The organism is Cupriavidus sp. 09_S30 (assembly GCF_056930435.1).
Window position 1 is genome coordinate 1,005,016 of sequence record NZ_JBXOWI010000001.1, and the last position, 447,307, is coordinate 1,452,322.

The 447,307-nt window shown below is 66.1% G+C and carries 422 protein-coding genes, 15 tRNA genes, 1 other RNA gene and 5 pseudogenes (2 of these 443 running past the window's edge); 280 read left to right on the forward strand and 163 right to left on the reverse strand.

Annotated elements, in window-relative coordinates:
- Positions 1–288: the 3' portion of a hypothetical protein gene (locus AC1Z3O_RS04740; protein WP_483513948.1), read on the forward strand. 240 nt of this gene lie to the left of the window's left edge; only the last 288 of its 528 coding nucleotides appear in the window; the start codon falls outside the window, past its left edge; the stop codon is at positions 286–288.
- Positions 289–459: 171 nt separating this feature from the next.
- Here the strand turns inward: AC1Z3O_RS04740 and AC1Z3O_RS04745 are convergent.
- Positions 460–536: transfer RNA gene (locus tag AC1Z3O_RS04745), tRNA-Pro, on the reverse strand.
- 443 nt (positions 537–979) lie between these two features.
- Between AC1Z3O_RS04745 and AC1Z3O_RS04750 the strand changes: the two genes are divergently transcribed.
- The gene (locus AC1Z3O_RS04750; protein ID WP_483513950.1) at positions 980–2,197 is read left to right on the forward strand and encodes a GGDEF domain-containing protein; all 1,218 of its coding nucleotides are present in this window, start codon (positions 980–982) and stop codon (positions 2,195–2,197) included.
- A 54-nt stretch (positions 2,198–2,251) separates the two neighbouring features.
- A tRNA-Arg gene (locus tag AC1Z3O_RS04755) sits at positions 2,252–2,328 on the forward strand.
- Positions 2,329–2,498: 170 nt separating this feature from the next.
- Here AC1Z3O_RS04755 and fabI read toward each other — a convergent pair.
- A complete protein-coding gene (gene fabI, locus AC1Z3O_RS04760) occupies positions 2,499–3,287 on the reverse strand; it encodes an enoyl-ACP reductase FabI (protein ID WP_483513952.1) in 789 nt (262 codons plus the stop codon).
- A gap of 249 nt (positions 3,288–3,536) precedes the next feature.
- On the opposite strand from fabI, the gene AC1Z3O_RS04765 reads away from it, so the two are divergent.
- The 5 genes and pseudogenes from AC1Z3O_RS04765 (at position 3,537) to AC1Z3O_RS04785 (ending at position 10,334) form a co-directional block, all read left to right on the forward strand.
- Complete coding sequence (locus AC1Z3O_RS04765) at positions 3,537–5,429, forward strand: extracellular solute-binding protein (protein WP_483513954.1); 1,893 nt, start codon at positions 3,537–3,539, stop codon at positions 5,427–5,429.
- A gap of 26 nt (positions 5,430–5,455) precedes the next feature.
- Positions 5,456–6,508 carry a microcin C ABC transporter permease YejB gene (locus tag AC1Z3O_RS04770; RefSeq protein WP_483513956.1) on the forward strand — a complete coding sequence of 351 codons (1,053 nt, stop codon included), beginning with the start codon at positions 5,456–5,458 and terminating at the stop codon, positions 6,506–6,508.
- Positions 6,505–7,630, forward strand: a pseudogene (locus AC1Z3O_RS04775) (ABC transporter permease). The gene AC1Z3O_RS04770 and the pseudogene AC1Z3O_RS04775 overlap by 4 nt, the downstream one beginning before the upstream one ends.
- Positions 7,627–9,279: an ABC transporter ATP-binding protein gene (locus AC1Z3O_RS04780; protein ID WP_483513958.1), complete on the forward strand. Its 1,653-nt coding sequence runs from the start codon at positions 7,627–7,629 to the stop codon at positions 9,277–9,279. The pseudogene AC1Z3O_RS04775 and the gene AC1Z3O_RS04780 overlap by 4 nt, the downstream one beginning before the upstream one ends.
- A 359-nt stretch (positions 9,280–9,638) precedes the next feature.
- Positions 9,639–10,334 (forward strand): C40 family peptidase, encoded by a 696-nt coding sequence (locus tag AC1Z3O_RS04785; protein ID WP_483513960.1) that lies wholly within the window; start codon positions 9,639–9,641, stop codon positions 10,332–10,334.
- Between the two features lie 66 nt (positions 10,335–10,400).
- Here AC1Z3O_RS04785 and AC1Z3O_RS04790 read toward each other — a convergent pair whose 3' ends face one another.
- Positions 10,401–11,351, reverse strand: coding sequence for a patatin-like phospholipase family protein (locus AC1Z3O_RS04790; protein ID WP_483513962.1), 951 nt, complete (start codon positions 11,349–11,351; stop codon positions 10,401–10,403).
- Positions 11,352–11,584: 233 nt separating this feature from the next.
- Here AC1Z3O_RS04790 and gltX point away from each other — a divergent pair, with 233 nt between their 5' ends.
- From gltX to AC1Z3O_RS04810, 4 genes are all read left to right on the forward strand, one after another.
- Positions 11,585–12,991, forward strand: coding sequence for a glutamate--tRNA ligase (gene gltX / locus AC1Z3O_RS04795; RefSeq protein WP_483513963.1), 1,407 nt, complete (start codon positions 11,585–11,587; stop codon positions 12,989–12,991).
- 335 nt (positions 12,992–13,326) lie between these two features.
- Positions 13,327–13,402 (forward strand) — tRNA-Ala (locus AC1Z3O_RS04800).
- A 96-nt stretch (positions 13,403–13,498) separates the two neighbouring features.
- Positions 13,499–13,574, forward strand: a tRNA-Glu gene (locus AC1Z3O_RS04805).
- A 67-nt stretch (positions 13,575–13,641) separates the two neighbouring features.
- Positions 13,642–13,718: transfer RNA gene (locus tag AC1Z3O_RS04810), tRNA-Asp, on the forward strand.
- A 248-nt stretch (positions 13,719–13,966) separates the two neighbouring features.
- Here AC1Z3O_RS04810 and AC1Z3O_RS04815 read toward each other — a convergent pair.
- The 6 genes from AC1Z3O_RS04815 to trxA all read right to left on the reverse strand — a co-directional run bounded on the left by AC1Z3O_RS04815 (position 13,967) and on the right by trxA (position 20,615).
- Positions 13,967–15,322: an MATE family efflux transporter gene (locus tag AC1Z3O_RS04815; protein ID WP_483513965.1), complete on the reverse strand. Its 1,356-nt coding sequence runs from the start codon at positions 15,320–15,322 to the stop codon at positions 13,967–13,969.
- A gap of 128 nt (positions 15,323–15,450) precedes the next feature.
- Complete coding sequence (locus AC1Z3O_RS04820; RefSeq protein WP_483513967.1) at positions 15,451–17,235, reverse strand: ArnT family glycosyltransferase; 1,785 nt, start codon at positions 17,233–17,235, stop codon at positions 15,451–15,453.
- Between the two features lie 146 nt (positions 17,236–17,381).
- Positions 17,382–17,645: a type B 50S ribosomal protein L31 gene (locus AC1Z3O_RS04825; protein WP_483513969.1), complete on the reverse strand. Its 264-nt coding sequence runs from the start codon at positions 17,643–17,645 to the stop codon at positions 17,382–17,384.
- 215 nt (positions 17,646–17,860) lie between these two features.
- Positions 17,861–18,712: a M90 family metallopeptidase gene (locus AC1Z3O_RS04830; protein ID WP_483513971.1), complete on the reverse strand. Its 852-nt coding sequence runs from the start codon at positions 18,710–18,712 to the stop codon at positions 17,861–17,863.
- Positions 18,713–18,847: 135 nt separating this feature from the next.
- A complete protein-coding gene (gene rho / locus AC1Z3O_RS04835; RefSeq protein WP_483513972.1) occupies positions 18,848–20,110 on the reverse strand; it encodes a transcription termination factor Rho in 1,263 nt (420 codons plus the stop codon).
- 178 nt (positions 20,111–20,288) lie between these two features.
- Complete coding sequence (gene trxA / locus AC1Z3O_RS04840) at positions 20,289–20,615, reverse strand: thioredoxin TrxA (protein WP_071014023.1); 327 nt, start codon at positions 20,613–20,615, stop codon at positions 20,289–20,291.
- A 574-nt stretch (positions 20,616–21,189) separates the two neighbouring features.
- Here trxA and AC1Z3O_RS04845 point away from each other — a divergent pair.
- From AC1Z3O_RS04845 to AC1Z3O_RS04855, 3 genes are all read left to right on the forward strand, one after another.
- Positions 21,190–21,459: a hypothetical protein gene (locus AC1Z3O_RS04845; RefSeq protein WP_483513974.1), complete on the forward strand. Its 270-nt coding sequence runs from the start codon at positions 21,190–21,192 to the stop codon at positions 21,457–21,459.
- Between the two features lie 115 nt (positions 21,460–21,574).
- The gene (locus AC1Z3O_RS04850) at positions 21,575–24,484 is read left to right on the forward strand and encodes a PD-(D/E)XK nuclease family protein (RefSeq protein ID WP_483513976.1); all 2,910 of its coding nucleotides are present in this window, start codon (positions 21,575–21,577) and stop codon (positions 24,482–24,484) included.
- Positions 24,481–28,125: a UvrD-helicase domain-containing protein gene (locus tag AC1Z3O_RS04855; RefSeq protein ID WP_483513977.1), complete on the forward strand. Its 3,645-nt coding sequence runs from the start codon at positions 24,481–24,483 to the stop codon at positions 28,123–28,125. The genes AC1Z3O_RS04850 and AC1Z3O_RS04855 overlap by 4 nt, the downstream gene beginning before the upstream one ends.
- A 299-nt stretch (positions 28,126–28,424) precedes the next feature.
- Here AC1Z3O_RS04855 and ffs read toward each other — a convergent pair.
- Positions 28,425–28,523, reverse strand: an RNA gene (ffs, locus tag AC1Z3O_RS04860) — signal recognition particle sRNA small type.
- Positions 28,524–28,660: 137 nt separating this feature from the next.
- On the opposite strand from ffs, the gene AC1Z3O_RS04865 reads away from it, so the two are divergent.
- The 10 genes from AC1Z3O_RS04865 to AC1Z3O_RS04910 all read left to right on the forward strand — a co-directional run bounded on the left by AC1Z3O_RS04865 (position 28,661) and on the right by AC1Z3O_RS04910 (position 41,073).
- A complete protein-coding gene (locus tag AC1Z3O_RS04865; RefSeq protein ID WP_483513979.1) occupies positions 28,661–31,150 on the forward strand; it encodes an adenosylcobalamin-dependent ribonucleoside-diphosphate reductase in 2,490 nt (829 codons plus the stop codon).
- A 175-nt stretch (positions 31,151–31,325) separates the two neighbouring features.
- Positions 31,326–33,665 (forward strand): DNA polymerase III subunit gamma/tau, encoded by a 2,340-nt coding sequence (locus tag AC1Z3O_RS04870; RefSeq protein WP_483513980.1) that lies wholly within the window; start codon positions 31,326–31,328, stop codon positions 33,663–33,665.
- Positions 33,666–33,740: 75 nt separating this feature from the next.
- Entirely contained in the window at positions 33,741–34,073 is a 333-nt protein-coding gene (locus AC1Z3O_RS04875; protein ID WP_071014008.1) for a YbaB/EbfC family nucleoid-associated protein, read from the forward strand.
- Positions 34,074–34,134: 61 nt separating this feature from the next.
- A complete protein-coding gene (gene recR, locus AC1Z3O_RS04880; RefSeq protein ID WP_483513982.1) occupies positions 34,135–34,749 on the forward strand; it encodes a recombination mediator RecR in 615 nt (204 codons plus the stop codon).
- Positions 34,750–34,806: 57 nt separating this feature from the next.
- Complete coding sequence (locus tag AC1Z3O_RS04885) at positions 34,807–35,712, forward strand: LysR family transcriptional regulator (protein WP_483513983.1); 906 nt, start codon at positions 34,807–34,809, stop codon at positions 35,710–35,712.
- 169 nt (positions 35,713–35,881) lie between these two features.
- Positions 35,882–37,078: a CaiB/BaiF CoA transferase family protein gene (locus AC1Z3O_RS04890; protein ID WP_483513984.1), complete on the forward strand. Its 1,197-nt coding sequence runs from the start codon at positions 35,882–35,884 to the stop codon at positions 37,076–37,078.
- On the forward strand, positions 37,075–38,046 hold the full coding sequence (locus AC1Z3O_RS04895) for a hydroxymethylglutaryl-CoA lyase (protein WP_483513985.1): 972 nt from the start codon (positions 37,075–37,077) through the stop codon (positions 38,044–38,046). The genes AC1Z3O_RS04890 and AC1Z3O_RS04895 overlap by 4 nt, the downstream gene beginning before the upstream one ends.
- A 226-nt stretch (positions 38,047–38,272) precedes the next feature.
- Positions 38,273–39,316, forward strand: a complete 1,044-nt coding sequence (locus AC1Z3O_RS04900) for an ABC transporter substrate-binding protein (RefSeq protein ID WP_483513986.1) — start codon at positions 38,273–38,275, stop codon at positions 39,314–39,316.
- Between the two features lie 122 nt (positions 39,317–39,438).
- Positions 39,439–40,251: an ABC transporter ATP-binding protein gene (locus tag AC1Z3O_RS04905; RefSeq protein WP_483513987.1), complete on the forward strand. Its 813-nt coding sequence runs from the start codon at positions 39,439–39,441 to the stop codon at positions 40,249–40,251.
- Positions 40,252–40,281: 30 nt separating this feature from the next.
- Positions 40,282–41,073 (forward strand): ABC transporter permease, encoded by a 792-nt coding sequence (locus tag AC1Z3O_RS04910; RefSeq protein WP_483513988.1) that lies wholly within the window; start codon positions 40,282–40,284, stop codon positions 41,071–41,073.
- A 119-nt stretch (positions 41,074–41,192) separates the two neighbouring features.
- On the opposite strand, the gene AC1Z3O_RS04915 is transcribed toward AC1Z3O_RS04910, so the two are convergent.
- On the reverse strand, positions 41,193–42,167 hold the full coding sequence (locus tag AC1Z3O_RS04915) for an NADPH:quinone oxidoreductase family protein (protein ID WP_483513989.1): 975 nt from the start codon (positions 42,165–42,167) through the stop codon (positions 41,193–41,195).
- Between the two features lie 263 nt (positions 42,168–42,430).
- On the opposite strand from AC1Z3O_RS04915, the gene surE reads away from it, so the two are divergent.
- The 5 genes from surE to AC1Z3O_RS04940 are packed head-to-tail and all read left to right on the forward strand — an operon-like array spanning position 42,431 to position 46,974.
- Positions 42,431–43,183, forward strand: coding sequence for a 5'/3'-nucleotidase SurE (surE, locus tag AC1Z3O_RS04920; RefSeq protein ID WP_483513990.1), 753 nt, complete (start codon positions 42,431–42,433; stop codon positions 43,181–43,183).
- Positions 43,184–43,220: 37 nt separating this feature from the next.
- Entirely contained in the window at positions 43,221–44,111 is an 891-nt protein-coding gene (locus tag AC1Z3O_RS04925; RefSeq protein ID WP_483513992.1) for a protein-L-isoaspartate(D-aspartate) O-methyltransferase, read from the forward strand.
- A gap of 8 nt (positions 44,112–44,119) precedes the next feature.
- On the forward strand, positions 44,120–44,962 hold the full coding sequence (locus AC1Z3O_RS04930) for a peptidoglycan DD-metalloendopeptidase family protein (protein WP_483513993.1): 843 nt from the start codon (positions 44,120–44,122) through the stop codon (positions 44,960–44,962).
- 6 nt (positions 44,963–44,968) lie between these two features.
- Positions 44,969–46,132 carry an RNA polymerase sigma factor RpoS gene (gene rpoS / locus AC1Z3O_RS04935; protein WP_483513995.1) on the forward strand — a complete coding sequence of 388 codons (1,164 nt, stop codon included), beginning with the start codon at positions 44,969–44,971 and terminating at the stop codon, positions 46,130–46,132.
- Positions 46,129–46,974, forward strand: a complete 846-nt coding sequence (locus tag AC1Z3O_RS04940; RefSeq protein ID WP_483513996.1) for a 3'-5' exonuclease — start codon at positions 46,129–46,131, stop codon at positions 46,972–46,974. The genes rpoS and AC1Z3O_RS04940 overlap by 4 nt, the downstream gene beginning before the upstream one ends.
- A 32-nt stretch (positions 46,975–47,006) precedes the next feature.
- Here the strand turns inward: AC1Z3O_RS04940 and AC1Z3O_RS04945 are convergent, their stop codons facing one another.
- On the reverse strand, positions 47,007–47,861 hold the full coding sequence (locus AC1Z3O_RS04945; RefSeq protein WP_483513997.1) for an endonuclease/exonuclease/phosphatase family protein: 855 nt from the start codon (positions 47,859–47,861) through the stop codon (positions 47,007–47,009).
- Positions 47,862–48,069: 208 nt separating this feature from the next.
- On the opposite strand from AC1Z3O_RS04945, the gene rlmD reads away from it, so the two are divergent.
- Positions 48,070–49,374, forward strand: coding sequence for a 23S rRNA (uracil(1939)-C(5))-methyltransferase RlmD (gene rlmD / locus AC1Z3O_RS04950; protein WP_483517519.1), 1,305 nt, complete (start codon positions 48,070–48,072; stop codon positions 49,372–49,374).
- A 77-nt stretch (positions 49,375–49,451) separates the two neighbouring features.
- Here the strand turns inward: rlmD and AC1Z3O_RS04955 are convergent, their stop codons facing one another.
- Complete coding sequence (locus AC1Z3O_RS04955) at positions 49,452–50,153, reverse strand: Bax inhibitor-1/YccA family protein (protein WP_483513998.1); 702 nt, start codon at positions 50,151–50,153, stop codon at positions 49,452–49,454.
- 331 nt (positions 50,154–50,484) lie between these two features.
- Here AC1Z3O_RS04955 and ndk point away from each other — a divergent pair, with 331 nt between their 5' ends.
- The 17 genes from ndk (at position 50,485) to AC1Z3O_RS05040 (ending at position 68,298) form a co-directional block, all read left to right on the forward strand.
- Positions 50,485–50,910, forward strand: coding sequence for a nucleoside-diphosphate kinase (gene ndk / locus AC1Z3O_RS04960; RefSeq protein WP_483513999.1), 426 nt, complete (start codon positions 50,485–50,487; stop codon positions 50,908–50,910).
- Between the two features lie 88 nt (positions 50,911–50,998).
- Positions 50,999–52,162, forward strand: coding sequence for a dual-specificity RNA methyltransferase RlmN (gene rlmN, locus AC1Z3O_RS04965; protein WP_483514001.1), 1,164 nt, complete (start codon positions 50,999–51,001; stop codon positions 52,160–52,162).
- Positions 52,159–52,938: a type IV pilus biogenesis/stability protein PilW gene (gene pilW / locus AC1Z3O_RS04970; RefSeq protein ID WP_483514003.1), complete on the forward strand. Its 780-nt coding sequence runs from the start codon at positions 52,159–52,161 to the stop codon at positions 52,936–52,938. The genes rlmN and pilW overlap by 4 nt, the downstream gene beginning before the upstream one ends.
- Positions 52,931–53,995, forward strand: coding sequence for a helix-turn-helix domain-containing protein (locus AC1Z3O_RS04975; RefSeq protein WP_483514005.1), 1,065 nt, complete (start codon positions 52,931–52,933; stop codon positions 53,993–53,995). Before pilW ends, AC1Z3O_RS04975 begins: the two co-directional genes overlap by 8 nt.
- Before the next feature lie 42 nt (positions 53,996–54,037).
- Entirely contained in the window at positions 54,038–55,330 is a 1,293-nt protein-coding gene (gene ispG / locus AC1Z3O_RS04980; RefSeq protein ID WP_483514007.1) for a flavodoxin-dependent (E)-4-hydroxy-3-methylbut-2-enyl-diphosphate synthase, read from the forward strand.
- A 105-nt stretch (positions 55,331–55,435) separates the two neighbouring features.
- Positions 55,436–56,743 carry a histidine--tRNA ligase gene (hisS, locus tag AC1Z3O_RS04985; RefSeq protein WP_483517520.1) on the forward strand — a complete coding sequence of 436 codons (1,308 nt, stop codon included), beginning with the start codon at positions 55,436–55,438 and terminating at the stop codon, positions 56,741–56,743.
- An 87-nt stretch (positions 56,744–56,830) separates the two neighbouring features.
- The gene (locus tag AC1Z3O_RS04990) at positions 56,831–57,463 is read left to right on the forward strand and encodes a YfgM family protein (RefSeq protein ID WP_483514009.1); all 633 of its coding nucleotides are present in this window, start codon (positions 56,831–56,833) and stop codon (positions 57,461–57,463) included.
- Positions 57,464–57,504: 41 nt separating this feature from the next.
- Positions 57,505–58,686 (forward strand): outer membrane protein assembly factor BamB, encoded by a 1,182-nt coding sequence (gene bamB / locus AC1Z3O_RS04995; protein ID WP_483514011.1) that lies wholly within the window; start codon positions 57,505–57,507, stop codon positions 58,684–58,686.
- Between the two features lie 218 nt (positions 58,687–58,904).
- Positions 58,905–60,248 (forward strand): ribosome biogenesis GTPase Der, encoded by a 1,344-nt coding sequence (gene der, locus AC1Z3O_RS05000; protein WP_483514012.1) that lies wholly within the window; start codon positions 58,905–58,907, stop codon positions 60,246–60,248.
- A 208-nt stretch (positions 60,249–60,456) separates the two neighbouring features.
- Positions 60,457–60,696 (forward strand): RNA chaperone Hfq, encoded by a 240-nt coding sequence (gene hfq, locus AC1Z3O_RS05005; RefSeq protein WP_012353158.1) that lies wholly within the window; start codon positions 60,457–60,459, stop codon positions 60,694–60,696.
- A gap of 239 nt (positions 60,697–60,935) precedes the next feature.
- Positions 60,936–62,201, forward strand: coding sequence for a GTPase HflX (hflX, locus tag AC1Z3O_RS05010; RefSeq protein WP_483514014.1), 1,266 nt, complete (start codon positions 60,936–60,938; stop codon positions 62,199–62,201).
- A 95-nt stretch (positions 62,202–62,296) separates the two neighbouring features.
- Positions 62,297–63,676, forward strand: a complete 1,380-nt coding sequence (gene hflK, locus AC1Z3O_RS05015; protein ID WP_483514015.1) for an FtsH protease activity modulator HflK — start codon at positions 62,297–62,299, stop codon at positions 63,674–63,676.
- 11 nt (positions 63,677–63,687) lie between these two features.
- Positions 63,688–64,584 (forward strand): protease modulator HflC, encoded by an 897-nt coding sequence (gene hflC, locus AC1Z3O_RS05020; RefSeq protein WP_483514017.1) that lies wholly within the window; start codon positions 63,688–63,690, stop codon positions 64,582–64,584.
- Positions 64,585–64,698: 114 nt separating this feature from the next.
- Positions 64,699–64,887, forward strand: coding sequence for a DUF2065 domain-containing protein (locus AC1Z3O_RS05025; protein WP_483514018.1), 189 nt, complete (start codon positions 64,699–64,701; stop codon positions 64,885–64,887).
- A gap of 96 nt (positions 64,888–64,983) precedes the next feature.
- Entirely contained in the window at positions 64,984–66,135 is a 1,152-nt protein-coding gene (locus AC1Z3O_RS05030; RefSeq protein WP_483514020.1) for an ATP phosphoribosyltransferase regulatory subunit, read from the forward strand.
- Positions 66,136–66,253: 118 nt separating this feature from the next.
- Positions 66,254–67,594 carry an adenylosuccinate synthase gene (locus AC1Z3O_RS05035; protein ID WP_483514021.1) on the forward strand — a complete coding sequence of 447 codons (1,341 nt, stop codon included), beginning with the start codon at positions 66,254–66,256 and terminating at the stop codon, positions 67,592–67,594.
- 143 nt (positions 67,595–67,737) lie between these two features.
- A complete protein-coding gene (locus AC1Z3O_RS05040; protein ID WP_483514023.1) occupies positions 67,738–68,298 on the forward strand; it encodes a phosphoribosyltransferase in 561 nt (186 codons plus the stop codon).
- Between the two features lie 106 nt (positions 68,299–68,404).
- Here AC1Z3O_RS05040 and AC1Z3O_RS05045 read toward each other — a convergent pair whose 3' ends face one another.
- The 3 genes from AC1Z3O_RS05045 to AC1Z3O_RS05055 form a co-directional block, all read right to left on the reverse strand.
- On the reverse strand, positions 68,405–69,016 hold the full coding sequence (locus AC1Z3O_RS05045) for an NAD(P)-dependent oxidoreductase (RefSeq protein ID WP_483514025.1): 612 nt from the start codon (positions 69,014–69,016) through the stop codon (positions 68,405–68,407).
- 104 nt (positions 69,017–69,120) lie between these two features.
- Complete coding sequence (locus AC1Z3O_RS05050; protein ID WP_483514027.1) at positions 69,121–69,555, reverse strand: Rrf2 family transcriptional regulator; 435 nt, start codon at positions 69,553–69,555, stop codon at positions 69,121–69,123.
- 386 nt (positions 69,556–69,941) lie between these two features.
- Positions 69,942–70,028: transfer RNA gene (locus AC1Z3O_RS05055), tRNA-Leu, on the reverse strand.
- Between the two features lie 70 nt (positions 70,029–70,098).
- Here AC1Z3O_RS05055 and rnr point away from each other — a divergent pair.
- Both rnr and rlmB read left to right on the forward strand, forming a co-directional pair.
- Complete coding sequence (gene rnr / locus AC1Z3O_RS05060) at positions 70,099–72,684, forward strand: ribonuclease R (RefSeq protein WP_483517521.1); 2,586 nt, start codon at positions 70,099–70,101, stop codon at positions 72,682–72,684.
- A gap of 138 nt (positions 72,685–72,822) precedes the next feature.
- Positions 72,823–73,563: a 23S rRNA (guanosine(2251)-2'-O)-methyltransferase RlmB gene (gene rlmB / locus AC1Z3O_RS05065; protein ID WP_483514029.1), complete on the forward strand. Its 741-nt coding sequence runs from the start codon at positions 72,823–72,825 to the stop codon at positions 73,561–73,563.
- A 320-nt stretch (positions 73,564–73,883) separates the two neighbouring features.
- Here the strand turns inward: rlmB and AC1Z3O_RS05070 are convergent, their stop codons facing one another.
- Positions 73,884–75,155: a cyanophycinase gene (locus AC1Z3O_RS05070; RefSeq protein WP_483514030.1), complete on the reverse strand. Its 1,272-nt coding sequence runs from the start codon at positions 75,153–75,155 to the stop codon at positions 73,884–73,886.
- A 676-nt stretch (positions 75,156–75,831) separates the two neighbouring features.
- Between AC1Z3O_RS05070 and AC1Z3O_RS05075 the strand changes: the two genes are divergently transcribed.
- The gene (locus AC1Z3O_RS05075; protein ID WP_483514032.1) at positions 75,832–76,590 is read left to right on the forward strand and encodes an SIR2 family NAD-dependent protein deacylase; all 759 of its coding nucleotides are present in this window, start codon (positions 75,832–75,834) and stop codon (positions 76,588–76,590) included.
- A gap of 68 nt (positions 76,591–76,658) precedes the next feature.
- Here AC1Z3O_RS05075 and AC1Z3O_RS05080 read toward each other — a convergent pair whose 3' ends face one another.
- From AC1Z3O_RS05080 to tal, 3 genes are all read right to left on the reverse strand, one after another.
- On the reverse strand, positions 76,659–77,528 hold the full coding sequence (locus AC1Z3O_RS05080) for a DMT family transporter (protein WP_483514034.1): 870 nt from the start codon (positions 77,526–77,528) through the stop codon (positions 76,659–76,661).
- A 116-nt stretch (positions 77,529–77,644) separates the two neighbouring features.
- Positions 77,645–77,806 (reverse strand): hypothetical protein, encoded by a 162-nt coding sequence (locus AC1Z3O_RS05085; protein WP_483514035.1) that lies wholly within the window; start codon positions 77,804–77,806, stop codon positions 77,645–77,647.
- Between the two features lie 166 nt (positions 77,807–77,972).
- The gene (gene tal / locus AC1Z3O_RS05090) at positions 77,973–78,917 is read right to left on the reverse strand and encodes a transaldolase (protein ID WP_483514037.1); all 945 of its coding nucleotides are present in this window, start codon (positions 78,915–78,917) and stop codon (positions 77,973–77,975) included.
- 188 nt (positions 78,918–79,105) lie between these two features.
- Here tal and rpiA point away from each other — a divergent pair, with 188 nt between their 5' ends.
- Positions 79,106–79,792: a ribose-5-phosphate isomerase RpiA gene (gene rpiA, locus AC1Z3O_RS05095; RefSeq protein ID WP_483514038.1), complete on the forward strand. Its 687-nt coding sequence runs from the start codon at positions 79,106–79,108 to the stop codon at positions 79,790–79,792.
- A 41-nt stretch (positions 79,793–79,833) separates the two neighbouring features.
- On the opposite strand, the gene AC1Z3O_RS05100 is transcribed toward rpiA, so the two are convergent.
- The 3 genes from AC1Z3O_RS05100 to argA form a co-directional block, all read right to left on the reverse strand.
- On the reverse strand, positions 79,834–80,241 hold the full coding sequence (locus AC1Z3O_RS05100) for a cupin domain-containing protein (protein ID WP_483514040.1): 408 nt from the start codon (positions 80,239–80,241) through the stop codon (positions 79,834–79,836).
- Between the two features lie 265 nt (positions 80,242–80,506).
- Entirely contained in the window at positions 80,507–80,779 is a 273-nt protein-coding gene (locus AC1Z3O_RS05105; RefSeq protein ID WP_174109191.1) for an oxidative damage protection protein, read from the reverse strand.
- A gap of 139 nt (positions 80,780–80,918) precedes the next feature.
- Positions 80,919–82,253: an amino-acid N-acetyltransferase gene (gene argA / locus AC1Z3O_RS05110; protein WP_483517522.1), complete on the reverse strand. Its 1,335-nt coding sequence runs from the start codon at positions 82,251–82,253 to the stop codon at positions 80,919–80,921.
- 131 nt (positions 82,254–82,384) lie between these two features.
- On the opposite strand from argA, the gene hrpA reads away from it, so the two are divergent.
- The 7 genes from hrpA (at position 82,385) to AC1Z3O_RS05145 (ending at position 93,224) form a co-directional block, all read left to right on the forward strand.
- Positions 82,385–86,473 carry an ATP-dependent RNA helicase HrpA gene (gene hrpA / locus AC1Z3O_RS05115; protein WP_483514042.1) on the forward strand — a complete coding sequence of 1,363 codons (4,089 nt, stop codon included), beginning with the start codon at positions 82,385–82,387 and terminating at the stop codon, positions 86,471–86,473.
- A gap of 149 nt (positions 86,474–86,622) precedes the next feature.
- On the forward strand, positions 86,623–87,603 hold the full coding sequence (locus tag AC1Z3O_RS05120) for a YVTN family beta-propeller repeat protein (RefSeq protein WP_483514044.1): 981 nt from the start codon (positions 86,623–86,625) through the stop codon (positions 87,601–87,603).
- Between the two features lie 23 nt (positions 87,604–87,626).
- Positions 87,627–88,538, forward strand: coding sequence for a polysaccharide deacetylase family protein (locus AC1Z3O_RS05125; protein WP_483514046.1), 912 nt, complete (start codon positions 87,627–87,629; stop codon positions 88,536–88,538).
- On the forward strand, positions 88,538–89,518 hold the full coding sequence (locus AC1Z3O_RS05130) for a sterol desaturase family protein (protein WP_483514048.1): 981 nt from the start codon (positions 88,538–88,540) through the stop codon (positions 89,516–89,518). The genes AC1Z3O_RS05125 and AC1Z3O_RS05130 overlap by 1 nt, the downstream gene beginning before the upstream one ends.
- A 73-nt stretch (positions 89,519–89,591) precedes the next feature.
- On the forward strand, positions 89,592–90,482 hold the full coding sequence (locus AC1Z3O_RS05135) for an EI24 domain-containing protein (RefSeq protein WP_483514049.1): 891 nt from the start codon (positions 89,592–89,594) through the stop codon (positions 90,480–90,482).
- Positions 90,483–90,494: 12 nt separating this feature from the next.
- Positions 90,495–91,310: a competence/damage-inducible protein A gene (locus AC1Z3O_RS05140; protein WP_483514051.1), complete on the forward strand. Its 816-nt coding sequence runs from the start codon at positions 90,495–90,497 to the stop codon at positions 91,308–91,310.
- A 654-nt stretch (positions 91,311–91,964) separates the two neighbouring features.
- Positions 91,965–93,224 carry an IS256 family transposase gene (locus AC1Z3O_RS05145; RefSeq protein WP_483514053.1) on the forward strand — a complete coding sequence of 420 codons (1,260 nt, stop codon included), beginning with the start codon at positions 91,965–91,967 and terminating at the stop codon, positions 93,222–93,224.
- Between the two features lie 313 nt (positions 93,225–93,537).
- Here AC1Z3O_RS05145 and AC1Z3O_RS05150 read toward each other — a convergent pair whose 3' ends face one another.
- Positions 93,538–94,002: a rhodanese-like domain-containing protein gene (locus tag AC1Z3O_RS05150; protein WP_483514055.1), complete on the reverse strand. Its 465-nt coding sequence runs from the start codon at positions 94,000–94,002 to the stop codon at positions 93,538–93,540.
- Between the two features lie 504 nt (positions 94,003–94,506).
- On the opposite strand from AC1Z3O_RS05150, the pseudogene AC1Z3O_RS05155 reads away from it, so the two are divergent.
- The 5 genes and pseudogenes from AC1Z3O_RS05155 to AC1Z3O_RS05175 all read left to right on the forward strand — a co-directional run.
- Positions 94,507–95,923 (forward strand): annotated as a pseudogene (locus AC1Z3O_RS05155) (3-hydroxylaminophenol mutase).
- Between the two features lie 217 nt (positions 95,924–96,140).
- On the forward strand, positions 96,141–96,602 hold the full coding sequence (locus AC1Z3O_RS05160; RefSeq protein WP_483517523.1) for a DUF4124 domain-containing protein: 462 nt from the start codon (positions 96,141–96,143) through the stop codon (positions 96,600–96,602).
- A 4-nt stretch (positions 96,603–96,606) separates the two neighbouring features.
- Entirely contained in the window at positions 96,607–97,770 is a 1,164-nt protein-coding gene (gene glnL, locus AC1Z3O_RS05165) for a nitrogen regulation protein NR(II) (protein ID WP_483514057.1), read from the forward strand.
- Between the two features lie 254 nt (positions 97,771–98,024).
- Positions 98,025–99,237, forward strand: a pseudogene (ntrC, locus tag AC1Z3O_RS05170) (nitrogen regulation protein NR(I)); the annotation flags it as partial.
- Between the two features lie 107 nt (positions 99,238–99,344).
- Positions 99,345–99,560: pseudogene (locus tag AC1Z3O_RS05175) on the forward strand (helix-turn-helix domain-containing protein); the annotation flags it as partial.
- Positions 99,561–99,656: 96 nt separating this feature from the next.
- On the opposite strand, the gene AC1Z3O_RS05180 reads toward AC1Z3O_RS05175, so the two are convergent.
- Positions 99,657–100,448, reverse strand: a complete 792-nt coding sequence (locus AC1Z3O_RS05180; RefSeq protein WP_483514059.1) for an HAD-IIB family hydrolase — start codon at positions 100,446–100,448, stop codon at positions 99,657–99,659.
- Positions 100,449–100,650: 202 nt separating this feature from the next.
- On the opposite strand from AC1Z3O_RS05180, the gene ugpB reads away from it, so the two are divergent.
- The 5 genes from ugpB to ugpQ all read left to right on the forward strand — a co-directional run bounded on the left by ugpB (position 100,651) and on the right by ugpQ (position 105,840).
- Positions 100,651–101,967 (forward strand): sn-glycerol-3-phosphate ABC transporter substrate-binding protein UgpB, encoded by a 1,317-nt coding sequence (gene ugpB, locus AC1Z3O_RS05185; protein WP_483514061.1) that lies wholly within the window; start codon positions 100,651–100,653, stop codon positions 101,965–101,967.
- A 175-nt stretch (positions 101,968–102,142) separates the two neighbouring features.
- On the forward strand, positions 102,143–103,024 hold the full coding sequence (gene ugpA / locus AC1Z3O_RS05190) for a sn-glycerol-3-phosphate ABC transporter permease UgpA (RefSeq protein WP_483514063.1): 882 nt from the start codon (positions 102,143–102,145) through the stop codon (positions 103,022–103,024).
- A 12-nt stretch (positions 103,025–103,036) separates the two neighbouring features.
- Entirely contained in the window at positions 103,037–103,885 is an 849-nt protein-coding gene (gene ugpE / locus AC1Z3O_RS05195; RefSeq protein WP_483514064.1) for a sn-glycerol-3-phosphate ABC transporter permease UgpE, read from the forward strand.
- Between the two features lie 70 nt (positions 103,886–103,955).
- On the forward strand, positions 103,956–105,053 hold the full coding sequence (locus AC1Z3O_RS05200; protein WP_483514065.1) for a sn-glycerol-3-phosphate import ATP-binding protein UgpC: 1,098 nt from the start codon (positions 103,956–103,958) through the stop codon (positions 105,051–105,053).
- Between the two features lies 1 nt (position 105,054).
- Positions 105,055–105,840: a glycerophosphodiester phosphodiesterase gene (gene ugpQ, locus AC1Z3O_RS05205; protein ID WP_483514066.1), complete on the forward strand. Its 786-nt coding sequence runs from the start codon at positions 105,055–105,057 to the stop codon at positions 105,838–105,840.
- 137 nt (positions 105,841–105,977) lie between these two features.
- Here ugpQ and AC1Z3O_RS05210 read toward each other — a convergent pair whose 3' ends face one another.
- Positions 105,978–107,654 (reverse strand): SulP family inorganic anion transporter, encoded by a 1,677-nt coding sequence (locus tag AC1Z3O_RS05210; protein WP_483517524.1) that lies wholly within the window; start codon positions 107,652–107,654, stop codon positions 105,978–105,980.
- Between the two features lie 419 nt (positions 107,655–108,073).
- On the opposite strand from AC1Z3O_RS05210, the gene AC1Z3O_RS05215 reads away from it, so the two are divergent.
- From AC1Z3O_RS05215 to AC1Z3O_RS05275, 13 genes are all read left to right on the forward strand, one after another.
- The gene (locus AC1Z3O_RS05215; protein WP_483514067.1) at positions 108,074–110,926 is read left to right on the forward strand and encodes a 2-oxoglutarate dehydrogenase E1 component; all 2,853 of its coding nucleotides are present in this window, start codon (positions 108,074–108,076) and stop codon (positions 110,924–110,926) included.
- A gap of 96 nt (positions 110,927–111,022) precedes the next feature.
- A complete protein-coding gene (odhB, locus tag AC1Z3O_RS05220) occupies positions 111,023–112,270 on the forward strand; it encodes a 2-oxoglutarate dehydrogenase complex dihydrolipoyllysine-residue succinyltransferase (RefSeq protein ID WP_483514069.1) in 1,248 nt (415 codons plus the stop codon).
- Positions 112,271–112,378: 108 nt separating this feature from the next.
- A complete protein-coding gene (lpdA, locus tag AC1Z3O_RS05225) occupies positions 112,379–113,803 on the forward strand; it encodes a dihydrolipoyl dehydrogenase (protein WP_483514070.1) in 1,425 nt (474 codons plus the stop codon).
- A 156-nt stretch (positions 113,804–113,959) separates the two neighbouring features.
- Positions 113,960–115,057, forward strand: a complete 1,098-nt coding sequence (gene zapE / locus AC1Z3O_RS05230) for a cell division protein ZapE (protein WP_483514072.1) — start codon at positions 113,960–113,962, stop codon at positions 115,055–115,057.
- Positions 115,058–115,263: 206 nt separating this feature from the next.
- A complete protein-coding gene (locus AC1Z3O_RS05235) occupies positions 115,264–117,819 on the forward strand; it encodes a heavy metal translocating P-type ATPase (protein ID WP_483514074.1) in 2,556 nt (851 codons plus the stop codon).
- A 2-nt stretch (positions 117,820–117,821) separates the two neighbouring features.
- Positions 117,822–117,971 carry a cbb3-type cytochrome oxidase assembly protein CcoS gene (gene ccoS, locus AC1Z3O_RS05240; RefSeq protein ID WP_483514076.1) on the forward strand — a complete coding sequence of 50 codons (150 nt, stop codon included), beginning with the start codon at positions 117,822–117,824 and terminating at the stop codon, positions 117,969–117,971.
- 149 nt (positions 117,972–118,120) lie between these two features.
- Positions 118,121–119,569, forward strand: coding sequence for a cytochrome-c oxidase, cbb3-type subunit I (gene ccoN, locus AC1Z3O_RS05245; protein ID WP_483514078.1), 1,449 nt, complete (start codon positions 118,121–118,123; stop codon positions 119,567–119,569).
- Between the two features lie 18 nt (positions 119,570–119,587).
- Positions 119,588–120,262: a cytochrome-c oxidase, cbb3-type subunit II gene (gene ccoO / locus AC1Z3O_RS05250; RefSeq protein WP_483514080.1), complete on the forward strand. Its 675-nt coding sequence runs from the start codon at positions 119,588–119,590 to the stop codon at positions 120,260–120,262.
- 4 nt (positions 120,263–120,266) lie between these two features.
- Positions 120,267–120,464 carry a cbb3-type cytochrome oxidase subunit 3 gene (locus AC1Z3O_RS05255; RefSeq protein WP_483514082.1) on the forward strand — a complete coding sequence of 66 codons (198 nt, stop codon included), beginning with the start codon at positions 120,267–120,269 and terminating at the stop codon, positions 120,462–120,464.
- On the forward strand, positions 120,461–121,375 hold the full coding sequence (gene ccoP / locus AC1Z3O_RS05260) for a cytochrome-c oxidase, cbb3-type subunit III (protein WP_483514084.1): 915 nt from the start codon (positions 120,461–120,463) through the stop codon (positions 121,373–121,375). The genes AC1Z3O_RS05255 and ccoP overlap by 4 nt, the downstream gene beginning before the upstream one ends.
- Positions 121,376–121,424: 49 nt before the next feature.
- Positions 121,425–122,879 (forward strand): cytochrome c oxidase accessory protein CcoG, encoded by a 1,455-nt coding sequence (gene ccoG / locus AC1Z3O_RS05265; protein ID WP_483514085.1) that lies wholly within the window; start codon positions 121,425–121,427, stop codon positions 122,877–122,879.
- Positions 122,880–122,993: 114 nt separating this feature from the next.
- Positions 122,994–123,209 carry a hypothetical protein gene (locus tag AC1Z3O_RS05270; protein WP_483514087.1) on the forward strand — a complete coding sequence of 72 codons (216 nt, stop codon included), beginning with the start codon at positions 122,994–122,996 and terminating at the stop codon, positions 123,207–123,209.
- Complete coding sequence (locus tag AC1Z3O_RS05275) at positions 123,206–123,451, forward strand: hypothetical protein (RefSeq protein ID WP_483514089.1); 246 nt, start codon at positions 123,206–123,208, stop codon at positions 123,449–123,451. The genes AC1Z3O_RS05270 and AC1Z3O_RS05275 overlap by 4 nt, the downstream gene beginning before the upstream one ends.
- Before the next feature lie 81 nt (positions 123,452–123,532).
- Here the strand turns inward: AC1Z3O_RS05275 and fnr are convergent, their stop codons facing one another.
- Complete coding sequence (gene fnr, locus AC1Z3O_RS05280; protein ID WP_483514090.1) at positions 123,533–124,258, reverse strand: fumarate/nitrate reduction transcriptional regulator Fnr; 726 nt, start codon at positions 124,256–124,258, stop codon at positions 123,533–123,535.
- 79 nt (positions 124,259–124,337) lie between these two features.
- On the opposite strand from fnr, the gene AC1Z3O_RS05285 reads away from it, so the two are divergent.
- The 10 genes from AC1Z3O_RS05285 (at position 124,338) to AC1Z3O_RS05330 (ending at position 136,824) form a co-directional block, all read left to right on the forward strand.
- The gene (locus AC1Z3O_RS05285) at positions 124,338–125,105 is read left to right on the forward strand and encodes a sulfite exporter TauE/SafE family protein (RefSeq protein WP_483514092.1); all 768 of its coding nucleotides are present in this window, start codon (positions 124,338–124,340) and stop codon (positions 125,103–125,105) included.
- Between the two features lie 600 nt (positions 125,106–125,705).
- Positions 125,706–126,761 carry an SMC-Scp complex subunit ScpB gene (scpB, locus tag AC1Z3O_RS05290; protein WP_483514094.1) on the forward strand — a complete coding sequence of 352 codons (1,056 nt, stop codon included), beginning with the start codon at positions 125,706–125,708 and terminating at the stop codon, positions 126,759–126,761.
- Between the two features lie 4 nt (positions 126,762–126,765).
- Positions 126,766–128,679, forward strand: a complete 1,914-nt coding sequence (gene rluB, locus AC1Z3O_RS05295; RefSeq protein WP_483514095.1) for a 23S rRNA pseudouridine(2605) synthase RluB — start codon at positions 126,766–126,768, stop codon at positions 128,677–128,679.
- 245 nt (positions 128,680–128,924) lie between these two features.
- On the forward strand, positions 128,925–129,413 hold the full coding sequence (rimP, locus tag AC1Z3O_RS05300; RefSeq protein ID WP_483514097.1) for a ribosome maturation factor RimP: 489 nt from the start codon (positions 128,925–128,927) through the stop codon (positions 129,411–129,413).
- Positions 129,410–130,885 carry a transcription termination factor NusA gene (gene nusA / locus AC1Z3O_RS05305; RefSeq protein WP_483514098.1) on the forward strand — a complete coding sequence of 492 codons (1,476 nt, stop codon included), beginning with the start codon at positions 129,410–129,412 and terminating at the stop codon, positions 130,883–130,885. The genes rimP and nusA overlap by 4 nt, the downstream gene beginning before the upstream one ends.
- Before the next feature lie 87 nt (positions 130,886–130,972).
- Positions 130,973–133,861 carry a translation initiation factor IF-2 gene (gene infB, locus AC1Z3O_RS05310; protein WP_483514100.1) on the forward strand — a complete coding sequence of 963 codons (2,889 nt, stop codon included), beginning with the start codon at positions 130,973–130,975 and terminating at the stop codon, positions 133,859–133,861.
- A gap of 65 nt (positions 133,862–133,926) precedes the next feature.
- On the forward strand, positions 133,927–134,295 hold the full coding sequence (rbfA, locus tag AC1Z3O_RS05315; RefSeq protein ID WP_483514101.1) for a 30S ribosome-binding factor RbfA: 369 nt from the start codon (positions 133,927–133,929) through the stop codon (positions 134,293–134,295).
- Between the two features lie 75 nt (positions 134,296–134,370).
- Entirely contained in the window at positions 134,371–135,315 is a 945-nt protein-coding gene (gene truB / locus AC1Z3O_RS05320) for a tRNA pseudouridine(55) synthase TruB (RefSeq protein WP_483514102.1), read from the forward strand.
- Positions 135,316–135,698: 383 nt separating this feature from the next.
- Entirely contained in the window at positions 135,699–136,085 is a 387-nt protein-coding gene (locus AC1Z3O_RS05325; RefSeq protein WP_483514104.1) for a GreA/GreB family elongation factor, read from the forward strand.
- 70 nt (positions 136,086–136,155) lie between these two features.
- Complete coding sequence (locus AC1Z3O_RS05330; RefSeq protein ID WP_483514105.1) at positions 136,156–136,824, forward strand: hypothetical protein; 669 nt, start codon at positions 136,156–136,158, stop codon at positions 136,822–136,824.
- A gap of 43 nt (positions 136,825–136,867) precedes the next feature.
- On the opposite strand, the gene AC1Z3O_RS05335 is transcribed toward AC1Z3O_RS05330, so the two are convergent.
- The 4 genes from AC1Z3O_RS05335 to AC1Z3O_RS05350 all read right to left on the reverse strand — a co-directional run bounded on the left by AC1Z3O_RS05335 (position 136,868) and on the right by AC1Z3O_RS05350 (position 141,800).
- The gene (locus AC1Z3O_RS05335) at positions 136,868–138,481 is read right to left on the reverse strand and encodes a DHA2 family efflux MFS transporter permease subunit (protein WP_483514107.1); all 1,614 of its coding nucleotides are present in this window, start codon (positions 138,479–138,481) and stop codon (positions 136,868–136,870) included.
- A 2-nt stretch (positions 138,482–138,483) separates the two neighbouring features.
- Positions 138,484–139,749: an EmrA/EmrK family multidrug efflux transporter periplasmic adaptor subunit gene (locus tag AC1Z3O_RS05340; protein WP_483514109.1), complete on the reverse strand. Its 1,266-nt coding sequence runs from the start codon at positions 139,747–139,749 to the stop codon at positions 138,484–138,486.
- Positions 139,750–139,794: 45 nt separating this feature from the next.
- Entirely contained in the window at positions 139,795–141,315 is a 1,521-nt protein-coding gene (locus AC1Z3O_RS05345; protein WP_483514110.1) for an AdeC/AdeK/OprM family multidrug efflux complex outer membrane factor, read from the reverse strand.
- A gap of 68 nt (positions 141,316–141,383) precedes the next feature.
- Positions 141,384–141,800, reverse strand: a complete 417-nt coding sequence (locus AC1Z3O_RS05350) for a MarR family winged helix-turn-helix transcriptional regulator (protein ID WP_483514112.1) — start codon at positions 141,798–141,800, stop codon at positions 141,384–141,386.
- A gap of 239 nt (positions 141,801–142,039) precedes the next feature.
- Between AC1Z3O_RS05350 and typA the strand changes: the two genes are divergently transcribed.
- Complete coding sequence (gene typA / locus AC1Z3O_RS05355; protein WP_483514114.1) at positions 142,040–143,860, forward strand: translational GTPase TypA; 1,821 nt, start codon at positions 142,040–142,042, stop codon at positions 143,858–143,860.
- A 137-nt stretch (positions 143,861–143,997) separates the two neighbouring features.
- Here the strand turns inward: typA and AC1Z3O_RS05360 are convergent, their stop codons facing one another.
- A complete protein-coding gene (locus AC1Z3O_RS05360; RefSeq protein WP_483514116.1) occupies positions 143,998–144,861 on the reverse strand; it encodes a sterol desaturase family protein in 864 nt (287 codons plus the stop codon).
- A gap of 230 nt (positions 144,862–145,091) precedes the next feature.
- Between AC1Z3O_RS05360 and AC1Z3O_RS05365 the strand changes: the two genes are divergently transcribed.
- Together AC1Z3O_RS05365 and AC1Z3O_RS05370 are read left to right on the forward strand one after the other, a co-directional pair.
- The gene (locus tag AC1Z3O_RS05365) at positions 145,092–146,177 is read left to right on the forward strand and encodes an enoyl-CoA hydratase/isomerase family protein (RefSeq protein ID WP_483514118.1); all 1,086 of its coding nucleotides are present in this window, start codon (positions 145,092–145,094) and stop codon (positions 146,175–146,177) included.
- Positions 146,178–146,303: 126 nt separating this feature from the next.
- Positions 146,304–146,864: an NADPH-dependent FMN reductase gene (locus AC1Z3O_RS05370; RefSeq protein ID WP_483514122.1), complete on the forward strand. Its 561-nt coding sequence runs from the start codon at positions 146,304–146,306 to the stop codon at positions 146,862–146,864.
- 102 nt (positions 146,865–146,966) lie between these two features.
- Here the strand turns inward: AC1Z3O_RS05370 and AC1Z3O_RS05375 are convergent, their stop codons facing one another.
- Positions 146,967–147,131: a hypothetical protein gene (locus AC1Z3O_RS05375; RefSeq protein WP_483514124.1), complete on the reverse strand. Its 165-nt coding sequence runs from the start codon at positions 147,129–147,131 to the stop codon at positions 146,967–146,969.
- 1,134 nt (positions 147,132–148,265) lie between these two features.
- On the opposite strand from AC1Z3O_RS05375, the gene dusA reads away from it, so the two are divergent.
- Positions 148,266–149,279, forward strand: a complete 1,014-nt coding sequence (dusA, locus tag AC1Z3O_RS05380) for a tRNA dihydrouridine(20/20a) synthase DusA (protein ID WP_483514126.1) — start codon at positions 148,266–148,268, stop codon at positions 149,277–149,279.
- Between the two features lie 511 nt (positions 149,280–149,790).
- Here dusA and AC1Z3O_RS05385 read toward each other — a convergent pair.
- A complete protein-coding gene (locus tag AC1Z3O_RS05385) occupies positions 149,791–149,973 on the reverse strand; it encodes a hypothetical protein (protein ID WP_483514128.1) in 183 nt (60 codons plus the stop codon).
- A 108-nt stretch (positions 149,974–150,081) separates the two neighbouring features.
- On the opposite strand from AC1Z3O_RS05385, the gene AC1Z3O_RS05390 reads away from it, so the two are divergent.
- Both AC1Z3O_RS05390 and AC1Z3O_RS05395 read left to right on the forward strand, forming a co-directional pair.
- On the forward strand, positions 150,082–150,339 hold the full coding sequence (locus AC1Z3O_RS05390; protein ID WP_483514129.1) for a hypothetical protein: 258 nt from the start codon (positions 150,082–150,084) through the stop codon (positions 150,337–150,339).
- 148 nt (positions 150,340–150,487) lie between these two features.
- A tRNA-His gene (locus AC1Z3O_RS05395) sits at positions 150,488–150,563 on the forward strand.
- On the opposite strand, the gene AC1Z3O_RS05400 is transcribed toward AC1Z3O_RS05395, so the two are convergent.
- Positions 150,552–151,112 (reverse strand): hypothetical protein, encoded by a 561-nt coding sequence (locus AC1Z3O_RS05400; RefSeq protein WP_483514131.1) that lies wholly within the window; start codon positions 151,110–151,112, stop codon positions 150,552–150,554. The two genes, AC1Z3O_RS05395 and AC1Z3O_RS05400, sit on opposite strands and share 12 nt — an antisense overlap.
- Before the next feature lie 393 nt (positions 151,113–151,505).
- Here AC1Z3O_RS05400 and AC1Z3O_RS05405 point away from each other — a divergent pair, with 393 nt between their 5' ends.
- Positions 151,506–151,829: a hypothetical protein gene (locus AC1Z3O_RS05405; RefSeq protein ID WP_483514132.1), complete on the forward strand. Its 324-nt coding sequence runs from the start codon at positions 151,506–151,508 to the stop codon at positions 151,827–151,829.
- A 53-nt stretch (positions 151,830–151,882) separates the two neighbouring features.
- Here AC1Z3O_RS05405 and AC1Z3O_RS05410 read toward each other — a convergent pair whose 3' ends face one another.
- From AC1Z3O_RS05410 to lexA, 3 genes are all read right to left on the reverse strand, one after another.
- Complete coding sequence (locus AC1Z3O_RS05410; protein ID WP_483514134.1) at positions 151,883–152,017, reverse strand: hypothetical protein; 135 nt, start codon at positions 152,015–152,017, stop codon at positions 151,883–151,885.
- Positions 152,018–152,101: 84 nt separating this feature from the next.
- On the reverse strand, positions 152,102–152,272 hold the full coding sequence (locus tag AC1Z3O_RS05415; protein WP_483514135.1) for a hypothetical protein: 171 nt from the start codon (positions 152,270–152,272) through the stop codon (positions 152,102–152,104).
- Positions 152,273–152,391: 119 nt separating this feature from the next.
- The gene (gene lexA / locus AC1Z3O_RS05420; protein ID WP_483514136.1) at positions 152,392–153,048 is read right to left on the reverse strand and encodes a transcriptional repressor LexA; all 657 of its coding nucleotides are present in this window, start codon (positions 153,046–153,048) and stop codon (positions 152,392–152,394) included.
- A 205-nt stretch (positions 153,049–153,253) separates the two neighbouring features.
- Here lexA and AC1Z3O_RS05425 point away from each other — a divergent pair, with 205 nt between their 5' ends.
- From AC1Z3O_RS05425 to AC1Z3O_RS05460, 8 genes are all read left to right on the forward strand, one after another.
- Positions 153,254–154,252, forward strand: coding sequence for an asparaginase (locus tag AC1Z3O_RS05425; RefSeq protein WP_483514137.1), 999 nt, complete (start codon positions 153,254–153,256; stop codon positions 154,250–154,252).
- A gap of 102 nt (positions 154,253–154,354) precedes the next feature.
- Positions 154,355–154,729, forward strand: coding sequence for a 30S ribosomal protein S6 (gene rpsF / locus AC1Z3O_RS05430; RefSeq protein ID WP_483514138.1), 375 nt, complete (start codon positions 154,355–154,357; stop codon positions 154,727–154,729).
- 88 nt (positions 154,730–154,817) lie between these two features.
- Positions 154,818–155,117, forward strand: a complete 300-nt coding sequence (gene priB, locus AC1Z3O_RS05435) for a primosomal replication protein N (protein ID WP_483514139.1) — start codon at positions 154,818–154,820, stop codon at positions 155,115–155,117.
- 3 nt (positions 155,118–155,120) lie between these two features.
- Positions 155,121–155,399, forward strand: coding sequence for a 30S ribosomal protein S18 (gene rpsR, locus AC1Z3O_RS05440; protein WP_483514140.1), 279 nt, complete (start codon positions 155,121–155,123; stop codon positions 155,397–155,399).
- Between the two features lie 33 nt (positions 155,400–155,432).
- Positions 155,433–155,885, forward strand: coding sequence for a 50S ribosomal protein L9 (gene rplI / locus AC1Z3O_RS05445; protein WP_483514141.1), 453 nt, complete (start codon positions 155,433–155,435; stop codon positions 155,883–155,885).
- A 186-nt stretch (positions 155,886–156,071) separates the two neighbouring features.
- Entirely contained in the window at positions 156,072–157,463 is a 1,392-nt protein-coding gene (locus AC1Z3O_RS05450) for a replicative DNA helicase (RefSeq protein WP_483514143.1), read from the forward strand.
- A 190-nt stretch (positions 157,464–157,653) separates the two neighbouring features.
- Positions 157,654–158,280 carry a DUF47 domain-containing protein gene (locus AC1Z3O_RS05455; RefSeq protein WP_483514145.1) on the forward strand — a complete coding sequence of 209 codons (627 nt, stop codon included), beginning with the start codon at positions 157,654–157,656 and terminating at the stop codon, positions 158,278–158,280.
- Positions 158,281–158,293: 13 nt separating this feature from the next.
- On the forward strand, positions 158,294–159,304 hold the full coding sequence (locus AC1Z3O_RS05460) for an anion permease (RefSeq protein WP_483514147.1): 1,011 nt from the start codon (positions 158,294–158,296) through the stop codon (positions 159,302–159,304).
- Between the two features lie 105 nt (positions 159,305–159,409).
- On the opposite strand, the gene AC1Z3O_RS05465 is transcribed toward AC1Z3O_RS05460, so the two are convergent.
- From AC1Z3O_RS05465 to AC1Z3O_RS05485, 5 genes are all read right to left on the reverse strand, one after another.
- On the reverse strand, positions 159,410–160,087 hold the full coding sequence (locus AC1Z3O_RS05465) for a C40 family peptidase (RefSeq protein ID WP_483514148.1): 678 nt from the start codon (positions 160,085–160,087) through the stop codon (positions 159,410–159,412).
- A gap of 90 nt (positions 160,088–160,177) precedes the next feature.
- Complete coding sequence (locus AC1Z3O_RS05470; protein WP_483514150.1) at positions 160,178–160,639, reverse strand: hypothetical protein; 462 nt, start codon at positions 160,637–160,639, stop codon at positions 160,178–160,180.
- 99 nt (positions 160,640–160,738) lie between these two features.
- Complete coding sequence (locus AC1Z3O_RS05475; protein WP_483514151.1) at positions 160,739–162,442, reverse strand: PhoH family protein; 1,704 nt, start codon at positions 162,440–162,442, stop codon at positions 160,739–160,741.
- A 322-nt stretch (positions 162,443–162,764) separates the two neighbouring features.
- The gene (locus AC1Z3O_RS05480; RefSeq protein ID WP_483514153.1) at positions 162,765–163,226 is read right to left on the reverse strand and encodes a peroxiredoxin; all 462 of its coding nucleotides are present in this window, start codon (positions 163,224–163,226) and stop codon (positions 162,765–162,767) included.
- Positions 163,227–163,371: 145 nt separating this feature from the next.
- The gene (locus AC1Z3O_RS05485; protein WP_483514155.1) at positions 163,372–163,755 is read right to left on the reverse strand and encodes an Mth938-like domain-containing protein; all 384 of its coding nucleotides are present in this window, start codon (positions 163,753–163,755) and stop codon (positions 163,372–163,374) included.
- 279 nt (positions 163,756–164,034) lie between these two features.
- Between AC1Z3O_RS05485 and AC1Z3O_RS05490 the strand changes: the two genes are divergently transcribed.
- The 7 genes from AC1Z3O_RS05490 to crcB all read left to right on the forward strand — a co-directional run bounded on the left by AC1Z3O_RS05490 (position 164,035) and on the right by crcB (position 170,785).
- The gene (locus tag AC1Z3O_RS05490) at positions 164,035–165,270 is read left to right on the forward strand and encodes a pyridoxal phosphate-dependent aminotransferase (protein ID WP_483514157.1); all 1,236 of its coding nucleotides are present in this window, start codon (positions 164,035–164,037) and stop codon (positions 165,268–165,270) included.
- Positions 165,271–165,321: 51 nt separating this feature from the next.
- Complete coding sequence (locus AC1Z3O_RS05495) at positions 165,322–166,632, forward strand: homoserine dehydrogenase (RefSeq protein ID WP_483514158.1); 1,311 nt, start codon at positions 165,322–165,324, stop codon at positions 166,630–166,632.
- A gap of 16 nt (positions 166,633–166,648) precedes the next feature.
- Positions 166,649–168,094, forward strand: coding sequence for a threonine synthase (gene thrC / locus AC1Z3O_RS05500; RefSeq protein WP_483514160.1), 1,446 nt, complete (start codon positions 166,649–166,651; stop codon positions 168,092–168,094).
- Between the two features lie 246 nt (positions 168,095–168,340).
- Positions 168,341–169,600, forward strand: coding sequence for a molybdopterin molybdotransferase MoeA (locus AC1Z3O_RS05505; protein ID WP_483514162.1), 1,260 nt, complete (start codon positions 168,341–168,343; stop codon positions 169,598–169,600).
- Between the two features lie 24 nt (positions 169,601–169,624).
- Positions 169,625–169,882, forward strand: coding sequence for a molybdopterin converting factor subunit 1 (gene moaD, locus AC1Z3O_RS05510; RefSeq protein WP_483514164.1), 258 nt, complete (start codon positions 169,625–169,627; stop codon positions 169,880–169,882).
- A gap of 13 nt (positions 169,883–169,895) precedes the next feature.
- Positions 169,896–170,405, forward strand: coding sequence for a molybdenum cofactor biosynthesis protein MoaE (locus tag AC1Z3O_RS05515; protein ID WP_483514165.1), 510 nt, complete (start codon positions 169,896–169,898; stop codon positions 170,403–170,405).
- A complete protein-coding gene (crcB, locus tag AC1Z3O_RS05520; protein WP_483514166.1) occupies positions 170,405–170,785 on the forward strand; it encodes a fluoride efflux transporter CrcB in 381 nt (126 codons plus the stop codon). The genes AC1Z3O_RS05515 and crcB overlap by 1 nt, the downstream gene beginning before the upstream one ends.
- Here the strand turns inward: crcB and AC1Z3O_RS05525 are convergent.
- Positions 170,708–171,718, reverse strand: a complete 1,011-nt coding sequence (locus AC1Z3O_RS05525) for an alpha/beta fold hydrolase (protein WP_483514168.1) — start codon at positions 171,716–171,718, stop codon at positions 170,708–170,710. The genes crcB and AC1Z3O_RS05525 overlap by 78 nt on opposite strands.
- A gap of 240 nt (positions 171,719–171,958) precedes the next feature.
- Between AC1Z3O_RS05525 and AC1Z3O_RS05530 the strand changes: the two genes are divergently transcribed.
- The 9 genes from AC1Z3O_RS05530 to clpB all read left to right on the forward strand — a co-directional run bounded on the left by AC1Z3O_RS05530 (position 171,959) and on the right by clpB (position 183,097).
- Entirely contained in the window at positions 171,959–172,573 is a 615-nt protein-coding gene (locus tag AC1Z3O_RS05530; protein ID WP_483514170.1) for a TetR/AcrR family transcriptional regulator, read from the forward strand.
- Positions 172,574–172,728: 155 nt separating this feature from the next.
- A complete protein-coding gene (locus AC1Z3O_RS05535; RefSeq protein WP_483514173.1) occupies positions 172,729–173,910 on the forward strand; it encodes a substrate-binding domain-containing protein in 1,182 nt (393 codons plus the stop codon).
- 38 nt (positions 173,911–173,948) lie between these two features.
- Positions 173,949–174,752 carry an ABC transporter ATP-binding protein gene (locus AC1Z3O_RS05540; RefSeq protein WP_483517525.1) on the forward strand — a complete coding sequence of 268 codons (804 nt, stop codon included), beginning with the start codon at positions 173,949–173,951 and terminating at the stop codon, positions 174,750–174,752.
- Positions 174,745–175,473 (forward strand): ABC transporter ATP-binding protein, encoded by a 729-nt coding sequence (locus tag AC1Z3O_RS05545; RefSeq protein WP_483514176.1) that lies wholly within the window; start codon positions 174,745–174,747, stop codon positions 175,471–175,473. Before AC1Z3O_RS05540 ends, AC1Z3O_RS05545 begins: the two co-directional genes overlap by 8 nt.
- A 74-nt stretch (positions 175,474–175,547) precedes the next feature.
- On the forward strand, positions 175,548–176,588 hold the full coding sequence (locus AC1Z3O_RS05550; protein ID WP_483514179.1) for a branched-chain amino acid ABC transporter permease: 1,041 nt from the start codon (positions 175,548–175,550) through the stop codon (positions 176,586–176,588).
- 19 nt (positions 176,589–176,607) lie between these two features.
- Positions 176,608–177,684 carry a branched-chain amino acid ABC transporter permease gene (locus AC1Z3O_RS05555; RefSeq protein WP_483514181.1) on the forward strand — a complete coding sequence of 359 codons (1,077 nt, stop codon included), beginning with the start codon at positions 176,608–176,610 and terminating at the stop codon, positions 177,682–177,684.
- Positions 177,685–177,718: 34 nt separating this feature from the next.
- A complete protein-coding gene (locus AC1Z3O_RS05560; RefSeq protein WP_483514183.1) occupies positions 177,719–179,263 on the forward strand; it encodes an acyl-CoA synthetase in 1,545 nt (514 codons plus the stop codon).
- A gap of 93 nt (positions 179,264–179,356) precedes the next feature.
- The gene (locus AC1Z3O_RS05565) at positions 179,357–180,271 is read left to right on the forward strand and encodes a MaoC/PaaZ C-terminal domain-containing protein (protein ID WP_483514185.1); all 915 of its coding nucleotides are present in this window, start codon (positions 179,357–179,359) and stop codon (positions 180,269–180,271) included.
- Between the two features lie 237 nt (positions 180,272–180,508).
- Entirely contained in the window at positions 180,509–183,097 is a 2,589-nt protein-coding gene (clpB, locus tag AC1Z3O_RS05570) for an ATP-dependent chaperone ClpB (protein ID WP_483514187.1), read from the forward strand.
- A 133-nt stretch (positions 183,098–183,230) separates the two neighbouring features.
- On the opposite strand, the gene AC1Z3O_RS05575 is transcribed toward clpB, so the two are convergent.
- Entirely contained in the window at positions 183,231–183,563 is a 333-nt protein-coding gene (locus tag AC1Z3O_RS05575; protein ID WP_483514189.1) for a hypothetical protein, read from the reverse strand.
- Positions 183,564–184,108: 545 nt separating this feature from the next.
- Between AC1Z3O_RS05575 and AC1Z3O_RS05580 the strand changes: the two genes are divergently transcribed.
- From AC1Z3O_RS05580 to loiP, 21 genes are all read left to right on the forward strand, one after another.
- The gene (locus AC1Z3O_RS05580) at positions 184,109–185,116 is read left to right on the forward strand and encodes a sulfate ABC transporter substrate-binding protein (protein ID WP_483514191.1); all 1,008 of its coding nucleotides are present in this window, start codon (positions 184,109–184,111) and stop codon (positions 185,114–185,116) included.
- Between the two features lie 270 nt (positions 185,117–185,386).
- Positions 185,387–186,421 carry a sulfonate ABC transporter substrate-binding protein gene (locus AC1Z3O_RS05585; protein WP_483514193.1) on the forward strand — a complete coding sequence of 345 codons (1,035 nt, stop codon included), beginning with the start codon at positions 185,387–185,389 and terminating at the stop codon, positions 186,419–186,421.
- Between the two features lie 42 nt (positions 186,422–186,463).
- Entirely contained in the window at positions 186,464–187,630 is a 1,167-nt protein-coding gene (gene ssuD / locus AC1Z3O_RS05590; RefSeq protein WP_483514195.1) for an FMNH2-dependent alkanesulfonate monooxygenase, read from the forward strand.
- Between the two features lie 11 nt (positions 187,631–187,641).
- On the forward strand, positions 187,642–188,457 hold the full coding sequence (ssuC, locus tag AC1Z3O_RS05595; RefSeq protein WP_483514197.1) for an aliphatic sulfonate ABC transporter permease SsuC: 816 nt from the start codon (positions 187,642–187,644) through the stop codon (positions 188,455–188,457).
- Between the two features lie 27 nt (positions 188,458–188,484).
- On the forward strand, positions 188,485–189,396 hold the full coding sequence (locus AC1Z3O_RS05600) for an ATP-binding cassette domain-containing protein (protein WP_483514198.1): 912 nt from the start codon (positions 188,485–188,487) through the stop codon (positions 189,394–189,396).
- 103 nt (positions 189,397–189,499) lie between these two features.
- The gene (locus AC1Z3O_RS05605) at positions 189,500–189,715 is read left to right on the forward strand and encodes a TOBE domain-containing protein (protein WP_071013679.1); all 216 of its coding nucleotides are present in this window, start codon (positions 189,500–189,502) and stop codon (positions 189,713–189,715) included.
- A 65-nt stretch (positions 189,716–189,780) separates the two neighbouring features.
- Positions 189,781–190,626 (forward strand): EAL domain-containing protein, encoded by an 846-nt coding sequence (locus tag AC1Z3O_RS05610; RefSeq protein WP_483514200.1) that lies wholly within the window; start codon positions 189,781–189,783, stop codon positions 190,624–190,626.
- Between the two features lie 26 nt (positions 190,627–190,652).
- Complete coding sequence (locus AC1Z3O_RS05615; RefSeq protein WP_483514202.1) at positions 190,653–191,351, forward strand: RBBP9/YdeN family alpha/beta hydrolase; 699 nt, start codon at positions 190,653–190,655, stop codon at positions 191,349–191,351.
- A 155-nt stretch (positions 191,352–191,506) separates the two neighbouring features.
- Positions 191,507–192,460 carry a sulfate ABC transporter permease subunit CysT gene (gene cysT / locus AC1Z3O_RS05620; RefSeq protein ID WP_483514204.1) on the forward strand — a complete coding sequence of 318 codons (954 nt, stop codon included), beginning with the start codon at positions 191,507–191,509 and terminating at the stop codon, positions 192,458–192,460.
- A gap of 1 nt (position 192,461) precedes the next feature.
- Positions 192,462–193,403 carry a sulfate ABC transporter permease subunit CysW gene (gene cysW / locus AC1Z3O_RS05625; protein ID WP_483514206.1) on the forward strand — a complete coding sequence of 314 codons (942 nt, stop codon included), beginning with the start codon at positions 192,462–192,464 and terminating at the stop codon, positions 193,401–193,403.
- Complete coding sequence (locus AC1Z3O_RS05630) at positions 193,400–194,554, forward strand: sulfate/molybdate ABC transporter ATP-binding protein (protein WP_483514208.1); 1,155 nt, start codon at positions 193,400–193,402, stop codon at positions 194,552–194,554. The genes cysW and AC1Z3O_RS05630 overlap by 4 nt, the downstream gene beginning before the upstream one ends.
- A complete protein-coding gene (locus AC1Z3O_RS05635) occupies positions 194,551–195,498 on the forward strand; it encodes a CysB family HTH-type transcriptional regulator (protein ID WP_483514210.1) in 948 nt (315 codons plus the stop codon). Before AC1Z3O_RS05630 ends, AC1Z3O_RS05635 begins: the two co-directional genes overlap by 4 nt.
- 265 nt (positions 195,499–195,763) lie before the next feature.
- The gene (locus AC1Z3O_RS05640; RefSeq protein WP_483514211.1) at positions 195,764–195,958 is read left to right on the forward strand and encodes a LiaI-LiaF-like domain-containing protein; all 195 of its coding nucleotides are present in this window, start codon (positions 195,764–195,766) and stop codon (positions 195,956–195,958) included.
- Positions 195,959–195,993: 35 nt separating this feature from the next.
- Positions 195,994–196,380, forward strand: a complete 387-nt coding sequence (locus tag AC1Z3O_RS05645; RefSeq protein WP_483514213.1) for an Mpo1-like protein — start codon at positions 195,994–195,996, stop codon at positions 196,378–196,380.
- Positions 196,381–196,464: 84 nt separating this feature from the next.
- Complete coding sequence (locus AC1Z3O_RS05650; RefSeq protein ID WP_483514215.1) at positions 196,465–197,646, forward strand: sensor histidine kinase; 1,182 nt, start codon at positions 196,465–196,467, stop codon at positions 197,644–197,646.
- 74 nt (positions 197,647–197,720) lie between these two features.
- On the forward strand, positions 197,721–198,542 hold the full coding sequence (locus AC1Z3O_RS05655; protein WP_483514216.1) for a LytR/AlgR family response regulator transcription factor: 822 nt from the start codon (positions 197,721–197,723) through the stop codon (positions 198,540–198,542).
- A gap of 177 nt (positions 198,543–198,719) precedes the next feature.
- A complete protein-coding gene (locus tag AC1Z3O_RS05660) occupies positions 198,720–200,492 on the forward strand; it encodes a thiamine pyrophosphate-binding protein (protein WP_483514218.1) in 1,773 nt (590 codons plus the stop codon).
- A 93-nt stretch (positions 200,493–200,585) separates the two neighbouring features.
- Positions 200,586–201,089 carry a ribonuclease E activity regulator RraA gene (gene rraA, locus AC1Z3O_RS05665; protein ID WP_483514220.1) on the forward strand — a complete coding sequence of 168 codons (504 nt, stop codon included), beginning with the start codon at positions 200,586–200,588 and terminating at the stop codon, positions 201,087–201,089.
- Positions 201,090–201,091: 2 nt separating this feature from the next.
- Positions 201,092–201,505, forward strand: a complete 414-nt coding sequence (locus AC1Z3O_RS05670; RefSeq protein WP_483514221.1) for a gamma-glutamylcyclotransferase family protein — start codon at positions 201,092–201,094, stop codon at positions 201,503–201,505.
- A 477-nt stretch (positions 201,506–201,982) separates the two neighbouring features.
- Complete coding sequence (aceA, locus tag AC1Z3O_RS05675) at positions 201,983–203,278, forward strand: isocitrate lyase (protein ID WP_483514223.1); 1,296 nt, start codon at positions 201,983–201,985, stop codon at positions 203,276–203,278.
- A gap of 388 nt (positions 203,279–203,666) precedes the next feature.
- Positions 203,667–204,416, forward strand: a complete 750-nt coding sequence (gene loiP / locus AC1Z3O_RS05680) for a metalloprotease LoiP (RefSeq protein ID WP_483514225.1) — start codon at positions 203,667–203,669, stop codon at positions 204,414–204,416.
- A 140-nt stretch (positions 204,417–204,556) separates the two neighbouring features.
- Here the strand turns inward: loiP and AC1Z3O_RS05685 are convergent, their stop codons facing one another.
- Together AC1Z3O_RS05685 and AC1Z3O_RS05690 are read right to left on the reverse strand one after the other, a co-directional pair.
- Positions 204,557–204,991: a universal stress protein gene (locus tag AC1Z3O_RS05685; protein ID WP_483514226.1), complete on the reverse strand. Its 435-nt coding sequence runs from the start codon at positions 204,989–204,991 to the stop codon at positions 204,557–204,559.
- Between the two features lie 188 nt (positions 204,992–205,179).
- Positions 205,180–206,139: a substrate binding domain-containing protein gene (locus tag AC1Z3O_RS05690; protein WP_483514228.1), complete on the reverse strand. Its 960-nt coding sequence runs from the start codon at positions 206,137–206,139 to the stop codon at positions 205,180–205,182.
- Between the two features lie 206 nt (positions 206,140–206,345).
- Here AC1Z3O_RS05690 and AC1Z3O_RS05695 point away from each other — a divergent pair, with 206 nt between their 5' ends.
- Together AC1Z3O_RS05695 and aceB are read left to right on the forward strand one after the other, a co-directional pair.
- Positions 206,346–207,047, forward strand: a complete 702-nt coding sequence (locus tag AC1Z3O_RS05695) for a haloacid dehalogenase type II (protein WP_483514230.1) — start codon at positions 206,346–206,348, stop codon at positions 207,045–207,047.
- Positions 207,048–207,091: 44 nt separating this feature from the next.
- The gene (gene aceB, locus AC1Z3O_RS05700; RefSeq protein ID WP_483514232.1) at positions 207,092–208,678 is read left to right on the forward strand and encodes a malate synthase A; all 1,587 of its coding nucleotides are present in this window, start codon (positions 207,092–207,094) and stop codon (positions 208,676–208,678) included.
- Positions 208,679–208,771: 93 nt separating this feature from the next.
- Here the strand turns inward: aceB and AC1Z3O_RS05705 are convergent, their stop codons facing one another.
- Entirely contained in the window at positions 208,772–209,251 is a 480-nt protein-coding gene (locus AC1Z3O_RS05705; RefSeq protein WP_483514234.1) for a DUF411 domain-containing protein, read from the reverse strand.
- 17 nt (positions 209,252–209,268) lie between these two features.
- Positions 209,269–210,045, reverse strand: a complete 777-nt coding sequence (locus AC1Z3O_RS05710) for a 3-hydroxybutyrate dehydrogenase (RefSeq protein WP_483514236.1) — start codon at positions 210,043–210,045, stop codon at positions 209,269–209,271.
- A gap of 160 nt (positions 210,046–210,205) precedes the next feature.
- Here AC1Z3O_RS05710 and AC1Z3O_RS05715 point away from each other — a divergent pair, with 160 nt between their 5' ends.
- The 24 genes from AC1Z3O_RS05715 (at position 210,206) to AC1Z3O_RS05830 (ending at position 229,272) form a co-directional block, all read left to right on the forward strand.
- Positions 210,206–211,084: an alpha/beta fold hydrolase gene (locus AC1Z3O_RS05715; protein ID WP_483514238.1), complete on the forward strand. Its 879-nt coding sequence runs from the start codon at positions 210,206–210,208 to the stop codon at positions 211,082–211,084.
- 72 nt (positions 211,085–211,156) lie between these two features.
- Positions 211,157–211,519, forward strand: a complete 363-nt coding sequence (locus AC1Z3O_RS05720; protein ID WP_483514240.1) for a RidA family protein — start codon at positions 211,157–211,159, stop codon at positions 211,517–211,519.
- Positions 211,520–211,535: 16 nt separating this feature from the next.
- Complete coding sequence (locus AC1Z3O_RS05725; RefSeq protein WP_483514242.1) at positions 211,536–213,770, forward strand: RelA/SpoT family protein; 2,235 nt, start codon at positions 211,536–211,538, stop codon at positions 213,768–213,770.
- Between the two features lie 21 nt (positions 213,771–213,791).
- Positions 213,792–213,868 (forward strand) — tRNA-Val (locus AC1Z3O_RS05730).
- A 79-nt stretch (positions 213,869–213,947) separates the two neighbouring features.
- Positions 213,948–214,024: transfer RNA gene (locus AC1Z3O_RS05735), tRNA-Val, on the forward strand.
- Positions 214,025–214,373: 349 nt separating this feature from the next.
- Positions 214,374–216,281: a threonine--tRNA ligase gene (gene thrS / locus AC1Z3O_RS05740; RefSeq protein WP_483514244.1), complete on the forward strand. Its 1,908-nt coding sequence runs from the start codon at positions 214,374–214,376 to the stop codon at positions 216,279–216,281.
- A gap of 45 nt (positions 216,282–216,326) precedes the next feature.
- Positions 216,327–216,848 (forward strand): translation initiation factor IF-3, encoded by a 522-nt coding sequence (infC, locus tag AC1Z3O_RS05745; protein ID WP_483517526.1) that lies wholly within the window; start codon positions 216,327–216,329, stop codon positions 216,846–216,848.
- Between the two features lie 160 nt (positions 216,849–217,008).
- Positions 217,009–217,206, forward strand: a complete 198-nt coding sequence (gene rpmI / locus AC1Z3O_RS05750; RefSeq protein ID WP_006575466.1) for a 50S ribosomal protein L35 — start codon at positions 217,009–217,011, stop codon at positions 217,204–217,206.
- Between the two features lie 27 nt (positions 217,207–217,233).
- Positions 217,234–217,590 carry a 50S ribosomal protein L20 gene (gene rplT, locus AC1Z3O_RS05755; RefSeq protein ID WP_008650487.1) on the forward strand — a complete coding sequence of 119 codons (357 nt, stop codon included), beginning with the start codon at positions 217,234–217,236 and terminating at the stop codon, positions 217,588–217,590.
- A gap of 280 nt (positions 217,591–217,870) precedes the next feature.
- Positions 217,871–218,914, forward strand: a complete 1,044-nt coding sequence (gene pheS / locus AC1Z3O_RS05760) for a phenylalanine--tRNA ligase subunit alpha (RefSeq protein WP_483514247.1) — start codon at positions 217,871–217,873, stop codon at positions 218,912–218,914.
- A gap of 69 nt (positions 218,915–218,983) precedes the next feature.
- Positions 218,984–221,440, forward strand: a complete 2,457-nt coding sequence (pheT, locus tag AC1Z3O_RS05765; protein ID WP_483514249.1) for a phenylalanine--tRNA ligase subunit beta — start codon at positions 218,984–218,986, stop codon at positions 221,438–221,440.
- An 82-nt stretch (positions 221,441–221,522) separates the two neighbouring features.
- A complete protein-coding gene (locus AC1Z3O_RS05770) occupies positions 221,523–221,939 on the forward strand; it encodes an integration host factor subunit alpha (RefSeq protein ID WP_483514251.1) in 417 nt (138 codons plus the stop codon).
- Between the two features lie 125 nt (positions 221,940–222,064).
- The gene (locus AC1Z3O_RS05775) at positions 222,065–222,511 is read left to right on the forward strand and encodes a MerR family transcriptional regulator (RefSeq protein WP_483514252.1); all 447 of its coding nucleotides are present in this window, start codon (positions 222,065–222,067) and stop codon (positions 222,509–222,511) included.
- A 68-nt stretch (positions 222,512–222,579) separates the two neighbouring features.
- A tRNA-Pro gene (locus AC1Z3O_RS05780) sits at positions 222,580–222,656 on the forward strand.
- Between the two features lie 462 nt (positions 222,657–223,118).
- Positions 223,119–224,228 carry a helix-turn-helix domain-containing protein gene (locus AC1Z3O_RS05785; RefSeq protein ID WP_483514254.1) on the forward strand — a complete coding sequence of 370 codons (1,110 nt, stop codon included), beginning with the start codon at positions 223,119–223,121 and terminating at the stop codon, positions 224,226–224,228.
- Positions 224,229–224,255: 27 nt separating this feature from the next.
- Positions 224,256–224,864, forward strand: a complete 609-nt coding sequence (locus AC1Z3O_RS05790) for a hypothetical protein (RefSeq protein WP_483514255.1) — start codon at positions 224,256–224,258, stop codon at positions 224,862–224,864.
- A gap of 71 nt (positions 224,865–224,935) precedes the next feature.
- Complete coding sequence (locus AC1Z3O_RS05795) at positions 224,936–225,256, forward strand: DUF3846 domain-containing protein (protein WP_483514256.1); 321 nt, start codon at positions 224,936–224,938, stop codon at positions 225,254–225,256.
- 189 nt (positions 225,257–225,445) lie between these two features.
- Complete coding sequence (locus AC1Z3O_RS05800) at positions 225,446–226,045, forward strand: YkgJ family cysteine cluster protein (protein WP_483514258.1); 600 nt, start codon at positions 225,446–225,448, stop codon at positions 226,043–226,045.
- The gene (locus AC1Z3O_RS05805; RefSeq protein ID WP_483514259.1) at positions 226,042–226,479 is read left to right on the forward strand and encodes a hypothetical protein; all 438 of its coding nucleotides are present in this window, start codon (positions 226,042–226,044) and stop codon (positions 226,477–226,479) included. Before AC1Z3O_RS05800 ends, AC1Z3O_RS05805 begins: the two co-directional genes overlap by 4 nt.
- 38 nt (positions 226,480–226,517) lie before the next feature.
- A complete protein-coding gene (locus tag AC1Z3O_RS05810; RefSeq protein ID WP_483514261.1) occupies positions 226,518–226,817 on the forward strand; it encodes a hypothetical protein in 300 nt (99 codons plus the stop codon).
- A 364-nt stretch (positions 226,818–227,181) separates the two neighbouring features.
- Positions 227,182–227,394 carry a hypothetical protein gene (locus AC1Z3O_RS05815; protein ID WP_483514263.1) on the forward strand — a complete coding sequence of 71 codons (213 nt, stop codon included), beginning with the start codon at positions 227,182–227,184 and terminating at the stop codon, positions 227,392–227,394.
- Positions 227,395–228,058: 664 nt separating this feature from the next.
- Positions 228,059–228,610, forward strand: coding sequence for a TIGR01841 family phasin (gene phaP, locus AC1Z3O_RS05820; RefSeq protein WP_483514265.1), 552 nt, complete (start codon positions 228,059–228,061; stop codon positions 228,608–228,610).
- Between the two features lie 42 nt (positions 228,611–228,652).
- Complete coding sequence (locus AC1Z3O_RS05825) at positions 228,653–229,021, forward strand: hypothetical protein (protein WP_483514267.1); 369 nt, start codon at positions 228,653–228,655, stop codon at positions 229,019–229,021.
- Between the two features lie 17 nt (positions 229,022–229,038).
- Positions 229,039–229,272, forward strand: a complete 234-nt coding sequence (locus AC1Z3O_RS05830) for a hypothetical protein (RefSeq protein ID WP_483514269.1) — start codon at positions 229,039–229,041, stop codon at positions 229,270–229,272.
- Between the two features lie 104 nt (positions 229,273–229,376).
- On the opposite strand, the gene AC1Z3O_RS05835 is transcribed toward AC1Z3O_RS05830, so the two are convergent.
- The 30 genes from AC1Z3O_RS05835 to AC1Z3O_RS05980 all read right to left on the reverse strand — a co-directional run bounded on the left by AC1Z3O_RS05835 (position 229,377) and on the right by AC1Z3O_RS05980 (position 254,122).
- A complete protein-coding gene (locus tag AC1Z3O_RS05835) occupies positions 229,377–229,859 on the reverse strand; it encodes a plasmid fertility inhibition factor family protein (protein WP_483514271.1) in 483 nt (160 codons plus the stop codon).
- Positions 229,860–230,978: 1,119 nt separating this feature from the next.
- Entirely contained in the window at positions 230,979–231,194 is a 216-nt protein-coding gene (locus AC1Z3O_RS05840; protein ID WP_483514273.1) for a hypothetical protein, read from the reverse strand.
- A gap of 2 nt (positions 231,195–231,196) precedes the next feature.
- The gene (locus AC1Z3O_RS05845; protein WP_483514275.1) at positions 231,197–231,634 is read right to left on the reverse strand and encodes a hypothetical protein; all 438 of its coding nucleotides are present in this window, start codon (positions 231,632–231,634) and stop codon (positions 231,197–231,199) included.
- Positions 231,635–231,647: 13 nt separating this feature from the next.
- Positions 231,648–232,898 carry a gp53-like domain-containing protein gene (locus AC1Z3O_RS05850; RefSeq protein ID WP_483514277.1) on the reverse strand — a complete coding sequence of 417 codons (1,251 nt, stop codon included), beginning with the start codon at positions 232,896–232,898 and terminating at the stop codon, positions 231,648–231,650.
- A gap of 9 nt (positions 232,899–232,907) precedes the next feature.
- A complete protein-coding gene (locus tag AC1Z3O_RS05855; RefSeq protein ID WP_483514279.1) occupies positions 232,908–233,504 on the reverse strand; it encodes a YmfQ family protein in 597 nt (198 codons plus the stop codon).
- A gap of 9 nt (positions 233,505–233,513) precedes the next feature.
- Positions 233,514–234,623 carry a baseplate J/gp47 family protein gene (locus AC1Z3O_RS05860; protein ID WP_483514281.1) on the reverse strand — a complete coding sequence of 370 codons (1,110 nt, stop codon included), beginning with the start codon at positions 234,621–234,623 and terminating at the stop codon, positions 233,514–233,516.
- Positions 234,624–234,633: 10 nt separating this feature from the next.
- Positions 234,634–235,083, reverse strand: a complete 450-nt coding sequence (locus tag AC1Z3O_RS05865) for a phage GP46 family protein (protein WP_483514282.1) — start codon at positions 235,081–235,083, stop codon at positions 234,634–234,636.
- Between the two features lie 22 nt (positions 235,084–235,105).
- A complete protein-coding gene (locus AC1Z3O_RS05870) occupies positions 235,106–235,747 on the reverse strand; it encodes a phage baseplate assembly protein V (protein WP_483514283.1) in 642 nt (213 codons plus the stop codon).
- Complete coding sequence (locus AC1Z3O_RS05875; RefSeq protein ID WP_483514284.1) at positions 235,744–236,838, reverse strand: phage baseplate assembly protein; 1,095 nt, start codon at positions 236,836–236,838, stop codon at positions 235,744–235,746. The genes AC1Z3O_RS05870 and AC1Z3O_RS05875 overlap by 4 nt, the downstream gene beginning before the upstream one ends.
- Complete coding sequence (locus AC1Z3O_RS05880) at positions 236,835–238,277, reverse strand: DNA circularization protein (protein WP_483514285.1); 1,443 nt, start codon at positions 238,275–238,277, stop codon at positions 236,835–236,837. The genes AC1Z3O_RS05875 and AC1Z3O_RS05880 overlap by 4 nt, the downstream gene beginning before the upstream one ends.
- A gap of 9 nt (positions 238,278–238,286) precedes the next feature.
- The gene (locus AC1Z3O_RS05885) at positions 238,287–240,227 is read right to left on the reverse strand and encodes a phage tail tip lysozyme (RefSeq protein ID WP_483514286.1); all 1,941 of its coding nucleotides are present in this window, start codon (positions 240,225–240,227) and stop codon (positions 238,287–238,289) included.
- Between the two features lie 131 nt (positions 240,228–240,358).
- A complete protein-coding gene (locus tag AC1Z3O_RS05890) occupies positions 240,359–240,652 on the reverse strand; it encodes a phage tail assembly protein (protein WP_483514287.1) in 294 nt (97 codons plus the stop codon).
- Between the two features lie 7 nt (positions 240,653–240,659).
- On the reverse strand, positions 240,660–241,028 hold the full coding sequence (locus tag AC1Z3O_RS05895; protein WP_483514288.1) for a phage tail tube protein: 369 nt from the start codon (positions 241,026–241,028) through the stop codon (positions 240,660–240,662).
- 64 nt (positions 241,029–241,092) lie between these two features.
- Complete coding sequence (locus AC1Z3O_RS05900; RefSeq protein ID WP_483514289.1) at positions 241,093–242,586, reverse strand: phage tail sheath subtilisin-like domain-containing protein; 1,494 nt, start codon at positions 242,584–242,586, stop codon at positions 241,093–241,095.
- A 12-nt stretch (positions 242,587–242,598) separates the two neighbouring features.
- A complete protein-coding gene (locus tag AC1Z3O_RS05905) occupies positions 242,599–242,793 on the reverse strand; it encodes a DUF2635 domain-containing protein (protein WP_483514290.1) in 195 nt (64 codons plus the stop codon).
- Entirely contained in the window at positions 242,790–243,434 is a 645-nt protein-coding gene (locus AC1Z3O_RS05910; protein ID WP_483514292.1) for an ABC transporter permease, read from the reverse strand. The genes AC1Z3O_RS05905 and AC1Z3O_RS05910 overlap by 4 nt, the downstream gene beginning before the upstream one ends.
- On the reverse strand, positions 243,431–243,772 hold the full coding sequence (locus AC1Z3O_RS05915) for a head-tail joining protein (RefSeq protein ID WP_483514293.1): 342 nt from the start codon (positions 243,770–243,772) through the stop codon (positions 243,431–243,433). The genes AC1Z3O_RS05910 and AC1Z3O_RS05915 overlap by 4 nt, the downstream gene beginning before the upstream one ends.
- A 10-nt stretch (positions 243,773–243,782) precedes the next feature.
- Positions 243,783–244,010, reverse strand: a complete 228-nt coding sequence (locus tag AC1Z3O_RS05920; RefSeq protein ID WP_483514295.1) for a hypothetical protein — start codon at positions 244,008–244,010, stop codon at positions 243,783–243,785.
- Between the two features lie 58 nt (positions 244,011–244,068).
- Complete coding sequence (locus AC1Z3O_RS05925) at positions 244,069–245,130, reverse strand: major capsid protein (protein WP_483514297.1); 1,062 nt, start codon at positions 245,128–245,130, stop codon at positions 244,069–244,071.
- Between the two features lie 77 nt (positions 245,131–245,207).
- Entirely contained in the window at positions 245,208–245,627 is a 420-nt protein-coding gene (locus tag AC1Z3O_RS05930; RefSeq protein ID WP_483514298.1) for a head decoration protein, read from the reverse strand.
- Between the two features lie 36 nt (positions 245,628–245,663).
- Positions 245,664–246,293 (reverse strand): hypothetical protein, encoded by a 630-nt coding sequence (locus AC1Z3O_RS05935; RefSeq protein ID WP_483514300.1) that lies wholly within the window; start codon positions 246,291–246,293, stop codon positions 245,664–245,666.
- A 23-nt stretch (positions 246,294–246,316) separates the two neighbouring features.
- A complete protein-coding gene (locus tag AC1Z3O_RS05940; RefSeq protein WP_483514302.1) occupies positions 246,317–247,210 on the reverse strand; it encodes a S49 family peptidase in 894 nt (297 codons plus the stop codon).
- A gap of 2 nt (positions 247,211–247,212) precedes the next feature.
- Positions 247,213–248,844, reverse strand: coding sequence for a phage portal protein (locus AC1Z3O_RS05945; RefSeq protein WP_483514304.1), 1,632 nt, complete (start codon positions 248,842–248,844; stop codon positions 247,213–247,215).
- Between the two features lie 10 nt (positions 248,845–248,854).
- Positions 248,855–249,130: a gpW family head-tail joining protein gene (gene gpW, locus AC1Z3O_RS05950; RefSeq protein ID WP_483514306.1), complete on the reverse strand. Its 276-nt coding sequence runs from the start codon at positions 249,128–249,130 to the stop codon at positions 248,855–248,857.
- A gap of 25 nt (positions 249,131–249,155) precedes the next feature.
- A complete protein-coding gene (locus AC1Z3O_RS05955) occupies positions 249,156–251,264 on the reverse strand; it encodes a phage terminase large subunit family protein (RefSeq protein WP_483514308.1) in 2,109 nt (702 codons plus the stop codon).
- Positions 251,236–251,811, reverse strand: coding sequence for a hypothetical protein (locus tag AC1Z3O_RS05960; RefSeq protein WP_483514310.1), 576 nt, complete (start codon positions 251,809–251,811; stop codon positions 251,236–251,238). Before AC1Z3O_RS05960 ends, AC1Z3O_RS05955 begins: the two co-directional genes overlap by 29 nt.
- A gap of 373 nt (positions 251,812–252,184) precedes the next feature.
- A complete protein-coding gene (locus tag AC1Z3O_RS05965; protein ID WP_483514312.1) occupies positions 252,185–252,865 on the reverse strand; it encodes a hypothetical protein in 681 nt (226 codons plus the stop codon).
- A gap of 7 nt (positions 252,866–252,872) precedes the next feature.
- Positions 252,873–252,998 (reverse strand): hypothetical protein, encoded by a 126-nt coding sequence (locus tag AC1Z3O_RS05970; protein WP_483514313.1) that lies wholly within the window; start codon positions 252,996–252,998, stop codon positions 252,873–252,875.
- 74 nt (positions 252,999–253,072) lie between these two features.
- Positions 253,073–253,216 carry a hypothetical protein gene (locus AC1Z3O_RS05975; RefSeq protein WP_483514315.1) on the reverse strand — a complete coding sequence of 48 codons (144 nt, stop codon included), beginning with the start codon at positions 253,214–253,216 and terminating at the stop codon, positions 253,073–253,075.
- A gap of 231 nt (positions 253,217–253,447) precedes the next feature.
- A complete protein-coding gene (locus tag AC1Z3O_RS05980) occupies positions 253,448–254,122 on the reverse strand; it encodes a hypothetical protein (RefSeq protein WP_483514317.1) in 675 nt (224 codons plus the stop codon).
- Positions 254,123–255,288: 1,166 nt separating this feature from the next.
- Here AC1Z3O_RS05980 and AC1Z3O_RS05985 point away from each other — a divergent pair.
- Positions 255,289–255,663 (forward strand): hypothetical protein, encoded by a 375-nt coding sequence (locus tag AC1Z3O_RS05985; RefSeq protein WP_483514319.1) that lies wholly within the window; start codon positions 255,289–255,291, stop codon positions 255,661–255,663.
- 4 nt (positions 255,664–255,667) lie between these two features.
- On the opposite strand, the gene AC1Z3O_RS05990 is transcribed toward AC1Z3O_RS05985, so the two are convergent.
- From AC1Z3O_RS05990 to AC1Z3O_RS06015, 6 genes are all read right to left on the reverse strand, one after another.
- Positions 255,668–256,270 carry a hypothetical protein gene (locus tag AC1Z3O_RS05990; protein WP_483514321.1) on the reverse strand — a complete coding sequence of 201 codons (603 nt, stop codon included), beginning with the start codon at positions 256,268–256,270 and terminating at the stop codon, positions 255,668–255,670.
- 1 nt (position 256,271) lies between these two features.
- Positions 256,272–256,685 carry a helix-turn-helix domain-containing protein gene (locus AC1Z3O_RS05995; protein WP_483514322.1) on the reverse strand — a complete coding sequence of 138 codons (414 nt, stop codon included), beginning with the start codon at positions 256,683–256,685 and terminating at the stop codon, positions 256,272–256,274.
- Complete coding sequence (locus AC1Z3O_RS06000; protein WP_483514323.1) at positions 256,682–257,149, reverse strand: RusA family crossover junction endodeoxyribonuclease; 468 nt, start codon at positions 257,147–257,149, stop codon at positions 256,682–256,684. Before AC1Z3O_RS06000 ends, AC1Z3O_RS05995 begins: the two co-directional genes overlap by 4 nt.
- Positions 257,150–257,151: 2 nt before the next feature.
- Positions 257,152–257,625: a hypothetical protein gene (locus AC1Z3O_RS06005; protein WP_483514324.1), complete on the reverse strand. Its 474-nt coding sequence runs from the start codon at positions 257,623–257,625 to the stop codon at positions 257,152–257,154.
- Between the two features lie 312 nt (positions 257,626–257,937).
- Positions 257,938–258,384, reverse strand: coding sequence for a hypothetical protein (locus AC1Z3O_RS06010; RefSeq protein WP_483514326.1), 447 nt, complete (start codon positions 258,382–258,384; stop codon positions 257,938–257,940).
- A 32-nt stretch (positions 258,385–258,416) separates the two neighbouring features.
- Positions 258,417–259,556 carry a DNA-methyltransferase gene (locus AC1Z3O_RS06015; RefSeq protein ID WP_483514328.1) on the reverse strand — a complete coding sequence of 380 codons (1,140 nt, stop codon included), beginning with the start codon at positions 259,554–259,556 and terminating at the stop codon, positions 258,417–258,419.
- 734 nt (positions 259,557–260,290) lie between these two features.
- Between AC1Z3O_RS06015 and AC1Z3O_RS06020 the strand changes: the two genes are divergently transcribed.
- The 10 genes from AC1Z3O_RS06020 (at position 260,291) to AC1Z3O_RS06065 (ending at position 266,488) form a co-directional block, all read left to right on the forward strand.
- Positions 260,291–261,184: a YqaJ viral recombinase family nuclease gene (locus AC1Z3O_RS06020; RefSeq protein ID WP_483514330.1), complete on the forward strand. Its 894-nt coding sequence runs from the start codon at positions 260,291–260,293 to the stop codon at positions 261,182–261,184.
- 3 nt (positions 261,185–261,187) lie between these two features.
- Positions 261,188–262,681, forward strand: coding sequence for a hypothetical protein (locus tag AC1Z3O_RS06025; RefSeq protein ID WP_483514332.1), 1,494 nt, complete (start codon positions 261,188–261,190; stop codon positions 262,679–262,681).
- The gene (locus tag AC1Z3O_RS06030) at positions 262,678–262,944 is read left to right on the forward strand and encodes a hypothetical protein (protein WP_483514334.1); all 267 of its coding nucleotides are present in this window, start codon (positions 262,678–262,680) and stop codon (positions 262,942–262,944) included. Before AC1Z3O_RS06025 ends, AC1Z3O_RS06030 begins: the two co-directional genes overlap by 4 nt.
- Entirely contained in the window at positions 262,928–263,485 is a 558-nt protein-coding gene (locus AC1Z3O_RS06035) for a hypothetical protein (RefSeq protein ID WP_483514336.1), read from the forward strand. Before AC1Z3O_RS06030 ends, AC1Z3O_RS06035 begins: the two co-directional genes overlap by 17 nt.
- A 30-nt stretch (positions 263,486–263,515) precedes the next feature.
- Positions 263,516–263,788, forward strand: coding sequence for a DUF7352 domain-containing protein (locus tag AC1Z3O_RS06040; RefSeq protein WP_483514338.1), 273 nt, complete (start codon positions 263,516–263,518; stop codon positions 263,786–263,788).
- A gap of 9 nt (positions 263,789–263,797) precedes the next feature.
- Positions 263,798–264,067 carry a hypothetical protein gene (locus AC1Z3O_RS06045; protein ID WP_483514340.1) on the forward strand — a complete coding sequence of 90 codons (270 nt, stop codon included), beginning with the start codon at positions 263,798–263,800 and terminating at the stop codon, positions 264,065–264,067.
- Positions 264,058–264,450, forward strand: a complete 393-nt coding sequence (locus AC1Z3O_RS06050) for a hypothetical protein (RefSeq protein WP_483514342.1) — start codon at positions 264,058–264,060, stop codon at positions 264,448–264,450. The genes AC1Z3O_RS06045 and AC1Z3O_RS06050 overlap by 10 nt, the downstream gene beginning before the upstream one ends.
- On the forward strand, positions 264,434–265,120 hold the full coding sequence (locus tag AC1Z3O_RS06055; RefSeq protein ID WP_483514344.1) for a hypothetical protein: 687 nt from the start codon (positions 264,434–264,436) through the stop codon (positions 265,118–265,120). The genes AC1Z3O_RS06050 and AC1Z3O_RS06055 overlap by 17 nt, the downstream gene beginning before the upstream one ends.
- Before the next feature lie 231 nt (positions 265,121–265,351).
- Positions 265,352–265,846 carry a hypothetical protein gene (locus AC1Z3O_RS06060; RefSeq protein ID WP_483514346.1) on the forward strand — a complete coding sequence of 165 codons (495 nt, stop codon included), beginning with the start codon at positions 265,352–265,354 and terminating at the stop codon, positions 265,844–265,846.
- Between the two features lie 45 nt (positions 265,847–265,891).
- Positions 265,892–266,488 (forward strand): helix-turn-helix transcriptional regulator, encoded by a 597-nt coding sequence (locus AC1Z3O_RS06065; RefSeq protein ID WP_483514348.1) that lies wholly within the window; start codon positions 265,892–265,894, stop codon positions 266,486–266,488.
- 30 nt (positions 266,489–266,518) lie between these two features.
- Here the strand turns inward: AC1Z3O_RS06065 and AC1Z3O_RS06070 are convergent, their stop codons facing one another.
- Positions 266,519–267,928 (reverse strand): tyrosine-type recombinase/integrase, encoded by a 1,410-nt coding sequence (locus tag AC1Z3O_RS06070; RefSeq protein ID WP_483514350.1) that lies wholly within the window; start codon positions 267,926–267,928, stop codon positions 266,519–266,521.
- Between the two features lie 177 nt (positions 267,929–268,105).
- Here AC1Z3O_RS06070 and AC1Z3O_RS06075 point away from each other — a divergent pair.
- Positions 268,106–268,180 (forward strand) — tRNA-Pro (locus tag AC1Z3O_RS06075).
- Between the two features lie 89 nt (positions 268,181–268,269).
- On the opposite strand, the gene AC1Z3O_RS06080 is transcribed toward AC1Z3O_RS06075, so the two are convergent.
- Positions 268,270–269,388 (reverse strand): tyrosine-type recombinase/integrase, encoded by a 1,119-nt coding sequence (locus AC1Z3O_RS06080; protein WP_483514352.1) that lies wholly within the window; start codon positions 269,386–269,388, stop codon positions 268,270–268,272.
- On the reverse strand, positions 269,385–269,624 hold the full coding sequence (locus AC1Z3O_RS06085; RefSeq protein WP_483514354.1) for a DUF4224 domain-containing protein: 240 nt from the start codon (positions 269,622–269,624) through the stop codon (positions 269,385–269,387). The genes AC1Z3O_RS06080 and AC1Z3O_RS06085 overlap by 4 nt, the downstream gene beginning before the upstream one ends.
- Before the next feature lie 135 nt (positions 269,625–269,759).
- On the opposite strand from AC1Z3O_RS06085, the gene AC1Z3O_RS06090 reads away from it, so the two are divergent.
- Positions 269,760–270,029, forward strand: coding sequence for a hypothetical protein (locus AC1Z3O_RS06090; RefSeq protein WP_483514356.1), 270 nt, complete (start codon positions 269,760–269,762; stop codon positions 270,027–270,029).
- Positions 270,026–270,205, forward strand: coding sequence for a hypothetical protein (locus AC1Z3O_RS06095; protein ID WP_483514358.1), 180 nt, complete (start codon positions 270,026–270,028; stop codon positions 270,203–270,205). Before AC1Z3O_RS06090 ends, AC1Z3O_RS06095 begins: the two co-directional genes overlap by 4 nt.
- Before the next feature lies 1 nt (position 270,206).
- On the opposite strand, the gene AC1Z3O_RS06100 is transcribed toward AC1Z3O_RS06095, so the two are convergent.
- From AC1Z3O_RS06100 to AC1Z3O_RS06165, 14 genes are all read right to left on the reverse strand, one after another.
- On the reverse strand, positions 270,207–271,127 hold the full coding sequence (locus AC1Z3O_RS06100; RefSeq protein WP_483514360.1) for a DNA cytosine methyltransferase: 921 nt from the start codon (positions 271,125–271,127) through the stop codon (positions 270,207–270,209).
- Entirely contained in the window at positions 271,127–271,585 is a 459-nt protein-coding gene (locus tag AC1Z3O_RS06105) for an ASCH domain-containing protein (RefSeq protein WP_483514363.1), read from the reverse strand. The genes AC1Z3O_RS06100 and AC1Z3O_RS06105 overlap by 1 nt, the downstream gene beginning before the upstream one ends.
- A complete protein-coding gene (locus tag AC1Z3O_RS06110) occupies positions 271,582–271,833 on the reverse strand; it encodes a hypothetical protein (protein ID WP_483514365.1) in 252 nt (83 codons plus the stop codon). The genes AC1Z3O_RS06105 and AC1Z3O_RS06110 overlap by 4 nt, the downstream gene beginning before the upstream one ends.
- Positions 271,834–271,835: 2 nt before the next feature.
- A complete protein-coding gene (locus tag AC1Z3O_RS06115; protein WP_483514367.1) occupies positions 271,836–272,204 on the reverse strand; it encodes a hypothetical protein in 369 nt (122 codons plus the stop codon).
- Complete coding sequence (locus AC1Z3O_RS06120; RefSeq protein ID WP_483514369.1) at positions 272,201–272,872, reverse strand: 3'-5' exonuclease; 672 nt, start codon at positions 272,870–272,872, stop codon at positions 272,201–272,203. The genes AC1Z3O_RS06115 and AC1Z3O_RS06120 overlap by 4 nt, the downstream gene beginning before the upstream one ends.
- Positions 272,869–273,051, reverse strand: a complete 183-nt coding sequence (locus AC1Z3O_RS06125) for a hypothetical protein (protein WP_483514371.1) — start codon at positions 273,049–273,051, stop codon at positions 272,869–272,871. The genes AC1Z3O_RS06120 and AC1Z3O_RS06125 overlap by 4 nt, the downstream gene beginning before the upstream one ends.
- Entirely contained in the window at positions 273,051–274,790 is a 1,740-nt protein-coding gene (locus tag AC1Z3O_RS06130; RefSeq protein WP_483514373.1) for an AAA family ATPase, read from the reverse strand. Before AC1Z3O_RS06130 ends, AC1Z3O_RS06125 begins: the two co-directional genes overlap by 1 nt.
- Entirely contained in the window at positions 274,787–275,467 is a 681-nt protein-coding gene (locus tag AC1Z3O_RS06135; RefSeq protein ID WP_483514375.1) for a DNA translocase FtsK, read from the reverse strand. The genes AC1Z3O_RS06130 and AC1Z3O_RS06135 overlap by 4 nt, the downstream gene beginning before the upstream one ends.
- Positions 275,468–275,478: 11 nt before the next feature.
- The gene (locus AC1Z3O_RS06140; RefSeq protein WP_483514377.1) at positions 275,479–276,660 is read right to left on the reverse strand and encodes a hypothetical protein; all 1,182 of its coding nucleotides are present in this window, start codon (positions 276,658–276,660) and stop codon (positions 275,479–275,481) included.
- Positions 276,661–276,689: 29 nt separating this feature from the next.
- Complete coding sequence (locus AC1Z3O_RS06145) at positions 276,690–277,484, reverse strand: RecB family exonuclease (RefSeq protein ID WP_483514379.1); 795 nt, start codon at positions 277,482–277,484, stop codon at positions 276,690–276,692.
- A 121-nt stretch (positions 277,485–277,605) separates the two neighbouring features.
- The gene (locus AC1Z3O_RS06150) at positions 277,606–277,761 is read right to left on the reverse strand and encodes a hypothetical protein (RefSeq protein WP_483514381.1); all 156 of its coding nucleotides are present in this window, start codon (positions 277,759–277,761) and stop codon (positions 277,606–277,608) included.
- The gene (locus AC1Z3O_RS06155) at positions 277,758–278,000 is read right to left on the reverse strand and encodes a hypothetical protein (protein WP_483514383.1); all 243 of its coding nucleotides are present in this window, start codon (positions 277,998–278,000) and stop codon (positions 277,758–277,760) included. Before AC1Z3O_RS06155 ends, AC1Z3O_RS06150 begins: the two co-directional genes overlap by 4 nt.
- Positions 277,997–278,320 (reverse strand): hypothetical protein, encoded by a 324-nt coding sequence (locus AC1Z3O_RS06160; protein WP_483514385.1) that lies wholly within the window; start codon positions 278,318–278,320, stop codon positions 277,997–277,999. The genes AC1Z3O_RS06155 and AC1Z3O_RS06160 overlap by 4 nt, the downstream gene beginning before the upstream one ends.
- Before the next feature lie 243 nt (positions 278,321–278,563).
- Complete coding sequence (locus AC1Z3O_RS06165) at positions 278,564–279,748, reverse strand: helix-turn-helix domain-containing protein (protein WP_483514387.1); 1,185 nt, start codon at positions 279,746–279,748, stop codon at positions 278,564–278,566.
- 109 nt (positions 279,749–279,857) lie between these two features.
- Here AC1Z3O_RS06165 and AC1Z3O_RS06170 point away from each other — a divergent pair, with 109 nt between their 5' ends.
- Positions 279,858–280,178: a Cro/CI family transcriptional regulator gene (locus AC1Z3O_RS06170; RefSeq protein WP_483514389.1), complete on the forward strand. Its 321-nt coding sequence runs from the start codon at positions 279,858–279,860 to the stop codon at positions 280,176–280,178.
- A gap of 18 nt (positions 280,179–280,196) precedes the next feature.
- Here the strand turns inward: AC1Z3O_RS06170 and AC1Z3O_RS06175 are convergent, their stop codons facing one another.
- The gene (locus AC1Z3O_RS06175; RefSeq protein WP_483514390.1) at positions 280,197–280,532 is read right to left on the reverse strand and encodes a hypothetical protein; all 336 of its coding nucleotides are present in this window, start codon (positions 280,530–280,532) and stop codon (positions 280,197–280,199) included.
- Positions 280,533–280,877: 345 nt separating this feature from the next.
- Here AC1Z3O_RS06175 and AC1Z3O_RS06180 point away from each other — a divergent pair, with 345 nt between their 5' ends.
- The 28 genes from AC1Z3O_RS06180 to AC1Z3O_RS06315 all read left to right on the forward strand — a co-directional run bounded on the left by AC1Z3O_RS06180 (position 280,878) and on the right by AC1Z3O_RS06315 (position 301,820).
- The gene (locus tag AC1Z3O_RS06180; protein WP_483514392.1) at positions 280,878–281,144 is read left to right on the forward strand and encodes a CII family transcriptional regulator; all 267 of its coding nucleotides are present in this window, start codon (positions 280,878–280,880) and stop codon (positions 281,142–281,144) included.
- Positions 281,145–281,223: 79 nt separating this feature from the next.
- Complete coding sequence (locus tag AC1Z3O_RS06185; protein ID WP_483514394.1) at positions 281,224–281,502, forward strand: hypothetical protein; 279 nt, start codon at positions 281,224–281,226, stop codon at positions 281,500–281,502.
- A 77-nt stretch (positions 281,503–281,579) separates the two neighbouring features.
- Positions 281,580–282,683, forward strand: a complete 1,104-nt coding sequence (locus AC1Z3O_RS06190) for a DUF1376 domain-containing protein (RefSeq protein ID WP_483514396.1) — start codon at positions 281,580–281,582, stop codon at positions 282,681–282,683.
- Entirely contained in the window at positions 282,680–283,147 is a 468-nt protein-coding gene (locus tag AC1Z3O_RS06195; RefSeq protein ID WP_483514398.1) for a RusA family crossover junction endodeoxyribonuclease, read from the forward strand. The genes AC1Z3O_RS06190 and AC1Z3O_RS06195 overlap by 4 nt, the downstream gene beginning before the upstream one ends.
- A 28-nt stretch (positions 283,148–283,175) precedes the next feature.
- Positions 283,176–283,778, forward strand: a complete 603-nt coding sequence (locus AC1Z3O_RS06200) for a DNA-binding protein (protein WP_483514400.1) — start codon at positions 283,176–283,178, stop codon at positions 283,776–283,778.
- Between the two features lie 153 nt (positions 283,779–283,931).
- Positions 283,932–284,007: transfer RNA gene (locus AC1Z3O_RS06205), tRNA-Met, on the forward strand.
- Positions 284,008–284,233: 226 nt separating this feature from the next.
- Positions 284,234–285,613 carry a DNA methyltransferase gene (locus tag AC1Z3O_RS06210; protein ID WP_483514402.1) on the forward strand — a complete coding sequence of 460 codons (1,380 nt, stop codon included), beginning with the start codon at positions 284,234–284,236 and terminating at the stop codon, positions 285,611–285,613.
- A 10-nt stretch (positions 285,614–285,623) separates the two neighbouring features.
- The gene (locus tag AC1Z3O_RS06215; RefSeq protein ID WP_483514404.1) at positions 285,624–286,034 is read left to right on the forward strand and encodes a hypothetical protein; all 411 of its coding nucleotides are present in this window, start codon (positions 285,624–285,626) and stop codon (positions 286,032–286,034) included.
- Positions 285,985–287,532, forward strand: coding sequence for a phage terminase large subunit (gene terL / locus AC1Z3O_RS06220; RefSeq protein WP_483514406.1), 1,548 nt, complete (start codon positions 285,985–285,987; stop codon positions 287,530–287,532). The genes AC1Z3O_RS06215 and terL overlap by 50 nt, the downstream gene beginning before the upstream one ends.
- Positions 287,529–289,085, forward strand: a complete 1,557-nt coding sequence (locus tag AC1Z3O_RS06225; protein ID WP_483514408.1) for a DUF1073 domain-containing protein — start codon at positions 287,529–287,531, stop codon at positions 289,083–289,085. Before terL ends, AC1Z3O_RS06225 begins: the two co-directional genes overlap by 4 nt.
- Entirely contained in the window at positions 288,973–289,677 is a 705-nt protein-coding gene (locus tag AC1Z3O_RS06230; protein WP_483517527.1) for a phage head morphogenesis protein, read from the forward strand. The genes AC1Z3O_RS06225 and AC1Z3O_RS06230 overlap by 113 nt, the downstream gene beginning before the upstream one ends.
- A 3-nt stretch (positions 289,678–289,680) precedes the next feature.
- Positions 289,681–290,982, forward strand: a complete 1,302-nt coding sequence (locus AC1Z3O_RS06235; protein ID WP_483514410.1) for a DUF2213 domain-containing protein — start codon at positions 289,681–289,683, stop codon at positions 290,980–290,982.
- A gap of 12 nt (positions 290,983–290,994) precedes the next feature.
- Positions 290,995–291,489 carry a structural cement protein Gp24 gene (locus tag AC1Z3O_RS06240; protein WP_483514411.1) on the forward strand — a complete coding sequence of 165 codons (495 nt, stop codon included), beginning with the start codon at positions 290,995–290,997 and terminating at the stop codon, positions 291,487–291,489.
- A 13-nt stretch (positions 291,490–291,502) separates the two neighbouring features.
- The gene (locus AC1Z3O_RS06245; RefSeq protein ID WP_483514413.1) at positions 291,503–292,540 is read left to right on the forward strand and encodes a DUF2184 domain-containing protein; all 1,038 of its coding nucleotides are present in this window, start codon (positions 291,503–291,505) and stop codon (positions 292,538–292,540) included.
- A 13-nt stretch (positions 292,541–292,553) separates the two neighbouring features.
- Positions 292,554–292,997, forward strand: coding sequence for an STY1053 family phage-associated protein (locus tag AC1Z3O_RS06250; RefSeq protein ID WP_483514414.1), 444 nt, complete (start codon positions 292,554–292,556; stop codon positions 292,995–292,997).
- Positions 292,998–293,036: 39 nt separating this feature from the next.
- The gene (locus tag AC1Z3O_RS06255) at positions 293,037–293,420 is read left to right on the forward strand and encodes a DUF4054 domain-containing protein (RefSeq protein WP_483514416.1); all 384 of its coding nucleotides are present in this window, start codon (positions 293,037–293,039) and stop codon (positions 293,418–293,420) included.
- 24 nt (positions 293,421–293,444) lie between these two features.
- Positions 293,445–293,924: a phage virion morphogenesis protein gene (locus AC1Z3O_RS06260; RefSeq protein WP_483514418.1), complete on the forward strand. Its 480-nt coding sequence runs from the start codon at positions 293,445–293,447 to the stop codon at positions 293,922–293,924.
- Between the two features lie 3 nt (positions 293,925–293,927).
- Positions 293,928–294,299, forward strand: a complete 372-nt coding sequence (locus AC1Z3O_RS06265) for a hypothetical protein (RefSeq protein WP_483514420.1) — start codon at positions 293,928–293,930, stop codon at positions 294,297–294,299.
- A gap of 3 nt (positions 294,300–294,302) precedes the next feature.
- The gene (locus AC1Z3O_RS06270; protein WP_483514422.1) at positions 294,303–294,857 is read left to right on the forward strand and encodes a phage neck terminator protein; all 555 of its coding nucleotides are present in this window, start codon (positions 294,303–294,305) and stop codon (positions 294,855–294,857) included.
- 74 nt (positions 294,858–294,931) lie between these two features.
- Positions 294,932–295,615, forward strand: a complete 684-nt coding sequence (locus tag AC1Z3O_RS06275) for a S1 family peptidase (protein ID WP_483514424.1) — start codon at positions 294,932–294,934, stop codon at positions 295,613–295,615.
- Between the two features lie 59 nt (positions 295,616–295,674).
- The gene (locus AC1Z3O_RS06280) at positions 295,675–297,150 is read left to right on the forward strand and encodes a DUF3383 domain-containing protein (RefSeq protein WP_483514426.1); all 1,476 of its coding nucleotides are present in this window, start codon (positions 295,675–295,677) and stop codon (positions 297,148–297,150) included.
- 15 nt (positions 297,151–297,165) lie between these two features.
- Complete coding sequence (locus AC1Z3O_RS06285) at positions 297,166–297,606, forward strand: phage structural protein (protein WP_483514429.1); 441 nt, start codon at positions 297,166–297,168, stop codon at positions 297,604–297,606.
- 2 nt (positions 297,607–297,608) lie between these two features.
- Positions 297,609–298,055: a phage tail assembly chaperone gene (locus AC1Z3O_RS06290; protein ID WP_483514431.1), complete on the forward strand. Its 447-nt coding sequence runs from the start codon at positions 297,609–297,611 to the stop codon at positions 298,053–298,055.
- Complete coding sequence (locus tag AC1Z3O_RS06295) at positions 298,052–298,240, forward strand: DUF6889 family protein (protein ID WP_483514433.1); 189 nt, start codon at positions 298,052–298,054, stop codon at positions 298,238–298,240. Before AC1Z3O_RS06290 ends, AC1Z3O_RS06295 begins: the two co-directional genes overlap by 4 nt.
- Positions 298,230–299,963 (forward strand): phage tail tip lysozyme, encoded by a 1,734-nt coding sequence (locus tag AC1Z3O_RS06300; RefSeq protein ID WP_483514435.1) that lies wholly within the window; start codon positions 298,230–298,232, stop codon positions 299,961–299,963. Before AC1Z3O_RS06295 ends, AC1Z3O_RS06300 begins: the two co-directional genes overlap by 11 nt.
- Positions 299,960–300,535 (forward strand): phage baseplate protein, encoded by a 576-nt coding sequence (locus tag AC1Z3O_RS06305; RefSeq protein WP_483514437.1) that lies wholly within the window; start codon positions 299,960–299,962, stop codon positions 300,533–300,535. The genes AC1Z3O_RS06300 and AC1Z3O_RS06305 overlap by 4 nt, the downstream gene beginning before the upstream one ends.
- Positions 300,535–300,852, forward strand: coding sequence for a phage baseplate plug family protein (locus AC1Z3O_RS06310; protein ID WP_483514439.1), 318 nt, complete (start codon positions 300,535–300,537; stop codon positions 300,850–300,852). Before AC1Z3O_RS06305 ends, AC1Z3O_RS06310 begins: the two co-directional genes overlap by 1 nt.
- Complete coding sequence (locus AC1Z3O_RS06315; RefSeq protein ID WP_483514441.1) at positions 300,849–301,820, forward strand: phage protein; 972 nt, start codon at positions 300,849–300,851, stop codon at positions 301,818–301,820. The genes AC1Z3O_RS06310 and AC1Z3O_RS06315 overlap by 4 nt, the downstream gene beginning before the upstream one ends.
- On the opposite strand, the gene AC1Z3O_RS06320 is transcribed toward AC1Z3O_RS06315, so the two are convergent.
- Positions 301,817–302,182 (reverse strand): hypothetical protein, encoded by a 366-nt coding sequence (locus AC1Z3O_RS06320; RefSeq protein ID WP_483514443.1) that lies wholly within the window; start codon positions 302,180–302,182, stop codon positions 301,817–301,819. The two genes, AC1Z3O_RS06315 and AC1Z3O_RS06320, sit on opposite strands and share 4 nt — an antisense overlap.
- A 9-nt stretch (positions 302,183–302,191) precedes the next feature.
- On the opposite strand from AC1Z3O_RS06320, the gene AC1Z3O_RS06325 reads away from it, so the two are divergent.
- From AC1Z3O_RS06325 to AC1Z3O_RS06375, 11 genes are all read left to right on the forward strand, one after another.
- Complete coding sequence (locus tag AC1Z3O_RS06325) at positions 302,192–302,938, forward strand: Gp138 family membrane-puncturing spike protein (protein WP_483514445.1); 747 nt, start codon at positions 302,192–302,194, stop codon at positions 302,936–302,938.
- 8 nt (positions 302,939–302,946) lie between these two features.
- Positions 302,947–303,297 (forward strand): contractile injection system sheath initiator, encoded by a 351-nt coding sequence (locus tag AC1Z3O_RS06330; RefSeq protein WP_483514447.1) that lies wholly within the window; start codon positions 302,947–302,949, stop codon positions 303,295–303,297.
- Entirely contained in the window at positions 303,297–304,478 is a 1,182-nt protein-coding gene (locus AC1Z3O_RS06335) for a baseplate J/gp47 family protein (RefSeq protein ID WP_483514449.1), read from the forward strand. The genes AC1Z3O_RS06330 and AC1Z3O_RS06335 overlap by 1 nt, the downstream gene beginning before the upstream one ends.
- Position 304,479: 1 nt before the next feature.
- Entirely contained in the window at positions 304,480–305,250 is a 771-nt protein-coding gene (locus AC1Z3O_RS06340; RefSeq protein ID WP_483514450.1) for a DUF2612 domain-containing protein, read from the forward strand.
- A 14-nt stretch (positions 305,251–305,264) separates the two neighbouring features.
- A complete protein-coding gene (locus AC1Z3O_RS06345) occupies positions 305,265–306,110 on the forward strand; it encodes a tail fiber protein (protein ID WP_483514452.1) in 846 nt (281 codons plus the stop codon).
- A gap of 7 nt (positions 306,111–306,117) precedes the next feature.
- Entirely contained in the window at positions 306,118–306,918 is an 801-nt protein-coding gene (locus tag AC1Z3O_RS06350; RefSeq protein WP_483514454.1) for a DUF4376 domain-containing protein, read from the forward strand.
- 59 nt (positions 306,919–306,977) lie between these two features.
- The gene (locus tag AC1Z3O_RS06355) at positions 306,978–309,851 is read left to right on the forward strand and encodes a hypothetical protein (RefSeq protein WP_483514456.1); all 2,874 of its coding nucleotides are present in this window, start codon (positions 306,978–306,980) and stop codon (positions 309,849–309,851) included.
- 99 nt (positions 309,852–309,950) lie between these two features.
- Entirely contained in the window at positions 309,951–310,364 is a 414-nt protein-coding gene (locus AC1Z3O_RS06360) for a hypothetical protein (RefSeq protein WP_483514458.1), read from the forward strand.
- 1 nt (position 310,365) lies between these two features.
- Complete coding sequence (locus tag AC1Z3O_RS06365; protein ID WP_483514460.1) at positions 310,366–310,836, forward strand: glycoside hydrolase family 24 protein; 471 nt, start codon at positions 310,366–310,368, stop codon at positions 310,834–310,836.
- Positions 310,833–311,222 carry a hypothetical protein gene (locus AC1Z3O_RS06370; protein ID WP_483514462.1) on the forward strand — a complete coding sequence of 130 codons (390 nt, stop codon included), beginning with the start codon at positions 310,833–310,835 and terminating at the stop codon, positions 311,220–311,222. The genes AC1Z3O_RS06365 and AC1Z3O_RS06370 overlap by 4 nt, the downstream gene beginning before the upstream one ends.
- Positions 311,223–311,446: 224 nt before the next feature.
- Positions 311,447–311,962 (forward strand): hypothetical protein, encoded by a 516-nt coding sequence (locus tag AC1Z3O_RS06375; RefSeq protein WP_483514464.1) that lies wholly within the window; start codon positions 311,447–311,449, stop codon positions 311,960–311,962.
- On the opposite strand, the gene AC1Z3O_RS06380 is transcribed toward AC1Z3O_RS06375, so the two are convergent.
- The 4 genes from AC1Z3O_RS06380 to AC1Z3O_RS06395 form a co-directional block, all read right to left on the reverse strand.
- The gene (locus tag AC1Z3O_RS06380) at positions 311,959–312,633 is read right to left on the reverse strand and encodes an SOS response-associated peptidase (RefSeq protein ID WP_483514465.1); all 675 of its coding nucleotides are present in this window, start codon (positions 312,631–312,633) and stop codon (positions 311,959–311,961) included. The genes AC1Z3O_RS06375 and AC1Z3O_RS06380 overlap by 4 nt on opposite strands.
- Before the next feature lie 52 nt (positions 312,634–312,685).
- Positions 312,686–313,078 (reverse strand): hypothetical protein, encoded by a 393-nt coding sequence (locus tag AC1Z3O_RS06385; RefSeq protein WP_483514467.1) that lies wholly within the window; start codon positions 313,076–313,078, stop codon positions 312,686–312,688.
- The gene (locus AC1Z3O_RS06390) at positions 313,062–313,379 is read right to left on the reverse strand and encodes a hypothetical protein (RefSeq protein WP_483514468.1); all 318 of its coding nucleotides are present in this window, start codon (positions 313,377–313,379) and stop codon (positions 313,062–313,064) included. Before AC1Z3O_RS06390 ends, AC1Z3O_RS06385 begins: the two co-directional genes overlap by 17 nt.
- 478 nt (positions 313,380–313,857) lie before the next feature.
- The gene (locus tag AC1Z3O_RS06395; protein ID WP_483514470.1) at positions 313,858–314,649 is read right to left on the reverse strand and encodes a tyrosine-type recombinase/integrase; all 792 of its coding nucleotides are present in this window, start codon (positions 314,647–314,649) and stop codon (positions 313,858–313,860) included.
- A gap of 14 nt (positions 314,650–314,663) precedes the next feature.
- Between AC1Z3O_RS06395 and AC1Z3O_RS06400 the strand changes: the two genes are divergently transcribed.
- Both AC1Z3O_RS06400 and AC1Z3O_RS06405 read left to right on the forward strand, forming a co-directional pair.
- Positions 314,664–315,284, forward strand: a complete 621-nt coding sequence (locus tag AC1Z3O_RS06400; RefSeq protein ID WP_483514471.1) for a lysozyme family protein — start codon at positions 314,664–314,666, stop codon at positions 315,282–315,284.
- Between the two features lie 17 nt (positions 315,285–315,301).
- Positions 315,302–315,544, forward strand: a complete 243-nt coding sequence (locus AC1Z3O_RS06405; protein WP_483514473.1) for a hypothetical protein — start codon at positions 315,302–315,304, stop codon at positions 315,542–315,544.
- Between the two features lie 12 nt (positions 315,545–315,556).
- Here AC1Z3O_RS06405 and AC1Z3O_RS06410 read toward each other — a convergent pair whose 3' ends face one another.
- From AC1Z3O_RS06410 to AC1Z3O_RS06425, 4 genes are all read right to left on the reverse strand, one after another.
- Positions 315,557–316,852 carry an acyltransferase gene (locus AC1Z3O_RS06410; RefSeq protein ID WP_483514475.1) on the reverse strand — a complete coding sequence of 432 codons (1,296 nt, stop codon included), beginning with the start codon at positions 316,850–316,852 and terminating at the stop codon, positions 315,557–315,559.
- Positions 316,853–317,119: 267 nt separating this feature from the next.
- Positions 317,120–317,947, reverse strand: a complete 828-nt coding sequence (locus AC1Z3O_RS06415; protein ID WP_483514477.1) for a hypothetical protein — start codon at positions 317,945–317,947, stop codon at positions 317,120–317,122.
- A gap of 48 nt (positions 317,948–317,995) precedes the next feature.
- Positions 317,996–318,772 (reverse strand): 2OG-Fe(II) oxygenase, encoded by a 777-nt coding sequence (locus AC1Z3O_RS06420; protein ID WP_483514479.1) that lies wholly within the window; start codon positions 318,770–318,772, stop codon positions 317,996–317,998.
- 183 nt (positions 318,773–318,955) lie between these two features.
- Positions 318,956–320,086 carry an acyltransferase family protein gene (locus tag AC1Z3O_RS06425; protein WP_483514480.1) on the reverse strand — a complete coding sequence of 377 codons (1,131 nt, stop codon included), beginning with the start codon at positions 320,084–320,086 and terminating at the stop codon, positions 318,956–318,958.
- 161 nt (positions 320,087–320,247) lie between these two features.
- Here AC1Z3O_RS06425 and AC1Z3O_RS06430 point away from each other — a divergent pair, with 161 nt between their 5' ends.
- Positions 320,248–320,823, forward strand: a complete 576-nt coding sequence (locus AC1Z3O_RS06430) for a hypothetical protein (RefSeq protein ID WP_483514482.1) — start codon at positions 320,248–320,250, stop codon at positions 320,821–320,823.
- 127 nt (positions 320,824–320,950) lie between these two features.
- Here AC1Z3O_RS06430 and AC1Z3O_RS06435 read toward each other — a convergent pair whose 3' ends face one another.
- The 3 genes from AC1Z3O_RS06435 to AC1Z3O_RS06445 form a co-directional block, all read right to left on the reverse strand.
- Positions 320,951–323,017: an acyltransferase family protein gene (locus tag AC1Z3O_RS06435; RefSeq protein WP_483514485.1), complete on the reverse strand. Its 2,067-nt coding sequence runs from the start codon at positions 323,015–323,017 to the stop codon at positions 320,951–320,953.
- 788 nt (positions 323,018–323,805) lie between these two features.
- On the reverse strand, positions 323,806–325,425 hold the full coding sequence (locus AC1Z3O_RS06440; RefSeq protein WP_483514487.1) for a sensor domain-containing diguanylate cyclase: 1,620 nt from the start codon (positions 325,423–325,425) through the stop codon (positions 323,806–323,808).
- A 279-nt stretch (positions 325,426–325,704) separates the two neighbouring features.
- Positions 325,705–327,447 (reverse strand): GGDEF domain-containing protein, encoded by a 1,743-nt coding sequence (locus AC1Z3O_RS06445; protein ID WP_483514489.1) that lies wholly within the window; start codon positions 327,445–327,447, stop codon positions 325,705–325,707.
- Positions 327,448–327,937: 490 nt separating this feature from the next.
- Between AC1Z3O_RS06445 and AC1Z3O_RS06450 the strand changes: the two genes are divergently transcribed.
- Complete coding sequence (locus tag AC1Z3O_RS06450) at positions 327,938–328,132, forward strand: hypothetical protein (protein ID WP_483514491.1); 195 nt, start codon at positions 327,938–327,940, stop codon at positions 328,130–328,132.
- 84 nt (positions 328,133–328,216) lie between these two features.
- Here AC1Z3O_RS06450 and AC1Z3O_RS06455 read toward each other — a convergent pair whose 3' ends face one another.
- From AC1Z3O_RS06455 to AC1Z3O_RS06465, 3 genes are all read right to left on the reverse strand, one after another.
- Entirely contained in the window at positions 328,217–328,429 is a 213-nt protein-coding gene (locus AC1Z3O_RS06455) for a DUF2188 domain-containing protein (protein WP_483514493.1), read from the reverse strand.
- A gap of 87 nt (positions 328,430–328,516) precedes the next feature.
- Positions 328,517–329,131, reverse strand: a complete 615-nt coding sequence (locus tag AC1Z3O_RS06460) for a 2OG-Fe(II) oxygenase (RefSeq protein ID WP_483514495.1) — start codon at positions 329,129–329,131, stop codon at positions 328,517–328,519.
- A 95-nt stretch (positions 329,132–329,226) separates the two neighbouring features.
- A complete protein-coding gene (locus AC1Z3O_RS06465) occupies positions 329,227–329,928 on the reverse strand; it encodes a GntR family transcriptional regulator (RefSeq protein WP_483514497.1) in 702 nt (233 codons plus the stop codon).
- Between the two features lie 239 nt (positions 329,929–330,167).
- On the opposite strand from AC1Z3O_RS06465, the gene araD reads away from it, so the two are divergent.
- The 4 genes from araD (at position 330,168) to AC1Z3O_RS06485 (ending at position 334,277) form a co-directional block, all read left to right on the forward strand.
- Entirely contained in the window at positions 330,168–331,943 is a 1,776-nt protein-coding gene (gene araD, locus AC1Z3O_RS06470) for an L-arabinonate dehydratase (protein WP_483514499.1), read from the forward strand.
- A gap of 106 nt (positions 331,944–332,049) precedes the next feature.
- A complete protein-coding gene (locus AC1Z3O_RS06475) occupies positions 332,050–332,769 on the forward strand; it encodes a ribonuclease activity regulator RraA (protein ID WP_483514501.1) in 720 nt (239 codons plus the stop codon).
- A gap of 82 nt (positions 332,770–332,851) precedes the next feature.
- Entirely contained in the window at positions 332,852–333,859 is a 1,008-nt protein-coding gene (locus AC1Z3O_RS06480; RefSeq protein ID WP_483514503.1) for a Bug family tripartite tricarboxylate transporter substrate binding protein, read from the forward strand.
- A 100-nt stretch (positions 333,860–333,959) separates the two neighbouring features.
- The gene (locus tag AC1Z3O_RS06485; RefSeq protein WP_483514504.1) at positions 333,960–334,277 is read left to right on the forward strand and encodes a hypothetical protein; all 318 of its coding nucleotides are present in this window, start codon (positions 333,960–333,962) and stop codon (positions 334,275–334,277) included.
- 26 nt (positions 334,278–334,303) lie between these two features.
- On the opposite strand, the gene AC1Z3O_RS06490 is transcribed toward AC1Z3O_RS06485, so the two are convergent.
- Together AC1Z3O_RS06490 and AC1Z3O_RS06495 are read right to left on the reverse strand one after the other, a co-directional pair.
- Positions 334,304–339,172 carry an NAD-glutamate dehydrogenase gene (locus tag AC1Z3O_RS06490; protein WP_483514506.1) on the reverse strand — a complete coding sequence of 1,623 codons (4,869 nt, stop codon included), beginning with the start codon at positions 339,170–339,172 and terminating at the stop codon, positions 334,304–334,306.
- A gap of 110 nt (positions 339,173–339,282) precedes the next feature.
- Positions 339,283–339,765, reverse strand: coding sequence for a MarR family transcriptional regulator (locus AC1Z3O_RS06495; protein WP_483514507.1), 483 nt, complete (start codon positions 339,763–339,765; stop codon positions 339,283–339,285).
- 335 nt (positions 339,766–340,100) lie between these two features.
- Here AC1Z3O_RS06495 and scpC point away from each other — a divergent pair, with 335 nt between their 5' ends.
- On the forward strand, positions 340,101–341,642 hold the full coding sequence (gene scpC, locus AC1Z3O_RS06500) for a succinyl-CoA:acetate CoA-transferase ScpC (protein ID WP_483514508.1): 1,542 nt from the start codon (positions 340,101–340,103) through the stop codon (positions 341,640–341,642).
- Positions 341,643–341,727: 85 nt separating this feature from the next.
- Here the strand turns inward: scpC and AC1Z3O_RS06505 are convergent, their stop codons facing one another.
- The 3 genes from AC1Z3O_RS06505 to AC1Z3O_RS06515 all read right to left on the reverse strand — a co-directional run bounded on the left by AC1Z3O_RS06505 (position 341,728) and on the right by AC1Z3O_RS06515 (position 343,786).
- Positions 341,728–342,111 (reverse strand): hypothetical protein, encoded by a 384-nt coding sequence (locus AC1Z3O_RS06505; RefSeq protein WP_483514510.1) that lies wholly within the window; start codon positions 342,109–342,111, stop codon positions 341,728–341,730.
- A 248-nt stretch (positions 342,112–342,359) separates the two neighbouring features.
- Positions 342,360–343,397, reverse strand: coding sequence for a tripartite tricarboxylate transporter substrate binding protein BugE (locus tag AC1Z3O_RS06510; protein WP_483514512.1), 1,038 nt, complete (start codon positions 343,395–343,397; stop codon positions 342,360–342,362).
- A 313-nt stretch (positions 343,398–343,710) separates the two neighbouring features.
- Positions 343,711–343,786 (reverse strand) — tRNA-Lys (locus tag AC1Z3O_RS06515).
- 213 nt (positions 343,787–343,999) lie between these two features.
- On the opposite strand from AC1Z3O_RS06515, the gene AC1Z3O_RS06520 reads away from it, so the two are divergent.
- Positions 344,000–344,908, forward strand: a complete 909-nt coding sequence (locus AC1Z3O_RS06520) for a LysR family transcriptional regulator (RefSeq protein WP_483514513.1) — start codon at positions 344,000–344,002, stop codon at positions 344,906–344,908.
- A 211-nt stretch (positions 344,909–345,119) separates the two neighbouring features.
- On the forward strand, positions 345,120–346,511 hold the full coding sequence (locus AC1Z3O_RS06525) for an 8-oxoguanine deaminase (protein WP_483514515.1): 1,392 nt from the start codon (positions 345,120–345,122) through the stop codon (positions 346,509–346,511).
- Between the two features lie 104 nt (positions 346,512–346,615).
- Here the strand turns inward: AC1Z3O_RS06525 and AC1Z3O_RS06530 are convergent.
- Positions 346,616–346,691 (reverse strand) — tRNA-Lys (locus AC1Z3O_RS06530).
- 213 nt (positions 346,692–346,904) lie between these two features.
- On the opposite strand from AC1Z3O_RS06530, the gene AC1Z3O_RS06535 reads away from it, so the two are divergent.
- A complete protein-coding gene (locus AC1Z3O_RS06535; RefSeq protein ID WP_483514517.1) occupies positions 346,905–347,168 on the forward strand; it encodes a DUF1488 family protein in 264 nt (87 codons plus the stop codon).
- A 270-nt stretch (positions 347,169–347,438) separates the two neighbouring features.
- Here the strand turns inward: AC1Z3O_RS06535 and hpaR are convergent, their stop codons facing one another.
- A complete protein-coding gene (hpaR, locus tag AC1Z3O_RS06540; protein ID WP_483514519.1) occupies positions 347,439–347,891 on the reverse strand; it encodes a homoprotocatechuate degradation operon regulator HpaR in 453 nt (150 codons plus the stop codon).
- A 103-nt stretch (positions 347,892–347,994) separates the two neighbouring features.
- Entirely contained in the window at positions 347,995–348,792 is a 798-nt protein-coding gene (xth, locus tag AC1Z3O_RS06545; RefSeq protein WP_483514521.1) for an exodeoxyribonuclease III, read from the reverse strand.
- A 470-nt stretch (positions 348,793–349,262) separates the two neighbouring features.
- On the opposite strand from xth, the gene AC1Z3O_RS06550 reads away from it, so the two are divergent.
- Complete coding sequence (locus AC1Z3O_RS06550) at positions 349,263–349,877, forward strand: hypothetical protein (RefSeq protein WP_483514522.1); 615 nt, start codon at positions 349,263–349,265, stop codon at positions 349,875–349,877.
- Positions 349,878–349,997: 120 nt separating this feature from the next.
- On the opposite strand, the gene AC1Z3O_RS06555 is transcribed toward AC1Z3O_RS06550, so the two are convergent.
- The 3 genes from AC1Z3O_RS06555 to AC1Z3O_RS06565 form a co-directional block, all read right to left on the reverse strand.
- Positions 349,998–352,085 carry a M3 family metallopeptidase gene (locus AC1Z3O_RS06555; protein ID WP_483514524.1) on the reverse strand — a complete coding sequence of 696 codons (2,088 nt, stop codon included), beginning with the start codon at positions 352,083–352,085 and terminating at the stop codon, positions 349,998–350,000.
- A gap of 129 nt (positions 352,086–352,214) precedes the next feature.
- Complete coding sequence (gene folD, locus AC1Z3O_RS06560; RefSeq protein ID WP_483514526.1) at positions 352,215–353,066, reverse strand: bifunctional methylenetetrahydrofolate dehydrogenase/methenyltetrahydrofolate cyclohydrolase FolD; 852 nt, start codon at positions 353,064–353,066, stop codon at positions 352,215–352,217.
- Between the two features lie 222 nt (positions 353,067–353,288).
- The gene (locus AC1Z3O_RS06565; protein ID WP_483514528.1) at positions 353,289–353,549 is read right to left on the reverse strand and encodes a hypothetical protein; all 261 of its coding nucleotides are present in this window, start codon (positions 353,547–353,549) and stop codon (positions 353,289–353,291) included.
- Positions 353,550–353,695: 146 nt separating this feature from the next.
- Between AC1Z3O_RS06565 and AC1Z3O_RS06570 the strand changes: the two genes are divergently transcribed.
- Positions 353,696–354,361, forward strand: a complete 666-nt coding sequence (locus AC1Z3O_RS06570; RefSeq protein WP_483514529.1) for an energy-coupling factor ABC transporter permease — start codon at positions 353,696–353,698, stop codon at positions 354,359–354,361.
- Positions 354,362–354,450: 89 nt separating this feature from the next.
- Here AC1Z3O_RS06570 and AC1Z3O_RS06575 read toward each other — a convergent pair whose 3' ends face one another.
- Positions 354,451–355,083: a response regulator transcription factor gene (locus AC1Z3O_RS06575; RefSeq protein WP_483514531.1), complete on the reverse strand. Its 633-nt coding sequence runs from the start codon at positions 355,081–355,083 to the stop codon at positions 354,451–354,453.
- Between the two features lie 94 nt (positions 355,084–355,177).
- On the reverse strand, positions 355,178–357,760 hold the full coding sequence (locus AC1Z3O_RS06580; RefSeq protein ID WP_483514533.1) for a PAS domain S-box protein: 2,583 nt from the start codon (positions 357,758–357,760) through the stop codon (positions 355,178–355,180).
- 417 nt (positions 357,761–358,177) lie between these two features.
- Here AC1Z3O_RS06580 and aceE point away from each other — a divergent pair, with 417 nt between their 5' ends.
- The 5 genes from aceE (at position 358,178) to ltrA (ending at position 367,038) form a co-directional block, all read left to right on the forward strand.
- Positions 358,178–360,865 carry a pyruvate dehydrogenase (acetyl-transferring), homodimeric type gene (aceE, locus tag AC1Z3O_RS06585; RefSeq protein ID WP_483514535.1) on the forward strand — a complete coding sequence of 896 codons (2,688 nt, stop codon included), beginning with the start codon at positions 358,178–358,180 and terminating at the stop codon, positions 360,863–360,865.
- Between the two features lie 163 nt (positions 360,866–361,028).
- Complete coding sequence (gene aceF / locus AC1Z3O_RS06590) at positions 361,029–362,714, forward strand: dihydrolipoyllysine-residue acetyltransferase (protein ID WP_483514537.1); 1,686 nt, start codon at positions 361,029–361,031, stop codon at positions 362,712–362,714.
- A gap of 63 nt (positions 362,715–362,777) precedes the next feature.
- Positions 362,778–363,395, forward strand: a complete 618-nt coding sequence (locus AC1Z3O_RS06595) for an MFS transporter (protein WP_483514539.1) — start codon at positions 362,778–362,780, stop codon at positions 363,393–363,395.
- A 33-nt stretch (positions 363,396–363,428) separates the two neighbouring features.
- On the forward strand, positions 363,429–365,222 hold the full coding sequence (gene lpdA / locus AC1Z3O_RS06600; RefSeq protein ID WP_483514540.1) for a dihydrolipoyl dehydrogenase: 1,794 nt from the start codon (positions 363,429–363,431) through the stop codon (positions 365,220–365,222).
- 448 nt (positions 365,223–365,670) lie between these two features.
- Positions 365,671–367,038 (forward strand): group II intron reverse transcriptase/maturase, encoded by a 1,368-nt coding sequence (gene ltrA, locus AC1Z3O_RS06605; protein WP_483517528.1) that lies wholly within the window; start codon positions 365,671–365,673, stop codon positions 367,036–367,038.
- A gap of 133 nt (positions 367,039–367,171) precedes the next feature.
- Here the strand turns inward: ltrA and AC1Z3O_RS06610 are convergent, their stop codons facing one another.
- From AC1Z3O_RS06610 to AC1Z3O_RS06645, 8 genes are all read right to left on the reverse strand, one after another.
- Positions 367,172–367,813 (reverse strand): response regulator, encoded by a 642-nt coding sequence (locus AC1Z3O_RS06610; protein WP_483514542.1) that lies wholly within the window; start codon positions 367,811–367,813, stop codon positions 367,172–367,174.
- 125 nt (positions 367,814–367,938) lie between these two features.
- On the reverse strand, positions 367,939–369,105 hold the full coding sequence (locus tag AC1Z3O_RS06615; RefSeq protein ID WP_483514543.1) for a fimbrial protein: 1,167 nt from the start codon (positions 369,103–369,105) through the stop codon (positions 367,939–367,941).
- Positions 369,106–369,208: 103 nt separating this feature from the next.
- On the reverse strand, positions 369,209–372,157 hold the full coding sequence (locus tag AC1Z3O_RS06620) for a two-partner secretion domain-containing protein (RefSeq protein ID WP_483514545.1): 2,949 nt from the start codon (positions 372,155–372,157) through the stop codon (positions 369,209–369,211).
- Positions 372,158–372,232: 75 nt separating this feature from the next.
- Complete coding sequence (locus AC1Z3O_RS06625) at positions 372,233–373,948, reverse strand: ShlB/FhaC/HecB family hemolysin secretion/activation protein (protein WP_483514547.1); 1,716 nt, start codon at positions 373,946–373,948, stop codon at positions 372,233–372,235.
- Positions 373,945–374,724: a fimbrial biogenesis chaperone gene (locus AC1Z3O_RS06630; RefSeq protein ID WP_483514549.1), complete on the reverse strand. Its 780-nt coding sequence runs from the start codon at positions 374,722–374,724 to the stop codon at positions 373,945–373,947. The genes AC1Z3O_RS06625 and AC1Z3O_RS06630 overlap by 4 nt, the downstream gene beginning before the upstream one ends.
- Complete coding sequence (locus AC1Z3O_RS06635) at positions 374,718–377,732, reverse strand: fimbria/pilus outer membrane usher protein (protein ID WP_483514551.1); 3,015 nt, start codon at positions 377,730–377,732, stop codon at positions 374,718–374,720. The genes AC1Z3O_RS06630 and AC1Z3O_RS06635 overlap by 7 nt, the downstream gene beginning before the upstream one ends.
- An 89-nt stretch (positions 377,733–377,821) precedes the next feature.
- Positions 377,822–378,607, reverse strand: coding sequence for a fimbrial biogenesis chaperone (locus AC1Z3O_RS06640; protein ID WP_483514553.1), 786 nt, complete (start codon positions 378,605–378,607; stop codon positions 377,822–377,824).
- Between the two features lie 23 nt (positions 378,608–378,630).
- Positions 378,631–379,215: a fimbrial protein gene (locus AC1Z3O_RS06645; protein WP_483514555.1), complete on the reverse strand. Its 585-nt coding sequence runs from the start codon at positions 379,213–379,215 to the stop codon at positions 378,631–378,633.
- Positions 379,216–379,797: 582 nt separating this feature from the next.
- On the opposite strand from AC1Z3O_RS06645, the gene AC1Z3O_RS06650 reads away from it, so the two are divergent.
- Positions 379,798–380,022 (forward strand): hypothetical protein, encoded by a 225-nt coding sequence (locus AC1Z3O_RS06650; RefSeq protein ID WP_483514557.1) that lies wholly within the window; start codon positions 379,798–379,800, stop codon positions 380,020–380,022.
- Between the two features lie 167 nt (positions 380,023–380,189).
- On the opposite strand, the gene phaP1 is transcribed toward AC1Z3O_RS06650, so the two are convergent.
- Positions 380,190–380,765 (reverse strand): TIGR01841 family phasin PhaP1, encoded by a 576-nt coding sequence (gene phaP1 / locus AC1Z3O_RS06655; RefSeq protein ID WP_483514558.1) that lies wholly within the window; start codon positions 380,763–380,765, stop codon positions 380,190–380,192.
- 358 nt (positions 380,766–381,123) lie between these two features.
- On the opposite strand from phaP1, the gene AC1Z3O_RS06660 reads away from it, so the two are divergent.
- From AC1Z3O_RS06660 to pbpG, 5 genes are all read left to right on the forward strand, one after another.
- Positions 381,124–382,071 carry a histone deacetylase family protein gene (locus AC1Z3O_RS06660; RefSeq protein ID WP_483514560.1) on the forward strand — a complete coding sequence of 316 codons (948 nt, stop codon included), beginning with the start codon at positions 381,124–381,126 and terminating at the stop codon, positions 382,069–382,071.
- A complete protein-coding gene (locus AC1Z3O_RS06665; protein ID WP_483514562.1) occupies positions 382,068–382,982 on the forward strand; it encodes a DMT family transporter in 915 nt (304 codons plus the stop codon). Before AC1Z3O_RS06660 ends, AC1Z3O_RS06665 begins: the two co-directional genes overlap by 4 nt.
- A 103-nt stretch (positions 382,983–383,085) precedes the next feature.
- On the forward strand, positions 383,086–383,544 hold the full coding sequence (locus AC1Z3O_RS06670) for an acyl-CoA thioesterase (RefSeq protein WP_483514564.1): 459 nt from the start codon (positions 383,086–383,088) through the stop codon (positions 383,542–383,544).
- Positions 383,545–383,630: 86 nt separating this feature from the next.
- On the forward strand, positions 383,631–384,338 hold the full coding sequence (locus tag AC1Z3O_RS06675; protein ID WP_483517529.1) for a nitroreductase: 708 nt from the start codon (positions 383,631–383,633) through the stop codon (positions 384,336–384,338).
- A 272-nt stretch (positions 384,339–384,610) separates the two neighbouring features.
- Complete coding sequence (gene pbpG / locus AC1Z3O_RS06680; RefSeq protein WP_483514566.1) at positions 384,611–385,783, forward strand: D-alanyl-D-alanine endopeptidase; 1,173 nt, start codon at positions 384,611–384,613, stop codon at positions 385,781–385,783.
- Between the two features lie 132 nt (positions 385,784–385,915).
- On the opposite strand, the gene AC1Z3O_RS06685 is transcribed toward pbpG, so the two are convergent.
- Complete coding sequence (locus tag AC1Z3O_RS06685; RefSeq protein ID WP_483514567.1) at positions 385,916–387,328, reverse strand: FAD-binding oxidoreductase; 1,413 nt, start codon at positions 387,326–387,328, stop codon at positions 385,916–385,918.
- A 69-nt stretch (positions 387,329–387,397) separates the two neighbouring features.
- Complete coding sequence (locus tag AC1Z3O_RS06690; protein ID WP_483514569.1) at positions 387,398–388,132, reverse strand: FadR/GntR family transcriptional regulator; 735 nt, start codon at positions 388,130–388,132, stop codon at positions 387,398–387,400.
- Positions 388,133–388,177: 45 nt separating this feature from the next.
- Here AC1Z3O_RS06690 and AC1Z3O_RS06695 point away from each other — a divergent pair, with 45 nt between their 5' ends.
- On the forward strand, positions 388,178–388,372 hold the full coding sequence (locus AC1Z3O_RS06695; protein WP_483514570.1) for a hypothetical protein: 195 nt from the start codon (positions 388,178–388,180) through the stop codon (positions 388,370–388,372).
- On the opposite strand, the gene AC1Z3O_RS06700 is transcribed toward AC1Z3O_RS06695, so the two are convergent.
- Positions 388,348–389,133 carry an IclR family transcriptional regulator gene (locus AC1Z3O_RS06700; RefSeq protein ID WP_483514572.1) on the reverse strand — a complete coding sequence of 262 codons (786 nt, stop codon included), beginning with the start codon at positions 389,131–389,133 and terminating at the stop codon, positions 388,348–388,350. The two genes, AC1Z3O_RS06695 and AC1Z3O_RS06700, sit on opposite strands and share 25 nt — an antisense overlap.
- A 219-nt stretch (positions 389,134–389,352) precedes the next feature.
- Here AC1Z3O_RS06700 and AC1Z3O_RS06705 point away from each other — a divergent pair, with 219 nt between their 5' ends.
- The 3 genes from AC1Z3O_RS06705 to AC1Z3O_RS06715 are packed head-to-tail and all read left to right on the forward strand — an operon-like array spanning position 389,353 to position 391,816.
- Entirely contained in the window at positions 389,353–390,078 is a 726-nt protein-coding gene (locus AC1Z3O_RS06705; RefSeq protein ID WP_483514574.1) for a (Fe-S)-binding protein, read from the forward strand.
- A 44-nt stretch (positions 390,079–390,122) separates the two neighbouring features.
- Positions 390,123–391,535: a LutB/LldF family L-lactate oxidation iron-sulfur protein gene (locus AC1Z3O_RS06710; protein ID WP_483514575.1), complete on the forward strand. Its 1,413-nt coding sequence runs from the start codon at positions 390,123–390,125 to the stop codon at positions 391,533–391,535.
- Positions 391,532–391,816 (forward strand): hypothetical protein, encoded by a 285-nt coding sequence (locus tag AC1Z3O_RS06715; protein WP_483514577.1) that lies wholly within the window; start codon positions 391,532–391,534, stop codon positions 391,814–391,816. Before AC1Z3O_RS06710 ends, AC1Z3O_RS06715 begins: the two co-directional genes overlap by 4 nt.
- A gap of 166 nt (positions 391,817–391,982) precedes the next feature.
- On the opposite strand, the gene AC1Z3O_RS06720 is transcribed toward AC1Z3O_RS06715, so the two are convergent.
- From AC1Z3O_RS06720 to AC1Z3O_RS06765, 10 genes are all read right to left on the reverse strand, one after another.
- Complete coding sequence (locus tag AC1Z3O_RS06720) at positions 391,983–392,777, reverse strand: ABC transporter ATP-binding protein (protein WP_483514579.1); 795 nt, start codon at positions 392,775–392,777, stop codon at positions 391,983–391,985.
- A 1-nt stretch (position 392,778) separates the two neighbouring features.
- On the reverse strand, positions 392,779–393,675 hold the full coding sequence (locus tag AC1Z3O_RS06725) for an ABC transporter permease (RefSeq protein ID WP_483514581.1): 897 nt from the start codon (positions 393,673–393,675) through the stop codon (positions 392,779–392,781).
- Positions 393,676–393,835: 160 nt separating this feature from the next.
- Complete coding sequence (locus tag AC1Z3O_RS06730) at positions 393,836–394,807, reverse strand: ABC transporter substrate-binding protein (RefSeq protein ID WP_483514583.1); 972 nt, start codon at positions 394,805–394,807, stop codon at positions 393,836–393,838.
- A gap of 257 nt (positions 394,808–395,064) precedes the next feature.
- Positions 395,065–396,123 (reverse strand): aldo/keto reductase, encoded by a 1,059-nt coding sequence (locus AC1Z3O_RS06735; protein ID WP_483514585.1) that lies wholly within the window; start codon positions 396,121–396,123, stop codon positions 395,065–395,067.
- An 83-nt stretch (positions 396,124–396,206) separates the two neighbouring features.
- Entirely contained in the window at positions 396,207–397,241 is a 1,035-nt protein-coding gene (locus AC1Z3O_RS06740; RefSeq protein WP_483517530.1) for a quinone-dependent dihydroorotate dehydrogenase, read from the reverse strand.
- A gap of 207 nt (positions 397,242–397,448) precedes the next feature.
- Entirely contained in the window at positions 397,449–398,258 is an 810-nt protein-coding gene (locus AC1Z3O_RS06745; RefSeq protein ID WP_483514587.1) for an arginyltransferase, read from the reverse strand.
- A 79-nt stretch (positions 398,259–398,337) separates the two neighbouring features.
- Positions 398,338–399,081 carry a leucyl/phenylalanyl-tRNA--protein transferase gene (gene aat / locus AC1Z3O_RS06750; RefSeq protein ID WP_483514589.1) on the reverse strand — a complete coding sequence of 248 codons (744 nt, stop codon included), beginning with the start codon at positions 399,079–399,081 and terminating at the stop codon, positions 398,338–398,340.
- Between the two features lie 30 nt (positions 399,082–399,111).
- A complete protein-coding gene (locus tag AC1Z3O_RS06755) occupies positions 399,112–399,696 on the reverse strand; it encodes an NUDIX hydrolase (protein WP_483514591.1) in 585 nt (194 codons plus the stop codon).
- 168 nt (positions 399,697–399,864) lie between these two features.
- A tRNA-Met gene (locus tag AC1Z3O_RS06760) sits at positions 399,865–399,940 on the reverse strand.
- A 165-nt stretch (positions 399,941–400,105) separates the two neighbouring features.
- On the reverse strand, positions 400,106–401,026 hold the full coding sequence (locus AC1Z3O_RS06765; protein WP_483517531.1) for a helix-turn-helix transcriptional regulator: 921 nt from the start codon (positions 401,024–401,026) through the stop codon (positions 400,106–400,108).
- Positions 401,027–401,271: 245 nt separating this feature from the next.
- On the opposite strand from AC1Z3O_RS06765, the gene AC1Z3O_RS06770 reads away from it, so the two are divergent.
- The 9 genes from AC1Z3O_RS06770 to AC1Z3O_RS06810 all read left to right on the forward strand — a co-directional run bounded on the left by AC1Z3O_RS06770 (position 401,272) and on the right by AC1Z3O_RS06810 (position 411,473).
- Complete coding sequence (locus tag AC1Z3O_RS06770; RefSeq protein WP_483514593.1) at positions 401,272–402,090, forward strand: alpha/beta fold hydrolase; 819 nt, start codon at positions 401,272–401,274, stop codon at positions 402,088–402,090.
- Positions 402,091–402,191: 101 nt separating this feature from the next.
- The gene (locus AC1Z3O_RS06775; protein WP_483514595.1) at positions 402,192–403,373 is read left to right on the forward strand and encodes an ABC transporter substrate-binding protein; all 1,182 of its coding nucleotides are present in this window, start codon (positions 402,192–402,194) and stop codon (positions 403,371–403,373) included.
- A gap of 97 nt (positions 403,374–403,470) precedes the next feature.
- Positions 403,471–404,337: a branched-chain amino acid ABC transporter permease gene (locus tag AC1Z3O_RS06780; protein ID WP_483514597.1), complete on the forward strand. Its 867-nt coding sequence runs from the start codon at positions 403,471–403,473 to the stop codon at positions 404,335–404,337.
- A gap of 73 nt (positions 404,338–404,410) precedes the next feature.
- Positions 404,411–405,448, forward strand: coding sequence for a branched-chain amino acid ABC transporter permease (locus AC1Z3O_RS06785; protein WP_483517532.1), 1,038 nt, complete (start codon positions 404,411–404,413; stop codon positions 405,446–405,448).
- A complete protein-coding gene (locus AC1Z3O_RS06790) occupies positions 405,445–406,266 on the forward strand; it encodes an ABC transporter ATP-binding protein (protein WP_483514598.1) in 822 nt (273 codons plus the stop codon). Before AC1Z3O_RS06785 ends, AC1Z3O_RS06790 begins: the two co-directional genes overlap by 4 nt.
- A complete protein-coding gene (locus AC1Z3O_RS06795) occupies positions 406,263–407,000 on the forward strand; it encodes an ABC transporter ATP-binding protein (RefSeq protein ID WP_483514599.1) in 738 nt (245 codons plus the stop codon). Before AC1Z3O_RS06790 ends, AC1Z3O_RS06795 begins: the two co-directional genes overlap by 4 nt.
- A 101-nt stretch (positions 407,001–407,101) precedes the next feature.
- Entirely contained in the window at positions 407,102–408,079 is a 978-nt protein-coding gene (locus tag AC1Z3O_RS06800) for an NUDIX hydrolase (RefSeq protein WP_483514600.1), read from the forward strand.
- A 240-nt stretch (positions 408,080–408,319) separates the two neighbouring features.
- The gene (locus AC1Z3O_RS06805) at positions 408,320–409,285 is read left to right on the forward strand and encodes a tripartite tricarboxylate transporter substrate binding protein (protein WP_483517533.1); all 966 of its coding nucleotides are present in this window, start codon (positions 408,320–408,322) and stop codon (positions 409,283–409,285) included.
- Between the two features lie 286 nt (positions 409,286–409,571).
- Positions 409,572–411,473, forward strand: a complete 1,902-nt coding sequence (locus tag AC1Z3O_RS06810) for a potassium transporter Kup (protein WP_483514602.1) — start codon at positions 409,572–409,574, stop codon at positions 411,471–411,473.
- A 247-nt stretch (positions 411,474–411,720) separates the two neighbouring features.
- Here AC1Z3O_RS06810 and AC1Z3O_RS06815 read toward each other — a convergent pair whose 3' ends face one another.
- Positions 411,721–411,918 carry a hypothetical protein gene (locus AC1Z3O_RS06815; protein ID WP_483514604.1) on the reverse strand — a complete coding sequence of 66 codons (198 nt, stop codon included), beginning with the start codon at positions 411,916–411,918 and terminating at the stop codon, positions 411,721–411,723.
- A 233-nt stretch (positions 411,919–412,151) separates the two neighbouring features.
- Here AC1Z3O_RS06815 and AC1Z3O_RS06820 point away from each other — a divergent pair, with 233 nt between their 5' ends.
- The 3 genes from AC1Z3O_RS06820 (at position 412,152) to AC1Z3O_RS06830 (ending at position 418,040) form a co-directional block, all read left to right on the forward strand.
- Positions 412,152–412,910, forward strand: coding sequence for a DeoR/GlpR family DNA-binding transcription regulator (locus AC1Z3O_RS06820; RefSeq protein WP_483514606.1), 759 nt, complete (start codon positions 412,152–412,154; stop codon positions 412,908–412,910).
- 510 nt (positions 412,911–413,420) lie between these two features.
- Positions 413,421–415,682, forward strand: a complete 2,262-nt coding sequence (locus AC1Z3O_RS06825; protein ID WP_483514608.1) for a phosphocholine-specific phospholipase C — start codon at positions 413,421–413,423, stop codon at positions 415,680–415,682.
- A 126-nt stretch (positions 415,683–415,808) separates the two neighbouring features.
- On the forward strand, positions 415,809–418,040 hold the full coding sequence (locus AC1Z3O_RS06830; protein WP_483514609.1) for a hypothetical protein: 2,232 nt from the start codon (positions 415,809–415,811) through the stop codon (positions 418,038–418,040).
- 165 nt (positions 418,041–418,205) lie between these two features.
- Here AC1Z3O_RS06830 and AC1Z3O_RS06835 read toward each other — a convergent pair whose 3' ends face one another.
- On the reverse strand, positions 418,206–420,560 hold the full coding sequence (locus AC1Z3O_RS06835; protein ID WP_483514611.1) for a Tex family protein: 2,355 nt from the start codon (positions 420,558–420,560) through the stop codon (positions 418,206–418,208).
- A 200-nt stretch (positions 420,561–420,760) separates the two neighbouring features.
- Between AC1Z3O_RS06835 and AC1Z3O_RS06840 the strand changes: the two genes are divergently transcribed.
- From AC1Z3O_RS06840 to yoaA, 3 genes are read left to right on the forward strand one after another with little or no spacing between them, the layout of a single operon-like run.
- Positions 420,761–421,597, forward strand: a complete 837-nt coding sequence (locus AC1Z3O_RS06840) for a hypothetical protein (RefSeq protein ID WP_483514613.1) — start codon at positions 420,761–420,763, stop codon at positions 421,595–421,597.
- 32 nt (positions 421,598–421,629) lie between these two features.
- Positions 421,630–421,833: a DUF465 domain-containing protein gene (locus AC1Z3O_RS06845; RefSeq protein ID WP_483514614.1), complete on the forward strand. Its 204-nt coding sequence runs from the start codon at positions 421,630–421,632 to the stop codon at positions 421,831–421,833.
- A gap of 48 nt (positions 421,834–421,881) precedes the next feature.
- Positions 421,882–424,062 carry a DNA repair helicase YoaA gene (gene yoaA, locus AC1Z3O_RS06850; RefSeq protein WP_483514616.1) on the forward strand — a complete coding sequence of 727 codons (2,181 nt, stop codon included), beginning with the start codon at positions 421,882–421,884 and terminating at the stop codon, positions 424,060–424,062.
- Between the two features lie 100 nt (positions 424,063–424,162).
- Here the strand turns inward: yoaA and AC1Z3O_RS06855 are convergent, their stop codons facing one another.
- The gene (locus tag AC1Z3O_RS06855) at positions 424,163–424,993 is read right to left on the reverse strand and encodes an outer membrane protein assembly factor BamD (protein ID WP_483514618.1); all 831 of its coding nucleotides are present in this window, start codon (positions 424,991–424,993) and stop codon (positions 424,163–424,165) included.
- 16 nt (positions 424,994–425,009) lie between these two features.
- Here AC1Z3O_RS06855 and AC1Z3O_RS06860 point away from each other — a divergent pair, with 16 nt between their 5' ends.
- Both AC1Z3O_RS06860 and pgeF read left to right on the forward strand, forming a co-directional pair.
- Positions 425,010–426,218, forward strand: a complete 1,209-nt coding sequence (locus AC1Z3O_RS06860; protein WP_483514619.1) for an RluA family pseudouridine synthase — start codon at positions 425,010–425,012, stop codon at positions 426,216–426,218.
- Positions 426,202–427,035: a peptidoglycan editing factor PgeF gene (gene pgeF / locus AC1Z3O_RS06865; RefSeq protein ID WP_483514621.1), complete on the forward strand. Its 834-nt coding sequence runs from the start codon at positions 426,202–426,204 to the stop codon at positions 427,033–427,035. The genes AC1Z3O_RS06860 and pgeF overlap by 17 nt, the downstream gene beginning before the upstream one ends.
- Positions 427,036–427,194: 159 nt before the next feature.
- Here pgeF and AC1Z3O_RS06870 read toward each other — a convergent pair.
- Positions 427,195–427,377: pseudogene (locus tag AC1Z3O_RS06870) on the reverse strand (hypothetical protein); the annotation flags it as partial.
- A gap of 314 nt (positions 427,378–427,691) precedes the next feature.
- Between AC1Z3O_RS06870 and phaC the strand changes: the two are divergent.
- From phaC to AC1Z3O_RS06910, 8 genes are all read left to right on the forward strand, one after another.
- Positions 427,692–429,467, forward strand: a complete 1,776-nt coding sequence (gene phaC, locus AC1Z3O_RS06875; RefSeq protein WP_483514623.1) for a class I poly(R)-hydroxyalkanoic acid synthase — start codon at positions 427,692–427,694, stop codon at positions 429,465–429,467.
- Positions 429,468–429,566: 99 nt separating this feature from the next.
- The gene (locus AC1Z3O_RS06880) at positions 429,567–430,748 is read left to right on the forward strand and encodes an acetyl-CoA C-acetyltransferase (RefSeq protein ID WP_483514625.1); all 1,182 of its coding nucleotides are present in this window, start codon (positions 429,567–429,569) and stop codon (positions 430,746–430,748) included.
- A gap of 71 nt (positions 430,749–430,819) precedes the next feature.
- On the forward strand, positions 430,820–431,560 hold the full coding sequence (locus tag AC1Z3O_RS06885) for a 3-ketoacyl-ACP reductase (RefSeq protein WP_483514628.1): 741 nt from the start codon (positions 430,820–430,822) through the stop codon (positions 431,558–431,560).
- A 321-nt stretch (positions 431,561–431,881) separates the two neighbouring features.
- The gene (gene phaR / locus AC1Z3O_RS06890) at positions 431,882–432,445 is read left to right on the forward strand and encodes a polyhydroxyalkanoate synthesis repressor PhaR (protein WP_483514630.1); all 564 of its coding nucleotides are present in this window, start codon (positions 431,882–431,884) and stop codon (positions 432,443–432,445) included.
- Between the two features lie 672 nt (positions 432,446–433,117).
- Positions 433,118–435,436, forward strand: coding sequence for a DUF3141 domain-containing protein (locus AC1Z3O_RS06895; protein ID WP_483514632.1), 2,319 nt, complete (start codon positions 433,118–433,120; stop codon positions 435,434–435,436).
- A 210-nt stretch (positions 435,437–435,646) separates the two neighbouring features.
- On the forward strand, positions 435,647–435,847 hold the full coding sequence (locus tag AC1Z3O_RS06900; RefSeq protein WP_483514634.1) for a hypothetical protein: 201 nt from the start codon (positions 435,647–435,649) through the stop codon (positions 435,845–435,847).
- A 33-nt stretch (positions 435,848–435,880) separates the two neighbouring features.
- A complete protein-coding gene (locus tag AC1Z3O_RS06905) occupies positions 435,881–436,357 on the forward strand; it encodes a glycine zipper domain-containing protein (protein WP_483514636.1) in 477 nt (158 codons plus the stop codon).
- Between the two features lie 91 nt (positions 436,358–436,448).
- Entirely contained in the window at positions 436,449–437,039 is a 591-nt protein-coding gene (locus tag AC1Z3O_RS06910) for a hypothetical protein (RefSeq protein ID WP_483514637.1), read from the forward strand.
- A 151-nt stretch (positions 437,040–437,190) separates the two neighbouring features.
- Here AC1Z3O_RS06910 and aspT read toward each other — a convergent pair whose 3' ends face one another.
- Together aspT and AC1Z3O_RS06920 are read right to left on the reverse strand one after the other, a co-directional pair.
- A complete protein-coding gene (gene aspT / locus AC1Z3O_RS06915; protein WP_483514639.1) occupies positions 437,191–438,879 on the reverse strand; it encodes an aspartate-alanine antiporter in 1,689 nt (562 codons plus the stop codon).
- A gap of 56 nt (positions 438,880–438,935) precedes the next feature.
- Positions 438,936–440,546, reverse strand: coding sequence for a bifunctional aspartate transaminase/aspartate 4-decarboxylase (locus AC1Z3O_RS06920; protein WP_483514641.1), 1,611 nt, complete (start codon positions 440,544–440,546; stop codon positions 438,936–438,938).
- Between the two features lie 364 nt (positions 440,547–440,910).
- Here AC1Z3O_RS06920 and AC1Z3O_RS06925 point away from each other — a divergent pair, with 364 nt between their 5' ends.
- Positions 440,911–441,267, forward strand: a complete 357-nt coding sequence (locus AC1Z3O_RS06925; RefSeq protein WP_483514643.1) for a hypothetical protein — start codon at positions 440,911–440,913, stop codon at positions 441,265–441,267.
- Between the two features lie 357 nt (positions 441,268–441,624).
- Positions 441,625–444,381: a decarboxylase gene (locus AC1Z3O_RS06930; RefSeq protein ID WP_483514645.1), complete on the forward strand. Its 2,757-nt coding sequence runs from the start codon at positions 441,625–441,627 to the stop codon at positions 444,379–444,381.
- Between the two features lie 122 nt (positions 444,382–444,503).
- Here the strand turns inward: AC1Z3O_RS06930 and AC1Z3O_RS06935 are convergent, their stop codons facing one another.
- The 4 genes in view from AC1Z3O_RS06935 to AC1Z3O_RS06950 are tightly spaced (at most 49 nt apart) and all read right to left on the reverse strand, a layout consistent with a single transcriptional unit that may run on beyond the window.
- The gene (locus tag AC1Z3O_RS06935; protein ID WP_483514647.1) at positions 444,504–444,953 is read right to left on the reverse strand and encodes an ion channel; all 450 of its coding nucleotides are present in this window, start codon (positions 444,951–444,953) and stop codon (positions 444,504–444,506) included.
- A 49-nt stretch (positions 444,954–445,002) separates the two neighbouring features.
- The gene (locus tag AC1Z3O_RS06940) at positions 445,003–446,004 is read right to left on the reverse strand and encodes a DUF2955 domain-containing protein (protein ID WP_483514648.1); all 1,002 of its coding nucleotides are present in this window, start codon (positions 446,002–446,004) and stop codon (positions 445,003–445,005) included.
- Positions 446,005–446,012: 8 nt separating this feature from the next.
- Positions 446,013–447,152: an HlyD family secretion protein gene (locus AC1Z3O_RS06945; RefSeq protein WP_483514650.1), complete on the reverse strand. Its 1,140-nt coding sequence runs from the start codon at positions 447,150–447,152 to the stop codon at positions 446,013–446,015.
- On the reverse strand, positions 447,149–447,307 hold the 3' end of the coding sequence (locus tag AC1Z3O_RS06950; RefSeq protein ID WP_483514652.1) for a TolC family protein. Its footprint extends 1,395 nt past the window's final position; only the last 159 of its 1,554 coding nucleotides appear in the window; the start codon falls outside the window, past its right edge; it ends in the stop codon at positions 447,149–447,151. The genes AC1Z3O_RS06945 and AC1Z3O_RS06950 overlap by 4 nt, the downstream gene beginning before the upstream one ends.

Genomic DNA, 447,307 nt, shown 5'->3' on the forward strand with positions numbered 1-447,307 from the left:
GTCCATTTCGGCCTGTCGGTGGTGATGGCAGTGGTCCTGGCCATGCTGATCGCCGCCTTCCAGCTCGATTCCGGCCTGGGCATGGTGTCGCTGACCGGCGCCGTATTCGGCGTGGGGGCCTATCTGCTGAACTTCTACGTGTTCGTCAGCTACTTCAACTGGTTCGACAAGGCGCGCGGCCAGGAGAGCTTGCTGGCGCATATCGTCTTCGGTCTGGTTGCGGCGATCGCCTACTGGCAACTTGAGCGCCGCGCGACGGCGGCGTCTGCCGAGTTGGGCAGGTCGTGACTCGCACGCGGCTTGGGTGCGGCCCACCTCCGCCTGGTGGAGAAGGGGGGGGGCGGGGGAGGGGCTGTGCGCCTGGTGCGTCTTGAGGCAACGGCCGCGCGTGCGCGGGCTGCGGGAAAGAAAAAACGGCCTGCATCGTGAGATGCAAGCCGTCGATTCCCAATATAAAACTGGTCGGGGCGACATGATTCGAACATGCGACCCTCTGATCCCAAATCAGATGCGCTACCAGGCTGCGCTACGCCCCGAAGCGCGCAATTGTAGCGCGTGCGTTTGTGTGCGGTCAAATGATTGATGCGAACCACAAGCACGCGAGGCGTGGCGCCAGCGGCGCCTGAGTGCCGGACACGCGCCTGGATGTGCGTTCGCGGCTTGACTTGAGCCCGGGCGCTGACATAATCCGCACACCGTTGCGCCGGGGTGGCTCCACCGCTTTGTGCGCAGCATGACAGCAAGACAGGCAAAGGAACCGGTCAAGAGAGTTCCTCGGAACGCCTGAGCAAATCGTCGCAGACCGCATCACAACGACGCGCCTTGACGCGTCGGCCAAGCGCCATCCGGGATGCGCGCAATCGGTTGCGACGGGGGAATGCAACAATCGACGCCAGCAGTAGCAGAGGGGTCGGTGTCGCCCACGGGGGTGGGCGGTGCCAGCGGAGCGCGGCTTGTCTCTCGCTCGGAACGGGAAAACATGTTTCAGTCACAGTGGATAGTGCTGATTGCGGGTCTGTTCGGCCTGCAGATGGGAGTGGTTTGTCTTGCGCTTCTGCGCACCCCGGGCATGGGGGGCATGGGCCTGAAGGCCTGGGCTGCGGCAGACTTTGCGGTATGCGGCGCCGCCGCGGTGCTGGCGCTGCGCCTGGGGCTGCCCGGCTGGCCATTCGACGGCCTTGCGGAGCTTGTGCTCGTGGCGGCCCTGTCGACCATGCTGTATGGGACGCGCTGCTTCTTCGGCAAGCGTGGGTACGGCTGGGGCTGGATCGCCTTCCATCTCGCCGGCGTGCTCGGCGCGGGATGGCTGGCGGCAAGCGGGGCCGGGCAGGGCGCGGTGGCGCTGCTGCTGGCGGCCGTGGGCGGCCTGCTGGCGATGGGGCTGGCGCTGACCGTCGTGCCCCGCATCGCCGCCAAGCGTGGCACGGGCCGGCTCGCCGCGCTCTCTCTGCTGGTGATCGCGCTGGTTGCTGCGGTGGTCAGCGTGCTGCAGTCTTATGCGGCCTTGCGCGCGCTGTTGGCGCCGGCCGGCTGGCCCGCTCTCCCGGTGGATCCCGCCAGCCTGCACGTGGTCCATGCCTTCGCCGCCGTGAGCTTGTCGATCAGCTTCGCGCTGATGGCGCACGATCACCTGCGGCGCCTTCTGGAGCAACGTGCGCGCCATGACGACCTGACTCACGTGCTGACCCGCGGTGCCTTCTGGGATGCGTTCAAGGGCGCCTGCGAACAGGCCGAGCGCCAGCGCCAGCCGCTGACCGTCGCCTTCGTCGACCTCGACCATTTCAAGGCCATCAACGATCTGTACGGCCATCTCGCCGGCGACGGTGTGCTGCGGCATTTTGCCGGGCTGCTCGCGCGCAGCGTGCGCGAGGAGGATCTGGTCGGCCGTCTCGGGGGCGAGGAGTTCGGCATCGTGATGCCGAACATGACGCTGGAGCGGGGCCGGGCCGCCACGCTGCGGCTCAGTACCCTGGTGCGCGGCACGCCTTGCCCGTCGGAGCCGGACGCCATCCACTACACGGTCAGCATCGGCATGGCCGAGCGCCTGCCTGGCGAGGACGCCGATGCGCTGATGCGCCGCGCCGACATCGCGCTGTACGATGCCAAGACGATGGGGCGCAACTGCGTGTCTTCCGATACCGGCCAGCCGCCCGAGCCGGCCCGCACCCTGCGTGCCCGGGAGAAGCTGGCGGTCTGACTGCCGGCGCCGGGGTGCCGGCGACACCGGCTCTGGGGTAGAATGCTGCCCTTCGCGTCCTTAGCTCAGTTGGATAGAGCACTCGCCTTCTAAGCGAGCGGTCAGAGGTTCGAATCCTCTAGGACGCGCCAATTCTCTGGGGCGCGCCAGTTACGCGTGTCTCCGCCGCTGCCCGCGGCAATCGCCGGGTGCGCTCAGAGCGGTCAGATGCGACGAGACGCCGCCCGAAGCGACAAAAGAAAAGGCGCCGGCTCACGCGCGGCGCCTTGTGCCAGTCCGGCCCGTGCGGCGGGCCGCGGCGTCACTCCTCCGCCGGCAGGCTGGCGCCCATCACATTGAAGCCGCCATCCACATAGGTGATCTCGCCGGTCACGCCGCTGGCCAGGTCGGACAGCAGGAACGCGGCGACGTTGCCGACTTCCTCGATGGTCACGTTGCGGCGCAGCGGGGCGGCTTCCTCGAAGTGGCTGAGCAGCTTGCCGAAGCCCTTGATGCCGGACGCCGCCAGCGTCTTGATCGGGCCGGCCGAAATGCCGTTGGCGCGGATGCCGCGCGATCCCACCGATGCCGCCAGGTAGCGCACGCTGGCTTCCAGCGAGGCCTTGGCCAGTCCCATCGTGTTGTAGTTGGGAACGACGCGCTCGGCGCCCAGATAGGTCAGCGTCAGCAGTGAAGCCTTGTCGGACAGCAGCGGCAGGGCGGCCTTGGCCAGCGCGGGGAAACTGTAGGCCGAGATATCGTGCGCGACACGGAAACCCTCGCGCGACAGGCCGTCGAGGAAGTCGCCGGCGATGGCCTCGCGCGGTGCGAAGCCGATCGAGTGCACCAGGCCGTCGAAGGTCGGCCAGTGCTGGCCGAGCGCCGCGAAGGTGGCGGCGATCTGCTCGTCGCTGCCGACGTCGCATTCGAACACCAGTTCGCTGCCGAATTCCTTGGCGAAATCGGTGATGCGGTCCTTGAAGCGCTCACCGACATAGGTGAACGCCAGTTCGGCGCCCTCGCGCTTGCAGGCCGAGGCGATGCCATAGGCGATCGAGCGGTTGGACAGCAAGCCGGTGATCAGGATCCGCTTACCTGCCAGAAATCCCATAAATTCTCCAAGATGATATGTCGGGTCGGGTATGCTATGTGCTGTACCCTTTACATGACCGCGCTTTGCGCCAGCCTGGTGCGGCCCGTATTGGCCCGGCCCGGCCCGATTGTGGAGGCGGCCGAATGTGCCGCGTACTGGAATGTCCGGATGGCAGGACGCCAGCCGAACGCATGTAAAATTGTCTCATAACTTGGCCGGGCCGCAGAATGCCTGGCCGCAGCGATCCTACTGGAGGACCCGATCGGGATGCCTATTCGTGCACCTTGGCCGTTCGATGCGGCGGGGCGGAGTTTCCTCGGCCGTACGGTCAGACGATTCGGGTTGGCGCTACTGCTTGCGGCACAGGCGGTGCCGGCGCTTGCGGCGCATGGCTACGCCCAGTACGGGGACCTCAAGTACGGTCCCGATTTCAAGCACTTCGATTACGTCAATCCGGATGCGCCGCAGGGCGGCACCCTGACGCTGGCCAACCCCGACCGGCGCACCAGCTTCGACAAATTCAACCCATTCACGCTGAAGGGCACGGCGGCGCCCGGCCTGAACGCGCTGATGTTCGAATCGCTGCTGATCGCCAGTGCCGACGAGACGGCGAGCGGCTACGGCCTGCTGGCCGAGGACGTGGTGGTCGCGCCGGACCAGCTATCGATCACCTTCCAGATCCGGCCGCAGGCGCGCTTCTCCAACGGCGATCCCGTGCTGGCCTCGGACGTGAAGTTCTCCTACGACATGCTGATGAGCAAAGCGGCCAGTCCTGGCTATCGCAGCATGTGCGAGGACGTGAAGGACGTCGTCGTGCTCGGCCCGCGCACGGTGCGCTTCGACTTCAAGCAGCGCAACCAGGAACTGCCGCTGATCGTCGGCTCGCTGCCGGTTTTCTCCAAGAAGTGGACCGAAAAGACGCCGTTCGCTGATATCACCTTCGAAGAGCCGATCACCAGCGGCCCCTACCTGATCGAGCGCTATGATGCCGGCCGCGGCATCATCTTCCGGCGCGATCCGAACTATTGGGGCAAGGACCTCGCCGTGCGGCGCGGCACCTTCAACTTCGCGCGCGTGGTCTACCGCTTGTACAAGGACGAGACCGCCCGGCTCGAGGCCTTCAAGGCAGGCGAGTTCGACGCCATCGTGGAATACCGCGCCAAGAACTGGGCCAAGAGCTATGTCGGCAAGCGCTTCGATAACGGCGAGCTGATGAAGACCGAGTTCCCCCATCACAACGGGGCCGGCATGCAGGGCTTCGTGATGAATATGCGCAAGCCCATGTTCCGCGATGTGCGGGTGCGGCAGGCGCTGTCCCTGGCGCTGGATTTCGAGTGGCTCAACCGCCAGCTTTTCTATGGTGCCTACCGCCGCCTGGACAGCTGGTTCTCCAATACCGGGCTGGCCGCCAGCTCCACCTTCGACGGCCGGCCGAGTCCGGGCGAGCTGGCCTTGCTTGAGCCCCTGCGCGACCAGCTGGCGCCTGAAGTGTTCGGCCCCATCGTGGTGCAGCCGACCACCAATCCGCCGCGCTCGCTGCGCGACAACCTGCGCCTGGCGCAGCGGCTGCTGGCCCAGGCCGGCTGGACGTATACCGACGGTGCGCTGCGCAATGCCAAGGGCGAGGCCTTTTCCTTCGAGTTCCTCGACGACGGCGGGGCCATGAGCCGCGTCATCACGGCCTATGTGCGCAACCTGGAAAAGCTCGGCATCCAGGTCGAACAGCGCACCACCGACTTTGCGCTCTACCAGAAGCGGCTCGAGGACTTCGACTTCGACATGGTCTCGATCCGCTACCCGGATTCGCAGAGTCCTGGCAACGAACTGCGCGATCGCTTTTCCAGCGAGGCGGCAGGCACGCCAGGGTCGGACAATCTGTTCGGCCTGAAATCGACGCCGGTCGACAAACTGGTCGACAACGTGCTGCATGCCCGTACGCGCGAGGAGCTGGTCAATGCCTGCCGCGCGCTGGACCGCGTGCTGATGCACGGCTACTACATCGTGCCGCACTGGTTCAGCGCCTTCCACCGGGTGGCATATCGCAAGGAATTGTCCTATCCGCAGCGTTTGCCGGCGTACTATACGGCGGAGGGCTGGATTCTCAGTAACTGGTGGCGCAACGATCTGGCGCCCGGACAAGCCCAGTCGCAGTCGAAGTAGGCGACCCGGACGCGACAAGGAGACGTATGCTCGCCTATCTGTTCAAGCGTATCTTGCTGATGATCCCGACGCTGATCGGGGTCATCACGCTGACCTTCGTCGTCATCCAGTTCGTGCCCGGCGGCCCTGTCGAGCAGATGATGATGGAGATGAAGGGGCGGGCCGGCGCCGGTGGCGAAGCCAGCGGTGGCGGTGCGGAATACCGCGGCCGGCACGGCCTGGGCCCGGAACGGATCAAGGAGATCCAGGCCCTGTACGGCTTTGACAAGCCTCCGCTCGAGCGCTACTTCCTGATGCTCAAGCGCTTCGCCCGCTTCGACCTGGGCCAGAGCTACTACCAGCACCGCGGCGTCTGGGACCTAGTCAAGTCCAAGCTGCCGGTGTCGGTCAGCATCGGCTTGTGGACGTTTTTCCTGACTTACCTGATATCGGTGCCGCTCGGCATCTCCAAGGCGATCCGGGCGGGCAGCCGTTTCGACGTGGTGACCTCGCTGATCGTCCTGGTCGGCTACGCCATCCCCGGCTTCGTGCTGGGGGTGCTGCTGCTGGTGCTGTTCGGCGGCGGCACCTTCGTCCAGTGGTTCCCGCTGCGCGGCCTCACCTCGGATAACTGGGACCAGCTCTCCCTGCTCGGCAAGGTGACCGACTACCTGTGGCACCTGGTGTTGCCGATCACGGCCTCGGTCGTGGGCAGCTTCGCCGTGGTCACCATGCTGACCAAGAACGCCTTCCTGGAAGAGATCCGCAAGCAGTACGTGCTGACCGCGCGCGCCAAGGGCCTGGCAGAGGGGCGGGTGCTGTGGAAGCACATCTTCCGCAATGCAATGATCCCGCTGGTGACGGGCTTCCCGGCCGCATTCATCGGCGCCTTCTTCACGGGCTCGTTGCTGATCGAGACCCTGTTCTCGCTCGACGGCCTGGGTCTGTTGTCGTATGAGGCCGTACTGCGGCGCGACTATCCGGTGGTGCTGGGCACGCTTTACCTCTTTACCCTGATCGGACTCGTCACCCGGCTGATTTCCGACGTCTGCTACGTGATGGTCGATCCTCGCATCCACTTTGAGGCGGTGCACCGATGAAGGCCCTTCCCCGCACGCCCGCCCACGGCCTGCCGCACTCCCTTTCCCCGCGCCAGCGTGCCTGGCAGCGCTTCCGCCGCAACCGCCTGGGTTCCTGGAGCCTGGTGCTGTTCGTGCTGATCTTCGTCGTCAGCCTGTGCGCCGAGGTCTTGTCCAATGACAGGCCGCTGGTGGTGAAGTATCAGGATGCATGGTACTTCCCCATCTTCAAGACCTACCCCGAGACCACGTTCGGCGGCAATTTCCCCACGCCGACCGACTACCTCGACCCGTATATCCTGGACAAGTTGACGGTCGGCGACAATTTCGCCATTTTCCCGCCGAACCACTATTCCTACGAGACGCTGAACTATTTCGCCAAGGAGCCCAATCCGGCGCCGCCGTCGGCGGCGAACTGGCTGGGCACCGATGACCGTGGCCGCGACGTGCTGGCCCGGCTGCTCTACGGCTTCCGGGTCTCGGTGCTGTTCGGCATGGCGCTGACCGTGATCGGTGTGGTGATCGGTACGCTGTCGGGGGCGCTGATGGGCTTCTTCGGCGGCCGCTTCGACCTGGTCTCGCAGCGCGCCATCGAGATCTGGAGTCTCGATGCCCGAGCTCTACCTGCTGATCATCTTTGCTTCCATTTTCCGGCCCAGCCTGGCGCTGCTGATCATCCTGCTCTCGCTGTTCGGCTGGATGGGCCTGTCCGACTACGTGCGCGCCGAGTTCTACCGCAACCGCTCGCTCGACTACGTCAAGTCCGCGCGCGCGCTCGGCCTGTCCAACTTGCAGATCATGTGGCGCCACATCCTGCCCAACAGCTTGACGCCGGTCATCACCTTCCTGCCATTCCGCATGAGTGCCGCCATCCTGGCGCTGACCAGCCTGGATTTCCTCGGCTTGGGAGTGCCGCCTACCACGCCCAGCCTGGGCGAGCTGCTGGCGCAGGGCAAGGCTAACCTCGATGCCTGGTGGATCTCGCTGTTCACCTTCGCCGTGCTGGTGGTGACCCTGCTGCTGCTGACGTTCATGGGCGATGCCTTGCGCGATGCCTTCGACACGCGCCTGGGCATCGCGGCGCTGCGAGCCCGTGTCGCGCCCAAGGTGCCGGCGCCCGCCACGGCGGAGGCGGTGCAATGAGCGCGGTAGTAGAAAAGAAGCAGCGTCCCGCGAAGACGACGGTCGCGGGCTCCACGCTGATGTGCGTGGACCGCCTGTCCGTCACCTTCGGTCATGGCGAGCATGCCACCCGCGCCGTGCGCGAGGTCAGCTTCGACCTGCGCGCGGGGGAACGCTTCGCGCTGGTGGGCGAGTCCGGCTCGGGCAAGACGGTGACGGCGCTGGCCATGCTGCGCCTGGTCGAGGACGCGTACTACGACGGCGCCATCCGCTTCGAGGGACGGGACCTGCTGAGCTTGTCCGATCGCGAGGTGCGCGCCATCCGCGGCGCCGACATCGCGATGATCTTCCAGGAGCCGATGACGGCGCTGAACCCGCTCTACACGATCGGTAACCAGATCGTGGAGACGCTGACGCTGCACGAAGGCCTGGACCGGCGTGCCGCGCGGCTGCGCGCCATCGCACTGCTCGAACGCACCGGCATTGCCGACGCCGAGCACAAGTTCGACTGCTTCCCGCATCAGTTGTCCGGCGGCCAGCGCCAGCGGGCGATGATCGCCATGGCGCTGGCATGCCGGCCGAAGCTGCTGTTGGCGGATGAGCCGACCACGGCACTCGATGTGACGATCCGCGCGCAGATCCTGGAGCTGCTGCGCGACCTGCAGGCCGAGTTCGGCATGACGGTGGTGCTGATCACCCATGACCTGAACCTGGTGCGCTCCTTCGCGCAGCGCGTGGGCGTGATGGAGAAGGGGGTGCTGGTCGAACTGGGCGAGACCGCCTCGGTGTTCGCCAACCCGCAGCATCCCTACACCCGCAAGCTGATCGACAGCCGGCCCCGGCGCGAAGTGAGGCCGCTGGTGCCGCTGGCGCCGGTGCTGCTGGAGTCCCGTGGACTGTGCGTCGACTACGCGCGCAAGCGCCCGGGAATCAAGGGCTGGTTTGTCAAGGAGCGCTTCCCGGCGGTCAAGCGCGTCGATTTCCAGTTGCGCGAGGGTGAGACCGTCGGCATCGTGGGCGAATCCGGCTCGGGCAAGACCACGCTGGCCCATGCCGTGCTGGCCCTGCAGGGCAAGAGCAGCGGCGACATCGAATTCCTCGGCCGCAGCCTAGACGCCATGGCACGCCGCGAGCGCAGCGAGATGCGCTCGCGCCTGCAGGTGGTCTTCCAGGATCCCTTCGGCTCCCTGTCGCCGCGCATGACGATCGAACAGATCGTCGGCGAAGGGCTGGGCCTGCACCAGCCCGGCCTGTCGCGCGAGGCCATGCGGCAGCAGGTGATCGAAGCGCTACGCGAGGTGGGGCTGGAGCGCACCGCGCTGGGGCGCTACCCGCACGAGTTCTCCGGCGGACAGCGGCAGCGCATCGCCATCGCGCGCGTGCTGATCCTGAAGCCGCAGGTTCTGGTGCTCGACGAGCCGACCTCGGCCCTCGATGTGTCCATCCAGCAGCAGGTGCTGGCGCTGCTGTCCCAGCTGCAGCACAAGTACAACCTCAGCTATCTCTTCATCAGCCATGACCTGGCCGTGATCCGCGCCATGGCGCACCGCGTGCTGGTGATGAAGGCGGGGGAGGTGGTCGAGTCGGGTGAGACAGAGGCCGTGCTTGGTGCGCCACAACATCCCTACACGCGCAAGCTGATGGCGGCGGCAGCGATCGGCGGATCCTGATCCGCCGCGGTGCAGCGCAGGCCAGGCGGGTTGTCTGGTGTCATACGCTCGTCATGAAAAATCCGAGAAAGCAGATGCGGGTCCTGTCTTATCGTCTTGATTCGCAAGGAAAATCCGGCGAATTTGTAACGAACTTTGACATGTCGATGACAACCTTATACCATCCCGCGAGAGTATTTTTCGGGGGTGGTCTGTCAGCGGTTGTCTGATATCCGGTCCTGCGTTCCCGCACGGGGATGGTGCCGGTTGATTGGCCCGCTTCTTGCGTTCGCTGCACATCGCACTTCGAACCATCCCGAGACTATGGGGGCCTGCCGGCCGTTTGCCCGGCCAGGCTAAGAATTAATTCAGGAGAACCAATGCAGCGAACGGTACTTCATTCCCTGGCGCGCGCCGCCGTTGGAATTGCCATTGCCTGCGGTGCGACTCTGTCGAATGGAGTGCTGGCGGACACCGTGTTCAAGGACCCGGATGCCCGTATCGATGCACGCGCCGAATTGAGCGCCGACCAGCCGACCGAGGGCAAGCGCAGCCTGCTGTCCTCGATGATGAGTTCCACCAGCAATGCGGCCAGCAAGGCAGGCGACCTGGTGATGAATGCGCTGGGCCTGATCGGCGTGCGCTATCGCTTTGGCGGCAACAGCCCGGAATCGGGTCTCGATTGCAGCGGCTTCGTGCGCTACGTCTTCAATGACACCTTCGGCTTCATGCTGCCGCGCCGCTCGGTCGAGATGAGCCAGGTCGGCACGACCGTGGCCGCCAACGACCTGCGCCCGGGCGATCTGGTGTTCTTCAACACCATGCGCCACACCTTCTCGCACGTAGGCATCTACATCGGCGACAACAAGTTCGTCCATGCGCCGTCGACCGGCAGCAAGATCCGTGTGGACGATATGCGGGCCAGCTACTGGGTCACGCGCTACAACGGCGCACGCCGCGTCGACGATGTCAGCGTCATGCGCACCTCCGGCAGCGCCGACAACCTCGGCAATATGGTGGAAACGCTCAAGCGCTTCGACCCGAACGCCAGCGGACGCTCGCTGTACGGCGGCTGAGCGCAGGGGTGACACAAGAAAAAGGACTGCCTTGGCAGTCCTTTTTTATTGCTGGCGCGCCGGCCGCTACTGCGCGGCGACTGCGCCCTGCGCATGGGTGCGCGCCTGCTCCAGCTTCGCCCGCAGCGTGGGCATCATCGCCGCCGCCGCCTGCTCGCCGGCCAGGATGGCGCGGTTGCGTGCCGCGAAGTCGCTTCCGCTCATGTCGGGCAGGTTGGGGCGGATCACCACGTCGGCGCGCGCCAGTGCCTGGCGATTGATGGTCTGGCCCATGATGGCGGTGGTCTGCAAGAGCACGCCGCTCTGCCCGCCGTTGTTCTGGCTGGATGGGTCGGCCGAGATGTTCACCGCGATGACGAAGTCGGCGCCCATGCTGCGCACCGAATCCACCGGCACGGGTTCCACCAGGCCGCCGTCCACATAGTCATGACCCTGGATCGTGACGGGACGGAACACGCCGGGCACGCTGCTCGACGCGCGTACCGCCTGTCCGGTATTGCCGCGCCGGAACAGGATGGGCTGTCCGGTCTTCAGGTCGGTGGCGACGATGCCCAGCGGGATCTTCATCGCTTCGATGGGGCGGTTGCCGACCAGCCGGTTCACATAGTTCTGCAGGGCTTCGCCCTTGAGCCAGCCCCCGAAGCGCGTGCCGAATGGCAGCGCCCAGTCGGCGATGGTTGCCTCGTCCATGGTCTGGGCCATCTTGTTCAGTTCGAAGCCGTTCATGCCGGTGGCGTAGAGCGCCGCCACCACGGCGCCGGCGCTGGTGCCGGCGACCAGGTCCGCATGGATGCCTTGTGCCTCCAGCGCCTTGATGACGCCGATGTGGGCGAAGCCGCGCGCCGCGCCGCCGCCGAGGGCCAGGCCGATGCGCACCGGGCGCTGCGGCGCAGGGGCAGGCTGCGCAATGGTTGAGGCCGATGGATTGCCCGCGACGGGACCGGACGGCTTGGGGCCGAAGGAACAGGCGGCGAGCAGGGCGGCGGCACTGGCGCCGAGAAAGCTACGTCTTTGCATGAAACGAGGGGCGGGTAAGGTTGGCGAGATCGATGCGGCACCCGGTGTGCCGCGGCCGCGGTGGCGTGTCGCCGGGTCTTGGAGGTGACCGGCGCCAGCATAAATGATTCCTCGCCGCAGCGCCGGCCGGCGCCGCGGCAGGGGAAGCAGCGGCAGACCCCCTTGCTATAATGCTGGCTTCCCTCCGACAGCCTGGGCGCAACCGCGCGCGGGCGTTTCCGTCTCTCTCCCACATGACACAACGCGTTCGCACCCGCTTCGCGCCGAGCCCGACCGGCTTCATCCATCTCGGCAACATCCGCTCCGCGCTCTATCCCTGGGCCTTCGCCCGCCGCATGAAAGGGGATTTCATCCTGCGCATCGAGGATACGGACGTCGAGCGTTCCTCGCAGGAGGCGGTCGACGTGATCCTGGAGGGCATGGACTGGCTCGGCCTGGACATCGACGAAGGCCCCTTCTACCAGATGCAGCGCATGGATCGCTACCGCGAAGTGCTCAAGCAGATGGTGGATGCCGGCCTGGCCTACCCCTGCTATATGAGCACTGCGGAGCTGGACGCCCTGCGCGAGGCGCAGCGCGAGCGTGGCGAGAAGCCGCGCTACAACGGCTTCTGGCGGCCGGAAGCGGGCAAGGTGTTGCCGGAGCCGCCCGCTGGCGTGCAACCCGTGCTCCGTTTCAAGAACCCGCTCGATGGTGTGGTCAGCTGGGACGACGCGGTCAAGGGCCGTATCGAGATCTCGAACGAGGAACTGGACGATCTGGTGATTGCCCGCCCGGACGGCACGCCCACCTACAACTTCTGCGTGGTGGTCGATGACCTGGACATGCAGATCACGCATGTGATCCGCGGTGACGACCATGTCAACAACACGCCCAGGCAGATCAACATCATCCGCGCGCTGGGCGGCACCCCGCCCGTCTACGCCCACCTGCCGACCGTGCTGAACGAGCAAGGCGAGAAGATGAGCAAGCGCCATGGCGCGATGAGCGTCACCGGCTATCGCGACGAGGGCTACCTGCCGGAGGCCGTGGTGAACTACCTGGCCCGACTGGGCTGGGCACACGGCGACGCGGAGATCTTCTCGCGCGAGCAGTTCGTCGAGTGGTTCGACCTGGAGCATCTGGGCAAGTCGCCCGCCCAGTACAACCCGGAAAAGCTGGCCTGGCTCAATAACCACTACATCAAGGTGGGCGACAACGCCCGCCTGGCCGAGTTGACCCGCCCCTTCATCGAGGCGATGGGCGGCAAGGTGGAAGGCGCCGACCTGGTCGGCGTGGTGGCCCTGGTCAAGGACCGCGCCAATACGCTCAAGGAGGTCGCGCAGACTGCGCTGTTGTTCTATCGCGGCGAGCCGCAGCCGGAAGCCGCGCTGAAGGCGGAGCACCTGACCGCCGAGACCGTGCCTGCGCTGCACGCGCTGGCCGCCCAGCTGAGCGCGCTGCCGGAGTGGAAGCGCGAGGCCATCGGTGCCGCGTTCAAGGCGGTGCTGGCCGAGTTCGGCATGAAGATGCCCAAGCTCGCCATGCCGGTGCGCCTGCTGGTGGCGGGGCAGCTGCAGACGCCGAGCATCGACGCGGTGCTGGAGCTGTTCGGGCGCGAGACGGTGCTGCGCCGGATCGGTGCCGGACTGCAGGCCTGAGAGACCTGCGAAAAGTCTCCGAAAAAGTCTCGATGGGGGCTTGCGTTCCTGTCGAGACTTGAGCATAATCTCCTTCTCCCTGCAGCGCGGTTCAGAACCAAGCGGGCTTAACGGATCCGGTAAAACGGATCATCGTGATAGGGGCGCCGGGAAGTATCAGCAGTAATGCCGGCAGCCACGCCGCTAAATGCGGATCGCGAAAAAAAGTTAAAAAAAGGGCTTGCAAAAAAACAAGGTTGATATATAATCTTCTCTTCGCCGGAAACAACGAAACGAAAGCGAAAACAGCAAGTGCAGTAACGCAGTAAAATGCGACGGTAGTAAAGCAGCACCATGGGGCTATAGCTCAGCTGGGAGAGCGCTTGCATGGCATGCAAGAGGTCAGCGGTTCGATCCCGCTTAGCTCCACCAAAATGCCAGAGCGTATTTTCGAAAGGAAATGCGTTCAAGATTGAAAATCAAGAATATGATTTTCAATCGGACGAAACGAGTGAATAACAAGTTTCTGTCCCCTTCGTCTAGAGGCCTAGGACATCACCCTTTCACGGTGAGTACAGGGGTTCGAATCCCCTAGGGGACGCCAAATCAAGGGGCGTAATCAAACGCCCAGTTTGTCGGATACGGCATGCCGGATCTGATGAGCCGACTAAGGAGCGGTAGTTCAGTCGGTTAGAATACCGGCCTGTCACGCCGGGGGTCGCGGGTTCGAGTCCCGTCCGCTCCGCCAAATCTGAACCCGCATGGTTATGCCATGCGGGTTTTTCTTTTTGGTTTTCCGCTTACCGCTCCGCATTCCCTTCGCATTCATATTTCCCGGCACGGCGTCGTCCCATTGTCTCGCTGTCGCCCGCAGGCAGCGCATTGCCGGTATTTCTGCCGCGGTAGGTATTCGCGTGCCCCCGGGGTTTTGATGCTCGGGCGGGGCAGTCTGGAAGAGTCCGGAGGCAGCCGCCTGGCCGCCCGCCAAGCGAACCGCTAGCCGTGCGCCGGCGGCCGGCTCACATGCATGAAGTAGCGCACCAGCAGCAGGGCCGCAAGTGCCAGGCTGATGCTGTTGGCCATCCAGAAACCAGAGGGGCCGCGCGTGAAGGCTGGCAGACCCTCGATCAGGCCGAATCCCAGGATGTAGCCGCCACACAGTCCGACTCCCCACAGCGAGGCCGCATAGATCAGCGTGGGGATCAGCGCGATCTTGTACGCCCGCAGGATAAAGGCGGTCATCACCTGCACCGCATCGAAGCCTTGATAGAGCGCGATCAGCAGCATCAGCGGCAGTGCCGCTGTGACCACGCCAGGATCCTCGGTATAGGCATGCAGCACCGGCCAGCGCAGCAGCCACAACAGTGCACCGCTCAGCACGGCCAGCGTCGCCGCCAGCCGGATGCCGCTCCAGGCAAGCTGGCGGGCCGCGGCGTGGTCGCGAGCGCCGATTGCCTGGGCCACCAGCGTCGAGGTGGCAATGGCCAGCGACAGCGGCACCATATAGGCCACCGCGCTCAGGTTGGCGATGATCTGGTGGCCGGCCAGCATGACGGTCCCCATGCGCGTGATGAAGATCGACATCAGTGTGAATGAGGTGATCTCGATCAGGTAGGTGAGGCCCATCGGCAGGCCCAGGCGCAGCAAGGCGCGGATATGCGGCGGCGACGGCCAGCTCCAGTTGCTGAAGATGGCCAGCGGACGGTAGGCCGGGTTGCGGTACAGGATGGCCAGCGCGGTCAGGCACCAGGTCCAGGAGACCAGCGTGGAGGCGAGCGAGCAGCCAGGCCCGCCCATGGCCGGGAGGCCGAGGCCGCCATGAATGAACCAGGCGTTGAGCGGCACCTTGAGCACCAGGCCGCCCAGCTGCAGCACGGTCACCATGATGGGGCGCGACAGCGCATTGTTCAGCGCGGAATAGATGCGGAAGGCCAATGCCGCCGGCAGGCCGAAGGCGGCGATATGCAGGTAGGCGCTGGCCTTGTCCATCAGTTCGGGCGGCGCCTTGGCCAGGCTCAGCAGTGGGCCCGGCAGGAGCAGGAGCAGCATGCCGGGCACGGCCAGGGCCAGCCCGAGCCACGCCGCCTGGCGCACTTCCACCCCGATCTCCTGCGCGCGTCCCGCCCCGTGGAGCTGGGCCGCAATCGGTGCGAGGGCCTGCAGCACGCCCATCAGGCTGATATAGACGGTGATGTAGATCGAACCGCCCAGGCCGACTGCGGCCAGGTCGAGGGCCGAGGCACGGCCGGACATCACCGTGTCGATCACGCCGAAGGCGATCACGGCGAGCTGGCCGACCAGCAGCGGGGCGGCGAGGTGGACGATTCTGCGGCTGTCCTGGAGCAGGCTCATGGGAATGGACGCAGCGAGGCGAGAGTTCAAGGTATTGTCGGCCCTGGCCAGCGGCAGTGGGGCCGTTGGCCAGGGCGGGGAGCAGGGCAGGGGCTACCGCGCCGGCCGGCACGGCCGGCCCTGGCTGGCTAGCGAGGCAGGCGCCGGGTACCCGGCGGCAGTCCGGGCTTCGGCGCCAGCTGGCTGACATCCACCAGCCGATACATGCGGAAGCGCTCGTCCCGGTCAGCTGGTCGGCGGCCTTCCCAGACCAGGTGCCATTCGTAGTGCGAGATGCTGGTCGGCTCGCCGAAATCCGTCGGATCGTAGCGCAGCAGGATGTCACAGCCGTCGCTTGGGCCGCCGAAGCGGATGTGGCCGAAGAAGGCGAAGGAGGCCAACTGCGCGTCACCCATGCGGATCGGCTGCACGCAGCGATAGCTGCCCGGCAGCGCCAGCGCCGCGGCCTGCGCCACGTCGCGGTAGGTCTTGCCGTAGTTGATCGATGGCAGCCACAGTGTCATGGCCAGCACCCACATCAGCGTGGTGCCCGCGGCCGAGATCACGACCGGGCGCCAGATCTGCTTGGGCGCACGCGACAGGCGCCAGCGTACGATCAGGATCCAGGCGAGGGTGACCAGCAGCGCGCAGATCACCGCCGTGACGGTGAACTGGTGCTGGAAACCCGGCAGCATGCGGAACACGTTGGCGGCGATGCGCGGCGGCCAGCCCGTGGTCTTGGCCACCCACATGAACCAGACGAAGCCGCCGAAGATGGTGAAGAACAGCAGCGAGAACCAGTCGATGGCGTTGATCACCCCCCGCGTCAGGGTGGGCAGCGCGAAGGCGGCCAGCACTGCCATCGGCGGCAGCACGAGGATGAACTGGATGTCGCCAGGCGAGCGCAGTAGCGGGAGCAGCAGCAGAAGCGGCAGCAGCAGCGTCAGCGGTACGGCGACATGCGGCGCCCGGCGCATCCCGGACCATGCCAGCCAGGACCAGGCAGCGATCGGCCAGACCGGCCAGGTATAGAGAAAGAGGTTGCGGCCGAGGAAGCTCAGTGCCCGGACATTGGGCCAGCCGTAGGTATGGCGGTCGTAGCGCGCCCAGTCGCGGATGAAGGCGACGGCGTCCTCGGGATTGAGCGCCCCCAGATAGGTGGCGGCGAGCCATGCGGCAGCGATCGCCAGGGCAAGCGGCAGGCCGGTCTTCAGCAACTGGCGCAGCGGCAGCGGCTGGCAGGCCTGCCCACCGAGCACGGTGGCGCCCAGCAGCACCAGCGGCAGCACCGGCCCGCTGGCCAGCGTCAAGGCTCCGAGCCCCAGGCCGAACCACAGGCTGCCCTGGATTGGCTTGTCCAGGCTGCGTACCAGGCCGTAGAGACTCATCGCGATAAAGCTGACCTGCCCGACCTGGGGCGTGGTCTCGTGGCCGCGCATGGCCAGGCCGACGCAGGCCAGGAAGATCAGCAGCGCGCCGTCAGCCAGCGTGCGGCCGTAGTCGCGCGCATCGGGCTGGCCGCCAAAGGCGTAGGCGAAGGGCTGCACCTCGCTGCGTCGCCCCAGCAGGTAGGTGGCATACCAGGTAAAGGCGCAGGTCGCGAAATAGAACAGGGCCGTGGCCAGCCGTGACGCATCGGCCGCGCCGAGCCATCCGCCGAACAGGCGGATCATGGTGGCGCCGACCCAGAACACCAGCGGGCCGTCTTCGCTATAGGGCCGGCCCACGATATTGGGCATCAGCCAGTCTTGCACGCCCCCGTTGGCGAGCTGCCACATCACGCCGAAGCCGGCTGCATCCTCGTTCTTCCACGGGTCGCGGCCGAACAGGCCGGTCAGGCCGTAGATGACGCAGATCGCCAGCAGCAGCGCACGCGGCAGCGTGCCGGTGGCGGCCGCGGTCAGTTGGACGCGGGAAATCTTGGCTTGGCTCATCGAGGGTCAGGCGGGCGGCTGTCCCCGCCGGGGTGGGGGCCCAAAAGCAAAAAAGGCAGCCGACGCTGCCTTTCTGCTTGCTTTGCGCGGCTCCGGAACATTCGGCGGTCCGGCACGGCGCGGCGCCGCGGTTGCGGGCGAAGCGCTTACTTCGCTGCCTTGCCCAGCTTGCTGCCGAACTTCTGGCGGAACTTCTCGACGCGGCCGGCCGTGTCCATGATCTTCTGGGTGCCGGTGTAGAACGGGTGCGATTCCGACGACACTTCGATCTTGGCCAGCGGATATTCCTTGCCGTCCTTCCAGGTGATCTTGTCCTTGGTCTGGATGGTCGAGCGGGTCAGGAAGCTGAAGTCGTTCGACACGTCCAGGAAGACGACTTCGCGGTAATTGGGGTGAATGCCTTCTTTCATGATGCGTCCTTTCAGTGTGGGTAGCCAGTCCGTTCGTACTACTTCTGCCGCGCCCAAGGCCAGTGCAGGCCCTAGCCTACGCCTGGAGTCGCTTGCTTGCGGCGAACGAACCACTTGCCGATAATGGGCAAACCGTGATTATGGCAGAAAAAGAAGAGTTGGGGCAAGGCTTTATCATAGCCCTGCGTGGCGGCGCTTCCAAGCCTGCGGCGGCATCAGGATGACGCCGGATTCTGCCGGTAGAAGGCCGACAACTGGGCATAGACGCGCGGCCAGTGCCGCAGCAATCCCTCGGGATCGACGAAGAACGATTCCGACGCCACGGCAAAGAACTCGCTGGGTGCCTCGCAGCCGTAGGGGTCGATGACCCGCAGTGCCGGGGGCAGCCGTTCGGGCCGCTTCCAGGCGCGCTCGGGCTGGGCATCGCAGGCCTCGGCGAAGCGTTCGTACTCGTCCAGAAAGATCTCGGCCCAGGCCTCGGCGTCGATGCCGGGATGCAGCACGCGCGAGAACGGCGGCACGCCATCGGGCTCGCCGTCGAGCATGTCGAGCTTGTGCGCGAACTCGTGGACGACCACGTTATAGCTGTCCTCGAGTTCACCCTCGGCGGCGGCGCTGCCCGCGCCGGGCATGCTGACGTCCGGCCACGACAGGATCACCGGTCCGTGCTCCCAGGCTTCACCCGCAGCCTCCTCGACCACGCCGTGCACCAGGCCGATCTCATCCTCCACTGTCTTGCGGATGATGAACTCGCCCGGGTAGAGGACGATGCCGTGCCAGCCGCGGTACCACTCGATGCCGAGCCGCAGGATGGGCACGCAGGCCTGGGTGGCGACGCTGACCACCATCTCGTCCGTCAGCACCATGTCGTGCGCGGTCGAGAATTCCTTCTCGGCGATGAAGAGCGTGGCCAGGTCACGCAGCGCCGCCAGGTCCGACGCACCGTAGCGCCGCACGAAGGGCAGGGCGGCCACCGTCTGCGCCCACAGCGCGTCGGGAATGGCATAGTGCGCGAGCTTGCGCGCGCGGGAACGCGAGCGAAGGTAGCGGGTCAGGCGTCCGAACATGACGGGGTCATGGGAATGACGAAAGCGGGTTGACGAAGCGGGTCGACTAAGCGGGTCGACTAAGCGGGTCGACTAAGCGCGCCAAAAAAGAAAAGCGTGCCGAGGCACGCTTTTCGATGTGCGGCATGGCTAAGCTTAGCCGCCCCGGCGCATCATGTCGAAGAACTCGGCGTTGTTCTTGGTCGCCTTGAGCTTGTCGAGGATGAACTCCATCGCCTGCACTTCGTCCATGTCGGAGATGAACTTGCGCAGCACCCAGATCTTCTGCAGGATTTCCGGCTTGATCAGCAGCTCTTCGCGGCGCGTGCCCGACTTGTTGAGGTTGATCGACGGATAGACGCGCTTCTCCGCGAGGCGGCGCTCCAGGTGCACTTCCATATTGCCGGTGCCCTTGAACTCTTCGTAGATCACGTCGTCCATGCGGCTGCCGGTTTCGATCAGCGCGGTGGCGATGATGGTCAGCGAGCCGCCTTCTTCCAGATTACGCGCCGCGCCGAAGAAACGCTTCGGGCGCTGCAGCGCGTTGGCGTCCACGCCGCCGGTCAGCACCTTGCCGGAGGCCGGCACCACGGTGTTGTAGGCGCGTGCCAGGCGGGTGATCGAGTCCAGCAGGATCACCACGTCGCGCTTCAGTTCGACCAGGCGCTTGGCCTTCTCGATCACCATCTCGGCAACCTGCACGTGGCGGATCGCGGGTTCGTCGAAGGTCGACGCCACCACTTCGCCGCGCACCGAGCGCTGCATCTCGGTCACTTCCTCGGGACGCTCGTCGATCAGCAGCACGAACAGGTCGGTCTCGGGGTGGTTGTTTGCGATGGCGTGAGCGATGTGCTGGAGCATCACGGTCTTGCCGGACTTCGGCGAGGCCACCAGCAGCGCGCGCTGGCCGCGGCCGATCGGCGCGATCATGTCAACGATGCGGCCGGTGATGTTCTCTTCCGCCTTGATGTCGCGTTCGAGCGTGAGCGGCCGGTTCGGATGCAGCGGCGTCAGGTTCTCGAACATGATGCGGTTCTTCACCGCTTCGGGAGGCTGCCCGTTGACCTTGTCGACCTTCACCAGCGCGAAATAGCGCTCGCCATCCTTGGGCGTACGCACCTCGCCTTCGATGGAGTCACCCGTGTGCAGGTTGAAGCGGCGGATCTGCGAGGGGCTGATGTAGATATCGTCCGTGCTCGCGAGATAGGAGGTCTCGGGCGAGCGCAGGAAGCCGAAGCCGTCCGGCAGGACTTCCAGGGTGCCGTCTCCGTAGATGGTTTCGCCCATCTTGGCGCGCTTCTTCAGGATCGCAAACATCAGTTCCTGTTTGCGCATCCGCTGTGCGTTGTCGATCTCGAGGGTCGCAGCCATCTCGAGAAGGGCAGACACGTGAAGCGATTTGAGTTCTGTCAGGTGCATAGACGAGGGGTTACACGGGTGCCCGGACGGGCAGAACCAAGAAGGGGGGAAGAAATGAGCGAACGCTCGGGGAAGTTGTTGGCGCCATCTTAGCACAAACCAGCCGGCGCGCCAGACAGGCGCGCGCACGCTGGTCGATGGCCGCGGCCAGGGCGCTTGCGCGCCGGCCGCGCCGTGCTTAGAGGTTGCCGTCCAGGAAGGCGGTCAGCTGCGACTTGGACAGTGCGCCGACCTTCTGCGCAGCGACCGAGCCGTTCTTGAACAGGATCAGCGTGGGGATGCCGCGGATGCCGAACTTGGCCGGCACCTGCTGGTTCTCATCGACGTTGATCTTGGCAACCTGCAGCTTGTCGCCGTAGTCCTTGGCCACTTCGTCCAGGATGGGGGCGATCATCTTGCAGGGGCCGCACCATTCGGCCCAGAAGTCGAGCAGGACGGGCTTGTCGGACTTGAGGACGTCGGCATCGAAGGAGGCGTCGCTCACATACTTGATTTGTTCACTCATGGCGGAAAACCTCTGGTTTCGCTCTTGTTTATATATCGAAGGCTGGATGAGCCGAACCGCTACCTTACACGAGATTGCGCCGGCACGTCGTGTGGCGGACCACACTGGACGGGCCGGCAGGCGTCTCGCCAGGACTACGGCTGCGCGGATATCGCCGATATGTTACCAGTTGGCGGAATTTCAAGTCCCGCCTAGGCGATTTCGCCGGAACTGCCATTTGACCCTGGACCGGTCCCACTCATCCGCCGCTGCGTGCCAAGAGACAACGTCGCGCAGTGGATGCCGTCTTATTTTGCCCCTGATACGCAATACCGTGCCAAACATTATTGCTATCGGCGCGAAAGCTTTTCTCAATCGCGCCTTGGCACGCCAGTCCATGCCGCGCGCTTGGCCGCTTGCCCGGGCCGGACGCGGTGGCCTGCTCTGCACCCTGACGCAGGCCGGGCCGTTGCAAGCTGCTTGCGCGAGCGCATGCCGGACGGCGCCGGGCCAGGCGTAGAATGATGGGACAGGCACCATGCCGCAGGCGGTCGTGCCGTCCGAGCCGTTTTAAGCAACCCACAAGGCCATCACCATGAACACCGATTCCCGCAAGCCTTCCGAGCCCGAATCGCGCGAGACGCCCCCCGTCGAGCACATGAGCGACGCGCTGGACCATATCCACAGCGCGGTGGAGGCCGACAGCATCGCTGCCGGCGCGGCCAAGGGCCTGATCTACAGCATCATCGAGACGCTGGGCGCCTTGGTCGGTGATCCCGATCTTCCCGAACACGTGCGCAGCGGCTACCTGGGCCTGCTCGAAACCGCCCGCGAGATCCGCGCCCGCGTAGAGGGCGACCGCTGAGGCGCGCCAGCTCCACCCGCCTCGCTCTTTCCAGGCAGCCGCGCGGCTGCCTGTCCTGCCTGTCCTGCCTGTTTCCTGACCTGGCCGCTGTACCGCGGCGGCCAAGCCACCGCCGATGATTTCCTTGTATTTCCGTCCCGGCCCCGACTTTCTCCCGCAGGCCGGTGCCGCGGTCTGGCATTTCCTCGACCATTGCGAGCAGGCCGAGGCTGCCCACGTGCTGGTGCCCACGGCTGCGCAGATCCCTGGCGTGCGCGCGGCGCTGGATGCCGCGGCGCGCGCGTCGGGCGTACCGCGCCTGTTGCCCCGCGTGCTGACGCTTGGCCACTGGTTGCTCGATCTGCCGCCCGAGTCGCAGCCGGTGCGCAGCCCCGCCGCCAGGCTGCTCGCCGTGCAGCAGGCCGTGCGCGGACAGGACTGGCTGCGGCGCGCCTTCGGTGCGCAGACGGAAGGGGCGGCCTGGGGGCTGGCGCAGACCCTGCTCTCGATCTGCGACGAGCTGAGTGCGCGCTGGCTCGAAGACGATGCCGTGCGCGACGACGATGACGTGCTCGGCGAGGACCGCGCGCAGTTGCTGCAAGGCGCGCTGGAGCGGACCTATGCCCATCTGAGCGAGCGCTTCCTGGGCGAGGAGGCGCGCATCGTGCTCGCCTTCTGGCAGGCGCTGTCGGGGCCCGACGATCCCCTGCCGGCGCGGCGGCGGGCGCTGCATCGGCTGGCAGAGCATATGCCGGGGCCGGTGGTCTGGCTTGGCCCGACGCCGCCGCAGCCGATCGAGGCGGCCTTTCTGCGTGAGGCTGGCGAGCTGGTGCCGGTGATGGAGATCGGCTATGACTGGGCGGGATGCACCCCGGGCGCCGACGCCTCGGTGACGGCCGAGGCCGACTGGTACGAGACGCTGCTGGCGCTGTGGCCGGAGGCCGTGCTGGCGCCCCGCGCCGCAGATGGCGACGAGGCCTCCGCGCACAGCGCTTGGCAACAGCCGGTGCCGGGCGAATTGCCTGCGCTGCCGGCGCAGCGGCCGCGCCTGCGCGTGATCGGCAGCGCGCGCTTCGAGGACGAAGCGGCAGCGGCGGCGGAGCAGTTGGTGGCCTGGCTCAATGCGGGCCGGCGGCAGGTGGCGCTGGTCGCGCATGACCGCGTGGTGGCGCGCCGCACGCGCGCGCTGCTGGCGCGCGCCGGCGCCCCCGTGCGCGATGAAACCGGCTGGAAGCTATCCACCACCCGCGCCGCCGCCGCGCTGATGCGCTGGTTCGACCTGCTGGCGCGCGAGGGGGATACCACGGCGCTGCTGGATCTGCTCAAGAGCCCGTTCTGCCTGCCCGCTTTCGCCGGGCGCGGCGCCGCCATCGCGGTGCTGGAGCGCCGCATCCGGCGCGATGCCATCAGCGCCGGCTGGCACCGGCTCACGCAACTGTTCGCCGCTGCCGTGCACCATGATCCCGCCACCGGCGACGATCTCGCCGAGGGTGAACTGGCCGCGCGCGAGGGCGCGCGCGCGCTGGTCGCCGCCCTCGCAGACGAGGCCGCGACCTGGCCGCGCGGCCGCGCGCAGCGGCCGGTCTCGCACTGGCTGGAGCGGCTCGATGCCATGCTGGATGCGCTTGGCATGCGGGCTGCGCTGGCCGACGACGATGCCGGCCGGCAATTGCTCGATGCGCTCGCACGGCTGCAGGAGCTGCCGCAGGACGAGGCCGGCGCACAGGCCTCGCTGGACCTGGGCGAGTTCCGTGCGATGCTGTCGGCGCTGCTGGAAACGGTGGCCTACAAGGAACCGTCCGCCAGCGGCGCGGCCCGTATCACCATCCTGCCGCTCAACGGCGCGCGCATGCGCCGTTTCGAAGGCGTGGTCATCGTCGGCTGCGACGACTCCCAACTGCCGTCCAGCGCCGCGGAACTCATGTTCTTTTCCAACCAGATGCGGCGCGAACTGGGGCTCGAAGATCGCGAGGCGCGCTTTGCCCAGCAGGCGCGGGACCTGGCCGAGGTGCTGCTCAACAATGACGAGGTCGTGATGACATGGCAGCGCCTGGGCGGGCGCGGCGAACCCAAGCATGTATCCGGCTGGATCGAGCGGCTCTCGGCCTGCTGCAAGCGGGCCGGTGCGCCGATCGAGGCAAGCGCCGCGCCACCCGTGCACGAGACGCGCGCCGAGCCGGGCGGCATGCCGGCTCCTGCCGCGCCGGCCCTGGTGCCACCGCGCTGGAGCGCGCAGGCCTACAACATGCTGCGCCGCTGTCCCTACCAGTTCTTCGCCGGCCGCATGCTCGGCCTGGCCGGGCTCGACACGGTCAGCGACGAGCTGGAGAAGCGTGACATCGGCGAACTGCTGCACCGCGTGCTGCTGCGCTACCACGCCGAATTGCTGGCGGGCGAAGGCCACCCGCGCGAGTCCGGCCAGCGCCTGGCCTTGCTGCGCCAGTTCACCGACGATGTATTCGGGCCGCTGATGGCCGAGGACGGCAACGCGATCGGCTATTACCGGCGCTGGTGCGAGGTCCTGCCTTCGTATGTGGAATGGCAGGCCGGGCGCGAGGCGCAGGGCTGGCACTGGCGCGCGGGGGAACTCGACGCCGGCATCGACCTGGCCATGCCGGACGGCCAGCCGCTGCGGCTGACCGGACGCATCGACCGGCTGGACCAGAATCGCGACGGCGGCCACGCCGTGCTCGACTACAAGACGCAAAGCGCCGCGCGCTTGCGCAAGAAGGTGGGAGACGTGGAGGAGGATTGCCAGTTGCCGTTCTATGGTCTGCTGCGCGCCGATGCCGGCGCGGGCAGCTGGGTTTCGCTGGAGGGGGTGCAGGACGGCGCTGCCGGCGCCCAGCGTGAAGTCACGCTGCCGGAATTCGACGCCGCGGTCGCCTGGCTGGAACGCCAGTTGCGCGGCGACGTGATGCGTCTGCGCGAGGGCGCGCCGCTGCCGGCGATCGGTGACGCGGCCGCCTGTACCTGGTGCGAGGCGCGCGGCCTCTGCCGCAAGGGCTTCTGGGAATCGACTGCCCTGCCGGAGGCGATCCGATGAGCGTGCATGCCTATCTGCGCGACGGCCGTGCCGTCGGCGAAGCGGAATTCACCTGCGCCGCCTGCGATCCGGCCCGCTCGGTGGTGGTCGAGGCCTGTGCCGGCAGCGGCAAGACCTGGCTGCTGGTGGCCCGCCTGCTGCGCCTGTTGCTGGCCGGCGCCGCGCCGCACGAGATCCTGGCCATCACCTTCACGCGCAAGGCGGCCGAGGAAATGCGCGACCGCCTGCTGGAGATGCTCGCGCAGCTGGCCCAAGGCAGCGACGCCGAGGTGCTGGCCGCGCTGGAACAGCGCGGACTGGGTGCCGCCGAAGCGCGCGCCGCACTGCCGCGCGCGCGCACCCTGCATGCGCGCGTGCTGGCAGCGCCGGGCCGCATGGCGATCGACACCTTTCACGGCTGGTTCGGCACCTTGTTGCGCGGCGCGCCGCTGTCCTCGGGCATCGTGCCGGGTGCCTCGCTGCGTGAGGACGCACTGCGCCTCAAGCGCGAGGCCTGGGCGCCGTTCTGGCGGGCACTGGGCACGCCGCAGTTCGCGGAATTGCGCCAGGCCTACGAGGCGCTGGTCGATACCATCGGCGAGTTCCAGGCGCGCGCCTTGATCGACGCCATGTTCCACGCGCGCAGCGAGTGGTGGGCGCTGCAGGAGGCCGGACAGCCGGATGCCGCGCTCGCGCAGCAGCTCGGCGATGACGCGCGCGTGGACGTGGTGGCGCAGGCGCTGGCCGGCGATGACTGGCTGGCCGAATGCCAGGCGCTGGCGACGCGGCTGGGCGGCGGCGGCAAGACCGAGCAGAACCATGCCGGCCGCATCGAGGAGGCGCTCAGCGCGATCCGCGCCTGGCGCGGGGACGGCGCGGCTGCCGGCGAGCCTGCCGCGCAGGCGTTCGCGCGGCTGCGCTCCGCCTTCTTCACCACCACCGGCGCGCCGCGCTCGCTGCGCCGTACCAGCGGGCTGGCCAAGGCCGCCGGCGGCGAGGCCATGGTCGACACGCTTCTGGCCGGGCATGCCGCATTGTGCGAGCAGCTCGACGAACTGGCCGCGCGCCGCTGCGAAGCTGCCGTGCTGGCGGTGAACCTGGCACTTTACAAGCTGGGCGACGCACTGCTGGCGCGCTACCAGCAGCAGAAGCACGAGCAGCGCGCGATGGACTTCGCCGACCTCGAATGGCTGGCCGCGCGCCTGATGGCGGACGAGGAAACCGCCACCTATCTGCAGGTGCGCCTGGACGCGCGCTACCGCCACCTGCTGCTCGACGAATTCCAGGACACCAACCCGCTGCAATGGCGGATCCTGCAAGGCTGGCTGGCCGGCTACGCGGGCACCGGGCAGCGGCCGACGATCTTCCTCGTCGGCGACCCCAAGCAATCCATCTATCGCTTCCGCCGCGCGGACGCGCGGCTGTTCGATACCGCGCGCCAGATGCTGCAGGCCGATTTCGCTGCCACCGTGCTGCGCACCAACCGCACGCGGCGCAACCGGCCCGAAGTGCTGGACTGGGTCAATGCCGTGTTCGACGCGGCGCGCGAGCAGGGCCGCTACCCGCTCTATGAGACGCAGACCACGGCACTGGGCGGGCCGGGCGGGCCGGTCTGGCTGCTGCCGCTGGTCGAGCCGGAGCGGACGGACGGCCTGGCCGACGGGCCGGATGCGGGTGAGGGGGGCGACGGCGGTGTCGAGGACGGCGGGGCCTCCACCGCGGCAGCGAAGGCGGACGCCGGCGAGGACGCAGGCGCCGCGCATCGCGATACGCTGCGCGAGCCACGCACGGCCGGCGGCGACTCGCTGCGGCTGGAGGAGGGGCGGCGTGTCGCCGCCTGGCTGCACCAACTGCGCGACTCGGTGCCGGTGCAGGACGGCGATGCGCCGCGTCCCGCGCGCTGGAGCGACATCTATCTGCTGGTGCGGCGCAAGACCCATCTGCCCGACTACGAACGCGCCATGCGCGAAGCCGGCATCCCCTGCCTGAGTCCGCGCCGCGGCGGCCTGCTGGCCACGCTCGAGGCCCTGGACCTGTCGGCGCTGCTGGCCTTCCTGATGACGCCGGAATCGGACCTGGATCTCGCGCACGTGCTCAAGAGCCCGCTGGTCGGCGCCAGTGACGACGACCTGATGGCGCTGGCGCAGCAGCCGGGCGAGGGCGGCTGGTGGGCCCGGCTGCAAGCGGGCGGCGTGCCCGAGTGCGCTTCCACCCCGCTGCACGATGGCGTGGCACGGCTGCGCGGCTGGCTGGAGATTGCGCCGCACCGCCCCGTGCACGACCTGATCGACCATCTCTATCACAGCGGCGAGGTGCGGCGACGCTATGCCGAGGCGGCACCCGCCAGCATCCGCGAGCAGGTGCTGGCCAACCTCGATGCCTTCCTCAAGCTGTCGCTCGATCTCGATGGCGGCCGCTATCCCAGCCTGCCCAAGTTCATCGAGGAACTGCAGGAGATCCGACGCGGCGACGAGGGGGAGAGCCCGGACGAAGGCGGCATGAGCGACGACCCCGAGCAGGACGCGGCCGATGCCGCCGAGGGGCAGGGGCTGGACGCGGTGCACATCCTGACGGTGCATGCCGCCAAGGGGCTGGAAGCGCCGTTCGTGGTGCTGCTCGATGCCAACCATAGTGAGCCTGCCGCCGAACGCGGCGGCATCCTGATCGACTGGCCGCCCGATTCGCCGGTGCCGCGCCATTTCTCCGCTTATGGCAAGCGCAGCGAGCGCGGCCGCGCGCGCGCACCGCTGTTCGAGACCGAAGCGGTCCTGGCCGAGCGCGAGAACTGGAACCTGCTCTATGTGGCCATGACACGCGCGCAGCAGGGGCTGCTGGTGAGCGGCGTCAAGGGACGCGCCGCGCGCGCCGCCGAGGAGGTCGGCGATGCCGAGATCGCGGGCAGCTGGTATGTGCGCCTGCAGTCCGCGGGCGTGGCGCAGTCCGTGGCGGACTACCCGCCCCGGGCGCTCGCCACGGCTGCCGACGGGCAGCGAGAGGCCGGCGCCCTGGTGCGCTATACCGATTTCCGCACGCGCTACCGTGGCGCAGATCAGCTCGCGGCCAGCGCGCAAGCAGAGGACGGCGCCGGCGAGGCGGAAGATGGCCAGGAATCCGAGGCGATCGTGTTCGATGCCGCCGCCGCCCGGCACGGCGAGCTGCTGCACGCCTTGCTGGAGCGGATGACCCGCTACCCGCAAGCATTCGGCGCGGTGCCCGACGTGGATACGGTGCTGCGCTGGTTCCCGCTGGCCGGCGTCGGCAGCGCGCAGGCGCGCGAGCTTTGGCGCCAGCAGGCGCAGTCGGCCGTCGATGCCGCGCGTGCGATGCTGGCCTCGCCGGCGCTGGCGCCCCTGCTGTTCGATGGCGACGCGCTGAGCGCGCGCAACGAGGTGGAACTGTACGACTCTCGTGGCAGGCTGCTGCGCATCGATCGCCTGGTGGAGTATCCCGACCGGGTGGTCGTCGTGGACTACAAGCTGCGCTTGCTGCCGCAAGAGCATGCCCACTACGCGGCGCAGCTTGCGCGCTATGTGGCAGCGATCCGCCCGATGTTTCCTGGCAGGCAGGTGGAGGCCGGGCTGGCGACGGCGGAGGGCGAGTGGATTCCGCTCGAGCGGCTGCAGACGGTTGCGCGGCAACCGGCCCAGGGCACGCTGTTCTAGTCTGGTCCAGGCCCGGGCCTGGCGAGGCTATTGCGCATCCGGGCGGTCAGGCCATACCCCCTGCGGCCATGCTGGCTCAGGGGGAACGGTTGCAGGCCGCGCGCGTGCGAGCGAAGATCTATGCACGCACTCCGGCGAGTCATGGTGATGCAGGTTGTGCGATGCCGCCGCGTCGGGCCGCTTCAGATATTGCGTTGAGTCAATCTGCCGGCTGCTGGAAATCCTGCTTGTACCGTAGGATAGAGAGAGCCGCAGCAACGGGCGGGTGATGGGGGATTGGGGAGAAATAAGGGGGGGAGGGGGACGAGCCTGACCCTCGGCACTGGCAGAAAACGGCTGTGGCTGCTTCGTTCCCGACCTGACCAGGTTGACCGCGCCGCCATGCGAGGAGGCCCGTCCGACGGGTATTGTAACCCAGAGCGGGCAGCTTGCGCCGGAATCGCGTGAAATTCTTGCGGCAGGTATTGGAATCGAGGCGAATCGATGCGCTGCGGCCGGCGCGGTGATGGACGGATGACAACTTAGCGAGCGAGCGATGAACGCCAACGAACAGATGTTGCGCGCGGCCCTGGCGCCGCAGGAAATCTCGGTCGAGGTGCTGCTGGAAAAGTACGCCAAGGGCGAGGAGCGCAGCGTCGAGCAGGTGCGCCGCCGCGTGGCGCGCGCGCTGGCAGAGGCCGAGGCGCCTGCACAGCGTGAGTCCTGGGCCGAGCGTTTCCTGTGGGCGCAGGAGAATGGCTTCGTGCCCGCGGGGCGCATCAATTCGGCGGCCGGCACCGGCCTCCAGGCGACCTTGATCAACTGCTTCGTCCAGCCCGTGGGCGATTCGGTGTCCGAAGCGGTCAAGGGCGTGGACGGCGTCAAGCCCGGCATCTATACCGCGGTCGCGCAGGCCGCGGAGACGATGCGGCGCGGTGGCGGCGTCGGCTACGATTTCTCCGCGATCCGGCCCGCCGGTGCGCTGGTGCGCGGCACGCATTCGCGCGCTTCGGGCCCGGTCTCCTTCATGAGGGTGTTCGACGCCTCCTGCGCGACGGTGGAGTCGGCCGGGGCGCGACGCGGCGCGCAGATGGGCGTGCTGCGCTGCGACCATCCCGATATCGAGACCTTCATCCACGCCAAGGACAGTGGCGAGCTGAGCAACTTCAATATCTCGATCGGTGTCAGCGATGACTTCATGCGCGCGGTCGAGGCGGACGGCGAGGTGGAGCTGATCCACGAAGCCGAGCCCGGCGCAGAGCAGATCGCCGCCGGCGCCTATCGTCGCGACGACGGCCAGTGGGTCTATCGCCGCGTGCCGGCGCGCGCTCTGTGGGACCAGGTCATGCATGCCACCTACGACCATGCGGAACCCGGGATCCTGTTCCTGTCGCAGATCAACGCGGACAACAACCTCTATTACTGCGAACGCATCGAGGCGACCAATCCCTGCGCGGAGCAGCCGCTGCCCGCCTACGGCTGCTGCGACCTGGGCTCGGTCAACCTGACCGGCTTCGTGCGCAACCCCTTTGCCGCGGACAGCGAGTTCGATTTCGCGCGCTTTACAGAGGTGGTGCGCGTGGCGGTGCGCATGCTGGACAACGTGCTGGATGTCACCTATTGGCCCTTGCCCGAACAGCAGGCCGAGGCGCGCGCCAAGCGCCGCGTGGGGCTGGGCTTCCTCGGCCTGGGCAGCGCGCTGGTGATGCTGGGCCTGCGCTACGACACCGAGCCCGCGCGCGCGCTGGCTGCGCGTATCGCCGAGGTGCTGCGCGATGAGGCCTACCTGGCGTCGGTCGCGCTGGCCGCGGAAAAGGGCGCCTTCCCCTTGTTCGATGCCGAGGCCTACTTGCAGAGCGGCTTCGTGCAGCGCCTGCCCGAGACGGTGCGCGCGGCCATCCGCGCCGGCGGCATCCGCAACTCGCACCTGCTGTCGATCGCGCCGACCGGCACCATCACGCTGGCGTTTGCCGACAACGCTTCGAATGGCATCGAACCGGCCTTCTCCTGGACCTACAACCGGCGCAAACGGATGCCGGACGATACCTACAAAGTGTTCGAGGTGGCCGACCATGCCTGGCGGCTGTATCGCCACATGGGCGGCGACATGGCGCAATTGCCGGACAGTTTCGTAACGGCGCTGCAGATGTCTGCCATGGATCACATGCGAATGCTGGAAGCCGTGCAGCCTTATATCGACACCAGCATCAGCAAGACGGTCAACGTGCCGGAGGACTACCCCTACGAAGCCTTCCGCGGCCTGTACCTGGAAGCCTGGAAGGCCGGTCTCAAGGGCCTGGCCACCTACCGGCCCAACAGCGTGCTGGGCGCGGTGCTGTCGGTCGGGCCGGCGCCCGCCGCGGCCGCGCCTGCGGGGAGCGACGACGACCCGCTGCGCAGGCCGTTCGCCAGCCGGCCGGTCGGCGACCTGGACGGTGTGACCTCCAAGGTGGAGTACATGACCTATGAAGGGCGCAAGACCATCTACCTGACCGTCAACTTCATGCGCGTGACGGGCACGGCGGACGGGAAGCCCGTCACTATCGAGCGTCCGGTCGAGTTCTTCATGCCGGCCGGCCAGCGCAGCGAGGGCCAGCAGTGGATCACCTCCACCATGCGCCTGTTGTCGATGGTGGCGCGCTCCGGCGGCTCGGTGGCCAAGGCGCTTGCCGATATGCGCAATGTTGTCTGGGACAAGGGCACGGTGCGCTATGGGGTGCTGGTCCGCCAGGATGGCAGCGAGGTGCCGCGCTTCCATGATTCCGAGGTGGCGGCGATCGGCTATGCTCTGCAGCGCATCCTGGTCAAGCGGGGCTTCCTCGACGAGGAAGGCCGCCAGGTGCCGGTGGCTCAACTGGCCGAGCGGCTGGCGTTGCCGGCCGTGGCGGCGGCAGCGGACCACGCGGCGCCGGCGCGCCCCGGCGTGCCGCTGGCGCCAGGTGTCGGCTCGGGCAAGCCCTGTCCGGATTGCGGGGCGCATGCGCTGCACAAGATCGATGGATGCGCCAAGTGCGTCAATTGCGGATACGTCGGGGAGTGCGGCTAGCCCGCATGGAGGGTGCGGCCAACGTGGCTTGCCGCGCTGGCATTGGCTGCCCCGCGGCATCCGGGGGCGGTCGCCGCGGGTACATGCACGGTGTGGCGCCTTCCCTTGACTGCGCGCGTGTCAAGGGCCGTGACGGGCACCGGGATCGGGGCTGCCTTTTGCTACAATCGCCGCCATGAGTTATCAAGTTCTAGCGCGCAAATGGCGCCCCCGGGATTTCTCCACGCTGGTCGGCCAGGAGCACGTGGTGCGTGCGCTCACGCATGCGCTGGAACAGCAGCGGCTGCACCACGCCTACCTGTTCACGGGCACGCGCGGGGTCGGCAAGACCACGCTGTCGCGCATCCTGGCCAAGGCGCTCAACTGCACCGGCCCGGACGGCAACGGCGACGTCACCGCGGCGCCCTGCGGCCAGTGCAAGGCCTGCACCGAGATCGACGGCGGCCGCTTCGTCGACTACATCGAGATGGATGCCGCCTCCAACCGCGGCGTCGACGAGATGGCGCAGCTGCTGGACAAGGCGGTCTATGCGCCGGCGGTCGGGCGCTTCAAGGTCTACATGATCGACGAAGTGCACATGCTCACCAACCACGCCTTCAACGCCATGCTGAAGACGCTGGAGGAGCCGCCCGGCCACGTCAAGTTCATCCTGGCGACCACCGACCCGCAGAAGATCCCCGTCACGGTGCTGTCGCGCTGCCTGCAGTTCAACCTCAAGCAGATGCCCCCCGGCCACATCGTCGGCCACCTGGACCACATCCTGCGCGAGGAGGGCATTAGCCATGACGGCAGCGCGCTGCGCCTGCTGGCGCAGGCGGCCCACGGCTCGATGCGCGATGCGCTGTCGCTGACCGACCAGGCCATCGCCTACAGTGCCGGCCAGATCAGCGAGGAGGCCGTGCGCGGCATGCTGGGCGCGATCGACCAGGGCTATCTGGTGCAGCTGCTCGACTCTCTGGCCGCCGAGGACGGCGCCACCCTGCTGGGGATTGCCGACACCATGGCCGACCGCAGCCTGTCCTTCGCCGGCGCGCTGCAGGACCTGGGTTCGTTGCTGCACAAGATCGCGCTGGCGCAGGCCGTGCCCGGCGCGGTTCAGGACGAATGGCCGGAAGCGGCCGATGTGCGCCGCCTGGCCGCCGCCTTCGATGCACAGGAAGTGCAGCTGTTCTACCAGATCGCCAATCTCGGCCGCAGCGAGCTGGCGCTGGCGCCTGACGAATACGCCGGCTTCACCATGACGCTGCTGCGCATGCTGGCCTTCCGTCCGTCGGCATCGCCCGCGCCCACGCCCGTGCAGGGCGGCGGGATGCCGGCCCAGCGCCCGCGCGCGGCGTCCGGCGCGGGCATGGCGGCAGCTCAGGCAGCCCCGGCTGCCCAGGCAGCGCAACCGGTGGCGCGCGCCGCTCAAGCCCAAACGACGCCGGTGCGCGAGCCACAGGCCGGTGCGCCGGCCGCGGCGCCCGCCACGGTGGCGCAGGCGCCCGAGGCCCCGGCCACGCCGGCCGCGGGGAATGCCGCTCCGGCTGCGGTAACGGGCGGCGGCGCGATGTCGCCCGCGCGTGCGGCCTTGGCTGCGGCACGTCAGGCGGCAGCGGGCCGGGGTGGCGCACGCCAGCCGGCATCCGCATTGCAGGCGCCCGGCATGGCCGCGGCAACGGCCGCCGCCGCCGTGCCGGCGGCCCGTCCCGCCCCGCAGCCTTTGCGCCCGCCCGCGGCCGCGCGTGCGGCGCCGGCTGCGGCGCAGCCACCTGCTTCCCCTGCCGCCCAGGCACCGGCGGCGCCAGCGCCGCAGGGCAAGGCCGCCGCGGCCGCGCGGGAGCCGGATTTCGTGCCGCCCTGGGAAGCATCGGGCGGCAGCGACGTGCCGCCTTGGGAGGATCTGCCGCCGGACCTGCCTTGGATCGGCCCCTATGGCAGCGATCCCGAACCGGCCGCGCCGCGCGCTCGGCCAGAGCGGGCGGTGGCGGAGCAGCCAGCCGGCCGCCCGGACCAACGGGCCGCCGACCAACGGGCCACCGACCGGCCGGCGGACAAAGCTGCCGAAAAACCAGCTGATAAGCCGGCCGATAAGCCCGCGGCCAAGCCAGCGGACAGGCCGCCCGTCACCTTCAGCGAGGAAGGCGGCGTGCCGCCCGTGTTCAGCGGTGACTGGCCCGGCCTGGCGGCCAGCCTGTCGCTGAAGGGCCTGGCCCAGCAGCTTGCCTACCAGAGCGAACTGGCGCGCGTGGTCGCCAATACCATCTATCTGCGGGCGCCGGTGGCCGCCATTACCGAGGCCGGCGTGGTCGAACGCCTGCAGCAGGCGCTGACCGAGCATTTCGGCCAGCCCGTGCGTGTGCAGTGCGAGGTCGGCGCCGTCATCGAGACGGCCGCCGCCGCCGACGCCGAGGCACGCGAGCAGCGCCAGCGCGAAGCGGAGGCCGCCATCGAAGGCGATCCCTTTGTGCAGGGCCTGCTGAACGAGTTCGGCGGCCACATCGTGCAGGGTTCGATCCAGCCGCGCGCCGCCTGACACAGGATTCCAGGGGAGCGGCGCAGGCCGGCTCCCATCACCGTCTCAACCAATCGTATTCAGGAGTATTCCATCATGATGAAGGGTCAATTGGCCGGGCTGATGAAGCAGGCCCAGCAGATGCAGGAAAACATGAAGAAGATGCAGGAGCAGCTCGCCCAGATCGAGGTCGAGGGCCAGTCCGGCGCCGGTCTCGTCAAGGTGACCATGACCTGCAAGAACGACGTCAAGCGCGTCTCCATCGACCCCAGCCTGCTGGCCGACGGCGAGGACAAGGAGCTGCTGGAAGACCTGGTTGCCGCCGCCTTCAATGACGCCGTGCGCAAGGCCGAGGCCACCAGCCAGGAGAAGATGGGGTCGATGACCTCCGGCCTGCCGCTGCCCCCGGGCTTCAAGCTGCCGTTCTGAGCGGCAGCGCGCACGTGATGAGGAGTTCGGCAATGGGGTCCGGCCAAGCGGGGTGGCGCCGATGAAGGGCGCGCCCCCGACCTCGCTGCAGGCGCTGATCGAGGCGCTGCGGGTGCTGCCCGGCGTGGGGCCGAAGTCGGCCCAGCGCATGGCCTATCACCTGCTGCAGCATGACCGCGAAGGCGCGCGCCGGCTGGGCGACGCGCTGCGCGGCGCAGCCGACGGCATCCATCACTGCGCGCGCTGCAATACCTTCACCGAGCAGGAGGTCTGCGAGACCTGCCTGGATGAGCGGCGCGACGCCTCGCTGCTGTGCGTGGTGGAGACGCCCGCCGACCAGGTCATGATCGAGCAGACGCTGACCTATCGCGGCCAGTACTTCGTGCTGATGGGCCGGCTTTCGCCGCTGGACGGCATCGGCCCGCGCGAGATCCACCTCGACCGGCTGCTGGCGCGCGCCACCGATCCCGCCCTGGGCGGGCCGGTGTCCGAGGTGATCGTCGCCACCAATTTCACCAGCGAGGGCGAGGCCACCGCGCACTACGTGGGCGAGATGCTCAAGGCCCGCGGCCTGAAGGTGACGCGCCTGGCGCGCGGCGTGCCGGTGGGCGGCGAACTCGAGTACGTGGACGCGGGAACCATCGCACGCGCGGTGATGGACCGCCGTTCGCTCTAGGGCGCAGGACGTGTCCATCCGCCATCCAGCGCCAGGGCCGGCAGCGGGCGCGCCAGCATGAATCTCGCGCGGTTCGATCTCGTCACCCTCGGCCTGTTCGTGGCCGTGGCCCGGCAGGGCAGCATCTCGGCCGGCGCGCGCCAGTCCCACCTGGCCGTGGCGGCTGCCAGCAAGCGCATTTCCGATCTCGAGGCCGCCGTCGGCGCGCCGCTGTTCTTCCGTCATGCTTCCGGCGTGCAGCTGACCGAGGCGGGCCAGGCCTGCTTCCACCATGCCCTGACCATCCTGCAGGACGTCGAGCGCATGGCGGGGGTCATGTCCGACTACGCCAGCGGCGTGCGCGGCCAGGTGCGCGTGTGCGCCAATACCTCTGCCATCACCCAGTTCCTGCCGGACGACCTGGCCGCCTTTATGCGGATGCATCCGACCATCCGCATCGAACTGGAAGAACAGAACAGCAGCGACATCGTTGCCGCACTGGTGGAGAACCGCGCCGACGTCGGCATCTTCGCCGACCGCACGCCCTGCGCGGGCCTGGTCACGGTGGAGTACCGCCAGGACGAACTGGTGATGGTGACGCCGCCGGGCCATCCGCTGTCGACGCGCGGGCCGGTGCGCTACGCGGACACGCTCGAATACGACTTCGTCAGCCTGCCGCAGGTGACCTCCTTGGCCGCGCGGCTGCTGGAAGAGAGCAGCCGGCTCGACCGTCCGTTCCGCCTGCGCATCCAGGTTCGCAGCTTCGACGCCATGTGCCGCATGGTGATGGCCGGCCTCGGCGTGGGCGTGCTGCCGCGCATCGCCGCCGAGCCGCACGTCAAGTCGATGGGTTTGTCCCTGGTCTCGCTGCAGGATGCCTGGGCGCGCCGCTCGCTGCTGATCGGCATGCGGGATCCGGCCGGGCTGACGGTATCCGCGCGGCTGCTGATCACCCATCTCTGTGGGGACCGCGCGCCGTTCTGAGCGCCGCGCCGCCCGGGTCCGGGCACGCCCGCCGCGGGCCTTTCGCATTCCGAGAAAGCCCGCTTCACCGAATGCCGATTCCTCCGCGCAGGGCGCTGGGGCACACTGCGTCGCATTGGCCGGGCGCCCGCACGGGGCGCCGCCGCTCCACCAATCGCAGGAACCTCCCATGACGAAACAGATCCTCGAAGGCATCCGGGTGCTGGAACTCGGGCAATTGATCGCCGGCCCGTTCGCGGCCAAGACGCTGGCGGACTTCGGCGCGCAGATCATCAAGATCGAGCCGCCGGGCCAGGGCGACCCGCTGCGCAAATGGCGGATGCTCTACCAGGACACCTCGGTCTGGTGGGAGGCGCAGTCGCGCAACAAGCAGTCGGTCTGCATCGACCTGCGCCAGCCGGAAGGGCAGGACCTGGTGCGCAAGCTGGCGGCGGAGGCCGATGTGCTGATCGAGAATTTCCGCCCGGGCACCATGGAGAAGTGGGGCCTGGGCCCCGAGGCGCTGCATGCGCTCAACCCGCGGCTGATCATGCTGCGCGTCTCGGGCTACGGCCAGAGCGGGCCGAAGAAGGATGAGCCCGGCTTTGCCGCCGTGGCCGAGGCGATGGCCGGCCTGCGCTACCTGACCGGCGAGCCGGGCAGGGCGCCGGTGCGCGCCGGCCTGTCGCTGGGCGACACCATCGCCGGCCTGCACGGCGCGCTCGGCGTGCTGCTGGCGCTCTATGAGCGCGATGCGCGCGGCGGCCAGGGCCAGGTGATCGACGTGGCGCTGTACGAATCGCTGTTCAATCTCAGCGAAAGCCTGCTGCCCGAGTACTCGGCCTTCGGCGCGGTGCGCGAGCCGGCCGGCGGCGCGCTGCCGGGCATCGCGCCCTCCAATGCCTACCCCTGCGCCAGCGGCGAGTACGTGCTGGTGGCGGCCAACGGCGACGCCATCTTCAAGCGGCTGATGCACGGCATCGGCCGCCCGGACCTGGCCGAGGACCCGGCGCTGGCGCGCAACGACGGGAGGGTCAAGCGCGTCGAGGAAATCGACGCGGCCATCACCGCCTGGACTTGCACGCAGACTGTAGAGGACGCGCTGGCGGTGCTGCGCCAGGCCGAGGTGCCGTCGGGGCGCATCTACACCGTCAAGGACATCGCGGAAGACCCGCACTACCGCGCGCGCGGCGTGATCGAGCGCGTCACCGCCGCCAGCGGGCTCTCGGTGGAAGTGCCGGGCATCATGCCCAAGCTGTCGGGCAGCCCCGGCGCCATCCGCGAGCGCGCCCCCGTGCTGGGCGAGCATACCGATGCCGTGCTGGCGCAGGCGGGCTTCGACGCCGCCACCATTGCCGACCTGCGCGCGCGCGGCGTGATCGCATGAGTGCCGCCGCAAGCCTCGTGCGCGGTCCGGCGAGGATCGAGATCAACGAGGTGGCGCCGCGCGACGGCCTGCAGATCGAGCCCGTGGTGGTACCGACCGATGCCAAGGTCGGCTTCGTCGATGCCTTGTCCGCTTGCGGCTTCGCCCGCATCGAGGCCACGTCCTTCACCTCGGCCCGCGCCATTCCCGCGCTGGCCGACGCCGAGGCGGTGATGCACCGCATGCGCCGCACACCCGGTGTGCGCTACACCGCGCTGGTGCCGAACCTGCGCGGGCTGGAGCGCGCGCTGTCGTGCGCGCCCGACGAACTGAACCTGGTGATGTCGGCCAGCGAGACCCACAACCGCGCCAATCTGCGCATGACCCGCGAACAGTCGCTGGCGCAGCTGCTGGCCATGATCACCGAGGCGGGCAGGGCGGGCGTGCCGGCCAATGTGTCGCTGTCGACGGCGTTCGGCTGCCCCTTCGAGGGCGAGGTCGCGGCCGGCGAGGTGATGGCGCTGGCGCAGCGGCTGGCCGATGCGGGCGCGCAGGGCATCACCTTGTGCGATACCACCGGCATGGCCTATCCCGACCAGGTCGCGTCTTTGTGCGCGGCCTTCCAGCGGCAGTTGCCTGGCACCGGCCTGACCATCCACCTGCACAACACGCGCGGCATGGGCCTGGCCAATGCGCTGGCGGCCTGGCAGGCCGGCGTGGCGCGCTTCGACGCCGCCGCCGGTGGGCTGGGCGGCTGCCCCTACGCGCCGGGCGCGAGCGGCAACGTCAGCAGCGAGGAGCTGGTGCATATGTTCGCCGCGATGGGCGTGCAAACCGGCGTGGATCTCGGCCTCCTGCTGGAGGCCGTCGCCGGGCTGCCGGCGCTGGTCGGACGCGATCCCGGCAGCCAGCTGCTGCGTGCCGGCCCGCGCCTGCGCACGCACCGGCCGCCGGCCTGGTTGGCCGCGCATTTCGCCGTGGCGGGCTGAGGCCGCACGCGGCGGCAAGCCGGCAAGCCTTTCGAAAGGCTTGCCGCGTATCCTTCGCAGCGCCCGGCCGCGCCAACGTGCCGCGCCGGGCGCCGGCGCTGGATGGCGGCGGCGTCGCGTCGATGCGAGGTAGGTGAATATCCCGATGCGGTCTTTCATGCACTCGCGTAGCATCGCCACCTGCCGCACAGCGGCGCTTCCGCGTAAAAACAGGTAGGAGAAGACGATGTATAAGAAAAATTCACGCAGGCGGGTCCTGCTGGCGCTGTCGATGGCCGTGGCCGGCCTTTGCGCCGGGGGCGGCGCCATGGCGCAGGCCAAGCCGGAGAAGAGCAAGGTCACCATCGCCGTGGGCGGCAAGAACCTCTTCTACTACCTGCCGCTGACCATCGCCGAGCGCCAGGGCTATTTCAAGGACGAAGGCCTGGACGTGCAGATCGTCGACTTCGCCGGGGGTGCCAAGGCGCTGCAGGCGGTGGTGGGCGGCAGCGCCGACGTCGTCTCGGGCGCCTATGAGCACACGCTCGCGCTGCAGGCCAAGGGCCAGCAGTACCAGGAGTTCGTGCTGCAGGGCCGCGCCCCGCAGATCGTGCTGGTGGTGTCGAACAAGACCATGCCCAACTACAAGTCGATCGCCGACCTGAAGGGCAAGAAGATCGGCGTGACGGCGCCGGGCTCGTCCACCAACATCATGGCCAACTTCGTGCTGGCCAAGGCCGGCCTGAAGCCGTCCGACGTGTCCTTTATCGGCGTGGGCGCCAGCGCCGGCGCGGTGGCCGCGATGCGTTCTGGCCAGATCGACGCGATGGCCAACCTCGACCCCGTGATCTCCATGCTGACGCAGAAGGACGAGGTCAAGATCGCCTCGGACACGCGCACCCTGAAGGACACGGTTGCCGTGTTCGGCGGCAATATGCCGGCGGGCTGCCTCTACGCCTCCACCGCCTTCATCCAGCAGAACCCGAACACCACGCAGGCGCTGACCAATGCCATGGTGCGCGCGCTCAAGTGGCTGCAGAAGGCCGGCCCGTCCGACATCGTCAAGACCGTGCCGGAGAGCTATCTGCTGGGTGACCGTGCGCTCTACCTGGCGGCCTGGGAGAAGGTGCGCGAAGCGATCTCGCCGGACGGCATGATGCCGGCCGACGGTCCGCGCACGGCGCTCAACACCCTGCAGCAGTTCGACGCCGAGATCCGTGGCAAGAGCATCAAGCTGGACAGCACCTACACCAACGCCTTCGTGCAGAAGGCCAACGCCAAGTACAAGTAAAACAAGTCAAGCGGGCGCGGACGCGCCTCCGGCCCGTCGCACTCTCGGCGGGCCGCGCCTCCGGCCGGCCCGTGCCGGCAAGCCCTCCGCCGCCGAGCCGCGGCGGACCCCGACGGTAATCCATGAGCACTCCCGCACTTTCCCTCGACAACGTCACCTGTACCTTCGTTTCGCGCGAAGACCGCAGCCAGCGCTATACCGCGGTCAAGGATGTCACCCTGTCCGTGCAGCCGGGCGAATTCGTCTCCGTGGTCGGCCCCACCGGCTGCGGCAAATCCACGCTGCTCAATCTGGGCGCCGGCCTGCTGCAGCCCTCCAGCGGCGAGGTCCGCGTGTTCGGCGAGCCGCTGTCCGGCATCAATCGCCGCGCCGGCTACATGTTCCAGGCCGAGGCCCTGATGCCCTGGCGCAGCGCGCTCGACAACGTCGTGGCCGGGCTGGAATTCCGTGGCATGGCGCGCGCGCAGGCCATCGAACTGGGCGAGGATTGGCTGCGCCGCGTCGGCCTGGGCGGCTTTGGCGACCGCTATCCGCACCAGCTCTCCGGCGGCATGCGCAAGCGCGTCAGCCTGGCCCAGACCCTGGTGCTGGACCCGGACATCATCCTGATGGACGAACCGTTCTCCGCGCTCGACATCCAGACCCGCCAGCTGATGGAGAACGAGGTGCTCGCGCTGTGGGCCGCCAAGCGCAAGGCGGTGCTGTTCATCACCCACGACCTGGATGAGGCGATCGCCATGAGCGATCGCGTGGTGGTGCTGTCGGCCGGCCCCGGCACGCATCCGATCGGCGAATTCGCCATCGACCTGCCGCGTCCGCGCGACGTGGCAGAGATCCGCAACCATCCGCGCTTTGTCGAGCTGCATGCCGCCATCTGGGACGTGCTGCGCGAGGAGGTGCTCAAGGGCTACGCGCAGCAGCGCAATGCGGCCTGAGGCCGAAGCAATAACGGAACAAGAAAATCCATGGCTTTCCGCAAAGATTCACAAGGCATGCTGCGCGTCTGGCAGCTGCTGCTCCTGCTGGTGATCCTCGGCATCTGGCATGTGGCCACGCGCTCGCAGCAGGTCGCCTTCTTCTTCGGCGAACCGCTGGTGGTAGCCCAGCGCATCTGGAACTGGTTCGTGGTCGAACGCGACATCTACCAGCACCTGGGCGTGACGCTGGCGGAGACCGTGCTGGCCTTCGCCATCGGCACGGCCAGCGGTCTCGGCGTGGGCCTGTGGCTGGCGCTGAGCCCCTTCGCCTCGGCCGTGCTCGATCCCTACATCAAGGCCGCGAATTCGATGCCGCGCGTGATCCTGGCGCCCATCTTCGGCGTCTGGCTCGGCCTGGGCATCTGGTCCAAGGTGGCGCTGGCGGTGACGCTGGTGTTCTTCATCGTCTTCTTCAACGTCTACCAGGGCGTCAAGGAAGTCAGCCCGGTGGTGCTGGCCAACGCGCGCATGCTCGGCGCCAACCGCCAGCAGTTGCTGCGCCACGTCTACCTGCCGAGCGCCACGAGCTGGGTCTTCTCCTCGCTGCATACCTCGGTGGGCCTGGCCTTCGTCGGCGCGGTGGTGGGGGAGTACCTGGGCTCGGCCAGCGGCGTCGGCTACCTGATCCTGCAGGCCGAAGGCACCTTCGACATCAATACCGTGTTCGCCGGCATTGTCGTGCTGACTGCCTTCGCACTGCTGCTCGACTGGATGGTCGGCATCGGTGAGAAGCGCCTGATGCGCTGGCAGCCGCGCAGCGGCGAAACCGAAAAGCTGTAAGGCCGCGCGGGCGGCGCCGGGATCCGGTGCCGCCGGCCGCCCCGCGGTCTGCCGCGGGGCAGGAGACTTCATTGGCCCCGCCGGGGCGGGGCCGCCGCGCAGCTTGCGCGGCGGATGGCTCAGGGGACGATGACGATCTTGCCCGTCACCTTGCGCGCTTCCATGTCCTTGAGCGCCTGGGGGGCCTGCTCCAGCGGATAGCGCGCCGAGATGTGGGGGCGGATCTTGCCTTCCTTCATCCAGCCCAGCATCTGCGCCATATTGGCCTGGTTGGCCTTGGGCTCGCGCCGTACGAAGTCGCCCCAGAACACGCCGACCAGCGAGGCGCCCTTGAGCAAGGCGAGGTTCAGCGGGATCTTCGGGATCTCGCCATTGGCGAAGCCGATCACCAGGTAACGGCCGCGCCAGCCGATGGAACGGAAGGCCGGCTCGGCATAGATGCCGCCGACCGGGTCATAGATGACATCGGGCCCCTTGCCGTCGGTCAGTGCCTTGACGCGCTCGCGCAGGTCCTCGGTGCTGTAGTTGATCAGCGCGTCGGCACCGTGTTCCTTGCACACCGCGAGCTTCTCGTCGGTCGAGGCCGCGGCGATCACGCGCGCGCCGATGGCCTTGCCGATCTCGATCGCCGCCAGGCCCACGCCGCCCGCTGCGCCCAGCACCAGCATGGTCTGGCCGGCCTTCAGTTCGCCGCGGTCGACCACCGCGTGGTGCGAGGTGCCATAGGTCAGGGTGAAAGCCGCCGCCGTATCGAAGTCGATACCCGGGGGCATCGGCACCACGGCGCTGGCCGGCGCCTTGGCCTGGGAGGCGAAGGCGCCGTTGCCCAGGTAGGCGATCACCTTGTCGCCCGGCTTGACGTGTGTCACGCCTTCGCCGACGGCATTGACCACGCCGGCCAGCTCCGAGCCCGGCGAGAAGGGCAGCGCCGGCTTGGCCTGGTACTTGTTCTGGATGATGAGCACGTCGGGAAAATTGACTCCCGCGGCCTTGACGTCGATGACCACTTCCCCGGCGCCGGGCACCAGGTCGGGCAGGGTCTCGATGGTGAGGGAATCGGGCGGTCCCCAGGCTTTGCACAGTACGGCTTTCATCTTGTCTCCGGTGTTGGTGTCTCTGGCACGCTCGCGCGGCCGCGCGGCAGGGCAGAGCAAGTGTAGCGCAAAATAGCACGGTCGTTCTGTTCCGTGCCGTCGCGACGGCGGTGCCTGGCGGGAGGCTGCCGGGTGCTGGTTCGGGATGGCGTTCCACGGCTTGCGACTCGGCCGGGCCAGTGCCGCTTTTGCCGAATCTGCGGGCGCCCGGGAGGGGCGTTTCGGGGCCGCGAGGCGTCGCCGTGTCGGGTACAATCGCGCCCATGCATATCCTTCTCGCAAACGACGACGGCTACCTCGCGCCAGGGCTCGCGGCATTGCATGCCGCACTGACGCCGCTCGCGCGGGTCACGGTGATCGCACCCGAGCAGAACCACAGCGGGGCATCGAATTCGCTGACACTGCAGAGGCCGTTGTCGATCTACGAAGCGCGGGAAGGCGTGCAGAAGGGCTTCCGCTTCGTCAACGGCACGCCGACGGACTGCGTCCACATCGCGCTGACGGGCCTGCTGCAGGAAAAGCCCGACCTGGTGGTGTCCGGCATCAACCAGGGGCAGAACATGGGCGAGGACGTACTCTACTCGGGCACCGTCGCCGCTGCCATCGAGGGTTACCTGTTCGGTATTCCTTCCATCGCCTTCTCGCAGGTGGACAAGGGCTGGGACCAGCTCGACGCGGCGGCGCGCGTGGCGCGTACCATCGTGGAGCGTGCCATCGCGCATCCGCCCAAGGAGCCCTTCCTGCTCAACGTCAATATCCCGAACCTGCCATACGAGCATCTGCGCGGCTACCGGGCGACGCGGCTGGGCAAGCGCCATCCGTCGCAGCCGGTGATCACGCAGGTGAACCCGCGCGGCGAAACCAATTACTGGATCGGACCCTCGGGCGACGCACGCGATGCCAGCGAGGGCACGGATTTCCACGCCGCCGCCAACGGCTTCATCTCGCTCACCCCGCTGCAACTCGATCTCACCCACCGCGGCCAACTGGACCAGCTTAGCCAGTGGCTGCAATAGGCGTTCCGACAGTGTTCGCACGCTGCCTGCTGTACCCATGAATTCCACAACGCGCCGCCCGAAGTTTCCCCTGTCGCTGGACGCCGTGGTCGAGCGCAAGCCGGCCCCGGCGCGCACTGCCGGCATGCCGGCAGTCGGCGGCACGCGAGCCGGGGCCGCGGCCAAGGCCGGCGCCAAGCCGGTGGCGCCCGTCGTGGCGCCGGGCAGCGCCGTGGAGGCACGCGCGACGGCGGCGACCGCGGGCGGCGGCGGCATGGCATCGGATCGCGCGCGCGGCGCGCTGGCCGCGCGGCTTCGCGCCGGCGGCATTCGCGATGAGCGCGTGCTCAATGCCATCGGCGCGGTGCCGCGTCATCTGTTCGTCGACCCCGGCCTGGCTTCGCAGGCTTACGAGGATGCCGCGCTGCCGATCGGACACCAGCAGACCATCTCGAAGCCCTCGGTGGTGGCGCGGATGATCGAACTGCTGCGCGAGGAGCTGGCTCCCGATCAGCCGCTGGGCCGCGTGCTGGAGATCGGCACCGGCTGCGGCTACCAGGCCGCCGTGCTGAGCCTGGTGGCCAGCGAGGTTTTCTCGATCGAACGGATCCGCCCGCTGCATGAGCAGGCCAAAGCGAACTTGCGGCCGCTGCGCGTGCCAAATCTGCGCTTGCACTATGGCGACGGCATGCTGGGCCTGCCGCAGGTCGCGCCGTTTTCCGCCATCATCCTGGCGGCGGCGGGCATGGAGGTGCCGCAGGCTTTGCTCGAGCAGCTGGCTGTCGGCGGGCGCCTGATCGCGCCGGTGGCGGTGGTGCCGCCAGCCGGCGGGCCAGGGCAGACCGTGACGCAGCAGCTCCTGCTGATCGAGCGCCGCAACCGGCATCGCTTTCACCGGACCGCGCTTGAAGCCGTATTCTTTGTGCCCTTAAAATCGGGCACCATCTGAGTCGAACTATGCACAACATCGTGAAATCGGAACCTATCGCCCGCGCCGGGCGTCTCGCCCTCGCTTCCTCGCTGATCGGGTTGCTGGCGGCCTGCGCCTCGTCGCCGATGCCGGCTCCAGTGGTCGACAAGACGTCGACCGCCGCGGCCGCGGCGCCGCTTGAGCCGCCCCCGCCCGGATACTATCGGGTCAAGCGCGGCGATACCCTGTACCGGATCGCGCTGGAGAACGGCCAGTCCTATCGCGATGTGGCGGCCTGGAACAATCTCGCGAACGTGAACCAGATCGAAGTCGGCCAGATGCTGCGGGTGGTGCCCCCCGGCGTCGAACCCGGCACGCCGCAGGGCGTGTCGACCGCGCCGGTCGTCCCGGGCGGTGTGCAGGCGCAGCCGATCGACCAGGCCAAGCCGCTGCCGCCGGTGGCGACAACGCCGCCGGCCAGCACGTCACAGCCGGCCGCCGCCGCCTCGCAGCCGGCTGCCGACGGCAGTGTCAAGCTGGTCTGGCCGGCAACCGGTCAGGTGCTTGCCCGATTCGATGAAAAAGGTAACAAAGGCATCGATATTGCCGGCAAGCGGGGCGATCCCGTGCTGGCTGCCGATGATGGCCGCGTGATTCATGTGGGCCCCTTGCGCGGCTACGGGAATCTTGTCATCATCAAGCACAACGAGACATATCTAACTGCCTACGGCTACAACGACAAGGTTCTTGTGGCTGAGCAGTCGACGGTTCGCAAGGGTCAGAGGATCGCAGAAATGGGCAGCACGGACGCCGACCGTGTCAAGCTCCATTTCGAGGTTCGCAAGAACGGGAAGCCGGTTGACCCGATGCGCTATTTGCCGCCACAGTGAGGTTTCATGCCACGCCAGAAAACCGTCTCATCCGGAACCGCCAGCAGGACCCGCCGTCCCAAGCAGCCGGAAGTGAAGGCTGGCGTGGCGGCGGTCGAGCCCCAGGCCGAAACCTTCGGCCCGGAACTGGACGCGGCGGCCGAACTTGTCCCCCTCGCCGACGATCCCATTGCCGCCGGTGACGGCGCGCTCGGCACTGGCGAAATTCTGGGCGACGATGCCGAAGGGTCCATCCGCGACGACGACGAGGAGCGCGAGGAAGAGGAAGAAGGCGAGGAGAGCGGCGAAGCGTCCGCCGAGCACGATGACTTCCGCTCCGTGCTGCACACCGAACTCGCGGCGGATACCGTCCAGCACTATCTGAACCGGATCAGCATCAAGCCGCTGCTGTCGGCACCCGAGGAACTGCATTTTTCCACCCTGGCCAAGGATGGCGACTTTTCCGCGCGCCAGGTGATGATCGAGCGCAACCTGCGCCTGGTGGTCAGCATCGCCAAGGGTTATCTCAACCGCGGTGTGCCACTGCTCGACCTGATCGAGGAGGGCAACCTCGGGCTGATGCATGCCATCGAGAAGTTCGATCCATCGCGCGGCTTCCGCTTTTCCACCTATGCCACCTGGTGGATCCGCCAGAGCATCGAGCGCGCGATCATGAACCAGGCGCGCACGGTGCGCTTGCCCGTGCACGTGATCCGCGAGTTGAACCAGGTGCTGCGCGCCAAGCGCCATCTGGAGAAGAGCGGCACCGACGGGCGCGATGCCAGCCTCGAGGACATCGCCCACCTGCTGGGCAAGACGGCCGACGAGGTACAGGACGTGCTGGCGCTCAACGAGCACACCACCTCGCTGGACACGCCGTTCGACCTGGATCCCGGTTCCAGCCTGCTCGATTTCCTCTCCGACGAGCACAATGCGGCGCCGGACCAGGAGGTGGCGCACCGCGAGCTGGAAAACCTGATGAAGCTGTGGCTCGCACGGCTTTCCGAGAAACACCGCTATGTGGTGGAGCGCCGCTTCGGCCTCAACCACATCGAGCCGGCCACGCTCGAGGAGCTCGCCGAGGAAATGGGGCTGACGCGCGAGCGCGTGCGCCAGATCCAGCAGGAAGCGCTGGTCAAGCTCAAGCGGCACTTCGCCTCCCAAGGCGTGCGCAAGGACGCAGTTCTGTGACCCCTGTTTTGGTATTTGACATCGAGACTATTCCCGATGTCGCCGGCCTGCGCCGGCTCAATGACCATCCCGATTCGCTCAGCGACGCCGAAGTCGCCGAGTTGGCCTTCGCGGCGCGCCGCGAGAAGACCGGCAGCGATTTCCTGCCGCACTACCTGCAGCGCGTGGTGGCGATTTCCTGCGTCCTGCGGCGCAACCAGCGCGACGGCAGCGCCGTCTTTCATGTCGGCTCGCTCGGTTCGCCGGACGACGGCGAGGCGGTGCTGATCCAGAAGTTCTACGACCTGATCGCCCGCTACAGCCCGCAACTGGTGTCGTGGAACGGCGGCGGCTTCGACCTGCCCGTGCTGCACTACCGCGGACTGGTGCATGGCGTGACCGCGCCGCGCTACTGGGAAATGGGCGAGGGGCGTGACGACGACAGCCGCGACTTCAAGTGGAACAACTACATCAGCCGCTACCACATGCGGCACCTGGACCTGATGGACCTGCTCGCGATGTACCAGCCGCGCGCCTCCGCGCCGCTCGACGAGCTGGCCAAGCTGTGCGGCTTCCCGGGCAAGATGGGGATGGACGGCAGCAAGGTCTGGCAGGCTTTCCAGGATGGGCAGCTCGATGAGATCCGCGCCTATTGCGAGACCGACGTCGTCAACACCTACCTGGTGTACTGCCGTTTCCAGCTCATGCGCGGCGGCTTCACCGCGAAGGAGTTCGACCGCGAAGTCGAGTTCGTGCAGGAGTCGCTGGCCGAACTGCCCGGCCCGCAGTGGATGGAGTATCTGCGCGCCTTCCGCGTGACGCCGCTGCATGCCGGTGGCGAGGAAGAAGAGGCCGACTACTGAGGGCCGGCCCGCATTCCGCTGCGTCCATCCGCTCAGAGGGCCAGCGTGAGGCGCACGGGCTGGTGGTCTGACGCGGACGTGTCGCCGTTCACCTCGCAGCGCACGACGCTGTTCAGCAGGTCTTCCGTCACCAGCATGAAGTCGCAGGCGAACGGCGGCTCCGGCCACTGCTCCTTGTCATAGAGTGCGCAGGTGGGGGCGTGCTGCTGGCCAGGATGGGTTTGCAGCCATGCGTCGCGCCAGGCCGGCGTGCCGCCCTCGAACGGCGCCAGCAGGTGCCGCAGCGCCGGGTCATCGGGATGGCAGTTGAAGTCGCCGCACAGGACCGCCGCCGATGGCCGCGCCTCGGGCGTGAACGGCCCGGGGCGGCTCTCGGCCAGGCCCGGGTGGCGCGCATGCGCGCAAGCCTGTTGATGCCAGCCCCGCAGCGCCTCGGCCTGGGCAAGCCGCTGCGCTGCCGAATAGTATTCCAGGTGCGTGCAGATCACGCGCAGCCGATGGGTGCCGGCGATCAGCGTGGCCTCCAGCGCCACGCGCGGCATCGAAGCGACGCTGGGATCGGCGGGCCACGGCAGGGTGCGGCGAAACACTTCGCGTACAGGCAGACGGGTGGCGATCAGGTTGCCGAACTGTTTCGGCCTGCCATCGTCGTCGAAGCGGTCGACGCCCGGCGCGTAAAGCAGGCGATAGTCGGGCAGCAGCGCCGCGAGCTCGGCCACCTGGTCCTGGCCGGGGCTCCCGGCCAGTTCGCCGAAACCTCGCGTGACTTCCTGCAGGCACAGCACGTCGGCATCCGCCATCGCGCGCAGGACCTGCACCGTACGGGCCAGGTCGACTCTGCCATCGGCGCCGCGGCCCCACTGGATGTTCCAGTTGATCAGTTCCATGATGCACTCCCTCGGCCTTGGCCTGAGAACGGCGCGACCGGGCCTCGACTGGACTACAATCGCGCTTTCGCAAAACAATACGACAGCTTCCCTGGTGTCTCAAGCCGTGTCCTCTTCACAAGCCAAGCCTTCTCCGGGTGCCGCTGGCGCCGCTTCCGCCGCGCCGGCGCCCGCCGCCGACCCAACCGTGCAGATCGACAGCCTCGATATGGAGGCGCGTGGCGTCGGCCGCCTCGTGAATGAGGACGGTACGCCGGGCAAGGTGATCTTCGTCGAGGGCGCGCTGCCGGGCGAAACGGTCAGCTATCGCAGCTATCGCCGCAAGCCCAGCTACGAGCAGGCGCATCTGGTCGAGGTGAAGCAGGCGTCCGTGATGCGCGTCAAGCCGGGTTGCCAGCATTTCGGCGTGTGTGGCGGATGCTCGATGCAGCACCTGGATTCGCGCGCGCAGCTGGCGATCAAGCAGCGCATCCTGGAGGATAACCTCTGGCATCTGTCCAAGGTCCGGCCGGATGTGGTGTTCCGTCCGATCGCCGGTCCCGACTGGGGCTACCGCTACCGCGCGCGCCTGACGGTGCGCGATGTGGTCAAGAAGGGCGGGGTGCTGGTTGGCTTCCATGAGCGCAAGAGCAGCTACGTGGCCGACATGACGCGCTGCGAAGTGCTGCCACCGCATGTGTCGGCCCTGCTGGTGCCGCTGCGCGACCTGGTCGCCGGGCTGTCGATCCGCGACCGCATGCCGCAGATCGAGCTGGCCGTGGGCTCCGATGTGACGGCGCTCGTGCTGCGTGTGCTGGAGCCGCTCAATGAGGCGGACCATGATCTGCTGCGCGCGTTCGCCGATCGCCACGGCGTGCAGTTCTGGCTGCAGCCCAAGGGTCCGGATACCGTTGTGCCGTTCTATCCGCTGGATCGCGAGCTGGCCTATACCTTGCCGGAATTCGGCATTCGCATGCCGTTCAAGCCCACCGACTTCACCCAGGTCAATCACCAGATCAACCGGGTGCTGATCAGCCGGGCGCTGCGCCTGCTGGATGCCAAGCCGGGCGACCGCTTGCTCGACCTGTTCTGCGGCATCGGCAATTTCACGCTGCCGCTGGCCACCCAGGGCAGCTCGGTGATGGGCATCGAAGGCAGCGAGGCGCTGACCACGCGTGCGCTGGCCAATGCCAAGGTCAACGGGCTGGACCACAAGACCGAGTTCGCCTGCCGCAACCTGTTCGAGGTGGAGGCCGCCGACATCGCGGCGCTCGGCCGTTTCGACCGCTGGCTGGTGGATCCGCCGCGCGAAGGCGCTCTGGCGGTGTGCAAGGCGCTTGGCGATCTGGCGCAGCAGGGCAGCGACGTGCTGCCCGCGCGCATCGTCTATGTTTCCTGCAACCCCGCCACCCTGGCCCGCGATGCCGGCCTGCTGGTGCACGAGGCGGGCTACCGCCTGGCCGGCGCCGGCGTGGTCAACATGTTCCCGCATACCTCGCACGTCGAGTCCATCGCGGTGTTCGAGCGCGGCTGAGGCTGCGCGGGCAGCACGGGCAAAAAAAGAGCCGGCAGATGCCGGCTCTTTCTGTTTGCGGGTGTCTGCCGCGAGCGTCAGTCCCGGTTGCCGCCGAAGATGCCGAGCAGCGCCAGCAGGTTGGCGAAGACGTTGTAGACGTCCAGGTAGATCGCCAGCGTGGCGGTCACGTAGTTGGTCTCGCCGCCGTTGACCACGCGCTGCACATCGAACAGGATGTAGGCCGAGAAGATGCCGATGGCGATGACCGACACGGTGATCATCAGCGACGGCAGTTGCAGCCAGATATTGGCCACGCTGGCCAGCAGCAGCAGGATCACGCCGACGAAGAGGAACTTGCCCAGGCCGGAGAAATCCCGCTTGCTCACCGTTGCCACGGTCGCCATGGCGCCAAACACGGCTGCCGTGCCGCCGAAGGCATACATGATCAGTGCTGGGCCGTTGGAGAACTGCAGCGTGGCGCCGATCAGGCGGGACAGCATCAGCCCCATGAAGAAGGTGAAGGCCAGCAGCAGGGCCACGCCCATGCCGCTGTTCTTGGTCTTCTCGATGCCATAAAAGAAGGCGAAGGCGATGCCGAGGAAGAGGATCAGCGACAGGCCGGAGCGGCCGGCCATCAGGCTGAAGCCGCTGACGACACCGATCCAGGCGCCGAGCACCGTCGGGATCATCGAAATGGCCAGCAGCCAGTAAGTGTTGCGCAAGACCCGGTTACGCACCGCGACGTCGGTGACGCTTCCTGCATTGCCGAAACCGTAGGTGTTCAGCTTGTTATCCATGGTGACTCCTGTCTCGAATGGTGAGGCGCCGGGGCGACCCCGGGCCGGCACAGTGGCAATGTGGCATCGCGTAGCCCGAATTGCAAGGGGAGGGGCGACGAATTCGGCACTTTAAAGTGCCGAGACCTTCACTCCTGTCTGCGTTGGAGCGTGCAATGTGCCAATCTGTTCCCGACAATCATGGGTGCACCTAAATGTATGCTATAAGAGGCAAAGCCCGGTGCCTTCGCGACGTCTAACGCCGCGCGGCGTCTTGCGCCTTGCGGTCACGGTCTCGTGCTAGAATTGCGGGTTCAATCCAATTGTAACCCCTTCATTTTTCGGAGTTTTTATGGCGATCGAACGCACCCTCTCGATTATCAAGCCGGATGCCGTGGCCAAGAACGTCATCGGCCAGATCTATGCTCGTTTCGAGGCCGCCGGCCTGAAGGTCGTGGCAGCCAAGATGGTGCACCTGTCGCGCGGCGAAGCCGAGCAGTTCTATGCCGTGCACAAGGAGCGCCCCTTCTTCAAGGATCTGGTCGACTTCATGGTCTCCGGCCCGGTCATGATCCAGGCGCTGGAAGGCGAGAACGCCATCGCCAAGAACCGCGACCTGATGGGCGCCACCGACCCCAAGAAGGCCGAGAAGGGCACCATCCGCGCTGACTTCGCCGACAGCATCGACGCGAACGCCGTGCACGGTTCGGATGCGGCGGAAACCGCTGCCGTGGAAGTGGCTTTCTTCTTCCCGGGCATGAACGTATACGGCCGCTGATTGTCTCGCCTGGACCCCAGGTCTAGGTCTAGACTCAAAGCGCTCGGAACGATTCGAAACGCCAGTCAAGCAACACCAAGCTGCCCTCATGAACGATCTCGTTAACCTGCTCGACATGGATGCGGACGCGCTCACCGCCTATTGCGGTGAGCTCGGCGAGAAGCCGTTTCGTGCGCGGCAGCTGCAGCGCTGGATCCACCAGTTCGGTGCCAGCCGCTTCGACGCCATGTCGGATCTCGCCAAATCGCTGCGCGAGAAGCTCGCCACGCGAGCCGAGATCCGCGCGCCCGCGGTCATCACCGACCATGAGTCGGCGGACGGCACGCGCAAGTGGCTGATCGATGTCGGCGCCGGCGACGCGGTGGAGACGGTGTACATCCCCGAGGAAACGCGTGGCACGCTGTGCGTTTCCTCGCAGGCAGGCTGCGCCGTCAACTGCCGCTTCTGCTCCACCGGCAAGCAGGGCTTTTCGCGCAACCTGAGCACCGGTGAGATCATCGGCCAGCTGTGGATGGCGGAGTTCGCCATGCGCGCCAGGCTGGGCCGCGGCCCCAAGGACGACCGCGTCATCTCCAATGTGGTGATGATGGGCATGGGCGAACCGCTGCTGAACTACGACCAGGTCGTGCCTGCCATGCGCCTGATGCTGGACGACAACGCCTACGGCCTGTCGCGCCGCCGTGTCACGCTGTCCACCTCCGGCGTGGTGCCGATGATGGATCGCCTGGCCCACGACCTGCCGGTCGCGCTGGCGGTGTCGCTGCACGCATCCAACGACGCGCTGCGCGACATGCTGGTGCCGCTGAACAAGAAGTACCCGCTGGCCGAGCTGATGGCGGCATGCCGCCGCTACCTGGAGTTCGCGCCGCGCGATTTCATCACCTTCGAATACTGCATGCTGGATGGCGTCAACGACGGCGTCGAGCATGCGCGGGAACTGTTGAAGCTGGTGGCCGACGTGCCATGCAAGTTCAACCTGATTCCCTTCAACCCCTTCCCGGAATCCGGGCTCAAGCGCTCCAATAACGAGCAGATCCGCCGCTTTGCGCAGGTGCTGATGGATGCGGGCATCGTCACCACCATCCGCAAGACGCGCGGTGACGATATCGACGCCGCTTGCGGGCAGTTGGCGGGCGAGGTCAAGGACCGCACCCGCCTGGCCGAGCGCGGTAAGTTCGGCAAGATCACCCCGATCGTGCCGGCCGCGGCCGTCGGCGGTGACGGGCAGTCCCGGGAGGTTCGCCCTGCATGATGCGCCTGTTGATCGCGGCCCTGCTGGGGCTGGTGATGCTGACTGCCTGCCAGGCGCCGCGCGTGCCGGGGCAGGACGCACAGGCCGCAAACAGCCCGGCTGAACTCAAGCGGCGCGCCATCATCCGCCTCCAGTTGGCCACCAACTACATGGAGGCGGGGCAGAACACCGTCGCGCTGGAGGAGGCGCAGCAGGCCATCGCCATCGATCCCGGCCTGGCCGACGCCTACCACGTGCGCGCGCTCATCTACGCGAACATGAATGAACGCGGGCTGGCCGAGCAGAGCTTCCGCAGCGCGGTGTCGCTGCGCGAGAACGACGGCGACCTGCTGAACAACTACGGCTGGTTCCTGTGCCAGAACGGTCGCTTCCAGGACGCCGTGCCGATGCTTGAGCGCGCCGCTGCTGCGCCGTCGGCAAGTGGCCCGCTCAAGCCGCAGATCAGCCTCGGCGTCTGCCAGCTGCGCCGCGGCGACCTGGCTTCCGCCGAAAAGAGCCTGCAGAAGGCGCTCGCCTACGACCGCAACAACGCGGCGGCGCTCACCAACCTCGCGCAGGTGTATTACCAGCGCGGCGATTTCCAGCGTGCCTGGCAGACCGTCGGGCGCGTCAACGGTGGCAGTGCCGCCAGCGCGCAATCCCTCTGGCTGGGTGCGCGCATTGCTCACCGCCAGGGTGACACCGCCACGCAGGAAGCGATGGTCGCGCAGTTGCGCAGCCGCTTCCCGGAGTCGCCCGAACTGGCTGCATACGAACAAGGAGCATGGAATGAGTGAACAGGGGGAGCGCGTCGACAGCCAGGCGTCGGCCGTGGGCGCCGAGCGCGAGGCGGTCGCGCGCGAGATCGGAGCACGATTGGCCGAGGCCCGCGAGGCGCAGCGCCTGTCGGTCGAGGACGTCAGCGCGCGGCTCAAGGTGGCGGCGGGCAAGCTGGCCGCGCTCGAGGCAGGCCATCTTGAAGGGCTGCCCGATGTCATTTTCGCCAAGGGCGTGATGCGGGCCTATGCGCGCATGCTCCATGTCGACATCGATCCCCTGTTGGCACGCTTTCAGCCCAGGCCCGAACCGACGGTCGAGCTGGTCGCGCGCAGCGACGGCGGCCTGAACCAGAGTTTCGATGAGCGCCGCCGCTTTGCCTCGCGCGGTGCCGGTGCCTCGCGCAGTGCCGGCGGGCGCTGGGTCTGGCTCGCGCTGGTGGTGGTTGTGATCGGTGCCGGCGCCTATTTCGGCTTCGACCATGCGCGACAGTGGTTCGAAGCACGCAAGGACGCCATGAGTGCACCTCATGCCGATGAGCCCGCGCCGCCGCAGAGCGATGCGGCCACCGGCACGGTGACGGCGGCGCTGCCGCCGGTGATGAGCGGAGCCGACAGCCCCGCGCCGTCCGAAGATACCTCGGCAGCCAGTGCGCCTGCCGCCGCCCCGGCCCGAGTGGCCAGTGCGCCGACGGCCCCGGCCGCAGCAGCGCCGGCTCCGGCTCCGGCCGCGGCGACCGCTGCAACGGCTACGACCGCTACAACCGCTACAACCGCGGCAGCCCCGGCAGCCCCGGCAGCCCCGGCAGCCCCGGCGGCAACGCCTGTGCCGGCCGGCGCAGGCGAGCTGCAGATCCGCTTCGCGGCCGACACCTGGTACGAGATCCGCGATCGCCGCGGCAAGGTCGTGCTCGGCGGTACGGCCAAGGCCGGGCAGGAAGTCAGCGGCGGCGGCGAAGCACCGTACAAGGTTGTGATCGGCAACGTCAAGGGTATCGGGTCGATGACCCGCAACGGCACGCCGGTCGACCTGCAGGCGGCCAACCGCAACAACGTGGCGCGCCTGACGCTGCCCTGAGGACAGGGCGCGGGCGAACTGTATAGCAAGGTGGGAATTACCATGAACGAACAGGCCTGTATGCCGGTACTGCCCGGCCCGCTGCCGCGCCGGCAATCGCGCCAGGCGCGCATCGCATGGGGCGACAATATCGTCACCATCGGTGGTGGCGCGCCGGTGCGCGTGCAGTCGATGACCAACACCGACACCGTCGACGCGATCGGCACCGCCATCCAGATCAAGGAACTGGCGCGCGCCGGTTCCGAGATCGTGCGCATCACGGTCAATACGCCCGAAGCCGCGGCGGCCGTGCCGGCCATCCGCGAGCAGCTCGACCGCATGGACGTGAACGTGCCGCTGGTGGGCGATTTCCACTACAACGGCCACAAGCTGCTGCAGGACCACCCGGCCTGCGCCGAGGCGCTGTCGAAGTACCGCATCAACCCCGGCAACGTCGGCCAGGGCGCCAAGCGCGACACGCAGTTCGCGCAGATGATCGAGATGGCCTGCCGCTACGACAAGCCGGTACGCATCGGCGTGAACTGGGGCAGCCTGGACCAGGACCTGCTGGCCCGCATCATGGACGAGAACGCCGGCCGTGCTGAGCCGTGGCCCGCGCAGAGCGTGATGGTGGAGGCGCTGATCACCTCGGCCATCGAGTCGGCGAAGAAGGCCGAAGAGATCGGCCTGTCCGGCGACCAGATCATCCTGTCGTGCAAGGTTTCGCAAGTGCAGGAACTGATCGCGGTCTACCGCGAACTGGCACGCCGCTGCGACTACGCGCTCCATCTGGGCCTGACCGAGGCCGGCATGGGCAGCAAGGGCATCGTGGCCTCGACGGCGGCGCTGTCGGTGCTGCTGCAGGAAGGCATCGGTGACACCATCCGCATCTCGCTGACGCCCGAACCGGGCGCGCCGCGCGAGAAGGAAGTCTACGTGGGGCAGGAGATCCTGCAGACCATGGGCCTGCGCAACTTCACCCCGATGGTGATTGCCTGCCCGGGTTGCGGTCGCACCACCAGTACGGTGTTCCAGGAACTGGCGGCCAGCATCCAGTCCTACCTGCGCGAGCAGATGCCGGTGTGGAAGACTGCTTACCCCGGTGTCGAGGAAATGGACGTGGCCGTGATGGGCTGCATCGTCAACGGTCCCGGCGAGAGCAAGCATGCCAACATCGGCATCTCGCTGCCGGGCTCGGGCGAATCGCCGGCGGCACCGGTGTTCGTCGACGGCGTCAAGGTGAAGACGCTGCGCGGCGAGCGCATCGCCGAGGAGTTCCAGGCCATCGTCGACGAATATGTGCGCACGCACTATGGACCGGATGCCGCGCAGGCGGCGACCGAAGCGGCAGCCTGAAGGGCGCCGCGCGCAAGATTGGACAAGATGAGTGAATCCGTGAATCAGGCGGCTGTCGCTGCCAACGCTGCCAATACCGAGGCCAACGGCAAGGCCGCCAAGCCGATGCAGGCCATCAAGGGCGTGAAGGGCATGAACGACATGCTGCCCGCCGACGCCGCGCTGTGGGAGCATTTCGAGAACGCCGCGCGTGCCATGCTGCGCGCCTACGGCTACCAGCAGCTGCGCACCCCCATCGTCGAGCATACGCAGCTGTTCGTGCGCGGCATCGGCGAAGTGACCGATATCGTCGAGAAGGAAATGTACTCCTTCACCGATGCGCTGAACGGCGAGAACCTGACGCTGCGCCCCGAGGGCACGGCGGCGGCGGTGCGCGCCACCATCGAGCACAACCTGCTGTATGACGGCCCGAAGCGGCTCTGGTACACCGGCCCGATGTTCCGCCATGAGCGTCCGCAGCGCGGCCGCTACCGCCAGTTCCACCAGCTCGGCGCCGAGGCGCTCGGCTTCGCCGGCCCCGACGTCGATGCCGAGATCATCCTGATGTGCCAGCGGCTGTGGGACGACCTCGGCCTGGTCGGCGTGCGGCTCGAGCTGAACTCGCTCGGCCAGGCGCACGAGCGTGCCGCCCACCGCGAAGAGCTGATCAAGTATCTCGAAGGCTTCCAGGACATCCTCGACGAGGACAGCAAGCGCCGCCTGTACACCAATCCGCTGCGCGTGCTGGATACCAAGAATCCGGCCCTGCAGGAGATGGCGTCGAACGCGCCCAAGCTGATCGACTTCCTCGGCGAGGAGTCGCTGGCCCACTTCGAGGGCGTGCAGCGCCTGCTCAAGGCCAACAACGTGCCGTTCACCATCAACCCGCGCCTGGTGCGCGGGCTGGACTACTACAACCTGACCGTGTTCGAGTGGATCACCGACAAGCTCGGCGCGCAGGGCACCATCGCCGGCGGCGGCCGCTATGACCCGCTGATCGCGCAGATGGGCGGCAAGCCGGCGCCGGCCTGCGGCTGGGCGATGGGCATCGAGCGCATCATCGAGCTGATCCGCGAGGAAGGCCTGGTGCCGGAGGCCGAGGGCTGCGACGTCTATGTGGTGCACCAGGGCACGGCTGGTGCCGAGCGCGCGATGATCGCGGCCGAGCGCCTGCGCGATACCGGGCTGGACGTGCTGCTGCATGCCACCACCGACGGCAAGAGCGGCAGCTTCAAGTCGCAGATGAAACGTGCCGACAGCAGCGGTGCGGCCTACGCCGTTATCATTGGCGAGGACGAGGTCGCTGCCGGCGTGGCGCAGGTCAAGGAGCTGCGCAGCGGCGCGCAGGCCGAAGGCGGCGGGCAGCAGGTTTCGGTGCCGCTGGAAGAACTGGTCGACTACGTGGTCGACGCCATGGTCGGCGCCACCGAGTAAGGCGGCGCAGGCCAGCAGGACAGGGCGCCGCGCGCGCCCATCGACACCCATCCAACGCGACAAACTCTCTCCGGTAGACGCCTCGACATGGCTTACGATCTAGAAGAACAGGAACAGCTTGAGAGCCTCAAGGCCTGGTGGCGCCAGTACGGCAATGCGCTGACCTGGCTGGTCATTGCCTGCCTGCTGGCCTTCGCGGGCTGGAACGGCTGGAAGTACTGGCAGCGCAAGGAGTCCGGCGAGGCCGCCGTGCTCTATGAGCAGGTGCTCAAGGGGGCCGACGCCCGCGACGTGGCGCTGGTCAAGCGCGCCGCCAGCGACCTGGAAGGGAAGTTCGGCAAGACCGCCTACGGTCCGATGACCGCCATGGTGGCGGCCAAGGTGTTGTACGATGCCGGCGATTCCGCATCGGCCAAGGCGCAGCTGCAGTGGGCGATCGACCACGGCAATGCCGAGTATGCCAGCCTGGCGCGCGTGCGCCTGGCCGGCGTGCTGCTTGATGAAAAGGCGTATGACCAGGGGCTGTCGCTGCTCGCCGGCGAGGCGCCGGCAGCCTTTGCGGCGCTCTACGCTGACCGCCGCGGCGACCTGCTGGCCGCCCAGGAGAAGCGGGCCGACGCCCGTACTGCCTACCAGCAGGCGCTCGACAAGCTTGGCAGCGGTGACGCCGCGATGCGGCAGATCATCCAGTTCAAGCTGGACGCGCTCGGCACCGCCTGAGCCGGCGCGGCGCGTTCCAACCCATTCAACAACGGAACCCTATGACGTCATTGCTTTTCGGAGTCGGAGTCGTCCCCAGCCAGCGCCGCGGCGCGTTCGCCCGCGCCGTGGTGGCCGGGGCCTGCCTGGCCGCGCTGGGCGGCTGTTCGCTGTTCAGCAAGGAAGACAAGCACCCGCCCGCCGAGCTCAAGCCGATCACGTCGACGCTGTCGGTGCGCCAGGCCTGGAAGGCCGGCGTCGGCAAGAGCGGGCCGTACACGCTGCAGCCCGCCGTGGCCGAGGGCAACGTCTACGCCTCGTCCAATGGCGGCAAGGTGAAGGCGTTCGACGGCGCCAGCGGCCGCGTGCTGTGGGAGGCCGAGACCGATATCGACCTGACCACGGGCCCGGGCAGCGACGGCAACGTGACCGCGGTGGCCGGCGAGAAGGGCGTCGTCTATGCCTTCGACAACAGCGGCAAGCAGATCTGGAAGAAGCAGGTCAACGGCGAGGTGCTGTCGACGCCGCTGGTCGGCAACGGTCTGGTGGTGGTCCGCACCACCGATACGCGGGTGCTCGGCCTGGACGCGCAGAGCGGCGACCGCCGCTGGATCTACCAGCGCTCGCAGGCGCCGCTGAACCTGCGCGCCGGCATGGGCATGGTGTTCGCCGGCGACGGCATCGTGATGGGGTTCCCGGGCGGCAAGCTCGGCGTGCTGGCACCGGCCAATGGCGTGCTGCGATGGGAGAGCACCATCTCCTATCCCAAGGGCGTGTCCGAGATCGAGCGCCTGAACGACGTGACCGGCACGCCGATGGTGCTGGGGCGCCAGGTGTGCGCGACCACCTTCCAGGGCCGGGTGGCCTGCCTGGAGCTGGCGAATGGCCAGCCGCAGTGGGGGCGTGATTTCTCCTCGCCGACCGGCCTGACGCAGGACGAGACCACGCTGTTTGCCAGCGACGACCGCTCGGAAGTCCACGCCTTCGACCGCCAGAACGGCAACGAGCGCTGGAAGGCCGACCAACTGCTGTACCGCCGCCTGGGCATGCCGAGCGTGGTGGGCCGCTCGGTGGTGATGGGCGATTTCGAAGGCTATGTGCATTTCCTGTCGCGCGACGACGGCCAGGAGGTGGCGCGGATGAAGACCGATGGCAGCGCGATCAGCGCGGCCCCGGTGCTGGCCGGCCAGACCCTGGTGGTGCAGACGCGCGACGGCAATCTTTACGGCTACGTGCCGGACTGACCGGCGGCGCGGCGCCAGCCGCGCGCCAAGACACGGCGAACGCCCGCGCACCTGTCGGCGCGGACGGCGCTGATCCGGTAGCATGATCCGCACCGCTGGTGCAGAGGATCCCGACAGGACAAGCGGCCGGCCGCGCCTTTGCGCTGCCGGGCGTCGGACCAATATGACTCCGGAGATCGGGGGGGCGGCATGTGCCGGCCCCCGCTTCCATTTTTTGCATGAAACCAGTTATCGCACTCGTCGGCCGCCCCAATGTGGGTAAGTCGACGCTATTCAATCGCATGACCCGCTCGCGCGACGCCCTCGTCGCCGACCTGCCAGGCCTGACGCGCGACCGCCACTACGGCGAGGGGCGCATCGGCGAGCGGCCCTTCATCGTCATCGACACCGGTGGCTTCGAGCCGGTGGCCAAGGACGGCATCATGGCGGAGATGGCCAAGCAGACCCGCCAGGCCGTGGTCGAGGCCGATGTCGTGATCTTCATCGTCGACGGCCGCCTGGGCATGGCGCCGCAGGACCGCGTCATCGCCGACTACCTGCGCAAGACGGGCCGGCGCGTGATGCTAGCCGTCAACAAGGCCGAGGGCATGAAGTACACGTCGGTGGCGGCGGACTTCTACGAGCTGGGCATGGGCGACCCCTATGCCATCTCGGCGACGCATGGCGACGGCGTGCGCGAACTGGTCGACGAGGCGCTGGAACTCGCGGTGCAGGAGCGCCCCGAGCTGGCCGAAACGGATGACGCCGGCACGCGCGGCACCAAGATCGCCATCGTCGGGCGGCCGAACGTAGGCAAGTCCACGCTGGTCAACACACTGATCGGCGAAGACCGGGTGATCGCCTTCGACATGCCGGGCACGACGCGCGATGCCATCTACGTGGAATTCGAGCGTGGCGGCAAGCCGTACACCCTCATCGACACGGCCGGCCTGCGCAAGCGCGGCAAGGTGTTCGAGGCCATCGAGAAATTCTCGGTGGTCAAGACCTTGCAGTCGATCGACGATGCCAACGTCGTGGTGCTGCTGCTCGATGCCCAGCAGGATGTCTCCGAGCAGGATGCCCATATCGCCGGCTTCATCGTGGAGTCGGGCAGGGCGCTGGTGGTCGGGGTCAACAAATGGGACGGCATGGACGGTCACGCCCGCGACCGGATCAAGCACGATCTGCAGCGCAAGCTGCAGTTCCTGGACTTTGCCAACTTCCACTTCATCTCGGCGCGCGAGCGCACCGGCATCGGCGCACTGATGCGTTCGGTGGACGAAGCCTACGCCGCGGCCATGATCAAGTTGCCCACACCGCGGCTCACGCGCGTGCTGGAGGAAGCCGTGCAATTCCAGCAGCCGCGCCGTGTCGGTGCGACCCGGCCAAAGCTGCGCTACGCGCACCAGGGTGGTTCCAACCCACCCATCGTCGTGGTGCACGGGAACTCGCTGTCGGGGGTGCCGGAAACCTACCGCCGCTACCTCGAGAACCGCTTCCGTGCAGCCTTCAACCTCAAGGGCACCCCGCTGCGCATCGAATTTCGCACGAACAAAAATCCGTTTGCGGAATCGAAGGAGTGAGCCGGCAAGGGAGGCGTTTGCCCCGGCAAGTTTCGTTTGCGTTCGTTTGGAACTGCGGCTAAATTCACGTAAGCGGGGCCGCCCGCCTGTCGAAACCGGCTTGGTACCGTTTTGTTTTTTTTCTGGCGCGTCTTTGCGCCGATTGACTTGAAATCGGGGACTTGCGTCCCCATTGATTATCACTAAACCTATAAATTTGGAGTGTGCCATGAGTAACAAAGGGCAACTGCTACAAGACCCGTTCCTGAACGCGCTGCGCAAGGAGCACGTGCCGGTTTCCATCTACCTCGTCAATGGCATCAAGCTGCAGGGCAATATCGAGTCCTTCGACCAGTACGTCGTCTTGTTGCGCAACACGGTGACGCAGATGGTCTACAAGCATGCGATCTCCACCGTTGTTCCGGCGCGCGCGGTCAATTTCCGCGTTGATGATTCCGCCGAAGCCTGATCTCAGGGCGTACGCTATCGTCGGCCGTGCGCTCGCGCGGCCGCCACTGATTATCGGATCGGTGCCGCTGTCCTGCGAGGGCGGCGGCGCCGTTCTTGGTTTTGCCCTATCCGGTGCGCCGACTCGGCGGCCGTGGCCCGGTTCCGCCCTTGCGAGGCTGTCCGCCCCATGTCGCGGGGGCCCGCGCCTTCCCGGCTATTCCAACCCATTCTCCCCCCGGCGCCCGTCGCCCATCCCGCTTGCAACCCAGAGAAACTTCTAATTCCGCGCCCATGCGCGCTGTCCTGGTCGGTGTCGACTTCGGCAAGCACGACTTTCAGGAAAGCCTCGGCGAACTCGCCTTGCTGACCTCGACGGCAGGGTCGGTGCCAGTGCACACGCTGACCGGCAAGCGCTCGCGTCCGGATCCGTCGCTCTTCATCGGCTCGGGCAAGGCCGAGGAACTGAAGGAGGCCGTCGAAGCGCTCGATGCTGACGTGGTGGTGTTCAACCACGCCCTGAGCCCGGCCCAGCAGCGTAACCTGGAGCGCTTCCTGCAGCGATACGTGATCGACCGCACCGGCCTGATCCTGGACATCTTCGCGCAGCGCGCGCAGAGCCATGTGGGCAAGGTGCAGGTGGAGTTGGCCCAGGTCCAGTACCAGGCGTCGCGCCTGGTGCGGGCATGGAGCCACCTGGAGCGGCAGAAGGGTGGTATCGGCATGCGAGGCGGCCCCGGCGAGCGCCAGCTCGAACTGGACCGCCGCATGCTGGACGACCGCGCCAAGCGGCTCAAGGCGGACCTGGCGCGGCTGCAGCGCCAGCACAGCATGCGCCGGCGCGCGCGCGTGCGCAACGACACCCTGAGCATCTCGCTGGTCGGCTATACCAACGCCGGTAAGTCGACCCTGTTCAACGCGCTGACCAAGGCGCGCGCCTACGCCGCGGACCAGCTGTTCGCCACGCTCGACACCACTTCGCGCCGGCTTTACCTGGAGGGGCTGGGGAACGTGGTGCTGTCCGACACCGTGGGTTTCATCCGCGACCTGCCCACCCAGCTGGTGGCGGCCTTCCGCGCCACGCTGGACGAAACCGTGCATGCCGACCTGCTGCTACACGTGGTCGATGCGTCGAGCTCGGTGCGGCATGAGCAGGTCGAACAGGTCAACCGCGTGCTCGCGGAAATCGACGCCGCCGGCATCCCGCAGATCGTGGTCATGAACAAGATCGATGCCGCGCCCGAGCTGGCCGACCAGGGCCCGCTGGTGGAGCGCAACGAGGACGGCGTGCCGGTGCGCGTGTTCGTCAGCGCGCGCGACGGCATCGGCCTGGACACGCTGCGCGGTGCCCTTGTGGAGGTGGCGCACTGGCTGGCGGAGCGGCCTGCCGAGCCCGAGCCGATCGATCCGCGCCTGGCGCACCTGGCCGACATCACGTCCATGGAGGACGGCTCTGACGAGGCGGACTGGTTCGAGGCCGATGAGGGTGACGAGGGCGCTGGCCCCGGCCCGAACACGGTCCGTTAGCCGCCATTCGCCGGCAGTTTGGCTGAATTCGCCAAATGTGGCGTGGATGACTGCTAGAATCCCCCTGTTACAAACTTCCCGGACCCGTGCACTTCATGCCCCAGTTCTCCCGGAATTCCGCATCGCACCGCCTCTCCGGCGGCGCGGCCCCGTTGCGCGAGGCATGGCTGCGGCTGCGCGCCATCTTCTCGCTGAACGATCCACGCTGGGGCCGCAATGGTCAGGACGATGAGGGACGCGAGAAGGACGGCCGCGACGATCACCGCCAGCAGAACCAGCGTCCGGACGGCCCGCCCGACCTCGACGAGCTCTGGCGCGACTTCAACCGCCGGCTGAACGGCCTGCTCGGCCGCAAGGAAAATGGCGGCGGCAACCAGGGCTTCGGCGGCGCACCGCGTTCCTCCGGCCAGGGCTCGGGTGTGGGCGTCGGCGTGGCCATCGTGGCCGTGCTCGGCATCTGGCTGGCGAGCGGCTTCTTCATGGTCCAGGAAGGGCAGACCGCCGTCATCCTGCAGTTCGGCAAGTTCAAGTACACCACCGGGCCCGGCATTAACTGGCGGCTGCCCTGGCCGATCCAGTCCGCGGAGATCGTCAATCTGTCGGCCGTGCGCTCGGTCGAGGTGGGCCGTTCCACTTCCATCAAGGACTCGAACCTGAAGGACTCGTCTATGCTGACGCAGGACGAGAACATCATCGACGTCCGCTTCACGGTCCAGTACGACATCGACAACGCGCAGGACTTCCTCTTCTTCAACAAGACGGACCGTGGCGGCGATGAAGAGCTGGTGACCCAGGCGGCAGAGACCTCGGTGCGCGAGATCATCGGCCGCAACAAGATGGACGCCGCGCTGTACGAGAACCGCGAGGAGATCGCGCAATCGCTGGCCAAGTCCATCCAGGGCATCCTGAGCGCCTACAGGACCGGCATCCGCGTGATTTCGGTCAACGTGCAGAGCGTGCAGCCGCCCGAACAGGTGCAGGCCGCCTTCGATGACGTCAACAAGGCCAGCCAGGACCGCGAGCGTGCCATCAGCGAAGGGCAGGCCTATGCCAATGACGTGATCCCGCGCGCCAAGGGCACGGCGGCGCGGCTCGCCGAGGAATCCGAAGCCTACAAGGCGCGTGTGGTCGCCCAGGCAGAGGGCGATGCATCGCGCTTCCGCCAGGTGCAGACCGAATACGCGAAGGCGCCGCAGGTCACGCGCGATCGCATCTACCTGGAAACCATGCAGCAGATCTACAGCAATTCGACCAAGGTCCTGGTGGACTCCCGCCAGGGCGGCAACCTGCTCTACCTCCCGCTGGACAAGCTGCTGGCGCAGGCGCAAGGGGATGGCCGCACGCCGTCGTCTTCCCCCCAGGCGCAGCAGCCCCCCGCATCGGGAATGAATCCGGGCGCGGCCTCCGCACCCGACATGTCCGGCGACAGCCGTTCGCGCGACGCCCTGCGTAACCGCGAGCGCGATTCGCGCTGAGGAGGCCAGACATGAATCGACTCATTTCCATCGTGATCGGCCTGCTGCTGTTGCTGGCCGTGGGTTCGTCCATGGTCTTCGTCGTGGACCAGCGCCAGTACGCCGTGGTGTTCGCCTTCGGCGAGATCAAGCAGGTGATCCGCGAGCCCGGCCTGCACTTCAAGCTGCCGCCGCCGTTCCAGAACGTGGTGTTCATGGACCGCCGCCTGCAGACCATCGACGTGGCCGCCAACGAGCGTTTCCTGACCGCCGAGAAGAAGAGCATGGTGGTGGACTGGTTCGTCAAATGGCGCATCACCGATCCGCGCAAGTTCTATGTGGCCTTTGGCGGCAACGTCCGTGGCGCCCAGGACCGCATGACCCAGCGCATCGACTCGGTCGCGCGCGAGGAATTCGGTAAGCGCACCGTCGCCGACGTGGTGGCGGGCGAGCGCGAGAAGGTCATGCAGAACATCCGTGCCGGCATGGCAGAGTACGCGCAGTCGGTCGGCGTCGAAATCCTGGACGTGCGCCTCAAGCGCGTGGACCTGCTGCCCGCGATCAGCGAGTCGGTCTATCGACGTATGGAGGCCGAGCGCAAGCGCGTGGCCAATGAGTTGCGCTCCACCGGCGCGGCCGAGGGCGAGAAGATCCGCGCCGATGCCGATCGCCAGCGTGAGGTGCTGCTGGCCGAGGCCTACCGCGACGCGCAGAAGGTCAAGGGCGAGGGCGACGCGCGCGCCTCCCAGATCTATGCAGACGCCTTCGGCCGCGATCCGCAGTTCGCGCAGTTCTGGCGCAGCATGGAGGCCTACCGCAACACCTTCCGCGACAAGCGTGACCTGATGGTGCTGGAACCGGATTCCGAGTTCTTCAAGTACATGCGCTCGAGCGGCGGCACGCAGGCGGCAGGGGCGGGACGCCGCTAGGCACGACGTCCGGCCCGACCCTAAGGCATCAGGCGAAACCCCGGCTCGGCCGGGGTTTTGTCCGGATGGCGGTGGCGTGCGTGGCCGGCGGGAAATGCATCCGGGAACACGCCGATGAGCGACACACTGTGGCTGGCCCTGGCCTTGCTGCTGGTCTTGGAGGGCTTGCTGCCCTTCGCGGCGCCGGCGCTGTGGCGCCAGGCCGTGCATCGCCTGGCCCAGCTGCCTGATGCACAATTGCGGGTGTTCGGGCTCGTCGCCATGGCGGCCGGCCTGCTGTGCATTATCCTGCTGAGGCGCTGAGCGGCGCCGAGCGGTGCTGATGGCCGCATCGATTTCCGGCGGGCCGTGCGGGCCGGCCGCAACCGTTACACCAGATTGACCAAGAAGAGATTCACCATGTCCGACCAATGGCTGCTGCCTGAAAACATTGCCGACGTGCTGCCGTCGGAGGCGCGCAAGATCGAAGAACTGCGCCGCCGCATGCTGGACCTGTTCCGCACCTACGGCTACGAGCTGGTCATGCCGCCGATGCTGGAGTACCTGGAATCGCTGCTCACGGGCACCGGCCACGATCTGGACCTGCGTACGCTGAAGATGGTCGACCAGCTGTCGGGCCGCACCCTGGGGCTGCGTGCCGACATCACGCCGCAGGTCGCGCGCATCGACGCCCACCTGCTGAACCGGCCGGGCGTCACGCGCCTGTGCTACGCGGGCAACGTGCTGCACGCGCGGCCGGCGGGCTTCCATGCCACGCGCGAACCGATCCAGGTCGGCGCAGAGATCTACGGCCACGCCGGCCTCGAGGCCGACGTCGAGATCCAGGAACTGATGCTGGCCGCGCTGCAGGCTGCCGGCCTGTCTGGCATCCGCCTCGACCTTTGCCACGCCGGCATCCTGGAGGCACTGCTCGAGGGCCTGCCGTCCACCCGCAAGATCGAGACCGCACTGTTCGCCGCCCTCGAGACCAAGGACGTGCCGGCATTGCGCGAGATCACCGCCGGCATGCCCGAGGCCGAGCGCGACGCGCTGCTGGCGCTGCCCACGCTGTACGGCGGCATCGAAGTGCTGGACCGCGCGCGCGAGGTGCTGCCGGCCAGCCCCATGATCCGCCGCGCGCTGGACGAACTGGCCTTCCTCGCCAGCGAGGTGCGCGATGCCAGCGTCAACGTCGACCTGGCCGACCTGCGTGGCTATCACTACCACAGCGGCGTGATGTTCACGGCCTATGTTGCCGGCCTGCCCAACTACGTGGCGCGCGGCGGCCGCTACGACAAGGTGGGCGAGGCCTTCGGGCGCGCCCGCCCGGCCACCGGCTTCTCGCTCGACCTGCGCGAGGTGGCGTCGCTGTCGCCTGTCGAGGTGCGCGCGCTGGCCATCTTCGCCCCCTGGGATGCCGATCCCGGGTTGCGCGCGGCGATCGCGGCACTCCGTGCGGGTGGTGAAATCGTCATCCAGTCGCTGCCCGGCCATACCAAGGAACTCGACGAGTTCAACTGTGACCGGCAACTGGTGCGCCAGGACGCCGCCTGGAAAGTCGTCCCGCGCTGAAATCTTGCGCCGACCGGTCCCCCGGCGCGCGCCGGGGGCGGTCCGCATGTCCCTCAAAAAAGGGGGAGTGCCGCGCAATGAGAGTAGAATGCGTTTTTAACCTTCTGACCAAATCAACATGTCCGCTTCTGCAGTAAGCCAGGGACGCAATGTCGTCGTGATCGGAACCCAGTGGGGTGATGAAGGCAAGGGGAAAATCGTCGATTGGCTTACCGACCATGCGAAGGGCGTGGTCCGGTTCCAGGGCGGCCATAACGCTGGCCACACCCTGATCATCGGCGGCAAGAAGACCATCCTGCGCCTGATCCCCTCCGGCATCATGCGTGATGGCACGATCTGCTACATCGGCAACGGCGTGGTGCTCTCGCCCGAAGCGCTGTTCCGCGAGATCGAGGAGCTGGAGTCTGCCGGCCTGCAGGTGCAGAACCGCCTGCGCGTGTCAGAGGCGACCACCCTGATCCTGCCTTACCACGTTGCCATCGACAAGGCGCGCGAGGCGCGCCGCGGCGCGAGCAAGATCGGCACCACCGGCCGCGGCATCGGCCCGGCCTATGAAGACAAGGTGGCACGCCGCGCCCTGCGCGTGCAGGATCTGTTCGATCCCGAGCAGTTCGCCGAGCGGCTGCGCGAGAACCTCGATTTCCACAACTTCGTGCTGACCCAGTATCTGGGTGCCGAGGCGGTGGACTTCCAGCAGACGCTGGATGAGGCGCTGGCCTACGCGCCGCGCCTGGCTCCGATGGTGGCGGACGTGTCGGCCGAGCTGTACGCGGTCAACACCGCCGGCGGCAACCTGATGTTCGAGGGCGCGCAGGGCACGCTGCTCGACGTCGACCACGGCACCTATCCCTTCGTCACCTCCAGCAACTGCGTGGCGGGTGCCGCCGCAGCGGGCGCCGGCGTGGGACCGGGCCGCCTGAACTACATCCTGGGCATCACCAAGGCCTATTGCACGCGCGTGGGCTCGGGTCCGTTCCCGAGCGAGCTGTACGACAACGACAATCCTGCCCGCCAGGATCCGGTCGGCGTGCGCCTGGCCAACGTGGGCAAGGAATTCGGCTCGGTCACCGGCCGTCCGCGCCGCACCGGCTGGCTGGATGCCGCCGCGCTCAAGCGCTCGGTCCAGATCAACGGCGTGTCGGGCCTGTGCATGACCAAGCTCGACGTGCTCGATGGCCTGGAAACCATCAAGCTGTGCGTGGGCTACACGCTGGACGGCAAGACCGTGGATATCCTGCCGCGCGGCTCCGACGCGGTGGCGCGCTGCGTCCCGGTCTATGAGGAATTCGCGGGCTGGAACGAGTCCACCTTCGGCGTGAAGAGCTGGGATGCGCTGCCCGAGGCGGCGCGCGTCTACCTGAAGCGCATCGAGGAAGTGGTCGGCATCCCGATCGACATGATCTCGACCGGCCCGGACCGCGACGAGACCATCCTGCTGCGTCATCCCTACCTGGTTTGACGCCTTCGCGCGCCGCCCACCGGCGGCGCGTCGGAAATCAGCACACGGCCCGCGCAAGCGGGCCGAAACGTATCCGCCTCCGCACCGGAGGCTTCAGCAAGACAAGCGCGCGAGCGCGCAAGAGTGAAAGAGAAGAGCCAATCATGAACCTGCCGATCAACGACGACGAGAACCTGTGGGTATCCTGGGACGAGTACCACCGCCTGGTGGCGCGGCTCGCGTTGAACGTGCACGAGTCCGGCTGGAAGTTTGACAAGATCCTGTGCCTGGCGCGTGGCGGTCTGCGCGTGGGCGACCAGATGTCGCGCATCTTCGACGTGCCGCTGGCCATCCTGGCCACCAGCAGCTACCGCGAGGCGGCCGGCACGCAGCAGGGCGAGCTCGATATTGCGCAGTACATCACGATGACCCGCGGCGAACTGACGGGCAGGATCCTGCTGGTCGACGACCTGGTCGATTCCGGAGTCACGCTCGAGCGCGTGGGCCGGCACCTGAAGGAGCGCTATCCCGCGGTCACCGAGGTGCGCTCGGCAGTGCTGTGGTACAAGGCCTGCTCGAAGGTGGCGCCGGACTACCACGTCACCTACCTGGCGACCAACCCCTGGATCCACCAGCCCTTCGAAGAGTACGACACGCTGCGCCCGCACAACCTGGGCGCATGGCTCAAGCGCGGCCGGCACGGCGGCGAGGCGGCGCAGGGCTGAGTCTCTCACCCTCTCTGCTGTCTGCAGCCGGCGCTCGCCGGCTGCGGTGCTTCTAGCTGCGGAGCTTCTTGCGTTTCGTGCCTTGCCCGGCCGCCACGGCCGGGTGTCAGTAGCCGACCGTGAAGCGCAGGCGAGAGTGCGCCGGCTTCTCGATCTCGTCGAGCATGGCGATGGCGTAGTCTTCCATCGAGATCCAGCTCTTGCCATTGGCGTCGGCCAGCAGCGTGTCTTCGCCGCTGCGGTAACTGCCGGTGCGTGCGCCCGGCTCGAACAGTGCCGAGGGCGACAGGAAGGTCCAGTCCAGGGCCTGTTCCGAGCACAGCGCGTTCAGGAAGTCCCGGCCCGCGAGTGCCTCGGCCTTGTAGATTTCCGGAAATGCCGGCGTATCGACCAACTGCTTGCCCGGCGCCACATAGAGGCTGCCCGCGCCGCCCACTACCAGCAGGCGCGGCACGCCGGCCTGCTTGACCGGGGTGACGATCTGTTCCGGCTTGGCGTCGAGGAAGCGCACCGTGCTGATCGCGACCTCATGCCCGGCCAGGGCGGCGGCCAGCGCGGCGCCGTCGGCGACATCCACGTCGCGGGTGCTCAGGCCGGGGCGCGGCGCCAGGCTGCTTGCCTTGCGCGAAATTGCGGTGACGGCGTGGCCGCGGCGCAGGGCCTCGTCGATCAGGCGCGTGCCTACGCGGCCCGTGGCTCCGATGATGGCGATCTTCATCTGCTTCTCCTTGTCTGCAGGGTTGATGAGAGCTTAGTCAAGGCCCGCATCGTGCGGGCGGTCCAATATGTAATTATCGTGGTTACATATCGGGGTAAAAAAATTCAGCGCTTGCGGCGCTGTGCGGCCTGCTCGACTTCCTCCAGCATGCCCGCGATCGTGATGCCGGCAAGCGCATCGTCCATCGCGTCCTGGGCGCGCGTGGCCACCAGCTTCAAGGCGCCGGTGATTTCCCGTCCCACCATGCAGGCGGGGTTCGGCGCGCTGTGGTGCAGGGCGATGAGCGCGGTCGACTCGACCGCACGGAACACCTCGAGCAGCGTGATGTCGGTGGCAGGGCGGGCCAGCGCGGCGCCGCCGCTGCTGCCCATCGCCGTGCTCACCATGCCCGCCTCAGCCAGGCGTCCGATCAGGCGGCGGATCAAGGCGGGGTTGGTGCCGACGCTGCCGGCGATCAGCGAGGAGGGCAGCGGCTCCCGGGCTTGCGCAAGCAAGGTCAGGATGTGCACGGCGACGGCGAAGCGGCTGCTGGTGGTCATGGCGGGATGTCAATGTGAAACCATCATAGTTACAGATGGACGCGGGTGTCAAGGCGCGATAGCGTTTCGCCCGGCTGCAGCGCCGGCTTGCGAATGTGCGCAAAGGTGGAGCAGAGTGGGTGGAACTTCCAACAGGATGGGGCCTTTCTATCGGAAGGATGCCGGAAGCGGCACTGAAACTGATACACTGGACCACGGTGCGATTATCCCGGCGGTAGCCGGCATGCCGGAGGGCCCCGTCAAGCGGGATCCGGCGCTAGCGCCCGCGGCCGTGCCGCGTTTCAAGAGAAGCGAACAGGGAGTGGAATTTGCCGGGTCCGGGAAACAACAACGTGGAAAACAAAAAACCCGCAGGGCTCGAAAGCGCTGCGGGTTTCCCGGTGATCTGGTGCCCAGGAGAGGACTCGAACCTCCACAGTGTTGCCACCGCTAGGACCTGAACCTAGTGCGTCTACCAATTCCGCCACCTGGGCAGGTGTCGAAACAACCGAAGCGCTCATTATAGAGACCGCGAGACGTTTGTCAAATAATTTGTTGAAGAAATTGAATCAGAACAACTATCCGATCCCGAGTCGGGAAGAAATCCTTGGTGTGCTGAGGACGTCGGGCTCGCCGCTGTCGGCGGGCGATATCGCCAAGTCCCTCGCCGTCACGCGCAAGGAGCATGACGGCTTCCAGAAGCGCCTTGCCGCCATGGAGCGCGACGGGCAGATCGAATTGAACCGCAAGGGCCGCTACGAGCTGGCCCATCAGCCGAACTTCGTCACCGGGCGCGTGCAGGGTCATCGCGACGGCTTCGGCTTCCTCATCCGCGACGACGGCGACGACGATATCTTCCTGCCCGAGCGCGAACTGCAGAAGGCCATGCACAACGACCGCGCGCAGATACGCGTGGTCGGCTATGACCGGCGCGGCCGCCCCGAGGGCCAGATCGTCGAGATCCTCGAGCGTGCCAACCGGCGTGTCATCGGCCGGCTGCTCAATGAAGGCGGCGTGCTGGTGGTGGCACCCGAGGACAAGCGCATCAGCCAGGACATCCTGATTCCGCCCAATGCACAGGGCAAGGCCAAGGTGGGGCAGGTGGTCAGCGTGGAGATCGTCGAGTACCCGGACCGCTACGTGCAGCCGGTGGGCCGCGTGGTCGAGGTGCTGGGCGACATTGATGATCCGGGCATGGAAATCGAGATCGCCGTGCGCAAGTACGGGGTGCCGCATGCCTTCTCGGCCGCGGCGGCGGCGGAGGCCGCAGCGTTGCCCGACGAGGTGCAGCCCACCGACCTGCATCACCGCATCGACCTGCGCGACGTGCCGCTGGTGACCATCGACGGCGAGGATGCCCGCGACTTCGACGACGCTGTCTACTGCGAGCCCGTCAAGATCGGCCGCAGCAAGGGCTGGCGGCTGATCGTGGCGATCGCCGACGTGTCGCACTATGTGCGTCCCGGCACGCCGCTCGACACCGATGCGCTGGACCGTGCCACCTCGGTCTACTTCCCGCGCCGCGTGATCCCCATGCTGCCCGAGAAGCTGTCCAATGGACTGTGCTCGCTGAACCCGCAGGTGGATCGCCTGTGCATGGTGTGCGATGCGGTGATCACCGCCAAAGGCGAAGTCAAGGCCTACCAGTTCTATCCGGCGGTGATGCATTCGGCTGCGCGCCTGACCTACAACGAGGTCTGGGCCGTGCTTTCGAACACCAAGGGGCCCGAAGCCCACAAGCGCGCCGAACTGGTGCCTTACCTGCAGAACCTCTATGAGCTGTTCCAGGTGCTGCTCAAGGCTCGCCGCGAGCGTGGTGCCATCGATTTCGACACCACCGAGACCTATATCGTCTGCAATGCGCAGGGCAAGATCGAGCAGATCCTGCCGCGCACCCGCAACGACGCGCACCGCCTGATCGAGGAGTGCATGCTGGCCGCCAACGTGTGCGCGGCCGACTTCCTCGAGCGCTTCGGGCACCCGGCGCTGTACCGCATCCACGCGGGTCCGAGCGAGGAAAAGCTCAAGCTGCTGCGCGAATTCCTGAAGACCGCCGGCCTGAGCCTGGGGGGCGGCGACAAGCCGCAGGCCTCGGACTACGCCGAGGTGATGGACAAGATCAAGTCGCGGCCCGATGCGCCGATGCTGCAGACCATGCTGCTGCGCTCCATGCAGCAGGCGGTGTACAGCCCGGACAATATCGGCCACTTCGGCCTGTCCTATCCCGCCTATACCCACTTCACCAGCCCGATCCGACGCTATCCGGACCTGCTGGTGCACCGCTCCATCAAGGCGGTGCTGGCGCACACCAAGTACCAGCCGGCCTTTGCCCAGGGCATCGAGCTCAATACGGCGGTTGCATCCAAGGCGCGGCGCATGCAGGCCAAGGACGCGGAGCAGAAGGCGGAGCTGGTGGCCGCGCGCGCGCGCCGCAACGAGGCGATCTGGGACGAGCTGGGCCTGCACTGCTCGGCCAACGAACGGCGCGCGGACGAGGCTTCGCGCGACGTCGAGGCCTGGCTCAAGTGCTACTTCATGCGCGACAAGCTCGGCAACGAGTTTGCCGGGACCATCAGCGCAGTCACGTCCTTCGGTATCTTCGTGCAGCTCGACGAACTCTACGTGGAAGGGCTGGTGCATGTCAGCGAGCTGGGCAGCGACTACTTCCAGTACGACGAGGCGCGCAACGAGTTGCGCGGCGAGCGCACTGGCATCCGCTACCGCCTGACCGACCGCGTGCGCGTGCAGGTGCTGCGCGTCGACCTCGATGCGCGCAAGATCGACTTCGGCCTGGTGCAGGAGCCCTCGGCCAAGGCGCTGCGCGGCGGCCGTGCTGCCGCGCCGGAGGCGGCTCCCCACGTGCCGGCGGCGCATGCCCTGCCGGCGCGCAAGAAGGGCAAGCAGCTTGCGGCCCTGCTGGGCGGCACCTCGAAGCCGGAAGAGTCTTTCGACGAGACGCTGGACCGCGTGATCGAGGAGCAGCCGGTGTTCGAGGCGGTGATCACCCCGATCAAGGCGCGGGTGCCGGGGGGCAAGCCGGCCAAGCATGCCGCCAAGCCCAAGCCGCAGCATCTGGCTGCGCCACGCAAGGGTGCCAAGCCCCGCGCCAAGCCGGCCGGCAAGAGCAGCCGCGCCGCGCGCAAGCGCTAAGCGCGGAAGGGGCGGCAGGGCGGAAAGGTGGCCGCAATGCGCCGGCCGCCCGCTTGGGGCGCCATCCCGCTGTGGCGCGGGCCGGCTGCAGCGGGCGGGCGCGCGTCCGCCTTCTCGCCGGGCGGGTACAATCGCGCCATGGCTAAACTCAAACTTCTGATCGGCTTTCACGCCGTCACCGCCCGGCTGCGCCAGAACGCGGCCGGCGTCAGCGATGTCTACGTCGAGGCGTCGCGCCGCGACCGCCGCATGCAGGACTTCATCCGCCTGGCCGAAGGGCTGGGAGTGCGCTTGCATCCGGTGGATGCGGAGCGCCTGCGCGGCATGGCCGGCACCGACCGTCACCAGGGCGTGGTGGCGCGCGCCGAAGAGGCGTCGCTGGCGCTGACCATCGACGAACTGCTCGATGCCATCGAAGGCCCGCCGCTGCTGCTGGTGCTCGACGGCGTCACCGACCCGCATAACCTCGGCGCCTGCCTGCGCGTGGCGGACGGCGCCGGCGCCCACGCCGTGATCGCGCCCAAGGACCGCAGCGTGGGCCTCAACGCCACGGTGGCCAAGGTCGCCAGCGGTGCCGCGGAGACCGTCCCCTATATCACCGTGACCAACCTGGCGCGCACGCTGCGCGAGCTGCAGGAGCGCGGCATCTGGGTGGTCGGCACCGCCGACGGCGCCGACAAGACGCTCTACGACGTCGACCTGAAGGGGCCGATGGCGCTGGTGATGGGCGCGGAGGGCGAAGGCATGCGCCGGCTCACGCGCGACACCTGCGATGAGCTGGTCGGCATTCCGATGGCGGGCGGCGTGGAAAGCCTGAACGTCTCGGTCGCCAGTGGCGTCTGCCTGTATGAGGCGGTGCGCCAGCGGCGCGCCAGCTGAGCGTTCAATAGATCAAGAGCCTGGGCGAACGCCGCGACTGCGCTTTCGGGGCCCTTCATCATCGCAGGGTGCTGTGATTGACCTGCGAGATTTGCCCGGTCTGCAAGGGGCGATGCCCTTCCTTGCCCCTTGTCGGCACTATTGCTCAGCAGCGTCATCCGTTGAAACCCCAGACCCTGGCCTTGGCGCCCCTCGGCGCCACTGGCAAGGGGCATTGCTCTCTGTCGTCCAGCAAGCAGCTTGAATAGGCGACACCGGATGGGCAGGCCGCCAACGGACTCAAATCGCCCGGCAATGATCAATGCCACGCCGCGAAGATCTCAATACGGAATCGGGGCCGGGGTCTGAACACCCGTATCTTCGTTCACCATGTAATGGTAGAGATTGGTGTTGATACCGCCATTCCACCAATCGGTGATGTCGAAGGCAGTCGTCGAGTCGGCGAGTTTTTCGACAAAGACGCCATGCATCGTCAATGGTGTTCCCGCCGCGCAGGTGCCTGGCGGACTCAGCGGCCTCAGGAAATGGACCGCGCTGCTTGAGGTGGTCGAAATGTTGGTCACCCGATGGGCCACATAATGATTGCCGCGAGTGGGGTCGATCGCAATCTCCAACGCGGTCTCGACATCGATGCCGATGCCCCTCGCGCTCTGCGGCGTTGCCAGGATGCCGCCCGGGCACCCCGAATTGCTTCCGGGGGCGATGGTCCGCGCCACGAACGTGACCAATCGCCCCATGCGATCACGCGAGTCCAGGTGGGGGTCAACAAAGGTGTTGGCCAACACCGGAATACTCAAGAAGCTGCTACCGGAAAGCGGGGTCGGGTCGAACGTCATGTACTGGTTGTAGGGGTTGCTCAGCGCCTGCGTTGACGTGACCGTTCCATTCAGGGCCGAGAAGACGAACTGACCCAGGACATTGACCCCCGCACTGGTCCCGCCAACGGGAATATTGCGGCTGATAAGCCCGGCAATTGTCTTTTCGAGTGCCGTGCCCTTCCAGAGATTGATGTACGTACTCTGATCGCCGCCGGCAATCCACAAGGCGTTTGCGGTCTTGACCACCTGATTCACAAATGGGTCGTTGGCAGCGTCCCGGCTGGTAATGATGAGTGTTTCCGCTGAGGTCAGTCCGAGGTAAGCGCCACCGACAAATCCGTCCACTGCGGGAATGTTGGTGGAATTGTGCTTGTCGCTGTAGTACAGGTAGGGATCGTATGCATCGGTGCCAGTGGTGCGGATCACAACGAATCGCCCACCTTTGCCCGTGGGAATGCAGGCACCGCTACCACTGGGGTCAAGTTTGCAGATGCCCGCCTGTTGGATCATCCACCGGTATGCCTCGTCAACATCCGGCCCGCCCCCCATGAGCACCAGAGGCTGCACTGGGTTGGGCTGAGGTGTGGGCAGCGCGGGATATGGGGCCGTGAAATATTGTGTTCCGGTTACGAAATAACTGTAGGAGGCTGTGGTCTTGCCATCGGCAAAAGCGGGGGCCAGTAGCGTTGCGCAGAGAAGGCCGACACCAATAGAGGCGGCGGCGCGGCTCGCCAAGGCATGGCAGCGCGCGGCGAATCCGATAAGGGAATCCATGGATGCACCTTCTTGTTGTTGGTTGGTACATGCAAGTCGGACTCGCGTCCCCCCGACTGGCGCGCTTGGATACTCCACTTCGCAATGTAGATCCTGGTCGCGCCAATTGGCAACTTCTGTGCGATACCAAACCTAGGCGGCCTGAGTAGATGGGACGGCCCCTGAGCGTGTCAGCAGACGGAGCGGGAACAGCAATGTTGCATGACCAATCGATGCGTTGAGCCTCAAGCTTGCCGCCGAGGAGGATCGGCGCGAACTCGTCCGGAGAAGGGGCTAGAATCGGGCCCAACGTGGTCTGTTGGGCCGCGCGGCTAGTAGGATGTTCTGCGCAGTCCCCCACCGTTCCAGAGGACCTTGCCATTTCCTGTGCCGCCATGGTGGGCAACGTTCTCGTTTGTGACGGGAACCCTTTGCGGCGGATTTTTACCTGTCACGGCGCTTTGCCTGACTTGTCCGAATTTTTGATGAAGATTGACATGTCATTGTCCTGTCATTGTCCTGCGAGAGTGAAAAGAACACCGGACGGCAGCGACCTGGAAAAGTCGGAAGCCATGGCCCAGCCTGAGTTCGGGCGTGGCAGGCCTGAACGGCTCGTTCGCCAGCAGCGTCTGCCTGTCCGAGGCGGAACGGCAGCGGCACCAGCCGCGCGGATGCGCAACCGTAGCCAGGAACTTCGATGAGCGAAGCGCAGGAGGACCTGGACCCGCAGCAGTTGCAGGACGCGCGCGACTGGATCGCCGCAGCCAACGATATCTTCGTGCTGACCGGCGCCGGCGTGTCTGCCGAGTCCGGCGTGCCGACATTCCGCGACGCCTTGACCGGCCTGTGGGCGCGTTACGACCCGGAAGAGCTGGCCAGCGCCGCGGCGTATCGCCGCCACCCCGCCATGGCCTGGAAGTGGTACCAGTTTCGCCGCGAGATGGTCGTCGCCGCGCAGCCCAATCCGGCGCACCTGGCGCTGGCCGCGCTGGCGGGCCGCAAGACGCTAACGCTGGTCACACAGAACGTGGACGGCCTGCATCAGCGGGCCGGCAGCACGGACGTGGTGGAGCTGCACGGCAATCTGTTCGCCGACAAATGGCTGGATGGCTGCGGCCGCTGCGACATCGCCACCGCGGTCCCGGGCGAGCCGCCGCGCTGCGCCAGCTGTGGTGCCATGCTGCGGCCAGGCGTGGTGTGGTTCGGCGAGGATCTGCCGCGTGTGGCGCGCTACCGCGCCGAGCATGCGGCGCAGAGCTGCGACCTGTGCCTGGTGGTAGGGACCTCCGGCCTGGTCTACCCGGCGGCGGGGCTGCCGGGCATCGCCAAGGATCACGGCGCGCGCGTGATCGTGATCAATCCCCAGCCCTCCGCGCTGGACGAAACCGCCGATCTGGTATTGCGCGCGCCGGCAGGCGCCTGCCTGCCGCGGCTGGTGGCGGACGGCGGCGCCTGACGGCACCTGATGGCACCTGACGCTCGCCGCCCGGCACCGGATGCATCAGCCGGTTGTACTAGAAGAGCTCAGCGCACGGCCGTCGCCGGCGTGCGCATCACCAGGTAGAGCCCGCCCAGGATGATGGCCATGCCTGCCAGGCTCGACGGTGACATCCGGTTGCCGAGAAAGACGAAGTCCATTGCCGCGGTGACGCCGGGCACCAGGTAGAACAAGCTGGTGACGTTGACCAGGTTGCCGCCGCGGATCATCCGGTAGAGCAGCAGCTGGGCCGCGACCGAGATCAACAGGCCGAGCCACAGCAGCGGCACCAGCAGACCGAGCGAAAGATCGAGCACGACAGGCTGGGCCGGCAGCAGCGCCAGGCACAGCACGAGGCTGACGCCATACTGCAGCGGCAATACGACCGCGGGCGGCTGCGTCACGCTCTTCTGCAGGATGGCGCCGGCCGTCATGCAGGCCAGCGCGCCCAGTGCGAACACCATGCCGCTGGCGGAGAAGTGTGCCGCGGCGATGCCCTGGCTCACCACCAGTGCCAGGCCGCCGAGCGCCAGCGCCAGTCCCAGCAGCCTGCGCGGATGGGCGCCGGGTTCCAGCCAGGCCAGCGTCAGGATGGGCTGGGCGCCACAGACGGTGGCCAGCACGCCCGGCGTGATGCCGTGCTCGAGCGCCAGGAAATAGCAGGCGGTATAGCCGCCGATCACCGGCAGGCCGATCAAGGCCACGCGCAGCCGTGTGCCCGGCGCGGGCAGGCACTGTCCACGCAGCAGGCCGAGGGCGAGGAGGGCGCCGCCGGCCAGCGCGAAGCGCAGCGACAGCAGGACGAAGGGGCTGGCATGGTCCAGGCCCCAGCGGGAGAAGATCGCGCCGCTCCCCCAGAGCAGTACGAAGAGGGTGGTCGGACCGTAGGCGGTCCAGGGATTTCCATTGGATTGCATGGTTTGTACCTGTCGAGGCAACAACAGGCCCCAGCCACGCGCAAGGCGCGGCACTGCGCTCCGGTCAGCGCGACCGGAATGTCAGGTGAAGCTGGGGCAGGGAAGGGCTGAGCGGGTCAGCCGAGCACGATGGCGACGGCCGGTGGGCTGACCACTGCGACCACGCCGTGCGGAGGCGATACGACAGGTGAAACGACGCCGGCGAACGCAGCGCGCGGCAGCCCGTCCACCTGGAAGGCGGAGCTGGCAACGTGCGGCAGGCTGGTGCGCGGGTTCATGAAGGGGATGGTTCCTCGAAGGCCTTCGTCCTCGGACTTAAGGGGAAGGCAAGGCTCGATGCTAGAGCTTGCGGGCGCAGGCGTCAAGCGCCCGGGCGCCGGTCCCGCGGGGGATGGCGCCCGGCCAGGGCTCAGGTGGCGTTCAGGCGGGCGTTCAGGTGGGCATTCAGGCGGTGATCAGCGCTTCCAGCTTGACCGCGTCGGCGGCGAACTGGCGGATGCCCTCGGCCAGCTTCTCGGTGGCCATGGCGTCCTCGTTGAGCTGCCAGCGGAAGGCCGCCTCGCCGCTGGCGACTCTTGCGATATTGCCCGCCTGCGCCTGCTCGACCGACAGCTTGCGCTCGACCGCACCCTCGCTCGAGGCGAGCTGTTCGAGCAGTTCCGGGCTGATCGTCAGCAGGTCACAGCCGGCCAGCGACAGGATCTGCCCCGCGCTGCGGAAGCTGGCGCCCATCACCTCGGTGGTGTAGCCGAACTTCTTGTAGTACTCGTAGATCTGCCGTACCGAGCGCACGCCGGGATCGTTGTCGCCTGCGTTGGCGGCGGCATCCCATTTGTCGCCGGCCTGCTTCTTGTGCCAGTCGAGGATGCGGCCCACGAAGGGCGAGATCAGCTGCGCGCCGGCCTCGGCGCACGCAACCGCCTGGGCCAGGGAGAACAGCAGCGTCATATTGCAGCGGATGCCTTCGCGCTGCAATTCGGCGGCGGCGCGGATGCCTTCCCAGGTGGAGGCGATCTTGATCAGCACGCGCTCGCGCGCCACGCCGCGCTGCTCGTACAGCGCGATCAGGTGGCGCGCCTTGGCCACCGTGGCAGCGGTGTCGAAGGACAGGCGCGCGTCGACTTCGGTGGAGACTCTTCCCGGGACGATGGCGAGGATCTCGCAGCCGAAGGCGATCAGCAGCGCGTCCATCACCGCATCGGTGCCGGCCCCGGCATGGTCGCGCACGGCCTGCTCCAGCAGGGGCTGGTACTCGGCCTTCTGCACAGCCTTGAGGATCAGCGAAGGATTGGTGGTGGCATCCTGCGGGGTGTACTGCTTCATCAGCTGGAAGTCGCCGGTATCGGCCACCACCGTGGTGAACTGCTTCAGTTGCGCGAGCTGGTTCATGGTCGGTCCATTGCGGCCCGGACGCGGGCCGGTAGAGGTCTCGAGGGTCGAGAGGGTCGAAAGCGAAACGGCGCGCGTGCGGCGGCGCGCCACGCATTCATTGTACCCGCGCCGCCGATGTCCCAGGACCGGTCGCCATGATCCGCTACACTACGGGGTTTCCATCCAATGCATCCACTGGCTTTGTCATGACTCAGGACGAACTCAAGGCGCTGGTCGCACAGGCCGCCGCTGACTACGTGAAGCAGGAAGTACCGCAGGGCGCGGTGCTGGGCGTGGGCACCGGCTCCACCGCCAACCTCTTCATCGATGCCGTGGCGGGCTTCAAGGATCGCTTCGCAGGTGCCGTATCGAGCTCCGAGGCGTCGACGCGCCGCCTGCAGCAGCACGGCTTCAAGGTGCTGGACCTGAATGAGGTGGACGAGATCCCCGTCTATGTCGACGGCGCCGATGAGATCGACGCCAGCGGCGCCATGATCAAGGGCGGCGGCGGCGCGCTGACGCGCGAGAAGATCGTGGCCTCGGTGGCCGGGCGCTTCGTCTGCATCGCCGATGGCAGCAAGCTGGTGGAGGTCATGGGTGCCTTCCCGCTGCCGGTCGAGGTGATTCCGATGGCGCGTGCCGCGGTGGCGCGCAAGCTGGCAGCGCTCGGCGGCCAGCCCAAGCTGCGCATGAACAAGGAAGGCGGGATCTACAAGACCGACAACGGCAATGTGATTCTTGACGTGGTGGGCCTGCGCATCGCCGACCCCAAGGGCCTCGAAGAAACCATCAATCACCTGCCCGGCGTGGTGACGGTGGGCCTGTTCGCGCTGCGGGGTGCCGACGTGCTGCTGCTCGGCACGCAGGACGGCGTGCGGCGCCTGGACTTCTGAGTCTCTGAGGCGCGCGCCCGGCCGGCCCGCGTGCCGGCCGCTCAGGGCGCGGGGCTGGCCAGCGGCTTGCCCTTTTCCACCACGTAGACGCCGACCAGGCGCACCGGCGCACCGCCGGGATTGTGCGCGTCGTGCACGACGCCGGCCGGCACCACGAAGGCTTCTCCCGCCTTGATGATGCGTGGCGGCTGTCCGTCCACCAGCAGTTCGGCCTCGCCTTCGGTCACATAGCTGATTTCGTCACCCGGGTGCGTATGTCGCCCCGCACGGGCACCGGGCGCCACCTCTACGCGTGCCACCACGTTCTCGCGGCCCGGCACCGAGCTGTCCGCGCGCGTCACGATGGTGCGCGTCAGGCCGCCGCTGTTCTGGGCCATGGCTGCGCCCGAGGCCAGCGCCAGGCCAGCCAGCGCGAGTCCGCCGAGGCGGCTCAGTCTGCTCCCGTTCATTGTCTTCTCCTTTGGTTTTCTTTTTGCTTCGTTGCACAAGGAATGTCGCCTGGAGGACAGGCACACAGGTGACGCCTGGAACCGGAGGTGCTGGCTGCGGGGCGGCGGGGCGCCCGGATGTGATCGAATCCTAGCAAAGGCCGGCAGGGCTCGCCATGGGTGGCGCGGCCTTGCTGCTCGGAAGGGGCGGGCATTGCCGGGCAGGAAAAGAAAAAGGGTGCCGCGAGGGCACCCTTTTTCTTTTCCTGCGACCGGCGCAGTGCGCTCAGCCTTGCGGCGGCACGTAGCCCGCGGCCTGGTCGGCGCCTTCACCGAAGAAGTACTTCTCGGTCTGCTTGAGCAGGTACTGGCGGGCACGCGTGTCGGCCATGTTGAGGCGGTTTTCGTTGATCAGCATCGTCTGGTGCTTGAGCCAGCCGGCCCATGCTTCCTTCGACACGTTCTGCCAGATCTTCTTGCCCAGTTCGCCGGGCAGCGGCGGGAAGTCGAGGCCTTCGGCTTCCTTGTTCAGCTTGACGCAGTGGACCATGCGGGCCATGGGGACTCCTTGGTATTTCGTGCTGTGCGATTGTCGGGGCGCGCCGCGTTGCCTGGCTTCGGGCAGGGCGGCGCGCCGTGCGTGGGTGCCGCTATTGTAGCGAAGCGGGGGCGGGCAGGCGCTCACGCCCCCACCGCGCTCACAGTTTCTTCATCAGCACCATGGATTTGCGCTGCCAGTTGTACAGCTTGCGCTTGTCTTCCGGCAGGTCGTCAACGGTTGCGTGCACGAAGCCGCGTTTCAGGAACCAGTGCTCGGTGCGGGTCGTCAGCACGAACAGGCGGTCGAGCCCGAGCGTGCGCGCGCGCCGCTCGATGCGCTTCAGGATGCGCTCGCCGTCGCCGGTGCCCTGGGCATCGGGCGACACGATCAGGCAGGCCATCTCGGCCATGCCCTCACGCGGATACGGATAGAGCGCGGCGCAGCCGAACAGCACGCCGTCGTGCTCGATCACCGAGAAGTTGGCGATGTCGCGCTCGATCAGGTGGCGGCCGCGCGGCACCAGTGTGCCGTCGGCCTCCAGCGGCTCGATCAGTTGCACGATGCCGCCGACGTCGTCGAGCGTGGCTTCGCGCAGGCTCTCCAGGTCAGTGTCGGAGACCATGGTGCCAACGCCGTCGTGCAGGAACAGCTCGAGCAGCACCGAGCCGTCGAGCGAGTACGGAATCAGGTGGGCGCGCGGCACGCCGCCCTTGAGCGCCTTGACCAGGTGCTGCAGGTAGTCGGCGACATCCGGCGGCAGGTGGTTGTTCTGCAGCCGCTCGATCGCGGTGCGCAGCGACAGCTCGGGGATCAGCTTGCCGACCGGGTCGGGCACGCCCGGCACCTCGGTGATGAAGATCAGCTTGTCGGCCTTGAGCGCCGTGGCGGTGGCGCTGGCCACGTCTTCCATCGACAGGTTGAAGGCCTGGCCGGTGGGCGAGAAGCCCAGCGGCGACAGCAGCACCACCTTGCCGTGCTGCAGCGACATGCGCACCGACTCGGCGTCCACCTTGCGTACCTGTCCCGTGTGCTGGAAATCCACGCCGTTGACGATGCCGACCGGGCGCGCGGTGACGAAGTTGCCGGAGATCACCGATAGCTGGGCGCCCGCCATCGGCGTGTTGGGCAGGCCGCGGCTGAAGGCTGCCTCGATGTCCAGGCGCAGTTCGCCGGCCGCCTCCTTGGCGCATTCGAGCGCGGCGTTGTCGGTGATGCGCACGCCTTCGTCGAACTGCGATTCCACCCGGCGCAGCGCCAGCTGTTCTTCCACCTGCGGGCGCGAGCCGTGCACCAGCACCACGTGCATGCCCATTGCGTGCAGCAGGGCCACGTCGTTGACCAGCGCATCCAGGCAGCCCGCCTTGACCAGTTCGCCGCCGAAGCCGATCACGAAGGTCTTGCCGCGGAAAGTGTGGATGTAGGGCGCGACCGCGCGCAGCCAATCAACAAATTGCTGGTGGCTGGGGGCGGGGGATCCTCGCTCGATGGTCATGGCAGCGGCGTCGGCATTGGCCGCGGGCGTGGAGTCGGGACCGGGCTGGGGTTCGGCCGGCTCGGCAGGGTGGGGCGCAGACTGTGGCGCGTCGGTTCTGGCATTCATCCGGCGGATTATAATCCCGCCCGATGCCAGAACAACGTCCCGCCAAGCCGCTGCCGCAGGGGCGGCAGCCCGCCGCGTCCCGGCCGGCTTCCCGCCCCGGCCCGCAGTCCGCCTCCTCCGCCCCCTCCACGGCTACGCAGCCCGGCCGCCGGCCCGCCGCGCCCGCCCCCTCATCCGCATCTGGATCCGCTGCACCGGCGCGCGCCGACGGCGCGGCGCCGGACGGGCGAGAGCGCCGAGGCGCGCGTCCGCGCCCGGCCGGCGAGCCGCGTGGTCCCAGGCCGCGGCGTCCCGCCAATCCCCTGCCCGAGATCACCTTCCCGGAGGCGCTGCCCGTCTCGGCGCGGCGCGAGGAGATCGCCGCCGCGCTGCGCGCGCACCAGGTGGTGGTGGTGTCCGGCGAGACCGGCTCGGGCAAGACCACGCAGTTGCCCAAGATCTGCCTGTCGATCGGGCGCGGACCCGGCGCGGACGGCAGCGGCGGGCTGATCGGCCATACCCAGCCGCGGCGCATCGCCGCCACCTCGACCGCCAAGCGCATCGCCCAGGAACTGGGCACGCCCGTGGGCGAGAACGTCGGCTATCAGGTGCGCTTCAACGACACCATGTCGCCCGGCGCCTCGGTCAAGCTGATGACCGACGGCATCCTGCTGGCCGAGACGCAGAACGACCCGCTGCTGCGCGCCTACGACACCATCATCATCGACGAGGCGCACGAGCGCAGCCTCAACATCGATTTCCTGATCGGCTACCTGAAGCAGATCCTGCCCAAGCGGCCCGACCTGAAGGTGATCATCACCTCGGCCACCATCGATGCGCAGCGCTTTGCCGAGCACTTTACGCTCAAGGGCCGGCCGGCGCCGGTGATCGAGGTCAGCGGCCGGCTCTATCCGGTCGAGCTGCGCTACCGGCCGATCCAGCAGGATGCGCCGGCGGCCTCCGGCGACCCGCAGAAGGCCGCGGCCGCGCGCGAGCGCGATCTGTACGATGGCATCGTCGATGCTGTCGACGAGCTGTGCCGGCTGGGACCGGGCGACGTGCTGGTGTTCCTGCCCGGCGAGCGCGAGATCCGCGAGACGGCCGAGGCGCTGCGCAAGCATCATCCGCCGCACACCGAGATCCTGCCGCTGTTCGCGCGGCTGTCGGTGCAGGAGCAGGAGCGGGTGTTCCGGCCTTCGAATGCGCGCCGCATCGTGCTGGCCACCAATGTGGCGGAAACGTCGCTGACGGTGCCGGGCATCCGCTATGTCGTGGATACCGGCCTGGCCCGCGTCAAGCGCTACTCCTACCGCAACAAGGTGGAGCAACTGCAGATCGAAGCGATCTCGCAGGCGGCGGCCAACCAGCGCGCCGGCCGCTGCGGCCGGGTGGCGGACGGCGTCTGCATCCGGCTCTACGAGGAGTCGGACTTCGCCGGCCGGCTGCGCTTCACCGATCCGGAAATCCTGCGTTCCTCGCTGGCGGCGGTGATCCTGCGCATGAAGGCGCTGCGCCTGACCGCGATCGAGTCCTTTCCCTTCATCGAGCCGCCGCTGGGCCGCGCCGTCGCCGACGGCTACCAACTGCTGCAGGAACTGGGGGCGATCGAGAGCAAGGAGGAGACCTACGAGCTGACCGCCACCGGCCGCCAGCTCGCCAAGCTGCCGCTGGACCCGAGAGTGGGCCGCATGATCCTGGCCGCGCGCGACCACCAGTGCCTGCGCGAGGTGCTGGTGATCGCCAGCGCGCTGTCGGTGCAGGACCCGCGCGAGCGCCCACAGGACGCCCAGGAGGCGGCCGACCAGGCGCACCGCAAGTTCATCGACGAGAAGTCGGAGTTCCTCGGCTGGGTGCGCATGTGGAAGTGGTTCGAGGAGGCGGTCGCGCACAAGAAGACCAACCGCCAGCTGCAGGACCAGTGCCGTGCGCACTTCCTGTCGCACGTGCGGCTGCGCGAATGGCGCGACGTGCATTCGCAGCTGCTGACCACCGTCACCGAGCAGGGTTGGCGCCTGAACGACAGCGAGCCCACCTTCGAGCAGATGCACAAGGCCCTGCTGACCGGCCTGCTGGGCAATATCGGCTGCAAGCTGGAGGAGGCCGACGGGCGCGGCCGCGAATACCTGGGCGCGCGCGGCATCAAGTTCCACCTGTGGCCGGGCTCCTTCATCGCGCGCAAGGTCGGGCGCTGGATCATGGCGGCCGAGCTGGTCGAGACCAGCCGGCTGTTCGCGCGCACGCTGGCGCGCATCGAGCCCGAGTGGCTGGAGCAGATCGGCGGCCACCTGCTCAAGGTGAGCTGGAGCGATCCGCACTGGGAGAAGAAGGCCGGCCAGGTGCTGGCGCTGGAGCGCGCCACGCTGTACGGCCTGGTGGTCTACCAGCACCGGCGCGTCCACTACGGCCCGATGAACCAGGCCGAAGCACGCGAGATCTTCATCCGCCGCGCGCTGGTCGATGGCGAGCTCGATACGCGCCTGCCGTTCTTCGCGCACAACCAGCGCCTGGTGCGCGAGATCGAGAACCTGGAGCACAAGTCGCGCCGGCAGGACGTGCTGGTCGACGACGAACTGATCTACGCCTTCTACGACCGCGCGATCCCCGCCGACATCCACCAGCAGGCCAGCTTCGAGCAGTGGTACAAGCAGGAGAGCGCCGGCGACCGCAAGCTGCTCTACCTGAACCGCGACGAGCTGATGCGCCACGAGGCGGCCGGCATCACCACCGAGCTGTTCCCGAAGACCATGGCGGTGGCCGGCGTCGACATGGCGCTGACCTACCACTTCGAGCCGGGCAGCCACCGCGACGGCGTGACGTTGGCGGTGCCGCTCTATGCGCTCAACCAGGTCCGCCCGGAGCGCTGCGAATGGCTGGTGCCGGGCATGATCAAGGAGAAGGTGCACCTGCTGCTGAAGTCGCTGCCGCAGAAGCTGCGCCGCCATTGCGTGCCGCTGCCGGACTACGCGGCCGGCTTCGTCGAGCGCCGTCCCTTCGGCGAGGGCGAGCTGGTGGACGTGCTGATCGCCGATATTCGCGAGCAGACCGGCACCATGGTCAAGCGCGCGGACTTCAAGCTGGAGACGCTGTCCGCCCACCACTTCATGAATTTCAAGGTGGTCGACGAGCACGGCCGGCAGCTGGAGATGGGGCGCAACCTGGCCCAGCTGCGCGCCGAGCTGGGCGGACAGGCGCAGCAGTCCTTCCAGAACATCGCCGCGCGCGGCGCGGGCCAGGCGCAGGCGGGCAGCGCCAGCGCGGCCCCGGCGGCCCAGTTCGAGCGCCTGACCGCCTGGTCCTTCGGCGAACTGCCCGAGCTGCTGGAGATCCGCAAGGGCAACCAGACGCTGTTCGGCTATCCGGCCCTGGTCGACCGCGGCACGCATTGCGATGTCGAGGTCTTCGACGACCCGCAGGAGGCCGCGCGCATCCATCGCGCTGGCCTGCGGCGGCTGTTCGCGCTGCAACTGCGCGAGCAGGTCAAGTTCGTCGAGAAGAATATCCCCGGCCTGCAGCAGATGGCGATGCAGTACATGAACCTCGGCACGCAGGAAATGCTGCGCGACCAGATCGTGATGCTCGCCCTGGAGCGCGCCTGCATGCAGGAGCCGCTGCCGCGCAACGAGGCCGAGTTCGCCGCGCGCAAGGACGAGGGCCGGGCACGGCTGTCGCTGCTGGCGCAGGAGATCGCGCGGCTGGCGGGGGCGGTGCTGGCCGAATACGCCGGCTTGCCGCGCAAGCTGCTACAGGCCAAGTCCTTCACCGCGGCGCACGCCGACATGGACGCGCAGCTCGCGCGCCTGATGGGCAAGCAGTTCATCATCGACACGCCCTATGTCCAGCTCGTGCATTACCCGCGCTATCTGAAGGGCATCGCCATGCGCATCGACAAGATCAAGGGCGATCCGGCGCGCGACTCGCAGCGCCTGCAGGAAATGAACCCGCTGCTGCAGCAGTGGCAGCGTGCCGAAAAGCAGTTGCGTGCGCAGGGGCGGGGTGTCGAGGATGCGCGCCTGGACGAGTTCCGCTGGATGCTGGAGGAGCTGCGCGTGGCGCTCTTCGCCCAGGAGCTGCGCACGCCGGTGCCGATGTCGGTCAAGCGGCTGCAGAAGGTGTGGGAGTCCATGCAGCGCTGATGCGGGGCTTCGGTGCCGGAGGGGGTGGAGCGGGGGCGGTGGTTAACGGCGCGTTGGAGAAATTCTTTAGCGCGGATTCTTGCTCTAGGTCATCGGCGCGCGGGGGGAAAACGTTAGAATGCACAACTCCGAATCTGACTCCCGGTCCTATGTTTGCATTGCGTAGTTTTGTTGCTGGTCTGGCCGCGGCCGGCGCCCTGGCTCTCGTGTCGGCGCCCGCCTTGGCCGAGGTGGTGGTGACCCTGAATTCTGGTGATGCCACCATCACTTTGATCGACAAGGACACGCAAAAGGTGCTGGAGACCTTCCCGGTCGGCAAGGAGCCTCACCACCTGATCGCAACGCCGGACAACAAGTCGCTGATCGTCGCCAATGCGGTCGGCAACGACCTGGTCTTCCTCGATCCTCTTACGGGCAAGGTGCAGCAGCGCGTGCCCAATATCGACGATCCCTACCAGATCGGTTTCTCTCCCGACCAGAAATGGTTCGTCACCACCGGTAACCGGCTCGACCGGGTCGACCTCTATCGCTGGGACGGCAAGACCCTGAAGCTCGCCAAGCAGCTGTCGCTGGCCAAGACGCCGAGCCACATCGCCTTCACCGCCGACAGCAAGATCGCTTTCGTCACGCTGCAGGACTCCAACGAGCTGGTCGCCATCGACCTGCCCACGCAGACCGTGATGTGGCGCATGACCACCGGTTCGGCACCGGCCGGCGTGTGGGTCACCCAGGACCAGAAGTACGTGCTGGTGGGCATGACCGGCGCCGACTACGTTGCCGTGGTCGACTGGCGCGCGCGCACGGTGGTCAAGCAGATCCAGACCGGCAAGGGCGCGCACAACTTCCGTGCGCTCGGCGACAAGCGCCATCTGTTCCTGAGCAACCGGGTCTCGGGCACCATCAGCATCATCGACCAGCAGACCCTGACCAAGGTCGGCGACATCACCGGCCTGCCGCCCGGTCCCGACGACATGGAACTGACCGCCGACGGCAAGACGCTGTGGGTCAGCTTCCGCTGGGCACGCTCGGTGGGCCTGATCGACGTCGCCAGCCGCAAGCTGATCAAGACCATCCGCGTGGGCCGCTCGCCCCACGGCATCTATTTCCATACGCGCGCGCCGCTGTACTGAGCGGGGTGTGCCGCACCGCGACTATGCGCAAATTCTCGATTTCCCGGCGGGGCGGCTGCCTCGCCATCGCCGGGGCGGCGATCGTTGCCGCGCTCGGCGGCCTGGCCGGGCTGCCGGCGTCCGTGTCGGCCGCTCCCGCATCCGGGGCGGTGCCGGCCTGCAGCGCCGGCACGCTCTACCTGACCTTCGACACCGGCAGCATGAGCCAGGCGGAGCTGATCGCCAGCACCCTGCGCAAGCATCACATCAAGGCGACGTTTTTCCTGGCCAATGAGCCCACCGTGCGCGGCGACAACTCGCTGGACAAGAGTTGGGCCCCGTACTGGAAGGAACTCGCTGCCGACGGCCATGCCTTCGGCAGCCACACCTTCGATCACGTCTACCTGCGCAGCGTGCGCGACGGCCGCGTGACCATGCGGCCGCAGTTCGGCGCCGCGGGCGGCCGCGACGTGGAAATGAGCGCGGGCGACTTCTGCGGAGAACTGCGGCGCAGCGCCACCACCTTCCAGTCCTACACCGGCCAGCCAATGCTGCCGCTCTGGCGCGCGCCGGGCGGCCGCACGGCGCCGCAGACGCTGCACTGGGCCGAGCAATGCGGCTTCAAGCACGTGGGTTGGGCCTCGGCGGGCTTCCTCGGCGACGAGCTGCCGTCCGATCGCTTCCCCAATGCGGTGCTGCTGCAGCGCGCGCTGCGCGACCTGCGCGACGGTGACATCACCATGGCCCACCTGGGCATCTGGTCGCGCAAGGATCCCTGGGCGCCGGCCGTGCTGGAGCCCCTGATCAGCGGACTGGAACGCAAGGGCTTCTGCTTCGCCACGCTGCGCGAGCACCCTGCCTATCGCCAGTGGTTCGCCCAGCAGGCAGCCGAGCAGGCCAAGGCGGCACCCGCAACGCCCGCGGCCGCCGGGGCGCGGGCGGAGGGCAAGCGCTGATGTGGGATACCGTCAGCGCCTGGATCGGTGAGCTGGAGGGCACCCTGTTCCAGAACGTGGTGCTGCCGCTCGTCTATCACCTGGGCCTGGGCGGCTATGCCGAGGATGCCTACACGGCCACCGAATGGCTGCTGGTGGGTCTGGTGCAGATCGGCGTGATGGTGCTGATCCTCGGCCCGCTGGAGCGCTGGCGCCCGGTCGAGCCGGTGACCGACCCGGCCGCCGTGCGCACCGACATTCTCTACACGCTGGTACACCGGCTCGGGCTGTTCCGGCTCGCCATGTTCTTCCTGCTCGATCCGCTGATGGACGGCCTCGAGGGGCATCTGCGCCTGCTCGGCCTGCAGCGGGCCAATGTCGAGGACTGGTGGCCGGGCGTGAGCTCGGTCCCGCTGGTCAGCTTCTTCATCTACCTGCTGCTGTTCGACCTGCTCGACTACTGGTACCACCGCCTTTCGCACACCTTCCGCTGGTGGTGGGCACTGCACGCGGTGCATCACAGCCAGCGGCAGATGACGCTCTGGAGCGACAACCGCAATCACCTGCTCGACGACATGCTGCGCGACGTGGTCTTTGCCGTGGCCGCGCTGGCGGTCGGCCTGGAGCCGTCGCAATACGTGCTGCTGGTGGCGCTGTCGCAACTGCTGCAAAGCCTGCAGCACGCGAACCTGCGGCTGCACTTCGGCTGGCTGGGCGAGCGGCTGCTGATCTCGCCGCGCTTTCACCGTACCCACCATGCGATCGGCATCGGGCATGAGGCCGCGGGCCAGCCCAGCCGGCTGGGCGGCTGCAACTACGGCGTGCTGTTCCCCTGGTGGGACATGCTGTTCGGCACGGCGGATTTCTCCACGTCGTTCTACCCCACCGGCATCCGCGACCAGATGCCGGCTCCGGTGGGGAAGGGCCGGGACTACGGCGCCGGCCTGCTGGCGCAGCAATGGCTGGGCCTGAGGCGCCTGCTGCGGATCGGGCGGGCGTGAGGCGTGCGGGGGCGGCACGCTCGTCGTATGCTAGTCTCTGCGTCCCGGCAAGATTGTCCTTCGCTTCTCCCGCATGAACGACCTGTTTCGCTCGTTTGGCCGTGCACTGATCAGCCAGCTGCATCCGCGCATGCTGATGCTGACCGTGCTGCCTTTCATTCTCTGCACCGCGCTTTGGGGTGGCCTGCTGTGGTGGGGCTGGGACCCCATCATGCAGTCCGCCCGCACGCTGCTCGAAGGCTGGGCGCTGACCCGCTGGATCTACGCCGCGCTGGACTGGATGACGCTGCAATCGCTGCGTGCGGTGGTGGCGCCGCTGTTCGTGGTGGCCCTGATGGTGCCGCTGGTGATCGCCTCCATGCTGCTCTTCATCAGCCTGTGCTCGGTTCCCGCGGTCATGCGCTACCTGGAGCGCAGCTATCCGGGCCTGGCCAAGGCACGCGGTGGCAGTCTCCTGGGCAGCGTGATGCAATCGCTGGGCAGTACCGTGGTGTTCCTGCTGCTGGTGCTGGTAACGCTGCCGCTGTGGCTGGTGCCGCCGTTCTTCGCGCTGATTCCGCCCGTGCTGTGGGGCTGGCTGACCTATCGCGTGATGAGCTATGACGCGCTGGCCGAGCATGCCAGCGCGGAGGAGCGCAAGGTGCTGATGCAGCGCCACCGCACGCCCCTGCTGGCGATCGGCGTGGCCGTCGGCCTGCTGGGCTCGGCGCCGACGCTGCTGTGGGTGTCGTCGGCGGCCATCATCTTCCTGTTTCCCTTCGTGCTGGCCGGCACGCTGTGGCTGTACGTACTGATCTTTATCTTCTCGGCGCTATGGTTCGGGCATTTCTGCCTGCATGCGCTGGCGAAGTTGCGCGCGGAGCGCGCCGCGGCAGCGGCCGGTCCCGCCGGTCCGCCGGGCGGCATGCCGTCCGATATCATCGATCTCGCGCCGTCCGACGTACGGCGCATTGAACATTCCTGAAGCGGGGGCACCATGGGGTTCGGCCTGATCGTCATCGGAGACGAGATCCTGTCGGGGCGGCGCGAGGACAAGCACCTGCGCCGCGCCATCGAATTGCTGGGCGCGCGTGGCCTGTCGCTGGGCTGGGCGGAGTACATCGGCGACGACCGTGAGCGCATCACGGCAACGCTGCGCCGCACCTTCGCGGGCCCGGACGTGGTGTTCTGCACGGGCGGCATCGGCGCCACGCCCGACGACCATACGCGCCAGTGCGCCGCCGCGGCGCTTGGCGTGCCGCTCGAACTCCATCCGGAAGCGCGCGAGCTGATCACCCAGCGCATCATCGAAACCGCCGATGGCGATCCGGTCAAGGCAGACCTGACGCGGCCCGATAACCAGCACCGCTTCAAGATGGGCGAGTTTCCCGCCGGTGCCCGCGTCATCCCGAACAGCTATAACCGCATCCCGGGCTTCTCGGTGGCGGACCACCATTTCATGCCGGGCTTCCCGGTGATGGCCTGGCCGATGATGGAATGGGTGCTGGACCACCACTACGCCCACCTGTTCCACAAGGACAGCCACGCCGAGCGCAGCTTCTTCGTCTTCGAGGCGCCGGAGTCCACGCTGACGCCGCTGATGGAGCGCGTCGAAGCGGCCTTTCCGGGTATCCGCGTGTTCAGCCTGCCGTCGGTGGGGGATGCGCAGCGGGGTGCTATCTTCGCGCGGCGGCATATTGACCTTGGGGTCAAGGGGGTGGCGGATGATGTGGATGCTGCTTATGCGATGTTGAGGGATGGGGTGGTGGGGATGGGGTTTGAGGTGGTGGAGGGGGGTAGGGAGGCTGGTTAGCCTAGGCGCTGATCGTGGATTTGCGCGCTTGTTTGATCGGTGTGGGTTGATCGGGCCAACGGCTTGATTGCTGGCCTTCGGTGCTGGCCTGGGGTCTTGGTTGTTTAGGGCAAAGGCCTGTTTCGACTCCCCTGCGGGGAGCCGACCTACTTTCTTTGTCTCGCCAAAGAAAGTAGGCAAAGAAAGGCGACCCGGGTGCGGCGAAAGACTCCTCGCGATTTGCCGTGGCCGCCGCGCCCGTCCGAACTCGCGGCCTGCGGCCGCTCAGACAGCGGACGGGCTTCATCGGCGGCCACGGCAAATCGCGAGGCGCCGCACAACGGGAGGGAACTGCCAAACCGTTGGTTGGCGAGTGCTCCCGATACTGCCAATTCTGCTGAGGTCTCTAGCGTGAAGCGACAGCGAAGCTGGCGCTTCACCTGCCACCCGATGCGCAGCGAGGCGTGGCGTCCTTACCCTGCCGTATGCGGCGCCTCGCGGGCTGGCTGAAAGAGCGGAAAAGAGGGCCCCCTGTCTGAGCATCGCCGTAAGGCGATGTGAGTTGGGGCCCGGCCGCTCTTTCAGCCAGCCCGCGAGGGGGTGTTAAGCCGCATCCGGCGCGGGGCCTGTCAGAAAATTTGTGTTTAGGGCATAACATGTCACCGAGGAGCATGTATGCCACGCAAAACGAAGACGAGCCAGGCCGCAGACCGTGAGCTGCCAACCATCCCCGAGGACCTGATCGCCCATTTCGTGAAGGGCCCGATGACCGCCGAGGCGGTGCAGGATGCCTCCATGGCGTTCAAGAAGGCACTGATCGAACGGGCTCTGGGCGCTGAGCTAGGTCATCATCTGGGCTATCCGCCGGGCGAGCAGCGCCCGGCCGGAATGGCCAACCAGCGCAACGGCAAGACCGCCAAGACGGTGTTGACCGAGGATGGCCCGCTGCGAGTGGAGATCCCGCGCGACCGGGACGGCAGCTTTGCCCCGATCCTGATTCCCAAGCATGAGCGGCGCTTCACGGGGTTCGACGACAAGATCATCGCCATGTATGCCCGCGGCATGACTGTGCGCGAGATTCAAGCCTTCTTGGCCGAGCAGTACGGTACCGAGGTCTCTCCGGAGTTCATCAGCTCGGTGACCGATGCCGTGATGGACGAAGTCACCGCCTGGCAGGCTCGCCCGCTGGAAGTCATGTACCCGGTGGTGTTCTTCGATGCGCTGCGAGTCAAGATGCGCGAGGACGGCGTCGTGCGCAACAAGGCCGTCTACCTGGCCCTGGGTGTGCTGCCCGACGGCACGCGCGACATCCTGGGCCTGTGGATCGAGACCACCGAGGGCGCGAAGTTCTGGATGAAGGTGTTCAACGACCTCAAGACCCGGGGCACCCAAGACATCCTGATTGCGGTGACCGATGGCCTCAGGGGCATGGAACAGGCGCTGAACGCGGTGTTTCCGCACACGACCCTGCAGACGTGCATCGTGCACCTGATCCGCAACAGCCTGGACTACGCGAGTTGGAAGGAGCGCCGGGCCGTGGCCGCAGCGCTCAAGCCGGTGTACACGGCGCCCACCGTGGAGGCCGCGCAAGCCGAGCTGCTGGCCTTTGAGCAAGGCGAATGGGGCCGGCGCTATACGCCAATCGCGGCGGCCTGGCACCGCGCGTGGGATCAGGTCATCCCATTCTTTGCGTTTCCGCCGGCAATCCGCAAGATCATCTACACGACCAATGCCATCGAGAGCATCAACGCGCAGCTACGCAAGATCATCAAGACACGGGGTCACTTCCCCAGCGACGAAGCGGCCACCAAGCTGCTGTGGCTGGCCTTGCGCAACATCACCGGAAGCTGGGGCAGCTCAACCCATGACTGGAAGGCTGCGATGAATCAGTTTGCCATCCTCTACGAAGACCGATTCACGCATCCGCATCGCTGAGATAATGTCCGCTCGCCAGTCAAATTGACGGCGAGCTTTAAGCTGCCCTGCACACAAAAAATCTGACAGGCCCCCGGCGCGCCTTCTTTGCCTACTTTCTTGGCAAGACAAGAAAGTAGGTCGGCTCCCCGCAGGGGAGTCGAAACAGGCCTTTGCCTCGCAGACCAATACCGCTAGAGCAGATCGGCTCACACAGGAGGAGCCGAAACAGGCCGTTGGCTTAATCGACCAAAGTCCCGTGCATCAGCGCATCAACGCTTGAACATCCAAGGACCGGGCGGGCCGAAGCAACCCGCGCCGCAGCCAAGTCACCTCATGCCCCATGCCAAGGCAACCCCCGCACACACCACCCCTCCACCGTCTTCCGGTGATAGTGCTCATCGCGATTGCCCTCGAACCCCTCCAGCACGTCCATCGCAAACTGATAACCGGCCGCGGTCGCCACACGCGCAGCGTGCTTGGAGCGCGCCGCGCTGCGGCACAGGAACAGCACCGGCGCATCGGTCGGCACGCGGGCCTTCAGTTGGTCGAGGAAGGCGGGGTTCTGGCTGCCGCCGGGGTAGCTCATCCACTCGACGTGGGTCAGTTGCGAGTCGGGCAGGTCGGGGCCGCCGATCCAGTCGAGTTCCGCCTGGGTGCGTACGTCGACCAGCACGGCGCTCGGGTCCGCCTGCAGCAGGGAGAAGGCTTCCTGTGGCGTGAGCGCGCCGAAGTAGGGGAGTTGCTGTTCTTGCTGGCGGCGGCTGGCGGCGTCAAGGAGTTCGTCTCGGACGGTCATCTGTGCGACAAAAGCGGAGAGTGAAATGGCGGGATTGCCGATCAACCATTTTACCGTGCGCAAGGTCCGGCAAGGGCGGGGCGGTGTCGCAAGTGGGGGGCTTCAGTGCCGCGCCGCCATGCAGGCACAGAAATGATGCATTCTTTTTCGCTGGCACCACAACGGTGCTTTTCTCCAGAAATATGCACTGTTTTGGTGTTTCTGCCGGACGACCGGAAAACAGCCGGAAAATCGTGCCGGAAGGGGCGTTGGCCGTGCTGGCACGCCTGTGGTTCGCCGCGCACTCTCGGCGGGCGGGATGTCGCGAAACCGGCGCACGGGTTGCACATTTTTCGGGAGCCGCGGGGCATTCGGGGGATTCCGCTGGCATGCTTTCTGCTAACATTCCTCGTCCCCTTGAGGCCGGTTTTTCCGGGCAGAACCCTGCGCAATGGCGCGGGCCCCCGCGATGACCGACGCAAGAATGGCTTTCACTGAACTCAGCCGCATTCCCAGGAGATAGGCATGGCCAACAGCGTTGCAGACGTGATGAAGACTGGTGAAGGAAAACGACGTCAAGTTCGTCGATTTCCGCTTCACCGATACCAAGGGCAAGGAGCAGCACGTCTCGGTGCCCGTGTCGCACTTCGAAGAAGACAAGTTCGAAAGCGGTCACGCTTTCGACGGTTCGTCGATCGCCGGCTGGAAGGGTATCGAAGCTTCGGACATGCTGCTGATGCCGGATCCGAACACCGCCCACATCGATCCGTTCTACGAAGAGCCGACCCTGGTGCTGTCTTGCGACGTGATTGAGCCGTCGGATGGCAAGGGCTATGACCGCGACCCGCGCTCGATCGCCAAGCGCGCCGAGGCTTACCTGAAGAGCACCGGCCTGGGCGACACCGCCTTCTTCGGTCCGGAACCCGAGTTCTTCATTTTCGACGGCGTGACCTGGAACGTCGACATGCAGGGCTGCTTCGTCAAGATCCATTCGGAAGAAGCGCCGTGGTCCTCGGCCAAGGAATTCGAGCACGGCAACAGCGGCCATCGTCCGGGCAAGAAGGGTGGCTACTTCCCCGTCGCCCCGATCGACACCTTCCAGGACATCCGTTCCGAGATGTGCCTGATCCTGGAATCGCTGGGCATCCCCGTGGAAGTGCACCACCACGAAGTGGCAGGCCAGGGCCAGAATGAGATCGGCACCCGCTTCAGCACGCTGGTGCAGCGCGCCGACTGGACCCAGCTGCAGAAGTACGTGATCCAGAACGTCGCCCACACCTACGGCAAGACCGCCACCTTCATGCCGAAGCCCATCGTCGGCGACAACGGTTCGGGCATGCACGTTCACCAGTCGATCTGGAAGGACGGTCAGAACCTGTTCGCGGGCAACGGCTATGCCGGCCTGTCGGAGTTCGCGCTGTACTACATCGGCGGCATCATCAAGCATGCCCGCGCGCTGAACGCGATCACCAACCCGGGCACGAACTCGTACAAGCGCCTGGTGCCGGGCTTCGAAGCCCCGGTGAAGCTGGCCTACTCGGCCCGCAACCGCTCGGCCTCGATCCGTATCCCGTACGTGGCGAACCCGAAGGGCCGCCGTATCGAGACCCGCTTCCCGGATCCGCTGATGAACCCGTACCTGGGCTTCTCCGCGCTGCTGATGGCCGGCCTGGACGGCGTGCAGAACAAGATCCACCCGGGCGAGGCTGCCGACAAGAACCTGTACGACCTGCCGCCGGAAGAAGACGCGAAGATCCCGACCGTGTGCTCCAGCCTCGACCAGGCCCTGGAGTACCTGGACAAGGACCGCGAGTTCCTGACCCGTGGCGGCGTGTTCTCCAACTCGATGATCGATGCCTACATCGAGCTGAAGATGGAAGAAGTGACCCGCTTCCGCATGACGACCCACCCGGTCGAGTTCGAGATGTACTACTCGCTGTAAGCGCGACGGTTGCCGGGTTGTGACCAGGCAACAGAAGCACCGGAAAGGGGCGGCCTCGGCTGTCCCTTTTTCTTTTGATCGCTAGAATGGGGCTCCCGAGTCAACCTTAGCTCCGATGTCAATGCCTGCCCGACTGCCCGTTCTGACGTCCCCGCCCGCTGCGAAGCCGCCGTTGCACCGCTTGCGTGAATCGTTCCCCATTGTGGGGTGCGCGCTGATGCTGGCGGCAGCGGGATGGGGCACGCAGGCGATGGCGCAATCCGCCGACGTCTATGTCTGCGCCGGCCCGAACGGCGTGCCGGAGTACCGCAACGGCAACGGCGGCAAGAACTGCCGCAAGCTCAACCTGCCCGAGGCGGTCACTGTGCCCGGTGGGCGGCCGGCGGCGGCCGCGGCCCCGAGGCCCAGCCAGCCGGGCGGCTTCCCGCGCGTGGACAGCGCCACGCAGAAGAGCCGCGACGGCGAGCGCCGTGGCGTGCTGGAGCAGGAGTTGCAGAGCGAGCAGGGCAAGCTCGCGGCCCTGCGCCAGACCTACAACAACGGTGAGCCGGAGCGCCAGGGCAATGAGCGCAATTATCAGAAGTATCTCGATCGCACCGCCGCGCTGCGTGACGACATCACGCGCACCGAAGCCAATGTGGCGGCCTTGCAGCGGGAGCTTGCCAACCTGAAGGACTAGTCTCATGCGTCGCCTGATTCGCAGCGTTTCGCGCAAGGCCGCGGCTGCTGATCGCGCCTCGCCGGTGCCGGCGCCTGGCCCGGCCGGCGAGCCCGCCGAGGATCGCGCCGAGGCCGCGCTGCACGCCGGCCTGGATGTGGTGGCCAATCCCGTGCTGCTGGTGCGCGAGGCGGGCCTGCGCATCCTCTATGCGAATCCTGCGGCGGAAGCCAGCTTCGCGGTATCGCGCAAGGCCATGCGCGAGCTGTCGCTGACGGACCTGTTCGGGCCGTCGGAAGAGCTGGCCAGCATGATCGAGAGCGTGCGCTCGCGGCAGTTCGATGTGCGCCGGCAGGACGTGGTGCTGCAGTGCCCGCTGCAGGAGCCGACCCATGCGCATGTGGTGGTCGGCGCGCTCGAGGCCAGCCCCGCGGCGGTGGTGGTGGAGGTGCTGCCCAATGAGCAGAAGGTACGCAGCGACCGCGAGGAGCGCATCCTGGACCTGACCTCCGCCAACAAGGAGCTGATCCGCAACCTGGCGCACGAGATCAAGAACCCGCTGGGCGGCATCCGCGGCGCGGCTCAATTGCTCGAGTTCGAGCTGCCCGAGCGCAGCCTGCGCGAGTACACGCAGGTCATCATCAAGGAGTCCGACCGGCTGCAGACGCTGGTCGACCGCCTGCTCGAGCCGCACCGCCACCCGCACATCGTCTCCGAACTCAATATCCACGAGGTGCTGGAGCGCGTGCGCCTGGTGGTGCTGGCCGAGTTCCCCAACGGGCTGGAGATCGTGCGCGACTATGATGCCAGCCTGCCCGATCTGCGCGGCGACAAGGAGCAACTGATCCAGGCCGTGCTTAACATCGTCCACAACGCGGCCCAGGCGCTGGCCGAGCGCATCGCGCACGGCGACGCGCAGATCGTGCTGCGCACGCGTGTGGCGCGCCAGGTGACCATCGCCAAGCGGCTGTTCAAGCTGGCATTGGACTTGCATATCATCGACAACGGTCCGGGCATCCCCGAGGACATTCGCGAGCGCATCTTCTACCCGCTGGTGTCGGGCAGGGATGGAGGCAGCGGTCTCGGTCTCACACTCGCTCAAACCTTCGTGCAGCAGCACGAAGGCTTGATCGAATGTGAGAGCCGGCCGGGCTGTACCGACTTCCGTATCCTGTTGCCGCTGCACTAGTCCACTGAATCACTGAAATCAGTCGGTGCCTGCCATGCCATGCGGGTTCATCGCGTCGTTGCAAATGCTCGCAATAGCCATGCTATTGCTGCGCTTTGCGCCTAGCGCTGATTCCCGCATGGCATGTCCTTCACCTCCCATTTCAATGATTCAGCGGACTAGTCCCGATCCGGCGCGCCCGGCGATCGTCTCGCAGGCCGCAATCGGCCGGGTTCACGGAAGACCATATGACACCGAGCAGACAAGTGACGCATATGAAGCCGATCTGGATAGTCGACGACGATCAATCAATCCGCTGGGTTCTGGAGAAGGCCCTTGCCCGTGAAAGCCTGCTCTCGCGCAGTTTCACCAATGTGCGCGATGTGCTGGCAGCGCTGGAGGAAGATGAGCCCCAGGTGCTGATCTCCGATATCCGCATGCCGGGCGGCTCCGGACTGGATCTGCTGCAGGCCGTCAAGGCGCGCCACCCCGGGCTGCCCGTCATCGTGATGACGGCCTATTCCGACCTCGACAGCGCCGTGGCGGCCTTCCAGGGCGGCGCCTTCGAATACCTGGCCAAGCCCTTCGACGTCGACAAGGCCGTGGAACTGATCCGCCGCGCGCTGGAGGAAAGCCTGCGCGAAGGGGAGATGGAGGATCGCCTGGTCGACGCGCCGGAGATCCTCGGCCAGGCGCCGGCGATGCAGGATGTGTTCCGCGCCATCGGCCGGCTGTCGCAGTCGAACGTCACGGTGCTGATCACCGGCGAGTCCGGCACCGGCAAGGAACTGGTGGCCCGGGCGCTGCACAAGCACAGCCCGCGCGCCAACGGGCCCTTTATCGCGCTGAACACGGCGGCCATTCCCAAGGACCTGCTGGAGTCTGAGCTGTTCGGCCACGAGCGCGGCGCCTTCACCGGCGCGCAGACCATGCGGCGCGGGCGCTTCGAGCAGGCCGAGGGTGGCACGCTCTTCCTCGACGAGATCGGCGATATGCCCTTCGACCTGCAGACGCGCCTGCTGCGCGTGCTGTCGGACGGCAACTTCTACCGTGTCGGCGGCCACAACCCGCTGCGTGCCAATGTGCGCGTGATCGCGGCCACCCACCAGAACCTGGAGACGCGGGTCAAGGACGGCCTGTTCCGCGAGGACTTGTTCCACCGCCTGAACGTGATCCGGCTGCGCCTGCCGTCGCTGCGCGAGCGGCCGGAGGACATCACGCTGCTGGCGCGGCACTTCCTGCAGAAGAGCGCCAAGGAACTGGGCGTCGAGCCCAAGCGGATGTCGGACGAGGCGCTGGCCTATGTCAGCACGCTGCCCTTCCCCGGCAATGTGCGCCAGCTCGAGAACCTGTGCAACTGGCTGACGGTGATGGCGCCGGCCCAGACCGTGGAGGTCAAGGACCTGCCGCGCGAGATGATCGGCGGCGAGACGCCGGCCAGCCAGCCGGCGGTGCGCCATGCCGAACGCTTGGGCGAGGCCCATGCTGCGCACGCGGGTCATGCGGAGGGCGAGGCCGCGCTGCTGGGCGAGGGCGGCAACATGCCGGTGCTCGAAGCCGCGCCCGCGCCGCAGCCCGGGCGGCCGGCCTTGCCTGTGCTGGACTGGGAGAGCCTGCTGGCGGGCGAGGCGCGGGCCATGCTTGAGTCCGGCCAGCCTGAAGTGATGGATATCCTGACCCGCCGGTTCGAGAAGGCGGTGCTGGAGGCCGCGCTGGGCGTGACGCGCGGACGCCGGGTGGAGGCCGCCATGCGCCTGGGCATCGGGCGCAACACGATCACGCGCAAGCTGCAGGAGTTGGGCTTCGACTGAGCCCGGCGGCCGGGCGCCGCAGGCAAGGATCACGGCCGGGCTCGACCCGGCCGTTTTTTTCTGGCGCGTCCCGCCGTTATCCCTGCCTGCGTGCGCTCAGGCCCGCGCCGCCAGCAGCAGGCGCGCCATCTCCGCGAAGCCTTCGCCACCGCTGGCCTCGGTCACGTAGGCCGGCGGCACAGGCAACTGCGCGACGATCTCGCGCACATTGGCCACGCCGACCGAGTGCGGGAAGTGCGCGAACATCGAGGCGTCGTTCGCGGAGTCGCCGATGAACAGCCACGCTTCGCGCTCGGCGTCGAGGTCGGACCCGAGCAGCTCGGCGACGCACAGCCGGCTCATGCTGAGCTTGTCGTGCTGGCCGAACCATCCGTTCACATGGATGGAGCTGACCGTGGCGGTCATGCCCTCGGCCCGCATCAGGCCGGCGATGCGCTCCACCGCCGCGGCCGGCAGCGGGGGAACGTCCTCCGCGTGGTCGATGGCCAGGTCGGCCGCATGCCAGGCCTGGTCCGATGCCAGCGCGCAGCCAGGCACCTCGCGCAAGATGCGCGCGCCCAGCGCATGGATGCGCGCCAGGTTGGCCGCGCGCGTGGCGGCATCGTCGAGGAAGCGGGTGTGCAGGCGGCCTTCGCGCAGGTGCGAGTAGAAGGCGCCGTTCTCGCCGATGATCGCGTCGACCGGCCACAGGCGCGCCAGGATCTCGGCCCAGGCGATGCAGCGGCCGGTCACCGGGATCAGGTGCAGGCCGGCGTCCTTCAGCCGTTGCATGGCAAGGTAGGTGGCCGCGGGCAGCCGGCCATCGGAAGTCAGGGTGCCGTCGATGTCCGTCAGCACACCGCGGATGCGGCGCAGCGCGGCGCCGTTCAGGGTCTGGATGGCTTGCATGGCGGCGCATTCTACCTGCACAAAATGCGATTCAGGCCAACTGTCATATTTTTGCCAATCTTGAGGGATTGCCCGGTTCTCATGTGACGCGAGCGAGGGTAACATCCGGATGTCATAAAACTGGAATAGATTCGAACGAGTTTGTTGTTCGTTTCGTTTCGTTTTCCAACATCAAGTTGCTTAGAAAAACCGGAGAGAGCCCATGTTCCTGAAACGCACCGCACTGACGCTCGCCGTGCTGCCCCTGATGGCGGCCGCGGGTTCGGCGCATGCCGCCGTGGAGATCCAGTGGTGGCACGCCATGCAGGGCGCGCTGAACGACAAGGTCAATGAGATCGCCGACAAGTTCAATGCGAGCCAGTCGGAGTACAAGATCGTGCCCGTGAACAAGGGCAATTACGACGAAACGATGGCGGCCGGCATCGCAGCCTTCCGCGCGGGCACCCAGCCCGCCATCCTGCAGGTCTTCGAGGTGGGCACGGCGACCATGATGAGCGCCAAGGGCGCCATCAAGCCGGTCTCGGTGGTGATGAAGGAAGCCGGCGAGAAGTTCGACCAGAAGGCCTACATCCCGGCGGTGGCGGGCTACTACACGTCGAACAAGGGCGAGATGCTGTCCTTCCCGTTCAACAGCTCGACCACGGTCTTCTATTACAACAAGGATGCCTTCAAGAAGGCTGGCCTGGAGGCCGACAAGCCGCCCAAGACCTGGCCGGAAGTGATGCAGTATTCGGCCAAGATCAAGGCCTCGGGCGGACAATGCGCCTACACCACCGACTGGCAGGGCTGGGTTCACCTGGAGAGCTTCTCGGCCTGGCACAACACGCAGTTCGCCACCAAGGGCAACGGCTTCGGCGGCACCGATGCCCGCCTGACCTTCAACAGCCCGCTGCAAGTGCGCCACATCGCCAACCTGCAGGAGATGGTGAAGAAGGGCTACTTCAGCTACGGCGGCCGCAAGTCCGAATCGCAGGCCAAGTTCTATAACGGCGAGTGCGCGATGTTCACGGGCTCGTCGGCGTCGCTGGCCAATATCCGCAAGAACGCCAAGTTCGCCTTCGGCGTGGCGCAGCTGCCGTACTACGCGGACGTCCAGGGCGCGCCGCAGAACACCATCATCGGCGGTGCCTCGCTGTGGGTGCTCAATGGCAAGAAGCCGGCCGAGTACAAGGGCGTGGCCAAGTTCTTCACCTTCCTGTCGCGTCCCGAGATCCAGGCCGACTGGCACCAGTCGACCGGCTACCTGCCGGTCACCATGGCGGCTTACGAGCTGACCAAGAAGTCTGGCTACTATGACAAGAACCCGGGCGCGGACGTCTCGGTGCAGCAGATGGTCGTCAAGACCACCGACAAGTCGCGTGGCGTGCGCCTGGGCAATATGGTGCAGATCCGCACGGTGATCGACGAAGAACTGGAAGCCGTCTGGGCCGGCAAGAAGGAGCCGAAGGAGGCGCTGGATACCGCGGTCAAGCGCGGCGACGACCTGCTGGAACGCTTCCAGAAGACCGTCAAGGACTGAGCGGAACCCGGCCGACAGGCCGGAGCAGGACCGGCACCGGGCTGGCAGGCAGGGGCGGCATGACCGCCCGTCACGGCCGCCTTCAGGTGCCGGCGTGAAACAGAACGGCGCGCGCCGCAGCGGTGGCCGCGCCGCTCTTCATTGATGCCGGCTGCAATCGCCGGATTTTTTGCCTATGGAAAAACGAGTGGTATTCCGCTCGAGATGGCTGCCGTATCTGCTGATCCTGCCGCAGATCGCCGTCACGCTGATCTTCTTCTTCTGGCCGGCGGGCCAGGCACTGTACCAGTCCGTACTCCGTCAGGATGCCTTCGGCATCAACCTGGAGTTCGTCGGGCTGGAGAACTTCATTGCCCTGTGGGAAGACCCGCTCTATATCGAGTCCTTCCGCGTCACCGGCGTGTTCGCCGTCGGCGTGACCCTGCTGGGGCTGTCCACCGCACTGGCGCTGGCGTACTTCGCCGACCGCGTGCTGCGCGGCGCCACGCTCTACAAGACGCTGCTGATCTGGCCCTACGCCGTGGCGCCGGCCGTGGCGGGCGTGCTGTGGATGTTCCTGTTCAATCCTACGCTGGGCGTCGTGTCGCACGCGCTGCGCGCCGCCGGCGTGGACTGGAACTTCCTGCTCAACGGCAACCAGGCTCTGCTGCTGGTGATCGTGGTCGCCGCCTGGAAGCAGATCAGCTACAACTTTCTCTTCTTCCTGGCGGGGCTGCAGAGCATTCCGCGTTCGCTGATCGAGGCTGCGGCCATCGACGGCGCGGGCCCGTGGCGCCGCTTCTGGTCCATCGTGTTCCCGCTGCTGTCGCCGACCACCTTCTTCCTGATGGTGATCAACGTGGTGTACGCCTTCTTCGACACCTTCGCGATCATCGACGCCGTCACCCACGGCGGTCCGTTCAACTCCACCAACACCCTGGTCTACAAGGTCTTCCATGACGGCTTCCGCGGCATGGACATCGGCGGCTCGGCCGCGCAGTCGGTGGTGCTGATGGTGATCGTGATCGCGTTGACTGTAGTGCAGTTCCGTTATGTGGAACGCAAGGTGCAATACTGACGGACACGCAACATGGTAGAACGACGACCTTTTCTCGATTTCCTGACCCACCTGGTGCTGATCGTCGGCATCATCATCGTGGCGTTTCCCGTCTACGTGACCTTCGTCGCCTCGACGCTGACGGCGGAGCAGGTGCTGGACGCACCCATGACGCTGATCCCCGGCGGCCACCTGCTGGAGAACTATCGCACCGTGCTGTTCAAGGGCGTGGGCGAGGCTGCCTCGCCTGTCTCGACGATGATGCTCAACAGCCTGATCATGGCGCTGGGCATCGCGCTGGGCAAGATCGCCATCTCGATCATCTCGGCCTTCGCCATCGTCTACTTCCGCTTCCCGCTGCGCAAGACGGCGTTCTGGATGATCTTCATCACGCTGATGCTGCCGGTCGAGGTGCGCATCCTGCCGACCTACAAGGTGGTGTCGGACCTGGGCATGCTGGACAGCTACTTCGGCCTGACCATCCCGATCATCGCCTCGGCCACCGCGACCTTCCTGTTCCGCCAGTTCTTCCTGACCATTCCGGATGAGCTGGCCGAGGCCGCGCGCATCGACGGCGCCGGGCCGCTGCGCTTCTTCCGGGACGTGGTGCTGCCGCTGTCGCGCACCAGCATCGCGGCGCTGTTCGTGATCCAGTTCATCTATGGGTGGAACCAGTACCTGTGGCCGCTGCTGATCACCACGCAGAAATCGATGGCGCCGGTGGTGGTGGGCGTCACGCAGATGATCTCGCGCTCGGGCGATGCGGCCACCGACTGGAACCTGGTGATGGCCACCGTGATGCTGGCGATGATCCCGCCCGCCGTGGTGGTGGTGCTGATGCAGAGGTGGTTCGTCAAGGGCCTGGTGGAAACGGAAAAATGAGTGGGAGCCGCGCGGCGGCGCGTGCCAGGAGCACGCGGCCACGCGCTTTCACCGCGAAACAAGCAAAGCAATGGCAAAACTGTCGCTCAACAACGTTCAGAAGACCTACGCCGGCAACGTCAAGGTGGTGCACGGCATCGACATGGAGATCGCCGACGGCGAGTTCATCGTCATCGTCGGCCCCTCCGGCTGCGGCAAGTCCACGCTGCTGCGCATGGTGGCGGGGCTGGAGACCATCACCGGCGGCGAAGTGCGCATCGGGGAGCGGGTGGTCAACCGGCTCGAACCCGCCGAGCGCGATATCGCGATGGTGTTCCAGAACTACGCGCTCTATCCCCATATGAGCGTCTACGACAATATGGCCTACGGGCTCAAGATCCGCGGCATGGACAAGGCCGAGATCGCCAAGCGAGTCGAGCACGCCGCCGGCATTCTCGAACTGGCGCCGCTGCTGTCGCGCAAGCCGCGCCAGCTGTCAGGCGGCCAGCGCCAGCGCGTGGCCATGGGGCGCGCCATCGTGCGTGAGCCGTCGGTGTTCCTGTTCGATGAGCCGCTCTCCAACCTCGACGCCAAGCTGCGCGTGCAGATGCGCCTGGAGTTGAAGGAGTTGCACCGGCGCCTGCGCACCACCAGCCTGTACGTGACGCACGACCAGGTCGAGGCGATGACGCTGGCCGACCGCATGATGGTGCTCAACGGCGGCCGGGTGGAGCAGATCGGCACGCCGCTGGAGGTGTACACGCGCCCGGCCAGCACCTTCGTGGCCGGCTTCATCGGCTCGCCGCCGATGAACCTGGTGCCGGTGGCGCGCGACGGCGCCAACGGCGAAGCGCGCATGAAGGTACAGGCGCAGCAGGGCGGGGCGCCCGGCACCTCGCTGGGCCACCTGCCGATGGGCCTGCACCTGCCCGAGCGCGCGCTGCTGGGCCTGCGCCCGGAGCATATCGAGCCCTGCGCCGCACACGAGGCGATCGCCGAGGTCGATGTGCGCGCGGTCGAGGCGCTGGGGGCGGATTCGTTCGCCTACGGCACGCTCGGCGGCCAGCAGGTGGTGGTGCGGCTGGACAGCCAGATGCCGGTGCGCGCGGGTGACCGCCTGCCGATCGCATCGAGCGCGGAGCACCTGCACTTCTTCGACATCGATTCCGGCAAGCGCTTCGAGGCCTGACATGTCCATCTCCCCTACCACGGCACCCGCCGCCATCGCGCCCTGGCCGGCCCGCTGGCCCTATCCGCGCCACATCGCCCATCGCGGCGCGGGCAAGCTCGCGCCGGAGAACACGCTGGCGGCCTTCCGCCACGGCGCGTCCTTCGGCTACCGCATGTTCGAGTTCGACGTGAAGCTGTCGGCCGACGGCAAGCCCGTGCTGCTGCACGACGCCACGCTGGACCGCACCACCAGCGGCCACGGCCGCGTCGATGCGTTGACCTTGGGCGAGCTGGCGCAGCTGGATGCCGGCGGCTGGCACAGCCCGGCCTATGCCGGCGAGCCGATCCCGACCCTGGCGGCGATCGCGCGCTACACCCGCGCCAACGGCTTCATGGTGAACATCGAGATCAAGCCGGTGCCGGGCGCCGAGCGCCAGACCGGCGCCGCGGTGGCGCTCGACGCGCTCGCGCTGTGGGCCGGCAGCGAGGTGCCGCCGCTGCTGTCCTCCTTCTCCGAGGCGGCCCTGGAGGCGGCGCGCGACGCCGCGCCGGCGCTGCCGCGCGCGCTGCTGCTGGACCGCCTGCCGGCCGACTGGCTGGACCGCTTGCGCCGGCTCGACTGCGTGGCGCTCGATGCCAATCATCGCGAGCTGGACCAGAAGGTCATTGAGGCGGCCCACCAGGCCGGCTTCCGCGTGGCGTGCTACACGGTCAACGATCCGGCCCGCGCGGCCGATCTGTTCGCCTGGGGGCTGGACGCCTTGATTACCGACGTGGTGGACCGGCTCGCCCCGGATCCGGCGTAGAGCCCATCGCAGAGGACGGGGTGGCATCGGCGGGGGAAGGCGCCTGCCATCGCACCCCTTCCTCCTTCTGAACGGCGTTCCCGCTCCGTGAATGGCCGCGCGATGCTTCCGTACCGCTCGGCGGCTTTCCGGGTGGACTAGCGCTTGCGTGGCTTGGGGCGTTGTACCTCCATCGCCTCGCGCACGGCGTCGTCGACGCTCCAGGCTTGCCAGGCGGCCTCTGGCAGGGCGGGCGACTTGATGCGCGCGAGCAAGTCGCGCACGGCGTCCTTGACGCGGGCCAGCCGCAAGGGGATGCCATGGGACTGGGCATAGGCCGCGAATTCGCACAATGCCTCGAGCGCCGTGCCGTCGAGATCGGGCGATTCCTCCAGGCTGAGTACCAGGCCGCGTGCCGGCCGCCGGTCGCGCATCGTGTGGCGGACAGCGCTGAGCACGCTGTCGGCATTGCCGAAGTACAGCGGCACTTCCGGGCGGGCAATCAGCAGGTCCGGCGGCGCCGTGGCCTCGGGGTGGCGGGCCAGGTCGACGAAGTCGTGGGAGTCGCCCCAGCGGCCCAGCCAGCTGATTTGCGGGCGGGACATGCGCCGCAGCAGCATGGCCACGCTGGCCCCGATCGCCAGCAGCAGCCCGTGCAGCACGCCGAACAGCAGCACGGCGGCGAAAGCGGCCATGGCGATCAGCCGGTCGCGGTGCCAGGTGAAATAGGGCTGCAGGCTGCGCGGGTCCAGGCTGTGGCCGACCGCGTGAATCACGATGGCGGCCAGCACCGGTTCCGGGATGCGCTCGATCCAGGGCAGCAGCGTGACCACCGCAACGAGCACGACCAGCCCCGCGACCAGCCCGGCGCGGCGGCTTTGCGCGCCCGCCGACTCATTGGCCGAGGTGGCCGAGAATCCCGCGCCGACGGGCATGCCCTGGAACACGGCGGAAGCGATGTTGGCCAGCCCCAGGGCGAGCAGGTCGCGGTTGGGCGAAACCTTGTCGCCGTGGCGCAAGGCAAAGGTGCGGATGGAGCCGTAGCTCTCCGCGTAGAGGATCAGCGCCAGTGCCGCGGCCAGTTCGCTCATGCGCATCCATTCGCTCATCGTCAGCACCGGCAGGGACGGTGCCGAGAAGCTGAGCGCGAACTCGCCGACAGCCCGCACGCCGTGTGCCTGGGTCCAGCCGGCGAGATCGAGGCCGATGCCGATGGCAATGACAAGCAGCGCTCCCGGCAGCGCCCGCCAGCGCGCGCACACATGCAATAGCACCAGCGCGCCCAGCGCCATGCCGAGGCCGGCAAGGTTCCACTGGCGCCAGCCCGCAAGCAGGTCCCAGGCCACGCGCAGCACGTCCGGGTGCGCGGCCTGCACGTCGACGATCTTGGGACACTGCTTGATGACAATGGTCAGGGCCAGTCCCAGCGCGAAGCCGCGCAGGACCGGCTTGGCGATCAGGTTGGAAATGGCGCCCAGGCGTGCCACCGCGGCCAGCAGGAAGAAGGCGCCGGCGAGCACGATGACGGCAACGCCCAGGGCAGGGCGCAAGGCCGGGTCGCCCACGTCTCCGGCCGTGGTGGCGGCCAGCAGCACGGCGGCGGACGACGAGGTGGCCGAGACGATCGCGAAGCGGTTGCCGCCCACCAGCCCATAGATCAGCAGCCCGGCGAACAGCGCGATCACGCCCGCCTGCGGGGGCAGGGCGGCGATGCCGGAGTAGGCCACGGCCTCGGGCAGCAGCAGGCCGGCGATGGCCAGGCCGGCGATCAGGTCCGCCCGCCACGGGTTCGCCGCTGCGCCGGGCGGCCCGCCAGGCGGCGCGATTCTATCCATGTCCGGGCCTTGCGCGCTGGCGCGACCGTCTTTGGGCATCGATGCCTCCCAAGCACTGTTGTTATTCTGAAGAGTTACGGATACTGCCCCCGCCGCGCGGTCCTAGGCAAGCTATATCATGGAAACAACGTCAGTCTGCCTTGTGCGGCACATGAGCGCCCTCGCGCCAGCCGCTGAGGAAAAACCCTGAGGCCGCCAGATCAAACGTGCTATGCTTATGCGAGTGAAGACTTAGGTCCTTCCCCGCACAACTTGCCCTTGGGGGTCCTTCGGTTGTCGGCGCCGCCCACACCAGGCCGGCGCCGTTTGCTTAAGGGGCCTCAAAGAGTTGTTTGCAATCCGCTAACCGGTCAAGCCGTGTCGCGGAAGGTTGATGAACCCGCTTAACTCCGGCAATCCCGGAGAATAGTGAGCGCCCCATGATGCAGCAGTATCAGAGCAATTCGTACCTCTTCGGCGGCAATGCGCCCTACGTGGAAGAGCTGTACGAGGCCTATCTCGAAAACCCCGCCTCCGTCCCCGACAACTGGCGTGCGTACTTCGACGCGATGCAGAACGTGCCCGCCGTCGATGGTTCCAGCGCCCGCGACATCCCCCACGCTCCCATCGTCGCCTCGTTCGCCGAGCGCGCCAAGCAAGGCCCGATCAAGACCATCGTTGCCTCGGCCGATTCGGACATGGGCCGCAAGCGTGTGGCTGCCACCCAGCTGATCGCCGCCTACCGCAACATCGGTTCGCACTGGGCCGACCTCGATCCGCTCAAGCGCCAGGAGCGTCCGCCCCTGCCGGACCTGGATCCCGCCTTCTACGGCTTCTCCGAGAGCGATCTCGACATCGTCTTCAATGCCAGCAACACCTACTTCGGCAAGGAGTCGATGAGCCTGCGCGAGCTGCTCAACAACCTGCGCGAGACGTACTGCGGCACCATCGGTGCCGAGTTCATGTACATCAGCGACCAGGCGCAGAAGCGCTGGTGGCAGGAGCGCCTGGAAACCACGCGTTCCAAGCCGGTGTTCACGCTGGAGAAGAAGAAGCACATCCTGGAGCGCCTGACCGCGGGCGAAGGCCTCGAGCGCTTCCTGCACACCAAGTACGTCGGCCAGAAGCGCTTCTCGCTGGAAGGCGGCGAGAGCTTCATCGCGGCGATGGACGAACTGATCCAGCGCGCCGGCGGCAAGGGCGTGCAGGAAATCGTGATCGGCATGGCCCACCGCGGCCGTCTGAACGTGCTGGTCAACACCCTGGGCAAGATGCCCGCCGACCTGTTCGCCGAATTCGAGGGCAAGCACGTCGACGACCTGCCTGCCGGTGACGTCAAGTACCACAAGGGCTTCTCGTCGGACGTCTCCACCGAAGGCGGCCCGGTCCACCTGTCGCTGGCCTTCAACCCGTCCCACCTGGAAATCGTCAACCCGGTGGTCGAGGGTTCGGCCAAGGCCCGCCAGGAACGCCGCGGCGACGCCGGCCACAAGGAAGTGCTGCCGGTGCAGGTGCACGGCGACGCGGCCTTCGCCGGCCAGGGCGTGGTGATGGAAACGCTGAACCTGGCGCAGACGCGCGGCTACGGCACGGCTGGCACGATGCACATCGTGATCAACAACCAGATCGGCTTCACCACTTCCGACCCGCGCGACGCACGCTCGACGCTGTACTGCACGGACGTGGTCAAGATGATCGAGGCCCCGGTGCTGCACGTGAACGGCGACGATCCCGAAGCCGTGGTGTTCGCCATGCAGCTGGCCGTTGATTTCCGCATGGAATTCAACAAGGACGTCGTCGTCGACATCATCTGCTTCCGCAAGCTGGGCCACAACGAGCAGGACACCCCGGCCGTCACCCAGCCGCTGATGTACAAGAAGATCGCCCAGCACCCCGGCACGCGCAAGCTGTACGCGGAAAAGCTGGCGGCGCAGAACCTGACCGGCGCCGAGTTCGGCGACGAGCTGGTCAAGGAGTACCGCGCCGCGATGGACGCGGGCAAGCTGACCGTCGATCCGGTGCTGTCGAACTTCAAGAACAAGTTCGCTGCGGACTGGATCCCCTTCCTGAACCGCAAGTGGACCGATGCTGCCGACACCGCCGTGCCGGTGACCGAGCTCAAGCGCCTGGCCGAACGCATCACCACCGTCCCCGAGCACCTGAAGCTGCACCCGCTGGTGGAGAAGGTGATCAAGGACCGCGCCAACATGGGCCGCGGCGACCAGTCGCTGGACTGGGGCATGGGCGAACACCTCGCCTTCGCCTCGCTGGTGGCTTCGGGCTACGCGGTGCGCATCACCGGCCAGGACGCCGGCCGTGGCACCTTCACCCACCGCCACGCCGTGCTGCATGACCAGAACCGTGAGCGCTGGGATGCCGGCAGCTACGTGCCGCTGCAGAACGTGTCGGAAAACCAGGCGCCGTTCACCGTGATCGACTCCGTGCTGTCCGAAGAGGCGGTGCTGGGCTTCGAATACGGCTACTCGACCGCCGAGCCGAACGCGCTGGTGATCTGGGAAGCCCAGTTCGGCGACTTCGTCAACGGCGCCCAGGTGGTGATCGACCAGTTCATCAGCTCCGGCGAAGTGAAGTGGGGCCGTGCCTCGGGCCTGACCCTGATGCTGCCGCACGGCTACGAAGGCCAGGGTCCGGAACACAGCTCGGCTCGCATCGAGCGTTTCCTGCAGCTCTGCGCAGACCACAACATCCAGGTCTGCCAGCCGACCACGCCGGCACAGATCTTCCATCTGCTGCGCCGCCAGATGATCCGCCAGTTCCGCAAGCCGCTGGTCATCATGACGCCGAAGTCGCTGCTGCGTAACAAGGATGCGGTGTCGCCGCTGGCCGATCTGGCCAAGGGCCACTTCGAGACCGTCATCGCGGACCAGGCGGAACTCAACGCCGCCAAGGTCAAGCGCGTGATCCTGTGCTCGGGCAAGGTCTACTACGACCTGATGAACAGCCGCAAGGAACGCGACGCGATGGATACGGCCATCATCCGCATGGAGCAGCTCTATCCGTTCCCGCACAAGGCGCTGGCCGCCGAACTCAAGAAGTACCCGGCCGTGACCGACATCGTGTGGTGCCAGGACGAGCCGCAGAACCAGGGTGCATGGTTCTTCGTGCAGCACTACATCATGGAGAACATGACCGACGGCCAGAAGCTCGGCTACGCCGGTCGTCCGGCCTCGGCCTCGCCGGCCGTGGGCTACTATGCCAAGCACAACGAGCAGCAGAAGGCGCTGCTCGACGCGGCCTTCTCCAAGCTCAAGGGCTTCGTGCTGAACAAGTAATCGAGGCAGCGCAGGCGGCGCGCGCGACGATCGCGCGCGTCGCCTGGCGCAGCATATCGTCGAAGAACACACGCATATATCTAGGAATATCCAACCATGGCTATTGTTGACGTCAAGGTTCCCCAACTGTCCGAATCGGTCGCCGAAGCGACCATGCTGAACTGGAAGAAGAAGCCTGGCGAGGCCGTCGCCCAGGACGAGATCCTGATCGAAATCGAGACCGACAAGGTCGTGCTCGAAGTGCCGGCACCCTCCGCCGGCGTGCTGTCGCAGATCGTCAAGAACGATGGCGATACCGTCGTTGCTGAAGAAGTGATCGCCAAGATCGACACCGAAGCCACCGCTGGCGCTGCAGCTCCCGCCGCCGCCGCGCCGGCACCGGCCGCCGCTCCCGCCGCTGCCCCGGCCGCTGCTCCGGCAGCCGCCGGCGCCGTCGCCATGCCGTCCGCCGCCAAGCTGATGGCCGAAGGCAACCTGTCGGCTGGCCAGATCGCCGGCACCGGCAAGGATGGCCGCATCACCAAGGGTGACGTGCTGGCTGCCGCCGCTCCCGCCCCGGTTGCCAAGGCCGCGCCGGCACCCGCCGCCGCCAAGCCGGCGCTGCAGCAGGTTTCCGCTCCGGTCGACTTCGCGGCCCTGGGCGACCGTCCGGAAGAGCGCGTGCCGATGAGCCGCCTGCGCGCCCGTATCGCCGAGCGCCTGCTGCAATCGCAAGCCACCAACGCCATCCTCACCACCTTCAATGAAGTGAACATGAAGCCGGTGATGGATCTGCGCAATAAGTACAAGGACAAGTTCGAGAAGGAGCACGGCGTCAAGCTGGGCTTCATGTCGTTCTTCGTCAAGGCTGCGGTGCACGCGCTGAAGAAGTTCCCGCTGATCAATGCATCGATCGACGGCAACGACATCGTCTACCACGGCTACTTCGACATCGGCATCGCGGTGGGTTCGCCGCGCGGCCTGGTGGTGCCCATCCTGCGCAATGCCGACCAGATGAGCCTGGCCGACATCGAGAAGAAGATCGCCGAATTCGGCGTGAAGGCGCGTGACGGCAAGCTGTCGCTGGAAGAACTGACCGGCGGCACCTTCTCCATCTCCAACGGTGGCGTGTTCGGCTCGATGCTGTCGACCCCGATCATCAACCCGCCCCAATCGGCCATCCTGGGCGTGCACGCGACCAAGGATCGCGCCGTGGTGGAAGACGGCCAGATCGTCATCCGCCCGATGAACTACCTGGCGATGTCCTACGACCACCGCATCATCGACGGCCGCGAAGCCGTGCTGGGCCTGGTCGCCATGAAGGACGCACTGGAAGATCCGGCACGCCTGCTGCTGGACCTGTAATCCCGCTGCCAAGCCATGCCGCCGTCGCCGCGGGAGCGGCCACGGCGGCCTGAAGAATCGATAGCGGTCCCGCCGGCGCAAGGCCGGCGGGCCGCACAAGGAATTTCCATGAGCAAACAATTCGACGTGCTGGTGATCGGCGCCGGCCCCGGCGGCTATATCGCCGCGATCCGCGCCGGCCAGCTCGGCCTGAACGTTGCCTGCTGCGAAGGCAACGCCTACGACGATCCGAAGGGCGAAGCGCGCCTGGGCGGCACCTGCCTGAACGTGGGCTGCATCCCCTCCAAGGCACTGCTGGCCTCCTCCGAAGAGTTCGAGAACGCAAGCCATCACCTGGCCGACCACGGCATCACCGTGGGCGACGTCAAGGTCGACGTGGCCAAGATGCTCAAGCGCAAGGATGACATCGTCGGCAAGATGACCAAGGGCATCGAGTTCCTGTTCCGCAAGAACAAGGTCACGCTGCTCAAGGGCTACGGCAAGTTCGTCGGCAAGACCGCCGAAGGCTTCCAGGTCGAGATCGCGGGTGAGGTCGTCACCGCCAAGCAGGTCATCATCGCGACCGGCTCGAAGGCACGCCACCTGCCGGGCGTCGCCGTCGACAATGACCTGGTCAGCGATAACGAGGGCGCGCTCAAGTTCCCCGCAGTGCCGAAGAAGCTGGGCGTGATCGGCGCCGGCGTGATCGGCCTGGAGCTGGGCTCGGTGTGGCGCCGCCTGGGCGCCGACGTGACCGTGCTGGAAGCGCTGCCCGCCTTCCTGGGTGCCGCCGATGAAGGCGTGGCCAAGGAAGCGCAGAAGCAGCTGACCAAGCAGGGCCTGAAGTTCCACCTGGGCATCCAGGTCAACGAAGTCACCACCGGCAAGGATGGCGTGACCGTGCGCTATACCGACAAGGACGGCGCGGCGCAGACACTGGAAGTCGACCGCCTGATCGTCTCGGTCGGCCGCGTGCCCAACACCGACAACCTGGGCCTGGAAGCAGTTGGCCTGGCCACCGACCAGCGCGGCTTCATCGAAGTCGACGATCACTGCGCCACCAAGGTGCCGGGCCTGTGGGCCATCGGCGACGTGGTGCGTGGCCCGATGCTGGCGCACAAGGCGGAAGACGAAGGCGTGGCCGTGGCCGAGCGCATCGTCGGCCAGAAGCCGCACATCGACTACAACTGCGTTCCCTGGGTTATCTACACCTTCCCGGAAATCGCCTGGGTCGGCAAGACCGAGCAGCAGCTCAAGGCCGAAGGCCGCGAGTACAAGTCGGGCCAGTTCCCCTTCATGGCCAACGGCCGTGCGCTGGGCATGGGCCATTCGGACGGCTTCGTCAAGATGCTGGCCGACGCCAAGACCGACGAGATCCTGGGCGTGCACGTGGTCGCCGCCAACGCGTCGGACCTGATCGCGGAAGCCGTGGTGGCGATGGAGTTCAAGGCCGCCAGCGAAGACATCGGCCGCGTCTGCCACCCGCACCCGTCGATGTCGGAAGTGATGCGCGAAGCCGCGCTGGCTGTCGACAAGCGTCAGCTCAATATGTAAGGTCTCGGGCCTCGCAGGCCTGACATCTTGCAGCTTCGGCGCGCCGTTCGCACGGCGCGCCGTTTTCGCTTTCAGGCGCGGCATCCCTGCCTCTCGCGCCGATGAACAGTCCGGGACCGGTTGCGGCCGCTGCCGGCAACAGAATCAGCACACAGCATGAATGTCCGTGAGTACTACGAACAGGAACTGAAGCAGCGCGGCTACACCTCCGACGAGGCACAGCTGCGCGCGGTGGAGCGGCTGCAGCAGTGCTATGACGACTGGGTGGCCTACAAGAGCCGCCGCAATACTGCGCTGAAGAAGCTGCTGGTACGCCCCGAGGTGCCGCGTGGCGTCTACATGTGGGGCGGGGTGGGGCGCGGCAAGTCCTTCCTGATGGACAGCTTCTATGCCTGCGTGCCTGTGGTGCGCAAGACCCGCCTGCACTTCCACGAGTTCATGCGCGAGGTTCACCGCCAGCTCGAGGAGCTGCGCGGCCGGCCCGATCCGCTCGACGAGCTGGCTCGCCGCATTGCCAAGCGCTTCCGCCTGATCTGCTTCGACGAGTTCCACGTCAACGACGTGGCCGACGCCATGATCCTGCACCGCCTGCTGCAGCAGCTCTTCGCCAATGGCGTGCAGTTCGTGATGACGTCCAACTACCGTCCCGACCTGCTCTATCCGGACGGCCTGCACCGGGATCGCGTGCTGCCCGCCATCGCGCTGCTGCAGGAAAAGCTCGATGTGCTCAACGTGGATGCCGGCATCGACTACCGCAAGCGCACGCTGGCGCAAGTGCAGGCCTACCACACCCCGCTCGGGGCCGAGGCCAGTTCCGCGCTGCGCGACGCCTTCGTCGGGCTGGCCGGCGTGGCCGATGAGTCGCCGATCCTGCATATCGAGCATCGGGAGCTGCATGCGCTGCGGCGCGCCAATGGCGTGGTGTGGTTCGACTTCGCCACGCTGTGCGGCGGTCCGCGCTCGCAGAACGACTATCTCGAGATCGCCTCGCAGTTCCACACGGTGATCCTGTCCGACGTGCCCCGCATGACGCCGCGTATGTCTTCCGAGGCGCGGCGCTTCACCTGGCTGATCGACGTCTTCTACGACCACAAGGTCAAGCTGCTGATGTCGGCGGAGGTGGCGGCCGACGAGCTGTATGTCGAAGGGCAGATGGCCAACGAATTCCACCGCACCGTGTCGCGCATCATCGAAATGCAGTCGCGCGAATACCTGGAAAGCGAGCGGCGGGTGGTCGATACCACGCTGACCTGAGCGACGCCAGCGGCACGGACGGTACCCTTTCTCTGCTCGCCGCCCTGTCGTGTGCGGGCGTGCAGAGGGGGGCGCGGCCCGCCCGTGCCAGGTGCTGGTGTTGCGACCATTTGCGCGCAGTTAGACGCAATTGCGTCTGACTTGATTTTTGTCAAGGTGGCTTTACGGCTGGACTCTTACCATGCGAAGGGTAAAATGCGTCTTTTATGCCACCTGCCACCGCATGCCCCCTCCCTGTCAGCAGTCTGGCCGCGTCGCCTCAGGCGGCCGATGGAGGGGTGCACGCCGCCGATAGCTGTTTCCACTGCGGCCAGCCCCTGCCAGCCAACGGGGTACTGCATGCGCAGATCGACGGCGCCGCGCGCGACTTCTGCTGCGGCGGCTGCCAGGCGCTGGCGCAGACACTGCATGCCGCCGGCTTCGGCCACCTGTATGGCGACCAGACGCGCTTTGCGCGGCCCATTGACGAAGATGCGCGCCGCGAGGCCGAGCCGGTGTGGGCGGCCTACGACACCGAGGAACTGCGTGCGCAGTTCGTGCGCCCCCTTGAAGGCGGCCGCGCCGAAATCACCCTCGCTCCCGAGAACATCCGTTGTGCCGCCTGTGCCTGGCTGATCGAGCAGCAGCTCGCGCGGGTGCCGGGCGTCGAATCCGTGGTCGCCAACGTGGCCACCCGGCGCGTGCTGGTGCGCTGGCGGCTGGCCGAGACCGGCGTTGCCCGCCTGCTGGCGGCGCTGGCCGAGATCGGCTACCTGGCGTGGCCTTTCGAGTTGTCGCGCTCTGACGCCGACGACCGCCGCGCCCGCCGCAGCCTGCTGATGCGCATGGCCGTGGCCATGCTGGGCATGATGCAGGTGATGATGTACGCCTGGCCCATCTATACGCACGAGGCCACCATCGAGCCCGGCATGCTGCAGCTGATGCGCTGGGCCAGCCTGCTGCTGACGCTGCCGGTCGTGCTGTACTCCGCTTCCCCGATCTTTGCCGGCGCCTGGCGCAGCCTGCGCCAGCGCCACGCCGGCATGGACGTGCCCGTGGCGCTGGGCGTCGGCGCCGGCTTCCTTGCCAGCGTGGCGGCCACAGTGCGCGGCAGCGGCGAGGTGTATTTCGACTCCGTCACGATGTTTGTCGCCTTCCTGCTGGCGGCACGCTACCTGGAACTGCGGATGCGCCAGGCCTCGCGCAGCGGCGCCGAGATGCTGGCGCGCCAGCTGCCGGCCACCTGCGAGCGCCTGGCGCCGGACGGCGGCGCGGAGCGCGTGCCCGTGGCGCGCCTGCGCGCCGGCGACCGCATCCGCGTCAAGGCCGGAGAAGTGGTGCCCGCCGATGGCGTGGTCGAGGCGGGCGCCAGTGCCGTCGACGAATCGATGCTGACCGGCGAGAGCCGGCCGGTGCGGCGCGCCGTCGGCGAAACGGTGCTGGCCGGCTGCTTCAACACCGCCAGCCCGCTGGAGATCCGCGTGCAACGTATCGGCGCCGGGACACGCTTGGCGGAGATCGTCGCCGTGCTCGACCGCGCGCTGGCCGACAAGCCGCGGCTGGCCACCCTGGCCGATCGCGTGGCCGGCTGGTTCGTGGCCACGCTGCTGATATTGGCGGCGGTGACGGGCCTTGTCTGGTGGGCCTGGATCGATCCGTCCCGTGCCTTGCTGGTCACGGTGGCGGTGCTGGTCGTCAGCTGTCCGTGCGCATTGTCGCTGGCCACGCCGGCGGCGCTGGCCGCAGCCGGGGCGGCGTTGTCGCGGCGCGGCGTGCTGCTGACGCGCGGCCATGCGCTGGAAGCGCTGGCGCAGGTCAGCGACGTGGTGCTCGACAAGACGGGCACCTTGACCGAGGGCCGCTTCGCGCTGGCCGCCACCAGCGCGCTGGGCGCTGAGGATGGCGGCCGCTGCCTGGCGCTGGCAGCGGCAATGGAAGCCGCCAGCGAGCATCCGATCGCGCGGGCGCTCGTCGCCGCAGCGCGCGAGCAGGGCGCACCGGCAGTGCCGGCGGGCGCCGTGACCGCACTGCGCAGCATTCCGGGCCAGGGGCTGGAAGCCGAGATCGATGGCCGCCGCTTGCGGCTGGGACGCCAGAGCTTCGTGGCCTCCTTGGTGGCCGACACACAGGCCGCGCCGGACATCGGCGTCGAGCCGGGCGACCTGCCGGCCGGCGCGACCATCGTCTGGCTCGGTGCGCCGGGCCAGTGGCTGGCCTCCTTCGTGCTGCACGACATCGAACGCGAACACAGCGGTGCGCTGCTGGCGCAGCTGCGCAAGATGGGTGTGCGCTGCCACCTGGTCTCGGGCGACGAGCCGGCCACGGTCGGCTGGTGGGCACGCCATTTCGGCATCGCCGACGCGCGCGGCGGCGCCACGCCGGAGGACAAGCGCGACTACGTGGCCGCGCTGCAGCGCGCCGGTGCCGTGGTGCTGGCCGTCGGCGACGGCATCAATGACGCGCCGGTGCTGGCCCAGGCGCAGGTATCCATTGCCATCGGCAGCGGCGCGCCGCTGGCGCAGGCCGGCGCCGACGCGGTGCTGGCGCACGGCGGCGTGGACGAGATTGCCACTGCGCTGGCCACGGCCCGCCGCGCCCGCCGCGTGGTGCGGCAGAACCTGGGCTGGGCCTTCCTCTACAACGTACTCGCCATCCCGCTGGCCGCCACCGGCTACGTGACGGCCTGGATGGCTGGGATAGGCATGTCCCTGTCGTCGCTGCTGGTGGTGCTCAATGCCTGGCGGCTGCTCTCGGTGCGGCGCGCCGGAAGGAAGGGGGATTGATCGTGGAAACGCTGTACCTGCTGGTGCCTTTGAGTCTGGTGCTGGTCGTGCTGATCGCGGGCGCTCTGTGGTGGGCGCTGCATGGCGGCCAGTACGACGATCTCGACCGTCCCGGCGAGGCCGTGCTGCTCGACAACGACAGGCCGTCCTGACGGGCGGCGACAGCGCCCGGTGCACCAGGTTCAGCCCGCATTCGGGGTGCTTGATGCAGATCAACGCGGACAAGGGCAGGGCTTTTTACAGTCTCATCATCAGCGCATTCGCTAACTTGGTTTTCAATTACTTAGTCTTGGGGGTCTGAATGGATGTCACTGCCGCGTCTTCACGCGTCGACACCTTCAATTACAGCGTCGTGAGGCAATTCGCCATCATGACGGTGGTATGGGGGATCGTCGGCATGGCCGTCGGCGTGCTATTGGCAGCACAGCTGATTTGGCCTGATCTCAACTTCAACACGCCGTGGCTGTCGTTCGGGCGCCTGCGCCCGTTGCACACCAACGCGGTGATCTTTGCCTTCGGGGGTAGCGCGCTGTTCGCGACCTCCTACTACGTGGTCCAGCGTACCTGCCAGGCGCGCCTGTTCTGCGGCCCGCTGGCGTCCTTCACCTTCTGGGGCTGGCAGCTGGTGATCGTGGCGGCTGCCATCACGCTGCCGATGGGCTTCACCAGTTCCAAGGAGTACGCCGAACTGGAATGGCCGATCGACATCCTGATCACGCTGGTGTGGGTGGCCTACGCGGTGGTGTTCTTCGGCACCATCGTCAAGCGCAAGACCAAGCATATCTACGTGGCCAACTGGTTCTTCGGCGCCTACATCCTGACCATCGCGCTGCTGCACATCGTCAACAACATGGAGATGCCGGTCACCATGTGGAAGTCCTACTCGGCCTATGCCGGCGTGCAGGACGCGATGGTGCAATGGTGGTACGGCCACAATGCGGTGGGCTTCTTCCTGACCACCAGCTTCCTGGGCATGATGTACTACTTCATTCCCAAGCAGGCCGAGCGTCCGATCTACTCCTACCGCCTGTCCATCGTCCACTTCTGGGCGCTGAACTTCACCTATATGTGGGCCGGCCCCCACCACCTGCAGTACACCTCGCTGCCGGACTGGGCACAGTCGCTGGGCATGGTGTTCTCGCTGATCCTGCTGGCACCCTCCTGGGGCGGCATGATCAACGGCATCATGACCCTGTCGGGTGCATGGCACAAGCTGCGCACCGACCCGATCCTGAAGTTCCTGGTGGTGGCGCTTTCCTTCTACGGCATGGCGACCTTCGAAGGCTCGATGATGTCGATCAAGACCGTCAACGCGCTGTCGCACTACACGGACTGGACCATCGGCCACGTGCACTCCGGCGCGCTGGGCTGGGTGGCGATGATCTCCATCGGCTCGCTCTACTACCTGATCCCGCGCCTGTTCGGCCAGAAGGAGATGTACAGCGTGCGCCTGATCGAGGTGCACTTCTGGATCGCCACCATCGGCGTGGTGCTCTACATCGCCTCGATGTGGATCGCCGGCGTGATGGAAGGCCTGATGTGGCGTGCCACGCAGCCGGACGGCACACTGACCTACGCCTTCGTGGAAGCGGTCAAGGCCAAGTACCCCTTCTACCTGATCCGTCTGGGAGGCGGCCTGTGCTTCCTGTCGGGCATGCTGCTGATGGCCTACAACGTGGCCAAGACGATCATCGGCAAGCCTGCGGTGGATGCGCCGATCCCGGCCAGCATCCCGGCCGCCGCCCACTGACCCGCCCAGGAAAGGACCATGTCTGAGAAACAAAGCAGCTTCTTTTCGCACGAGACCCTGGAGAAGAACGTCGGGTGGCTGATCATCTGCACCATCATTGTCGTCAGCATCGCAGGCCTGGTGCAGATCGTGCCGCTGTTCTTCCAGCACTCGACCACCGAGCCCGACCCCGGCATCAAGCCCTACTCGGCGCTGCGGCTGATGGGGCGCGACATCTACATCCGCGAAGGCTGTGTCGGCTGCCACTCGCAGCAGATCCGCTCGCTGCAGGCGGAGACGGAGCGCTACGGCCACTATTCCACGGCGGGCGAGTCGGTCTATGACCACCCCTTCCTGTGGGGCTCCAAGCGTACCGGCCCGGACCTGGCGCGCGTGGGCGGCCGCTATTCGGATGACTGGCAGCGTATCCACCTGCGCAATCCGCGCGACGTGGTGCCGGAATCGGTGATGCCGGCGTATTCGTGGTTGGAGAAGGCTGCGCTGCCGACCAATGACGTGCAGGCGCGCATGCATGCGCTCAAGCGGCTGGGCGTGCCGTACACGGAGGAAGAGATCGCCAAGGCGCCGTCCGAGCTGGAAGGCAAGACCGAGGAGGACGCGCTCGTGGCCTACCTGCAGGGCCTCGGCATCAACAAGCGCAACGTGCGGATCGACACGGCGACTGCCGGCGCCGGCGCGCCGGCCAAGGAGTGAGGCCATGGCCATGTTGAGCGCATTCTCGACCGTGCTGTCGATGGCCTTCTTCCTCGGCATCTGCTGGTGGGCCTGGTCGGCCGGGCGCCAGCGTGCCAACGAGGAGTCGGCCATGCTGCCGTTCGCCCTTCCCGACGAGACGTCCGGGCTGGGCGCGGACAGGCACGCGGATACCACATCTAGCAGGAAGATCAGTTCATGAGCGATTTCATCTCGGATTTCTGGAGCTACTACATCGGGGCGATTGCCCTGGTGGGCATCGCATGGTGCGTCTGGCTGCTGTTCTCCCAGCGCAAGGTGACCAAGGTAGCGGGCGCGGCCGACGATACCGGCCACGTCTGGGACGGCGACCTGCGCGAGCTGAACAACCCGCTGCCGCGCTGGTGGATGTGGATGTTCCTGCTGGCCTGCATCTTCGCGCTGGGCTATCTGGCGCTGTACCCCGGGCTCGGCTCCTACGCCGGCTTGCTGAAGTTCTCCACGCAGAGCGAGCTTGCCGCGCACCGGCAGGCGGCCGAGAAGCTGCAGAACTCGGTGTACGCCAAGTACATGAAGATGGACATCAAGCAGGTGGCGGCCGATCCCGAGGCACGGGAAATCGGGCAGCGGCTGTTCCTGAACTACTGCGCGCAGTGCCACGGTTCGGACGCGCGCGGCAGCCGCGGCTTCCCCAACCTGACCGACCATGACTGGCTGTACGGTGGCGAGCCCGAGACCATCCAGCAGACCATCACCAAGGGGCGCAACGGTGTGATGCCGCCGTTCGCCGCTGTCATCGATGCCAAGCTGGCCGGTGACGTGGCGCAGTATGTGCGATCGCTGTCCGGCCTGGCCTCCGACCCGATCCGGGCCGCGCGTGGCGAGAGCACCTTCAAGTCGACCTGCGCGGCCTGCCACGGGTCGAACGGCAAGGGCAACCAGGCGCTGGGCGCGCCCAACCTGACCGACAACACGTGGCTCTATGGCAGTTCGGAAGCCACGATCGTCGAGGGCATCCAGAAGGGCCGCAACAACCATATGCCGGCCCACGAGGAAATCCTGACGCCTGAGCGCATCCGCATGCTGAGCGCCTACGTCTGGGGCTTGTCCAACACGGCGGGAGCTTCTCAATGAGGATCTCGCATCGCGCCGCGCCGCAAGGCGCGTGCGCTGGAGCTAGGTAATGAATACGCCGGGGATGGAACCTCTGATCCGCAAGGCCGAGGCGTTAGCCTCGGGCGAGTCGGTTGACGAGGCGCTGTACGAGGTACGCCGCAAGATCTACCCCCGCTCGGTGAGCGGGGCCTTCTCGAACTGGCGTGTCTGGATGGTGCTGCTAACGCAGCTGATCTACTACGGCACGCCGTGGCTGCAATGGAACGGCCGCCAGGCCGTGCTGTTCGACCTCGGCGCGCGCAAGTTCTACATCTTCGGGCTGGTGCTGTGGCCGCAGGATGTGATCTACCTGAGCGTGCTGCTGGTGATTTCCGCGCTGGCGCTGTTCCTGTTCACAGCCATCGCGGGGCGCCTGTTCTGCGGCTACGCTTGCCCGCAGACGGTCTACACCGAGATCTTCATGTGGATCGAGCGGCATGTCGAAGGGGACCGCTTCGCGCGCATCCGCCTCGACAGCGATCCATGGAGCTTGCGCAAGCTGCGCCTGAAGGCGACCAAGCATGTGCTGTGGATCCTGGTGGCGCTGTGGACCGGCTTCACCTTCATCGGCTACTTCGCACCGATCCGCGAACTCGGCGGTGAGGTGATGCACCTGGCGCTGGGGCCCTGGCAGATCTTCTGGATGCTGTTCTACGCCTTCGCCACCTGGGGCAACGCCGGCTTCATGCGCGAACAGGTGTGCAAGTACATGTGCCCGTACGCCCGCTTCCAGAGCGTGATGGTGGACCGCGACACCTTTGTGGTCACCTACGATACGGGGCGCGGCGATCCGCGCGGCAGCCGTTCGCGCAAGGCCGACCATCGCGCCGCGGGGCTGGGTGACTGCGTCAACTGCAGCATCTGCGTGCAGGTCTGCCCGACCGGCATCGATATCCGCGACGGGCTGCAGTACGATTGCATCGGCTGTGGCGCCTGCATCGATGCCTGCAACCAGGTGATGGACAAGATGGAGTACCCGCGCGGGCTGATCCGCTACACGTCCGAGAACGCGATGCGCAAGGGCCTGACGGCCAAGTCGGCGCGCGCGCGCCTGCTGCGTCCGCGCGTGATGATCTACACAGCGATCTGGTTCGCGCTGCTGGCCGGCTTCGCGGTGTCGCTGATGTTGCGTACCCCGCTCAAGGTCGACATCATCCGCGACCGCGGCGCCCTCGGGCGCGAAGTGGAAGGGCGCTGGATCGAGAACGTCTACCGCCTGCAGGTGATCAACACCAGCGAGTCGCCGATGCGCATCGCCATCCGCGCGGACAGTGCCGAGCTTGGCCACATGACGGTGGAGTACGACGGCGTCATCGGCGAGATCGCGCCGACCTCGAACCGGCTGCTGCCGATTCGCGTGCGGGTGCCGATCGAGGAGGCGCGCCAGGGCACGCACAAGATCAACGTGACGGTGAAGGGCGAGGGTGAGCGCGAAGTCGAGATCAGCCAGTCGACCAGCTTCATCGTGCCGCGCGACCTGTAGCCTCGCGCAGGGGTAGCAGACAGGCAAGGGCGGCAGCACTGCCCTTGCCGAATGAAAGCAGTGAGCGTTTCCATGCAAGGACCCAGCCGACAACCGACTACGGAGGCCCGCTTGATGAAGCAACAAAGCAATCCCTGGTGGAAGGAACCCTGGCCGTGGCTGCTCATGAGCGGCCCGCTGGCGGCGATGGTGGCCTGTGGCTTCACCATCTGGCTGGCCATGAGCCATCCGGACAAGCCCATCGTCGAGGGCGTGAAGCAACATGGCCTGGTGGTGGAGCGGCAGGGGCCGCAACGGGCGGCGATGGCGCCGGCAGCGGGGCGGCCATGAGGGCGCGCTGGCTGATGTGGGTACTGTGGCCGGCCTTCTTGGTCGGCGGGCTGGCGACCGCGGTGGTGTTCTCGCTGGTGGACCCGAGCGACCTCAGCCTGTTCGGCCGGCCCATCGAGGCCTCGCGCGAGGCCGTCTATACGATCGGATTCCTGCTGGCGTGGCTGTTGTGCGCCCTGTCTAGCGCGTTGACGCTCTACACGATGCCGATCCGCCTGAGCGATACCGACGAACTGGAGTAGGCGATGACGGGCGCCGGCCGCGGGTGGCGCGATATGGCTTGCCGCGGGCGGCGGCCTGCCGCGCCTGCGGCGGTCGCCGCCTCAGCAGGCCTTGCCGTAGACTTGCTTGATGCCGGGCACGTCGACCAGCTTGACGTGGCGCTGGCGGATCTGGATCAGGCCGGCTTCGGCGAAACGGGAGAACAGCCGGCTGACCGTCTCGAGCTTCAGGCCGAGATAGCTGCCGATTTCCTCGCGGCTCATGCGCAGCACGAACTCGGTGGACGAGTAGCCGCGTTCGGACAGGCGCTCGGACAGGTTGACGAGGAAGGCGGCGAGGCGCTCTTCGGCGCGCATCGAGCCCAGCGTGAGCAGCATGACCTGGTCCTGCGTGATCTCCTTGCTCATCAGTCGCAGGAACTGCTGCTGCAGGGAGGGCACGTCGGCCGACAGTGTCTGCAAGTCCTGGAAGCGCATCACGCAGACCTCGGTGTCTTCCAGCGCCGTGGCATCGGAGGCATGCTGCATCTCGCCCAGGCCGTCGAGGCCGACGACCTCGCCGGGGAGGTGGAAGCCGGTGATCTGGGAGCGGCCGTCCTCCATCGTCACATGCGTCTTCAGCGTGCCGAAGCGCACGGCGTAGACCGCGCTGAGGGGCTCGCCCAGCCGATAGAGGGTCTCGCCCTTGTGGACTCGCACGCGCTCCTTGACCAGCGAATCGATCTTCTCAACGTCATTGCGATTCATGCCGACCGGTACGCACAGATGCCCCAGCGAGCAGGACGAGCAACGGGGCGACATTGCGGTGACGGGAATGGAATTGAGCAATTGGGGGCCTGTTTAAGTAAGCTGCGAGGGCACAATAAATGCATTTTACTGTGCGTAGCGATCTGAAGGGGAGTGAAAGTTGACTGTCGCAGTGTTTTTCAGCGTATTTCTGCTGGCCTTGCTGGGTGGCGTGCACTGCGCTGCGATGTGCGGCGGCATTGCGCTTGCCGTCGAGCAGCGGCGCGAGGGCATCCCCGTTGCAGTGCTGCGCAGGCCACGCGACTGGCTGTGCGAGCAACTGGCGATGCACGTGGGCCGCGTCTCTACCTATATGTTGCTGGGCGCGGCGCTTGGCGCGGTCGGCGCCGGGGCGTGGCGTGCCGACTATCTGCCCGTGCAGCGCGCGCTCTTCATTGCCGGCAGCCTGATGCTGGTGCTGTCGGGGCTCTGGCTGCTGGGCGGGCGCACGCCACAGTTCGCGGTTCTGGAGCGGCTGGCGGCGCGGGTTGCCGGCGGTGTCGCGCGAAGGCTGGGCGCCGCCACACGCGCGCGCCAGCCGGCCAGCACGCCGCTCGTGGCCGGCCGCGGGCGGCTGTTGCGCCGCTTCGGCATCGGCCTGGCGTGGGGGCTGGTGCCGTGCGGCATGGTCTATGGTGCGCTGGCCTTGTCGTTGCTTGCGGGCAACGCTTTGTCGGGGGGCTTGCTCATGGGCGTGTTCGGTCTTGGCACCTTGCCCAACCTGCTGATGCTGTCAGGCCTATCGGGCCTGTTGCGGCAGTGGTCGCGCCGGCCCTGGGTGCGCGCCAGCGCCGGCGTGGCGGTGACGGCATTCGGCGTGGCCGGTCTGGCCCGGGCCGCGGTCTTGCCGCACACCCTCGCCGAGCACGGTTTCTGCGTCGTCTTCTGAGCCGACACCGTGGTGGGTGGCCGATGCGGCTCGTGCCGGCCGAAGTGGCGGGCGCATCCCACCGACGGGGCGGTTGCAGCGCCGGCCCGGAATGCCATACAATCGGCAGAATTGCAGTATCGCGCTGGCGCAGCCGCGGTCTCGCCGGGCAGCATCACATGCTGGCCGGATTGCCTTGCCGGGCAGGATGCTCCTGGCGGCCGGGCCCCCTCGCAGCAAGCCACTCCGGTTGAAAAGATCCGGTTCAAAAGACCGGCTTGGCATTGTGTTGCGGGAAACGCGTACGCCGTGCGGTTGACTGCATCGTTCTTGCGGCCGAAAGGGTTCAGCCATTTCGTGCCATGTCGCTGCTCCAGAAGGGCAGCGCGACGCAAGAGGCCTTACGGTCGGCGCCGATGCCGGCGGCAGGGCAATTCTCCGCCGGACTGACCCGGCAACCCGAAGCAGAACAAGATGGGCGCGCGGCTTTCATGCGGATGGCATGCCGGCCGGCCGCACAATGAGATGGCGATGGCGCTTCGGCCTCGCTGAATCCGAAATTCCCGAAACCTCTGGCGTCTGCCGGAGGCAGGTGCAAAGACAGGCTGCACACATCCATATATGAATACCCAAGAGGCGAAAATCGTCCTCGAGACCGCGCTGATCTGTGCGCAGGAGCCCTTGCGTGTTGCCGACCTGCGCCGCCTGTTTGCCGATGAGGTGGGCGCCGATACCATTCGTGTGCTGCTGGAAGAGCTGCGCCAGGACTGGCAGCAGCGCGGCGTGGAGCTGGTGGCCCTGGCCAGCGGTTGGCGCTTCCAGAGCCGGCCGGGAATGCGGGAATACCTGGATCGCCTGAATCCGGAAAAACCGCCCAAATATTCGCGTGCGGTCATGGAGACGCTGGCCATCATCGCTTACCGGCAGCCCGTCACGCGTGGCGACATCGAGGAGATCCGCGGTGTCACGGTCAGCACCGAAGTGATCAAGCGGCTCGAGGACCGTGAGTGGATCGAAGTGATCGGTCACCGCGATGTTCCGGGTCGGCCGGCCCTGTATGCGACCACCAAGGCATTCCTGGACGATCTGGGGCTGCGCACGCTGGATGAACTGCCCCAGCTCGAGGATGCGCAGGCGCAGATTCAGGCCGCGCTGCTGGATCAGCAGGACATCGATTTCGAGGCGCTGGGCCAGGCTGCAGTGAACGTGGAGCGCGGGGCACTCGCGCCGGCCATGCTGGAAGGTGCGCCGGCCAGCGAGGCTGCCAACGCGCAGCAGGTGGCGCCGGAAGATGGTGCCGAGCCGATCGAGCCGCAGGGCGTCCCGGAGGCGCAGGCAGCGGACGAGGTGCTGGCCGCCGTGCCGCGGGACGCTGAGGAGGTCGCGGAAATCCAGGTCATCGAGCAACGACAGGCAATACAGCAGGTACAAGAAATACAACATCCCGAGACGCAAGCAATGGAAGGTGTGCAGCCGGCTGAGCCGCTGCGCGCCGAGGCGGGGCAAGCGGGGGCGCCGGACCAAGGTGCCAGCCCGCTCGCCGACGCCGAATCCCCACCCCCGGCCGACTCTGCAGCCGCACCCCTGAGCGCCCCAGCGGGCCAGGACGCGCCGGCCAACGATCTTCCGCTGGCCGACGGCGAGCGCGACGCGCGCGACGAGCGTCTGCCCAACTGAACCCATGCAACATCCGATTGTGAATACTTTGTCCGATTCTGTAGAGCAAGACGTCCGCCACGCGGACGCGCCGGGCAGCGATGCCGGCAGTGCGGCCGATCCTGGCGCATCCAGCGAAGGCGGCGCCCGCCGCAAGGGCTTGCGGCGCGGTTTGCGCAACCTGGTGGCAAGCCGCCGGCAGGCTGCGCAGGATCGCGAGGCCGGCCGTGCCGCGGCGCCGGAGGGTGGCGGCGAAGCCGCTGCAGGTGAACCAGCTCAGCCCGCTGCTGCGCAGGGTGGCCGGGCCACAGGGCGTGGCCGCGGCAGGCGCAAGGCGGTGGAGGCGGAGGCCGACACGGGCCGCGCCGTAGAGGCCGCCGAGCCGGCGCCTGGCCAGGAGGCCCAGCCGGCCGCCGGCCGCGAGGGTGGCGCGCGCAAGCGCAAGGGGCAGGGCCAGGGTCGCGGGGCGAAGCCCGTGACCGAGCAGGCCAAGGCAGGCGCCCGCCAGCAGGGCAAGGGCAAGGCGGCGGCCCAGCCGCGCCAGGCTGCTGCCAAGGGCGGTGCGGGCGCGGCGGGAGGAGCGAGCGGCGACGAAGTCTTCCGCTTCGTGATCTCCGACCAGTACGACCAGGAAGAGACCGTGGTGCCGCGCACCAAGGCCAAGCCGGTGCGCGAGCTGTCCGCGGACGACGATGCCCCCAAGCTGCACAAGGTGCTGGCCGACGGCGGCCTGGGTTCGCGCCGCGAAATGGAAGAGCTGATCCTGCAGGGCAGGGTGTCCGTCAATGGACTGCCGGCCCACATCGGCCAGCGCATCCTGCCGACCGACCAGGTGCGGGTCAATGGCAAGCTGATCGCGCGCAAGATCACCAGCAAGCCGCCGCGTGTGCTGCTCTACCACAAGCCGGCGGGCGAGATCGTCAGCCAGTCGGATCCGGAAGGCCGTCCCACCGTGTTCGACAACCTGCCGCGCATCAAGACCGGCAAGTGGGTGGCGGTGGGCCGGCTCGACTTCAATACCGAGGGCCTGCTGATCTTCACGACCTCGGGTGACATCGCCAACCGCTTCATGCACCCGCGCTACGGCGTGGAGCGCGAGTACGCGGTGCGCACGCTGGGCGAGCTGGCCGAGTCCGACCGCCAGCGGCTGCTGCACGGCATCCAGCTGGACGATGGCGAGGCCAGCTTCCTGCGCCTCGCGGACGCTGGCGGCGAGGGCGTGAACCGCTGGTATCACGTTGCACTGACCGAAGGCCGCAACCGCGAGGTGCGCCGGATGTTCGAGGCGGTCGGCTTGACCGTATCGCGCCTGATCCGCACCCGCTACGGCCAGTTCCTGCTGCCGCGCGGCCTCAAGCGCGGCCGCTGGCAGGAGCTGGAGGCCGAGGATGTGCGCACGCTGATGACCGGTATCGGGCTGAAGCTCCCGGGCAAGGGCGAGCAGAGCGGCAAGGGCGTGACCAAGGTGGGCAGCCGCAAGCAGCGCGAGGAAGCGGCACTGGCGGGCATGCCCATGCCTACCGGCATGGATGGCCTGCCGCGCTTCGAGCGGGCGGGTGGTGGCCGTGGCAATAGCGCCGGCCGGGGCCAGCCCGACCCGATGCAGACCTCGATGGGCTATATCAGCCACGGACCGACGTTGCTGACCTCCCACTCCAAGCTGGCCAGCGGTGTGAGCCTGCCAGGCTCGGCCACGCCCACGGGCGGCAACAAGGGCGGGCGGGGTAAGGGCGGCGGCGGCGCCGGCAGGCAGCAGCGTCGTGGTGAGGCAAACGGAAATGTGATGCCGAAGGCTGCAAAATCCGGCGGCGGCAATCGCGGGCAGCGCGGCGGCGGTGGCGGTGGTGGCGGTGGTGGCAATCGCGGCAGCAGCGGTGGCGGCAATCGCGGCGGCAGCGGCGGTGGCAATCGCGGTGGCAACCGCGGCGGTAACCGCTGATATGCCGTAGGCGGCACAGCGCCGGGCGGGCGCGGCCGCCTGTCCGGCCTTTTGCCTTTTGGACATAATCAGCGTATAATCAAAGTCTATTCAAAAGTGACATCCCCAGCGTGGGATGGGCGAATGATGGGCATTGCGCCCATTTTTTTTGGCCCATCCGGTTTCTCTCCGTCTGGGGTGTGGCGGTCCGGCGCGGCTGGTGCGCGGTCCGTCGTAGTGTTTGAAGGCCATTACTCGGGAATACAGTGCATCTGGCAGATTTGATCGAAACCACCCTGAACGGCATGGGGTACGAGCTGGTCGAGCTCGAACGAGCCCCGGCGGGATTGCTGCGCGTGTACATCGATCAGCCTGAGACGGGCATCGTCATCGAGGATTGCGAGAAGGTCAGCCGTCAGTTGACGCACGTGCTGGCGGTCGAGAATGTCGACTATGAGCGCCTCGAGGTGTCGTCTCCGGGGCTGGACCGGCCGCTGAAGAAGCTGGCCGACTATGTCCGCTTCGTGGGCGAGCAGGCCAGGGTCACGCTGCGCCTGCCGGTCGACGGCCAGAAGAATTTCGTCGGCGTGCTGCAAGCGCCCGCCGGCGAGCCCGGCGCGGAAAAGATCGGCCTCGAGTTCGAGGGGAGGAATGGTCCCTCGCTGCTGGAATTCACTGTATCCGATGTCGATCGCGCGCGCCTGGTGCCGGTGATCGACTTCAAAGGAAATCAAAGAAAAGGGAACAAGCAATGAGCCGCGAAGTTCTGTTGCTCGTCGATGCGCTTGCGCGTGAGAAGAACGTCGACAAGGATGTGGTATTCGGTGCGCTGGAGGCCGCGCTGGCCTCGGCCACCAAGAAGCGCTTCGAGGAAGACGTGGACATCCGTGTCGCGATCGATCGCGAGTCTGGCGAGCACGAGACGTTCCGCCGCTGGCTCGTCGTTCCCGACGAACAAGGCCTGCAGGAGCCGGACAAGCAGATCCTGCTGTTCGAGGCACGCGAGCAGAACGCGGACATCGAGCTGGACGACTTCATCGAAGAGCAGATCGAGTCGGTCGAGTTCGGTCGCATCGGCGCGCAGGCCGCCAAGCAGGTGATCCTGCAGCGTATCCGCGACGCCGAGCGCGAGCAGATCCTGAACGACTACCTGGATCGCGGCGAGAAGATCATGACCGGCACGGTCAAGCGCGCCGACAAGAAGGGCCTGATCGTCGAGTCCGGGCGTGTCGAAGCGCTGCTGGCGCGCGACCAGATCATCCCGAAGGAAAACCTGCGCACCGGTGACCGCGTGCGCGCCTACATCCTGAACGTCGACCGCACCGCGCGCGGCCCGCAGATCGAACTGTCGCGCACCGCGCCCGAGTTCCTGGTCAAGCTCTTCGAGAACGAAGTGCCTGAGATGGAGCAGGGCCTGCTGGAGATCAAGGCGGCGGCACGCGATCCGGGCGTGCGCGCCAAGATCGCCGTGGTCGCGCACGACAAGCGCATCGACCCGATCGGCACCTGCGTGGGCGTGCGCGGCACGCGCGTGACGGCGGTGCGCAACGAGATCGGCGGCGAGGCCGTGGATATCGTGCTATGGTCGGAAGACCCAGCGCAGTTCGTCATCGGCGCGCTGGCGCCGGCACAGGTCCAGTCCATCGTTGTCGATGAGGAAAAGCACAGCATGGACGTGGTGGTCGACGAGGAGAACCTCGCCGTCTCCATCGGCCGCAGCGGGCAGAACGTGCGCCTGGCGTCCGAACTGACCGGCTGGCAGATCAACATCATGACGCAGGAAGAATCGGCTCAGAAGCAGGCCGAGGAAAGCGAGGTCGTGCGCAAGCTGTTCATGTCCAGGCTGGACGTGGACGAGGAAGTGGCCGACATCCTGATCGAAGAAGGCTTCTCCACTCTCGAAGAAGTGGCCTACGTGCCCATCAGCGAGATGCTGGAGATCGAGGCCTTCGATGAAGACACCGTCAACGAGCTGCGCAACCGCGCGCGTGATGCGCTGCTGACGATGGAGCTGGCCCGGGAAGAAAAGGTGGAAGAGGTGTCGCAGGACCTGCGTTCCCTCGAAGGCCTGACTCCGGATCTGATCGGCAAGCTGGCCGAAGGCAGTATCCACACGCGCGACGACTTGGCCGAGCTGGCCGTCGACGAACTGGTCGAGATGATCGGCGTCGGCGACGAAGAGGCCAAGGCGCTGATCATGAAAGCACGGGAACACTGGTTTAACTGAGGGACACGCCCGGAGCCTCCGGCCCCGGGCGCGCTTTCCGCGAACGAAACTGTCCCGACGTAGAAACCGAGCATTGAAAGGGTTTGAATGGCAAGCACAACAGTTGCCCAACTGGCCGCAGAACTGAGTCGCAGCGCAGCTGCCCTGCTGGAACAATTGCAGGCAGCTGGAGTGGGCAAGGCCACGCCTGACGACATCATCACCGAGTCGGACAAGACCCGGCTGCTGGACTATCTGAAGCGCGTGCATGGCGCGGCGGACGATAGCGCCCGCAAGAAGATCACGCTGACCAAGCGCGAGACTTCCGAGATCCGCCAGGCTGACTCCACCGGCAAGACACGTACCGTGCAGGTCGAGGTGCGCAAGAAGCGCGTCCTGATCAAGCGCGACGAAGTCGCAGGCGAAGGCCAGGCCGAAGCACACGATGGGCACGACGCCGCCGAAGCTGCAGAGCAGGCGCGCCGCGAAGAGGAAGATCGCCAGCAGGCGGAACTGCTGGCGCGCCAGGAGGCCGAGGCCAAGGCGCGCCGCGAGGCCGCCGAGCGCGAGGAAGCCGAGCGCCGCGCCAAGCAGGAAGCACTGGAGGCCGAAGAGCGCCGCCAGGCCGAGCTTGCCGCCAAGAAGGCTGAGGAAGAGGCCGCGGCCACGCGCGTCGCCTCCGAGGCAGCGGAAGAAGCCGCGCGCAAGAAGGCCGAGGACGACAAGAGCCGTCTGGCGGCCGAGCGCGCCGTTGCGCAGAAGGCTGCCGACGAGGCCAAGGAAGCCGCCGACAAGGCGCGCGCCGAGCAGCAGGATGCCGCACGCAAGCGCCGCGAGGCCGCCGAAGCCGAGGCGCGCGCCATTCAGCAGATGCTGAATGCGCCCGCTCGCGTGCTGAAGGCGCCGTCGGAGCGCAAGGCCGAGGAGAAGAAGGCCGAGCAGACCACCGGTACGCTGCATAAGCCGGTCAAGGCGCCTGGCACCGAGACCAAGAAGGAAGACAAGAAGCCTGCCACTACCACCACCACGACGGTCGACAAGAAGACCGGCAAGGTGGTCAAGACGGGCACCTCGTCGACCTGGCAGGACGAAGGCAGCAAGAAGAAGGGCGGCGGTCTCAAGACCCGCGGCGACTCTTCTGGCGGCGTCGGCGGCTGGCGCGGTGGTCCGCGCGGCCGCGGCGGCAGGCAGCAGCAGGCCGACGACGCCCGCAGCAACTTCCACGCGCCGACCGAGCCGGTGGTGCGCGAGGTGCACGTGCCTGAAACCGTTTCTGTGGCCGACCTGGCGCACAAGATGGCGGTCAAGGCATCCGAGGTCATCAAGCAGATGATGAAGCTCGGCCAGATGGTGACCATCAACCAGGTGCTGGACCAGGAAACCGCCATGATCGTGGTGGAGGAAATGGGCCACAAGGCGTTTGCCGCCAAGCTGGATGATCCCGAGGCGCTGCTGGATACCGGTGTCGAACATACCGATGCCGAGCAACTGCCGCGGCCGCCGGTGGTGACCGTGATGGGTCACGTCGACCACGGCAAGACCTCGCTGCTGGACTACATCCGCCGCGCCAAGGTGGCGGCGGGCGAAGCCGGCGGCATTACGCAGCATATTGGTGCCTACCACGTCGAGACGGAACGCGGCGTGATCACCTTCCTCGACACTCCGGGTCACGAGGCGTTCACCGCCATGCGTGCCCGCGGTGCCAAGGCGACCGACATCGTCATTCTGGTGGTGGCCGCCGATGACGGCGTGATGCCGCAGACCAAGGAAGCCATCTCCCATGCGAAGGCGGCCGGCGTGCCCATCGTGGTGGCGATCAACAAGATCGACAAGCCCGAGGCCAACCCCGATCGCGTCAAGCAGGAGCTGGTGGCCGAGCAGGTGTTGCCGGAAGAGTACGGCGGCGACTCGCCGTTCGTGCCGGTGTCGGCCAAGACGGGTGCTGGCGTCGACGATCTGCTGGAGCAGGTGCTGCTGCAGGCCGAAGTGCTGGAGCTGAAGGCGCCGGTTGACGCCCCGGCCAAGGGCCTGGTGGTGGAAGCCCAGCTCGACAAGGGCAAGGGCCCGATCGCGACCATCCTGGTCACCAGCGGCACGCTCAAGCGTGGCGACGTGGTGCTGGCTGGCAGTGCCTACGGCCGTGTGCGCGCGATGCTGGACGAGAACAGCAAGCCGACCAAGGACGCCGGCCCGTCCATTCCGGTGGAGATCCAGGGCCTGTCCGAGGTGCCTGCCGCCGGCGAGGAAGTGCTGGTGCTGCCGGACGAGCGCAAGGCGCGCGAAATCGCGCTGTTCCGCCAGGGCAAGTTCCGCGACGTCAAGCTGGCCAAGCAGCAGGCTGCCAAGCTGGAGACCATGCTGGAGCAGATGAGCGAAGGCGAGGTGCAGACGCTGCCGCTGATCGTCAAGGCCGACGTGCAGGGTTCGCAGGAAGCGCTGGTGCAGTCGCTGCAGAAGCTGTCGACCGACGAAGTGCGCGTGCAGATCGTGCACGCCGCGGTGGGCGGCATCTCGGAATCGGACGTCAACCTGGCGACGGCCTCGAAGGCGGTCATCATCGGCTTCAACGTGCGCGCCGACGCCGGCTCGCGCAAGCTGGCCGAGCACAATGGCATCGACATCCGCTACTACAACATCATTTACGATGCTGTGGACGAGATCAAGGCGGCCATGTCCGGCATGCTGGCGCCCGAGAAGCGTGAGACCAACATTGGCCAGGTCGAGGTGCGCCAGGTGTTCCGCGTGCCCAAGATCGGCGCCGTGGCCGGCTGTATGGTCACCGACGGTCTGGTCAAGCGGACCTCGCTGGTGCGCGTGCTGCGCAACCATGTGGTCATCCACACCGGCGAGCTCGATTCGCTCAAGCGCTTCAAGGACGACGTCAAGGAAGTCAAGCAGGGCTTCGAGTGCGGTCTGTCGATCAAGAACTTCAACGACGTTCAGGAAGGCGACCAGCTCGAAGTGTTTGAAATCACCGAGGTGGCGCGCACGCTGTAAGGCGGGCACGGCGGCGGCCGGCAGCGGATGCCGCCGCCGCCGCCATCTCGACAACGCAGGTTCGCATGGCCAAGAAAGGCTCTATTTCCTCCCGTAATCTCCGTCTTTCCGACCAGATCCAGAAGGACCTGGCCGAAATGATCCAGCGCGAGCTGCGCGACCCGCGCCTCGGCCTGGTCACGCTGCAGTCGGTGACGCTGACGCCCGACTACGCGCACGCCAAGGTGTATTTCACCGTGCTCGGCTCCAAGCCCGAAGACGCGGCCGCCGCGCTCAACGAGAAGGCCGGCTACCTTCACTCGCTGCTGTTCAAGCGCCTGCACATCCATACCGTGCCGACGCTGCATTTCCATCATGACACCTCGGTGGAGCATGCCATCGAGATGTCCAAGCTGATCAATCAGGCCAACGCCGACCGCGCCAAGGACGACTGATCCCCGCTGCCGGCCCTGCCGGCACGGCTGTCCGCGGCCGCCGGCGTTCTCCGCCGCGCTTTCCTTTCCAGACCGATGACCGATTCGAACGCTGCCCGCCCGCCGCGCTTGCCGCGCCGTGACGTGCACGGCGTCCTGCTGCTCGACAAGCCCCTCGGCCTGTCGTCCAACGATGCGCTGGTGCGCGCCAAGCGCCTGCTGCGCGCGGCCAAGGCCGGCCACACGGGCACGCTCGATCCGCTCGCCACCGGCCTGCTGCCGCTGTGCTTCGGCGAGGCGACGAAGTTTTCACAGGACCTGCTCGAAGCCGACAAGACCTACGAGGCAGCTGTCTGCCTGGGCGTGAAAACGGCCAGCGGCGACGCCGAGGGGGAGGTGCTGCAACGGCGCCCCGTCGCGTGCGGGCTGGACGATGTACGTGCCGTGCTGGCGCGCTTCGTCGGTGAAATCGACCAGGTGCCGCCGATGTACTCGGCCTTGAAGAAGGATGGCAAGCCGCTCTACGAGTACGCCCGCGCCGGGCAGACGGTGGAGCGCGCCGCGCGCCGTGTGACCATCCACGAGATCACGCTGCTCGACTGCGGCCTGCCGGACCAGGCATCCTTTTCGATGCGCGTCCGCTGCAGCAAGGGCACTTACATTCGCACGCTGGCTGAGGATATCGGCGAGGCGCTCGGCTGCGGCGCGCATCTGACGGGCCTGCGCCGTACCGGTGTGGGCGACCTGAGCCTGGACGGGGCTGTCACGCTGGAGCAGATCGAGCAGCAGCCCGACGCGCAGCGGCCCGGGATGCTGGCCCCGGTCGACGCCCTGCTGCAGCGTAGCGCGCCGGTCGTGCTCGATGATGCGGCAACGTCGCGCTTCCTGCAGGGGCAGCGTATCGCCCGGCGCGACCTGCCTGTCGGGGTGTCGCTGGCAGAGGAGGAGCTGGCCAGGGTCTACGCGGCCGATGGCCGCCTGCTCGGCGTTGCCCGCATGCGTGAAGGCGCGCTGCGCCCTGAGCGTCTGGTGCGTCTCTAGCCGGCTCGCCCGCTTGGCCGGGGCTCCTGCCGCCACCCGCTGCACGCCGATCGATGCGAAAGTTGTCTCGGTATGTTGAGCATTCTGTCGGCAAAGTCATACAAAACCAGGCAACGCCGGCAACGCCTGGCTTTCTGCGCGGAAGTCTGTTTAAATAGCGGGTAACGTCTGAGTTACCCGGCGCGGCACGCCCGCGACGGCCCAAACTGCCCAAATCGCCCAAGTGAAACCCGCCGTCCTGCTGCTTCGCGCGGCGACAGCCGCCATTCTCGCTGCCGCCCGGTTCCCCGCTTAAGACCCGACTCGCGTCGGTCCGGGGCCCGGGCCGAAACCTGCTCCCTCCAGAAGCCAGTTCACGCGCGCCTGCGCACTTGGGAGTCGATATGCGAAAGCGACAGACGGTTTTTCTCACCCCCGCCGAAGCCGAGCGCCTGGGCGCGCTCGCGCTTGCCGCCAACACCTCGCCCGAACAGCGCCAGTCCCTGCACGCCGTGCTTGACCGTGCGGTGGTCGATGCCGCCGATGCCTTGCCGCCTGCGGTGGTCCGGCTGCACACACCATTCCTGTGCATCGAGGCACAACACCGCGAGCACTTCCATTGGCGCATCGTCTATCCCGAGGAAGCCGACTTCCGCCGGGGCAAGCTGAGCGTCCTGTCCCCGGCCGGCATGGCCTTGCTGGGCATGCCGACCGGCCGCCATGTGCGCTTGCCTGTCGAAGATGGCGTGCCGCCGCTCGAGGTCGTCGTGCAGGAACTGCTGCCGGCCTGAGCCGGCGGCAGGCGCTGGCGGTTCGGCGTGGCGCGTCGCCTGGCGCGCCGCCTTGCAAGGGGAGGGAACGATGCTCGCAGGGAAGCGGATGGAGAGTTGGGAGCGGTACGGTGATTACGGTACGCGCACAGTGGACCGGGTGGAGGCGTTCGCGCACGCGGCCACGCCGGACCTGGACGGCGGCGAGCGGCGCCGCCTGCATGACAGGCTGGTCTGCCAGGACCTGGCCGATGTGCTGGCCGCGCAGGGCGGGGCGCTGCTGCGCCGGGTCGACGTCGACTCCCTGAACGGGCAATGCCGCGCGCGCCTGGGCGATGGCACGGCGGTGTCGCTGCATGTCGCCTCGCTGGATGCCGCGCTGGTGGCACAGGCCGGCGAGGCCGGTGCGTGGCCTTGGCCGGCGCCGGTGCTGCTGGACGCCGTGGCTTCTTGCCTGGCCCGGCTCGACGCGCAGGCTGCCGCAGTCCAGCAGGCAGATACCTTGTCCGCGCAAGGGGGGCAGACGGAGGCGGCGGCCGTGGCCGTGCTGTACGCAGAGGACGGCCCGACGGGGGCGCTGCGCGCCCTGCCGGTGGTGGAACTGCTGGGTTTCGGACCCTACGCCCGCTTGCGCGCCGCCTATGTGCTGGTGCCCAATCCGCAGCGCCCGCTCGGGCTGCAGGCGCTGCGCGTGGGGATCGATGCCGGCAGGCCCGACTGGGGTGGCAGGACGGCCCTCGGCCGGCGCCGCGGCACTTGATCTCCGATCAAGGCCGGGTGCCGGCCGCGCGGCTGCCAGTGCGCTAGTGTGCGCCCGCGGCGGCATCGCCGCCGCCACCGCCTTTGACGTGCTTGGTCAGCCAGACGAAGCCGATCAGCACGAAGAACAGAACCCCGGAGATCCAGAAGATGTCGTTCGCGCCGAGCATCGAGGCCTGCAGGCTCAGGTTGCGCTCGATCATGCCGACGGCCTGCGACTGGCTCATGCCCATCTGCATCAGGTGGTTGAGCTGTTCCTGGTAGGCAGAGTCGTAGGGATTGATCTTCTCCACGAGCCGCACGTGGTGCAGCGCCGAGCGGTTCTCCCACACCGTCGTCGAGATCGAGGCGCCGATCGCGCCGAAGGTGATCCGCACGAAGTTCGACAGGCCCGAGGCGGCAGGGATCTTCTCCGGCGGCTGGCCCGACAGGATGATCGAGGTCAGCGGGATGAAGAACATCGCCATGGCCGCGCCCTGGATCAGCGTCGGGATCATCAGCGTGCGGGTGTCCACCTGGGTGGTGAAGCCCGCTCGCATCAGGCTGACGACGCCGAAGGTGATGAAGGCGGCGGTGGCGACCCAGCGCGCGTCCATCTTCGGCAGGTTGCGCCCGATCACCGGCGACAGCAGGATGGCGAAGATGCCCACCGGCGCCATCACGATGCCGGCATCGGTGGCGGTATAGCCGACGATGGTCTGCAGCCACAGCGGCAGGATCACCAGATTGCCGAAGAAGAGGCCGTAGGCTACCGAGATGGCCACCACGCCGGCACTGAAATTACGGCCCTTGAACAGGCTGATGTCGACGATGGGGTGCTTTTCGTAGCTCTCCCAAATCAGGAAGAACAGGAAGCCGACCACCGCCACCAGCGTCAGCACGACGATTACCGGGGAGTGGAACCAGTCGAGTTCCTTGCCCTTGTCCAGCATCAACTGCATCGAGCCGACCCAGATCACCAGCAGTGCCAGCCCGATGCGGTCGATGGGCAGGATCTTGGTGGGCGTCTCGCGGTCGCGGTAGATGGCCCAGGTCGCATAGGCTGCCATCAGGCCGACCGGGATGTTGATGTAGAAGATCCACGGCCAGGTCATGTTGTCCGAGATCCAGCCGCCCAGCAGCGGGCCCATGATCGGCGCCACCAGCGTGGTCATGCCCCACAGCGCCAGCGCCATGGTGCTCTTCTGCGGCGGGTAGCTCGACAGCAGCAGCGACTGCGATAGCGGGATCATCGGGCCGGCCACGGCGCCCTGCAGGATCCGCGCGGCCAGCAGCACTTCCAGGTTCGGCGCCACGCCGCACAGCCAGGACGACAGCACGAACAGCAGGATCGACGTGATGAACAGCCGCACCGCGCCGAAGCGCGTGGTCATCCAGCCGGTCAGCGGCACCGAGATGGCGTTGGCTACCGCGAACGACGTAATGACCCAGGTGCCTTGGTTCGGGGCGACGCCCAGGTCGCCGGAGATCGCCGGAATCGACACGTTGGCGATCGACGAATCCAGCACGTTCATGAAGGTGGCCAGCGACAGCGAGATGGTGCCGATCACCAGCCGGCCACCGGTCAGCGGCTTGGGCGCGGCCGGCCGCGCCGGCCGCGCCTCTTCGTGCGGGACGCGGCCGGCCGGAGCGGACGGGGCGGGTGCGGTAGCGGCCATGATCAGTTAGCGGCGCGATTCGCGAGGGGTTGGGCGATCGCGCCGCCGGTCTGCGGCGCGGGCGGCAGGCTGACCGGGCGGCCGCCGTTGTTCGCCGAGATGATGCGTTCGATCAGCGCGTCGGCATCGCGGCCGACCTTCTCGTAGACGTCGGTCTGCATCGGGCGCGGCACCGGCGCGGGAGCCATGGCGGCCCCTTCTTCCTTGCGCACGTCGACGGTCACGTTCATCGACAGGCCGACCCGCAGCGGATGGTCCTTGAGTTGCTGGGGATCGAGCGCGATGCGCACCGGCAGGCGCTGTACCACCTTGATCCAGTTGCCGGTGGCATTCTGCGGCGGCAGCAGGGAGAAGGCCGAGCCGGTACCGGCGGAGAAGCCTTCCACCTTGCCCTGGTACTTGACCTTGGAGCCGTAGACGTCCGCTTCCAGCGTGACCGGCTGGCCCACGCGCATATGCGTGATCTGGACTTCCTTGAAGTTGGCGTCGACCCAGACCTGGTCGAGCGGGACCACGGCCATCAGCGGATTGCCGGCGGCCACGCGCTGGCCTACCTGCACCGAGCGCTTGGCCACGTAGCCGGTGACCGGCGCCGGCAGCGTCGAGCGCGCGTAGGCCAGGTAGGCCGAGCGCAGGTTGGCGGCCGCGCGCTGTACGTTGGGGTGCTTTTCCACCGTAGTGCGGTCGGTCAGCGCCTGGTTCGAGGCCAATTGCTCGCGCGCGGCCAGCAGCGACGACTCGGCGGCGATCAGCGCGGTCTGCGCGTGGGAGATTTCTTCGCCGGAAACGGCGCCCGTGCCCGAGATCGCCTGGCGGCGGCGCAGGTCCTCGCGCGCTTTCGCTACGTCGGCTTCGCGCATCGACACGTTGGCGGCCAGCGAGCCGTTGTTGACGAACAGCGTGCGCACTTCGCGCACGGCCTGGGCGAGCTGCGCCTCGGCCTGCTCGAGCACGACCTGCGAGTCGGCGCGGTCTAGCTGGATCAGCGTCTGGCCGGCGGTGACCATCTGCGTGTCGTCGGCCGCGATCGACACCACGGTGCCGGCGACCAGCGGCGTGACCTGGACTACGTTGCCGGCGACATAGGCGTCGTCGGTGTTCTCGAAGTGGCGGCCATACAGGGCCCAATAGGCGCCATAGGCCACGCCCGCCACCACGACGACGGTGGTCAGCGTGAGCAGCATGCGCTTGCGCTTGCCATTGGAACTCGGGGCGGAACTCGAGACTGGTTGCGGCTGCTTGCCTGCCGCGTTCTGGTTTTCGCTCATGACTGTCTTTCTGGAAATAGGCTGTGCAATCCTGTTGGCGCCGCGCTAGCCGCGGGCAGCCGCCTCGTTCTTCGCCGCGGGATGGGCGGTGCCTTCCTCGGCGCCTTCCTGGTACCCGCCGCCGAGTGCCTTCATCAGGCTCATCTGCAGGTCGATCCGGCGCGACAACAGGTCGGCCGCAAGGCGGCGCTGCTGCAGCACGTTACTCTCGGCATTGAGCACGGTGAGCTGGGTGCCTAGGCCGGCCTTGTAGCGGATGGTCGACAGCGAGTAGGCGTGTTCGGCCAGGTCCAGCGCCTCGCGCTGGACCTGGATCTGCTGATCGACGCTGCGAATGCTCGTCATGGCGTCGGCGGTCTCGTGCAGGGCATCGACCAGCGTCTGGTTGTAGCTGGCTACGGCCAGGTCGTAGTTCGCGTACTTGCCCTTCAGGTTGGCGCGCAGCCTGCCGCCTTCGAAGATCGGCAGGTGCAGCGTGGGGCCGAAGCCGAACGTGCGGCTGATGCCCATCAGCAACGTGCTGGTATCCAGCGACGCGAGGCCGGCAAAGGCGGTCAGCGAGATGTCGGGCAGGAATTCCGCCTTGGCCACGTCGATGTCCTTGGACGTGGCCTCCACCCGCCAGCGTGCCGCGACCAGGTCGGGGCGGCGGCCCAGCAGGCCGATGGTGAGATCGTCGGGCACCGTCGGCGAGGCGTTGGCCAGCAGGGTGGGGGGCGTGATGGCCCGGCCGCGGTCAGGGCCTTTGCCCACCAGCGCGGCGAGCTGGTTGCGCACCAGCGCGATCTGCTCGTCCACGCGCTGCAGATCGGTCTGCGCCGCTGCCACCGTGCCGCGTGCCTGCGTCGTCTCGACCTGGGTGTCGAGGCCGGTGGCCAGGCGCTGGCGCGACAGCTCGGTGAGGTCCTTGCGCTGGGCGATGGCTCGCACATCGACATCGCGCTGGGCGTAGAGCGCGGAGAGCTGCGCGTAGGCGCGCGCCACCGCGGTGGTCAGCACCAGGCGCGCGGATTGCGTTTCCGCTTCGCTGGCGCGGTCATCCGACAGCGCGGCCTGCAGGGCCGAGCGGTTCTTGCCCCAGAAATCGAAGTCGTAGGACAGGTTGGCCTGGAGGCGGCTCACGTTCTTCCAGGCGCCGGCCAGCGGCGTGCCAGCGAACAGGTCGGTCTCGGAGAAGCGCTGGCGCACAACGCTGCCTTCGAAGTCGACACTCGGATACAGCGCGCTGCGCACGCTATCGGCCATCGCGCGCGAGGCTTCCAGTCTTGCATAGGCCGATTGCAGGCTCGGGCTGCTCTGGATGGCCTCGTCCACCAGGGTGCGCAGCTGCGGATCATGGAACTGGTCGACCCAGTCCATCTTGGGCCAATCGCCGTGCTCTGCCGGCAGGGTCTGGGCAGTGGCCAGGGCGGACGGATCCGTCTTCGTCTGTGTGCTGTGCGAATCGCCGAAGACCGCGCAGCCGGCCAGCACGGCGGCGGCCAGCACCGTCAGGGCCAGCGGGCCGGCGCGGCGCGCCGCCGAACGCGCGGCCCGGGCGGGTGGAAGAGAGAATGCTCGTTTCATCGTGTCGCCCCGTTTCGGAGCCATGCTGTTGGATTCAATATCGTGTCGGGCGGCGTGCTGGCATGCCTCTACCCGCTGTTGTTGTCGATGACCCGCGTCAGCATGGCGCGCAGGCTGGAGACCTCGTCGGCGGTGAATCCGCGCAGCCGGCGCTCGACCACGCGGATGAAAATGGATGGCAGCTGTTCCATCATGGTCTGCCCCTGTTGTGTCAGGGAGAGTTCGACCACGCGCCGATCGGCGTTGCTGCGCTGGCGTGCGACCAGGCCGCGCTTTTCCATGCGGCACAGCAGGCGCGTCACCGATCCCATATCGGTGCTCAATTCCCGCCCAAGGTCGGTGACGGTGCACGCGCGGCCCGTGCCGAGCATCATCAGGCACGCGGCTTGGGCGTGGGTGATGTCGAGGGCGCTCACCTCCTGTTCGACCTCGTGGGTCAGCGCGGACTTGGCCCGCGACAGTAGATAGCCGATGCTATCCTGCATGTTGTACTCAGCGGGATTCGGAGAGGGCGTCATCGGCTGGGCGATATTTTTGTCAGTGCAATCTTTGCCATGGCAAATATATGTTTACGTTTTACTATCCGCAAGGATTGAAATTAGCTATTCCTGATTTGGCAATAATTAGTGCTAGCGGTCTCGGCTCGTGTCCACACGAGTTTTGCGCCGCAGCATGCTAGAATGTTGGGTTACTTTCGAGACCCGCTTTCAGCGAGACCGCAGCAATGACCCGCGCCATCCGCAATATCGCCATCATCGCCCACGTCGATCATGGCAAGACGACCCTAGTCGACCAACTCCTGCGCCAGGCAGGCACCTTCCGCGAGAACCAGCAGATCGCTGAGCGCGTGATGGATTCGAACGACCTGGAAAAGGAACGCGGGATCACCATCCTCGCCAAGAACTGCGCGGTTGAATACAACGGCACCCACATCAACATCGTCGACACCCCGGGCCACGCCGACTTCGGCGGCGAGGTCGAGCGCGTGCTGTCGATGGTGGACGGCGTGCTGCTGCTGGTCGACGCCGTCGAGGGCCCGATGCCGCAGACGCGCTTCGTGACCCGCAAGGCGCTGGCGCTGGGCCTGAAGCCGATCGTCGTGATCAACAAGATCGACCGTCCGGGGGCGCGCCCGGACTGGGTGATCAACCAGACCTTCGATCTCTTCGACAAGCTGGGTGCCAACGACGAGCAGCTCGATTTCCCGGTGATCTACGCCTCGGGCCTGAACGGCTACGCCGGCCTGAGCGACGATGTGCGCGGCGGCGACATGAAGCCGCTGTTCGAGACCGTGCTGGACAAGGTGCCGGTGCGCAATGATGACCCGAACGGCCCCCTGCAGCTGCAGATCATCTCGCTGGACTACTCCAGCTACGTCGGCAAGATCGGCGTGGGCCGCATCTCGCGCGGCCGCGCGCGCCCGCTGCAGGACGTGGTGGTCAAGTTCGGTCCCGAGGGCAACCCGATCAAGGGCCGCATCAACCAGGTGCTGAAGTTCCAGGGCCTGGAGCGCGAGATCGTGCCCGAGGCCGAGGCTGGCGACATCGTGCTGATCAACGGCATCGAAGAACTGGGCATCGGTTGCACGGTGTGCGCGCCGGACGCCCAGGACGCGCTGCCGATGCTGAAGGTGGATGAGCCGACGCTGACCATGAACTTCTGCGTCAACACCTCGCCGCTGGCCGGCCGCGAAGGCAAGTTCGTCACCAGCCGCCAGTTGCGCGAGCGCCTGGACCGTGAGCTGAAGTCGAACGTGGCGCTGCGCGTGGCCGATACCGGCGACGACACCATCTTCGAGGTGTCGGGCCGCGGCGAACTGCACCTGACCATCCTGGTGGAGAACATGCGCCGCGAAGGCTACGAGCTGGCCGTGTCGCGCCCGCGCGTGGTGTTCAAGGAGATCGACGGCGTCAGGCACGAGCCGTACGAGCTGCTGACCGTGGACGTGGAAGACGGCCACCAGGGCGCCGTCATGGAAGAGCTGGGCCGCCGCAAGGGCGAACTGCTCGACATGGCGTCCGACGGCAAGGGCCGCACCCGCCTGGAATACCGCATCCCGGCACGCGGCCTGATCGGCTTCCAGGGCGAATTCCTGACGCTGACGCGTGGCACCGGCCTGATCAGCCACGTCTTCGACGACTACGCGCCGGTGCGCGAAGGCGGCCTGGGCGAACGCCACAACGGCGTGCTGATCTCGCAGGACGACGGCGACGCCGTGGCCTACGCACTGTGGAAGCTGCAGGACCGCGGCCGCATGTTCGTCAAGCCGGGCGACGCCCTGTACGAGGGCATGATCATCGGCATCCACAGCCGCGACAACGACCTGGTGGTCAACCCGATCAAGGGCAAGCAGTTGACCAACGTGCGCGCCTCGGGTACCGATGAGGCCGTGCGCCTGGTGCCGCCGATCCAGATGTCGCTGGAATATGCGGTGGAATTCATCGCTGATGATGAGCTGGTCGAAGTCACGCCCAAGTGCATCCGCCTGCGCAAGCGCCACCTGAAGGAGCATGAGCGCAAGCGTGCCGCCCGCGAAGGCGTCTAAGCCCGCCATGCCCGAGCCGGCACCACGCCGGCTGGCCAATAAAAAAACCGCGCTCAGGCGCGGTTTTTTGTTGGCCGCTTCACGCGGCATTGGCGGCATTGCTGGCCTGGCGCGGGCCGGGTCGACCAGGGGGGCGTTCAGTCGGCGCGGCCCCGGCTATTCGCGTCGACCTCGCACGGATGGCGCCACTCGGGCGGCTTCCACAGATGCCGCAGGTCGCGGTTGCGCCAGGTATCGGCGAACATGTCGCGCCACTCGTGGAAGGTCAGTGTCAGCGGATTGTGCGAGTCGATGCGCCGCGTGATGCCGTAGACCGGTGGTGCCTCCTCGGGGACGAAGGTACCGAACAGGTGGTCCCAGACGGTCAGCACGCCCGCGTAGTTTCGATCGATATAGCCCGGGTTGCGCGCATGATGCACGCGGTGCACCGACGGCGTGTTGAGAAAACGCTCCAGCGCCGGCCAGCGCTTGCCCAGGCGCGTGTGCACGAAGAACTGGAAGGCCAGGTTCAGGCCGACCGCGAGGATGACCCAATCGGGCGTGAAGCCGATCCAGGCCAGCGGCAGCCAGAAGATCCACATGCCCGACAGCGGGTAGGTCAGGCTCTGGCGGAAGGCGGTGGAGAAGTTCATGCCCTCTGACGAATGGTGCGTCACGTGCGAGGCCCACAGCCAGCGCACGCGATGGCTGGCGCGGTGGAAGCCGTAGTAGAGGAGGTCTTGCAGCACCAGCAGCAGGACGAAGGACCACGCCGTTTCCGGTACCGCGTGCAGGCCGTGCTGATAGCACCAGCTGTAGACGGTGCGCACCATCAGCCAGAGGAAGAGGGCGTCCGAGGCCTGGTGCATCAGTGCCAGCGCCGCGTTGGAGAGTGTGTCGCGCAGGCTGTAGACGGAGCGGTCGCGCCGCGCCCAGTACCAGGCCTCAGCACCGATCGTCAGCAGGAAGACCGGCGCGAAGGCCAGCAGGATCAGTCCGGGGTCGAGCGGGGCGTGCGTCATGGTGTCCATCCGGCATTGATGACGGCAATCGTGACGCTTGGCAAGCGTTTGTCTCGAGCAAATCCTCCATACGCCTTTTCGTTCACCCGGGGTCCGCTTGGTGCCGGCCAACGCATTCTCGGCCGCGATTGCATGGCAAAGCGGCAAAGCGGCGCTATTCCCCGCTGTGTGACGCGGTGATATCGGAGTGCGGCTGGCGTAGAATCGCGGCCTGCACTTGGAGGACAGACATGACCGACTTCATCACGACCGAAGTCCACGGCGGCATCGGCTATCTGACGCTGAGCCGGCCGCAGGCGCTCAACGCGCTTTCGCTGGACATGATCCGCGCAATCACGCAGGCGCTCACGCAGTGGGCCGATGCGCCCGAAGTGGCGGCGGTGGTGGTGGCGGGTGCCGGCGGCAAGGCCTTCTGCGCCGGCGGCGACATCCGCTTCTTCCATCAGGCGGCGCTGGCTGAGGATCCGCTGCTCGACCGCTTCTTCGCCGAGGAATACGCCCTCAATCACCAGATCCACCGCTACGCCAAGCCCTATATCGCGCTGATGGACGGCGTGGTGATGGGCGGCGGCATGGGGATCTCGCAGGGCGCCCGCCGGCGCATCGTGACCGAGCGCACCAAGATGGCGATGCCGGAAACGAATATCGGCCTGTTCCCCGATGTGGGTGGTGGCTGGTTCCTGGCGCGCACGCCGGGCCGTTTCGGCGAATACCTCGGCCTGACCGGCACCTTGCTGGGAGCGGCCGATGCACTGTACGCCGGGCTGGCTGACTGCTACCTGCCCAGCAATGCGGTGGCGGAACTGCTGGCCTCGCTGCGCCAGCGCAGCTTTGCCAGCGGCGACGAGGTGCTCGCCCATATCGATGCCGCAGCCGCGCCGCATCGCGACGCCGTCGCGCCCCAGCAAGGCATGCTGGCGCGCCAGCGCGAGGCGATCGACGCATTCTTCGCCGAGCCGACCGTCGAGGCCATTCTTGCCGCAGTCAGCGATGCTGCCGGCGACTGGGCCGCGCAGACGGCCGCGGCGCTGCGCACGCGCTCGCCGCTGATGCTGTGCGTGACGCTGGAGCAGATCCGCCGGGCGCGCACGATGACGCTGGAAGACGAACTGCGCATGGAGCTCGACATGATGCACTACGTGTTCCGCGGCGGCGATGGCATCGAAGGGATCCGTGCGCTGGCGGTCGACAAGGACCACCAGCCGAAATGGCATCCGGCGCGTCTCGACGAGGTGCGCCGCGAGCGGGTGCTGTCCTTCTTCGACAGCCCCTGGGGCCCAGGCGAGCATCCGCTCGCAGGGCTGCGCGCAGCCTGAGCGGCAGGGGCGGGGCGCAGGCAGATGGGGTAGAGTGCCGCTTGGCGCGGAGGTCTGCGCGCCGGCCCCGGCCGATGCCGCAGGGCGGGCTGGCCGGATACGGATTACTTCGTCAAAGGAACCCCAATGAGCAATCCCCGTGATGTCGCCGTGCTGGTGGGCAGCCTGCGCAAGGACTCCCTGAACCGGAAGCTGGCGCACGCGCTGGCCGCGCTGGCGCCGGCCAGCCTGAAGCTGGAGATCATCGAGATCGGCCAGCTGCCGCTGTACAACCAGGACGCCGACGCCGACCCTCCCGCAGCCTGGACGGCTTTCCGCGACCGCATCCGCCGCGCCGATGGCGTGCTCTTCGTCACGCCGGAATACAACCGCTCGGTGCCCGGCGTCCTGAAGAACGCCATCGATGTCGGTTCACGGCCCTATGGCCAGAGCGCCTGGGACGGCAAGCCGGGCGGCGTGGTCAGTGCCTCGCCGGGCGCGATCGGCGGATTCGGTGCCAACCATCATCTGCGCCAGTCGCTGGTCTTCCTGAACGTGCCGGTGCTGCAGCAGCCGGAAGCCTACCTGGGCGGGGCAGACAAGCTCTTCGACGAGCAGGGCGGCATCGCCAATGAATCCACCCGTGGGTTCCTGCAGAAATACATGACGACGTACGCCACCTGGCTCGAGCGCAACGCGCCGCGTTGAGGCCCGCATGATGCGGAGGGCAGGGAACAGCCAGTTCGAAGCGCGCCGGCGCGGGCTTGAGGCCTGTCCTGCCTTGCCGGCGGATCGTGCCCGCCGGCTGGCTTACTCTTCCGGATGCCAGCCGGCATCCGGCGAGGAGCACCTGTCCTGGCTCAAGGGCGCGTCATCCCGCATGGCTGGATCGTGCTTGATCAGCCAGCGTGCCGCGACGACTAGGATCATCAGGCAAATAAAGACATACCCACCCAGCGTTAGCGCAGCGTCCATATAGATTGACCCCCAATCCTCATTTATGTTCGAGCCGGCTCTTTGGCACGGTGTGTCGTGAGTATGCACGCAACCTGGATAGCGCCGGCATCACACTGGAGTGGGGTGAGAGCGGGCGAACTTGCATGGTGCAAGGAGTGCGTGCGTATCGCGTCCCGGTGTCCGAAGACACGCCCCGCCGCTTTTTTTCCCCCCGGAGAAAGAAAGCGCGGCGGCGACGGGATTTCGCAGTGCGCAAGCGGCGCATGGTCAGCGTGACGCAGCGGGGTCGCTCTGCCCGGATGATGCCGGCGCCATTTCGAAACCAATGAAAAAGCCCCTGCGTGACAGGCCAGGGGCTCAAAGACGGGCGCTTCGCGAACGACCCGGATCCAGTATCTGCCACAACCGGCAAGGCCACAGCACAATCGCGATGGGCGTCGTGGCAGCGCAACACGTCTAAGCAGTTTGCAGTGCCCGGTCCAAACGTAGGCACGCCTGGTGCGGGCCCGTCTTCCCTTCATCCTTGTACGTCGGATGTCTTTCCTGCGGCCGGTGCATCCGGCATCGTCGCCCCCCTCCCGGCCTTTTGGCCTGTATTTTCTGTGCGCTGTTCCACGTCCTTGTATGACGGTCAACACATTGCGCCTTAGTCTAGGCGGTGGTAGATGAATTCTGAATAGTCCATTCAGACTAGGAATCGGGGCACTGTATTTCGCCGCGCCATTGGTGTTTTGCGCATTCGGTATATTCGGCGAGCCCGGGTGCGTTTCTGGTTGGCGGCGATCTGATCACCTCGAGCCGGAGAAAGGCCGAGCGGGTATCCCGAGGGAAGGGCCATCAATGGATATTGAGCGACTTTGATTGGATTGCGCCGGACGCTTCTCCCGTGGTGATCGCCCGAAATAAAATACCAGTATCGGTCGCTTCCCTTGCGCACTTTGCCGCCGGGCTTCCAGCGAGCGATGGCTATGTCGCCTATACTCACGGCCTTGCATCCGCGTTGCAGCGGGCCGTCACCGATCCTCGGGCAGCACGGCCTCTCGGTGCAACAAGGCAGCCGCGCGCCGGCACACGGGCCGGCACCGGCCCGGACGAGAGCGAAGCAAGCAGAATCGCGACGCCCGCGAAACCCAGTATTGAAGCTGTTTTCCAATGAAATTCACACCCCGCCGCGTCGCGGTCGCACCGATGATGGATTGGACCGATCGCCATTGCCGCATGTTTCACCGGCAATTGAGCCGCCACACCTGGCTGTACACAGAGATGGTGACCACGGGTGCGCTGCTGCACGGCGATGTGGCGCGCCATCTCGACTTCGATGCCGTGGAGCAGCCGGTGGCACTGCAGTTGGGCGGCAGCGAGCCGGCGGACCTGGCGCAGGCCGCACGCTTGGGCGAGCAGTGGGGCTATGCGGAGATCAACCTGAACTGCGGCTGCCCTTCCGAGCGGGTGCAGCGCGGGGCCTTCGGTGCCTGCCTGATGGCGGAACCCGAACTCGTGGCCGATTGCGTCAAGGCGATGCGCGACGCAGTCTCGGTGCCGGTGACCGTGAAGCATCGGATCGGCATCGACACCATCGAGCACTATGATTTCGTGCGTGACTTCGTCGGGACGGTTGCGCAGGCCGGCTGCGATACGTTTATCGTGCATGCTCGCAATGCCATCCTGAAGGGACTCAGCCCCAAGGAAAATCGCGAGATCCCGCCGTTGCGCTACGAGGTGGCCTACCAGTTGAAGCAGGAGTTCCCGCAGCTGGAGATCCTGATCAACGGCGGCATCATGCGGTACGAGGAAATGGCCGAGCATCTTGCGCATGTCGATGGCGTGATGATCGGTCGCGAGGCCTATCACCAGCCTTACCTGCTTGCCGAGGTCGATGCGCGTTTCTATGGTTCGGACGCCCGCTCGGTGTCGCGCCTGGACGTGGAACTCGCGATGCAGGAGTACATCGGCCGCTACGTTGAACAGGGCGGCTATATGGGCTCAGTGACACGCCATATGCTGGGGCTGCATCGGGGCATTCACGGTGGACGCGGCTGGCGCCGCGTCTTGTCGGATGCGCGCCGCATGGCGGCGGCGCGCACGCGCCGCGAGGTGGCTGCGCTCTTCGAGGAAGCGCGCAGCCACCTGCGTGCCGAACCCGTGCTGCTCGTGGAGCCAGCCTGAAGCGCGGGTCGGGGGATTAGAGGAAAGGCTCTAACTCCGAACTCGCTTTTCGTGCCGATCTGAAGGGACGTTGACCTTACGACACATTGGTCGGTCACCTGCCAGGCGGGCCGCACCGGCAAAGGGATTCCCCTAAATGCCAAGCGGGGGCGGACTCCATACACTGAGCTTGCCCTCGAATACAGGGCTTTCTTCAACTGATTATTCAGCCCGCTTCGTGCGGGCTGTTTTTTTTGTGCGTATTGCAGTGGCCGTCTGGCCCGGTCTTCCGTTTACCCCGATGGTGCATTCGGCCGATTGCAGCTACATTACAAAGGCCTTCGGGCAATGAGATCGCTTAAGGGAGTCCGCAGACTGCGGGCTCTTTTTTTATGCCGTTTGCGGCATGTCCGGTAGCAATCGCAGTAGCGTTAGTCTGCCTATCGCCTCAATAGTTCCGCGCGGCTCCCGATATCGCTGCTGCGGCTATGATGCTCACAGTTGCGGCGACAATGGAGGCCGCTGGAGCCAGTCAGCGTGTGTGGCTGACCCCGATGTCGACGGTGCCGTAGGTCGTGATGCTGGAGCTGGATGGATTCCCGGCGCCGGTGGCGCAGCCGGCAAGGCCGGCGATCAGCAGGGCGGCGGCGAAGCGTGTCAGGGCAAGCATAGGACTGGGACGATATCGATCGATGCAGGAATAGGGATCAGTCATGCGCATGCCATGATTGGTTCCCGTTCGCAGCAGCGATCGACAGTGGACAGAGCGCGGCCGATGGCAGGCGCGCCGTACCCCGGGGGAGCGATCTAGGAGGGCAGTGCAGTGGAAGAACCGTTTGGCGTGGAATTCGAAGGCTTCCGCGTCGTGTGGGTGGCGGAGTGTCTGCAGGATGGGAAGTGGACGGCGCGCTATTGCTGGCGCGTCGGCACGGACAGCGAAGCCTGCAAGGCCTTGCAGGCCGACGTGCTGAATGGCAGGTCGCGCCGGTTGCTGGGCTTGTTCGACAGCGAGGCCGACACCGTGGCAGCCATCAAGGAGGCCGTCCTGCTGGAGTCGAAGTGGGATCTGAGCCGGCGTTGAGCTGCTTTGCGCGGCTCCGTGCGCAGCCCGTTTGAGCGCTCGTCGTGGCAGGTGAAATTTTTTGTGGTGAGTACTAGCCATGACGGAAACTTCTCCGTATAATCTTGGTTTTCGCTGATCGCGCAGTAAAACAGATCGGCGGTCGACGGTGGCTGTAGCTCAGTTGGTAGAGTCCAGGATTGTGATTCCTGTCGTCGTGGGTTCGAGTCCCATCAGCCACCCCACAGAATTGCCTTGTAGAGCAGCCACTTGAGAAAGTGGCTGTTTTGCTTTCTGGGCATCCATGCGGTGCCCGAGCCCCACCATACTCCCACGGTGGGAATACTCTCCTCAGAGACCTTCCGCTTAACGACCTTGCCCTGGTCGTAGACACGCGCCGTCACGACCAGATTCGCATGTAGATCCGGCGGGCTTCCTTGCTTGGATTTGTGCGTCGTCGCATGGTCGGCGCGCACCTCTCTTCTCTCTTCTGCGAAACGATTGCTTACACCCGGCGTACAAGCCAGTGCGTATGCTGGAAACAGGCCATTGGCGAGACGGAGAGATCTATGAAGTTCATTCTTGTGATGCTTGCTGCCTCCGCCGCGTTCTTGAGCGGTTGCGTCGTAGCCCCCTATGGGGACGAGCATCATGGCGATCATGCTTACTACGATAGGGACCGCGGGGATCACGGGGATCATGGGGATCGCGACCGGGGTGATCACCGAGACTATGGCGGGGATCATGATCGCGGTGATCGGCATGATCAGTACTGAGTTGACGTAGCCGATCACACAGTCCTTCGCGCCGGTTCTTAAAGCTTGCGGCCAGTAGCTCAACGCCTTCCGCTTCAGATGAGAAGGTCGGGTGGGATGCCGGCCAGCCGAGCACCACAAGATCATGCCTGCATGCGCCTGCCAGTCATGTGTGGGCGTGATTGCAGCGCATTCGAATCCCCCGCCAGGGGTCGTCGACCATCCATTCTGTCCCCCTCGTCGCCCAGATCGATTCTGGCGCCGGGGTATATGTTGTCCAGTGCGAAGCGCCAGCCCACGTTGGGCTCGTTGTGGCGAGTCGCGCGAAAGCCGCAGCCCACGCGTGGCGTCCCTCGGATGAGGCCCATTCCCCCGGCCGGCGGGGCCGACCTCGCCGCCGTGCTAGCATTCCCGGAAAACAAGGAGATGCCAATGGCGAAGATCACGATCACGAAGAAGCAATACCTGCGCAAGCTCAACCGACGACTCGCGAAGGAGGCCGGCGTGCCGGCCGGCGCGGCGTTCGTCTTCTACCCGCTTGGCGCGAAAGCCAAGGCCGCCACCGGCGTAGCCGCGCCGGCGGGCACGGAGCCCGCCGTGTGCGCGATCATGGAAGCTGTGCAGGCCCGCTTAGCCGCCAAGCATGCCGTCGAGGGCGCGATCGAGGGGAACGGCCATGCTGCGCCGCTCGACCATCCGGAGTCTTGGGGCGCTGCGCATGGGCGGCTGGCCGGTGAACATGAGGCTGGCGGCTGAGATTTGCCGTCCTGGCGGTGGCCCGGCGCGCCAGTGCCGAGGGAAGAGGCGCGTCAGGTCACGTGCAGCCGCTGCTTGATCTGGTATTGCGGCAGGTCCCGCTTGACGCTTACCCAGGTCACGCAGTTCCTGCCCTCGCGCTTGGCGGCACAGGGCAGGGTATCCGTGGGGCTCAGCAGGTCTTTCAACGGCTCGCCCGGTCGCAGCGCTGCGACGCAGAAACTGGCCGTCACGCGGCGCGCGCCGGCATGTTTGTCGCCAGTGGCCTGCGTTCAAGCGGGCAGTTTGCCCGGTTCTGATAATTCCAGCATGCGACAGATCGCGGCCATGCTGCCGACCATGGTCCGGCGCTGCGCGCCTTGATAGATGCGCACGCCTTTGCACTGACGAAAGGGGACTGGCTTGACGGGGCGGCGGGTGGAGACCTGATTGGCTTGCGGCATGCTTGCACCTATCGATTGACAATAGTCGAGGGATGGCGCCGGCTTGGCGGGCGCCGTCGGAACGGTGAGGCAAGTGCCGCCGTGCTGCAGACCTGGCGGCGGCGAAAGGAAGCGGTTGGCTAGAAGCCGGCCGGGCGGATCAGCCCCACGGCAATGCCTTCCAGCGAGAACTCTTCCTGTCCAGGCTTGACGACGATGCTCGGGTAATCCGGGTTCTCGGCGATCAGTTCGATGGTGTCGCCCCGTCGCTTGAAGCGCTTGACCGTGACATCCTCGCCCAGTCGCGCCACCACGATCTTGCCGTTGCTGGCCTCGCTGGCGCGCTTGACTGCGAGCAGGTCGCCGTCGAGGATGCCGGCGTCGCGCATGCTGAGACCGCGCACGCGCAGCAGGTAGTCGGGCTGCTCCTCGAAGACCGAGGCGTCGACCTGGTATTGGCGGTCGATGTGTTCGGCAGCAAGGATGGGGCTGCCGGCGGCCACCCGGCCGACCAGCGGCAATGTCAGTTGCATCACGCCGGCCATCGGCAGCGAGAACTGGTCAGGCGGTTCGGAGTCGCTGCGCGAAACCTTGAGCCGGATGCCGCGCGAGGCTCCGGGGGTCAACTCGATCACGCCCTTGCGCGCCAGCGCCCGCAGGTGCTCCTCGGCGGCGTTCGGCGAGGAGAAGCCGAACTCGGCCGCAATTTCGGCACGCGTGGGCGGAAAGCCCGTGTGCCGGATGGTATTGCGGATCAGGTCGAAGATCTGTTGTTGCCGCGGGGTCAGGGTCGCCATGGGATCGTCGGTCGCTGTGTCAGGGGTACTGTATGTTTAAACAGTATGCTGTGATTTTATACAGTATGTGACGAAGTGCAAGTGGTATTTGCGCAGCATGCCCGGATGCGCGGCTCGCCCCGGGCTGCCGCCTTGGACAACTGGCCGGCGCGCGGCGGGCGGTTACAATCGGCATCTTGATCGACCAGTCAGCCCGGGCTCATCCATGTCCAAGCTCCCTCGCATCATCGTGCTCGCCACCGGCGGCACCATCGCCGGCTCTTCCGCGAGCGCGGCGAGCAGCGCGCACTACCAGGCCGCCACGGTGCCGGTGTCGGCGCTGGTGGATGCGGTGCCGGCGCTGCGGTTGGTGGCGCGCGTGGAGGCCGAGCAGGTGGCGCAGATCGACAGCAAGGACATGAGCTTCGGGCTGTGGGCCGCGCTGCAGGCGCGCGTAGCCTTCTGGGCGGCCCAGCCGGATGTGGCGGGCATCGTCATCACGCACGGCACCGACACGCTGGAAGAGACGGCCATGCTGTTGCACTTGTCTTGTGCCGTGGCGATCCCTGTGGTGCTGACGGCGGCAATGCGGCCGTCTACCTCGCTGTCCGCAGATGGTCCCCTTAATCTGCTCGATGCTGTCAGGGTGGCTGCGCATCCGGGTTCGGTGGGGAGGGGCGTGCTGGTCGTGCTGAACCAGCAGATCCATGCGGCGCGCGATGCGGTCAAGACGCACACTTCCGCTGTCGATGCCTTCGCGTCGCCGGCGGGTGGGCCACTGGGCTTCGTGCAGGATGAGCTGGTGTGCTTCACGCGCGCGCCGCTGCGCCTGGTGTCGCAGCCGTGGGTGCTGCCGGCGCGCTGGCCAAGCGTCGAGGTGGTGTCAAGTTACGCTGAGCCCTCGCGGGCGGTGGTGGACGCGCTGGTGACGGCCGGCATCGATGGCTTGGTGGTGGCGGCATCCGGTAACGGCTCCATCCACGAGGCACTGGCGGAGGCACTGGCCGACGCGGTGCGCGCCGGGGTGGCCGTGGTGCGCAGTTCGCGCACCGGGGCGGGGCATGTGTCGATACCGGCGCACCCGAACCCGGCTGCCGGCCTGTTCGTTTCGGCTGGCGACCTGAATCCCTACAAGGCACGCGTGCTGCTGCTGCTCGCGCTCGGCGCCGAGCCGGGGCTTGCCGCCGAGCCGGCGCGCCTGCAGCAGCTGTTCGCGCAGTCGTGACCGTGCTTGCGGCAATTGTTGCTGGCCGGCTATAATGGCAGGCTATCCAACCTTGCCGCACCGGACGTGACGCCCGGGTGGCTCATCCCAAAAGGAGCGTCAATGCGTCATTACGAAATCGTCTTTATCGTCCATCCGGACCAGAGCGAACAAGTGCCGGCCATGATCGAGCGTTACAAGACGCTGGTCACGTCGCAGAACGGCCAGGTTCACCGCGTGGAAGACTGGGGCCGCCGTCAACTGGCCTACATGATCCAGAAGCTGGCCAAGGCTCACTACGTTTGCCTGAACATCGAATGCGGCAAGGAAACCCTGGCCGAGCTCGAGCACGCGTTCAAGTTCAACGATGCCGTGCTGCGTCACCTGATCGTCCAGACCAAGAAGGCCGAGACCGCTCCCTCGCCGATGATGAAGGAAGTGCAGCGCGAAGAAGCCCGCAAGGCCGCGCAACAAAGCAGCGAGACCCCGGCCGCCTGATAGGCGGTGCGGTGCAAGTGTGCTGTCCGGCTGGATCGGCGTGGCTGATCGTGGCAGGACAGGGTGGTGACCAGCAAGGAGGCGCGCGTTGAATCAGTTGCGGCTATCCGCGACCCTAGTCGAACGCGAAGCCCTGCGCTATACGCCGGCCGGCGTGCCTGTCGTGAACTGCATGCTGCAGCACGCGGGCGAGACGGTCGAGGCGCAGACGCCCCGGCAGGTCGAGTTCGCCATCGCGGCGATGGGCATCGGCCAGATCGGCCAGCGCCTGGAGCGCATGCCGCTCGGCACGCTGCTCGACTGCGAAGGCTTTCTGGCCCGCAGGCACCGCAACAGCAAGGCTCTCGTCTTTCACATCACTGGATGTAAAGCATTCGAAAAGGATTGAATCATGGCATTCATCAAACGTGACAACAAGAACAAGAAGCGCTTCCAGCAGCAGAACCCGCTGTTCAAGCGCAAGCGCTTCTGCCGCTTCACCGTGGCTGGCGTGGAACAGATCGACTACAAGGATCTGGACACCCTGAAGGACTTCATCGGCGACAACGGCAAGATCACGCCGGCTCGTCTGACCGGTACCAAGGCGCACTATCAGCGTCAGCTCGATACGGCCATCAAGCGTGCGCGTTTCCTCGCGCTGATGCCGTACACCGACCTGCACAAGAGCTGATCGTTCAGGCCCTAGGTAAAGGAGAAATATACGATGCAAGTCATTCTGCTTGAAAAAGTCGTCAACCTGGGCAACCTGGGTGACATCGTTCGCGTGAAGGACGGTTATGCCCGTAACTTCCTGATCCCGAGCAAGAAGGCCCGCCGCGCTACGCAAACCGCCATCGAAGAATTCGAGGCCAAGCGCGCCGACCTCGAGAAGGCCGCCGCCGAGAAGCTGGCTGCTGCGCAAGCCGAAGGCGAGAAGCTGAACGGCCTGACCATCCAGATCTCCCAGAAGTCGGGTGTGGATGGCCGCCTGTTCGGTTCGGTGACCAACGCCGACATCGCTGAAGCGCTGGCTCCGCAAGGCTTCAAGGTTGAGAAGGCTCAGGTCCGCCTGCCGAACGGCCCGCTGAAGATGGTGGGCGACCACCCGGTCAGCGTTGCGCTGCACACCGACGTGGTGGTCGACGTGACCGTCTCGGTGCTGGGCGAGCAGGTCTAAGATCCGACCAATGCCGGGGCGGCGCCTTCGCGGGCGCGGCGCCGGCCAGGCCAGATCGCAAGAAGGCAGAAGCTGCGGCTTCTGCCTTTTTTCTTGTCCGCCGCGTGGCGGCACCGGTCCCGGTGCGCGCCGCGGGGGCGAATTCTTCCGACGGGCGTGTGTCCGCCGCCGTTATAATCCCCACCCATGAACGCGCCCGTCGCCGACCCCCAACTAGACAACCTCAAGGTTCCGCCGCACTCCATAGAGGCCGAGCAATCGGTGCTCGGCGGCCTGCTGCTGGACAATGCCGCCTGGGACCGCATTGCCGACTTCCTGTCGGAGGCGGACTTCTACCGCTTCGACCACCGGCTGATCTTCCAGAACATCGCGCGCCTGATCTCCGCGACCAAGCCCGCCGACGTCATCACGGTCTACGAGATGCTGCAGGTGGCCGGCAAGGCCGAGGAGGTGGGCGGGCTGGCCTACCTGAACTCGCTGGCGCAGAACACGCCGAGCGCCGCCAATATCCGCCGCTACGCGGAGATCGTGCGCGAGCGTTCGGTGCTGCGCAAGCTGGTGACGGTGGCCGACGATATCTCCAGCGCCGCCTTCGCCCCGAAGGGGCGCGAAGTGCGCGAGCTGCTCGACGAGGCAGAGTCCAAGGTGTTCGCCATCGCCGAGGAGGGCTCGCGCGGACAGGCGGGCTTCCAGGAGATCCAGCCGCTGCTGACGCAGGTGGTCGAGCGCATCGACGAGCTCTATCACCGCGACTCCACCTCGGACGTGACTGGCGTGCCCACTGGCTTCATCGACCTGGACCGCATGACCAGCGGCATGCAGGGGGGCGACCTGATCATCGTCGCCGGGCGCCCGTCGATGGGTAAGACCGCTTTCTCGCTCAATATCGGCGAGCATGTGGCGGTGGAGCAGGGCCTGCCGGTGGCGGTGTTCTCGATGGAAATGGCCGGCACCCAGCTCGCCATGCGTATGCTGGGCTCGGTCGGCCGCCTCGACCAGCACCGTCTGCGCACCGGGCGCCTGCTCGATGAGGACTGGCCGCGCCTGACCCATTCCATCCAGCGCATGAACGACGCCCAGCTCTTCATCGACGAGACGCCGGCGCTGAACCCGATGGAACTGCGCGCGCGCTCGCGCCGCCTGGCGCGCCAGTGCGGACAGCTCGGCCTGATCATCATCGACTACCTGCAGCTGATGTCCGGCTCGGGCGGCGGCGAGAACCGCGCCACCGAGATCTCCGAGATCTCGCGTTCGCTCAAGGGCCTGGCCAAGGAGCTGAACTGCCCGGTGATCGCGCTTTCCCAGCTCAACCGCAGCCTGGAACAGCGGCCGAACAAGCGCCCGGTGATGTCCGACCTGCGCGAATCCGGCGCTATCGAACAGGATGCCGACGTGATCCTGTTCATCTACCGCGACGAGGTCTACAACCCCGATTCGCAGGACAAGGGCACGGCCGAAATCATCATCGGCAAGCAGCGTAACGGTCCGATCGGCACGGTGCGCCTGACCTTCCTGGGCCAGTTCACGAAGTTCGACAACTTCAGCGGCGGTCCTGCCTTCTTCGACAACGATACCTGAGTACAGCACCGGCGCGCGTTTCCGCGCGACGTGTGTGATTTGTGCCAATTGCCGCGGCGAGACGCCGGCAACCCTGTAAAATATTGCGCTTTGATGACAGCCGCCCCAAGGCGGCTGTCGCTTTATCCGGACTCGCGTCCACCCGCAACAATCCCAGCAGCGCCCCTGACGCTACGACAAGGAACATTTCATGTTCGGCCGATTCATGCCCACCGAGGGCAAGTTCTTCGAATACTTCAACCAGCACGCCGAGTGTGCGACGACTGCAGCCCGCGAGCTCGAGGCCTTGGTGAACGACCTGCCCAATGCCGAGGCGCACGCGCGCCGCGTGCAGGCCACCGAGAAGAAGGCCGACCGCATCACGCACGACACCATCGATCTGCTGCACAAGACCTTCATCACGCCGCTGGACCGTGACGAGATCCACAATCTGATCACGACCATGGACGACATCCTCGATCTGATGGAGGACGTGGCCGAGACCATCTCGCTGTACGACGTCACCAGCCTGACCGACGAGGCCCGCCGCCTCGCCGCGATCTGCGTGCAGTGCTGCGACCAGGTTAAGATCGCCGTCGGCCTGCTCGAGGACATGGGCAACGCCAGCACCATCCTGAAGACGGCCCAGCAGATCGACCAACTCGAGTCGGAAGCCGACCGCGTGATGCGCGCGGCCATGTCCAAGCTGTTCCGCGACGAGACCGACGTCAAGCGCCTGATCAAGCTGAAGGCCATCTACGAGCAGCTCGAGACCATCACCGACAAGTGCGAGGACGTGGCGAACATCATCGAGGGCATCGTCCTCGAGAACGCCTGAGGCGCGGATCGGCATGCAGACCGTACAAATCAGCCTGTGGGTGATCGCCCTGCTGGTGTCGCTCGCCCTGTTGTTCGACTTCATGAACGGTTTCCACGATGCGGCGAACTCGATCGCGACCGTGGTCTCCACCGGGGTGCTCAAGCCCCACCACGCGGTGGCGATGGCGGCCATGTGCAATGTGATCGCCATCTTCATCTTCCACCTGAAGGTGGCGGCCACGGTGGGCACGGGTACCATCGACGTGGCCATCGTCGACCACTACGTGGTCTTCGGCGCCCTGATGGGAGCGATCGTCTGGAACCTGATCACCTGGTACTACGGCATCCCGTCCTCCTCCTCGCATGCGCTGATCGGTGGCCTGGTCGGCGCGGCGGTGGCCAAGTCGGGCACCGGCGCGCTGGTCGGCGGCGGCCTGATGAAGACCGTGGCCTTCATCCTGATCTCGCCGCTGCTGGGCATGGTGCTCGGCTCGCTGATGATGGTGATCGTGGGCTGGACCTTCTTCCGCACGCCGCCCTCGCGCGTGGACCGCTGGTTCCGCCGGCTGCAGCTGGTGTCGGCGTCGCTGTACAGCCTCGGCCACGGCGGCAATGACGCGCAGAAGACCATCGGCATCATCTGGATGCTGCTGATCGCCAGCGGGCACGTGGCCGCCGGTGGCGCCGAGCCGCCGATCTGGGTCATCGTCTGCTGCTATGTGGCGATCGGCATGGGTACGCTGTTCGGTGGCTGGCGCATCGTGCGCACCATGGGCCAGAAGATCACCAAGCTCAAGCCGGTGGGCGGCTTCTGCGCTGAGACCGGCGGGGCCATGACCTTGTTCATCGCCTCCGCGCTGGGCGTGCCGGTGTCCACCACGCACACCATCACCGGCGCCATCGTGGGCGTGGGCTCGGTGCAGAAGATGTCGGCGGTGCGCTGGGGCGTGGCCGGCAATATCGTCTGGGCCTGGGTTCTGACCATTCCGGCATCGGCCTTTATGGCGGCGATCGCCTGGTGGGTGGGCAAGCACGTGCTGTGAGCACGCTTGGCCGGCGGGCGCGCACGCGCCGCCGCCAATGACAAAGGCCGGGCATTGCCCGGCCTTTTCTTTTATCCAACGATTCAATGGCGATGCCGTTACGGGTCAGCGCCTGGCGAAGGCGGCGATCGGGTCGTCATCGTCTGGCGCCGGCGCGGCGGTGGGTGCGGCGGCCGGCGCGGCGACGGGCGCCACGGATGCGGCCGGCGGCGGGACCGGGGAGGCCTGCGCCATCGCGCCTGAATCGCCGGCGTCGAGAGGGCCCGAGATCCGGCGCGCACCGTTGTAGCGTGATGCCCAATAGGACTTGGTCATGTCCTCCAGGCGCACCGTGCCGCCGGTGGAGGGCGCGTGCACGAAGCGGTTCTGGCCGACATAGATGCCGACATGCGAGTTGGGCCGGCCTGCGGTGTTGAAGAAGACCAGGTCGCCCGAGGCCACCTCGCTGCGCTCGAGCGGTACGCCTCGGCTGCCCATGGCTTCCGTGGTGCGCGGCAGGTTCACGCTGGCCGCGCGGGCGACCACGTAGCGCACCAGGCCGCTGCAGTCGAAGCCGGAATCCGGGGTGTTGCCGCCGTAGCGGTAGGGGGTGCCGACCAGCGACATGGCCTGGATCGAGATCTCCTCGAGGCCTGCGCTCGGGTCGGAGATGGGCGCTCGCGGTACGCGTCCGGATGCAGCGTAGCGCGACGGCGGCGACGAGGCGCATGCGGCCAGCAACAAGGCCGAGAGGCACAGCAGCGGCAGGCGCGGCAAGGCCGGCCGCGACCGGTCGCGCCTCATACGGGGGGCGTCGTCAGGCTGGATTGGTTGGCTTGCTGGCATCCTCGATATCTCGTCCCGCCGGGTAGGCAGGGGCATCGACCTGCCCGCCTACCAGCGGAGTTGCCCGTTACGGGTGCCGGTATTGACCTTGAGTGATCTCGCCTGCCCCTTGTAGCTTGCCTCGATATTGTAACTGCCTTCCGGTGCACGTATGAGGCAGCGCGGCCCGCTCGCACGGAAGCTGGCGACCTCCTGCCCATCGTAGACCAGCCGCACCGCCACGTCGGCGAGATATTCGCCGGTATCGCCGCGCGTGAACAGCACGCCCATATTGAAATTGTGTTCCTGCTCGGCCAGTTCGCGCCGCTCGTCCTCCGCAATGCCGCCACAGACGTAGCTGACCGGGCCCATGGTCCGGATCACCATATTGTCGGCGGCGCGGGCCGGGTGCCAGGCCGCGGCGGCGGCCAGGCCGGCCAGCAGCGGCAGCCAGACGGCACGGAGCCTGGCGGGGAAGGCGCGCGCGGCGGGGGGCCGCCGCCCTGGGATCTGCCTCGGGCTATCCAGCATCGACGACGCCTCCGTCCAGGAAATGACGCGAAACACATGAAACGCGAGGAGGGGGCGCGTCCGCGGCGAAGCGGACGCGCCATCCGTGCGGCTCTCCGCTCAGAGCACGTCAGCGGCGTGGTCGGCCAGGCGCGAACGTTCGCCGCGCGCCAGCGTGACATGGCCGCTGTGGCTCCAGCCCTTGAAGCGATCCACCACATAGGTCAGGCCGGACGAGCCTTCGGTCAGGTAGGGCGTGTCGATCTGCGCGATATTGCCCAGGCAGATGATCTTGGTGCCCGGGCCGGCCCGCGTCACCAGCGTCTTCATCTGCTTGGGCGTCAGGTTCTGCGCCTCGTCGATGATGACGAACTTGTTGACGAAGGTGCGGCCGCGCATGAAGTTCATGCTCTTGACCTTGATGCGCGAGCGGATCAGCTCCTGCGTGGCGGCGCGGCCCCAGTCGCCGGCGCTGTCGTCGCTCTTCTGCAGCACTTCGAGGTTGTCGTCGAAGGCGCCCATCCAGGGCTGCATCTTCTCTTCCTCGGTGCCCGGCAGGAAGCCGATGTCCTCGCCGACCGGCACCGTGGCCCGCGTGACGATGATCTCGTTGTACAGCTTCTGGTCCAGCACCTGTTCCAGGCCGGAGGCCAGCGCCAGCAGGGTCTTGCCGGTGCCGGCCTGGCCCAGCAGCGTGACGAAGTCGACCTCGGGGTTCATCAGCAGGTTCAGCGCGAAGTTCTGCTCGCGGTTGCGCGCGGTCACGCTCCAGACATTGTTCTTGTTATGGGTGAAGTCCTTCAGCGTCTGCAGCAGCGCGGTCTTGCCGTTGATTTCCTTGACCTGCGCATACAGCGGCAGGCTGCCGTCGGAGGGTTCGAGGAAGACGAACTGGTTGACCAGGAAGGAGGGCACCAGCGGGCCCGTCAGGCGGTAGAACATCGCGCCGGACTTCGGGTCCTGCCAGCTTTCCACCCCCTTGCCGTGCTTGGACCAGAAGTCGGTCGGCAGCGCCATCACGCCTGAGTAGAGCAGGTCCTTGTCTTCCAGGACCTGGTCGTTGAAGTAGTCCTCGGCGGGCAGGCCCAAAGCGCGGGCCTTGATGCGCATATTGATGTCCTTGGACACCAGCACCACCTGCCGGCCCGGTTGCTGTTCCTTCAGCGCGCTGACCACGCCCAGGATCTGGTTGTCCGCCTTGCCCTGCGGCAGCCCTTCCGGCAGCTTGATGTCGTTCAGCCGCGTCTGGAAGAACAGCTTGCCCTGCGCGTCGCGGTTGCCGAGCTTGGCCAGCGGCAGGCCCTCGTCGAGGGCGCCGTCGGTATGGGCCACCAGGGCATCGAGCGTGCGGCTGACGGTGCGGGCATTGCGCGCAACCTCGCTCATACCCTTCTTGTGGTTGTCGAGCTCCTCCAGCGTCATCATCGGCAGATAGATGTCGTGTTCCTCGAAGCGGAACAGGGAGCTCGGGTCGTGCATCAGCACATTGGTGTCGAGCACGAACAGCTTGCTCGGGCCGTTGTCCTTGCGTGCGCGCCGGCTGGGACCGGCGGCGGGCTTGAGCAGGCTGACCGGTGCGGCGGCAGGCGGCGCGACCGGGACGGCGGGCACGTCCTTGGCCCGCGCACGCGTCGTCGTCGCGCGCGACTTGGCGGCCGGGACGGGTTCGGCGTCGCCGGTCTCCAGCAATGCCACGCGCTCAAGCGCGGGCACCGGTTTCTTACCCTGTGTCGCGGTTCTGGCCTTGGGCAGCACGGCAACCGGGGAGAACTCGCTCGGGTCGAGCAGTTGAGCCGGCTTGGTGGGCATGGTGGGCAGCGGCATGCTTGGCTTTCCTTTCAGGGGGACGACGAAGCGGGAAACGCGCGGGGGCCGGCGGGTGCCAGGCGCGGGCCTGGGGGCGCGCACAGACAAAAAAACCGCCGGACCCGGTAGGCGGGCAGGGCGGTCTTCATTGGGGGTGGCGGCACGGCAGCTCTGCTACCGGCCCGTGGCGGGGAGCGCCTGGGCCGGTACGACGAAACAGCGTGGGAACCGGAATCTGAACTCATCACGACCCAATTTATCTGAAGCCCCCGGGTTTGGCAATTGCCCGCGGGCCGGCTGGCCGTAGTGCGCTTGCCACGCCCCGCGCAGCTTGCGGCGCTCAGAGCGCGCGAACGTGCTGGAGCACCTCGTCGACGTGGCTGGGCACCTTGATGCCGCGCATCGCGTGGCGCAGCACGCCCTTCGCGTCGATGATGAAGGTGCTGCGCTCGATGCCGCGCACCTCCTTGCCATAGAGCTTTTTCATCTTGATGACATCGAACAGCGTGCAAACCGCTTCGTCGCCGTCCGAGATCAGTTCGAAGGGCAGTTCCAGCTTGGTCTTGAAGTTCTCATGCGATTTCAGGCTGTCGCGCGAGATGCCGAACACGACGGCGCCGGCCGCGACGAAGTCATCGTGCTGGTCGCGGAAGTTCATGGCCTCGGTGGTGCAGCCGGGCGTGTTGTCCTTGGGGTAGAAGTACAGCACCAGCGTCTTGCCTTGCTGGCCGGCGAGGCTGAAAGTGGCGCCGGTGGCGGGCGCGCTGAAATCCGGTACGGTCTTGTCGAGGCTGACGGTCATTGCTTGGGGCTCCAGGGGAGGGGCAGGTGGGGCAGGAAAGGGGACTGCCGCCATGGCGAAGGCAGATTGGGGCGCACCGGGAAACTTCAAGCGTGGCGTCGGCTCAACCTGGCGCGCCGGCGAGCCGGCGGCAGGGCGCCGGGCTTCAGGCCGCCTCCGGCTCCAGCAGCAGGATCGCCGCGACCCGGCGGCCTTCCGCCATCAGAATATTGTAGGTACGGCATGCCGCCTGCAGGTCCATCGCATCGACGCCGATGTGGCGGCTGGACAGCGCGGCGGTCAGGCGCGGATGGGGAAAGCGCAGGCGGGAACCGGTGCCCAGCAGCACTACTTCCGGCTTCAGCGGCAGCAGCGCCTCGAAATGGGCCGCTTCCAGGTCTTCGAAGCGTGCGACCGGCCATGGCTGGATGTCGCCTTCGGGCATGACCAGCACGGAATCCGTGTGGCGTACCAGGTTGATCTCGATATAGCCCGGTCCGTAGGCGGTGACGGTATTGAGCGTTTGCGGCTGGTCGGCGTGGAGTTTCAAAGGGAAGCCTCAGGGCGCCCGCCCGGCCAGGACCCGGCCACTGTCGGCCGGGCCGTGCGGCGCCGGAGGCGGGCTGGTCACGGCGGTGGCGCGGCGAGCACTGCGCTGCAATGCAAGAATCCGCGCCGAAGTCTGTCATAATCCGATAAATTATAGCTTTTGCCTCCCTGTCTGCCACGCTTGCGTTGCACCGCAGCGGACGCGCCTCCCGAATTCCGTCCAGATTCCCGAAAAGTTCGCTGCCGCGGAGACCGGCAGCCCAACACTCGCCGACACGCCGTGAAGCCGATCCAGAAATCCCACAAACTCAATAACGTTTGCTATGACATCCGCGGGCCCGTGCTGGAGAAGGCCAAGCAGATGGAGGAAGAAGGGCACAAGATCATCAAGCTGAACATCGGCAACCTGGCCGTGTTCGGCTTCGACGCGCCGGAAGAGATCCAGCAGGACATGATGCGCAACCTGCCCAACTCGGCAGGCTACTCGGACTCCAAGGGCATCTTCGCGGCGCGCAAGGCCATCATGCACTACACCCAGGAGAAGCAGATCCAGGGCGTGGGGCTGGAGGACATCTACGTCGGCAACGGGGCCTCCGAGCTGATCGTGATGGCGATGAACGCGCTGCTCAACAACGGCGACGAAGTGCTGGTTCCCGCGCCCGACTACCCGCTGTGGACGGCGGCGGTCAGCCTGTCTGGCGGCACTCCGGTGCACTACATCTGCGACGAGCAGAATGAGTGGATGCCGGACCTGGACGATATTCGCGCCAAGATCACGCCGCATACCAAGGCCATCGTCGTCATCAACCCGAACAACCCGACCGGCGCGCTCTATTCGGACGAGTTGCTGCGGGGCATCGTGGCGATCGCGCGCGAGCATGGCCTGATCATCTATGCCGACGAGATCTACGACAAGGTGCTGTACGACGGCAGCACCCACACCTCGATCGCCTCGCTGTCGACCGACGTGCTGACTGTCACCTTCAACGGCCTGTCGAAGAACTACCGTTCCTGCGGCTACCGCGCCGGCTGGATGGTGGTGTCCGGCGACAAGCGCCCGGCCCAGGACTATATCGAGGGCCTCAACATGCTCTCGTCGATGCGCCTGTGCGCCAATGTGCCGGGGCAGTGGGCCATCCAGACCGCGCTGGGCGGCTACCAGAGCATCAACGACCTGGTGGCCGACGGCGGCCGGCTGCGCCGCCAGCGCGACCTGGCGCATGAGCTGATCACCGCCATTCCCGGCATCACCTGCGTCAAGCCCAAGGCGGCGCTCTACCTGTTCCCCAAGCTCGACCTGTCGATGTACCCGGTCCAGGACGACCAGGAGTTCATCTACGAGCTGCTGCAGGAATCGAAGGTGCTGCTGGTGCAGGGCTCGGGCTTCAACTGGGCCAAGCCCGATCATTTCCGCATCGTGTTCCTGCCGCACGAGGAAGACCTGCGCGAGGCCATCGGCCGCATCGCGCGCTTCCTCGATGCATACCGCAAACGCCACGGCGCCATCGCCGCCTGACGTCCGGCACGGCGCCGTTTCACCCATTTGTCAACTGGAAGCAGATTGTTCATGAATCCCATCAAAGTAGGCCTGCTTGGCATCGGTACCGTCGGTAGCGGCACGTTCAACGTGCTGCAACGTAACCAGGAAGAAATTCGCCGCCGCGCCGGGCGCGGCATCGAAATCGCGATGGTGGCCGACCTGAACACCGAGCGCGCCCGCGAGCTGACCGGTGGGCAGGTGGAAGTGGTGGCCGATGCCAACGAGGTGGTGAGCCACCCCGACATCGATATCGTCGTCGAGCTGATCGGCGGCTACGGCATAGCCAAGGAGCTGGTGCTCAAGGCCATCGCCAACGGCAAGCATGTGGTCACCGCCAACAAGGCGCTGCTGGCCGTGCACGGCAACGAGATCTTCGAGGCCGCGCGCAAGCAGGGCGTGATCGTGGCCTTCGAGGCCGCGGTGGCCGGTGGCATCCCCATCATCAAGGCGCTGCGCGAAGGCCTGACCGCCAACCGCATCCAGTGGATCGCCGGCATCATCAACGGCACCACCAACTTCATCCTGTCGGAGATGCGCGACAAGGGCCTGGACTTCGACACGGTGCTCAAGGAAGCGCAGGCGCTGGGCTATGCCGAGGCCGACCCGACCTTCGACATCGAGGGCATCGATGCCGCGCACAAGGTCACGCTGATGAGCGCGCTCGCCTTCGGCATGCCGGTGCAGTTCGATCGCGCCCACGTGGAAGGCATCACCAAGCTGTCGGCGGTCGACATCAAGTACGCCGAGGAACTGGGCTACCGCATCAAGCTGCTGGGCATCACCCGCCGCCGCGAGGAAGGCGTGGAGCTGCGCGTGCATCCGACCCTGGTGCCGGCCTCGCGCCTGATCGCCAACGTGGAAGGCGCGATGAACGCGGTGCTGGTGCAGGGCGACGCCGTCGGCGCCACGCTGTACTACGGCAAGGGCGCCGGCGCCGAGCCGACTGCCTCGGCCGTGATCGCCGACCTGGTCGACGTGACCCGCCTGCACACCGCCGACCCCGGGCACCGCGTGCCGCACCTGGCCTTCCAGCCGGACGAGCTGTCGAGCGTGCCGGTGCTGCCGATCGAGGAAGTCACCAGCTCCTACTACCTGCGCATGCGCGTGTCGGACGAAACCGGCGTGCTGGCCGACATCACCCGCATCCTGGCCGATGCGGGCATTTCCATCGACGCCATGCTGCAGAAGGAATCGCGCGAGGGCGAGCCGCAGACCGACATCATCATGCTGAGCCACCTGGCACGCGAGAAGCAGGTCAACGCCGCCATCGCCAAGATCGAGGCGCTGCCGACCGTGCTGTCGTCCGTCACGCGCCTGCGCATGGAAGAACTGAACTGAGCGAGCGCCCGGTCCCATGAATTACCTGTCGACGCGCGGCCACAAGGTGCCGCAAAACTTCTCCGAAATCCTGCTGGGCGGCCTGGCGCCGGATGGCGGCCTCTACCTGCCGCTACAGTATCCGCAGGTCACCGCCGACGAGCTGGAAGCCTGGCGCAAGCTCTCCTACGCCGACCTGGCGTTCGAGATCCTGTCCAAGTTCTGCGATGACATTCCGGCCGAGGACCTGCGCGCGCTGACGCGCAAGACCTATACCGCCGAGGTCTATTGCAATGCGCGCGCCGGCGATAACACCGCCGACATCACCCCGCTGCGCACGCTGGGCGAGGAAGGCGGCGCGCCGCTGCAGCTGCTGGGCCTGTCCAACGGTCCCACGCTGGCCTTCAAGGACATGGCCATGCAGCTGCTCGGCAACCTGTTCGAGTACGCGCTGGCGCGTGCGGGGCAGGAGCTGAACATCCTCGGCGCCACCTCGGGCGACACCGGCAGCGCCGCCGAGTACGCCATGCGCGGCAAGCGCGGCATCCGCGTCTTCATGCTGAGCCCGCACCGCAAGATGAGCGCATTCCAGACCGCGCAGATGTTCAGCCTGCAGGACCCGAACATCTTCAACCTCGCGGTCGAAGGCGTGTTCGACGACTGCCAGGACATCGTCAAGGCCGTCTCGAACGATCTCGAGTTCAAGGCGCGCCAGAAGATCGGCACCGTCAACTCGATCAACTGGGCGCGCGTGGTGGCCCAGGTGGTCTACTACTTCAAGGGCTGGCTGCTGGCTACCAGCGGCCCCGGCCAGAAGGTCTCCTTCTGCGTGCCCTCGGGCAATTTCGGCAACGTCTGCGCCGGCCACATCGCCCGCATGATGGGCCTGCCCATCGACAAGCTGGTGGTGGCGACCAACGAGAACGACGTGCTCGACGAGTTCTTCCGCACCGGGGTCTACCGCGTGCGCAAGTCGGCCGAGACCCTCCATACCTCGAGCCCGAGCATGGATATCTCGAAGGCCTCCAACTTCGAGCGCTTCGTCTTCGACCTGATGGGCCGCGATGCCGGCAAGCTGTCGGCGCTGTTCCGCGACGTCGACGCCAAGGGTGGCTTCGACCTGTCGGGCACGCCGGAATTCGCCCGCATCGGCGAGTTCGGCTTCGTCTCGGGCCGCAGCACCCATCAGGACCGGCTGGCCACCATCCGCGACATGTCGGCGCGCTACGGCATTACCATCGACACCCACACCGCCGATGGCATCAAGGTGGCGCGCGAACACCTGTCGCCGGGCGTGCCCATGGTGGTGCTGGAGACGGCGCTGCCGGCCAAGTTCGCCGACACCATCCGCGAGGCCCTGGACCACGAGCCGGAGCGTCCGGCCAGCTTCGAGGGCATCGAGAAGCTGCCGCAGCGCTTCGAGGTCGTGCCCGCCGATGCGGACCGCGTGAAGGCCTATATCGCCGGCCACACCGGTCTCTGAGGCCGGTGTGTCGCCTGCCGCCGCGCACGCTTGCGCCGCGGCAGGCGGGCGGCATACGCCTGCCATCTGCGGCGACGCCGCATGCCGCGTGGCCGTCGAATCGCTACAATCAGGCTGTCAGCCCCCGCAGCGCAGGACCGGGCTGGCGCGGGCACGCAGCAGGGCGGCCGGCGCCGGCCGGAAGCGCGCCGTAGCGGGGTTTGCGGCATTGCCGCCGAACCGCTCCCGATCGCCCTGTCTGCCCCCATGACCGAAGCCGCTGCGCCGTCCCGCCCGCCCATGCTGACCCTTGCCCAAGCCCTCGACACGCTGCTCGATGGCGCCCGCCCGATCACGCAGGCCGAGAGAGTCGACACCCTTCTCGCCAACGGGCGGGTACTGGCCGCGCCCGTGTCCAGCACGCTCGACGTGCCGCCTGCCGATAACACCGCGATGGATGGCTATGCGCTGCGTGCGGCCGATGTGCCGGCACCTGGCGCCCGCCTGCGTGTGGCGCAGCGCATTCCCGCCGGCCACGTCGGCACGGTGCTGGAGCCCGGCACCGCCGCACGCATCTTCACCGGCGGCCTGATTCCGCCCGGCGCCGATGCCGTGGTCATGCAGGAGCAGTGCACGGCGGACGGCGAGCACGTGGTGGTCAACCACGCGCCGCGCGCGGGGGAGTGGATCCGCCGCGCCGGCGAGGATATCCGCGCCGGCAGCGAGATCCTGGCGGCCGGCACGCGGCTGACGCCGCAGGCGCTGGGGCTGGCGGCTTCGGTCGGCCAGGCGGCGCTGGAGGTGGTGCGGCGCGTGCGCGTCGCGGTCTTCTTCACCGGCGACGAACTGGCGATGCCCGGCGAGCCGCTCAGGCCGGGTGCCATCTACAACTCCAATCGCTTCACGCTGCGTGGCCTGCTGGAGAACCTGGGCTGCGAGGTCAGCGATTTCGGCATCGTGCCGGACTCGCTCGCGGCGACGCGCGAGACGCTGCGCCGGGCCGCCGACGGCCACGACCTGATCATCACCTCGGGCGGCGTCTCGGTCGGCGATGAGGATCACATCCGGCCGGCGGTGCAGGCCGAAGGGCGGCTCGACCTGTGGCAGATCGCCATCAAGCCGGGCAAGCCGCTGGCCTTCGGGCAGGTGGCGCGGGCAGCGGGGGGCGCGGGGGTCAATGCGGCGCCTGCCTTCTTCCTGGGGCTGCCGGGCAATCCCGTGTCCAGTTTCGTCACCTTCCTGCTCTTCGTGCGGCCCTTCATCCTGCGCCTGCAGGGCGTGGGCGACGTCGCGCCGCGCCGGCTGCCGCTGCGCGCGGACTTCACGCTGGACAAGGGGGATCGCCGCAATGAGTTCCTGCGCGCGCGCGTCAATGCCGCCGGCGGCCTCGATCTGTTCCCCAACCAGAGCTCGGGCGTGCTGACCTCGACGGTATGGGGCGATGGCCTGATCGACAATCCGCCGGGCCAGGCGATCCGTGCCGGCGATGTCGTCCAGTTCATCCTGTTCGATAGCCTGCTGTACTGAGGCCTGAGATACGAGGGAGCGGACATGAAGATCGAACTGAGGTATTTCGCCAGCGTGCGCGAACAGCTCGGGTGCGCCGAGGAGCGTGCGGAGGTGCCCGCGCAGGTGGCCACGGTGGGCGACCTGCGGCAGTGGCTGCGCGCGCGCGGCGGCGAGTGGGAGGCAGTGCTGGCCGAGGGCAGGGCGCTGCGCATGGCGGTCGACCATGCTGTCGCGCGGGCCGATACGCCGCTGGCCGATGGCTGCGAGGTGGCCTTCTTCCCGCCCGTGACGGGCGGTTGAGCGGAGAGCAGCCATGAGCGTGACGGTACAACGCGAGGATTTCGACCTGGGCGCCGAGGTGGCGGCGCTGCGCACCGGCAATGCTGCCGTCGGCGCGGTGGCGAGCTTCATCGGCACGGTGCGCGACGTGAGCGGCGGCAGCGCCGTCAGCGGCATGGAGCTGGAGCATTATCCCGGCATGACCGAGAAGGCGCTGGCGGCCATCGAGCGTGCCGCCTGCGCGCGCTGGCCGCTGCTGGGCGTGCGCATCGTGCATCGGGTCGGGCCGTTGTTGCCGCACGATCAGATCGTGCTGGTCGCCGTGGCATCCGCCCATCGCGGCGAGGCCTTCGCCGCCTGCGAATTCATCATGGACTACCTCAAGTCCGAGGCGCCGTTCTGGAAGAAGGAAACCACGCCGGAAGGCGCGCGCTGGGTCGACGCCCGGGTGACCGACGAGGCCGCGCTGCGGCGTTGGGGAGTGGATTCGATCAATGCCAGCGGCGAGGATGTGCCGGGCGAGACGCCAGGAAGTGCGCGCTGATGGGGCCGCTCGGTTTCATCGCGGTCGGGGTCGGGGCCGCCATCGGCGCCTGGTTGCGCTGGTTTTTCTCTGTGACTTGGAATGCGGTGAATCCGGCGCTGCCCTACGGGACGCTGGCGGCCAACCTCGTCGGCGGCTACCTGATCGGCCTGGCGGTCGGCTTCTTCGATTCACACGCGGCACTGCCGCCGGAGTGGCGGCTGCTGGCCATCACCGGCTTCCTAGGCGGCCTGACCACTTTCTCCACGTTTTCCAGCGAAGTGATTTCCAACCTGATCGTGGGCGACTTCGGCTGGGCCCTGCTACACCTGCTGGCGCACCTGGGTGGCTCGCTGCTGCTGACCGCAGCCGGCCTGTGGACCTACCGGCTGCTTTCCTGAGTTTCCCACTGATCTTCCCGCTTCCGCTTTTTCCAGCAAGGCCAGCAGGGCGGCATTGAAGGCCGCCGGCTGCTCCAGGTGCGGGGTGTGGCCCGCGCCGGCGATGGCGCATCGGAACGCGGCGGGCTGCATTGCCGCCACGGCAGCGGCGACCGCCGGCCCGTAGAGGCGGCTGCGTTCGCCATGCAGCAGCAGTAAGGGTAGGCGCGCATCGCGCAAGGCCTGGCGCAGGTCTTGTCTCGCCATGTCTTGCCATAGCGCGGCCAGTGCGGCGGGATCGCACTGCCGCTGGCCGTGCGCGACCAGGGCGACCAAGTCGGCCTGGTGGGCCTGCCCGCAGACAGGAGGCTGGCCGGCCGCCCATAGCTCGGCGGCAACCGCCGGCGCCAGTGCCGGCCAGTCGTGTTGCACGCGCGCCGCCATCTGCGCGGCCATTTCCGCATCGTAGCCTCCACGCAGCCCATGCGGCCAGTCCGGGCCGGTCAGCAGGCGCGGCGTCATGTCGATGGCGCCCACCGCGGCCAGCGGCAGGCCGGGATGGTCCTGCATCAGGCGCCAGGCAACCATCGCGCCCATCGACCAGCCGACCACCACCACGTCCTCCAGCCCCAGATGCCGGATCAGCGCCGCCGTGTCCTCGGCCAGCCGGGCGATGCTGGCCTGCGCGGCGCCGGGCAGGCCGCGCGACAGTCCGTGGCCGGCGTGGTCGGGCGCGATCACCCGCCAGCCAAGCCGGGCCAACGCGGCCTGGCCGGCGAACACGGTGCCCGGCACCGACCAGCCGTGCAGAAGCAGCAGCGGCCGCCCGCGCCCGGTCTCGCGCCAGCCGGGCAGGTGGCCACGGGCGGCGCATACCTCGAAGTCGGCGTCGATTCCGGTGTCGTCAGAGGCGGGCGCCGTGCCGGCGCGCGGGGGCGGGTCTGATGCGTCCAATGACGGATCCTGTGTCGGATGAGGCCGTTCAGCACACCGGGCGTCGGGAAAGCCATGTATTGACATCCGGATTCCAGGCTTTATATCATGAAACATGAATCAGTTATCATGTTTTGGCGCGCCCGGACGACTGCTCCGGCCGGGCCGCGGGCGGTCCTTGCAGTTCCGCCCTGAGCAGCAGCATTGCGAAGTGGCGCGCCGGCGTCGTGGCGGCGGCGCGCCGACAAGAACGGAGACCCGATGCCAGTAAGCGACACCCGCGCGGCGAGCCCCGCGCGGCCCAAGACCGCACGCGGCCAGAAGACGCGCGAAGCCTTGCTGCGGGCCTCTGAGAAGGTGTTCGGCGAGAAGGGCTACTACGTGGCCTCGATCTCGGAGATCACCCAGGAAGCCGATGTGGCCATGGGCACCTTCTACCTGTACTTCAAGGACAAGGAAGATGTATTCCGCGCGCTGGTGCAGCACATGCTGGAACTGCTGCGCGCGCACCTGCGCAAGCATGTGGCGCCTGCCACCACCCAGATCGAGGCGGAGCGGCTGGGCTTGAAGGCCTTCCTGTCCTTCGTGGCGCGCCACAAGAATCTGTACCGCATCGTGCTGGATTCGTACTCTGTCGACGAAGCGATCTACAGTGGCTATTTCCAGGTCTTCGCCGAACTGTACAGCCGCCGCCTCGCCAAGGCGGAAGAGCAGGGCGAGATAGTGCCGGGCGACGCGGAAGTGCGCGCCTGGTGCCTGATCGGCATCAGCAACTTCCTCGGCATGCGCTATGCGCTGTGGAAGCGGCCGGCGTCGATGGACAAGGTGGTCGATTCCGCCTTCGACCTGATCACGCACGGCCTGGCGGTGCGCTGATCAGGCGTGACGGGACCGCGCCGGCGGGAGCGGCAGGGGGCGATACAGGCAGGGAGGGGCCGCAGGCCCTAAGATGACGTGCCGGCTGAGACCGGATCCGACGATAACGCAGCATCGAGCAGTCGCATCGAGACGAAACGAGAGAGGAGACACCCATGCAAGGCAAGCAATTGAGCGCGCTGGCCCTGGCCGCCGGCCTGATGGTGGCGGCCGCAGCACAGGCCAAGGACATCAAGATCGCCCACGTCTATGACAAGACCGGGGCGCTGGAGGCCTACGCCAAGCAGACCCAGACGGGCCTGATGATGGGCCTGGACTACGCCACCAACGGCACCATGACCGTCAACGGCAACAAGCTGGTGGTCATCGAGAAGGACACCCAGGGCAAGCCCGACGTGGCCAAGGCGCAACTGGCCGCCGCCTATAGCGACGACCGCGCCGATATCGCCGTGGGGCCGACCTCGTCGGGCACCGCGCTGGCCATGCTGCCGGTGGCCGAGGAATACAAGAAGATCCTGCTGGTCGAGCCGGCCGTGGCCGATTCGATCACCGGCGAGAAGTGGAACCGCTACATCTTCCGCACCGGCCGCAATTCCTCGCAGGACGCCATCGCCAACGCGGTCGCGCTCGACAAGCCCGGCACGCAGATCGCCATGCTGGCGCAGGACTACGCCTTCGGCCGCGACGGCGTCAAGGCCTTCAAGGGGGCGCTGAAGAACGCCAAGATCGTCCACGAGGAATACCTGCCGACCAGCACCACCGATTTCACCGCCGGCGCGCAGCGGCTGTTCGATTCGCTCAAGGACAAGCCGGGCCGCAAGGTTATCTTCATCATCTGGGCCGGCGCGGGCAACCCCTTCAAGATCGCCGACCTCGATCCCAAGCGCTATGGCATCGAGATCGCCAGCGGCGGCAACATCCTGCCGGCCATGACGGCATACAAGAACCTGCCGGGCATGGAGGGCGCCACCTACTACTACTTCGGCATCCCCAAGAACAAGGTCAACGAGTGGCTGGTGTCGAACCACTACAGCAAGTTCAAGGCCCCGCCCGATTTCTTCACCGCGGGCGGCATGTCGGCCGGCATCGCGCTGGTGGAGGCGCTGAAGAAGACCGGCGGCGATACCAATACGGAGAAGCTGATCGGCGCCATGGAAGGCATGTCCTTCGACACGCCCAAGGGCAAGATGACCTTCCGCAAGGAAGACCACCAGGCGATGCAGTCGATGTACCACTTCAAGATCAAGAACGATCCCGCCTTCGCCTGGGGCGTGCCCGAGCTGGTCCGTGAGATCAAGCCCGAGGAGATGGTCGTGCCGGTCCGCAACAAGCGCTGATTGCCGTGGGCGCGACATCCCCTGCGGCCGTGGAGGCCATGCAGCGCGGGGCCGCTGGTGCGCCCGCGCTGGAAACGCGCGGGCTGACGATCCGCTTTGGCGGCCATGTGGCCGTCAATGCGGTCTCGTGCGCCTTCCGCGCCGGTGAGCTGACCTGCATCGTCGGGCCCAACGGCGCCGGCAAGACCACCTATTTCAACCTGATCTCCGGCCAGCTGCCGGCCAGCGCCGGCCAGATCCTGCTCGGCGGCGAGGACGTGACGCGGCTGCCGGTGCCGGAGAAGACCAGGCGCGGCATCGGCCGCGCCTTCCAGTTGACCAGCCTGTTCCCGAACCTGTCGGTGTTCGAGAACGTGCGGCTGGCGGTGCAGGCACGCCAGCATCTCGGCCTGGACCTGTTCAGCGTCTGGAGCCATCACCGCAAGGTGCGCGAGCAGGCGGAGCACTGCCTGGAGCGGGTGGCGCTGGCGGACAAGCGCCACCAGCCGGTGGCCGCGCTGCCCCACGGCGACCAGCGCAAGCTGGAGGTGGGCATCCTGCTGGCGTTGCAGCCGCGCGTCTTCATGTTCGACGAGCCGACCGCGGGCATGAGCGTGGACGAGGTGCCGGTGATCCTCGACCTGATCCACGAGATCAAGCAGGACCGCAGCAAGACCGTGCTGCTGGTGGAGCACAAGATGGACGTGGTGCGCTCGCTGGCCGACCGCATCATCGTGCTGCACAACGGCACCCTGATGGCGGACGGCGATCCCGCCGAGGTGATCGCCTCGCCCATCGTGCAACAGGCCTACCTGGGCACGGCGGAGCCGGGCGCCGGCAACGCGGAGGCAAGCCATGGCTGACGAACCCATCCTGCGCCTGCGCGGCGTGCACACCCATATCGGGCCCTACCACATCCTGCATGGCGTCAGCCTGGACGTGCCGCGCGGCGGCGTGACCATGCTGCTGGGGCGCAACGGCGCGGGCAAGACCACCACGCTGCGCACCATCATGGGCCTGTGGCGCGCCGGCGAGGGCAGCATCGCCTTCGACGGCGAGGACATCACGCGGCGCGCCACGCCGGCCATCGCGCAGGCGGGCATCGCCTACGTGCCGGAGAACATGAGCGTGTTCGCCGACCTGACGGTGGCCGAGAACATGCGCCTGGCGGCGCGTAGCGGCGCCATCGACGAACAGCGCCTGGACTGGGTCTTCCGCATGTTCCCGGCGCTGAAGATCTTCTGGCACCAGCGCGCCGGCGTGCTGTCCGGCGGGCAGAAGCAGATGCTGTCGGTGGCGCGCGCCATCATCGAACCGCGCAAGCTGCTGATCGTCGACGAGCCCACCAAGGGACTGGCGCCGTCGATCATCCAGAACATGATCTCGGTGTTCCGCGAGCTGAAGCAGACCGAGGTGTCGATCCTGCTGGTGGAGCAGAACTTCCATATGGCGAAGTCGGTCGGCGACACCGTGGCGGTGATGGACGACGGCAAGGTGGTGCACGCTGGCGCCATGGCCGACCTGGCCGCGGACGAAGCATTGCAGCAGCGGCTGCTGGGCCTGTCGCTGGCGGCGCACCAGTAGCGGCGGTGCGCTTTTTGCGCGCACGAACAAGATGCGCGCACCAACAAGAACATCCTCGTCAGGATCCTAAAGACATGACGACTTCAAGCACCTTGCCCGACGCCCCGGGCCTTCCCTCCGCGCCGGCGGACCTGCCCAAGGTCCGGCTGGACTGGACCCCGCTCGCGCTGGCGCCCTTGCTGATGCTGCTGGCCTTTCCGCTAGTGGGCAGCGGCTCGACCTGGCTGACGCTGACGGTGGCGGGGCTGGCCATGGGCATGATCATCTTCGTGGTCTCGTCCGGCCTGACGCTGGTGTTCGGGCTGATGGACGTGCTGAACTTCGGCCACGGCGCCTTCATCGCCCTGGGCGCCTATGTCGCCGCCTCGGTGCTGCTGCCGCTTGCGCCCTGGGTGGAAGCCGACAGCCTGGCGCTGAACCTCGCCGTGTTCGCGCTGGCCATCGTGGCGGCCATGGTGGCCGCCGGCGCGGTGGGGCTGTTCTTCGAGCGGGTGGTGGTGCGGCCGGTCTATGGCCAGCACCTCAAGCAGATCCTGATCACCATGGGCGGCATGATCGTGGCCGAGCAGCTGATCAAGGTGATCTGGGGCCCCGAGACCATCGCGCTCCAACTGCCCGCAGGCTTCCGCGGCGCGGTGCTGCTGGGCGACGCCGCCATCGAGAAATACCGGCTGATCGCCGTGGTGCTGGGGCTGGTCATCTTCGTGGCGATGCTGCTGGTGCTCAACCGCACCCGGCTGGGGCTGCTGATCCGCGCTGGCGTGGAAAACCGCGAGATGGTCGAGGCGCTGGGCTACCGCATCCGCCGGCTGTTCATCGGTGTCTTCGTCGTGGGCGCGGGGCTGGCCGGCCTGGGCGGGGTGCTGTGGGGCCTGTACCAGCAGAACATCACGGCGGCGATCGGGGCCCAGGTCAACGTGCTGATCTTTATCGTCATCATCATCGGCGGGCTGGGTTCCACCGCCGGCTGCTTCGTCGGCGCGCTGCTGGTCGGGTTGATGGCGAACTACACCGGCTTCCTGTTTCCCAAGGTGGCCGTGTTCTCCAACATCCTGCTGATGATGCTGATCCTGCTGTGGCGCCCGCAAGGGCTGTACCCGGTGGCCAAGCGCTGAGCCAGGGAGACCATCGATCATGATCCGACTGCTTTCCGGCGACCTGCCGCGCAGCCGCGCGCTGTCCGTGGTGCTGCTGTTGCTGCTGCTGGCACTGGCCTGCGCGCCCTTCGTCTTCCCCGGCGCGCGTGCGCTCAACATGGCGGCCAAGATCTGCATCTTCGTGGTGCTGGTGGCCAGCTATGACCTGCTGCTGGGTTACACCGGCATCGTTTCCTTCGCCCACACGATGTTCTTCGGCATCGGCGGCTACGGCGTGGCCATCGCGATGACGCGCATGGAGCCCGGCTGGGCGGCGCTGGCGGCAGGGACGCTGGGCGCGCTGGTGGTGGCGGCGCTGCTGGCCCTGGTGATCGGGCTGTTCTCGCTGCGCGTGCGCGCCATCTTCTTCGCCATGATCACGCTCGCGGTGGCCACGGCCTTCGCCACCCTGGTGTCGCAGCTGTCTGACTGGACCGGCGGCGAGGATGGCCTGAGCTTCAAGGTGCCGGAGGTGTTCACGCCGGGCTTTTCGCTGGGCGATGCCGAATGGTTCGGCGTAGCGCTCAACGGCAAGCTGTTCACCTACTACTTCGTCTTCTGCGCCGCGCTGGTGCTGTTCCTGCTGCTGCTGCGCATCGTCAATTCGCCGTTCGGACGGGTGCTGCAGGCGATCCGCGAGAACGACTTCCGCGCCGAGGCGATCGGCTACCGCACGGTGGTCTACCGCACTGTCTCCACGGTCCTGTCGGCCGCGTTCGCGGCACTGGCGGGCGTGCTGATGGCCCTCTGGCTGCGCTACAACGGGCCGGACACCTCGCTGTCCTTCGAGATCATGGTCGACATCCTGCTGATCGTCGTGATCGGCGGCATGGGCACGATCTACGGCGCGGTGATCGGCACGGCGCTGTTCCTGGTGGCGCAGACCTATCTGCAGGACGTGATGAAGCTGGCCAGCGACGCCACCACGGCCATTCCGCTGCTGTCCGGGCTGCTGCATCCGGACCGCTGGCTGCTCTGGCTTGGCCTGCTGTTCATCCTGAGCGTGTACTATTTCCCGCAAGGCATCGTCGGGCGGCTGCGCGGCGAGGGAGCCGGAAGGGACATCGCCACCTGAAGCGAGGTCCGTCGACAAGCGGAGACTCCAGGCAATGTACGTGATTGACTGGCTGCACAAGAACGCCCAGCACCATCCCGACAAAGTGGCGCTGGTGGATGTGGAAAGCGGTCGCAGCGTGACGTATCGCCAGTTCGACGAGCGCGCCAGCCGCTTCGCCGAATACCTGACCGAATCCCTGCGGCTGGCGCCGGGCGAGAGAGTGGCGGTGCTCGCGCACAACAGCAGCGACTATTTCGAGATGCTGTATGGCTGCGCCAAGGCGGGCATGATCATGGTCTGCCTGAACTGGCGCTCGCCGGTGGCCGAACTGCTGCCCATCCTGCAGGATTGCACGCCGGCGCTGCTGGTGGCCGGCGACGGCATGCTCGGTGTCGCGGCCGAGCTGGCGCGTGCCTTGCCGCTGCGCGCCGTGCTGCATCTCGCCGACGACGAGGCTGCAGATGTGCCCAGCGGCTGGCTGGAGTACGAGGTGGCGCTGGCAGCGGCGTCCGGCCGCATCGTCGAGATGCCTTGCCGCGACGAGCACGAGGTCTGGCACCTGCTCTACACCTCGGGCACCACCGGCCGCCCCAAGGGCGTCAAGCAGACCTACGGCATGGTGTTCTTCAACGCCGTCAACGCGATGCTGGCCAACAAGATCACGCGCGACGACGTCTTCCTCAATGTGCTGCCGTTCTTCCATACCGGCGGCCTGAACCTGTACGCCAATCCCGTATTGCATGCCGGCGGCACCGTGCACATCATGCGCCAGTTCGATGCGGCGGCCACGCTGGCCCGCCTCGACTCTCGCAACGGCGCAGGCATCACGATGTTCTTCGCCGTGCCCTCGGTCTACCTGTTCCTGAGCCAGCATACCGGCTTCGCCGGCGCGGACCTGTCCGGCCTGCGCAGCGCCGCCGCCGGCGGCTCGCCGGTGCCGCGTCCACTGCTGGAGGCTTATCTGGCCAAGGGCGTGACCATCTGCTTCGGCTTCGGCATGACCGAAACCGGTCCCACCGTCTTCGTCTGCGAGGAGCAGACCGCGCGCCGCAAGATCGGCACCATCGGCAAGCCGGTCGGCTCCATGCTGACGCGCGTGGTGGATGCCGCCGGGCGCGATGTTGCCCCGGGCGAGCGTGGCGAACTGCTGATCAAGGGCCCGGGCGTGACGCCGGGCTACTGGAACCTGCCCGAAGCCACAGCGGCCGCGATCCGCGACGGCTGGCTCCATTCGGGCGACATCGCCTACATGGACGACGACGGCGACTACTACATCGTCGACCGCGCCAAGGACATGTTCATCTCAGGCGGCGAGAACGTCTATCCAGCCGAGGTGGAGAACGTGCTGTTCCAGCTGCCGGAAGTGGCGGAGGCCGCGGTGATCGGCACCGCCGATGCGCGCTGGGGCGAGGTCGGCCTGGCCCTGGTGGTGCGCAAGCCGGGCGCGGAGCTGGACGCAGAGGCCGTGATCGCGCATTGCCGCGCGCGGCTGGCGGCGTTCAAGGTGCCGCGTCATGTGCGCTTCGTCGCGTCGCTGCCGCGCACCCCCTCCGGCAAGATCGAGAAGCACAGGCTGCGCAGCCAGTACCAGGCCTGAACGCCGCGCGGGCGTAATATGCGTCGCCGCGCCAGCGGCAACACCCGTCGCCGCGGTGGCGGGTGGCAAGAAAAAGAAAAAAGGAATCCAACGATGAACGCATCCCGACCGCGCGTGCTGACGCAAGCGGACTTCGACCGCTTCGCCGCACTCTCGCGCGACGACAATCCCATCCACTGCGATCCCGAGTTCGCGCGCGGCACCCACTTCGGCGCCACCGTGGCGCACGGCATGCTGCTGTATTCGCTGCTGTGCGCCCAGATGCAGCGCAGCGGGTCGGGGCCGGTGCTGCCGATCGCGCAGACGCTGATGTTCCCGCGGCCTACCTTCGCCGGCGACGGCGTGACGGCCGTGCTGGTCATGCGCAATGCGCCGGGCCCCGGACGTCTCGCGCTGGGCACCTCGATCCGCTGCGTGCAGCGCGGGCGCGAACGCATCTCGGATCCGGAACTGCAGGTGAGCGCGCAGGGCGAGGCGATGCTGCTGTCCGAAGGCAGCGCCGACATGCTGGCGATGATGCGTCCGTCGCCGCTGGACGGCAACGGCATGGAGCGCGTGCCGGCCGGCGATGCCACGCTGCATCAACTGTCGGTCGGCCAGGAGGCATCGGCCGTGCGCATGTTCGGCGTGGATGATATCGACGAGTACGTGTCGCTGACCGACGACCGCAATCCCTTCTACACGGACCCGGTGTTCGCCAGCAGCCGCGGCTTCGAAGGCGCGATCGTGCCGCTGCCGCTGCTGGCCGGCATGTTCTCCGACCTGCTCGGCACGCGCTTGCCCGGTCGCGGCACCGGCTGGATGAAGCAGTCGCTGCGGCTGTGCTCGGCGGCGCGCCTGGGCGAGCCGATGAGCGCCTCGGTGCGGGTGACGCGGCTGCGTGCTGACAAGGAACTGGTCAACCTGGCCACGGTGGTGTCGGGGGGCGACGGCCGCACGGTGCTGCAGGGCGAGGCCCTGGTGCTGGTGCGCAACCTGCAGAACAAGGCCGGGCGCGGACTCGGCTGAGGAGGTCGCCGGCCGGACGGCCGGCTAGCCTGCCGCGTATCTTTTGACGCACATCAGAAGTTGCGCCTCTGGCGCCTTGAAATGGCTCCCGAAAGCCCTATCTTCCGGTAAGACATAGGCTGTCCGGCATGGGGAAACGGGCGCAGGGCGCGCCCGCGGCGGTTGGCAGGCGCGGCATGCGCCTGGACCGGCAACTTCGCACCCTCATCAGGACACATACCGAGAGAGGGATCCCACATGCGTTTAGACAAACTGACGACCCGGTTCCAGGAAGCACTGGCAGACGCCCAGAGCCTGGCGATCGGGCACGACAATCAATACATCGAGCCGCAGCACGTGCTGCGTGCGCTGCTGGCGCAGCAGGACGGCGGCGCGCGCAGCCTGCTGGCCCGCGCCGGCGTCAACGTGAACGGACTGCAGTCCGCGCTGGACGCCGCCATCAAGCGGTTGCCCCAGGTGCAAGGCACCAGCGAGGTCCAGATCGGGCGCGACCTGGCCGGTCTCTTCAATGCCACCGAAAAAGAAGCCATCAAGCGCGGCGACCAGTTCATCGCCAGCGAGCTCTTCCTGCTCGCGGTGAGCGACGACAAGGGCGAAGCCGGCCGCATCGCGCGCGAGAATGGCCTGAACCGCAAGTCGCTCGAAACGGCGATCCAGGCGGTGCGCGGCGGTGGTTCGGTCGACAGCGCCGAGGCCGAGACCCAGCGCGAAGCGCTGAAGAAGTACACCATCGACCTGACCGAGCGCGCGCGCATGGGCAAGCTCGACCCGGTGATCGGGCGCGACGACGAGATCCGTCGCGCGATCCAGATCCTGCAGCGCCGCACCAAGAACAACCCGGTACTGATCGGCGAGCCCGGCGTGGGCAAGACCGCCATCGTCGAAGGGCTGGCGCAGCGCATCGTCAACGGCGAGGTGCCCGAGAGCCTGAAGAACAAGCGCGTGCTGGTGCTCGACATGGCGGGCCTGCTGGCCGGTGCCAAGTACCGCGGCGAGTTCGAGGAGCGGCTCAAGGCCGTGCTCAACGATGTGGCCAAGGACGAAGGCCAGACCATCGTCTTCATCGACGAGATCCATACCATGGTCGGCGCCGGCAAGGCCGAAGGCGCGATCGATGCGGGCAATATGCTCAAGCCCGCGCTGGCGCGCGGCGAGCTGCACTGCATCGGCGCGACCACGCTGGACGAATACCGCAAGTACATCGAGAAGGATGCCGCGCTGGAGCGCCGCTTCCAGAAGGTGCTGGTGGACGAGCCCACGGTCGAGGCCACCATCGCCATCCTGCGCGGCCTGCAGGAGAAGTACGAGCTGCACCATGGCGTCGAGATCACCGACCCGGCCATCGTCGCCGCGGCGGAGCTGTCGCACCGCTATATCACCGACCGCTTCCTGCCGGACAAGGCCATTGACCTGATCGATGAGGCGGCGGCGCGCATCAAGATGGAGATCGACTCCAAGCCGGAGTCGATGGACAAGCTCGACCGCCGGCTGATCCAGCTCAAGATCGAGCGCGAGGCGGTCAAGAAGGAGACCGACGAGGCCTCGATGAAGCGGCTCGAGCTGATCGAGCAGGAGATCGTGCGCCTGTCGAAGGAGTACGCCGACCTCGACGAGATCTGGAAGGCGGAGAAGGGCGCCGCCCAGGGCGCGGCCGCGCTCAAGGAGGAGATCGACAAGATCAAGCTTGAGATCGCCAAGCTGCAGCGCGAAGGCAAGCTCGACAAGGTGGCGGAGCTGCAGTACGGCAAGCTGCCCGGGCTGGAAGGCAAGCTGAAGGCGGCCAACGCGGCGGAAGCCAGCGAGCAGAAGCAGCCCAACAAGCTGCTGCGTACGCAGGTGGGCGCCGAGGAGATCGCCGAGGTGGTGAGCCGTGCCACCGGCATCCCGGTGTCGAAGATGATGCAGGGCGAGCGCGAGAAGCTGCTCAAGATGGAAGAGCGGCTGCATCGGCGCGTGGTGGGGCAGGACGAGGCCGTACGGCTGGTGTCCGACGCCATCCGCCGCTCGCGCGCCGGCATTGCCGACGAGAACAAGCCCTACGGTTCCTTCCTGTTCCTGGGGCCGACTGGCGTGGGCAAGACCGAGCTGTGCAAGGCGCTGGCGGAGTTCCTGTTCGACTCGGAGGAGCACCTGATCCGCATCGACATGAGCGAGTTCATGGAGAAGCACAGCGTGAGCCGGCTGATCGGCGCGCCTCCGGGCTATGTCGGTTATGAGGAGGGCGGCTACCTGACCGAGGCGGTGCGCCGCAAGCCGTACAGCGTGGTGCTGCTCGACGAGGTCGAGAAGGCCCACCCGGACGTCTTCAACGTGCTGCTGCAGGTGCTGGACGACGGCCGCCTGACCGATGGCCAGGGCCGCACGGTGGACTTCAAGAACACCGTGATCGTGATGACCTCGAACCTGGGTTCGCAGTTGATCCAGTCGATGGCGGGCGAGCCGCAGGAAGCGGTGAAGGGCGCGGTATGGCAGGAAGTGCGCACGCATTTCCGCCCCGAGTTCCTGAACCGGATCGACGAAGTGGTGGTGTTCCACGCGCTCGACGAGAAGAACATCGAGGCGATCGCGCGCATCCAGTTGCAGCGCCTGCAGGCCCGCCTGGCCCGCATGGACATGACGCTGGAGGTCAGCGACGAGGCCTTGCGCAAGATCGCAAGCGCGGGCTACGACCCGGTGTTCGGGGCGCGGCCGCTGAAGCGGGCGATCCAGCAGCAGATCGAGAACCCGGTCGCGCGGGCCATCCTGGAGGGCAAGTTCGCCGCCAAGGATGTGGTGCCGGTCGACTACCACGACGGTGCGTTCACCTTCGGTGGCGTGGTCCACTGAGGCAGCACAGGCCGCAACGAGAAACCGCCCCGATCGGGGCGGTTTTTTTTTCGCCGCCGGCGACGCCGTGGCATCAGGCCGGGGGCGGCGGGGATGGCGTTGCGGGCGCGCCGCGCGGCTGCGTCAGCTCTTCCTAGTAGTGGCGGTAGTAGGGGTGGTGGCGACCGTACCACTCCTCACGGCCCCACCAGCGGCGGCCATCCCAGTAGCGGTTGCCGTGCCAGCCGATCACGATGACCGGCGGGGCCACTACCACCGGCGCTCCCGGATACACCGGCGCTGCCGGATAGATGACGGGCGGTGGTGCGTAGACTGGCACAGGCGGCGGGACATAGACCGGCGGCGCAACGTACACAGGGGCCGGCACGCCGATACTGATGCCGACGTCGACATGGGCCAGCGCGGATTGCGCGGCGACCAGGGTCAGGGCTCCGCAGGCTGCGACGGCCAGCAGGGGGCGCTTCATGATGCTTTTCTCCGGGATGCTATGTCTCTACTCTAGCGCCGGGCCCGTATTACAGTACGGCTGCTTTGTAACGGCCTCTTAACATCTTCAACCCCGCATGTCAGTGTGCGTTCTGCTTGTCGTGCCATGTGCGCCATGTGCGCCACGTAGGCCACGTACGCTTCGATGCGCGGCGTTTGATGTGCGTCAATCCGGACGAGAGGCGGCCTCGCTATGATGGATCCGGTCATGGAGATGCGGGGGCGCTCTTCATGACTTGTCTACCCGTTTCCGCCAGGAAACTTGACCCGCGCACCGTCAGGTGGGCGGGTTCTTTCTTTTGTGCGCCGCTGCCGCGCCGGCCATGGCTGCTGCCGTGGCGCGGCATGTGCATATTGCCGCCGGATCTTATGCGCAAAGCGCGCAAGGATCGGCGGAACCATTCGTTCCGTTCCGGCAGGCCGCTCGGTAGTCTTCTTCCCTGACACAAGCTTTCCCAACGGCGGAAGGCCATCAAGGGGGCGCCCAGGCGCCGCTTCACGATACTCGGACGGGAGCAAGACAAGATGATTCGCAAGCTGGCCATCGGATTCGCGGCAGTGGCCCTCATCGGCGCAGCGCAGGACGCCTCCGCCAACACCGCGCTGTTGAACGTTTCCTACGATCCTACTCGCGAGCTCTATGTCGACGTCAATGCTGCCTTCGCCAAGGCGTGGAAGGCCAACGGCAGTGATGCCGTGACCATCCGCCAGTCGCACGGTGGCTCGGGCAAGCAGGCGCGCTCGGTCATCGACGGCCTGGACGCCGACGTGGTCACGCTGGCGCTGGGCTATGACATCGACGCCATCGCCGAGAAAGGGCTGATCAAGCCGGACTGGCAGAAGCGCCTGCCGCACAACGCCTCGCCCTATACCTCGACGATCGTGTTCCTCGTGCGCAAGGGCAACCCCAAGGGCATCAAGGACTGGAACGACCTGCTCAAGCCGGGCGTGCAGGTGATCACGCCCAATCCGAAGACCTCGGGCGGTGCGCGCTGGAACTATCTGGCGGCCTGGGGCTATGCGCTGCGCCAGCCGGGCGGCAACGAGCAGAAGGCCAGGGAGTTCGTCGGCGAACTGCTCAAGCACGTGCCGGTGCTGGATTCGGGCGCGCGCGGTGCTACCACCACCTTCGTCGAGCGCGGCCTCGGCGATGTGCTGATCGCGTGGGAGAACGAAGCCATCCTGGCCATCAAGGAACTGGGTCCGGATAAGTTCGACATCGTTGCGCCGTCGGTCTCGATCCTCGCCGAGCCACCGGTGGCGGTGGTGGACAAGGTGGTCGACAAAAAGGGCACGCGCAAGGCGGCCGAGGCCTACCTGCAGTTCCTCTATACCGACGAAGGCCAGGAGATCGCGGCGAAGAACTACTACCGCCCCATCTCGCAGAAGGTGGCGGCCAAGTATGCGTCCAACTTCCCCAAGGTCAAGCTGTTCACCATCGACGAGGTGTTCGGCGGCTGGCAGAAGGCGCAGAAGGCCCACTTCGCGGACGGCGGTTCGTTCGACCAGATCTACCAGCCCGGCAAGCGCTGAGCGCTGAGCACAAGACCAGCTTGCGGGTCCCGTTCTCGCCGGAGCCCGCGGCCCAATCAGAAGGAAGCCCGATGCCCAAGCTCCCGGCCGGCCAGCGCGAGCGATGTCCCGCCTGACCTGAACGGCGCCGCCGCGCGCCGCCCCCAACCATGCAACGCCATGCCCATGCGGCCCAAACGGGCTGCAGGAGGGCGGCCGCGTCTGCGCCGGCAAGTGCGCCGGCCCCATGCGGCAATCCCAAACAGAAGTCAGAACCAGGAAGTGGAACAGATGACCTCAAGCTCGAACCTTGCCGGCGCGCCGCGCCTGCCCGCCTTTGTGAATCGGCCCCGCCGCCTGCCGACGGCGGCACTGGTGGCCGCCGTCGGCCTTGCCTGCGGCCTGCTGGCCGGCCAGGCCGGCGCGCAGACCATCAACCCCAAGCAGCTGCGCATCGGCTACCAGAAATACGGCACGCTGACCCTGCTCAAGGCACGCGGCACGCTGGAGCAGCGCCTCGCTCCGCTCGGCATCGCGGTGAAGTGGACGGAATTCCCGGCCGGTCCGCAGTTGCTGGAGGGGCTGAACGTCGGTTCGATCGACTTCGGCACGGTGGGCGAGGCGCCGCCTATCTTCGCCCAGGCCGCCGGCGCGCAGCTGGCCTATATCGGCAACGAGCCGCCTGCCCCGGCCGCCGAGGCCATCGTGGTGCCGCGCGCTTCCGCCATCCAGAGAGTGGCCGACCTGCGCGGCAAGCGCGTGGCGCTGAACAAGGGCTCCAACGTCCACTACCTGCTGGTGCGCCTGCTGGAGAAGGCGGGCGTGCCCTACGGCGAGATCCAGCCGGTCTACCTGGCGCCCGCCGACGCGCGTGCCGCCTTCGAGCGCGGCGCGGTCGACGCCTGGGTGATCTGGGATCCGTTCCTGGCCGCGGCGCAGACGCAGCTCGGGGCACGCGTCCTGGCCGACGGCCGCAATGTCGTCAGCGATCACCAGTTCTACCTGGCCTCGCGCGCCTATGCCCAGGCGCGGCCGGACGTGGTCAAGCTGATCCTGGACGAACTGGGCGCGCTGGGTGCCTGGGCCACAAAGAACCCGCAGGCTGCGTCGTCAGTGCTGACCGGCGAGCTCGGGCTGGAGCCTGCCGTGGTCGACCTCGCGGTCGCACGTTTCGCCTATGGCGCGAAGCCGGTGACTCCCGAGGTGCTGGCCGAACAGCAACGCATCGCCGATGTGTTCCACGGGCTCAAGCTGATCCCCAAGGCGATCAAGGTAGCCGACGCAAGCTGGCAACAGGCGCAACAGACACAGCAGGCACAGCGCTGACGACGCCATCAACGCATCCGGAACAAAGAGAGAGGCAAGAACATGCAGGTTTTCTGGTTCATTCCCACCCACGGCGACAGCCGCTACCTCGGCACCTCCGACGGCGCGCGCGAGGTCAATTTCGACTACCTGAAGCAGATCGCCGTGGCGGCCGATACGCTGGGCTATGAAGGGGTGCTGATTCCCACCGGCCGCTCCTGCGAAGACCCCTGGGTGACCGCTTCGGCGCTGGCGGCGGTCACGCGCCGGCTGCGCTTCCTGGTGGCCGTGCGCCCGGGCCTGATGACGCCGACGCTGGCCGCGCGCATGGCCGCCACCTTCGACCGCATTTCCGGTGGCCGGCTGCTGGTCAACCTCGTGACCGGCGGTGACGTGGCGGAACTGGAGGGCGATGGCCTGTTCCTCGATCACGCCGGGCGCTACGAAGCCTCGGCCGAGTTCATCCGCATCTGGCGCGAAGTGCTGGCCGCCAGCCACGAGGGTGGCGAGATCAGCTTCGAGGGCAAGCACCTGCGCGTGAAGGGCGCGAAGGTTCTCTATCCCCCGCTGCAGAAACCGCATCCGCCGGTGTACTTCGGCGGCTCCTCGGCCGCGGCGCATGCGCTGGCCGGCGAACAGGTCGAAACCTACCTGAGCTGGGGCGAGCCGCCCGAGGCGGTGGCGCAGAAGATCGCCGACGTGCGTGCGCAGGCCGCGCGACACGGCCGCAGCGTGACGTTCGGCATCCGCCTGCACGTGATCGTGCGCGAAAGCGAGGCCGCGGCATGGGCGGCGGCCGACGAACTGATCGGCAAGCTGGACGACGAAACGGTGGCGCGCGCGCAGGCGGTGTTCGCCAGGATGGACTCCGAAGGGCAGCGCCGCATGGCCGCGCTGCACGCCGGCGGCGCCGCCAGGCGCACACGGGAGGCGTTGGAGATCAGCCCCAATCTGTGGGCGGGCGTGGGCCTGGTGCGCGGCGGGGCGGGCACGGCCCTGGTGGGCGATCCCGAGACCGTGGCCGCGCGCATGGCGGAATATGCGGAACTCGGCATCGACACCTTCGTGCTGTCGGGCTATCCGCATCTGGAGGAGGCCTACCGCTTCGCCGAACTGGTATTCCCCTTGCTGCCGCGCTCGGTGCGCGACAAGCTGCCGGGCAAGGTGCTGTCGGGCCCCTTCGGCGAAGTGATGGCCACCGGCATCGTGCCGCGCGCGGCACAGAGCTGAAGGGGACCGCCATGTCCGCTCCTCTGGTTCCACCGCCGCGCCGCCTGCAAGCAAGCAGGGCGCTTGCGTTGCTGCGGGCCGGCTTGCCCTGGGTGGTGCCGGTGCTGCTGGTGATCATGTGGCAGCTCGCTGCGCAGGCCGGCTGGCTGTCCAATCGTGTCTTGCCCGCGCCGCTGGCGGTGGCCGAGGCGGCCTGGGGGCTGGCCGTGTCGGGCGAACTGTGGCAGCACGTGTGGATCAGCACCTGGCGCGCACTAGCGGGCTTCGCCATCGGCGGCGGCCTGGGCCTCGTGCTGGGCCTGCTGACCGGCACCTTCCGCGCGGCCGAGACCCTGCTCGACAGCACGCTGCAGATGGTGCGCAACATCCCGCCGCTGGCGCTGATCCCGCTGGTGATCCTGTGGTTCGGCATCGACGAGAGCGCCAAGCTCTTCCTGGTGTCGCTGGGCGTGTTCTTCCCGCTCTACCTGAACACCTACCACGGCATCCGTGCGGTCGATGCAGGGCTGGTGGAGATGGCCCGCAGCTACGGCTTGTCCGGCTGGCGCCTGTACCGCGAGGTGATCCTGCCCGGCGCCTTGCCCAGCATCCTGGTGGGCGTGCGTTTTTCGCTGGGCCTGATGTGGGTGATCCTGATCGTGGCCGAGACCATTTCGGCGCAGTCCGGCATCGGCTACATGACGATGAACGCGCGCGAGTTCCTGCAGACCGACGTCGTGCTGGTGGGCATCCTGCTCTACGCACTGCTCGGCAAGCTGGCCGACACGCTGTCGCGCGGGTTGGAGCGGTTCTGGCTGCGCTGGCATCCCGGCTACCAGTCCGCCTGAAGTCCGCCTGGAGCAAAAGGAGGAAGTATGCAGAGCAATCCGATCGAACAGGCGGCGCTGGCCTTGCTGGAGGCGCGCACGCAGCAGCGCGCAAACGCAGCGCAGGAGAGCGGGCGAGCCGGCGCCAGCGGCGTGGCGCTGCGCGTCGAACAGGTGGTCAAGCGCTACAACGGGCGCGAGGTGCTGCATGGCGTGGAGCTGCGGGCCGCGCCGGGCGAGTTCCTTGCCATCGTGGGCCGCAGCGGCTGCGGCAAGAGCACGCTGCTGCGTCTGGTGGCGGGGCTGGAGCAGGCCGATGCGGGCGGTATCACGCTGGATGGTGCGCCAGGCCTTGCGCTGCAGCCCGCGATTCGCGTGATGTTCCAGGACTCGCGCCTGCTGCCCTGGAAGCGGGTGCTGGACAACGTGGCGCTCGGGCTGCCGCGCGAGCGGCGTGCCGAGGCCGAGGGCGTGCTCGCCCAGGTGGGGCTGGCGGACCGCGCCGGCGAATGGCCCGCGCGGCTGTCCGGCGGCCAGCGCCAGCGCGTGGCGCTCGCGCGTGCCCTGGCGCACCACCCGCGCCTGCTCTTGCTCGATGAGCCGCTTGGCGCGCTGGATGCGCTGACCCGCATCGAGATGCAGGCATTGATCGAGTCGCTGTGGCGCAAGCTCGGCTTTACCGCGCTGCTGGTCACGCACGATGTGTCGGAGGCCGTGGCGCTGGCCGACCGTGTGGTGCTGATCGAGGACGGCCGCATCGCGCTGGACCGCAGCGTGACGCTGGCACGGCCGCGCCAGCGCGGCTCGGCGGCCTTTGCGGAGTTCGAGGATGCGGTACTGCGTCGCGTGATGCGGCATGCGCCGGGCGACGGCCAGGATGCGCCATGCGCGCACGGGCAGGAAGCGAGCGCCGACTGGTCATTGCTACACAGCGTGGAGTCGGTGCGCTGGGCGGTGTAGCCGCCATGCGGTTCGTGCCCGGCCAGGTCGCGTCCCGCGCTTTTCATGCACTTTCACTTTCCTTCAACTTTCCTTCATTCTTTCTCGCGCAGGAGCTTCTATCATGAGCATTCAGGCCATCAACGTACGCAACCAGTTCCGCGGCAAGGTCGCCGCCATCATCGAGGGGCCCGTGGTCTCCGAGGTGGACGTGCAGACACCGGCGGGCATCGTCACCTCGGTCATCACCACGCGCTCGGTCAAGGACCTCGGCCTGACCATCGGCAGCGACGTCGTCGCGCTGGTCAAGGCCACCGAGGTCTCCGTGGCCAAGCTGTGACGCAATCGCCTGGCGCGGCGGCCATCCCCGGCGCGCCAGGCGGGAATTTGCGCAAGGAAAACGCAATGGCAAGCGAGATCGAATCCGGCGCGCTGGCAAGCGCGCTTGCACGCTATATCGACACCCTGCCGCGCCAGCCCGGGTCCGGGCGCACGCTGTGGCGAGACGCCCGCGGCCAGGTGCAAGGCCAGTTCTACCAGTGCTCGCTGACCAGCGTATTCGAGCCGCTGGTCAGCCTGGCCGACCGCCAGGTGGTGGCGCACGAAGGTTCGATCCGGACCTATGGCGGCGACGGCGCGCACGGCGACGACGTCGGCCTGGCCGCCTGGAAGCTGTTCGCCATGGCAGCCGACGATGACTCGCTGGTCTCACTCGACCGCCTGTCGCGGCTGGTGCACGCCGTCAATTATTTCGCCGCCGCCGGCAACGGCAGGCTGGTGCTCAATGTGCACAACCGCCTGTTGGCCGCGGTTGCCGACGACCATGGCGCCGCCTTCCGGCGCGCGCTGTATTCGCTGGGCCTGCCGCTGGACCGCTTCGTGATCCAGGTGCCGGCCAGCGCCAACGACGACCTGCCGCTGCTGCTGCACGTGGTGGGCAACTACCGGCGCAACGGCTTCGCCGTGAGCCTGCAGGCCTCCGATCCGGCCGAGGCGGGCGCGCTGCTGGCGCATGCGCTGCCCGACTGGCTCAAGCTGGACATGCGCAGGCTCTGGACCGACCGGCAACTCGCCGGCCTGCACGCCAGCGCCAGCAATGCCGGCGTCACGCTGATCGGGCGGCGGCTGCAGGATGCGCTGTCCGTGGAGCGCTTGCAGGCCGCCGGCATTGCGCTGGGGCAGGGAAGCTACACCGGGGAGGCCGTGACTGTGCGCGGGCTGCGCGACGCCTCGCCGCTGGTGCAAAGTTGACGGCCCGGGGCCGAAAGGAAGCAGGCATGAACCGAGTTACCACGCAGGAAGGCAGCAAAGCGGCGGGCCGCCCGGCGCTCGACGAGGCCCGGCTGGACGTGCCCAAGGGTTTGCAGGTCCTGACCGTCCCGGGCCTGCACGGCAGCGGGCCGGGGCACTGGCAGAGCCGCTGGGAGCAGCGCTTTCCAGGCTGGCAGCGCATCGAGCAGGATGACTGGTCGCGTCCCAGCCTGGCGCTGTGGGCCGAGCGCGTCTCCGATGGCGTGACGCGGGCGCACCGCGTGGCACCGCGCGGCGCGGTGCTGGTGGCGCACAGCTTCGGCTGCCTCGCCGCGCTGCGGCTGGCGGCGCTGGACCCGTCCGGCATCGCCGGGCTGCTGCTGGTGGCGCCGGCCGATCCCGACAAGTTCGGCGTGGGCGGGCTGTTGCCCGTCTCGCGTCTGCCTTTTCCCTCACTCCTGGTCGCGAGCCGCGACGATCCCTGGATGCCGCAGCGCACCGCGTTCAGCTGGGGCACCCTGTGGGGCTGCGAACTGGTAGACGCGGGGTTCCGGGGTCACATCAATGCTGATTCCGGCCTGGAAGACTGGCCGGTGGGGCTGGGGCTGCTCGGCACCCTGCTGCAGCGGATCGATGCGGCAGAAGCGGGCGTCCTCTCTTCCGAGGGCAGGTCGGGGCCGTGGGAGTCGGGTGTGGAAGTGCTGCCGACCGTTCCTTATATCTAATCCGATTAAAGAAATACGCAAATATTCGTTCTGTTTATAAGGAACGATCTTCAGAATTTGTCTCGTAGGCTGGCGCGCCATGCGCTGGCGTCATAACAGAGCCCTGGCCCGGCCAGCCGCGTAGACGGCAGCCGGGCTCCAGCAGACGAGACGACATGCCTTCTTCCCTGACCCTGGCGGATGACCCGCCACCAGCGCAGCCGGACGCCCCGCGCACCGCCCCGCGCGGCAGCCGCAAGCGCGTCAGCCAGCGCTTCACCGTCCTGCCGGGCTTCGGGCTGTCGCTGGGCTTCACGCTGTTCTACCTGACGCTGATCGTCCTGATCCCGCTGTCGGCTGCCTTCCTGAAGACCTTCACCATGAGCTGGGAAGCCTTCTGGACGACGGTCAGCGCGCCGCGCGTGGTGGCGTCGCTGCAGCTGTCTTTCGGCGCCTCGCTGATCGCGGCGCTCGTCAATACGCTGTTCGGCCTGGTGGTGGCCTGGGTGCTGGTGCGCTACCGCTTTCCGGGCAAGCGGCTGATCGACGCCCTGGTCGACCTGCCGTTCGCGCTGCCCACGGCGGTGGCGGGCATCGCGCTGACCGCGCTGTTCGCCGGCAACGGCTGGATCGGCCGCTGGCTGGAGCCGCTCGGCGTCAAGGTCGCCTTCACGCCGCTGGGGGTGGTGGTGGCGCTGACTTTCATCGGCCTGCCCTTCGTGGTGCGCACGGTGCAGCCAGTGCTGGAGGACGTGGAGCAGGAGCTGGAAGAGGCGGCCGCGAGCCTCGGCGCTACCCGCCTGCAGACCTTCTGGCGCGTGATCCTGCCGACCATCCTGCCAGCACTGTTGACCGGCTTTGCGCTCTCGTTCGCGCGCGGCACCGGCGAATACGGTTCGGTGGTGTTCATCTCCGGCAATATGCCGATGGTCTCCGAGATCGCGCCGCTGATGATCTACTCGAAGCTGGAGCAGTATGACTATGCCGGCGCCACCGCGGTGGCCGTGGTGATGCTGGTGATCTCGTTCGCGTTGCTGCTGCTGATCAACGTGCTGCAGGCCTGGACCCGCCGCCACCAGTCCGGCCTGGGCGTCGTGACGGCCGCGCCCGGCACACAGGGGGAGCACTGAGATGGCCGGCGCAAGCGCAAATTCTCTGGCGGGCCGGCTCGGCGCGCGCCAGCCCGCCGCCCTCCACGATGCCACCGGCGAGGCGCCCTGGGTGCGGCGCACGCTGATCGCCGTGGCGGTGATCTTCCTGGCGTTGTTCCTCTTCGTGCCGCTGGCTTCGGTCTTTTACGAAGCGCTGCGCAAGGGCGTGCAGACCTACTGGGACTCGCTGGCCGAGCCCGACGCCTTGTCCGCGGTCCAGCTCACGCTGACTGTTGCCGCCATCGCCGTGCCGCTGAACCTGGTATTCGGCGTCGCCGCGGCCTGGGCCATCGCCAAGTTCGAGTTCCGCGGGAAGAGCCTGCTGATCACGCTGATCGATCTGCCGTTCTCGGTCTCGCCGGTGATCTCCGGGCTGGTCTACGTGCTGCTGTTCGGCGCGCAGGGCTGGCTGGGGCCGTGGCTGGAGGCGCACGACATCAAGATCATGTTCGCGGTGCCGGGCATCGTGCTGGCCACCATCTTCGTCACCTTTCCCTTCGTCGCGCGCGAGCTGATCCCGCTGATGCAGGCGCAAGGCAGCGAGGAAGAGGAGGCCGCGATCGTGCTCGGCGCCTCCGGCTGGCAGACCTTCCGCCACATCACGCTGCCCAATATCCGCTGGGGCCTGCTGTACGGCGTGATCCTGTGCAATGCGCGGGCCATGGGCGAATTCGGCGCGGTGTCGGTGGTGTCGGGCCATATCCGCGGGCTCACCAACACCATGCCACTGCACGTCGAGATCCTCTACAACGAGTACAACTTCGCCGCGGCGTTCGCGGTGGCCTCGCTGCTGACGCTGCTGGCCCTGGTCACGCTGGGCATCAAGACGCTGGTCGAGGCGCGCGCCGCCAGGGAAAACCAAGTCGCTGCGCCAGAGCCGGCCGGCGCGCTGCAAGCCTCGGGACAAGGACGGGCATCATGAGCATTCAGGTCAGGAACGTGGAGAAGCGCTTCGGGGATTTCGTCGCGCTCGACAAGGTATCGCTCGATTTCGCCGAGGGCGAGCTGACGGCGCTGCTGGGCCCCTCCGGCTGCGGCAAGACCACGCTGCTGCGCATCATCGCCGGCCTGGAGCGTGCCGATGCCGGCCAGATCCTGCTGTCGGGCAACGATGCCTCGCAGCAGCACGTGCGGCAGCGCAATGTGGGTTTCGTCTTCCAGCACTACGCGCTGTTCAAGCACATGACGGTATTCGAGAACGTCGCCTTCGGCCTGCGCGTGAAGCCGCGCGCCGAGCGGCCGGGCGAGGCGCAGATTCGCGAGAAGGTGCGCGCGCTGCTGGAACTGGTGCAGCTCGACTGGCTGGCCGATCGCTATCCGACCCAGCTCTCCGGTGGCCAGCGCCAGCGCATCGCGCTGGCCCGCGCGCTGGCGGTGGAGCCGCGCGTGCTGCTGCTCGATGAGCCCTTCGGCGCGCTCGACGCCAAGGTGCGCAAGGAACTGCGCCGCTGGCTGCGCAGCCTGCACGACGAGCTGCATGTGACCAGCGTCTTCGTCACGCACGACCAGGAAGAGGCATTGGAAGTGGCCGACCAGGTGGTGCTGATGAACCGGGGGCAGGTGGAGCAGGTGGGCGCGCCGGAGGCGGTCTACAACCATCCGGCCACGCCCTTCGTGTTCGGCTTCCTGGGCAATGTGAACCTGTTCCACGGCCGCCTGGAAGTCGGGGCTGGCGGCGGCGTGCTGCACACCGGTGACGCATCGCTGCCGGTGGTGGCGGGCGGCTACGAGTTGCACCACGAGAACGGCAGCGAGGCCGTGGCCTATGCGCGCCCGCACGAGCTCGACCTGGAACGCTATGCGCCGGGCGCCGAGGGCATCGCCGTGACCTTGCGCCGGGCGCTGGCGCTGGGGCCGGTGGCCCAGCTGGAACTGGAGCGCGAGGACAAACAGGGCGTGATCGAGGCGGCCCTGCCGCTGGAGCGCTTTCGCCATGCGGGCTTCCGCGAGGGCGAGCTGCTCGCGGTACGCCCGCGCCAGCTGCGCGTGTTCGTGCAGCGCGACGCAGGACAGGACAAGAACGCGGCGCGCGCAAGTGGCGCGCGAGCCGCCAATCAGGGAGTCGCACGATGAATTTCCAGCAACTACGATCGATCCGCGAGGCGGTGCGCCGCCAGTTCAACCTGACCGAGGTCGCCAATGCCCTCTACACCTCACAGCCCGGCGTGTCCCGTCAGATCCGCGAGCTGGAAGAAGAGCTGGGCGTCGAGATCTTCGAGCGCTACGGCAAGCGCCTGACCGGCTTGACCGAGCCGGGCCGCGAGATCGTGCGCATCGTCGAGCGGCTGCTGCTCGAGGCCGAGAACCTGCGCCAGGCCGGCGATGAGTTCGCCGGCCGCCACACGGGCAGGCTGACTGTAGCCACCACCCACACCCAGGCGCGCTACGCGCTGCCCAAGGTGGTGCAGACCTTCCGCCGCGCCTATCCGCATGTGACGCTGGCGCTCCAGGAAGCCTCTCCGGCCCATATCGTCGAACTGCTGCTGACTGGCCAGGCCGACATCGGCATCGCCACCGAGGCGGTGGCCAGCGAGGGCGGCCTGACGTCCTTCGAGGCCTACACCTGGCAGCACGTGCTGGTGGTGTCGCCCGAGCATCCGCTCACGCGGCTGCCCGAGCCGACGCTGGAGGACATCGCCGGCTTTCCCATCATCACCTATGATGCGGGCTTCACCGGGCGCCGCAAGATCGATGGCGCCTTCGCCGCGGCCGGCCTGCAGCCGGAGATCGTCCTCACCGCGATGGACGCCGACGTGATCAAGACCTACGCCGAGCTGGAGCTTGGCGTGGGCATCATTGCCTCGATGGCCTACGACGAACGCAAGGACGCCGGGCTGGTCCGCATCTCGGCCGACCACCTGTTCGAGCCCAACACCACCAGCGTGGCGGTGCGCCGTGGCGCCTACCTGCGTGGCTACGCGCACGCCTTCATCAATATGTTCGCTCCCCACCTGTCGCCGGACGCGGTCAGCACCGCGCTCACCGAGGCGGCGGGTCGCCAGGCCGTGGCTGCCTGATTCTGCTGCCCTGCGTTCGCTGCCCGGTGCCGTTTGCGGGCCCTGCGCGCGCGGCGGCTGGCTCTCATTCCCGGGCGATTGGCGCTGGCCTGTGCCCGTTCGTCGCACGCGTCTTTCGCCACGGCGCCGCCGAGCGTACATTGCGTTCACGCTGTGAGGGGGCGCAATCCGCCCGGGGCCCGGCCGGAAGGGCGGGGTGTCGCAGCGCAACAAAAAACGGCTTGCGAAAAAATGGCTTGCGCAAGCCGGTGCGAGGAGAGCGCATATGAGAGAAGACAGCGAGCGCGGCCGCGACCGCCGGGGGCTGATCGCCCCCTTGATCCTGATCCTGCTCGGCAGTGTGTTCCTGCTGCAGAATGCCGGCCTGCTGCCGCGCTACATCGTGCACCAGTGGTGGCCGGTGCTGCTGCTGGTCGTGGGCGTGGCGCTGCTGCTGCGTCGCAGCATGCGCCGCCGCTAAGCGTCGCTGGCGCACCGCTTGCAAGGAGACCGATCATGCGTGACCCGATCATGCGCGACACATCGCTGCTGCGCCGGCAGTGGAGCGGCTACGGCCGCAACCACCAGGACCCGCGCAATCTGCTGCTGCACATCGTGGCAGTGCCGCTGTTCATGGCTGGCACGCTGTTGCTGATTGCCGGCGTCTGGCGGGCGAGCCTGGCGCTCGGCGGCCTCGGCCTTGCCTGCGCCGTGGTGTCGATGGCGCTGCAGGGGCGCGGCCACCGCTTGGAACGCCACGCGCCCGAGCCGTTCGCCGGTCCGGGCGATGCCGTGGCCCGTATCCTGGCCGAGCAGTGGATCAGCTTCCCCCGCTATGTGCTGAGCGGGCGCTGGTGGCGGGCGCTGCGAGGGCGCGGTGCGGCGGCCGGCGCGGAGCGCTGAAGGCAACTGCGCGGGGCGGGTGGCGTGTGCGCCGGCCGCGCCCCTGCCATTGCGCTCGCCAAGGACACGGTTAAGATAAACGTCATGAAACCCTGCCTCGTTCCTGCCGTGCCGTCCCGGTTGTCGATCCTGCTGCGCGACCTGGCCTTCGTGCTCTGCATGAATACCGTGATCGCGCTGAGCCTGAACTACGGCTTCCAGACCGGCAGCAGCCTCTGGCACAACTTCGTCTACAGCCAACTGATCGGCCTGTCGATCTGGCTGCTGATCGACATTCCCCGCGTATTCCTGTGGTGGAACGACAAGCCGCGTCGCCTGCCGTTCCTGCTGCTGGCGGCCGCGGCCGTGCCGCTCGGCGTGATCTTCGGCAGCTGGAGCTCGCGTGTGCTGCTCGGCCTGCCGGCCAAGACGCCGGGCGAGATCAGCGAAATGATGCGCATCAGCCTGGTGGTGGGCATGCTGGCGTCGGCGAGCATGATCTATTTCTACTGGTCGCGTGAGAAGCTGGCCTTCCTGGAGCGCCACGCCGCGCTGGACGCGCTGCAGCGCGAAGAGGCCGAGAAGCAACTGGTGCGCGCGCAGTTGATGGCGCTGCAGGCGCAGATCGAGCCGCACTTCCTCTTCAATTCGCTGGCCAACCTCGATGGCCTGATCGCCACCGATCCCAAGGCGGCGCGGCGGCTGCTGTCGCGGCTGATCGGCTTCCTGCGGACCTCGCTGGCGCATACCCGGGCCGAGCAGTGCACGCTGCGCCAGGAGTTTGAATTGCTGCGCAGCTACCTGGATATCCAGGGCATGCGCTTTGGCACGCGCCTGTCCTACGCTTTCGAACTGCCGGCCGAGCTGGCCGAGGTGGAGATCCCGCCGATGCTGATCCAGCCGCTGGTGGAGAACGCGGTCACCCACGGCATCGAGCCCTGCATGATGGGCGGGTGCATCGTGCTGTCGGCACGCACCGCCGGCGACAACACGGTGCAAGTGTCGATCGCCGATACCGGCATCGGTTTCGGCGACAGCAGTACCAAGGGCTCGGGACTGGGGCTGACGCATGTGCGCGAGCGCCTGGCGCGGATCTTCGGCGCCAGCGCCACCATGCAGATCGAGGAAAACTCCCCGCGCGGCGTGGTGGTGCGGCTCACGCTGCCGATCACACACCATGCCACGGAACCGGGGCGGCACGCCACGCCCGAGTTGCCGGCGCAGTCGGTGCCGGCACCGGCCGCGCCGCAGGCGGGCGCCGCCCTGCACGCCGCCACGCGTTCCTGAATCAGCACCGCGCCGGCCCGGCTTTTGCCGGCCGCTCACGACAAGCATACCGATAACGACGAGGAGCCCTGCCGATGGTCCAACCGCCCACCTTGCTGATCGCCGACGACGAGCCATTGCTGGCGCGCGTGCTGCAGGCCGAACTGGGCCGTCTGTGGCCGGAAGCGCGGGTGGTGGCCACCGTTCACGATGGCGTGGCCGCGCTGGAGGCCGCGCGGGCCGAGCACCCGCAGGTGGCGTTCCTGGATATCCGCATGCCGGGCATGAGCGGCCTGGACGTGGCGCGGGAGCTGCTCGAGTCCGAGCAGCCGCCGCCGCTGGTGGTGTTCGTCACCGCCTACGACCAGTTCGCGGTGGAAGCCTTCGAGCGTGCCGCCGTCGACTATGTGCTCAAGCCGGTCCAGACAGAGCGCCTGGCCGCCACTGTGGCGCGGCTCAAGGCCCGCCTGGCCGGGCAGGGCGCGGCCGAGCCGCCGCTGGCGCCGGTCGACAGCAAGCGCATCGCGCAGTTGCTGGAGCGGCTGGAGTCGCTCGAGCGCCCGCAGCCGCAGCCGGGGCACCAGGCGGGACAGTACCTGCGTTTCATCAAGGCGCTGGTGGGCCAGGAGGTGCGCATCATTCCCGTTGACGAGGTGATCTACCTGGAGGCCACCGACAAGTACGTCAATGTGGTCGCGGTCAGCGGCGAGGCGCTGATCCGCACCAGCCTGCGGGAACTCATGCAACAGCTCGATCCGGCGCGCTTCTGGCAGATCCACCGCGGTACGGTGGTCAACATCGACTGCGTGACCAGCGCCGTTAACCAGTCGCTGGGAAGGGTCACCCTCAAGCTGCGCCACCGCGACGAGACGCTGGCGGTGGCGCGGCAGTACGCCCATTTGTTCCGCCAGATGTAGCTAGCGGGCTAGCCGGCGGGTGCGGCGCGCCGGATCCGGACTGAACGGCGCGGTTTTCCACTATGATGTGGAGCTTGGGCGGCGCGCCACGCGCACCGCCCGGCCCAGGGACGCGCGGCGGCCTGCCGGACGCGGCCCGTTCGGATTTCCTCTTTCTGCCTGTTGCCGCCCGCCACCATGTCCCAGCCGCAGCCAGCCTCCGCCCCCATCTCCCCCATCTCCTCCGCCCAACCCGCCGATCCGCCCGCCGCCGAACTTGGCGGCCACCTGCTCGTGGATGCCTTGCTGGCCCAGGGCGCGCGCCTGGCCTTCGGTGTGCCGGGCGAGAGCTACCTGGCGGTGCTCGATGGCTTCCATCGCCGCCGCGACCGGATGCGCTTCATCGTTTGCCGCCAGGAGGGCGGTGCGGCGGTGATGGCCGAGGCCTACGGCAAGCTGACCGGGCAGCCGGGGCTGGCCTTCTGCACGCGCGGGCCGGGTGCCACCAATGCCAGCATTGGCGTGCACACCGCCTTCCAGGATTCCACCCCGATGATCCTGTTCATCGGGCAGGTCGGCACCGATTTCATGGACCGCGAGGCCTTCCAGGAGATCGACTACCGTCGCATGTTCGGCCAGATGGCCAAGTGGGTGGCGCAGATCGACCGTGTTGAGCGCATTCCCGAGTACGTGGCGCGTGCCTACCAGACGGCGACCGCCGGCCGGCCCGGGCCCGTCGTGCTGGCGCTGCCCGAGGACATGCTGACCGGACACGCCGCGGTGGCGCCGCCCGCGCCCTACCAGCGCGTGATGAGCTGGCCGGGCGAGGCCGAGCTTGCGCGCCTGGCCAGCCTGCTGGCGGACGCCGAGCGGCCCTTCCTGCTGGTGGGCGGCAGTGGCTGGACGCCCGAAGCCTGCGCGCAGATGGAACAGTTCGCCGAGCGCTTCGCCTTGCCGGTGGGCTGCGCCTTCCGCGGGCAGGACCTGTTCGACAACCGCCACGCGAACTACGCGGGCGACGTGGGCATTGGCATCAACCCGGCGCTGGCCGAACGCATCCGCCATGCCGACCTGCTGCTGGCAGTGGGGCCGCGCCTGGGCGAGATGACCACCGGCGGCTATACGCTGATCCAGGCGCCGCGCCCGGCGCAGACCCTGGTCCACATCCATGCCGGCGCCGAGGAACTGGGCAGTGTCTACCAGGCCGACCTGATGGTGCAGGCCTCGATGCCCGCCATCGCCGCACGCCTGGCCCGGCTCGAGCCACAAGCCGCGCCACGCTGGCGCGCCTGGACCGAGGCGGCGCACGCCGACTACGAGCGCTACCTCGAGCCGCCGGCCGGCGCGCCTGGCGCGGGGCAGGGCGTGGACATGGCGGCGGTGGTGAAGACGCTCGACCGCGTGCTGCCCGCGGACGCCGTGGTGACCAATGGCGCCGGCAACTACGCCAGCTGGCTGCATCGCTATTTCCGCTACCGTCCCTTGCGCGCCGGCGGCCGCGGCCAGCTCGCGCCGACCAGCGGCGCGATGGGCTATGGCGTGCCCGCCGCGATCGGCGCCAAGATCGCGTTCCCGCAGCGGACGGTGGTGGCGCTGGCCGGCGACGGCTGCTTCCTGATGAATGGCCAGGAGCTGGCCACGGCGGTGCAGTATGACGCCGCGGTGGTCTTCATCGTCGTCAACAACGGTATGTACGGCACCATCCGCATGCACCAGGAGCGCGAGTACCCGGCCCACGTCAGCGGCACGGAGCTGCGCAATCCCGACTTCGCGGCGCTGGCGCGCGCCTATGGCGCGCACGGGGCGCTGGTGACGGAGACGGCCGCCTTCGAGCCTGCGCTGCGCGAGGCGCTGGCGGCCGGGCGTCCGGCGCTGATCGAGCTGCGCGTCGATCCCGACATGATCACGCCGCGCACGACCCTGACCGCCATCCGCGAGCAGGCCATCGCCGCCGGCCGTGGCGACGTATAAGCGACGAACAAGCGACGAACAAGCGACGAACAAGCGACGCATAAGCGGCCAAGCCGCCACCCGAATCATTCAACCCCTGTCCAGGAGCATTTCATGAAGTTTGCCACCACCGATCTGTGCGATGCCAACGAGCCGGCCATCGCCGCCGGCACGCTGCGCGTGCTGGCGCCCGTGTTCGCCCGCCACCTGGGCAAGCGCACCGCCTTCGCCGGGCCGGCCGCGACGCTCAAGGTCTTCGAGGACAACTCGCTGGTGCGCGAAGCGCTCGAAACGCCGGGCAACGGCCGAGTGCTGGTGGTCGACGGCGGCGGTTCGCTGCGTTGCGCGCTGGTCGGCGGCAACCTGGGCCAGCTGGCCGACAAGAACGGCTGGGCCGGCATCCTCGTCAATGGCTGCGTGCGCGACACGGATGAGCTCAATGCCTGCGAGGTGGGCGTGCGCGCGCTGGCCGTGCATCCGCAGAAGAGCCAGAAGCGCAACGTCGGCGAGCGCGAGGTGGTCGTGCAGATGCCAGGCGCGGTGGTGCGCCCCGGCAACTGGATCTACGCCGACGCCGATGGCGTGCTGGTGTCCGACACCAGGCTGACCGAGGCCTGACGATGGTGCTGGTCTTCGTCTATGGCACGCTGCGCGCGGGCGAAGTCAATGACCTGTACACGGCCGCGCGCAAGCACGGCATCGCCGCGCCGCAATGGCTGGGCAGCGGCACGGTCGCCGGCCGGCTCTATGACTTCGGCAGCTATCCCGGCCTGGTCGCAGATGCCGGCGCAGGGCCGGTAGTGGGCGACATCTACGCGATCGACGAGGCGCTGGTGCCTGTGCTCGACGAGATCGAAGAGGTCTACCCCGGCCAAGCCACGCTGTTCGTGCGCACCGAGATGCCGGTGTCGCGCACGGACGGCGAGCCCTTGTCCTGCCTGATCTATCCCGTTGACGCCAACGCCGTCGCGTCCTTGCCCCGCATCGAGGGCGGCGATTGGGTGACCTACCGCAAGGCGCGCGACCAGGCCTAGGCTTGAATGCCGGCCGGGTGCTTCCTGGCTGCGGTCCGGCGCGTTCCCCCGCCGGACCGGCCTCCGGGCCGCACCGGAAGTCCGCGTGGGGAGCGACCCCTCATGCCTCATTTTTCACGATGCGGAAGGCTGTTTTTGTCGGCAAAAAACATGGATGCGTGGCACAAGGGGCGTTTCTCATGATGGAAGACCACTTGCCGTATCGTGGAATGATCGCGATAAGGTGGTGATTTTATTGAATAAAAAAACTGTGTAATAACGACATAGCTCGCTTGTTGCGACGCGGGACGATTCTCTACACTCTTATATAAGACGCATGACCTGACGTCCGAAAACAGCAGTGGCCCGAGGGCTACCAGCCCCGGTACGCTGTCCCGGACGACGGGTCGACCGGCAGGGTGGCGGCCTGGAAGGCGAGCAGCACAAGCCGGTCATCGGATTCTTTGCCATACCCTCAAACGTCATTGGAGAGTGATCATGACCCGCGAACTCGAAGCGCAGAAACTGCAGAAGGATTGGGATACCAACCCCCGCTGGAAGGGTATCAAGCGCAACTTCAGCGCCGAGGACGTGGTGCGCCTGCGCGGCTCCATGCAGATCGAGCACACCCTGGCCCGCCGCGGTGCCGAGAAGCTGTGGCACCTGCTGAACACCGAGCCCTTCGTCAACACGCTGGGCGCGCTGACCGGCAACCAGGCCATGCAGCAAGTCAAGGCCGGCTTGAAGGCCATCTACCTGTCCGGCTGGCAGGTCGCCGGCGACGCCAACCTGGCCGGTGAAATGTATCCCGACCAGTCGCTGTATCCGGCCAACTCGGTGCCGATGGTGGTCAAGCGCATTAACAACACCTTCCAGCGCGCCGACCAGATCCAGTGGAGTGAAGGCAAGGGCGACACCGACTTCTTCGCACCCATCGTGGCCGACGCGGAAGCCGGCTTCGGCGGCGTGCTGAACGCCTTCGAACTGATGAAGTCCATGATCGAAGCGGGCGCCGCCGGCGTGCACTTCGAAGACCAGCTCGCCTCGGTGAAGAAGTGCGGCCACATGGGCGGCAAGGTGCTGGTGCCGACCCGCGAAGCCGTCGCCAAGCTGACCGCAGCCCGCCTGGCCGCCGACGTCTCGGGCGTGCCGACCCTGGTGATCGCCCGTACCGACGCCGAGGCTGCCGACCTGTTGACCTCCGACGTGGACGACAACGACAAGCCGTTCTGCACCGGCGAGCGTACCGTGGAAGGCTTCTACCGCGTGCGCAATGGCCTGGAGCAGTCGATCTCGCGCGCCCTGGCCTACGCGGAAGTGGCTGACCTGGTGTGGTGCGAAACCGGCAAGCCGGACCTGGAGTTCGCCAAGAAGTTCGCCGAAGCCGTGCACGCCAAGTTCCCGGGCAAGCTGCTGGCCTACAACTGCTCGCCGTCGTTCAACTGGAAGAAGAACCTGGACGACGCCACCATCGCCAAGTTCCAGAAGGAACTGGGCGCAATGGGCTACAAGTTCCAGTTCATCACGCTGGCCGGCTTCCACTCGCTGAACTACTCGATGTTCAACCTGGCCTACGGCTATGCCCGCAACCAGATGAGCGCCTTCGTCGAACTGCAGGAAAACGAGTTCGCCGCTGCCGAGAAGGGCTTCACCGCCGTCAAGCACCAGCGCGAAGTCGGTACCGGCTACTTCGATGCCGTGACCCAGACCATCGAGGGCGGCCAGTCGTCGACCACCGCACTGAAGGGCTCGACCGAAGACGAGCAGTTCTTCGACAGCAAGAAGGTCGCCTGATCTTCAGCCGTCAGCACCACTAAGTGGCCGGATGCGCTGACGCATCTGCCAGCCACGCCAGGGAGCGCGCGACCATCGCGCTTCCCCGCGCTTCCTTTGGGCGCCGCGCCGTGTCTCTCTCAGGACGGCGCGGTTTTTTATTGCGCGGTCGTGCCGGCGTGGGGCTGCCGGCGGGCTGGCCCGGGTGAGCCAGGGGAGGCTTGCGCCCGCTGCCGGAACGTGCGTGCGGACGGGCAATTGTGATTCTTTGCAATATCCAGGGGGTGCCGGGTTTTCATTCCGCCGCGGGAGGTTTATCCTTCATGCGCATATTTGCGCACATTCTAATAAGCGGACTGTGTTGCGCCGGAGACGGTGCGGCCACCCGCACCGATCAAGGCGAAGAACAATGAAGACTCCCGTAATCCTGGTCGCGGCGGCTGCCGCAGCCCTGCTGAGCGCTTGTGCCGGCACCGACGTGAACGGCATGGTGGGCGCCGGCAGCGCGCTGATGAAGGCGGCAACGCTGAGCGATGCCGACGTCAAGAGCCTGTCCAACCAGGCCTGCGCCGAATCCGACAAGACCAACAAGATCGCGGCTGCCAACAGCACCTACAACAAGCGGCTGACCAAGATCATGGCCGGCCTGGCCAGCTCGGACGTGTCCGGCGTCAACGCCAAGGTCTATCTCACCAAGGATGTCAACGCCTGGGCCATGGCCAACGGCTGCGTCCGTGTCTACAGCGGCCTGATGGACATGATGAGCGACGACGAGGTGCGCGGCGTGCTGGGCCACGAGCTCGGCCACGTGGCGCTGGGCCACACCAAGAACAAGATGCAGGTGGCGTACACGGCGATGGCCGCGCGCGGCGCGCTGGCAGCCTCCGGCAATGGCGCGGTCGCCGCGCTGTCGAACTCGCAGCTCGGCGAGCTCGGTGAAGCGCTGGTCAACGCGCAGTTCTCGCAGACGCAGGAAAGCGCCGCCGACGACTATTCCTTCGACCTGCTGACCAAGAACAAGGCCAATACGCGCGGCCTGGTCACGGCCTTCCAGAAGCTGGCCAAGCTCGATGGCGGCAAGTCGAGCATGTTCTCCTCGCACCCCGGCTCGGACGACCGCGCCAAGCATATCGAGGACCGCATCAGCAAGGCCAGCTGAACGCCGCTTGCGAGCCTGCCCCGCCCCGGGGCGGGCAGCGCGCGCAGGCAGTGCTAAAAGAAAAGCCGCACCGGTCGACGGTGCGGCTTTTTATTTCTCCGCCGTCCGCGGCATTCCCCGCGGGCCGTGCGCGGCGCGGCTCAGCGATAGACGATCACCGGGATCTCGCTGTGGGTCAGCACCTTCTGCGTCTCGCTGCCCAGCAGCAGGCCGGACAAGCCGCGGCGGCCGTGCGAGGCCATCAGGATCACGTCGCAGCCGTGACGCTCGGCGGCATCGATGATGCCGAGGTAGGGCACCGCGAAGGTGGTCATGTCGGAATCAAAGGCGATGCCTTCGGCCGCGGCAGCGGTTTCCACCTCCTTCAGATAGAGCCTCGCCTGGTTCTCGATGCGGTCCTTGAATGCCTGGGGCGCCTCTACCACGATCTCGCTGAACGGCGTGTACGGATACTCCTCCAGGCAGACATAGGCGGTCACGCGCGCACCGATGGCCTTGGCCAGTTCGAGGCCGCCGTTGATAGCTTTCTTCGAGAGTTCCGAACCGTCGGTCGGTAGCAGGATGTGCTTGAACATGCTGGGCTCCTTAGGGGCGAATGTCGAGGCGAATGAACGGGGGCGGGCCATCTGGCGCCTGTTCACCGTCCATTGTAGGCGGAGTGGCGAGTAGGGCATTGCGCTAGATCAATGCCGCCGCCGGCCCGTCCGGGGCCTCCGCCTTCAGCCAGCCATCAGCCAGCCATCAGCCTGCCATCAGCCTGCCATCAGCCCATCACCGGCGCCGCGGCGGGCGAGGGGGCCGCGCCGCCGGCCAGTTCCGCGCGGCGCCAGTAGGCGGGGTTGCCGTAGGTGTTCTTGAGATGGTCGATGAACAGCCGTACCCGCAGTGGCAGGTGCTTGCGCTGCGGGAACACGGCATGGATGCCGATCGGGGGTGCCTGGAATTCGTCGAGCACGGTCACCAGCCGGCCGCTGGCGATCTCGTCACCCACTTCCCACCAAGAGCGCCAGGCCAGCCCGTGGCCCTGCAGGCACCAGTTGTGCAGCACCGCGCCGTCGGTGCACTCCATGGTGCCGCCCACCTTGATGGTGACGGTGCGCCCCTTGTGCTGGAAGACCCAGCCGCGCTGCACATTGGCGCTGGCGCCGAAAGACAGGCAGTTGTGGCGAGCCAGGTCCTCCGGTTGCGCAGGCCGGCCGCGCCGGGCCAGGTAGTCGGGCGAGGCCACCACCACGCGGCGGTTCTCCGCCAGGCGGATCGAGACCAGGCTGGAATCGGGCAGGTCGCCGAGGCGGATGGCGCAGTCGAAGCCCTCGTTGACCAGGTCCACGAGCCGGTCGGACAGGTCCAGCGTGATGCTGACGTCGGGGTGGGATTCGATGAACAGCGGCACCAGCGGTGCCACGTGCTTGCGGCCGAAGCCGGCCGGCGCCGTCACGCGCAGGTGGCCGCTGGCCTTGACGCCGCCAGCGGAAACGCTGGCTTCGGCGTTGTGCAGGTCGTTCAGGATGCGCTGGCAGTCCTCGAGAAAGGCGGAGCCCTCGAAGGTCAGGCTGATCTTGCGCGTGGTGCGGATCAGCAGCTTCACGCCCAGGCGCTCTTCCAGCGCATCGATGCGGCGCCCGATGATGGCCGGCGCCACGCCTTCCGCCGCCGCCGCCGCCGACAGGCTGCCGCGCGAGGCGACCGAGACAAAGGTCTCCAATTGCTTGAAATGATCCACGAAACTTGCCGTTGGGTGCCGGCGGCGGCGCCTGGAGAGCGTTGCTGTCGGACGGTGGAGAAGTTTTTGGTGCGGATTATCGGTCCCGCGCGCTCAGATTAGTGTCGCAAAAGTAAAAGATCAAGTGACCCGCGGCGTCTTTGTCGCAGTGCAGCGCTTTCATACAATGACCTGCACCACACGACACAGGACAGTCGACGCCACCCATGAGCAAGATCCGCGCAGTCATTTTCGATGCCTACGGCACCTTGTTCGACGTGTATTCGGTCACGGCGCGCGCCGAGCAGCTCTTTCCCGGCAAGGGCGAGGCGCTGGCGCTGCTGTGGCGCGACCGCCAGATCGACTACTCGCGCATCCGCACCCTGGCCGCGCCCGACGGCGCGCGCTACAAGCCGTTCTGGGGCCTCACCGTCGACGCGCTGCGCTATGCAGCCGAACGGCTCGGCCTGGCACTGGACGAGGCCGCCGAGGCACAGCTGTTGAAGGAATACACCTGCCTGTCGGCCTTCCCGGAGAACCTGGGTGCGCTCAAGCGGCTGCGTGCCGCGGGCCTGCCGCTGGGCATCCTGTCCAACGGCAATCCGCAGATGCTGGACATCTCGGTCAAGAGCGCGGGCATGCAGGGCCTGTTCGACCACGTGCTGTCGGTCGAGGCGGTGCGCATCTACAAGAACGCGCCGGCCGCCTATGCCTTGGCGCCCGCGGCCTTCGGCCTGCCGGCGCAGGAGATGCTGTTCGTCTCTTCCAACGGCTGGGACGCCTGCGGCGCGACCTGGTTTGGCTACAACACGTTCTGGATCAACCGTGCCGGCCATCCGGCGGAGCGGCTGGATGTATCGCCCTCCGGCACCGGACACGATATGAACGACCTGCTCGCATACGTCCGCGCCGCCGGCGTGGCGGTGTAAGAGCAGGCAACTCCACCCAACCCATCGATCTCAGGAGAACACTGATGGCTATCACGCTGCCCGCGGGCATGAAGATTACCGGCGAGATCCTGCCGGCCTACGAAGACATCCTCACGCCGGAAGCGCTGGCCCTGGTGGACAAGCTGCACCGCGCCTTCGAGCCGCGCCGCCAGCAGCTGCTGGCCGCGCGTGTCGAGCGCGCCAAGCGCCTGGACGCCGGCGAGCGCCCCGACTTCCTGGCGGAAACCAAGTCCATCCGCGAAGGCGACTGGAAGGTCGCGCCGGTGCCGCCCGCGCTGCATTGCCGCCGCGTGGAGATCACCGGCCCGGTCGAGGCCAAGATGGTGATCAACGCCTTCAACTCGGGTGCCGACAGCTATATGACGGACTTCGAGGATTCCAACACGCCGAACTGGCACAACCAGCTGCAGGGCCAGGTCAACCTGAAGGCCGCCGTGCGCCGCACGCTGACGCTGGAATCCAACGGCAAGCAGTACAAGCTCAACGACAAGATCGCCACGCTGCAGGTGCGTCCGCGCGGCTGGCACCTGGACGAGAAGCACGTCACCATCGACGGCCAACGCGTCTCGGGCGGCATCTTCGACTTCGCGCTCTTCCTCTTCCATAACGCCAAGGAGCAGATCGCACGCGGCGCCGGCCCCTTCTTCTATCTGCCGAAGATGGAAAGCCACCTCGAGGCGCGCCTGTGGAATGACGTCTTCGTGATGGCGCAGAACGAGATCGGCCTGCCGCAGGGCACCGTCAAGGCCACAGTGCTGATCGAGACCATCCTCGCCGCCTTCGAGATGGACGAGATCCTGTACGAACTGCGCGAGCACAGCGCGGGCCTGAACGCCGGCCGCTGGGACTACATCTTCTCCTGCATCAAGAAGTTCAAGAACGACAAGGACTTCTGCCTGGCCGACCGCGCCAAGGTGACGATGACCTCGCCGTTCATGCGCGCCTACGCGCTGCTGCTGCTCAAGACCTGCCACAAGCGCGGTGCGCCCGCGATGGGCGGCATGAGCGCGCTGATCCCGATCAAGAACGATCCGGAGAAGAACGCCATCGCCATGCAGGGCATCATCAACGACAAGAAGCGCGACGCCACCGACGGCTACGACGGCGGCTGGGTGGCTCACCCGGGCCTGGTCGAGCCGGCCATGAAGGAGTTCGTGGCGGTGCTGGGCGACAAGCCGAACCAGTTCGACAAGCAGCGCCCGGACGTGGAAGTAAAGGCCGCCGACCTGCTGGACTTCCAGCCGGAAACGCCGATCACCGAAGCCGGCCTGCGCATGAACATCAATGTCGGCATCCACTACCTGGGCGCCTGGCTGGCCGGCAACGGCTGCGTGCCCATCCACAACCTGATGGAGGACGCGGCGACCGCCGAGATCTCGCGCTCCCAGGTGTGGCAGTGGATCCGCTCGTCCAAGGGCAAGCTGGACGATGGCCGCAAGGTGACCGCCGAGATGGTGCGCGCCGCCATCCCCGAGGAACTGGCCAAGGTCAAGGAAGTGGTCGGTGGCGACACCAAGACCTATGACCGCGCCGCGCAGATCTTCGAGCAGATGTCCACTGCGGAGGATTTCGCCGAGTTCCTGACGCTGCCGCTGTACGAGGAAATCTGAGCGCAGGGCGCCCCGCGCGAGCGGGGCGTGCCAGAGCGCAGCCAATAAAAAGACCCCGCAGCGTGAGCTGCGGGGTTTTTTTTGCTGGCCGGCTCAGGCCTTGGGCTTGTTGTAGCTGGCGAATACCGTGGCGCCGCCATCCGCCTTGACCAGCAGCACGTCGTAGGGATCCTTGCGCGGGCCCTGTTCCATGCCGGGCGAGCCCAGCGGCATTGCCGGCACGGCCAGGCCGACGGCCTTGGGCCGGGCAGCCAGCAGGCGCCGGATGTCGCCCGCCGGCACGTGGCCCTCGATGGCGTAGCCCGCGACCATGCCGGTGTGGCAGGAGCCGAAGCGCTCCGGCATGCCGAGGCGCGCGCGCCAGGGGCCCGTATCGTCGACGTTCTGCGCCGTGACGGCAAAGCCGTTGTCGCGCAGATGCTTGACCCAGTCCTCGCAGCAGCCGCACAGCGGGCTCTTGTAGACCGTGATGGCGGTTTGCCGCGGACCCTGCGCCAGCGCCGCCGCCAGCGGACTCAGCGTGGCAGCGCCCAGCGCCAGGGTTTGCAGCAGGCGTCGTCTCTGCGTTTGCACCGTGTCAGCCCTCCGCCTTACTGCGCTACCCAGCCGCCGTCCATGTTCCAGATCGCACCGCGCACCTGGCGTGCCGCCTCGCTGGCCAGGAAGACCGCCAGCGCGCCTAGCTCATCGGGCGTGACGAACTGGCCCGAGGGCTGCTTCTCGATGACCAGGTCGTGCTTGGCCTGTTCCACGCTGACGCCGTCGCGCTGGGCGCGTGCCTCGACCTGCTTCTGCACCAGCGGCGTCAGCACCCAGCCGGGGCAGATCGCGTTGGCGGTAACGCCGGTCTGCGCGGTTTCCAGCGCGGTCACCTTGGTCAGGCCGACGATGCCGTGCTTGGCGGCGACATAGGCCGACTTCTGCGCCGAGGCCACCATGCCGTGGGCGGAGGCGACATTGATCACGCGGCCCCAGTTCTTCTGCTTCATGCCCGGCAGGGCAAGGCGCGTGGTGTGGAAGGCGGAGGTCAGGTTGATGGCGATGATGGCGTCCCAGCGCTCGGGCGGGAAATCCTCGATATTGGCCACGTGCTGGATGCCGGCGTTGTTGACGAGGATGTCAGTCCCGCCGAACTCCGCCTGCGCGTAGCGCATCATCTCCTCGATGTCGGCCGAATTGCTCATGTCGGCGCCGTGGTAGCCCACGCGGATGCCTTTGCCGGCCGCGGCGATCTGCTGCTTGGCCGCCTCGGCGTCGCCGAAGCCGTTGACGATGATGTTGGCGCCTTGCGCCGCGAGCGCCTGGGCGATGCCCAGTCCGATGCCGCTCGTGGAACCCGTGACCAGCGCTGTCTTGCCTTGAAGCATGGATGTCTCCGTCAGAAATCGCGACACGGCCGGGCAGGCCGGAACGCGGGATCGGTTGCTGCTGCGAGTGCTGTGGCATTGTAACCGCTGGGGCGTACAATCCAGTTTTGCCTAACGTCGGTGCCGCAATCGCTGTGGGCCGCCTTGCCAGGGAGTCCAGATGTCCGCCAGCCCACGCCTCGGCTTCGTCCAGTGCATCAGCCCCTCGGGCCTGCACCGCATGGCGTACCACGAATGGGGTGACCCAGCCAATCCACGTGTCCTGGTGTGCGTGCACGGCCTGACCCGCACCGGCCGCGATTTCGACGTGCTGGCGCAGGCGCTGTGCGGCGACTACCGCGTGGTGTGCCCCGACGTGGCAGGCCGCGGCCGCTCCGACTGGCTGGCCGACCCGCACGGCTACGTGGTGCCGCAGTACGTGTCCGACATGGTGACGCTGATCGCGCGGCTGAATGTCGGGCAGGTGGACTGGTTCGGCACCTCGATGGGCGGCCTGATCGGCATGGCGCTGGCCGGGTTGCCGAAGTCGCCGGTGCGCAAGCTGCTGCTCAACGATGTCGGCCCGCGGCTGGCCGGGTCGGCGATGGAGCGCATCGGTGCCTATCTCGGCCTGCCCGTGCGCTTCAAGACCTTCGAGGAGGGGCTGGCCTACCTGCAGACCATCAGCGCCTCGTTCGGGCGCCATACGCCGGAGCAGTGGCGCGAGCTGAACAGTGCCATCCTGAAGCCGGTGCAGGGCGCCCACGGTCTGGAATGGGGCTTGCATTACGATCCGGCGCTGGCCGTGCCCTTCCGCGAGACCACCCCCGAAATGGTGCAGGCCGGCGAGGTCGCGCTGTGGCGCATGTTCGAGGCCATCCCCGTTCCGGTGCTGGTGGTGCGCGGCGCGCAGTCCGACCTGCTGCTGCGTGAGACGGTGGCGGATATGGTGGCGCGCGGCAAGCAGGCGAGCGCAGTGGAAGTGCCCGACGTGGGGCACGCGCCCACCTTTGTCGACCCGGCGCAGATCGAGATCGCCAGGTCGTTTTTCCTGGCCTGAGCCGGGGCCGGTTTGAAACCGCGGTCCGCCGCCGGGCGGCGCCGGCCGCAGATTGGAAGCATTGAGAAACACATGAGCACCGATGAATTGAAACGCGCCCACGTGGGCAAGCGCCTGTCCGAATATGCCGTCTACAACGGCGTGGTCTACCTGGCCGGCCAGGTGCCGGAGGTGGACCCCAAGGCCGACATCCGCGGCCAGACGCGCGAGGTGCTGGGCCATATCGACCGCCTGCTGGCCGAGGCCGGCAGCGACAAGACACGCATCCTGTCGTGCCAGATCTTCCTCAAGGACGTCGACCAGATCGGCGCCATGAACGAGATGTGGGACGAATGGGTGGCGCAGGGCAACACCCCGCCGCGCGCCACTGTCGAAGCCCGGCTCGCTAACCCCGATTACCTGATCGAAGTGGTGGTGACCGCCGCGCTCAAGTGAGGGCGGTGCGGTTGAAATGGTGACACCGACAGAACTTCCAGGCCAGGTCGCCGGCACGCCGGATGCCGGCCTGGTGGCGCGCGCGCTCGCATTCACGCGCGCGCGCGGCGCCGAGGCTGAACTGCCCACCGGCGAGACAGTGCTGTCCCATGCCGAAGGCATGCTGCGCATCCTCGACGGGCTGAGAGTGGACGACGCCGCGCGCGCCGCCGCCTGCCTGTTCCCGCTCGCAGCCTTCGTGCCCGATTGCGAGGCGGAGATCGCGCCGCGCTTCGGCGAGGAGGTGGAGCGCCTGGTCAAGGGCGTGCGCCAGCTGCTGCGCATCGGCGCGATCGCGGTCAGCCAGGCCGAGGTGCCCGAACTGGGCAGGAGCGCGGGCAAGGATGAGCGCGAGGCGCGCCACGAGCAGGTCGAGGCGCTGCGCAAGATGCTGCTGGCCTTCGCGCAGGATATCCGCGTGGTGCTGGTACGCCTGGCCTCCCGGCTGCAGACGCTGCGCTGGCTGGCGCAGACCAAGCGTGCGCCGCTGCCGGGCGTAGCGCGCGAGACGCTCGATATCTACGCGCCGCTGGCCAACCGCCTGGGCATCTGGCAGATGAAGTGGGAGCTGGAAGACCTGGCCTTCCGCTTCGAGCAGCCCGATACCTACAAGCGCATCGCCCGCCTGCTCGACGAGAAGCGCATCGAGCGCGAAGGCTACATCGCCAGCGCCATCGGGCGGCTGCAGGACGAGCTGTCGGCGGCGGGCATCCGCGCCGAGGTTTCCGGCCGGCCCAAGCACATCTACAGCATCTGGAAGAAGATGCGCGGCAAGGAGCTGGACTTTGCCGACCTATACGATGTGCGCGCCTTCCGCGTCATCGTCGACGACATCAAGGACTGCTACACGGTGCTCGGCATCGTGCACCATATCTGGCAGCCCATCCCGCGTGAGTTCGACGACTACATCTCGCGGCCCAAGCCCAATGGCTACAAGTCGCTGCACACGGTGGTGATCGGCGACGACGGGCGCGCCTTCGAGGTGCAGATCCGCACGCACGAGATGCACCACTTCGCCGAGTACGGCGTGGCCGCGCACTGGCGCTACAAGGAGGCGGGCAGCAAGGGCTATGGCGGCCAGTTCTCCGCCAGCGAGCGCTATGACGAGAAGATAGCCTGGGTGCGCCAGCTGCTGGCCTGGAAGGACGACGCCGACCACAGCGTGGCCCACGAGGACTCGCCGTGGGAGCAACTCAAGCATGCGGCCATCGATGACCACATCTATGTGCTGACCCCGCAGGCGCGCGTGGTGGCGCTGCCGCAGGGCGCCACGCCGGTCGATTTCGCCTACTACCTGCACACCGACCTGGGCCATCGCTGCCGCGGTGCCCGCGTGGACGGCGCCATGGTGCCGCTGAACACGCCGCTCAAGAATGGGCAGACGGTGGAGGTGGTCGCCGTCAAGCAGGGCGGGCCCTCGCGCGACTGGCTCAATACGGAGTTGGGGTATCTCGCCAGCAGCCGGGCGCGCGCCAAGGTCCGCGCCTGGTTCAACGCGCTGGATTCCCAGGAGACCATCGCGCAGGGCCGCGCCCTGGTCGACAAGGCACTGCAGCGCGAGGGCAAGACTGCCGTCAACCTCGACGACCTCGCCGCGCGGCTGGGCTTCAAGGCGCCCGACGACCTGTTCGCCGCCGTCGCCAAGGAAGAGTTCAGCCTGCGCCATGTCGAGCACGCGCTGCGCCATCCGGAGGGCGAGGCCCAGCCGCACATCAGCGAGGAAGATGCCGTCACCAAGAAGAGCCGCGCGACCAGCGTGGCGCGTGGCGCCAAGAGCGGCGTGCTGGTGGTGGGTGTCGATTCCTTGATGACGCAGATGTCCAAGTGCTGCAAGCCTGCGCCGCCGGATGACATCGTCGGCTTCGTCACGCGGGGGCGCGGTGTCTCCATCCACCGGCGCAGCTGCCCAACCTTCGCCCAGCTCTCGGCGCGCGCGCCGGAACGCGTGATCCAGACCGAGTGGGGCAAGAAGAGCGATGCGGTCTATCCGGTCGACATCCACGTGGAGGCGATCGACCGCCAGGGCCTGCTGCGTGACATCTCCGAGGTGCTGTCGCGCGAGAAGATCAATGTCACTGGCGTCAAGACGCTGTCGAGCAAGGGCGTGGCGCGGATGCAGTTCACGGCCGAGGTGGCGGAGGCGACGCAGTTGCAGCGCGCACTCGCTTTGATCGAAGATGTGATGGGGGTGTTGCAAGCGAAAAGGAAGTAATGCTATACTTTTTGCTTCGCTAGGCTCGTAGCTCAGCTGGTTAGAGCACCACCTTGACATGGTGGGGGTCGTTGGTTCGAGTCCAATCGAGCCTACCAACGAATTGCAGTAGAAGTGGTTGTAGTAGTAGGTGGTAAGCAGTAGACAGGCAGTGCAAGCAGTACCAAGCAGTACAATAGGCTCGTAGCTCAGCTGGTTAGAGCACCACCTTGACATGGTGGGGGTCGTTGGTTCGAGTCCAATCGAGCCTACCAACGAATTGCAGTACAAGTAGCAATATCCGCTTCAACCTGACAAGGAACGGAAAGGCATCATGGTTATGACACCGCGAACTACGACCGCTGATCAGCGACAGTAGTCGAGGTGCGCCTTCGTTCCGGTAATGCCGGAGTTGAATCGAGAAAGAACGCAGCCTTGGCTGCGTTTTTTTTCGTCTGTCGCTTGTCAGCTGACTGCTAAGCTGCCCGCTTTCCGCCTGATCGGTTGGGTCGGGCGAAGTCCCCGCAGTCCGGTGCATGCCAGAGCATGGGCTGGGCGCCACGAGATGCTTTTCATCCGCCTGCCGGCGAGCGCCGGGCAGCCGGATTCCTGATGAGGTGCAAGATGATCGCAATCACGCTGCCGGACGGTTCCCGCCGCGAATTCCCCGGCCCGGTGACGGTGGCCGAAGTGGCGCAGAGCATCGGCTCGGGCCTGGCCAAGGCCGCCCTGGCTGGCAAGGTGGACGGCCAGTTGGTCGACACGAGCTTCACGATCGACCGTGACACGTCGCTTGCCATCGTCACGGACAAGGATGCCGATGGCGTCGACGTGATCCGCCACTCCACGGCCCACTTGCTGGCCTATGCGGTCAAGGAGCTCTATCCCGAGGCGCAGGTGACGATCGGGCCGGTGATCGAGAACGGCTTCTACTACGACTTTGCCTACAAGCGTCCCTTCACGCCCGAGGACCTCGTCGCCATCGAGAAGAAGATGGCTGAGCTGTCCAAGAAGGACGAGAAGGTGGTGCGCGAAGTCTGGAACCGCGACGAGGCGGTGGCGCTGTTCGAGTCCATGGGCGAGAAGTACAAGGCCGAGATCATCGGTTCGATCCCGGCGGACCAGGAGATCGGCCTGTACCGCGAAGGCAAGTTCGTCGACCTGTGCCGCGGCCCGCACGTGCCGTCCACGGGCAAGCTCAAGGTCTTCAAGCTGATGAAGGTGGCCGGCGCCTACTGGCGCGGCGACGCCAACAACGAGATGCTTCAGCGCATCTACGGCACGGCCTGGGCCAAGAAGGAAGACCAGGAGGCCTACCTGCATATGCTGGAAGAGGCCGAGAAGCGCGACCACCGCAAGCTGGGCAAGACGCTCGACCTGTTCCACCTGCAGGAAGAGGCGCCGGGCATGGTGTTCTGGCACCCGAAGGGCTGGCAGATCTGGCAGGCGGTGGAGCAATACATGCGCGTGCGCCTGGGCGCGGCCGGCTACCAGGAAGTGCGCACGCCGCAGATCATGGACCGTTCCTTGTGGGAGAAGTCGGGTCACTGGCAGAACTACAAGGAGAACATGTTCGTCACGGAGTCGGAGAAGCGCGACTACGCGATCAAGCCGATGAACTGCCCGGGCCATGTGCAGATCTTCAACCACGGCCTGCGTTCCTACCGCGACCTGCCGCTGCGCCTGGCCGAGTTCGGCTCCTGCCACCGCAACGAGCCCTCGGGCGCGCTGCATGGCCTGATGAGAGTGCGCGGCTTCGTGCAGGACGATGCGCACATCTTCTGCACGGAAGAGCAGATCGTGGCCGAGGCCAAGGCCTTCAACGAGCTGGCCTTCTCGGTCTATGACGACTTCGGCTTCAAGGACGTGGCGGTCAAGCTGTCGCTGCGCCCCGAGCAACGTGCCGGCTCGGACGAGGTCTGGGACCACGCCGAGGAGGGCCTACGCCTGGCGCTGCGTGCCTGCGGTGTGGAGTGGGAAGAACTTCCGGGCGAGGGCGCCTTCTACGGTCCCAAGGTCGAATACCACATCAAGGATGCGATCGGCCGCTCCTGGCAGTGCGGTACGCTGCAGCTCGACCTGGTGCTGCCGGAGCGTCTGGGTGCCGAGTTCGTCGCCGAAGACAACTCGCGCAAGCGCCCGGTCATGCTGCACCGCGCCATCCTGGGCTCTTTCGAGCGCTTCCTGGGCATCCTGCTGGAAAACCACGCCGGCGCGCTGCCCGCCTGGCTGGCGCCGGAGCAGGTTGTGGTGATGAATATTGCCGAATCCCAGGCCGAATACGCGGAAGGCATTGCGCAACACCTGCAAAAACAAGGGTTTAGGGCAAAGGCCGATTTGCGTAATGAGAAAATTACGTATAAAATCCGCGAGCATTCCCTTCAGAAGATCCCTTACCTGCTGGTAGTGGGTGACAAGGAGCGGGATGCCAATCAAGTGGCCGTGCGTGCCCGTGGCAATGTGGATCTGGGTGTGATGCCCGTTTCCGCGTTCGTGGAACGTCTGCAACAGGACGTTGCCAGCAAAGCCTGAGGGTGGTGAGCACGGCTTTTTTTCTTCTTCTTGAGGTAACGCAACATCGCTACAGACAAAGGTCATCGCATCAACCGGGAGATCAGCGCACCTGAACTGCGACTGGTAGGGGTTGATAACGAGCAGCTCGGCATCGTCAAGTTCATCGAGGCGCTGCGCATGGCTGAGGACAAGGACTTGGATCTGGTGGAGATCGCCCCGAACGCGACTCCGCCCGTGGCCCGCATCATGGACTACGGCAAGTTCAAGTACGAGGAAGCCAAGCGTGCCCACGAGGCCAAGCTGAAGCAGAAGATCATCCAGGTCAAGGAAGTAAAATTCCGGCCGGGCACGGATGACGGCGACTACAACGTCAAGCTGCGCAACCTGCGGCGCTTCCTCGAGGAAGGCGACAAGACCAAGATCACGCTGCGCTTCCGCGGCCGTGAGATGGCGCACCAGGAGATCGGTGCACGCATGCTCGAGCGCCTGAAGGTTGACCTGGAGGAATTCGGCCAGGTCGAGCAGATGCCGAAGATGGAAGGCCGCCAGATGGTGATGGTGCTGGGCCCCAAGAAGAAGAAGTGAGTTTTGCGCGGCGCGACCGCGGTGCCAGGCACCGCGGCGCGGGGCGCGAACAGCGCGACGGACCGTTTCGCGGTCCACGCGCAAAACAAGTGGATGCGGGTTTTGCAAGCGTCGGCGTCAGCCGTCCACCTGCATGCATGTCAGAGAGCTGGAGTTTTTCATGCCGAAGATGAAGACCAAGAAAAGCGCTTCCAAGCGCTTTACTGCGCGTCCGAACGGTTCGTTCAAGCGCGGCCAGGCCTTCAAGCGTCACATCCTGACGAAGAAGACCACCAAGAACAAGCGTCAACTGCGCGGTACCCAGGACGTCCATGAGACGAACCTGAAGTCGGTGCGCGCAATGATGCCGTACGCATAACCCTAACGAGAACGAAAGGAGAGTTACATGCCTCGAGTCAAACGTGGGGTCACTGCGCGGGCCCGCCACAAGAAAGTCATCGACGCTGCCAAGGGTTACCGCGGCCGTCGCAATAACGTCTATCGCATCGCCAAGCAGGCGGTCATGCGTGCTGGCCAGTACGCATACCGCGATCGCCGCAACAAGAAGCGCGTGTTCCGCGCGCTGTGGATTGCGCGTATCAATGCTGCCACGCGCGAGCATGGCATGACCTACAGCGTGTTCATGAACGGCCTGAAGAAGGCTTCGATTGAACTGGACCGCAAGGTGCTGTCGGACATGGCTATCCATGACAAGCCTGCCTTTGCCGCCATCGTCAACCAGGTGAAAGCCACCGTTGCCTGATGCCGGCGCCGGGCGCGCGTAAGCGCGCCTGGGCAAGCACCGACCGCAAGGTCGACCGCGGCCGCCGGGGCGGCCTCCGCAGCACGCTGCGACGACCACCCGGCATGACCGCTGAAACGGGGCTCCGAATGGGCCCCGTTTTCATTTCGAATGCCGTAACGCAGCGGGCAGTGCCCGGCGCCGCCGGCTGCGAGACGGCATCCGAAACGAACACCGCACGTAGTGCCAACCCACGCCATGGCGTTCGCGCCTGGCGCCCAAACCTTCCACGACCGCTGCCATGTCCCTGGATCTGGATCAAATCGTCGCCGACGCCCAGGCCGCTTTCGCCGCCGCCAACGACAACGCCACGCTGGAAAACGAAAAGGCCCGCTTCCTCGGCAAGACCGGCGCGCTGACCGAGCTGCTCAAGAGCCTGGGCAAGCTGGATCCCGAGGTGCGCAAGAGCGAAGGGGCGCGTATCAACCAGGCCAAGCAGCAGGTCGAGGCCGCGCTCAACACGCGCCGCCAGGCGCTGGCCGACGCGCTGATGAACGCGCGCCTGGCCGCAGAGGCCATCGACGTGACGCTGCCGGGCCGTGCCGTAGCGCGCGGCAGCCTGCATCCCGTGATGCGCACCTGGGAGCGCGTGGAGCAGATCTTCGGCTCGATCGGCTTCGATGTGGCGGACGGTCCCGAGATCGAGACCGACTGGATGAACTTCACGGCGCTGAACAACCCGGACAACCATCCGGCGCGCTCGATGCAGGACACCTTCTATGTGGACGGCCGTGACAGCGAGGGCAAGCTGCTGCTGCTGCGCACCCACACCAGCCCGATGCAGGTGCGCTATGCGCGCATGCACGTGGAGAAGTACAAGGGCCGCGCCATGCCGCCGATCAAGGTGATCTGCCCGGGCCGCACCTATCGCGTCGACAGTGACGCCACGCACTCGCCGATGTTCAACCAGGTGGAAGGCCTGTGGATCGGCGACGACATCAGCTTCGCCGATCTCAAGGGCGTCTACACCGACTTCCTGCGCAAGTTCTTCGAGCGCGACGACATCCAGGTGCGCTTCCGCCCCTCGTACTTCCCGTTCACCGAGCCGTCGGCCGAGATCGACATGGCCTTCGAGGAAGGCAAGCTGGCCGGCAAGTGGCTGGAGATCTCCGGCTCGGGCCAGGTGCACCCGAACGTGCTGCGCAATATGGGCCTCGATCCCGAGCGCTACATCGGCTTTGCCTTCGGCTCCGGCCTGGAGCGGCTGACCATGCTGCGCTACGGCATCAACGACCTGCGGCTGTTCTTCGAAGGCGACGCGCGCTTCCTGCGCCAGTTCGCCTGAGGCCCGCCGCGCCCCACGCCGCCGTCTCCCGTCACCGACACACAGAATACTTACCGGATCAGAAGCGCCATGCAATTCTCGGAATCCTGGCTTCGCAGTTTCGTCAATCCTGAAAAGGTCTCCACCGACGCGCTCTCGCACCGCCTGACCATGGCCGGGCTCGAAGTGGAAGAGGTCGGCCCCGTCGCGCCGCCGTTCGAAAAGATCGTGGTGGCGCGCGTGCTCGCCACCGAGCGCCATCCCAATGCCGACCGCCTCAATGTGTGCCAGGTCGACGCCGGTACCGGCGAGACGCTGCAGATCGTCTGCGGCGCGCCCAACGTCAAGCCAGGCATCCTGGTGCCGTGCGCGCTGGTCGGCGCGGTGCTGCCGCCGTCCGAGCCGGGCGGCAAGCCCTTCGAGATCAAGGTCGGCAAGCTGCGCGGCGTCGACAGCCACGGCATGCTGTGCTCGGCGCGCGAGCTCAAGCTTTCGGAAGACCACGAGGGCCTGCTGATCCTGCCCGAGGACGCACCCGTCGGCCAGAATATCCGCCAGTACCTCGACCTGGATGACCAGGTCTTTGTCATCAAGCTCACGCCCAACAAGGCAGACTGCTTGTCGATCCACGGCGTCGCGCGCGAAGTCGCCGCGCTGACCGGTGCCGCGCTGCAGCTGCCGGAGATGAAGCCGGTGGCGGTGACGCTGGACGAGAGGCTGCCGGTCAAGGTGTCGGCGCCCGACCTGTGCGGCCGCTTCTCCGGTCGCGTCATCCGCGGCGTCAACGCGCATGCGGCCACGCCCGCCTGGATGGTGCAGCGGCTGGAGCGCTCGGGCCAGCGCAGCATCTCGGCGCTGGTGGACATCTCCAACTACGTGATGCTGGAACTGGGCCGGCCTTCGCACGTGTTCGACCTGGACAAGATCCACGGCGGCCTCGACGTGCGCTGGGGCCGCAAGGGCGAGCAGATCAAGCTGCTGAACGGCAACACCATCGAGGTGGACGAGCAGGTCGGCGTGATCTCGGACGACAAGGAGATCGAGAGCCTGGCCGGCATCATGGGCGGCGACAGCACGGCAGTATCGCTGGACACCACCAACATCTACCTGGAAGCCGCCTTCTGGTGGCCGCAGTCCATCCAGGGCCGCGCGCGCCGCTATAACTTCTCCACCGATGCCGGCCACCGCTTCGAGCGCGGCGTGGACTACGCCACCACGGTGGAGCACATCGAGCGCATCAGCGCGCTGATCCTGGAGATCTGCGGCGGCCAGGCCGGCCCGGTCGACGATCACGTCGTCAACCTGCCCGAGCGCAAGCCGGTGCGCATGCGCGTGGCGCGCGCAGAGCGCGTGCTCGGCATCGAGCTGTCGGGCGCGGAGATCGCCGACGTGTTCCAGCGCCTGCAGCTTTCGTTCGCGCGCGAGCAGGGCGCGGATGGCGAGGTCTTCGTGGTGACGCCGCCGAGCTACCGCTTCGATATCGAGATCGAGGAAGACCTGATCGAGGAAGTGGCGCGCATCTACGGCTTCGAGCGCATTCCCGCGCGCCCGCCCGTGGCCGAGAGCGAGATGCGTCCGACCGACGAGGCACGCCTCTCGCAGCATGCGGTGCGCCACGCGGTGGCCGCGCGCGACTACCAGGAGGTGATCAACTTCGCCTTCGTGGAAGAGAAGTGGGAGCGTGACTTCGCCGCCAACGAAAACCCGATCCGCCTGCTTAATCCGATCGCGAGCCAGCTCGCCGTGATGCGCTCCACGCTGATAGGCGGCCTGCTCGACAAGGTGCGCTACAACCTGAACCGCAAGGCCGGTCGCGTGCGCCTGTTCGAGGTGGGCCGCGTGTTCCATCGCGACGGCTCGGTGGCCGACGGCGGCCTGACCGTCGCAGGCTACAGCCAGCCGATGATGGCCGCCGGCATCGCCTATGGTCCGGCCTTCGATGAGCAGTGGGGCGTGCCCACGCGCATGGTCGACTTCTTCGACGTGAAGGGCGACGTGGAGTCGCTGTTCCATCCGCGCGCGCTGCGCTTCGAACCCGTCGCGCATCCGGCGCTGCATCCAGGCCGCGCCGCGCGCGTGCTGCTCGATGGCAAGCCGGTAGGCGTGGTCGGCGAACTGCATCCGCGCTGGCTGCAGGAATACGAGCTCGCACACGCGCCGGTGCTGTTCGAACTGGAGCTGCAGGCGCTGCGCGAAGTCGGCCTGCCTTCGTACACGGAGATCTCCAAGTTCCCGGCCGTGGTGCGCGATCTCGCCGTGGTGGTCAAGCAGTCCGCACTCGCGCAGGACCTGCTCGACGCCATGCGCGCCGCGCTCGACAAGGCGGGCTACGGCCGCTATTGCCAGAGCCTGGTGCTGTTCGACGAGTTCCGTCCGAAGGCCAATGCGGCCGCGTCCAGCAGCATCGGCGCGGACGAGAAAAGCCTTGCGTTCCGGGTGACCTTGCAAGATACTGGGTCGACCCTCCAGGACGAGACCGTGGACAGCGCAGTGCGCTGCATGGTGGACGCGCTGGGCACGGCGTTCCAGGCGCGGCTGCGCGGTTGAACGCCGTCTCATCGACGGCATGGAGTGCCCGGGCCGCTGCGCCCGGGCGGATCGCCAGATTGAACGACAATGAACGATCAATATGAATGATCGACATCTGAATGTCATGACTGCTGCATCACGAGGTGAGGCAGGCGACCGGCAAGCAGCCTCCCACGACGACGACATGCCGGAAGCACGTACGGCCGAGGTACCCACCCTCACCAAGGCCGAGCTCGCGGAGATGCTGTTCGATCAGGTCGGCTTGAACAAGCGTGAATCGAAGGACATGGTCGAAGCATTCTTCGACGTGATTCGCGAAGCCCTGGAGCAGGGCGACAGCGTCAAGTTGTCCGGCTTCGGCAATTTCCAGCTACGCGACAAGCCGCAGCGTCCGGGACGCAACCCCAAGACCGGTGAGGTGATTCCCATCACCGCGCGCCGCGTGGTTACATTCCACGCCAGCCAGAAGCTCAAGGCGCTGGTCGAGGAACGCGCCGGTCTGGCAGTGCCGGGCTGAAGCGGCCCGCCGCGTTGCCCGCGACGGCGGGAATCGGTATCCTTCAGTGCGCACATTGCGCACCACGTCCATCGAATCTCTAGCGAAATTCCAGCGGGCCGCGCCTCTTGCCGGCCCTTCAACGCATGTCGGACAAACCAAGCGATCGCGTCGCGCTGCCGCCGATTCCCGCCAAGCGCTACTTCACCATTGGTGAAGTGAGCGAGCTGTGCGCCGTCAAGCCGCACGTGCTGCGCTACTGGGAACAGGAATTCACGCAGCTCAAGCCCGTCAAGCGGCGTGGCAACCGGCGCTACTACCAGCACCACGAAGTGCTGCTGATCCGCCGTATCCGCGAACTGCTGTACGAGCAGGGCTTCACCATCAATGGCGCGCGCAACCGTCTCGACGACCTGCGCCGTCATCCTGCGTCGAGCGGGCACGAGGAAACGGAAGCTGCGGCGCCATCATCGGCAATCGTCGAGGACGCGCCGTTGATGTCGGTCGACCTCAACGCGCTGCGCAACGAACTGGTCGAGGTGCAGCACCTGCTCGCGCAACTGCGCACGATCGCTCGCCACGATGCGAAGTGAATGGAGTAAATAAAAAGTGCAGAAGGCACTAGCCAAGACAAAAAGCCTTCTGCTATAATTTTTTTCTTCGGGGCGTAGCGCAGCCTGGTAGCGTACCTGCATGGGGTGCAGGTGGTCGGAGGTTCAAATCCTCTCGCCCCGACCAAACCCTAAAACCCGCACAGCGTAAGGCTGTGCGGGTTTTTTCTTGCCTGCTGTGCAGGTTCTTTCGACGGTCGCAAAAAAACAACGTCCCCGGGATTTCCACGGGTTCGGCTTGGACCCTGTCCCCGGGATCGTCCCCGGGATCGTCGCCGGGAAGACCAAACGTGACGCGCATCCGACACGGGGAAAACTGCCCCGCGCCTCACTTTCCCCTAGCCGGCATTGCGCCGCGCGCCGCCCCCACCCAAGGGTGAGACGTAACAAAAATCGATGAAATGTTACGGTTTTTTTAATTCCCTTGCGCGACGCGGAATCCCCCACTAATAATCCCTGTGCCGTCACGCTTAAACCTAGGTGCAACGCCTAAACGGAAGCGACGCGAACGCTGTAAATGTCTCTAGGTTCGGCATACATTGTCAGACAGTGCCGGACAAATCCAAAAAAACCGTAGGGGACAGCGATAATGTACGGACTTGATTTGTCGGATGTGAAGGTCACGACCACGTGGTCAGGGGAACGCGAGAAAGTCGAATTACCTTATAAGCTATTCGCGCAGTTGGTGGAGTTCTGGATAGCAGGTCGGCAGGCGCAAACGCGGGACATCGAGCGCAAAGCCGGCAGGACGGGAATCTCGTCTAGTCTCGCTACTGTGACGCCGCCGGGTAATGCGGAACCGGCGGCAGATCGGCCCGTTTCAATCGCCATATTGGAAGCCGTCAGAGCCGGCACCCCACGGAAAGAATCCCCGCCGGTCAATGATGCACGGGCGCGCGCGGATTCCCTGTTCCTGCCGGTCGAAACCCTGGCGCGCGAATCCGAAGCGCCAGCAAAAAAGCGGCTAGGCGAATATCCCGCCCGCGGTCTGCCGACATTCAAGGAAGCGATTCCCGCGCCCGTCTGGAAACTGATCCGCGAAGGCAATAGCCCGTTGCGCGCTTGGCGCGTCTATCGCGGCTATGGCATATCCGACGTGGCCGAGCTAGTCGGCGTCACGCCGGCCGCCATCACGCAACAGGAAGTTTCCGCGTGGCGCAAGGGGGCAAAATGGACGGCGCAAAGCGCGAAGCGATACGCCGATGCCCTGGACTGCCAACCGGGCCAGTTAATGGACTGCGGCGATCTGTTCGGCGATGACGCCGACTGCCATTATCTAAAGATCATGGCGGAGGCCGACGCGGCAGAGCGTATCGCATCTGGCGAGGTACCCGAATCTACGCCGGACGAATCGGATCAGGACGCCGATCCGAAGCGGACCATATTTGTGAAATTCTCGCCCGCCGACACCGATTATCCGCCGCAGGTCATGCGGCAGATGCAGAACGGCAAACATCCAATCGAAGCATGGCGGACCTTTTTAGGCTACGATAAAAGCCAAGCGGCGGATTTACTAGGTTGTTCGCCGCGCAATATCGATGCCTTCGAACGAGGCGAAAATCTGCGGCCCGCCGTGATCGACCGGCTGTGCTCACTTTTCAAATGTAAGCCCGAACAGTTGCAATATCCCGAGGGCATCGAGTTTCACGGCAAGGCCCGGCGGCGCGTGTATGCATCCGCCGCTTCCCATGCCGCCTAGACGAAACCCGATCCGAGGGGATGCAAAATGGCCCGAACCCAAGTGGAAAATTTCAACCTTGCGAATGCGGTCGCGCTGGACGTTGACCGCACGCATGGCGACGAATTTAAGACCAGTTTTGTCGTGGCGCTGCTGGCGCGTTATGGCGTGAAACCGGGCGGACTGCCAAAGCCCGGCGATCATGCCGCGCCATTGACCGCGCAAGCCAAAACCGCGCGCGCTGAAACGCCTAGCCCGTCGCCGGTTATCGCGAATGGCGTGCCGAAGCGCCGTGGCCGTCCGCCGAAACTCGAAACCCTGATCGATGCCAGCGCCGCCGTGCAGGCCGAAGCCAAAAAGCCCGGAGGCAAGCCCGGCAAGCCGGCAGTATCGTTCGCCAGTCGTGCCGCTGTCAGTCCGGGTAATGGTGCGGCCAGCGCGGTTAATGATGGCGCTCGCCGTCGAGGTCGTCCGCCGGTCCTGCAGACACCGGACGGGCGCTATACGCTGGCAGGCGCGGCGCAATATCTCGGGATCGATGGCGATACGCTCAAACAGCTAGGCAAGGCATCCGCCGGCCCGGCACATGAGCGCGAGGGCGGGAAATGGCTGTACACCCGCAAGGCGTTGGATCAGTACGCCGCGACGGTCCATTGATCACAACAGATTGCAGCGGCGGCGGTTTTTAGCGAGGCCGGTCCCGCTGTCCTACGCCGGGAACCAAGAACATGAATAATCCCACCGCACCCCGGACCGTTAAGGTCATCGTTTTTCGCGTCGGCGAACCGCCCGTGATCGAAGCCCATGCCGACCGCGTCGAGGTCTGGCAACGCCTTGTGGGCGGCTATCTCGAAGCCCTGCGCCTGTCCGATGACGGGCTTTATCTGGTCTGCGACGAAGACGGCAAGATCAAACGCAGCCCCCACAACCGGACCCTTGCCAATGGCGATCCCATCCTGGGGGATTTCTTCCTGGTCCGCACGCAGGAAGCCGATTTTGCGGACGTGACGCCGGCAGACCTGACGCATTGCGGTTTCTGGTTCGCCTGATATTCGCGACTTGCAAAGGACCGGACCGGCGCGAGTCGGCTGAATAGGCCCGCGCCGGTCCGCAGTATGCAGGCGTTAATCGGCCCTGCATCGCGGTTCTATTTGTGCCGTCAGGCTACCGGATGCCGCGCCGCCTGAAAATGGCGCGCGGCCTATCGTCACAAACATTCAAGATTACACATTCTTACTGTGGACACTGCTGAACAGGTCGTGCGCCGCGTCGCGGTCGTCGACGACATCGCGCAGCGCAAGCTGCAGGCCGTGAATGCCAAACTCGCGCCGCACGGGTCCGAGTGTCAGCGACAGATCAACGCGCTGCATTCGGGACCGGGCAATACGGATGACCGTTTCCGCGCGCTGTGCGCGCTCGCGGCAGACGTGACTGCGCCGGTTGCCGAGTCGGCAGCGTGCCGGCGCGGCTGCGTGCACTGCTGCCATACGGGGATCGCGGTCCTGCAGCCCGAGGCGTATCTGATCGGGCGCGCTATCGGCGTCAAGCCGTCCAAGGTCAGGGGGCGCCGCTATCACAACCCCTGCGTGTTTCTGCGCGACGGCGAATGTTCGATTTATGCGCATCGCCCGCTGGCGTGCCGCGTGCATTTCAACATGGACGATGACGCGCTGTTGTGCGACCTGACGTCGCCGAATCCGAAGCCGGTCCCGTACTTCAACAATCTGCCGTTTCAGGTCGCGGCGATCCGCATCTGTGCCCAAGTTTCAACGCACGTAGTCATGGACGACATACGCGCATTTTTCCCGCAAGGGATTTCGAAAGGGGGTAAGCCATGAAAGAACAGCATATTGCCGCATTCAATTTCGCGAACCGTGTGGCCGTTGCCATCGATCCGAGCGGCGGCGACGATTTCAAGGCCGCGTTCGCGGCGGCGTTTCTGGTCGAGGTCGAGCGCGCCGGCCTGAGTGCCGATCCGCGCCTGATCGCGCCGGCATCCCGCAAGCGCAAGCCCGGACGCCCGCGCAAGGACGATGCCGCGACGACCAGTGCGAAGCCGGCGAAGGGCGCGGCGAAGGGGGCGAAGCGTGGACGCAAGCCGCAATTGACGCTGCCCGATGGGCGCTATACGACCGCAGGCGCGGCGGATTGCTGCAGCCTCGTCGAGAATTTGCGCACGAACCATAAAGGCCCGCTGTCCGAGGGCGAGGGCAATCGCCACGTCTATACGCGCGCGGCGCTGGACGCTTGGCAGGCGAAGCGCGCCGCCTAACGAACTGAGGGCACGGGCACCAATGGAGGGGACACATCATGAAAAATGCGCCTGGACATATCGCGTACTGCTTGTGTCATGACTGCGTCGCTACCAATGGCGGCGCGGAGGGCACGCATCGCGCGATCTTGTACGCGCTGGAAAACGAGCCCGCCGCGCTGACGGCAGACCTGCAGTCGTGCGCCAATGTCGTGAGCGGGATCATGCTCGCGATGGAACGGCAATTCAGACCCGCGCCCGTGCCCGGTCACTTGCGACTATGGGATAAAAAAGGTTCATCGCCGATCTGCGGGGCGACTGAGGGTCGCAGAACGACCCTTCCCGGTCATTTTCCTTAGCTGTCGGAAAGGCGGCAACGCGTCCAGAAGCGGTCAGCCGTGGTGGACGAATTTTGGCTCCGACGTACACAAGGTCCCCAGCGTGCCGTCAGTCGTCAAGCTGGACTCGGGTTTCCACGGAGTCAGAAAAGCCGCACAGATTAGAGTTATTCCTCTAATCTGTGCGTCGAGCTTGGCACAGCACGACTGCGGCTGCACCACTCGCGAGCGACTCACATCGGCTCGGTACGAGGCGCGGTGTCAGCGGGGTCACCGCGCCTACGCTTCCCTGCATGCGGCCGTAGAAAGACTCTCTGACCATCAAACGACGCCATTGAACAACGGGTTGGTGGCGCGATCGAGCACTAAGAAGACGAGGGAGACGATGGAGCCAGAAAATGTTGTCCGCAGGTTTGAAAGTCTGGCGCTGGACCCTGGCGTGGAACTGGAAGTGGATGATGCTCTAGCTGGCTTGGCGATGCTGCTGACCAATCCGGCACTTGGACGGAGGGAGCGGGTACTGCTCACCGAGGTTGGCGCGACACTCTATCGCACCGCCCTGAACGAGCAGTTGCACAGAGCCATCCGGAAGCGATAGGCGACGGGCGCGCGAGCGAGCGCGACTGCGCTGCTGCGTTGCGGAATCGAGCAGTGACCGCGATGGCTTAAGGCGAATCAGAAAGACGTTGAAAAAATGTGACATGTCATATCTTGATGGTTCCGCTGCTTCAGTCCGAAGAGTCCTCCTCGGAGCCGCAGTCGATCCATCGTGGGCGAAGCCAAAGCAGAGTGCGCCGCGGCAGGCGCGAGGCGTGGGATATCCAAGACGTACGGGGTGAACGAGGAGCGTTGACCATGCTGAGCCCACATGAAATCGCCACGCTGATCCTCGTCAGGGACGCTCGTTCCCCGTATGACCTCGACCCGCTGGACCTCGACACACTGATGCAGCATCAACTCGTCGCCCTGGAGAGTTGTCCATACGGCCAAGTGCGACCACGCATCACTGATCGGGGGAGTTCTTTGCTGAAGGCGGTTGACCGGGTCAGGTAGTCCTTGTGGCATCTGTGCCGTATTGCCTGTAGCGACAATGACAAGCCGGGCGGCAATGGATCGATACCACCATGCACAGGCGTCCCATGCTACGGCCGGATGTGCTTCGGGTACCGAGTCGAGGCCGCCGGCCTAACCCGTAGCGAAACTGGCATTTGTCGGCGGCACTCGACGCCAGTGCGCCGAGTCCGATTTTCAGGAGTGTCATCATGGCGACCTTGTCACCCGAGCAACTTGCAGCAATACAGGCGACCAATCTCGATGTCTTGGTCGGCTTGACGAATCAGACGATTGATTGTCTTCGCAAGCTGGCGGAGCTGAATTCAGAGACACTGAACGCGACCTTGGCTGAATCGGTGGACGCCGCCCGCAAGGTATCAGTCAGCAGGGATCATCCGACGCAATTGCTGGCATTGCAAGCCACGCTCTTCCAAAACGCCACCCAAAGGACGCAGGCGTACCGCGAGGAACTATCTGGCCTTGCCTTGGCGACGCGAGCCGAGTTCGCGAAAGTCGTCGCGTCGCAGTTCGAAGCGAACAAGCACCAACTGCAGGAGGCAATGGATACCGTCATGAGTGGCAGGTCGGCACCGGCCATGGCGATGTGGCAGACGGCGCTTGCGGCGAGCACGACATTGATAGACGCCATGCAACAGGCCACTATGCAAGCCTTCGACAGTGCCGAGCGCAATTGGACCGCCGCCAGCACGGCAGCAAACGCGACACGGCAGGCGACGGCGCGCAAGGCAAAGAGCGAGTGACCAAGAGTTGCAAGCACCGCCAAGACGGTGAAAGGGGGAGACATGTACGTCAGCTATCGCGTGGTTCCACGGGTGGAAGTGGTATCAAGTGGAGTTTTCCGGCCCGGCGTGCTGGTAATCGCCTATGACGACGATGTCACTCTGAACGAACTGATCTGTGATGGCATGAAGCCAGTTGCTGCCTACGATGAGGCGATGGTCGTGGCAGAAATACTGGCGATGCGGGTCCGATCTAGGGTTGAGAAATCGATCCAGCAAACCGACATCCGCCTACCAGCTATACAGGCGATGCTCAAACGGATTGCCTCGTCAGGTGATGGCGAAGCAGCGGAACAAGTCCCACCCCTTGACCTAGCCACCACGCAGTTCGCCAAGCATATGTCTCATATTTCTTGGCGTCGTCACATCTAGCTACTGGAACCGATGTCATGGAAGCAAATCTTGTTCGCGGCAAGGCGTTCACCCTCCGCTGGAACAACGGACGGGGTGAGCACTTCAAGGGGGCCGTCACTCTGGTGCTGCGCACTGCCCCAAACATGGAACGGATCGAGACGTATCAGTGCGATCAGACACGTCCTGAACGCGCTTTGGCGCAGGCAGACGCTGACCGACTGTTCAAAATCAAGACCAAGGAAGTCATCCGCAGTGGGGACGACATCTAGCCGATGAAGGCCGTCGCCGGATGGGGCGACCGAACACGACTAGTGGCACATCGCTGAGGGCGGGGCGATGCAGGCGAAAGTAGCGTGCGCAGCGTCAGCGGGAGTTAAGTGGTTGGCTCACGACTCCACCCGCAAAAACGCTCAAGTAGGTCCGCTTCAGTCTCGTGCACCTCAACGGGCAAGCAGCTTGCGCCAGCAAACGCCAGATAACGCGCGCGATGCTGGCCATTTCGAAAGGATGCTACGCCTTCCCTGTCTATGCCAATCAACCCAAGTAACGTACGACAGCGCCGAACTCTGAACGCCACATATGGCATTTCTGGAATCCGTTCTTGGCTGGGGTCGAGGAACTCGCGAATGCCACGCAATTTTCCAGGATGCCAGTACTGCGCAGCCTGGAGGACATAGTCCGTTGTATCGCGATCTGCACAAGTGAGTAGCCTTTTCAGATCGACGATGACCACCTTGTGACGCGAGTCGGGAGAGTCGAAGCCGCACCTCAAGCGCGCGAATGAATAGGGCTTGTGACCCGGGAGAGGAACTGTCCAGGTCCCGTCGGGACCACGATGCAATTGATCTGTTTCCAAGTCGACCCCGCCTCACTTCTCTCGAGGGGCGCTATTATGAACGATCTTTCGCTGCAAGCCCGAAACATCCCGACAACGGGTATGCTCAACTAGCACACACCGCGTAGGGAAAGCGTAAATTGTGGTTGCGCGGCGCGCCCATAGGTCGGCAGGAAGCGGCGCGCGCGCCCCTTAATTGCCACCCGACAATGACGCACCATCCGCCATCCATCCTTCTCGAATCGACGCGGGGCGCTCGCGGTAGGTCCGAGTATCGCCTGGATTGCGACAGTGTGACGATCGGACCTGGCGGCCTCGTCGTCGAGGGTGTTGAGGTAGGACGCCTGCTGACTCTCAGTTGGGCGCCGGAATATGTGTCCTTCGATGCTTCGGGCGAACGCCACCGCTACAAAGTTGGCCCCATGGGTGTGGTTCGCCCGCGGCGCGCATTGTTTCCATTCGCCTAGTGCGTCAGCAGCCCGCTAGGATTCGCTGTAAGCACTGCCCAAGCAAGATACGCCGCACCCAGCATCAGAAGGCAGGCAGCCAATGCCCAGTAGTAGCGGCCCCCATGATGGGGCGGGTGAGAATGAAAGTGGTGAACTATGGCTTTCATTTGTGCGACCTTTAGCCCATTACCGGACGATGCATCGACTCATTTAGGCGAGCCCATGCTCGATCTTTCACCGATGCAAGATGCATGCCACGTCCGTGCGCATCGGCTCAAAGCCGGCCGGGGGCACGTCATACAGGCAGAGCCGAGCTTCTCACCGCTTCGCGAACTATCTACCTTTCCCCACCGAACTGCGGCGATGAACCTTTTTTTGCCCGGCGTGGCTGGCGCAGCGCGACGCGGTTGGGCGCGAGATTGAGGGGACGACCGTCAGCACGTCCGGGCGGGAAAACGCAACAGCGGCCCGATTTGGCCCGCCCGTAGCGATTGCGTCGTATACGGCGCAAACTTGCGATCCGGCGCAACTTGCCTATGCTGGCGGGAATGACGAACGCCCAATGACGCCCAGGACAGCCACGGGCAGGTAAGCGGGTACGCCCTACGTGCCCCGCGTGCCTGCATTTCCGAGGCCCGGCGCGCCCACCAGGGAGACAGAACCCGCCCGCGTGGCGGGGGGTTTTGTCTTTTCAGGGTGCCGCCGATTCGCGCGACGGCGTCGCCGGGACCGTGCCGGGCGTGTCGGCAGGCGTCGCGAAGGTCGTCAGGCGTTCGGTCCCGGCGACATACGCGAAACAAAAGACAAAGCAGGTCGGCAACAGCGCGTTGAGCGACAGGCGCTGCTGACCGGGCAGCGTCGCACACGCGGCCAGCATCGCGGCAGGGATCAACGCGAGGACTCGCATGGTCAGCCCTTCGATTTCTTCGCCTTCGCGTGCGCTGGCGCATCTGCCGGCCACGGCAGGCTGGCGCGGATTTCTTCATAGCGTGCCGCGCCTTGCTGCGCCATGTCTTCGGCGCCGGGCTGCCCTGTCACATTCATGCGCGCGGCTTCCATGAAATAGCGATCACTGCCTGTCACCGGGTCCGCATAGGCGTGCAGGCGGGCAGCTTCCACTTGCTCGCGCGTAGGCGGCGGCGGGGGCGGGGGATCAATGAGTGAGCCATTGCCTTTTTTATCCACCTTCATGCGCTTGCCTTTGGATTGCCCATCAAGTAAGGCGATCCATGTTTCGTTCGTAATCTCAATCGCGCCCTTGGGAATCTGGTCAGGCGTATGGATATCGTCGGCATAGAAGCCCGTGACGAAGTCGTCAGCGTCGACCGTGGCGAATTTCTGGCTCATGGCTATTTCCCCTTTATTTGCCAAACACCCAATAGGCCGCATATTGCGTATTGGAAGTTGTGACAGTGCTTGTCGCCGCAAGTCGCATGCCGGTCGTTGAGAAAATTTCACAATCAAGAGTAACTTGAGCGCCGGCACCGACGTTGTTTCCCTGTAAAGTCGCCATGGCTTGAAAAATGGCGGTCGTAAAGGCAATCGGGAAGGTGACATTGGCATAATTGAATGTGCCAGCCGTCAGGCCGCCGAATGTACCCGCCCCCCATTGCAAGATCAAACCACCGGGGAGTCTTTGATAGCCAACATTCGAGAGGCTTACGGCAAAATCGCCGGACGCACTCAACAGCCCTGGACCGCCGACCAGCCATTGACCGCCACCGGACGACACGGCAACGGCCATCGCGCCGTTTGGAATGGCGTAGGTCGTGTGGACCGAGCCATCGGCGGACAGCGTATCCGAGCCCGAACGGGAGAGCGTATAGGGTTGCCCTTGATTGGAAAGCAAGTACCCGGCACCGGCTGGGACCGAGGCGCCGGCGGGCAGGCTGATCGTCTGTCCTGCGGACCCGCAAGCGACGTTGATCATCTTGCCGACATCGGTCGAATTGAGCGTTCCCGTTGCGGTAATGCCTGCCACCCCGGCGTAATTCCCCAGCGCGCGTTGCAGAAACTGCGAGGTAATTATTTTCGTGCTGTTGTCGAATTGCGCAGGCGTGGCGCCATACGATCCCGCCGGCAATTGCATCGCGCCGCCCGCGCTTTGCATCAGGACCCACGAACTAAGAATCGTGCTGTACTGGACCTGACACCATTGGTTCGCGGCAATTTCGCCGCCAATCAGCGCGTTAAGCCCTTCGCCCACCAGCGGCTTCGCACCAGGACCGACATTCAAGGTAGACGCGCCTGTATTCGCGTTCTTCGCCTTGAACCATAGCAACATGCCATCGGTCAGCGCGGTAATGACAGGCGCATAGACGACGTTGTATGCATTCGCCGCGCCCGTATCCACGCCAAAGGTCATCGCGCCGCCCTGTGTCACGCGCTGGAAGCATTGCGATAGTTGGTTGAATTTCGTTTTGTCCAGCGCAATGCCTGCGCCCGTGATGGCGTTGCATAACTCCATCATCATCGAGTTAAGCCATTCCGCCGGCACAATCGTCGCGGCGACACCTGTCGCGGGATTGCCATCGGTAAAGAAGCCGGCAGTGCCCGCCGCAGTCGATGGCGGTTGCACTGGCTGTGCGGTCGCATTGTCGATCTGATACATGATGGACCCTCATGCGTAGTGGAATTGGACGATCGTGTGCGCAGGCGCAAGTGCCCTGATTTCGCACTCAAGCACGCTATTGCCCCATGTAGAAAGCGGTTCGCCGGCAGCAGAGACGCCCGCCGCGAAATGCGTGATCGTGTTTTGCGGCGCGTTGACCGACCATGTGTAAAACCAGTCAGACGTGCCAAGCGGATCGCCCGCGTCGGACTGACCGCATCGGAAAGGCGCGTAATTTGTGACCGTGACCGTGTAGCCGAGCGCCGCCGCGTAATCGATATAAAACTGTGCGGACTGTCCGCCCGAGTTGGTCAGGCGCGCGACCACTTGCGCCTGCCGCTGCTGGATCGTCGGGTTGGGTCCCGTGCAGGGATCGGGCAGACCTAGCGTCTTTTCCCATTCGGGTAGCAATTCAACCGCCGTCGCCGGGAATGCGTCGACCAACAGATGATTGCTGCGCGCGGTCTGGCTTTCGTAATTGCGTGTCAGACCGTCAGCGGTCGCGGTCTGCACTGCGCCTGGTTCCTTGGACCAGACGCGACCGCGCGGCATCAGTGCCTGAAAAGCGCGCAGGAAATCGGCGGCAAGCAGGGTAGGGGCAAGCATGGCGGTCCCCTATGCATAGGTGATCGTGCCGAGCGTCGGCAGATTGCCCGTGGCGCAAACGATGTTCGCGGTCGGCGACGTGATGACGAAGCCGGCGGTTCCAGGGACGGCAGCTATCGCGGAATCGATGTCGGACAGGTTGACCGTGCCGCCCGGCTTGCCCGTGCGGAAAAAGACATCGCTGATTGCCTGCGATATCGCGGCGCGCGTCGTCGTGCTGGCGTTGGTCAGGCCCGTGATCGTGAAGTTCTGCGCCGCCGCGACGGGCGAGACGACATAGACCAGCGCCGTGACAAGCTGCACGGGATAGATCGCGTTCGCGACGGTCAGTTGATCGCCGGTTGCGACCGTGCCGCGCGTTTCGTTCGCGGCGCAGCCATTGTTCCCCATCGGGAACCCGCCATTCGCCGCGTTCGCCTGATCGAGCATCACATAGACGACGACCGTCCCGGTCCCGTACCCGTTGGGCGTACACCATGCGCGCGTGACACCCGGCACGGCGAGCGCCCAATTCACATAGTCGTTGATATCGCCGCCCGCTGGCGGCTGCTGAAAGGCGGTCAGGACGCGCGCGCGGAAGGCGTCATTGCCTTCGGTATCCGCGCCGCCTGTGAAGGTGCTAGAGGCCGTGCTAGAGCCCTGCAGGCCGTTGATCGGGACCGCTAGGGAAAACTGCGTATTGGCGACGCAATTGCCCGTCGCGCCGGGCACTTCATCCAACCCGGCCACGGTCGCATTGCCGTTCGCGTCACTGGTCACGCTGGACTGGACCGTGTAGGACTCGCCATCGCCCCGGACAATTTTCGAGCCGGCGTTGATTGTGATATTCGGATTGCCGGCAAAGGTCGCGGTCCCTTGCGCGGCGGTCGCGTCCTTGCGATAGACGCCCTTTAGCGCGCCCCACGCTTCGAGATATTCGTCTGTTGCGGTATAGGGGACGGCCTGCCGTGAAATCCAGTCGAGATAACCGTAATGCAGGTTTGCGAGTCCTGCCTGAACATCCCCCATGACCCCAAGGTTAGAGAATCGCAGCAACGAATCCGCGCCGGGCAGTGCCGACGCGATATCCGCCGCGATGTTCGCGCGTAGCTGCGCGAGTGTCGGACGGGCGTAAGGCATTTGATCGTTCCTAGGTCATGAGTTCCTGCCATGCCCAAGTGAAGGCGGTTGTCTGTGTTGAACCATCCGAGCGATAGGCAACGATCTGCGCGCCTAAGAAACTCGCCCGCTGCCATTCCACGAGAATGTCGAAACGCGCGACCACGCCGTCATCGAGTAGCCATTGCAGGCACTCGGTCAGGTAGTCATAGGCGCGCTGTAGCGTGTTGTCGTTTTGCTTCGCGCGCTCCAATAGCCAGAGACGCGAGCCGATAGGCTTGTCGCTGCCGCTGTCACCCCACCAGCCGCGCGGGTGGCCCGATCCATCCGGAATGAAGTCATCCGGGAGCGCGGTCCGGTCCGTAAAAACCGAAATCAGGATCGCGGTTGCGAGGTCATCGCCGGACAGCAGGTCTGCGCCCTGCAGGACCCAATCCCCGCGACAACGGTCCACCGCCCATACGGTCGTGATGTCGGACATTTCGCCCCCCTTCATGCGGGAATCAAGGCGCGGGATCAGGTCCAGGTTCGGCGCTCGCATCGTTGGCGGCGTCGAGCATGGGTTGATTAGGCGGATTGCTTTGGACGGTCGAGCTGCCCGCCTGCACGTTTGGCACGGGGTGGTTGTGCGCGTTGTAGATCGTGCGCATGTTTGCCATCGTGCGGGCGTTCGTATTGCAGTTGTCCTGAATGTCGCCCGTGCATTTCAGGATCGGCGTATCGCATAGGACCATCTGCGTCGCCTGAATCGTCGCCGTGCTGGCGTTCTTGATCGTGACCGGCTGACCGTTGGCGTTGACTTCGATATGGTCCCCGGCCAGATAGACATATTTGCCGTCGACGCTGTAAATCTGCGTTTCGCCGGGCTGGAGGTTGCGCGGTCGGCTGGATTGGTGCGCGGTCCCGAGGATCACGCCTGCCGAGCGGTCGCCCGCGATAAACACCAGAATTGCGTCCGAGCCTGCCGGCGGCATCGAGGTAAAGCCAAATTCCGCGACGCGCGGACGGTCGTCGCCCGTTTCGTTCTCGCCGAGCTTGACCTGATGCGTCTGAATCGCGCCGGCATCGTTGCCGACCAGAAGACGACCGCGCCCGATAACCAGGCGCAGGCGCGCGGCCAGCGCCTCTAATGCAGCGGGAATCATTGCACCCCCCTGGCATCGGTCGGGACCACGTTCGAAAATTGCGGGATCAGATCAATCGGTTGCGGCGCGAAGGCGTCCGGCGGCATCAGGGTCAGATCGCAATGCGTACCTTCGTCATCAAGGCGATAGGTCACTTCCCCGATCAGTAACACCGCGCCCGCGATTTTCAGCGTCGGCAGGCTGACAGGCGCGAGTGTGTTAGGCGTCCAGAGCGTGCCGGCGCTGTCGCGCCAGTTATCCGTGGTCAGATTGACGACCGCGCCGCGTGCGACACGGCGGTTCATTTCCCAGACGGCGCGCTGGCGACAGACCGCGAAGCCGTTGATCGTCATGCTTTCCGCGATGATTACGCGCTGCCTGTGCCGTTTCACTTCGCCATCAAACACCGTAACCATTGTGTTCATGCTGCCGCCCGTGGCGTCGCGCAGCGAATCGAGCGACTGTTGCACAGCGACATATTCGGAAAAGCGGTCGAGCATCGAAAACGTGGTGCGCGCCGCTTCAACGTTGATACCTTCGACGAAGCCGCCCGCCGCTTGAACATCGCTGACGCGCGCAAGGACCAGATTCCCGTTGACATCGTCATAGATCATCGCGGCGCTATAGCGCGACACCCGTTCGAGAATCGAATAGGGCGTTTCACTCAACAGGATTTGCATGTATTGCAGGACGGGCAGGTCATCGATCTGGCAGACGACGCCGAGGCCCGCATAAGGCTGGACGAGTTGCGCCGCGATCTGCTGCAGATTGCTGTTCGCGATCTGGCAGCCCGGCCATTCCGCCGCGCAGTCGACTAGATCGGCGCACAGCGAGCGGCCCGCGACCGTGATCGAATGCTGTTCCGCGTCCATTTGCGCGACGACCGTATCGACGTATCCGGTCATGACGACATCGCCGCCGATCAGCAGGCGAAACGGGTCCCCGGCGCTAACCACCACGTCCTGTGCATCGGGGTAACGCTCCGTCATGCTGACCGCGAAGTCGGACGGCAGGCGTTCGATTCCGCGCGTGATCCGCGCCTGTTGCCAGCCCATTAGCGCCGACTGGTTTTCCCCGACCAGCAGCGTCACCTGATCGACCGTGCTTGTCATGATGCGAGGGCGCTAAAGTCCTGCGGCATGAATGCCGGGTGGATCGGGTCCGCCTGCGTAACCAGATCGTCGGACCGCGTCGCGTCGCGATAGATGCGCTGCGCCAGCGTCAGCGCCGGCAGGCTCGCGTTAAAGTGAAACGTCATGATTGGTGCGAGCGCGCCGCCGCGCGCCTTCAAATCCGCGACGACCGTTTTTTTCAGCGTCGTCAATGCCTGATAGACATCGTCCGCGCCGGTATTGCCAGCGATGGCGATTTCCGCATCGAGTGCCGCCGTCACCTGATCGGTCACGTTGGCGGCGTCATCCGCCGATGACGGTTGATAGGCGCTCGCGGCCTGCGCCAGTTGGGCGAGCGCCGCGCGGCGATAGAGCGCGTTCGATCCGGCCTGCATCGCGGCCTGCGCCTGCCCGATGGGGGTCCCCGTCGTCGCATCGTTCGATTGCACTTGCGACAGCGACAGCGACAGGCGCATCCGGTCCGAAGGCGCGACGGCGGATGCGGCCAGCGCGCCGGCCAGTCCCTGCGCCGCATCGCTCATGCCCTGCGCGTTGCCGGGCGCATTGGCCGCGCTGACTAGATCGCTGCCGGCTTCCGTGACGGCGGTCCGCGCGGCGGCGTCATTCACAATCAGTTGTTGCACGGTAGCCGGCGCCTGGATCGGATTGGTTGCCGCCGAATAGCCCGTATTGCCGCCCCCGAAGAACCGGCTAAACGATCCGGACAGCGTCGACACTGCGCCGAAAAACCGCTTTACGTCATGGGCCAGCGTGACCGCGCCCGTGTACCAGCCCACGGCGGTCGACACCGATTGCTGCACGATTGCCGCGCCGTATTGAATAGCGTTCGTCGTGTCGCGAATGAATGCGGCGAGGGACGCGACGCCGAGCGCGGAGACTGCCGCGTCCAGGGCATCGCCGGTCGAGGTCACGGCGAGCGGATAACGGCGCGCGCCGGCTTCGATAAACGTCAGCGACAATTCGAAATAGCGCCCGGCATCCCACCGTTCGTGACATTGCGCCTGCAGGCCCGACACCAGCAAACGCCCCAAGGTCGGGTGGACTAACTCGCCATCGCCTGCGGTTTCAAACGCTTCGATAAAGGCGGCACGCTGCGCGACCACGCTGCCGCTAGGCTGATAGCGCAGACTGTTTTCGAGCAGGAATGCGGTCAGATGATAGAGCCGTGCTTGCCGGCCCAAGTCTTCCACCCACACCCCGTCGCGCTGCGGGTAGCGATGCACGGACGTTTTGCGCCCGAATTGGGTTTCGCCTTCAAGGACACCGAAGGGCACGCCGCGAAACGATGCCGGGCGAATCTGCGACAGCCACAGTCCTGGCGCGACGCCGCCGATTGTCGCGGCCAGTGCAGACGCGGCGCTCGCCACGCCGCCAATCGCGCCGATGACATTTAAGGTGTTGCTTTGTGCGCTGCCCATGATCGCCCCTTACACGGCGTTCGCGGTCAGCATCGAGTCACGAACGCGGGTCTGCGTCGTGACATTGCCCGATGCCTTTGCGTTGACCTTGGTCCCGGCAGGCGCACCCGATAAGGAAACGTCAACATGCACGGTCCCGGACGCGCCTGCAGGCCCGGCGGCGCTCGCGACCGGCGCACCGGGCGTCATTGCGCCCGCAAGCGCCGTGGCGGCGCCTGCGCGGGTTGCGGCTTCCATCGCGGTCTGTGCCGGGCGCTCATACATGCGGGACACGATGTCCCCAGCTTCGGCGGCGGACTTCGCGCCGCGCAGCGCGGTCCCGGCGCGCTTCTCGGTCCCTTCGGTCAATTCGTAATTGACGAAAGCGAGTTGTTCCGCAAGCGATGATTGCGCAATCGGCTTGCCGGCCCATTTCTCGAAATTGGCTTGGCGGTCCTTATGCCATTGCGCGATGCCATAGGCGGCGCCCTTGTCGCCGACCGCTGCAGGATTCAGCGCGCTTTCGCGGTTCAGATTCGCGACGATGCCGGCGGCCTGTTCCTTCGTCCAGCCGTGCGCGGTAAAGAATGCTGCCGCGTCCTTCGCACTGGCGGTCGGTCCCACTTTTTCGCCGCGACGCCGCGCGAGTTCTTCGGATTCGCCTGTATTGAGATTCGGCGAATAGAGCGCCAAGCCCGCGAACAGCCCCGCCCCGGTAAGGCGCAACGGCGTAATCAAGCCCGCCATGCGCGCGAGCCAGCCCGCGCCGGCCCCTGCAGCAGCGCCACCCGCGCCGCCTGCCACTGCGCCGCCAGCCGCCGCACCGCCGGCCACTGTCGCGGCTTCGGCCACTGCGCCGCCGACGCCGAGAATCCCACGCGCGACTGCCGGCAGGATCGTCGTTGCGAGACTGACAAGGCTGGTCGTCAGGCTGACAAGCCCGGCAATCGGCCCGGCAAACGAAATGCCCGCGATAGCAAGCGCCACGCCTTTGACGCCGCCGAGCGCGTCGACAAACTTGCCGATATCCTCGCCGACCTTTTTCCAGTCGACCGACTGAATCCATCCCGCGATGCTTTTAACCGCGTCCGCGACATTGGTCGCGATCAGGTCGCGGTTCTTATCCACCCACTTGCCGAATTGCTCCAACATGGGTTGCAGGACTGGACTCAGCGCGCCGCCTATCGTGTTCTTGAGCTTGTCCAGCGTCAGCGTCAGTTGTGCCACGCTTTGCTGATAGGCTTCGCCGCGTTTAATTTCGGCTTCTGACATGGTGGCTTTGCGCCCGGCGGCCACGTATGCTTCCCACGCTTTTGCGCCGCCTTGGAGGGCCGGCAATAGGTCTTCCGATATATGCAATGTGCGCAAAATCAAACGCTGCGCCTGTACGTTGCCCTTCTGCGCCGCGACCGCTTCGGCGACTTGACGCATCCCGCGCGCGACATCGACCGCGCCGGTCTTCATGCGCGTCATGCTGATGCCGAGTTGATTCATCATGACCAGCGCCTGACCATTGCGCCCATAGGTCGCATCTTCGAGCGCATCGCCGAGTCCCTTCAGACTGGCGGTCATGGATTCGGACGATACGCCGGCCAGCTTGGCGGCGTTCTGGTATCCCTGCACTTCCGTGGTCGACATGCCGAGTTCCGCCGAAGTGTTCGCGATCTGCTGCGCGAGCTGGCCCCAGTTATTCGCCAGCGCGACGATCCCGCCGACTGTCGCGATCCCGGTCAGCGTGCCCATGATCGGGACCAGATTGCTGACGGCAGAGACGCAGGACCGCGCCGAATTGGTGACGCGATTAAATCCCGCGCTGACCTTGTCGAATCCCGCTTCTTTGCTGAAAGCGCCGACTGACTTTTTAAGGTTCGAGACCGGCGCGGTAATGCGGGCAATCTGGTCGTTGATCTTGCGAACGGTCGCCGTCGCTTTGTCGACGGCGCTGATCGTGATCGTGAAAGTGTTTGCCATAGGTCAGCCCTGCGGTCAGCCCTGCGCGGTCTTCATCATGCGGATCATTTGGTCATGCCACCATTGCAAGCGCGACAGCGGCAGCGCCCATGCTTCGGACGGTCCCCATCCGTAAAATTTGGTCACTTCGGCTAGGGCGCTGGACCAGTCTCGGGACCATCCGAGGTAAAACCCCCGAGATAGTCGTTCGCGTCCTTGAAATCGCGGTTGGTGAGCTTTTCGACGGCAGCGCGCGGCACGCCTGCGACTAGCGAAATCAGCGTGATGCCCACGCCGACATTCGTATCGGCGCGCGTCGCCTTTTCGAGTTCGCCCGCGGTTGGCTCGCGCAGGGTCAGCGATTCATAGACCAGGGCATCGGACCCATTGCCAAGCGTCACGACCTTGCGCAATTTCAGAACGAGTTCTTCGGGTTGATCGGGCATAGGTCGCTTAGGCTTCCGTTACTGAAAGCCCTTCCCACTTGACTTCGATAGTCGCGTCTGCCGCCTTCGCCGTCTGATCTTCAATCGTCCACATGTTTCGACCGATGACCGTTTTGCCGTTGGCTAACTGGCAGACAATCGTGCTGTTGCGCATCGCGTTGATCGCGGCGACGGACAGCCCGCCCGCATCGCGTAGCGTCGCATTGATGCCGCCGGGTCGCGGCTTCTCGCTGTACCCGTGTACGCCGTCCATGCCGGTCAAGGACTCGCGCGTGAATTGCGACGGGTTATATTCGAAGTCCCCCACCAGCATGTAGTTTTGGCCGTCAATCGTGATATTGGCGGTCCCGGCTAGGCGATTGCTAAAGTCAGGCATGATCCGCTCCGGAAATAAAAAAACCGCCCTAATGGCGGTTCGATATCGATGACGCGAGCGCGCGTTACTGCAGGGTGAATTGGAAAAGCAGGGCGAAAATACGCAGTTGATTGATCAGCACGGCGGGATAGAGGACGTCGACGCGATTCGGGTTCTGCGCGTTGATTTCAACAATGATCGCTTTCGCGAACACGTCCGATTGCTGCACGTAGCCGTTGTATTCGAGTTCCTGATATTTCGCGATCTGGTCCGCTTTGATGATCGAGGGCGTGACAATCGCGGAGCCCGGCGCGAAGCGGGTCCCATCCGCCGCAAGTTTCATCCGCGCAAACTTGCTGGTTAATTCGATCTTGAGCTGCCGCAGGACGTAGGCAATCGTGTTCAGCGTTTCGACTTCCAGATAACTGTTATCGGGCTGACCGAACGCGTTGACCTGATAGGTCGTGATCAGGTTTTCAATCGATACGGTCCCGTCCTGCGCGACTGCAAAGGTGGAAATCCCGTCCCACAGCAGCGTGTTGCGCTCCGTGATATCGAAGCGCGATTGCGGTGGCGGCGGCAGGATGCCGGGCAGTGCGACTGTCTGCAGCGGCAGGGCCGGATCGGCGCTCGCGGAGACGGCGACAGACCCGGTAATCGTCGCGGCCCACACGAAGTTGGGCGTTGGCGAATCGTCGAAACCCATGATCGACATATGCTCATCATTGCGACCATTGCCGAAGGTCTGCAGGCTGCCGAGCGTGCCGCGCATCGCTGCATATGCGCCGCCGTATAGCTGCATGGACCATGACCAGCGCCCGGTTGTGCTGGACAGGAACGATTTCATCGCGTCCAGGCTCGCGCTATCCGTGAAGGGGCAGGCGATGTAATCGAACGGCGTATCGGACAGCGCCGCAAGCCCAGCGGTCAGATCGGGATTCTTGAGCCCGCCGGCCATCGCGGTTATCGTCGCGGCAAGCCCCGGCGGCATGACTTCGCCGCCCGCCGATCCGCGATAGTTGAACCGCAGATCGATATCGTTGCCGGCCAGCCCGGCGTTCTTGGCGGTCAGGTTGACGGCATTCGTTGCGCCTGTTGCCGTCACGGGCAGGTCAAGGTTTTGATTGATCAGCGCGGCGAGATTGGTCGCACACTGCGCGGTGGACATCGTCGGCGCGACAGTCATCGATACCAGCGTGCCCGCGATATACAGCGACAGCACGCCGTTACCCGTTGGCGGCGCAGTGAAGGACACGGAGCCGGCGGCAGCCACGGCGGCGGGATCATCAGCGAGCGGCAGATACCAGAGTTCGCCGAAGGTATCCGCATTGCGGTATCCCTGCGTCATCAGCGCCAGCATCGAGCCCGCGCCGCCGACCGCTTTCGCGTCGGAGACGCCTGCGGAAATCTGCGGCACGTTGGGCGTGCCTGATCCCTCGCCGCTGCCTGTCGTGATCATCTGCCCAATCACCAGCGCCCGCGTGGTCGTCTGCCCGGAATTGGCGTGACTGTTATCGAGTTCGGCGTAGAACAGCGGTACGCGCAAATTCGCCGGAATGTTTTTGAACGGAATAGTCATGACAATTCCCCTTTACTTGCGCGCCGGCTTGTCGGGCGCATCCGCCTTTGCCGCCTTGCTGCCGTCCGCTTCGACCACGTCGCCATCGCGCAGGCGTCGAAACCAATAAAGGCTTTTTTCGTCTACGTCCTGGCCGTCATCGCTGATAAACAGGCCGGTTGCCGGATCGCGGATTTTCATTCCAGGCGCGGGTTTTACCTTGGTCATGATTTGCTGTCCTTTTGCTGTTGCGGATTGATCGAAATCTCGCCTTCGTTGCGCCCATCCGGTCCGGTCGTGCGCGGCGCAGGCGTGACCGCGTCGGGGAATGGCGGATTCGGATACGTCCCGTTCGGGTCGTAGACGTTGATCGAATCCATGTAGACGTGCAGGTCGTCGACGGACGTGGTGGGGTATGGATAAAAGTCTTCCGGCCCTTGGTAAAACTCCATCCCGATATGCATCAGCAATTGCGCTAGATGTTCGTCGCCGCTTGGATCGGTCGTGATGCTTGACCGGAAAAACGGGTATTGCTGCAGGATCGAAATCAGGTCCGGATAGTTGATAACCGCCTGTTTGATTTCGTCGCGGAAACGCTGCGCCTGGTCCATCAGGTTCGCCGCTGCGGCGTCTGCAGCCATCGCCGGGACCTGCATACGTGCCTCAATTTGTAGGGTCGTCGTGACCGTGAATTGCGGCGCGTTGCGGCCTAGCGACTGCCCTTCCTCATCTGGCGCAGAGACAAACAGAACGGGATAGTCCCCGTTCCATGTCGGCCAGTCGCGCGGCGCGTAGACATTGGTCCCGGCATCGGTGCGGCCCGTGAGAGCTTCCACCGTGAGCTGGACCAGATCGACGGACGTTGTCATGACGACAGCCGGTTGAGCATCAGGCGCGCGCCGCCGTGGCTATCCGGACGGACTTCGCGCACGATGAAAGTCAGATCGAGGCGCGGCACATAGAGCTTGTCGTTCTGTTGCGGCGTCACACTCTGCGCGTCGAATTGCGCAAGACGGACGCCGGCAGTCGGGCTGACAGTCGTCACGCCGATCTGGCCCGTTTCCAGCAGGAATTCCCGCGTATAGGCCCGGTCGAAAATGATGTCTATCGGGAAGGACGACGAACCGGCGGCCACGGGCTGATATTGCGCAGGCTCGCCAAACACGGCGAAGTTCGGCGCAAGGACGCACGCATCCCAATCGATCACGGCAGCGCCCCTATTTCTTGCTGATAGTCGGACCGGCTTCCGATGACACGGTCGGCCCGCTGCGCTCATTGACGGGCGGCGTATCCTCATCCGGTTCCAGCGCGCCGAGCGCCTGCAACCGCTTGACTTCGTCGGCAGGCAGATCGGGGACCGTTTGACCCGGTCCGAAATTCACGCCGTTATGGTTGACCGTGTTTCCACGCGCGACGACAGCGCCGCCGCTTTTTTGCGTAGCCATGATGTAACCCCTTTGGAGTTGAGACAGGACAGTGGAGGGAGAACAGCGAGCGCGGTGGTTAGCTGACGACCGGCGGGCAGACGTTGGCGGACAGGCAGGCATTGACCCGCGACGGGATCGTGATCGGTGCCGACTGCATCATGATCAGACGCTGGCCTGGGTCTTCCATCAGCCAAGTTTTCGGCGCGTAGGGCAGGGACTGATAGTTGAACGCGGGATCAAGGATCATGCCGAACGCGCGCGTGCCGAGCATGTTCGGCCCGCACATCAGGACCGAGCCGTCGACGATCATCGGCGTTTCGACATTGGTCGCGGCGTCGACATACCAGTCGTTATAAATCCAGAGGTCATATTGCCCCCAGCGCCCTTTATAGACCGCGCCCTGTTCGATGGCAGCGCCCGGATTGATGGCGTTCCCGAACGGCGCAAGCGCGGGATAAAAGACGGCCCCCTTGACGCGCGCATCAAGGCAGAACGCGGCGAAGGACGACACCGTAAAAATGATGTCCGTCACCTTGGCCCCTGACTTTTTCAGAATCAGGTTTTGCCATGTATCGATATCGGTCGCCGGCTGTGCCGTGCCGGCGTTGATATTCGCTTCGGTCCATTGGCCCGTGCCAGTCTTCGAGACGGTCAGCGACGGATCGCGACCGAAGTCGACGACCGCAGTCGGGAAGCCGTCGCCGGCAATCGTGACCTTGCCGTTGAGCATGGTCTGCACGGCCATCCATTCGAGGCGGCGGTTCAGAATATCGACCTGATCGGCCATTTCGAACATCAGGTTGGCTTGTTCGCGTTCCGCGCCGGTCATGCTGCCGCCGATGCGCTCGCCGATCATGCGGCGAACGGGCTTGCGCAGATCGGGCGCGCGCTTGTCCTTGATATACGCAGGCTTAAATTCGTTCGTCTGATAGCGGCGTTGTTCGACCAGCTTGCCTTCGACCAGGGGCGAGACAAATGGCGCCATGCGGCGAATCCCGACATCCACGTCGATCGATACCGTTTCCGTATCCGCTGTCACGACATTGGGAAAGAAACGATCGAGCATGAATTGCTGCGCGAGTTTCAGATTCGGGACGATCTGAATCAGCAAATTAGTGTCATAAACGAAGGCGGACACGGCAGACTCCCTGAGAGGTTAGGCAAACAAAAAAGCCCGGCAGAGCCGGGCTTGTCTTTGGTTTGCGCGAGGTTGGTTTAGGTGGGATCGGTAGCCGTGACCGGCGTTTTGATGAAAATCGCGAATGGGCGAAGTGCGGCGACGGCGGCAGCGGTCAGCGTCGGGAACGCAGGCGTCGTGCAGTTGCCGTTAAATTCGCCCGTCAGATAGACACCGGAATTGACATCGCCCGCCGTCGCGTCGACGTTGTCGACCAGAATCGCGGACGGGTTCTGACTGCCATCGGACGCCGCCGAGTTATACGGGACGTATTTCCCCGTCGCAGTGATCATGCCCATGATGGTTCCGCGAACATAGGCCGCGCCGCCGCTGATCGTCGCCTGTCCCTGCGTCACCAGTTTCAGGTCCCCGGCGATCAGTTGATCGGGGATATAGGTTTCCGACACCATGCCCGGCGCAAAGGCGTTATCGCCCACCGGCGTGACAGTAGTCGCCATGATTGAAATCTCCGTGAGTGGGGGAGGGGAGAGCGATCAGGCTTTAACGCCTAACGCCTTGTTGTAGGCCGCGACGACCTGTTCGGCGGCGGACTGCGGTCCTTGCTTGCCTTCCGTGCCGACGTTGGGCACCTGTACCGATGCCATGCGCAGCGCGAGGCCGGCACCGCTGCCGCGCTTGACAGGTCCGCCCGCTGCGGCGGCTTCGAGTAGCGGGATTGCCTTCGCGCGTGACATGCCCGTCTGGAAGGCTAGATGCGCGGCAAGGTCCGGACGCACGCCAGCGGCGGCACAGCCAAAGATCGCGGCGCAGCGTGCGCGCTCTGCGCGCCGGGCGGCAAGCGTGATCGCGGCAGCGGCGGCGCTTTCTTCGTCGTCGTCCTGCGCGCGGCCCTTCGCCTTTTTGCCTTCCTTGTCGTCGTCCTTTTTGTCCTGGTCGTCGTCTTCGGCGTCTTCGTCTTCCTTGTCCGGATCTTCCGATTCGGCGTTCTCGTTCGTTTCGTCGTCGTCGTCGTCTTTTTCCGGGTCTTCGGCGCTGCCGCGCTTGGCTTCCTTGTCCTTCTTGTCTTCGTCTTCATCGTCTTCGGCTTTTGCCGCCTTGACGGGCAGGCCCAGCAGATGCGCGAAGCGTGCCGCACCATTCGCGGCGATCTGTAGCGTTTTCATATCTGACAATCTCCGTTAAGAATTCAAGCGGCGAGCGATTGCAAGAGTTCGCGGAAGGCCGCATCTGGCGATGCGACCGCGTCCGCGAGTCCCCGACGCACGGCATCCGCGCCGAGAAAGGTCGCCGCCTGCGTCGCCCGAACCGCATCGGCTGAAAGGTCACGATTGCGCGCGACGGTCTGCACGAATAGGTCGCCCATCGTGTCGATATCCGCCTGATAGCGCGCTAAGGCTTCGTCAGCGAGTGGCAGTTCGGGATAGCCGTCCGTTTTGCGCTCGCCGTAGGCAATGAAGGTCACGACCAGTCCGGCGTCTGCTAGGGAACGCGACCAGTCGACATGCATCATCAGGACGCCAATCGAGCCCGCGCCGCCCGTGCGCGGGACCGTGATCCGGTCCGCTGCGCTCGCGATGGCATAGCCCGCCGAATACGCGCCTTCATTCAGGATTGCCCAGATCGGTTTAGTCCCGCGCGCTTGATAGATCGTGTCGACCAAATCGAACGCGCCCGCGACTTCGCCGCCGGGCGAATCGATGTCCAGGACAATCGCGGAAATCTGCGGATCGGTCAGCGCCTGCAGGAAGTTTTGCCGGATGCCGTCATAGCCCGTCATGCCCGACCAGGGGCGCACGCTGCCGAGCTTCTGAACTAGGGTCCCTTCGATTTGGATGACCGCGACGCCCGCGACGTTGTCATAACCGACCTGCGGTTCGCGCCCGCGTCGCGTGTATTGGTCGTCTTCGTCTTCCTGGTCGAATGCGAGCGGCATCAGCGCCGCGCCATCGAGGCGGAATAGCTGCGAGACGCCGAGGCGTTCGGCCAGCGCGCACATGATGACTTCGGCTTTCTCCGGGCGGATGGCAATCGGCACGTTGAACAGGCGCTGCGCCAAATGGGGCAATCGGTTTGCGTGCATGGTTAGACCGCCTGCGGCTTCGTGATGACTTCGTTCGCGCTCTGCATTCCGGCCCATGACGGCACGGGCAGGCCGCGTTCCTTGAATCCTTCGACTTCGCGTGCGCGCTGGTCTAGGACTTCCTCATAATCGAGCCCCTGTTCTGCGCATTCCGCTTCGAGGGTCGACAGGCCGGCATCCATGCCGAGCACTGCGCCCTGTTTCTCCGCGACCGGGTCAATCCAGCCGCGCCCCGGCCCGATCCACTGGCATTGGCTGTAGGCCGTGCGCGCTTCGAGAAAGTCCGGCGCATCATCGGGCAGCGGCAGCGGGTCCGAATCGAACACTTCCTCAAGGAACGCGGCATAGACTGGCGCCGCGAAGCCGGTTGCAAATTCGATCCGGCGACGGGTCAAGGTCTTCCAGGCTTCGAGCAGTGCGGCCCGCGCGCTGCTGTAATTCACGTCTGACCAGTCCTGCGACAGTTGCTGCGCGGATATGCCCATACTGGCGGCGGCATTGCGCAGAACCGCGCCTTCAAACTCGCGGAAGTTCGAGCTGGGGCGTTCCGCCGTGACCGTGTTGATCTTCTCGCCCGGAAACAGGATCGGCATACGCGCCTCGCCGAGCACGATGCGTCGGTCACAATGGAAGTCCGCGCGCGCCTGCTGGTAGGCGGTCAGTTCCTGCGCCTTGTCGCCTAACGATTCTTCGACAAAGGACGCATCGAACGGGCTTTCGATATACGCGCCAAAAATCGAATTGATGATTGCGGCATCGAGTTCCACGCCGTCATACTTCACCAGCATTTTTAGCCGCTGCAGGATCGGCGTCAGCACGCCCGCGCCGCCCCTGTGTTGCCCGCCGCGGTCGTGATCGAAGTCATGCACGACGATGGGGCGCCCCCACTCGGTTTCGCGTGCGATCAGGTCCCACGTCATGCTGTCCGCTGCCGCGTACCAGTCGCCCGCATGCGCCCGGCGAATGTAGTAGCCGACTGCCGCGCCGTAGTCGTCAATCTTGACGCCCCCGCGCATGTATCGCTGATCGAATTGCAGATAGGGATTCGACAGGCGATCCGGGTCCACGACCTGGATCGCGGTCGCGTAGTGCGCGCGGCCCGGCCCCATGCGGCCCGGTAGCCAGTACAGGATCGCGAGCGCGTCGCCGTCCACCAGCTTGTGCCGAAAGGCGAGGCGGAACATTTGCGGCAGCGTCAGCGCCCGCTGCGTGTCGGCATAGCGGCCCGGATCGTTGGCCCATGTGCGCCACGCCGCTTCGACTTCGCGCCCGAATTCATCGGCCCACTTGGCATCGAAAGCGGGATTGCCGGTCATCGCCGCGAGCGCCCGATAGTCGGGTTTCGCGATGGGGCGGAAGTTCGCGCCGATGGCATTGTCTAGGATGCGCGTGACGCCGCCCGACGCCCACCCATCATTGCGGACCAGATCGCGCACGCGGGACACAATGCGGTCCCGGTACATGTCCAGGTCGGTATCCGCCGATCCGAGGTACGGTTGCCACGCCGCCATATGCGCGCCGTAATTGTCGGCGGCGTCATAGGGCGTGTTCGAGCCCCCGGCCAGCATCAGCGCGCGCCGATTGGGCGTCATCGCGTGACCGTCCTGGTCCAGAAGCGTGATTTCGGCAGGCATGATGCCCCCTCTATCGATAGAGCGGATAGACAGGCCGGCGAGCCTTGCAGATCAGCCCGAGCGCCTGTTGTAGCTGGCGGATCAGCGCCGACAGTTGCGCCGGACTGGTCGCGGAAAAGGTCACGGCGCGCGCGCCGTCGCCCTGCGTGTACGAAAAGGACACCCCTTTGCCGCCCATCATGTAATCGAGATACGCCTGTTGCGCGGCGCCGAGCGCGGCCTGTAGCTGGTCCGGCGTCATGCCAGAGAAAAGGCTGACCGGCGCGCAGCAATCGCAGTTCGCCATGATCGAATCCCCCAAGGTGTGCAGGTCAGGCGAGACGATTCGCCCAAGATTTCGCGGCGACCTGCGTCACGGTCGGCCCGCGCGGCACGATGGCGGCAGGCGCAGGCGCAGGCGATCCAGAACCAGGTTCGGCAGGCGCTGCGCCCGCGAGCGTCGGACGCTCTGCCGGCGGCAGTCCGTCATACGGCGCGGCGACTTGCTCCGCGCGCCGGTTCAATTGCAGGCCGAAATGAAACAGGCCGCAGAGCGCCGCATAGTTGTAGACGCGGCAATCCAGTGCCTCGTTTGCCTTGCCGCGCGGCAATTCCCAGATGCGGAAACGCTGCCCCTGTACAACCTTGACCACCGCGACTTCGGCAGTCAGTTGCGCGTAGTACCCGATATCGCGGTCGGCGGGAAAGTGCATGTATCCGCTGCCCGGCGATTCGATATGCAGGCGCGCGCGGATCGTGTCCTTCGCGGCATTGACGCCGATGATCACGGGTCGATAGGTCGATTTGCTGCGCTTGCTGGGTTTCTTGGTCGGCCAGACCGGGTTGCGCTGTCCGCTGCGCGCTGACTCGCCCTTGATCGCCCAGACATGCCGACCGATGCGCGCCTTGCAGAATTCATAGACCTTTTGCGTGCAGTGTCCGGAATCGATGCAGGCCGCGAGGACCGCAAAGGGTCGCCCATCGGCACGGGTCCAGGTCCGCTGTAGATGCGCGTCGAGCCGGTCCCAGACTTCCGGGTCCTGCGGATCGCCATCGAGCACGGTATAGGCGATTGACCAGCTTTCCTCATTGCGGCCCCAGCCGGCAATCTCGCATTCGATCCGGTCGTCCTGTACGTCGACGCCAGCGGTCAGCACGGCGACGCCGTCCGGCACTTCTGCGGCCCAGAGTTCGCCGCGCGCCTGCATCGCTTCCAGGCGCAGTTCCTTGCCAGCGTGCGGGCGATAGGGCAGCCCTTCCTGCGTGTTCCACCACGCCTGTTTGCGGTCTTCGTCGTCCTTGGCTTTCAGCCATTTGGCGGCGATATCGCTAGGCTTGTCCTTTTGCCACGGACTGTAGAGCTTGCGCGCGTGAAAGCCCGCATGGACATTCGAGACGCCCCATTGCCCGCAGTCCGGGCATTTGGCCCGGTAGACCGCGTGTCGATCCGATTCGGACCAGTCCCACACGGCATCGAGGGGCGCGGCCTGATCCCCGCGCCATGCGGCGGCGTAATCGTCCAGCGGCACGTGCCAGCGTTCGCAGCAGAAGAACGCCCGCGTTTGATGCCAGCGCGCCGATAGCAGCGCGCGCAGGCGGTCGCCTTCGGTCCAGCCCGTGCCGCACGCCTCGCAGTAAATCCGCGCCGTTTCCGGGTGGTGTTGATCGCCGTCCTTGTCCCACTGCACGTGCCGGAAAAACTCGGGGAACATCCTGTGCCCGCAGTGCGGACAGGCGAGCGAGGCGCGGCGCTGGTCGCTGTCCAGGTAGGACGCCTCGATCCGGCTTTCGTCTTCGACGGTCGGGGACCCGGCGCGCACCGATAGCCAATTGAGCCCATACGTGGCCGTCCGTTCTTCGGCGAGCGTGATCGGGTCCCCTTCCTTTGTGACCGGGTAGCGGTCGATTTCGTCAGCCAGTACAACGCGCACCGGACGGCGCGCGAGGTTGTCCGGGCTGCCGGCCCCGGCGAGGATCAGAAACCCGCCGGGAAAGGACTTATGACGCAGCGTTTCCTTGCTGCGCCGGGCACGGTCGGCACCCACCCGCGCCTTTAGGACGGGGGTCACGCGCACGTTAGGCGCGATGCGTTCCTTGCTGAATTCTTCGGCGGCGTCCTCTTTCGGCTGCAGTAGCAGGATCGGACACGGGTCCAGGTGCGCGAAGTACCCGAAGACGTTGATCAGAAATTCCGTCTTTAGGAGCTGCGTGCAGGTCATGACCGTGATCGTATGCACGCCCGGTTCTGTGACCGCGAGCATCGGCCCGCGCGCAATCTCTACCCGGTCCGTATGCCAGCGCCCGGATATGGCGCCCGACTCTGCCGCGACGGACCGATAGCGGTCGGCCCACTCGGGCAGCGTGACGCGCGGCGGCGGCGACAGGGCGCGTCGACAGGCTGCGTTCAGCCGGTCAATTTTCCCGCTCAACAAAACTTGCATCGGGGTCGCCCAATTCGGTTAGATGGGCGTGGACATAATCGATCAGGCGGCGCGTCAATAGATCAGCGTCCACGCCCAAGTCCGCCGCGAGTAGCGGCGCAATCCGTGCCGGCCAGTTCAGCCAGCTATCGCGCACGGCGCGGAAGTTTTCAAAGAGGACCTGCTCGGCCAGATCGAGCGCGATGACCGCGCCGGACTTTCGAAGAAACTCGAGTTCTCGCAGCGCGGCGATATGGTTTTCTTTGCGATACAGCGCGTCAGCGTAGAGACTCGCGCGCGACGCTTCGGCATCGCCTGCGCCATCGCGCGCACCAGGCATCGCAGCGCCGGTCGCGTCCGCCGTCGAGTGCAGGACCGCGCCGGGCTTCGGCAGTTCTTCGGCGCGCAGCTTGCGCTGATTCATCGGACGCCATGCCGTGCCGACCAAAGCGGGATCGAGCCTGCCGTCTGGCAGCGCGACCAGATCGCCCGCCTTGATCGCGTTCTGGACGCGCGTGTGACTGCAGCCGTCGCGCCGCGCAAACTCGCGGACTGAAATCCCTTTCATGGTTTCGCCTTTGCAAATTGGCAAGTCATTTGCAAATCCACAGCCGGACGAAAAACGCGCGCGCGAAGTGCCCGCGATGCTTCGAGGGCTGGGAAGGACCCGCGACGGTAGGGGAGGGCTGTCCCTAGTAGTCTTCGCTTTGGGGGGTCCCAAGCGATGCAGGTAGCTGCGCCTGCGTCATGGCTTCGCGCGAGGTCAGGAGCTTCGCGCGTTCCTCTAGCTTCGCCGTCCAGAACGTCGCGCAGTCGGTCGCAATCTGCAATTGGTCAGGCGTGCGCGCGTTGCGGATATCTTTGCTGGCTTGTTCCAGGCCGCGCTCGCGACATCGGCCAATGCTTCCACGTAAGGGTTTTGCATGATGATCGAAGCCCCTTCATTTCTTCGCGGTTTCCATCGCGCGCGCCATCGCCTTATCAAACTCGCGCCGTAGGCTGGCGTTGACGATCTGTTTCGCCTTCGCGCCGTACTCAAGGCGAGGCGTGACCGGGCGCGGATCACCGAAACGAATCAGTAACCGCAGATGCCCCGAAGTGTTGGCCCCGCGCGCGACTTTCGAGCGCCCGCGAATCTTCGGATTTTTGCGCTTGAACGGTCGCTGCCAGACACCGCTAATCATTTCGCCCGACGCGGTTTTGATCGTGCCGATGAATACGTCCGGGCGCGTGCGCAGCGTCGCGATCTTGCCGCGCGGAATGTTGCCGTAACGGTTCAGCATCTGCCGCGCGACAGGGGACAGCATCGCGCGGCTAGAGCCCGGCAGCACCTGCGGTCCGCCTTTCTCTGACGGTTGCAGATAGCGCGCCTGGATGTCTTTGACAAACACGGTCGCGGTCTGGCTCGCCTTGGTCGCTTTCTTGACCGAGACACCGCGCAGCGTGAAAGGCGTAGGGCGGTCGAGCTTTTCCGCCATGTTCTGCTGTTCGCCCTGCTGGACCTTGACGGCGACGGCGTTTAGCGCCTGTGCGGTCGCGAACGGGATTTGCTGCCGCGCGAATGCGGTCAGGCTGCGCGTAATCGCTTTGATGTCGGCGCGGACGCTGATATCGGAAGCCATAGCAGCATCACGCGCATGGTCGGAGCGCCGCGCGCCAGATCAGGCAAACAATGCCAACCCAACCGGCGATCACGGCCAGCCCGACAAACGTCAGCACTACCAGCCAGAACGGGACCAGATCGAACGCCGCCATGCTTCGCCGCGTCGCGCTGCGGTCCGGATCAATTTCTGGCCCGGCATCGTCTGGGAGGGGAGACACGGGACACCCTACGCCGCGAAATGACTCGCGATCTGCGCGCCGAGGGCGAACGCCAGCCCGGCAGCGGTCAGGTTCAGGTGAGGCGAGGCGACATTGAGCGCCGCCGCGACCAGCAGAATCAGCGAAATGACCAGCAGGACAAGGGCAATCATGGGGCCCCCCCTTTTTTTGGTTCATCGCCGAATTCCGGGGAGTTCATGGACTGGGGCAGCGCGGGGTGGCTGAACCCTTCCTGCCGCCCCGCATCCGCAGCGACAGGCAGGCTCCCGGCATTCCATCTCATTTGGCCGCTGCACGCTCCATTGCGGTCAGTCTGCCCACGGCACCTGATCGGCGATTTGGGACCCATCTCCGCCACCCGTCTCTTCCAATCTTGACGGCCGCTATTTCTGCGACTGGAGTGTTTCAACAAATTTAGCGACTGCTGCCTGGACTTGCTGAAAAGACGAGCCGATTTCCTTCCCAAAAAAACATCTAACAATATATTTTTTATTCTTCGAGAACGCTATTTTATACTTGACACTCCAATCACCAAAATCCGTCACAAGCACATAATCGTGCGTTTTGGAGCGGAAGCCATATGCTAGTGATCGCCCGCTTTTTCCGACTGGTTCGGAATAGAGGTCGAAGCCGTTCTCCGAGCCGAATTTTTTGGCTCCGAATCGCCCGCTAAGTACGTTATCGACTTCGTTTCCGTTTGGCGGATAGGGCATTACAACAATATCCAGGATTCGACTGCTTTTTGTGTATCGATAAGGTTTCAAGGTGGGCGTCATCGACGGATAAAGAACAAGGACTCTAAAATATTCATCCTTGATTTCCGGGTTGTATTCTTTTGGCACACTAAAAGAGGCAGTCGTGCCGTGGTGGCTGTCACCTATCGTGAAATTATAAAATTCCCCCGGAGGGGTTGTTGCTGCCGGAAATGCAAATGAGGCGTAAAGTATCGATAATATAAAAATCGCGACGCGAGGAGAAGGTAATTTTTTCGAGAGAGACTTGATCAAGGAGTGCGGTATGTACCGCCAGATGTGACCCAACATAAGCAGCGCGGGCATGCGGCCCTCCGACAAAGAAATTTTTGGCTGTCCGGGCTAAGTTTAAATGTCCGGGCGCGAGCATAGTGGTACGCTTGACTGCTGTGATGCGGGACAAGTTCGCGGCGGTCATTGTCGGCCTCAGCCGCCCCTCTTCTCGACGCTCAATATTACCGCGTGATGCCGAGCCATAGAGGGCTCAAGGCATTGCCAAAGCGGTTGATACTTCGGCTCGCCGAACAAATCGAAGTTAGCTCTGCGGTCGTGCTTTGGAGCACCGCCAAGAGTCTGGCCAGAGCAGAATAACGAGCGCAATAGAAAAAGGGACAACCATCATGGCCGTGCCTGCAGTTGGGAAATGGCGTGGCGTGTGGGCAGCGCTAGAAAGTGTAAACCACACTACCGAGAGTGGAGGCAGGCAAAGCGCTGCGGCGCAAAAAAGTCGAGTCTTTGCCAGTGCGCTGGGCCAAGCTCTTGCGACGATCAGTGGTAGCCAGAATGGGAGCGCGAATACGAGGCCAATGCTCAACCACAGAGCAATTGCATGGGGAGCTCGGTAGAGCACGAGCTCACGAAAGTCGAAAACCAATCCAACCGAGGCGAACACAACAAAGCAGAGTAATCCGAGAGCGGCGAGTGCGACCTGGCTGAGCCACGGCATGAGACACCCCACTGGACGTATGGATTGATAGGCGAGACAGGAAGACAGTTAGCCTAACCTAAATCTGCTTGTACTGCGTCGGTGCAATGTACGGCGTCGCACAAGTCCTGCCGGTAGCGTCCCAGCAAGCGTCGAAACTGCCCACCCGTGATCTCGGAGCATTGCCCGGCGTGATCCGCGACCTGATCCAAACGAAAAGCCCGGCATGACCGGGCTTTGTCTTTGGCGCGGCGGCACCTTGCCACGTCTAGCGCCACCATAGGTCAGAATTCCCGAAAGTGCAAAAACCGGCTAGGGATTGCCATTAGACGTAACGGCCCGACGAGCACCGTCTTCCTAAACTGAGGCGATGTAGGGAGGCTCAGGTGTCTTCGCGGACAGCATAGGCGTCCACTTGGTTTTCTCTGTGTCACCCCACTCTAGCGGGGTGCACGATGCGAGCCGGCCAGCGATAGCATGGCGCGCATGAAAAAGACTCTCGCTTCCCTTTTCATGCTGGCCCTTGCCGCGTTGCGTTGCAGCCCCAATGCGTGAGGAGACGAGTGGCAGGTGGGCGCGGCGACTCGGCGTCCTAACGATACTGTATTCGCTGGCACTGTTTTGGCTCACGTTCGCTCGCCTCCACGTCAATTTACAGCCCTACCTTGCCCGTGCCCTGGATGACGGCGGATTCTGGTTCGCGGTTGTCGCATGGGTCGCGCTTTTGGGCTTGACCATCCTGGCGCAGATTGGCCTGGTGGTCATTGGCGGAACTGAGGACAAGTTGCGGCGGCGAGTGGCGGACTTGGAGCGTCAAGTCATCTGCTTGGAACTCGAGCTGGGTCGCGGAGACCCACTGATCGCGTCCGACCCCGTCATGCTTTCTGAGCTTGGTGTATCCCACTTTTGGAAGCCAAAATGATCGGCTACAGGTCCGCGATCTCGTCGACTAGGTCCGGAATGAATAGCCGTTCCAGCCGGCGGATCGCGGCACGCTCGCATTCATCGCAGTGATCCGCGACGATCAGCGCGAGGCGATACAGCGCCTTACGGGACAGGCCCGTCCGCTTGGCAATGGCCCACATCGTCAGGTCGGCGGTTTCGCGTCCGCGCTGATAGTGCCGCGCGACCAGATTCGCGAAGGCGATCCGCGACGCGGTCATATGGACGCGATACAGGTCGTCGGCCAGCCCGGCGATTCCCTGCAGGCGTTCCGGTCCGTCCGCGTAGGCCGCGAGGACGGCGGCTAGCTCCGCACCGCGTAGGCGCTGCGTGCAGATCATCAGCACATAGGCGCCTTGCGCCCGGATTTCCAGCGGCGACAGCCCGGCGAAGTTGACCGACTCGGACGGCGGTCCGCCATAGAGCCGGGCGAGCCACGCCCGCTGCATCGCGTTCAGGTCGGGCGCGGTTTCCATCATCGCCAGCAAGGAGCGGCGCAGGCTCGCGCCGGCATTCGCCGGCACCCGGCGCAGCAGGAACGACACCCAGATCGCGACCGGCGTGGTGCGGAAGGGCGCGCGCGGCATGTCACGCTCCGGGCGGGCGGGACCGGGCGCGCGGGAGTTGCCACCCTGGTTCCGAGTTGCCAGTCTGCCCGGCGTCCGTCGACGGCCCCGACGACGCCCCATAGGACGCCAGCAGACGGCCCACGTTGGCGTCGGCGTACCGGCCTGACCCCGAGGCAAAGGCGGCGAGCGTTTGCGCCTGCCAGCGGTCCGCATCGGGCGCGGCGCTGGCATAGCGTCGCCGGCCCGGCCCGGTACTGGCGACGACCAGACCGACGCCGGCCAGATCGGCGAGCCGCGCGGCGACGGTCGGGCGCGATGCGTCGGCCAGCCGGCGCGCGAGTGCGCCAGCGGTCAGCGGCCCGGCGGCGTCTAGCTCTGCGAGGATGCGCGCCGGCAGCGTCTGTCGCCATGCCGCGCGGACGGCTTGGGTCATGATCCCATTTCCCCGAGGTCCAGTTGTTGCGCCTGGATTGGTTCCACGATTATCTCTGCGCGCGGCTTATTCCGGTCAATCCCATGATAGATATGTTTCTCCCGGACCTGCCGGTCATTATGATAAACGCCACGCTGGACTAGCTCGCGCTGCCGCTCGCCATTACGGCGGACGGCCTGGTATTGGTCCTGCAGGGCATCGAGGATGATGCTTTCGTCCAGGTCCGGGCGTTCGCTGGCGTAATAAATCCGGATCGTGACCCGCACCGGACCGGACAGACCCACCCGGCATTTGGGCGGAATCTGCTTGAGCGCATCGCGGGCATAGCCCCGTCCTTTCTCGGATTTGCGGATAATGGGGCGGCGGCGCAAATCGCCATCATCGTCACGATACGCCACCACGCCTAGCTCGCGGCTATTCGCCTTGCTGGCGGGTTCTCCGAGAATGAAAAAGGCGATTTGCATGGCTAGCCCCTGACCGCTGCATATCCGACCGTATTAGGGTCGGCGGTTGGCGCGGATATACTCGCGTCAATCCCCTTGCGTTTGGCTTCATTGATCAGCGTCATATTAACCCGATTCGCCCATAGCTGCAGATTCTGGTTTTCGTCGCGGTCGGCGCATAGCCGATAGCCGGAACGCGGTTCGGTCAGGCAATGCACGATGCGGGTTTGCCGAGGCGCTAAATCCGGGCGATGATGCGAATGCATGTAATCTGCTGCCATTTGCGCCGCGCCGTTATGCCACTCGAGTTCGGTTAACTGCTGCGCCCGATAAATCGCCTTGAATAGCTGGCGGCGCTTCCGTAACTCGGTCGTGATATTCGGCCAATCGACCGGACCGGATTCGAAATGCGCCGCGCAAAACCAGTCCACTCCGGTTTTGTAGACCGCCGGGAGAATGCAGCCGTACACTTTGCAGGCGCCGGTTTTGTCGATCATGATCGATTACCAATGCCGCGCAGTTTTGCGCCTATAGGTTGCCACGTATCGTGTGGCATTAGCTGGACGGCGCGCAGGCCGCCGTTTTCGGGTTGGGCGAGTAGGGGCGGTTCGTCGTCCAGTGTCGCCCAGCCGCTGCCGTTTGGGTCGGGCTTAGGTGGCGCGGTTTTGTCGGTCGAATTTTTATTATCGGGTTTGTCGACGGCGGTCGCCTCGCGCGCGCGGTTAGGGTTATTCAAAGGCTTTAGGTCAGTAGACGCTGAAATACCTTTTGAATTATTAACACCTGACACCCATTGTAAACCAATGGTTTTATCTTCTCGCGCGCGCGAGACCGGTAGGGCGTGACATCACGCCATCGTCACGGGTGACAGTCACTCCCTTGTCACGGGTGACGTTTTTTCCCTTGTCGCGCTGGCGTTTGCGTGACTGGCGTTCGCGGTCCTTCCCGCGCTGCGCCTCGCTTCGCGGGTTCCATTCGTCAAAAGCGGACAGCAGGAAACCGGGCGTATCGCCGCGCGTCGCGGCACACATCAGACCGCTTTCTAGTAGTGCATCGGCGCATCCGGGACACGTCATGTTGTCAATATCGCGTGACGTCACGTGTGACAGAAATCCGTTGTCCGTATGCTTGACTGCCCAAGTCCAGAAGCGCACAAGATATCCGACCGCCTGCGCCGGATTAATGCCGAGTGAAACCGCAAGCCGGATTACTTCTGTTTTGTCAATAATGTCTGAATCGACCTTGATCCATGCCATGATTTACCCTTTCGTGAATGAAAAACGCCCGGTTATGTGCCGGGCGAATCGTGGTCAAACAATTCGGTTTGTGCGCCGTTATAAACGGACGCAGTAACCGGATCATCGGGGGTAAACAACCGCGCCTGCCGGGTTTCGCGGATAACGCGCAGTTTGGCGAGTGCGACATGCGAGGGCAGTATGTCGAAACCAATAAAGCGGCACCCCTCGCGCCATGCCGCAATGCCTGTCGAGCCAGAGCCGGCGAACGGGTCGAGAATCAGTCCGCCCGGCGGCGTAATCAATCGGATCAGATAGCCCATTAGCGCCAGCGGTTTAACTGTCGCGTGGTCGTTGTCCTGGCCGCGCTCGCTTTGGGTCGGTTTCGCGCAGTAGAAGAATCGCCCACCGTCGCCGTGGAATGCTTGAATGACTGGCGCGCTGCCGTCATGGATCAGATTTGCCGGGAATCGCCCGAGGCCGTCGACCAGGGGACTAAACCCGCCGCTGTTGAGTCCGCCCCCGTAGAGCGTCTGACCGACGCTGCCGGGCGTGTCGAGCCGGGTCCCGCCTTCATTGCCGACGCGACAGCCGTCGATATTGAGCGCGCCCGTGCCGAAGGACAGGACGGTATTCGCCACGGTCCTGTCGAGCGGTTTGCGCGCGAGGCAGATCGGTTCATGCGCGGGTTTTAAGGCGGTCCCGAATCCCTGCCATTTAGCGGCGGCATCGGTCGCCGGCTGATCGCGGCGAATGCGGTCCGAGCTGGCATTATGGTCAAACTTGCCGCCGGGCGCGCGCGGTTCCGGATTGCCGTCGCGCGTAATGATGCGATCGGCGCCCGCGGCACGGTCAATCGCTTTACTGACATCGAGGGATTTCGGAAACCCCTCGCCATAGACCCACACGATTTGATCGCGGATTTCGAACCCGGCGTCCTCTATGGCGCAGGTCATGCGATGGTAAGTGCGGGCGCTGGAGAATGCGAGCAGATGCGCGCCGGGCTTCAATACTCGCAGGCATTGCGCCCACATAATGGGGTCGTTGGCAATACCGGACTTGTCCCACGCGTGATTCAGAAAACCGATCTCATAAGGGGGATCGGTAATGATCGCGTCTATGCTGTTATCCGCGAGCGTCGGCAGTAATTCCCGACAGTCTCCGCATAATAGCGCAAGGGTTTCCGGAAGCATGGCCCGTGATCGTTCTCATGTCCTGCGCAACGGGTTTGCAGCCACGCACGGGGGGCCGGCAATGCCGTTACTGTAGGGCGCCGCCCGGAGAATGCAAGCGCGCGCCTCAAACGCGAATCAAGAGCGGCGCCGGGTTTTTTGTTTCCAGTCGTAACGTTTCGACACGATTTCTACCGCGTTTCTGTAATACGTTGAAATACTCTGTGATAGTTGCAAAGTGCATCAAAGTCCCGTGATGATGGCAAATCAATGACTTACGCGCGCTGCGCCACCCATTTTGGGGTCTTTCCCCTGTCCATTTCGTGCCAAATCAGCCGTTTAGCGCGGTCCGAAGATTGTTCTTTTCTTTTGCGAGTGCCGCCCTAAGCTACCGACTTGCGAGGGGCGCACCTTGATGGGGCCGGCAGTATCACGACCGCGCTATATCAAGGGCTGGCGGGCGAACATCGGGAATGCTGCAATCAGATTTAAAAAATTCTTTATTGACTTGGTCAGCGGCGCCGCGTTTTTATAGTGCTCTACCGTCCCAAGTCGGGGCGTTTCAAACGTTGTCACGACAAATAAATCCGGGTAATGAGAAACATAAAGCCGGGTAATGAAAGGCCGGCAGGGCCGGGTATTGGTTTTTCATCGGTTGGGAAATGTCGCGCAATTCGGTAAATGATGAGACATTCCCGGTAGGGGGTCGGGAAAATGCAGCGTAGCGGCTGCATCACACGATACGGGGGGCGTCAATGGATCGCGCCACGTTGCTTGCGGAGCGCCGGACCGGCCTGGGCGGGTCGGATGTCGCCGCGCTGCTGAATCAGAGTCCGTACAAGACGGGCTATCAGCTATGGCTGGAAAAGACCGCACGTCTGCCCGCGCCGTCCGGCGACACCGAGCGGACCCTGTTCGGCCAGCTACTCGAAGACGTGATTGCCGACGAATACAGCCGGCGCACGGGGCAGAAAATCCGGCGGCGCAATGCCGCGATCCGGCACAAGAAACACCCCTTCATGCTGGCGCACCCGGACCGCGTGATCGAGGGTCGCCGCGCCGGTCTGGAATGCAAGAACGTCGACTACTTCGCGTTCCGCGCGGGCGATTGGGGCACCGAAGGGACCGACGAAATCCCGCTTGCCTACTTCTGGCAGTGCGCGCACTACATGGCGGTTCTGGACTATCCGGAGTGGTATCTGGCGGCGTGCGTCGGCGGCAATTCGCTGAAAATCTACCGCGTCCAGCGCGACGCGGAGCTAGAGCATCTGCTGATCGATGCCGAGTGCGAGTTCTGGACCCTGGTCGAGCAGGACATGCCGCCGGCCATCGATTACGCGCACCCGACGACCGTCGCGCTGCTGCGCCGCCTATATCCGGGCACCAATGGCGAGGCGATTGATTTCCCGGCGGACATGCTGCACTGGCACACGGTCAAGCAGGAGGCGGACGCGCTGACGAAGCGATACGAAGCCGTCAGCGACGCCGCCCGCGCGCACATGCTGGCAGCGATGGGCGAGGCCGCTGTGGCGCGTCTGCCGGACCAGTCGGGCAGCTATACCCGGAAGGTCGTCGCACGGAAAGCGTATGAGGTCGAGGCCGTCGAATACGTCGATTTCCGGTTCAAGAAAACCCCCAAAGGCGAGTAAATCATGATGAATGCAGGCATTCACCAGGGCGTAGCTTTGCCCGGCGGCGTCATGTCCGTATCGATGGGCGCGGAGATGCAACGCCAGATCGCGGAAACGCAGATGCTTTACATGATGGCGCAGGCGAGCCCGCGCGACCGTGCGCGCGCGCTTGCCGCAATTACCGATGCGTGCGCGAGTCTGAGCCTTGCCGAAAAGGCGCTGTATCAGTACGCGCGCGGCGGCAAGGACATTACCGGCCCGAGCATTCGCCTGTTGGAGAGCATCGCGCAGCTATGGGGCAACCTGTCCTTCGGCACGCACGAGCTGTCGCGCGGCGATGACTGGACCGAGGTTCAAGTGTTTGCGATTGATCTGGAGACGCGCAGCCGATCCGAACGCCGCTTCACGGTCCAGCATATCCGAGACAAGAGCGACGGCGGGCAGCGCCTGACCAGTGAGCGCGATATCTACGAGCACGTGGCGAATTTCGCCGCGCGCCGCCTGCGTGCCTGTCTCGAAGCCATCATTCCGCGCGACGTGATCGAGGCCGCTGCGAATCAGACGCGCGCGACGCTCGCGGCGAAGTGCGAGATTAATGACGCCTTCATTAACCAGACGCTGGAAGTATTCGGCGCAATCGGCGTGACGCGCGCCATGCTGGAAAAGCGCATTCAGCGCAAGCTGGAAGCGATGACGCCGCAAATCGGCGTCACGCTGCAATCGATCTATGCCGCGATTCAGGACGGCATGACGACCGCCGAGCGCGAGTTCGGCGACACGGCAGGTCCAGGCTCTGCCAGCGCGAATCCTGCAGCCGAGGCAAAGCCCGGCACGCGCACGGAAGCGGCAAAGCAGGCCATGCGCGAGCGCAAGGGCGCACCCCCTGCCAAGCCCAAGGGTGAGGACAAGCCGGGCGCTGCAGGCGGTCAGGACGTGCCCAAGGGCAAGGACAAGGGCGACGCGCCCGAGGCCGCAGGACTGGGCGACGCCGGCACCGATAACCCTGACCAGTCGGACGCAGCGAGCGAGGACGCGCCCGCAGAATCGGGTACGCCAGAAGGCGCCGCGCCGACACTCAAGCAGGTGTTGACCGCGATCACGGCGGCAAAGAAGTCAGCGACGAACGCCGCCTTTAGCGAGGCGCGCGCGCTCGCCGAGCGGCTGACCGATCCGTCCGATTTGAGCGTCGCGCAGGACTTCTTTAACGCCGCGCTGCACGAGTACAAGGCGCAGAAACAGGCAGGCCGCGCCGCTGTCGATTCGCAACCGAAGGTGAGCCCGGACCCGGCGCAGGCCGCGCAGCCCGAGATTGATCTGTCCGATTGCCCGGCGTGGAATCCCGACGACGAAATCGATCCCGCGCAGGTCGCGAAGTCCCTCACGGCGACGGACGATATCGCGGTATTGGACGCGAGCGCCGAGCTAGTCCAGTTCATCAAAGACGACGACGCCCGAATCGAACAATGGGCGGCATACAAGCGCAAGCGCGCGACTCTATCGGGGGACCAAGCATGACCGCATACGTACCGGATCGCATCGCCCGGCAATGGCGCGAAATTGCTCGCAAGCAACCGCCGAAAACGCCCGAGGAAAATCTCGAGATTCTGCGGCAATTCTTTTATGCAGGCGTCATTTTCACGCTGACGGAATTGAACGACAACGCAAATCCATTCGAGTGCATTGAGGCAATGAAAGACTTGATGTCAGAAGCGGACGCCTATTGCTTGGACTGGAAGTCATCATTTGAAAGGAAGACGGATCATGCTGACGCTAATTAATGTCCCCCTCAAGGTGCGCAGCGCGAACGGTCGCCCGGAGTTCCACGGCGACGAATCGAAGCTGGCGTTCGATCTGCATCTGGCGTGGAAGGCGAACAACGAGACGCTGGACGATCTTGCGCCCGGCCTGCGCGCGGCGCTATACGTGCCGCCCGAGACGAAGCAAAAGCGCCTGCCCAATACGGAACCGGCTTTTACCGCGCTGCGTTTCGAGGATTTCAAGCAACCGTTCCATTGGTCCGGCAAATGGGAGCATCTGAAATTGACGCTGCATTTCGGCGGCAAGAACGATTTGATCTTTCAGGACGTGTACCTAGATAAATTGAATTTCACGCAACAGCAGGGCGGCACGGTCTTATACGAATTCCGGATCGCGCTCTATCCGAACGAGGAAGAAGCCGCGCGGCTGCTGTCGCTGATCACGGGCAAGGAAGTGCGCGCGACCGTCGAGGTAATGCCGCAGGAACCGGGCACGGGCGAGGATTGGCCGTTCCCGATGAAAGCGGCGACGGGCGCGGAAGCAACAGCGGCGATCCAGTAATCGCGAGCGGTCATTGAAAGGGGGCCGGTCATGAAAAGCGCGGTCTGGAAATTTCCGCTGCGGCTGGCGGACGAACAGGAGGTCGAAATGCCGCTGTTTGCCTATCCGCTGACCGTGCAGGTTCGGCACGGGCACCCGTGCCTATGGGCGGTCGTCGATCCGATGGCATCGCGCACCGCGCCCGTGCGCGTCTACATGAGCGGCACCGGGCAGGCGCTGCATTCCGCTATCGCGCGCTATCTTGGAACAATCCAGTTGCCAGACGGGCATCTGGTCCTGCATTGCTTTTGCGAAACGCCATAGGGGCAGGCGATGTTCCTGAAATGCGATCTGTGCGGACACGAAGGGCGGCGCGACAGCGCGTGCGACGCGCAGGCATGGGACTGGTTTACGCAGCGTCTGGACCGGACCGTTCTTTTCTGCCCGGAATGCCGGCTGATCCGGCATCGGACCATCAACGCCGTGTTCCGGGCGGCGCAGGTCAGGCCGGCGGACGGCGCGCGCGTATCCGCCGATGCCGCGATCCGCGCGGCGGTCGAATACGAAAACCGCGCGACGCAATGGGAGGCGCCATGCCATTGACTGCGCAGGACGTGACAGCCGTGGCGATCCTGGTCGCGCGGACCTGCCAAATCGAAGCGCCCGGCGATTGGGCGAGCGCGGACGCCCTGCAGGAGTTCGCCGCCCAGATCATCGCGGCGGACGAAGCGAAGCGCCGCGAGCGCAATCTGACCTTGCCCAACCGGATGCAGGTCAGCGGCAGTTCGGAAGCCATCGAGGCGTTGCGCGCCTACCTGTTTCCGCTGCCGCTGACCGGCGACGAATGCGCGGACCTGATTCGCGAGGTCGAGCGCGCCGGCTTTGTCCTCAATACCCACGGCCAGCTTGTCGGGACGCTGCAGACCGCGCGTCTGCTGCTGCGCCGTTTCACCCCGGAGGTATGTCACCATGATCTATCCGACTGAGGAAGCCTTGGGCGCCTTCACGGCGCAACACGTCTTCGACTATGTCGCGGCGCATCTGCTGCGCCAGCAACGCCCGGCGCGGCGAGAGCATAACCGGGAAATAATCTGCGCCTATCGCGGCAGCGACGGCACGGCCTGCGCGGTCGGGTGCCTGATTCCCGACACTGTCTATTCGCCCAATATGGAAGGGACCAGCGTCGACGGCCTAATCCGGGCGGGTTGGGGCGAGGTCGGCGGCTTCTATTCCATGCTGCGCCGGAACGCGCAATTGCTGGCGGGTCTGCAGGTCATCCATGACCGCGTGCCGGCGGATGACTGGCCCGGCTATCTGGTCGCGTATGCGAATGGCTGCGGCCTGTCGCCCGATGTTGTGGATGCACTCAAGCCGGAAACGGTCGGAACCAGGATTCGCCCGGTCCTGCGCTATGACCCGGCCAATACCCTGTTGACATCGATTGACGACTGGATCGGGTTTCACGCCTACCACGTCCGCCAGCGCGAAAACCTTGCCCATTACCGCGATGACCGCATCGCCCAAATCGTGACCGAAGCGGAAGTGGGTCCGATTCTGCCGGATACGCTGTCGTCCTATTATCCTCTGCAAATCAAGCCCGTGGCCGTGCTTAATCTGCAGTTGCCGAATGGTATTAATCTGATCGGCGTGCCGTGATAGGGTGGGCGTCCGCTACTATTCATAACCGGGGGAGCCCGTGACCTTGATCCACTTTATTCATTGCCTAAAATGCGGCGAACGTTTTGGTCATGATAATGTGTGGACAATGGCGGGTCTGATTGAAACGCAGCGGTCCGGTCTATGCGAGCGATGCGCGATCATTGCGCAGGCGAGCGGACCGGAACCGCCGTCGAGCGGAGACACCGGCCAGCAGCCGGCGTAGTGCCCATGCAAAAAGAACAACTGTCGCGTCCAGGGGCGGCGGCAGGCGCGCGCAAACGCGCGACTTGGTCGGAACGTGCAGTGACGAAGCGCACCCGAAAGGGTGAGGAAGCGGAAAGGGTAGAGCGTGTGCAGGATTATATTCTGCGGGCATTGCATCGCGCCCCCGATATGACCGACTGGCCGAGGCCCGAACCTGGCCCCGCAGGCGACCAGAAAGCGGCCACGCGCCGGTTGCCGCGTGCCGGGCGGGGGAAACCCAAAGCGGCAGCGAGAAGCGCCACAGCGGTCGATTATGACCGTCTGCCGCCGGATACGTTAATCACGGGTCCCGAGGTCCGGGCAATCCTAGGGTGTTCGCAGCGGGTATTGCATCGCTATGTCGAGCGCAAACGCCTGCCCGAACCGGCAGTCGCGTTTTCGCAGAAGGATAAGCAATGGTATCTGGTGGACGTGCTGCGGCTGCGGGACGTGCTGTTACGCAGGGGGAAACGATCATGAGCGCGATCTATGGTGAAGGCAAAGCCATTGTCACGGACTGGTGTCATGGCAAAACCATTGCGCGCGCATTTCGTGTCCGTTTTGATGTGGAGGCCGAATATTGCATTGTTAGTTTGGGTCGACGTATCCAAGTACGGAAACACACACACGAGGGCATTGTCTTTTTGGATTTTCCTATCGAAACTGCGCGGCGTATTATATTGGACATGGACAGAAGGGACGGTTGCAAGCCAGAGACGCGCGAAGTTCAACCCATCATCATTTAATATCATGCCCGCCAAAATGGAAACCAGACGGCCTGCCGAAATCGCCGCTGCGGCGGCGCAGGCAGCAGCTGAGGCGGCATTAAACGCCGCCAGCGCGGCAGCAGCAGCGGCGCAAGCTGTCGCGGCTGCGGTCGCCCATGAAACGGCGGCGGATTTCGACGCGCCACCGCCGATCGCAGTTCCGGAAGATTTTCCCGAGGATGGATTCGTGACGCTGGCGCAGATTCTAAAAAAACTGCCAATATCGGCGCGGACATGGAAGCGGCGCGTCAAGGCGGGCATTTATCCAAAACCGATTTATCTAAGTTCTAATCATCTGGTGTGGCGCGCGGAGGAAATTCGAGCGCTATTGACGAAAATCCATGACCAGGAATAGAGAAAGCCCGGAGGATTCCGGGATTTCTCATTATTGTGCCGCTTCGATCTGATCATCCGCCGCGCGATTTCTGCGCCGTTTGATCGGCACCACGTTGCGACTGCGCTCGCCGATCAGCCACGTTAGATGCTCTCCCCATTTCTGCCAAGCGTCGCGCATCTGGTCGTCAAACGTATGGTGGAGATAATGCCCGGCGGCTTTGCTTAGGCCGGTTTCTTTCGCGTCCTGCGTATGGTTTAGGCAGCGATCCGCGATGCGGTCCGATATGCCGATGCCCTGCATACCCGTTGCCATCGTCCGGCGCAAATCCTGCAGCGTGAATTTGCCGCCGGACAAAATCAGCGCATCCGCGTTCTTGCTGCGTTTCTGCGTATCCTGTTCCTTGCCACGCTGCCGGTCCCCGATCTGCTTCGTTAAGGTCTTCGGGTTTTGCGGCTGGCGCGGGTCGCGCGCATTCGGGAAGATATAGGGACCTGCTTTTAGGCATTGCAAATCGCGCATCTGCTGCAGCGCGAAATCGGATAGATAGATATCAAACGGCGGGACCGTTTCGAATTTGCTTTTGTACTCCGGCAAACGCCAGACGCGCGCACCAAAATCAACGTCTTTCCACTTCGCGCTCGCCAATTCCGAGGCACGGACTCCCGTCGCCAGCGTCAGCAACATGCCGAACCGGGCGCGCGTTGGCATATTCGCCTTCGGCAGTCGCTGTTCAAGTTCAATGATTTCCTCGCTGGTCAGATAGCGCGTTCCGATATTCGACCGCTTCGGGTCGTAATCGCCCACCACAATTTCGGTCGCTTTCAGTTTGTGCGCGTCGCAATCGGTCAGCGCCGGACGCCATTCGCGCTCACCATTGCCCCACTTGAGCATTTGCATGATAAGGCGATAGATCAGCACGGCCTGACGGTTTTTGTTGCTGCCGTCCTTTTTGGTCTGGTCCGAAATCGCGCGCAGACAATCGCGGACCTGTTTTTTCGACAGGTCGGCCAGTTTCACGTCCCCCAAGGTAGGCAGAACGTGCAGGTCGAAACGACTCTGAATATCCGCGCCGCCGTCCTTGCGTCCTTCGCCGGCCCGCTTGACGCTAATTTCTTTCAGCCATGTATCGAACAGGTCCTTAAACGTCCGGGCGTGCAGGTCGCGCACGACGCGATGTCGGGCGGGTATCTGTTCGTCCGGCACATCAGCGCCGCGTTCTTTCGCTATCAATGCGCGCAGGGCTTCGCGCGCTTGCGCGAGGGTCATCTGACCGGGACCGTGGCCATATTGCGCGATCACGGTTTCGCGGTCCTTATTACCTGCCGAAAAACGCGCGTAGAACGTCTTTGTGCCATTCGTCGCGACGCGGATATACAGGCCCGGTTCGACTTTCTTCGTCACGGGCTTTGCGCCCGGTTTGAGGTTTTCGATTTCTTTCGCGGTCAGTGCTTTGGTCATGGTCTGCCATACCCCTTAGGAACCTGCATATTGGGAACCTGTCACAACCCGGGGAATCCCCGGGTTTTTGCGGTTCCGTCCCCGGGTTTGGTCCGGAAAAGGGGGGCTAGGCGTGTCATGGTTTGTCCCCGGGGGAACCGCTTAAAGCTATACTACACAAGGCTTTGCGGGTTGTCAGGGGGTGACAGGGAAATCAGTCAGACCTGCATGGGGTGCAGGTGGTCGGAGGTTCAAATCCTCTCGCCCCGACCAAATTAAAGCCTCTGTAATCAATCGGTTACAGAGGCTTTTCCCTTTTCTGCGCCGCGAAAAAATGGGCGAATATTGGACAGTGTCCAATATCACGCGGCAGGAAGATGCAGCCGCACGACTGAAACCGGTACGTCGCGCTGCTTGATGTAGTCCTCGGTCGTGGCCCGATCCGCATGCGCGCCGGCGACCTGCAGCTCGTCGATGTGGTAGCCCGCCTTCTTCGCGTCGGTGAGCGCCTTCGCGCGAATGTCCTTCACCACGTAGTCCATCTCACCCAGCTTCGCCCGGATCAGTCCGTCACGCCATGCGTCACGGCAGGCTGCCGCACTCTTCGGCTTCCCCTTCCGGTCCGTGATGACGTAGTCATGGAGGGGCTGGACCTTCAGCTCGCGCCGTAGAGCCCGGGCGCGCCTGAAGACGGCGGCGATCTCGGGGGTGATCGGCCAGTCCACCGCCTGCCCGGTGCTGTTCTCCGTCTTGGTCGGCTTGAACCGGATCACGCCCGCGCGCTCGTCCACCTGGGACCATCGCAGCAGCCGGATCTCGGTTGACCGCTGGCAGGTCAGGTAGCACAGGTCGACGAAGATCTGCATTTCGGGCCCGGTCGGGACCCTGGCACTGATAACCTGCGTTTTCCCCTTGATCTTCTTCTCGTAGCTGTAGCTTGCCAACGCGGCGCGGATCGCCATGAAGTGGTCGTGCGGGATGTAGACGTCGCGCACGTTCGGCTTCTTGACCTCGACCTCACGGCAGGGGTTGACCTGGGCGTGGCGGCGACGGATGGCCCAGGCGAAGAACTTGGACAGCCACGCTTTCATGGCGCGCTGGGTCGGCAGCTTGTCGGCCCAGTTCTGCAGCAGGAAGTCCTCCACCAATCCGGCGTCCACCTGCTCGATGCTGTGGTGCTTAAACGCCTTGCGGACGTCCTCGCCGCGGCGCAGCCATTCCTCCCTGAACGTGTCGGCGTATGTCGTAGCGTTCTTGTCCATGTAGATGGCGACAAGCCGCGACATGCTGCCCTCATTGCCATCCACCTCGACCTTACGCTTCTCTGCCGCCAGGCGCTCGTACATCAGCGTCTCGCCTTCGGCGACGCGGCACAGTTTGACCCACTTCTCATCCCCAGGGCGCACCCAGAAGAAACTGTTGCGGCGCACATAGACGCGGCTGGGAAGGCCATCGGCCTTGGTTCTGCGGCGAGCGTTCACGCGGCTCTCCGAAGCGGCTGCAGGGCAGGGCGCGCCACGGGCGTGTCGCCCATCGTGATGCCGACACGCTTGGCCTGCAGGATTTCGAAAGCGGCCCATGTCAGGATAATGCGCCCGTCTGCGCGCTGCACAGGCGTGATGCCGAAATGCTGCTTGAACCACGAAACCTGCGCACTGTGCCGCTTCTTCCCTGTCACGTCCTGGATGTCGTGCTCAGTCATTACTCTGCCGTCCATCCTTCTCTCCAATCCGCCACGCTTGGCGGGTCAATTCGATGATTCGTTTTGCTGCTTCGGTCAATTCACAAATCCGTTATTGCTTTTGAGACGGCTCCCATAGCCGCCGCCGGCCCCACCGATAGACTGGTCAGCATGGACACGAACGACGACGACCTGCGCGCGGAGATTGCCGCGCTGCATCTGATGGTGCGAGCCCTGGCCGAGGCGCTCCCGGCGGCCGGGCTGGCCCGCGCGGTGGCGCGCGCCAGGCTCGACTGCGCTGACCTGGCGCAGCAGCACCGGGCCGGTGGCCTGGGTGCGAATGCTGGCCGCATCCAGCGGTTGATGGAGCGGCTGGCGGGCGAGGTGGTGGGGTTGAACAGCCATGCTACGATTCCTCGAAAGGACGGGAGACTGCATTGATCGGCGACGCACTCAACGGAAAGCTGAAGGAAGACGAACGGGCGGAACGAGCAGTCCGGGCGGCGGAAATTTCGGCAGAGGCTGCTCGCCGGTCAGCCCGTTGGGCTGGGATTGCGGCACTGATCTCGCTTGCTGCGCTGCTTGTGGCGGCATGGCCGTACATCTTCAAAGGCTGATTCACGCTGCCTCCTTGATCGCGGTGATGATGTCGCGCGCCATAAGGGGCGGCACGGCATTACCCAGCAGATGCACTGCCAGCTTGTGCTGCTTCGGCAGGATGTATTGCCCGGGGAACGACATGGCGTCCCGGTTTTCTTCCTTCGTCAGCATGCGCATGCGGCCGCCGTCGACCACGGCCCAGCGGTCAAGCGTGGTGATCGTGCCAATCGGGCGATCCAGACTGCGGCCAGTAGTGCCTGACCCGCTGCCGTAGTAGGGCATCACGAAGCGGTCGCCAAAGGCTCGCCGGCCATTCCTCACCCGCTCCAGCGTCGAGGCTGCACGGCCTGGCTTCTCGATGGCCGACCAGTTTCCGGCGCTGAAGTCGATGAAGCTGGACGCCGGCACGTGCTGCCGCTGCGACAGATTCAGCATCATGGGCCGCTCGCTGCGGCTCAGGACAAGGAACAGCCGCTCGCGATGCTGCGGTACGCTGTGATCGGCGGCATCAACCAGGTGCGGCGCAATCTGGTAGCCAAGCGCCTGTAGTGCCAGTCGCCATGCTGGAAAGAGATTCCAGTCCATGAACTCGCGCACGTTTTCGACCACGCCGAACGCCGGCCGGTGATACTCCAGCGCCGAGACAACAGCCCATGCCGTCGAACGGCTGGCGTCATGCTGCGGATTGTTCGCCGCCTTGCCGCGGGCCTTGCTATGGCCTTGGCAGCAGGGCGAGGCGAGCAGGATGTCGTGTGCCGGCACGCGCGACCAGTCGGCCTGGTGCAGATCCTGGCAGACGTGGACCGCTCCCGGGTGGTTGGCGGCATGCGTTTCCACGGCAACCGGCCAATGGTTGGCCGCCCACACGACATCGATGCCAGCCATCTTCGCGCCGGTCGAGAAGCCGCCCGCGCCGGCGAAGAGGTCGATGGCCCGCATCACGCCCCTCCCTCGCGCTGTGCAGCACCCGAGTGCATTACCCGGAGCTGCGCCGCCACCTCAGCGGGCACGTCAAAGAAGCCGAGGGCGCCTTTGCACGGGACGAACGGCAAGGGCTTTGCCTCCGCGATCTGGAATCCGAACTGATCCTCCATGTGCCACGACGACGTGCGCTGTTCGGGCCGCACGCAGTTGGTGATAGTGGCCACGCCGACGATGCCACCGCGCTCCAACTCCTTCATCTTCGGCAGGGTGATGAGCGGGAAGTCCACCGAGCCAGTCTCGTACAGCTCACGCAGGTAGTGCTCCACGTCCGCGTACTCGTCGCGCGTCATTCCGTTGCTGGCATGGATCAGCACGCGGCCACGGAAGCGGGTCGGCCAAGTCCGGTTCTCGATGTCCTTGAAGCCGTTGACGATCAGCCACGCCCAGGGCTGTCGGATGGATAGGGCTTTCATGCTGCCTCCCGGATTTGCTTCAGAAACTCGGCCTCAGGCCCGAACTTCACCCAGCGGCTGAGCGCTTGGAAGGGGCTCTTCGCCGCGGCGTGGTTGATGGCGCGCGCCAGCTGTTCCAGGCGCTGGATGCGGTGCGCGACGACGACGCCAGACTCGCGGTTGATCGCCAGCAGGTGCTGTGCCTCGTCGCGCTCGCGTTCTGCGCGGGCCGCGCGCTGGCGCAGGTCGTTGATCATGGTCTGGTTCATCCTCAGCCCCTCGCCGTCATGCACAGGTCCGAGAAGCGGCGCAGGCCAGCCTCCCAGCCCTGCAGCTCGCCCCAGCCGACAATGCGCGCAGGTCGCGCGCGCAGCTCTTCGGGGCCCGGTACGAAGAACATCCGCTTCTTGCCGTCGACGACACGGCGCACCTGGCCGGCTTCGAACATCTCGGTCAGCAACTCGCGTGCATCGGCCGTCGGCCGCTTGAACAGGTTTCCGATCTGCGTCGGGGTGTAGCGCTGGCCGGCGTGGTCCTTTAGGTGCGCCAGTACGGCGCCACGGGTGAAGGCTCGCGCGGGCGCGGCGGGCGCCTTCCTGGCTCGTATTGCGCGCGATTGGTGGAGAGCGGCAGCGGTCACGAGCGCTCTCCACGAATGGCCTTGATGACGTACGGATCGACGTCGGGCTGGCGCAGTAGCCACGCCTTGTAGTCGCCGGGGACGTCGGCGATGCGCATACCCTTGTGCTTGCCGAAGGTCATGACCTTCGGGATGCGCGCGGCTTCGCTCGCTTCCCAGACGTCTTCCCACGTCCATGAATCGGTGAGGCCGAGCCTGTTCAGCACATAGTCCAGGACGATGCGGCAGTTCGCGACATCGTGCTTGGCCGAGTGCGCGCGCTGCAACAGCTTGCGGGCGCTGTCGCGCTCGAACAGGTAGAGCATGGCCGACTGGGTATGCGAGTCCGCCTCAGGGAACAGGTGACGGCACAGGGCGAGCGTGCAGATGCGCTTCACCGGCGGCTCGCCGATGACGCGCCAGTCGTAGTCGACGTTGTGGCCGATCAGGTAGTCAACGCCCGCCGGCAGCTGGAAGTCTGAGGCCGGCGGGCAGTCGATCAGTTCCTCGTCGAGGATGTGGTGGGTGGCCAGCGCGCCAAGCTCGATCGGCTTGCCCGGGTTGTAGCGCTGCTCGAAATCCTCGGCGATGGCCAAGGTGTACGGGTCATACAGGCGCAGCCAGGCCGCTTCCACGATGACCGGCTCATTGATGCCGGTGGTCTCGGTGTCGAAAATGATGGCGTTCATGCGAAGTGCCTCCCGTGGAGATCGTCGAGCGTGTAGACCTGGGCGCTGCTGAGCTTCGTCACCTCGCCGGCGTGCATGCGCGCGGCAAGCGTGCGCACGAAGCCTTGTTCCCAGTCGTTCATGTCCGTGGTGTCCAGCAGGCCTTCCAGGCGCTGGATCATGGTGGTGGTGCTGACCATCACGCCGCCTCCTTGACCGTGCCCACCTGGTGGTCCTGAATCCAGAAGGGGGTGATGCCTTCAGGTAGCGCGCTGGGCATGGCCTTCAGGCTCATGAACACCAGCGCCGTGTCGATCGCGCCGGCGGCGGCCAGGTCGTCAAGCCACCACAGCAGCCGGTCGCGTTCGGCGCCGATCAGCACGTCCGCACGATCCAGCACCAGCAGGCGCAGGCCAGTAAGGCGCGTGATGGCCGCGGCGATCATGGCGTCGGCGCGCCACTGCTCGGACTCGGACAGGAGGGCGTAGGCCCGGCCGTCGCCGGCGGTGATAGCCATGTCCGCCTCGATGCCGATGCGGAACCACTCCGACTCGTTGGCGGCCGCTGCCAGGTGCTCGTTGATCGGGCCCAGCGCCTCGCCCAGCAGGTCCGCCGGGATGCCGCTGGGGCCCAGGGCCTCGGCCAGGGCTTCCCAGGCGACCACGTCGGCGTGGTGCTGGGCGGCCTTGGCGGTGAGCTCACCCGCCTGGGCGACGGCGCGCTGCGCGTCGCGCGCGGCGGCCAGCTCCTTGCCGGCGGCGCCGATGGCGTCCTGCAGGCTCTTCAGCTGGGTCTCGACCGTGGAGCGCACCTCGTCGCCATCGTCGGCGTCCGCCGCGGCGTCCTTGCGCAGCAGCGCCAGCTGGCTGGCGGCGGCGCGGGCGGCGTCGAGCTCGGCGGTGCGGCTCTTCAGGGCGTTCTCCAGCACCGTCAGGCTGCGCTCGTACTCGGGCAGCCGGCCCGCGGCTTCCGGATCAGCCTGGGTAGGCTCGCGCAGGGCCAGTTGCCCGGCCAAGTACTGCAGCAGGGCGCCGCACTCAGGGCACGTGCAGGCCATGCCCGCCACCTTGCCGCCGGCGGCCGCGCGCAGGGCCTCGACTTTGGGCAGGAAGGCATCCCGCTCGGCCTTGGCGCGCGCGACCGATTCCTCGGCCTTGGGCAGCAGTTCGGCCTTGGCGGCCAGTTCGTCGGCCTGCCTGGCGCGGTGCGCGCGCTGGCGCACCGCGGCGTCGATCTCGCCTAACTGGCGCTGCAGGTCGCCGGCCTCGCCGGAGGCCTCCGCGATCTCAGCTTCCAGCTCGGCGACGGTGGCCGCCAGATCCTCGGGCGCCGGGCCACCGGCGGCGAGCGGTGCCGTCCAGTCGGCCGCCTTCACGGCGCCGTAGGTCTCGCTGGTCAGCGCGCGCCAGGCGCCCTTGGCCGCCGTGGCCTTGGTCTGGGATTCCTTGGCCGCCGCATCGAAGCCGGCGCGCACCAGCGGCAGCACCGCCTCGATCTTCTTGGCGTCGCAGCCGCGGGCGACCAGGCGTTCGCGGACCAGGTTGGTGCCGAGCTTCAGGCCCATCAGGTCGAACAGGAACGCGCGGCGCTCTTTCACTTCCAGACGGGCGAAGCGCTGCGCGTCGAGCACGTAGGGCAGCCGCGGGTCTGCCTGCAGGCCAGCGGTCAGCTTGCCGGAGGGGAGGGCGACGCTGTTGGCCTGCGGGCCGCCCGACACCACGATCGAGCCCGACTCGGCGCCGTCGTGCAGCAGCTGGCCATACTCCTTCTTCAGGCCGACGCGCACGCTCTCGCCGGTCAGGGCCAGGCGGACGGCTTCCTGGATGCTGGACTTGCCGGCGCCGTTCGGGCCGCAGATGAGCGACACGGGCGTGGCCGGGATGATGTCGGCGGCCAGGATGCCCAGGAAGTTGCGGATGTGGATGGCGGTGATTTTCATGCTGCTGCCTCTGCTGTCATCAGGACCGTCCGGTTGCCGTCGGCATCCGGGAACGAGACGTCGCCCGCCGCTTGCATCGCCTCCAGAAGGCGCGCGGCGCGGTTGTAGCCGATTCGAAGGTGGCGCTGGACCAGGGAGATGGACGCGCGGCGGTGCGTGGCCACCAGCTCGCGGGCGGCCGGGAACAGTTCGTCTTCAGCACCGTCCTCGGCGTAGAAGTGGCTGTGGGCCGCGCCGCTGTCGCCGAAGTCCAATTCGCTGTCGCTCGGGGTAAGGTCCAGCTCGATCTCGTCCTGGAGGAACTCGGCGACGCGCGCCACCTCGTCGCCGCTGGGCTTGAACGAGACCGAGAACGTCACGCACACCTTGAAGCCGTCCTTGGGTTCCAGGGCGAACTTCTTGACGCGCACGCCTGTGAAGGTGCTGCCGACCATGTCCAGGCGGTAGCTCTCCAGCTCGTGCGCGAAGGTGACGGGGCCCATGACCTTGTTGCGCACGGCGCCGTTCGACAGGAAGACGAAGGCGGCCAGCTGCTCGTCGAAGAAGCGCGTGATCATGACGTCCGTCGTCGCCTTCAGCTTCAGGTCTACCGCCAGCTCCTGCGCGTCCTCGGGGCCTTCCTTCCTGGTGTTCAGGTGCAGGATGGTCGCGCGCCCCATGAATCGGAACTTGTCCATGGTGCTGGGCCTCACTCAGCGCTGATCGGGGCGCGCGCGCGGCGTGCCGCCTGGGCGGTGGTGGTGGTGGCCGCCTGGGCTTCCGCCGGCGGCGGCGACAGCTCGCGCATGCGGCGCGCGGCCACCTGGTTGAGCGCTGCCTTCTCCTTCTCGTCGGGCACCTGCTTGATCATGCTGCGCGCGAAGTCCAGATCCTCGACGGTCTGCGCGGCCAGCAGCTCGCGGTTCACGGCTTGGAAGGTGAGCACGTCAGCGGCGCCCTGGTCGGCCTGGTCGCCGTCGGGTGGCAGAAGGTCGTCTTGCTGGCCGGCTTCGGGGGCGGCGTCCTGGCCGTCCTCGCCGGCAGCGGTGGCAGTGCTCTCGGGCTCGACCACTTCGGCGGGCTGCGCCGGCTGGGCCGCTGCTGCGCGCGCGGCGCCGCGCAGTTCGGTGACCGACGCGGCGGGCACCGTGTACGAGCCATCGGGGTTCAGGTCGATGATGTCCTGGGCTTCCTCGACCGACTGCAGGCCCATCAGCAGCTCGGGCGCGTAGAGCTTGCCGAAGAAGCTGGCCGTGCGGTAGCGCAGCATGACCTCGTCCATGGTCTGCCACTTGCTGCCGGTCTTCGTGTACCAGCCTTCCTTGACGGCCATCTCGATCGACACCGGGGGCGATTCCAGGCGCTCTTTCGTTTCCTTCTCGATCGCCCAGGCGACGCACACCTTGTCGACGACGTCGACCTTCTTGGTGACCATGCTGCGGTTGCCGTTCTCCCACACCGTCTCAGTGCGCTCGACCGTCTTCTTGCCCAGCACCTTGATGTCGAAGCGAAGCGGCGAGAAGCGCCCGCAGCCGTTCACCGCGGCGATGATCCACTGCGACGACCAGGACGGACGGCCCTCGACGATGTAGAGGTTCTGCATGACCATCAGCGGGTCGGCGCCCATGCGCTGGGCCATGTTGAGCGCCACGACGGCGTTGGCCAGCGCGTTCGGGTTCTCGCGCGATTCCTTCACATTGCCGAACTTGTCCAGCTTCTCGATCACCTTCCGGTAGGCGGCGGGCACCAGGGTGGACGAGGCCAGCAGGTTGGCGGCGCGCTGCATCAGTTCGAAGGACTGCGAGGTGGCGAAGCCCATGGTGATTACGGGGGCCGGCTCGCGCACGGCTGGCGCGCGCATTTGGTCGAGGGTGACGGTTGCGGTGGTCATGGTGGTGGTCTCGGTCTGGATGCGGGAAATCAGGATTTGTAGGGGCAGGTGGCGTGCCGCGGGCAGTACTTCGCCGAGCACAGGACGGACTTGCCGTTGCCGTAGAAGGCGCCGGAGTGGATCAGGCGCGAGGCATGCTGCAGCAGGCCGGGCTGGTCTTCGGTGCCCAGCAGCGCCGCGCGCGGCGACTCGATCTCGCCAGTGCCCACGCGCTGCGCGGCAGCAGTCTTGCCGGTGTTCAGGCCGACGATCTGCGCCGGCGCGCTGATGGGGATGCCCATGGCGTGCTCGGCCAGCAGCTCGTAGACGCCCAGCTGCGGGCCGTGGCCAGCGGTGGCGGCCACGCCATCGGTGCCGACAGCGCGCCCGCCGGTCTTCAGGTCGGTAATGCCCGCGCCGGCCTCAGTGGTGCGCACGCGGTCGGTGGTGCCGGTCAGTGCCAGGCCCAGCTCGGGGATCTCCAGGCGCTCGCACTGGATCTCGACGCCGATGTAGTGCTGGCGCGGCGCGATCTCCGCGCAGTAGCGGGCGTGCAGCGCCAGGCCGATGCGCTCGGCGGTGGCCGGGTCGCTTTCTTCCCAGTCGACCTCGGCGTTCTTATCGTGGATCGAGTCCACCAGGGCGCTGGCCGCGTCGTCGGCGCTGATCGGCGCGCCGTCCAGTACGGCCTGGTCGAAGGCGGCGGTGCCGGCGTGCACCGCAGTGCCCAGGTGTGCGGCACCGCTCGACGGCATGCGCATGCCCAAGATGTGCTTGGCTTCCCAGCGTGCCGGGCAGTCGAAGAGTTCGGCCAGCGAGCTGGCGCGGATGGTGACGATGTCCATGGTGGTGTCCCTCAGTGGATGCGGATCAGCTCGGGTTCACCGCTGGCGAGCCAGCGGCCGGTGACGTGGAAGCCGGCGGCGCGCTGCAGCTGCACCCAGGCCTCCCAGGTGATTTCGGGGTTCATACGGTCCTCACGAACTTGGTGGGGCGGATGGGGGAGGCCGGGTCGTTCTTCGCGAAGAAGTAGGCGAGGGCCATAGCCAGCATCAGCACGACGGCGGCCACGTTCAGCCGGCGGTTGTTGCGCGCGATGCGCTCGTAGTCGTGCGGGGTCACGGCTGGACTCCCTTGGCCTTGTTGATGACCGCCACGCGCTCGAATGCGCGGGTAATGCCATCACCGTCGACGCCGTCACGAGCATTCGCCTTTCCCCAGTCAAACTTCTGGTCGACGGTCATCAGATTCAGTGCGTTGCGAATGATCTGATGCGCGTGCTGTAGCTCGCGCAGCAGCTCGGCGTTTCTGTGCTCAAGCACCGCCTGGCGGATATGCGTCTGGTCTGCGGTCATGGTCATGCCCTCCCTTCCACCAGGAACTCGACCGCCAGCCGCTCAAACTCCGCGACCGACAGAGGAGTGAAGAAGTCGATCAGCTCCTCACCCTGGGTGCCGTCCTCGCGCACCAGGCGGATGCTGGTAGCGACGAAGGCCGCCGCACGGCCGGGCGTCGGGGTGGTGAATTCGCCGATGACCGACCAGAACTCGCCGGCGGTCAGGACGACGGCGCTGGCTTCGTCGGCGCGCGGCAGGCGCGGCGCGGTGGTGATCAGGTGGTGGGCGGCGGCCGCGACGTGGCCATAGCGGTGTGCAGCGGCAGAAGGAAGGGCGGTTGGCATGTCTGTCTCCAGCGAACCGCTGTGGATGTCAGCGGGCTGGATGAAGTATAGAAAGTCTGTACTTTGTAAGTCAAGAAAAACTATACACAAGTACAGAAACTCTAGACTGCTGCCGCTGGATGCGAAAAAGCCGCCTCATGGGCGGCTGGTGTGGTGGGGCTCTGCGGCGCGCTGGCGTCGTCGCCGGACAACAAAAAGCCCGCCGGGTGGCGGGCTACATAGTGGATGAGGGCTGATCAGCGATCAGTCCGGCCGGCGGGCCGAGGACTTCAATATCCCGGCGACATACTGCATCCGCTCGATTTGAGCCTGCTCGATCCGCAGCATGCCGTGGCGCTCGTTGACCGAAGAGAGGTGAACGAAGCCGTCGCGGACGTAGGCGTATTCCTTGATCATTACCCGGCCGTCCTGGGCGAAAACCATGACTTCGTCGCCGGCCGTCACAGCGTGGTTCGGTTCGATGACAACGAATTCGCCGTGCTTGACGCGCGGGCGCATTGATTCGCCGACGCAGCGCAGACCATAGGCATCCGGGTCGGAGGTAGGGAAGAAGAGGTACCCATCGCCGTGCCCGACCGGGTACTCGATCTCGCAAAAGTGTCCGTTGTCTCCCAACTGAGCCGTCCCTTTGATCGGTATGCGCTTGAACACGCTCGGCGGCAGGGGCACCTCATCCGTGAAGTAGCCAGGCTCGTCGAGCTCTGGCTCATGCGGCGCTTCCAGCTTTGCTGGACCCTTTCCGTTTATGAGCCACTTCGGGCTGTAGCCGAAGGCCTCCTGAAGCGCCACCGCGTGGTGCAGCTGAGGCTTCCCGTCGCCCGCCACAAGCCACGAGCGCACGACGGCGGGCTCGATGCGGAGAACCTTGGCCATAGCGGTCACGTCGAGGTGCTGTTCCGCCATGACGATGCGTACGCGGTCTGCCGAGGTGGCGCCGGATGCCGTGGCCGCATCAATTGTGGGCACCGAGTCGGCCTCTCCCTGCCTGGCGATCTCGGTTGCAAGGCGGGGGCTGATCGCCGACACCTCTACGCCGAGGCCATGCGCAAAAGCTGCGGCGGCGCTGGCCGTCAACGGCTTGCGGCCATTGATGAAGGCCGACACGGCGCCCGTTCCTGGTATGCCGTGCCGCGCGCCGAACTCGTCCATCCCCATGCGGCCAGCGCTCTGGGCGAAGAGTGCGCGCAGGCGCGCCGCGTCTTCAATCTGCCAGGACTCGAGGGTGCCGTTGGTCGCTGCAACCGGCGCCGCTTCCTCTTCGAGCGGCAGCCCACTGATCTCAGAGATCGCAGCGAGCTGCGCGAAGCTGGCTTCGTGCCGGCCATTCTCCCAGGCCGAGATGTTGGCCTTGGTGAGGCCGAGCTTCTCCGCAAGCTGTTCCTGTGTGAGGCCAGCCTTCTTTCGGGCGAGGCGGATCCAGAGCTTCATATCCATCGCGCGATGGTACAGAGAATCTAAACAAGGAAGGTCTAGAATTTCTTTACCTACAAGTCTAGAGAATCTATACTTGTTTGGAAATGAGGACGGAGTCCCGATCATGTGCGATCACCCTGTAAAGCGCGCATCGGCCCACGTGGGCGGATATGTGGCGTTGGCGAAACTTCTCGGTGTAACGAAGGGCGCAGTCCATCAGTGGACTGACCCTGGCCGGCAGGTTCCTGCTGAGCACTGCCCAGCAATCGAACGCATCACCGGCGGCGCCGTGACGTGCGAAGAGCTGAACGACAAGGTCGACTGGCCTTTCGTGCGCGCATCGAGCGGGGTGCCAATGCCCGACGCTGCAGCAAAACGGCTGAGGAAGGCGAAGCCGCCCAATCCCAAAGCGGCTGCCTGCGACGCCCACCCGGAGGCCGCGTGATGAATCGCCTACGGATGATCAGAGCCGCGGCGGCTCTCCTGCTGCCTCGAGCAGCGCGGCGAGCGCCAGCGTCAGGTACTGCTCGTACTCGGGATTCGGCTGGTCGGCCCGCTCGTCGAGCAGCTCCGCGACCCTCTGCCGAGCTTTCGCGGCGAGCTGATCGCGCACCCAGTGCGTCTCGAACAGGTCTTGGATGGAACCCTCGGACAAGTCCGAGCGAGCCAGCAAGAGGTTGAAGCCGGTGCGCAGCGCCTTGTTTTGAGCCTGCAGCTCGTCGACCTGGGTTCGCAGGGATTCGACGACCCCAACCAGGTGCGCCATCGTGATTTTGTCGAGTTCGGCTTGGAAGTCCATGCATCCCCCGGATGTAGGCAGTTGAGAAGGTGAGAGCGCTCGATTGTTTCACGGCAGAGGGGGTGCGCCAGGTAGTAGCCGCGTGGGGTATCTCCCTGCGCTTTGACAAATGCGCCCGCAAGGGCCCAACCGGGGAACACACCATGCCGCGCACGCAGCAGGTATCCGCATATGACCACGCCATGCGCCCGCGCGCCGGCCGGTCCGCAGCCGACGGCTGCAGCTGGTGGTGGCAACTGTTTCCCATGTTTTTCATTTTCTGGCCGGGCGCCGCGGCGGCGCGCCGGCTCTGCTGTCTCGTTGGAATGAATCGTATGGAATCGAACGCGAACCGGGGAGCATCACATGCCCAGCCTTGAATCCATGGTCTTGAAGCGTGTTGCTCCGCTCACCCAGAAGAAGGTGGCCGAGGCCATCGGGGTCGAGCCGACCAACTTCTCGCGGTTCCTGAACAACAGCGGGCACCGGCTGACGTTTGCCGAGTTCTGCCAGCTGTTCGCGGTGCTCGAGCTGGAAGTTGTCGCGCCCGGCGACGACAGCACGGTCTGCCTGCCGCGCGAGGAATACCAGGCGCTGCGCACGCTGGCGCGCAAGGGATTGGAGGCGGCCTGATGGATCAGCTGATCATGGAAGGCGCCGTGGCCGTGATGCTCTGCATCGTGGTGGGCTCGATCGTCTGGGGGATGTGGCTATGAGGTGCAAACCGAACGACGAGGCCCGCATCGAGGGCTCCCTGAAGGCGTCCGAGAACGGCGTCGTGGTGCGCGTCGTCGAGCTGCACGCGAAATGGTCCCAACTGCTGGGCGAGCCGGTGTGGCTCGTCGAATTGCCGGGGGCGCGGCTGGTGGCCAGCCCGACTGGGCATGCCGACACGCTCGCTGTGGGGACCGCCTGCATCAAGGACAGCTTGCTGCGACCGATCAGCTGCGTGCCGGTGGAAACGGAAGAGGGCGTGGAGGTGCCGGCGTGAGCGAGCCACCAATCCCTCTGACGCCACACGACTGCAACCTGCGCGAATACCAGTTCATGCCACTGGAGGTAAAGCGCATGCTGACCTCCGAGACGTGGATCCTTGGGACGGGGGAAGAGCGCGCCGCGGCGATCACCTTGTGGCTTGAGAGCTGGCATCAGATCCCGGCAGCCAGCCTGCCCGCTGACGATCGAATGCTGGCTCACCTGTCGCAGTCCAAGCAGTGGAAGAAGGTAAAGGACCACGCGCTGCGCGGGTGGGTGAAATGCTCAGACGGCCGGCTGTATCACCCGGTCGTCGCGGAAAAGGCGCTGGAAGGCTGGATTGGCAAGCTACTGAGCAGCCTTTCCGGATCCACTGGCAACGCCAAGCGCTGGGGCATCGAGGTCGACACCGACGCGGTGAAGGCCCAGATCGTCGACGCCGTGAAGCGTCTCCAGGCGATCGCCCCCCAATCGGAGATCCTTCGTAAGAAGCAGGTTCGGGACATCGTATCGGGATCGCAACCCGATTCGCCCCCCGATGGGAAAAGCATCGCCCCCCGATCAAAGGAATCATCGCCCCCCGACTCGCCCCCCGATCGCAATAGAGATAGAGAGGGAGATAGAGAAGAAAAGAAAAGCGGCGGCGTAGGTAGTTCGAACGTGGTAGGCCCTGTGGATAACTCGGCCGCGCCGCCGCCGCTTTCCGCCGATGAGATCGGGGAAGCCCTGGTGCGCCTGGAAGCCGAGCGGGGCAAGTCCGTCGCGCTGCCAGCGCCGGCCTCGCGCGCGCACGAGGCGTTGCTCCGGGTTGCCGCGCGCCGCATCGCGATGCCGGTGATGCTCCGGGCTCATGCCCTCGCGTGCGCGCGAAGGGCAGCCGATGGGGACGGATCCCCCGTCAACCCCGCTTTCCTCGATGCCTTCCTCGACGAGGCGCTGGCAGAGCGGCAGGGCGGTGCGCCGGCCACGGACTGGGACGCGACCCCCGAAGGGCTGCAGGCCATGGCCGACAAGCACGGGGTGCGCCCGGTCGAAGGCGAGCACCCGATCTGGTTCCGGCGCCGGGTCATCAAGGCCAGCGGCGACGAGCGGCTGATCGACCGCGAGATCGGCAAGGCCGAGCGGATGAATCCGAACGAGCACGAGACCGTGCATCGCTTCTACCGCGGCGTGGCGCCGCATGAGGTCCTGGCATGACGCAATCCCTTTTCGACCACACCCGGCAGCTGCGTCGCGTCGCGTTCATCGTGCCCGGCCAGCCGGTGGCCAAGGGCCGGCCCAAGTTCTCGCGCCAGGGCGGCTTCGTCCGGACCTACACGCCCGAGCCGACGGCGCGCTACGAAAACCTGGTCAAGCTGGCCGCGACCCAGGCGATGGCCGGGCAGCCGCCTTTCGAGGGTCCGGTCGAGCTGTGGCTGGACATCGAGCTGCAGATCCCGGCCAGCTGGTCCAAGAAGCGCCAGCAGCTCGCCATCGCCGGCCAGGTCGCGGCGACGAAGAAGCCCGACGCGGACAACGTGCTCAAGGCCGTGAAGGACGGCATGAACGGCATCGTGTGGATCGACGATGCACAGGCGGTCGAGTACCGCATCAGCAAGCGCTACAGCGCCTCGCCCGGGGTGCGTGTGAGCGTGGAACAACTGCCGCTGCAGGCGGCTTGAAGGATTGAACGTGACGGGGGAAAATACGATGGAAGAACGCCTCTTCGAAAGCTCGCACGATGCGCTGCGCTTCGCGTTCAGCTACTCGGGCCAGCAGTACCAGGCCTCAGCGATGAACAAGGCCATGTCGCCGGCGATCGGCTCAGGGAAGGGGCTTGTGGGCGTAGACGGCGCTGCGCAGGCGGGCATGATCCGTCGAGAATTGGGTACGCTGCCCGAGCTGCACCAGCGCGTGCTGACCGCCCGGGCCGCGCCGCGCGAGCTGCCGTGCGAGTGCCGGTCGGCATGCTGCATGGGCAAGCGGCTGAATCCAGAGTGGGCCGAAGCCATCGTCTGGCTGACGGACCGTGCCATGCAGCAGCTGTCCGGCTCGTTCTCGCACTACCGCGTGCGCCGCTCGATCCTGGAGAAGATCTTCGGGGTGAAGATCGACTTGGTGCAGATCGCCGAGGACTGTGGCGCGCACCGGAACACGGTCGGCGAGCAGAACAAGCGGCTCAAGCTGTGGATCGAAGGGGAGCGGGGTAAGCGCGGCCTGAACTCGTCGCCTGGGGTTGAGCAGGTCGCCTGGACGGCCATCGACATCCGCCTGAAGGGCGCCGGCATGGTGAAGATCGAAGAGGTTGCGTAGCCCGTCTCACCTAGTTTTTCTTGACAATGTGCAGATCGTGCACAAAAATGGCGTCAATTCGATACACCTGCGAATTACGTCCAAAGCCCGCGCAAGCGGGCTTTTTGCATTTTGCTGTAGCAATGCGCTGCCAATCCGCGTATAGTCCGCCCCCGCGGGGTGGAGCAGTTGGCAGCTCGTCGGGCTCATAACCCGAAGGTCGCAGGTTCAAGTCCTGCCCCCGCAACCAAATTCGAAAGCCCGCCGGCCCGCCGCGCGGGCTTTTTGCATTGGAGCTCGCAATGTTCCTGCCGACCTACTGGTACCTGCTGTTCGGTGTCTGGGTGGAGTCCTGGTGGCCGCACTACGACGAGTGATCCCCCTCCGACCGTCTGTCTCCTCCACCGCTCCCCGCAGTGGATTGCCCGGCCACCCGCCGGGCTTCTTTCTTCCGCGTCCCCGCATTTTTACCGCCTATGAAAAAGCCCGACCAGCTCGCCGTCGTGTACCGCGCGGCGGGCGACCTGGTCCGGTATGAGCGGAATGCGCGGACGCACAGCGCGGCGCAGATCGAGCAGATCAAGGCCTCGCTGCGACGCTTTGGCTGGACCAACCCGGCGCTGACCGCTGGCGACGAGCTGCTGGCCGGGCACGGCCGGCTGGAGGCCGCCACGCAGATGTGGGCGGCGGGCGAGACCATCCACAGTTGCCCGGTGGCGGGCGAGGTGCCCACGGTTGACCTGTCGCACCTGGACGCCGACGAGCGCCGGGCCTACATCCTGGCCGACAACCAGCTGGCCGCGAACGCCGGGTGGGACACCGACCTGCTGGCCTCCGAGCTGGCGGACCTGCGCGAAGTCGGTTTCGACCTGTCACTGATCGGCTTCGACGAAACCGAGCTGGCCGAGCTGCTGGACCCAGGCGAGCCTGGGCCGGGCGGCACCGGCCGGTCGCTAGCCGAGCAGTTCATGGTGCCGCCGTTCAGCACGCTCAACGCGCGCGACGCGGCATGGCAGGAACGCAAGGCGGCCTGGCTGGCACTGGGCATCCAGTCCGAGCTGGGCCGCGACGCGCCGGCCTACGCCAAGGCGTCCGAGCACCAGAAGGCCGAGCGCGGCGCGGCGCCACAGCACCGCACCAGCATCTTCGACCCGGTCCTGTGCGAACTGGCCTACAGCTGGTTCAGCCCGCCAGGTGGCCTGGTGCTGGACCCCTTCGCCGGCGGCAGCGTGCGCGGCCTCGTGGCCTCACGCCTGGGCCGGCAGTACGTCGGCATGGAGTTGCGTGCCGAGCAGGTGGAAGCGAACCGCGACCAGCTTCGCCTGGTGCGCGCCGAGGATCCGGCACCGGCCTGGCACGTGGGCGACAGCCGGCAGATCGGCCGGCGCCTGGCAGACCTGGAAGCCGACTTCGTGTTCTCGTGCCCGCCGTACGCGGACCTGGAACGCTACTCGGACGACCCGGCCGACCTGTCCACGATGGACTACCCGGCCTTCCTGACCGCCTACCGCGAGGTGATCGCGGGCTCGGTGGGGCAGCTGAAGCCCGATCGGTTCGCCTGCTTTGTGGTGGGCGATGTGCGCGAGAAGCGCGGCACCGGGCCGTACCGGAATTTCGTGTCGGACACGATCGAGGCATTCCTCGATGCCGGCATGGCGCTGTACAACCACGCGGTGCTGCTGACCGCCCTGGGAAGCCTGCCCATCCGCGCGGGCAAGCAGTTCAGCGCCAGCCGGAAGCTGGGCGCCGCGCATCAGCACGTCCTGGTGTTCGTGAAGGGCGACTGGAAGCGGGCCGTGGCGGCCTGCGGTGATGTGGAGATCTCCGAGGACTTGTTCCCGGAGGCCGAAGACTGAGAGCAAGACGATGGCAGGACGCAAGCCCTTTGTGCCGACCGACGAGGACCGGCGCCTGGTGCTGTCCCTGGCCGGCTTCGGCGCGCCGCACGAGTACATCGCGAGCCGCGTCATCAATCCGCAGACGGGAAAGCCGCTGACGGCCAAGACGCTGCGCTTGCATTTCAAGGGGGAGTTGGCCACCGGCAAGGACCAAGCCAACACGCTCGTCGCCCAGGCGCTGTTCAAGCAGGCCACCGGGACCGGCAAGGGCGCCGTGCCCGCGGCGATCTTCTGGCTGAAGACCCAGGCCGGCTGGAAGGAGCCGGCGCAGGGCATCGAACTGACCGGGAAGGACGGCGGGCCGGTCGAACAACGCACCACCGTCGTCGATGAAAAACAGGTCGCAGCCGCCGTCGCCAAGCTCGAGGGCGAGTATTGACCCTGCGGTCGAGCGCGCCGTGCTCAAGGCAAAGTGCGAGCGCGACCACCTGTTCTTCAGCCGGTACTTCTTCAAGCACCGGCAGGGCATCAAGTTCCGCGTCAACTGGCACCATGTGCTGATCGCGGACACCGTGCAGCGCGTGATCGACGGCGAGCTTAAGAACGTCGTCATCAACGTGCCGCCGGGCTCGTCGAAGACCGAGCTGGTGGCGATCAATCTGATCGCCCGTGGCCTGGCGCGGAACCCGCGCGCGCGGTTTCTGCACATCTCCTACTCGGACGACCTGGCGCTGCTCAACAGCGAGACGGCGCGAGAGATCGTCGGGTCCGACGAGTACCAGGCGCTGTGGCCGCTGGCCATTGCTGACGACGCGAAGTCGAAGAAGCGCTGGAACGTCGTGGTCGATGGCAAGAAGGCCGGCGGCGTCTACGCGGTGTCGCTGGGCGGGCAGATCACTGGTTTCCGCGCCGGCCACATGGCCGAAGGCTGGCAGGGCGCCATCATCATCGACGACCCGCTGAAGGTCGAGGACGCCTACAGCAAGACGAACCGCGACAAGGCGAACCGCAAGCTGCTGTCCACGGTGAAGAGCCGGAAGGCCAACCCGGACACGCCGATCATCGTGATCATGCAGCGGCTGGCCGAGGAAGACCCGACCGGCTTCATCAAGGCCGGGAAGGTGCCGGGCGACTGGGAATTCATTGAGATCCCGGCGCTGATCACCGACGAGTACGTCGCGCAGCTGCCCGAGCGCGTGCGCGCGCTGGTCGAGCGGGGCGAGGCCGACGACGACGGCCGCTTCAGCTACTGGCCGTACAAGGAACCGCTGGACGACCTGCTGGCTAGCGAGAAGGCCGACCGGTACGTCTTCAGCGGCCAGTACATGCAGCGGCCCAGCCCGCTGGGCGGCGGCATCATTCGCAGCGCCAACTTCGGGCGCTACTCGGTGGTGCCGGAGCTGCACAAGCGCGTCATCTACGCCGACACGGCGCAGAAGACCGCCGAGCGCAACGACTACAGCGTGTTCCAGTGCTGGGGGCACGGGAAGAACGGTCGGATCTACCTGCTGGACCAGATCCGCGGGAAGTGGCCGGCGCCCGAGCTGCGCCAGAAGGCGATCGACTTCTGGAACAAGCACCTGCCGCACGACTTCCACTTCGGCGCGCCGCTGGTGCGCATGATGATCGAGGACAAGGCCAGCGGCACCGGCCTGATCCAGGACATCCAGGCGTCCGGCAGTATCCCGGTCGAGGGCATCGAACGGAACAAGGACAAGCTGACCCGCGTCATGGACGTGGTCAGCTACATCGACAGCGGCCTGGTGTTCATCCCCGAGGCCGCGCCGTGGGTGAGCGAGTTCACGCAGGAATGCGACGCCTTCACGCCTGACGACACGCACGCGCACGACGATCAGATCGACCCGATGGTCGACGCGATCAACGACATGCTGGCCGGCGGCCGGATCTTGGATACCTGGGCAAGGCTCGCACAATGAACCGCAAACAACGCAAAGCCTCGGCGATGGCGCACAAGGCCAACATGGCCGCGTCGGCCGGCGCCAAGCGCTGGACTAGCGACAGCTTCCAGAACTTCGAGGCACGGCTCGGCCTGGGCACGAACAACCAGGCCAGCCAGTACAGCTACGGCTTCGACTTCATCTCGCGCAACCGCGTGCAGATGGAGGCCATGTACCGTTCGTCCTGGGTGGTCGGCCAGGTCGTGGACGTGGTCGCCGAGGACATGACCCGCGCCGGCATTGAGATTGGCTCGGACCTGGCCCCGGACGACAAGGACAAGCTGAACGCCGCCATCGAGCGCATGGCGCTGTGGGACCGCATCTGCGACACCATCAAGTGGGGGCGGCTGTACGGCGGCGCGATCGCGGTGATGCTGATCGACGGCCAGAACCCGGCCACGCCGCTGCGGCCCGAGGCGGTAGGGAAGGGCCAGTTCAAGGGTCTGTTCGTGCTGGACCGCTGGATGATGCAGCCCTCGCTGACCGACCTGGTCACCGAGATGGGCCCGGATATGGGCATGCCGCGCTACTACGACGTGGTGGCCGACAGCCTGGCGCTCTCGCGCCAGCGCATCCACTACAGCCGCGTGCTGCGGATCGACGGCGTGGAGCTGCCGTACTGGCAGAAGATCGCCGAGAACCTGTGGGGTCAGTCGGTGATCGAGCGCCTGATCGACCGGCTGGTGGCCTTCGACAGCACCACCATCGGCGCGGCGCAGCTGGTCTACAAGGCTCACCTGCGCACGCTGAAGATCGAGAAGCTGCGCGAGATCATCGCTATGGGTGGGCCGGCGCTCGAGGCGCTGCTGAAGAACGTCGACATGATCCGGCGCTTCCAGAGCAACGAGGGCATCTCTCTGATCGATGCGGCCGACGAGCTGAAGACTGACACCTACCAGTTCTCCGGCCTGGACAACGTCCTGATGCAGTTCGGTCAGCAGCTGTCGGGGGCATCCCAGATCCCGCTGGTCCGCCTGTTCGGGCAGTCGCCCGCCGGCCTCAACAGCACCGGCGAGAGCGACATCCGGACGTACTACGACGGCATCAACCAGAAGCAGGAACGCCAGCTTCGCAGCCCGCTGACTCGGCTGCTGGCGGTGCTTTCGTGGTCCGAGCTGGGCAGGGCGCTGCCGGAAGGCTTCGCCTACGGCTTCAAGTCGCTGTGGCAGCTGTCTGACACGGAAAAGGCCAACGTCGCGAAGACGGTCACTGACGCCGTCACCAGCGCCCTGGACGCCGGCCTGCTGGGCCCGGCCACCGGAATGAAGGAACTGCGCCAGTCGAGCCACGTGACCGGCGTGTTCACGAGCATCACCGACGAGCAGATCGAGGAAGCGGAGAACGAGCTGCCACCCGAACCGGAGTTGAGCCTTGACCCTGACGATCGACCGCAAGAAGGGCCGGAAGAACCCGGTCAAGCTGAGCGGGCCCGAGCGGTATCTAAGGACGCAGCTCCGGGAGGTCGCAAAGCAGGTTGGCGCGTTGGTCAATGGCTTTCCGCCTGGCGATCCCGCCTACGCACCAACCATTGAGCAGCTGCTGCGCCGCTATGCGGAGACCCTGACGCCCTGGGCCGAGGCAACGGCAGCCCGCATGCTGGCCGACGTCAACCGCCGCGATGAGCAGGCTTGGATGGCGCAGGCCAAAGAAATGTCCCGGGCGCTGCAGCTGGAGATCCGGAAGGCGCCCACCGGCGCCACGATGCGCGCGCTGATGGCCGAGCAGGTCGGGCTGATCAAGTCCATCCCGCTGGAGGCTGCCGAGCGCGTGCACCGGCTGACGATCGAGGGCCTGGAAGACAGCACCCGGGCATCCGAGATCTCCAAGGCCATCCAGGCGTCCGGCGACGTGGCCAAGAGCCGCGCCGACCTGATCGCGCGCACAGAGGTTTCCCGTACGGCCTCAACGCTGACAGAGGCGCGCGCGCTGCATATCGGCTCGCCCGGCTACTTCTGGCGGACGGCTGGCGACTCTGACGTGCGAGAAGACCACCGGGAACTGGAAGGCAAGTTCATCAGGTGGGACGACCCGCCGATCGCAGACAAGCGCACAGGCAGGCGCGCGCATGCTGGGTGCATCTACGGATGCCGCTGCTACCCCGAACCCGTAATTCCCGAGGATTGACCCATGGCAATGCGCTTCTACACCGTCCAGAAGCTCGGCCCGAAGCGCTCGCTGACGCCGGAAGGCTTCCTGCTGTGCGAGGAAGTGCCCGTGGCGCGCACCGGCGAGATGCTGTACGGCCCCGGCGAGGTGCCCGTCGAGCCTGGCCCGGATGGCCTGATCCGCATCAGCCGGACGCCGGACGAGGTATTCCGGCCGGAGACGCTGGCCAGCTGCATCGGCAAGCCGGTGACGCTCGACCACCCGGAAGACTTCGTGACGCCGGCCAATTTCGCCGCGCTGGGCAAGGGTTCGATGATGAACTTGCGGCGCGGCGGCGGCATCGAGAACGATCTGCTGATCGCCGACCTGCTGGTCACTGACCAGGCCGCGATCGACGCCATCGAGAAGGACGGCATCGAGGAAGTCAGCCTCGGCTATGAGGCGGACTACGAACAGGTATCACCCGGCCGCGGGGTTCAGCGGAACATCGTTGTCAACCACGTAGCCCTCGTCGAGCGCGGCCGGTGCGGCCCGCGCTGCGCGATCGGCGATAAGGAATTCCAAATGGCAAAGAAGAAGCCCACTTTCCTCGATAAGCTGCGCGCCCTGATGAAGGACGCCGAGTCCGAGATCGAAGAAGAGAAGAAGACCGGCGACGGGACGTCGGATGACGAAGAAGAGGAAGACGATGATCCGCCTTCGAAGACCGGCGACGCGCAGTCTGTCCTGCTCAAGAAGATCCTGAAGCGCATGGACGCCCAGGACGCCGCCATCGCCGCGCTGGGCAAGCGCAAGGCCAAGGACTCGGAGAAGGAAAAGACCGACGACGAGGACGAGGAAGAAGAAGGCAAGAAGAAGACCGACGACGAGGGCGGCGACCTGACCCAGGCCGAGACCGCCTGCACGCTGGGCCAGTCCGAAGTCGACCTCTACACCGGTGACGCCGCGGCCAGCATCCCGTCGCGCGCCGAGATCCTGGCGCCGGGCATCAAGCTGCCGACCCTCGACGCCAAGATGGCCACCAAGGACCGCGCGGCCGCGCTGTGCAAGTGCCAGCGCAAGGCGCTCGACCTGGCCTACCAGACCGACGCCGGCAAGGCGGCCATCGCGCCGTTCCTGGGCGGCCTGACGGCCGACTTCGGGAAGCTGCCGGCCGGCATCGTGCACGCCGCGTTCATGGGCGCCAGCGAGCTGGTGAAGGCCAAGAACAACGACGGCGCGGTCAAGGTGAGCATCACCACCAAGGACTTCGGCCGAGCCCGCACGGTCGCCGACATCAACGCCGCCAACCGCAAATACTGGGCCGACCGGTCCGCCAAGTAAGGAGTCCCGAACATGGGCAACGCAATCCTGTATCGCATGGCCTCGGGCATTCCGGGGGACATCTCGCGCCAATCGCAGGCCACCGTCGAGCCGGCCATCTTCGATCCCGCCTTCCCGTTTGCCTCCTACGGCATCCCGGCGAAGAAGGTGGGCGGCAAGATGCGCCCGCTCGCGTCGGGTGACGCCGCATCCGTCATCGTCGGCTTCCTGGTCCGGCCGTACCCGACCACCGGGGGCGCCGGCTCGGAACCGCTGGGCACGGCCACCCCGCCGACCAGCGGCGTCGGCGATCTCATGCGCCGCGGCTACATGACGGTGAGGAACAACGCCGGCACGCCGGCGGACCAGGGCGCCGTCTATGTGCGCGTCGCCGCTGCCGCTGCTGGCAAGCCGATCGGCGGCATCGAGGCTGCCGCGGACGGCGCGAACACCGTTGTCGTAGCTGGCGCCGTCTTCAAGAACGCTGGCGATGCCAACGGCAACGTCGAGATCGAGTACAACATCTAAGGGGCCACCCAGAATGAGCAAGCATTCGAAACTGCTGCTGGCGAGCGCCGCCGGCATCGCCATGTCGGCCCCGGCCGTCATCCGCGCACGCACGCGCGACAGCGGCATGATGACGTTCGACAGCCGAACGATCGACAGCGCCGGCACCTTCCTGATCGGCGAGCTGGAACGCCTGGACCAGACGCTGCACATGCCGCTGGCATCGGTGACCTGGTCCCGCGACATCGACCTGCGCGAGGACGTGTCGATCGCCGACGAGACCTCGTCGTTCACCAATTCGTCCTTTGCGGCGGCCGGTGGCGCGTCTCCCAACGGCAAGTCCTGGATCGGCAAGGACGCCTCGGCCATCGCCGGCATCGCGCTGGACATTGGCAAGACGGCCAACCCGCTGACCCTGTGGGGCATGCAGATCGGCTGGACGATTCCCGAGCTGGAATCGGCCCAGAGGGTCGGCCGCCCGGTGGACCAGCAGAAGTTCGCCGGCATGCAGCTCAAGCACAACATGGACGTCGACGAGCAGGTCTACATCGGCGATGGCGTCCTGGGCGTCACCGGCCTGGTCAACCATGTGTCCGTGGCCAACGTCTCGAACGCGCAGACAGGCAACTGGGCCACGGCGAACCCGGATCAGGTCCTGGACGATGTCAACGAACTGCTGAACAGCGCATACGCCGCGTCGGCATTCGCAGTGTGTCCGGACCGGATTCTGACGGACCCGCTCAACTTCTCTCGACTGGTGAGCCGCAAGGTCAGCAGCGCTGGCAATATCAGCGTGCTGAACTACTTGAAGGAGAACAGCATTTCGAACGCGCTGAATGGCCGCCCGCTCGAGATCTACCCGTCGAAGTGGCTGACCGGGCGCGGCGCCGCCGGCGCCAACCGGATGGTCGCGTACACCAAGGATCAGGAACGCATCCGCTTCCCGTTGGTGCCGCTGCAGCGCACGCCGCTCGAGTACCGCGACCTGCGCCAGCTGACCACCTACTTCGGCCGCCTGGGCGTCGTCGAAGTGGTCTACCCCGAAACGATCGCCTACCGCGACGGCATCTAAAGGGGAGGGAACCATGCCGAAGATCTACGTCAAGAAGGCCTTCACGCTGCAGCACGAGGGCGAGAAGCACGAGTTCCCGGTGGGCAACCACACCGTGGCGGCACACATCGCTGACCACTGGTACGTGAAGGCCCATATCGGTGACGAGCCGGCGGGCGGCACCGACGTCGAAGCTGACCTGGCCGAGCAACGCAAGACGCTCGAGTCGGCAGCCCAGATGCTGGAAGGCCGGGCCGAGCAGCTCGTAAAGCTGCAGGAAGAGCTGGCCGAGCGCGAGAAAGCCGTAGCCGAGCGCGAGGACGCTGCCGACAAGCGCGACCTCGAACTGGCGGCGCGCGAGAAGGCGCTCGAACAGCGGGGCACCGATCTGGCCTCCCGCGAGGAAGCGCTCGCCGCGCGCGAGCAGGCGGCCGACAAGGCCGCAGCCGACGCGGCCAAGGCGGCGAAGTCGAAGTGAGGGGAATGATGTCCCGCGAGGGGCATCATCCATCCGCCTATGACACCGAGCCAATTCCGACAGGACTTTCCCGAGTTCGCCGACGAGACGAAGTACCCCGACCAGACCGTCACCTTCTGGCTGACGGTGGCGGAATCGCTGGTCAACCCGCGCCGCTGGGGCGCCCTGACGGATCAGGGCATCGAGCTCTGCACGGCGCACCACCTCGTCCTGGCTGCCCGGGACGCGCAGGCCGCTGCGGTCGGTGGCATCCCGGGCACCATGACGGGCCCGCAGTCTTCGAAGTCCGTTGACAAGGTCAGCGCCAGCTACGACACCGGTGCGGCGACCATCGACAACGGCGGATTCTGGAACCTGACAACGTACGGCGTGCGGTATCTCACCCTCGCCAGAATGATGGGCGCCGGCGCCATTCAGCTGTAGCGCGGCGCCCATCGGGAGAAGCCCATGGGCGTCATGAAGGTGGACCGGCTGAAGGAGGTCCTGCAGTCGATCAGCGGGCTCGCCCAGAAGCAGGTCCTGGTCGGTATCCCGGACAGCGCGCCCGAGCGCCAGGACGACGTGCCGATCGGGAACGCCGCCATTGGCTACATCCAGGAGACCGGTTCGCCGGTCAACAACATCCCGCCGCGTCCCTTCCTGGTGCCCGGGGTGGCAGACGCGACCGACAAGGTCTCCCCCCAGCTGCAAAAGGGGGTGGAGGCGGCGCTTGACGGTGATCTGGCCGGCGCCGAGCGGCGCATGGCCTCCGCAGGCCTGGTCGCCCAGAACTCGGTGCGCGCGCGCATCAACGGCGGCATCGACCCCGAGCTCAAGGATTCGACGCTGGCCGCGCGCCGGCGCCGCGGCCGCACCGGCACCGTGCCGCTGATCGACACGGGCCAGCTGCGCAACTCGATCACCTACGTGATCCGCAAGAAGGGGTAAGCCATGGCGCTGCTCGATGTCACCGACGTCCTGCTGGACCCGGATTTCATGGACACCGGCCTGGTGTGCAACCGGATGGCGCAGGCGGTGGACGACCGCGGCCGCGCCACGAATACGGTCACGGCCACGCCCTTCGCCGCGGTGGTGACCAGCGACAAGGGTGACCTGCTGCATCGGAACGCCGACGGCAGCCGGATCATCGGCTCGATCACCCTGCATACGCCGTTCCGGCTCTCGGATGGCGCGGCCGGCCAGGACGCCGACGAGGTGGTCTGGCAGGGCCGGACCTACACCGTGGTCGCCGTCAACGACTACAGTCACTTCGGGCGCGGCTTTGTGGCTGCCACCTGTGACCTGAAGCCACTTTCGGGGTAACCCATGAACGACAGCTCGACCGGCGGCTACCTGCCGCCAATGGCGGCCACGCCGCCGGCCGAGGACGATGCCCTAGACGATCTGCTGCACGACATGATCGCGGGCATCACGGCGCTGCCACCGGGCCTCGTGCGGCCGCGCTGGCAGCCGAAGGTCCCGAAACAGCCGGAGCCGGGCGTCAACTGGTGTGCGTTCGGCGTGCCGACGCAGACACCGGACGCGGGCCCGGCGATCGTTCACGACGGCACTGGCGAGGGCAGCGACATCTACCTCCGGCACCAAGAAATCAAAGTGCTGTGTACCTTCTATGGCCCCAGCGCCAAGGGGTATGCCCAGCGCCTGGCGGATGGCCTGGCCATCCCGCAGAACTGCGAGCAGCTCGGTCTGAACGACATGGCCTTCGTCGAGGCCGGCGAGATCCGCGCGGCACCGGACTTCGTCAACCAGCAGTGGGTGCGGCGCTACGACATGACCGTGACGCTGCGCCGCAAGATCACCCGGACCTATCCGGTACTAAGTTTGGTCGACGGCGTGTTCAAAGTAGATGTCGGCTCCTAGTGTCGTAGAAAGGGGATTGGAATGACGTTCTGATATAGTCCTCCATAAAATTAACCATCAAGGACTATCTATAAATGGCTATTCCTAGTGACGTTGTCGGCAGAACCCTGCATGTCAAGTATGGCGAGGGCTTTGCAACAGCCTTCCTTGTGGATTTTGATAATAAACAGTACTTGGTCACTGCGAAGCACGTGGTGGAACAGTTCCAAGGCAGGCAAAAAATTGGTATTTATCACAAAGGTGGGTGGATCGACGTAGCGGCAAATCTTGTCGGCCACGCTGGGCCGGGAATTGACGTCTCTGTTCTCGCATTAGAACAGCTTGTGGCTGGACCGAACCTGCAACTGAAGCCGTCACAAGAAGGGCTGACATATGGGCAGGAAGTATTCTTTCTGGGATTTCCCTTTGGATACCGTGGGGATGTTGGAGCGGTAAACAACAATTACCCCTTGCCGTTCGTGAAGCGGGCATTGGTCTCATGCTTCGCAGCGGGGGCCCTGCAACATGAGATTTACTTGGACGGTCACAATAACCCCGGATTCTCCGGCGGGCCGGTAGTGTTCAAGGCGCCTGGTACCAGCGATTTCCAGGTGGCGGCGGTAGTCAGCGGCTATCGGTATTCGGAAGAGCCGCTCTACGATGGTGATGCGATAACGAATCTTGTGCATCGTGCCAACACAGGCATCATCGTAACGCACGCGATTACCTGTGCCTTGGACATCATCAAGGCTAACCCAGTGGGATTTGCTATCCCTTAGAAGCCTTTCTATAAGCAAAACGGCCGCCAATTCAGGCGGCTTTTTTTTTGGAGATCACCATGTCCAACGGACTGCCGGTATCGCGGCTGATCAACGTTTCCATCAATCTGGCGCAACTGGCGGCCCAGGGGGCGAACCTCAACTCGGCGCTGTTCCTGGGCCCGTCGGCCGTCATCGACACGAACGAGCGGATGCGCTCGTACGGAACGATCGACGAGGTGGCTGCCGACTTCGGTACCAGCGCGCCGGAATGTCTGGCGGCGTTGCTGTACTTTGAGCAGGTGCCGCAGCCCACGCAGCTCTACATCGGCCGCTGGGCCAAGACCCCCACGTCGGGCCTGCTGCGTGGCGCCGTCCTGTCTGCCGCGCAGAAGGACATGGCTGCCTGGAAGGCGGTCACCACGGGCGCATTCAAGATCGCTGTCGACGGCTCGGTGAAGTCGGTCTCGGGTCTGGATTTCTCCGCGCAGACCAACCTCAACGGTATCGCCTCGGTCATCCAGACTGCGCTGACCGGCGCCACCGTCGCCTGGAATGGCTCGCAGTTCGTCGTCACGTCGAGCACCACCGGCACGAGCTCGTCGGTCGGCTACGCCACGGCGCCGACCTCCGGCACCGACGTCTCGGCGATGCTGGGCCTGACCGGCGCGCTGGCGTCCACGCCGGTGCAGGGCATCGTGCAGGAAACGCCTGACGCGGTGGCCGCGCTGTTCCTGGACAGGTTCGCCAACAAGTTCCTCGGCCTGATGTTCGCGGACACGAGCCTGACGAACGCGCAACACGTGGCCGTGGCCAGCCTGATCGAGGCAAACCAGGCGCACCTGTATGGCGCGACGACGCAAGAGCCGCAGGCGCTCGATCCGACCAGCTCCGCGGACCTGGCGTCGACGTTCCTTGCGCTGAGCCTGAAGTACTCGTTCGCCCAGTTCTCGAGCAGCAACCCGTTTGCTGCGGCGTCCTTGTTCGGCCGACTGCTGACGACGGACTTCAACGGCAACAACACGACGATCACCCTGATGCACAAGCAGGAGCCGGGCATCGTGCCCGAGACCCTGTCCAGCAGCCAGGCTGACGCGCTGAAGGCAAAGCGCTGCAACGTCTTCGTTGCGTACAGCAACGACACCGCGATCGTTCAGTACGGCGTGACGTCGAGCGGCATCTTCATCGACTCGGTCTACAACGCGATCTGGTTCCGCAACCGCATCCAGACGGACGTCTACAACCTGCTGTACCAGAGCCCGACGAAGATCCCTCAGACGGACGCTGGCAATGCACTGATCGCCGCGACGATCGAGGCCGCCTGCGAGGCGGGGGTGAACAACGGGTACCTGGCGCCCGGGGTGTGGAACTCGGCCGGCTTCGGCGCGCTGAAGCAGGGCGACACCCTGTCCAAGGGCTACTACGTCTACGCGCCGCCGATCGCGAGCCAGTCGCAGGCGGACCGCGAGGCGCGCAGGTCCGTGCCGTTCCAGGTCGCGGCCAAGGAAGCCGGCGCAATCCACACCGTCGACATTCTCGTCAACGTCAACCGATAAGCGGGGCGCAAGCATATGAGCACCTATTCGTTTCAGGACGTCCAGGCAACCCTCGTGGGGCCGGGCGGCGCGTTCTCCCTGGGGTACGGGGAAGCGGTGGCCGAGGAAGGCATCACGATCACGGCGGCCAACGACAAGAACACCATGACCATCGGGTCGGACGGCGAGGGCATGCACAGCCTGCACGCCGACAAGTCCGGGCAGGTTACGCTGCGTTACCTCAAGACGGCGCCGGCGAATGCACTGTTGCAAGCGCTCTACGATGCGCAGACGCTGGACAGCAGGTTGCACGGCAAGAACATCATCACGGTCACGAACTCGGCAAGCAAGGACGTGACGGCATGCCGCTCGTGCGCCTTCAAGAAGAAGCCGGACCTGAAGTACGCCAAGGACGGCGACATCGTGGAGTGGGTGTTCGACGCGATCAAGATCGACACGATCCTGGGGACCTACTGACCATGGCCACTGAGATCGAGTTGGGCGGCAACCAGTACGCTATCGGCCGCCTGAACGCGATGCAGCAGTTCCACGTGAGCCGCCGCATCGCGCCCATCCTGCCCACCCTGATCCCTGTCTTCCTGCGCATGCGCGCCAGCGGCAAGTCGCTGACCGAAGACCTGGCGGGCCTGGCCGCGGCGCTGCAGCCGCTGGCGGACGGGCTGGCCGCGCTGAAGGACGAGGACGCCGAGTATGTGATCGGCGCATGCCTGGCCGTCGTGCAGCGTCAGCAGGCAACCGGCTGGGCCAAGGTCTGGTCTGCTGGGGGTGCCATGTTCGACGATATGGACATGGGCGTGATGCTGCCGCTGGTTGTTCAGGTCATCACCGCCAACCTCGGCCCTTTTATCAGCGGGCTGCTTACCAGCCAAGCGAGCAGCCCGGCATCGGCGGTACCGGCTGGGTGAAGTCCCTGCCGGGCGGCGAGGACTGGCTGCTGCTGCCGGTGGCCGAGGGCTGGTGCAAGTATGAATCCCTGCTGGATGGCACGCTCGGTCTGGAAGACGTCGCGCTGATGAACGACGCCATCGCGGTGCGGGGCGACAACCAGGCGGCCGCCCGCCGCATGCTGGAAGAGAAGAATGGCCGATAGCACCGTCATCCGCGAGTTTCTGGTCGCGCTGGGCTTCAAGGTCGACGAGAAGGGCCTGAAGAACTTCACGACCGGCGTGGACCAGGCCACGAAGGGCGTGGTGCGCCTGGTCGGCACGATCCAGGGCGCCGCGCTGTCGATCGGCGCCGGTATCTCGGCCTTCGCGTCCAAGCTGGAAAGCCTGTACTTCGTATCGCAGCGCACCGGCGCCACGACGTCGAGCCTCAAAGCGCTCGAGTACGCCGCGCGCAATCTTGGCGTGTCGTCGCAGGCCGCCTTCGGCTCGGTCGAGAGTCTCGCCCGCTTCCTACGGAACAACCCGGCCGGCGAGGGTTACCTCGCCACGATCGGGGTACAGACCCGCAAGGCCAACGGTGAGCTGCGCGACACCGTCGACATCCTTGCGGATCTCGGCGCGGAGCTGGGCAAGAAGCCGACCTGGATGGCGAGCCAGTACGGCAACGTTCTCGGCATCGACGAGAACATGCTGCTGGCGATGCGCAGCGGCGACTTCGGCAAGTTTCTGCAGCAGTACCGGGACATGTCCCGGAACAACGGGCTGGACAAGGCGGCGAAGGACTCGCACGCATTCATGATCGCGCTGCGCGATCTGGGCACCTCGTTCGAGAACATGGCCATCCGGGTCGAGGGCGCGTTGCTGCGCAAGATCGGCCCGCAGCTGACGCAGTTCAAGAAGTGGTTCGAAGAGAATTCGCCAGCGATTGCTGACCGTGTGGCGGCCATTGCCAGCGCTGTCCTCTCGGCGGCCGCCGCAATGGGACCGCCGCTGAAGTGGGTCACGGACAAGTTCATCGAGCTGGACAAGGCCACCAACGGCTGGTCGACGCAACTCTTGCTACTGGTGGGCGTGTTCAAGGTGCTGGGCGGATTCCAGATCATCGCCGGCATCTGGAAGATGGTTGCGGCTGTGCGTGCGCTGGGCGCGGCCAATGCAGCGGCGGCGGCCGCTGGAGGGGCTGCTGGTGCCGGTGGTGCTGCGGCCGGTGCTGGCGCTGCCGCCGGATGGTTGTCTCGCTTCCTGCCGTGGCTGTCCAGGGTCGGCGGTGCGGCGGCGCTGATGTTGCACAGCAGCGACCTGAATACCGGCGAGCAGGCAGAACTGGATCGGCGGCGCGCGGCGGCCGGGCAGCCGCTGTCCGGCAGTTCGGACGGTGCCGGCGGCCCCACGCCGCAAGCGGGCAAGCAGGCCGCGTTCGACGCCGTCGCCTTCTTCCAGCGGATGGGATGGGGCCGGGACCAAGCGGTCGGGATTGTCGCCAATCTCCGCCACGAGAGTGGCCTCAACCCGCACGCGGTTGGCGACAACGGCCGGGCCTACGGCGCGGGGCAGTGGCACCCGGATCGTCAGGCCAACTTCCAAGCCTGGGCAGGGAAGGACATCCGCGAGTCGACCCTGATGGAGCAGCTGCAGTTCGTGAACTACGAGCTGACGCAGGGTGCTGAGCGGCGCGCCGGCCAGCTGCTGCGGGCCGCGCAGAACGCCCAGCAGGCTGGCGAGATTGTGTCGCGGCACTACGAGCGGCCAGCATTGGCCGACGCCGAGGCAGCGAAGCGCGGGCGGTCCTCGGTAGCGCTCTCGAACGACGTCAAGATCTACGTCAGCGGTGCGCAGGATCCTGCGGCAACCGGGCGCGCCGTGGCAGGCGAACAGGGCCGCGTGAACAGCGATATGGTGCGCAACCTGCAAGGAGCGATCTCGTGATTCTGGACATGATCACGCTGGTGCCGAAGCGCATCGGCTCCATCACCGTCCCTGTGACGGTCGAAGAGGCCTACGAGGACGAGCTCCAGATCACCGAGCACCCGGTCGAGAAGGGTGCCGAGGTCAACGATCACGCCTTCAAGCGCTCGCCCGAGGTGGTGATCAAGTGCGGGTGGAGTAACGCGGACATCGAGGCCATCTGGGGCGGCAGGCAGGCGACATTCACCGGCGGTCTCGTGTCGTCATCCGACTACGTCGGCGCTGTCTACTCGCAGCTGCTGGCGCTGCAGGAAGCGCGCAAGCCGTTCACCGCGGTGACGTCTCTGCGGCAGTACGACAACATGCTCATCAAGAGCTTGGCCGTGCTGCGCGATCAGAAGTCGGGCGCCGCGCTGATGGTGACCGCCACGCTCAAGCAGCTGCGGATCGTCTCGACGCGCGCCACGACGCTGCCGGCGCGCGAGAACCAGGCCAACCCGGCGGCGACGGCGGAGACCGAGAACACCGGCGCCAAGTCCGCGATACCGGCCACCCCGGCGCCTGGCGGCGCGGTGCCTCCGACGAGCATGTAATGCCGAACTTCTACGAGATCCCGCTATCCCCGCAGCCGCAGCGCTTCAGCATCACGCTGGGTGGCGTCGATTACCGGCTGACGGTGCAGTACCGGCAGGCCGGGGGCGCCGGCTGGGTGCTCGACATCGCGGACGCAAAGAACGTGCCCCTGGTGTCCGGCATCCCGCTGGTGACTGGGACGGACTTGCTGGCCCAGCATCGGCACCTCGGCTTCGCCGGCAGGCTCTGGGTGCAGGGCGCGGCCGATCCGGACAACGTGCCGACTTTCGATGACCTGGGGGTCGGGTCGCATCTCTACTGGGTGACGGACGCATGACGCAGCAATTCGGCCGCAAGGTCTCGCTGATCATCGGGGAGGACGCAGGCGACGCTCTCGATCTCTCGGATCTGAGGTTCGTCTTCAACGTGCGGCGTGGCGACCTGCAGACGCCGAATTCCGCCCGGATTCGGGTCTACAACCTGGCGCGAGATACCGCTCGGCGCGTGAAGGAGGAATTCTCCCGCGTCGTTCTGCAGGCGGGCTACCAGGGCAACTTCGGGATCATCTTCGACGGCACGGTCAAGCGGGTGCGGCGGGGGCGCGAGAGCCAGACGGACACCTATCTCGACATCACGGCCGCTGACGGGGACTCGGCGTACAACTTCGCGGTGGTGAACACCACGCTGGCGGCCGGATCGACAGCGGCCGACCACGTGGCGGCGGCATGCACGGCCATGAACCCGTATGGGGTGACGCAGGGATACCTGCCGGATCTGCCGCAGAACCCGCTGCCCCGCGGCAAGGTGATGTTCGGCATGGCGCGGGACTTCATGCGGTCGACGGCCAAGACGACCCAGACCGTCTGGAGTATCCAGGATGGGAAGGTTGTGATGGTCCCCGAGACTTCCTACTTGCCAGACGAGATCCCGGTGATCACGTCAGAGACCGGGATGATCGGGCTGCCCGAGCAGACGCAGAACGGGATCACGATCAAGATGCTGCTGAACCCGAGCGTCAAGATCAGCAGGCTGATCCAGATCGACAACGCCAGCGTGCAGCGGTACGAGTACAGCCTAAATACACAGCAACAGGCGCAAAACGAGCGAGTCGAGCAACAGGCCGCGCTGCAAGACGATGGCTTCTACTACGTGATGATTGCCGAGCACTCTGGCGACACGCTGGGGAACGACTACTACACCGAGGTGATCTGCCTGGCGGCAGACGTGACGGTGCTGCCTGACTTCTACAAGGACAAGGCCGCCGTGCCGCCGGCTGACGCCACGGTCATCAAGAAGTACGGCTAGCGCCCGTAGGTCGGCAGGGCCTTGATCGTCATGGTGTTGCGGTCTGGCTGGACGTCAGCGAGTGGCATCGCGTTAAGCGAAACCGATTTCGCTGGCATCTTCGGCACCACGATGATGGCATTGCCATCAATGTCCTTGCCCCAGCAGCCGATGTCCCAGACGCCGCGGAACGAGGCATACGCGCGCATGTCCTTTGCGTGCACCAGCGGAAGCTCGCACTTCTTCTTTAGGTAAAGGATCGTCGGGAAGGGGTTGCTGATCGTTTCCCCGACCTTCATGCCGGCGAACGGATACACGTAGGCTTCCTCGGCGAAGGCACCCGTCGAAACGGCCAGCGCAGCAAGCAGTACCAGCTTCCTCATAGTGACACCATGGATAGACGAGAACGGGTAGACGATCCTGAGATCGCCTTGCGCGAAGCCCTTGACGGCCTGCGCGCGGGGCTTTGGACGGCGATGCCTGGGATTGTACAGGCGTTCGATCCGGCGGCCTTGACGTGCCAGGTGCAGCCCGCGATCAGGATTCCGGTGCGCAGCGCCGACGGCAAAGTCGCGAGCGTCGCGCTGCCGCTGCTGGTCGACTGCCCGGTCTACTTCCCCGCCGGCGGCGGCTGCACGTTGACCTTTCCGGTCAAGCCCGGCGACGAGTGCCTGGTGGTATTCGCCAGCCGCTGCATCGACGCCTGGTGGCAGTCCGGCGGCGTGCAGGAACAGGCCGAGCTGCGGATGCACGACCTGTCCGACGGGTTCGCGTTCGTGGGCGTGCGTTCACAGGTGCGCCGGCTTGCCGGTCTGAGCACGGTAGCCACGCAGCTGCGAGCGGACGACGGTGCCACCTACATCGAGATGAACCCGACGCTGCAGAAGGTCAAGATCGTCGCGCCTGGCGGCTTCGACGTCGTCGCGCCGCTGTCAACGTTCTCGGCGTCCGTGACGATCACCGGCCTGTTGACCTTCGTCGGCGGCATGGTTGGCAGCGCGGCGAGCGGCGCCGCCGCGGTGCTTAACGGTGTCATCCAGTACATCGGCCAAGTCTTTGCCAACGGCAAGCGGATCGACGACACGCACGGCCACGCAAACGTACAGCGCGGTACCGACACATCCGGCCCGGTGGCCTAGGGACCCCTATGCGATACAGAAAGCTCGACGCCGACGGCGACTACGTCTTCGGCGCGCACCAGGCCGACTTCTACGTGAACAGCGCCGATGCCGTCGGGCAGGCGGTGCTGACCCGGCTCCGCCTGCGGCAGGGGGAATGGTTCCTGGATACCACGGCGGGCACGCCATGGAACCAGGTGCTGGGCAAGTACACCGGCGGCACGTATGACGCGGCGATCCGGCAGCGCATCCTCGGCACGCAGGGCGTGCGGGAGATCACCGCCTACTCGAGCACGCTGGACAGCGAAACTCGGAAGCTCAGCGTGACCGTCACGATCTCCACCATCTACGGCACCACCACGGTGCAGGCGACGCTGTAATGACCATCACGACGACCGCGCCGACCATTGACGCAAGCGGCATCACCGCGCCGACCTATGCCCAGGTGTTGGACTACCTGAAGACGAAGTACCGAGCCATCTATGGCCAGGATACCTACCTGGAAGAGGACAGCCAGGACGGCCAGCTGCTCGCGGTGTTCGCCTCGTGCATCAACGACGGCAACGCGGTGGCCATTGCCATCTACAACTCGTTCAGCCCGGCCAGCGCGCAGGGCGCGGCGCTAGCCAGCAACGTCAAGATCAACGGCATCGCCAAGAAGTCGGCGTCGTATTCGACGGCTGACCTTCTCATCGTCGGCCAGGCCGGCACCACCATCACCAACGGCATCGCCAAGGACGGCAACGGCAACAAGTGGGCACTGCCGGCTTCTGTGGTCATCCCGCCGACCGGGCAGATCACGGTCACGGCGACCTGCCAGGCGCTGGGCGCCGTTGCAGCTGCCGCCGGCACGATTACCCAGATCGGGACGCCGACGCTCGGCTGGCAGACGGTGATGAACCCTGCCGCCGCCGCGCCGGGTGCCCCGGTCGAGTCCGACGCAGCGCTGCGCCAGCGGCAGAAGACCTCGACGGCCATTCCCTCGCTGACGGTGCTGGAAGGCATCATCGGCGCCGTGGCCGACGTTCCCGGTGTCTCGCGATATGCGGCCTACGAGAACGACACGGATCTTACGGACGCGAATGGCCTGCCGTCGCACTCGATGTCGATGGTGATTGAGGGGGGCGACGCCACGGCGATCGCCAGTGCCATCGCCAGGAAGAAGACCCCGGGGTCTCCTACCTACGGCACCACGGCGGTGGTGGTCCTGGACGCCTACGGGCGCCCGATCACGATCCGGTTCTTCCGGCCGACTGATGCCCCGATCGCAGCGACCGTGAACCTGAAGGCTCTCGCCGGCTACACCTCGCAGACCGGGCGGGCCATCCAGGAGGCGATCGCCGACTACGTCAACAGCGTGGCGATCGGCGGCGGCCTATCTGGCAGCGTGGAATGGGGTGATGCGCTTACGGCAGCGAACAGCGTGGGCGGCGGCATCACCTTCAAGCTGTCGGGGCTGACGCTGAGCGGGCCGCGCGGCGGCGGCGCGCCGGACGTCGCGCTGCTGTTCAACGAGGCGGCCTCGTGCGTGCCGACCAACATCACCCTCAACGTGACCTGATATGGCGGACTTGACCGACTACACCGGGTTGATCACGTCCGAGCACAACCAGCGGCCGAAGTTCATGGCCGTGGTCGCGGCGCTAGCCCAGCCGATGGTTGACCTGATGAACGTACTCGGCAGCATGCCGGGCAAGTTTGATCTGGACCATGCTGTCGGCGTGCAGGAGGATGCTGTAGGGGAGTGGGTTGGCATCGCGCGCGAAGTTGCGACGCCTCTCAGCGATGTCTACTTCTCGTTCGACATCGACGGCCTGGGTTTCGACGTCGGGGTGTGGCAGGGACCCTATGACCCCGACATCGGCATCACGTCGCTGGACGACGAGACATACAGGCTACTGATCCGGGCAAAGATCGCTGCGAACCACTGGGATGGCACGTTGGCTGGCTCAGCCAACGTGATGAAGATCATCTTCCCGCCGGACAGCGGGACGCAGATCCTGATCCTCGACAACCAAGACATGTCGATCGACGTGGTGGTGGCAGGCGAGATCCCGTCGATCGTCTCTCTGTCGCTTCTCTTCAGCGGCAATATCCCGCTCAAGCCAGAAGGGGTCCGGGTCAACGGCTACTTCGTCACAACCGAGTATGGCTCGCCCGTCTTCGGATTCGACGTCGACAATCAGTACATAGGCGGCTTTGACCATGGCGCATGGGCAACAGGCGACCTCTTCGAGACGGCTATCAACCTGCAGCTCGCGAATGCCGTCGGCTTCGTGGCTAATGACGTTCGGGTGCTGGTCAACATCACGCTGCCAGACGCTCTGGCTTAACAATCGAGGGTTCAATGCCTACCAATGATTTCCTCCCGTTTGCAGGCGGGGCCGGGGCAAACGTCAGTTCTCAGGCGGATTGGGCTGCGCTGGCTGCGCGCACGCTCGGCTTCCAATCCGGCATCGCGAAGTCAGCCCAGGTCAACAAGGCTCTCCGGCAGGCGAGCATTATGTCGGCGGTGCTGGCCCAGCTCATCGTTGATCAGACCGGTCAGAGTGCAGTGGACGATGGGACCATCGCCACGCTGCTTGCCAATTTGAAGGCAGCCATATATGGCGTTGTTCCCGTCGGAACGATTCTTCTGTTCCCCAGTGGGGTGATTCCCAGCGGGTATCTACTGGCCAACGGCGCTGCCGTTTCGCGTATCGCATATGCCAATCTGTTGGGGGTGATTGGCACGATCCACGGTGCCGGTGATGGTTCAACGACCTATAACCTTCCGGACTATCGTGGCGTGGTTCCGCGCGGGCTGGACAACGGGCGCGGGCTTGATCCGGGCCGCACCCTAGGCTCATATCAGGCCGACAGTTACGCCGCACATGACCACGCGATCAACGATCCCGGTCACGCGCACGGCGTCGCCGATCCTGGGCATAGTCATGGCGTCAACGATCCTGGCCACTCGCACGACATCGGGTTTCAGCCGAACTCCAGCGGCACCGGCGGCGGCGGTTTCGATCGCGCGTATCCCGGCACGACCGGTAATCGCACGCAAGCCTCGGCAACGGGCATCTGGCTGTCCGGCGGTGGTGCCGGTATCGGCATCTACGGATCGGGCACCGGCGTGTCTATTCTGGGCTCGGGTGGATCTGAGACGCGCGGCAAGAACATCGCTGTGAATTTCATCATCAAGTTCTGAGGCGCAAATGACGAAAACAGTAACTGCCTACCAGTGCGATTCGCAGGGCGTCTTGATTGACCAAACCATCGTTCAAGAAGACCCGTTGGAGCCGGGCGCCTATCTACTGCCCAGCTATTGCACGCTGCTCGCGCCGCCCACGTTCGACCCGTCGACGGCAGAGGCTGTATTCGCTAATGGGGTGTGGGACATTCAGCCGTTGCCAGCTTCTCCTGCCGAATCCATCGCAGCAGCAGCGACGCTGGCAACGGACGCCAACAGGCCCGCGGTTGGGGAGCATCAGGTTGCAGTCATCATCGATGGGCAATGGCAAATTGCCGCTGACTTCCGCGGCACCACGTACTGGTTGGAGGATGGCTACGAGTACCGGATATTCAGTATTGGCGAAGTACCTCCGGCTGAGGCGCTGTCGGAACCACCGCCTCGCCCGTCGCCCGCGCCGACGCGAGATGAAGTCCAACGCACGCAGCTGACCGCGTTGCAGGACGCATATCAGAAAGCGATCCAACAGCCTGTGAGCTACACCAGCAGCGGTGGTGTCACGCAGTGGTATCAGGCCGACATCGCAAGCCAGACCGTGCTGATGCAGGCCACGCAAGGCTACATTCTCGCTAACGCAGTTCCTGACGGGTTCTACTGGGTCGCAGCCGACAACGCCCAAGTCGCATTCACACTCGACGATCTCAAGGGCCTAAACGCTGTGATGCTGGCCCAGGGATGGGCTGCATTTCAGAAGCTACAGCAGCTCAAGGCACAGGTTCGCGCCGCAGAGACCGTTGAGGCTGGCCAGGCGGTCGTCTGGGACTGACGCCGCGCCGCCATCGTACACAAGCCGCCTTTGGGCGGCTTCCTTATTTCGCCTGAGACATGACATACGACAGCCTTGCGGACGCAACGAACGGGTTCAAGGAAGATGCGGATCGTGTCAGGACCTTCGCCAATGGTGGTCCTACCGACACCTATAAGACCACTGGTGGTCAGCAGGTCGATTCGTTGCAGAAGTTCCTTGCCGAGAACCAAGCCAATATCAACGCGGCAGCGGCAGCAGTGCCGGTGGTAAATGCCCAGGCGGCCGCCGGTCAAGCGGCACGGGTTGGCGCCGAGGCGGCGCGCGATGCAGCGCTGATCCAGGCTGGTGTAGCCGTGGACGAGCCAACCGGCCGCGCAGCCGCAGCGGATGGACAGGCATTCAAGGTGCAGGGAAGTGGCGATGTTGCTGCCTTCGAATACCGTCGCATCAGCGCCGCCGCCTCGCAGCTGATCGGATCCTATCCGTCGGTAGCCGGCGTGAATACCGTGAGGGGAATCGCGCGCCGCGGCAACTGGTGCGTCCTCGGCCGTGCCAACAAGGTGGCGCAGGTTTCCGGCACGTCGGACTGGAAGGTCTCCTGGGGGCGCCTTTACGTCTTCGATGGCCCGACCAGCGGCATGAAATCCATCCAGGCGGTCACCGACCTGGTGGTGCCCAATGGCCAGGCGGCCTATGTCGACCTGAGTGAGGCGGCGGTGGGCGGCGAGTACGTCGTCCATGTGTCGACGATGGCGCCGGAGTCGGCGAGCAACCCGGTCGGCTCCTACGTCGACGATAGAAGGCTGATCCTGTTCTACTGCAAGAACAACATCCTCGGCGGGCTCGCGAGCCCGAATACGGTGAATCCCTTGGCTGGCTCGGTGTCGCGCGACGCGCTCGAGGCGGCCATGAAAACGCAGTCCGACCGGGTTGGCTGGCATGTGGTCGGGCGACCGACGAAGTGCCTGCCGGTCACGGGCAATGCCTACCAGCTGTCCTTTCCCCGGCTTCTCATCACCGGCGGCATTGGGCGCTCCTCCAAGTCGGTGGCAGCGGCGACGGATGTCACGGTGCCGACCAATGAGGCGCTGTATGTCGACTTGGACGGCGCCGTGGATAGCAATGGCTACCTGACCGCGCAGGTCACATCGGGGGGCTATACCGCTGGCATGAGCTCGCAGGGGACGTTTGTCAGCGATGCGCGCGTCTACCTGTTCCTCAACAGCAACGACGGCAACATCACGCGCATCGGTGGCCCGTTGGCGGCCGGCCTGGTGTCATCCGGGCATCTGGATGATGTAATGAAGAACCGCACGGCCCGGCCGGGCTGGCACGTCGCGGGCACCATCACGAAGTGGGCGAAGAACGGCGCCACCCTGGTGGTGAGCTTCAGCGACCTGCGGGTCTCGCGCGGGATCGGTCCCACCAGCCTGGTGATCGAGGGGCGCACCGACCTGTCTATCCCTTCCGGCCAGGCGCTGTATGTCGATCTGGCCTCAGCCGTGAATGGCAACGGCAAGCTGGTGGCGCAGGTGACGACCAGCGGCTACACGTCTGTTGGGGGCGGCCTGGTCGCTGGCAACTTCGTCGACGACCAGATGATGCTCCTTCTGGCCAATGACTCGCTCGGCCTGGGCGGTCCCCTGTCTGGTCGGATCCAGCAGAGTCCATTTACGGGACAGGTCTGGCACAAGCTGTCGCCCTGCAACGTGACCTGGGATGCGTCTACGCGCACCCTGGCCTGGGACAACTACCTGATCGTCCCGATCAACGGCTACGGCGGCCGAATAAAGCTGGCTCCGGGCTCGGTCGTGTTCCCGAACCTGACGTTCCAGACGGCCTGGATCGACCTCAGCCTGGCGCCGACCAGTGGCGACGCGCTGCCGGCCAACGTGGTCAAGGTCGGGCAGTACTACACCGGATCGCCACAGTTCGGGGGGCTGGCAAACGAGCTGCCGTTCTTCACCTACAACGGCGCCGCGGACTTCAGGCCGGTAGGCGGCTTCCCTGTGCCGACGGCGATCAATGGGCCGGCCAGCACCAGCTTTGTGGATGACGATGTGATCGTGCGCACCGGGCCGGGGGCGGTCAGCCTCTTCGTCAAGGGTTCCAAGCACAACTCCAATTACTACCTGGAGCATGTCTACGGCCACGAGGTGGCGGCTTTCGACCCGACTGGGCAGAACGCCGGCGGCAACGCCGATGTGTGGCGGATCGTTGGCACCTACGAATGCACGCTGGCGGCCGGGACCACCAACTTCACGCGCGTGCGCCAGGTCGTCAATGGCGGCGAGTGGGAGTGCGCCATCAAGGAGAATGGGCAGCCAGACTACATCGGTGGGATCCATGGTGACGAGCTGCTGGCCAGCATCCGCATGCTGGTCGACGGTGTCGAGCAGCCGATGGAGACCGCGGCGACGCTGGTGGCCAAGCAGGTGCAGTTCGTCCAGAAGTCCACGATGTACCGATGCAATACCCAGACGCCGGCCTGCCAGCACGTCAAGCACGTCACCTTCCGGTTCGGTGAGATCCGGACGCGCCAGCAAATCGAGTGGTCAGTGGCGATGACGCTGCAGGCGGCGATGCTGGCCATGCTGCCGATAAAGCGCCTGGTCAATGACACCTCCGGTGCCAGCATCACCAGCAAGGCCGTGCGGGCGCCGCTCTACGACCTGGAGGATGTGTCGGCCGCTGGATTCGCGCAGCAGGTGTCGGCGGGAGATCTGCCGCGCTGCCAGATCTGGGGGGCGACGGGAATCTCGGCGGAGGTCGAGATCGTTGCGGCACCGAGTAATCCCAGCCGATGCTTCTACATCGCCAACGCGGACTACTACAACAAGTTCTACTACAGCGTGGCGGGAAACATCCTCCAGGCCGGCCCCTACCACCAGACCGCCGTAGGCGAGAAGTGGTACGTGGAGGCGGTCTACCGAGTCACCACGTCGAACTAGTTCCGAGCGGCATGGCGCCAGCTACAGGCTGGCGGCGTAGCATGTCGCGCTCATCTTTTGCCCGCCTCAAGCGGGCTTTCTCATTTCCGGGGTCACAACATGTCCGAAGCAATCAGCGGCAGCGCTGCAGCAGGGGCCGCCGGCGCGGCCGCATTCAAGGCCATCGGCGGCCCAGCCGCCGTCGCAGGAGGCGCCACCGTGCTTGCAACGATCGTGGTGATGGTGATGACGCCGCCGCGCACGCGGCGCGAATTGGCGGTGGCGTTGATTGCCACGGTGGTGGCGAGCCTGTGCGGCGGCGCCGCGGTGATCCAGCACTTCGGCCTGGTCGGCTGGATGGGTAGCCTCAACGGATCCATGGCGCTCGGCGGGGTGTACTTCTCGTGCGGGCTTCCCGGCTGGGCGGTGGTCCGGTGGCTATTCAACTTCATCGAGCGGCGCCGGGACAAGGACCTGGCTGATGTGGTCGACGACGTACGCGACGCAGTAGCGGGGGGTAAGCATGCCGAATGACATGGATACCCCGAACATCCGTCCGTTCCTCGACATGCTGGCTGTGTCTGAGCTGGGACGGGCGCTGCTGGCCAAGTCCGACAACGGCTACAACGTGCTGGTCGGCAGCACGCCGGCGGCGCTAAAGCTCTTCCATAGCTACGCCGATCACCCGCGGCAGCTGATCCAAGTGCGGCCCGGCCTGTCGTCTACGGCCGCCGGCCGCTACCAGTTGCTGGCGCGCTGGTACGACCCGTACAAGCGGCTGCTGGGCCTGCGCGACTTTAGCCCGGCCGCCCAAGATCGGATCGCTGTGCAGCAGATCCGTGAGCGCCTGGCGCTGCAGCTGATCGCCACGGGCCGCTTCGACGAGGCGGTCTCGCGCGTGCGCAATATCTGGGCGAGCCTGCCTGGCGCCGGGTACGGGCAGAACGAGCACTCGCTCGACTACCTGCGCGGCGTGTATGTCCAGGCCGGTGGGGTTCGTGCATGATCGGGCTGCCGCAGTCCATTCCCTGGCGCGCCGCCGGCGCCGCAGTTCTGGCAGTCAGCATGGCCGCCGGGCTGTTCGCCGCCGGCTGGGTCACCAACGGCTGGCGCAAGGACGCCGAGCTGGCCGAGCTCGCCGCGGCGCGCGCCCAGGCGGACGTGGAAACCGCCACTCAGGCGCTGGCCGAGCTGCGCGCGGCCAGCGCTGACATTCGTGCGCGAGCCGGCGAGTACCAGGACATCAAATCGGCGCTGGGCGCCAGGCTCGATGCCATCCAGAAGGAGCTGAAGAATGCGAAGCCTTTGCCTGCTGACTGTCGGCCTGATACTGGTCGGGTGCGCATGCTCTCCGACGCCGTCGGCGCTGCCAAACAAGCCGCCGCTCGATAGCGCGCTGGCTGCGCCATGCGAGGTTCCGGACGCGCCGGCGGTCGCTGACTATGACGTCTGGCAGGCCTGGGTGATGGGGCCGGTGCTGGGTGCGCTTGGTGACTGTGCGGCCCGGCACCGAAAGACGGTGGAGGCGTGGCCAAAGGGGACTTCCCCCAGCTAGGGGGTGTTGCGGGTGGGGAAGTCGGTGTAAGTTTGCCACTCCACTTCAAGGGGGGAGGGGCATGGAGCGATTCACCGGCGCTATACGAAAAGCGGTTGAACTCAAGAACTGGTATGCCGCGCTCGCGATGTCAATAACGCTGCCGGACGTGTGCGGAAAGCTGGTAGAGCCGCAGGAAAAGGCTAGCGGACCTCGATATACAAGGTGGTTCGATCAATGGATGCAGCCTAAGTACGTGAGGCAATTAGGTCCAGATCGATCTGCGCACGTCTTTCTCAACGGCGCCGATTGTTACGCGCTGAGGTGCAGCTATTTGCACGAAGGTATGGACGACACGACAAACCATCGCGTGAGGGAAGCGTTGGACAAGTTTCGCTTCGTCGATCCACCGCCCGGGTGGCATGTTCACCTCAACCAAAAAGACCGCACGCTCCAACTCCAGGTTGACATTTTTTGCCTAGACATGGCGGACGCCGTGGATGAGTGGGCTGATTCGGTTGCCGATGACCAGGATATCCAGACGAGAATTGGGAATTTGCTGGTAATCGATAAACTGGAGAATGGGTTCCGCCTCTAGTTACGTCGGATCGGTGCCGCTTCTGTTGCTATCTCCTCCGCCGCCGGCGGCAGGGTCAGAAACGATCGCGCCACCTCCGTATCCCGGCACGTCAGCCATTCATCCCACTGCCCGCGCGGCACGATCACGATGCCGCGCTTTTCCTTCCCTGGCGCGTGCATGCGCTTCATCACCGGGTGGTGCTCGGCGTTCACCGTCAGCATGGTGAACGAGAAGGCCCCATCCGGCCAATCCCTCCAAAGTCCGGCTACGCCGAAAGCGGGCTCGTCCTTCATCCAGATCCGGTACCGCACAGACTTGGTCCCGTGCTCGTAGTTCGGCTCGTAGAAGGCGGTCATTGGCACCAGGCAAAGCTGGGCCTTCTTCCACGGGCCAGCAAAGGACGCCTTCGAGCCGACCGTCTCCGCTCGAGCATTCATGGTGTCGTAGTCCTTCAGCTTGGGCGGCGCGCCGGTGCGCTGCTCGGTCTCGTCGTTGCGCCGCTTGATTTCGGCGCGTGGGATCATGCCGAAGCCAGCCAGGATGCTGTCGCGGTTGCCGTCCTGATCTGCACGAATGATGGGTGCCAGGTAGTCGCGCCAGGTCTCAGCCTTCCATACCGACGGCGGCGGCTCGACGCCGAAGACGTCGCGCAGCAGCTGGGCCTGCACAGGGGCGTAGTTCGTGCACATCGGCGATTCCTCCCGATCAGTTGGCGCGGTGTCTGGACCGCGCCCTGTAAGTCTACCCGCCGCGAAGGCGCCGGGCCTCGCGCTCTGCCGCGCGCTTCGCCTCGCTGGGGGACAGCAGTCTCTCTGGCTGCGGCCGAGCATCGAACGAGCCGCCGAGGTCATCGATCTTGCCGGCCATGACGCAGGCCTCGCGCCTGAGCGCGTTGCGCAGGGCGGTGAGGTATGGCCCGATGGCGGACTCCGGTGCTACGTCGGCGACTCTGAGCTGGTCTAGCTGCGTCGGTGAAAGGAGGTCGGCCACGTCCTGCGCGCGCTGGGCGAGCGCCTGCAGCCGCGCGATCTCCCAGAGCAGGCGCTGGACCTCTGGGGTAGGGCAGCGCTCATAGAGGGCGCGCAGCTCGGCACGAGACAGAGCGGGCGGGCTGCCCCTACGCGTGGTCGGCATCGGCGCCCGCCGTCTCAGGCGTGACCGGCTCGGCCCGGTAGGCGATCCAGTAGTGGTAGGAGCTCTTGTGGTGGCGAGCCTCTTTCCGCTCGAAAAAGACCCGGACGGTCCCGGCGTCGCCGGCCTCGATTACCACCTCTGCATGCGTGCGGCCATCCGCGGCCGGAGGGCCAAGTGACAATCTCGCCTCGTGAATATAGTCGCCCGGGACTCGAGTCAGGATGCCGTTGGCCGGGTTGGTGGTGGTGGCGCCCGGGTCGCGCGGGTAGTCGTCGCCAGTGCGAAGCTTGGGATTGCCCATGATGCGTCACCTGCTGAGTACTGTATGGATATACAGTATAGCGCGGCCACGAACCTTGATGAGAGCAGCGGTGGGAACCCGCGCCTTTTCGGTCAGGTACCTATTAGCGGCGTCACGTAGACTGCGTGCCGCTGAACTTCCGGCCCGCCAACGCTCCCCGCCGAGGTGGGCCGTTTTTGTTCCAATCAGAACCGCTCTGGCCCGCGAAAGGTATGTATTAGGCACATTCCTGTGCCTCAAAAATGTCCAATAAGAACGCCACGGCTTCCCGCTAACCCGCGTGCTACCGTGACGTCATCTTCACAATCATATTGGACAGACTTCCCGGAATCCGTTGCCAGGCTTGGCTTGGCGGCCTCTGGCTTTGCTGCATGGGGTGCAGGTGGTCGGAGGTTCAAATCCTCTCGCCCCGACCAGTATTCATAAGGCCTAGCGGGTTTTACTCGCTGGGCCTTTTGTCTTATTTGGGTAGCGTTGTCTAACTTGAGCGCTTCAACGCAACCGGTCTGACGTGCTCAACTTCGCGCGCTTTCGTGTAGTGCGCAGTCATTTCAGCCGTGGGGTGGCCCGCCAATGCTTGAGTTGCCGCGGCGCCTTCCTGCCTCCGTTCGTCCGTCAAAGCCTTCGCGCGCAAGTCGTGGAAGTGCATTCCTTTCAGGTAGTGTGGGTCAGGTGTTTCCCCGCCCTCCGCGGACCTCTTTTCGTATCTCTGTCGTGCTCGCTGGCATGCCCGTTTCCATGCCGTCTGCGCGCCGCTGTAGGTGAACCGGCCGCCAGCCTGGGGACAGATCACCGGCCCAATCTCCTTCACCTTGCCGGCCTTCGCGCCCTCAAGCGTGGCCTTTAGGTCCGGCGTCATCTCGATCAGCATGCGGACGCCTGAGCTATTCACGGTCTTGGCCGGATGGAACATGATTCCTTCGTCTGAGACGTTGGACCAGTTCAGGGCCAGAAGATCGCCGACGCGCTGGGCGGTCTGATAGGCAAGATCGATCAGTGCGACAATCGGAGGGCCCGAAGTCGTCGACTTGTCATCGTTGCCGAGCATGGCGGCTGCGCGCACCTCGTCGAGTTCGGCGTCCGTGATGTACCGATCCCGCTTGCCTTCCGTGGCGCCGGATACCTCGCTCACCGGGTTGGCATTGCGGAGACCCTTGCGCACCGCGAAGGCGAACATCACCGACATCAGCGCAGGGTACTTGTTGCTGACGTTCGGCTTCGCCTCGAAGGGCTTGTCGAGGAACCGCGCCACATCCCTTGGGCTCGACATCTTCCCCCCCGCCATTGCGCGTCGAACTCGGATTTGATGAACGTGGCCATGCGCCGGTATTCCTCCTGCGTCTTGGCAGAGGGGAGCTTGGCCAGCAGCCAGGAATCGACCAGCGCCGGCATCGTGCCTTCCTGCCGTTCGTCGGCGTCACGGTTGAAGGAAGCCAGTTCGGAATACAGCTTCGTCAGGCATCGCTCACGCGGCATAGCTTGTGCCACTTCCGATTGATGTCCACGAAGTACCAGGCGCCATTCTTTTCGTACACGCGCGAGGGGAGGGGCGACGCCTTCTTCCGTCTGCCGATCATGCTGCCTTCCTGTCAGATGCCAGTTCCGGACGCTTGCGGGGCGCTTCTGCTGCTTTGGCGCGTCGATACCAGAGATGTGGTGCCGCGGCTGCTGCGGTTGACGGATTTCACCCCGATCAATCAGGACCGGATCGCCATCCAGCAGATTCGTGAGCAGCGCGCCATGGCTGACATCCGCGCCGGGCGCTTCGGCGATGCTGTGGCCAAGTGCTGGAACATTTTGGCCTGCCTAGCGCCGGCTATGGTCAGTACGAGCATGCCATCGAACCACTGCGCGAGCAGTGCCGCAAGGCAGGAGGAAAGACTCAGCGCGCGCCGGAGCCGATAATGCAAAGGTGAGACAGAATGAAGACGCTGATGTTGCCGCTGTGCCTGACGCTAACCGCGTGCTGCACGACGAATGGGGTAAGTAGTACCCCGGAGCCGCAGGTGGTCGTCCAGACGAAGATTGTGGACACCGCCTGCGACTGGACCAAGCCACTCGATGTGGAGAAGGCGGACGTGCTGACCGACGAGACCGCCAAGGCGATCCTGGCTCACAACCGGGCAGGAGCCAAGGTTTGTGGGTGGAAGCCTTGGTCAAAGTGAAATACGGCCGGCTCAGCGCGGAAGACCTAGCTGCTCCGGAGGTTGGCGCCTGTCGAAGAGTAGCCTCATGACAGGGCCGACGATCAGAGCATCCATCAGAAAAGTGACGCATAGCGAGATCGCATAGGTCACGAGGATCGAGAGCCAGACCATATAGAAGCCGATGCTCAACATGTAGTCAAAAAATCCCTCTCGCCCCAGGTACTGCATTGCCAGCAGGTGCACGAGATACACACCGAAGCTGTACTTCGATCCGAAGTCGATGATGCCAAGCGCAAGGCGCGAGCTGATGGCGTTGCCGGCTGCGATCAGCAAATAGGTCGCCGAGGTTGCAAGCAAAACCATGTTGACGCCACCATCGTGTGGATAGAAGTCGTACAGTTTGTTCTGCCGTAGGTAGTAGAAGGCCACTGTCATGGCATATCCAAGCACGAAGACGGCAGCCGCTTGCGTGATATGGCGCCTGCCATCAATCCTCCCCAGGACCCCCCCAAGCACAAAGTAGAGCAGCCATATATCAATGTGGGGGATGGAAACCGGCGGCACCGGCGCCACACCATTGAAGGCTGTTGGCGCGAAGGTCTGGAACACCGAAACGCCAATCAGGCATATGCATACCTTGCTGAGCGCTTCGCCGCTCAGATCTCGGAACAGCACGTTCAACATCGGGGTGAGCAGGTAGATGCCGAGCATCGACCCGATGAACCAGAAGTGCCCAGAAATGCGTGTCGGAGCGTACAGGATCTCTGCGAACTTGCCAGCCCACTCGCCTTTCGGAGTGTCACCAAGCGCAATGTTCGAGATCACATATAACGCCGCATAGAGGAAGAAGGGAACAACGAGCTTCGGTATGCGGCTCTTGTAGAAGGCAAGGTAGGCGGGGACAGGCTTGTTGAGCAGGAAATATCCGCTCGCAACGAAGAATACGGGAAGCCCCAGGCGCACCAGCGATTGGACCAAGAGCGTGCCTATAGCCATATCGTTGTCCAACGGACCACCCTTGTACTCCGGGGTGACGTGGATGCCTACGACCAGAATCGAGGCGATGAACTTCAGCAGATCCGCGCCAGCGCTGCGAGATTTATCGGTCCCTGTCATTTCACCCTTGCTTCGCCACTGTTGTTCTAGCGTCTGCTTCTCGATCTCGTCAGGGCGTCTGGCTTCCCAATCCGCTGCCTCTTTCGAATCCGACGGGTACGGGTTTTTCGCATCCCGTTCCGAGTAGGTACGGCGCCCTGTGAGAGAGGCTTGTGACTCGCCCTTTCTCGAGTGCAGAAGGAGGTCCCATATCCTGGTGATGATGCCCATGGCGTTCTCCGTGTTTAGGCGGCTGGATTCTAGCCGATTGGCTGTCAAACTTGCCATATAAACTGCCCTGCAACCCCCCATGGAATCGTGCTCAAATTTTACGCGGCAAGTTAGAGGGTTCTGCGTAAGTGCTTGATTCGTATGGATAGTGTGGATATATAGAGTGCAGGTGGTCGGAGGTTCAAATCCTCTCGCCCCGACCAATCCGTTTGTTATGTCATCCCACGGCGTAGAATGTGGGCGGAGCGCCATGCCTCCAGTTTCCAGTTACTTCCGCAGGCGCGCACGGATCTCAGCTGCCTTTGAATGCAGCCGGTACTTTAGACCGCTGTTCACAGGCATTATCAATCCGCCGTTTCGGAGCACTTGTTCGCTGAAGAGATATTCGATGGCAACGCCGATCGCCTTGCGTAGCATCAGATTCTCTGGGGCGCCTCCCTTCAACTTTCCCTTCCAAGTCCATGGATTCACCGGACCGAAAACGTGAATGTTGAGCAGGTGCTTGAGCGGTGTATGTGCGTTCGCCTCGCCGTCCAGCCAATCACGCATTTCCTGGTCGGATCCGTTCGCTGGCAATGTGGCGACGATCTGCTTGAACAGCTGGAATGCTTCTTCGTTGAGTATGCAGCCGAAAGTCGAAAGATGGCGCCGAGTCGGATTACGCGAGTCCTCGAGAATCAGGTCCGTTGTCGGATGGACTTCGCCAGCGGCTGCGGGGGCGCGCACAGCGCTTAGGCTGTCTACCATCGGGCGCATGCGTGCGCCCATCTGACGCCACGCATGCTTGGTGAAAAGGGTGTCGTTGAACAGGACGTAGGCATCGTGCTTGCCAGTGGCCAGAGCACCCGTGTAGTAGGCCGATATGTCTAGGTAGTTCCCACCGCTGCGATCCCAGGAAACTGAGGCGCCATCTGAGATCGGCAGGTCTTCTGTTGGTCGCATGGCGACCAGGTGCGTCTGGGCAGAATACCCAGAGGGCAGTAGAGCGCGGAGAAACTGGGCCGACAGCTTCGTCATCTCACGCGGGGTCGTGTAATAGCAGGCACCGATTGCGGCGATGCTGCCAGCGTCCGCGTGCTCAGAATTCAGGGTCATAGCTGTCGTCTCCGGGGCTGGCTATGCCACCCCGCGGCGAGGTGGAAGTTACAGCGTCCGGTAGACGTTCGCAGACTGCGACACCTGCGATCGGAGTTCAATGATTCGATCCACTTCCTTGTCGCCGATCTGGTCTTCTCGGGGCGCGAAGAGTGCACGGCCACGCTGATCTACATCTCCAACGGGCTCGCAAAGGTAGTACACCGCGAGGCTCTTCCGATAGATGCTGTCCGGCTGCACGAGTTGTCGTGACATGCCATGCCACGAGTTCTGGGTGGTATCGAACAGCACGGCGCGGTTGAATTTCGGTGCGATCTCCGTCATCAGCCGACCGGGCTGCTGCCTCTTCTCATCGTGCTTCCATAGTCCGAGGTGGCCGCCAAAATCCTCTCGCATGTCTTCGGACATGTAGATGATGATGTTGAGCTTGCGCTGCAGGCCGAGCTTCGGATGAATAGAGTAATCCAGGTGGGGGTTCAGATTTCCACCAGCGGCGTGCATATGCCAGCCGCCGCCATGGAGTCCATCATCGGCAAAGAGGGGCACGCCGACGGCAGCTTCCAGCAGAGAAATGAACTCTCGTGAATTCAGATACTTAAATGCCTTGTAAGTGTCCGATGGGAAAAGATTCCAGTCATTGAGGGCCTTCTTGTTCTCAATGGGATTGTTATAGAAGAACCATTTTGCGTGATCGTATGGCAGAAACTGCGACTCCAGCGTTCTAGCAACGTCGATGTCAAAGAAATCGTCGATGACGCAATGATGGAAGGGAGCCGGCTTCTTGAACTGGGATAGCGACGAAAGTACGGATTCGACGTTGATCATTTTTGTTATCTATGTGGATGCCGCAAAGATGGCAGATATTGTAGCATTTGGCACTTGCCGGGAGTGGGCATGCAAGGACGACAAATCCTCGCCACCGGCGGTCACTGAAGCACCGGGCTGATATCCTTTCCACGAAGCCGCCCTCCTTGGCGGCTTTCTCACTCCTGCGCCGCGCCCGTTGATCTAGCGCGTGGCCTGCGCTCCGAGGTGCTCCGAGTGATCGTGGCGGCCCAGCTTGGCCAGCGCCCAGTTGCGCACTTGCTCAGAGAGCCCTCTTTCCAGAAGGCGGTGGCTGAGGCTGGCAAGAGAGAGCGATATTGAAGCTGTTAGGAAGATGTGCCACCAAGTGTGCGTCAGCGGTTCCAGTCCTATTGCCTTCAGGATGCTCGTCGTCACGCCCAGTCCGATGATGTGGACGAGGTAGAGTGAAAACGAAATATCCCCAAGCCACATCAGCACTCTCGGGACGTGAAGCACTCGCCCTTTGCTGACGATCGCAAGGGTGAGCACTGCGAGAGCGGCCGGCGCGCCCCACTTTGCCATCCCGTGGAAGTCGACAATGCCCGAGTAGATGCCCCAGATAGCGATCGCCAATGCGAGGAATGCAGCGTTGGTAGCCACCAGCCCTCCGGAGAATGTGACGCGCGAACGATAGATGTGGCCGACCATGACGCCGGCGGCGAAGTCCCAGATGATCGGGTTGGTCATCTGGTTCAGATAGCCGAGATGGAAGCCGTAGTTGGTCTGGACATCGAGACTCACGAGCCCGGTCTTGGCAAGTGGCAAAGCGATCAGCGTCAGCGATAGCCAGCCAAAGAAGGCGATCCATCGCAAGCGCCCGAGCAGCATCGTGACGCTGAATACGAGGTAGAAGTAGGCTTCGAAATTCAGTGTCCAGCCGATAGCGAAGGGCAGATCGTAGTACGGCGGCTTCGCCGTATCGACGGGCAGAAAAAGCAGGCCCTTGCCCATGGCGACGAAGTGATCCTGCGCGAGGAACCAGCTCGGCCCCTTTTCGATGAGAACGCCGAGAAGCGCGACGACGACATAGACGGGCCAGATCCTGGCGAACCGCTTGATCAGGAAAGTGGTCGCGTAGCGCAGCGAGCCATCTGAATCCGTGGTCGTGTAGACCATGATGAAGCCACTGACCAAGAAGAATAGGTCGACACCCATCGCGCCCGGCCGCAGGAGAGCCTCGGCGAGCGATTCGCTCGGTGTCCCGTGCAGGAAGTAGCGCGCGTGTGTCAGGACCACCAGAAGGGCAGCGATGCCGCGCAGTGCCTGTAGCCAGTCTAAGGCTCGTTTTTCCAATTTGTTGCCTACGCTTTACTTTTGTGGATGATCTAGCCGGCGATTATACGCAGCACCCTTACGAGATCCGCGAAGGGTAAATCCAGCGCACAAGCCGCCTCCAGGCGGCTTTTTTTTTGCGCTCGCCACTGAGCGGGCTCTTTTCTTTCCCCGGGGGTTATATGTCCGAACCAATCAGCGGCGGCGCCGTAGCGGGGGCCGCCGGCGGGGCTGCGTTCAAGGCCATCGGCGGTACTGCCGGCGTGGCGGCTGGCGCACGCGGCCTTGCCGCAGTGGTGGTGGCGATCATGATGCGGCCGCGCACGACGGCGGAGTGGGCCGTCGCGCTGATCTCGACGCTGGTGTCGAGCATAGGCGGCGGCACGACGGTGGTGCAGCACTTCGGCCCGCACGGCTGGGTCGGTGACTACATCGGCCTAGTGGCGCTGTTCGGGCTGGTCATTGCGTGCGGGCTGCCCGGCTGGGCCGTGGGCCGATGGCTGTTTAACTTCAGCGCGCGCCGGCGCGATCGCGTACGCGCCGATGAGTACCACAGCATCCAGTCGGCGCTGGGTACTCGGCTCGACGCCATCAAGAAGGAGCTGAAGAATGCGAAGCCTTTGCCTGCTGACTGCCGGCCTGATGCTGGCCGGGTGCGCATGCTCTCCAACGCCGTCGACGCTGCCAAGCAAGCCGCCGCCGCTCGACAGCACGCTGGTGGCGCAGTGCGAGGTGCGGGACGTTCCGGTGGCGGATGACTATGACGCCTGGCAGGCTTGGGTGATGGGTCCGGTGCCCGGCGCGCTTGGGGGCTGCGCAGCGCGGCACCGGAAGACGGTAGGGGTGTGGCCTAGATAGTGTGAAGCAACGGTGCAGCCAGCTTGCTTATTGCAGCGGGACGTCGTTGTGCCGGAAGAATTGATCCACAAGGTATTCGGAGCCAAGCGTTGTGAGATGGCCGTAGTCGTAGGACAGCGGCACCACCTTGTCAGTGGTCAGAGATAGCAGGCAGCCTTGCTTGTCGCACATATATGTCAGTGGGCTGATGAATTTCACCTTCGCATGTTCTGCAACCGCGCGAATCTGATCGTTTGTTGAAAATGCCTCCTGCTTGAAGTTTCTATAAGTCCTCGTCTCGATCTTGCTCCACACATGGGCACGCTTTAGCATTTCAGGTTGATTGACCGTATAGACCGGCAGACTGCCGATAAGGACGATATTTCGGACGCCGGCTTGCTTCACCATATCAATGGTCGCGGCCAGCTTTTCAGTATCAAGTTTCTGCCAGGATTTGCTGCCGTCATATAGAGACCAGTATCCCCCCATGACAAGCGTGTCGGGCTTGAGTTCTCGAATTCGTTCCATCGTGAACTCGTTCAGGCGTGCGCAATCCTTCTTTTCTCCGCCATTAAATCCTAGGATCGGCGGGCAGCCGCTAACGGTGTATTGCGCTACATTGAAATTGTGAGAGGTGGAATTTTTTGCGAATCCCCGATATAGGGAGGCAGCATGGGAGTCACCCCACACCATTAGCAGCGACCTATGATTGTCGCGGTTGGATCCGCAATTCTTCGCGAAGTCCTTGACTGGATCATTCTCAGGGTCAAGGAAGCATTCGCCGTATCGGAAGCCGGGGAGCCATTTATACGACAGCGATTCGTTTACCCCAACATTCATGACGTTGATGAAGCGATCCTTGTACCCATCTTGCTCAAAGGCGTCATAGCCGATATATCCGACGCCGGCCATCAGCGAAGCTAGTACGAGAACTTTGAGTTTCGTGAAACCTCCATGGCGCATGCGCTTCTCAATGAGTTGAACCGTCAGCCACGCCAGCGCCATAGCTGCCAGAACCGCACCAATTCGCATGCCTCGCGATGGCACGCCGGCCTCGACGATCCGCGCGAACGAGAGCAGCGGCCAGTGCCATAGATAGAGCGGAAAGCTGATCAGCCCAACCCAGACGGCAGCAGGATTGGACAGAATGTGCTTGTTGGTCCAGCCATTTGGTCCAGCCGCAATAACGAAGACAGCCCCAAATACGGGAATGATCGCCCATTTTCCGGGGAAGCTAAACTCTTGGTTGATGTGCCAGAACCCGAAGCAGAGCAGCAGTATGCCTACGACCGAAAGGGTGTTGGCAAGCGTTGTCCCGTCGTTCTTTCGATTCACCGAATAGATCATGCTCGCCAGTGCACGATCGACGCGCAGGCCGAGCGGCTGACAGTCCTGTCGCTTATAGAGAACGAACCACGCCAGCAAGCTTCCAGAGAGTAATTCCCAAAACCGTGTCTGCGGTGAATAAAACGTCGCTGTTGCGTCGTTTTTTATGCCCTTCAGATTCAGGAAGAGAGATGCGATGGCGACGATTGTCGCGATCGTTGCTAGGTTAAATTTCCTCTTCCATGCTGCCCAGAGCAAAAGTGGCCAGACGATATAAAACTGTTCTTCGATACCCAGGCTCCAAAGATGAAGCAGGGGTTTTGTGTCGGCAGACTTGTCAAAATAGCCTGCCTCGCTCCAAAGAACTAAATTCGAGACGAACCCAGCGCCGGCTGCGATGTGTTTTCCAAGTTGTTTGAACTCCTCCGACAGCAAGGAAAACCATCCAAATGCATAGCAACAGGCTAGGACGATCAGAAGCGCAGGGAAAATCCGTTTAATCCGCCGGGCGTAGAACTCGAAGAAGCTGAAAGTGCCTTTATCTAAGTTCTGGAAGATGATCGTGGAGATCAAGAAGCCAGAAATCACGAAAAAGACGTCCACTCCGATGAACCCACCGCGCAGCACATGCGGAAATGCATGAAAGATCACGACCGAAAGAACGGCCACAGCACGCAGCCCGTCAATGTCCGGCCGATACTTCGGATGTGCGAATTCTCTACTGTCGATTCGAGTCGACGAGGCAGCAGGGGTGATTGGTTGCTGCCCCGGGTGAAGACTACGTTCCATACGTCTTTGTTTGTATTTGCGCGCGCGTAATTCTAACTGACGATCTGGTGCGTCAGAACGCGCCCGTTATGACGCATAGTTATCGACGCCGGCGGCTCGACGCTGAAGACATCGCGCTGCACACTGGGGCGTAGTTCGTGCACATGAGGGTCTCCCGCGAGGACTACTCTGGCCGCTTCTTGCGATACGGTAGCACGTGCGCTGCCTTCTCCTGCACGCGCCGGTGCTTGTCCTGCGCTTCCTCCCAGGTCGCTGAGTAGAAGATCCGCAGGTCGGTGCCGTGCCTCACGCAGGTCCGGAATCGAGGTGGGTCGTCGCATCTGGGCGCCATTGCGCTGTGAAAGTGCGTGGTGACCCTGACACCCACTCCGGGCACGTCATCAGCGATCTCTTACCCCTTTCCCTCGTGGCAGACCCAGCGGGTGTACTCACTTGCGTCAAAGATGCGCACGGAACGTGCCGCCTCATCCAGCACGTAGTAGCGATAGTCATCTGGCCCGACTGGATCGGGAGAGAAGCCGCCCGGCGGTGCCGGAGGCCGCGGCACGGGTGATAGGCGAGGCATGGGGTGATGTCTAGAGTGCTGCGATTCCCTTCGGCGCCTGCATGAACCAATCTTAAATCCCCGCACAATCAATCGATTGTGCGGGCTTTTTTGCTTTCCGGCGTCAGCGTGGTACGTGAGGGTATTAGAAGATTCCTAATATGCCGTGCCGCAGCCGGTGCGTCATGCCAGCAGCAGACGATCAAGAAGGGCCAAGTCGAGCAGCGCTTGCTGACGCTGCGCATCACTCTGTGGTCGCGGCCGCTTCCAGCGCACGCGCGTCGCAACGCCCGGAAATCGTGGTGTCCATCACGATTCGATTGCGTCCCTGGTTCTTCGCGGCGTAGAGGGCTGCATCAGCCAGCGCGAGGGTCTTCTCCGTGTTCGTGCTGGAGTCGGGCCAGCTTGCTATGCCCAGCGAAATGGTCACGGCGCAGACGCCGGGCGTGGGTGTCGTCTCGGTCCGCCTGCGCAGGCGCTCTGCGATCTGATGGGCGGCGGAGGTGCTGCAGTTCGGCAGCAGCATCAGATACTCCTCGCCTCCCGTGCGGCACAGGAAATCGCCTTCGCGCGAGCACTCGCGCATCAACTTGGCAATGTGGCAGATCACCTTGTCGCCGGCGTCATGGCCATAGGTGTCGTTGACGCGCTTGAAGTGGTCCACGTCCAGTGCGATGACGCAGAACTGCTGTCCGGCTGCGCTCCAGTTCTGCAGCCTGGTCGCGAGGCCGCGCCGATTGTTCAGGCCGGTCATCGGGTCGGTGATCGCAGCTTCGTTGAGGGTGCCGAACTGCTGCTCGATGAGGGCGAGCCCCTCCAGGATCGTCTGTTTCAATTGCGTGGCCTCGAAGTACCAGGGGCGTATCTTCCCGATGCTCCTGGCGGCCGCGGCGGCGTCCTTCTGTTTCGTGCCTTCGGCAAGCTGGTGCAATGGCGCGGAGATCAGTCTGGCGAGGAACCAGATGGCAATCAGCGACAGCAGGGTGGCTGGCACGGTGTTCTCCAGTACCGCCAGGGTGACCTTGTCCATCTCGGCCAGCGTTGCCGAGGTGGGGCGCTGCGCCACGACACCCCAGCCCGCGGCTGGAATCGGGGCGTAGCCGGTCAGCATCTCGATTCCCTCGCTGTTCAACACGTGTTTCGAGCCGGCTTCGCCGGCGATGACGGCACGGATGGCCGGGTTGTTCGAGATAGTGGCGCCGATCCGTTTCGCATCGGGGTGGTAGAGGATGCGGCCGTGGTTGTCGACCACGTAGAGATAAGAGCCGTCACGATAGTAGTGCTCGCCCAGCAGCGCGTGCAGGATGCTCTTTTCCTTCAGATAGACCGTGCCGGCGACATAGCCGAGGTACTCGCCATCCCGTGAGAGGATGGGCTGGGAAATGTTGACCACCAGGTTGCCGGCGGTCGAAAGATAGGCCTGGCTGATATGGGGGGCCCTGGCTTTCAACACCTCCCGAGCGCCTTCGCTGATGAGGTGCCTCCCGTTCAGCTTCAGGCGGGCAGGGGACGCGGCGCGCACGATGCCGCGCGCATCGACGATCAGGACGGAATTGAACGAGTCGGTCTGGCGTAGCAGCCGGTCGGCTTCGGACTCCAGTTCGGCCTGGCTGAGCCTTCGCTCTTGCATGAGTGCAGCGCTGACCGCCAACTGCTGCTGTGCTGCCTTGACGAAGTTGGCCGTGCTCTCGGCCAGCTTGGCGGCATATACGCGATTCGCTTCCAGGGCGTTGGATATGAGGATGTCGCGCTGTACCCGGTACGCCGAATAGAAGGTATTTGCAAATGCAACGAGTGAAGCGACGATGGCCAGAGACAAGACCAGATGGCCAAGGCCCAGCCGGGAAAACATGCTGCGAGACATTCGACTCTTATTGTAATTGTAGGGGCAGGGGGCGCGTTTCCTCGGGGTTCGGCATCGATACAGAGCAGATCCCGACGCGTTGTATTGTAGTCAGCGAGCGCGAGGGCTGTCAGGAACGGACTTCGCGTCTTATGCGCGGCGTCAAGGCGATGCGGCACGATGGCCCGCGCTGGCCGATTCGGCTGGGTGCGCTGCGAGCGGCGCGGTTTTGCGATCCCATGCTATCCCGTGCGGCTTCGGGTGACTGGTTTGCGGTGCGGCTTCGTGCTCGGCCGCTTCCTAGGCGATGTCCCTGGACACGACGCAATCCCTTCCCGCTTCCTTCGCCTGATAGAGCGCGCGATCCGCGGCGGTGACGAGCCGGGACCATGCGCCCGGTCCGGGTTCGATCGAGGCGGAGCCGAAGCTTGCGGTGACCCAGAGGGTTTGGCCGCCCGCCAGGTGAAAGGGCGCACCGCGCAGCGCTTGCCTCAACCTTTCCGCGATGTCGATGGCCTGGCTGCCCTGGCCGCCCACAAGGATGGCAAACTCCTCGCCGCCGAAGCGGGCCAGGACATCGCCGTCTCGCAGCGAGCCCCGCAGCCGGCGCGTGACCTCTTTCAAGACATCATCGCCCGCGCCATGGCCGAAGGTGTCATTGATGCGCTTGAAGTGGTCGATGTCGAGAAGAATCAGGCGGACCCCCTTTGCGCGGTCCTCGGTTTTGCTCAAGCGCTCACCCAGCTCATCCATCGCCCGGCGGTTGAGCGCGCCGGTCAACCCGTCGGTTTCGGCCTGCCATTTGAGCCGTTGGGTGAGGGCGGTGCGCTCCTTGTCCAGCATCTGGCGTTCGACCAGCTTGCCGCGCAGCCGGTCGAGCGCCCGATAGAGTTCGCGTATTTCTCCGCTGAAGCGGGGGCGGTCGATGGTCTCGCCGATCTCGCCTTCGGCCAGCTGGATGATCCGCCGCCGTGCCGCGAGAAGCGGGCGGAACAGCAGCTCTTGCGCAGCCAGCAGCAGCGACAACTCCAGGGTGAGCGCGACGAGCGTGACCGCGGTCACGGCGATGAGCGAGCGCCGCGCTTCCTCTGCCTTGGCGTTCAGTTCGGCCATGGTCGACGCCATGAAGGCATCGCGCAGCTGCTCCAGGGGAGAGAAGGATGGCACCAGGGTGGCGGTGAACTCGGTCACGCTGGTCGGGTAGCGGCCGGTGGTGCTGGCGGCCAGCGTCTCCATCATGAGAGGCTGGCCCTCGCCCAGGAAGTGCGTGACCACCGCCGCGCGTGCGCGCACGACGGCGGGATCGCGGTCGCTGGCGGTGAACTGCGCAATGAGGCTCCACAACATGTGCACCCGTCCCTGCATCTGGTCGAATGCCTGGCGCTGCTCTGGATCCATCGGTTCGCGCCGGATCATCGGGATCACCAGATAGGAGCCCAGGCGCCCGGCATAGTCACGCAGCTCGCTGAGCATCCGCAAGACCTGTGCGCGGCCTGCGAGATCCGTCTTTTCATCCAGCAGGCCTGCCATGCCGCGATCGATGAGAGGCTGCGCGGCATCGTAGGCGGCGAACATACCGTTGACCACGCGCGCGATGTCATCCGCGTGGCGCATCGACTTGGGTGCCGCCGCCAGTGCATCCGCCTCTTGCCGTGCCCGCGCGAGTGCCGCGCGCAGGGCAGAGATGCCCGGCGCCAGGGAGGGTATTGCGGCAGCTTCCACCAAGGCCGCATCCGTCTTCGCACGGTAGGCGAGCAGGAGACGGAGGGAGGCGCCGTTGCCTTCGCGCTCCTCGCCCAGGACACGGTTCGTCGGTCCTCTCTCGGCCGATATGCGATTGGCCGCGTTCATCGCTGCGCGGAAGGCGGAGAGCTTGGCAAGGTTGTTGCGGCTGGTGTCGAGTTGCTCGACATTGCGCGCAATCAGCCAGGCGCCGAGGGCGACCGAGCACACCGTGGCAAGCGCCACGGATGCCCGGAACCGCTGATTCAAGCTGAGTTTGCCCGGATGGAAGGAGAGCAGGCGAGTCTTGAGCGAAGTCATCCCAAATGCGTTACCCGACCACGGTCGTGCGCCGGTGCATCTTGCCTTCAGCTCAGGAGCTGGTCTCGCCTTCAGGCAGCGTGCAACGCTGCTGCGTGGCAGCGGCAATATAGCGCAAATCGATATGCAAGTGCGCGCTCCCGTCCCTGGTCCGTTCGGGATTGGGAGAGGCGCCGCGCTGCGGGAGCCATGCCGGCTCGATGTCAATGTATGCGATGCCGCACTTTGCAACCTGGCTCCATGCATGCGCATGGGAGCAGGGTTGCATGGATTAAAATGCCGGTCCGACATGCCGCCACGAATCGCGTTTCGCGAGCGCTCCAGGAGGCTGCGCATCGTTGAGTTTGCGCGGGCCTTGTCTCATTTGCCGCGCCGCAGCGCTGCAGCGCCAATGCGAAGTGTGGGCACGGTACGGCGGGATTGCGTGCGGCTTGATGTCACACTCATGGCTGGTGCGCGTTGCGGGCCGGCACAACAGGAGAGGAAATCGATGGAACCAGATGACGTGATCCGTGAGTTCGAGCGCCTCGCGCTCGATGAAGAGGTCGAACTGTCGGCGGACGACGCCATTGCGCGGCTGGCGGTGCTGCTGGCCAACCCGGCGATCGAGGGCAGGGAGCGTGAGCTGCTGACCGAAGTCGGCGCGACGCTGTACCGCCTCGGCATGAGCGAAGGCCGGGACTAGTCCACTGAATCACTGAAAAGAAAGAAAACCCGCACGACCTTGCGTCATGCGGGTTTTTTCATTGGGCGCCGGGCCTGGCAGGCGCTAGTCGCGCGTGCCGAAGTCCTCGCGCCTGCGTACCTCGCCATCCTCGTCGTGGATGAACAGGATGGCGCCATCGAGCCTGGCCTTGCGCTCGCCGGCGGCAATGGCTTCTTCCTGCGAGGGATAGTGCGAGGTGGCGCCGTCCGTGCCTTCGACCTCGACGGCCCAACCGTTGTGCGCGGTGAGGACGACGTGGATATTGGGTGCCGCCATGGATCGGCCTCCTGACTGATACGCGTTAGTTATATGCCATCGGACCGGCGCGTGCCAGCCGCAGCGGAGCGTCGGCATGCCGCGCGTTCAGCGCGGCATGTCGTCGGTGCGGAACCAGCCAGTCAGGGCGCGGCGCGGGCGCCGGCAGGGCAGCACCGCATGCATGATCTGCTCGCTGCGGAACAGCACCAGGCGGCCGCCGCGCGGCAGGATGCGGGCGACTTCCCGCGTGTCGTCATCGGGCGCATAGATGGCCAGTTCGCCACCGTCGTCCTGCGCCCATTCCGGATTCAGGTAGAGCACCAGCGAGACGCGGCGGTGCGGGCTGTCGCGATGCTGGTCCAGATGCTTGCGGTAGCCGGTGCCGACCGGATAGTGCGAGAAGTGGAATTCCTCGCGGCGCAGCCCGAGGTAGTAGCGCTGGTTCAGCTCGGCGCGCACCAGCGCCGCCCACTCCAGGAAGTCGTGCACGACGGGGTCGCCGTGCCGGCGCTCCAGCCAGAAGATGGAGTCGCCGCGCACTGCCTCGTCGCGCGTCGTGCCATCGCCGCGGCCGATGCGCGCAGGGCGGAAGCGGCCGTCTTGCCATGCAGTTTCGCTGGACTGGTAGAGGCGGCTGCTGACCGCCGGCGCGATGCTGTCGTCGCAGACGGCCCAGCCCTGGTCTTCCAGCATGTCGAACAGGGCAGGCGAGAGGGGCATGGTGCTTGGGCTGTCTGAGCGTATCGGCGGGGCGCCCATTTTACGCAGCGCAAATGCCGATGGGCTAGTGTCCGCGCGGCCTTTTTGCCGTTTCGCTAGCGCAAGTAATCCTGGAAGCGCGCGCGGATTTCGTCGAGGTGGGTGAGGGTGCCGGACAAGTGCTGGCGCAGGCGCGCCTGCGCCGTTTCGGGGTCTCCGGCGGCGATCGCGTCGACGATCGCCATGTGGTCGTCGACCACGGCGCGCGCCTTGCCGGCGATGGGCAGGTGCAGGCGCCGCAGCCGGTCCAGGTGGCCGCTCTGGCGGCGCACCAGCAGCCACAGGTCGGGCACGTCCGCTGCTTCGTAGAGCTGGCGATGGAAGGTCTGGTCGGTCTGCGACAGCTCGGCGAAGTCCTGCGCGGCCAGCATGGCGCGCTGGTACTCCAGGCTGGCGCGCAGCCGCTGCACGAGTGCCGGATCGCGCCGCTCCGCCAGCGTGCGGACGATCTCGAGCTCGATCGAGCGGCGCAGGAAGTGCGCTTGCTGCGCCAGCGCCACGCTGATCGGGCTGACCACGGTGGCGTGCTGCGGGAAGACGTCGACCAGGCCTTCTTCGCTGAGCCGGATCAGCGCATCGCGCACCGGCGTCTGGCTGATGCCGTACTGTGTGGCGAGCTCGGCGCGCGACAAGACTGTGCCCGGCGGCAGGGCCATCGAGATGATCATCTCGCGCATGTGCTCGAAGACCTGCGGCGCGGCGTGCCGCGTGCGGTCGAACTGGAAGGCGGCGTGCGCCGGTGACTGAAGGGCTTCCATGTATAGAGGGAGAAGGGGATCTGCCGGCGCTGCGCGCCCGCGCCGATTCTAGCCGACGGCGCCCTGTTTGACACACTAATATATTAGTGCTTTAATTCTTGGGCACAAAGACCTGAGCCAGCTGAGGCCGGGCGGTCAGAGGAGGTGCGGGCGACGGACTGCGTGTGCCGTCGTTGTCGCGACCTGCGGCGGCCCCTGCTGTACGGCTGCGCCCATGCGGCGAACGCATCGGAGGAGACATGACCGCACACGAAGACGGACACAAGAGCGCACACCAGAACGCCCACAAGAAGACACCCGAAACGCTGCGCAGCGCGCGCTGGTTTGCACCAGATGACCTGCGCTCCTTCGGCCACCGCTCGCGCATCATGCAGATGGGCTACGCGCCGGAAGAGTGGATGGGCCGGCCCGTCATCGCCATCCTCAACACCTGGTCCGACCTGAATCCCTGCCACGGGCACTTCAAGCAGCGCGTGGAAGACGTCAAGCGCGGCGTGCTGCAGGCCGGCGGCTTCCCGGTGGAACTGCCGGCCATCTCCCTGTCGGAGAGCGCGGTCAAGCCCACCACCATGCTCTACCGCAACCTGCTGGCGATCGAAGCGGAGGAACTGATCCGCTCGCATCCCGTCGATGGCGTGGTGCTGATGGGTGGCTGCGACAAGACCACGCCGGGTTTGCTGATGGGGGCCACCAGTGCCGGCGTGCCGGCCATCTACGTGCCGGCCGGCCCGATGCTGCGGGGCAACTGGAAGGGCAAGGTGCTGGGCTCGGGCTCGGATGCCTGGAAGTTCTGGGACGAACGCCGCGCCGGCAACATCAGCCAGGCGGAGTGGACCGGCATCGAGGGCGGCATCGCGCGCAGCCACGGCACCTGCATGACGATGGGGACCGCCAGCACCATGACGGCCATCGCCGAGGCCATCGGCATGACCTTGCCGGGCGCTTCCTCGATTCCCGCAGCCGACGCCAACCACATCCGCATGTGCTCGGAATCGGGCCGGCGCATCGTCGACATGGTGTGGGAAGACCTGGTGCCCTTACGCATCCAGACGTACGCCGCCTTCCAGAACGCGATCGCCGTGGCCATGGCGATGGGCTGCTCCACCAACGCCATCATCCATGTGATCGCGATGGCGCGCCGCGCCGGCTGCGAGATCGGCCTGGACGACTTCGACGCCGCCAGCCGCCACGTGCCGGTCATCGCCAATATCCGGCCGAGCGGCGACACCTACCTGATGGAGGACTTCTTCTACGCCGGCGGTCTGCCGGCGCTGATGAGCCGCATCCACGCTGACCTGAACCTGGACACGCTGACCGTGACCGGCCGCACGCTGGGCGAGAACATCGCCGGCGCCGAGGTCTACAACGACGACGTGATCCGCCCGCGCGACAAGGCGCTGTACGAGGAGGGGGCGCTGGCGGTGCTCAAGGGCAATATCGCGCCCGACGGCTGCGTGATCAAGCCGAGCGCGTGCGAGCGCCGCTTCTTCCGCCACACCGGCCCGGCGCTGGTGTTCGACGACTATCCCTCGATGAAGGCCGCGCTCGACGACGAAGACCTCGATGTCAGCGCCGACCACATCCTGATCCTGCGCAATGCCGGCCCGCAGGGCGGCCCGGGCATGCCGGAGTGGGGCATGCTGCCGATCCCGAAGAAGCTGGTGAAGCAGGGCGTGCGCGACATGCTGCGCATGTCTGACGCGCGCATGAGCGGCACAAGCTACGGCGCCTGCATCCTGCACGTGGCTCCCGAGTCCTACGTCGGCGGGCCGCTGGCGCTGGTGTGCACAGGGGACCGCATCTCGGTGGACATCGAGCGCCGCAGCATCCACCTCGAGGTCTCGGACGAGGAGCTGGAGCGACGGCGCGCGCAGTGGACGCCGCCGCCTCCGCGCTTCGAGCGCGGTTACGGTTGGATGTTCTCGCGCCATATCCGCCAGGCGAACGACGGCTGCGACTTCGATTTCCTGCAGACCGACTTCGGCGCGCCGGTCGGCGAGCCCAGCATCTACTGACCACCCGGCGAGCCGGCGCCCTTCGGCCTTGCTGCCGGCGGGGGCCGGGCGCCCTTCCGGCGACCTTCAAGCGACCTTCCAGCGACCTTCAAGCGACCTTCAAGCCATGAGCCAGCTCAGCCAGACCCTAAGCGACCAACTCAAGACCGTCAGCACTGCCACGCTGTGCACCGCGCTGTTCAAGCGCGGCCTGCGCAACCAGTTCATCCAGGACGTGCGGCCCCTGAATCCCGATGCCGCGCCGATGGTGGGCGAGGCGTTCACGCTGCGCTACATCCCTGCGCGCGAGGACCTGAACCCGATCACCGTGTTCCAGGACCGCAACCATCCGCAGCGCCAGGCCATCGAGCAGTGCCCGCCGGGCGCGGTGATGGTGATCGACAGCCGCAAGGACGCGCGCGCGGCCTCGGCCGGCTCCATCCTGGTCAGCCGCCTGATGCAGCGCGGCGGCGCCGGCATCGTCACCGATGGCGGCTTTCGCGATTCTCCCGAGATCGCCCGCCTCGGCATCCCCGCCTACCATCACCGCCCCTCGGCCCCGACCAATCTGACGCTGCACCAGGCGATCGACATCAATGTGCCCATCGGCTGCGGCGACGTCGCGGTCTTTCCGGGCGACGTGATCGTCGGCGATGCCGAGGGCGTGGTGGTGATTCCGCGCCATCTGGCGGAGGAGATCGCGCACGAGGCGGTCGAGATGACCGCCTTCGAGGACTTCGTCACCGAGGAGGTGGCACGCGGACGCTCGATCATCGGGCTGTATCCGCCCACCGAGGAGAGCGCCCGCGCGGATTTCGCCGCCTGGCGCGCGGCCAGGGGCCGCTGAACGGCAGCGGGGCCCGGCCCCGGCAGGACACCAGCAAGACCATCGATGACGGCCGGCATGCACCGGTCGCGCAGGAGACAATATGAAACGCTGCAAGCAGGCCGTCGCGCGCGCCGTCGCCGCGCTGGGTATCCTCGCTTCCCTTGTGCTCGCCTCCCTTGTGCCGGCAACGGCGTCGGCGGCGCAGGACTGGCCATCGCGCCCACTGACCTGGGTGGTGCCCTTTGCCGCGGGCGGGTCGACCGATATGGTCGCGCGCATCGTGGGGCAAGCGGTATCCGCTTCGCTCGGCCAGCCGGTGGTGGTGGAGAACCGGCCGGGCGCGGCTGGTGCCGTCGGCGCGGGCTATGTGGCGCGTGCGCGCCCGGACGGCTATACGCTGCTGGGCGGCACCATCAGCACGCATGCGATCAATCCGAGCCTGTACAAGAGCCTGCCGTACGATCCGGTGCGCGACTTCGTGCCCGTCAGCCTGATCGCCTACGTGCCCAATGTCCTGATGGTCAATGCCGCGCTGCCTGTGCGCAATGTGCAGCAGTTGATCGACTACGCGCGCAAGCAGCCGGGCAAGCTCAGCTTCGCATCGTCGGGCGCCGGCACCTCGACCCACCTGGCCGGTGAACTGTTCGCCGAGCTGATCAAGGTGCCGATGACCCACGTGCCCTACAAGGGCAGCCCACAGGCACTGCAGGATGTGGCCGCCGGCCAGGTGCCCTTTCTCTTCGACCAGCTGACGGCGGGGGACGCCTTGATCAAGGCCGGCCGCCTGCGGCCGCTGGCCGTGACCTCGCCGGCGCGCTCGGCGCTGGCGCCCGACGTGCCGACCATGGCCGAGGCAGGCGTGCCCGGCTTCGAGATGGTGTCCTGGCAGGCCCTGTACGCGCCGCGCGGCACGCCGCCCGAGGTGGTGCGGCGCCTGCACCAGGCGGTGGTGGATGCGCTGGCGCAGCCGGCCGTGCGCCAGCGTCTCACGCAGCAGCTCGGCATGGCGGTGGTCGGCAGCAGTCCGGATGAACTGGCGGCCCTGATGCGCCGGGAGATCCCGCGCTGGGCGGAGCTGGTCAAGCGCTCGGGCGCCAAGGCCGACTAGCGGTGCTGCGTCCAGCGCAGATGACGCAGACGACGCAGACGATGCAGAGAGAGCAGTCACAACCACTAAAGGGTCTGCCGGTCGCGACGTTAACCGAGGCATGAAGCATAGTGACTTTTCTCAAGACGGCGCCGCCAATGCTGAATTGCTTGGCTGGACGGGCGCTTCGCCACAGGTGATCGCGCGGGTGCTCAATGCTGCGCTGGAAGCGCAGGACCTGTCAGGCTTCGCTGCCTTGCTCTCGGACATTGCCCGCGACAAGGGGTTCAAGGGGGACCGCGGGGCGCACCAGTCCATCTACGACATGCCGTATGCAAGCCTGCTGCCGCGCCAGCAGCACTTGCTGGCCGATGCCTTCGAGCTCTTCATCCGCTTCGGCCTGGAGCTTCGCCCCCGCGAACTCCGGGCGGTGGACTGAGGAGCCCGCCCGGTCTTTCGCCGCGCTCAACCCCGTTCGAGCAGCCCGATCTCGCGCACGGCCACGGACAGTACCGACAGCCCGGCCGCGCCGCTGGCGCGCTGCTCTGCCAGCATATGCGCGTAGTGATCGAGCTGGCCTTGCCGGCAGGCCTGCCAGGCCGCGATCAAGGGGGCGGGCGCATCCAAGTCGCGCGGCTGGGATAGCACGCTGGCCGTGAGCGTCCGCCTGAGCCGCCCCAGGTCCTCCAGCGCGGACGTGCGCGCGAGCAGGTCCCAGCGCGTCTCCACCGGCAACGCGAGCGCGCGCTCGCGCAGCCAGCCGAAACTCAGCAAGGCATCCAGCGCGAAATACACGCCGGCGGCCACCGCCAGGTCGCGGCCGCAGGCCGAGGCCACTTCCGCGATGTCCAGCGCGGCGGCGCTGATCTCGCCGGCCGCCACCGACAAGGCGAGCGAGCCGTCCACGCCGGCGTCCAGCAATGCCTGGCGCCGCTCTGCCAGCGCGGTTGCGCCAGCTTCGTCCAGAAGCGCGGGCAACTGGGGCGTGAGCCACTTGGCTGCCTCGGTAAAGCGTTCGGCGCTGCCCGCCGGCAGGGCCGGGCCGGTGCGAAGATGGCGCAGGAACCAGAGCGCCGCCCGCGCCATCAGCCGTACCGCGGCCGCGAACATCTGCACCTGCAGCGTATCGGGCACGCGGTTGTCGAGGGCGTCGATGTCCTGCCACAGCTGATCGAGGCCGAACACGCTGCGCGCGATCATGCAGGCGCGCACGATGTCGGCCGCAGGCGCGTCGGTTTGCTCCATCGCATAGTGCACGAAGACGGCGCCGATGCGGTTGACCAGCATATTGGTCAGGTGAGTGGACAGGATCTCGCGCCGCAGCGGGTGGCGTGCCATGGTTTCGCGGTAGCGCTCGCGCAGCGGGTGCGGGAAGTAATCGACCAGCAGTCCGACGGCCTGCGGGTCGTCCGGCACGTCCGATGCCAGCAGAGAGTCGTACAGCCACATCTTGCTATACGCCAGCAGAATCGCCCGCTCTGGCGTGGTGAGCCCTTCGCCGGCCGCTTTGCGCTCCGCGATCTCCTCGTCGGACGGCAGGAACTCCAGTGCGCGGTTGAGCCGTCCGGCACGTTCGAGCGAGCGGATCAGTCGTGTCTCGGCGGCCAGCAGATCGCTTGCATGGCGGCTTGCGACCGACAAGGCCTGGGTCTGGTAGTAATTGTCCTGCAGCACCAGCAGCCCGACCTCGTCAGTCATGTCGGCCAGCAGCTTGTTGCGCTGCTTTTCCGTCATCTCGCCTTCGGCCACCACCAGGCCGAGCAGGATCTTGATGTTGACCTCATGGTCGGAGCAGTCGACACCAGCCGAGTTGTCGATGGCGTCGGTGTTCATGCGTCCGCCCTTGCGCGCGAACTCGATGCGGCCCAGTTGCGTGAAGCCGAGATTGCCGCCTTCGCCTACCACCTTGCAGCGCAGCTCGGCACCGTTGACGCGCACCACGTCGTTGGCGCGGTCTCCCACCTGCTGATGGCTTTCGCTGCTCGCCTTCACGTAGGTGCCGATGCCGCCGTTGTACAGCAGGTCCACCGGCGCCTGCAGGATGACGTGGATCAGCTCGGCGGGAGACAACGAGGCGGCGCTGGTGCCGAGTGCGGCCTGTACCTCGCTCGACAGTGCGATCGACTTGGCGCTGCGCGGGAAGATGCCGCCGCCGGCCGAAATCAGGCTCGTGTCGTAGTCGGCCCAGCTCGAGCGCGGCAGGGCGAACATGCGCTCGCGCTCGCGCAGGCTGGCTGCGGGGTCGGGGTTGGGGTCGAGAAAGATATGGCGGTGGTCGAAGGCGGCGATCAGCTTGATGTGGGGCGACAGCAGCATGCCGTTGCCGAACACGTCGCCCGACATGTCGCCGATGCCGACCACGGTGAAGTCGGTGCTTTGCGTATCGATGCCGATTTCGCGGAAGTGCCGCTTGACCGATTCCCAGGCGCCGCGCGCGGTGATGGCCATCTTCTTGTGGTCGTAGCCCACCGAGCCGCCCGAGGCAAAGGCGTCACCCAGCCAGAAGCCATACTCTGCCGAGATGGCGTTGGCATAGTCGGAGAAGCTGGCGGTGCCCTTGTCGGCGGCCACCACCAGATAGGGGTCGTCGCCGTCCAGCCGCACCACCTCGGGCGGCGGCACCAGTTCGCCGCTCACCAGGTTGTCGGTCAGGTCGAGCAGGCCGCGCAGGAAGAGCTGGTAGCAGGCCACGCCTTCCTGCAGCCAGGCATCGCGCTCGCTCGGCGACGGCGGGCGCTTGACGACGAAGCCGCCCTTCGAGCCGACCGGCACGATCACCGTATTCTTGACCATCTGCGCCTTCATCAGGCCCAGCACTTCGGTGCGGAAATCCTCGCGCCGGTCTGACCAGCGCAGGCCGCCACGCGCCACGCGGCCGCCGCGCAGGTGCACGCCTTCCACGCGCGGCGCATAGACCCAGATCTCGAACATCGGACGCGGCTCGGGCAGCCCCGGCACGCGCGAAGGATCCAGCTTGAACGACAGGTAGGCGTGCGGCTGGCCGCTGGCGTCGTGCTGGAAGTGGTTGGTGCGCACGGTGGCTTCGATCGCGCCAAGGAACAGCCGCAGGATGCGGTCCTCGTCCAGGCTCGGCACCTGGTCGAGGGCGACGCCGATGGCCTGCAGCAGCTGCTCGCAGCGGGCGCTGCGCGCGGCCTCGGGCTGGGCCGGGTCGAAGCGCGCGAGGAAGAGCGCGACCAGCTTGGCGGCGATGTCCGGATTGCCGGTCAGTGCGCGTTCCATGTAGGCGTTGCTGAACGGCGCGCCGGCCTGGCGCATGTACTTGGCGTAGGCGCGCAGGATGGTGACATCGCGCGCGGCCAGTTCGGCGCGCAGGACCAGCCGGTTCAGGTCGTCGCTCTCGATGCGCGCGTCCCAGGCCTGGGCGAAGGCGTCCTCGAACAGCGCCTTGATGCGGTCGATGCGCAGGTCCAGGGCTTCGGCGCCGCTATCGCTGCCGTCGGCGACCTCCAGCCCGAAGTCATGCATCCACACCGGCGGCTCGCCGGCGGGTTCGATCCGGTAGGGCCGCTCGTCGTTGACGCGTACGCCGAGGTGTTCGAGCATCGGCAGGCTGTTCGACAGCGCGATCGGCGCGCCGGCATGGTAGACCTTGAGCCGCAGCACGCCCGCCGGTGCCTCGATGGGGCGGTACAGGTTCATCGCCAGCCCGTTGCCGTGGCTGGCCGCCTCGGCCAGTTCGATGTCGCGCACCGCGGTGCGTGCGGCGTAGTCTTCCCGGTAGCCCGCCGGAAACGCCTCGGCGTAGCGGTGCAGCAGCCGGTTGCCGGCGGCCTCGCCGTTGACGCTGAGCAAGGCCTCCGCGAGGTCGTCCTGCCAGCGCCGTGCGGCCTGCACGATGCGGGCTTCCAGCTCGGCGGTATCGACCTCGGGCATGGTGCCTGGCTCGCTGCGCACGATGATCTGGATGCGCGCCAGCGGGGCCTCCGACAACTGTGGCGTGAACTCGCAACTGCGGCCGTTGAAGGCGCTCATCAACAGCTTCTGCAGGCGCTCGCGCAGGTCGGTGTTGTACTTCTCGCGCGGCACGAACACCAGGCAGGAAACGAAACGATCGAAGCGGTCGCGCCGTACGAACAGGCGCACGCGCTGGTGTTCCTGCAGCCGCAGGATGCCCTGCGTGATCGTGTACAGCTCGTCCTCGTCGGTCTGGAACAGGTCGTCGCGCGGGTACTGCTCCAGGATGGTGACCAGCGACTTGTACAGATGGCCGCGCGCCAGGAAGCCGGTGCGGGCCAGGATATTGGCGCACCTGTGGCGCACCAGCGGGATCTCGCTGCTCGACACCATATAGGCGGTGGAGGTGTAGAGGCCGACGAAGCGGCGCTCGCCGAACAGCTTGCCGTCGGCATCGAGCAGCTTGACGCCGATGTAGTCGAGGTAGCCGGGCCGGTGCACGGTGGCGCGCGAGTTGGCCTTTGTGAGGAAGATTGGCGAGCTGCCGGCGATGATCGTCGAGGCGGCCGCGGGCAGGGGTGTCAGTTCCTCGGCCGCCGGGTCGCGCAGGCTGGCGCGCAGGATGCCGGCGCCGGATTCCGGTACGCCACGCAGGAAGAAGCGACCGTCCCGGCTGATCAACTGGTAGTCGCGCTGGCCGAGGAAGCAGAAATGATCATCGATCATCCACTGCAGGAAGGCGCGCGCTTCCGCGGATTCGGGCTCGGCCGCATCGGCGGCGCTGGCCATCGAGGCGATGGTGGCGCGCGCGGTTTCCTGCATCTGCGGCCAGTCGTCCACCGCCGCGCGCACGTCGCCCAGGACACGGGCCACGCCAGCGCGCAGCGCCTCGAGCTGGGAGGCTTCGGCGCAGCGGTCGATCTCGAAATGGATGAATGATTCGAGGCGCGAGTCTTTCGCCTCGCTGCCCACGCCGGCGCTGCCCAGGCTGACGCGGGCGATGGCGCCGTGCGCCTCGCGCCAGACACGGAACACAGGGTGCAGCGCCGAATGCAGGGCCAGGCCCCGGCGGTTGATCTCCATCGTGACGGAGTCGACCAGGAAGGGCATGTCGTCATTGACGATTTCGACCACGGTGTGGTCGGAATGCCAGCCGTGTTCTTCCAGCCGCGGGTTGTAGACGCGTAGCCGGGCCGCGCCCGAAACGAACTTCTGCGCCGTCTGCCAGTGCGCCATGGCCGCGCCATACAGGTCGGCCACATCGCGCTGCAGCAGATCCTCCGTGTCGCTCAGGTCGTAGTAGTGGCGCAGGAAGGGCTCGACCGCGGGCGCGTTGGCCTGCGGCAGACGCGCCCGCGCGTATTCGATCAGTTCATCCAGCCGTTGGGCGGCCTTGTCTTCCTGCTCCGGCAGCATGGTGCCTCCCGCGCGAGGTGCTTGTGCATGCCTCCCACTTTAGGCAATAAGCGGAGCGAGCGCGGTCCGGTTGCGGCAAAAATGCGTGAGCCGCTTCACGCGGCACTCCCTCAACCGGCGGGCGCGGCCTCGCTGGCGTCTTCCGCCGCCTCGCGCCGGCGCTGGCGCTGGGTGTGGTCGTGAAGGGTGCCCTTCATGCGCTCGAGCAGCGAGCCCAGCGCCACGCGTTCCTGTGTATTGAAGGGCGCCACCGACACCGAGTGCAGCGCCTTGACCGCCAGCCCGACCCGCTGCACGCGCTCGTGCGCCTCGGCCGGAATGCACGGCGGTTCCTGGCCCGTGAAGGCCAGCCACCCGTCATCACGCAATTCCCGCAGCAGCCGCTCGGACCACGACACGTCGATCAGCACCGGTCCGCACATGGCGGCGCCGCGCACGAACTCGCCCTTGGCGATGGCGCGCAGCAGCAGCCATTTCACGTAGTTGAGCCCGCTGCCGGAAAGGGTGCGCTCGAGGGCGCGCTGCCAGGCAGTGACGGCGTCGATCAGGGCAAGGACAAGGGGTTCGCTGGCTTGGAGTGCTCTGGATGGCATGGGCGTGCGTATCTCCTATGGCTATGTGCAACACCCTAGCAGAAAGGTTCTGCTGCGATGCAGCACGCCAAATTTGCCCCGTTTCCGCTTGGGGGCTTGGTGCGGCATGCGCCGCGCCTCGATGCGCCGATGTCGGCCGGTGTCCGCCAAGCGTGCGGCCGCGCCTCGGGAGAGTGCTCCATCCTGTCCTTCTGCGCATGAAAAAAGCGACTTGTTTTCATGACTTTAAATCATCGCGGGAATGCGAAAGCCTTCGTACACTTCTGCATGCACTTGCGGTGCGCGGCAGCGGCGAGTGGCCGCGGCGGTTGCTACCGCCTGAAGGAGACACTTCGATGTACCAAGAACGTATCCGCCTGACCCGGCTCCATGACAAGGTGATGGAGGCTGACGAGGCCGCCACCCTGATCCGAGACGGCATGGTGGTGGGCATGAGCGGATTCACACGTGCCGGCGATTGCAAGGCCGTGCCCTTCGCGCTGGCGCGCCGCGCTGCCAGCGAGCCCCTGAGCATTACCCTGATGACCGGCGCCTCGCTGGGCAACGACATCGACAAGGTGTTGTCCCAGGCTGGCGTGATCGGGCGCCGGCTGCCCTTCCAGTCCGACGAAACCCTGCGCCGCAAGATCAACGCGGGCGAGGTCATGTTCATCGACCAGCATCTGTCCGAGACCGTGGAGCAGCTGCGCGGCGGGCAGATCGCGCCGATCGACGTGGCGGTGGTGGAAGCCGCCGCCATCACCGAGCAGGGCGGCATCGTGCCGACCACCTCGGTGGGCAACTCGGCCAGCTTCGCCATGCTGGCCAAGAAGGTGATCGTCGAGATCAACCTCAATATGCCGATGGCGCTCGAAGGCCTGCACGACATCGCCTTCCCCGTGCAGCGTCCCCATCGCCAGCCGATCCCGCTGATCGCGGTGGACCAGCGCATCGGCCTGCCGTATATCCCCATCGACCCGGCCAAGATCGCGGCCATCGTGATCACGGAGAAGGACGACAGCCCGTCCAACGTCCTGCCGCCCGACGAGGGCACGCAGCAGATCGCCGGGCACCTGATCGAGTTCCTCGACCGCGAGGTCCGCGCCGGCCGCCTGGCGCCTTCGCTGCAGCCGCTGCAGGCGGGCATCGGCACCATCTCCAACGCGGTGCTGCACGGCCTGATCGACTCGCCGTTCCGTGACCTGAAGATGTACTCGGAAGTGCTGCAGGACAGCACCATCGAACTGCTCGATGCCGGCCGGCTCAGCTTTGCCTCGGCATCCTCGGTCACGCTCTCGCGCGATATGTATGCGCGTTTCCTGAACCGGCTCGACCACTACCGCTCGCGCGTGCTGTTGCGCCCGCAGGAGATCAGCAACCATCCGGAGGTCATTCGCCGCCTGGGGCTGATCACCATCAACACGGCGCTGGAGTGCGACATCTACGGCAACGTGAATTCCACTCACGTGCTGGGCACGCACATGATGAACGGCATCGGCGGCTCGGGCGATTTCGCCCGCAATGCGCACATGTCGGTGTTCGTCACCAAGTCGATCGCCAAGGGTGGGGACATCTCGAGCATCGTGCCGATGGTGGCGCATGTCGACCACACCGAGCACGACGTGGACATCATCGTCACCGAGCACGGCCTGGCCGACCTGCGCGGCCTGGCGCCGCGCGAGCGTGCGCGGGAGATCATCACCCACTGCGCCGATCCGCTCTACCGCGATGCGCTGCGCGACTACGTCACGCGTGCCGCCAGCGTGCGCGGCGGCCAGACCCCGCACCTGCTCGAGGAAGCGTTCGCCTGGCACCTGCGCTACCGCGATCACGGCTCCATGCGCGAGGATGGTGTAGCGCCTGCGGCGTCCCAAAAGAAAGAGCCCGCCTGCGCCTGAGCGCGAAGCGGGCCCTCTGCCGCGGATAGCGGCGGATGGCCACGGCCGCCCGCAGCGCGGGCGGCCGGGCGATTGCCTTGAGCGATTACTGCTTCTTGGCGCCGTCCGTGTACGGATCGAACTTGCCAGCCTTGGCGCCGTCGGTGTACGGGTCGGCCTTGCCGGCCTTGGCGCCATCGGAGTACGGATCGAACTTGCCGGCCTTGGCGCCGTCGGTGTAGGGGTCAGCCTTGCCGGCGGCGGCCGGATTCAGGTCCGCCTGGGTCGACTTCTTGGCCCCTTCGGAGTACGGGTCGAACTTGCCGCTGCGAGCGGGCGCCTGGTTCGGCTTGGCCTTCTTCTGCGCGCTATGGGCGCCGCCGTAGAGGTCGCCGCCGTCCGTGTAGTTCTTCTGGGCATGGGCCAGGGGCACCATGGCGGAGAAGGCAAGGGCGGCCAAGGCCAGGGTCGAGACGGTCTTCTTCAACATCTTCTACCTCGCTAGTGATGGCCTCGCGCGTCATGCGCGCGGCGCTGACAGGGATATCGGGGCTACTCTACCGGGCCACAAGGGCGCCGCACAGTAAAACTTTCTGTCTTCCCCTTTCTGTCGTCCCTATTGAACGCCTACTTGCGTGACAGAAGACTGCGCCAGATCAAAATCGATGGCGATAATCGGACAAGTGCCTGGTGCGCCAGCCGGCAAGCGCTTGCCGGCTGGCGAGTGGCGCACTTCGCTTATTCGAGCGTGATGTTCTGGTCGTGCGCAATCTTCTTGCGCACATCCAGTTCGCGCTTGATCTGCGCCGCGTACTGCTGCGGCGTGTTGCCGTCCGTGTAGGCGCCGCTGTCGGCCAGCCGCTTCTTCACGGCCGGATCCTGCAGCGTCTTGACCGCAGCATCGTGCACGCGCGCGATCACGGCGGCAGGCGTGTTGGCCGGTGCCACCAGGCCGTACCAGGCCATATTGTTCATGTCCTTCATGCCCGCTTCGGAGAAGGTCGGCACGTCAGGCAGGCCTTCCACGCGCTTGGGCGCGGCCACGGCCAGCGCGCGCAGCTTGCCCGCCTGGATGAAGGGCATGGAGGAGGGCAGGTTGTCGAACTGCGCGTTGACCTGGCCGGCCAGCGTATCGTTCAGCGCCGGGCCCGATCCGCGGTAGGGGATGTGCACCATGTCGGTCTTGGTCAGGTACTTGAACAGTTCGCCGTCCAGATGCGAGATGCTGCCCTTGCCAGCCGAGGCGTAGCTGTACTTGCCGGGGTTCGTCTTCAGCAGCGTGACGAATTCCTGCACGCTCTTGGCCGGCACCTTGGGGTTGACCGTCAACACGTTCGGCACGTTGACCAGGTTGGTGATCGGCGCGAAGTCCTTGATCGGATCATAGGGGTTGCGCGCATTGGTGGCCGGGTTGGTGGCCATGGTGCTGACCGTGGCGATGCCCAGCGTGTAGCCGTCCGGCGCGGCCTTGGCCAGCGCGTCGGCGCCGATCGCGCCGCCGCCGCCGCCGCGGTTCTCGACCACGACCGGCTGGCCCAGTTCGCGGCCGATGCCGTCGGCAACCGAGCGCGCGACGATGTCGGTGGTGCCGCCCGCGGCAAATGGCACGATCAGGCGGATCGGCTTGGTGGGGTACTGCGCCAGCGCGGCGCCGGTGTGGCCGATGGCGATGAGCGCGGCGGCGGCGCCGGTGATCGATGCGATTTTCAAGAATGCCTCCAACTGTACTTCGTTCGTTCGCGGGCGAGGCTGGCGCGCCCACACAGGCAGCCGCATTTGCGTTGGGTTATTTTGGTTCCGTAAAGCGGAACTCTGTTTCGCAATATGGGCTGGGACGCCATTGCAGCGTGAAAGCGCTGCTAACGATATTGGGAACAACCCGGCTTGCGCGCAGGAGTTGAATGCTGGAGAGCCCTGAAAGCTGGCGTCGCCTGGGGTATCGGAGGGGGAGGCCGGCGTGCCTCCGTGGCGGGCATCATGAGGAAGGGCGAACTTGCCGCGCACGCAAACGCACGCCACAGCGAGATCACCAAAGCTCGCCAAAGCAAAAAGCCGGAAGCTTGGCGCTTCCGGCTTTTCAGGAATTCGGTGGTGGGGCGTGAGTGACTCGAACACTCGACCTACGGATTAAGAGTCCGCTGCTCTACCAACTGAGCTAACGCCCCCCGAAGAAGCGAAATCATAGCAAGGCCATTCGGATCGCGCAAGTGCTTCTTGGCTTTTTTCTGCACGTGGGCTGATTCACAGTGAGCGCGCGCCGTAGGGACAAGGCCGCATGGGCCGCTACAATGCAGCGCCAGCCGTGCGGTTCGCATTGTCCCGCCTTTGGGCAGGCTTCACGTCCTGCTCTCCTTTATCCTTCGCCATCTGCCAGCGCCATGCATGCCAGAGTCCTGCGCTATCTCGACGAAGTGGTCCGCCGCGGTTCCATCCGCAAGGCGGCCGAGGCCTTGCACGTGGCACCCACCGCGATCAATCGTCAGATCCTCGATCTGGAGGCGGAACTGGGTGCGCCGCTGTTCGAGCGAATCAACAAGCGCCTGCGGCTGACGCCGCTGGGCGAGATGGTGCTGGCCCACGTGCGGCAGACCCTGCGCGAGTACGGGGCGCTGCGCGGCCGCATCGAAGAGTTCAAGGGGGTGCGCCGCGGCGAGGTAGCGCTGGCGACTACCGCGGGGCTGGCGGCCTCCTTGATGCCGGCGCTGGTTGGCGATTTCCGTGCGCGCTACCCCGGCATCGTCGTGCGACTGCTCGACTTGCCGGTGGAAGCGATTGCCGCCGCAGTGGCCGCGGGCGACGTGGACCTCGGCCTGGGCTATGACCTGCCGGACCATGCCGCGCTGCGTGTGCTGGCCGGCAGCGACTGGGGCATCGGCGCAGTGGTGGCGCCAGGGCATCCGCTGGCTGGTGCGCCTTCCTTGCTGCTGGCCGATTGCGTCGGCCATCCGCTGATCCTGCCTGCGCCGGCGCTGTCGATCCGCGCCATCCTGGACGAAGCGCTTGCGCGCGGCGGCATCGCGGCCGCGCCGGCCGTGGAGAGTACCTCGACGGCCTTGATCCAGCGGCTGGCGGCGATGGGGGCGGGCGTGGCGCTGCTCAACCCGCTCGACGTACTCGAGGCGCGCCAGCGTGGCGAGCTGGTCTTCGTGCCGCTGCGCGATGCTCATCTCAGGCGCCAGACGCTGACGCTGGTGGCGCGCCGGCAAGGCGAGCCGGCGCCGGCGGCGGAATTGCTTGCGGCGGAGGTCGAGGCGGGGCTGGCCGCACGCTTCGCCGAACTGCGCTGAAGCGCCGCGGGGCGCGCGTCCCTGGCCGGCTTCCGGCCGGCTCATGTTTTCGAGCCTTTGGCGGCCGTCCACATTTTGTGGACAGCGTCGGCGTAATTCTGCGCTTGGCGGGCGCAGCCATCGGCTCCTAGACTGGGGTCCACGAAATCCCGCCCGGCCGCGCCCGTCGCGCTGCGGGCAGCCTGCCATCCTTCCAAAGCCGGACACGCCCATGACGCTCATCCTGATCAACGCCGATGTACTTGTCACCATGGATGCGGGCCGCCGCGAAATCGCGCAAGGCGCGCTGGTGGCGCAGGGGCCCGCCATCGAATGGGTGGGGGCGACCGAGGACCTGCCGCTGTCCTACCGCCAGCAGATCGAGGAGGGTGGGGCCCAGGTGCTCGACATGCGCGGCCATGTGGTGATCCCCGGCCTTGTCAATACCCACCACCACATGTACCAGAGCCTGACGCGCGCGGTGCCCGCGGCCCAGGACGCCGAACTGTTCGGCTGGCTGAGCAACCTGTACATGTTGTGGTCGCACCTGACGCCCGAGATGATCGATGTGTCCACGCGCACCGCGATGGCCGAGCTGATGCTGTCGGGGTGTACCACCACCAGCGACCACCTTTACCTCTACCCGAACGGCGCGCGGCTGGACGACTCGATCGCCGCCGCGCAGGCAATGGGCATGCGTTTCCATGCGGCGCGCGGATCGATGAGCGTCGGGCGCAGCAAGGGCGGGTTGCCGCCCGATGCCGTGGTGGAGGACGAGGCATCGATCCTGCGCGACAGCCAGCGGCTGGTGGAGCAGTATCACGACGCGGGGCGGCACGCGATGCTGCGCTTGGTGCTGGCGCCATGCTCGCCGTTCTCGGTATCGCGCGAGCTGATGCGCGACTCGGCGCTGCTGGCCCGCCAGTACGGCGTGTCTCTGCACACGCACCTGGCCGAGAACGACAATGACATCGCCTATTCGCGCGAGAAGTTCGGGCTGACGCCGGCGCAGTATGCCGAGGACCTGGGGTGGGTCGGCCATGATGTGTGGCATGCGCACTGCGTGAAGCTGGACGGGGAGGGCATCGCGCTGTTCGCCCGCACCGGCACCGGCGTGGCGCACTGTCCTTGCTCGAACATGCGGCTGGCTTCAGGCATCGCGCCGGTGCGCGCCATGCGCGACGCCGGGGTCAAGGTGGGGCTGGGCGTGGACGGCAGCGCGTCCAACGATGGTGCGCACATGCTGGGCGAGGCGCGCCAGGCCATGCTGCTGCAGCGGGTGGGATACGGCCCGGCCGCCATGAGCGCGCGCGAGGCCTTGGAGATCGCCACGCTGGGCGGCGCGCGCGTGCTCAACCGCGACGACATCGGTGCGCTGGCGCCCGGCATGTCGGCCGATTTCGTCGCCTTCGACATGTCTGATGTCGGCTATGCCGGCGCAGGTCACGATCCGGTGGCGGCGCTGGTCTTCTGCACACCGGGCAGGGTGGCCACCAGTGTGATCAACGGGCGGGTGGTGGTGCGCGATGGCGAGCTGCTGACCGTGGCGTTGCCGCCGGTGCTGGAGCGCCACCGCGTGCTGGCGCGCACGCTGTTTGAGCGCGCCCGCCACGGCGGTGCCTGACCCGGCGCATCGCGGGCTGGGCCGCAGAGGCCGGGCCACAGAAACCGGGAGCGCAAAAGCAAAGAGCCGGAAGCATCGCTGCTTCCGGCTCTTCTGGTATTCGGTGGTGGGGCGTGAGTGACTCGAACACTCGACCTACGGATTAAGAGTCCGCTGCTCTACCAACTGAGCTAACGCCCCGCCGAAGAAGAACGAGATTCTAGCACCATATTTTTTCCTGTCAATTTTTTTCGCTAAATTTTTTTGTTGGCCCGCATCGCCCGCGCGCATCGCCGCACGGAACTTGCGCCACCTTCCTTTGTCTTCCCGGATGAGCACGACGCATGGCCTGCGTTCACGATTTGCATCGAGCCATGTTAGGATGTTTCCTCACTTGCATATGGAGGGCTGCACATGGATATCAAGTTCCAAGAGCAAGAGCGGTACGACATCAATAACGAGGGCTTGCTGTTCCACGCCATTGTCGATGGCGAAAAGGTAACCTGCGTAGTGACCCGCGAAGCGCTATGGGAAGGCTTCAGCGCCGATCAGGTGCTGTCGCTCGAGGAAGCATTCCGCGCCGGGCGCGAGACCATCGAGCGCGCCGCGGTCGTGTTGATCGAACAGGGCGTTGCGCAGCCTATCGTGGTCAAGCGCGCCCACGTGGCACCGCTCTGAGGTGGCGCTGCCGCGGCCTGCATCACCGCCATTCGCGCGGACTGCCGCGGACGCCCACCTCTCAAACATCCGCCACCACGCGCAAGGCACGCAACGGTTTTTCCGCTCCGGGTCTTCCCGCCGTAGCGGCCGCATTCCAGGCTGACTTCGCTTCACCTGCCGGCCGTTTCCAGAACGCTCTTTCCGCTCCCGCAATCCGCCACACCCGCGCCGCCGGCTTCAAGCACTGCGCCATGGGCTGACTTTTCGTGCGCGCGCCTGGCGGCACGCTTATTCCTGCTCGGCTTCTTCATTGCCGAAGCACAGCAGCATCTCGTCGACGGCGGCATAGACCTTGGCCAGCCGCTCGGCGCCCACCAGACGTTCGAGTTCGCCATAGCGGCGGTCGATCAGCGGTTCCATCTCGGCGACCAGGGCGCGGCACTGATCGGTCAGCGAGATCAACTGGCGGCGCTGGTCAACGGTCGAGCGCGAGCGATGGATCAGGCCGGCCTCTTCCATGCTGCTGAGCATGCGTGTCAGGCTCGGGCTGAGGATCAGGCAGGCATCGGCAAGCTGGTTGGGCTCCATCTCGCCCTGCTCGTTCAGCGTGCGCATCAGGCGCCATTGCTGCTCGGTCACGCCGTATTTGCGCAGGATCGGGCGGAAGCCCGCCATCAGGGTTTCGCGTGCCTTCAGCAGCAGGTGTGGAAGGTTGCGATGGCGGAATGCGGCCGGTTTCATCCTGGGATTTGGCAAAGGTTGTTGTGGCGCCGCGAGGCGCCCTGTTCTGCGGGCAGTGTAGCGCAGCGGGCCGGCGGCGTCCGGCCGTGGCGCCTGCGCTGCCTCAGCCGGCCGCCAGCGTGGCAATGACCGGCGTGTGGTCCGACGGCTGTTCCCAGGTGCGCGGCGCGCGGTCGATCACGCAGGCGCTGCATTGCGCGGCGAGCGTCGGCGACAGCAGGATATGGTCGATCCGCAGGCCGGCATTGCGGCGGAAGCCGAGCATGCGGTAGTCCCACCAGGTGAAGCTCTTCTCCGGCTGCTCGAATTGCCGGAAGGCGTCCGCCAGGCCCAGCTCGAGCAGGCCGTGGAAGGCGGAGCGCTCCGGCGGCGAGACCAGGTTCTGGCCTTCCCACTTGGCGGGGTCGTGCACGTCGCGGTCTTCCGGCGCGATATTGAAATCGCCCAGCAGCGCCAGCCTGGGATGGCGCGTCATCTCCTCCTTCAGCCAGCCCGTCAGTGCCTCGAGCCACTTCAGCTTGTAGATGAACTTGTCCGACTCGGGCGACTGGCCGTTCGGGAAGTAGGCGCAGACCAGCCGCAGGTCGCCATAGGTGGCCGTGACCACGCGCTTCTGCTCGTCCTCGAAGCCGGGAATGTTCAACAGCGTGCCGTCCGCTGCCGGCATGCTGGCGGCACGCGTCAGGATGGCCACGCCGTTATACGTCTTCTGGCCCGTGAAGACGCTCTGGTAGCCCGCCTGTTCCAACTCGGCGAGCGGGTACTTATCGTCCGGCAGCTTCAGTTCCTGCAGGCACAGCGCATCGATGGGCGCCCCTGCCTGCTCCTGGTCGGCCAGCCACTGCAGTACCTGGGGCAGGCGCACCTTGAGCGAGTTAACGTTCCAAGTCGCGATTCTCATGGTTTTCCGAGTCCTATATTCAGCAAGCCTTCCAGGGTAGATCCTGGGGGAAAATACATGCTGGCTACCCAGCGGGCCATCCATTTCCCCTGGCCTGCGATGTTCCGCGGATCGGCGCCTCGATGCTCTCGGCCGTGATGCCACTTGAGCGGGGCCCGATCTTGATGAGGCGGAGTGTACCAGCGGCTACCTGGCAGCATGCCATTGCCGCCGAAGTCCCTCGTGACACGTGCCGGGTCGAGCGCATGGTGCGGATGGTGCGCTGGGTGGTGCGCTGTGTGGTGTGTAGTGCATCTTTCCCCGTTGCGCTCGGCCTGCGCCCTCGTGCCGTGCGCAGGCCTGGGCGGACGTTGCCGCGGCGCAATCCGCACTGCGCGTCGGCCACCCCGACCAAGCCGGACTAAGATAAAGGCGAGCTTCCGCAGCAGGGAAGCAGCGCCCTTGCGTACAGACCCTGGAGCGATCTTGTCATGACAACAGTTAGGCGGTACATGGCGGGAGTCTCCATTACCGGCGAGCGGATCGGCATCGACCTGCATCCGGATATGGAGCCGAACGAGAATGAAGATGCCCCGGGCGCCGTGCGCATTGTCGCGACGGCAGCGCCCGAGGCGACAGACCTCGATTATTGGGGCGCGGTCGGCAATTCGGATACGCGTGCGGCCTTTGCGCCGGACGAGATCCATCTCGAGGGTGATGAGTTGCTTTGCCTGGCCAGGCGCGCCTCCGGGGTGCCGCAGTACAGGGAGGGCTTCGCCCTCTCGCTCGAGCCCGGCATGGGATCGGTGCTGGCCGTCTGGCTGCCCCGCTTGTTGCGCGCCAGCGTGGTCGCGCAGGCCGTGCTGCGCCGCATCTCGGCGTCGTGGGGGCGCGAAGCATGGCCGCACGAAGCCAGCATCGTTGCCGAAGTGGTGGCGCGCCGGGTGCTGGATGGCCTGCCGCTCGGCGATGCCTTTGCGATGGCGACGGATTCGGATGGCGAGCGTTACTTTCCCCGCGAGGAAACCATGTTCGCCGCCCTGCATGATCCGGCGGTCCTGGCGTTGCTCGAAGCCCCGCCGCCAGCGCAGCAGCAGGCGGCTTGAGAAAGGCGAAAGGCGAAGGGCGGCCCGGGATGAACCCGGTGCCGCCCTTCGTCGCGATTGATCGCGATTGACCGCAGCTAGCCGCGATCAGGCGCGACCGCCCGGTCGTGCCGCAGGCGTTCAGGCCGCCATGCCGCCGTGGCGCAGCAGTGCGTCGATCTGCGGCTCGCGGCCGCGGAAGGCGACGAAGGACTCCATCGCCGGGCGGCTGCCGCCCACTGCCAGGATCTCGCGCCGGTAGCGCGCACCGGTTTCATTGTCGAGCACGCTGCCGGAGAGATTGCCAGCTTCCTCGAAGGCGGCGTAGACATCGGCGGACAGCACCTCGGCCCACTTGTAGCTGTAGTAGCCTGCAGCGTAGCCGCCGGCGAAGATGTGGCTGAAGGTGTTCGGCCAGCGCGACAGCGGGTGCTGCGGTACCACGTGCACGCGGTCGTTGACCTCGCGCGACAGCGCCAGCACGGACTGTTCGCCCTGCGGGTCGTAGTCGGTGTGCAGGTGCATGTCGAAGGACGAGAAGACGATCTGGCGCAGCGTCATCATGCCGTTCTGGAAGTTCTTGGCCGCCAGCATGCGCTCGAACAGCACGCGCGGCAGCGCCGCGCCGGTCTCCACGTGGGCGCTCATGCCGGCCAGCACCTCGTACTCCCAGCAGAAGTTCTCCATGAACTGCGAGGGCAGCTCCACCGCATCCCATTCGACGCCGTTGATGCCCGACACGCCGAGTTCGTCCACCTGCGTCAGCATATGGTGCAGGCCGTGGCCGAACTCGTGGAACAGGGTGATCACCTCATCGTGGGTGAACAGCGCCGGCTTGTCGCCGACCGGGGCGGAGAAGTTGCAGGTCAGGTAGGCGACCGGCGTCTGCACGCCGCCGTCGGCGCGCAGCTTGCGCCCGCGCGCATCGTCCATCCAGGCGCCGCCGCGCTTGCCTTCGCGTGCGTACAGGTCGATATAGAACTGGGCCAGCAGCTCGCCCTGCGGCGAGGTGACGCGGAAGAAGCGCACGTCCTTGTGCCAGGTCTGCGCCTGCTCGGCCGCGATGCGCACGCCGAACAGCTTCTCCACGACGCCGAACAGGCCCTGCAGCACCTTGTGCTCGGGCAGGTATTGCTTGACCTCGTGCTCGGAAAAGGCATAGCGCTGCTGGCGCAGCTTCTCGGAGGCGTAGGCCACGTCCCAGGGCTGCAGCGCGGCGAGGCCCAGCTCCTTGGCGGCGAAGTCCTGCAGCTCGGCCCAGTCGCGCTCGGCGAAGGGGCGGGCCTTGGCGGCCAGTTCGTCGAGGAAGCGCAGCACCTCGGCGGGCGACTGCGCCATCTTGGGCACCAGCGACACTTCGCCGTAGCTCTGGTAGCCCAGCATATGGGCTTCCTCGCGGCGCAGCACCAGTTGCTGGCGCATATTGCCGGTATTGTCCCACTGCGCCTGGCCATCGCCATGCTGCGGGCCCAGTTCCGAGGCGCGCGTAACGTTGGCCTCGTACAGCGTCTGGCGCAGCGTGCGGTCATCCGCGTACTGCAGCACCGGGAAGTAGGAGGGGAAGTGCAGCGTGAACTTGCAGCCTGCCTTGCCATCCTTCTCGGCCGCCAGGCGCCCCGCCTCGCGGACGTCCTCGGGCAGGCCGGACAGGCTGCCGGCATCCTCGACGTAGAGCGCGTAGGCATTGGTGGCGTCGAGCACGTGGTCGGAGAAGTCCTTGGACAGCCTGGCCTGTTCCTCCTGGATCTCGGCGAAACGCGGTTTCCTGTCCTCGGGCAGCTCAGCGCCGCCGAGGCGGAAGCCGCGCAGCTCGTTTTCCATCAGCTGGCGCCGCGCGGCGCTCATCTGCGCAAACGCGGGGCTTTGCGACACGGCCTTGTACTTGTCGAACAGCGCCAGGCTCTGGCCCAGCGAGGACCAGAACTCGGTCATGCGCGGCAGGTTCTCGGCGTGCGCCTGGCGCAGTTCGGGAGAATCGGCCACGGCGCTGAGGTGGCCGACCACGCCCCAGGCGCGGCCCAGCGGCTCGGTGGCGGTCTCCAGGGCCGTCACGGCTTCCTCCCAGGTGGCCGGCGTGGCCGGGTGCTCGGCACGGGCCACGGCGGCCTCGGCCGCGGCCAGCAGGACGTCCAGGGCTGGGCCGATATGCTCGGGGCGGATCTCGGCGAAGCGCGGCAGGTCGCTGAAGTCGAGCAGCGGGTTGGCGTTGGCTTGGGAGGCTTGGTCCATGGCGGTTCTCTTGTTGGCGGCCTTGAGACAGGCGGTATCCGTCAGATTGGGGCGGAACCGCCGGATTTCCACCCCGGCATGCCGGGGTGGGGTAGCGTGGGGCGGACGCGTCGCGCGCGTGCCTTGGGCTCAGCCCGCGGCGCGTTCCGCCGCTTCCAGGGTGTTGACCAGCAGCATGGTGATGGTCATCGGGCCGACGCCGCCCGGCACCGGCGTGATGTAGCCGGCGACTTCCTTGACGCCCTGGAAGTCCACATCGCCGCACAGCTTGCCGTTGTCGTCGCGATTCATGCCCACGTCGATCACCACCGCGCCCGGCTTGACCATATCGGCCGTGATGATGTTGCGCCTGCCGACGGCCGCCACGATCACGTTCGCCTCGCGGGTGTGGGCGGCCAGGTCGCGCGTCTTGCTGTTGCAGATGGTCACGGTGGCACCGGCCTGCAGCAGCAGCATGGCCATCGGCTTGCCGACGATGTTGGAGGCGCCCACCACCACCGCGCGCGCGCCGCGCAGCGGGTACTCGATGGACTCCAGCATCTTCATGCAGCCGTAGGGGGTGCAGGGGCGGAACAGCGGGGCGCCCGTCATCAGCGCGCCGGCGTTGGCCACGTGGAAGCCATCCACGTCCTTCTCGGGCGCGATCGCCTCCAGCACCTTGTGGCTGTCGATGTGCTTGGGCAGCGGCAGCTGCACCAGGATGCCGTGGATCTGCGGGTCGCGGTTGAGCTGGTCGATGCGGTTCAGCAGTTCGGCCTCGGACAGGTCCGCCGGATAGCGGTCCAGCGAGGAGTGGAAGCCGTTGTCCTCGCAGGCCTTGACCTTGTTGCGCACGTAGACCTGGCTGGCCGGGTCCTCGCCCACCAGCACCACGGCCAGGCCGGGACGGTGGCCGCGTGCGGTCAGGCGTGCGGCGCGCTCGGCGGCTTCGGAACGGATTTGTTTGGCAAGGGCGTTGCCGTCGATCAGTTGGGCAGACATGGGGGAGTCGGGATGGGAGGAGTTGAAAGCGGAGCTAAAGCGGAATTATACGGGGTGGGCGCAGGCCGGCGCGGCAAAACGACCGGCCCACGCGGGCCGCGCCAGCCCGGCGCGTTGGTGGGCACTTCGTCGGGCACGTCCGCACAAGGGCCGAGCAGGCAAAGGCAGAAAGAAGGGCGGCGCCGTAAGGCGCCGGCGCGGGGCAGGGGGGCGGCGTTGCCGCTAGTCCCAGAGGCAGCGGAACGCCGCGGCGGCGATCACCGGTACGGTGATGACCAGGGGGATCTCGAAGAACGGCACTTCGAGATCGACGCTCCAGGAGTAGATGAGCCAGGCGACACCGGCGGCGAGCGTGGCCAGGCCGACGAGTGCGGAGATGAGGTTCAGTGACCGGTCAGAGGGATGCCGGTGCGTCCGCTCCTTGGAGAATAGCGTTTTCATCATGGCTCCGGTGAATGCCAGGCGGATCTCCGATGGATTCATTCTAGTACGCAGGCGGGGCCGTCGAGCCCCGGCGCCGGGCTGGCGTGGCGGTTAGGCAACTCTCCGCGGCCCGGGCGGGCCGGTGCCGGCAGCGAGGCTTGATCCGGTGCAAGTTTGTCCGGCGCCACCCCTGTTAGGATGGCGCCATGCCCGCCACCGCCCAACTGCTGCTGCCCGTCCTGTCGTTCGCCGGCCTCGCCTGGGCCGTCTGGCGCAGGCCCTGGCGCGTGCTCGGCCGAGACGACCTGCAGAATGGCTGGCTTGGCGCACTGGTGCTGACCGCCCTGTTATGGACCGTGCGGGCCACGCTGCCGGGCGGAGTGGTATTGCAGTTGTTCGGCGCCACGCTGATGGTGACCTTGTTCGGGCTGCCGCTGGCGTTGCTGTCGCTGTTTGCGGTGGATGTCATCTCGCTGCTGGGGCTGGCGTTCATTGCCGGCCACGGCTGGGGCGACATCGGCTGGGCGGCGCTGTGGCCGCGCTTCGTCTGGATGGGGCTGGTGCCCGCGCTGCTGTCAGCGGCCCTGCAGGCGGGGATGCGCCGGCTGCTGCCGCACCATCCCTTTGTCTTCATCCTGGGGCACGGCTACTTCAGCGCCGGCCTGGCCGCGCTGGGTGCCGGCGTGGCGCAGGCGCTGTGGCGGGACTGGAGCGGGGAACGCGGCGTGCTGGCGCTCGCCGACTTGCTGACCGGGCTGCTGGTGCTTGCCTTCGGCGAGGCCTTCCTGACCGGGATGCTGGTGGCGATCTTCGTGGTCTACCGGCCGCAATGGGTGCTGACCTTCCGCGACGAAGACTATCTGAGCCGGTGAATCTGAAGCGCTGAGGCTTTAGCGCCGAGTCTGAACACTGAGCGGCCGGGCGCCCCGCCGCACGGAGGGCGGGGCCCGGCGGGGAAGGCTCAGCTGTTGCGCGACAGGGCCAGGCGCAGCAGGTCGGCCACGGTGTTAACGTTGAGCTTTTCCATGATGTTGGCGCGGTGCGCCTCCACCGTCTTGATGGAGATGCCCAGGTCGTCGGCGATCTGCTTGTTCAGGCGTCCGGCCACGATGCGCTCCAGCACCTGCTGCTCGCGCGTGGTCAGCTTGCCCAGCAGGTCCTTGGCGGCGCGCTGCTCGCGCGCGGCGGAGTGGTCGGTGCGGGCCTTCTGCAGCATGCGCTCGACCAGCGCGCGCAGCTCGGACTCGTCGAAGGGCTTCTCTATGAAATCGATCGCGCCCTTCTTCATCGTCGAGACCGCCATCGGCACGTCGCCGTGGCCGGTGATGAAGACGATGGGAATATTGATGTTCTCCGCGATCATCCGCTCCTGCAGCTCCGGGCCGCTCATGCCCGGCATGCGCACGTCGAGGATCAGGCAGGAGACCTGGCCGGCATCGTAGGCCGCCAGGAACTGCTCAGCGCTGCTGTAACTGCGAACCTGGTAGCCATTGCCCTCCAGCAGCCAGGTGAGCGAGTCGCGCATCGCTTCATCGTCGTCGACGATGAATACGGTCTCGCCGCGGTGGGAGGTGGGGTTTGGCGTTGCGGTCATGTAGTCTCCTGGGACAACGAGGTCATTGCTGCCAAGTGTAATCGCCCTTGGCGCCGGGTGGCGCGCCGCGCGCACAGCGGCGGCCTCGCGGGGCTTATTGCTCCGTCAGCCCGGGGTGCATCGGCAGCGTGATTTTAAACGTACATCCGATGCCGTCCACATTGTTTTCGACCCAGAGGCGTCCCTGGTGGGATTCGATGATCGAGCGGCAGATATTCAGGCCCATGCCCATGCCGTCCGACTTGGTGCTGAAGAAGGGCTCGAACAGGCGTTCCTTGGTGGACTCGTCCACGCCCGGTCCCTGGTCGATCACGTCGATATGCACGTTCTGGCCGAGATCGCCGCTCTCGATGCGCGCGTGCAGCCGCACCACGCCCGTGGCGCGCATGGCCGGCAGGCCGGACATGGCCTCCACCGCGTTCTTCAACAGGTTGACCAGCACCTGTTCGATCAGCACCGGATCCACGAAGAGCAGCATGGGCGGCGGCGGCAGGCGGGTCAGGATGGTGACGCGGCGGCGCGTGGCCTCCAGGTCGGCCAGGCCGACGGCGTCGGCCACGATCTCGTGCAGCGCCGCCTCGCGGCGCTGCGGCTGGCTGCGCTTCACGAAGCCGCGGATGCGGCTGATGATGGTGCCGGCGCGCACCGCCTGGGCCGAGGTCTTCTCCAGGATGGGAATCAGGTCTTCCGGCGTGCTGCGCCCGGAATGCAGCCGTGCCACCGCGCCCATGCAATAGTTGTTGATGGCCGCCAGCGGCTGGTTCAGCTCGTGCGCCAGCGACGAGGCCATCTCGCCCATGGTGGTCAGGCGGCTGGTGAACTGCAGCCGTTCCTCGTGCTGGCGCGCCAGTTCCTCGGCGGCCTTGCGCATCGTGATGTCGGTGGCGATCTGCATCTGCGCCAGGTGGCCGTCCACCCACTGGATGTAGCGGCGGCGTACCTCGAACCACTTCTGCATGGCCGGCACGAAGACCTCGCGCGCGTCGGAACTGTACGGCATCAATTCGGAGGCGGGCAGGCCGGCATAGCCGTCGACGTAGTCGGTGTGGTCGCCCGACACCTGTTCCTTGTCCACCTCGTCGCCGGCCAGCTTGAGGTGGCCGTCGGCGTCCCAGCCGAACAGCTGGCGGTAGTAGCGGTTGGCGAACAGCAGCTCGGGCCGGTCGGTGGCCAGCACCGAGACGGCCGCGTCCAGGCTTTCCAGCACCGTGGTGAAGCGGTCGTGGGCGGCGGCCAGCTCCTCGCGCGCGCGCTTGGGCTCGGTGATGTCCGTCATCGAGCTCATCCAGCCGGTATGCCGGCCACGGCTGTCGACCAGCGGGGACACGTACATGCGCGAGAAGAAGCTGCTGCCGTCGCGCCGCATCACGCGCATCTCGTAGCCGCCGGCCGGGGACTTGCCCTGCAGCGTCAGGTCGATCTGCTTCTGCATCTCGGGCCGGTCGTTGGCGGGCCAGTAGGGGAAGGGCGGCACGCGGCCGACCAGGTCGCTCTCCTGCCAGCCGGTCATGCGGCAGAAGGCCGGGTTGACGTAGGTGATGCGGCCGTTCAGGTCCAGCGCGCGCAGCCCGATCAGCATCGAGTTTTCCATCGCGCGGCGGAACGAGGTTTCGGCCAGCAGCGCGCGCTGCGCCTCTGAGCGGCGGCTGGTATGCCGCCACATGCTCCACAGGCTCCACAGCAGGAAGCAGGACAGGCCCACCACCAGCCACAGCAGCATATTGTTGGGCAGGTTGGACGGCGGCGGGTAGGCGTCGGCCCGCAGCGACAGCGAATGGCCGGGCGGGTCGAGCAGGACTTCGTAGGACAGCGCGTTGCCCGGCACCGGGCGCAGCGAGGTGCTGGCCCGCACCAGGTTGTTCTTGTCGATCAGCGAGAAGCGGTAGCGCTCGGTCAGCTCCGGCGGCAGCAGGTGGGTCAGGATGCCGTTGATGGAGTAGAGCGCGCCGAGCGTGCCGAGGAACTCGTTGTCGCGCACGATCGGCACTTCCATCAGCATGAAGCTGTCGCCGCGCTCATTGACCAGCGGGCGCGAGTACACCACGCGCTGGGTCTCGCGCGCGGCGTCGAAGGTGTCGAGCACTTCCGGCTCCAGCGGCTGGTCCTGGGTCTCGCGCAGCCGGTTGGCGAATTCGGAGGTGGAGGGCAGCGACCAGCGGCTGCGCCGCGTGGCGTCCAGCCAGTTGATGAAGACGACCTCGGGGTTCTCGCGCAGGATCTCCTGGGCGGCGGTGCGGTAGGCGCCCTGGTCGAGCTGGGCCGCGGCGATGTCGCGCGCCAGCGAGGCGAGCTGGTCCTGGTTGCTCAGCAGCGACAGGCGCACGCGCTGCTGGGCCCAGGCCGCGTCGCGGTACAGCGCGTCGCGCTGCTGCTGGCGCTCGGTCTCGTGCAGCGACCACAGGATGACGCCCATGGCCACCGTGAACAGCACGATGGCCACCAGGGGGATGAACATGAACCAGCTGGTCGCGACCAGGTTGCGCCAGCGCAGCCACCAGAGTCCGCGCGGCGGCAGGCTGACGGCGGCGGCTTCGTCGCCGCCGCCAAGGGAATCGAGCGGCGTCAGCCCGCTGGCCGCCGGTGGCGGCGCACTGGATGGTGCCTGGGCCGAGCCGGATGCGGATGGAGGAAGGGCGGCGGCGCGCAGGCCATGGAAAAGGCGGGTGAGGAACGACATGACGGGATTGACAGCTGACAGCCCAGTGTATCGGGAATATTGCAGTGCGTCGCTTGGGGAAAGCGCCTATGAATATGCCAGCCAGTGCGCCGGCCCTGCCTGACCTCGAGCCGGCGGTGAATAGGACCGTTCGGGGCCGGTTAGAGGGGATTTCTGGTGCGTTGCGACAATATTTCACATTATAAGAAACGATATCGCAATTTGAAAATTTAGCTTGTGTTGCGCATGCGCCTTCCATAGAATCGGTCGCACCGTAGAACAAGGGCGGGAATGCCGTGCGCTGTCGCGCGGCAGCCCGAGGCAGGGCGGCGTGGCGGCGGAATTGTGAGTTGCCGCCGCGTCGCGAGTCACACCGTCAGGTCCGGCCCCCGGCACGAGCAGGGGACGGACGCTGGAACTCACCAGGAGACGACAGTCATGTCAGCCGTACCAGAGCAAATCCTCGGCGCCAGCAGCGCCAATGACGCAGATCCCCAGGAAACCCAGGAATGGCTCGAGGCCCTGCAGGGCGTGATCGGTGCCGAAGGCCCCGCACGTGCCGCCTTCCTGATCGACAAGCAGATCGAATACGCACGCGTGAACGGCGTCACCCAGCCCTTCCACGCGGAAACCCAGTACATCAACACCATCCCGGTCGACCACCAGGCGCGCATCCCCGGCGACCAGGAAATCGAGCACCGCATCCGCTCGTACACCCGCTGGAATGCCATGGCGATGGTGCTGCGCGCCAACAAGCACACCAACGTCGGCGGCCACATCTCCTCCTTCGCCTCGGCCGCCACGCTCTATGACGTGGGCTACAACCACTTCTGGCACGCTCCGTCCGACCAGCACGGCGGCGACCTGGTCTTCGTCCAGGGCCACTCGGCGCCCGGCATCTACTCGCGTGCCTTCCTGCTCGGCCGCCTGAGCACCGAGCAGCTCGACAGCTTCCGCCAGGAAGTGGACGGCAAGGGCATCTCGTCCTACCCGCACCCCTGGCTGATGCCGGACTTCTGGCAGTTCCCGACCGTGTCGATGGGCCTGGGCCCGATCATGGCCATCTACCAGGCGCGCTTCATGAAGTACCTGCACAGCCGCGGCCTGGTCAGCACCGAAGGCCGCAAGGTGTGGGCCTTCCTGGGCGACGGCGAGACCGACGAACCCGAATCGCTGGGCGCGATCGGCATGGCAGGCCGCGAGAAGCTCGACAATCTGGTCTTCGTCATCAACTGCAACCTGCAGCGCCTGGACGGCCCGGTGCGCGGCAACGGCAAGATCATCCAGGAACTGGAGTCGGAATTCCGCGGCGCCGGCTGGAACGTGATCAAGGTGGTGTGGGGCAGCCGCTGGGATTCGCTGCTGGCGCGCGACACCAAGGGCCTGCTGATGAAGCGCATGATGGAATGCGTGGACGGCGAGTACCAGACCTTCAAGGCCAAGGACGGCGCCTACGTGCGCGAGCACTTCTTCAATTCGCCTGAACTGAAGGCCATGGTGGCCGACTGGTCCGATGAGGACATCTGGCGACTGAACCGCGGCGGCCACGATCCGCACAAGATCTACGCGGCCTACAAGGCCGCCACCGAGCACACGGGCCAGCCCACGCTGATCCTGGCCAAGACCATCAAGGGCTATGGCATGGGCGACGCCGGCCAGGCCATGAACATCACCCACCAGCAGAAGAAGATGCCGGTGGAGGCAATCCGCCGCTTCCGCGACCAGTTCAACCTCCCGGTACCGGACGACAAGATCGAGGAAGTGCCGTACCTCACCTTCGAGGAAGGCTCGAAGGAGCTGGAATACATGCGCCAGGCGCGCATGAACCTGGGCGGCTACCTGCCGGCCCGCCGCCAGAAGGCGGAGGCGCTGCCGGTGCCCGCGCTGTCGGCCTTCGAGGCGCTGCTCAAGGCCACCGGTGAAGGCCGCGAAGTGTCCACCACCATGGCCTTCGTGCGCATCCTGAACACGCTGCTCAAGGACAAGCAGATCGGCAAGCACGTGGTGCCCATCGTGCCGGACGAGTCGCGCACCTTCGGCATGGAAGGCCTGTTCCGCCAGATCGGCATCTGGAACCAGCAAGGCCAGAAGTACGTGCCCGAGGACCACGACCAGCTGATGTTCTACAAGGAGTCGCAGACCGGCCAGGTGCTGCAGGAAGGCATCAATGAAGCCGGCGCCATGTGCGACTGGATCGCCGCCGCCACGTCGTACTCGACGCACGGCGTAGCGATGATCCCCTTCTACATCTACTACTCGATGTTCGGCATCCAGCGTATCGGCGACCTGTGCTGGGCCGCGGCCGACATGCGCTCGCGCGGCTTCCTGCTGGGCGGCACCTCGGGCCGCACCACGCTGAACGGCGAGGGCCTGCAGCACGAGGACGGCCATTCGCACGTGTTCCATGCCGCCATCCCGAACTGCATCTCCTACGATCCGACCTTCCAGTACGAGCTGGCCGTGATCATGCAGGACGGCCTGCGCCGCATGTACGCCGAGCAGGAAGACGTGTACTACTACCTGTCGGTGATGAACGAGAACTACGAGCATCCGGAAATGCCGGCTGGCGTGGAACGCGACATCGTCAAGGGCATGTACCAGTTCCGCAAGGGCGTCGAGAACAGCAACGCGCCGCGCGTGCAGCTGCTGGGCTCGGGCACCATCTTCCGTGAGGTTATCGCCGCCGCCGAGCTGCTGAAGAAGGACTGGGGCGTGGAGTCGGACCTGTGGAGCTGCCCGAGCTTCACCGAGCTGGCCCGCGAAGGCCAGGACGTCGATCGCTGGAACCTGCTGCACCCGACCGAGCCGCAGCGCGAGTCGCACGTGGCCAAGAGCCTGAAGTCCGTGCGCGGCCCGGTGATCGCTTCCACCGACTACGTGCGCGCCTTCGCCGAGCAGATCCGTTCCTTCGTGCCGCGCCGCTTCGTGGTGCTGGGCACCGATGGCTTCGGCCGCTCCGATACGCGCGAGAAGCTGCGCCACTTCTTCGAGGTGGATCGTCACTGGGTCACGCTGGCCGCGCTCAAGGCGCTGGCCGACGAAGGCGCGATCGGCCGCGACAAGGTGGCCGAGGCGATCAAGAAGTACAACCTCGATCCCAACAAGCCGAATCCGACCACGGTCTGATCGGGCTGTCCGCACGAACCCCCGCAGGCGCGCAAGCGCCGCGCCGCGGGGCGCCCGGCTGTGTCCGGGTGCCTTGCGGCGCGGCGGCGTGACAGACGCCGGCGGTGAGGGTAACCTCGCCGCTTGTGCCTGTCGCGCCTTGCGCCTGTCCAGGAGACACTGAATGAGTCAAGCGATTGAAATCAAGGTGCCGGACATCGGCGACTACGACGCCGTTCCCGTCATCGAAGTGCATGTGAAGCCCGGCGACGTGATCCAGGCGGAAGACGCCCTGGTGACCCTCGAATCCGACAAGGCCACCATGGATGTGCCGTCGCCGCAGGCCGGCACGGTCAAGGAAGTCCGCATCAAGGTGGGCGACAACGTGTCCGAAGGCTCGGTGCTGGTGATGCTGGAGCCCGCCGGCGCCGCCGCGCCGGCTCCCGCGCCGGCCCAGGCCGCCGCTGCACCGGCTCCGGCAGCCGCGCCGGCTCCGGCGCCTGCCGCCGCGCCCGCGCCGGCCGCACCGGCCGCCGCCCCCGCCGCCGCCGGTGGCACGATCGAGGTCAAGGTGCCCGACATCGGCGACTACAAGGGCGTGCCGGTCATCGAGGTCCACGTGAAGCCCGGCGACGTGCTCCAGGCCGAGGACGCGGTGGTGACGCTCGAATCCGACAAGGCGACGATGGACGTGCCGTCGCCGGTCGGCGGCACCGTCAAGGAAGTCAAGGTCAAGGTCGGCGATGAAGTGGCCGAAGGCACGCTGCTGCTGATCCTGGAAGCCGCCGGTGCTGTCGCTGCTGCCGTAGCTGCGCCCGCCGCCGCGGCCAGCGCAGCGGCCCCGGTTGCCGCCAGCGTGCCGGCGCCTGCCGCACCGGCTCCCGCGCCGGTCGCTGCGGCGCCCGCCGCCGCTGCAGCGCCTGCAGCTCCGGCCGGCGTGAGCGGCAAGGCCGCCCACGCCAGCCCCTCGGTGCGCAAGTTCGCGCGCGAGCTGGGCGTGGACGTGTCACGCGTGCCCGGCACCGGCATCAAGGGCCGCATCACCCAGGAAGACGTGCAGGCCTTCGTCAAGGGCGTGATGAGCGGCCAGGCCGCGGCGCCGGCCCAGGCTGCTGCCGCGGGCGGCACCGGTGGCGAGCTGAATCTGCTGCCCTGGCCCAAGGTTGACTTCACCCGCTTCGGCGAGGTGGAAAGCAAGGCGCTGTCTCGCATCAAGAAGCTCTCCGGCGCGAACCTGCACCGCAACTGGGTGATGATTCCCCACGTCACCAACTGCGACGAGGCGGACATCACCGACCTGGAAGCCTTCCGCGTGCAGCTCAACAAGGAATACGAGAAGCAGGGCGTCAAGGTCACCATGCTGGCCTTCATGATCAAGGCGGCGGTGGCGGCACTGAAGAAGTTCCCGACCTTCAATGCCTCGCTCGACGGCGACAACCTGGTGCTGAAGAAGTACTTCAACATCGGCTTCGCCGCTGACACGCCGAATGGCCTGGTGGTGCCGGTGATCAAGGACGCCGACAAGAAGGGCGTGCTGGAGATCGGCCAGGAGATGGGCGAGCTGGCCAAGCTGGCGCGCGAGGGCAAGCTCAAGCCGGACCAGATGCAGGGCGGCTGCTTCTCGATCTCCTCGCTCGGCGGCATCGGCGGCACCTACTTCACGCCGATCATCAACGCGCCCGAAGTGGCCATCATGGGCGTGTGCAAGTCGTACCAGAAGCCGGTCTGGGACGGCAAGCAGTTCGTGCCGCGCCTGACGCTGCCGCTGTCGCTGTCGTGGGACCACCGCGTGATCGACGGCGCCGAAGCCGCGCGCTTCAACGTCTACTTCGCGCAGCTGCTGGCCGACTTCCGCCGCATCCTGCTGTAAGCGGGCAGGGCGCGTCGGCAGCGATGCCGCCGCGCCCGTGGCACTGCAAAGACGAGGCGAGCCATGACTACCTGCGTTGTCGTCAAGAAGGACGGAGTGGTGGCGATCGCGGCCGACGCGCTGGTCACCTTCGGGGACACGCGCCTGTCGCGTGCCTATGAGCGCAACCAGAAGGTGTTCCCGGTCGGCGAGAGCTTCATCGCGCTGGCCGGCACCACGGCGCATTTCCCGGTGATGCGCAGCCTGCTGTCGGGGCTGGGCGAGGAGTGCCGGCTGGGCTCGCGCGACGACGTGTTCCGGACCTTCCTGAAGGTGCATGAGAAGCTCAAGAACGAGTACTTCATCAACACCAAGGAAGACGAGGACGATCCCTACGAGTCGTCGCAGATCGTCTGCCTGATCGCCAACCCGGACGGCATCTTCGGCGTGTATTCCTACCGCGAGGTGTTTGCCTTCGACCGCTTCTGGGGCATCGGCTCGGGCCGCAACTACGCGCTCGGCGCGATGCATGCCGTCTACGACCGCCCGGAGTTCAATGCGGAACGGATCGCGCGCACCGGGGTCGAGGCCGGCGTGGAGTTCGACAAGAGTTCGGCCGGCCCGGTCGAGATGCACGTCCTGCGCCTGCGCGCGGCGGACGGCGCGGCGGGCATGGCACCCAACAACGACGGCGCAGCCTGAACCTGAAGCAGGCGGCGCAATGAGGAGCAAAGCATGAGTGTGATCGAGGTCAAGGTGCCGGACATCGGCGATTTCGACGCAGTGGAAGTGATCGAGGTGCTGGTCAAGCCGGGCGATCCGGTCGAGGTGGAACAGTCCCTGATCGTGCTGGAATCGGACAAGGCCAGCATGGACGTGCCGTCCTCGGTGGCGGGCACGGTGGTCGACGTGCGCATCAATATCGGCGACAAGGTAAGCAAGGGCATGGTGATCTGCACGGTCGAGGCCGCTGCGGCCCAGGCGGCTAGCCCGGCCGCCGCGCCGGCACCTGCCCCCGCCGCGGCTCCTGCTGCGGCTCCTGCGGGCGCGGCCCCGGCAGCGGCGCCCGCGGCGGCCACGCACAGCGGCGGCGCCGACATCCAGTGCGACATGCTGGTGCTGGGCGCCGGCCCCGGCGGCTACTCCGCCGCCTTCCGCGCGGCTGACCTGGGCATGAGCACCGTGCTGGTCGAACGCTACGCCACCCTGGGCGGCGTTTGCCTGAACGTGGGCTGCATTCCGTCCAAGGCGCTGCTGCACAACGCCGCCGTGATCGACGAGGCCAAGGCGCTGGCGGCCCACGGCATCCTGTTCGGCGAAGCCAAGATCGACCTGGACGGCCTGCGCCACTACAAGGATTCGGTGGTCGGCAAGCTGACCGGCGGCCTGGCCGGCATGGCCAAGGCACGCAAGGTGCAGGTGGTGCGCGGCATCGGCAGCTTCCTCGACCCGCATCACCTGGAGGTCGAGCTGACCGAGGGTGAGGGCAAGGCCACCACCGGCAAGAAGACCGTGATCCGCTTCGAGAAGGCCATCATCGCTGCCGGCAGCCAGGCGGTGAAGCTGCCCTTCATCCCCGAGGATCCGCGCATCGTCGATTCCACCGGCGCACTTGAGCTGCCCGAGGTGCCCAACAAGATGCTGGTCATCGGCGGCGGCATCATCGGCCTGGAAATGGCGACGGTGTACAGCACGCTGGGCGCCGAGATCGACGTCGTCGAAATGCTCGACGGCTTGATGAACGGCGCGGACCGCGACCTGGTCAAGGTCTGGGAAAAGAAGAACAAGGACCGCTTCGGCAAGGTCATGCTCAAGACCAAGACGGTCGGGGTGGAAGCCAAGGCCGACGGCATCTACGTCAAGTTCGAAGGCGAGCAGGCGCCGGCCGAGCCGCAGCGCTACGACTTCGTGCTGGTGTCGGTGGGCCGCTCGCCCAACGGCAAGCGCATCGGCGCCGACAAGGCCGGTGTCGCCGTGACCGAGCGCGGCTTCATCGACGTGGACAAGCAGATGCGCACCAATGTGCCGCACATCTATGCCATCGGCGACATCGTCGGCCAGCCGATGCTGGCGCACAAGGCGGTGCACGAAGGCCATGTGGCGGCCGAGGCGGCGCACGGCGAGAAGGCCTTCTTCGATGCCAAGCAGATTCCGTCGGTGGCCTTCACCGATCCGGAAGTGGCCTGGGCCGGCCTGACCGAGGACGAGTGCAAGGCGCAGGGCATCAAGTACGGCAAGGGCATGTTCCCGTGGGCAGCCTCGGGCCGCGCCATCGCCAATGGCCGCGACGAGGGCTTCACCAAGCTGCTGTTCGATGAGGAAACCCACCGCATCATCGGCGGCGGCATCGTCGGCACCCATGCCGGCGACCTGATCAGCGAGATCTGCCTGGCCGTCGAGATGGGCGCGGACGCGGTCGATATCGGCCGCACCATCCACCCGCACCCGACGCTGGGCGAGTCGGTCGGCATGGCAGCGGAGATCTACGAGGGTGTGTGCACGGACGTGCCGCCGCCGCGCAAGCGCTGAGGCAGATCGTCTCGCAAGGGGCAGGCCGGCGGCCTGCCCTTTTTCTTTGTGCGCCCAGCATGGGCGCACTCTTGTGGGTGCAAGTCCCACCGTAAGTTGATCACAGCGAACGAAGCGAAGCGCAACTGCGAAAGGGTGACTGATCGTGGGGAGGAAGCGTGGAGCGAATCTGCGAGCCGAGGGACACGAACCGGATAGAAGGCGGTGCCGACCAGGACGAGCGGGCAAAGGACCGCGAAGTTCTTGTGCTCAAAGGGCGGTGACGTAAATCCGGCGGTTGTGCAGTGAAGGAGTGCGTTCTTACCTGGGGACGCCCCGTCTTGCGCCTGAAAGGGCGACGGCGTCGAACCGGAGCGGGGTCTCAGCAGAGGTCATAGTAGTTGACGGTAGCGCCGGGAAGGCTCGAAGCCGCCGACGAAGGACCAAACGAGAGGGAGTGTTCGAAGCCATGTCGATGCAACAGGTACTGCGTCAGATGCCCGCGCGAGTGGGGCGAGCGGGAGAAACGGACGGTGAAGCCGGACGCGAACCCGTCTGCGACGAAGCCGGTGGCCCGCGACATGAATCGGAGAGCACAGGGTCGGCGCTGCTGGCAGCGGCGCTGGCGCGAGAGAACCTGAAGCAAGCGTTCAAGCGCGTGCGGGCCAACAAGGGTGCCGCGGGGGTAGACGGGCTGGACATAGACCAGACCGCGCATCACCTGGTGTCAGTGTGGCCGACGCTTCGCGAACAACTGCTCAAGGGGACGTACCGGCCCAGTCCGGTACGGCGGGTAACGATCCCGAAGCCGGACGGAGGCGAGCGCGAGCTTGGTATCCCGACGGTGACGGATCGCCTGATCCAGCAGGCGCTGTTGCAGGTGTTGCAGCCGATTCTGGACCCCACCTTCAGCGAGCATAGCTACGGCTTCCGTCCCGGCAGGCGCGCGCACGATGCGGTGCTAACCGCACAGTCGTACGTGCAATCGGGTCGGCGAATAGTGGTGGACGTGGACTTGGAAAAGTTCTTTGACCGGGTTAACCACGACATCCTGATTGATCGCCTACAGAAACGCATTGAAGACCCCGGAGTCATCCGGTTGATCCGAGCGTATCTGAACAGCGGACTGATGGATGGCGGGGTTGTGCTGCAACGGTACGAGGGCACGCCGCAAGGCGGTCCGCTGTCGCCGTTGCTGGCCAACGTGCTGCTTGATGAGGTGGACAAGGCGTTGGAGCGCCGAGGCCATTGCTTCGTGCGCTACGCCGACGATGCGAACGTGTACGTACGCAGCCGTCGGGCGGGCGAGCGGGTGATGGCGCTGTTGCGGCGGCTGTACGGCAAGTTGCGTCTGATGGTCAACGAGGCGAAGAGCGCGGTGGCGAGTGTGTTTGGCCGCAAATTCCTCGGCTACAGCTTCTGGGTGGCCGCTGGTGGTGTGGCCAAGCGTAAAGTGGCAGTCAAGCCGCTGCTGACGTTCAAGCAACGTATCCGCGAACTGACCCGCCGGTCTGGGGGGCGGAGCCTACTGGAGGTGGTGGAGCGGTTGCGGCCGTATGTACTGGGGTGGATGGCTTACTTCCGGCTGGCGCAAACGCCCAACGTCTTGCGAACGCTGGACAAGTGGATACGTCACCGGCTGAGAGCAATTCAGCTCAAGCAGTGGCGACGTGGCCCGACTATCTACCGGGAACTGCGGGCCCTAGGCGCGACGTCCGAGACGGCCCAACGAGTGGCGGCGAATAGCCGTTGCTGGTGGCGCAACAGTGGGGCCGCGCTGCAGTGGGTGCTGGATATCGCCTACTTTGACCGGCTGGGCCTGCCCCGCCTCGCCTAACCTCAACCTCTCGAACCGCCCGGTGCGGACCCGCACGCCGGGTGGTGTGGCAGGGGCGCAGCCACGATGGCTGCCCCCTATGCCGATTGCGTGCCTGCCGGGAGGCGGGACGCCGCGTGGACAGCGGCGACGCTCAGTCTTCCCGTTGCTCCCAGTCGTTGGCATAGCGCAGCAGGTCCGAGTCCCGCGTGATGCCTAGCTTGCGCATGGCGTTGATCTTCTGCGTGCTGATGGTCTGCACGCTGCGGTTCCACTGGCGGGCGATCTCGGAGATGGTCAGGCCCGTGCCGAACAGGCGCACGATTTCCGCTTCGCGCGCCGTCAATGTATTGTTGGCGAAGAGTGAGTGGCCGATCAATTGGTCCTTGATCGAAGGGGAGAAGTATTGCTGGTGCTGCAGGGCGCAGCGCGTGGCTGCGGTGACGTGCTCGATGCGGTCGGACTTGCTCAGGATGCAATTGATGCCTAGCCGCAGCAGCGCCCGGATCAGGCCGGGGTTGCTCATCATTGTCAGCACGACAAGGCGCAGGGCCGGATAGTGGCGCCGCAACAGCGAGAACAGCGCAATGCCGTCGCCGTGCTTGCCGCCCGGCATGGCGTAGTCGGAGATCAGCACTTCGCATTCGCATTGCTCGAGCAGCTTGATCAGCTCGGTCGAATTCTCGGCGTGCCCCACGATCTGGAAGGACTTTGTCTTCTGTAGTTCGTACTGGATGCCGATCAAGATGGCAGGGTGGTCATCCGCGACGATGACGCGAATCCTCTCAGTGGGCATGGTCGGTCTCCTCCGGTCGGGGTGGCAGGTGGCTGGTATGGGTGCCTCCCGCAGTGCTGGTGAAAGCAAGGGGGAGAGCATGGGACGGCAGGCCCGTCCGTCGGCGGCCTGCCTTGTCGGCGTGTCTAAGGGAAGGTGACGAAGTAGCTGGCCAGGCCGTTCGCCTGGCCGGCCCTTACGGGTCCGCTGGTGCGCACATAGCGGCCGTAAAGCGTGAGCGTGGCGTCTGTGGCGCTGCGTTCCATCGTGTGCAAATCGGTGCTGCCCGGGGCTGGAGCCGTGTTGGAGTACCTGACGCGCTTTTCGGCTCCGCCCGTCGGCAGGCTGTACATCGCGATACCGATGCCCTGGGCGCCGCCGGTGACGCTGAGCGTGTCGCTGGTATTGCTGGTCTCGTTCTCGTCGCGGAACCAGACCTGTGGCTTGGCTGCGCTGGCGCACTCGCTGAGCTTCAGGGTGACGGGGCTCGACGGGGGGCCCTTCCAGTTCGGATTCGCCGTCACCTCTGCGGCGGAGACCGTTCCCAGATGCACTGGAAAGGTTGCGGCATCGACCTTGCATTTATTGGGGATCGCTTCGCGTGGAAGGAGGGCACTGTACAGTGCCCCGCTGGCCAGATTGTTGCTGCAGGCATTCACCCCCGGATGCGGCGCGACACTGGTGCCGATAATGCCTTTGCTCGCGTCCACTGAGTACGTGAACAGCTCCACCATCGCGTTGTTGACGATGCCGGTGATCTTGATATCTCCGGCGGGCAGGTCTTTCGGATCGACCAGCAGGACGAGCTCTTGAAATACGCCGAATGAGTAGGTCGTATCCTCTGGTGTGAGTTCCGTGATGCTGAGGATTGTCTGCTGCCGTGGTCCCCGATCGATGGCTTGGTCTTTGTGGCTCATACGGATGCCGATCTTCGATATAAACGGCGTCGGATCGTTCTGGATCACCACGGGCATGATGGTGCCTTGTACGAGCTGGACCGGATTCAGCCAATTTCCCAAGGCCGCCAGGACTTGCGGTGACCTGGCCGGGCCGGTTGTGTTGAAGTTCACGGAGAAGGTGACGGTTCGTTTGAGAACGGTTTCCCCCGCTATTGTGGAGGCAGTGATGCCGGGGCCTGTCCAGCCACCGCCCCCGACCGGTTTGTTGGAAACTTCGCACTTGTTCACAGTGACGTAGCTGGTCGCCGCCGCGGCAGTGGGCAGTAAGCTGGCGAGCAGCGCGGCGATCAGGGAGGCGATGGGACGGTAGCGTGAGGCGCGCCGCGCGCCATCTGGTGAAGGGGGGCTGGTCATGAGTTTTCCCAGGGAAGATGGCCGCCCCGCCGGGGCGAGGTAGCCATGCCCGGAACCGGGCGGCGGATCCGGGCTCGGCAGGCTGGTCGGCCCGCCGTGATGGTTACTGGAACAGGCCGCCGTTCGAGCCCACCGGCGGCACCAAGGCAGCTTCACCGCTGGCGACGTTGCCGATCATGCTGCCACTGTTGATGCCTGCCAGGCCGCCGTAGACCTGCTGGTAGTTCGCCGTCAGGTAGTTGATGCGGGTGGAGGCGGTGGAGTACTCGAGCACGCTGCGGTTCACGCCCACCAGGCCACCCAGCGCGGCATAGGCGCCGCCGCGCACCGAGCCGGCCGCATGCGAGTACGAGACCTTGCCCTGGTTGTCGCCCACCAGGCCGCCCACGCTGCTGCGGGCGCCGCCGGTCACCTCGCCCAGGCCGATGCTGCCGAGGATGGTGCCGAGGTTGGCGCCGGCTACGCCGCCCACGCTGGCGTTGTCGCCGGCGCTGACCTTGCCGTAGCCTTCGGCTGCGGTCAGCGTGCCGAGGTTGTAGCCGGTCACGCCCCCGGTCAGGCTGTTGATGCCGCCGAAGACGTCGCCATAGCCCTTGGCGTTGAGGAGGGTACCGCCGTAAAGGTTGCTGCCGACCACGCCGCCCACGCTGGCGCCGTAGGTATCGGTGACCGGGCCGGTGGCCGCCACGTTGACCAGGCTGCCGCCGTTGGCGTTGAGGCCGGCCACGCCGCCGATGCTGGCGGTGCTGCTGCCGCTGACCTGTCCGTTTGCCTGCGAGGCCGTGATGGAGGCGCCCGAGTTCAGGCCGACCAGGCCGCCGGCATTGCCGCGCAGGCTGCCCTGCACGCGGCCGCTGGCGGCGGCGTTCAGGATCTCGCCGCCGTTTGCGTTCAAGCCGGCCAGGCCGCCCGCGTTGACGCCTGCGCGGCTGGCCATGACCACACCTTCGCTGCGCACATCCTGGAGGGTGCCGCCATTGTTGACCCCGGCCAGGCCGCCTACGCCGCCACTGGCGTCGTTCAGCACGCCGCCCGATACCTGGACTCGCGACACCGTGTCCCGGATCGCGCCCGGGCTGGTGAAGCCCCCTTTGATGTTCTCGCCGACCACGCCCCCCACCGCGCGGGCGTTGACGCCGCCGATGACAGTGCCGCCGGTGCTGACGCCCTCGATGGTGCCGGTATTGGTGCCCACCAGCCCGCCCACCGCGCTTTGGCGAGCGGTAGCGCTGCTGACCGTGACGCGCTCGGTGCTGACATTGCGGATGAGGCCGCGGTTCACGCCTGCCAGCGCGCCCACCGAGCCGGGTACGGGGCCATAGGCATTGTCGGCCACGCTGAGGTTGGCCAGCTTGAGGTTGCCGATGGTGCCGGCCGACTCGGAGAACAGGCCGACATTGGCGCCGCGCCCGGTGATCACGAGGCTGCTGATGGTGTTGCCCAGGCCATCGAAGCTGCCGCTGAAGACGCCGTTCGGCCCGCCGATGGAGAGCAGGCGCCCGCCCGTGATGTTGTTGCCCAGCACGTAGTGGCCCCACAGATTGGCATCGATCTGCTGCAGTTGCGCCGCGTTCTGGATCACCGTGTGGCGGATGCCGTCGGCGGTGAAGCCGGCGCTGGCGCCCGACAGGGTGACCGAACCCTTGTCGCCGAAGTTGCGCCCGCCGGGGGCATTGATCTCGAGCTCGCCGGCGGTGCCGCTGAGGGTGAGCTTGTCGTTGACGTTCACCTGGTCTGCGGCGTTCAGCGTCAGCCCCGCGCGGATGCCGCTGGCGGTGATGGGCGCGTTCACGGCCAGGCTGCCGGCCGAATCCAGGGTCAGTCGGTTGCCGGTGCTCCAGGCCACCGGCCCGTTGAGGGCCAGGTCGCCGGCCTCGCTCCTGGCGGTGATATTGGTGGTGGCCAGGTTCTGCGCCAGCGTGCCGCTGTAGGCGTTGGCGCTGCTGTCGTTGGCATAGCGGCCGATGGTCAGGGTGGGGCCGCTCAGCGTCCAGTTGCCGTGCATGCCGTTGTTGGCGCGGGTGTCCACCAGCAGCCCCAGGCCCACATCCAGATTCTGGCCACGCGTCACGATCTCGCCGCCGTTGCCCACCGCATTCAGCGCGCTGGCGCTCAGCCGCCCGCCGACGAAGGTGCGGCCTGCATCGCCGCCGTCGAGCGTGATCTTGCCGGCCTGCCGGTTCAGCGTATTGGCCTCGATCGCGCCCACGTTGTTCACCACCGCCTGCAGCAGGTTGTCGCTGCCGCGCGCCGTCATCAGCACCTGGCCGCCGTCGGCCTTGAGCAGGCCGCCGTTGTGGGCCAGCGCATTCGCGGTGGCACCGTTGACCTCCAGATTGAGCAGGCCGCCGGCAGCGCCGAAGCGTACCATCGTGTCGCCGCCCGCGCCCAGTGCCACGCTGCCCAGCGGCGCCTGGATCAGGCCGTCGTTGCGCACCTCGCCGCCCAGCAGGGCGATGCTGCCGTTCTGGGCGGCGGTGAGGGTGCCTTGGTTTACGACAGCGTTGGGGGAGTGTGAGGAGGTGAAGGTGTAGCTATTGCCCGGGGCCAGGAACTGCTGATCCGTGATGCTGTGGGTGGTGGCCACCAGGCCACCTACATTGACCTGGGCATTCTTGCCGAACAGGACCCCGTTGGGGTTGACCAGGAAGACGCGGCCGTTGGCAAGGAGCTGTCCTTGGATATCGCTGCCGCTATTGCCGACGACCCGGTTCAGCGCCACGGCATCCCTGCTCGGCTGGTTGAAGATGACGCGCTCGCCACGGCCGATGCTGAAGTCATTCCAGTTGATGATCAACTTGCCGGCTTTCTGGTTGATGGACGTCAGCCGGTTGTTTGCATCCGTCAGGATGTCGGCGGCATTGGCGCCGCCAACAATGTTCGGGGCGCTCGGCAAGGCGAAGGCGGAGAGGGAGCCGCCCAGGCCCAGCAGTGCCACGGCCGCCGCCACCAGCGACCGGCCGCCCGACTTGCCGCGCCGGCGCACGCCTTCGTGCGCCACCTTCCAGCATCCCTGGGCCGTGTTCCAGACCAATGCGTAACTACGGTTCATTTTCATACCTCATGACGGTTGGTGTGACTCTGCTGAGCCCCAGCAGAACGGGTAACGAAGCTGCCGACATGGCGGCTAGAAGGTCTGTGTGGCCTGCAGCCAGAGGCGCGGTTCGCGCCGGGGCACCTCGTGCAACTCGCGCTTGCCCAGCGGCCAGGCCAGCGCGGCAGTGAACTGGCGGCTCCCATCCGCCCAGCGCAGGCCGAGGCCGGCGGCACCCAGTGCGAGGGTGTTGCGTGCCGGCGTCCAGGGGTGCTTGTTGATGGCGACGGCGCCCTCGTCGATGAAGGCGCTCAGCAGCCAGCCGGGGGCCGGCGCGTAACGCAGCTCGGCGCTGGCTTGCCAGCCCTGGTCGCCGCTGCCGGCGCCCAGGGTGTAGGCGCGCACGCCGTAGGGGCCGCCCAGGCCGAGCTTCTCGGCGCTGTCCAGGTTGCGCGAGGCCAGTTGCGCGTTGAACTGGGCGTAGAAATGGAAGCGCCCGGGTAATTGCTGCAGCCGCGCGGCGCTCAGGTTCAGCTTGTGGAAGCGGCCGACGCTGCGCGCGGTGAAGGCGTCGCGTGCCTGGTCGTAGGGGGCGCCGAGGCGCAGCCGGCCGCTGGCATAGCCCAGGTAGAAGACGCTGCGGCCGCCGCCGAGCCAGCCGTCGTCGGCATTGCCGCTGAGGGACAGAATCAATGCGTCCAGCCGTTTGGCCGAGCTGACCTCGAACAGGTCCATGTCGTCGCGCAGCCGCTTGTGGTCGTACTGGAGTTGCGCATTCAGGTTGAGGCGGCTGCTGCGCAGCAGGGGCTGGCTGAGGAAGGCGCTGTGCACGTCCGCCGTGCCGTGCGCCTCGAGCTCGGCGAAATCGCGGCCCAGGCTGTAGCGGGTGCGGGCGCTTGCCGCTCCCAGCCGGGTGGCATAGGGGCCCAGCGGCAACTGGTAGCCGGCGCGGTAGTAGCGTTGGTGCGTGTCGCTGGAGAGCAGGCGCAGGTCGAGGCGGTCGCCCAGGCGCAGCGGGCTGTTGATGCCGAGGCTGCCCCCCAGGCGGTATTCGCCGGTATAGACGCTGCCGTAGTTGTCCGCCTCGAGGCTGCCGTCCACCAGGGGCCCGGGGGTGGCTTCCACCACCAGGTCGGTGGCACCGGGCTGCGTACCAGGCCGCAGCGTGCCGCGTACGGCGATGCCGGGCATGTCAGCGAGCAGGTGCAGGGTCTGCTCCAGGACGTCGCCCTGCACCGCATCGCCCGGATGCAGGCGCGACAGCGGCGCGCGGATGGCCACATCGAGTGTGCGCGAACGGTTGTCCAATACCACTTCGTCATAGCGGCCCTCCCGCACGCGGATCAGGACCACGCCGTGCTCGATATCCTGCGGCGGCAGATAGGCGCGCGCCAGCAGGTAGCCGCGCTCCTGGTAGAAGGCGGAGAGGCGCCCGGCGGCCGCGCGCAGCTCGGTCAGGGTCAGCGCCTTGCCCTTGAGGTCGTCGAGCAGGGGCAGCAGCAGGTCGTCGCCGAAGGCCTGATTGCCGTCCAGGCGGAAGCTGCTGACTTCGAGCCGCGCGGCGTCGGCGCCGCCGGGCTCGGCGGCGGCAGGGGCGGCCGGCTGCGGCATGGATGGCAAGTCCAGTTCGGGCGCCGGCGCCGGCGGCAGCGCGGGGCGCACCGATTCGATGTCGCGCATCGACCGGCCGGCGTCGGGCACGGGAGCGGCCCATGCCACCAGGGGGAGGGCGAGCGCGGCCAGGCCGGCCCGCGCCGCGCACAGCGCGGGATGTGGGTGGCGGGCGGGAGGAAAGCGTGTTTCGATCATGATGGGAGTGCGATGTCCTGTTCGACTGCGGTCTCGCCGCGAATCGCTTCGCCACTGTCGCCGGCGGCCTGGTAGTGCAGCGCCGTGCCGGCGGGCAGGACGCCCGTGCCCTTCGGCAGTGCCAGCGCGGCGCTGGCGAAGGGTGGCACCGTGAGACCGCCGAGCTGCAGCGGTACGGACGCGCGCGGCAGCATGACCGCGGCCAGGCTGACGAAGTAGGGCGTGTCGTTGCGGGCTTCCAGCGCGGGGACGGCGCCTGGTGCGCCGGGCCGCAGGCGCCAGCGCAGCCGAGCGATGGCCTGCTCGGCGCTGCCGGCCAGGCCGGATGGGCGGTACAGCACCTTCATGCGCAGGCGCACGGTGAGCTTGAGCAGCTTGCCGTCGCCGGCGGGAAGCGGCGGCACCTCGAGGAAGTTGATCCAGAACACCGACTCGCGGTCCGCGGGCATGGCCTCGCCGCTATGGCTGAGCTGCAGTGCGACGCTGCCCTGCGGCTCGATGCGTGCGATCGGCGGGGTGAGCAGGAAGGGCACGGCCAGGGTGCTCGGATCCGCATCGGGGTCCCCGCGATCCAGCCAGGTCTGCAGCAGCACGGGTTGTTCGCCGCCATTGCCCACGCGGATGGTCTGCGAGGTGGTGCCGGCCGGATAGATGAAGCGGGTGCCGACCACCGTCAGGGCGGCCTGCGCGCTGCCCGCGGCCAGCAGCAGGAGCGGAGTCAGCAGCGCGAGCGCACGCGCCTTGGCCGCGCGCGCGGGGGAGGTCAGGTTCACCATGAGGCGGAAACCGATGTGCCTGGCTGCGTGAACAGCCACCCTTGCGCCGACCGTTCGCCGAAGGTGCGGCGGAGTGTTGCAGGGGCGGGCGCAGGCTGCGGCGTCGCGGGAGCCGCGGCGGCAGGCGCCACCGGCGAAGTTGCTGCAGGAGGCGAGGCCCCGGGGACCGGCTGGCAAGGCAGGTCGAGTTGTTGGAAGCCGCTCGAGCGGTGGCCTTCGCCGGCGGGCAGCGCGTAGTCGATCTGGCACTGCCGGCCGCCCCACTGCACGCGGATGCTGCCGCGTTCCTGCTCGGTGCGGATCACCAGCCGGCTGCCTTGGCCCACCGCACCGACCACGGTGCCGCTGTGCGCGTCGACCGCAGTGGCGGCGAAGGGCAGGACGGTGCCATCGGCCTGTCGGCTGTCGATCAGGATCGGGATGGCGCGGCGCGTGGGGTAGTCGAGCCTGACGACGGCGCCTGCACGGGGCGCCACGCTGCGCGCGCTCAGCTTGAGCTCCACGTCCTGCGGCATGCCGCTAGGATCGAGCTCGATGGTATTGAGGCGGTAGGGCGACAGCCCGGTGACCACCGCATAGCCGCGCCCGTCGACGCGGGTCTCCGAGCCCGTCCGTGCCCCTTCGGCATGCGGCGCATGCACCAGGGCGATGGTTTCTCCCAGCGTGCGCGCCAGCGTGACACCTCCCTGGTGCGCGACCACACCGCCGGATGCGCTCAGTGAACCCTGGCGCGAGCCCGAGCCCCAGGACACGCTGGCGCCGACGTCGGCGGTGGGCAGCCGGTAATTGAGGCTGGCGCTCTTGGTCGTGACGTTGTAGCTGCTGTCGCGCGACAGCGCCAGGCTGTAGTAGCCCTGGCTGCGCTGGCCGAAGGTATCGCTCGCGCTCAGCGTACCCTGCGCGCCGGCGCTGTCGTCGTGGGTGGCGAACAGGTTCAGCGTCGGCGCGCCGCCCACCTCACGCCCCAGCGGGATGCTCAGATTGAAGCTGATGACCGTGTTGGTGCGGTTGCCGCCCGGGCTGCCGCCGGGCCAGGCGCCGAACTGGGTCGTCAGGCGCTGCGCGGAGATGCTGTAGGTGATGCCGCGCCACTGGTTGCTGTAGCCGGCCGCGAAGGACAGCACGGTGCCCGGCTGGTTCCAGTACTGCATCGAAGAGCCGGTCAGGAACACGTTGCCGCCGGTGCTGCCGAAGCGCTGGCTGATGTTGGCGTCGAGCCGGGTGCGCACGCGTGCCATGTTGTCGAAGGCGAGGCCGCGCGCGGCGCGGTCGCGCAGGGCGACCGCATCGGACAGGCCCAGGTAGCCGGGCGTGGCATAGCGGTAGGCCAGCAGCGAGAAGTTGGTGCCGGCCTGCGGCAGGTTCTTGCTGTAGGTCAGGCGGTAGCTTGCGCCGCGGCGCGAGCCGCCCCCGGGAAGGGTGGCGTTCGACACCGTGACGTCGCCGGCGAAGGCGCCTACCGGCGTATTGACGGCGGCGCCCGCCAGCGCGGACTGGTAGCCGTTGGTCAGCGAGGCGCCGCCATAGACGGTGAGGTCATTGTCCAGGCCGTACTGGTAAATGCCTTGCAGCAGGTATTGCCGGCGCTGCAGGTTGGGGTCGTTGGTCTGGCCGACGGTGGCGCTGAAGCGGCTGGAGCCGGGCCGCAGCATCTGCACCGCGGTGGCGAAGGGCACGGTGAAGGTATGCACCTGCCCGTTGGCCTCCGTCACGCGTACCTCCAGGTCGCCGCCATAGCTGGCGGCCTGCAGGTCATCGATGGCGAAAGGGCCGGGGGCCACCGTGGTTTCGTAGATCTGGTAGCCGCGCTGGTGGATGGTGACGCGCGCATTGGAATTGGCCGTGCCGCGCACCACCGGTGCGTAGGAGCGGTAGATGTCCGGCAGCATGCGGTCGTCGCTGCTCAGGCGCACTCCGCGGAAGGAGACGGCGTCGAAGAACTCCGCGCCCGTGGTGCTTTCGCCGGCCAGCAATTGGGAGCGCCAGGCCGGCACGTCGGTCTGCGCGTAGGTCAGGCCGCGCTGGTAGTCCAGGCCGCTCTGGGGCGACCAGGTGGCGGCACCGCTGTGGCGCAGGCGCACGCTGCCGATGTTCACGCCCATGTCCAGGCCGGCGTAGCCGTTGGTCTGGCTATGCCCGTTGCTTTGCGTGGCGAACAGATTGGTGTAGTAATTGAGCCGCGCCGCGGGGACGCCGCGGTCCCAGTTGTCCGGGGAGACGTAGGTGGGCGTGGCCCCGCTGCGCAGGAACACGCGCGGCACCGTCAGGTAGAGCTTCTGCTCGGCTAGGTCGAGGCGGACCTCGGCGCCGGCCACATAGCGCGACAAGGGGGTGCACATCGGGCCCTCCGGCATCGCATTGCTGCCGCGCTGGTCCTGGCCGCGCGCGGCCTTGTCCAGGTCCACGCCGGCGCGCGCCAGCAGCGCGCGGCTGAAACAGGGCAGGGGCTCTGCCTGCTCGTCCATGCGGCGGAACTCGATGTCTTCCAGTCCACGCCACTGGCCGTTGACCATCAGGTCGAGCCGGTGCACGCCAGGCTCGACCGGGTTGCCGCGTGCAAAGCGCGCGGTGTCGATCCGCTCGCCGTCGGTACCCTGCACCAGAAAGGCGCTGTCGAATACAACGGTCTCCGCGCTGCGGAGCGGGCGGGCTGCAGCCTTCCCGCCTGCGGCCTCGCTCGACGCCGCAGTGTGGTCAGGCTGTGGCAGCGGCACGGCAGCAGGTGCCGTGGTATCGGCTTCGCCGACTGTGGATGGAGCTGATGCAGGGGAAGCCGCGGGTGGCGTGTCGGCGCCCATATCGCGCGCTGGCCGCCCGGACTTGGTACCGCCCGAAAGTTCCCGCTCCAAAGTCGCCGCGAACCCGGCGCCCGGCTGGCCGGCGCCCAGCGCCATCGAAGGCAGCATCAGGCTCACGGCCAGCGTGATCGGGCTGGGTGCTGCGGCGCGTGGCCGCCCGCGCTTGCGTGGCTGGGGCGGCTGGGTGGGAAGCGTGGGCAGGTTGCGCATGGAACTCTGGAAACGGGTGGACGGCGCCGCATCCGTGCCCGCCGCCGGCGGGGCGGATCAGGCCGGGAAAGGGGGCAGCCGCTGCCGGCCTAGCGGAGAGTCCCGGATGGGGGCGGGACGTCCAGGAACTTTTCCATCGCGTTCGTGCCGCCAAAGTCGTTGATGACGTGGTAGCGGACCGCAGGCGGCTGCCCGGCGCTGGGCAGGCTGCCCTGGAGATCGAAGCGCATCTGGCCGAAAGGGTCGACCATGCCGCTGCCGGCGGCCACCGACCGGTCCCCCACCTTGGCCTCGACCGAACTGAAGGAGACGTAGTAGGGCGTGGGGTTGGAGACTTCGATCTGCTGCGCGGGACGGGTGGAGGCCACGGCTGCAGTCTTCGCCGGCGCGGGTAGCAGCTTCCAGGTGAGCCTGTCGCCGGCGACGGAGACTTCCCCTGTGGCCAGGGCCGCAGGGCGGTAGAAGAGCTTGATGCGCGTGCGGAAGGACAACAGCATGTAATCCTGCCGCGTGTCCTTCGGGCTGGGCGGCACGTCGACGACGTTGAGCCAGTAGACGGATTCGCGGTCCTGGGGCAGGTCGTCCTGCAACCGGCTAATGCGCAGCGCCGCGCCACTGCCAGGTTCCACGCGGCTGACTGCGGGAGTCACCACGAAGGGCGAAGCCGCGCGATCGGGCGGTAGATCGGCGCGTCCGTCGTCGATCCAGGCCTGCATCAGCGCTGGCGCGTTGCCGCTGTTCTGCACCTGCACCGACACGTCACGGCTGTCGCCAGGGAAGACCACGCGCGTGCCCTGCAGCACCAGGCTGGCCTGGGCCGACGGCAGCGCCAGCGCGAAGGCGCCGGCGACCAGAAGAAAGGGGATGCTGCGCATCGCCGGCACCATGTCGCGCCCCTTTACTCGTAAACGATCTGATAGCGGATCGCCGAGTTGTAGATGCCCGGGCGGACGCCGGCGGCACCAGCCGTGTCCTGGCGGACCAGGTTGGCGTAATACTCCAGCGTCACCGCCTTCGTGGCGTCATCGATCGTGAACGGCGTTTCGTTGGCATCGGTGCTGCTCAGCAGGATTTTGCTCGCGCCGGCGGCATCGTTGTAAATGTTGACCTGCACGTTCTCCGCGTAATTCGCACCGCTTTGATTCATGAGGCCGTTGGTTTCCTTGTCGAGCAGGGGGTTGAGGTTGTCGAACTTGATTTTCGCCTTGGGGACGGGGGCGGGGCTGCCTGCGTAAGCACAATTGCTGAGGCGGATGGAGAATTTTTCCGCGGCGGCGTTGGTTGCCGGCTGACCGTTGGTCGCGAAGTCGGAGGGCTTGAGACCCTCCTTGAACGTCACGACTTTGTTGACGTCGTTAGCGTTGATCTTGCAAGTGGTGTCATAAACCTTGCCGGAGAACTGGATCTGGCCGTCGAATGCGTGCGACAGCGTGGGCAGTCCGGCCGCCAGGGCGACGAGCGAGGCGAAGGCTACGCGTTTCATTTTCTTGTCCTTTGCAATGAAGATTGAAAAAACCACTCCGGCACCATGCCGATAATCGAGGGCGTGCGGATGGGGTTGGAAAATGTCCGTTGGCGGTCCCCTGCTCTCGGTTTGAGAGAGTGGGGCGGCGTGGACTATGTGCATAAGCCAAAACGTGATGTTCTGGGCGTCTGCAGGCGGTAATGTAATGCGGGTGAAGCTGGGATTGATTAGTAATGATGCTAAATATCAATCGTAATTGTTCGATATTGGCGGGGCGGTCGTCGTGTGCGGAGATATTTCGCTGTGAGTGATAAATATTCTTGGTTTTGGCCCGGAAAATTCTCTATTTTTGATTTCTTTAGTGAATTGTCCGATTGGGGTGCGACCGAAACTCGGGAATTTCTGGCTTGGGAAAGGAGGAAGGCCGCCCCTTGGGGGAGTGAGGAGGTCCGCTTTCAGGCAAATCGCGCTGCCGTGCAGGTGGTGCTTGTCTGGGGAGGGGCTTTGCTGTACGGACGAGGGGGCGGACTGAGCCGGATCGCTGCGCTGCGACCACTTCTCCAATATGGCAATTAACGGCCAGGCCGTGCCAAACCGCAGATGCCAGATACGCTTGGGCGCTGCGGACTGTTACCAAGTGCTCAGGCGTTCAAGGAGGAGGGGGGAAGAGAGGAAGAGAGGAAGAGAGGAAGAGAGGAAGAGAGGAAGAGAGGAAGAGAGGAAGAGAGGAAGAGAGGAAGAGAGGAAGAGAGGAAGAGAGGAAGAGAGGAAGAGAGGAAGAGAGGAAGAGAGGACGAAAAAAACCCGGCACGCGGCCGGGCTTGAAGGTACCATTGCATTGCGCAAGACGGATACCGAGGAGACAAGGGGAGGGGTCCTGATGGACCACCGTTGGCAAAGCGCACTGTCAGGACAGCGTCGCTTTGCCAACGGGCCGGCGCAGGCCGGCCTTGCCGCTGCCGGCACTAACCGGCAGCGGGGCTGGCGTGGTCTTAGACCGACGCCGGCTTCTTGGTGGCCGAGCGAGCCGTGGCGCCGGCTTGCTGCGCAGCCTTGCTGGCGGCAGTGGCGGCAGCCTGGAAGTTGCTTTCAGCGATTTCAACAGCCTGCTTGGTGGCCTTCTGGACCGACTCGTAGGCGTTGTTGGCGGCGCTGATGGCGGACTTCACGATGGCGACGGTCGACTCCGAGCCGGCCGGTGCGTTCTTGGCGAAGTTGTCGACCAGGGCTTGCACATTCTTCGAGCCTTCGGCCAGCTGGGCTTCGGCGACCTTGGTGAACTCGCCCTGGGTTTCCGAGGCGATTTCATACAGGTGACGGGTGTAGGCCAGGGCCTTCTCGGCAACAGGCTGAACCAGCGAAGCCTGGATGGCCAGCAGTTCCTGCGCATCCTTGGCGGACAGCGCCTTCTTGGCGTTGTCGACGTTTTCAGCGAAGGTCGTCTTGACGACCTGCAGGTTCAGTTCGACCAGCTTTTCGACGCCTTCGAATGCCTTGGTGGTCAGACCGAACAGGGTCTCCAGGTTGGCTTTTTGTGCAGCTGCGATTTGTTCCGGGGTGAGGATCATGCTGAGTCTCCAGTGGTGGGTTCAGGATCAAGCAACGTTAGGCCGCCCAGATGTCAGAGCCATGACAGGAAAGAACTTGTCGGAAAGCCAAGCCCAGGCGTGAAAGTCATCAGCGCACCAGCAGGTTTTGTTGGCATGATGCGCTGCAACAATTCCCATTCTAGGGCTTGCTAAAGGTCTGTCAAGCGGTTTTTGTGCGTCGCACAAAAAATTGTTGATGACTTCCTTCGATGCGGCGCATAAGTCATCTTCCATGGGCCGGCCGTAGAGTCTCGGGCACGGGTGATACCATCACGGCTTCGCGCGGCGGTGCCCGCCATCTGGCACTTCGCCCGCCACGCCGCTCCCTCCCTGCCCCATGCTAGCCTACTACGCCGACCAGTTCGTCCTGCCGCTGCCGCCGGGCCACCGCTTTCCGATGCGCAAGTACAGCCTGCTGCGCGAAGCCGTAGCCTCGTCGGTGCCCGGCTTGGAACTGCGGGAGGCGCCGCGGGCGGACGATACGGCGCTGCTGCGGGCCCATACGGCGGACTATGTACGGCAGGTGTCGGACGGCGTGCTCGATGCGGCGCGACAGCGCGAGATCGGCTTCCCCTGGTCGGTCGACATGGTGGAGCGCTCGCGGCGTTCGGCCGGCGCCACCATGGCCGCCTGCCGGGCTGCGCTGGCGGATGGCATCGCCGTCAATCTGGCCGGTGGCACCCACCACGCCTACGCGGATAAGGGGGGCGGTTTCTGCGTGTTCAACGACGCGGCCGTTGCGGCGCGCGCCCTGCAGGCCGAGGGGCGGGTCGCGCGGGTTGCCGTGGTCGATCTGGACGTGCACCAGGGCAATGGCACGGCGTCCATCCTGCGGGACGACCCGAGCGTCTTTACGCTCTCCTTGCACGGCGAAAAGAACTACCCCTTCCGCAAGGAGGCTAGCGACCTGGACGTCGGCCTGCCTGACGGCTGTGGCGACGACGACTACGCACAAGCGCTGCAGGATGCGCTCGACACCCTGTTCCACCGCTTTGCACCCGAACTGATCATCTACCTGGCCGGGGCGGATCCGCACGAGGGCGATCGTCTCGGCCGGCTGAAGCTGACCCTTGCGGGCCTGGCGCGGCGCGACGCGCTGGTGTTCGAGAGCGCAGCCGCGCGCGGCTTGCCCGTGGCGGTGGCGATGGCCGGCGGCTACGGCCGGCAGATCGAGGACACCGTGGCCGTGCATGCGCAGACTGTGGCGCTGGCCGCCCGGTTCCAGGCGCGGCATCCGCGCTTGCGGCTGGCGGCGCAGTCTCCGGCCACGGCGGTGCCGGCATGACCGGCGGCACCGCAAGTGCGCGCGCGGGCGGCGCCCGTGCCCGTCTGTGGGTGGCGTGCATGCCGTGGCTGTTCGTGCTGATCTGGAGCACAGGGTTTATCGTGGCCAAGTACGGCATGCCCTACGCGGAGCCGATGACCTTCCTGTTCCTGCGCTTCGTCGGCGTGCTGGTCTTCATGCTGCCCTTCGCCGCGCTGGCGCGCGTGCCGCTGCCGCAGCGCGGCGGCCGCACCGACTGGCGCATGGTGGGCCACCTGGCCCTGGCCGGGCTTTTCCTGCAGGCGGGCTATCTGGGCGGTGTCTGGGCGGCAGTCAAGCTGGGCATGCCGGCAGGGGTTTCGGCGCTGATCGTAGGCATGCAACCGGTGCTGACCGCGCTGATCGCGTCGCGCCTGGGCGAGCGCATCAGCGCGCGCCAGTGGCTGGGTCTGTTGTGCGGCATCGTCGGCGTTGGCTTGGTCGTGGCCAACAAGCTGAGCGTTGCCGGCATGTCGCTGCCGGCCCTGCTGCTGGCGGTCGGCGCCCTGTTGTGCATCACGGTGGGCACGCTGTACCAGAAGCGTCATTGCCCGGTGTTCGACCTGCGCATCGGCTCGGTGATCCAGTTCGCCGCATCGGCGCTGGCTTGCCTGCCGTTCATGTTCCTGTTCGAGAGCCGCGAGGTGCAGTGGACCGGCGCCATGATCGGCGCGCTGCTGTGGTCGGTGCTGGCGTTGTCGATCGGCGCCATCTCGCTGCTATTCGTACTGCTGCGGCAAGGCGCCGCTACGCGGGTGTCCAGCCTGATGTACCTTACGCCGCCCACCACCGCCGTGATGGCCTGGCTGCTGTTCGGCGAGCAGTTCCCGCCGCTGGCGGCGCTGGGCATGGGGCTGGCGGCGGCCGGCGTGGCCCTGGTCATCCGGCGCTAGGCCGCAATCCCTTGACATCCATTCGCCGCCCCCGCAGCCATCAGTCCGGCCGCCTGCCAAAGGCCTTCCCGAACCCGCCATCGATTCGTTCAGCCCGCCATCCATGAAACCGCAAGCCGAGCACCGCAGCGCCTATCGTCATTTCCTTTCCATCCCCACGCGCTGGATGGACAATGACGTCTACGGCCACGTGAACAACGTGGTGTACTACAGCTACTTCGACACGGTGGTGAACCGCTACCTGATCGAACAAGGTGTGCTGGACCCGGCCGACGGCGAGACCATCGGCCTGGTCATCGAGACGCAATGCAACTATTTCGACTCGCTCAGTTTTCCCGATACGGTGGTTGCGGGCCTGCGGGTGGCGCGGCTGGGCAACACCAGCGTGCGCTACGAGGTCGGGCTGTTCCGCGGCGAGGCACAGACGGCGGCCGCGCAAGGACACTTTGTCCATGTCTACGTCGACCGGGATACGCGCCGGCCGGTCCCGCTGCCGGATGCGCTGCGCCGCGCGCTCGCACCCTTGCACGCCCGGCCGGCCGAGGCCGTCGGGCTGGCATGAATGGGCGTGCCCGCGAACGGACAGGGGGGCAGGGGAGACGCGATGGTCGATGAGGTGAACAAGCAGTGAAGAAAGAAGCAAAGTCCATGGATCCGCAGGCCCGCCCGCTGGATGAGGCGGCCGTCGTCGATCGGGCCATCCTGACACGGCGCTCGGTGCGCGCCTTCCTCGATACGCCCGTGCCGCGCAAGATGGTGGAGGATATCCTGGGCGTCGCCAGCCGCTCGCCGTCCGGCACCAATACGCAGCCCTGGCATGTCTACGTGCTGACCGGCGATGCCAAGGCGCGCCTGTGCACTGACCTGCTGGCCGCTTATGACGACCCGGAGCGAGACAGCAAGTATTTCGAGGAGTATCCCTATTACCCGCGCGAGTGGGCCGATCCCTACCTCGAGCGCCGCCGCAAGGTTGGCTGGGACCTGTACAAGCTGCTGCAGATCAGCCGCGAGGACAAGGCGCGCATGCACGAGCAGCACGCGCGCAACTTCCTCTTCTTCGGCGCGCCGGTCGGCCTGATCTTCACCATCGACCGCATCATGGAGCAGGGCAGCTGGCTGGATTACGGCATGTTCTTGCAGAGCATCATGATCGCGGCGCGCGCGCGAGGCCTGGATACCTGCCCGCAAGCAGCGTTCACGCGCTTCCATCGCATCATCGACTCCCACCTTCGGCTGACGACCGACGAGATGGTGGTATGCGGCATGTCCCTTGGCTATGCTGATCCTGTGGCGCCCGAAAATCAGCTCAGCACGGAACGTGAACCGGTAAGCGGGTTCGCGCGTTTCCTCAGTTGAGACCGTAGGGAGGGCAGTAAGGTCGGGGAAGACCGTGTCGGCTTCCTCGCTCTATTTATGTTTGTGGCGCCGTTCGATGACGGGGCGCGGCGGCTACCCGATGGGAGCCGGCGTGGGTCGGCAAGTACTTGAAGTGTCGTGTGTGCAGCACTTCCCGCAGTGTGGAAATGTCTGCAAACCGAACTTTAAGGAGCGAACGTAAGTCTCTAATCTTGCTAACAATTTCAATTTTTCCTAAACTGGCGCCATCCTTGATGCGCGCAGAACGAATCATGTCCCGGTCTGATTCCCCATTGCTGAGATTCTTCGGCATCACCTCGCTTTCTTCCGCCGCCACTGCCGTGATGGTGTCTGCGTCTCTGCTTGCCGCGCCTGTTGTGCAAGCCGCCGACGCAGGAACGTCCGGCAAGACCAGTAAGACGGCCAAGAAGACTGCCAAGAGTGCGAAGAAAACCACCGCCAAAGCGGAAACCACGTCACGCAAGGTGATCGTGCTGAAGAATGGCAAGCGCCATGTTGTGGCGGAGCGCCATGCTGCCCCGGTGCGTGCCGCGTTCATTCCGGCCAAGCCTTCGATGGGCGAGGCGCTCGGCCTGCGCGACACCGCCGACGCCCTGGCCCTGCGCTCCAGCGTGGCGCTGGTGATGGACCAGGATACCAATGAGGTCCTGTTCCAGAAGAACCCCTCCGCGGTGCTGCCCATCGCCTCGATCACCAAGCTGATGACGGCGATGGTGGTGATGGATGCGCGCCAGCCGATGGATGAGATGCTGACCATCACCGAGGAAGACCGCGATACCGAGAAGCACAGCGGCTCGCGGCTGCGTTTCGGTGCGCAGCTCAGCCGCCAGGAAATGCTGCTGCTGGCGCTGATGTCTTCCGAGAACCGCGCCGCCTCGGCGCTCGGCCGCAATTATCCGGGCGGCCTGCCGGCCTTCGTGCAGGCGATGAACCGCAAGGCGCGCGAACTGGGCATGAACGACACCCACTATGTCGATTCGAACGGCCTGTCGAGCAGCAATGTCTCCAGCGCGATGGACCTGGCTCGCCTGGTCAATGCCGCCTACCGCAACCCGACCATCCGTGAGTTCTCTACCCAGACCGAGCACGAGGTCAATGTGCTGGGCCGCCCGCTGCACTATGTCAGCACCAACCGCCTGGTGCGCGGCGGCAACTGGGAGATCGGCCTGCAGAAGACCGGCTTCATCAGCGAGGCCGGCCAGTGCCTGGTGATGCAGGCGCGCGTGCATGGGCGCAATGTCGTCATGGTGTTCCTGGATTCGGTCGGCAAGCTGTCCCGCTTTGCCGATGCCACCCGCGTGCGCGATTGGCTGGAGCATTCTCCTTCGGGCCAGCCCCGCCCCTTTCCCGCCTCGCCCAATCTGACCCAGGGCCCGACTACGCCGCAGGCCGTCCTGGCCTCGCAGCAGCCGCGGGGTACCTGATCCGGGTCGGATTCCAACGGGCGGAATCAAAAAAGAACGCGCCGGCATGCCGGCGCGTTTTTATTTTGGCGTGCCCGAGCGGCCCGCGTGCCGGCAAGGCGGCGCCGGAAGGGCGCCGCCTTGCCGCCCTGATTAGAGCAGCTTGCCCGGATTCATGATGCCGGCGGGGTCGAAGACCCGCTTGATCTCGCGCATCAGGCGCAATTCCAGCGGGTCCTTGCTGCGCAGGAAGTCATCGCGCTTGAGCTGGCCGATGCCGTGTTCCGCGCTGATGCTGCCGCCGTAGCGCACGACCTCGTCGATCACCTCTGCCGATACCGCCTTGCCGTGGCGGGCGGCCCATTCGGCGGGAGCGCCGGCGGGGCGCGACAGGTTGTAGTGCAGGTTGCCGTCGCCGAAGTGGCCGAAGACGAAGGGGCGGATGCTCGGGTCCAGCCTGGCGAGGCGCTGCGCCATGCTGTCCATGAAGGCTGGGATCTGCTCGATCGGCAGCGAGACATCGTGCTTCAGGTGCGGGCCGTCGGCGCGCTGTGCCTCGGAAATCTCCTCGCGCAGCTTCCACAGGGCCTGCAATTGCGCCAGCGAAGCCGAGACGGCGGCATCCAGGCACAGCCCGTCCTCTAGCGCGGCGCCGATCACCTCTTCGAGCAGGGCATTCAGGCCGGCCTCGTCGGCCGTGTCCGCCAGTTCCATCAGCACATAGCCGGGATAGCGCTGCGCGAACGGCTCCTGCACACCCTCGGCGTGGGTCAGCACCAGGCCGACGCAATCGCCGGTGAAGTATTCGTAGGCCTGCAGCCGGGCACCGCAGCGCGCGTAGAGGTGTTCGAACAGCGCCAGCGACTGCGCCGGCGACTCCACGGCGGCCAGCACCACACAGCGCACGTCGGTGCGCGGCAGCAGGCGCAGCGCGGCGGCGGTGATCACGCCCAGCGTACCTTCCGATCCGATCAGCAGCTGCTTCAGGTCATAGCCGGTGTTGTCCTTGCGCAGGGTGCGCAGGCCGTGGAAGACCTCGCCGGTGGGCAGCACCGCCTCCACCCCGAGCACCAGCTCGCGTGTCATGCCGTAGCGCACGACGTTGACGCCGCCGGCGTTGGTGGCGAGGTTGCCCCCGATCTGGCAGGAGTCTTCCGCCGCCAGGCTCAGCGGCAGCAGTCGATGCTCGGCTTCGGCGGCGCGGCGCAGGTTGCCCAGGATGCAGCCGGCTTCCGCCACCATGGTGTTGGCGACGGTGTCGATCGAGCGGATGGTGTTCATGCGGTCCAGGCTCAACACCACGTTGCGGGCACCGCCATCGGGTGTGGCGCCGCCGCACAGCCCTGTGTTGCCGCCGCGCGGCACCACCGGCACGGCGGCCTGCTGGCATAGCGCGAGCGCGCGAGAGACTTCCTCAACGCGGCGGGGACGCACCACCGCCTGGGCCTGGCCACGGTAGAGGCCTCGCCAGTCGGCAAGCCAGGGAGCGATATCGTCCGGATTGGTCGCCACCACGTCGTGGCCGAGCGTTTCGACGAGGCGGGAGAGAAAGTCGTCAGGATGCATGGTGTGGCAGTGGCAATGAAGAATCGGTCAGGAAGGCGCCGGGCAGGGCCCATTGGCGCCCGCGGGGGTTCAGCCGGCGGCCGGTGCCGGGGCTGGCTGGCCGCCGACGGTTTCGAGGTGCAGGCCGAGCCGGGCTGCCGCGCCGCGCAGATGGGCCTCGGCCGCGGCGCGTGCGCGGCAGGCATCGCCGGCCAGGATGGCGGCGAACAGTGCCTCGTGCTCCTCGTGCACCTGCTCAGCCAGTCCGGCCTGGCGCAAGGTGTTGCTGCGGGCAGCCTGGACGGCCTCGTGCAACTGCACGTTCAGGTATTGCAGCAGCTGCTGGTAGTACTTGTTGTGGGTGGCCGTGGCCACGGCGATATGAAAGGCCGTGTCGAGATCGGCGGCAGGCTGTGGCTCGTGCAGCCGCTGGCGCAGGCGCTGCAGCAGGGCGGACAGGGTGTCCAGGTCCTGTGGCGTGCGGCGCGCGGCTGCCAGCGCGGCGGCCGCGCCTTCCAGTTCCAGGCGCAGTTCGTAGAGGCTGGTCAGTTCCGCGCGGTCCACCGCGAGTTGCGCTGGCAGCCGGAACCCAGCGGTGCCGGTGCGTGCGCGCACCGTGCTGCCCAGGCCCTGGCGGCTTTCGACCAGGCCCTGGGAGCGCAGATGCTCGGTGACTTCGCGGATCACCGCTGCACTGACGCCGAAACGCTCCGCCAGTTGCCGCCCGGTGGGCAGCCTGCTGCCGATCGGATAGTCGCCGCGCGCGATTTCCGCGCTCAGTTGCTGGGCGACCTGTTCGGTAAGGGTGACGGCTCGTGTACGCATGCCAACGATTATATGCTTTGAAGGTTATCTGAAAACTAAGGGTAAATGCTTAGTTTTGCAGAGCGAGGCGCGGAAGGTCTCGCCGACCAGGCCAACCTGAGCCGCACCACCAAGCGGATCACAGGCTTCCCGCCGGGCGAGTTCGCCCGGCGCTTCGTCGAGGACGGGTTCTTCTGCTTGTACCGGGTGGATATGACGGACGCCGGCGCTGGCGCTCAGGCGGCTTCTTCCGCCGTGTAGCCCATGCCGCGCGAGATCTGCAGCGCGGTGTCCTTCAGGTTCTGCAGCCAGCTTTCCTGCAGGCGGTCGGCCGGTGCCGACAGCGACAGCCCGGCGATCAGCCGGCGCGAGTCGTCGTAGATGCCGGCGGCGATGCAGCGCACGCCCAGTTCCAGCTCCTCGTTGTCGCGCGCATAGCCGTTGCTGCGCACCCAGTTCAGCTCGCGTTCGAGCTTGGGCAGGTCGGTGATCGAGGTGCGGGTGTGTCCGGCCAGGCCCGTGCGGGTGGCATAGCTGCGCACGCGTGTGGCCTCGTCGGCGGCAAGGAAGAGCTTGCCGACGGAGGTCAGGTGCAGCGGGGCGCGGCCGCCGATGGCGCGCACCACCTGCATGCCGGAGCGCTCGCTGTAGGCGCGCTCGATATAGACGATCTCGTCGCCCTGGCGTACCGACAGGTTGACGGTCTGGCCGGTCACGCGATGCAGCGCGCGCATCGGCGCCAGCGCGGCTTCGCGCACCGAGAGCCGGGCCTTGACCAGGTTGCCCAGTTCCAGCAGCCGCATGCCGAGACGGTAGCTGCCGGGGTCAGAGCGGTCGACAAAGCGGCAGGCCACCATGTCGTTGAGGATGCGGTGGGCGGTGGAGGGGTGCAGGCCGGTGGTCAGCGACAGCTCCTTGAGGCTGACCGGGTCTGCGTGCTGGGCGAGCGCGTCCAGCAGGGTCATCATGCGTTCGATAACCTGGATCGAGGTCTTTCCAGGTGCTTTGTCGGCGTCTGACATGGGGAAATGTTGCCCTGCGGCGAATTAAGCGTCTGCCTGATTCTATCTCGCATCGTGAAAATTTCAATACGTGAAATGCAATTTCTGCGCGACTGCATCAAATCTGGCTTATCTTGCGGGCATCTGGCCGGCATCTGCGGGCGCCGCAGCGAGGATGTGCGCCAGCCGAGGCGCATGAGCGCATAATTGCGGGGTTTCGGGTCTCGAAGAAGGGAAACAATGCGAGTCGGACTGTTCGCCACCTGCCTGGTGGATCTCATGCGCCCAGAGATCGGGTTTTCGGTGCTCAAGCTGCTGGAGAAGGCGGGCTGCGAGGTGATGGTGCCCGAGGCGCAGACCTGCTGCGGCCAGCCGGCCTACAACTCGGGCGAGCGCGCCGGCGCGCGCGACCTGGCCGAGAAGTTCCTGCGCGAATTCGAGATGTTCGACTACGTGGTGGTGCCCTCGGGCTCCTGCGCCGGCATGATCCGCCAGCACTACGGCGACCTGCTGCGCGACGACCCCGAGCTCAACGGCCGTTACGAGCGGCTGCGCGAAAGGGTCTACGAACTGACCGATTTCCTGGTCAACGTGGTGAAGCTGGAGACGCTGGACTCTGCCTTCTCCGGCCGCGTGACCTATCACGATTCCTGCTCCGGGCTGCGCGAGCTCGGGGTCAAGGCCCAGCCGCGCGCGCTGCTGGGCAAGCTGCCTGGCGTGCAGCTGACCGAGATGAAGGACTGTGAGGCCTGCTGCGGTTTCGGCGGCACCTTCTCGGTCAAGTACGGCAACATCTCCACGGCCATCGTCGACGAGAAGTGCGCCAACATCAAGGACAGCGGCGCGGATGCCGTCGTGCTCGGCGACCTGGGCTGCATGCTCAATATCGAAGGCCGCCTGCGGCGCACCGGCGACGCGCGCACGCGCGTGCTGCATATCGCCCAGGTGCTGGCAGGCGACGCCTGAACGGCGGCGGACCCAGACAGGCAAGAAGCGGAGGCCACCACCCGATGCAAGTACACAGCATGGAATTCAAGGCGCGCGCCGGCCAGAAGCTGGCTGACCAGCGCCTGCAGCAGAACCTGAAGAAGCTCTCCACCAAGTTCGTCACGGCGCGCGCCGAGGCCATCCACGACATCGATTTCGACGCCACGCGCGCCGCGCTCAAGGAGCGCCGCAACCGCGCCCTGGAGAACCTCGACGTCTGGCTGGCGACCTTCGAGGAGAACGCCACGCGGCGCGGCGCCACCGTGCTGTTCGCCGAAACCACCGCCGATGCCGCGCGCCTGGTGGCGGAGATAGCGCAGAAGCACGGCGTCAAGAAGGTCATCAAGAGCAAGTCGATGGTGACCGAGGAAATGCGCCTGAACCAGGTGCTCGGCGAGATGGGCGTACAGAGCATCGAGACCGACCTGGGCGAGTACATCCTGCAGATCAATGACTCGGAGCCGCCTTCGCACATCATTGCGCCGGTGGTGCACAAGGACAAGGACGAGATTGCCGACCTGTTCGCCAAGGTCCACCACAAGCCGCGGCTGACGGAGATTCCGGACATGACGCGCGAGGCGCGCGAGGTGCTGCGCCCCGAGTTCCTGTCGGCCGACATGGGCGTGACCGGCGGCAACTTCATCATCGCCGAGACCGGCTCGGTGGCGGTGGTCACCAACGAAGGCAACGAAGGCATGTGCACCGTGATGCCGCGCGTGCACGTGGCCGTGACCGGCATCGAGAAGGTGCTGCCCACGCTGGAGGACCTGGCCACGGTGATGCGGTTGCTGCCGCGCTCGGCCACCGGCCAGGCCATCTCCAACTACTTCTCGCTGCTGACCGGGCCGCGCGCCGAGGGCGAGCGCGACGGTCCCGAGCACATGTACTTCGTGCTGGTCGACGGCGGCCGCGCGGGACTGATCGGCGGGGAGTTCCAGGAGATGCTGCGCTGCATCCGATGCGGCGCCTGCATGAACCACTGCCCCGTCTACCAGAAGATCGGCGGCCACGCCTACGGCTGGGTCTACCCGGGTCCGATGGGCAGTGTGCTGACGCCGAGCTACGTGGGGCTTGCCAATGCCGTGGACCTGCCGCAGGCGGCCACGCTGTGTGGCGAGTGCAACCGTGTATGCCCGGCCTCGATTCCCCTGTCGGACCTGCTGCGCAAGCTGCGCGAAAAGCAGATGGAGCGGGGCCTGCGTCCCTGGCAGGAGCGTGTTGCGCTGCAGGCCTGGGCCTACGTCGCACGCCGCCCGGCACTCTATGCGCTGGCCACGCGTATCGGCGCGCGTGTGCTGGCGCGCATGGGCGGCAGCGGCAAGATGATCTCCAGCCTGCCGCTGGCCGGGGCCGGCTGGACCGATACGCGCGACATGCCGGCGCCCAGCGGGCGCACGTTCCGCGAACTGTACAAGGAAAGGAGGGCGCGCTCATGAGCGGCACCACTGGAAACCCCGCCAACGCGGCAGCATTGGCGACCATGCGCGCCGCGCTGGAACAGCACCTGTCCGGCAGCCTCGCCGCCGACGGACTGGTGCGCGGCTGGCGCGAGGCGGCGTCGGGCCTGAGCCTGCCGCCGATGTTCGGCCAGGCGATGGAGGAGCTGCTGCGCCGGCTGGAGATGTCGGCCGTGTTCGCGCAGGACAGCTGTTCCTTCTCCAGCAGCGCCGTCACTGATCAGCTAAAGCGCTGGCTCGACAAGGCGGGGCAGCAGTAGGCGGTAAGCGCTGTAAGTGTCATAAGCGCCGGCAGGCAGCGGACGCTGCTGCCGGCATCAGTTGCGCGGCCGTCCAGGCATCCGGAGCGGATCCCGTGCCGGACGTGAAAACGCCCGCGGGCCGGAGCCGCGCGGGCGCAGTATGTGCCGGTCCGGAGCCGGCCGCTCAGCCCAGCAGCAGGGCGTCGTCGTCGAGCTGCTCGTGGCGGGTCTGCTCGAACATGCGCAGCAGGTCGGGCACATCCAGGCCGCGGCGCTTCTCGCCGGACACGTCCAGTACCACCTGGCCCTGGTGCAGCATCACCGTGCGCTGGCCGTAGTCCAGCGCCTGGCGCATGCTGTGGGTCACCATCATGGTGGTCAGCTTGCTTTCCTCCACGATGCGGGCGGTCAGTTCCAGCACGAAGGCTGCGGTCTTCGGGTCCAGCGCCGCGGTGTGCTCATCGAGCAGCAGGATGCGCGAGGGCTGCAGCGATGCCATCAGCAGGCTCACAGCCTGGCGCTGGCCGCCGGACAGCAGGCCGATGCGGTCGGTCAGGCGGTTCTCCAGCCCCAGGTTGAGCAGGCGCAGCTTGTCGCGGAACAGCTCGCGCGACTGGCGGTTCAGCGCCGCGCGGAAGCCGCGCTTGCTGCCGCGCGCCATCGCCAGCGCCATGTTTTCTTCAATGGTCAGCGCCTCGCAGGTGCCGGCCATCGGATCCTGGAACACGCGTGCCACCAGGTGGGCGCGGTCCCAGGCGGGCTGGCGCGTGACGTCGTTGCCGTCGATGGTGATGCTGCCCGAGTCGACCATCTGGTCGCCGCTGACGGCGTTCAGGAAGGTGGACTTGCCGGCGCCGTTGGAGCCGATCACCGCCACGAACTGGCCGCCGGGAATCTCCAGGTTGAGACCGCGCAGGGCGCGCGTCTCGATCGGGGTGCCGGGATTGAAGGTGAGCTTCAGGTCTTTTGCGCGCAGCATCTCAGGCACCTCCGTTCTTGCGGCCGAACAGTTTCTTGCGGGTGGCGGGCAGCACCAGGGCGAAGGTCACCAGCGCGGCGGTCACCAGGTTCAGGTCCTGGGCCTTCAGGCCGATGAAGTCGCTGTTGAGCGCCAGCGCGATGAAGAAGCGGTACAGGATGGCGCCCAGCACCACGGCCAGCGTGGTCAGCACCAGCCGGCGCGCCGGCAGGATGGTTTCGCCGATGATCACGGCGGCCAGGCCGATCACGATGGTGCCGATGCCCATCGAGATGTCGGAGCCGCCCTGGGTCTGCGCGAACAGCGCGCCCGCCAGCGCCACCAGTCCGTTGGACAGCGCCATGCCGGCCAGCGTGGCGCGGCCGGTGGCGATGCCTTGGGAACGTGCCATGCGCGGGTTGGCGCCGGTGGCACGCATGGCCAGGCCGAGCTGCGAGGAGAAGAACCAGTCCAGGCCGACCTTGGCCACGATCACCACGACCAGCAGCAGCGCCGGGCGCAGCACGTAGTCAGGCAGCCAGTCGGGCTGCAGCATCGTGAAGACCGTCGGCTCGGTGATCAGCGGCACATTGGGACGGCCCATGATGCGCAGGTTGACCGAGTACAGCGCGATCATCATCAGGATACTGGCGAGCAGATCCATGATCTTCAGGCGCACATTGAGCCAGCCGGTGATCAGGCCCGCGACCGCGCCTGCGGCGATGGCCGCGACGGTGGACATGAAGGGGTCATGGCCGGCGGAGATCAGCGTGGCGGCCACGGCGCCGCCCAGCGGGAAGCTGCCGTCGACGGTCAGGTCGGGGAAGTTGAGGATGCGGAATGAAATCAGCACCCCGAGGGCGACCAGGCTGAAGATCAGGCCGATCTCCAGGGCGCCCAGAAGGGAAAAGAGGGACATTGGGGAAATCCTGTGACGAATTCCGGCGCGCTGGGCCGGAACCGGCCGGCGGTGGCGCAGCACCTGGATAAGCCGTGCGCCGCCGCCTGCCGGGATGGGCCGATAGGCCCGGGGGCGCTGGCCTGCCCGGCGCCGAGGCGCGGGCAGGGCGCGGCGGCATTTACTTGATGACTTCCTTCGCTTCCTTGACCAGGTCCTGCGACAGGGTGACACCTTGCTTCTCGGCGGCGCCCGTGTTGACGAACAGTTCCAGCTTGTCGCTGGTCTGCGAGGCGATCGTGCCCGGCTTTTCGCCCTTCAGGATGCGCACCACGACCTTGCCGGTCTGGTGGCCCAGGTCGCCGTAGTTGATGCCCAGGGCGGCGACGGCGCCACGCTTGACGCTGTCCGTGTCGGCCGCGACCAGCGGGATCTTGGACTCGTTGGCTACCTTGACCAGTGCCTCGTAGGCCGAGACCACGTTGTTGTCGGTATTGGTGTAGATCACGTCGACTTTGCCGATCAGGCTCTTGGCGGCCGGGCCGATGTCAACCGTGCGCGGTGCGGCGGCTTCCTTCAGCGTGATGCCATCCTTGGCCAGCAGGCCCTTCAGTTCCTTGACCACCACGACCGAGTTCGCCTCGCCCGGGTTGTACACCATGCCGACATTCTTGACCTTGGGCACGACGCGCTTGATCAGGGCGACCTGCTTGTCCAGCGGCAGCTTGTCCGACACGCCGGTCACGTTGGTGCCGGACGCGGTCCAGGCCTTGACCAGCTGGGCGGCGACCGGGTCGGTCACGCCCGAGTAGACGACCGGTACCGACTTCGTGGCGGCCACGACGGCTTGGGCCGACGGGGTGGCGATGGCCACGATCACGTCGGGCTGGTCGCCAACGAACTTGCGCGCGATCTGCGCGGCGGTGCCGGTATTGCCCTGGGCACTCTGGAATTCCCACTTCAGGTTCTTGTCGGCGTCGTAGCCAGCCGTCTTCAGTTCGGCGCGCACGCCGTCGCGGATGGCATCGAGGGCCGGGTGATCGACGATGGACAGCACCTTGACGCTCTGGGCCTGGACGGCACCGCCGTACATCACGGCCAGCGCGGCGGCAGCGCCAAGGATGGTCTTCGTGGTCGACTTGTAGCTCTTCATATTGTTTGATCTCCCCCTACATCACGTGGGTGGTAAGCGCCGCATGGATCATTTGTCTGTCGTCCTGGCGCGCCGCACGGATGCGGATGGCCGGGCCGCCGCGGGCGCCGCGCGCCCGGCGGCAGGCGGGCGCGAGCGTGGTCGCAGCGGTTACGACGACGATGCGGCTGCGAGCATACCATTTCCGGAAGCCTTGGGCCTCTTGCACTGCGCAAAAATGCCCCAGAAACACCAGAAACTTGTGCTTGCGCAGTCAATTATTGCGCAGGATTGTGGATGTCCGCGTGGATTCGTTCGATTGCGGCCAGCACGTCTTCCGGCAGCCGGACCTGCCAGGCATCGATGTCTTCCTGCAGCTGGGCCAGGCTCGTGGCGCCGATGATGGTGCTGGCGGCGAACCAGCGCGAGTAGCACCAGGCCAGCGCCAGCGTGGCCGGCGACAGGCCCGCCTCGCGCGCCAGCGACACATAGCGTGCCGATGCCGCCAGCGTCTCGGCGCGCATATAGCGCGGGCTCCAGTCGGCAGAGAAGCGGGTCAGGCGGCCTTGCGCCGCCTGGTTGAAGACCGGCGCGTCCGCGCTGCCCGACAGGTACTTGCCGGTGAGCTGGCCGAAGGCGAGCGGGCTGTAGACCAGCAGGCTGACCTCGCTGCGGTAGCAGGCTTCATCGAGGCCCTGCTCGAAGCTGCGGTTGACGAGGTTGTAGGGGTTCTGGATGGTGGCGACGCGCGGCAGGCCGTGCAGCTCGGCCTGCTTGACGAACTCGGCCACGCCCCAGGGCGTCTCGTTGGAGACGCCGACATAGCGGACCTTGCCCGCGCGCACCAGCTCGCCCATGGCCTCGAGCTGGGCCTGGATCGAGGCGCATTCCCGCTCGCGGCCCGGGTCGAAGCTCTTCTGGCCGAAGATGGGCGCGTTGCGGGCCGGCCAGTGGATCTGGTAGAGGTCGATGTAGTCGGTCTGCAGTCGCGCGAGCGAGCCTTCGACGGCCTCGCGGATGCTGGCCGGCGTCAGGTCGCCGCCGTTGCGGATCCAGGGCATGCGCGCGGGACCGGCCACCTTGGTGGCCAGCACCACGCGATCGCGCGCCTGGCGCTTGAGCCACTTGCCGATGATGCGCTCGGTTTCGCCGTAGGTCTCGGCGCGCGGCTTGACGGGGTACATCTCGGCCGCGTCGATGAAGTTGATGCCGCGCGAAAGCGCGTAGTCGAGCTGGCTGTGGCCTTCGGCCTCGGTGTTCTGCTCGCCGAAGGTCATGGTGCCCAGGCAGATGCGCGAAACCTGCAGGTCGCTGCGGCCGAGTCGGATGGTTTCCATGTCGCGTGTGTCCTTGTGCGTCGCCCCGTGAGGCGTGAAGGTCAGCCCGCCCGCCGGTCAGCGCCGGCAGCGGGCCGGTGGAATCAGCGGCGCAGCGCGGCGGCGCATTCGCCGACCAGGCTCGGGCCGCGGTAGATCAGTCCGCTGTAGAGCTGCACCAGCTGCGCGCCGGCATCGATCTTGGCGCGCGCCTCGGCGCCGCCGAAGATGCCGCCCACGCCGATGATGGGCAGCGCATCGCCCACCACCGCGCGCAGCGCCTTGACCACCGCCGTCGATGGCGCGAATACCGGCCGCCCCGACAGGCCGCCCGTTTCCTCGGCATGAGGCAGGCCCTTGACCGCCTCGCGCGAGATGGTGGTGTTGGTGGCGATCACGCCGTCGATGCGGTGACGCACCAGCGCGTCGCCGATATTGCCGATCTGGTCGGCGTCGAGATCCGGCGCAATCTTCAGCGTCAGCGGCACGTAGCGCTTGTGCTTGTCGGCCAGGCGCAGCTGCGCGTCCTTGAGCGAGGAGAGCAGGCCGTCCAGTTCGCTCGCACCCTGCAGCTGGCGCAGGTTCTTGGTGTTGGGCGAGGAGATGTTGACGGTGACGTAGCTGGCGTGCGGGTAGACCCGCTCCAGGCAGTACAGGTAGTCGTCGGCCGCGCGCTCGATCGGGGTGTCGGCGTTCTTGCCGATGTTCAGGCCCAGCACGCCGCCTTCGGCCTTCCAGCGCGAGGCCTGCACATTGGCGATGAAGGCGTCGACGCCGCCGTTGTTGAAGCCCATGCGGTTGATCAGTGCATCGGCCTGCGGCAGGCGGAACATGCGCGGGCGCGGGTTGCCGGGCTGGGCGCGCGGCGTCACCGTGCCGACCTCGATGAAGCCGAAGCCGAGCGCGGCCAGGCCGTCGATGTAGGCGCCGTCCTTGTCCAGACCGGCCGCCAGCCCGACGGGGTTGGGGAAGCGCACGCCCATCACGGTGCGCGGATCGTCGGCCACGCGGCCGCCGATGCAGCCGGCGAAGCCCAGGCGCTGGGCGCGGCGCAGATTGTTCAGCGTGAAGTGGTGGGCATCCTCCGCATCCATCGAGAAGAGGGCGGGGCGAAACAGGGGATAGAGCGCGTTGAGCACGTTGGCGAACGGGAGACTGGCGAACAGGGGAGGCAATGGCGGCGGCACCTTCACGGGTGCCGGCGGCACACCGGCGGCGAAGTGCCGCGGACAACGCGGCACGGACAAGGCGGCATTGTAGCGTTTCGGCGCGGCCCGGCGGCCGCCCCCCATGCCGGCCGTCCTCTGCGGGCGCCATGCCGCGGGCGCAGGGCGCCCGGCCTTGGCTCAGGCGCCGCTGGCGCCGCCCGCCGGCGTGTCGCCGGCTTCCGTCCCAGGTTCAGTCCCGGCCGCGGCCTGCCCGAAGGGCTGCCACTGGTTGCCCACCAGCACCTGCATCGGCTGGAAGCGCGCCTTATAGGCCATCTTGCGGCTTTGCTCGATCCAGTAACCCAGATAGAGGTGGGGCAGGCCGAGCTCGCGCGTCTGCCGGATCTGCCACAGGATGTTGTAGGTGCCGTAGCTGGCGTGGACCTGGAGCGGATCGTAGAACGTGTAGACGGAGGACAGGCCATCGTCCAGCACGTCGATCATGCTGACCATGCGCAGCCGGCCGGCCTCGGGGGACTCCGGCGGCTCGCGGAATTCCACCAGGCGCGAGTTGACCCGGCTTTGCAGCAGGAACTGCTCGTACTGGTCACGGCTGTCCTGGTCCATGCCGCCGCCCGCATGGCGCATCGACTGGTAAAGGAGGTAGAGCGCGTAGTGCTCCTCGACATAGGTCAGCGGTGCCACCAGCGCGCGCAGTCCGTGGTGGCGCTGCCAGGCGCGGCGCTGGCTGCGGTCGGGGGCGAATTCGTCGACCAGCACGCGGCACGGCGTGCAGGCCTGGCAGTCGTCGCAATAGGGGCGGTAAGTGAAGATGCCGCTGCGGCGGAAGCCGGCGCGTACCAGCCGCGAGTAGACGTCGGCATTGATCAGGTGCGCGGGAGTCGCCACCTGCGAGCGGGCCATGCGGCCGTCCAGGTAGCTGCAAGCGTAAGGCGCCGTGGCATAGAACTGCAGCGCGGAAAGGGGCAATTCCTTCAGCTTGCTCATGATTCGTCTGATGCGGGTCAGAGAGCCGGGCCAGGCACGGGATATGGCGCATCGGCCACGGCCGCCGCGCGCCGCCAGTTCAGGATTCCGGCTGCTGCGTCCAGCGCGCCAGCACCGACTTGTCGAAGTCCCAGGGCGCGATGGCCGGTAGCTGGGTGGCGCCGCGCACATGGGCGACGAACTCGGCGCGAGCAATGGGGCGTGCGCCGAGCGAAGCCAGATGGTCGGTTTCCTGCTGGCAGTCTATCATCGCCACGCCGTGGTTGCCGAGGAAGGCGCACAGGGCTGCCAGCGCGATCTTGGACGCATCGGCGCGGTGCGCGAACATGGACTCGCCGTAGAACATGCGCCCGATCGCCACGCCGTAGAGGCCGCCCACGCGCTGTCCGCGATACCAGGTCTCGACGCTGTGGGCCAGGCCCTGGCGGTGCAGCGCGCCATAGGCGGCGACGATGTCGGGCGTGATCCACGTACCCTGCTGGCCCTCGCGCCAGGTGTTGGCGCAGGCGTGCATCACGGCCAGGAAATCCTGGTCGACCCGGATCTGCCAGTCGGGCTCACGCTGCACCCGGCGCAGCGTCTTGCGGAAGGTGTTGGAAATCTTGAGGGCCTGCGGCACCAGTACCATACGCGGATCGGTGCTCCACCACAGCACCGGCTGGCCTTCCGAGTACCAGGGAAAGATGCCTTGCCGATAGGCCAGCAGCAGGCGCTGCGGCGACAACTCGCGGCTGGCCGCAAGCAGGCCGGGCGCATCGGTTCCCGGACCGAGCGCCCGCTCGAGCGGCGGGAAGGGGTCGTGCGGCTCCAGCCAGGCGATCATGCTGCGCAATGGCGCGCGGCGCCGGACGTGTCAGGGCGCCACCGTGGCCCGGCTGGCCAGCGGGCGCATGGGCTTGTCGATGTCCAGGCTGTGCACGCGGAAGCTGCCGTCGCGCAGCCGGCCGGCCGCGCGGTCGGCGTAGAAGCTGCGCAGTGTGTGGACCACGGTGGGGAAGGCAAGCTCGTCCCAGGGCACGTCGGCCTCGTCGACCAGCTTGACCTCCAGGCTTTCCTCGCCCGGGGCGATGTCGAGGTCTTCCAGCGTGGCCAGATAGAACAGGTGCACCTGATGCACATGCGGCACATTGAGGATGGAAAACAGCTCGCCGACCTGCACGCGCGCGCCGGCTTCCTCCAGCGTCTCGCGCGCCGCGCCCTGTGCGGTGGTCTCGCCGATCTCCATGAAACCGGCCGGCAGCGTCCAGAAGCCGTAGCGCGGCTCGATGGCGCGCTTGCACAGCAGCACCTTGTCTTCCCAGACCGGGATGGTGCCGACCACGTTGCGCGGGTTGATGTAGTGGATGGTGCCGCAGTTGTCGCACACATGGCGCGGACGGCTGTCGCCATCGGGTACGCGCAGCACGACCGCATGGCCGCAGTTCGAGCAGAATTTCATGAGGGGCGTCCGGGAGGAATGGCGAAAGTGTATCACCCCATTCGCGGGCGCCGTGCCCGGCTGGCGGGGTACGCATAGCGCATAGGGCTGCGCGATGGTGGCGCACAAAACAAAAAACGCCCGATTGGGCGTCTTCGTTTGATTCAGGCTTGCGCCTGTGACGGTAGTTGGTTGCGGGGGCAGGACTTGAACCTGCGACCTTCGGGTTATGAGCCCGACGAGCTGCCAACTGCTCCACCCCGCGTCCGTCGAAGAAAACAGTATAGGGCAATTGCTTGCGCATTGCAACAGGAAATTTCATTTTCCCCACTGCGCGGCGCAATGCCACTGCGCATATAGATTAGAGCGTCGGCGCCCGCCGAGGTTCGGGCCGCGTACGGGGCGCGTCTTTGTGCATTGCGGGGTGCCGTCAGGCGCCGACCAGGCGCAGTTGCGCGCGCAGTGCCTGCAGGGAGGCCTGCGGATCCTGGCCGCTGGTATCGATGGTGACATCGGCGCGCGCGTACAGCGGCGTGCGTGCCTGCAGGATGCGGCGCAGGTCGATCATGGCCTCGCTGTTGCCCTGCATCGGCCGCATGTCGCCCTGCGCCACCACTCTTGCCATGTGTTCTTCGGGCGAGGTGCGCACCCAGACGGTGTAGCAATGCGCCAGCAGCAGGTTGAAGGTGGCGGGCTCCGACACCAGGCTGCCGGGCGTGGCCAGTACCATGCGCTCGTTCTCGCGCAGCACGCGTTCCAGCGCGCGCATCTCGTAGCGGCGGTAGGCGGCCTGGCCGTACAGCGAATGGATCTCCGACAGGCTGGCGCCGGCTTCCTCCTCGATGGCGCGGTTCAATTCCACGAAGGGCACGCCAAGCGCTTGCGCCAGTCCGCGCCCCAGCGTGGACTTGCCGGCGCCGCGCAGGCCGATCAGGGCCACCCGGCGGTGGCGGGCGTCGCGCGAGTCGGCGGGGGCCAGCGCGTGCCGGCAGGCTTCGCGCACCCGCGCCAGCTCGTCGGCCGGCAATTGCGCCAGCCACTGCATGAGCTGGGTGAACTCGGCCGCGCGCGGGCCGCCCTGTTCGTCGACCTCGGCCAGCACCACGGGCAACGGGACATTGAGTGCTTGCGCCACCTGGCGCAGCAGCAGCACGGATGCATTGCCGGTGCCGGTCTCCAGGTTCGCGAGGTAGCGTTCGGAGACATCGGCGCCGCGGGCCAGATCCTTGCGCGACATGCCGCGCGCCGCGCGCAGTGAGCGGATGCGCTCGCCCAGGCGTGTCAGATAGGGGTCGCGTTCGCCCGCAGTGCGGGATTCGGTGGGAAGCAGGGTGGCGGGTTCACGGCGCATGGCGGGTAAGGCATTGTGTTCCTGGGCTGTAGGCATTATAAGCCGTGCCGGTGCTGCGTTATATTGCATTTGCGTGCTTGCTTAATCGTTGATATGCAATAAAATGCACTACCGAACAGAAGATCAATGGCTGCACAGGGAACAAGACCGCCAGCAAGCAGGGCGCGGCCAGCGGGCACGGTGTCGGCGGCGGTCGAAGAACCCCGCCACCGCAATCCGCAACCCCCAACCATGGAAGACAGGGCATGCAACAGGAGGAGTGGGCAGAGATTGCCTTTGATGGACGCCGTATCCGCATCGAGACGCAGTGGCTGCGGCCGGACCGCACGCAGCGGCCGCTGCTGGTGTTCCTGCATGAGGGGCTGGGCTCGGTCAGCCTATGGCGCGACTATCCGCGCATGCTGTGCGAGGCGGGCGATTTTCGCGGCCTGGTGATCTCGCGCTATGGCTACGGGCGCTCGACGCCGCGCCCGCATGCGGAGAAGTGGGGCGTGGACTTCATGCACCGGCAGGCGTGCGAGGCGCTGCCGGCGCTGTTCGAGGTGCTCGGCATCGGCCCTGGCCGCGCGCACGGGCGGCCCTGGCTGTTCGGGCACAGCGACGGCGCCTCCATCGCGCTTATCCATGCGGCCAGTTTCCCGCAGGCGGTGGAAGGCATCGTCGTAGCGGCGCCGCACATCATCGTGGAAGACCTGTCGGTACGCAGCATCGAGCAGACGCGCCACGCCTATCTCGAAACCGACCTGCGCAGCAAGCTGGCGCGCCACCATGACGACGTCGACTCCGCCTTCTGGGGGTGGAACGACATCTGGCTGAATCCGGAATTCCTCGGCTGGGACATCCGGCCGCTGCTGGGCGAACTGCGCTGCCCGGTGCTGGCGGTGCAGGGCGAGGACGATGAATACGGCACGATGGCGCAGATCGAGGGTATCCACCAGCATGCGCCGCAGACTGTCCTGCTTAAACTCCCGCGATGCGGCCACTCGCCCCACCGTGACCAGCCACAGAGGTTGACGGATGCTGTGGCCGCATTTATAAATTCACATACTTCAAGCCTAAAATAAATTCCGCGCCAGCCTGCGGCGGCGCCCGGCAGACGGGCACGCACGCCAGGCGGCGACGGCAGGGTTCGCCCGGGACAGCCGGGTATCAGGAGGAGACATCCATGCATCGCACGCCATTGCGCAGGCTCGTGCCCGCCTGCATTGCCGCATCCCTTGCCATCAGCGGGGGCGCCTTCGCCCAGGCCGGGCAGGGCGGCAAGATCAAGGTCGGCTTCATGCTGCCCTACACCGGCACCTATGCGGCGCTCGGTAATGCCATCGAGAACGGCTTCAAGATGTACGTGCAGGAGCAGGGCGGCAAGCTGGGCGGCCGCGAGATCGAATACTTCAAGGTCGACGACGAGTCCGACCCGGCCAAGGCGCCCGAGAATGCTTCCAAGCTGATCAAGCGCGACCAGGTCGACGTGGTGGTGGGCACGGTGCACTCCGGCGTGCAGATGGGCCTGGTCAAGGTGGCCAAGGAAAACAACACGCTGCTGATCATCCCCAATGCGGGCGTGGACGAAGCCACCGGCCCGCTGTGCGGCGCCAATATCTTCCGCTCTTCCTTTTCCAACTGGCAGCCCGGCTACGCGATGGGCCACGTGCTGGCCGAGCGCGGCCTCAAGAAGGTGGTCACGCTGACCTGGAAGTACGCGGCCGGCGAACAGTCGGTCAAGGGTTTCAAGGAAGCCTTCGAATCCAAGGGCGGCAAGGTGATCAAGGAGATGAGCCTGCCTTTCCCCAACGTCGAGTTCCAGGCGCTGATCACCGAGGTGGCCGCGCTTAAGCCCGATGCCGTCTTCGTCTTCTTCGCCGGCGGCGGCGCCGTCAAGTTCGTCAAGGACTGGGCGGCGGCGGGGCTCAAGGACAAGATCCCGCTCTATGCGTCGGGCTTCCTGACCGACGGCACGCTGGAGGCGCAGGGCGCTGCCGCACAGGGCCTGGAGACCACGCTGCACTATGCCGACGGGCTCGCCAACTCTCGCGACAAGGCCTTCCGGCTGGCCTATGCCAAGTCCTACAAGCTGCAGCCCGATGTCTACGCGGTGCAGGGCTATGACGCTGCGCAGATGCTGGCCGCCGGCACCGGCGCGGTCAAGGGTGACATGAGCCGCAAGGCCGAGCTGTACAAGGCCATCGAAGCCGCCCGCATCGACAGTCCGCGCGGCGCCTTCACGCTGTCCAAGGCGCACAACCCGGTACAGGACTTCTACCTGCGCAAGGTCGACGGCCGCGAGAACAAGGTCAGCAACGTCGCGGTCAAGGGCCTGGCCGACCCCGCGCGCGGCTGCCGCCTCTGACCTGCTGACGACGCCGCCAGGCTCGCCGTCCGCCCGCCTGCCGCGGCGGACGGTGCGGGCCTGGCCGTTTTCCTGAACCTGGCGAAATGCGCGGCGCATGGACATCGTTTCCTTTCTTATCCAATGCCTGAACAGCGTGCAGTACGGCCTGCTGCTGTTCCTGGTGGCGAGCGGCCTGACGCTGATCTTCGGCATCATGGGCGTGATCAACCTCGCGCACGGCAGCTTCTACATGCTGGGCGCCTACCTGGCCTTCACGCTGGCCAGCCTGACCGGCAGCCTGTTCGTCGCCATCCCGCTGGGCATCGTGCTGGCGGTGGCGTTCGGCTATGTGCTGGAGTGGCTGTTCTTCAGCTACCTCTATGAGCGCGACCACCTGCAGCAGGTGCTCATGACCTATGGGCTGATCCTGGTGTTCGAGGAGCTGCGCAGCATCCTGGCCGGCGACGATGTGCACGGTGTGCCGGTGCCGGCCATGCTCGACGGCGCGCTGCCGATCGGCAACGAGATGACCTACCCGGTGTACCGGCTCTTCATCTCGGCGGTGTGCCTGGCGGTGGCGGGGGCGATGTACCTCGTGATCCGGCGCACGCGGCTGGGCATGATGATCCGCGCGGGCGCGACCAATCGCGAGATGGTGCAGTCGCTCGGCATCAACATCACCCTGCTGTACCGCTTCGTGTTCGCGCTGGGCGTGGCGTTGGCGGTGCTGGCCGGCATGATCGCAGCGCCGGTGTCTTCGGTGTATCCGGGCATGGGTGCGCAGGTGCTGATCGTCTGCTTCGTGGTGGTCGTGATCGGCGGCATCGGCTCGGTCAAGGGCGCGCTGGTGGCGGCCCTGCTGCTGGGCTTCGTCGATACCTTCGGCAAGGTCTTCTGGCAGGACGCCGCAGGCGTGCTGATCTATCTGTTGATGGCGGTCATCCTGCTATGGAAGCCGCAGGGTTTGTTCAAGGCCGGCTGAGGCGCGGGGCCGCGGAACGGGACAGGGCGCGCGGCGGCGTGCCGCAGGCGAGGAGGCTTGGATGGGGGCAGGGATGGAGAGGGAAGGGCAGCAGGCGCGGCACGCGGGGCACACGCGGCTTACCGTGCTGGCCTGGTTCGTGGCGCTGGGCGCGCTGGCGGGGCTGCCGCTGCTGTTGGAGGGCGAGACCGGCAAGTTCTATATCGAGCTGCTGAGCAAGGTCATGGTGATGGCCATCTTCGCGCTGTCCCTGCAGTTGCTGATCGGCTACACCGGCCTGGTCAGCCTGGGCCATGCGGCGTACTTCGCGGCGGCGGCCTACGCTACCGCGCTGCTGGCGCCGCAGGCGGGGCCGGGCAACGGCTGGGTGCTGATGGCCGCGGCCATGGGCGCCGCGGGGCTGCTGGCGCTGCTGGTGGGCATGCTGGTGCTGCGCACGCGCGGCATCTACTTCATCATGGTCACGCTGGCCTTCGCCCAGATGGTCTACTTTGTCTTCCACGATACCAAGCTGGCGGGCGGCAGCGACGGTACCTATATCTACTTCCGGCCCGAGTTCGGCCTGCCGGGGGGCACGGTCCTTAATGTGGACGGCGCCCGGCCTTTCTACTGGCTCGTGCTGGCGGCGCTGGCGGTGACGCTGGGCCTGCTGGCGCAGGTGCTGCGCTCGCGTTTCGGCCACGCGCTGGTGGGCATCCGGCATAACGAGCAGCGCATGCGCGCGGCGGGCTTTGCCACCTATCGCTACCAGCTCGGCGCCTTCGTCGCCGGTGGCATGCTGGCGGGGCTGGCCGGCTACCTGTACGCCATCCAGTTCGGCTTCGTGAATCCGGAGATTGGCTCCTGGCACCAGTCCGGCAACGCGATGCTGATGGTGATCCTGGGTGGCGTCGGCAGCCTGGCGGGCGCGGTGCTCGGCGCCTTTTCCTTCGTGCTGCTGGCGGAGTTGTTCAGCGGCCTGACCAAGCACTGGCAACTGCTGATGGGCGGTTTCGTGATCCTGGCGGTGGCCCTGCTGCCGCGCGGCCTGGTCGGGCTGGCGGACGCGGCGGCCCGCCTGCGCCGCGGTGGCTGGCGCGGCGGCGAACATGGCGCAAAGGAGGTCGCATGAATGCGCCGGTGCTGCAGGCAGAACAATTGAGCCGGCGCTTCGGCGGGCTGACGGCCGTGGCCGGCGTCGACCTATCGCTGGCGCTGGGGCAGGTGCATGCGGTGATCGGCACCAATGGGGCCGGCAAGTCCACGCTGATCAATATGCTCTCCGGCGAGTTGGCGCCTTCCGGCGGCCGCCTGCGCTTGCAGGGCCAGGACGTCACCGGCTGGACCCAGCCAAGGCTGGCCCGGCATGGCGTGGGACGCAGTTACCAGCGCAACAACATCTTCCTGCCGCTGACCGTGCGCGAGAACTGCCGGCTGGCGGCGCAGGCGCGCGCGCAGCGGGCCTGGCGCCTGTGGGAAGGCGCGCAGGCCTGCCGCGTCAGCCGTGCGCTGGGCGACGAGGCGCTCGAGCGGGCCGGGCTGGCCGGCGTGGCCGGCCTTGCGGCCAGCGCGCTGTCGCACGGACAGAAGCGCCAGCTCGAGGTGGCGATGTGTCTGGCGACGCAGCCGCTGGTGTTGCTGCTTGACGAGCCGCTGGCCGGCATGGGGGCGGAAGAGTCGGCGCGCATGCTCGACTTGTTGCGCGGCTTGCGCGAAGGGCACGCCGTGCTGCTGGTGGAGCACGACATGGAGGCGGTGTTCGCCGTGGCGGACCGCATCACCGTGATGGTCAACGGCGCGGTGATCGCCTCGGATGCGCCGGCCGCGATCCGCACCAACCGTGAGGTGCAGCTGGCTTACCTGGGGGAAGACGAGATGGAGGCGGAACCGACCGGCGGCGCGGGCCTTGTGGCGATGGGCACCGGCTGCACGCGGGAGCGGGCGGCATGAGCGGGGAGGGTGGTCGGATGGGTGCGGTGCCCATGCTGCAGGCCAGCGAGCTGCATGCCTGGTATGGCAGCAGCCATGTGCTGCGCGGCGTGGCCTTTCACGTGGCCCCGGGAGAAACGGTCGGCCTGCTGGGACGCAACGGCATGGGCAAGAGCACCTTGCTGCGGACGCTGCTGGGCCATGTCCGCCAGCGGCGCGGCGAGATCCGCGTGGCGGGGCGGGATGCCTCGCGCGCCCGGCCGCATGAGGTGGCGCGCCTCGGCGTGGCCTACGTGCCGGAAGGGCGGGGCGTGTTTCCCAACCTGTCGGTACGCGAGAACCTGGTGATGGCGGCCGGCAAGGGCTGCACGGGACGCCATGACTGGGACGAGGCGCGCGTGCTCGACCTGTTCCCCCGGCTCAAGGAGCGGTTGTCGAACGGCGGCCATGAATTGTCCGGCGGCGAGCAGCAGATGCTGTCGATCGGCCGCGCGCTGATGACCAATCCGGAATGCCTGATCCTGGATGAAGCCACCGAAGGGCTGGCGCCGCGCATCGTGCGCGAGATCTGGCAGGTCATCGCCACCATCCGCGCCACCGGCATCGCCTGCGTGGTGGTCGACCGCAACTATCGTGCGGTGCTCGCGCATGCCGATCGCGCGGTGGTGCTGGAGAAGGGGCAGGTGGTGCTGGACGGCGCGGCCTCGGCGCTGGCGGCTGCGCCCGCCCGGCTCGACCGCTACCTGGGCGTTTGAGGGGCGGGGCGGCGCGCCCGCGCAGCGCATTCCGGGCGGGCGCTGGCGCGGCGTCGTGCCACTACATTCGTGCCACTACAATGTCGGTTTTCGCCGCCGCCATGTCATCCGCCCACTCCCGCCCTCCCGACTTGTCCGCCCCGTCCGCCTCCTCGGCCCTGCCAGCCGACGCGGTCGCGACCGAGCTGGTCGCGGTGCTGGTCGCGGTCAGCCATGGCCAGCCCCGCGTGCTGACGCGCAACCACATGCATGCCTTGCCGGCCGGCCCCTTCGAATCGTCGCACCGTTCGCTGCAGGCCGGCCTGCGTGCCTGGGTGGAGGCCCAGACCCATCATCCGCTGGGCTATGTCGAGCAGCTCTATACCTTTGCCGATGGGGACCGCGCCAACCGGCAGGGGCAGCGCGTCATCTCGGTCAGCTACCTGGGCCTCACGCGCGAAGCGGCCGATGCCGCCATCGATGGCGGCGGCTGGCAGGACTGGTACCGCTACTTTCCGTGGGAAGACTGGCGCGAGGGGTGTCCGGCGATGGTGGCCGCGCGCATCCTGCCGGCGCTGCGCCAGTGGAGCGAGCAGGCAGGCGATGCGGCGTCCAGGCGCCGCCGGCAGCAGCGCATCGATTTCACCTTCGGGCCGGACGATGCGTCCTGGAACGAAGAAATGGTGCTGCAGCGCTATGAGCTGCTGTTCGAGGCGGGCCTGGTTCCGGAGGCGGTGGCGGGCGCGGCGGCAGGCGCCGGCGTGGCGCTGCCGGGCGAGCCCATGTTGCATGACCATCGCCGCATCCTGGCGACGGCCATGGCGCGGCTGCGGGCCAAGATGCGCTATCGGCCGGTGGTGTTCGAGCTGATGCCGCCGACCTTCACGCTGCTGCAATTGCAGCAGGCCTTCGAGGCGGTCGCGGGGCGCTGCCTGCACAAGCAGAACTTCCGCCGCTTTATCGAGCAGCAGGCGCTGGTCGAGGACACCGGCCGCATGACGCAAGGCACGGCGGGGCGGCCTGCCAAGCTGTTCCAATTCCGTGGCGATGTCCTGCTGGAGCGCGCCATCGCCGGCAGCAAGCTGCCGCTGGCGCGGTAGTCGGGCGGGCGCGTCCGCTCGTGGCCGGATCATCCGGGCTTGACGGCTAATTATGCTCATTGCTAGCATAATTGACGGAGGAGGAGGACCCGGCGCAAACCGGCACCCTGCGGAAGCTTCGGGCAAGGTGGTGCGGTGAGGACGGGGCCAAGCCTTAGTTTATTTAGACAAATAATGCTCAAAATGAGTATAAATAATGCATTGCCGCGCCGCCCTGGCAGCGTGCAAACCGCCCTGCTCATGCTGGCCGTGTCTTGCCTGTCGGCACCGGCACCGTCCGCGGGCGCCGCGCCGCGTCCGGCCGCGCCATATCCGAGCCGGCCCATCGAACTGATCGTCACCTTTCCGCCCGGCGGAGGCACGGACCTGCTCGCGCGCAAGCTCGCCGCGCGGCTGGAGGGCGAGCTGGGCCAGCCGGTCGTGGTCGAGAACCGGGCGGGCGCCAGCGGCAATATCGGCGCGCAACTGGTGGCGCACGCCAGGCCTGATGGCTACACCTTGCTGATGGTCAACAGCAGCTATGCCATCAACCCGGGCGTTTACCGCAATGTCGGCTTTTCGCCGCAAGACGACCTGCGGGGCGTGATCAATATCGCCTATGTGCCCTCGGTGCTGGTGACGGCGGCGGCGTCGCCCTGGCAAAGCCTGCGCCAGGCGCTGGATGCCGGTGGCGGGCAGGGCGTGGCGTCACCCGCCTATGCTTCCTGCGGCAATGGCACGCCCCAGCAACTGGCCGGCGAGATGCTGGCCCGCCGCACCGGCGCAAGCTGGCTGCACGTGCCTTACCGCGGCTGCGGCCCCGCGCTGCAGGCCGTGCTGGGCGGCAATGTGGCACTGGGCGTGGTCACGGCTTCCAGCGCACAGCCTTTTATCCAGGCCGGCACGCTGCGCGCGCTGGCGGTGACCTCGCCGCAGCGCTCGCCCTTGCTGCCGGGCGTGCCGACGGTAGCGGAGCAGGGCGTGCCGGGCTATGCGCTCAATCAGTGGCATGGCGTGCTGGCGCCGGCCGCGACGCCGCCCGCCGTGATCCGCAAGCTCAATGCCGCCATCGCCGCCATTGTGCGGCGCCCCGACATGACGGCCGAGCTGCGTGCGCTGGGCTACGACACCACGACCAGCACACCGCAGGAATTCCAGTCGATGATCGATCGCGACATCGTGCGCTTTGGCGAATTGGCCCGCCAGATGCGCTTGAGCGTCGACTGAGCACGGCATTGCCTTTATGTATGATCTTTAATACATAGTGTCGCGGGGATGCAACGCGGGCCCGCCGCCCCGGCGCCCCGCCGCCGCGGCGCAAGGGCTTGACCGTATGGCGCTTCGCTCGCATGCTTGCCGAACCGGACGGCGCACCCGGTATCTCCCGCAGTGGCCGTAGTCGGGCTCTTCCACTAGAATGGCGCGCGTTTGTGCAATGCAATAGCGAACCGGAGCCGTGTCCGGCCTCTGGCCCGTCGCTCTGTTCAAGAGTCGGTCAACCAGACCCCTATCCATGACCACCCAATCCGCAACCAGCCACTATTACATCGAAAGTCCAAGCACGCGTGCCTTGGTGATCGGTGCGATCGGCGTCGTCTTCGGCGATATCGGCACCAGCCCCCTCTACTCGCTCAAGGAGTGCTTCAGCGCCGAGCACGGGATCCCGTTCAGCCAGGCCGCGGTACTGGGCATCATCTCGATGCTGTTCTGGGCGATGATCATCGTGGTCTCGCTCAAGTACGTGCTGTTCGTGATGCGGGCCGACAACGACGGCGAGGGTGGGGTGCTGGCGCTGATGGCGCTGGCGCTGCGCACTGCCACGCCGCGATCGAAGCGGGCCAAGATGCTGATGATGTTCGGCATCTTCGGCGCTTGCATGTTCTACGGCGACGCGGTGATCACGCCAGCCATCTCCGTGATGTCGGCGGTGGAGGGCCTGGAGATCGCCGCGCCCGGGCTGTCCCACTTTGTGATTCCCATCACGCTGGTGATTCTCTGCGCGCTCTTCCTGATCCAGCGCAGCGGTACCTCAACCGTCGGCAAGCTGTTCGGCCCGGTGATGCTGGTGTGGTTCGTCGCGCTGGGCGCGCTGGGCCTGCTGCATCTGGTCAACGCGCCGGCCATCCTGATGGCGGTCAGCCCGTACTACGCGGTCAACTTCCTGATGGAGCATTCGCTGCAGGCCTTCGTGGTGCTGGGCTCGGTCTTCCTGGTGCTGACGGGGGCCGAGGCGCTGTATGCCGACATGGGCCACTTCGGCGCGCGCCCGATCCGCTATGGCTGGTTCGCCGTGGTCATGCCCTGCCTGATGCTGAACTACTTCGGCCAGGGCGCGATGCTGCTGCAGAACCCGAGCGCCATCGAGAACCCCTTCTACCTGATGGTGCCGCAGATGCTGCAGCTGCCGATGGTGCTGCTGGCCACCTTGGCTACCGTGATCGCCTCGCAGGCGGTCATCTCCGGCGCCTTCTCGCTGACCAGCCAGGCCATCCAGCTCGGCTTCGTGCCGCGCATGCGCATCCGCTACACCTCGGCTGCGGAAATCGGCCAGATCTACCTGCCGGTGATCAACTGGATCCTGCTGGTGCTGGTGATCATCGTGGTGGTGTCCTTCAAGAAGTCCGATAACCTGGCCGCCGCCTACGGTATCGCCGTGACCACGACGATGGTGATCACCACCTTCCTGGCGGTGGTGGTGATGCGCAACGTCTGGAAGTGGAATCCGGTGCTGGTCATGCTGATCGGCCTGGGCTTCCTCATGGTGGACCTGGCCTTCTTCTCCGCCAACCTGCTCAAGGTGGCCGAAGGCGGATGGTTCCCGCTGCTGCTGGGCGGAACCGCCTTCTTCCTGCTGATGACCTGGTACAGCGGCCGCAAGCTGCTGCGCGCACGCAGCCTGGAAGACGGCATCCCGCTGGAGCCGTTCATTGCCGGCCTGCTGGCGCACCCGCCGCACCGCGTCGAAGGCACGGCGGTCTTCCTGACCGGCAACTCGGAGTACGTGCCGGTCTCGCTGCTGCACAACCTGAAGCACAACCGCGTGCTGCATGAGCGTGTGGTCTTCCTGACCTTCGTCACGCGCGACATTCCCTACGTGGACGACGACCAGCGCCTCGCCTGCAAGGACCTGGGCGGCGGCATCTACATCCTGCGCTCGGAGTACGGCTTCAAGGAAACGCCCGACGTGCAGAAGGTGCTGGACCTGGCGCAGCGCAAGCTCGGCATGGCCTTCGAGCTGATGGAAACCTCTTTCTTCATCGCGCGCGAATCGGTGATCCCGTCCAAGCTGCCGGGCATGTCGATGTGGCGCGAGAGCTTGTTCGCCTGGATGCATCAGAACGGCGCGAAGCCTTCGGACTTCTTCTCGATTCCGGCGAACCGGGTCGTGGAGTTGGGCACCAAGGTGGAAATCTAAGGCGGCCGGCGGCCGCCGGCCGGCAAGGGGGAGCGCCGCTCCCGCCGGACGCGGCCCCGCTTGCGAGCTCTGAGGAAAAACGCCCCCGCATTCCTGAGTTATGTGGTGTCGGTAGGCACTACTGCTAACCTCGAAAAAAGCCACCATTGACTTGCCTTGGTGGCTTTTTTTTCGCGATACCTATCTCGCGCAAATCCCGCTGGGCCGGTGGGCAGCGTGGCTGGCCGGCGCGCGGCGCGGCGAGCTGTTAGAAGAGGGATCGTGGCTCAAATAGCCGCAAATTGCCCACGCCAGAGCTGAGTGAGCGTGTCAGGTTTCCCCTCCAGCATTCCGCGAGCAACAGCGATGTGTGCCCTTCTTGCGGCGCGGCGCGCTGGAACTTGCCTCGTGCAGCGCGGTCATTGGCGCGCAGCCATTTGTCCTGTTCAGGGATGGCGTCGAGCATACGTTCACGGGGCTGCGCCCTGATCCCCTTGACCCTCGCCATCACGCGGTCACACCTTCTCTTTCGCAGGAGCTGAAAGGCTCCGCTGGGGCCAACGCCCGGCGATGTCACAAGATTGCCCGCGGCGCGGGCAGGATACGTGAACTGCCCACGCTTTCGCTGCGAATATCATTTTATCGTCACATTCGCCAAGTAGATTTTCATTCGAACATAAATCTTGAGCGAATGAACAAATGGGACTGAGCCGCCGACAACGAGACATCCTTGACTGCTTGCAGGGCGTCGACCGACTGAGCACGGAGCAACTGGCCGTCCGCTTCAACGTGAGCAGCCAGACGATCCGCCGCGACATCAACGATCTCGATGAACAAGGCCTGGTCAGGCGCGTGCACGGCGGGCTGAGCCTGCCGACAAACCAGCACAACAAGAGTTTCCTGCAAAGAAGCAATGTCCAGATCGAGCGCAAGCGCCGTATCGCGCAGGCGGCCGTCGGTCTCATGCAGGACGACGCGACGATCTTTCTTGGCTATGGCACGACGGTCGCGGAATTCGCGCGCGCCCTTCCTCCAGACCGGCCGCTACGCGTGGTGACGAACAACCTTGATGCCGTACGGGTATTGGCCGACAAACCTGGGATAGAGACCTGGGTGGCTGGCGGCAAGCTGCGACCAGCGGACCGCGATGTGATGGGCAGCACCACGCTCGACTTCCTGCGCAAGTTCCGCGCGCACTTCGCCATCTGCGGCGTAGGCGCCGTGAGTGCCGACGGCACGCTTTACGAATTCCAGCCGGACGAAGCGGAACTGTCGCAGGTCCTCCTCACGCATAGCCATCGCAGGCTGCTGCTTGCCGACAGTAGCAAGTTTCTGCGCGAGGCGCCTTGCAGGGTGGCGAGCCTCGAACAGGTCGACCACTTCTTCACCGATGCCGACGCCCCCGCCGAGCTGCAATCGCTATGCGAGCGCGCGGGCGTGGAAATGCATCTTTGCTGAGTGCCATGGCATGCCAGGCGCGATCGACGACTCGCGTCTCGGCATGCCCGACGTACCCCGACATAGCAGACGCAAACGCTCTCGCGACGCGTCGGTAATAAACCTCATGAAGCATACCGGAACAGTCTTTCCCTAGCAGCCGAGCCTGCTCCAGGTACGCCCCGCGGTTGTCGCAGTGCTCGCGCATTGCGACAGCTCGATTGACCACGATGCCCATCGCAACGATTCGTGCTCGGACTGCAAAGACCAATCTCATGACTAGACCGATCCCTACACACCAAGAATCAGGCCGATCCATGCTGGGCATTGGTGCGCTGTGCCTCGTGTTGTTGCTGGGCGGCTGCGGTGGCGGTGACAACGCGACGACGCCAACCACCCCGACCACCCCGGGCAACTCCGGAAACACCGGCGGCACTACGGCACAGGCCTGCACCACGGTGCACTGCGCGCCGGCGCCCTGACTAAGGCATGCCCAAGCTTGTCCAAGACACCCACAATCCTTCATCCGGTATGACCTTCAATCCTTCCAAGCGCAAGTTCCTGCGTTCCTCCCTTGGCACCGCTGCCGCTGTCGCAACGCTCTCCACCTTCCCTCCGAGCATCCGGCGCGCGCTAGCCATCGGAGCTAACAACGCCACCGGCACCATTCAGGACGTCAAGTACGTGGTGATGGTAATGCTGGAGAACCGCTCGTTCGACGGCTACTTCGGCACGCACAAGGGCATGCGTGGCTACGGGGACCGTTTCCCGGTTCCCTCCGCGAACACCCGCAATATCTTCTACCAGACCTACGGGGCCGGCACGCTCATCCCGTATCACCTCGACGGAACCGCGGGCAATGCACAGCGCGCCGGCGGCACGCCGCACACGTGGAACGATGCGCAGGCCGCCTGGGACCATGGTCGGATGGCGGCCTGGCCGAACGCGAAGACGCCACTCTCGATGGGCTACTACGACACGGCGGAAGTGCCATTCCAGCGCGCGCTCGCCGACGCCTTCACGGTGTGCGATGCCTATCACTGCGGAATGCACACCGGCACGATCGCCAACCGCCTGTTCTACTGGACCGGCACCAACGGCCCGAACGGGCTGGACCCAGCCACCAACACGCCCGTTGCAGTCGCTGCGCTGAACAATGAATTCAACGGCGGCAACGATATCGGCGCCTCCACCTTGGGATGGACGTGGACCACGTATGCCGACCGCCTGGAGCGTGCGGGCGTTAGCTGGAAGGTCTATCAAAGCCTGATCGACAACTACGGCTGCAATGAAATGATGGGCTTTCGCCATTGGCGCAAGGCCATCGAGCAGATGCCCTCCACGCGCCGACCCGTGTATGTTGCGACAACAAGTCTTGCGCAGTCGCCGACGGCCGCCGGTCCGGCCTACAACCCGGATATCGACGATGCGCTGAGCCCACTGGCTAAGGGCTTTGGCAACACGATGCCGGAAGGCCTGCTCGAGACGTTCCGCAACGATGTCCAGAACGGCACGCTGCCGTCAGTCTCCTGGATCATTCCTCCATCGCAATACAGCGAGCATCCAGGCCCCTCCAGCCCGGCGCAGGGCGCTTGGTACGTGCAACAGATTCTGGACGCCCTGACCGCGAATCCGGAGATCTGGAGCCAGACCGTGCTGCTGGTCAACTATGACGAGAACGACGGCTTCTTCGACCACCTTCCCCCGCCATGCGCACCCTCGCGCAATGCGGACGGCACGCTGGCCGGCGGCAGCACACTTTCGGACAGCGACATGGCACCGGAGTACCACACCTACACGCCTGCCACGAGCAACCAGCCCGCGATAGATGGCCGGCCGTACGGCCCGGGCCCGCGCGTGCCGATGTTGGTGATTTCTCCGTGGAGCCGCGGCGGCTTCGTCAACTCGCAGGTCTGCGATCACACGTCGACGTTGATGTTCCTCGAGAAGCGCTTTGGCGTCGTCGAGCCCCAGATCAGCAACTACCGCCGTACCGTCTGCGGCGACCTGACCTCGTGCTTCGACTTTGTGAACCCGAACGCCGCCCTGGTGCCGGCCTTGCCCGGCCGTACAAGCAAGGTTGGCGCGGACGCCCTGGCGATCGCGCAGAGTGCCAAGACCGCCATTCCCGTGCCTAGCGCCACGACCAGTTCTGCCTTGCCCGCCCAGGCGACCGGCACGCGGCCGTCGCGCGCGCTGCCCTACGAACTGCATACCACCATGCATCCGAACGCACAGGCGGGCGCGGTCACGCTGGAATTCGTCAACGCCAGCACCAGCGGCGTGGGCGCGCTGTTCCATGTCTACGACAAGTTGCACCTGGACCTCATCCCGCGCCGCTACCTGGTGGAAGCCAACAAGTCGCTGACCGGCAGCTGGACGCTGCCCGTCGCCGACAACGGCAAGTATCACCTCTGGGTACTCGGCCCCAATGGCTACCACCGCGAATTCGTCGGCGACCTGAACGAGACGACGGGCGCGGTGAATCCGGAAATCCAGGTCTGCTACCAACCGTGCGACAACGCTTCGGTGAGCGTCAAGCTACACAATCGGGGCAACCAGGCCTGCACCTTCACCGTCGCCGCGAACGCGTATCACGCCGACGGCCCGTGGACGACCACGGTGGCGCCGAACGCGGTGGGCGAACTGAGCTGGCCGGTCGCCGACAGCGGCAACTGGTACGACTTCAGCGTCGGCACCAGCGCATCGCCGACCTTCAAGCGCCGTTTCGCCGGCCGTATCGAAACTGGCAAGGACTCCGTCTCGGACCCGGCGATGGGCGCGGGCGCATAGCGATGATGCAAGGCCGGCGCACCGCCGACACCGTGGCGGGCCGGCCTTGCGGGACACGGCAGACCCCAAGGTCGCAACATCCTCCCAAATTAGGCACTCCACAACATGATCCTCAATTGCAACGCATTGCGGGCGGGCGGCAGTCCGCTACCGTCGGCCTCGGCGCGCGATAGCGCCTCCACCGTGCGCCAACGCCCGGAATACCGGCGCTGGCCGCTGGCCAGGCTCGCCAGCACCCTGGCCCTGGCCGGGCTGATGGGTGGCGCCCTGACCGGCTGCGGCAGCAGTGACGACAGGAACGTCTCCGCCGACACGCCGCAGCCCAGCACCGGCACCGACACCCCCACGTCGTCCACAACCTTGGCCAAGCGCACGCTGTTCGTCGACCTCGACGGTGTCACCTACGACGCCTTGCGCCAGGGCATCGCGTCGGGCCAACTGCCGAATCTCGCCAAGCTCCAGCCGCAGCTCGCCTACAGCGGCGGCGTTCTCAACGACGTCAGCCAGCAGCCCAACCTGGACGCGCCCGGATGGACGACCCTGTTGACGGGCACGTGGGCGAGCCGGCATCGCATCTTCGCGATCACGTCCGGCCAGAAGCCCGCCGTGCAGACCCTGTTCGGCAGGGTCAAGGCATCCAGCACAAACCTGACCGGGGCAACGGTCGCCTCGGCACCTCTGGCGACCCTGCTGAGTTCCGATCATGCCGCGGGCGCGCTGGACACGCTGGCCGACTGCTCCCAGGACGCCACCCCCGACGACTGCGTCACGCGCAACGCCGTCCAGATGATAGGCAAGGGCGACTACGCGACCATCGTGGCCCAGTACCATTCCGCCGAGGAGGTGGCGCTGAACGATGGCCTGGCCTCGTCCCAGTACGCGCAGAAGCTTGCGCAACTGGACGCGGCCGTCGGCACGCTGCTGTCGGAAACCGCAAAGAACCCGGATAGCAAGTGGCTGGTCGTCGTGGCCTCGAGCCACGGCCTGAACGCCAATGGTCGCGCCGACGGGCTGCCCCAGGTGCCGCAGTCGGCCGCGTTCATCGCCGTCAACCAGGAGGAAAACAATGGCCAGCGCGGATCGACCCCCGCGCTGCCGGCGACAGTCGCGGGACTGTACCAATATGCCAGCATCGCGGACGTGACCCCTACGATCCTGGCCTATCTGGACAAGACGCCGGCCAATCAGGACTACGCGATGGACGGCGGCCAGTTGATCGGCGCGCAACCCCCCGCGCTTGCAGTCCAGATTGCCGAGGACAACACGACGCGAGCCCGGCCCGTGCTGACGTGGAGCGCGCCCGCGAGCGCGGCCATCACTCTCATGCGCGACGGCACGGAAATCGCCAAGCTGCCCGCAGGCACGACCACGTATACCGATCCGCTCGCCGACCGGGCAGAACTGCAGACGGGCAAGTACCAGTTCAGCTATACCGTCATCGCGGGCACGGCGGCCCGCGCCGTGCTCACGCCCCAGATCTCCTACATCAAGGCGCAGCCCCCGGTCCCCCTCGCCACCACCTTGGTCAACGGGCTGACGGTCTACTACCCCTTCGGTGAAGATCCGCAACAGACGGCTCCTGTCGATGCGCTGGGGAACAGCACGATGGGGCCGTGGGCGGCCGATGCCAACGGCGGCGCCATGACCGCCGACCCGCTGGGCGGCCGTGGTCTGTTCATCGATACCTATATCGCGAACGCCGCCGGCTACGACGGTTACCGGCTGACGCCGCAGTCCTCTTCGCAGGACGTGGTGAACAGCGCAGTGGCCAGCGGTGGCGCCTTCACCATCGGCTTCTGGTACAAGGCCCCGGCGTGCAGCACCAACACAGTCGGCGAGCCCATCTTCAGCAACAAGACCGGCTACGCTACCAGCGGCGCCACCGCGGGCATCATCATCAGCATGTTCGGATGCGGCGCGGAGTTCAACGTCGCGGATGGCTCCCGCCGCACTGACACCAACAGCCCGTACATCCCGTTCAGCGAGAACCAGTGGGTGTACTTTGCCATGGTGGTCGACGTCGGCGCCAAGACCATGTCGGGCTATGTGTTCGATCCCGTCCTGGGCACCCAATCGCAGACCAAGGCGTTCGCCTCAGGAATGATTGTCACGGCCCTGGCCGGCGTGAACCAGTCGAGCGAGATCGGCTTCGGGTTGGGGGAGGATGGAACTGGCAAGTTCTACATGGCCAAGAACGGGCAGAAGGCCGGATCCTATAATCCCGCCCTCGCCACGACAGATAAGCCCATGCAAATGGCCTTCTCTGACCTGGGGATGTGGAATCGCGCCTTGACACAGGATGAGTTGAGTTCAATGTTCCTGTCGCAAAAGCCACTGTCCGGCTTGCTGAAGAAGTAGGCGGGATCTGGCGCACCCGAGCGGATCGGTATCTCCAAGCCCGTTCGACCGGGCCTTGGCCCGGCAGACCTCGCCGGAAGGCTGTAAGAAAACGCCCCCGCATGCCTAAGCATGCGGGGGCGTTTTGGCTTTCCCGGGTCCGGCAGGCGTGCGCCTGCCGTGGTGTCAGCGCTTGAGCTTGGCGAAGGCCGCGGCCATCGCGCCCGCCGGCTCCGCTTCGCGGCGGCCGCCGCCGGAGCCCTTGCCGCCGCTGCGCTGGCCGCCACGGTCACTGCGGTCGCCGCCGCCCGCGGGGCGCGAGGTCTGGCCGGGTTCATCGTCCAGCCGCATCGATAGGCCGATGCGGTTGCGCTTGACGTCCACTTCCATCACCTTGACCTTGACGATCTGGCCGGCCTTGACCACTTCATGCGCGTCCTTGACGAACTTGCTCGACAGCGCCGAGATGTGGACCAGACCGTCCTGGTGCACGCCGATATCGACGAAGGCGCCGAAGGCCGCCACGTTGGTGACCACGCCTTCGAGCACCATGCCGGGTTGCAGGTCCTTGACCTCTTCCACGCCTTCCTGGAAGGTGGCGGTCTTGAACTCGGGGCGGGGGTCGCGGCCGGGCTTTTCCAGTTCGGTCAGGATGTCGCGCACCGTCGGCAGGCCGAAGGTCTCGTCGGTGAACTGGGTCGGCGACAGGCCCCGCAGCGCCTCGCGGTTGCCCAGCACGGCGGACAGGTCCTTCTTGATATGGTCGAGGATGCGCTTGACCACCGGATAGGCTTCCGGGTGGACCGAGGAGCGGTCCAGCGGGTTGTCGCCGTTGGTGATGCGCAGGAAGCCGGCGGCCTGCTCGAAGGTCTTGTCGCCCAGGCGCGGCACCTTCTTCAGGGTATCGCGGTTGGCGAAGGCGCCGTTGGCGTCGCGGAAGTCGACGATATTGCGCGCCAGCACCGAGTTCAGGCCAGAGACACGCGCCAGCAGCGGGGCCGAGGCGGTGTTCACGTCCACGCCGACCGCGTTCACGCAGTCCTCGACCACGGCGTCCAGCGTCCGGGCCAGCTCGCGCTGGTTGACGTCGTGCTGGTACTGGCCCACGCCGATCGATTTCGGGTCGATCTTGACCAGTTCCGCCAGCGGATCCTGCAGGCGGCGCGCGATCGACACGGCGCCGCGCAGCGACACGTCGAGATCCGGGAATTCCTTGGCAGCCAGTTCCGAAGCGGAATAGACCGAGGCGCCGGCTTCGCTGACCACGATCTTGGTCAGCTTCAGGTCGGGCGCCTGGCGCATCAGGTCCTGCACCAGCTTGTCGGTTTCGCGGCTGGCGGTGCCGTTGCCGATGGAGACCAGGGCCACGCCATGCTGCTTGGCCAGGCGCGCCAGCGTGGCGAGCGAGCCGTTCCAGTCGCGGCGCGGCTCGTGCGGGTAGATGGTGGCGGTTTCCAGCAGCTTGCCGGTGGTGTCCACCACCGCCACCTTGCAGCCGGTGCGGATGCCGGGGTCGACACCCATCACGGCCTTGTGGCCGGCCGGCGCGGCCAGCAGCAGTTCATGCAGATTGCGGCCGAAGACCTTGATGGCTTCGCTTTCGGCGGTTTCGCGCAGCTGCGTCAGCAGTTCGGTCTCCAGGTGCGGCTGCACCTTGACGCGCCAGCACCAGCGGCACACGTCGCCCAGCCACTTGTCGGCGGGGCGGTTGCGGTTCTGGATGCCGAAATGGCCGGCGATCATGCCTTCGCAAGGGTGGGGCACCAGCGCGTCCTGTTCCTCGCCCAGCCCCAGCTTGACCATCAGCACGCCCGCATTGCGGCCGCGGAAGAGGGCCAGCGCGCGGTGCGAGGGCACGGTGCGGATCGCTTCGCTGTAGGCGTAGTAGTCGCGGAACTTCTCTTCTTCCGCGCCTTCCTTGCCTTCCATCACGGTGGAGCTGACGATGCCCTGGGTCCACAGGTGGTCGCGCAGCTTGCCCAGCAGCTCGGCGGTCTCGCCGAATTGTTCCGACAGGATGTCGCGGGCGCCGTCCAGCGCGGCCTTGACGTCCGGCACGCCGCCGTCGGCGGTGGGCTTGCCATTGACGAACTTGGCCGCCTCGGCCTGCGGGTCGAGCGTCGGATCGGCCAGCAGCGCCTGGGCCAGCGGCTCCAGCCCGCACTCGCGCGCGATCTGGGCCCGGGTGCGGCGCTTGGGCTTGTAGGGCAGATAGAGGTCTTCCAGTGCCTGCTTGGTCTGCGCTGCCTCGATGGCGGTGCGCAGCGCGTCGGTCAGCTTGCCCTGTTCCTCGATCGAGGCCAGGATGGCCAAGCGACGCTCTTCCATCTCACGCAGGTAGAGCAGCCGCTCTTCCAGCGTACGAAGTTGGGTGTCATCCAGGTTGTCGGTGACTTCCTTGCGGTAGCGGGCGATGAAGGGCACGGTGGCGCCTTCGTCCAGCAGCGCGACGGCCGCGGCCACCTGGCGGGGTTGCACCGAGAGCTCGGCCGCGATCAGCGACACGATCTTTTGTGAAACGTGGGCGGGCAGGTTGGACATCCGGAATACAGTCAGTCGAAAGCGGGGCATTTTGCCACAAGCCCGCGCCGCTGCCGCAGGTAGAGGGGCCAACGCCACTTGTGGGGCGACTCCTGGGGCGGATCCCGTGGCGGCGGGGGCGGCGCGCACCCCGTGTGCGCGTGCCGCGGGCACGCTCGCCGCGCTGCCGGCCCAGGCCGCCCGGATGCTAGAATCGCACCATGATCGACAAGCCACATCCGGCCACCATGCAGGCCAAGCAATCCGGCGTGCCACTTGCCCCGCCAGCCACCGTCGCAACGAGGGCCGGCGCGGCCTTGCGCAGGCGCGGCACGCGTGCGCCGAGGCTGCTGGGGGCGATGATGGCGGCCTGGCTGGCATTCGGCCTGTCCGGCGGCCAGGTCCGCGCCCAGACGCCGGTTGCGCCGGCGGCGGTCCCGGTCCCGGCATCGGCTGCCGAAGCGCCGCCGCGTGACTTCGACGCCGAGCGCAAGGCGATCAGCGACTCGCGCGCATGGACCAACTACCGGTTCTCCAAGGCCGAACACGACTGCTATTCCACTTTCTTCGTCAACCACTGCGTCAACAAGGCGAAGGACGCACAGCGCGAGGAACTGGAGGTGCTGCGCAAGCGCGATCTCGAGGTGAGCAGCGCCGAGCGTGCCTTCAAGGCAAAGCAGCGCGACGAGCGCCTTGCCCTGCAGCGCGCGCAGGAGGAGGCCGAGCGCCCGCAGCGCGAGGCCGACGAGCGGGCCAGCCGTGAGGCCTTCGAGAAGAAGCAGCAGGAGCAGCAGTTGCGCGATGCCGAGCGCCAGGGGCAAGCCCCGCAGCGCGCCGCCAATGCCCAGGCCTACGAGAAAAAGCAGTCGGACTTCGACGCCCGCATGAAGGAGGCGCAGCAGCACGGTGCCGAGAAGGCACAGCAGCACGCCGAGAACGCCAAGGCCTACGAGGCCAAGCAGCGCGACGCCGCGCAGCGGCAGAAGGAGCTCGAAGAGCGGCGCGCCAAGGCGAAGCAGCAGGGCCAGGCTTCGACGCCGCGCCCGTTCGGTTTCTGAGTGCCGGGTGCCGCGGAGGAGGGAGGGCGACCATGGATCTGAACCTGAATACCCTGCAGCGGCAGATCATCGAGCTGCAGATCGAGCACCGCGACCTGGATTTCCTGATCGACCGGATGGTGCAGGAGGCGGCGCATGACGAGTTGCAGCTGCGGCGCTTGAAGAAGCGCCGGCTCAAGCTCAAAGACGCCATCACACTACTCCAGTTGCAACTGGAGCCCGATGTACCTGCCTGATTTCCCCGTGTGGCGCCCCCGGCGGCGCCGCGCCCATTGCCCGCAGCCTTGTCCGATTCCCCAGACCTGATTTCCGCCGCCGAGCCGGCACCGTCCACCGCCACTTCTTCGCCGCAGGAAGAGGGCGCCGCGCGCGCTGCGGCCAAGGCCGCCCATGCCGCCGCGCTCGACGTCGTGTTTGCCCCGGACGGCACGCTCGCGCAAGCCATTCCCGGCTATCGGCCGCGCGATTCGCAGGCGCGCATGGCGCAGGCCGTGGCCGGTGCCATCGAGGACAGCGACACGGTCATCGTCGAGGCCGGGACCGGTACGGGCAAGACCTTTGCCTACCTGGTGCCCGCCATGCTGTGGGGCGGCAAGGTCATCCTCTCGACCGGCACCAAGAACCTGCAGGACCAGCTGTTCCAGCGGGACATTCCCACGGTGCGGCGCGCGCTCAATGTGCCGATCTCGGTAGCCCTGCTCAAGGGGCGCGCCAACTACCTGTGCCACTACCACCTGGAGCGGGCCGAGGCCGCGGGCCGGCTCGCGTCGCGCCAGGACGCCGCCTGGCTGCGCGAGATCGGCCGCTTCGCCAAGACCACCTCCACCGGCGACAAGGCCGAGCTGGCCGTGGTTCCCGAGAATGCGCCGGTGTGGCAGCTGGTCACGTCCACCCGCGACAACTGCCTCGGCACCGAATGCCCGCACTACAAGGAATGCTTTGTGATGCGGGCGCGCAAGGAGGCACAGCAGGCCGACCTGGTGGTGGTCAACCACCACCTGTTCTTCGCCGACGTGGTGCTGCGCGACACCGGCATGGCCGAACTGCTGCCGGCCGCCAACACGGTCATCTTCGACGAAGCCCACCAGTTGCCCGACACGGCCACGCTGTTCTTCGGCGAGACCCTGTCGACCAGCCAGTTGCTGGAGCTCGCGCGCGACACCGTGGCCGAAGGCCTGTCGCATGCGCGCGATGCGGTCGACTGGGTACGCATCGGCGCGCCGCTCGAGCGCGCCGCGCGCGACCTGCGGCTGGCCTTTAGCAAGGACAACACGCGCATGGCGATGGGCCAGATCGAGGCCGATCCCCGTATCGCGCCGGCCTTCAACGAATCGCTGGAGGCGGTGGACGCGGCCCTGGCCGAGTTTGTCGAGCTGCTGGAATCCCAGGCTGAGCGTGCCGAGTCGCTGCAGCAGTGCTACAAGCGCGCGGTCGAGCTGTCGCAACGCCTGGCGGCCTGGCGCGCGCAACCGGACGGTGCGCAGCCAGCCGCGAGCAAGGCCGCCAACGAGGCCGCCGGCGAAGGCCCGCCGGCTAAGGCCGATGCCTTCGGCCCCGATACCGTGCGCTGGGTGGAGGTGTTTTCGCAGACCGTGCAGCTGCATCGCACGCCGCTGTCGATCGCGCCCATCTTCACGCGCCAGCGCGAAGGTCCGCCGCGCGCCTGGGTCTTCACCTCGGCCACGCTGTCGGTAAAGGGCAACTTCAGCCACTATGCCGCGCAACTGGGCCTGGACAAGGACCGCTCGCTGACGCTGCCCAGCCCCTTCGACTACGCCTCGCAGGGCCTGCTCTACGTGCCGCGCAACCTGCCTGCGCCGCAGGCGCCGAACTTCACCGAGTCAGTGGTGGAGGCTGCGCTGCCACTGATCGAAGCCGCAGGCGGCCGTGCCTTCCTGCTGTGCACCACGCTGCGCGCGGTGCAGCGCGCGGCCGACATGCTGTATGACGCCTTTGCCGAGCGCGGGCTCGCGCTGCCGCTCCTGGTGCAGGGGCAGGCCAGCCGCACCGAACTGCTGGACCGCTTCCGCGAACTCGGCAACGCGGTGCTGGTGGGCAGCCAGAGTTTCTGGGAAGGCGTGGACGTGCGCGGCGAGGCACTGTCGCTGGTCATCATCGACAAACTGCCGTTCGCGCCACCGGACGATCCGGTGCTGGCCGCGCGCATGGAGGTGCTGCAGAAGAAGGGGCTCAGCCCCTTTGCCGTGCATCAGTTGCCGCATGCGGTCATTACGCTGAAGCAAGGCGCGGGACGCCTGATCCGCTCGGAGACCGATCGCGGTGTGCTGGTGATCTGCGATACCCGCCTGGTGGAGAAGCCCTACGGCCGGCAGATCTGGCAGAGCCTGCCGCCGTTTGCGCGCACACGCGAGCAGGAGACCGTGTTGCGCTTCCTGTCCGATCTGCGCGCACGCCCGCACGATGGCGGCGAGTCGGACGATGGCGAGGGCGCCGCAACGGACTGAGGCCGGCCCCGGCCCGCGCTGCCGCCTTCCAGGACAAAAAAAGACCCGGCAATGCCGGGTCTTTTTGTCTGACGCTACTGCTCGCTGGCCGTGGTGAGGCTCAGAAAACCTCCCACCAGGACTTGTCCTTGCGGCGCTCGCCGTACTTGATGAAGTCGCTGTTCGGGTAGTTCTTCTCCAGCACGCGGGCCGAGTCGTCGCGCAGGTCCTTCAGGCCAAGCAGGTCGTAGGAGCGCACCATGATGTACAGCGCTTCCTCGTTCGCGGGGGCGCCGTCGTAGTCCTTCAGGGCCTGCTGCGCGCGGTTGGCTGCCGCCAGGTAGGCGCCGCGGCGGAAGTAGTAGCGGGCTGCGTGGACTTCGTGCTCGGCCAGCGAGTTGACGATGTACTGCATGCGGGCGCGCGCATCGGGCGTGTACTTGCTGGCCGGATACTGCGTGACCAGCGTATTGAAGGCGTCGAAGGCGGCGCGCGCGGCCTTGGGATCGCGTTCGCTCAGGTCCTGGCCGGAGAAGCGGCCCAGCCAGCCCAGGTTGTCATTGAAGTTGATCAGGCCCTTCAGGTAGTAGGCGTAATCGATGTTCGGGTGGCTGGGGTGCAGTTGGATGAAGCGGTCGACCGCGGCCAGCGCAGCGGCGGTCTCGCCATCCTTGTAGTTGGCGTAGGCCGTGTCGATCTGCGCCTGCTGGGCGTAGCGGCCGAAGGGATAGCGGCTCTCCAGCTTTTCATACAGCTTGACGGCGCGCGTGAAGTCGCCGCCATCCAGCGCATCCTTCGCTTCCGAATATAATTTGTTCGCTGACCAGCCGGCGGTTTCGTCGGGTTGATCGGCGAGCAGGCCGCATGCCGACAGCATGACGCAGCCGCCTGCAAGCAGAACCGCTCCAATTCTTGCGCGCCAACTGGCGCGTTTCATGCTCATCGAATGCATGGGCAACGTATCCCGGATGAAAAAAAATAGCGTCAAGCATTATAGCCGAAGCCCCAAACCGCAAGCCGGTGACGGGGGCGTCACGCAGCAGGCCGCCGAACAGGGCGCAGCGGAAGATCTCGAGACGCTTGAAGAGGAGGGCGCAGTCGATGCAGCCGCGCCTGCCGATGGCGGCTTTCTGCCGCTGGAACTCGAGGTAAGCGGCGCGGACCACGGGGAACGGCTCGACAAGCTGCTGGCCCGCCATTTCAGCGAATTCTCGCGCAGCCGCATCCAGCAGTGGATCGAAGGCGGCGCGGTGACGGTCGACGGCGCGCCGGCGCGCGTGCGTACCGCGGTGCAGCTCGGCCAGCGCATCGAGGTGCGGCCCCAGGCCGCGCCCGAGACCATGGCCTTCACGGCCGAGGACGTGCCGCTGTCCGTGGTCCACGAGGACGAAGCGCTGCTGGTCATCGACAAGCCCGCTGGGCTGGTCGTGCATCCCGCCGCCGGCAACTGGAGCGGCACGGTGCTCAATGGGCTGCTGCACCGTTATCCGGCGGCGAGCACTCTGCCGCGCGCGGGCATCGTGCACCGGCTCGACAAGGAAACCACCGGCCTGATGGTGGTGGCGCGCACCCTGACCGCGCAGACCGATCTGGTGCGCCAGTTGCAGGCGCGCACGGTCAAGCGGACCTATATCGCCCTGGTGTGGGGCGAGACGCCCGATGAGGGCACCATCGATGCACCGATCGGGCGCGACCCGCGCGAGCGCACGCGCATGGCCATCGTGCGCACCAACAGCGGCAAGCCTTCGCGCACCCACTTCCGCACGCTGGGCGTGGCCCAGTTGGGGCGCGCCAGCGTGTCGATGGTGATGTGCAAGCTGGAAACCGGCCGCACGCACCAGATCCGCGTGCATTTCGAATCGATCGGCCACCCGCTGGTGGCCGATCCGGTCTATCACCGGGCCACGCAGCGTGGGCAGCGCCCGGCGATCAAGGCGCCGCTGCCGGTGCCACTGACGCGCCAGGCGCTGCATGCTTACAAGCTCGGCCTGGTCCATCCGGTCAGCGGCAAGCGCATGTCGTGGCAGGCGCCGCCCCCCGCCGACCTGCAGGCCCTGATCGACGTGCTCGATTTCGCCCAGCCTGGCGAGGAGGACGAAGACGAAGACTACTACGAATACGGCGGCGACCATGGCGACCATGGTGACGAAGGCGAGTGGGATGACGATGACGCCTGATCCCGCCTGGCTGCTCCCCGACTGGCCCGCGCCCGCGCGCGTGCGGGCGTTGTCCACCACGCGCCAGGGCGGCCTAAGCGCCGGGCTCTATGGCCTGGCCGGCGGTGCGGCGGGCGGGCTCAACCTGGGGTTGCACGTCGGCGACGACCCGGCGACGGTGGCTGCCAACCGGGCACGGCTGGCGGCGGCGCTGCCCGGCACGCCGCGCTGGCTCGACCAGGTGCACGGCTGCGGCGTGGCCACGGCGGGATCTGCCGAGGCAGACGGCGCGGAGGGCACGGACGGCAGTGCTGCTGCACCGCCGCGCGCGGATGCCTGCATCAGCACCGAAGCCGGACAGGTGTGCGCGGTGATGACGGCGGATTGCCTGCCGGTGCTGCTGTGCGATCGCGCCGGCACCGTGGTCGGCGCCGCGCATGCGGGCTGGCGCGGCCTTTGCGCCGGCGTGATCGAGGCCACGGTGGCGCGCATGGCGGCCCGCACGGGCGCTGGCTCCGGCTGGCTTGCCTGGCTGGGCCCGGCGATCGGTCCCACTGCCTTCGAGGTCGGGGCGGAAGTGCGCGACGCCTTCCTGGCCGAGGCCGCCGCGGCTGGCAGGGGAGAGCAGGACAGCGTCGATGCGGCTTTCCGTGCGGGTGCGCCCGGCAAGTACCTTGCCGATATCTACGCGCTGGCCCGCGTGCGCCTGGCCCGCGCCGGCTGCACCGAGGTCTATGGCGGCGATGCCTGTACCGTGTCCGACGCCCGCCGTTTCTACTCCTATCGGCGCGACGGCGTCACCGGCCGCATGGCCACCCTGGTCTGGCTGGCGCCCTGAGCGGGCCGCCGGCCGCGGCACCCCTCAGGCGGGTGGTTCCCCGCCGCCGGACTCCGCTGGTAGCTTAGCCACCGGCACTTGAGCGCCTGTGGCGGGTGCTGCCTCTTCTGGCGTCGTTCCTGGCGCGCTTTCTGGTGCTTTTCCTGGTGCTGTTCCTGGCGCCTCGCCCGCCTCGAGCGCGCGGCGCCTGCGCCGGCGCGCCGGCGTGCCCAGGATGTACAGCAGCAGTGCCACGGGCCCAAGGCCATAAAAGACGAAGGTCGCCACGCCGGCGACGACGTTTTCCTCGGTGATGGCCATCATCAGGGCCACGTACAGCCAGCCGATGGCAACGATATACATCAGATTTTCATCCTTCTCGTGCAGACTAAACACCGGGGCCCCGGGCAAGCCGCAGTGGCGGGGCCTGGAGGCGCCCGGCAGCGCGATTGTGTCACTTCCATTGCACGACATAATCCGCATTGACAGGGCAGACATTGCAAGGCAACAATGGGTTTGACAGGCACCTGGAGCCGCGGCGCAGGCCCCAGGAGCCGCCGGCAAGCATACCGCATCACGCTGACAGCCGAGGCGCGAGGCGGGCCGGTCCAAGAGCAGGCCGGATTGGGATATCCGGTCCGTCTTCGTAAATAAAACGGCAGAGAGACGACTACATCATGGCGACCGGCAAGGGTGCGGCAGCTTCCACAAAGGAAGACCAGTTCCGACCATTTTCACTTCCGCCGGGGCCATTCGATCCAGCCGCATGGCTGGCGTGGTCCCGCCAGGCGCAAGCCAATGGCATGGCATCGGCCCAGGGCTTCCCGGGCCTCGACGGCATCGCAGGGCCGGCGCTGTCCGGCCTGAAGATCGCTCCCGAGCAGCTGGCCGAGATCCAGCAGCGCTACATGCATGACTTCGGCATGCTGTGGCGCGCCATGTCCGAAGGACAGGGCGAGCACGGCGTGCCGCTGAAGGACCGGCGCTTTGCCGGCGAAGCCTGGCGCCGCAACGTGCCTTACCGCTTCGCGGCGGCCTTCTACCTGCTCAACGCCCGCACGATGACCGAACTGGCCGATGCGGTGGAGGCCGATGCCAAGACGCGGCAGCGCATCCGCTTCGCCGTGTCGCAGTGGGTCGATGCAATGTCGCCGGCCAATTTCCTCGTCACCAACCCCGAGGCGCAGCAGAAGCTGATCGAATCCGGCGGCGAATCGCTGCGTGCCGGCGTGCGCAACATGCTGGAGGACCTGGGGCGCGGCAAGATCTCGCAGACCGATGAGACCGCCTTCGAGGTGGGCCACAATGTTGCCGTCAGCGAAGGCGCGGTGGTCTACGAAAACGAGTACTTCCAGCTGCTGCAGTACAAGCCGCTGAGCGACAAGGTCTACGCCCGGCCGCTGCTGCTGGTGCCGCCCTGCATCAACAAGTACTACATCCTGGACCTGCAGCCCGAGGGTTCGCTGGTGCGCCACGCGGTGGAGCAGGGCCACACCGTGTTCCTGGTGTCGTGGCGGAATCCGGATGCCAGCATGGCTGAACGCACCTGGGACGACTACATCGAGCATGGCGCCATCCGCGCCGTCGAGGTGGCGCGCGAGATCAGCGGGCAGGACACCATCAACGTACTGGGCTTCTGCGTCGGCGGCACCATCATCGCCACGGCGCTGGCCGTGCTCGCTGCGCGCGGCGAGCGCCCGGCCGCCAGCCTGACGCTGCTGACCACGCTGCTCGACTTCGCCGACACCGGCATTCTCGACGTCTTCGTCGACGAGGCCCACGTCCAGTTGCGCGAAGCCACCATCGGCGGCACCGCGGGCGCGCCGTGCGGCCTGCTGCGCGGGCTGGAACTGGCCAACACCTTCTCCTTCCTGCGTCCCAACGACCTGGTCTGGAACTACGTGGTCGACAATTACCTGAAGGGCAACACCCCGGTGCCCTTCGACCTGCTGTTCTGGAACGGCGACGCCACCAACCTGCCGGGGCCGTGGTACTGCTGGTACCTGCGCCATACCTACCTGCAGGACGAACTCAAGGTGCCGGGCAAGCTGACCGTCTGCAATGCCCCGGTGGACCTGGGCGCCATCGACGTGCCGACCTATATCTACGGCTCGCGCGAGGACCATATCGTGCCTTGGACGGCGGCCTTCGCGTCCACCGCACTGTTGAGCAATGACCTGCGCTTCGTGCTGGGCGCGTCCGGCCATATCGCCGGCGTGATCAATCCTCCGGCCAAGAAGAAGCGCCATTACTGGACCAACGACAAGCTGCCCGCGACCTCGCAGGATTGGCTGAGCGGGGCGCAGGAACATCCCGGCAGCTGGTGGCCCGACTGGATGGCATGGCTTGGCAAGCATGCCGGCGCCAAGAAGGCCGCGCCCCCGGGCTACGGCAATCAACACTATCCGGCCATCGAGCCGGCGCCGGGCCGCTACGTCAAGGCCAAGGCATGACGGGCGCCCGCGTGCGCCTTGCTGCCTGACACCTGACTATTGTTTATTCCGATCATTCCGTTTATCCCGGTATCGGGACAACTTTCGAAAGGACTCCAAATGACCGACGTTGTCATCGTATCCGCGGCACGTACCGCGGTGGGCAAGTTCGGCGGCTCGCTCGCCAAGATTCCCGCGCCCGAGTTGGGTGCGATCGTCATCAAGGCCGCGCTGGAGCGTGCCGGCCTCAAGCCCGAGCAGGTCAGCGAGGTGATCATGGGCCAGGTCCTGACCGCTGCGTCGGGCCAGAACCCGGCGCGCCAGGCCTCGATCAAGGCCGGGCTGCCGGCGTCGATTCCGGCCATGACCATCAACAAGGTGTGCGGCTCGGGTCTGAAGGCCGTGATGCTGGCGGCCAACTCCATCATTTCCGGCGAGGCCGAGATCGTGGTGGCCGGCGGCCAGGAGAACATGAGCGCCGCGCCGCACGTGCTGCCGGGCTCGCGTGACGGCTTCCGCATGGGCGACACCAAGCTGGTCGACTCCATGATCGTCGACGGCCTGTGGGATGTGTACAACCAGTACCACATGGGCGTGACGGCCGAGAACGTGGCCAAGGAATACGGCATCACGCGCGAAGCGCAGGACGAGTTCGCCGTGGCCTCGCAGAACAAGGCGGAGGCCGCGCAGAAGGCCGGCCGCTTCGCCGAGGAAATCGCGCCGGTCATGATCCCGCAGCGCAAGGGCGAGCCGATCGCCTTCGACCAGGACGAGTACGTCCGCCACGGCGCCACGATGGACGCCATGGCCGGGCTGAAGCCCGCCTTCGACAAGAGCGGCACCGTGACCGCCGCCAATGCCTCGGGCCTCAACGACGGCGCTGCGGCGGTGGTGGTGATGTCGGCTGCCAAGGCCAAGGAGCTGGGGCTGACCCCGCTCGCCACGATCAAGGCGTACTCCAATGCCGGCGTCGACCCGAAGGTGATGGGCATGGGCCCGGTGCCGGCCTCCAAGCGCTGCCTGTCGCGCGCCGGCTGGGGCGTGGAAGACCTGGACCTGATGGAGATCAACGAAGCCTTCGCCGCGCAGGCGCTGGCGGTGCACCAGCAGATGGGCTGGGACACCTCCAAGGTCAACGTCAACGGCGGTGCCATCGCCATCGGCCATCCGATCGGTGCGTCGGGCTGCCGCATTCTGGTGACGCTGCTGCATGAAATGAAGCGCCGCGGCGCGAAGAAGGGCCTGGCCTCGCTGTGCATCGGTGGCGGCATGGGCGTAGCGCTCGCAGTCGAGCGTCCGTGAGGGGTGTGCCGGCGCGCGGGTGCTCTCCCGCGTGCCGGCGTCAATAACAAAAGAGCCAACTAGGAGTGGATATGTCTCAGCGCATTGCATATGTGACCGGCGGCATGGGCGGCATCGGAACTGCTATCTGCCAGCGTCTGGCCAAGGAAGGCTTCCGCGTCGTCGCCGGCTGCGGCCCCAACTCGCCGCGCCGCGAGAAGTGGCTCGAGCAGCAGAAGGCCCTCGGCTTCGACTTCACCGGATCGGAAGGCAACGTGGCCGACTGGGATTCGACCAAGGCCGCCTTCGACAAGGTCAAGGCCGAAGTGGGCGAGATCGATGTGCTGATCAACAATGCAGGCATCACGCGCGACGTGGTGTTCCGCAAGATGACCCGTGCCGATTGGGACGCGGTGATCGACACCAACCTGACCTCGCTGTTCAACGTGACCAAGCAGGTCATCGACGGCATGGTCGACCGCGGCTGGGGTCGCATCGTCAATATCTCGTCGGTCAACGGCCAGAAGGGCCAGTTCGGCCAGACCAACTACTCCACCGCCAAGGCAGGCCTGCACGGCTTCACCATGTCGCTGGCGCAGGAGGTGGCGACCAAGGGCGTGACCGTGAACACGGTGTCGCCGGGCTATATCGCCACCGACATGGTCAAGGCCATCCGCCAGGATGTGCTGGACAAGATCGTCGGCACCATCCCCGTCAAGCGCCTGGGCACGCCCGAGGAAATCGCCTCGATCTGCGCGTGGCTGTCCTCTGACGAGTCCGGTTTCTCGACCGGTGCGGACTTCTCGCTGAACGGCGGCCTGCACATGGGCTGAGCCCCCCCGGGGGCGTTGCCAGCGGACCTTATTGCGGCGCAATCGGCGCACTGCACAAGGTCCGCGCGGCGCCGGATTTATGTCGATTTGCGGGCCTGTCGGCCCGCAAATCGTTTATTGTTGCGGGTTTTCCTTAAGCCGGGCCGCTTTTCTTAGTGCTTTGTTGGGCATAGAATTAACTTAGCGGCACAGCCGGCACCAATAAGGCGCATCCGCTGTGCGTGCGACTTCCCGCGGGGGCGCGGACGATAACGGGTTTGCGCATCGCACAGCATGCGGTGCAGCAGCGCACATCAGCGACGACACAAGGATAGAGCACCGATGGCCACGACTAAAAAGGGCGGAGAGCGACTGATCAAGAAGTACCCCAACCGCAGGCTCTACGATACGCAAACCAGCACCTACATCACGCTGGCGGACGTGAAGCAGCTGGTGATGGATACCGAAGACTTCAAGGTCGTCGATGCCAAGTCGGGTGAGGAACTGACCCGCAGCATCCTGCTGCAGATCATCCTGGAAGAGGAAACCGGCGGCGTGCCGATGTTCTCCAGCGCTATGCTGTCGCAGATCATCCGCTTCTACGGCCACGCCATGCAGGGCATGATGGGCACCTATCTGGAGAAGAATATCCAGGCCTTCATCGACATCCAGAACAAGCTGGCCGAGAACTCCAAGGGCCTGTACTCCGGTGAAGCGTTCAGCCCCGATATGTGGTCGCAGTTCATGAACATGCAGGCACCGATGATGCAGGGCATGATGAGCAACTACATCGAACAGAGCAAGAACCTGTTCGTGCAGATGCAGGAACAGATGCAGAACCAGGCCAAGAGCATGTTCGGGGCCTTCCCGTTCAACCAGCCGCCTGACACCGGCACCAAGAAGTGAGCGGCAGGGCGGTCATCCGCGCCGCCCTCACGCGCGCGGCTTCCCGGCCGCGCGCTGCCGGAACTGCAACCCCCGCCCGCAGCCGCCGGTTTCCGCGAACTTCATCGCGAACTTCATCGCGAACTCCCACTTACCTTCCACGCCCCGAGAACGCTCCTCAAGCGCTCTGAATGGGCCTTGCGCGTTGCTTGGGCTTATCGGGCCGCCTCCGCAGGGGCACGAGGGTCGGCGGGACGCACGCCATTAGGCCTCTTCACGAATCGTATCGACCACAAAACTGCTGCTTCGGGCAAGAGCGGCTCAACCAGCCAGATCATGGCCAGGCTGAACGTCGGGGGCGCCAGGATTCCGCCGATCATGCACTGCGGCAATCCAGTCTGGCACATCGGCTCTCCTTGGCCTAAAACTGACCTCACGACCATGCCACGCGGCGGGCCGCCACGCAGATCACTGGGCGGGCGAGGCATGGCGCGGTCGCAATCGAGCGAAGCCGCACACGACTGCCATCGATGACGTTGCCATGCACCGGCGCACGGCGCGTGCGCGAGTCGGGGCTTCACGTGCCGTTTTTCCCGGATGGTTCACCGTGATGTCATATGCGTGTCATAGCGTTTTTTCCAGGTGAATCGTTTGTAGCCCGAAAGCACTCTGAACATTGTCGTGGAGGTCAGCATGGATGCGGGAAAGCAGCTCGTACACGCCCGTGAAGTGGGCGTCAAGACAGGTCTGGTGCTGCACAAGCGGCTGGAGCATGCGCGGGAAAGCTTCAACGAGCGGGCGCAGGGCGCCTTGGGCGATGGCATGTCGGACCCCGCCCGATGGATTGCCGATTCGAATCCGCTGAACTGGTATGCCTATGCAACGGACGCGGCGCAGCGCGCCATCCTGTTCTGGGACACGCTCAGGCAACGGGGCAACGGCTTCGTCGAGAACGCGGTCGAAGGGCTCAAGCCTGTGCTGCATTTCGACTATGAGATCGTGCTTGATGGTCGCCACGCCAAGCGGCCCGTCAACTACGCCCTGTTGAAGATCACGCCGCCGGAAGGGGTGAGCGTCGATGACGACCGGCGCCCCTACATCATCATCGACCCGCGCGCCGGCCATGGCCCGGGCATCGGCGGCTTCAAGGACGATTCGCAGGTCGGGGTGGCACTGCGGGCGGGCCATCCCGTCTATTTCGTCATCTTCTTTCGCGATCCCGAGCCGGGGCAGACGCTGCTCGATGTATGCGAAGCCGAGGAGCAATTCGTCAAGCGGGTGCGCGCCTTGCATCCGAATAGCCCGAAGCCTGCCATCATCGGCAACTGCCAGGGAGGCTGGGCGGCCATGATGCTGGCGGCGTCGCATCCCGACGACACCGGGCCGATCGTGATCAACGGCGCGCCGATGTCTTACTGGAGCGGCGCCTGGAGCGAAGGCGAGGGCGACAATCCGATGCGCTATTCGGGCGGCCTGCTGGGCGGCACGTGGCTGGCTTCGCTGACCGCGGACCTTGGCAACGGCAAGTTCGATGGCGCCTGGCTGGTGCAGAACTTCGAGAACCTGAACCCGGCCAACAGTTTCTGGGACAAGTACTACAACCTGTATCGCAAGATCGATACGGAACCGGCGCGCTTCCTGGAGTTCGAGCGCTGGTGGGGTGGCTACTACCTGATGAACCGCGAAGAAATCGAATGGATCACGCGGAACCTGTTCGTGGGCAACAAGCTCTGGAGCGGCGGCGTCAAGGGTGCCGGTGGCAAGGCCTTCGATCTGCGTGACATCCGTTCTCCCATCGTGCTGTTCGCCTCGATGGGGGACAACATCACCCCGCCGCAGCAAGCCTTCAACTGGGTGATGGATCTCTATGGCAGCACCGAGGAAATCAAGGCCCGGGGGCAGGTCATCGTTGGGATGATGCACCAGAGTGTCGGGCACCTTGGCATCTTCGTTTCCGGCAAGGTGGCGCAGAAGGAGCACGCGCAGATCGTATCGGTGCTCAAGAGCATCGAACTGCTGCCGCCGGGACTCTATGGCATGGTCATCGAGGAGACCGCGCGCGCGGACGGCGGGGTCGATTATACGGTCGAGTTCCGCGAGCACCAACTCGAGGAGATCGCCGAGCGGTTCAATCGCTTCCAGCGGGTCGACGAGAAGCCGTTCGAGGCGGTTGCCGCCTTGTCCGACTTCAATCAACGCGCCTATGAGCTGTTCGCCCAGCCGCTCGTGCAGGCGATGTCCAACGAGATGTCGGCGCGCATGCTGCGTGAGTTCCATCCCTTGCGGGTCCAGCACTGGGCCTTCTCCGACATGAATCCATGGCTGGCGTGGCTGGGCCCCGCCGCCACGGCCGTCAGGGCAAACCGGCAGGCGCTGGATGCGGACAACCCCATGCGGCAGCGCGAGCAGGCGGGCGCCGAAATGCTCAGCGCCGGCCTGGACGCGTACCGCGCGGTGCGCGACGCCATGACGGAGGCAAGCTTCTTTGGCATCTATGCCAATCTGTTCTCCTTCTATCTCCATGACGAGGCGCCTGGGCGCGGGAGCATGCCGGCAGCGGTGGCGCCGGATGAAATGCCGGAGGTCATCGCGGCCCTGGCCTCGATCGCGGAGGGGGGCTACGCCGAAGCGATTGCCCGCGTGGCCTGCCTGCTGCATCGCGAGGGCGAGCCATTGCCACTGTCGCGGCTCGAGATGCGCAAGGAACTGGTGACGGACTATTCGGCGCTGCTGCCGACCATGTCCCTGGATGCATGGCGTACGGTGCGCGGCCGGCAGCAGATCATCGCGAAGCATGCGCCAGCGCAGGCGGTCGAGACACTGCCCGCCTTGCTCAAGGACCCGGCCGACCGGGAGCGCTTGCAGGACCTCGCCGAGCGGCTGAAGACCGACACGCGTCTGCTGGGCGTCAAACCGACCGACGAGCAGGCGGCGATGCTCGCATCGATCCGTTCGGTCCTGTCGGCGAGGCCGGAAGGCGTGCGCCGCAGCGGCGGCGCCACATCAGCATGAAGGTACGGCAGAAGCCCGGGTGAAAGGCGGCCGGTACGCCGGTGAGTTCACGGGAGTGGCCGGGGTGGCCGGCACCGGGGTATCGCGCAGCGTGCCGGCGTGGGCGGCCGGCAACCCCCGCGCATGCCGGCGGGAGCATGGACCATGGTCCACTAGCCGGGGGCAAGGCCGTTGCATAGGCTCATACCATGCCATGTGCATGCCGTGTGCATGCTGGAGATCGGCGCACTCGAGAGGCAAGGGCGCTTGGATGGGAAGGCACTGCCCGTCGTGTTGATCACGGCCGACGATATTCCCGAGGCACGCGGGAGGTCGCTGACCGCCGGCACCCTGGGCTTTCTGCGCAAGCCATTCAGTCCCGGGCAGCGCATGGGCCGCGTCCATGCCGCGAAGTACCGGGCAGCGCCATAGCCCGAGTGCCGCGCAGACCTGCAAGGAGTCGCTATGGAAACACGGAACGTCTGGCGCGCTGGCGGTGCCACGCTCGCCGCCCTTATCTGTTGCGGGGCGATCGCGCAATCGAAGCCGGTCGCCTATCCGGCCAAGGGCCAAAGCCCGCAGCAGCAACAGCAGGACGAGGGCTCTTGCTATTCGTGGGCGAAGACCAATACCGGCATCGACCCGGCGGCCGTGGCCGCTGCGCCGCCGCCACCGTCAGGCCCCGCGGTGGGCGGGGGCGAGCGGGTCGGCGGTGCCGCGCGTGGTGCCGTGGGCGGCGCGGTGATCGGTGGCATCGCTGGCGACGCAGGCAAGGGTGCCGCGGTGGGCGCCGCGGCCGGCACCATGGTCGGCGGCTCGCGCGCGCGCCAGAACCAGCGCAACGCGCAGGCCGCGCAGCAGGGGCAGGCGCAGGGTGCCATGGATACCTATTACCGGGCCTATTCCGCCTGCATGGAGGGGCGCGGCTACACCATCAGGTAGAGGCCTGGCCAGGAACCGCGCAGGAACCGGCCCCGTGAGCCGGCCGGTTCCGCGCTGCTGTGCTTGAGGTAGAAGACCTAAAGGAGGTCATATGAACAGAAAGACCTTGCTGGCGATTGCCGCGCTGCTGGCATTCAGCGGACCGCTTCAGGCCCAGCCGGCGACGAACGTGGATGTCATGCGTGCGCCGGGGCAGGTAACGGCGACCGGCACCCTGACCGCGACGGCGATCATCGTTTCGCTCGACGCCGCCAAGCGGACGGTGAAGCTCAGGACGGACGACGGCCGCATCGTGGAACTGGAGGTCGGCGAGGAGGCTCGCAATTTCGACCAGCTCAAGGTGGGCGACACGGTGACCGTGACCTACAAGGAAGCGCTGACCGTGAGCCTGAAGAAGGGTGGCGGACCGCTTTCCATGCATGAGCGCAAGATTTCCGAGCGCGCGCAACCCGGCGCCAGGCCGGGCGGTACCATCGGGCGTGAGGTGACCGTGGTGGCGGATGTGGTCGCGGTGAACGCCGATGCCAAGACGGTGACGGTGAAAGGGCCACGCGGCAATACGGTCGACCTGATGGTGGAGGATCCCGAGCAGCTCAAGGCCATCAAGAAGGGAGATCGTGTGCACGCGGTCTACACGCAAGCGGTGGCGGTGGCGGTGGAGCCGGCAACAACGGCAAAGTAGGCTGAGCGGTGCCCCGGCATGGACTGCGCTGCAGCGCGTGCCGGGGCGAAAGGCTCAGGGAGGGCGCCTGAGCGGCGCCGGTAGCCGGTGCCTTCCAGGCGGGCGTTGGACATGTGACGCCGTAACAACGCCGTAGGGCACCGGGGTGGGATCAGGACATCAGCATGATCACCACCATCCCCCAGATGGTCAGCAGTGTATTGCCCACGGCGTAGGTCACCGTGTAGCCGAGGCCGGGCACCTGGCTTTGCGCCGCTTCGCAGACCATGCCCAATGCGGCCGTCGTGGTGCGCGCGCCCGCGCAGACGCCGAGCAGGATCGCGGGATCGAAGCGGAACACGAACTTGGCGAGCAGCATGCCGATGAACAGCGGGACCGAGGTGGCGAAGATGCCCCAGAGGAACAGGCTGATGCCGAGCTTCTGCAAGCCGGCGATGAAGCCTGGGCCGGCAGAGATGCCGACCACCGCGATGAAGACATTGAGGCCTACCGAGTTCATGAACCAGACCGTCGGCTCAGGGATCCGCCCGAAGGTCGGGTGGATGGCCCGGTACCACCCGAAGATGATGCCGGCGATGAGCGCGCCGCCCGCCGTGGAGATGGTCAGCGGGATGCCGCCCGCCTTGATGACGATGGCGCCGATCAGCGCGCCGACGGTGATCGCCAGCGACATGAAGGCGACGTCCGTGACCGTGGTGGGGCGATCGATATAGCCGAGCTGCTTGGCGGTGGCGTTGATGTCCTGGGTACGGCCGACCAGGGTGATGACATCGCCGCGATAGAGCTTCGTCTTCGGCAGGACGGGGATCACGGTCTCCGTGGGTCCCCGCTTGATCTTCTTCAGGAACACGCCGCGCGCGCCGGGCCAGCTTGCCAGTTCATGGAGCGAGTGCCCGTCGACCTCCTTGTTGGTGATATAGATGTCCACGCCTTCGGTCTGCACGTTGATCAGGTCGGAGTCTTCCACCTCGCGGCCGCTCGGCCCCAGGCGCTCGATCAACTGGTTCCGCTTGCCGCCGATGGCGACGATGTCGCCGGCCGCCAGCGTGGTGTCTACAGTCGCTTCGATGATCTTGCCATCGCGGCGGATGCGCTCGACAAAGGCACGGTAGCCTTCCTCTACGCCGGCCTCGATATCGCCGACCCGCTTGCCGATATACGGGCTGTCGGGCGCCAGCGCGTAGGCGCGCAGTTCGAACTGGTGCCACTTGACGCCGCCTTCGTCTTCCTCCCCGGCACCGAGGGATCGCTCATACGCCTTGCAGGCCTCGACGAGGTTGATGCCAAGCATCTTGGGTCCGATCTGCGCCAGGATGATGGCCGACCCGACGGTGCCGAAGATGTAGGTCACGGCATAGGCGATCGGCATGGCATCGAGGAGCGTCTTGGCCTCGTCGGGTGGCAGTCCGAGCCGGTTAATCGCGTCGGTGGCCAGGCCCATCGAGGCGGAGATCGTCTGCGATCCGGCGAACAGCCCGGCCGCCGAGCCGAGGTCGTATCCCGCCAGCATGGCCGCACCGACCGACGCCGCCAGGGACAGCACCGCCAGCACCGCGGCAAAGACCGCCTGCGGCACGCCATCCTTGGCGATGCCGCGCACGAACTGCGGCCCCACGCCGTAGCCGACGGCAAAGAGGAAGAGCAGGAAAAACACGGACTTCACGTTGGGCGAGATCTTCACGCCAAGGATGCCGATGACGATCGACACCAGCAGCGTCGAGGTCACCGCGCCCAGACTGAAGCCCTTGAAGCTTTTGCCGCCGACCCAGTAGCCGATTCCCAGCGCGAGGAAGATGGCGATCTCCGGATAGGCCTTTAGTGTTGTTACGAACCAGGACACGGCGACTCCTCCAGTGGCTACGTGTAGGCGTACTGCCTTCGCTGCCTTCGTTGATCCTACTTTCCCTTGCTAGGCTTCCCCCCGGTCGTGCGGTAGCGCTCCAGGTATTCGTCGCGCAGCTTGCGCACGGAACGGCCGATCTTCACGTAGTCTTCCTCATTGAGATTGGCCAGCGACACGCGCCCGGACGGGTGGCGGGTACCGAAGCCACCGCCCGGCAGTAGGACAACGCCGGCTTCCTCTGCCAGCCGGAACAGCAGTTCATGCGGCTGGATCGATTCCAGCAGCCACTTGACGAAATCCGCCCCCACTTCGCGGCTCATCTGCTCCACGTCCAGCAGCGTGTAGTAGTCGACTACGTTGGCGTCGGCCGGCTCGAGCTTGGTGCCCATGCCGCGGTACAGCGCGGCCTTGCGGCTGCGGATCAGGCGCTTCATCGCGTTCTTGTAGCTTTCGGCGGAGTCCATCAGCGAGAAGAGCGAGAAGAGCACCATCTGCACCTGCTGCGGCGTGGACAGGCCCGCCGTGTGGTTCAGCGCCACGGCACGGCTGTCTGCCACGATGCGGTCGATGAAGGGCAGCTTCTCCGGCTCCGTGGTGATGGACGAGTAGCGGTGATGCAGGACTTCCCGATCGCCCTTGGGCAGCTTGGCGATCATGGCGTCGAACAGGTTCGACTTGTGCGTGGCGATGACGCCCAGCCGCCAGCCGGTGGCGCCGAAGTACTTGGAGAACGAGTACACCAGGATGGTGTTTCTCGGACACATGGCGAACAGCGAGACGAAGTCGTCGGCGAAGGTGCCATAGACATCGTCGGTCAGGATGATCAGGTCAGGCCGTTCCTCGACGATCGAGGCCAGGTATTCCAGGCTGGGGCCACTCATCCGCACCGATGGCGGGTTGCTCGGATTGACGAGGAAGAAGGCCTTGACCTTCGGGTCGCGCAGCTTGTCCAGTTCCTTGTGGGAGTACTGCCAGCCAGCGGCGGGATCCGCGTCGATCGCCAGTTCGGTCAGGCTGTATTCCTTCAGTTCCGGGATCTCGATATACGGCGTGAAGATGGGCTTGCCGAGCGCGATGGTGTCGCCAGGCTTGAGCAGGCGGTTGATGCTCATCGAATTGAACAGGTATGCCATGGCGGCAGTCCCGCCTTCCACCGCGAACAGATCGAAGTCGCCGACGAAGGGGTGTCCGCCGATCATCTCCTTGCGGATGTACTGCTTCACGATCTTCTCGCTGTACCGGAGCATGCGGTCGGGTACCGGGTAGTTGCAGGCCAGGATTCCTTGGCACATCTCATAGAGAAAATCGCCGCCGTCGAGGCCGAACTGGTCGCGCACGAAGGAAACCGCACCGGTGAGGAACTTCACCCCGGGCACATCCCGGTGTTGGCGTGCGTAGAGATCGAAGCGCTCTTCGATCCCGGCGCGCCGCGGAAAGCCGCCCACGCCCTCCGGCAGGTAGGAGAAGGACCGCTCCGATTCGATCATCGCAAACAGCCCGAGCTGCCAGAAGCCATGCCGCGGCACGGTCGCGAGGAAGTTGGGGTTACCCCGCCCGGCGTTGAGCATCAAGCGGTTCGAGGTGCTGCCAGCCAGCTTGATGAGCTCGTCCTTGAGCTCGAATGGAGACAGGCTTGCCAGCTTCGACATATCCCGTTGGCCCATGGCATATCCTCCAGAACGTTGTGCGTGGGTATCCACGCCCGGCACGCGTAGTGCGCGGCGCGCGTGGACGATGCTAGACAGGGGTCTTCCCAACAAGATATGAGACGCTCGGAGCCGACGGTATTGGACCATGGACCACATGGTCCATCGCCGGCTGCCGGGACGGCGCGTGCGGAGGGTTGTGGTGCAGGCGGATGCGGCGGGTGCAGCCGGTGCTGCGAACGTCCTTTTCGCCTAATCTTGTCAGGTACAGGACAGGCCGGTCCGATCGCAGCGCGCCCTGCTGTATGAGAGACATGCGGAACCAACGCAAGGGGAAAGCGAAGGCATAAGATCGTGGTAGTAGAGCAATGGAGTGGACAGAATGCTGGATTTCCATCGTTTGATCTGCAGCCTGGCCGTCGGCGCCGCGCTCGGCGCAGCGGGGATTGCACACGCACAGAGGCAGGACGGCAATGCCGCCGCGGCCGATGCCATCAGCGACGCGGTGCAGGCCGGCCACAGCCCGCATCGCCCCGTGCCCGGAGCGCAGGCAGCGGGCAATATCAATTCCGCGGAATGCCAGGAATTGCTGGAGCAATTCAACGCCACGCCGAAGCGTGCGTACCAGGCTGGGGGATCGTCCATCACGACAAGCCAGGGCCGGGTGGGATCGGGGATCGAGCGAGACCGCTCGCGCGATGACCTGATCGACACCTTCCGGGCGAAGTGCACACATTAGCTAGCGCCGGCGCGGGTTCTCTGAACCATTCGCTTGGAAAGTTGGAAAGGCCTCGCGCCCGCAAGAAGACGCCGGGTTGCGAATCCGCGCGGGCCTGCCGCGACGATCTTCACTAAATTCCGCTATTCGGCCGGAATTGCACTAGCTTGAATGGACGCAAGCAATGCTTCCACGGCGGGGCGGTCAACGCCCGGCTGCGCGGAGCCATGTGCCGTCGGCGGCGGTACTGCCACGGCATTGTCCAAGTCCAAATACATGAGCGGCACATTACGGCCCATTACCGGCCAATGGCCGGCATTTACGCGGTGCACCAGCGTCGCGCTTCGCACGCGACCTCGATTTTTCCGGAGGCAGCACATGGACGGCAAAGACAAGCACACGCCGCAGTTCGGTCTCAACCAGTTCTTTTCGATGTCGGAAGCGAGAGTCGACCGCTGGCGGATCCTCAACCGGATCGCGCAGACGCTTGCCACGCAGCCCGAACCCGATGTCGCCACGTTGCGGCAGAAGGCCGGCGCGATACTGGAGGAACTGCACCCGCTGGAGGAGCTGAATGCCTACCCCGGTCCCCATCTGATGGAGACCGTGCACGAACGGCTGGCCGGCGGCGACTGGGTAGGGCTGTCACGCCTGGTGCGGCGCATCAGCGGTGCTTTGCTGGCCAACAGCTACCGCGACGACATGGAAGCCTGGAACGGCGACGAGGAGGGCGAGCTTCATCTTCCCGATTTCCTGCCGCCGTCCATCGGCCACGGGCAAAGCCGCAAGCCCTACTTCGAGGTGCTGGTGGTATCCGCGGGAGAACGCGCAACGTGGCCGGATATCCGGGAGACTTTCCGCCGCCTGCGTCGGGACGATGACAACTTCATCTACGAGACCGTCGTGGTCGGCACCTTCGAGGACGCGCTGCTTGCCACCATCCTCAACTACAACCTGCAGTCGGTGGTGATCGTCGACGGCTTCACCTTTGCTTCGCAATATACCTCCCCCGCACTGCGCGACATCATCACGCGCAATACGCCGACCGGGACCGGCGCTTCCCTGGAAGACCTGGGCACCGCGTTGGCGCGCCTGATCCGTGGCCTGCGCCCCGAGCTCGACGTGTTCCTGTCGAGCGATCGCGATGTCGCCCAGCTCGCCGGCTCGGAGGAGGCGGCGCCGCTGCGCCGCATCTTCTATGGCGCGGAGGAACCGATGGAAGTCCATCTTGCCGTCCTCGATGGCATCAAGGACCGCTACGATACGCCGTATTTCGACAACCTGAAGAACTACGCTGCGCGGCCGATCGGGACCTTCCACGCGCTGCCCGTCGCGCGCGGCAAGTCGATCTTCAAGTCGAACTGGATCCGCGACATGGGCGAGTTCTATGGCGCGAACCTGTTCCTGGCCGAATCGTCGGCGACGACCGGCGGGCTGGACAGCCTGCTGGAACCCACCGGCAATATCAAGCTCGCACAGGACAAGGCGGCACGCGCGCTGGGTGGCGACCGCTCCTTCTTCGTCACCAATGGCACGTCCACGGCCAACAAGATCGTGCACCAGGCCTTGCTGACGCCCGGCGACATCGTGCTGATCGATCGCGACTGCCACAAATCGCACCATTACGGTATCGTGCTCGCCGGCGCGCGGCCGCTCTATATCGATGCCTATCCACTGACGCAGTACTCCATGTACGGCAGCCTGGCCATCCGCCCCATCAAGCAGGCGCTGCTGGCGCTGAAGGCCGAAGGCAAGCTCGATCGTGCGAAGATGCTGGTGCTGACCAACTGCACCTTCGACGGCCATATTGCCAATGTCGAACAGACCATGCTGGAGTGCCTGGCGATCAAGCCGGACCTGATCTTCCTGTGGGACGAGGCCTGGTTCGGCTATGCGCGCTTCTCGCCCATACTGCGGATGCGCACCGCAATGGGCGCTGCCGTGAAGCTGCGTGAACTGATGCGCGATCCGGCCTACCGCGATAAGTATGAAGCGTTCAAGAGCTCCCTCGGCAACATCGGCGAAACCGATCCGCGCCTGCTCGACATGCCGTTGCTGCCCGATCCCGACAAGGTCAGCATTCGCGTCTATGAGACCGACTCGATCCACAAATCGATGTCGGCCCTGCGGCAAGGGTCGATCATCGTGGTGGCGGACCAGGAATTCCATACCGTCGAGGCGCAGTTCAAGGAGGCCTTCTTCACCCATACCTCGACCTCGCCCAATCTGCAGATCATCGCGTCGATCGACGTCGCGCGGCGGCAGATGGAGCTCGAGGGATTCGAGCTGGTGCAGCGCGCCATCCAGCTCGCCATTGAGATCCGCCGGGAGATCAATAATCACCCGCTGATTTCCTGCTATTTCCGCGCGGCCACGCCCGCCGAGATGATCCCCGAAGCCTATCGGCAATCAGGCTACACCGATTACGGTTCACCCGGCACGACCATTGCGGACGCCACGCAGGCCCTGCGCCACGACGAGTTCTTTCTCGACCCCACCCGCATCACGCTGCTGTGCGGCAACGCCGGCTACGATGGCACGCGGTTCAAGGGGCTGCTCGCTGAGAGCTACGATATCCAGATCAACAAGACCTCGCGCAACAGCGTGCTGGTCCAGATCAACATCAACAATACCCGCAGCGACATGGCGCACTTGCTGAAGGCGCTGGCCGACATCTCGCGCGGCATCGAGCGGGAACTGGCCGAAGGCGGCGAAGAGGTGCGGGCGGGCTTCGCGGCGCGGGTCAAGAGCCTGGTGGAGGACGTGCCGGAACTGCCCGACTTCAGCCGCTTCCACAATGCCCTGCGCGAAAGCAGCGAGAGCGCGACGCCGGAAGGGGATATGCGCACTGCCTACTACCTGGCCTACAACCCGCACGCCTGCGAGTGCATCCGTCTGAACGACCCGCGCATCGATGAGCGCCTGAAGAACGGTCCCGAACTGGTTTCCGCGAAGTTCGTGATCCCGTATCCGCCCGGCTTCCCGATCATGGTGCCGGGGCAGGTCATCACTCCCGAGACCATCGCATTCATGCGCAAGCTCGATGTGAAGGAGATCCATGGCTACAACGCCGCGCGTGGCCTGGAGCTGCTCAAGCCGGAGGCGCTGGACGCGCTCAAGCGCACTGTGCGATAAGGGGCGCGGTCGGCCGCCGCCGACGATCCGCCTAGCCGCGCGCGCATCGCTTCCTTCCGGGCCGGAAGCGACAGCGTGCGCGGCTGCGGGGACCGGATCGAGGCGGCAGCGACAGAGCCCCGCTAAGCCACGTTGCCCTGCTGCCATGCGGCAGCGTGGTACTTGATCACGTCCAGCACCGTGGCGGTCATCACGGCGGTCGACAGCCCGAACATCAGGATGCCGTTGGCCGCCTCGATCGGGCCGAGGATGCGCCAGGTCTTCGACATGACGATATCGCCATAGCCCAGCGTGGCGAAATTGACCCCCGAATGATAGAGGGCGGTGGCGAAATCCTGGAATTCGCCGAGGATCATGAACAGCGCCGCCCACAGGGCCATCTGCACGAAATTGCAGAGCAGGGTGAACAGCATCACCAGCGAGAGCAGCGTGATATCGATCCACAGCGAATCGTGCTTGAGCCGGCTGTGCCTGAAGCGCGCATAGCGGCGCAGGCAGGCGGCGACGACAATGCCCTGCAGCATGAGGCAGAGCAACATCACGGGCGTGGCGGTGAGCAAGGGGAGGAGCATCGTCGGTCCAGTCGAAGAGGGGAGATGGCCATGTGCGGCGTGGCTCGGGTCAGCGGCGCCGGTCCAGCAGCGCCAGCATCAGGCAGGCATACAAAGTAATGGCGACGAACAATGCCATGCGGATCGCAAAGGCGCTATAGACATCCTTGCCGGCGGCGCTGTCCTCTACCGACTGCGCGAGCAGGATGATCATGGTCACGAGGCTGTTGAGCCAGAAGCTGGCACGGTAGGACGTGGGCGAGATGGCGTAGAGCTTGCGCGCCGCCAGCAGGCCGAACAGTACCATCCACAGGAAGAACATCCACAGGTGCACGAACAGGCTGAGCGCGCACCAGAACAGGATGGCCAGCGCGCCGCCGAGCAGGGTGGAGCCGAGCAACTCGCGCGCGGCGTGGCGGGCCATCGTGCAGCTCTGCCGGCCGAGGGTGACGGACTTCATCACAATCGGCATATAGGTGGCAGGGTCGCTCAAGGCCAGCAGATAGGCTGGCAGCACCACCATGGTGGCGCGCAGCGCCATGCGGGCGGTGTCTTCCTCGGGCAGTGCCGCGGCGGGCGGCGGTGCCCGCGCGCCAGCCGGTTCGGGCAGCAGCCAGTGCCCGAGCGTCAATACCAGGACACCGGCGAGGAGTCCCTTGACCAGGGCGGTGATCACCGTGACCGCCAGCCCGAAGTCGGCGGTGCCGGCCGCGGAGATCATGGTCAGCCCGGCCGCCAGGAAGGTGGCGACAAGATTGTTCCCGCCACGCAAGCCATAGCGGAACGCCAGGAAGAGGCAGAGGCTGAGCATGAGTACGCCGCTGAACTTGTAGTGGCGCAGGAAGGGGATGAGCAGCAGGCCGCTGCCGGTGGTCAGCATGACCATCAGTGCCAGGCCCAGCCCGGCCTTGAGGGGCAGCGGACGGTCGAGCGTGGCGAACAGGATCAGGCCGAGCACCGGCGCCACCATCGGCAGCGGCCAGCCCAGGCCGAAGCTGGCCGCCAGGCACAGTGCCGTGCCGAGGGCCAGGCGCAGTGCACGCCGGCCGCGGATCCCGGAGTCGTTGGCCATGGGCGTTGTCAGTAGACGTAGGAAAGCCAGCTCATCAGGTAAAGGAAGAGCCGGCCGAGCGGATTGAGGGGATTGCCCTCGCTCGGAAACGCCATCACTTCGGCCTGCCCGCCGACACGAACGCCGCGCAGCCCGGCCAGCTCGCCCGGATCGAACTCGACGAGGACCGGAAAACGCTGCGCCGGGCGCAGCCAGTCACGGCTGTTCTGTATGGTGGGCAGGCTGCCCGGCGGCGTGCTCTGGCCCACGCTGACGCCGAAGCCGATGCTGCGCACCTTGCCGGCCAGCATCTTGCCCGGGTAGGCGTCCAGCACGATGCTGACCCGCGTGCCGGGTACCACGTGCGCGAGATTGTTCTCCGTCATATCCGCGCTGACCCACACATCATGGATGGCGATCAGGGTCATGACCGGATTGCCGGCGGCGGCATACTGGCCCGCCTCGGTGCGCAGGTCGGTGATCAGTCCCGCTGTGCGTGCGCGTACCTTGGTATTGGCGAGGTCAAGGTCGGCTTTCTCCACTGCCGCGGCGGCGCTGCGCAGCTTGGCGTTTTCCTGCTCGCTGCCGCCCTGGGTTTCCCGCGCGCGCTCCACCTCGGCACGGGCCGCCTCGACCTGGCTCTTGGCCTGTTCGTGGGTGGCCCGGGCGACCTCCAGGCGACGCAGCGAGACGGTGCCCGGATCGTCCCCGTACAGGCGTTCGAGGCGGTCGCTGTCCTGGCGTGCCTTGAGCTCATTGGCCTTGGCCGCGCGCAGGGAGGCCTGCGCCGATTCGATCCCCGCAGTGCTCGCGCCGATCTGGCGGCGCATCGATTCGAAGTCCGCGCGGGCGCGGTCGGCGGCAATGCGGAACTGCTGCGGATCGAGTTCGAACAGGACGGTGCCGGCCTCGACATTCTGGTTGTTGTGCACCAGCACCCGGGTGACCCTTCCCGATACTTCCGAGGCCACGGGGACGACGAAGGCCTGCACGCGCGCCTGCTGCGTATAGGGCGTGTATCGGTCGGCCACCAGGTACCAGAGCAAGCTCACAACGATGAGGCCCACGACCCATCGGATGCCTTTCTTCGATGGGTCCGGGGCGGCTGCATCGGCACCGGCATCGGCATCCGCGTCGGGCGCGGGGGAGGGTTGCTGCGGGGCGCTCATGGAGAGTTGCCCTCCGGGCGTGGCGCATCGGTGCTGCTGTGCTGGCGGCGCTGCGCATCTTCCAGCAGGTCGCCCCAGTTCGTGCGCTGCTGCATCTGTTGACGGGTGGCCGGGTCCACCAGCGGCTGTTCGGTGTACCAGCCGCCGCCAAGGGC

What these genes read in the sequence shown, in the direction of transcription:
- AC1Z3O_RS04750 (WP_483513950.1), top strand. Translation starts at nt 980, where the DNA reads ATGTTTCAGTCACAGTGGATAGTGCTGATTGCGGGTCTGTTCGGCCTG.
- fabI (WP_483513952.1), bottom strand. Translation starts at nt 3,287, where the DNA reads ATGGGATTTCTGGCAGGTAAGCGGATCCTGATCACCGGCTTGCTGTCC.
- AC1Z3O_RS04765 (WP_483513954.1), top strand. Translation starts at nt 3,537, where the DNA reads ATGCCTATTCGTGCACCTTGGCCGTTCGATGCGGCGGGGCGGAGTTTC.
- AC1Z3O_RS04770 (WP_483513956.1), top strand. Translation starts at nt 5,456, where the DNA reads ATGCTCGCCTATCTGTTCAAGCGTATCTTGCTGATGATCCCGACGCTG.
- AC1Z3O_RS04780 (WP_483513958.1), top strand. Translation starts at nt 7,627, where the DNA reads ATGAGCGCGGTAGTAGAAAAGAAGCAGCGTCCCGCGAAGACGACGGTC.
- AC1Z3O_RS04785 (WP_483513960.1), top strand. Translation starts at nt 9,639, where the DNA reads ATGCAGCGAACGGTACTTCATTCCCTGGCGCGCGCCGCCGTTGGAATT.
- AC1Z3O_RS04790 (WP_483513962.1), bottom strand. Translation starts at nt 11,351, where the DNA reads ATGCAAAGACGTAGCTTTCTCGGCGCCAGTGCCGCCGCCCTGCTCGCC.
- gltX (WP_483513963.1), top strand. Translation starts at nt 11,585, where the DNA reads ATGACACAACGCGTTCGCACCCGCTTCGCGCCGAGCCCGACCGGCTTC.
- AC1Z3O_RS04815 (WP_483513965.1), bottom strand. Translation starts at nt 15,322, where the DNA reads ATGAGCCTGCTCCAGGACAGCCGCAGAATCGTCCACCTCGCCGCCCCG.
- AC1Z3O_RS04820 (WP_483513967.1), bottom strand. Translation starts at nt 17,235, where the DNA reads ATGAGCCAAGCCAAGATTTCCCGCGTCCAACTGACCGCGGCCGCCACC.
- AC1Z3O_RS04825 (WP_483513969.1), bottom strand. Translation starts at nt 17,645, where the DNA reads ATGAAAGAAGGCATTCACCCCAATTACCGCGAAGTCGTCTTCCTGGAC.
- AC1Z3O_RS04830 (WP_483513971.1), bottom strand. Translation starts at nt 18,712, where the DNA reads ATGTTCGGACGCCTGACCCGCTACCTTCGCTCGCGTTCCCGCGCGCGC.
- rho (WP_483513972.1), bottom strand. Translation starts at nt 20,110, where the DNA reads ATGCACCTGACAGAACTCAAATCGCTTCACGTGTCTGCCCTTCTCGAG.
- trxA (WP_071014023.1), bottom strand. Translation starts at nt 20,615, where the DNA reads ATGAGTGAACAAATCAAGTATGTGAGCGACGCCTCCTTCGATGCCGAC.
- AC1Z3O_RS04845 (WP_483513974.1), top strand. Translation starts at nt 21,190, where the DNA reads ATGAACACCGATTCCCGCAAGCCTTCCGAGCCCGAATCGCGCGAGACG.
- AC1Z3O_RS04850 (WP_483513976.1), top strand. Translation starts at nt 21,575, where the DNA reads ATGATTTCCTTGTATTTCCGTCCCGGCCCCGACTTTCTCCCGCAGGCC.
- AC1Z3O_RS04855 (WP_483513977.1), top strand. Translation starts at nt 24,481, where the DNA reads ATGAGCGTGCATGCCTATCTGCGCGACGGCCGTGCCGTCGGCGAAGCG.
- AC1Z3O_RS04865 (WP_483513979.1), top strand. Translation starts at nt 28,661, where the DNA reads ATGAACGCCAACGAACAGATGTTGCGCGCGGCCCTGGCGCCGCAGGAA.
- AC1Z3O_RS04870 (WP_483513980.1), top strand. Translation starts at nt 31,326, where the DNA reads ATGAGTTATCAAGTTCTAGCGCGCAAATGGCGCCCCCGGGATTTCTCC.
- AC1Z3O_RS04875 (WP_071014008.1), top strand. Translation starts at nt 33,741, where the DNA reads ATGATGAAGGGTCAATTGGCCGGGCTGATGAAGCAGGCCCAGCAGATG.
- recR (WP_483513982.1), top strand. Translation starts at nt 34,135, where the DNA reads ATGAAGGGCGCGCCCCCGACCTCGCTGCAGGCGCTGATCGAGGCGCTG.
- AC1Z3O_RS04885 (WP_483513983.1), top strand. Translation starts at nt 34,807, where the DNA reads ATGAATCTCGCGCGGTTCGATCTCGTCACCCTCGGCCTGTTCGTGGCC.
- AC1Z3O_RS04890 (WP_483513984.1), top strand. Translation starts at nt 35,882, where the DNA reads ATGACGAAACAGATCCTCGAAGGCATCCGGGTGCTGGAACTCGGGCAA.
- AC1Z3O_RS04895 (WP_483513985.1), top strand. Translation starts at nt 37,075, where the DNA reads ATGAGTGCCGCCGCAAGCCTCGTGCGCGGTCCGGCGAGGATCGAGATC.
- AC1Z3O_RS04900 (WP_483513986.1), top strand. Translation starts at nt 38,273, where the DNA reads ATGTATAAGAAAAATTCACGCAGGCGGGTCCTGCTGGCGCTGTCGATG.
- AC1Z3O_RS04905 (WP_483513987.1), top strand. Translation starts at nt 39,439, where the DNA reads ATGAGCACTCCCGCACTTTCCCTCGACAACGTCACCTGTACCTTCGTT.
- AC1Z3O_RS04910 (WP_483513988.1), top strand. Translation starts at nt 40,282, where the DNA reads ATGGCTTTCCGCAAAGATTCACAAGGCATGCTGCGCGTCTGGCAGCTG.
- AC1Z3O_RS04915 (WP_483513989.1), bottom strand. Translation starts at nt 42,167, where the DNA reads ATGAAAGCCGTACTGTGCAAAGCCTGGGGACCGCCCGATTCCCTCACC.
- surE (WP_483513990.1), top strand. Translation starts at nt 42,431, where the DNA reads ATGCATATCCTTCTCGCAAACGACGACGGCTACCTCGCGCCAGGGCTC.
- AC1Z3O_RS04925 (WP_483513992.1), top strand. Translation starts at nt 43,221, where the DNA reads ATGAATTCCACAACGCGCCGCCCGAAGTTTCCCCTGTCGCTGGACGCC.
- AC1Z3O_RS04930 (WP_483513993.1), top strand. Translation starts at nt 44,120, where the DNA reads ATGCACAACATCGTGAAATCGGAACCTATCGCCCGCGCCGGGCGTCTC.
- rpoS (WP_483513995.1), top strand. Translation starts at nt 44,969, where the DNA reads ATGCCACGCCAGAAAACCGTCTCATCCGGAACCGCCAGCAGGACCCGC.
- AC1Z3O_RS04945 (WP_483513997.1), bottom strand. Translation starts at nt 47,861, where the DNA reads ATGGAACTGATCAACTGGAACATCCAGTGGGGCCGCGGCGCCGATGGC.
- rlmD (WP_483517519.1), top strand. Translation starts at nt 48,070, where the DNA reads ATGGAGGCGCGTGGCGTCGGCCGCCTCGTGAATGAGGACGGTACGCCG.
- AC1Z3O_RS04955 (WP_483513998.1), bottom strand. Translation starts at nt 50,153, where the DNA reads ATGGATAACAAGCTGAACACCTACGGTTTCGGCAATGCAGGAAGCGTC.
- ndk (WP_483513999.1), top strand. Translation starts at nt 50,485, where the DNA reads ATGGCGATCGAACGCACCCTCTCGATTATCAAGCCGGATGCCGTGGCC.
- rlmN (WP_483514001.1), top strand. Translation starts at nt 50,999, where the DNA reads ATGAACGATCTCGTTAACCTGCTCGACATGGATGCGGACGCGCTCACC.
- pilW (WP_483514003.1), top strand. Translation starts at nt 52,159, where the DNA reads ATGATGCGCCTGTTGATCGCGGCCCTGCTGGGGCTGGTGATGCTGACT.
- AC1Z3O_RS04975 (WP_483514005.1), top strand. Translation starts at nt 52,931, where the DNA reads ATGAGTGAACAGGGGGAGCGCGTCGACAGCCAGGCGTCGGCCGTGGGC.
- ispG (WP_483514007.1), top strand. Translation starts at nt 54,038, where the DNA reads ATGAACGAACAGGCCTGTATGCCGGTACTGCCCGGCCCGCTGCCGCGC.
- hisS (WP_483517520.1), top strand. Translation starts at nt 55,436, where the DNA reads ATGCAGGCCATCAAGGGCGTGAAGGGCATGAACGACATGCTGCCCGCC.
- AC1Z3O_RS04990 (WP_483514009.1), top strand. Translation starts at nt 56,831, where the DNA reads ATGGCTTACGATCTAGAAGAACAGGAACAGCTTGAGAGCCTCAAGGCC.
- bamB (WP_483514011.1), top strand. Translation starts at nt 57,505, where the DNA reads ATGACGTCATTGCTTTTCGGAGTCGGAGTCGTCCCCAGCCAGCGCCGC.
- der (WP_483514012.1), top strand. Translation starts at nt 58,905, where the DNA reads ATGAAACCAGTTATCGCACTCGTCGGCCGCCCCAATGTGGGTAAGTCG.
- hfq (WP_012353158.1), top strand. Translation starts at nt 60,457, where the DNA reads ATGAGTAACAAAGGGCAACTGCTACAAGACCCGTTCCTGAACGCGCTG.
- hflK (WP_483514015.1), top strand. Translation starts at nt 62,297, where the DNA reads ATGCCCCAGTTCTCCCGGAATTCCGCATCGCACCGCCTCTCCGGCGGC.
- hflC (WP_483514017.1), top strand. Translation starts at nt 63,688, where the DNA reads ATGAATCGACTCATTTCCATCGTGATCGGCCTGCTGCTGTTGCTGGCC.
- AC1Z3O_RS05025 (WP_483514018.1), top strand. Translation starts at nt 64,699, where the DNA reads ATGAGCGACACACTGTGGCTGGCCCTGGCCTTGCTGCTGGTCTTGGAG.
- AC1Z3O_RS05030 (WP_483514020.1), top strand. Translation starts at nt 64,984, where the DNA reads ATGTCCGACCAATGGCTGCTGCCTGAAAACATTGCCGACGTGCTGCCG.
- AC1Z3O_RS05035 (WP_483514021.1), top strand. Translation starts at nt 66,254, where the DNA reads ATGTCCGCTTCTGCAGTAAGCCAGGGACGCAATGTCGTCGTGATCGGA.
- AC1Z3O_RS05040 (WP_483514023.1), top strand. Translation starts at nt 67,738, where the DNA reads ATGAACCTGCCGATCAACGACGACGAGAACCTGTGGGTATCCTGGGAC.
- AC1Z3O_RS05045 (WP_483514025.1), bottom strand. Translation starts at nt 69,016, where the DNA reads ATGAAGATCGCCATCATCGGAGCCACGGGCCGCGTAGGCACGCGCCTG.
- AC1Z3O_RS05050 (WP_483514027.1), bottom strand. Translation starts at nt 69,555, where the DNA reads ATGACCACCAGCAGCCGCTTCGCCGTCGCCGTGCACATCCTGACCTTG.
- rlmB (WP_483514029.1), top strand. Translation starts at nt 72,823, where the DNA reads ATGGCTAAACTCAAACTTCTGATCGGCTTTCACGCCGTCACCGCCCGG.
- AC1Z3O_RS05070 (WP_483514030.1), bottom strand. Translation starts at nt 75,155, where the DNA reads ATGGATTCCCTTATCGGATTCGCCGCGCGCTGCCATGCCTTGGCGAGC.
- AC1Z3O_RS05075 (WP_483514032.1), top strand. Translation starts at nt 75,832, where the DNA reads ATGAGCGAAGCGCAGGAGGACCTGGACCCGCAGCAGTTGCAGGACGCG.
- AC1Z3O_RS05080 (WP_483514034.1), bottom strand. Translation starts at nt 77,528, where the DNA reads ATGCAATCCAATGGAAATCCCTGGACCGCCTACGGTCCGACCACCCTC.
- AC1Z3O_RS05085 (WP_483514035.1), bottom strand. Translation starts at nt 77,806, where the DNA reads ATGAACCCGCGCACCAGCCTGCCGCACGTTGCCAGCTCCGCCTTCCAG.
- tal (WP_483514037.1), bottom strand. Translation starts at nt 78,917, where the DNA reads ATGAACCAGCTCGCGCAACTGAAGCAGTTCACCACGGTGGTGGCCGAT.
- rpiA (WP_483514038.1), top strand. Translation starts at nt 79,106, where the DNA reads ATGACTCAGGACGAACTCAAGGCGCTGGTCGCACAGGCCGCCGCTGAC.
- AC1Z3O_RS05100 (WP_483514040.1), bottom strand. Translation starts at nt 80,241, where the DNA reads ATGAACGGGAGCAGACTGAGCCGCCTCGGCGGACTCGCGCTGGCTGGC.
- AC1Z3O_RS05105 (WP_174109191.1), bottom strand. Translation starts at nt 80,779, where the DNA reads ATGGCCCGCATGGTCCACTGCGTCAAGCTGAACAAGGAAGCCGAAGGC.
- argA (WP_483517522.1), bottom strand. Translation starts at nt 82,253, where the DNA reads ATGACCATCGAGCGAGGATCCCCCGCCCCCAGCCACCAGCAATTTGTT.
- hrpA (WP_483514042.1), top strand. Translation starts at nt 82,385, where the DNA reads ATGCCAGAACAACGTCCCGCCAAGCCGCTGCCGCAGGGGCGGCAGCCC.
- AC1Z3O_RS05120 (WP_483514044.1), top strand. Translation starts at nt 86,623, where the DNA reads ATGTTTGCATTGCGTAGTTTTGTTGCTGGTCTGGCCGCGGCCGGCGCC.
- AC1Z3O_RS05125 (WP_483514046.1), top strand. Translation starts at nt 87,627, where the DNA reads ATGCGCAAATTCTCGATTTCCCGGCGGGGCGGCTGCCTCGCCATCGCC.
- AC1Z3O_RS05130 (WP_483514048.1), top strand. Translation starts at nt 88,538, where the DNA reads ATGTGGGATACCGTCAGCGCCTGGATCGGTGAGCTGGAGGGCACCCTG.
- AC1Z3O_RS05135 (WP_483514049.1), top strand. Translation starts at nt 89,592, where the DNA reads ATGAACGACCTGTTTCGCTCGTTTGGCCGTGCACTGATCAGCCAGCTG.
- AC1Z3O_RS05140 (WP_483514051.1), top strand. Translation starts at nt 90,495, where the DNA reads ATGGGGTTCGGCCTGATCGTCATCGGAGACGAGATCCTGTCGGGGCGG.
- AC1Z3O_RS05145 (WP_483514053.1), top strand. Translation starts at nt 91,965, where the DNA reads ATGCCACGCAAAACGAAGACGAGCCAGGCCGCAGACCGTGAGCTGCCA.
- AC1Z3O_RS05150 (WP_483514055.1), bottom strand. Translation starts at nt 94,002, where the DNA reads ATGACCGTCCGAGACGAACTCCTTGACGCCGCCAGCCGCCGCCAGCAA.
- AC1Z3O_RS05160 (WP_483517523.1), top strand. Translation starts at nt 96,141, where the DNA reads ATGCTGGCGGCAGCGGGATGGGGCACGCAGGCGATGGCGCAATCCGCC.
- glnL (WP_483514057.1), top strand. Translation starts at nt 96,607, where the DNA reads ATGCGTCGCCTGATTCGCAGCGTTTCGCGCAAGGCCGCGGCTGCTGAT.
- AC1Z3O_RS05180 (WP_483514059.1), bottom strand. Translation starts at nt 100,448, where the DNA reads ATGCAAGCCATCCAGACCCTGAACGGCGCCGCGCTGCGCCGCATCCGC.
- ugpB (WP_483514061.1), top strand. Translation starts at nt 100,651, where the DNA reads ATGTTCCTGAAACGCACCGCACTGACGCTCGCCGTGCTGCCCCTGATG.
- ugpA (WP_483514063.1), top strand. Translation starts at nt 102,143, where the DNA reads ATGGAAAAACGAGTGGTATTCCGCTCGAGATGGCTGCCGTATCTGCTG.
- ugpE (WP_483514064.1), top strand. Translation starts at nt 103,037, where the DNA reads ATGGTAGAACGACGACCTTTTCTCGATTTCCTGACCCACCTGGTGCTG.
- AC1Z3O_RS05200 (WP_483514065.1), top strand. Translation starts at nt 103,956, where the DNA reads ATGGCAAAACTGTCGCTCAACAACGTTCAGAAGACCTACGCCGGCAAC.
- ugpQ (WP_483514066.1), top strand. Translation starts at nt 105,055, where the DNA reads ATGTCCATCTCCCCTACCACGGCACCCGCCGCCATCGCGCCCTGGCCG.
- AC1Z3O_RS05210 (WP_483517524.1), bottom strand. Translation starts at nt 107,654, where the DNA reads ATGGATAGAATCGCGCCGCCTGGCGGGCCGCCCGGCGCAGCGGCGAAC.
- AC1Z3O_RS05215 (WP_483514067.1), top strand. Translation starts at nt 108,074, where the DNA reads ATGATGCAGCAGTATCAGAGCAATTCGTACCTCTTCGGCGGCAATGCG.
- odhB (WP_483514069.1), top strand. Translation starts at nt 111,023, where the DNA reads ATGGCTATTGTTGACGTCAAGGTTCCCCAACTGTCCGAATCGGTCGCC.
- lpdA (WP_483514070.1), top strand. Translation starts at nt 112,379, where the DNA reads ATGAGCAAACAATTCGACGTGCTGGTGATCGGCGCCGGCCCCGGCGGC.
- zapE (WP_483514072.1), top strand. Translation starts at nt 113,960, where the DNA reads ATGAATGTCCGTGAGTACTACGAACAGGAACTGAAGCAGCGCGGCTAC.
- AC1Z3O_RS05235 (WP_483514074.1), top strand. Translation starts at nt 115,264, where the DNA reads ATGCCACCTGCCACCGCATGCCCCCTCCCTGTCAGCAGTCTGGCCGCG.
- ccoN (WP_483514078.1), top strand. Translation starts at nt 118,121, where the DNA reads ATGGATGTCACTGCCGCGTCTTCACGCGTCGACACCTTCAATTACAGC.
- ccoO (WP_483514080.1), top strand. Translation starts at nt 119,588, where the DNA reads ATGTCTGAGAAACAAAGCAGCTTCTTTTCGCACGAGACCCTGGAGAAG.
- AC1Z3O_RS05255 (WP_483514082.1), top strand. Translation starts at nt 120,267, where the DNA reads ATGGCCATGTTGAGCGCATTCTCGACCGTGCTGTCGATGGCCTTCTTC.
- ccoP (WP_483514084.1), top strand. Translation starts at nt 120,461, where the DNA reads ATGAGCGATTTCATCTCGGATTTCTGGAGCTACTACATCGGGGCGATT.
- ccoG (WP_483514085.1), top strand. Translation starts at nt 121,425, where the DNA reads ATGAATACGCCGGGGATGGAACCTCTGATCCGCAAGGCCGAGGCGTTA.
- AC1Z3O_RS05270 (WP_483514087.1), top strand. Translation starts at nt 122,994, where the DNA reads ATGAAGCAACAAAGCAATCCCTGGTGGAAGGAACCCTGGCCGTGGCTG.
- AC1Z3O_RS05275 (WP_483514089.1), top strand. Translation starts at nt 123,206, where the DNA reads ATGAGGGCGCGCTGGCTGATGTGGGTACTGTGGCCGGCCTTCTTGGTC.
- scpB (WP_483514094.1), top strand. Translation starts at nt 125,706, where the DNA reads ATGAATACCCAAGAGGCGAAAATCGTCCTCGAGACCGCGCTGATCTGT.
- rluB (WP_483514095.1), top strand. Translation starts at nt 126,766, where the DNA reads ATGCAACATCCGATTGTGAATACTTTGTCCGATTCTGTAGAGCAAGAC.
- nusA (WP_483514098.1), top strand. Translation starts at nt 129,410, where the DNA reads ATGAGCCGCGAAGTTCTGTTGCTCGTCGATGCGCTTGCGCGTGAGAAG.
- infB (WP_483514100.1), top strand. Translation starts at nt 130,973, where the DNA reads ATGGCAAGCACAACAGTTGCCCAACTGGCCGCAGAACTGAGTCGCAGC.
- rbfA (WP_483514101.1), top strand. Translation starts at nt 133,927, where the DNA reads ATGGCCAAGAAAGGCTCTATTTCCTCCCGTAATCTCCGTCTTTCCGAC.
- truB (WP_483514102.1), top strand. Translation starts at nt 134,371, where the DNA reads ATGACCGATTCGAACGCTGCCCGCCCGCCGCGCTTGCCGCGCCGTGAC.
- AC1Z3O_RS05325 (WP_483514104.1), top strand. Translation starts at nt 135,699, where the DNA reads ATGCGAAAGCGACAGACGGTTTTTCTCACCCCCGCCGAAGCCGAGCGC.
- AC1Z3O_RS05330 (WP_483514105.1), top strand. Translation starts at nt 136,156, where the DNA reads ATGCTCGCAGGGAAGCGGATGGAGAGTTGGGAGCGGTACGGTGATTAC.
- AC1Z3O_RS05335 (WP_483514107.1), bottom strand. Translation starts at nt 138,481, where the DNA reads ATGGCCGCTACCGCACCCGCCCCGTCCGCTCCGGCCGGCCGCGTCCCG.
- AC1Z3O_RS05340 (WP_483514109.1), bottom strand. Translation starts at nt 139,749, where the DNA reads ATGAGCGAAAACCAGAACGCGGCAGGCAAGCAGCCGCAACCAGTCTCG.
- AC1Z3O_RS05345 (WP_483514110.1), bottom strand. Translation starts at nt 141,315, where the DNA reads ATGAAACGAGCATTCTCTCTTCCACCCGCCCGGGCCGCGCGTTCGGCG.
- AC1Z3O_RS05350 (WP_483514112.1), bottom strand. Translation starts at nt 141,800, where the DNA reads ATGCAGGATAGCATCGGCTATCTACTGTCGCGGGCCAAGTCCGCGCTG.
- typA (WP_483514114.1), top strand. Translation starts at nt 142,040, where the DNA reads ATGACCCGCGCCATCCGCAATATCGCCATCATCGCCCACGTCGATCAT.
- AC1Z3O_RS05360 (WP_483514116.1), bottom strand. Translation starts at nt 144,861, where the DNA reads ATGACGCACGCCCCGCTCGACCCCGGACTGATCCTGCTGGCCTTCGCG.
- AC1Z3O_RS05365 (WP_483514118.1), top strand. Translation starts at nt 145,092, where the DNA reads ATGACCGACTTCATCACGACCGAAGTCCACGGCGGCATCGGCTATCTG.
- AC1Z3O_RS05370 (WP_483514122.1), top strand. Translation starts at nt 146,304, where the DNA reads ATGAGCAATCCCCGTGATGTCGCCGTGCTGGTGGGCAGCCTGCGCAAG.
- AC1Z3O_RS05375 (WP_483514124.1), bottom strand. Translation starts at nt 147,131, where the DNA reads ATGGACGCTGCGCTAACGCTGGGTGGGTATGTCTTTATTTGCCTGATG.
- dusA (WP_483514126.1), top strand. Translation starts at nt 148,266, where the DNA reads ATGAAATTCACACCCCGCCGCGTCGCGGTCGCACCGATGATGGATTGG.
- AC1Z3O_RS05385 (WP_483514128.1), bottom strand. Translation starts at nt 149,973, where the DNA reads ATGACTGATCCCTATTCCTGCATCGATCGATATCGTCCCAGTCCTATG.
- AC1Z3O_RS05405 (WP_483514132.1), top strand. Translation starts at nt 151,506, where the DNA reads ATGGCGAAGATCACGATCACGAAGAAGCAATACCTGCGCAAGCTCAAC.
- AC1Z3O_RS05415 (WP_483514135.1), bottom strand. Translation starts at nt 152,272, where the DNA reads ATGCCGCAAGCCAATCAGGTCTCCACCCGCCGCCCCGTCAAGCCAGTC.
- lexA (WP_483514136.1), bottom strand. Translation starts at nt 153,048, where the DNA reads ATGGCGACCCTGACCCCGCGGCAACAACAGATCTTCGACCTGATCCGC.
- AC1Z3O_RS05425 (WP_483514137.1), top strand. Translation starts at nt 153,254, where the DNA reads ATGTCCAAGCTCCCTCGCATCATCGTGCTCGCCACCGGCGGCACCATC.
- rpsF (WP_483514138.1), top strand. Translation starts at nt 154,355, where the DNA reads ATGCGTCATTACGAAATCGTCTTTATCGTCCATCCGGACCAGAGCGAA.
- rpsR (WP_483514140.1), top strand. Translation starts at nt 155,121, where the DNA reads ATGGCATTCATCAAACGTGACAACAAGAACAAGAAGCGCTTCCAGCAG.
- rplI (WP_483514141.1), top strand. Translation starts at nt 155,433, where the DNA reads ATGCAAGTCATTCTGCTTGAAAAAGTCGTCAACCTGGGCAACCTGGGT.
- AC1Z3O_RS05450 (WP_483514143.1), top strand. Translation starts at nt 156,072, where the DNA reads ATGAACGCGCCCGTCGCCGACCCCCAACTAGACAACCTCAAGGTTCCG.
- AC1Z3O_RS05455 (WP_483514145.1), top strand. Translation starts at nt 157,654, where the DNA reads ATGTTCGGCCGATTCATGCCCACCGAGGGCAAGTTCTTCGAATACTTC.
- AC1Z3O_RS05460 (WP_483514147.1), top strand. Translation starts at nt 158,294, where the DNA reads ATGCAGACCGTACAAATCAGCCTGTGGGTGATCGCCCTGCTGGTGTCG.
- AC1Z3O_RS05465 (WP_483514148.1), bottom strand. Translation starts at nt 160,087, where the DNA reads ATGAGGCGCGACCGGTCGCGGCCGGCCTTGCCGCGCCTGCCGCTGCTG.
- AC1Z3O_RS05470 (WP_483514150.1), bottom strand. Translation starts at nt 160,639, where the DNA reads ATGCTGGATAGCCCGAGGCAGATCCCAGGGCGGCGGCCCCCCGCCGCG.
- AC1Z3O_RS05475 (WP_483514151.1), bottom strand. Translation starts at nt 162,442, where the DNA reads ATGCCGCTGCCCACCATGCCCACCAAGCCGGCTCAACTGCTCGACCCG.
- AC1Z3O_RS05480 (WP_483514153.1), bottom strand. Translation starts at nt 163,226, where the DNA reads ATGACCGTCAGCCTCGACAAGACCGTACCGGATTTCAGCGCGCCCGCC.
- AC1Z3O_RS05495 (WP_483514158.1), top strand. Translation starts at nt 165,322, where the DNA reads ATGAATCCCATCAAAGTAGGCCTGCTTGGCATCGGTACCGTCGGTAGC.
- thrC (WP_483514160.1), top strand. Translation starts at nt 166,649, where the DNA reads ATGAATTACCTGTCGACGCGCGGCCACAAGGTGCCGCAAAACTTCTCC.
- AC1Z3O_RS05505 (WP_483514162.1), top strand. Translation starts at nt 168,341, where the DNA reads ATGACCGAAGCCGCTGCGCCGTCCCGCCCGCCCATGCTGACCCTTGCC.
- moaD (WP_483514164.1), top strand. Translation starts at nt 169,625, where the DNA reads ATGAAGATCGAACTGAGGTATTTCGCCAGCGTGCGCGAACAGCTCGGG.
- AC1Z3O_RS05515 (WP_483514165.1), top strand. Translation starts at nt 169,896, where the DNA reads ATGAGCGTGACGGTACAACGCGAGGATTTCGACCTGGGCGCCGAGGTG.
- crcB (WP_483514166.1), top strand. Translation starts at nt 170,405, where the DNA reads ATGGGGCCGCTCGGTTTCATCGCGGTCGGGGTCGGGGCCGCCATCGGC.
- AC1Z3O_RS05530 (WP_483514170.1), top strand. Translation starts at nt 171,959, where the DNA reads ATGCCAGTAAGCGACACCCGCGCGGCGAGCCCCGCGCGGCCCAAGACC.
- AC1Z3O_RS05535 (WP_483514173.1), top strand. Translation starts at nt 172,729, where the DNA reads ATGCAAGGCAAGCAATTGAGCGCGCTGGCCCTGGCCGCCGGCCTGATG.
- AC1Z3O_RS05540 (WP_483517525.1), top strand. Translation starts at nt 173,949, where the DNA reads ATGCAGCGCGGGGCCGCTGGTGCGCCCGCGCTGGAAACGCGCGGGCTG.
- AC1Z3O_RS05545 (WP_483514176.1), top strand. Translation starts at nt 174,745, where the DNA reads ATGGCTGACGAACCCATCCTGCGCCTGCGCGGCGTGCACACCCATATC.
- AC1Z3O_RS05550 (WP_483514179.1), top strand. Translation starts at nt 175,548, where the DNA reads ATGACGACTTCAAGCACCTTGCCCGACGCCCCGGGCCTTCCCTCCGCG.
- AC1Z3O_RS05555 (WP_483514181.1), top strand. Translation starts at nt 176,608, where the DNA reads ATGATCCGACTGCTTTCCGGCGACCTGCCGCGCAGCCGCGCGCTGTCC.
- AC1Z3O_RS05560 (WP_483514183.1), top strand. Translation starts at nt 177,719, where the DNA reads ATGTACGTGATTGACTGGCTGCACAAGAACGCCCAGCACCATCCCGAC.
- AC1Z3O_RS05565 (WP_483514185.1), top strand. Translation starts at nt 179,357, where the DNA reads ATGAACGCATCCCGACCGCGCGTGCTGACGCAAGCGGACTTCGACCGC.
- clpB (WP_483514187.1), top strand. Translation starts at nt 180,509, where the DNA reads ATGCGTTTAGACAAACTGACGACCCGGTTCCAGGAAGCACTGGCAGAC.
- AC1Z3O_RS05575 (WP_483514189.1), bottom strand. Translation starts at nt 183,563, where the DNA reads ATGAAGCGCCCCCTGCTGGCCGTCGCAGCCTGCGGAGCCCTGACCCTG.
- AC1Z3O_RS05580 (WP_483514191.1), top strand. Translation starts at nt 184,109, where the DNA reads ATGATTCGCAAGCTGGCCATCGGATTCGCGGCAGTGGCCCTCATCGGC.
- AC1Z3O_RS05585 (WP_483514193.1), top strand. Translation starts at nt 185,387, where the DNA reads ATGACCTCAAGCTCGAACCTTGCCGGCGCGCCGCGCCTGCCCGCCTTT.
- ssuD (WP_483514195.1), top strand. Translation starts at nt 186,464, where the DNA reads ATGCAGGTTTTCTGGTTCATTCCCACCCACGGCGACAGCCGCTACCTC.
- ssuC (WP_483514197.1), top strand. Translation starts at nt 187,642, where the DNA reads ATGTCCGCTCCTCTGGTTCCACCGCCGCGCCGCCTGCAAGCAAGCAGG.
- AC1Z3O_RS05600 (WP_483514198.1), top strand. Translation starts at nt 188,485, where the DNA reads ATGCAGAGCAATCCGATCGAACAGGCGGCGCTGGCCTTGCTGGAGGCG.
- AC1Z3O_RS05605 (WP_071013679.1), top strand. Translation starts at nt 189,500, where the DNA reads ATGAGCATTCAGGCCATCAACGTACGCAACCAGTTCCGCGGCAAGGTC.
- AC1Z3O_RS05610 (WP_483514200.1), top strand. Translation starts at nt 189,781, where the DNA reads ATGGCAAGCGAGATCGAATCCGGCGCGCTGGCAAGCGCGCTTGCACGC.
- AC1Z3O_RS05615 (WP_483514202.1), top strand. Translation starts at nt 190,653, where the DNA reads ATGAACCGAGTTACCACGCAGGAAGGCAGCAAAGCGGCGGGCCGCCCG.
- cysT (WP_483514204.1), top strand. Translation starts at nt 191,507, where the DNA reads ATGCCTTCTTCCCTGACCCTGGCGGATGACCCGCCACCAGCGCAGCCG.
- cysW (WP_483514206.1), top strand. Translation starts at nt 192,462, where the DNA reads ATGGCCGGCGCAAGCGCAAATTCTCTGGCGGGCCGGCTCGGCGCGCGC.
- AC1Z3O_RS05630 (WP_483514208.1), top strand. Translation starts at nt 193,400, where the DNA reads ATGAGCATTCAGGTCAGGAACGTGGAGAAGCGCTTCGGGGATTTCGTC.
- AC1Z3O_RS05635 (WP_483514210.1), top strand. Translation starts at nt 194,551, where the DNA reads ATGAATTTCCAGCAACTACGATCGATCCGCGAGGCGGTGCGCCGCCAG.
- AC1Z3O_RS05640 (WP_483514211.1), top strand. Translation starts at nt 195,764, where the DNA reads ATGAGAGAAGACAGCGAGCGCGGCCGCGACCGCCGGGGGCTGATCGCC.
- AC1Z3O_RS05645 (WP_483514213.1), top strand. Translation starts at nt 195,994, where the DNA reads ATGCGTGACCCGATCATGCGCGACACATCGCTGCTGCGCCGGCAGTGG.
- AC1Z3O_RS05650 (WP_483514215.1), top strand. Translation starts at nt 196,465, where the DNA reads ATGAAACCCTGCCTCGTTCCTGCCGTGCCGTCCCGGTTGTCGATCCTG.
- AC1Z3O_RS05655 (WP_483514216.1), top strand. Translation starts at nt 197,721, where the DNA reads ATGGTCCAACCGCCCACCTTGCTGATCGCCGACGACGAGCCATTGCTG.
- AC1Z3O_RS05660 (WP_483514218.1), top strand. Translation starts at nt 198,720, where the DNA reads ATGTCCCAGCCGCAGCCAGCCTCCGCCCCCATCTCCCCCATCTCCTCC.
- rraA (WP_483514220.1), top strand. Translation starts at nt 200,586, where the DNA reads ATGAAGTTTGCCACCACCGATCTGTGCGATGCCAACGAGCCGGCCATC.
- AC1Z3O_RS05670 (WP_483514221.1), top strand. Translation starts at nt 201,092, where the DNA reads ATGGTGCTGGTCTTCGTCTATGGCACGCTGCGCGCGGGCGAAGTCAAT.
- aceA (WP_483514223.1), top strand. Translation starts at nt 201,983, where the DNA reads ATGACCCGCGAACTCGAAGCGCAGAAACTGCAGAAGGATTGGGATACC.
- loiP (WP_483514225.1), top strand. Translation starts at nt 203,667, where the DNA reads ATGAAGACTCCCGTAATCCTGGTCGCGGCGGCTGCCGCAGCCCTGCTG.
- AC1Z3O_RS05685 (WP_483514226.1), bottom strand. Translation starts at nt 204,991, where the DNA reads ATGTTCAAGCACATCCTGCTACCGACCGACGGTTCGGAACTCTCGAAG.
- AC1Z3O_RS05695 (WP_483514230.1), top strand. Translation starts at nt 206,346, where the DNA reads ATGAGCAAGATCCGCGCAGTCATTTTCGATGCCTACGGCACCTTGTTC.
- aceB (WP_483514232.1), top strand. Translation starts at nt 207,092, where the DNA reads ATGGCTATCACGCTGCCCGCGGGCATGAAGATTACCGGCGAGATCCTG.
- AC1Z3O_RS05710 (WP_483514236.1), bottom strand. Translation starts at nt 210,045, where the DNA reads ATGCTTCAAGGCAAGACAGCGCTGGTCACGGGTTCCACGAGCGGCATC.
- AC1Z3O_RS05715 (WP_483514238.1), top strand. Translation starts at nt 210,206, where the DNA reads ATGTCCGCCAGCCCACGCCTCGGCTTCGTCCAGTGCATCAGCCCCTCG.
- AC1Z3O_RS05720 (WP_483514240.1), top strand. Translation starts at nt 211,157, where the DNA reads ATGAGCACCGATGAATTGAAACGCGCCCACGTGGGCAAGCGCCTGTCC.
- AC1Z3O_RS05725 (WP_483514242.1), top strand. Translation starts at nt 211,536, where the DNA reads ATGGTGACACCGACAGAACTTCCAGGCCAGGTCGCCGGCACGCCGGAT.
- thrS (WP_483514244.1), top strand. Translation starts at nt 214,374, where the DNA reads ATGATCGCAATCACGCTGCCGGACGGTTCCCGCCGCGAATTCCCCGGC.
- rpmI (WP_006575466.1), top strand. Translation starts at nt 217,009, where the DNA reads ATGCCGAAGATGAAGACCAAGAAAAGCGCTTCCAAGCGCTTTACTGCG.
- rplT (WP_008650487.1), top strand. Translation starts at nt 217,234, where the DNA reads ATGCCTCGAGTCAAACGTGGGGTCACTGCGCGGGCCCGCCACAAGAAA.
- pheS (WP_483514247.1), top strand. Translation starts at nt 217,871, where the DNA reads ATGTCCCTGGATCTGGATCAAATCGTCGCCGACGCCCAGGCCGCTTTC.
- pheT (WP_483514249.1), top strand. Translation starts at nt 218,984, where the DNA reads ATGCAATTCTCGGAATCCTGGCTTCGCAGTTTCGTCAATCCTGAAAAG.
- AC1Z3O_RS05770 (WP_483514251.1), top strand. Translation starts at nt 221,523, where the DNA reads ATGAATGATCGACATCTGAATGTCATGACTGCTGCATCACGAGGTGAG.
- AC1Z3O_RS05775 (WP_483514252.1), top strand. Translation starts at nt 222,065, where the DNA reads ATGTCGGACAAACCAAGCGATCGCGTCGCGCTGCCGCCGATTCCCGCC.
- AC1Z3O_RS05785 (WP_483514254.1), top strand. Translation starts at nt 223,119, where the DNA reads ATGTACGGACTTGATTTGTCGGATGTGAAGGTCACGACCACGTGGTCA.
- AC1Z3O_RS05790 (WP_483514255.1), top strand. Translation starts at nt 224,256, where the DNA reads ATGGCCCGAACCCAAGTGGAAAATTTCAACCTTGCGAATGCGGTCGCG.
- AC1Z3O_RS05795 (WP_483514256.1), top strand. Translation starts at nt 224,936, where the DNA reads ATGAATAATCCCACCGCACCCCGGACCGTTAAGGTCATCGTTTTTCGC.
- AC1Z3O_RS05805 (WP_483514259.1), top strand. Translation starts at nt 226,042, where the DNA reads ATGAAAGAACAGCATATTGCCGCATTCAATTTCGCGAACCGTGTGGCC.
- AC1Z3O_RS05810 (WP_483514261.1), top strand. Translation starts at nt 226,518, where the DNA reads ATGAAAAATGCGCCTGGACATATCGCGTACTGCTTGTGTCATGACTGC.
- AC1Z3O_RS05815 (WP_483514263.1), top strand. Translation starts at nt 227,182, where the DNA reads ATGGAGCCAGAAAATGTTGTCCGCAGGTTTGAAAGTCTGGCGCTGGAC.
- phaP (WP_483514265.1), top strand. Translation starts at nt 228,059, where the DNA reads ATGGCGACCTTGTCACCCGAGCAACTTGCAGCAATACAGGCGACCAAT.
- AC1Z3O_RS05825 (WP_483514267.1), top strand. Translation starts at nt 228,653, where the DNA reads ATGTACGTCAGCTATCGCGTGGTTCCACGGGTGGAAGTGGTATCAAGT.
- AC1Z3O_RS05830 (WP_483514269.1), top strand. Translation starts at nt 229,039, where the DNA reads ATGGAAGCAAATCTTGTTCGCGGCAAGGCGTTCACCCTCCGCTGGAAC.
- AC1Z3O_RS05840 (WP_483514273.1), bottom strand. Translation starts at nt 231,194, where the DNA reads ATGCGAGTCCTCGCGTTGATCCCTGCCGCGATGCTGGCCGCGTGTGCG.
- AC1Z3O_RS05845 (WP_483514275.1), bottom strand. Translation starts at nt 231,634, where the DNA reads ATGAGCCAGAAATTCGCCACGGTCGACGCTGACGACTTCGTCACGGGC.
- AC1Z3O_RS05850 (WP_483514277.1), bottom strand. Translation starts at nt 232,898, where the DNA reads ATGTATCAGATCGACAATGCGACCGCACAGCCAGTGCAACCGCCATCG.
- AC1Z3O_RS05855 (WP_483514279.1), bottom strand. Translation starts at nt 233,504, where the DNA reads ATGCTTGCCCCTACCCTGCTTGCCGCCGATTTCCTGCGCGCTTTTCAG.
- AC1Z3O_RS05860 (WP_483514281.1), bottom strand. Translation starts at nt 234,623, where the DNA reads ATGCCTTACGCCCGTCCGACACTCGCGCAGCTACGCGCGAACATCGCG.
- AC1Z3O_RS05865 (WP_483514282.1), bottom strand. Translation starts at nt 235,083, where the DNA reads ATGTCCGACATCACGACCGTATGGGCGGTGGACCGTTGTCGCGGGGAT.
- AC1Z3O_RS05870 (WP_483514283.1), bottom strand. Translation starts at nt 235,747, where the DNA reads ATGATTCCCGCTGCATTAGAGGCGCTGGCCGCGCGCCTGCGCCTGGTT.
- AC1Z3O_RS05875 (WP_483514284.1), bottom strand. Translation starts at nt 236,838, where the DNA reads ATGACAAGCACGGTCGATCAGGTGACGCTGCTGGTCGGGGAAAACCAG.
- AC1Z3O_RS05880 (WP_483514285.1), bottom strand. Translation starts at nt 238,277, where the DNA reads ATGGGCAGCGCACAAAGCAACACCTTAAATGTCATCGGCGCGATTGGC.
- AC1Z3O_RS05885 (WP_483514286.1), bottom strand. Translation starts at nt 240,227, where the DNA reads ATGGCAAACACTTTCACGATCACGATCAGCGCCGTCGACAAAGCGACG.
- AC1Z3O_RS05890 (WP_483514287.1), bottom strand. Translation starts at nt 240,652, where the DNA reads ATGCCCGATCAACCCGAAGAACTCGTTCTGAAATTGCGCAAGGTCGTG.
- AC1Z3O_RS05895 (WP_483514288.1), bottom strand. Translation starts at nt 241,028, where the DNA reads ATGCCTGACTTTAGCAATCGCCTAGCCGGGACCGCCAATATCACGATT.
- AC1Z3O_RS05900 (WP_483514289.1), bottom strand. Translation starts at nt 242,586, where the DNA reads ATGACTATTCCGTTCAAAAACATTCCGGCGAATTTGCGCGTACCGCTG.
- AC1Z3O_RS05905 (WP_483514290.1), bottom strand. Translation starts at nt 242,793, where the DNA reads ATGACCAAGGTAAAACCCGCGCCTGGAATGAAAATCCGCGATCCGGCA.
- AC1Z3O_RS05910 (WP_483514292.1), bottom strand. Translation starts at nt 243,434, where the DNA reads ATGACAACGTCCGTCGATCTGGTCCAGCTCACGGTGGAAGCTCTCACG.
- AC1Z3O_RS05920 (WP_483514295.1), bottom strand. Translation starts at nt 244,010, where the DNA reads ATGGCTACGCAAAAAAGCGGCGGCGCTGTCGTCGCGCGTGGAAACACG.
- AC1Z3O_RS05930 (WP_483514298.1), bottom strand. Translation starts at nt 245,627, where the DNA reads ATGGCGACTACTGTCACGCCGGTGGGCGATAACGCCTTTGCGCCGGGC.
- AC1Z3O_RS05935 (WP_483514300.1), bottom strand. Translation starts at nt 246,293, where the DNA reads ATGAAAACGCTACAGATCGCCGCGAATGGTGCGGCACGCTTCGCGCAT.
- AC1Z3O_RS05940 (WP_483514302.1), bottom strand. Translation starts at nt 247,210, where the DNA reads ATGCACGCAAACCGATTGCCCCATTTGGCGCAGCGCCTGTTCAACGTG.
- AC1Z3O_RS05945 (WP_483514304.1), bottom strand. Translation starts at nt 248,844, where the DNA reads ATGCCTGCCGAAATCACGCTTCTGGACCAGGACGGTCACGCGATGACG.
- gpW (WP_483514306.1), bottom strand. Translation starts at nt 249,130, where the DNA reads ATGGCGAACTGCGATTGCTGCGCGCCGGTCAGCCTTTTCTCTGGCATG.
- AC1Z3O_RS05955 (WP_483514308.1), bottom strand. Translation starts at nt 251,264, where the DNA reads ATGCAAGTTTTGTTGAGCGGGAAAATTGACCGGCTGAACGCAGCCTGT.
- AC1Z3O_RS05960 (WP_483514310.1), bottom strand. Translation starts at nt 251,811, where the DNA reads ATGAAAGGGATTTCAGTCCGCGAGTTTGCGCGGCGCGACGGCTGCAGT.
- AC1Z3O_RS05965 (WP_483514312.1), bottom strand. Translation starts at nt 252,865, where the DNA reads ATGGCTTCCGATATCAGCGTCCGCGCCGACATCAAAGCGATTACGCGC.
- AC1Z3O_RS05970 (WP_483514313.1), bottom strand. Translation starts at nt 252,998, where the DNA reads ATGGCGGCGTTCGATCTGGTCCCGTTCTGGCTGGTAGTGCTGACGTTT.
- AC1Z3O_RS05975 (WP_483514315.1), bottom strand. Translation starts at nt 253,216, where the DNA reads ATGATTGCCCTTGTCCTGCTGGTCATTTCGCTGATTCTGCTGGTCGCG.
- AC1Z3O_RS05980 (WP_483514317.1), bottom strand. Translation starts at nt 254,122, where the DNA reads ATGCCCGCGCTGCTTATGTTGGGTCACATCTGGCGGTACATACCGCAC.
- AC1Z3O_RS05985 (WP_483514319.1), top strand. Translation starts at nt 255,289, where the DNA reads ATGCGTGAGGAGACGAGTGGCAGGTGGGCGCGGCGACTCGGCGTCCTA.
- AC1Z3O_RS05990 (WP_483514321.1), bottom strand. Translation starts at nt 256,270, where the DNA reads ATGCCGCGCGCGCCCTTCCGCACCACGCCGGTCGCGATCTGGGTGTCG.
- AC1Z3O_RS05995 (WP_483514322.1), bottom strand. Translation starts at nt 256,685, where the DNA reads ATGACCCAAGCCGTCCGCGCGGCATGGCGACAGACGCTGCCGGCGCGC.
- AC1Z3O_RS06000 (WP_483514323.1), bottom strand. Translation starts at nt 257,149, where the DNA reads ATGCAAATCGCCTTTTTCATTCTCGGAGAACCCGCCAGCAAGGCGAAT.
- AC1Z3O_RS06005 (WP_483514324.1), bottom strand. Translation starts at nt 257,625, where the DNA reads ATGATCGACAAAACCGGCGCCTGCAAAGTGTACGGCTGCATTCTCCCG.
- AC1Z3O_RS06010 (WP_483514326.1), bottom strand. Translation starts at nt 258,384, where the DNA reads ATGGCATGGATCAAGGTCGATTCAGACATTATTGACAAAACAGAAGTA.
- AC1Z3O_RS06015 (WP_483514328.1), bottom strand. Translation starts at nt 259,556, where the DNA reads ATGCTTCCGGAAACCCTTGCGCTATTATGCGGAGACTGTCGGGAATTA.
- AC1Z3O_RS06020 (WP_483514330.1), top strand. Translation starts at nt 260,291, where the DNA reads ATGGATCGCGCCACGTTGCTTGCGGAGCGCCGGACCGGCCTGGGCGGG.
- AC1Z3O_RS06025 (WP_483514332.1), top strand. Translation starts at nt 261,188, where the DNA reads ATGATGAATGCAGGCATTCACCAGGGCGTAGCTTTGCCCGGCGGCGTC.
- AC1Z3O_RS06030 (WP_483514334.1), top strand. Translation starts at nt 262,678, where the DNA reads ATGACCGCATACGTACCGGATCGCATCGCCCGGCAATGGCGCGAAATT.
- AC1Z3O_RS06035 (WP_483514336.1), top strand. Translation starts at nt 262,928, where the DNA reads ATGCTGACGCTAATTAATGTCCCCCTCAAGGTGCGCAGCGCGAACGGT.
- AC1Z3O_RS06040 (WP_483514338.1), top strand. Translation starts at nt 263,516, where the DNA reads ATGAAAAGCGCGGTCTGGAAATTTCCGCTGCGGCTGGCGGACGAACAG.
- AC1Z3O_RS06045 (WP_483514340.1), top strand. Translation starts at nt 263,798, where the DNA reads ATGTTCCTGAAATGCGATCTGTGCGGACACGAAGGGCGGCGCGACAGC.
- AC1Z3O_RS06050 (WP_483514342.1), top strand. Translation starts at nt 264,058, where the DNA reads ATGCCATTGACTGCGCAGGACGTGACAGCCGTGGCGATCCTGGTCGCG.
- AC1Z3O_RS06055 (WP_483514344.1), top strand. Translation starts at nt 264,434, where the DNA reads ATGATCTATCCGACTGAGGAAGCCTTGGGCGCCTTCACGGCGCAACAC.
- AC1Z3O_RS06060 (WP_483514346.1), top strand. Translation starts at nt 265,352, where the DNA reads ATGCAAAAAGAACAACTGTCGCGTCCAGGGGCGGCGGCAGGCGCGCGC.
- AC1Z3O_RS06065 (WP_483514348.1), top strand. Translation starts at nt 265,892, where the DNA reads ATGGCAAAACCATTGCGCGCGCATTTCGTGTCCGTTTTGATGTGGAGG.
- AC1Z3O_RS06070 (WP_483514350.1), bottom strand. Translation starts at nt 267,928, where the DNA reads ATGACCAAAGCACTGACCGCGAAAGAAATCGAAAACCTCAAACCGGGC.
- AC1Z3O_RS06085 (WP_483514354.1), bottom strand. Translation starts at nt 269,624, where the DNA reads ATGGACGGCAGAGTAATGACTGAGCACGACATCCAGGACGTGACAGGG.
- AC1Z3O_RS06090 (WP_483514356.1), top strand. Translation starts at nt 269,760, where the DNA reads ATGGACACGAACGACGACGACCTGCGCGCGGAGATTGCCGCGCTGCAT.
- AC1Z3O_RS06100 (WP_483514360.1), bottom strand. Translation starts at nt 271,127, where the DNA reads ATGCGGGCCATCGACCTCTTCGCCGGCGCGGGCGGCTTCTCGACCGGC.
- AC1Z3O_RS06105 (WP_483514363.1), bottom strand. Translation starts at nt 271,585, where the DNA reads ATGAAAGCCCTATCCATCCGACAGCCCTGGGCGTGGCTGATCGTCAAC.
- AC1Z3O_RS06110 (WP_483514365.1), bottom strand. Translation starts at nt 271,833, where the DNA reads ATGAACCAGACCATGATCAACGACCTGCGCCAGCGCGCGGCCCGCGCA.
- AC1Z3O_RS06120 (WP_483514369.1), bottom strand. Translation starts at nt 272,872, where the DNA reads ATGAACGCCATCATTTTCGACACCGAGACCACCGGCATCAATGAGCCG.
- AC1Z3O_RS06125 (WP_483514371.1), bottom strand. Translation starts at nt 273,051, where the DNA reads ATGGTCAGCACCACCACCATGATCCAGCGCCTGGAAGGCCTGCTGGAC.
- AC1Z3O_RS06130 (WP_483514373.1), bottom strand. Translation starts at nt 274,790, where the DNA reads ATGAAAATCACCGCCATCCACATCCGCAACTTCCTGGGCATCCTGGCC.
- AC1Z3O_RS06135 (WP_483514375.1), bottom strand. Translation starts at nt 275,467, where the DNA reads ATGGACAAGTTCCGATTCATGGGGCGCGCGACCATCCTGCACCTGAAC.
- AC1Z3O_RS06140 (WP_483514377.1), bottom strand. Translation starts at nt 276,660, where the DNA reads ATGACCACCGCAACCGTCACCCTCGACCAAATGCGCGCGCCAGCCGTG.
- AC1Z3O_RS06145 (WP_483514379.1), bottom strand. Translation starts at nt 277,484, where the DNA reads ATGGACATCGTCACCATCCGCGCCAGCTCGCTGGCCGAACTCTTCGAC.
- AC1Z3O_RS06155 (WP_483514383.1), bottom strand. Translation starts at nt 278,000, where the DNA reads ATGACCATGACCGCAGACCAGACGCATATCCGCCAGGCGGTGCTTGAG.
- AC1Z3O_RS06160 (WP_483514385.1), bottom strand. Translation starts at nt 278,320, where the DNA reads ATGCCAACCGCCCTTCCTTCTGCCGCTGCACACCGCTATGGCCACGTC.
- AC1Z3O_RS06165 (WP_483514387.1), bottom strand. Translation starts at nt 279,748, where the DNA reads ATGAAGCTCTGGATCCGCCTCGCCCGAAAGAAGGCTGGCCTCACACAG.
- AC1Z3O_RS06170 (WP_483514389.1), top strand. Translation starts at nt 279,858, where the DNA reads ATGTGCGATCACCCTGTAAAGCGCGCATCGGCCCACGTGGGCGGATAT.
- AC1Z3O_RS06175 (WP_483514390.1), bottom strand. Translation starts at nt 280,532, where the DNA reads ATGGACTTCCAAGCCGAACTCGACAAAATCACGATGGCGCACCTGGTT.
- AC1Z3O_RS06180 (WP_483514392.1), top strand. Translation starts at nt 280,878, where the DNA reads ATGCCCAGCCTTGAATCCATGGTCTTGAAGCGTGTTGCTCCGCTCACC.
- AC1Z3O_RS06185 (WP_483514394.1), top strand. Translation starts at nt 281,224, where the DNA reads ATGAGGTGCAAACCGAACGACGAGGCCCGCATCGAGGGCTCCCTGAAG.
- AC1Z3O_RS06190 (WP_483514396.1), top strand. Translation starts at nt 281,580, where the DNA reads ATGCTGACCTCCGAGACGTGGATCCTTGGGACGGGGGAAGAGCGCGCC.
- AC1Z3O_RS06195 (WP_483514398.1), top strand. Translation starts at nt 282,680, where the DNA reads ATGACGCAATCCCTTTTCGACCACACCCGGCAGCTGCGTCGCGTCGCG.
- AC1Z3O_RS06200 (WP_483514400.1), top strand. Translation starts at nt 283,176, where the DNA reads ATGGAAGAACGCCTCTTCGAAAGCTCGCACGATGCGCTGCGCTTCGCG.
- AC1Z3O_RS06210 (WP_483514402.1), top strand. Translation starts at nt 284,234, where the DNA reads ATGAAAAAGCCCGACCAGCTCGCCGTCGTGTACCGCGCGGCGGGCGAC.
- AC1Z3O_RS06215 (WP_483514404.1), top strand. Translation starts at nt 285,624, where the DNA reads ATGGCAGGACGCAAGCCCTTTGTGCCGACCGACGAGGACCGGCGCCTG.
- terL (WP_483514406.1), top strand. Translation starts at nt 285,985, where the DNA reads ATGAAAAACAGGTCGCAGCCGCCGTCGCCAAGCTCGAGGGCGAGTATT.
- AC1Z3O_RS06225 (WP_483514408.1), top strand. Translation starts at nt 287,529, where the DNA reads ATGAACCGCAAACAACGCAAAGCCTCGGCGATGGCGCACAAGGCCAAC.
- AC1Z3O_RS06235 (WP_483514410.1), top strand. Translation starts at nt 289,681, where the DNA reads ATGGCAATGCGCTTCTACACCGTCCAGAAGCTCGGCCCGAAGCGCTCG.
- AC1Z3O_RS06240 (WP_483514411.1), top strand. Translation starts at nt 290,995, where the DNA reads ATGGGCAACGCAATCCTGTATCGCATGGCCTCGGGCATTCCGGGGGAC.
- AC1Z3O_RS06245 (WP_483514413.1), top strand. Translation starts at nt 291,503, where the DNA reads ATGAGCAAGCATTCGAAACTGCTGCTGGCGAGCGCCGCCGGCATCGCC.
- AC1Z3O_RS06250 (WP_483514414.1), top strand. Translation starts at nt 292,554, where the DNA reads ATGCCGAAGATCTACGTCAAGAAGGCCTTCACGCTGCAGCACGAGGGC.
- AC1Z3O_RS06255 (WP_483514416.1), top strand. Translation starts at nt 293,037, where the DNA reads ATGACACCGAGCCAATTCCGACAGGACTTTCCCGAGTTCGCCGACGAG.
- AC1Z3O_RS06260 (WP_483514418.1), top strand. Translation starts at nt 293,445, where the DNA reads ATGGGCGTCATGAAGGTGGACCGGCTGAAGGAGGTCCTGCAGTCGATC.
- AC1Z3O_RS06265 (WP_483514420.1), top strand. Translation starts at nt 293,928, where the DNA reads ATGGCGCTGCTCGATGTCACCGACGTCCTGCTGGACCCGGATTTCATG.
- AC1Z3O_RS06270 (WP_483514422.1), top strand. Translation starts at nt 294,303, where the DNA reads ATGAACGACAGCTCGACCGGCGGCTACCTGCCGCCAATGGCGGCCACG.
- AC1Z3O_RS06275 (WP_483514424.1), top strand. Translation starts at nt 294,932, where the DNA reads ATGGCTATTCCTAGTGACGTTGTCGGCAGAACCCTGCATGTCAAGTAT.
- AC1Z3O_RS06280 (WP_483514426.1), top strand. Translation starts at nt 295,675, where the DNA reads ATGTCCAACGGACTGCCGGTATCGCGGCTGATCAACGTTTCCATCAAT.
- AC1Z3O_RS06285 (WP_483514429.1), top strand. Translation starts at nt 297,166, where the DNA reads ATGAGCACCTATTCGTTTCAGGACGTCCAGGCAACCCTCGTGGGGCCG.
- AC1Z3O_RS06290 (WP_483514431.1), top strand. Translation starts at nt 297,609, where the DNA reads ATGGCCACTGAGATCGAGTTGGGCGGCAACCAGTACGCTATCGGCCGC.
- AC1Z3O_RS06300 (WP_483514435.1), top strand. Translation starts at nt 298,230, where the DNA reads ATGGCCGATAGCACCGTCATCCGCGAGTTTCTGGTCGCGCTGGGCTTC.
- AC1Z3O_RS06310 (WP_483514439.1), top strand. Translation starts at nt 300,535, where the DNA reads ATGCCGAACTTCTACGAGATCCCGCTATCCCCGCAGCCGCAGCGCTTC.
- AC1Z3O_RS06315 (WP_483514441.1), top strand. Translation starts at nt 300,849, where the DNA reads ATGACGCAGCAATTCGGCCGCAAGGTCTCGCTGATCATCGGGGAGGAC.
- AC1Z3O_RS06320 (WP_483514443.1), bottom strand. Translation starts at nt 302,182, where the DNA reads ATGAGGAAGCTGGTACTGCTTGCTGCGCTGGCCGTTTCGACGGGTGCC.
- AC1Z3O_RS06325 (WP_483514445.1), top strand. Translation starts at nt 302,192, where the DNA reads ATGGATAGACGAGAACGGGTAGACGATCCTGAGATCGCCTTGCGCGAA.
- AC1Z3O_RS06330 (WP_483514447.1), top strand. Translation starts at nt 302,947, where the DNA reads ATGCGATACAGAAAGCTCGACGCCGACGGCGACTACGTCTTCGGCGCG.
- AC1Z3O_RS06335 (WP_483514449.1), top strand. Translation starts at nt 303,297, where the DNA reads ATGACCATCACGACGACCGCGCCGACCATTGACGCAAGCGGCATCACC.
- AC1Z3O_RS06340 (WP_483514450.1), top strand. Translation starts at nt 304,480, where the DNA reads ATGGCGGACTTGACCGACTACACCGGGTTGATCACGTCCGAGCACAAC.
- AC1Z3O_RS06345 (WP_483514452.1), top strand. Translation starts at nt 305,265, where the DNA reads ATGCCTACCAATGATTTCCTCCCGTTTGCAGGCGGGGCCGGGGCAAAC.
- AC1Z3O_RS06350 (WP_483514454.1), top strand. Translation starts at nt 306,118, where the DNA reads ATGACGAAAACAGTAACTGCCTACCAGTGCGATTCGCAGGGCGTCTTG.
- AC1Z3O_RS06355 (WP_483514456.1), top strand. Translation starts at nt 306,978, where the DNA reads ATGACATACGACAGCCTTGCGGACGCAACGAACGGGTTCAAGGAAGAT.
- AC1Z3O_RS06360 (WP_483514458.1), top strand. Translation starts at nt 309,951, where the DNA reads ATGTCCGAAGCAATCAGCGGCAGCGCTGCAGCAGGGGCCGCCGGCGCG.
- AC1Z3O_RS06365 (WP_483514460.1), top strand. Translation starts at nt 310,366, where the DNA reads ATGGATACCCCGAACATCCGTCCGTTCCTCGACATGCTGGCTGTGTCT.
- AC1Z3O_RS06370 (WP_483514462.1), top strand. Translation starts at nt 310,833, where the DNA reads ATGATCGGGCTGCCGCAGTCCATTCCCTGGCGCGCCGCCGGCGCCGCA.
- AC1Z3O_RS06375 (WP_483514464.1), top strand. Translation starts at nt 311,447, where the DNA reads ATGGAGCGATTCACCGGCGCTATACGAAAAGCGGTTGAACTCAAGAAC.
- AC1Z3O_RS06380 (WP_483514465.1), bottom strand. Translation starts at nt 312,633, where the DNA reads ATGTGCACGAACTACGCCCCTGTGCAGGCCCAGCTGCTGCGCGACGTC.
- AC1Z3O_RS06385 (WP_483514467.1), bottom strand. Translation starts at nt 313,078, where the DNA reads ATGCCGACCACGCGTAGGGGCAGCCCGCCCGCTCTGTCTCGTGCCGAG.
- AC1Z3O_RS06390 (WP_483514468.1), bottom strand. Translation starts at nt 313,379, where the DNA reads ATGGGCAATCCCAAGCTTCGCACTGGCGACGACTACCCGCGCGACCCG.
- AC1Z3O_RS06395 (WP_483514470.1), bottom strand. Translation starts at nt 314,649, where the DNA reads ATGTCGAGCCCAAGGGATGTGGCGCGGTTCCTCGACAAGCCCTTCGAG.
- AC1Z3O_RS06405 (WP_483514473.1), top strand. Translation starts at nt 315,302, where the DNA reads ATGAAGACGCTGATGTTGCCGCTGTGCCTGACGCTAACCGCGTGCTGC.
- AC1Z3O_RS06410 (WP_483514475.1), bottom strand. Translation starts at nt 316,852, where the DNA reads ATGGGCATCATCACCAGGATATGGGACCTCCTTCTGCACTCGAGAAAG.
- AC1Z3O_RS06415 (WP_483514477.1), bottom strand. Translation starts at nt 317,947, where the DNA reads ATGACCCTGAATTCTGAGCACGCGGACGCTGGCAGCATCGCCGCAATC.
- AC1Z3O_RS06420 (WP_483514479.1), bottom strand. Translation starts at nt 318,772, where the DNA reads ATGATCAACGTCGAATCCGTACTTTCGTCGCTATCCCAGTTCAAGAAG.
- AC1Z3O_RS06430 (WP_483514482.1), top strand. Translation starts at nt 320,248, where the DNA reads ATGTCCGAACCAATCAGCGGCGGCGCCGTAGCGGGGGCCGCCGGCGGG.
- AC1Z3O_RS06435 (WP_483514485.1), bottom strand. Translation starts at nt 323,017, where the DNA reads ATGGAACGTAGTCTTCACCCGGGGCAGCAACCAATCACCCCTGCTGCC.
- AC1Z3O_RS06440 (WP_483514487.1), bottom strand. Translation starts at nt 325,425, where the DNA reads ATGTCTCGCAGCATGTTTTCCCGGCTGGGCCTTGGCCATCTGGTCTTG.
- AC1Z3O_RS06445 (WP_483514489.1), bottom strand. Translation starts at nt 327,447, where the DNA reads ATGACTTCGCTCAAGACTCGCCTGCTCTCCTTCCATCCGGGCAAACTC.
- AC1Z3O_RS06450 (WP_483514491.1), top strand. Translation starts at nt 327,938, where the DNA reads ATGGAACCAGATGACGTGATCCGTGAGTTCGAGCGCCTCGCGCTCGAT.
- AC1Z3O_RS06455 (WP_483514493.1), bottom strand. Translation starts at nt 328,429, where the DNA reads ATGGCGGCACCCAATATCCACGTCGTCCTCACCGCGCACAACGGTTGG.
- AC1Z3O_RS06460 (WP_483514495.1), bottom strand. Translation starts at nt 329,131, where the DNA reads ATGCCCCTCTCGCCTGCCCTGTTCGACATGCTGGAAGACCAGGGCTGG.
- AC1Z3O_RS06465 (WP_483514497.1), bottom strand. Translation starts at nt 329,928, where the DNA reads ATGGAAGCCCTTCAGTCACCGGCGCACGCCGCCTTCCAGTTCGACCGC.
- araD (WP_483514499.1), top strand. Translation starts at nt 330,168, where the DNA reads ATGACCGCACACGAAGACGGACACAAGAGCGCACACCAGAACGCCCAC.
- AC1Z3O_RS06475 (WP_483514501.1), top strand. Translation starts at nt 332,050, where the DNA reads ATGAGCCAGCTCAGCCAGACCCTAAGCGACCAACTCAAGACCGTCAGC.
- AC1Z3O_RS06480 (WP_483514503.1), top strand. Translation starts at nt 332,852, where the DNA reads ATGAAACGCTGCAAGCAGGCCGTCGCGCGCGCCGTCGCCGCGCTGGGT.
- AC1Z3O_RS06485 (WP_483514504.1), top strand. Translation starts at nt 333,960, where the DNA reads ATGAAGCATAGTGACTTTTCTCAAGACGGCGCCGCCAATGCTGAATTG.
- AC1Z3O_RS06490 (WP_483514506.1), bottom strand. Translation starts at nt 339,172, where the DNA reads ATGCTGCCGGAGCAGGAAGACAAGGCCGCCCAACGGCTGGATGAACTG.
- AC1Z3O_RS06495 (WP_483514507.1), bottom strand. Translation starts at nt 339,765, where the DNA reads ATGCCATCCAGAGCACTCCAAGCCAGCGAACCCCTTGTCCTTGCCCTG.
- scpC (WP_483514508.1), top strand. Translation starts at nt 340,101, where the DNA reads ATGTACCAAGAACGTATCCGCCTGACCCGGCTCCATGACAAGGTGATG.
- AC1Z3O_RS06505 (WP_483514510.1), bottom strand. Translation starts at nt 342,111, where the DNA reads ATGTTGAAGAAGACCGTCTCGACCCTGGCCTTGGCCGCCCTTGCCTTC.
- AC1Z3O_RS06510 (WP_483514512.1), bottom strand. Translation starts at nt 343,397, where the DNA reads ATGCGGCTGCCTGTGTGGGCGCGCCAGCCTCGCCCGCGAACGAACGAA.
- AC1Z3O_RS06520 (WP_483514513.1), top strand. Translation starts at nt 344,000, where the DNA reads ATGCATGCCAGAGTCCTGCGCTATCTCGACGAAGTGGTCCGCCGCGGT.
- AC1Z3O_RS06525 (WP_483514515.1), top strand. Translation starts at nt 345,120, where the DNA reads ATGACGCTCATCCTGATCAACGCCGATGTACTTGTCACCATGGATGCG.
- AC1Z3O_RS06535 (WP_483514517.1), top strand. Translation starts at nt 346,905, where the DNA reads ATGGATATCAAGTTCCAAGAGCAAGAGCGGTACGACATCAATAACGAG.
- hpaR (WP_483514519.1), bottom strand. Translation starts at nt 347,891, where the DNA reads ATGAAACCGGCCGCATTCCGCCATCGCAACCTTCCACACCTGCTGCTG.
- xth (WP_483514521.1), bottom strand. Translation starts at nt 348,792, where the DNA reads ATGAGAATCGCGACTTGGAACGTTAACTCGCTCAAGGTGCGCCTGCCC.
- AC1Z3O_RS06550 (WP_483514522.1), top strand. Translation starts at nt 349,263, where the DNA reads ATGACAACAGTTAGGCGGTACATGGCGGGAGTCTCCATTACCGGCGAG.
- AC1Z3O_RS06555 (WP_483514524.1), bottom strand. Translation starts at nt 352,085, where the DNA reads ATGGACCAAGCCTCCCAAGCCAACGCCAACCCGCTGCTCGACTTCAGC.
- folD (WP_483514526.1), bottom strand. Translation starts at nt 353,066, where the DNA reads ATGTCTGCCCAACTGATCGACGGCAACGCCCTTGCCAAACAAATCCGT.
- AC1Z3O_RS06565 (WP_483514528.1), bottom strand. Translation starts at nt 353,549, where the DNA reads ATGAATCCATCGGAGATCCGCCTGGCATTCACCGGAGCCATGATGAAA.
- AC1Z3O_RS06570 (WP_483514529.1), top strand. Translation starts at nt 353,696, where the DNA reads ATGCCCGCCACCGCCCAACTGCTGCTGCCCGTCCTGTCGTTCGCCGGC.
- AC1Z3O_RS06575 (WP_483514531.1), bottom strand. Translation starts at nt 355,083, where the DNA reads ATGACCGCAACGCCAAACCCCACCTCCCACCGCGGCGAGACCGTATTC.
- AC1Z3O_RS06580 (WP_483514533.1), bottom strand. Translation starts at nt 357,760, where the DNA reads ATGTCGTTCCTCACCCGCCTTTTCCATGGCCTGCGCGCCGCCGCCCTT.
- aceE (WP_483514535.1), top strand. Translation starts at nt 358,178, where the DNA reads ATGTCAGCCGTACCAGAGCAAATCCTCGGCGCCAGCAGCGCCAATGAC.
- aceF (WP_483514537.1), top strand. Translation starts at nt 361,029, where the DNA reads ATGAGTCAAGCGATTGAAATCAAGGTGCCGGACATCGGCGACTACGAC.
- AC1Z3O_RS06595 (WP_483514539.1), top strand. Translation starts at nt 362,778, where the DNA reads ATGACTACCTGCGTTGTCGTCAAGAAGGACGGAGTGGTGGCGATCGCG.
- lpdA (WP_483514540.1), top strand. Translation starts at nt 363,429, where the DNA reads ATGAGTGTGATCGAGGTCAAGGTGCCGGACATCGGCGATTTCGACGCA.
- ltrA (WP_483517528.1), top strand. Translation starts at nt 365,671, where the DNA reads ATGTCGATGCAACAGGTACTGCGTCAGATGCCCGCGCGAGTGGGGCGA.
- AC1Z3O_RS06610 (WP_483514542.1), bottom strand. Translation starts at nt 367,813, where the DNA reads ATGCCCACTGAGAGGATTCGCGTCATCGTCGCGGATGACCACCCTGCC.
- AC1Z3O_RS06615 (WP_483514543.1), bottom strand. Translation starts at nt 369,105, where the DNA reads ATGACCAGCCCCCCTTCACCAGATGGCGCGCGGCGCGCCTCACGCTAC.
- AC1Z3O_RS06620 (WP_483514545.1), bottom strand. Translation starts at nt 372,157, where the DNA reads ATGAACCGTAGTTACGCATTGGTCTGGAACACGGCCCAGGGATGCTGG.
- AC1Z3O_RS06625 (WP_483514547.1), bottom strand. Translation starts at nt 373,948, where the DNA reads ATGATCGAAACACGCTTTCCTCCCGCCCGCCACCCACATCCCGCGCTG.
- AC1Z3O_RS06630 (WP_483514549.1), bottom strand. Translation starts at nt 374,724, where the DNA reads ATGGTGAACCTGACCTCCCCCGCGCGCGCGGCCAAGGCGCGTGCGCTC.
- AC1Z3O_RS06635 (WP_483514551.1), bottom strand. Translation starts at nt 377,732, where the DNA reads ATGCGCAACCTGCCCACGCTTCCCACCCAGCCGCCCCAGCCACGCAAG.
- AC1Z3O_RS06640 (WP_483514553.1), bottom strand. Translation starts at nt 378,607, where the DNA reads ATGCGCAGCATCCCCTTTCTTCTGGTCGCCGGCGCCTTCGCGCTGGCG.
- AC1Z3O_RS06645 (WP_483514555.1), bottom strand. Translation starts at nt 379,215, where the DNA reads ATGAAACGCGTAGCCTTCGCCTCGCTCGTCGCCCTGGCGGCCGGACTG.
- AC1Z3O_RS06650 (WP_483514557.1), top strand. Translation starts at nt 379,798, where the DNA reads ATGCCAGATACGCTTGGGCGCTGCGGACTGTTACCAAGTGCTCAGGCG.
- phaP1 (WP_483514558.1), bottom strand. Translation starts at nt 380,765, where the DNA reads ATGATCCTCACCCCGGAACAAATCGCAGCTGCACAAAAAGCCAACCTG.
- AC1Z3O_RS06660 (WP_483514560.1), top strand. Translation starts at nt 381,124, where the DNA reads ATGCTAGCCTACTACGCCGACCAGTTCGTCCTGCCGCTGCCGCCGGGC.
- AC1Z3O_RS06665 (WP_483514562.1), top strand. Translation starts at nt 382,068, where the DNA reads ATGACCGGCGGCACCGCAAGTGCGCGCGCGGGCGGCGCCCGTGCCCGT.
- AC1Z3O_RS06670 (WP_483514564.1), top strand. Translation starts at nt 383,086, where the DNA reads ATGAAACCGCAAGCCGAGCACCGCAGCGCCTATCGTCATTTCCTTTCC.
- AC1Z3O_RS06675 (WP_483517529.1), top strand. Translation starts at nt 383,631, where the DNA reads ATGGATCCGCAGGCCCGCCCGCTGGATGAGGCGGCCGTCGTCGATCGG.
- pbpG (WP_483514566.1), top strand. Translation starts at nt 384,611, where the DNA reads ATGTCCCGGTCTGATTCCCCATTGCTGAGATTCTTCGGCATCACCTCG.
- AC1Z3O_RS06685 (WP_483514567.1), bottom strand. Translation starts at nt 387,328, where the DNA reads ATGCATCCTGACGACTTTCTCTCCCGCCTCGTCGAAACGCTCGGCCAC.
- AC1Z3O_RS06690 (WP_483514569.1), bottom strand. Translation starts at nt 388,132, where the DNA reads ATGCGTACACGAGCCGTCACCCTTACCGAACAGGTCGCCCAGCAACTG.
- AC1Z3O_RS06695 (WP_483514570.1), top strand. Translation starts at nt 388,178, where the DNA reads ATGCTTAGTTTTGCAGAGCGAGGCGCGGAAGGTCTCGCCGACCAGGCC.
- AC1Z3O_RS06700 (WP_483514572.1), bottom strand. Translation starts at nt 389,133, where the DNA reads ATGTCAGACGCCGACAAAGCACCTGGAAAGACCTCGATCCAGGTTATC.
- AC1Z3O_RS06705 (WP_483514574.1), top strand. Translation starts at nt 389,353, where the DNA reads ATGCGAGTCGGACTGTTCGCCACCTGCCTGGTGGATCTCATGCGCCCA.
- AC1Z3O_RS06710 (WP_483514575.1), top strand. Translation starts at nt 390,123, where the DNA reads ATGCAAGTACACAGCATGGAATTCAAGGCGCGCGCCGGCCAGAAGCTG.
- AC1Z3O_RS06715 (WP_483514577.1), top strand. Translation starts at nt 391,532, where the DNA reads ATGAGCGGCACCACTGGAAACCCCGCCAACGCGGCAGCATTGGCGACC.
- AC1Z3O_RS06720 (WP_483514579.1), bottom strand. Translation starts at nt 392,777, where the DNA reads ATGCTGCGCGCAAAAGACCTGAAGCTCACCTTCAATCCCGGCACCCCG.
- AC1Z3O_RS06725 (WP_483514581.1), bottom strand. Translation starts at nt 393,675, where the DNA reads ATGTCCCTCTTTTCCCTTCTGGGCGCCCTGGAGATCGGCCTGATCTTC.
- AC1Z3O_RS06730 (WP_483514583.1), bottom strand. Translation starts at nt 394,807, where the DNA reads ATGAAGAGCTACAAGTCGACCACGAAGACCATCCTTGGCGCTGCCGCC.
- AC1Z3O_RS06735 (WP_483514585.1), bottom strand. Translation starts at nt 396,123, where the DNA reads ATGGAAACCATCCGACTCGGCCGCAGCGACCTGCAGGTTTCGCGCATC.
- AC1Z3O_RS06745 (WP_483514587.1), bottom strand. Translation starts at nt 398,258, where the DNA reads ATGAGCAAGCTGAAGGAATTGCCCCTTTCCGCGCTGCAGTTCTATGCC.
- aat (WP_483514589.1), bottom strand. Translation starts at nt 399,081, where the DNA reads ATGATCGCCTGGCTGGAGCCGCACGACCCCTTCCCGCCGCTCGAGCGG.
- AC1Z3O_RS06755 (WP_483514591.1), bottom strand. Translation starts at nt 399,696, where the DNA reads ATGAAATTCTGCTCGAACTGCGGCCATGCGGTCGTGCTGCGCGTACCC.
- AC1Z3O_RS06765 (WP_483517531.1), bottom strand. Translation starts at nt 401,026, where the DNA reads ATGCGCCGTGAACCCGCCACCCTGCTTCCCACCGAATCCCGCACTGCG.
- AC1Z3O_RS06770 (WP_483514593.1), top strand. Translation starts at nt 401,272, where the DNA reads ATGCAACAGGAGGAGTGGGCAGAGATTGCCTTTGATGGACGCCGTATC.
- AC1Z3O_RS06775 (WP_483514595.1), top strand. Translation starts at nt 402,192, where the DNA reads ATGCATCGCACGCCATTGCGCAGGCTCGTGCCCGCCTGCATTGCCGCA.
- AC1Z3O_RS06780 (WP_483514597.1), top strand. Translation starts at nt 403,471, where the DNA reads ATGGACATCGTTTCCTTTCTTATCCAATGCCTGAACAGCGTGCAGTAC.
- AC1Z3O_RS06785 (WP_483517532.1), top strand. Translation starts at nt 404,411, where the DNA reads ATGGAGAGGGAAGGGCAGCAGGCGCGGCACGCGGGGCACACGCGGCTT.
- AC1Z3O_RS06790 (WP_483514598.1), top strand. Translation starts at nt 405,445, where the DNA reads ATGAATGCGCCGGTGCTGCAGGCAGAACAATTGAGCCGGCGCTTCGGC.
- AC1Z3O_RS06795 (WP_483514599.1), top strand. Translation starts at nt 406,263, where the DNA reads ATGAGCGGGGAGGGTGGTCGGATGGGTGCGGTGCCCATGCTGCAGGCC.
- AC1Z3O_RS06800 (WP_483514600.1), top strand. Translation starts at nt 407,102, where the DNA reads ATGTCATCCGCCCACTCCCGCCCTCCCGACTTGTCCGCCCCGTCCGCC.
- AC1Z3O_RS06805 (WP_483517533.1), top strand. Translation starts at nt 408,320, where the DNA reads ATGCTGGCCGTGTCTTGCCTGTCGGCACCGGCACCGTCCGCGGGCGCC.
- AC1Z3O_RS06810 (WP_483514602.1), top strand. Translation starts at nt 409,572, where the DNA reads ATGACCACCCAATCCGCAACCAGCCACTATTACATCGAAAGTCCAAGC.
- AC1Z3O_RS06815 (WP_483514604.1), bottom strand. Translation starts at nt 411,918, where the DNA reads ATGCTCGACGCCATCCCTGAACAGGACAAATGGCTGCGCGCCAATGAC.
- AC1Z3O_RS06820 (WP_483514606.1), top strand. Translation starts at nt 412,152, where the DNA reads ATGGGACTGAGCCGCCGACAACGAGACATCCTTGACTGCTTGCAGGGC.
- AC1Z3O_RS06825 (WP_483514608.1), top strand. Translation starts at nt 413,421, where the DNA reads ATGACCTTCAATCCTTCCAAGCGCAAGTTCCTGCGTTCCTCCCTTGGC.
- AC1Z3O_RS06835 (WP_483514611.1), bottom strand. Translation starts at nt 420,560, where the DNA reads ATGTCCAACCTGCCCGCCCACGTTTCACAAAAGATCGTGTCGCTGATC.
- AC1Z3O_RS06840 (WP_483514613.1), top strand. Translation starts at nt 420,761, where the DNA reads ATGATCGACAAGCCACATCCGGCCACCATGCAGGCCAAGCAATCCGGC.
- AC1Z3O_RS06845 (WP_483514614.1), top strand. Translation starts at nt 421,630, where the DNA reads ATGGATCTGAACCTGAATACCCTGCAGCGGCAGATCATCGAGCTGCAG.
- AC1Z3O_RS06855 (WP_483514618.1), bottom strand. Translation starts at nt 424,993, where the DNA reads ATGCATTCGATGAGCATGAAACGCGCCAGTTGGCGCGCAAGAATTGGA.
- AC1Z3O_RS06860 (WP_483514619.1), top strand. Translation starts at nt 425,010, where the DNA reads ATGAAAAAAAATAGCGTCAAGCATTATAGCCGAAGCCCCAAACCGCAA.
- pgeF (WP_483514621.1), top strand. Translation starts at nt 426,202, where the DNA reads ATGACGATGACGCCTGATCCCGCCTGGCTGCTCCCCGACTGGCCCGCG.
- phaC (WP_483514623.1), top strand. Translation starts at nt 427,692, where the DNA reads ATGGCGACCGGCAAGGGTGCGGCAGCTTCCACAAAGGAAGACCAGTTC.
- AC1Z3O_RS06880 (WP_483514625.1), top strand. Translation starts at nt 429,567, where the DNA reads ATGACCGACGTTGTCATCGTATCCGCGGCACGTACCGCGGTGGGCAAG.
- AC1Z3O_RS06885 (WP_483514628.1), top strand. Translation starts at nt 430,820, where the DNA reads ATGTCTCAGCGCATTGCATATGTGACCGGCGGCATGGGCGGCATCGGA.
- phaR (WP_483514630.1), top strand. Translation starts at nt 431,882, where the DNA reads ATGGCCACGACTAAAAAGGGCGGAGAGCGACTGATCAAGAAGTACCCC.
- AC1Z3O_RS06895 (WP_483514632.1), top strand. Translation starts at nt 433,118, where the DNA reads ATGGATGCGGGAAAGCAGCTCGTACACGCCCGTGAAGTGGGCGTCAAG.
- AC1Z3O_RS06900 (WP_483514634.1), top strand. Translation starts at nt 435,647, where the DNA reads ATGCTGGAGATCGGCGCACTCGAGAGGCAAGGGCGCTTGGATGGGAAG.
- AC1Z3O_RS06905 (WP_483514636.1), top strand. Translation starts at nt 435,881, where the DNA reads ATGGAAACACGGAACGTCTGGCGCGCTGGCGGTGCCACGCTCGCCGCC.
- AC1Z3O_RS06910 (WP_483514637.1), top strand. Translation starts at nt 436,449, where the DNA reads ATGAACAGAAAGACCTTGCTGGCGATTGCCGCGCTGCTGGCATTCAGC.
- AC1Z3O_RS06920 (WP_483514641.1), bottom strand. Translation starts at nt 440,546, where the DNA reads ATGGGCCAACGGGATATGTCGAAGCTGGCAAGCCTGTCTCCATTCGAG.
- AC1Z3O_RS06925 (WP_483514643.1), top strand. Translation starts at nt 440,911, where the DNA reads ATGCTGGATTTCCATCGTTTGATCTGCAGCCTGGCCGTCGGCGCCGCG.
- AC1Z3O_RS06930 (WP_483514645.1), top strand. Translation starts at nt 441,625, where the DNA reads ATGGACGGCAAAGACAAGCACACGCCGCAGTTCGGTCTCAACCAGTTC.
- AC1Z3O_RS06935 (WP_483514647.1), bottom strand. Translation starts at nt 444,953, where the DNA reads ATGCTCCTCCCCTTGCTCACCGCCACGCCCGTGATGTTGCTCTGCCTC.
- AC1Z3O_RS06940 (WP_483514648.1), bottom strand. Translation starts at nt 446,004, where the DNA reads ATGGCCAACGACTCCGGGATCCGCGGCCGGCGTGCACTGCGCCTGGCC.
- AC1Z3O_RS06945 (WP_483514650.1), bottom strand. Translation starts at nt 447,152, where the DNA reads ATGAGCGCCCCGCAGCAACCCTCCCCCGCGCCCGACGCGGATGCCGAT.